Source organism: Sporosarcina sp. FA15, assembly GCF_051550195.1.
Taxonomy (GTDB): domain Bacteria; phylum Bacillota; class Bacilli; order Bacillales_A; family Planococcaceae; genus Sporosarcina; species Sporosarcina psychrophila.
The window spans coordinates 175514-636886 of the sequence record NZ_CP188818.1; the positions used below are offsets into that span (position 1 = coordinate 175514).

A 461373-nucleotide genomic window follows, 5' to 3' on the forward strand; every position below is an offset into this window, starting at 1 on the left:
AGAACAGCTCGTGTGACGTAATAGACGCCCATCAAGTTAACATCGATTATATTTTTGAATTCTTCTGGTGAAAGTTCAAGGAACTTGCCGAATTTACCGATGCCTGCATTGTTAATGAGGATATCGATGGGACCAAGCTCTGATTTGATATGTTCGACTGCAGCAATGACTGATTCATTATCCGACACATCGGCAGTTGCCATCGTCACTTCGACACCGTATTCGCTAAGTTCTTTTGCTACTTTCTCAAGGTTTTCGGCTGTTTTTCCGATAAGTCCTACATTGATGCCTTCTTGAGCAAAAGCAATGGCTGTCGCGCGGCCGATACCTCTGCCTGCACCAGTAATTATAGCATTTTTACCTTTTATGATTTGCATACATAACACTCCCTCTATGAAAGTTTCTACATAGAGCAGTATAACAAATGCAGCGCGAATTAGTGTCCGCGGCGATTATAAGAAACGTTTTTGAGGAACTGAGGTGTGAAAAAAGTGGCATCACAAGCAGATGCCAACCGTAAATAGTTACCTAAAATCGGTTTTATCCAAGCTTATACTGCTTTCATAACAATAATGATTGAATATATATGTTGAACAAATGAATACGGCGTATGCGCTTTACAAGGGCTTTTGGGCGGCCACTGAAAAAGTCCCGAAACTTAGCACAATTAGAATTCCTGCCAATACCGCTTCGACGCTTTGTGGATGCCTCCCGCGGTAAGCCAGAAAGAAGACCGCTTTCAGTCTTATCGCTCCGGCTACCACGAAGTCGCGCCTTCGCTGGATGGTCTATTTGAGAAAGAGCATTTCATTATCTGCGATGAAATCTGCAAGCTGGGGCACGTCTTTCTTGAAAAAAATTGTATCAACTAGTCATCACCTTATAATCTCAGCATATACATCTCAAAATTACATTTCTCTCGATAATGAACACCCTAGCGAAAGGCATCTCCAAAGCGCCAAACGTTCTACAATCCACACACCGAATTAAGAGGCCACTGAAAAAGTTCTTTTTTATAGTAAGAACTAGTTGATTGTAGTGAAGAGCGGCGACTCCGGCGGGAACTGCACGAGCTGAAGACCCCGCAGGAAGAGCCGTTACGAAGAACGGCTTTTGCGAGCAAAAGCGCTAGCGTTGGGAGCACGGGGCAAGAATGCCTTAATTTCTGCAAAGAACGCAGAAATACGGCCAATCGAACCCTTTGCTGTTCGATTGGCTGAAGCCGTGCCCGCGGAAAGCGTCCGCTCGGAACGGAAATCAACGGGATTGAAGGATATCGTACATTTTCAGTGGCCTCCGAATTTAAATTCTCACCTTATTGAGCGCCACAGTAAATTCAGTGGGATTCTTTAATTCAACATATTTAGCTCTTTTATACTTCCAATGGGAAATTTGAAATCATCATGATGCCCTCCGTAGATAAATTATATGGCTCTTCATTTCAATAAATCATCTTTTTGATTTGATACTTGACTACCATTTCTATTCCAAAGTTCAGATATCGTGACAAATTCATATCCCTGCTTCTTAAGTGCAGGTAGAATTTCTTCGAGTGCTTGCACGGTTTGGGAGCGATCACCGCCCGCATCGTGAAATAAAACGACATCACCTGGTTTAGCACCTGATAATACGGTTGTTACAATTTTATTTACCCCTGGTCTTTGCCAATCCTTTGTATCTTGATGCCATGACCACATAACCACCTTAAACCCATTCTCTACAGCAATATTAATAATACGATCATTATAACTTCCACCTACGGGCCGATATAACGTTGGATAAGTACCGGTAATGTCATAAATGACCTCATTCGTTTTTATTAATTCATTTTCTAGTACTTCTGCAGTTTTTGAATAGGGGTGGGTATACGTATGATTAGCTATTTCATGGCCTTCATCTTCTTCTCTAAGGATAATAGCTGGAAATTTTTTAGCGTGCTCTCCAATAACGAAAAAAGTTGCCTTCGCATCGTATTTAGCAAGTACATTTAAGATTTGTGGTGTATAAGTAGGGTGTGGACCATCGTCAAATGTAAGAGCAATGACTTTCTCTGTTGTTTTGATATCCCACAGCACATACCCTTTATCCTCGTAATAAGGCCTATCTTTCTCTGTTGCAAAAGAAACATAAGCAATTGAAAAAAACATCACACTAACAATTCCTATTTTTAATCCCCAATACTTCACGCATTATTCCTCCTTGCCTTGCTATTTTGGCAGAGGATTCATTGTTGTTTGTGTCCTCGCAAATAGTATTTGTCAAAGAGGAAGGATTATACGGCTATTTTTTTGTACTTCGAGTCATTTATTTTTTATCCAGATTGGACTTGATCATAAGGATAACGGAAAGACTCTTTTTTCGGTTTCAGCAGTAAAAAGAATAATGTCAGTGGACCAATTCGACCTAAAAACATCACCACACATAATAGCACTCTTCCAATAGCACTAAAGTCTTCGGTTACCCCCATTGATAATCCCACAGTCCCGAATGCTGAAAAGACTTCGAATGCGAGAGGAAATACCGGGATGGTTTCTATAATCGTTAATATAAATATAAAACCAAAAACGATCATAGTACTAACCGTTGCAATTGCCAATGATCGAAAGATAATGTCGAATTTAATCGTCCTCCCAAAAAGATGAGGTTCGCGTATGGATCTAAAATAGGAGAGGGTAGCTATGACAATAATCATAAATGTAGTTAATTTAATCCCCGATGCAGTTGAAGCACTACCTCCTCCGATGAACATGAGGAGCATTGTAAATAACAAAGAAGGATCTTCCATGTCACCAATCGAGATTGTATTAAAGCCGGCAGTACGGGGAGAAACCGCTTGGAAATAAGATGCCAGTGCTTTATCGGCCAATGAAAAGTCAGCAATTGTATGCGTATTATTAAACTCAAGCACAAAGATTGTCACTGTGGCTACACAATTTAATGCAATCGTTCCAGTAATCATCATCTTTGTATGAAGTGACCAATGCACAAACGACTTGTTTTTGACAAGATCGAGCACGACTACAAACCCCAATCCTCCAATGATGAGTAATGAAGAAAGAACAAGATTAACGAGCGGGTCACTAACAAATTGAGCAAGGTTATCAGGAAATAATGAAAATCCTGCGTTATTAAATGCCGAGATGACATGGAAAACACTGTAATAAATCCCATCCCGTAACCCAAAGGTAGGTACCCAATGGAGCGATAAGATGATAATAGCAATCCCTTCAACAATCAGAACAAAAAGTAAAATCTGACGAACGAATTTCACCATTCCTCCGAGCGTTTGAAAACTAAAGGATTCTTGTAGATAAATTCTGTTCTGCATCCCAACTTTTCGCCCAAGCAATAAAAGTATGGCTACGGCAAATACCATTAAGCCAATTCCGCCCAATTGAATAAGAGACAGTAAAACGATTTCTCCAAATAATGTAAGTGTAGAGCCTGGATCGAATACAATTAGCCCAGTCACTGTCGTTGCAGACGTCACTGTAAATAGTGCATCAATCCAAGTGATTGGGCGCTCAGTTGCGATCGGCAATTTCAAAAGTAACGTGCCGATAAGGATTAGTAGGAGGAAATTTCCGGCAATTACCACTGGAGGAGAGATGTGTCGTCTATATAGTTTCTTTGAGTGCATATGCATGCTCCCATCCTATAGAATATGGAATTCTTATTGCGGGCTAGTCGAAAGATATCTAGTGATTAACCAACTAAAGTAAACCTTTCCGATTGCAGTCTCTCGATGGAGAGTAGTATTTTCCATTCGACTGTTACTATCTGAGCTAAAAAGATGAGAATGACACAGCGGATAGAAATTTATGCGTGTCAGCTTGATAGTGTTTAGTTGCTTACATATTATCAGAATAGGTGCTTTTTTACGATACTTTTTTTGGAAATAAACAACTATATAAGTTGGACATTCGAATACCTATATAAATTGAGTGAAGGTGCCTTAAAAGGGGGAGGCATCCCCAAGCGCTGTAGCTAATTCAATGAAGTTCTTTATTTCAACACTTACAATGCAAAAAGTCTCTTTTAAAGTGTTAAAATGCTTCCGCCTAGCCATTTTAAATCAGAATGAAAAATCTCATTACCTATTTTATTTGAAGGGCGGGGCGAGATTATTTTTGATGGGGGTAACTTTAATAATAGTTCATTTATTTTGAAACCGCTTACAAATAATTCGGAAATACGGTTGACTTTGTTCCAAACAGCCCTTAATATATCTATTAACGACTATTAAGCGACAGTTAATAATTTTGAAAATACTTCAATCTGGGGGAATATAGATGGATCAACAAAATGAGAGAAAAATCGGTTTTTGGATGGCGTTACTTCCTTTAGTCGTAATGATTGTTGTCATGATATTTACGGTTGTTAAATTAGAACAAGGTCCTCATATTCCATTGATAATTGGAACATCGACTGCAGCTATTGTAGCTTGGCGAGCTGGATTTACTTGGAAGGAAATTGAGGAAATGATGTATAAAGGTATTCGATTGGCTCTTCCGGCTGTCGTTATCATTATTTTGGTAGGGCTGACAATTGGAGCGTGGATGGGCGGCGGAATTGTTGCAACGATGATTTACTATGGTTTGCAAATCATTACACCAGCTTGGTTTCTCGTAACAATTTGTCTTATTTGTTCAATTGTATCTTTGGCAATTGGTAGCTCATGGTCGACAATGGGAACAATCGGCGTAGCGGGAATGGGAATCGGTTTAAGTATGGGGATTCCAGCAGGTATGATTGCAGGAGCAATTATATCAGGAGCCTACTTTGGGGATAAAATGTCACCGCTTTCAGATACTACGAATTTAGCAGCAGGGTTAACAGGGACGGATTTGTTTGATCATATCAAGCATATGTTTTACACGACGATTCCTGGCTTAGCAATTGCTCTTGGCGTCTATGCCTTTTTAGGAAATCGTTTTGCAGCAAACAATATTGAAGTAGAAGAAATTGCGCAAACAGCACAAGTGTTAAAAGAAAGCTTTGTCATTTCACCGTGGTTGATGCTTGTACCATTGGCCGTTGTTGTACTTGTTGCTGTAAAAGTACCTGCTATACCTGCTCTTGTAATAGGAATTGTGCTTGGATTCCTATCACAAATTTTTGTACAGGGCGGTACGCTTATTGCAGGCATTGAGGCTTTGCAAAGCGGATTCACAATTGCCACAGGGAATGTAATGGTAGATGCTTTGTTTAACGGTGGCGGATTGGATTCGATGATGTTTACGGTATCTATGACTATTGTCGCCATGACATTTGGCGGGATTCTAGAGTTTTCGGGCATGCTTATGTCATTAATGAATCAACTGCTTAAAGTTGTTAAATCTTCCGCGTCGTTAATTATCTCGACAATCGGAGCTTGTTTCTTAACAAACGCATCTTGTTCAGAGCAATATATCTCTATCGTCGTTCCATCACGGATGTTCAGTAAAGCGTATCAGAATATGGGCTTGCATTCGAAAAACTTATCACGTGCACTTGAAGACGGTGGAACGCTGACTTCGGTTTTCATCCCATGGAATACATGCGGTGTATTCATTTTTGGAACATTGGGAGTAAGTGTTGTACAATACGGTCCATATGCCATATTGAATTTAGTTGTTCCTTTGATATCCATTATTTATGCATTAACAGGCTTTTCGATTGTGAAGTTGACTGAACAAGAAAAGGAAAAACTTGCAGTAGATGAATTAAAAAAAGAAAAAGTAAACGAAGAGGTAAATTTGGCTTAAAAACAAAAGCGTAAGCGCTGGAGTTTAGACGAGAAAGAATGGAAAGTTCACATCTATCAAGTGAACTTTCCATTCTTTTTAAAAATAAGGGTGAAAGTTAAATTCATATAAAGCGCGAGGTCTTCCTTGTCGGTAGGTCATTTCTTCACCAATGATCGTCGCATACTTATAGTCGACGAGTTTTTTTAATGTACGTTCTGCTGTTCTTCGTGAGACATCTAAATATAATGCCAAATCATTTGCAGTAAATTGTTTCGTTTGACGCATCAGACTATATTGCATCAATTTAGAGATATTTGCTGGACTGAGCTTGGTTTTTTCGGCCATCTCCACAAGGGCAGGTTCAGTGATTTTCATCTCAACGGTTACTTCCGATTGTGGAAACGGACCATGCAATCTTTTGTTTGTATCTAACATATAAAAACAATGACCATCACTTAGTTGTATAAGATTGAGTGCGAAGTTCGCGTTTTCAGTTGCATCAATGATTGATTCGCCACAGCCGAATGCCATTTTCGCTTTGGTAGCAAGTGATTGGAACGTAGAAAGAAATTCCTTGTTTTTTATAGCGGATTCGATGTTTCCCATTGAAGTGTACAGGGTGAAATCACCGTCATGTACACTCCAACGAGCCTGCATGATGGACGCCATTTTCGCAATAGATGTCTCTACGTTTTGTCGCGAAGAAATTGATTTTACAATTCCGACTGCGATCTGTGCGGAGTTACTTTTTTGTAACAATGCTTGCTGTTTTGCCTGTTCAATACTCCGAAGAATCGTACTTTCAGGGTCAATCATCTTACATGCAGGAATGTTTTGCTGCTGTAGCTGTTCGAAAACAGCATGGACACTTGTAATCGCCATATCTGTTTTACCTTGTAAAGAAAGAGTTTGATGATAGGACGTTATGGTAGTGATTTTTTCATCATCTTTTAGCAAGTGAACAAAAGGCAACTCCACACTTCGACCTAAATCATTGAGTACGTGTTCAATATAGGATTGCTCACGTACGTCGATGGATACGCGACTCAAATCCTGCTGGTTCTGTGCAGATAAATGAAGCAATGTAATGGCAACTGCCGTTTCATCTTGTTGCAGGTAAATGGTTGGGATAGGTAGGTTATCAAGTTGTTTCTTGGAATAAAAGTAAGGCAGGGAACCTGAAAACAAAAGGGCATCACACGGTTTAAGTGTCTGCAGTAAACTCGGTGCCTCACTGGGTTCAGCGTAGCGATACCAGTTAAGTTCAATATCTTTTCGTTTGTTGACAAGTTGTTCTGTACGTTGGCAAAAATCAGTTGACCCGATAACTGCGATTTTAATCTTCACGATGAACCCCCAATGATTAGCGACTATTTAACGACAATGATACAATAAAAAATAGAGTTTGCCAAGAGAGAGGATTTTGACTTATGAAAATAGCTGAAATTGAAATTTATGCGATTCACCTACCACTTTATGAACCCTTTATTATTAGTTACGCTACTTATGATTATATGCCATCCATCATTGTCAAAATCACAACGGATACCGGTTTAGTCGGCTATGGAGAAGGTGTTGCCGATGAACATGTAACGGGTGAGAGTTGGAAAGGTACTTTTGAAATCTTGAAAAATACCCTGGCACCGAAGTTAATAGGTGAAAATCCTATGAATATGGAGCGAATTCATGAACTGATGGATGCTGAAATTTACGGAGTACCAACAGCAAAAGCTGCAATTGACATAGCATGCTATGATGTTGCAGGAAAAGCACTTGATGTCCCTGTCTATAATCTTCTTGGGGGAAGATACCACGAAGAGTTTCCGATTACGCATGTGTTAAGCATCGCAGCTCCGGAAGCAATGGCGAATGAAGCAGAAGAACGTGTAGCCGCTGGATACCGTTCGATGAAAATGAAAGTCGGCACCAATGTAGCGGACGATGTATTACGCATTCAAGCGGTACGTGAGCGTGTAGGCGAGGATATTGCGATTCGTGTCGATGTTAACCAAGGTTGGGTAAATAGCGCCAATACATTACAAGGTCTTCAGAAGTTGCAGAACTGTTCGCTAGATTGGTTGGAGCAGCCAGTACGAGCTGACGATATAGACGGCATGGTCGAAGTGAAATCTAAGTCTTCTACTCCAATGATGATTGACGAAGGTTTGCGTGGCGTGCGTGATATGAGAGAAATCATTGCGAAGCGTGCTGCTGATAAAGTGAACATTAAATTGATGAAATGTGGCGGGATATATCCTGCGACAAAGCTTGCCCATATGGCGGAAATGGCGGGGATTGAGTGTCAGATAGGTTCGATGGTGGAGTCATCTATCGGATCTGCGGCAGGATTCCACGTCGCATTCTCGAAAAAAATAATTACAAGTGTGGAATTAACAGGACCGCTTAAGTTCAGCAAAGACATTGGAAATTTACATTATGACGTTCCATTTATCCGTTTGAGTGGCAAGCCGGGATTAGGAATCGACATTGATGAGCAAGTGTTGCAGGAACTGACTGTGTTCTCAGAGAAGGTAAGCGGATGAGGGAAAAGCATTTGTTGAAAAACGGGCGTGAAATTACTATAAAACGCTTAGAAGCAGATCGGCTCGACGAAATTCTTATCCTTCAGCGGAAAGTGATTGAATCATTATCTACAGGTTCTTTTTTACAGCCGTTGACAGAAGAAGAGTTTAGCTATATTTTAAACGGCAAAGGACTCATGATTGGTGCCTATTATCATGAACAACTGATTGCATTTCGGGCCATGCTTGAACCAGAACTGGATGAAGAGCATCTAGGGAAAGATGCGGGACTACCAAGAAGTGAATGGGCGCTTGTGCTCTATTCCGAAATCTCGAATGTCGATCCGGACTTCCAAGGCAATGGCTTACAAGTGTTATTGGGGAAAGTTCTAATGAAGCAAGTAGATTCACAGCAATTTCGCTATATTTGTACAACTGTTGCACCATTTAATATTGCCAGTCTAAAAGATAAATTTGCACATGGTATGCAAATTGTAGCATTAAAAGTGAAATATGGTGATTTACTCAGATATATTTTGATGAAAGATTTAACAGGCCCTTTAATAGAACAGGATACCTTGGACTGTTGCTTTGTCTTGATGGCGGATACAGAACAACAACAAAAGTACCTGTATGATGGTTGGAAGGGGACAGGCATTGAACAAGTGGATAACCAATGGGTTGTTCGTTTTGAAAAGTGATCTTGATAGAATAAAACCTTACTTTACAAGATACATGTAAAGTAAGGTTTTTTTAGATGTGATTAAATTGTAATTAGATGTTAATACCTATGTCATTATATTTTATTATTACAACTATACTACTAGTTTCATATAAGCTATACTAATGAATGGATTTAATATGCGGGAGGTAAAACTTAAATGAAATTTTCAGTTGGTAAAAAATTATGGAGCGGGTTCTTATCTGTTCTTGTCTTTATGATAATAGTGGGGGCAATGGGTTTTTGGTCGCTAACTAAAGTGAATAGTGAGTACCGATCTATCCTAGACGAACAGGTAACAAAAGTGGTGTTGTTTGAAAAACTATTATCTGCACAGTATGCAACTTCGACCGATTTTCGGGGCTACTTATTGTTTGGAAATGAATTGTTTTTAAAGAATAAAGAAAAGTCAATCGAAACATTTGATTTGTACTGGGGAATCCTAGACAAATTGCCACAGACAGACGCCGAACGTGTGTTATTTAACGAACTAAAAGACTCACGTGTAAATTATGTAGAAACTTTAGAGTCGGCCATTAGTGAACTTAATAATTCCAGTGAAGAAAAGGCGCTCAGTATTGCATCTGATGCATCTGTCTTCGAGGATATAATTGTAACGGAAATCAATGACCAAATTAATGATCAAAATGCAAAGACGGACGAAATAAATCTGGAAATTGAAAAACTTATTAAGCAAACACGTATTTTGACAGTTGGGCTAATTGCCCTAGCGATTCTGTTGAGTATTGCTATTGCTGTTGTGATCAGCCGTAGTATTGCACGTCCAGTCGGGAAAATGACAGCAGCGTTAACAGAAATTGCGGATGGTAACTTAGCAATAGAACCGGTTATAATTCGCAATAAAGATGAGATAGGTGAGATGGCGACGGCATTTAACAGTATGAGCAAAGATCTTCGCGCTATCATAACGAATGCAAATGAATCTGCAGTTCAGCTTGCCGTCCAGGCAGAAGAATTATCTGCGAGTTCGGAAGAGAGTTTAGCAGCATCTGAAATGGTTGCCGAAATTTCGGAGAAAAACTTATTCGGAAGCGAATCGCAAGTTGCGATTGTAAATGAGACGGTTTTAGCTATGGGAGAAGTGGTAACAAGCATCAACCGAATTACGGAAGATAATGAAGCAATGCTTCTGTCATCTGAAGACGTTGCCCAATTGGTCGAAGAGGGAGCATCCCTTATGGAAGATGTTAACGGCCAAATGACGGTCATTAGTTCAGCAATTGGACAGTCGGCTGAGATAATGAATGGCATGGCTAATTATTCGGAAGAAATCCGGAGAGTAACGTCACTCATTACTGATATTGCTGAGCAGACCAATTTGCTGGCGCTCAATGCGGCGATTGAAGCAGCCCGTGCTGGCGAGCATGGAAAAGGCTTCGCGGTTGTTGCAGAAGAAGTGCGAAAACTTGCTGAACAGTCGAAACGATCCGCTGGAGAAATCGGTAATATGATTGATAGAATGATTGGCAACGTCGCACAGGCTGTTTCCAGCACGGAAGATGGAAGTCGCCGCGTTGAAGAGGGGCTTGTTGTGACGGAACGTACACGCAGTGTATTTAACCGGATCGAACAGGCAGCTAGTGACGTCGGTGAAAAAGTGACAGCTGTTTCCGCCGCAATCGAACAGATTCGTACAATGACGGATGAAGTATCTAATGGTTCTTCAAAAGTGCAGGAATTAGCCATGGAATCGTCTGCGGCAGCTCAGTCGACAAGCGCAGCGACAGAACAACAGCTTGCTGCAAATGAAGAGATTTCTTCAAGTGCGCAAATGCTTGCGGAGCTTTCGGAAAAACTGCAAAATGATATGGGACAATTTAAAGTCTAATAGGTAGGAAAAAACAAGCTGATTGCCACGTGCAATTAGCTTGTTTTTCGCCACACTTCTTAGCTGGAGACAAGAAGCCTGTTCATTTTATTAGTTACACTGGATTCGATTTTCCCTAATTGTTGTGACTCAATTTTGTTTAGTGGGTGTGGATTGAACCAGTTAATTACGCCCTCGTGATAAATGCCTTGAAAATCATTACCTTGGTAGTTTAATGAAAATGAAAACCGTTCATTAATATGGTTCTGGAATAACGCTTTTTTAATTTGAAATTGATTGACCATACTTGTAGCCTCCATTTTTTTTAGATTGATATTTTAAAAGTCATAATAAAAAATTGCTGAGAAAGTATAATTCTAGTACTAGTACATGAAGTTATGCATGTTAGCATTTGCTTTGATTTTAGCTTGTTGTAATTGCTGAATTTCATGTTTACTTAATGGATTAGGGCTAAACCAGTTTGTGACTGCATTCTGGGAGAGCCATGAATATTCATTCCCTTGGTAGTTTACTGCTATCCATTCATGAATTCGATTTTGAAGTTTAGTCAACATAGTTGGGGCCTCCATTTTTTATGTTTGATAGAATAATTTTTAAGAATTGATTAATGTACATGAAATACGCTAGCCAATTTTGTGGACATGCTTTCAACCTGTCCTACTTATCTAGAGTAACGCACCTAAATTAGAGAGACATGAGACGCAGATGAGAGTTTGATGAGAAAGCGCTATTTACTTTTACGAATATCTAAACCAGTGGAAGTGAATTTTACTTATCTGTATCTATCCGCGCTGAATCACTTCTTTAATCAGAATATTTTTTCCATTGTACTAAATGGTGTTGATTCCGCCTTTAGCAAGTGGTAAACTTCAATTCTGTTTAATAATCCCCAACATCTCCCATACAACCGCACGTGACGCAAAATACAACAAATGGAGGGTCTGTATGTCTCAGAAACATCCTGACTTAGAGTTTGAATTACAGCGCCTTGACTACACCAAACAGTACATGCAGCAATTGTTGGAGGAATCGCGACGTGATGTAAAATCCTCCCAAGAACAGATCCGCCAGTCGATGGCTGATCTGGATTATTTGGATTCAAGTTTAAGCTATATCAACATTTTGACAAACGCTCGATTTTTTGAAATGGCCCGTTCGCAAAAAGAGGGGCTGGAGGCAATTCAGCAGAAGCCCTATTTTGCCCGCATTCATTTTCGAAAAGAGAATGAGGCTGATGAGTTACTCTATATTGGCAAGACTTCTTTATTCCACCGGGAAACGCAGGAACCGATTATCGTCGACTGGCGCTCACCGGTTGCAAATGTCTATTACGACGGGAGACTAGGGGCTCTATCCTATAAAGTGCGAGATGAAGAGTTCGAGGGACATCTCTATTCCAAACGGCAGTATCGAATTGAAGAAGGTGAACTTCTTGATATCCGTGATGTCGATCTTACAACGAATGATGAACTACTTCAGGAAGCCCTTGCTGGCAAGGCGGATACACGGCTGACTGAAATTGTGTCGACGATTCAAGCTGAACAAAATGCAATTATCCGTGCGAATTTGAAACAACCAATTATTGTACAGGGAGCCGCAGGAAGCGGGAAAACAACGATTGCCCTTCACCGTATTTCTTATTTCCTCTATACAATGGGTGAAAACTTTCCTGCTGATAAATTGATGATTTTGGCACCAAGTAAATTATTTATGGATTATATTGCGGATGTGCTTCCCGAACTCGGTGTAGGGCGCATCTGTCAGACGACATATAGCGAATATGTTTTAAGTGCTACAGGATTGAAACTGAAGTTGATGGATCCAGACACTAAGTTGGAACAGCTTACTGAATCTGACACGCTAGATACAAGTTTGCTTTTTGTAACACGTGTGAAGGGAAGTCTACAATACCGAGAAATCATGCAACGCTATGTGCATAAGTTGGAACTGGATATGGCTGAGTTATTTGAAGATGTCTTTATTGAAAAATATCGGATTATGAAAGCTTCTCGGTTGAAACAGCTATTTCTAAAAGAGTTTTCGTATATGCCAGTTGAGAAAAGACTGGATAGAATTAAAATTATCGTTCAAAGTGACGTTAAGCGAAAACGAAAACAACTTATGGATATGCTAACGACAAAGTACGACGCGGCACTTGATAAGGCGTTATACGGAATAAGGGATGATGAAAGAAGGAAACTGAAGTTAACAAGAATATTGGAAGAAAGAGATGAAAGACTTCCTGTTATTGAAAAGGAAGGCAAAACGGTTGCGTCAGCCTATATGCGCAGATTCAAAAAGTTCAATATCAAGAAATTATATCGGGACTGGCTAACAAGTAGCGAACTACAAAAAGAATTTGCAGACGAGTGGTCCGAGCGCGACAGATATGCTTTTTGGGAGGCACATAAAAAAGAGTTTTGGGAAGTCGAGGATTTAGCAGCTCTTTATTATTTGCACGCAAAGCTTAGAGGCATTGCAGATGAATGGAAAATGAGGGTTGTTTTCATCGATGAAGTACAGGATTACAGCGAATTCCAGCTTGCTTCAATGCAAGACGGTCTAGAGACGGATATGTTTACAATGGTTGGGGATCTGGCCCAGGGAATTCATAGTTACAGATCATTAACATCATGGGAACCGATAAAGGCACTGTTTCCAAGAGCAACGTATACGACACTTCAAAAAAGCTACCGAACGACGATTGAAATAATGAATCTGGCGAATCAAGTTCTTGCACAGATGGATGAAGATCTACCACTTGTAGAACCGGTCGTTCGTCATGGAAGAGAACCGAAGTATTATGAGATGCATGAGTTAGAGGGGGGCGGCATTCAACGTATTTATGAAGGAATTATCGAACGCGGTCATCAATCTGTCGCACTTATTTGTAAAACGCGTAAAGAGGCTAGGGAGATTTTCACCTCTCTGCAGGAGTTTGGAATGTCAGTCCATCTAGTGGGAGATCAATCTGGCATCAATGACAATTGTCTGCTCATTGTTCCAAGCCACTTAGCAAAAGGATTGGAATTTGATGCGGTCATTATCGCCGCTTTCGACGAGCCATTCCGAAATCACCCAATCGACCGAAAGTTACTATACGTAGCAATGACAAGGCCAATGCATGAACTGCATATTATTGGTGAGGAGGGTTCGTTATGCTGAACTTTAAACAGTTTTTTGAGATTCCTGAACATGAAATAATTGATGGGATTTTGGAATTACATGAAAGTATTTTCAAAGATTCCAAAACGTTAGTGGAGAAAATAAAATTAAAGCAGAAAATCTTAATAAATGTAGCTTTTGATCAATCAACGGTGGTCGGTTATAAAATTGGTTACGAGCTTGACCCGCATAAGTATTATAGTTGGTACGGGGCAGTTCATGAGGACTACAGAGGAAAAGGAATCGCAACAAGGCTACTGGAACAGCAACATCGCTTTTTAGTTGAGTCGGGTTATAAAATTGTTCAAACAAAGACGAGAAATAGCTGGCGGAATATGCTTATCCTTAATATTAAAAATGGATTTGATGTTGTGGAAACATTCGCGGATGACGAGGGAATTCATAGAATCATATTGGAGAAAAAACTGTCCGCAAACTAAATGACTGTCGCCGAAATTTTAAACGACCGAAAGCCAATAAAAAGTACCAGGCGCCGATTATCGGTACCTGGTACTTTTTTGCTGCTTAGGAAACTATAAAATCTCGTACTATGGATAACCTGCGAAATAGGCTATTTCACGTCTAGGCCTCCAGCGCCTAAAGGCTCGGAGGCCCACAGGATGTGGGTCACGCAGACATTGCCGCAGGACGCGGCGTACTTTGGCTGTGTTCCTTAATTTGTCGGTCCGGCTGTGCGGCAAAGAACGCCGCTTCGCCAGCCCGTCTTATGCCTGTCGCCCCTGACCAGGCGCTTGCGCTTTTGTTATTGCCCATTCAGTATGGAAATGGCCTTCTTTATCCAGGCGTTCATAGGTATGTGCGCCAAAATAATCGCGTTGAGCTTGGATAAGATTGGCCGGTAATGTCTCCGTACGGTAACTATCATAGTAAGCCAATGCACTTGAGAGAGCAGGAATTGGAATCCCATGTTGAATGGCTACGGCTACTACTTCGCGAAGCGAATTCTGATAGTCTCCTACTATTTCTTGGAAATAGGGATCAACTAATAGGTTTGGCAAGTCACTGTTAGTATCAAATGCCTCTTTGATATTCTGTAAGAACTGGGCACGAATGATACATCCTCCACGGAAAATCATGGCTACTTCTCCGTAAGGGATTTTCCAATCATACTCCTCAGATGCTGCACGCATTTGCGCAAAACCTTGGGCATATGAACAAATTTTACTCATATATAAAGCTTTACGAATCGCTTCAATCAACTCTTTTGGATCACCTACATACTTTTTCAGTTCAGGGCCTTTTAGTAGTTTACTTGCTGCAACGCGCTCTCCCTTAATAGAAGAAATAAATCGTGCAAATACGGACTCTGTGACGATTGGAAGGGACACGCCTAAGTCTAACGCATTTTGGCTTGTCCATTTGCCTGTGCCTTTTTGTCCGGCTACATCTAGAATTTGATCAATGAGCGGTTTCCCAGTTTCTTCATCCATCTTTGTGAAAATATCTGCTGTGATTTCAATGAGATAGCTGTCGAGTTCTCCCTTGTTCCATTCTGAAAATATTTCATGCAGCTCCTGCGCTTCAAGACCAAGTGCATGTTTCATGATGAAATAGGCTTCGGAAATCAGTTGCATATCGCCATATTCAATGCCATTATGAACCATTTTCACATAATGTCCTGCTCCATCAAGACCCATATATGCACTGCAGGGAATGCCGTCAACTTTTGCCGAAATAGCATCAAGAATGGGCTTCACTTGTTCGTAAGCTTCTTTTGAGCCTCCAGGCATAATCGATGGGCCGTTACGAGCTCCTTCTTCTCCACCAGAAACACCTGCACCAATGAAATGTATGCCTGATTCTTTTAAGGTTGCTGTACGTCTATTCGTATCTTTAAAGAATGTATTTCCTCCATCGATAAGAATATCCCCTTGTTGAAGATGAGGGACAAGGGACTGGATCACTGTATCTGTCGTTTCCCCGGCTTTAACCATTAATAAGATCTTACGTGGGACTTCTAGCGAAGCGACTAGATCTTCAATGCTGTAGCTACCATGAATAGCTTTATCTTTCGCTTCTTTGTTGGAAAATTCATCTGTTCGATCTGTCCAATAATCATAGACAGCTACCGAATAGCCTTTACTTTCGATGTTTAGCGCAAGGTTCATCCCCATTACGCCCAAACCAATAACGCCCATTTGTTTCTTAGTCATAATCCTACCCCATTCTTTTTATGTAATTTATCACGTTTTGCTTCGGAAATAATAAAACTTCGTACTGTAGGTAATCTGCAATATGAAGATTTCACGTCTAGACTCCATCACCTAGAGACTTGGAGGCCTCCAGGATATGGGTCACGCAGCGGGGAGGGATTGAACTTCATCCCTCCTAATTGTCGCAGGACGCGGCGTACTTTGGCTGTGCTCCTGAACAGGCGGCTCTTTACCACCAATTAAATTGATCGGCCTGCAATAGTTGATTAGCTGCTTCTGGCCCATTTGAACCGGCAGGGTATGAATGTAAAGGTAGTGTATTCTCTTGAAACGCTTCTAGGAGTGGTTGAATCCACTGCCATGATAATTCAACTTCTTTCCAATTAGCGAAGAATGTTGCATTACCGCGTATCGCATCAAATAGAAGTAGTTCATATGCTTCTGGCTGAACCTCTGAATTGGTGGAGAAATTAATGGAAGCTGGCTCAAATTGGTTACTTGAAGGGTTTTTCATATTTATCACTAAAGAAATACCTTCATTCGGACTAATTTCGAATATCAATAAGTTTGGAGTGATCCCATCGGCTGGAAGGGCATCTATTTGTTTTACATTGTTCGTAAACTCAATGACAATCTTGGTGGATTTTGTACCTATCCGTTTCCCTGTTCGTATATAAAAGGGGATTCCGCTCCAAGATGGATTGTCAATATAGAGGCGAGCTGCGAAATAAGTATCATTCATTGAAGAAGCATTAACCCCAGGCTCTTCTTTATAACCAACAACCGGGGTGTCAAAAATCTCACCGGCTTCGTACTGACCACGAACAACATCTTGTTCCATCTTATCTTTATTGATAGGTCGAAGGGATTCCATGATCGTTACTTTTTGCTTTCGAATTTCTTCAGCAGTCATTTTTTCGGGTAGGTGAAGGGCCGTCATCATTACTAACTGAAGAAGATGATTCTGAACCATATCCCGAATTGCACCTGCTTGATCGTAATAATCGGCTCGTGTTTCTACCCCGACCGTTTCACATGCTGTGATTTGTATATTAGCAATTCGTTTATGATCTAATAATGAACCAAATATCGGATTGGCGAATTCAAAGGATTCGAGATTTTGGACCATAGGTTTTCCAAGATAGTGGTCGATTCTGTAAATTTCTTCATCATTAAAAGCGTTGTTCAAACTCTCGTTTAATTGTCGTGCCGTCTTTAAATCGCTTCCGAAGGGTTTCTCAACTATGAGCCGCTTCCAGCCTGATGTTTGACTGATACCGCTTTGATTAAGACCAGATGTAATGATATCAACCAGTTGAGGAGCAACCGACAAATAGAAAAGTCGATTTCCGGGAATGTTTAATTCTATTTCTCTGTCGTGAATAAGTTCATGTAGGTTTTGATACGAATCATTGTCTGTTGCATCAAATTTACAGTATCGAAATTTGGCTAAAAATTCATTCAATCCGGTAGTTTGGACAGCTCTTCTAGAATATTCACGAAGTGCACTTTCGACTTTTGATTGGAAAATGTCATCGGAAAAATAGTTTCTGCCTAAACCAATTATGGAAATTGAATCTGGCAATTTGCCGTCGAGAAACAAATTATATAAAGCAGGAAATAATTTACGTTTTGCTAAGTCTCCCGTTGCTCCAAATAAAACAAAGGTCATGTCTTGGGTTGTCCATTCTTCTTGGAAATCAATTAATTGATTTTTTTCATCAGGTCCAACTGAGGCTGTTACGTTATCCATTTTCGCTTTCCTCCAATTGTAGTGTAGACACGAATTATACTTGAAACTGCTTCAAGTATATCATTAAACGATGTGTGGTTCTAAGACTATAAATAAAATCATATATAGAGGACATGCATGAACTTAGTGTCAATTTTGGTATACTGATGAGGTAACGAAAGTAGTTTTGCTAGACGGCATGCTAAATTTCATGCGAGGATAGCTATATAGTCAGACACTAAAAAAAAGGAAGTGTTGCTAAAATGAAAATGCATGATGTAACAGGCACTATTTATGAAGGTATGACTGTTTACAAAGATAAACCTGAAAAACAACCAAAACTTAATCGGGTAACAAATGGCTATGTAACCGAAACTCGGTTGGAGATTGATGTGCATACAGGAACACACATCGATGCGCCGCTACACATGGTTGTAGATGGAGATACATTCGAATCAATTCCAATGGAAAGTCTTGTGGGACAGTGTAAAGTACTCGATCTAACAAATGTAGAAGATGGGATTTCTAAAGCGGATTTAGAAAAATTTGAGATCCAAAAGAGTGATTTCGTTCTATTTAAAACGAAGAATTCTTTTGAGGATACATTTAATTTTGATTTTATTTATCTTGCACAAGATGGAGCAGAATATCTTTCCGAGATTGGTATTCGAGGAGTGGGAATAGATACGCTTGGAATTGAAAGAAGCCAAGAAGGACATCCAACTCATAAAACATTATTTGCAAACGAAATTATTATTATTGAAGGACTTCGTTTAAAAGAAGTTGAACAAGGGGACTATTTCATGGTTGCTGCACCTTTAAAATTGACGGGTACAGATGCATCACCTGCAAGAGTGTTATTATTTGAGGGACTACAATAATTTTATTAATTGAGAATCAAATCCCACCGGGTAACTATTACCGGTGGGATTTTGTTGTTCCTATAGGAAACTATAAAATTATTGGTCTGTGGATTATACCCTAGTCGGTTGTGCTTAGGTAACGTCTATTTTTCTATTGTATAGGACTGATGACTCGTATATAATAAAGTAACTATCCAGAACTTTCGGATAACTATAGTGATACATGTTGCAGGAACTCAAAAACATAAGGGGGAATGACGATGAAAAAAGGATTGCGCTTTATATCATTGGGGTTACTGTTAGCGAGTGTAAGCATTCTATTGTTTGCTTGTGGAACAGGCACGAAGGATTCTGGTTCATCGAAAGATGGAGACAGTGGAAAAAGAGTATTAAAAGTTGGGACGGATGCAACGTATGCACCAATGGAGTTAATGGATGAGAAAGGCAATATTGTTGGGATAGATATTGATATTGTGAAAGCGATTGCAGAAGCTGCAGGATTTGAAGTTGAATTCAAAAACTACGGTTGGGAGCCTTTATTCCCGGCAGTAGATGGTGGAGAAGTGGATTTTGCTGTGTCATCGATTACGATCACAGATGAACGCAAAGAATCATTCGATTTTTCAGATCCATATTTTGCTGCAAACCAATTGATTCTTGTACCGGAAGATTCAACTGTTGCCAAGTTTGAAGATTTGAAAGATAAAAGGGTTTCTGTTCAAATCAATACAACGGGTCATATCGTAACTAGGGAACTTCTAGGGAATACAAGTTCCAAAATTGTAGCAACAGAATCTATGCCACTAGCAATTAGTGAAATGATTAATGGTAATGCAGATGCAGCTGTAGGGGATAATGCAGTTATCATTGATTACAAAGCGAACAACCCGAAGGTGAAACTTAAAACAGTAGAAGATGATAGTTTTGAAAAAGAGTTTTATGGATTAATGGTCAAAAAAGGCAATACAGAAATTATTGACATGCTGAATGAAGGGATTAAAATTATCAAGGACAACGGGAAATTGAAGGAAATCACAGGGTTTGATGTTGACTAATCGTTTGTAGTTTAAAGACGATATGCATACACCAAGTCATTTAATGGGAGTGATTGAATTGGTTTTCCTAGATTTTCTGGATTTAATGGATATTAGATGGGAAATGATATGGAATTATCGCGAATTATTCATTCGTGGAATTGGAATTACTTTAGCACTCACCGTAGTTGGCTATTTGGGAGGCTTTGTATTAGGCTTATTCGTGGGTATGGGGAAATTATCCAAGAAAAAGTGGATCTATTATCCATCCAAATACTATGTCGACTTTTTCCGTGGGACGCCATTATTAGTACAAATTTTATTAATACATCTAGCACTTATTCCAGGGATTTTCGGTCACTCATTGGGTTATTTTGTATCAGGTGCACTTGCGCTTGTTTTAAATAGCGCTGCATACAATGCGGAAATTATACGTGCGGGTATTCAGTCGATTGAAAAAGGGCAAATGGAAGCGGCAAGGTCTCTTGGAATGACGCAAAATGTAGCGATGAAAAATATTATTCTACCGCAGGCTTTTAGACGGATGGTTCCACCACTTGGGAATGAATTGATTGCCCTTCTAAAAGATTCATCATTAGTTACGATTATCGCAGCTAATGATTTATTGTACGCGGGGAAAGTAGTTGCCGGAGCTTATTCAAGGTTTTGGGAGCCCTATCTTACGGTTGCAATACTTTATTTGTGTCTAACTTTCGTTTTCGGTAAAATTATTTCGTATGTAGAAAAACGCTTCAGTAATAGCTATGTTCCAATGCAAAGAAAGAAAATGTTCTCAACTCGGCGTTAAGGTAGGAAGGTGATCAAATGATTAAAGTGGAAGGCCTCTATAAGTCTTTTGGGAAATTGGAAGTGTTAAAAGGAATCGATTATGAAGTGAAAGAAAAAGAAGTCATTTGTGTTATAGGTCCAAGTGGTTCTGGGAAAAGTACATTTTTACGCTGTATAAATTTGTTGGAAGATATTACGGCCGGCAACATTTTTATAGACGGAGTTAAAGTAAATGACCCGAAAACGGATATCAATGGAATCCGGAAAGATGTGGGTATGGTGTTTCAACAGTTTAACCTGTTCCCGCATATGCGTGTAATCGATAATATCACTATTTCTCCGCGGAAAATCCGGAAAATGAATTCTGCGGAAGCGGAAAAACTAGCTCATGAATTGTTGAAGAAGGTCGGACTAGCTGATAAAGCGAATTCTTATCCCGAACAGTTATCGGGTGGTCAAATGCAACGTGTTGCAATTGCAAGGGCATTAGCGATGCAACCTAAAATCATGCTATTCGATGAACCGACTTCTGCACTCGACCCAGAAATGGTGAAAGAAGTGCTGGATGTTATGAAACAGCTTGCAATTGAAGGGATGACAATGGTCGTCGTCACGCATGAAATGGGCTTCGCGAGAGAGATGGGCGATCGCGTGATGTTTATGGATCAAGGAATAATCGTAGAAGAAGGTATACCTGATCAAGTATTTAATAAACCCAAAAACGAACGAACAAAAGCATTTTTAAGTAAAGTGCTCTAGTTTGGACCAATCTTGCAAGCTGGAATCAAGGAAAGCAGATAGGCGATGTATGTTCGCTTATACTGTTTTCCTTTTTTATGAAGGAATTAGTGAATCTTCTTGTGTGGTAAAGTGAAATTTATAATACATGTAAGCAAATTTTTGTGAGGTGATTTTTATTATGAAACAGTGGACGAAGGAAATAGAGATTGATGCGCCAATTGAGCAAGTATGGAATTTTTTTAATGGTTCTTTAGAAAATATGCAAAAAATTATGCCACAAGTAGTTGAAAATAAACCTATTACAATAACAGATGGAATGGTCGGAAGTGTGTATTTACAAAAATATAAAGAAGGAAAGCGTGTTATGGAGTACCAAATAGAAACGTTAGAGTATGACGATTCCCCGAATGCGAAAAAGTTAAAGGTTGGTTTTACACTTGCTAATATGTTTGATATAACGGCGCGCTACGAGCTGGTCAAGCTCAGTGATCACAGAACTTCTTTAACCTATACTGCGACGAATCGTCCGTTAAAATGGTTCATGAAATTATTTTTACTGTTTTCCACAGACAAGATTGTAGTGGAATTTTTACAACGGGTAAAAGAGGTAGCTGAATCGGAAAACTAAACTATCGTTCCTCTCACAGAAACTAACTGGATGATGGAGTCTATACAATAGAAAAGGCCATCCCACGGGGAATGGCCTTTTTATCATGATGAGTACCAATATGATTTGAGGACAACACAACATACACCGAATTCCTATATAAACTAAGCAAAGGCGCCTTAAAGGGGGAGCCGAAGCCCAAAGACTGGCAGCATTCCCTAGCGAATTCAATGGGATTCTTTATCTCAACAAATAGAGTAAATTACTTAGGGGATATTTGGTAGGGCAAATTACAAAATATAGTTCAAGTAAACCAACATGATTCCAAGATCAGCTAGGATATGACTAATAATTGATGCGCTGATTGAATTCAATTTGTATCTAAAGTAGCCCCACATAAGACCAGCTATAAATACTGGAATAACAGCAATGAAATTAAAAGGAAATGCGAAAATTGAAAAGAGGGGAACTAGATGATATAGACTATAAAAAAATGATGTAATCATAATCGTTTGAGCCGCACCTACTCTATCTATAAGGCGCTTATACATAACATCTCTCCAATAGAGCTCCTCCAAAACAGGATTGATGAAGATGAGGAAAATAATTAACCAGAAAAGGATACTTCCTGTGAAATTCCACTCCACCAAAATTTGTTTTAGTTCGCCAAGATCGAAAACTAAATTATGTAGTAGTGCAACTGCCCCGTAAATAGCTACCAAAGAAATAACACCACTAATCAGACCAACTGTGAAAGATTTGAGATTGAGGTGTTTTTTACGATTCCATCGAATACTTTTATTTCTAAAGTATAGTAGAATCGGAACAAATAAAAGCCAACCATAGAATAGGATGAAGGTAATAGGGACACTTTTGAATATGATTAAACCTAAAAAGATCATAATCGTAGGGCCAATTAATAAAACTGAGAGTTTCATCATAAATCCTCCATCTGTTTTAAGTCGTAATAAAGATCCCTATCTTTCGGGTAGCAATGACTATCATTTTAAACCGTATCATTATATCGTATCATTTACCGATTAATTAATCAGTATAATCTACTAATTGGATTTTGAAGGATATATCGATTACACTAAACAATTTCAAGTTAGATTTTCATGGTTAACGCATAAAATATGTTCCAATAAAAAAGAAGTAACCACCAGTAATGGTGATTACTCCATATAGGAATCTTGATGTATAGAGCCAGACATTATCTCTACACGCAGCTCTTTTATCTACTTGTATTCAATGGTTTGATATTCGCTTCAATTGCCGCACGTTTACCTTCCAAAAATGGTGGTAGCGCAAGTGACTCACCCAATGTTTCAAGCGGCTCATCTGTTGCGAATCCAGGTCCATCTGTTGCAAGTTCGAATAGGATACCATTTGGCTCGCGGAAGTATAGTGAACGGAAATAGAATCGCTCTACAAATCCGGAGTTCGGCAATCGTGTACTGTTAATTTTATCAATCCATGCATGTAGTTCTTCTTCGTCCTTAACACGGAAAGCTACGTGGTGAACGCCGCCTATCCCTTGCACCTCTGCAGGTAAGTCATTGCGTGGCTCAACGAACACTTCAGCGCCTGAACCACCATCTCCGACTTCCATAACAATGATGTCGTCTTGTCCTTCAACAAGAGCTGGAACACGGTTCTTCTCTGTAAACCCGAGTATTTGAAGAGCTGCGATAGTCGGTTCAGGAGTGCGGACAGTTAGCCTAACTGGACCAAGCCCGGTTATCCCATACTCAACCGGAACAGGGCTCTTATCCCATGGAGTTCCAGTCGCAGCGACTGAGTTTGTCTCATCGGAAACGAGCGTCAATTGTTGACCTTCCGCATCTTCGAAGAAAATAACATTGCGACCAGCAAATTCTGAAATGGGTGCATGTTTTACGTTAAATTCAGTAAAGCGTTCAATCCAATAATTTAGTGCAGCGTCACTTGCTACACGAAGTGATGAGTTGGAAATACTACTGACACCTGCTCGTTTTGGTCCAGCATTTGGGAAATCAAAAAATGTCAGTTCAGTTCCTGGATTCCCTTGCTCATCTCCGTAAAATAAATGATAAGCAGTTGTGTCGTCCTGATTTACTGTTTTTTTCACTAGTCGCATACCAAGTACCTCAGTGTAAAACTTAAAGTTATGCGCCGCGCTACCAGTCATTGCTGTTAGATGGTGAATGCCTTTTACGTTCATCTTTATCAATCCTCTCTTGGATAATATCTTTGTAAAGTTATCTTGAATTCAAGCTAATATTACAGCGAGAGGACGAAATTGTCAAGAGATGTGTCCCTTCGAGGGTTCAATATCCATACATATCATCTGTTTTTATCTTCATAGGTATTCAGAACGATTATTCTTTATTCTGGAAAGGGACTATAAAAAATGTGATATATTTTTATGATTAGATAGCTTATTTACGAAGAAGTTGATATAATCTATATTATTAGAAAGTTATTTACGTACATGGATAAATGAAGGAATATCGTTTAAGCGTGAGGTAACGCTTATCTTGGTATTCCTTTTTAATCACATAATATACGGAAATAGCCAAATCAGCTGGCCTGAAAATTAGACATAGGGAGATGCACACATCATGACGAACCATGTAATCACTGTCACATTGAGTGAATCAAAAAAACAAAAACCACAATCAGATCAGTTGGAATTCGGAAGAGTATTTACAGACCATATGTTTGTGGCTGACTATTGTGAAGGCCAAGGCTGGACGGATCATACAATCATTCCATATGCACCACTTGAAATGGATCCGGCGGCAACCGTTTTTCACTATGGTCAAACAATTTTTGAAGGATTAAAAGCCTATGTAGGCAAAGAGGGGCAAGTATTGTTATTCCGCCCAGAAGAAAACATGCGTCGCATGAACAAATCGAGTGAACGCTTATGCATGCCAGCTTTCAATGAAGAAATTGCAATCGAAGCTTTAGAAAAATTAATTTCTATCGATAAAGACTGGATTCCAGTAACAGAAGGAACTTCCCTGTACATAAGACCATTCATGGTTGCGACTGAACCCTATCTTGGCGTTTCACCATCGAAGAAATATAAATTCATCATTATTCTTTCTCCTGTTGGATCGTATTATAAAGAAGGAATTCATCCCGTTAAAATTCTCGTTGAAAATGAGTATGTGCGTGCAGTAGCAGGCGGAACTGGAACGGCAAAAACGGCGGGTAACTACGCGTCCGGGTTAAGAGCACAAGAAATAGCAAGCAAAAAAGGTTATTCACAAGTTCTTTGGCTTGATGGTGTAGAAAGAAAGTATATAGAAGAAGTGGGAAGTATGAACGTCTTCTTCAAAATTAACGGTGAAGTTATTACACCAATATTAAATGGCAGTATTTTAGAAGGAATTACGAGGAAGTCAATCCTTCAATTACTGAGGCATTGGGATATTCCGGTTGTTGAACGTAAAATATCCATGGAAGAACTTCGTTCAGCACACCAAGCAGGTACCTTAGAGGAAGCATTCGGAACGGGAACGGCGGCAGTTGTTTCACCAATTGGAGAACTCAATTGGGGCGATGACATAATGGTCGTTAATAATAATGAAACCGGTGAATTATCTAAAAAACTGTATGAGACACTAACGGGTATTCAAACCGGTAAAGTGGAAGATTCATTCGGGTGGGTAGTTGAAGTCACTGACACGGTAAAAGTATAATTGTTTCTTCTATATAAAGGTGAAGAAAAGGGTAGCCCTTCCAAGGTGCTATCCTTTTCTTTGTATCCAGTTGGGGAAGTCCTGCATATAGTAGGGAAGCGCCTAGAATTACTAAATGGATAGCGGAAGGGGATTGTGTGGATAAATTATCACCAAACCACAAACAAGTCATAGATGAAAACAGTAAAGATAAACAGTTGGAACAATTCCGTGTGAATAATGAAGGAACCAAAATGACAACAAATCAAGCACTGAAAGTTTCGAATGACGAGGAATCATTGAAAGCGGGTATCCGTGGACCAACATTAATGGAGGACTTTCATTTTCGTGAAAAATTAACTCACTTTGACAATGAAAGGATTCCAGAGCGGGTTGTACACGCCAGAGGATATGCAGCGCACGGTTTTTTCGAATTGTATGAATCAATGAAGGGATTTACAAAAGCAGGATTTCTGCAGGAACCCGGAACGAAAACCCCAGTTTTTACGAGATTCTCGAATGTTGTAGGGAGCAAAGGTTCTGCGGATACAGTAAGGGATGTACGAGGATTTGCTGTTAAGTTTTATACGGAGGAAGGGAACTATGATCTTGTGGGTAACAATATTCCCATCTTTTTCATCCAAGATGGCATTAAGTTCCCGGATCTTGTCCATGCGATACAGCCTGAACCACATAATGAGATGCCGCAAGCTGCCTCTGCACATGATACGTTTTGGGACTTTGTTGCTAACAACCAAGAATCGGCTCATATGGTCATGTGGCTAATGTCAGATCGGGCGATTCCGAGGAGTTGGCGAATGATGGAGGGATTCGGTGTTCATACATTCCGATTCGTCAATGAACAAGGCAAAGGCCGGTTTGTAAAGTTCCACTGGAAACCAGCACTTGGGGTACATTCGCTTGTATGGGATGAGGCACAGAAGATTTCAGGAAAAGATCCAGACTTTCAACGGCGGGATTTATGGGAGTCAATTGAACATGGTAATTTTGCGGAGTATGAACTCGGTGTACAAATGATTGATGAAAAAGATGAATTCATGTTCGATTTCGATGTACTAGATGCTACGAAACTTTGGCCGGAAGAAATCGTACCTGTTAAAATATTTGGCAAGATGACACTTAATCGAAATGTTGATAACGTCTTCGCGGAAACAGAGCAAGTTGCGTTCCATCCGGGTAATGTCGTACCTGGAATTGATTTCACAAATGACCCACTTCTACAAGGTAGATTATTTTCCTATTTAGATACACAACTCATTCGCCTCGGGGGACCGAATTTCACTGAGATTCCTATCAATCGTGCCGTCTGTCCATTCCATAATAATCAGCGAAATGGCTATAGCCGTCAGAGGATTGATGTTGGGCAGGTCAGTTACCATAAAAACTCGCTTGCGGATAATACACCGTCCACTTCTACTGCGAAAGAAGGTGGATTCGTCCATTATGCAGAAAAAGTGGAAGGGCGTATCATTCAAGCAAGAAGCGATTCATTCAAAGATTTCTTTTCTCAGGCAAGGCTATTTTGGAACAGTATGTCGCCACCAGAGAAGCAACATATCACTGATGCATTCATCTTTGAAGTTGGGAAAGTGGCTAGTAAAAGTGTGAGACAGCAAGTCGTTGATATGTTTGCCAATGTGGATAAAGAATTGGCAATCCATATCGCAGATGGTGTCGGGGTAAACCCTCCTACTAGCAAGCAAGTGAACGTCAAGGCCTCATCACCGGCACTCAGTCAGCAAAATACGACGAGAGTCCCTTACACGTTGAAAGTCGGCGTGCTGATTGGCAATGATTTTAATGGTGCAGAAGTGAAAAGAGCTGTCAAAACGTTAAGGAAATATGGCGTCACTGTGGATATTGTTGGTGAAAAACTTGGCACAGTGAGGGGTGCGGATGGCCTTAATGTAATCGTTAATGAAACATTCCTTACAATGGATCCGGTTTTATTTGATAGCTTATATGTTGTTGGTGGTTCGGCTGAAAATCAAGCAAAATTCAATTCCAATATCCAATACTTTATTAACGAATCGTTCAAGCATTATAAACCGATTGGATTTGCATCGACAGGTCTTCCTTTCTTTGAATTATCAAATGCGAAGGCGGGGCCAGGAATTGTCTTCGCGACGGATAATCCCGATTTTGATGATGATTTTGTAAAAGCAATCGCACAGCAACGCTTCTGGGACAGAGAAATTTATTGAAGAATGGCCGCTCCGATTAGAAATAGGGAGCGGTTTTTTCTTTGACTAGGAAATTATAAAATCTCGTACTGTGGATAAACACCAAGAGAAGCTATTTCACGTCTAGACTCTAGCGCTTTTGTTCTTACTCGTTAAACTAGTCTGAAATCATGTATACTAGTTTATAAAGCAGATAGGGGATGATTTCTTATGATAAAAGCGATTATTTTTGATTTGGATGATACATTATTATGGGATAAAAAAAGTGTAGAAACCGCATTCGAAAAAACATGTGAACATGCAGCCCAAGTACATGATCTTAATCCTGCTAAACTTGAAGAAGCTGTCAGATTGGAAGCGAGAAAGCTTTACGAATCGTATGATACCTATGAATTTACTCAGATGATTGGCATTAACCCATTCGAAGGCCTCTGGGGGACATTCAATGATGAAGGGGACTATTTTCAAAAAATGAAAGCAATTGTTCCAGGCTATCGTAAGGAAGCGTGGACAAATGGACTTCAGCGAATCGGCATTAATGATGAAGACCTTGGCAGCACGTTAGCAGAATTATTCCCACAGGAACGAAAAAAGCATCCCTATTTATATGAAGAAACATTCGAAGTGCTGGACCGTCTGAAAGATACATACAAGCTTGTACTATTAACAAATGGTTCACCAAGTTTACAACACACGAAACTTGAAGTCACATCCGAACTCGTTCCTTATTTTGACCAAATCATCATCTCAGGCGCATTCGGAATAGGGAAGCCAGACGTATCTATTTTTCAACATGTGCTTACTGAAAGCGGCGTAACTGCAGAGGAAGCAATAATGGTAGGCGATAATCTAATGACGGATATTTTAGGAGCATCACGTGTCGGAATGCGTTCTGTCTGGATTAATCGGGAGAATAAACTGCCCAGTGAAGAAGTTGTACCGACTTATGAAATTAATCATTTAGAAAAGTTATATCCTATCCTTGAAGAGTTGAATAAGAAACAGGCTGTCCAATGAGTATCAAATCTATCCTGAAGGATTGAGGATGGAGTGGACAAACTGCTTACATTACAAAACGAAAAAGCGCTCCAGTTGGTCAGCGCTTTTTTGTGCGGGATTTAAATTATGGAAATGAAAATAGTTTTGGATTGATCATCTAAAATTAACGGAATCTTCGTATCGTGAAGAACGTATTATATATGTTGAATTAAAGAATCCCATTGAATCTGCTGTGGTTCTCGATAATGAGAGAGTTATAATTCGGGGTGTGGATTATAGAACGCTTGGCGCTTTGGGGATGCCTTCCGCCATAAGCCTGGATTATCGCTTCGCATCCAGTCTTACGGCTTCGGCGACCCCTTTGCCGCGCCTGCGCTAGGGTGTTCAATATCGAGAAAAATGTGATTTTGAGATGTATATGCTGAGATTATAATGTGATTACTAGTTGATACTACATAAATGAATCCCATTGAACCGCTCCGGCGCTAGGGGATGCCTCCCGCCATAAGCCAAGCAGCTTCGCCGCCAGTCTTATGGCTTCGGCGACCCCTGTTAAGGCGCCTTCGCTCAGTATATATACCGGATTCAACATATATAATTATAGTCAAGAAAGAGGCAATCCAGGTTGCAGATTTCACCACTAATAATGAAATGCGCTTTCTCACATAGACCATCTAGCGAAGGCGCGTCTTCGTGGTAGCCGGAGCGCTAAGCCACTGGAAAAGTTCTTTTTTATAGTACGAACTAGGTGATTGTAGTGAAGAGTGGCTTTTGCGAGCAAAAGCGCTAGCGTTGGGAGCACGGGGCAAGAATGCCTTAATTTCTGCAAAGAACGCAGAAATTAAGGCCAATCGAACCCTTTGCTGTTCGATTGGCTGAAGCCGTGCCCGCGGAAAGCGTCCGCTCGGAACGGAAATCAACGGTATTGAAGGAAATTGTACTTTTTCAGTGCCCTGGCTTATCGCGGGAGTCATCCACAAAGCATCGAAGCGGTATTCGTAGGATTTCTATTTCATTCCAATTATTAGGTTTTTTCAGTAGCCTTCCAAAAGCCCTTGTAAAGCGCATACGTCTTATTCATTTGTTCAACATATATAGTAGAGATATTTAAGTTGTGAGTAAATGGAAATCAGAGTTTATCGATAATTTGAGGTGGAGAAAATGTCTTTTAGGGTCATCATCCAATTTGTTTTGGTATCAATTCTTTTACTATTTTCTACTGGGGTAGCATGGTATGAAGGTAGCGCACTACTAGAGCATTCTTGGGAATGGAAACATACCGCGCTTTTTTCTGGAATAGTGAATGGACAAGTGGAAAACGCAAGCGATATTCTGTCAATTGATTATTTTATGTATGCAGCTAAATTTGCACCTGTATTTCCTTTGCTAATGTTGTTAAGTGGGACATATCTCATAATCCTCCTGGGGTATATCTTATTAAAACGTAACCATAAGGTTTTCACGTATTACCTTGCTTCTATTAGTGTTTTATTCCTGGTATTAGGCGGTTTCCTGTCTAATTCTCCAACTAGCGGTTTGAAAATCATTTTCGCTAGTCTTTTGTTTATCGGTATTTTAATTCTAGTTACTGCAGTGGTTAGACTCTATAGGTTGAAATAAAGAACTCCATTGAATTCGCTCCGGCGCTCGGGGATGTCGAAGCCCTAAGCCAGATGAGGTATCCTTTAACCTATATGGAATAGCCTCTTGGCATTAACTGTATAATTTCTGCAAAGAACGCAGAAATTATACAAACCGAACTCTTCGTTGTTTGGTTGGCTACCCCTTGTAAGGCGCCTTTGCTCAGTTCAAATAGGTATTCATTTGTCCAATATATAGAATAAAAAAACAACTTTATATTTCTAAAAGTGATACTGATTCCTGCGATGAATATAGTGGAAAAATCGTCGTACAAAATGGAACGAACTCAATAAATGATGATTCTTATTCATCTAGTTCGATTGTGAAATTGTTTGGGAACCATTCTATGGAAAACGAGTTAAAGGGGATAATTAAAATGAATTATAAATTATATTTTGAAGTACCTGTAGTGGGAGGAAACGAAAAAAATGATTACTGGGTTCCTTTGATGAAATACTTTTTGGATCAGTCGGACAATATTGAAATCCATTGCTGGAGTATTGAAAAGGCTTTGATAGAAGAAGTTAAATCTAGGGCCAAGGAATCTTTTGAAATATCCGTTGAAAACGAAATGACTATTTTCACAGGAAATAAAACAGCGGAGATGGTTGACTATTTATTTACTAACTTAAACAGAAAGATTGAAATCAAATGGTTTTCAATCTTTCTAAGAAGAAATGAAATATTAATTTTTAGTTCTGAACATAACGGAACGGAATTCTTTGCGGGCGTGGTAAATGAAAAAGATATCAATTTTATCGAATCCCTGATGCCAGAAAGAACGTCTTATAGTAAATACAAATAATATACTGTGGAACGGCATTGTTATTAACCAGACAGGTTAGTCTTTAGGGATAATTCATATCATCAATAACCTATTAAAATACGTGGTAATCCATTCACATACATCTTAAAATGATGGAGGTTTTTAGTTAGTGAAGTTCTTTTTGAAGTTAAATATGGTCAGCGCGTTATATGCCTTTGCGTTGTTTATTTCCATTGAACTTCAAGTCAATTACTATCGAATTTGGCGGCTGACAGGATGGCAAGTGAATGCAGTAGACATTGTGATTGGTGTTATTCATTTTGCTGGATTTATTTCAACACTGTTTTTATTTTACTTTTTGATTAGCAACTGGTTGGAAGGTAGAAAAGCAAGTTACTGGTCGGTCATTCTTTGGTTTCCCTATTTAATTCTATTAGTCATAATATTTTTATTTTTATTCCCTGTAACTTATCCAGGAGATAAATCTGCTCCAGTTTCTGGGCTTATTATTATTTCGCAACTAATTAGTTATCCATTTTATTTATTATTTATTAATTTCATTTGCAGGGAACTAGGTACTGGTGTAGAAGAAAAAAGGGCTTTGTAATTTTGAGGGTTTGAAACTTTATTTGTTCACTCACTATTTCTAAAAAAGAAAAATGGATAGAGTCATCAGATTTTGTCTGATAACTCTATCCATTTGTTTAGTGACTATATATTCGGCACTATTTATTTAGTATTAACTAGGTGGAATATCTCACCATTATAAAAAAAACTAGCGAAGGAGCGACAAGTGTGAGCCGAAGCAATAAGACCGACAGTGATCTTATGGCGGGCTTATTGCGTGAGGCCATCACCAAGCGACTAAGCGGTGTTGGAAGAACAATCTAATTATTAAGTGCTGACTATATTAAAATAAATTAGAATCGTACTTACAAATCAATCGCAATAACATCAAAGATATCTTCAAGCTCTTTCAAACGTTCTACGTTAGCCTTCTCAACATGATTATCGACAGATAGCATCATGATTGCATTACCGCCAACAGTGGATCGACCAACTTGCATCGTTGCGATGTTGATGTTTTCGATTGCTAGTAATGTTCCGACCCGGCCAATTGCACCCGGTTGGTCTTTATGTTTAATGAATAGTAAATGGCCATCAGGTTTTACATCGACAAGATTATCATCGACTTTGACAATACGTGCACCTAAACCATTTAGTAAAGTTCCGGCAACACGTCTTACTCCATTCGTTGTCGATACTTCAACCGTAACTAAATTTGAAAAACCTTTAGATGTAGAAGTTTTATGTTCATTAACCTTGATGCCGATACGGTCTGCCAAAAACTTGGCGTTGACATCATTGACATGGTTTCCAAGATTGCGCTTCAACAGGCCTTTTAGCGTGTTGCGTGTCAAAGGACGGACATCAGATTCAGCAAGCTGCCCTGAGTAATAAATATTTACTTCCTCGATAACACCCTCTGCTAAATCAGATAAGAATACGCCCAACTTTTCAACTAAGTCAAAGAATGGTTCAACTTTAGCCAGCGCTTCTTTTGAGACTGAAGGAAGATTGACTGGATTTTGCACCGCACCGCCGTTTAAGAAAGTGACTACATCACGGCTAACATCAATCGCAACGCTTTCTTGCGCTTCAATCGTACTTGCACCTAAGTGTGGAGTCGCGATGACTTCAGGAAGTGTCAGCAGTTTATGGCCAACAAATGGTTCCGTTTCAAAGACGTCGAGTGCAGCTCCTGCAACTTTCTTCGATACGATTGCATCATACAACGCATCTTCATCGATAATACCGCCGCGTGCGCAGTTAATGATTTGAACGCCGTCTTTCATCAAATTAAAGGCTTCTTTATTGATCATATGTCGCGTTTCTTTCAAAAGTGGAGTATGAACAGTAATAAAGTCTGCTGCTCTTAGTACTTCTTCAACAGTTCCCGCAGTAATACCCATCTTCTTCGCTTTCTCTTCCGTTAAGAAAGGATCATAGGCAATGACATTCATTCGCTGACCTTTTGCTCTTGCCGCAACTTCCGCGCCGATACGACCAAGACCTACTACACCGAGTGTCTTATTTTTTAATTCAACACCAATGAATGACTTGCGGTCCCATTGCTGATTTTTTAATGAGTTGAAGGCTTGTGGAATTTTGCGAGCAAGGGACATCAGCATTGCAATTGTATGTTCAGCAGCGGAGTTCGTGTTGCCGTCCGGAGCATTGACAACGATAATACCATGTTCAGTCGCTGCGTCTAAATCGATATTGTCGACGCCGACACCAGCACGCCCAATGATTTTTAACCTCGTTGCTTTTTCAATAATTTCGCGTGTCACTTGTGTTTGACTACGAACAAGCAAGGCATCATAGTTATGAATTTTAGACGCTAATTCAGCGGGTGTGCAAGTTGTATCAACGACAATGTTCAAGCCTTCAGCCTGCCTTAATGGAAAAATACCATCTTCACTTAACGGATCGCTAATAAGTATATTAAAAGTCATTTAGACCAACACTCCTTCGTTTAAGTAGACTTGCTGTGCAGCGGCAGTGCCTTTTCCTAATTCAATTTCTTTGCCGACTTTGAGTAAGCCGATTTCCATCGCACTGATTGTTTGAAGGACATCTGCGGGAGAACAGTATCCCATATGGCCAATGCGGAATATTTTGCCGCTTAAATGCTGTTGGCCGCCTGCTACTATTAAGCCGAACTCATGTTTAATCACTTTTCTAAACGCTTCTGCGTCGAAATCTTCCGGTTTAACCGCTGTGACCGTAGGAGAGGCATCTTTATCACTTGTTAATAAAGGAATACCTAATGCCCGGAAAGCGGCGCGCGTCATGTTCATCATCAAAATATGTCGTGCATTTACTTGTTCGACTCCTTCTTGATCGACAAGCTGAAGAACTTGTTCCAAGCCGAATAACAAGGATAGTGCAGGTGTGAAAGGGGTAGTATCTTTTAACAGATTGTCGAGATATCTTACTAAATCCATATAGTAGCGTGGTTGTGGGTTATTCTCGATGATAGTCCAGGCACGTTCACTTGCCGCGATGAAAGCCAGTCCTGCTGGTAGCATGAATGCTTTTTGAGAACCTGTCACCAGGACATCGATTCCCCAATCATCCATTTTCGTCTCAACACCGCCAACACATGAAACACCATCGACGACGATTAATGCATCTGACACTTCACGTACTGCCTGTGCGAGTTCCTTGATAGGATTTAATACGCCAGTAGAAGTCTCGCAATATGTAGAAAATACAGCTTTGATTTCAGGATGATCTTGTAGATAGCGTTTAATTTCTAGGGGATTCAGCGCTTCGCCCCATTCGACATTTAAGCTTTTAACCGTGATATTGTAAGCTTCACAAATTTTTGAGAAACGCTCGCCGAATGCGCCTGTTACAATGACTAATACTTCATCGCCAGGCTTCACAATATTTACAACAGCAGCTTCCAAACCAGCTGTTCCGCTACCTGTTAAAATAACAACGTCTTGTGTCGTACCGAAAATCCGTTGCAGACCTGGTGCGATATTTTTAAGCATATTCGATGTCTCTTGTCCTCGGTGGCCAATCATTGGTTGACTCATCGCTCGTTGTACACTTGGCGGGATGGGACTTGGTCCTGGAATCCTAAGTAGCATTTGATCTTGTAACATCTTCATTCTCCTCTCGATTTTGGGAATAAAAAAAAGCCCTCCTCCCCTTACAAATAAATGTAAGGGGCGAAAAGCTGAAATACTCACGCGGTACCACCCTTTTTACTGTCTGAAAAAAATAGACAGTCTTGGTTAGCATGCTTAACGCGCATGTGACGGATAAACCTACTAGACGTTTCAGTTTATCTATTCCAGAGTGCTACTTTACTGCGAAATCACTGATTTGCACCATCCATCAGCTCTCTTGAGATTTCAGTAGATAAAGTGTGTCTCCATCAAAATAGTTAGATTAGTTATGGAATTAGAACTAATCATAACAAATGAAAATTGAATGTCAAGCATCATTTTATCCGAAATCACTTTTTTCTGAGTCCAATTGGTAGAGGAATCTAGTCAGGAACGGTATTCTTTCTTATAAGAACAAAATAAGGAGTGAAAAGATTTGGTTGCTGATAAAATTAAAAAGTTCAATTCGATTCCACTTTCCGTTTTGGACCTTTCTCCAATAAATGAAGGTAGCAATGCAACACAGTCCTTCAAAAATAGTGCGGAATTGGCACAGCATGCTGAAAAATTAGGTTTCAATCGGTACTGGTTTGCAGAACATCACAATATGCCTGGCATTGGAAGTTCCGCAACATCGGTACTTATAGGTCATATTGCAGGCGTAACAAAACGAATTCGCGTAGGTTCGGGCGGTATTATGTTACCTAACCATGCACCACTTGTTATTGCCGAACAGTTTGGTACACTCGAATCTATCTATCCGGGAAGAATCGATTTGGGACTTGGGCGTGCGCCAGGTTCTGACCAAGCAACTGCTTATGCACTGCGTCGCACATTACAAAGTACTGGTGACGATTTCCCGGAACAATTAGCCGAACTTCAAGCTTATTTTGAACCGGACAGATCCGCTCGAGTTCGCGCCTTTCCAGGTGAAGGACTTGATATACCCATCTGGCTTCTCGGCTCGAGCGGCTTTAGTGCACAACTTGCAGCACAGAAAGGCTTACCTTTTTCTTTCGCGAGTCATTTTGCACCTGCGTATACGTTGCAAGCATTACAGTTGTACCATCAAAACTTTAAGCCATCTAAGTTTTTGAAAGAACCGTATGCCATGCTTGGTATCAATGTCATCGCAGCGGAGACGGACGAAAAAGCGCAATGGTTGGCGACTTCACAGCAACTTCAATTCCTTGGTATCACTACGGGAATGCCATCACAATTAAAACCACCAGTTGACAATATCAATGAGTATTGGTCACCACAGCAACAAGCATCTATTAAGCAAACGCTCGATCCTCGTACAACGATTGTGGGCAGTCCCGAAACGGTTAAACGCAAGCTTGAAAGTTTCATTCAAGAAACAAGAGCGAACGAATTAATTATCAATACGCAAGTATACAGTCATGAAGAGCGCATGCGTTCGTATAGCATAATTGCAGACATGATGGATTGAATAAATAAAAGTCGCAACCTTTAATTAGGTTAGCGGCTTTTTATTTAGAATAGTTATTTAATTGAGGTGGTGATATGGTAAAATATAGATGATGACATTTATAGGGGGTAATGAGGCGGGCAATATGACAAAGACAGAAACGATTGTTGAAAACTACCATGGTACTGATGTTGCAGATCCTTTTCGCTGGCTCGAAAAGCCGGAAACTTTAGAGGTGAAGAATTGGATTGATGAACAAAATGAAGCAACCCAAGACTATTTAGCAACGTATCCGAAACGGGATAAAGTGAAAGAGAAATTAACGAAATCATGGAATTATCCGAAATACTCCGTTCCGCAAAAAGAAGGGGACTATTATTATATTCATAAAAATAATGGATTACAAAACCAAGCCATCTTTTATCGGACAAAGGATATATCATCAGATGAACTTGAGGTCATTATAGATCCGAATACGTTGAATGAAGAAGGGACGGCAGCGATAACGAATCTTGCGTTTACGAAAGATGGGAATCGCTTAGCTTACGGTGTTTCATTGAACGGAAGTGACTGGCAGGAAATCCGAATCCGCAATTTACAGACGGGAATAGACGAAGCTGACGTCATCAAATGGTGCAAGTTTAGCAGTATTGCATGGAATGAAGAGGGAAGCGGGTTTTATTATAATCGATTCCCTGAACCTGGGACGGTCGATTCAGAAGATGAGAGTAACTATAACCGCGTTTACTGGCACACGGTTGGTACAGTCCAAGAAGAGGATATTCTGGCATATGAAGACACTGAGGATAAAGAGTTATCTTTTAATCCAATACTCTCTGATGATTATCGTTATTTGATTTTATCAGTATGGAAAGGAACAGAAAATAAAAGTCGTATCTATTATCGTGATGAACAAGCTGATGAAGGATTTGTTCATTTATTGGCAGACGATGACGGCGAATATTCGTTTATAGGAAATGAAGGGAAGCTCTTTTACTTCACGACTAGTCACGATGCACCGAAAGAAAAAATTATTGCTGTTCATTTGGACAAACCAGGGAAAGAGCATTGGATTGACATCATTTCAGAACAAGAAGACGTCATTACATTCGCAAAAATCATTAACGGGCAGTTTGTCGTATGCTATTTGCATAATGCCCATTACAAACTACGTATTTATGATTTGGACGGACAGTTCCAAAAAGAAGTGTCTCTTCCTAATTACATTTCCTTATCAGGCGTGACCGGCAAGAAAACAGCGTCAACGATGTTCATAGGCTATACATCATATTTGGTGCCGACAACGATTGCACGCTATGATTTTGAAAAAGATGAATTGAATACTGTATTTAATACGTCAGAGTTATTTGTAGCAACAGGCTTCGAGACTACTCAAGTGTTTTATCCATCCAAAGATGGCACGCGTATTCCGATGTTCCTGACGCATCGAAAAGGGTTGAAATTGACGGGCGATAATCCTGTTTTGTTATATGGTTATGGCGGTTTTAATGTTAACTTGACTCCGGCTTTTTCCCCATCACAGCGTATGTGGATTGAGGCGGGCGGCGTGTATGCGGTTGCGAATTTACGTGGCGGTGGAGAGTTTGGTGAGGAATGGTACAAAGCGGGGACGTTGGGGCAAAAGCAAAATGTCTTTGATGACTTCATTGCAGCAGCAGAGTGGCTGATTGAACAAAACTATACGAACAGCAAGAAGCTTGCCATTATGGGCGGAAGTAATGGTGGATTGCTTGTCGCAACATGCATCACTCAGCGGCCTGATCTATATGGGGCGGCACTTTGTCTCGTTCCTGTCACTGATATGCTGCGCTATCATAAATTTACTGTGGGACGCTATTGGGTGACCGATTACGGAAATGCTGAAACAAATCCGGAACATTTCGAGTTCATGTACAAGTATTCTCCGCTTCATAATGTCAAAGAAGGCGTCGAGTATCCACCGACACTTGTGACAACAGCTGATACGGATGATCGTGTGGTGCCGTGGCATGCGACGAAATTTGCAGCGACATTGCAAGCGGCACAACTAGGAAACAATCCAATCCTTCTGCGGGTGGAAAAGAATGCCGGCCACGGACTTGGTAAACCAACTGTTAAAATCATCGAAGAACAGACGGATATGTATTCGTTCTTGTTTAAGACATTGGAGATTGAAATTTAAGTTAGACAAGAACCGAAACAATCGTAACTATTTCTTGTGATGGGAACGAAATAACTAGGGGAATTACAGACCTATTCGCAATAGCGGATAGGTCCCCCTTTTTTTGTATATAGCCATTCCTATGATTTTGCGATTAAAAAGCGCAACAGTTTTAGCAAGAATTTTTCAATGAGATAAGTTAATAAGTTGGAATAAAGAATCCCATTGAATTCCCTTCGGCGCTCGGGGATGCTTCCCGCCCTAAGCCAGACAGCTTCGCCGTTAGTCTTAGGGCTTCGGCTACCCCTTGTAAGGCGCCTTCGCTCAGTTTGTACACCGTATTCAATACTTCAACATAGGTGTTGGTTTGATCTTTCGTCTCCAAATCATAAAGTGAATGCTTTTTACCTCAGGTCTGAAATTGAATGATTTTCAGACAGTAATTTGAGGTGATTGATTCGAAAAAAGTATTCTAACCAAAAGGGGGTTATGTCGATGATTAAAGGTTTATATGAAGCACATTTACCTGTTAGGAATCTTGAAACATCTATAGAGTTTTATAAAAAACTTAATTTTGAAATTGCATATCAAAAAGAGAAACTAGTATTTTTTTGGATTGAGAAAGGACGTAGTTGGTTAGGGCTGTGGGAAACAGATAAAGTTGAAACACCATATCATCCTTCATTGAGACACATTGCTTTTCAAGTTGATATAGAGGATATAGAGGTTGCCAAAGAATGGCTCGAACAAAAAGGAATTCCAGTAAAGACTGACTTTAGATTCCGACCAGAAAAGCAACCACTAGTTTTACCGAATAATCCCAATGCGCATGCAGCAATATATTTTCAAGATCCTGATGGTAATTCTCTTGAATTAATTACCCCTTTAAGGTTGGATTTTGAGGAAGACTTTGAAATGATGTCGTTAGAAGATTGGAATAGGAAAAATAACTAATTGTAACTATTTTCCTTGTTAAACTTAAGGGGCATTTGATTGAAAAAGAAATAATAATATTTCGTAGAATTTAGATAGTCAGAAGTAAATTGGTACTAAATTAAATTTGTGAACAATCAAGGGGAGTGGTAATCATCGAAGCAAATAAGGAGATTTTGAAATTGAATAAGGAAAGCTGGGAGAAATCAGCAGAACGTTTTTTCGGAAGAGCAGCTCTTCCGGAATATGGACCATTTTCTTTGAATGAAGAACGACTTGGACTATTTGGTGATATTTCAAATCAAAAGGTCTTGGATATTGGATGTGGTAGTGGGCATTCATTACAATATATGGGTAACCAAGGAGCAAAGGAACTATGGGGGGTGGATCTTTCAACAAAGCAAATAGAAACAGCTACTAAATTGTTGAGTAACCAACAAGTCAAAGTTTCTTTAGTAGAGTCTCCAATGGAGGAAAACCCAGGACTACCAAGCAATTACTTTGATATTGCATACTCAATTTATGCATTAGGGTGGACGGTTGATTTACGACGTACATTGTCAAATATCCATAACTATCTAAAGCCAGGTGGTATTTTCATCTTTAGTTGGGAACACCCTATCCACGACCGCTTGACCTACGAAGAGTCATCGTTTACTTTTAATAAATCTTATAATATCGAAGGTCCGGAATACAATGAAGCGTGGCATAATAGTGTCATTATTCACCATCGGAAATTAAGTACATATATAAATACACTAATCGAATCCGGTTTCACTATTGAAAAAGTATTAGATGATGTTGAGTTATCTGATAACAAAGTTTCAGATAATCCTTCGAGATGGTACTCAACCCAAAAAGCCCAATTAGTGCCTGCAACATTTATAATAAAAGCTTTCAAAAAGTAATGATGGAAAATTATTATTAATGTCGCGACGTTTCTATGATAAATAGGAACGTTTTTGACTTACCGGCCAGGTTTGTTGAAGAAGAACGGAACGTCCTAAAATAAAAAACCACAGAATTAATGGGGAGATTTAAATGAGTAAAGTTGGAGTTTATAGGGTTGATATCACGCCACCATTGGGTATTGATTTTATTGGATACCATAGACCAACTGGGATAAGTAATATTGATGAACGTATTTATGCAACAGCCTTTATTTTTGAAAGCAAAGAAACAAAGTCCGTAATTATTAGTATTGATAACATAGGCATGTTAATAAAAGATACTATAATTATTCGTGAACAAATAGTAAAGGAATTGAAAATCCCATTTGAAAATATAACGGTTGTTTATACTCATACACATTCTGGTCCTGCAACAGCAAGTAATAATCAAATGGTTCAATCTTATAAGACTAGCTTAATTACAAATGTCGTAAAAGCTACTGTTCATGCAAATGAGAATAAGCAACCATCTGAGGTTGGATGGAATGTAACAATGGGTGAAATAGGAGTAAACCGAAGAGAGATTTCATTAGATGGAAAAGTGAAGATGGGTATAAATGTGAATGGGGCTGTTGATAACAGAATAGGAGTATTAGCAATAAAACACCCTGCAACAGGAAAATTTCAAGGTCTAATTGTATTTTGTACTGCCCATCCAAATGTATTAAAGGGAGATAGTGATATTTTATCAGCAGACTATCCTGGGCTAACAAGGGATATTCTTCAAAATACACTTCACTGTCCTGTAATAATTATTCAAGGGGCGGCTGGAAATGTTAATGCTAATTATCGTGGTTCAAAGGAAGCCTTAGAAAAAATGGCTTATGCCTTAAGTGGTAGCGTCCTTACGATGATTCCAAGTATTAATTATAAATCTATTTCTAAGCTTAGAACTGTTTCAACTAAAATGTCCATGAAACTAAAAGATATTCCTGAACCTGATGTTATAAAAAGGATGGCATTTTTAGCTGCAGATCAATGGGGTGTAAATACTGATAAATGGTTAATGGTTCTTTTGGATATGCATAAACAAAATATTAAGCAACTTTCTATTGATTTAGAAATTCAATTACTTCAAATTAATGAGGGTTCATTTTCAGGAATACCAATGGAGCCCTTTTCTGAAACAGCTATTGACATTAAAAAAAGACTAAAGAATAAACTTGCCTTTTTTGGGGGTTATACCAATGGTTATCTTGGCTATTTACCTACAAAAGAAGCGTACCCATACGGTGGTTATGAGGTGGAAGTGAATCCAGTGATTTATGGACCGATTACTGACTTGTGGATGCCCCCAGTTGAAAATACTGCTGAACAGGTGGTGAAAAAGGTGTTGGAATTATATAATACTAAATAATTTATGCTGAGCTTATTAGTAAATGTAACTTTTCCACTTGAACTCCTATGAAAATTAAATATTGCTTAGAATCTATAAAGTTGCATAACAAAAAAGACTGAGCCTTCAAAATGATTATATTGATATGGTAGGTAAATCAGGAATTAACTCCATTCTTCCTAGAATAAAGGCAAGGCTAGTGCAATAACTAGTGTAGGATTAATCTCGCATAAGTGCTACCGTATCAAGTGCGACAGTCTGTAATGCACCGTGAACGTTGGAGTTAGACTAATGGTTGGGCCATATGACACGATTGTTGATCGACCATCTTTGGCAGCCATAATATCCATTCTGTACACATTTGCATCCTCTTTGTTTTGCGCTTTTTATAACAAATGTCAAGAACCTGTTTTCTTATACATCGTTACACATTAGAGGAGTGGGCATGTTTGATGAAAAAGTGATTTTAGTATTGCTATGTTGGATTTTAGATGGTTGTGCAGTGATGTCTGATCTCTTCAAGCAAAAGGAGCGATTTTTGGAAATTCGGCAGCCGTGTCTTTAAAGTAAGGAGACAGGCACTGTACAAGGAGGGGGAGAAATGGTTATTGTTAATCTCGCATTTTTTATCTTCATATTAATAGCTTCGATATATATACTGTTCATCAAATCAAAAAATGATGTTCTGAAACGTTATTTATCTTTCATAATTATCAATTCCTTTTTCTTTTTTTCTATTTTTGATATTAAATCAGTGTTATGGATCACACTGATTTGTGCAATAGGACTAATTTTGCATACAAAATCACCAATAAAAGATAAAGTCATTTTTATATTTATAGTCATTTTTATTTTTGTAATATATCGTGTTCCCACAAGCCCAGCCGAATTTGAGACGTACTTAATTGAGGAACATGCGATTCATTGTTCAGTAGTGGAATGTGTAGAAGTTGTTGAAGTTGTAAATGATAACAAGCTTCAAATGCAAGCGACTAAATATGCAATTCAAGGTTTAACTTTTGATTGGTATTTTGTTTTTTCACAGGGTCAAATCGTATTGAACAATGAAAATATAAAGGCTATTAATATAGCTGGATTTTGGATTCAAATAAACAAATAAGAAGTAAAACTCGATGATGAAGGTGTTGGATACGATCTTTACAATACGAGTTAGTTGTACTTAAAGTAACGGGGCGTTATTTCAAGTAAAGTAGCTTAAGAAAATCCTTTATGTGTGGAAAATAATCAGTAAATATAAAACAGCTTATATTTATTACGCCTTATTGAACTAAATGGAGCAGATTACTAGAATGAGCACAATATAGTCGATCATGACAATAGAGTATCAATACAGAATATTATCTATTAAAATTCAAACGAGGAGGGGGACTATGAAAAAAATTACACCGATTGTAATAATTCTTATTGCCTTATTCGTAGGTGCTCTAGGCTACTCCCTGTTTATGAAAGTATTTATTCCAAATATGATGTAATGATTATCCTAAGAAATCATCTGTGTTTTTTGTCCACAGTAGTAGGTGTCAACTGTGGAATGCATGGAAACTGGCACGTTCCGTGCGGAGCAGGGGGAAATCTGGAGAATAGAATCAAATGCTTACCTATTGCTAACTTTAGCAAAACAAGGCTGCCAGGAGATTGTTTTTACTGTTAATAAAGTAACGTAGCGGATTCACTTTAAGAAGGTGCCCCATCCACAACCTAGCCAAAATAGGAGGAATTACAATGGACACAACACAACAAAACAGTAACGCTTGGGATAAGAAAGTTGAAGAGGGGTCTAGATACACACAATCTGTGAGTAGCGAAATCATTGAAAAAAGTAAATCTGGTGAATGGGAAATTACTGTCACTACTGAAAGATCAGTTCCACGAGATTGGTTTCCGAAATCTTTAGTAGGATTAAAAATACTTTGTTTAGCATCTGGTGGAGGGCAACAAGGACCTATTTTAGCTGCGGCTGGAGCAGATGTAACAGTTACTGATATATCTAAAAAGCAATTGCAACAAGATGAATATGTAGCTAAACGTGATGGATTAACTATAAAAACGGTACAAGGCGATATGTCAGACCTTAGTGACTTTAAAGATGAATATTTTGATATTGTTGTTAATCCTGTTTCTAACTTATTCGTAAAAGATGTTAACCCTGTATGGAAGGAAGTTTCAAGAGTTTTAAAAAATAGAGGTATTTTAATTGCAGGATTTACAAATCCTTTATTATGGATTTTTGATGATAATCAAGAAAGAAAAGGTATTCTTGATGTGAAATATTCCATACCTTCATCGTCATTGGATTATTTGCAAGAGGATGAAGTTCAAGCTTATATAAAATCAAGTCAAACAATAGAATACGCACATACTTTGGAAGATCAAATTCAAGGGCAAATTGAAGCAGGGTTTGTTATTACAGGTTTTTATGAGGATGACTTCGGTGGAACAAGGATTTTAGACAAGCATATTAAAACTTTTATTACTACAAGAGCTATAAAGCTAAAGATTGAATAATATTTTTTTCACTAACAGTACTTTAGTTGAATTATTAAACGTTAGTAAAAAAGTATCCATTTTTTATTAACTATTCATATCCCCCTTTGGATTCGGGAAGTCCTATATATTCTTCCTTACTTCTAATTATACTAAATACGTAATTTCGTAACTCAATTAATTGTTTAGCATCGTTGGTAGGATCACAGTATGTCTCTGAAAAAGAATGAGTTATGATTTCGCCGTTGATGGTAATTTTCCATTCATCCTCTTCGTGTGGTTCTTGTGTGCAAATGGTTCCGTTTATAGGTTCGGGTATAAAAGTTTTCTTTTCAACTATATTAACTTCTTTCATTTTCTTATAAATCTTATCCATTTCCTTATCTGTTAAATTTACAGTTGCCTTTGCAGTCCCATCCGTTATTAAATCTTTGGTAACTGTATTTTGAAATGTGTTGATTTCATTATTTTTTCCCACACCAAACTGAACAGAGAACCCAAAGTCATTTGGCATATCTTCTGGCAAAGTTTGAACAGTAGAAGCGGTTTCTTTTGAACGCGAAACACTAGCTTCATTTGAATTTTTAGTCAATTGATTGCAAGCGCTCAAAATGAAGGTGGCTAAAATAAACAATAATATTTTTTTCAACAATTATCCCCCTTTTTTTAATGAGACGAATTGTCCCACTTTTTGGTTTCACTTCATTCAAGAATCCTGCTAGTTTGTTTAAATGAATAATTTAAAAATTCAAAATATATTTAAACATAAATTTCATTTATTTAATAAGTTCGCTTCATATTAAGTGAACAATTAGCAACATTATCGGCATTTGTTTCAACAACACCGCATAAATTTATGCGGTGACTTCAATTCGTGTACGTATTGATCTGTTAATTAGTTTGTCAAATCGACTTAAGCATTGATATAACAACAAAAAGGAAGACATCAATTCATAGTGAATTGTGTCCCCAATATAGGTTGTTATTTGATGTTTTCTCTCCGTCAACCGAATACGTTAGTATTATAACTGATGTTTTCACTGACCTCACTTCTGTTTATCCTGCCGTTCCCAAATTCTAAGCGAAGGATAAGGATCGAAAGCCCATTCTGTACGTCCGTTATATTTATACATCCCGTAGTGGAGATGAGGAGGAAAACGTCCTGATGTTCCTGCTTTTCCATAACCTGAGCTACCCACTGAACCAATGATGGTCTTTGGTTCAACTATGTCTCCTTCTTTTAGATCTTTATTGAAATAAGCTAAATGGGCAAAATAGTGGTACGTATTATGGGTGTCGCGAATGCCGACCCGCCAACCTCCAAAGTCATTCCATCCCATTATTTCGATAACTCCATAGGACGTGGCTCGAACAGGGGTACCATATCCAGCGAACAAATCGGTTCCCTCGTGAATCCTTCTGCCACCCCATCCTCTGCTTGCTCCCCAGGTTCCACGGTAACTGTAATTGTAATTGGTTGGGACAGGAAAGGCGTGTTCATCTAAGTCCAATGTTTCAAAGTGTTTATACAGTTTTGCAATAGCTATAATTTGTTTAACCGTGTCTTCGCGCTTGTAATAGTCCAATAAAGCCGATTTGAAATCTTCTTCTGCTTGCCCGTATTCGCTTAAATAAGTTGCCATTGTATAAAGGACGTCTTCTGCATCATTTATATTGGCTAGCCCGTCTTCATTGCCATCCAGTCCATTCCCATCTGAATAAGCAATCGATTCAGGAGAAGTATCTTTTTTATCGGGGTTAAGTGGACCTGTCCAATAATCATCTGAAAACTGAATGGCGACCGGCCCTTCATTCTTCGGAATGTCAGTTCGAACTTGTTGGATGTTGCGTTCAAATTGATCAACTGCCGCTAAATAATACCACGGGACAGTTACGTTTTCGAAGCGCAAATAAAGACGCATTCGTTCATCTAGAATCATTTCTTGAGTAGGCTCTTCTTTTGCTGAAACAACCGTTAAGAATAGCAAAGACAATGCGAGTACATACATTGGTAAGACAAACCAGTGACGCACGAAAAAACCTCCTTTTAATACATGTATATTAGAATTCCCCAATTGGATTTATTCATAAGTACATTTTTCAGGAAAACAATTCAAAATTGAATTAAAACTAATTATTCACCTGTGGTTTGTATGTGACTCGCAGGTGAAAAATATGTATATAAATGTTTTTCTAACACATAATACGATTGAAATCCATTACACAAGTGGAGAGAAAAGGAGAGATGAATTGGGTATTTTAAATGGTAATCCAAAAGATGAACCGTTACATTACGGTGAAGTACTAGGCTCATGGGCGTTTGTTGGAGCGAATAATGGTTTAATCAGTGCGTATCAAGCATTTATTAATCATGCAGGTGACGGGGATCTCATCGAGCTGTTGGAAGAAGCAGTAAAAACGATGAAATCGGAGAACAAACAACTTGAAAATATTTTAAAAGAGAATGGCATTGCATTGCCGCCGTCATTGCCAGAGCGTCCTAAAGCGAAAGCGGAAGATATACCGGTCGGAGCAAGATTTATGGATCCAGAAATCAGCGGTGCCATATCGATTAACGTCGGACAAGCTCTTGTGTCTTGCAGCCAAGTGTTGGGACAATGCTTGCGAGAAGACCTTGCAATGATGTTCGGAAAATTCCATGCAGATAAAATGTTATTTGGTTTGAAGTTATTGAGAATGAACAAAGAAAAAGGGTGGATTATACCGCCACCGCTTCATACGGATTCTCCTAGCCGTTAACGAAACGAAAAGGACCTTGTCATTAAGTTGACAAGGTCCTTTTCGTATTGCACCTTGAAAGTCTTATATGGTAAGCTAATCCATAAAACTTGAAGAGGGATGATTCAGATGATTCGACAGCTTGTGGAAGAAGACAGGAAAGTTACGTTGGATTTCGTTTCACAGAAGCCAGCAGAAAATCTATTTATAATAGGAGATATTGAAGCGTATGGGTTTACTAATCCGATTCAGAAATTATGGGGTGATTTTGTTGAGGATGGTGAATTGCGAGGGATTCTACTAAACTATGATGGTAATTTCATCGTATATGCACCAGAAGAATACGATGCAAAAGGGTTTGCAGAAATTATCAATCATGATGAAAAGTATGAGTTCATTTCAGGGATTGAGCAGATTGTTGTTAAATTGGAACCGTATTTGACTAGTAAACCGTCAAATCCACGTGTACTCTATTACGCTAAATGTGAGCATGCTAAGGGTTTGCAAGAAGTACCCCCAGAGATTGAAGTGAAAAAAGCGACACCTGATGACGCGGAACGAATCATAGATCAAATGTATGGAATTCCCGAATTTGCTACGAGTACATTCAGTGTTGAACGTAAACGTGAGTCACTTAGTAATAAATCTGCCCGTACGTACTTCATCGAAGAAGATGGGCGGATAATAAGTTCCGCATCGAGCACTGCAGAAAATAGTCAGTCGGCCATGATTGTTGGCGTTGGTACTTTATCGGGATATGAGAAAAAAGGATTAGCTTCATATTGCATGTCTATTCTTTGCACAGAATTGCTCAATGAAGGCAAGATGCTTTGTCTTTTCTATGATAATCCCGCTGCGGGCTCCATCTATAAACGAATTGGTTTTGTTGATATTGGGAAATGGTGCATGTGGAGTTTCAAATAACAGAATGGTAGGTGGAATCTAACTATAATTCACTGAAAATATTAAATTGTGTCTTTGTTGATGCTATAATTAGATCGTGTAAGCTAACTAAAAAATAGGAGTGATTTCAAATGGAAAAACTACAATCAATGGAACAATTCGACAAGCTGAAAAATGAGGAGAGAACAATGTTCATGTTTTCGGCAGATTGGTGCCCGGACTGCCGAGTAATAGAACCTTTGTTACCTGGGATCGAAGCAGATTACCCGGAATATAGTTTCATTCTTGTTGACCGTGATGAGTTTATAGATTTATGTGGAGACTTAGATATTTTTGGAATCCCGAGTTTTATCGCATTCCATAGTGGTGTTGAAGCGGGTCGCTTTGTTAGTAAAGACCGTAAATCGCAAACGGAAATCGAAGAATTTATTAACAGTCTTTCGGCTTGATTTAAGGGGGGAGGCTACTCGATGAAATATGACGTCATTGTTGTTGGTGCTGGTTTGGCGGGATTAGTTGCGACGGCAGAGCTTACAAATGCCGGGAAGAAAGTTCTACTGCTCGATCAGGAACCGGAAGCCTCTCTTGGCGGACAAGCTTGGTGGTCATTTGGCGGCTTATTTCTCGTTGATTCACCTGAGCAACGAAGAATGGGCATTAAGGATTCGCAGGAACTTGCTTGGCAGGACTGGTTGGGAACTGCTGGTTTTGACCGTCAGGAAGATGAAGATTATTGGGGAAAGAAGTGGGCCGAAGCGTATGTTAACTTCGCTGCAACTGAGAAAAGAGAGTGGTTGCATGCGCAAGGCATTCGTTTTTTTCCGGTTGTCGGATGGGCGGAACGCGGTGGGCATCTAGCGGAAGGACCTGGTAATTCGGTCCCGCGCTTTCATATTGTATGGGGAACAGGACCTGGTATCGTTAAACCGTTTGAGGATAAAATGCGGATTGCGATGGATAAAGGATTAGTTGAGTATCTGCCTCGCCACCGTGTCGATGAATTGATTACGAAAAATGGTGCTGTGACTGGAGTACGTGGTGCTTTACTTGTACCTAGTGCCGTCGCCCGTGGTGTAGCGAGTTCCCGTGAAGTGATTAGTGGCTTTGAATTATATGCGGAAGCGGTGTTAGTGACAAGTGGGGGTATGGGAGCGAATCTTGAATTGATCCGAAAAAACTGGCCACTCCGTCTTGGAGAAGCACCGAAAGATATGATTTCAGGGGTTCCTGAACATGTGGATGGGCGTATGCTGGCGATTACGGAGCAAGCTGGGGGCCGAATTGTTAACAGGGATCGGATGTGGCATTATACGGAAGGCATTAAAAACTGGAACCCGGTATGGGCAAATCATGGGATTCGTATTCTTCCTGGCCCATCCTCCCTTTGGCTAGATGCTAAGGGGAAGCGATTATCAGCTCCGAATTTCCCAGGATTTGATACATTAGGAACACTTGAAGCACTCCGGGCAACCGGCTACGATTACTCCTGGTTCATATTGACCCAATCAATCATCGAGAAAGAATTTGCGTTATCCGGATCTGAGCAAAATCCGGATTTGACGGGAAAGAGTATCGGGAAAGTGCTACAGAGAATCCTGCCTGGCCCAACTGCGCCGGTAAAAGCATTCATGGATAAAGGCGAAGATTTTATCGTAGCCGATACACTCCCGGAACTTGTCTCGGGGATGAATAATATGACTGGAGAAAACTTATTGAAGTTAGACGACATTGAACGGCAAGTCATTGCTAGGGATCGTGAGATGGATAATAAATTCACCAAGGATCTGCAAATTACAGCATTGCGTGGTGCACGTCACTATATCGGAGATAAGCTTGTCAGAGTAGCGGCTCCACATAAACTCCTTAATCCTAAAAAAGGACCGTTGATTGCGGTGCGTTTACATATCGTCAGTCGAAAGACACTTGGTGGATTGCAAACCGATTTAGATGGCCGAGTTCTTGACCTGACTGGGAATCCAATACCGGGTTTATATGCCGCTGGCGAAGTAGCAGGATTTGGCGGTGGTGGTGTTCATGGCTATCGTTCATTGGAAGGGACGTTCCTTGGAGGCTGTATTTTTTCCGGAAGGCAAGCGGGAAGGGCATGTGCAAACTATACGCGAGCGTAAGAATATACTAGTTATAAGGGGGATATGTGGATGAAACCAGTTATTGGTATAACGACAGATGTTCAGCAAGATGGGGAAAATATATTAAAAAACACATATGTACAGGCAGTTATCCGAGCGGGTGGATTGCCGATGATTGTTCCGGTTGGGTTGGAGCAAGACGTTGAGCAACTGATCGAAATGTTTGATGGCCTTTTATTATCTGGAGGAAATGATATCAATCCGATGTTGTTTAATGAAGAACCGCATGAGTATCTCGGAGTAGTCTCACCAAGCAGGGATTCAAGCGAACTTGAACTTGCGCGCAGAATGCTCAAAACAGGGAAACCGATTCTTGGCATTTGTAGAGGGCTTCAAGTATTGAATGTCGCAGTTGGTGGAACATTGTATCAAGATCTTTATAAACAAAACGACAGTCCAATTCTTCAACATATACAAAAGGCACCCAACACGCACTGTTCTCATTATGTTCAACTGGATAAAGGAAGTTTGCTTGAATCGATTGCGGGGAGTGAACGCATTCAGGTGAATTCGTATCATCATCAATCGTTGAAGGAAGTACCGTCGGATTTCAAAGTTACTGGTGTAGCAAGCGATGGAATTGTAGAGGCAATTGAAAGCACGGATGAACAATTCGTATTAGGCGTTCAATGGCATCCCGAAGCATTATCGGCAGCAGGGGATGCTGTTTCCTTGCGAATATTTGAAAGATTCATTAGTGAGTGTGCTAACTAGGGAATTAAATAATGGCTAGTGATAGTAATCAATCTTTAAACGAAAAAATGATTGAATAGAAAAAGCTGGGTTTGTTCAGCTTTTTCTATTCAAGTGAATCATCATTTTTTTTGGATAATCAGTAAATAGGGCGGTGACACCAATTTTCCTCAGTGCTTCTGCATACTTTACTTCATTAACAGTGAAGACGCGAACAGCCACTCCGGTTTCTACCACTTTTCTCATAGATGGACGAGCAGCGGATGGTAATGAGATATGGAGTGCATCGGCAGGAATAGTACGCATATAATCGAGCGGATCGACTAGTACTTCCATGAACAAGGCTGCAGTTTCAATGTGCGGTGCAATTTTTTTTACTGCCCGAACAGCTTCGTGATCGAATGATGAAATAACGACACGCGCATCGAGTTTCATCTTCTGAACCATTGCAACAACTTTCCCCACCATTCCCTCGTAAGGAAATATATCCGATTTTAGTTCGATATTTAGATGGTGAGAAGTCTCGGAAAAAATTTCGAGTACTTCATACAGCGTCGGTATAAGTTCACCCCGGAATTCATCAGAAAACCAACTGCCAAAATCAAATGACCTTAACTCCGCAAGTGTCATGTCTTTCACGAAACCTTTGCCATCTGATGTTCTAGCTATTGTTTCATCATGAATGACAACCAGTTCACCGTCTTTTGTCAAATGAACATCGAATTCTACGCCGTAAATAGGAAGCCTGGCAGCTTCATGGAAGGCGGCAAGTGAATTTTCTGGATGTGTTCCGGACGAACCGCGATGTGCGTAAATATCCATCATTGTGACCACCATCCTTTTCATGCTATTGTAATATGTGTATAACAGCAACGCAATTATAAACCCGATTAGTAAATGAAATTGGAAAAGGGATGTCCTCGATTGAGGAACATCCCTTTGTTTTGTCAGGTAACACTATACTTTTGAATTTAATTTTTCATCCCGATTATTCGGGGAATAATTTCCATAGAAAGGATAAGCTTTCAGAGCCGCGGTCATTGTTCCACTGGGTGCTTTCTAACTTAAGCAACATAAACCCTGCCTACTTTTATGTCCTTGCGACCCTTTAGTCGCGCCAGTGTGAATAAGTATTCTCAAAAACAGTACGTAGAATGCCAGATATTCAAATCTTAAGCATTACCTTATTGTTAACGGAACTATCATACCATGTAGCACAAGAAGTGTCAAGGAATCGGAAACCTTATTGCCATTCATCCATTTGTTCTTCTTCTGCAATTACTTGCAAGTCGTCCGCGCTGATTGTGAGAACTTGATAATCGGAACGTTCCGCATGTTTTTCCGCGGACCTTTTAACAAATTTTGGAGAGCCATCATTTTCCTCATCGTAAACAATGAGTATTCCATCAGAATTGCGCATGAAGAACTTATCTTTTTCGATAAATTGCCACGGAGCTTCATAGGGTCTCTTCGTAAGACTCGTATGATAGTCTGCTTTAGCGATGAGAGAATGATACTTTTCCTTTTTCATATCGTTCCAATTTTTCTCCTGATCTGTAAAAGGAGTAATAACGGCATATTTCAAATCGGTATATTCTTTTTTCAAATCAATTACGACCTCGGCTGCCCATGCTTCAATTCCTAGTTGACCGCTTATAATTACCCATTCCAACCCGTCGTCCAGTAAGGCGACTAGTCGTTTTTCTAATGCTTTTTTTATAAAACGGACGCCTGGATGCTTGTCATCGAATATGCCGAGTTCATGGGGTTTATAACCCGTGACCACCAATCGTTTGAGAATGATGTCCGCCCCCTTCAAATGTATAATAAAAAAACCAGCTTCCAATGGAAACCAGTTTCATTTAAATTATTAAAATAACAGCCGCCTTTGCCGTATGGTCTTAGAAAGTTTTAAACCACCACTTCTCAAAGTGGGTGTTCGCAGAAACAATCCTGTATGCCCCAGTTATCGAAAGAACTGGGTATGCCATTCCTGTATCTAGGTAAAACTCCCGATTACAGCTTAAGGGTTAAAACTTAATATTTATACGCACAACGCAGCTTGTAAATATAGTGTACATCATCGGCTTGATATTTTCAAATGAAATTGTTGGAATCCATTAAGAAATATTTGAATGATTTCTGATCCATGCACTGCAACAACGTTTATGAACAAACTAAAAACACTTGTGACTTTAGCTGTGTGTATTCTTGGTTTTTATTATGGAATAAATATGTAGAAACTATATTAAAAAGAACGTTCGTTTGGTATAATGAAGATAGGGTTGAAAGGAGAAAAACCCGTTTTCAGTGGAAGACGAGTGTTCGAGAACTCTATAGAGCTGGAACTTATATCTTTATGAATAGCGATGTAAACGGAGCAGTAACTATTTTGCGCAAATGGACTCATACATACGCTTTAGTGGCCAAGAAGAGAATTAGAATGGTGGAAATTTGGAAATTGAAACATATCGAATCTTTTTGCTTTAATGAAGATGAGTTCAAACTAGTTAAGAAATGAATTTAGCTGAAAAAGGAGAATAAGCATGACAGGGAAAACACACATCGTAGGCGGCATTGCAGCAAGTCTTGCTTATGCACAATTTACAAATCATGATCCGATTATAATGCTTGGAGCGGGGATAATTGGCGCGTTACTTCCTGACATTTGTCACAGTGGTAGTAAAATCGGAAGAAAATTTAAGTTGTTATCGAAACTTATCAATATGCTATTTGGTCATCGTACATTTACACACAGTTTATTGTTCTTGGTGATTATCGCGACGTTAATGAATGCCTTTACTCCAAATGAGGCTGTGAAGGCAGGACTTTTAGCGGGGATGGTGAGTCATTACATATTAGATATGGCGACGAAAAACGGAATCAAACTGCTTTTCCCACTTAGCATGACAGTTCGCTTTCCATTGACGACAAGAACCGGAAGCAAGGTAGAGAGCATCGTGTTCAGTCTTCTATCGCTTTTATCATTCTATTTTGGCTATGAAGCATTCAGTTATTATCTATAATTGAAGTTGGTTTAAAAAAATGATGTTCTAGCTCGTTTTTTGTTAGAATGGAAAGGGTAAAAGAGAGGGAGAAAAAAATGGCAATACAAAAATTTAGAAAAACGGTCTTATTTGAATATATACAGATCATCTTTGGGGCTGCACTAGTTGGTCTAGCCTTCAATATTTTCCTTTTACCGTCCAGGCTAGCAGCAGGTGGCGTTTCAGGGATTAGTACAATACTATATGAACTCTTCCAATTCAATCCAGCTTACGTTCAATGGCTCATTAATATTCCACTACTAATACTTGGGGTCTTGCTTGTCGGCAAGGAATTCAGTATGAAAACGTTAGTTGGGACATTTTTTGTTCCGTTTGTCATCTGGCTCACAACGGACATAAAGCTTGCAGTAGAAAACCCATTATTAAGTGCGATTTACGGTGGGATTATGCTTGGTGTAGGTCTCGGTATTGTATACAGGGCTAACGGTTCGACAGGTGGTACTGCTTTAATCGCTCAATTGGTTAAGAAGTATACGGGTCTATCGAGTGGGTTTTCACAGTTGCTTGTAGATGGATTAGTTGTAGTCACATCGGCATTTGTCTTTAACTTTGAACTTGCTCTTTACGCGATGATAGCAATTTACGTTACGAGTAAGGTGATTGACTTTGTTCAGTTGCAAACGTCGCCGACCAAATTGGTTCTCATTATTACGGATAAAGAAGAGAAAGTCCAAGCCATTATAAAAAATGATATTAATCGCGGATTAACGAAGATTAAAACAATAGGCGGGTATTCCAATCAAGAAAAAACAATGATTTTATGTGTCGTTGAACAATCGGAAGCTGTCTACTTTAAAAAATTACTTCAAACACAAGAACCAACCTCATTTGTCATCTTCTTGAATGCGTCGGAGATACTTGGCCGCGGTTTTTCTAAAGCACAATTTGATGAAGATAATATGAAATGAAATTGTTGAAAATGACCTGTTGCGAATAATTCGCAACAGGTCATTTTTGTTTATTATAAAGGTTTTTCTACCCCATTTGTCGAAATAGACTGTATGTTGCAATCATTCAATTGATAGGGGGAATAGAAATGACTTACAAAGTGGAGCAAGTTGAGGATTTAAAGGCAATTGATATCTCTCATTTAGTGAAAGAAAGCGAAACGGAAGGGTACCGATTTTTAACACGACTAGTCAATGATTATGAGGATGGAACAAATAGGTTCAACAAACCGGGTGAAGCATTGTTAGCTGTTCAAAATGATGAGGGTGAGGTAGTAGCGATAGGTGGAGTAAACCAATCACCTTTTTCCGAAGATACACAAGTTGCACGTTTGCAGCGATTTTATGTATTAGATGATGCTAGGCGGCAAGGTGTAGGATCTCTTTTACTGAAAGAAATTGTTGACCATTCACGCGATGCATTTAAAGAAGTGACAGTGCGGACAGAATCTTCAAAAGCAGATGCTTTTTATAGGGCAAACGGATTTGAACTGGATGACACTGCTTCTGAGACGACACATTTGATGAAGTTGTAATTGAGGTATCCCTCAGTCTACTGGAATAAATTCAATACCAGGTGTAGAAATGATTCCGAATCATTTCTGCACCTGGTTAACTTTCGTAGTGTTTGTATAGGGAAATATATCACCGGTATGTCACGGAAGAATTGAGGGATTTACTGTGGAGAAATGGAAAACGATTAAGTCAGAATATCACTTTAAAACTCCTTTTGAGAATTTGAGGAAAGACACGTGTCAGCTTCCGAACGGGGCAATCATTGATGATTATTTTGTCCATGAGTATGAAGATTGGGTAAATGCCATTGTATTAACGGAAGATAAACGGGTCGTATTCGTAGAACAATACCGTCATCCTGGTCAAGGATTTTATTTAGAAATTCCTGCCGGGAAAATTGAAGAGGGAGAGTCACATGAGGAGGGGATTTTGAGGGAGTTACGAGAAGAGACGGGTTTTATTTCGACGACGAAACCGATAAAACTTGGTGAGTTTATGATAAATCCGGCTACTCAAACAAATAGGATTGTTACCTTTCTAATTTTGGATGCATTCAAAGAATGTGAGCAGGAATTGGATGAAACTGAGGAGATTGAGGTGAAACTCATTTCTTTTGATTTAATCGAAGAGATGATTCAAGAACAAAAAATTACACAACTTTTTTCAGTAAGTGCCTATTACCTGGCCAAGAATATATTGAATAAATCAATTGTCTTGTCTTCAGAAAAGAGGTAAGTGTATGAAAAGTAATAATCATGCTCTAATCATTGGCGGAACGGGTATGCTTGCCGAAGTTTGTCTTCATCTTGCACGTGAAGGTTATTCTGTTTCTGTCATTGGGCGTACATTGTCGAAGTTTAAACGATTGCAAGTAGAAAGTTCGCCAAATTCTATATTCCCACTTATAGCTGATTATAATACAGATGATGTATATGACGAAATTAAAAAAGCGATTCTGGAACGTGGCTCGTTTGATCTAATTATTAGCTGGACATCGAATTACAGTGTACTAGAGCGGATTTGTGAGATGAACCCAGGGGACACACCGTTTAGTCTGTTCCATGTAAAGGGGAGTCGGCGGTATTTCGAAGATGAGTCTATCCGTATTCCAAGCAAGTGCAACTATCGGAGAGTCTATTTAGGATTTGTAATGGAAGACGGTGGCTCACGTTGGCTTACACATGGTGAGATTGCGAACGGAGTTATTAAACAGATTGAGGCAGATGAAGAAATGGGGATAATAGGTCAAATCCATCCCTATGAAGCACGTCCGAAATGATTTTTTGAAAAATGTTGACCTGTTGTTTCAGTACTGTTACAACGTTGAAAGGGGTGAGTGAGATATTAATCCGAAAAGCAGAGGTAGAGGATGTAACAGGAATTGCAAAAGTCCATGTGGATAGTTGGAGGACGACATATAAAGGAATTGTGCCGGATCCTTTTTTAGATAACCTTTCTTACGAGCAACGCGAGCTGATTTGGAAAAAAGGGATAAAAGAAAATAACATATACATAGCAGAAAATGAAAATGGTCAAGTTATCGGATTTTCTACAGGTGGAAAAGAGCGCACCGGGAAATACGAGGCATTTACAGGGGAATTATATGCGATTTATATCTTGAGAGAATACCAAGGAAAAGGAATTGGTCGATTACTCGTTCAGTCTGTTGTGGATGATTTAAAAAATAAGAATTTGAACTCGATGCTTATATGGGCGATAGAAGAGAACCCGGCTTGCCGCTTCTATGAAATGTTAGGTGGAAAGAAGGTTGACACTGAAGAAATCGAAATTGCAGGAAAGAAGTTGAGTGAAGTTGCATATGGATGGGATGATATAGCTATTATGGGGCAAGAACGAGGTAACGGATAAGTTCAGTCATTTATCTGGATTAGTCATTTTTTACAAGCAGCTTTTTAAATATTTCAGGGGAAAGGGAAAGTACAATGGAGAATTTAGAAGAAGCAATTCAGTTAAGAAGTGAAGGGAAGCTTGAGAAATCAAATGCGTTACTTTCCAATCTAGTTTTGAAATTCCCAGACAATGCACTAGTTAATTATCAATATGCATGGAGTTTCGATGTTCTTGGGTTAGAAGCAGATGCTGTACCTTATTACGAAAAAGCCATCCAATTAGGCCTAGATGATACAAATGCAATAGGCGCATTTATAGGATTAGGTAGTTCATATCGTGCGTTAGGCAAGTATGAAAAATCGCAAACAGTTTTGGAAAAAGGAATTGAAAACTTCCCGGAAAACAATGCAATGAAAACTTTCTATGCAATGACATTGTACAATGTTGGTGAACATCGTGAAGCCATGGAGATTTTACTAACCAATCTAGCTTACACGACAAATGATAGTGAAATCTTATCATATAAAAGAGCAATTGAGTTCTATGCTGATAAACTCGACAAAACTTGGTAGGCAGACTGCTATAAAAAGAGGATGAAAATAATATCTATATATTGAATTAAAGAATCCCATTGAATCTACTGTGGCGCTCAATAAGGAGAGAGTTGTATTTCGGGATGTGGATTGTAGAAAACTTGGCGCTTTGAGGATACCTTTGGACGTAAGCCTAGATTAGCGCTTCGCATCCAGTTTTACGGCTTCGGCGACCCCTTTTGCCGCGCCTGCGCTAGGGTTGTTCATTAGTGAGTGAGTGTAATTCGGAGTGTGGATCGTAGATCGCTTGGCGCTTTGGGGATGCCTCTCGCCATGAGCCTGGATTGGCGCTTCGCATCCAGTCTCATGGCTTCGGCTACCCCTTTGCCGCGCCTGCGCTGGAGTTTTCATTATTGAAAGTGATTTTGAGATGTATAGACTTAGATTATAATGTGATTACTATTTGATACTAATCTCATTGAAGAAAGACGTACTACAGACTGCAGGTCTTATCTCCGACAATGAAATACACTTTCTAACATAGATTTATCCAGCGAAGGCGCGTCTTCGTGGTAGCCGGAGCGATAAGACTGAAAGGGATCTTCTTTCTGACTTATCGCGGGAGGCATCCACAAAGCGTCGAAGCGGTATTGGCGGGAAATCTAATTAGTTCTAAGTATTGGGACTTTTTCAGTGGCCTCCCAAAAGCCCTTTTAAAGCGCATAAGCCGTATTCATTTGTTCAACATATATATTAAGGAATGATTAAATTGGGTGAACGATTTACAATCACTGATGTGGAAAGAGAAAAAGTATTGGGAAATTACTTCAAACAAGGTTTGCAAGGACCGCTTGACGTATTTCCGAGTAAAGAAAAGAGGAAGTACATTATTGCCCAAGAAATAATTAAGCAATTTGAAGTTGATAGAATGTACGTGGAAAAAGAAATAAATGACCTATTGGCGACGATTTATCCTGATTTTGCCACAGTAAGACGATTTCTGATAGATTATCGTTTCATGACTAGAAGTAATGATGGCAAGCAGTACAGGATTGAAGGCTGACTATTTGCAAATACATAGGAATGTGGAACTGAAAGAAGTGAATATGTTCGTTGAAAAGGTCTTTGGTAAGTATGAAGATTTGATCCACGGTTTTTGTACGAGTATGTGAGCAGTGTGAATGAAAGAGGAGTAGTTTATGGTCATTACAACTGAAAGAGAAATTGTTGTTTTAATTCAAGAGGATAAGTGGATGATGGACCTATTGAAATGCGCCAAATCATTGAATTTGCCTGATTGGTGGATCTGCGCCGGATTTGTTCGATCTAAAATTTGGGATGTGCAGCACGGTTTCAATGTAAGGACGACGATTCCAGATATTGATGTCATCTATTATGATCGAATAAATAGTGGGAAAAGTGTGGAAAAGGAATACGAGGAAGTGTTGAAAAGACTTCTACCAGCTATCCCTTGGTCGGTCAAAAATCAGGCAAGAATGCATAGTGTAAATAATGTCATCCCCTATACTTCGTCTGTTGATGCGATCTCAAGGTTTCCTGAAACGGCAACAGCTTTGGGGGTGAAATTGGATAAAGGAAACAATGTCATATTAACAGCGCCTCATGGTATAGAAGATGTTGTAAATTTGAGGGTGAAACCGACCCCTTATTTTTGTGATAAGAAAGAACGGATGAAGATTTATGAAGAAAGGATTAAGAAAAAGAATTGGCAAGTTGTATGGAACAAGCTTGAGATTATAAGTTTGGACAGTGACTAGGAGGGCTTTTATGGAATTTACAGTAAGCTACGCTTCATTTACGACTGCAGTTTCTGATATAAATAAAATTATTTCATCAAAAAGCGTTATTCCAATACTCTCTGGAATAAAAATAGAAGCCAACGAGTATGGTCTTAAGCTTACGGGTAGCAATTCGGATATTTTTATTGAAAGAACTATCCCTTTACTAAAAAGTGGAGAAAAGGTCGTGGATATCAAAGAATTTGGAAGTGTAGTTGTTTTATCGAAATATTTGAACGGAGTTGTGAAAAAACTCCCCAATGATATTTGTATTAAATTAGGACGCAATGATTCAATCACGATAAAATCGGGGGATATTGAAACAAAACTAAATGGATTTAATGCGAATGACTATCCAAAAATTCCGGAGATGGATCGCAATACTAAAATTGAAATACCGTTTGGGAAATTAACGGAGGCTATAAAGCAAACCGCTTTTGCTGTTTCAAAAAGTGAGGCTAAACCGGTACTAACTGGAGTGAAGATGGAGTTTGAAGAAAACAAACTCATTTGTACAGCAACAGATTCACATAGATTAGCACGGAGAGAAGTGACTATAGAATCTAAAACAACAGAATCATTTGTAGTTCCGAGTACAAGTTTGTCAGAACTGACGCATCTTAAAGAGGCGGATTCGTCAATCGTAGAGATTTCTTATACGAATAATTTCATTGTGTTTGGGACCGCTATGAGTTCACTTTATTCAAGGTTAATTGAGGGTGTCTATCCTAACACTGGATCTTTGGTGCCAACTGAATCAAAGGCATTGATAACCATGAATACTCAAGTATTAATAGAAGGAATGGATCGGGCTTGTGTATTTTCGACTGAATGGAAACACAATAACATCCAATTGGAGATTGTGGATGATGCTACTATCAAAATATCTTCCAATTCTACAGAAGTCGGGATGATTGAAGAGCTTCAAAAAATTATACATATCGAAGGACAGAACGATATCCAAATGTCATTTGATGGTCGTTTTGTACTTGACGCACTAAAAAGGATACCAGAAGAAAATGTCACGATACGTTTTGATGGCTTGATGAAACCGATTGTCATTCAGCCGCAAAATGATTCCACTTGCCTCCATCTAATTTCACCAGTACGGTCTTATTGAAATGAATAAGTTCTCTCGATCTAGGGAGGAGAGCTTGGGCATATAGGAGATTTATAATTTTTAGTAGCGAAAGGGGATTTCAAGATGAATTTAGCAGCACAAACTTATTGGGACGAATTTTGGAAGAACGAAGAGAAACCTACTTCTGTCAACGCATGGATGTTTGGAAGTTTGCCAGATGAGCTTGCACAGCTTGTAATTGATGGGGAAAAGACTGCGACATGTTCAGGTCATGTAATTTATGAACTGGAGAACGAGCCATTACCCAGAATAGATGAGTACAGCATTATTTTAAATAGCGATGAAAAACCAGTGGCAATCATTAAGACCATTGCAGTATCGCTTGTACCGATGAACGAAGTATCGGAAGAGTTTGCGCTTGCTGAAGGGGAAGGGTCATATGAAGATTGGAAATTGGCTCATGTGAGATTCTTTACGAGTGAATTACGAGAAGTTGGACTTGAGTTCACTGAGGACATGCTCCTTGTTTGCGAACGATTTACGCTAATTCATGTAAAAGATAATAACTTAGGATAGACAAATTGCCTTACACAAGGCAACGATAAATGATCGTTTAGGGGGAATAGTGATGTTAGCAACAACTTTAGAAAGTTATTTAGGAGATAAGATACTAGAGCTATCGAAGGAAGTTAGGCAAGAGATGTTGACGCAAATTGGAAATCCAGATGGTTTTTTGCGTGACGAGTTAATCTATCGAAGCTTCGGAAAAATGATTGTTTCCAATCAATTAAATCCGGAAGAATTCCAGTCTTTACTTGAAGTGGTATTACAGGAAGACTATCTATTTTACGGGATTGGCGAGTCTGGAACTGATTCAGTATTTACACGTTCTTTTTCTGCACTCGTCATTGCTGCAGTTATTGAATATGACATTGAGAAACAAATAGTAAATCCAGATCTTGTTCAGTATACAGTGAACAAGGTTATACGCTATATGAGGGAAGAAAAAGACACTCGAGGTTTTATCCAGGGTAATGGATGGGCGCATGCCATCGCACATGGCGCAGATACCTTGGATGCCTTGGCAAAACATCCTCTACTGAAAAAAGAGGATATCAGTCGAATTCTTCATGCAGTTCAATATTCCTTGTTAAGGCAAGTTGACTATTTGGATGAAGAGGAAGAACGCTTAGCTATAATAATAGTTTCATTAATAAAGCATCAAGATGCTGAGAAGGTTATACAAGTATGGATTGAAGAACTTGCCGGAATGGTAGAAACTGAAATGCTTGAAAATAAAGGATCACTTGACGCCTATCACGTACAAAGAACGGTAAAGAACTTTTTGAAATCAGTCTTTGTAATTTTGAGTTCGAAGGGAATCGGTAAGAAAGTGAACAGCGACGTTTTTAAAGTTCTCGAAAAGTGGATGTGGATGTATCTAAATTAGTCATATAGTCTTCAGATACTGCTGTGGTCCTTGAGTAATCTGTCGTCCAATTCTACGTTAAGTGCTAATGTAAATATCTTTTCGAGACAATCAGCATACTATCTAAGGTAGCGTAATGATGCTCAGGAAAGGTGGAGACATATGTATTATCCTTATGCCCAACAAATGACCTGCCGACAACCGCGGGTTATGACTGTTACAGGAATTGGGAGTCTTAAACTAACACCGGATATTGCTCAAATCCAGTTGGAAGTCAGTACTGAAAACAAACAATTGAACCATGCACAAAAGGAAAATGCTTATGAGATGAATCAAGTCATCGATTCGTTATTGAAATTGGGGATCGACAGGGAGAATATACAAACGGTTTCGTACACTATAGTTCCCCAATACAACTATATCGAAGGCGAACAAGTATTTAGAGGATACGAAGTTACGAATGCGATTACAGTAAAAATTACAGATATTGATCAAGTTGGAAATGTAATAGACGTGGCTGTCCAAAACGGAGCGAACAGGATATCAAATATCCAGTTCAAGGTTGAAAATGAACAATTGGACTATCAAAAAGCATTGAGCCTTGCACTTAAAAATGCATTAGCCAAGGCGCAAATAATTGCTGAGACAATGCAACTGCAACTTGATCCACATCCAATTAAAATTGTTGAAGAATTAAGAGCAGAACCCATCGCATATCGAACATTTGCTGCGAGAGAAATGACTAGCTCCACACCGATTGAACAGGGGCAGATTTCGATTAACGCTACGGTTAAAGTGCAATTTCGGTATTGAAATATCAACGTAAAATAGATGGATACTATTTTACGTTGAAAAAACGACAGCTAACCTAATCACAACTAAAAATTAAGGGAGTGGGGAAAACATGGGAATTAAAAAATCTTCTAATTACCTATCACCTATTGCGCGGATATTTGACAAGTTTTCACGGCAACAAGACGTATCGTTGATTTATGGTGAACCGATTAATTTTGAAAACAGAAAAGTCCTTCCGGTAGCAAAGATTAATTATATTGTTGGCGGGGGAGGCGGCTATTCTAGTGAAACAGGAAACTCTTTAGGTGCCCAAGGAGAAGGGGGCGGGGGACATATCTCCGTCAGACCTTTGGGTGTTTACGAGATAGATGCGGAGAAGGTGAAGTTTAAACCAATCATTGACCTCAAATTTACTTTAACACTAGTTGCTGTTTTTACACTTGGCCTAGTTTGGTTATTGAAAAGGGCTCGCTGAAAATTAATTTGTACGGGGGGAATAATTGAATGTTGTATCGCAGAAAAACGTACACGGTTGAACCAGCGATGTACGAAACGTTTACCCACTTTTTCCATACCTTTTTGCTTCCGAATCAGCTGACGCATGGAGCGCAGCTGGTTGGACGGTGGGTCAATGAAGAACAGACGGAGATAATGGCAATGTGGGCATACGATAATAGGGCTCATTATGAGACAGTGGACGCTAGCATTCGGGCATCGGAAATGCATGCTGAAGCGCAAAATTATCGGAAATCATTAGCTCCATTAATTATTTCATCAAATGAAGACTTTTTCACTTCGACGGGGAATTATGGACAATCTAGACAAATTATTGTTGTAAATGGCTACATTGTCAATGAGGAAGGACATGTATTACTTGTACGGAACAATCACCGAAATGATACATATGAAATGCCGGGTGGGCGACTTGAGCTTGGTGAAACCTTGAAAGAGGCGGTTAAACGGGAAGTACTAGAAGAAACAGGTATCCACGCAGAAATTGGTGATATGACAGGAGTTTATCAAGATATCACGTTAGGCGTCATCTGTATGGTTTTTCGTGGAAGAGCGATGTCAGGTGTACCAGCTGCACAACCTCCTGAAACGATTGACGTACAATTTGTTGACTTTGATAAAGAGCAAGTAGGAGACTGGATAAAACGCCCGCAATTTGCATCTAGTGTGGATGATGCTCGAAATAGCGATACGATTGTTTATGAAAGTTATGAAGTGAGACCGTATAGATTGATTGAGCGCTCATGAATAATCTTACTTGGGTTGGAAGTGAAAAGGACTTTGTCGATGAACGAGATGTACGATGGATTAATCGTGTAGCGGTTGGTAGATTTGGAGGTAATTCTTCAGCGGGACAAACCAAGAATGAAGATGGCTGCGTTATTTGGCAAAATGAGGATTGGGAATTAGCGGCTATTTTGGATGCACATAAAAGTGCTGAAAGTGCGGAACTTGTTGTACAAACACTCGGGCAGCATAAAGAAAAATTGGTAGAGATTTTAGATATGAAAGGTCCTCCACGATTTAAACGTTTGGAAATGAAGTTACTTGAAATTTTTCAATCTGAACAATTTTTGAATGAATGCAGATGTGCCATGGGAGAAACGGCTTGTCTTATCGTTGTCAGGAAAGCTAATTACGTTTGGTGGTTTTCGGTTGGAGATTGTTTAGTATATCTGTTCCATTCGGAATTAATTGCCCTAAATCAGTTTCAACTTAACCAAAGGCAATTCTTTGAATGGATTGGTCAAGTGAATACGTTTGAGCAAGCAGTACCATGCTACACGTCAGGGACAAGGGAAATGAGAAAAGGGAACAATCTTATTTTTTTGACGACTGATGGTTTAGTGGAATGCCCGGGGGAACCTTTTTTGGATCCGTCAGATCTCGTTGCCGTGCTGAATGAAAAAGAACTTGATAAAGGGATTTCGCAGTTATTGATGGAAATCGAAAGACAAAATGTACGAGACAGTACGACAATTATCGCATGGAATGTGAAAGTAGAAAAGGAAGGTAGCATCCCGAGCGATTATCTCGGATGAAGGAAAAATGACGGGAGGAATTAGATATGGAAGCATCTGAATTAATTGAAATCAAAACCCTTTATTATAACTTAATTCTTGCATGGAATAATCGCGATGCTAAGAGCATGGCTGATCAATTTACAGAGCAAGGCGAATTGATTGGATTTGACGGAAGTCAAGAAATTGGGCGAAATACTATTTTTGCACATTTAGAACCGATATTTGCAGATCATCCAACACCTCCATTTATCAATGTCGTTAAAGATGTGTACTTTCTGAGTGCTGAAGTTGCGATGTTGCGTGCAATCGTCGGGATGATACCTCCGGGCGGAACAGAACTTGACCCAAATTTGAATGCTCATCAAACACTGATTGCAGTAAAAGAAAAGGATGGATGGAAAATAAAAATTTTCCAAAATACACCGGCCCAATTTCACGGAAGATCTGACTTGGTCGAGCGGATGACCAAAGAATTGAAGCAAGTATCTGATGTAGGCTGAAAAAGTGCCCCGCACCAAGATAATACCAGTGCGGGGAGTGTTTTAGTTACTGTTCATGACAAAGGTAATCATTTTCTCTTCTTTTCATTTGAGTTCATTCGTTCGCGTTTTGGTTTCAGGGAACGGAGTTCAGCAAACTCGCGGGCTATTTCTTCATTCATGTCGCCCGGTTTTATTTTTTGGTTTTTCGGCGTTTGTGGTAAAGACCGTGCATTATTTCCGCCAGTTTTATTGTCATCTCTTCCCATAGTAACAACTCCTTTCATTTTTTCAGTGCCACGTTAATATGGCTTTCTAAAGAAATATTATTCAGCAGTTTTCATGCTGAATTAATGTGGAAATTAAAATAAAAATGTTTCTTTTGATTATTATCGTCAAAAAAGACGGTTTACAATAGTAGTTTTAATAGTATAATAGTAAATAATTGAATATTCTTATCAAGAGAAGCTGAGGGATATGGCCCTGTGAAGCTTCAGCAACCTCTGACTTAGTCAGGAAGGTGCTACCTCCAACAAGATTTTTTCTTGAGAGATAAGAACAGAGTGCCCAAATTAAACCCTCTTTTCTTGTCTTATAGAAAAGAGGGTTTTTTATATTGAATCATTTGATTCAAACCAAAGTGAAAAGGGAGAGACGACACATGCCGATCAATGTACCGAAACAATTACCAGCAGGAGAACTATTGAAGAAGGAAAAAATATTTGTGATGGATGAAGAACGCGCAACGTCCCAAGATATACGGCCTATGAACATCGCCATTTTAAACTTAATGCCTGAAAAAGAAAGAACAGAGTTGCAGCTGCTACGTCTATTAGGGAATACACCGCTACAAGTAAATGTTACATTTTTGAACACAGCAACTCATGATTCTAAAAACGTTAGTAAAACGCATTTAAACGCATTTTATACAACATTTGAACATGTGAAACATCGTCGTTTCGATGGACTGATTATTACGGGTGCCCCGATTGAGCATTTAGAATTTGAAGACGTTAATTACTGGAAAGAAATAACGGAGATTATGGAATGGTCAAAAGAAAATGTAACCTCTGTTTTACATATTTGTTGGGGTGCCCAAGCAGCACTCTATCATCATTATGGAATCCGGAAATTTGAATTGCCGAAAAAATGCTCAGGCGTTTTTACGCATCGACTATCGGACCCAACGATTAATCTTGCACGTGGCTTTAATGACGAATTTAAAGCGCCACATTCACGTTATACATCCGTTTCAACAGAGGAAATAAAAAATGATCCCCGTCTACACTTGCTTGCCAAATCAGAGGAAGCAGGGGCATTCATCGTCATTTCTAAAGATAATAAACATATTATGATCACAGGTCATTTGGAATACGATGCGGATACGTTGGCGGAGGAATATGCACGTGATTTGCAAAAAGGAGTCGGTATTGATATCCCGGAAAATTATTTTCCGAATGATGATCCAAGCAAAGAGCCGTTGAATACATGGCGTTCCCATACGCATCTACTCTTCTCCAACTGGCTAAATTATTATGTGTATCAAGAAACACCTTATGAATGGGAATAACTAGTTAATGACAAATGTATCAATTAAACCACGTCTGTAGATTAACCATTTATTTGCATAAAATACTGGTGAGTAGGGCTTGATGACCTTCATTTTCACTGCATTATTTTTGGCCCGCTTTCGACTAACTATTCATGACAGATTTACTGAGGGGTCCGAGTGTGGCTAGAAGTGACTCCGTCACCTCTAGCCACACTCTTTTTAGTAATACTATTGCGAATAGTTGCCTGTCGCGTTCCTACATTATTCAAGTGGAAAATGCAGTTGTTTTGTAAGAATAGAATAGATGACATTCTATGAAGGGTGTAAGTGCCCGAAGATGCAATTTCGGGCACTCTTGGACGATGTACAATGCGTTCCTTTCTTACTTTTAGCAAGGATTATACATCTAATCATGTGATACCTTATAGCTAGTGCCACTTCTTTACTAAAAAAAGAAAAAACCGTATAGAAAGCATCAGCCGCCAAAATTGCATCTTTGGCGGCTTTTCTCCGACTTAGATGTCAGCTTTTCTTTCATCAAAAAAAGCATAAGCACTACAAGTACTTTTGCATCCAGACATCCCGCTAATTGAATAGAAGTCATTCAATCCGAAGCAATCCAAAAATGAAACTATACAAGTAGCGCCCGGAAGGTAATTATGTTATTCACTGGTTAGTTTTGGTTAATCAACAGGTCTGCAATTAACCAAACCAGAAAATGACTGCTTACTATTTTGCAAAAAACTCTAGATTCCTGGCGTATAGGTGCTTTTTTAAAGAAAGTGGTTAATCATCAGACGTGACTCAATGACCCTTTTGTCGTGAATTGCATAAGCTAATACGACGAGGGGGTAAGTGAGATGGGGTTGTTTATTAACAAAAATGGGCACCCGGATGTTTTTAAAAATAATGCAGACGTTTTAGGGAGGAACCAAGAACACTATAAAATAGATCCGATAGCGGAATGGATGAAGGAACATAGGGAAGCGTCTCATTCGGTTGGTGAACAGTTCAATATCATGGAAACCTTACTAAAGCAACAGAAAAACACACAATCCAATCAATTGAAATCAATCCATAATCGTTTGAATGAAATCAAGGAAAGTGATTTCCGACATGAAAAGTTTGGAAAAGATGTTATGAAGTCGTTAAAAAAAGTAGAAACTAAAAACGAAATGTTACAACGTACGTTGATACATGAGCGAATAATGAATCGAGAATTCATCGGGAAAGTGAATGAGGTCAGCCAGTCAAATGAAGAAATTGTCAATAGTATAGAAATGCTGACTTCTGCAAATGAGGAAATTGTAGTCAAAATGAATGAACAATTAGATTATCAAAAGCTGTTGTCAGAGCAAATATTGAAACAAGAAGATATACAAAAAGACGTGATCAGCAGGCTGGACAACCAAGAAGGATTGCTAGGGAAAGTGATAAGGCAACTGGATTATCTACGCTCAGTCCTATACGAGCGAACCAACTTTTTATCAGGGAAAATAGAAGGTAGTTACAGCATGACGTCTTCGTATCTATCCAAATTATTGACCAGATCGGATCCAGTTTCGGCACGTTTTATGTTGAGCCAAAAGCAGGAAGAAAAAGAGGAGAACGTTGATTGAAAGGTATGGCTATTTAATGATGGAAAACATCATTACAATTAAGCAAGCCTCAAGTGCAAATCATATACCTAGGAACTGCTTAATTGTCTTTTCAGTTATGGGCTTAGGGATTCAGCACATATTAGCCATCCTTGAATAGAATGTTAAGGACAACGGGATAATCGAATTGGAGGAGATTGGGTGACGAATCAGAATCGACAAAATCAAAACCAACATTGGCATGAACATTATCAGAACCCACAATACCGGAGGATTACAATAAATCAGGCGATGGCCATTGCATTAGAGCGGGTTCCAGGCCAGGTCGTAAAAGCGGAATTAGATTACGACGATGGAATGCTGGTATATGAAATTGACGTAAGAACGGCAGAAGGTCATAAGTATGAAGTTAAAATTGATGCGAATACAGGTGCAGTCCTCAGAGTGAAACTAGATTAATGAAACTATATGTGAACAGCCACGAATGGTAACTGATACCATTCGTGGCTGTTCTTTTTTTGATGTTTAGGAAATTATGAAATCTCGTACTGTGGATAAGTTGTAACTTAGTGATTTTACGTCTAGACTCCAGCGCCTAGCCCCTGGAACTGTACGACATGGGTCATGCAACTATTGAAAAGGAAATCGTGATCCTAAGCTGCCTCCTCTGTCGCTTCTAACCTATAGGTCCACCGGGAGGGATTGAACTACATCCCTCCTACTTGTCTGGGCTGGGCATGCGTTTGCGATTTAGTCCATGAAACAGATTAGAAACCCTTTTGCTACTATCACAACTCGAGATTGTTATTACTTTCCAAGGCCTTCGGATTCCATAATTGCATCGACTTTTGCAATTGCATCCGCTTCATCTTCACCATCCGCCGCAATTGTAATGGTAGTGCCTGAAGCTACTCCAAGTGACATAACACCTAAAATGGATTTCAGATTTACTTTTTTACCGACGTATTCCAGTGTAATATCCGATTTGAAAGAACTGACCGCACTAACGAGAGCGGATGTTGGACGGGCATGTAAACCAGCAGTACCTAAAATGGTGTATTGTTTTTCTATCAATGTGTATTCCTCCTAATTGTTAGTATCAATGACTGTATTATAAAAGTTGGTGACTGACTATGGGAGATTATGATTGATTATGAAAGGGATTTCAAGTAATATGAGTTTACAGCTAATTAGAGGTGGTGTTCATATGTTGACAAATGAACGATATGAATTGATTTTAAATTTATTGACTGAGAAAAAGACAGTTAAAATTCAAGAGTTAGTCGATGCGACATCCGCGTCAGAGTCAACAATTCGCAGGGATTTGAACGATCTCGAAGACTTAAATAAATTGGATCGTATCCATGGAGGCGCTACAATAAGCGAGCGAATCACAAAAGAACTTAGTATTTCGGATAAAGCATCCAAAAACCTTCAAGAGAAGATTCAGCTTGCTACTTATGCCGCTTCTTTTGTCCAAGATGGGGATTGTATTTTTCTTGATGCAGGGACTACCACTTTGCAGATGATTCCTTATTTAAAGAATAAAAAAGTGACCGTTGTGACGAATGGATTGACACATGTTGATTCATTGATGGAATACGAAATAACGACTTATTTGACGGGTGGCTATATAAAATCCCGCACGCGTGCCCTTGTGGGACCTCAAACAATCCAGACGCTTGGCGACTATCAGTTTGACAAATGCTTTCTTGGCGTCAACGGATTCCATTTGGAAATCGGCTATACAACGCCAGATCCAGAAGAAGCCGCTGTTAAAAGGCTTGCTTCTACACTCTCGAGAAAAACATATGTCGTGACGGATCATTCAAAATATAACAAAGTAAGTTTTGCTACTATTATGCCACTCGATAAAGCCGTATTGATAGTAAGTGATTTCGAAAAACAAGCTATCAACTTATTGGAGCAAAAAACAACAGTAAAGGTGGGGAAATCATGATTTATACGTGCACAATCACACCCTCGCTTGATTATACTACCTATTTACCCGAATTCAGGAGCGGTAAACTGAACCGTTCTAAAGATGTATATTACTATCCCGGGGGAAAGGGAATAAACGTGTCACGTGTGTTAAGCCGATTAGAAGTTAGCAACATCGCTTTAGGTTTTGTAGGTGGGTTCACAGGTGACTATATTCAACAATCTCTACAGTCAGAAGGGGTTCATACGGACTTTATCCAAACTGAAGAAATTACGCGCATCAATGTGAAAATCAAAGCCGATAAAGAAACAGAGTTAAATGGTCCTGGTCCTGATATAACACTAGAACAGCAACAGCAATTGATGGCGAAAGTGCAGAACATGGAAAAAGGTGATTGGTTCGTTCTTGCAGGCCGTCTTCCTGAATCAATAGCGAAAACTTTTTTCGAGGATATCGCAACTATCTGCAATGACAATGGCGTACATTTCGTTCTTGATACATCGGGTCCTGCATTAAAAGGATTGATTGACATGAAGCCATTTCTTATTAAACCAAACGAACAGGAGCTTGGTGAATTGTTCGATACGGTAATAGAAAACAAACAGCAAGCACACCATTACGCTAAGAAACTTATTGAAAAAGGCGTCGAACATGTCATCGTTTCCATGGGGGGGGAAGGGGCACTGCTCGTTACGAAAGAGGTTGCTGTTTTTGCGGAAGCGCCAAAAGGGAAAGTTGTGAATACGGTGGGGGCTGGTGATTCACTTGTATCCGGGTTTCTTGCATCCTTCACGAAAGAGGGGGATTCAGTTAAGGCATTCCGATCGGGTGTTGCAAGCGGAAGTGCAACAGCTTTTAGAGTGGATCTTTGTGAGAAAAAAGATGTACTAGCATTGCTGGACCAAGTATTGATTAGTTCATTAGATAAGGGGGATGTGAAATGATGAAAATCACACAATTATTAACTGAAGCTACAATTATTTTGGATGTGAAAGCTACATCTAAACAGGATGTATTGACAGAACTGATAAATCAGTTCGATCGTGCAGGAAATTTGAATAATACAGGGGCATTTACACAAGATATTTTGGCCCGAGAAGAGCAAGGGACGACGGGAATCGGCGATGGAATTGCGATTCCACATGCGAAATCAGCAGCTGTTAAGGTGCCGGGAATCGCATTTGGACGTTCTTTACCAGGTATCGACTACGCATCGCTGGACGGCCAGCCGGCTCATCTGTTTTTCATGATTGCTGCGAGCGAAGGAGCAAATAACGACCATTTGGAAGCGCTATCAAGACTAGCTACATTTTTGATGGATTCAAACTTTAGAGAAAAAATTCTAAATGCTACGTCAAAAAATGAAATTCTACAAGCGGTCAATGACAAGGAAATCGAGTTGGAAGGACCTGAAGAGATAGATGAATCAAAATCATCACTTTCACCTACATCGAAAATACTTGCTGTTACTGCGTGTCCAACGGGAATAGCGCATACCTACATGGCGGCACAAAAACTAACTGACAAAGCGAAAGAAATGGGCATTTCATTGAAAGTGGAAACGAACGGTTCGTCTGGCGTGAAAAACCGTTTGACAGACGCGGATATTGCGGAAGCGGATGCCATTATTGTTGCCGCAGATACCAAAGTTGAAATGGCTCGGTTTAGCGGTAAGCCGGTCATACAGACGAAAGTCGGCAAGGCAATCTATGAAACGGAAGAATTGTTGAATCGTGCAATCATTAAAGACGCACCAATCTACAAACATGATAAGTCTAAAGAGGATAGTGACACTTCCGAAACCAAAAACGGTTTTTATAAACATTTAATGAATGGTGTGTCCAATATGCTACCGTTTGTTGTTGGTGGCGGAATTTTAATTGCATTATCGTTCTTCTGGGGTATAAATTCAAGTGATCCGAATAGTGCAGATTACAATGCATTCGCAGCAATGCTAAATACAATAGGCGGTGGAAATGCATTCTTCTTGATGGTTCCTGTATTAGCAGGATTCATCGCGTCGAGTATCGCGGACCGCCCCGGATTTGCTCCAGGTATGGTCGGTGGATTAATCGCGATTACGGTTACAGGTGTTGACGGTGTCAGCGGGGGCTCTGGATTTCTAGGCGGAATCATTGCCGGTTTCCTAGCAGGGTATGTAACAGTTCTTGTTAAAAAAGCATTTGCGGCATTACCCGATGCACTTGAAGGATTAAAACCGGTGTTGTTCTATCCAGTGTTCGGTATTGCGATTACTGGACTCATTATGATGATGATCAATCCTCCTTTGACTAAATTATATACGGGTATGTCAGTATTTTTAGAAGGGCTTGGTGGAACAAACCAGGTACTAGTCGGTATATTATTAGGTGCGATGATGGCAATTGACATGGGTGGGCCGATTAATAAAGCCGCATACACATTCGGTATTGCGATGCTCGATGCACAGAACTTCGGATTCATTGCGACGGTTATGGCAGCGGGGATGGTACCGCCACTAGGCATGGCAATTGCCACGACATTGTTCAAAAAACGATTTACAAAACAAGAGCGTGAAGCGGGGAAAACGGCTTATGTCCTTGGGGCTTGTTTTATAACGGAGGGTGTCATTCCGTTTGCGGCGGCAGACCCGGCACGTGTTATTCCAGCATCGGTAGCTGGAGCTGCATTGACTGGTGGGCTTACAATGCTATTTGATATTGGGTTACGTGCACCGCATGGTGGCGTATTCGTTATGGGGCTTGTCGATGGTGGTATTGGAAAAGTATTGCTATATGCATTGGCGATAGTCGCTGGGGCCATGGTTACAGGTTTACTTGCGGGAATATTGAAGAAGAACAAAATACAGGCGATATAAAAATAGAGAGAGCTGTCCAAAAAGTCATTCGCAGATGGCTATAGGCGGAGCTCTCTTTTTTTTACAAGTAAACGCCTAGTCATTTACATGTATAGGCAATGCGCAACAGTGGAACACTCTCTGTAAAGCGGAGGTGTGAACTTTGGATGACTTTTTTGAAGTGGACTTTTGGGAAATGATTATGAGGGTGACGGTTACATTTTTTGTCCTCCTTATACTTGCACGATTTATGGGGAAAAAACAAATTTCTCAACTGACGTTTTTCCATTACGTAACCGGTATTACGATAGGCTCCATAGCGGGAGAAATCGCGGGAGTATCCAAAACTCCACTTTTGGATGGACTCATAGCAATGATTTGGTGGACATTCCTGACGATGCTCATGAGCTACATTGCATTTAAATCTAAAAAGGCACGGATAATTCTTGATGATCAGCCTACTATCGTTGTATATGAAGGGAAAATAGTTGAAGCTTCCTTGAAGAAGTTGCGTCTCCATCTAAATGACTTAAGTATGATGCTGCGTGAACAAAGTATTTTTTCAATTAAAGATGTTCATTATGCGATACTTGAAACAAATGGACAGTTAAGTGTCTTAAAAAAAGCAGGGCAAGAGGCCGCAACGAAAAAAGATGTAAATGCTCCTGCACAGGTGCCTAAATATATACCGACTGAAGTAATAGCGGAAGGGAAAATTACACCTAAGAATTTAACGGAGCTAAATTTGACGCAAGAATGGTTGTACGAGCAATTGAAAAAACAGGGTATTGGCAATGTAGAACATGTATTTTATGCCGAGGTTCAAACAGATGGAAGTCTTCACGTAGATATGAAGTCCGAAGATGGAAAATAAGGAAAAGCGTTGCGAAAAGGATAGAACTTTTCGCAACGCTTTTCAATGGAGTGTTCTATAATTAGTGGACAGCACACATAAGAGCAGATACTCCCGACTCAATTGCTGCTTTACTGACTGCCTGTGTAACGGCTTTTACAACTCTTTCATCAAAAGGATCAGGAACAATATAATCATCGCGTAACTCGGATTCATTGATCAATGATGCAATAGCATAAGTCGCAGCCAGCTTCATACTTTCATTTATTTCTGTTGCCCGGACATCCAGTGCCCCTCGGAAAATACCAGGAAACGCGAGCACATTGTTCACTTGATTTGGATAATCGGATCTGCCGGTCGCTATGATGCGAACTCCATATGCTTTTGCCAAAGCAGGCGCGATTTCAGGGTCTGGATTGGCCAAAGCAAAGACAATCGGGTCGATGCTCATGGAGTCGATAAGTTCCTTCGTCAATAAATTAGCAGCAGAAACACCTATGAATATGTCAGCATCCGTCATAGCAATTTGTAACGAGCCTGTTAAGTCGTTAGGATTTGTAATCTCAGCAATTTCATCTTTAGTGGCATTCATGCCATTGGGGCGACCTTTGTAAATAATGCCTTTTGAATCACAGATGACAATCTGCTCAAATCCAATATTCTTGAGATGTTTCACTATTGCAATACCTGCAGCACCGGCACCATTGATCACTATTTTAACTGTCTCCATACTTTTATTAACTACCTTTAGAGCATTTAATAAACCTGCGCCAACGACGATTGCAGTACCATGCTGATCATCATGGAATACAGGGATATCACACTCTTCACGTAATCTTTTTTCAATTTCAAAGCAGCGCGGGGCGGATATATCTTCCAAATTGATCCCGCCAAATGTCGGGCTGATGGCTTTAATTGTTTGAACGATGATATCAACATCTTTAGTACCTAGGCAGATTGGAAACGAGTCAATGTTAGCGTATCTCTTTAACAGCATCGCTTTCCCTTCCATTACCGGAAGTGCTGCTTCGGGTCCTATATCACCTAAGCCTAACACGGCAGTTCCATCTGTAATTACTGCCACTAGATTCCCTTTGATTGTATAGTCGTATACCGCATAGGGGTTTTTTGCGATTTCTAAACACGGATCTGCTACTCCTGGAGAATAAGCTAGGCTGAGATCTACACTGTTTTCAAGCGGGACCTTCGATACAGTTTCCATTTTTCCTGTATGAATACGATGCATTTCTAAAGAAGATTGATAACGACTCGTCATTAAATATACCCCATTCCACTTCGTATTTTTTAACTGTTGTTATAAATTTTTACCATGAACTCGAAAAAAACACAAGTCAGAAAATTCAACACAGTTAGATAACTAAGGAGATGTAGCGCTTACATTAGCTTTGTTGCAACGTTTAAGATTAATATATTTTATTTTGATGAAAATCAGTAATACGCTCAAAATAACAAATTCACTATATATATTGAATTAAAGATTCCCATTGAATCTACTGTGGTGCTCAATAATGAGAGAGTTGTAATTCGGGGTGTGGATTGTAGAACGCTTGGTGCTTTAGGGATACCTTCCGCCGTAAGCCGGGATTAGCGCTTCGCATCCAGTCTTACGGCTTCGGCGACCCCTTTGCCGCGCCTGCACTAGGTTGTTCATTACCGAGAGAAATGTGATTTTGAGATGTATATGCTGAGATTATAATGTGATTACTAGTTGATACTACTTATAGTCAAGAAAGATGCACTCCAGGTTGCAGATTTCATCCCTGAAAATGAAATGCGCTTTCTTACATAGACCATCTAGCGAAGGCGCGTCTTCGTGGTAGCCGGAGCGATAAGACTGAAAGTGGTCTTCTTTCTGGCTTATCGCGGGAGGCATCCACAAAGCGTCGAAGCGGTATTAGGGGGAATTCTAATTCATTCCAATTACAAGGGCTTTTTCAGTGGCCTCCCAAAAGCCCTTGTAAAGCGCATACGCCGTATTCATTTGTTCAACATATATAGACTTCAATCAAGTGAGAAATGGAGCGAAGAGGGAGGAAAAGTATACATATTATCACGTCTGTTGATTAACGAAAAAGCTGCGTAGGACGCGACAAAGTCGCATCCTACGCAGCAAGAAATTCTGATGATTGTATAGTAGTCGTTCAGTTCAATGCAATCCGAAGCACCTGTACATAGAGTAACTAGTGTTTTATCAAAAAAGTAAGCAGTCATCTGTTTAACCTATTTAGAAAATAGGTGTTTCGCGCTTTTGATACAAGGTAAGAAAGTATAAGTTTATCTACATGGATTGGTGTCTAGACTTCAGACGCCAGCCCCTCGAGTCGCTTCAGAATTGTCGGGGCTAAAACGGCGTCTTGCGCTTTTCCTTACTCAAATTATTTCCCATTCACGTTCTTTAGCTATAGCTTTTAAGCGGGGTTCAGGTCGAACGGCGACTGGGTTCCCGACAAGTTCTAGAACAGACAAATCGGAAAAACTATCTCCGTAGGCGAAACTATTTTGCCAGTCGATTTCTTTTCCTTGTAGTACTTCTTGAATCTTCTCGTTTTTTCGAGGACCTTGTATATGATAGATTGGCGTCCGCTTATCGGTTTTGCCCTCCTTCATAGGAATTTCGGTACCGATGATGGTGTCGAACTGCAACTCCTTTGTGACGGATTGCAAAAGGGACGTGTAGGCACCAGAAACAAGCATTATATGTATGTTTTCAGCAGCATGCTCTTTTAAACGTGTGATGACTTCAGGATTAAAACCTTCTCGTACCCGATCGGTCAATTCCCCGAAATAGGCATCTAATTCTGTAATGGACATTTGCCCAAGCGCATTCAAGTAGATTTGCATAGAACGTTCTTTCATCTTGGCTTCTGGAACCAGTTTTAACTTGTGTCCGATATAAGGTGGAAGGATGGCCCGATAAAATCGTTTGTAGTTTGGATGATGGACGGGGTGGTATCTTAAATGGTTCATTAGTAGTTGAAAAGTTTCATCTGAATACAGTGTTCCATCAAAATCGAATATCGCAACTCGCATAAAAATCCCCTTTTTCCTGCTATTTGTAATTAATTCCTTGATTTTATCATACAGCGTTTGTAATGTAGAGGCAATTTGAGGATAATAAGAAGTGAGAGCGAGGAGTTTATTAATTATGAAAAAAAATCATAAGAATTCAGCAAGCAGAAAAGAAGATACATCCGTTTATACAGTGAAAGAACCCATGGAGTTATTACCCTTTCTATTGGAAATGATGTCTAAAAGTAGCCGCAACTCGGTGAAATCTATACTGACACGTGGACAGGTCACGGTGAATGGCAAGATGGTAACGCAACATAATCATCCACTTCAGGCTGGACAACATGTTGAAATCCTTAAAAATCGAGCGGCGATGAAAGAAGAGACGTTGGTCGGTGTCACTATCTTGCATGAAGATGACGATATCATTGTTATTAATAAAGAAGCAGGTCTGCTATCAGTCGCTTCTAAAAATCCGGAAGACATGACCGCTTACAGACAGCTAATGGACTATGTAAAAGAAACCAATCCAAGAAACCGAGTTTATGTCGTTCACCGCCTTGATAGAGATACATCGGGTGTGATGTTGTTCGCGAAAAATGAAGAAGTGAAAAATGGATTGCAAGCTGCGTGGAATGAAGTCGTGAAAGAACGTACGTATACGGCACTTGTTGAGGGTGCTGTTAGAAAAAAAGAAGGTACGATTTCATCATGGCTTAAGGAAAGTAAAACATTCAAAGTATACTCAAATCCAACTGATAATGGTGGGCAACATGCTGTAACACATTACAAAAAGCTCCAGTCGAATAGTAACTACTCGTTACTTGAAGTTCAACTGGAAACAGGTCGTAAAAATCAGATTCGCGTTCATATGGAAGACATTGGTCACCCAATTGTTGGTGATAAAAAGTACGGATCTAGCGTTAACCCGATTAAACGGATCGGCCTTCATGCTACGGCATTGGCACTTTTACATCCGCGTACTGGAGAACTCGTCCGTTTCAAAGCGGATGTGCCATCTTCACTAATTTCGAAGTCAAAATGATCGGTTGGTGTGTTCATGAAAATTATATCTTATGATGATTTACAACAAGCTGAGATGGTTCTTTCATTTGGTAAGCAAAAATTGACTGTTTCCGTCTTTATGATAGACGGGTTATTAATTGATACTGGACCAGCTAAAATGAAAGCAAAACTCATACCTTTGTTTGAGCAGTGGGATATAACTAAAGTGATCTTAACGCACCACCACGAAGATCATACGGGATTGGCATATTGGCTTCAAGAAAATACGGAATTCCCGATTTACATTCATGAATCGGGAATTAAAGACTGTGAAAATTGTACAAAGTTGCCTTTTTATCGTAAAGTTTTTTGGGGAGATAGAGAACCGTTCCAACCGATTGAATTGAATGACACGATTACAACAGATAACTACAATTGGGATGTCATTCATACACCTGGTCACGCACATGATCATGTTGCGTTGTTTAATCAGGAAAAAGGTTGGATGTTTGGCGGTGATCTGTATATACAACCGACTCCGAAAAGTTTGTTTGCCTTTGAATCTGTTCCGGAAATTATTACATCATTAAAGAAAATATTGACGTATGATTTTGAAACGTATATTTGCTCCCATGCAGGGGTAAAAGTTAGAGGTAGACAGGCGATTGAGAAAAAGTTGGATTATTTGGAGGGCGTACAACAAGAAGTTCAATCGCTCAATAATCAAGGAATGACTTCGCATGCAATAAGAAAAAAACTATTTCCCAAAAGTCATCCGATGCATTACTTATCCTTCTTTGAAAATTCACCAAAACATATCGTCAACTCGATTTTAAAATGACTTGCAGGCATTGCAATTAGTGGGTGTTAATAAGAAAATCAGGTGCATACTAGAATTCTAGTGTGCACCTGATTTTTTTGATTATTGAAGCGTGTTATTTGGCATTCCGGGTTGACCTTGTGAAGAGGCGAACGAATTCAATAATTGTTGCATATCTTGTGCGGCAAGCTGTGGCACTTGGTAATAATGATGTTTGTTTTGGTAAATCGCCAGTTCATAAGCCATTTCTATACAGTTAGGTACAGAGTCAGCAAGTACGCGACGAACAACGGGGTTACATGTTTCGGTTGCAGCCATCGTTTTCATCGATGCTCCAGCCTTTGCGGAGCCTAGTAAAAAGCCTGAAATGATTTCATCCGATATGTCTGCCACGGACTGCATCGGTTTTTTCGGTTGAGACGGTTTCATACCATATACGAAGTCATTACCTTGTTTCATCTCATACCTTCCTGTAGGATGCGATGGATTTTGTCCAGTTTTGAAACATTCAACTGTAATGTTATATTCATCTAAAGCAAAGCGGTATTGGCGATCCAAAATGTCAAGTAACTCGGGATCTTTCACATGTGTTCGTAATAGCATTGCTTGGTTCAGACATGCGACAGTCCCAGATAATGCCTCGTGGACGTCAAATAATTCATGACCACCATGATTCAGCTGTTGCGGAACGCTTCCCGTATGCATGTTTTCGTGAGTTTGATCGTTCGATTGACCGAATGGATTTTGCGTCACTGTATAAATTCCTCCTTTATGGTTGTTGATTTTCATCAACCATAGTATGGATGATCGTGTGAAAACTATGCGTGGAAATTGTGAAATGAAAACAATATAAGCATAATCTCCTTCTAACTAAAATAGTCTAGAGTAGAGGACATTTTTATTTATGAAAGGCAGATGATAGGTATGCAGATTCATGTGGTTCAAAATGGTCAAAGTTTATATGGAATTGCCCAAGCTTATGGCATCAATTATCAAGAAATTGCACAAGCAAATGAACTACCAGATCCATCACGTATCGTTGTAGGCCAAGCGTTAGTCATACCAATTACAGGCAGCTATCACTGGGTTCAGCCAGGTCAGTCGCTTTATGTCATCGCACAAATGTACGGTTTGACAGTCAATGAGCTCGCAACAATTAATCGACTATCTCCATCCCAGAACTTACGTGTGGGACAACGTCTTTACATTCCAGCGCGACCGAAAAAAACGGCTGAGTCATTACTCTATGTGGAGCCAAGGACTCCAGTAACCGAAGTAATGATTGATGAAGTTAGACAAAGAGTCGATGCACTAACGTACTTAGCCATGTTCAGTTACGAAGCGCAGCGGGATGGGTCATTGAAAGCACCTTCGATTGATGATATACCGAATATAGCGAGTGCTGCAGGGGCGGCGAATGCACTTGTAGTAAGTAATTTGGAGAACTTTGCATTTAATGCAGATCTTGCTCATGTATTATTTACGGATCAGGCAGCACAAAATCGGTTGTTCGGCAATCTCATTCAAGTGGCTAATGAAATTGGTTATAAGGACATACATTTTGATTTTGAGTTATTACATCCAGAAGATCGTGAACTTTATAATAGTTTTCTGCGAAATGCAAGAGATCGATTCCATCAAGCCGGTTTCACAATTTCGACCGCACTTGCACCCATGACAAGTGATGTCAGAACTGGGATTTACGGGGCACATGACTATCGTGCGCATGGAGAGATTGTGGACTTTGTTTCTCTTATGACGTATGAGTGGGGCTACACATACAGCGACCCGCAAGCTGTCAGTCCAATAGGTCCTGTTCGGAATGTAGTCGAGTATGCTGTCAGTCAAATTCCGAGCGAGAAAATATTCTTGGGCCAAAATCTATACGGTTATGATTGGTCTACACCATATCCGAGTCAAGGTGGATCTGCTGCCAGAGCGATAAGCCCTCAACAGGCAATTTTGATTGCGACAGATCGAGAAGTTGATATCGAATACGACTATGTAGCGCAGGCACCCAATTTCGAGTACACGGATGATACAGGAGTACGTCATGTAGTTTGGTTTGAAGATGCACGTAGTATTCAAGCTAAATTTGACTTGATCAAACAGTTCAACTTACGCGGGATTATGTATTGGAAACTTGGTTTAGCTTTTCCACAAAACTGGTTGCTGTTGGAAGACAATTTCGCCATACGAAAAATTACTTAAAAAAAAGAACCGCTGTGCTTAAGCACTCGCGGTTCATTTTTTAAGATTAATTACTCTTTATTGATATAATTGATGAAACTCGTCAGAAACTCTACATCCGGATTGAAAAGTAAAACAGGTAGGAAAACGAAAGTCATTAATAGCATTACGTTCGCACCGATAAATGTACGGAGAATCTTTTTAAATTTCATTGTCCTAACCTTCTTTCTCCTAGTTGTAATTTTCTAATAGCTATTGACAGCTACACTGATAAGTATATGCTTCATCAATCGTTATTTGAATAACTAAATAATACTCTCTCTTCGGAAAAAAGTAAATAATTTTATTTTCCATACATAAATAGGACATAATGTTGTATAATTACTTATTCGACACTAGAAAAAAGTTGTATATATTCATTTTTTCAGCGATAATACTAAAAATGGTAACATGAGTTTGAACTATCATTTAGTAGTGGAAGTAGGGATTTAATAGCTTCCACCTTTAACTTAAAGCAAGAAAGGGATGAGTGAAAATTGACGAAGTTGAATGAAACTTACAATGATAATAAAAAAAGAGCGAATGATTACGTCCATGAAGTCTATGAATTGATCAAGAAAAGAAATCCAGATGAAAAAGAGTTCTTACAAGCAACTAGAGAAATTTTCGATTCGCTTCGACCTGTCTTTTCCAAGCATCCCGATTATATAACAAATGGCATTTTAGAGCGTATTACGGAACCGGAACGCATCATCATTTTTCGGGTTGCATGGGAAGATGATCAAGGTAAAGTACATGTAAATCGTGGTTTTCGTGTCCAGTTCAATAGTGATCTCGGACCGTATAAAGGCGGTATCCGATTCCATCCTTCTGTAAACAGCAGCATTATGAAGTTTCTCGCATTTGAACAGATATTTAAAAATGCGTTAACAGGCCAGCCAATTGGTGCGGGTAAAGGTGGTTCTGACTTTGATCCGAAGGGGAAATCAGACCGTGAAATTATGCGTTTCACTCAAAGCTTCATCACGGAGTTGAGCAGATATATCGGTCCTGATACCGACGTTCCAGCAGGTGATATTGGAGTAGGTAAGAGAGAAATAGGTTATATGTTTGGTCAGTATAATCGCTTGAAAGGCGGTTATGAAGCAGGCGTGTTTACTGGGAAAGATCCAAAACATGGTGGTAGCCTTGGTCGCAAAGAGGCGACAGGGTATGGAACAGTCTACTTTGTTGAAGAGATGTTAAAAGAAGCAGGTTTAAGTTTTGAAGGTAAAAAAGTTGTTGTTTCAGGGTCGGGTAACGTTTCCACTTATGCAATTGAAAAAGCAATGCAGTTAGGCGCTACTGTACTGGCTTGTAGTGATTCAGACGGTTATATTTATGATGAAAATGGAATCGACCTAGATACAATCAAGCGTTTGAAAGAGGTTGAGAACAAACGAATTTCGGAATACGTCAAAGAACATCCGGAAGCAAAGTATTTTGAGGACTGTTCTGCAATCTGGTCAATTCCATGTGACATTGCACTTCCTTGTGCGACGCAAAATGAAATTGATGAGATAGCTGCCCGTATACTGATTGCGAATGGTGTAATTGCAGTCGGAGAAGGTGCGAATATGCCTTGTACGTTGGAAGCGATGGCAGTTTTCCACGAGCATAAAACTTTATTCGGTCCAGCAAAAGCTGCGAATGCAGGTGGTGTTGCGGTATCAGCGATGGAAATGTCCCAAAATAGTATGCGTCTTTCTTGGACAGTTGAAGAGGTTGATGAAAGACTTCAGACGGTCATGAAAAATATCTATACGAGCTGTTTGGATGCGGCAGAAGCATATGGACATCCCGGTAACCTCGTAGTCGGAGCGAATATTGCAGGATTTTTAAAAGTAGCAGATGCAATGGTAGCCCATGGTCTTAGTTAAGCTTATGACAGTCCCATAAAAAGAGTACACAAGCTGAAAATTGTGTACTCTTTTTTATTTCGGAAAAATTTCAACAAAACTATTGTGTAAAATTGAAAATATGTTATTATAAAAATACAAAGTGTTGCATAAACATACAACTAGATGAATGAATGGAAGGGGATTTTAATTATGAGTAAGAAAAAAGTAGTTTTAGCATATTCAGGTGGACTAGATACATCTGTGGCAGTACAGTGGCTAACAGAACAAGGATATGATGTAGTTGCAGTTTGTCTTGATGTCGGAGAAGGAAAAGACTTGGACTTCATCCAGGCGAAAGCGTTGCAGGTTGGAGCTGTAAATAGTTATGTCATTGATGCGAAAGAGGAATTCGCACAGGAGTATGCGTTGCTCTCACTCCAAGCTCAAACTTATTATGAAAACAAATATCCACTTGTATCGGCACTATCACGTCCGCTTATTTCGAAAAAACTTGTTGAAGTGGCTCATAAAGAAAATGCTACTGCAGTTGCACACGGCTGTACTGGAAAAGGGAATGACCAAGTACGTTTCGAAGTGGCAATTAAAGCATTGGATCCATCATTGGAAGTTATTGCCCCTGTCCGTGAGTGGAGTTGGTCGCGTGAAGAAGAAATTGCTTACGCAAAAGAGAAGAATATCCCGATTCCAATCGATTTAGAAAGCCCATATTCTGTCGATCAAAACTTATGGGGACGTGCTAATGAGTGTGGAATTTTGGAAGATCCTTGGGCAGCACCACCTGAAGATGCATTCGGTCTTACAGTTTCAATTGAAAATGCACCAGATACGTCAGATGTTATTGAAATTGATTTTGTAAAAGGTGTGCCTGTCAGTATTGACGGTCAGCAATATCCACTCAGTGAACTGATTCTAAAACTAAATGATATTGGTGGAAAGCACGGAGTAGGAAGAATTGACCATGTAGAAAACCGTCTTGTTGGGATCAAATCACGTGAAGTGTATGAATGTCCAGGAGCAATTATATTGTTGAAATCACATAAGGAATTAGAAGATCTGACACTTGTTAAAGAGTTGGCTCATTTCAAACCAATTATTTCACAAAAGTTGAGTGAATTAATTTATAATGGCTTGTGGTTCTCACCACTGAGAGATGCATTAGAAGCGTTCATCAAAGAAACACAGCAATACGTTAATGGAACAGTGCGTGTGAAGTTGTTCAAGGGGCATGCGATTGTAGAAGGCAGAAAGTCAGCTAATTCACTTTATGACATGAATCTTGCAACGTATACGTCTGATGACTCCTTTGATCAATCTGCAGCGGTTGGGTTCATCAAGCTTTGGGGATTACCTACAGAAGTTCACAGCATGGTAAACAAGAAGCAAACAGTGAAAAATTAAGCACTATCCATTCACTTCTGTTGATTAACCAAAGTAACCAGTGAGTAACATGATCACCTACTGGAAGCTATGTGTATAGTTGACTTTGAGTTACTTTGGATAGAATGACTTCTATATGATTACCGAGATGTCTGAATATGTAGGGATGTGACTTTGTCGCATCCCTACATATTTTTTCGGTGATCGTATGGTGGTCCTTCATCCGTCGCGCTTCAAATGCATTAATACACAGAGTGCTGAAACTTTCTATATATGTTGAATTAAAGAATCCCATTGAATCTGCCGTGGCACTCAATAATAAGAGAGGTGTTATTCGGGGTGTGGATTGTAGAACGCTTGGCGCTTTGGGGATGCCTCTGGCTGTAAGCCTGGATTAGCGCTTCGCATCCAGTCTTACAGCTTCGGCGACCCCTTTGCCGCGCCTGCGCTAGGTTGTTCATTATCGAGAGAAATGTGATTTTGAGATGTATATGTCGAGATTGTAAGGTGATTACTAGTTGATACTATATAAATGAATCCCATTGAACCGCTACAGCGCTAGCGGATGCCTCCCGAGCAGCTTCGCCGCAAGTCTTATGGCTTCGGCTACCCCTGTTAAGGCGCCTTCGCTCAGTATATATACCGGATTCAACATATATAATTATATTCAAGAAAGACGCAATCTAGGTTGCAGATTTCATCACAGATAATGAAATGCTCTTTCTCACATAGACCATCTAGCGAAGGCGCAACTTCGTGGTAGCCGGAGCGATAAGACTGAAAGCGGTCTTCTTTCTGGCTTATCGCGGGAGGCATCCACAAAGCGTCCAAGCGGTATTGGCGGGAAATCTAATTAGTTCTAAGTATTGGGACTTTTTCAGTGGCCTCCTAAAAACCTTTGTAAAGCGCATACGCCTCACGGTAAATATGTCGTGATAATTTCGCCGAAAGCGGATCGGAAATGATCCAGTGAAAATGGATTTTTCCAGGCCCTACTCACCAGTATTTTATGCAAACAAATGGTTAATGACAGACGTGCTATCCATTCAAAGAACCATCTACTTTTTAAAGGTAGATGGTTCTTTGAGCTGTATGATTCTTTGGGTGTAGAGAGGGGACTAGTCGGATATCATCAATTGCTCTGAAAAGGTGAATTCTTCCAACTTATTTTTGAGTAAAGACATAGACTGTGATAGTATGAAAAAATGTGAATATGAAAAAACTTCAACTTTAGCAAAACATTTCTAGTTCACGATTCGAATTTAGGAGGAGAATAGTATGGAAGAGAAAGCTGTGAAGAAAAAGTCACCCAAGTTATTAATGATTATGTTATTAACTGGATTGGTCATTGTAGGCGGTAGCGTGTCGGCATTTTTCTTGGTGAATAAGTCACCTAAAGTACAATATTTTTTAGCAGAAGCAGAAACGTTTAAACAAATGGGAACTATTTTGGAAGACCGTTATAAGAACGAACTAAGATGGTTGGAAGTTCAAGAGGAAAAGCCAGTTGAAACGAACTTTGATCTTTCCGGCGAATGGAATGATCCGTCTGTTGACCATGAAATGCAGGAAGTACAAAGCATTGTCAATAGTGCTAAAATATCTAGTAAACAAGTCTATGATCCGGTCAAAAAAGAACTCGAAGTGGATCTTAGGGGAGAACTAGGCAGTGTTAACATGGACTTCGGTTCGGTTTTTGTGACAACTGAGAAACTAGTGGCTTCATTTCCATTCATGGATGAACTAATTCGCTTCGACGATAAGGATTTCGGGAAGTTAATGAGAGAAACGGATCCAGATTATGAAGGAAATGAAAATCTTGGTCTATCCCAATTATTCGAAGGTGGATTTTCGATGACGGAAGAATCACGTACATATGTCGAAAACGAATATATCACGTATCTCATTAAAGAGATTCCTGAAGAGGCATTTACGAGCGCAAAAGAAGAACTTACAGTGTTTGATGAAAAAATAAAAACTAAAAAAACCAAGATGGATCTTACAGAACAACAAGTTAAAACGTTATTAAAAGATTTATTGAAAAAAGCGAAATCAGATGAAAAACTTAAAGCTATACTGAAAGAGCAATTGACACTTACTTCATTTGCTGGGGATACTTCCGACAATGAACTTGCAACTATAATGGATGATTTTGAAAATGGGCTTGATGAAGCGATTGAAGGTGTGGACGCTATTAAACTTCCTAACGGACTGCAATCGACAATCTGGCACCATTCAAACAAAATTGTGAAACGTGAATTCGCAATGGGTGTTGGAGAAGATAAGACGGATGTCGATACGTTAATGATTAATGGAACTCAATTGCTAGATAAAACAAGTCAAAAGTGGGATTTCACAATGGGGGTAGAAGATTCCTTCGGTGATGAAAACTTTGTGAAAATTATTGGTGATTTAAGTTGGAAAGATCAGAAGGCAACTGATTCCATAACATTTTCGATGGATGATATGAAGTTCATCTATAAAGGAAAAGAACAACTGGAAGATAAGAAACGTACATTTACTCGTTCGTTTGGCTTTACAGATGGAAATGTCGATCCAGCCGTTATCTGGAAAGGGAGTGCTACACACGAAAGCGATTCTATGAAAGCGAATCATGAATTTACTTTCAGTGAAGAAACAATGGGCGCTGATATGTTCAATCTCATTTTAAAGCAACAAGGAAAAGTTGTGAAAAAAGTAGATATGCCAGTAGAAACAGAGGGCACAGTGAATATTGGTAAAATGAATAAGGATGAATTTGATGCATTCACTGAAGAAATCACGGTGAAAGTCCAAGAATGGATGTTCGGATTTATGGAGGATTTACAAGGTGAAATAGGCGAGTTTTAAGAATGGAAGTGACCATTATGCTATCCATGAGAAGAATACTATTTTTCATGCGCCAATATAATAAACAGTTGAAGAAGAAGTGGGCAACACTTCTTCTTCTTTTTCTATTTCCAATTATTTTGATAGGCTCACTGTTGCTCCTGGTGGCTGGTTTACTGCTGCCTGAAGAAGATTCACCAATCCGGGTGGCTTTGGTTGATGAAGACAGAACGCAGGAAACGATACTGTTTAGTGGGCTACTGGAAGAAACAGCCTCGGATAATCAGTTCATCCAAATCATATCAATAACGAAAGAAAATGCTGTGAAACTTATGGAGCAAAACCAAATCAGTTCCTATTTTACATTTCCGAGCGGATTTACGGAGGATTTGTATGAAGGTCAATCCGTGACGGTTCCTATTGTTGGAAACCCATCGCGTCCAACAGATAGTTTTCTTGTGAAAGAGTTAGTGGAAAGTATGATGCGTTACATCTCTGTAGCTCAGTCGACTATTCTTACCGTCAATGAGTACGCAAAAAAAACGGATATGCCCAAAGAAGAACGACAAGAAATGATGTTTCAACAGTTTATGGATTTCAGTTTGTACACACTTGGAAAAGATAAGCTACTTGATGAAGAAATGATTACAAATGTGGCGACGTCATCACCAACGCACTATTACATATTGTCCGGCTGGTTTATAACTATGTCAGTCTGGCTTTTCGCCATCTATACTATTTTAGGGAAAGAAGAGCATTCCTCGATGCTAATTCGGATGAAACTGTTCGGTGTAACTACGTGGCAACCTATCCTCGCAAGAATTCTGGTCTCTTTAGGATATAGCCTTGTCGTTGCGGCAGTAGCCTTTTTCATTATCGGTGAGTTTGTTGGATTTGAACTTTTCTTTATTGATTATTTCCGGTTTGGTTTATTTACTATTCTTAATGCTTTATTGTTTTTAGTTGGCATAGCGCTAATCGATGTCTGGATTTCATCTCGAAAAGTCATTCTTTTATTACAAAGTTTCTATACGTTCGTACTAATTTTCACAAGTGGTGCAGTTATACCGACGCTCTACTTTCCGCAAGTGATACAAGGTGTTTTACCGTATATCTTTTCATACGTTAGCTTGAATTGGATGATTGATATTGTATTGGAAGGGCGAAACTATGCGAACTTCATAACACTAACTGTCATTGCTACTATCGGACTACTCCTTCTTTGGCTATCAACAGTCGGAAAAGAGAGGTGGATTCGATGAAAAATGTTGTGTTTATCCGCTTGATGCGTTTGAAGAAGGACTGGAAAAGTCTTTTATGCTGGATGCTTCTGCCAATCGTTATGACAGTGCTAATTATGCAAGGTGTTGTGACTTGGCAAGAGGAGACTAGAGTGCCGATAGCTCTTGTCGTTGAGGAACAGACTGAAATGGCAGCGCGTCTAGTTGACGATATCGCGAGTACGGAGCTTCTCCATATCCAGTTCATATCCCTAGATGAAGCACTACATAAACTCGAACAGCATGAGTTGGATAGTGTGTTCGTTATTCGCAAGGGGTATGAAGATTATATACTGGCAAACCGGCGAAATCAGCTTATCGAGGCATACTCTTCCAATCGGTCTTTTGCTTATCGAGCTGTCGTCGAAACGATTACGTCCTATGCTCAACAAGATGCAGCCCGTTCAAAAGCAGCTTTCGTTATCAAACAATTATTCTCTGATTATGGTATGGAAGATGAATGGAGTTACGAAGAAGTTATTGAGAGTAGTCGCGAAAGGGAAAAAAGTGAAGCACTGCTCCGATCGAGTTTTTCTTATTATGATAAGGAAAATACCGCTGAAGAACAAACGTTACCGCTACTGAAAGCATGGGGTGTTTGGGCATTCTTCGCAATCATCACGACATTCTTCCTATTCGACTGGATGCTAAAAGAAAATCGACCATCGATGCGTCAGCGCTGGTTATTCACTGAAATCTCTTTTAAAAAGTATGCATGTTTATCATTGCTGTTTTTTACAGTTATCATTTTCCTCATGGATCTTGTCACGGCGTTCATCTTCTCATCATTATTCCAGGAAGCATGGACAATTCGAGTTCTGATTTCACTATTTACTTTCCGGCTGACGATAAATTTGCTGGCGTTTCTACTCGCAAGCGTCTACAAGCAATTGTTTATGTACTATATAAGTGGCTTGGGGATTGCGTTGTTGCTGATTGTAGTCGGTGGGTCAATCATACCGATGGATGGGCTAAAGGGGAAGTGGCCGTGGATTGAAGAACTTAGTCCGGTCCAATCGTTACTGGATGGGACGATACCTCTGACATGGCTTTTCGTTATGATTGCTTTGCTCACTGTTTGGATTCATAGAGGAGGGAAGGCAAATGCTTGACGTGACGGGACTACAGAAAAAGTACAAGGAAAAGACCGTTTTAGAAAATGTGTCTTTTCAAATGAAGCCTGGAGAAATTGTTGGTCTCGTTGGGGAAAATGGTGCAGGAAAATCAACCTTGCTTCAACTATTGGCGACAGTTATTCAGCCGACTCAAGGCGATATTCAATTGGATGAACTTTCTTATATGACTGATGTAAAGGGCATCAGGCGCTTAATCGGTTATGTCCCTCAAGATATATCGGTTTGGGAGGAACTCACAGTAGAGGAAAATATGCTTTTTTTTGAACAGCTGTCGTGGAAAAAACGTACAAAAGAGGAATGCCGGCAACTTTGTTTGGATATGCAATTGACGCATTGGAAGGAGGGAGTTCAATCGTTATCGGGCGGTATGAAAAGGAAATTGAACCTAGCAATCAGCCTGCTCCATGATCCGACTTTCTTGTTGTTAGATGAACCTACAGTTGGTATCGATCTGAAATCCAAAAAGGAGATAGGTTCATATTTGCATAGGTTGGCGAAAAATGAAGGGAAAATGATTATGTACACTTCTCATGATATGGACGAAATTACTACCGTTTGCGACCGAGTTTATGCAATCGGAAAAGATCCGTTTTATATGAATTTATTGATGGAGAATAAAATTTTCGTAGAACAGTTGAAATGAGTGATTGTAATGAAAAAATCAAAGAAAATAGCTATAGCTTGTGCAATTGCACTTACTATTTTTAGTCTGTTTTTATGGTGGCTAACGGGCAAATGGATGGATGAGGGATTAGAACCTGCAGCAGATGGCACGAATGACTATGTAATCGTACTCGGTGCTAGAGTGAAAAAAGATTCTCTGTCGCTATCATTACAGTATCGTTTGGATGCTACGCTACAGTACGCTAATGAGTATCCACATGTGACGATAATCTTATCAGGCGGGCAAGGTCCGGATGAGCCTATTAGCGAAGCGGAAGCGATGAGACGGTTTCTAACGGAGAATGGCATCGCCGAGGAACGGCTTATTTTAGAAGCGGCGTCTACTTCCACTTATGAAAACATTTTATTCTCGAAAAAGTTGTTGCCGTCTGAAATTAGTTCAATCACAATCATCACAAGTGATTATCACCTGGCGAGAGCAAGGAAAATTGCGGCTAGCCTTGGACTCGAGTCAGATGGAGTGTCGGCTAAAACGCCGAAAGTAGTGGCAGCAAAATTGACTGTGAGAGAACGTATCGCCCTTGTGAAAACGTATATTGTAGGGAAATAAGAAAAGCGCAAGGCGCCGTTTAGACGCGACAGGCATAAGTCGATCCAGTGAAGTGGCGCTCTTTGCCACGTAACTGGATTGCTTATGACCAGAGCGGCTGGCGCCTGGAGTCTAGACACAAAGAAAAGCGCAAGGCGCCTGGTGAAAAACTTATAATTTCTTAACTTATAAACGGGCAACCGCCATTTTTAATGATGGTTGATAAGAATTCGCTTTTCGTGGGAATAAATAGTACTACATGCTGAAAAAAGTGTTTTCAATGCTAAACGACGGTATCTAATTACAGTGAAGGAAAACTAGTATTCTATGTCGAATTAGTCAAGAATAGTACTGGTTGGCACGGTTAAATGCGAAGGTGGTGTGACAAGGAGTTATACCGAGGTAGGGTGTTCGCAAAAACATAAAATAGGAGGAAGGTTATGGTGAAATCGAAGTTCAAATTTCGAATGCTTTTTGTAATTGCACTTATGATCCAAATGATTGTTGTACCGTACCGTTTTGCAGCAGCTGAAATAGATACAAGTGCTCCTTCTTGGATGCTGCCAATCGATTATCTTGCTATAGGTGATTCATTGGCAGCAGGTGTCACTCCTAACAATGAATTAGGGAAGGGCTATGCAGATTTCTTAGCGGTGTCAATGATGGAGATAGGGGCTTTGAAAACATATAACAAAGGATTCTCGTATCCAGGCTATAAAACAACAGACGTTTTAAATGATATTAAACTGAACGTCACAAAGGATATCCAAGGCATTGGCTTTGAAGAGAAGACAGCTAAACTTCAACAATCCATCAAAGATGCAGAAGTTATCACAATTAGCGCCGGTGCAAATGATATTTTACCGCATTTCAAACAAGATCCTACGACAGGTAAGGCCATTATTGATCAGAAAATGGCGCTGACGACGCTTCAGCAAGTAGGTACAAACTACAAATCGATTATGGCTCAAATCAATGAAATCAATCCTGATGCGCAAGTGTATGTCATGGGTTACTATAATCCGTTTCCTTATATGTCGGAAGACCTGCAACCATTGCTCAAACAATTACTAGATATGTTGAATAAAGCCATTACAACAGGCCTAGTGGGGACGCAAGCAATCTTCGTGCCTACTGGTGACGTAATCGCGTCAGACTACAAGACCTACCTTCCAAATCCGGAAAATATCCACTTAAGTGAAGCAGGCTATAAAAAAGTGACTGAGCAATTTTGGGCGAACATGCTACCAGCTAATACATGGATCACAGGAGGTAGCCTCGTCGCCGATGCGCCGGGTCCAAACTCGGTGAAATTAAACTGGCAACCAGCTAGTGATAATGTAGCCGTAACGAGTTATGAAATATACAGTGGTGAAGAAAAACTAGCAACTGTAGCTGGAGACATTACGACATATAAAGTAGAAAATCTTACTGCAAATACAACGTATGTTTTTTCAGTAATGGCAGTAGATCAAGCTGGAAACAAAAGTGTTCATAATCCAATAATCAGTGTAACTGTTGCAGATTCATCGACACCAACACCAATATTATTCTCGGATATCGCCAATCATGGCTTGAAGAATTATATTGAACATGCAGCCGTAGCTGGAATCATTGGTGGCTACCCGGACGGGACATTCAAACCTGATCAAAACTTAACACGTGTGCAAGCCGCTACAATAATTGTACGCGCATTAGGTCTGAAAACGGATGAAGTAGCCCCATTTGGCGATATTGGTAATTATGCAGATAAGACCAAAGCTGACATCAATGCCGCTTATAAATATGGAATTATTAAAGGGAATAAAGGAAACTTTAATCCAACTGATTTAGTAACACGCGCACAATTGGCTTTAATGATTGAACGTGCATATGGAAGCATAACAGGAAAGGCATATAAGGCCTCTACTAAAGCACCTTATTCCGATTTCGGAAACTATAATGCGGAAGTAGTAAATGCCATTTCAATGCTTCATGAATTAGATGTTGCAACTGGATTCGAAGGAAAATTCATGCCGAGCAGCTCAACTACACGTGCACAAGCTGCAAAAATGGTTGTTAATTTTATCTCTATATTTAAACAAGCGGAGTAATAGTGTGTAAAAACGGTCCAGTCCGTCTCTAGTTAGTAGAGGCGTACTGGACCGTTTGATTAAAAGAAAAGTCATGTCTGTTGATTAACCATTAATTCGCATAAAAAACTGGTGAGAAGGGCTTGAAAACTTCATTTTCACTGGACCATTTCTGGTTCGCTTACGGAAAATATTCATACCCCTTTAAGGAGGAATTGCAGTTCATTCTTCCTTAAAGGGGTGTGTGTGGTTAAAAGCGACTCCGTCACTTCTAGCCACACTCTTTTCAGTAATCCTGTTGTGAATAATTGCCTGTCGCGTTCCTACACTATTCAAGTGAAAAATGCAGCTGCTTTGAAAGAAATGAATAGATGACTTTCTACAGAGATTGTAAGTGCCCGAAGATACAATTTCGGGCACTCTAGTACTTTGTACAATGTGTTTCTTACTTACTTTTAGCAAAGAGTATGCATGTAATCATGTGATACCTTATAGAAAGTGACACTTCTTTAAAATAAAAAAGAAAAACCATAGAGAAAGCATCAGCCGCCAAAATTGCATCTTTGGCGGCTTTTCTCTAGTGAAAAAGGCAGCTATTCTTTCGTCCAAAAAAACTTCAGCACTACGTGTAGTTATGCATTTGGAGCGCGGCGGATGAAGAACCACCATACGATTACCGAAAAAAGTGTGTAGGGATGCGACAAAGTCGCATCCCTACACATCCAGGCATCTCGGTAATCGTATAGAAGTCGTTCAATCCAAAGCAATCAAAATATAACTATATGCACAGCACCCAGTGTGTGATCAAGTTATTTACAGGTTGTTTTTGGTTAATCAACAGGCGTGAAGAAAAGTATAAGTTTTTCAACATGGAATAGTGTCTAGGAGCTGGAGCTTTTCTTAATTCACATCATATTACTAATTGCGTGAAAAGTAGGTTTTTCATTATCGAATGTAGTGATATACTTGAATCCAATCGACTGCAATAATTTTAGTGATTCACTGAATTGGAATGCAATGTCTTCAGGTTTATGTGCATCGGAACCAAGTGTGATGATTTCGCCTCCGCATTGTTTATATAGTTTCAAAATATCATCACTTGGCATGCCGTTTGCCAGTCCGTAGCGGACACCAGAAGTATTCAATTCAATTCCTTTACCTTCTGGAATAATAACGTTGAAAATAGCCGTCAATTCAGTATGGAAAGGGTTATCACACGGTTTTTTTGTGTACCTCTTCACGAGGTCAACATGACCGAGGATATTAAATTGTTTATAGTTTTTTACACAATATAATAACTCTGCATAATAAATACCATACGCTTCTTCTATGGTTTTATGCTCGAAAAATTCTCCGTAGTGTAATCCTTTTTTCTCAACGGTATGCATGGAGCAAATGACGAAATCGAATACTTCCTTAGCCATAAGCTCGTCGTATTTGTCCAGTATATGTGGTTGTACACCGATTTCAACGCCTTTTTTTATACGAATACGCCCTTCATATTTCTTCTGCATTTCTATCAATTTGCTTGCGTACTCCTTTTTATCAAAATCAAAAACGATTGTATCATCGGGATATTCATAGTCGATATGTTCTGTAAAACAAATTTCAGTCACTCCTTTTTGAATCGCTCCCTTAATCATATCTTCCATTGGAACTGGGCAGTCTGCTGAGAACGAACTGTGCATGTGATAATCGAACATTAATAATCATTCCTCCTGTTGACATTTCGTTGGTATACCTTTATAGTACTAAATAACTTTAGTCTAGTAAAGTAGTGAAGTAAGGGGTGTTGGAAATGGTTAGAAACGAAGTGTATCCTGAACGAATGTTAAGTGATAGTGAAAAGTTTGAAAGAGTCATTAAGACGATCAATAAGCGCTTTACCACATATGGCTATAAACGCATTAAAACATCGGCTTTTGAACAATATGATTTATATTCAAAAGTAAAAAGCTCAATCAACCAAAATGAAATGATTAAAGTAATCGATCATACAGGGCAAGTATTGGTATTGCGACCCGATGTCACGATTCCAATCACAAGAGAACTGGTACAAAATTTCCCGGACCTTTCAAGTGAACTTAGATATTTTTATGTACAAGAGGTGTTCCGTCAGCCATTTGATAAAAATGACAGTATCGAACGCACACAAGCAGGCATTGAATATTTTTGCGATAGTTCACCTGAAGCGGATGCAGAAGTAATTGCACTAGCGTGTCACTTAATGAAAGATTTAGGATTTAATGATATTAAAATAGAATTAGGGCACGCTGGATTTTTCAATGAGCTTGTCCAGAATTTACCACTTACTTCACTTCAAATTGATCAATTGAAGTCATTGATACAAGCGAAAAACGTTGTAGAAATTGGACCTTTTCTTCAGAACCTAAACATTGACGATGATGTGAGAGAAGTAATCGAACGGATCCCGTTTTTATACGGTAACCCAGTTGATGTGAGTGAACGGACAACAGGGATCGCCTTAACGGAAAAAATGCAGGACACGCTCGATTACTTAATGGATGTTTACAGTATATTGAAAATGTACGGATTAGAACAGTATATCGTCATGGATTTGGGATTGATTAATCATATGGGTTATTATTCAGGGGTTATTTTCCAAGGATATGTCGAAAGATTTGGGAAACCTGTTTTAATGGGCGGGCGCTACGATGAGTTAGGAAACGAGTTTGGTGCTAGACTTCCAGCGATTGGGTTTGCATGTGAAATTGAATCGTTAGTTAAAGCGACAGATAGCAGGGAAGTTACATCCCGCTTTCCAATCGATGTAAAAATAACATATGCAGATAGCCAATTGGAACAAGCCATTGCCATCTCCAATGAATTACGGGAACGAAATTATAGTGTGCTGTCATTTTCAGAGCATAAGGAACAGGCAGATCCACGACAGAGTGTTTACTCCATACGTTTGGAGAAAGAAAATAATTCATTTCTATATAAAGATAAAGTTACACCATTTCCGGACTTAAAGGCTTTGCTGGAATTACTCGTAGGGGGATTGAATTGAAATGACACATCTTACAATCGCCATGGCGAAGGGACGTACTGCTGATAAAGCGTTAGCGTTTTTTGAAAAAGCAGGCATTCGTTTTTCAGAATATCATGATAAAAGCAGGAAGCTTGTTATCTATGATGATGAAAATAAAGTGAAACTCATTTTCGTGAAAGCAGTTGATGTTCCAACCTATGTCGAAAAAGGAGCAGCAGATATCGGAATTGTTGGTAAAGATACGATTATGGAAGATCCAGTTGATGTCTATGAACTGTTGGATCTTGGAATTGGAAAATGTCAGCTGGTTGTTGCCGGATTTCCGGATAAACAATTTCCGAGTAGTACGTTGCTGACAGTTGCTTCAAAGTATCCAGCAGTGACAAAAGCCTATTTTGACAGCAAAGGAATTCGTATTGAGACCATCAAGTTGAATGGCTCTATCGAACTGGCTCCGCTTATTGGTATGGCAGATGTCATCGTTGATATTGTTGAATCGGGCAAGACACTAAAAGAAAATGGATTAGTCGTCTTGGAGACAATTGCAGATGTCAGTGCACGATTGATTGTTAATAAAGCAAGTTATGCGACAAGAACCAGTCAAATCCAGCAAGTCATTTCGGACTTAAAAGCTGCATTGGAGTGATAATTTATGCGAATTGTAACGTTGGAACAATATACAAAAGAGAAAGAGCAGCAAACGGCAGTACAAACAACTAATTTTGAATTTGACCGAACTGTGCTTGGAATTATCGAAACAGTCCGTGAAGATGGGGACCAGGCATTAAGAAGCTTTACCGAACAGTTTGACGGCGTGTGGCTAGATAACTTGATTGTAACGCCTGAGGAGTTTGCGGAGGCGCGGACGTTGATTACAGGGCAATTCCTAAGTGCTCTTAGAAAAGCAAAGCAAAACATTACTACGTTCCATGAAGTTCAAAAAGAACAGTCTTGGTTTATTAATCAAGAACAAGGAATTGTTCTTGGTCAGAAAGTGACGCCTTTAGACAGTGTCGGTATATACGTACCTGGCGGAAAAGCGGCTTATCCATCGACTGTTCTCATGAATGCTATTCCGGCAAAAATTGCGGGAGTCGGAAGGATTGCAATGGTGACACCACCTCAAGCGGATGGCAAAGTGAATCCACATGTGCTCGTAGCAGCGCAAGAAGCCGGTGTCGATATCGTCTATAAAATTGGTGGTGCTCAAGCGATTGCAGCATTGGCGTATGGGACGGAAACAGTAAAAAAAGTAGTGAAAATCACGGGGCCTGGAAATGCATTTGTTGCACGGGCGAAAAAATGGGTTTTTGGTGACGTAGCCATCGATATGATTGCAGGACCGAGTGAGATTTGTGTTGTTGCAGACAATAGCGCTGTCCCAGTGTTTGTCGCTGCTGATCTATTATCACAAGCGGAGCATGATGAACGGGCAACAGCTGTATGCGTAACGACGAGTCAATCATTTGCTGAAGCACTTCAAAAAGAAGTGATAAAGCAAACTGAACAAGCAGATCGTAAGGGAATTATTGAAGTTTCAATCGCTGATAATGGGCGCATTATCTTGGTTGAATCGTTGGAGGAAGCATACGACTTTGTTAATAAATTGGCGCCGGAACATTTACAGCTTATGGTGGAAAATCCGATAGAGCAATTACCGTTCATTCACAATGCAGGAGCAATCTTCTTAGGAAACTATTCACCGGAGGCATTGGGCGATTATATGGCAGGTCCGAATCATACATTGCCAACGAGCGGGACATCGGCATTTTCATCGCCGTTAGGTGTCTATGACTTTATGAAAAAAACGAGCATTATTCAGTATACGGAGCAAGCATTGCAAGAAGTAGCCGAAGACATTATCACAATTGCGAATGCGGAAGGCTTAACGGCCCATGCAAATTCAATTCAAGTAAGGAAGGCGGATTTGAATGCGGAGTAAATCGATTTCAAGACAGACAGCGGAAACAAAGATTAACTTAGACTTTGCGATTGATGGAAGTGGAACAACAACTATTAAAACAGGAGTGGGCTTTCTCGATCATATGCTGACATTGTTCACAAATCACGGTCGATTCGATTTGGCTGTTGATTGTGAAGGCGATATCGAAGTAGACCAGCATCACTCCGTCGAAGATATCGGAATTGTATTGGGACAAGCGTTCTATGAAAGTATCGGATCAAAGGAAGGCATCGAGCGTTATGCGACAGTGTCAACACCTATGGATGAAGCATTATCAACAGTTTCTATCGATATAAGCGGGCGTCCATTTTTTGTTTATAACGTTGAGGGATTGAAAGATAAAGTAGGGGAATTCGACACTGAGCTTGTTGAGGAGTTTTTCCAAGCATTCACAAGCCATGCCAAAGTAACATTGCATATCAATTTGCAGTACGGGAAAAACAGTCACCATATTATCGAATCAATTTTCAAAGGATTCGGACGTGCATTGCGCGTAGCAAGTGCGATTAATCCAGATGTAAAAGGAGTTCCATCTACGAAGGGAATGCTATAAGAATATTACCTTTACACACTTGGTAATTTTGTTTTGTGTGCAGGTACTGCTCGAATTCATAATTTACTAAGCGAAGGCGCCTTACAAGGGGTAGCCGAAGCCATAAGACTGGCGGCGAAGCTGCTCGGCTTATGGCGGGAGGCATCCCCAAGCGCCGTAGCGGATTTAATGGAATTCTATATATAAGGGGGAACACCGATGATTTTATTTCCAGCAATTGATATACGTGATGGTAAATGTGTTCGGCTAATTCAAGGTGATTATGACCAAGAAATTATCTATAATGACTCACCAACAGCGATGGCTCTGGAGTGGGAAAAGCAAGGTGCTGACTACATTCACGTCGTCGATTTAGATGGGGCGAAAACAGGTAATTCATTAAATCGCGAAGCCATTCAAGCGATTGCTAAAAACGTATCGATACCAGTTCAAGTAGGTGGCGGAATTCGGACGATGGAGATCATTGACGCACATATTGCATCCGGCGTTAGTCGCGTGATCATCGGAACGGCAGCGATTCAAGATAAACCATTTTTAAAGCAAGCCGTAGAAAAATACGGTGATAAAATTGCAGTTTCCATCGATGCAAGAAAAGGATTCGTTGCAACGGATGGCTGGACGGAAACAAGTGATGTATTAGCAGTTGACTTGTTAATAGAACTAGAAGTAATCGGTGTGAAAACAGTCATTTATACAGATATTTTGAAAGACGGAATGATGCAAGGACCTAATTTTAACGAACTGGAAATGATGGACAATGCGTCTTCCATCGACATTGTGGCTTCAGGCGGCGTCTCCACGGAAGAGGATATCATTCAGTTACGGAAACTAGATTTATATGGAGCAATTATTGGTAAAGCATTGTATGAAGGTAAAATATCTTTAGAAAAAATATTAGGGGGACAACGAGGATGACAAGCAACCGGATAATACCATGCCTAGATTTTGATAACGGGAAAGTCGTAAAAGGGAAAAAGTTTTTAGAAGTTAAAGAAGTTGCAGATCCACTGACATTGGCCAAGAAATATGTAGCTGACGGTGCAGATGAACTTGTGTTTTACGACATTGCTGCTTCGACAAATAATCGTGCCATGTTCCTTGACCTTATTGCAGAAATTGCGAAAGAAGTACCCGTACCATTTATTGTCGGTGGGGGTATACGGACTGTCGAAGATATTCAGAAGGTGTTTGATGCTGGCGGGGACAAAGTATCCATCAACAGTGCAGCGCTCAGCAATCCATCTTTAATTGAAGAAGCGTCAAAGAGATTCGGTTCTGAACGCATTATCCTGTCGATGGATGTCAATGAAGTGGGCCCTTCTAAGTGGTCGGTATTCTCTAATGGAGGCATGAAAGATACTGGTATGGATGCTATTGAGTGGGCGATTCAAGGCGAAAAACTGGGTGCCGGTGAACTTGTTGTTAATAGTATCGGGGAAGATGGCGTGAAAGACGGCTATAACCTCGAATTGACGCGGGCGATTGCGGAAGCGGTCAACATTCCTGTTATTGCGAGCGGCGGAGCAGGGAAACCTGAACACTTCCATACTGTCTTAACTGAAGGGAAAGCTGACGCTGCGCTTGCTGCATCTGTATTCCATTTCGAAGACATTAATATCGGCGAATTAAAAACATATCTAGCTGAAAAAAATACATCTGTTGGGAATGACTAACCATGACAATAGAAATTGACACATTATCATTTGACGAAAATGGATTGATACCAGCAATTGTTCAAGATGACCGGACAGGGAATGTACTGATGCTTGCTTATATGAATAAAGAATCGTTGCAGAAGACGATTGATACGAAAGAGACTTGGTTTTTCAGCAGATCAAGAAAAGAGCTGTGGAATAAAGGAGCAACATCTGGCAATCGGCAAATTGTGAAGAACTTGTCACTGGACTGCGATGGTGATTCAATTTTAGTACAAGTTACACCACTGGGTCCAGCGTGTCATACGGGAGAAGTGACTTGTTTCCACAAGCAAGTTTTCGATGAGGTAGTACAGACTCGCTCAATCGTTCATGAGATCACGGATGAAATAAAAAATCGACGTGCCAATCCAGTAGAAGGATCATACACAACGTATCTGTTCCGCGAAGGTTTGGATAAGATTTTGAAAAAAGTTGGAGAAGAAACAACTGAAGTTGTCATCGGTGCAAAAAACCGTGATAAAGCTGAAGTAACGAGCGAACTTGCAGATTTGACGTATCACACACTTGTATTGATGGAAGAGTTAGGTGTTAGTGTTGAGGATGTCAAAAACGAATTGCGGAAAAGACGACCTAAAAGTGAAGTGCTGAGAGATGAGTAAATTTTGGAGCTCTATGGTGAAACGGACCGAGCCGTATGTTCCGGGGGAGCAAATTGAACAAAAGGACATCGTGAAACTGAATACCAATGAAAATCCGTATCCTCCAAGTCCAAAAGTGATAGCTGCAATCCAGCAAGAGATGGGGCGCAACCTTCAGTTGTATCCATCTCCTACAGCGACTGAGCTACGAGAAACAATCGGACTGCAATATGGACTTACTGCTGAAGAAGTATTTGTCGGCAATGGTTCGGATGAAGTTCTGGCATTCTCCTTCATGGCGTTTTTTGAGCCTGGCAAACCAATCCGGTTTCCTGATGTAACATATAGCTTTTATCCGGTCTATGCAAAGTTATTCGATATTCCTTATGAGGAAGTTCCGTTGAATAAAGATTTTACATTGCCTGTGGATAACTACTTTCAGTCTGAAGGCGGCGTCATTTTACCAAATCCAAATGCGCCGACTAGCATTTATGCTGAACTTAAGCACATTGAAGAGATTGTCAAAAATAACCCTGACCAAGTCGTCATCATCGACGAGGCATATATCGACTTTGCATCGAAATCAGCGACTGAACTCATTCGGAAATACGACAATGTCCTTGTCGTCCAGACGACATCTAAATCACGTTCACTCGCCGGTTTGCGCGTTGGCTTTGCGATGGGAGCTCCTTCTTTAATTGCTGCATTGATTCGCATTAAAGACTCATTCAATTCTTATACGCTGGACCGTCTTGCGCTAGTGGGAGCAAAAGCTGCATTTGAGGATGAAGACTATTTTGAGGAGACGACTCAGAAAATCATTGCAACACGGGAAAAGATGAACGAGACGTTGCAACAGCTCAATTTCAATGTGTTACCTTCACAAGCAAATTTTGTTTTCACCTCGCATCAGACTGTTCCAGCAGAGTTTCTCTACAATAAATTAAAAAAAGAAGGCGTGTTAGTTAGGTATTTTAACAAGCCTGGAATCGACAACTATTTGCGTATTACAGTTGGTACAGATGAACAGATGGAGCGATTAGTTGAGAAATTGACTGACATTTTGAATTTGTAATGTACTGTTAGGTTCTAAGATGAAATGACTTAATGAAAAGTGCATCGAAACTGATATACTTGTGTAAACAGGGGAGGTTATCGACATGGGATCTAAATATATTGATCTTGCACTTATATTATTCATGAGTTATTTCGCAATTACGCGATTTGCGGATGGACAAATTGGCTTTGGAATCTTTTTCACAGTACTTAGCTTATTGAATATTTTAACGCTTGTCATGAAAATAAATAAGGACAAAGCCGCAAAGAATGCAGTGCGATGAAGTTTAAATAAGTAGTGACAACAAACTAGGCATCCTCCAGAAAATATGGAGGATGCCTAGTTTTATTATGCAAAGAAAAATGAATGACCACTTACTATTTGAATTCAGTGAGTTTTAGAGTGAGGTAATAGATTTGAAGGTGAGGGGAATTACGGAAAGAGAAAATATGATTAAAATAATAGCAATGAAGTAATTTAAATATAATAAATAAGCCATTTATAATTGTAATAAGAATTATAAATGGCTTATTTATGCATTAGAATCTGTTGCATATAATATTTAGTTTAAAAGTCCTATGGGCATTATTGAAAAAATAATGTCTTAAATTAAATAATAAATTTTGAGATAGGCAGAATGAAAAGCCGTTAGAATAAAGTTGTGAGATAATCCAAATTAACTATCAACCGATTCTAACTATACAAAATATTGATACTTTAATACAATACATAGCATTCTTAAAACTTACTCTGTATGATAATGGGAGTTATTAACCGTTATTTTTCCTTAGTTAACTATAGGTCATTGGGATTAATATGTTTTTAATCTCAATACTATAGTCTCTTGGAAGACAATAATATAGGGACAAACAAAAGTTCTAATATGAAAATATAGTAGAACAAAACAAAAAAAAGGAGAATAAAATGATTATACTTGATAAGCCTTATGTATCAACATTACTTTCATCAACTTTACAGCAATTAGGTACTCCGGTTTTAAAAATAGGAGATGTGCAGATTCCGGAGGAAGAAAAACTTGCTTTACTTGAAGAGGCATTGTTCTTTGAACAACTTGAGAAGTCTTCTGCTCCTCTTTTATTTAATTCGGAAAACGGTTTGGCTATGTTAATGAATTACTTACCTGAGAGTAAATTTGCCGAATGGACATCACTATTCAAAAACAAAGCGGAATTTAGGAGGAGAATGACAAAAATTTATCCTTCATTTTATTTCCGTGAAGTATCTATTCAAGATTTATATGAAATACCTTTAGAATCAATTCCATTCCCTATTATTATTAAGCCTGTTATCGGCTACTCGAGTGTTGGGGTTTATAGAATAGATTGTATTGAAGATTGGCATCACACCGTAGAAAAATTGAAAGTCGATATAAACGATTCAGCATCCGCGTATCCTAATGATGTGATTGATAGCCAAACTGTCATATTAGAAGAGCTAATTCAAGGAGACGAGTATGCAATTGATGCTTATTTTACTAAAGAGGGAAAACCTGTCATCTTAAATTTATTTAAGCGCATGTTTGCTAACGATAAAGACATGAGTGATCGTATATATTACACAAGCAAAAGTGTATTAAGTGAAACACTTGCTCCAATTTCGGACTTTTTGGAAAAATTAGGGGATATTGATGCGCTGGCTTCCTTCCCGCTACATTTTGAAGTTCGAATAACTAAAGAAGGACAAGTTGCGCCAATTGAAGTAAATCCATTCCGCTTTGCTGGTATAGGTACGACAGAACTGGGCGTACATGCTTATGGTGTAGACGTTTATGATTATTATTTCAATCAGCTAAAACCGAATTGGGAAGAAAAAATAGAGGCTATGGATAATGCGATTTATAGTTTTCTTTGTGCAGAATTTGACCCGTCGATTTCGCTTGAATTAATTCGAACGGTAGACCATGAAAGTTTTAAGCAACAATTTAATGAAATATTAGATTATAGGTATATGAATTACAAAGAGTACCCAATTTTTTCTGTTGTATTTTTCAAACATCACACATTTGACGAAAATAAGCGATTGCTTACACTTGATTTGAGTAATTTTATATCGCTCTATGAACCGCAACTCGTATAAACTTAAGGAGGAATTAGTTTGTTTAAACAAAAAGGATCTATTAGAACGAAAATAATGCTAGGAACGATTATTCCAATAGCAGTATTATCTTTACTATTTAGTTTAGGTTTTTATTTTCAATCTATGTCAATTGTCAATCAGAATGTTATTCCCCAGTTTGAGAGAGTACTCAACACGAATTTACTAGACTTGAAAAAAGATATCGATGCCGAGATGCTTAATAAAGCAAAGACAAATAAACAGGCCTATGAAAGATTACTCGCTATAATCAATGAATCGCGTGAGGTAGGCGATTTAGAAAGTGTTTATATCATGAGTAAAGTTGATGGTGAGGATATGATCCTTGCACTGTCCGATACGGCAGATTATCTTACGCCTTATCCGTTTAAATCCGAACAAAACGATGCGCTAAACATGGAACAGCCATTGTTCAGTGAGATTTATGAGGATGAGTACGGTGTACATAAATCAATCTATTTACATATTGAAGGGACAGATTCTATTATAGGAATCGATCAGGATGCGAAATTTATCCCTGATTTAACCCGGAAAATACTTATCATCAGTATTGCACTTACGCTAGGGGCATTGGTGGTAGGGGCTGGAATATCTTATATTTTATCAACAAGAATTACGAAACCACTTCAACAATTAGTGAAGTATACAGAAGTTGTAGCCCAAGGTGATTTAACAAAAGAAGTTAGTGTGAATAGTCAAGATGAAATTGGTCATCTTGCCCACAGTTTCCGAAACATGCAACAAGAATTGAGAAATACGATTGAACATGTCAATGTAGCGACGGACAACGTTATCACTTCCTCGGATGACTTGACCTATAGCGCAGAGCAAATGACAGAAGTAGTCAATCATACGACTGTTACGACCCAAGAAGTATCTTCGACGAGCGATACGTTAGCAAGTAGTGCATCACAAAACTTGGTGGCGCTTGAACAAATCACAATTGGTCTGCAAGAAATAGCAGATTCTTCTATGAAAGTAACGGAAGAATCGATGGATGCATCCCAAGAAGCTAAGCAAGGTAATCATCTTATTTTAGACTCGATTCAAGGGATTGATACGATAACGAGCTCAGTTAAAGTTTCTATGGATATCACACAGTTGATGAATACGAGATCCAATGAAGTTGGTCAAATTATAGAAATTATTACGGCTATTTCTGATCAAATAAACTTACTTGCACTGAATGCCGCTATAGAAGCAGCACGTGCAGGCGATGCTGGAAAAGGATTCAGTGTAGTCGCAGATGAAGTGAGGAAACTTGCTGAGCAATCCGCATCTTCAGCAAACCAAATTAGTACGCTCGTGAAAGAAATTCAAAATGACTCTCAAAATTCTGTGAAGGCCATGACGAAGGTTTTCGAAGATGTGGAACGTGAAACTGGAATCGTACGCGAAACAGGTAAATCGTTTACTAGCATTTTGAATCGTATTACTCAAATTACAGAAAAAAATCAATCAGTATCTGCAACAATACAAGAAATCTCTGCGGGTTCTGAGGAAATACTAGCATCTACAATCGAAACAGTTCAATCATTAGAAGAGACATCTTCCCATACGCAAAACATTGCTGCATCTATGGAAGAGCAATTGGCTTCTATGGAAGAAATGGTTGGAACGACAACGACCCTTAATGAAATGGCAATAAACTTAAAAGATCATGTAAAGAAATTTAAAATTTAAAACTCCAAAAAGATTAAGGACAGTCTTTATTTGCGGAGGAGATAATAATAGAGGGTCTTTTGCGATTATGGGCTGGAAATTCACATTTATAAACTAAATTAGTTGTTCCCATTTCTAATTTCATGTAGTATAATATGTGAATTGCATTTTTTGAAATGAGGATAACTAATGAAGAATTCGATATATGGACTCACAATTGAACAACTTACAGAATGGTTAGTGGATCAAGGGCAGAAAAAATTCCGTGCTGCACAAATTTGGGACTGGTTATATAAAAAGCGTGTAACAAACTTTGCAGACATGAAAAATATTAATCAAGAATGTATCGACTTGCTGGATGCGAACTATGTCCTGCGAACGCTTGAACAGACTGTGAAACAGGAATCAGAAGATGGCACAATCAAATTCCTATTTAAAATGCAAGATGGTAACTTGATTGAAACTGTTTTAATGAAATTTCCTTACGGCCAATCGGTTTGTGTAACGACACAAGTCGGCTGTAATATCGGTTGCAGTTTTTGTGCGAGTGGATTATTGAAAAAAAGCCGTGATTTAACAGCAGGAGAAATTGTGGAACAAATCATGGAAGTACAGCATCACCTTGACGCGAAAGCTGAAGATGAGCGCGTAAGTCATATTGTTGTTATGGGAATTGGCGAACCATTTGACAACTATTCGCATTTGATGAATTTCCTTCGTGTCGTCAATGATCAAAAAGGACTTTCCATCGGTGCTCGTCACATTACCGTTTCAACAAGTGGTAATCCGCAACGAATTAAGGATTTTGCAGAAGAAAATATCCAAATTAACCTAGCAGTATCTCTGCATGCACCTAATAATGAGTTGCGTACACGCGTTATGAAAATTAACAAAGCGTTCCCGCTTGAGAAATTGATGGATTCAATCGATTATTATTTGGAAACGACAAACCGCAGAATCACGTTTGAATATATTATGTTGCATGATGTAAATGATCATGTTCTGGAAGCACAGCAGCTTGCAAAACTACTTGAAAACAAACGTCACCTATCATATGTTAACTTGATTCCCTACAATCCGGTTGACGAACATGACCAGTATCGCCGTAGTACACCAGAAGACATTAAAGCATTTTATGAAACACTCAAAAGAAAAGGCATCAATTGCGGAGTCCGTCTTGAACATGGTACAGACATCGACGCAGCATGCGGTCAGTTACGAAGTAAGCAGATTAAGAAAGATAAAGCCGTCTAATACATTTAAAAAGAGTGTGCAATTCCTAGGGGAACTAGGAGTTGCACACTCTTTTTATCATCTAGACTCCGGTGCTCTTGTTCTTAGCTCTTTTTCTTCATTAAAATCACGATGAACTGGACAATAAATGCCAGTCCCAATCCAAAGGAAGAAATGATGAACAAGGACAAGATTCCGAGTACATCACCTATCCCATTCGGATTCATTAATAAGCTCCGGAAGAATTCTGCAAAACCGAGAACCACACCAATCAAGAAAATCCTGAAAGCAATTTTCAAATTGTAAAACAGCAGTAAAAATGAAAAAACACCGATGATTAGCCCGAAAAGACCAAATGTTAAGTAGTTTGTAAAGACAAGCGTTTGACCCAAAACAGTTCGAACACCTACTATGAGAAGAACGAAACTTGTAAGTCCAGTGAAAAAACCGATCTTCCAGAACTTGTTAATCATAAAACGCACCCACTTCCATTGTTCATCATATCGAATAATGGTGTGATTATGCCAATGAAAGCATTAAAAAAGTGAAAACGTAAGCGGTTTGCTTGCCAACCGATCATAACGGACGCGGAAGCGATCATATCCCCGTCTAACCGATCATAACTGACGCGGAAGCAATCATAACTCCGACGAACCAATCATAACCGACGTGGAAGCGATCATATCCCCGTCTAACCGATCATAACCGACGCGGAAGCGATCATATCCCCGTCTAACCGATCATAACTGACGCGGAAGCAATCATAACCCCGTCTAACCGATCATAACCATCTTGGAAGCAATCATAACCCCGACGAACCGATCATAACCGACGCGGAAGCAATCATATCCCCGGCCAACCAATCATAACCGCCGCGGAAGCGATCATATCTCCGTCCAACCGATCATAACGGACGCGGAAGCAATCATATCTCCGTCCAACCGATCATAACGGACGCGGAAGCAATCATAACCCCGTCTAACCGATCATAACCGATGCGGAAGCAATCGTATCTCCGTCCAACCGATCATAATCGATGTGGAAGCGATCATATCCCCGTCTAACCGATCATAACCGACGCGGAAGCAATCATATCTCCGTCCAACCGATCATAACCGACATTCAACCGACCATATATGCAACGAACTAAATAATCCCCCAAGCAATCAAAAAAATCCCATTCCTCATATCAGAGGAATGGGATTCATAAACTTATAAGTTATTTCTTCGCAATTAGGATAAGTTTCCCTTGGTCAAGTTCTGCCTCTGCATCGGCAGCTTCTGCCGTGGATAGTCCTGCAGCTTCCATCTTGCTACGGAGTTCATCTCCGCGAGAAGAGAACATGTTTTTCATACTATCCAAGAAACCTTGTTCTTTCATACCTACGCTTTCTGTATCTAGCGCATCCGTTATGTGACTGGCTCTCTTTTTGTCATGTGCAAAAATATAAATCTCATCATGTGTATATCCTTGTGTTACCAATTTCTCGATTTCTTCCTTTGCCTGAACGGCGTTTTCAACAGTTTTTTTAATAGTCATTTAAATTACCTCCATTTTTTGTTCTCCTTTTTTATATTCCCCAAAAAGGTAAGGACTAAACAAAAAAATGAAAGTGCGGATCATCTGGGTAAACTTTGATAGGTCCGGATGAAATAAGTTGGGTCTGTATCGACTTCATAAGTGAAGACACCTTGGGTTGTATGTAAATAGAAAAATCCTGCTCCGCTGGAAAACGGCTTATAGGACATATCATGCACGTGTTCTAATCTGAATGTATTTCGTGAAGTTGAAATCGAGTCAGTATATAAATGGATACTATGCACGGTACGCTTTGTTTTTTGGTCATACCAACCCATAACTCGTTCGACTGAAATATACGTAAGTGTAGCAACAGTTTGCTTGATCGATTCATTCATAGAAATTCCTCCGTTATCACAATTTATATTCATCATTATCCCCATCCTAACAGGTATTTATCGATATCCAAAATAGGTAGTTTTTTCATGTGTAAAAGTCCCTCGATGGGGAATGGACTGTATAAGGAGGTAGATACGATGAAGAAAATTTCTATTTTCATCTTGACCATGGCATTATCCTTTGTGCTTGTTGCTTGCGGGAACGCTGAAAAAAATAATGATAAGGTAGTGGACGAACCTATTACGGGAGAGAATAGTAATGGGGACACAAATGGTGCGACTTCGACGGAGGGAACTAGTAGCCCTGAAACTGAACAAAATAAAGATACCGTCAATCAAGATGATATGCAAAAAAAGATGGATGAACTTGGCTATGCTGATTTCGAACTAAAGCTTGACTATGCGAATCATCAGGAATATGAGGCAGAGCTTGAAAAAAATAGTGACAATTCAATCGATGCAGAAATTGAGGATTCACTTAATAATATCAAGAAAAAGGGGACAGAGGCATTCAATGAACTGTATCCATTGGTGAAACAGTTAACAATTACTCAACAGACAGGGAAGGAAGCTGCCATTCAAGAAGTAATGAAGGTATTCGATTTACCGACAGATTATACGGAATTTGAGCTAGAAATTCGATTTAAAGACGGTACAAAAATCGAATTTGAAGATGATAAATAAACAATAAATAGCTTCAATAATAGGTTGTGAAAATCTCCTCGGTTTAAATGCCGGGGAGATTTTTGTCTGAATTGTTAAAGACAACCTGACCTAAATAAGGAGAATATAGGGCAATAAATGTTACAGATTTGTTAATTGTCTATTTTTCAAAAGAGAATTCTTGACTGGATAAAAGACTAGCACTACAATGAGTAATGTGGAGATGAGTAGTCATGAAAATTAGGGAATTCAAGTTGAATGAAAGTGGGCTAAACCGCTTTTTTGGGCCTCTTGAGGCAAAGATTATGGACGTTTTATGGAATGATGTCGAAATGACTATTAAAGATGTTCAGCAAGTACTTGAACATGAAAAATCAACGAATTTCAATACAGTAATGACTGTTATGAATCGATTAGTAGACAAGGAGATTCTTTGCAAGAGACTGGAAGGACGGTCGTTTTTGTATAAACCGCTTCTATCAAGGGAAGAATTTTTGACTACACAGTCGAAAGAAATGACAAATGAGCTGATGGATGAATTTGGAAATGTTGTTGTAAGTCACATGCTGGATGCACTTGAAGATGTAGATGATGCTCTCGTGGCCAAGCTCGAACAGAAAATCAAAGAACTGAAAAAGGGCATGTAACGTATGTACAAACGTCAATCATTAAGTATGCTTATGGTGTCACTCATAATTTCAGGGACGATTTATCTTCAAATGGGTTTGTATCTGATGTCGATCATAGCAGGCTGGGATATTGGTCATAACCTTGTTGTCGTCTGTCACGGTTGGATGAAAAATATTGGCTTGTCTTCTCTTGAGTATGTCCTCGATGCATTTGTTATTTATACGTTGTTATTTTCGATATGGAAAATTGGATCACAATTTTATCATGCTTCACGAATGAAAAAACGATTTAAGCAGTATGAAGAAAATACGCTCACAACCGAAATGAATCAAACTTATAGCGATGGAAAAGATGGATTTATTGTGATCTCGCATCCTTCACCGATTGCAATCACAATGGGATTTGTTCGTCCTAAAATCGTATTATCGACGGGATTGATAAGCCTATTAAATGACGATGAATTAAATGCAGTAATTTCTCATGAGATGTATCATCAAAAAAATCGTGACCCCCTTACCATCTTTTTGATGTCACTTTGTTCGTCCACGATGGGCTATATTCCGATTCTAAAATGGTTTAATCAGAAATATAGCATCATTAAGGAATTGTCAGCGGATGAATATGCAATTGAAAAACAACAGACGTCTGTTAACTTAGGGAGTGCGCTTTTAAAGATGCTTAAAGTGTGCAAACATGAAAAAATGCCTTTTGTCTATGCGTCATTTGCTGATACATCTGTCAATTATCGGATTGACTATATCTTGAATCCGTTAAAAGGAATCCAAATAAAGCTACCTGTGAAGGTTATGCTTCTGTCAGTAACGATTTTTTGCTTCATTTGTGCACTATTTATTTACGCTCTTGCGTAAATTTTTATTTCATTACACTACGTCATGTAGTTCAAATTAGGAGTGTTTACCTTGTCTAAGAAGATTTTTTGGATTGTTGGTTTAGTAGTTATTTGTATCGTAGGAGTTATTGTTTTAACGGATGCCAATCAAAAGTCAACCGTTATAGATGTAGAAGGGCAACCGTTCTTGGGTGAAGAGTCAGCACCAGTTGACATTATTGAGTTTGGTGATTATAAATGTCCAAGTTGTAAAGATTTCAATGATAGACTTTTTCCGGTTATTTATAAGGAGTTAGTTGAAACTGGGAAAGCCAAGTTTTACTTTATGAATTATTCCTTTATAAACATCGATTCAAATCGATCCGCTCAATTTGCAGAAACGGTTTATCAAGAATTAGGGAATGATAAGTTTTGGACTTTCCATGAATTATTATTTAGTAAGCAACCAGAAGATTTAACCTACGAAAAAAAGGACTTATATACGGAGTCATTTTTGGAAGAGGTTTTAGCGGAAGTGGCAACTGAAGAAGAAACGAATAAAGTAATGCAGTCATTTGGTGAAAGCAAGGGGAAAGAAGCTTGGGAGAAAGATATGAAAACGGCCAATAACCTAGGTGTATCCTCCACACCAACAATCTTTATAAGTGGAAAACAATTTACGGGTAGTACGTTAGATGATTTCACAAAAATGGTGGAAGAGGCGGCTGCTAGTGGTAAGTAAACCGCTCCTCCTTGCCTGGTTAGCATCGATTACAGCGATGGTAGGAAGTTTGTTTTTTAGCGAGCGTATGGGCTTTGTACCATGCACTTTCTGCTGGTATCAGCGAATAGTTATGTACCCACTAGTTCTGTTCCTTGGCATGGCATTTTATCGAAATGACCGCGATATATATAAGTACGTACTTCCGATGTCAGTCATAGGCATGCTTCTATCTGGTTATCATTATGCGTTGCAGAAACTGCCTTCATTGCAAGAATTCAGTACGTGTACGAGCGGGGTTCCATGCTCGGGACAATATATTAATTGGTTTGGTTTTGTAACGATTCCTTTTTTGGCACTCATTGCTTTTACTTTTATTACGGCGATGATGTTGATGCTTTGGAGACGTAAATAATAGTATGAGTAATGCCTCCCTGAAATCATTGGGGGGCATTCTTCAAATATAGGAAAGTACAAGTTTGTTTGACTTAGAATGGTGTCTAGACTCTAGGCACCAGCCGCACGGAGGCTCACAGGATGTTGGGTCTCCTTTAGCTGTTGCCGCAGGACGCGGCGTACTTAGGCTAGGTTTCCTTGAAAGTAATCCGGCTATGTGGCAAAGAGCGCCACGTCGCTTGATCGACTTATGTCTGCTATTCTTTTTGGCACCTTGCGCTTTTATAAGGTGTATCGCTATTTTATTCTGTTACGTGACAACGATCAAAGAAACAAGTATGATGAATAAGGTTGTTTCCGTCAATGAATCTGACAAATACTATTGAAAGTGAGTCTATGTATGACTATTATTCAAAACATATTCAGCTTCATATTACATATTGATGAGCATTTGGTTGAAATTATTCAAAATTTCGGCTCGCTGTCATATGTACTATTATTCTTAATCGTGTTTGTTGAAACAGGATTAGTTATTTTCCCATTCTTACCAGGTGATTCTTTGTTATTTGCAAGTGGGGCTCTTGCTGCAATGGGGGCATTTAACATTGTACTTCTCCTTATTGTGTTCTTTACTGCAGCTGTCATTGGGGATACTGTAAATTATCAAATCGGTAAAAAGGTCGGGACAGCGATCAAGCCTAATAGCTTAATTGGTAGAGTCATTGATCAAGAAAAAATGGATAAAGCAGAGAAATTCTTTAATAAACACGGTGGTAAAACGATAGTGATTGCCCGCTTTATGCCGTTCATTCGTACATTTATACCTTTTGTTGCAGGGGCTAGTCGTATGAATTATCGCTACTTTTTCATTTATAATGTAGTAGGCGCAATTCTATGGGTAGGAATTTGTACGATTGCAGGTTATTTCTTCGGGAATATTCCTATCATTAAAGATAACTTTTCCACTGTTATTTTATTAATTATCTTTGTGTCTGTTCTGCCAGTTGTTATCAGTTTTATGAAGAGTCGTTTGAAGAAATAATGAATGTATTGCTAACAAGGAAACACCTCCAAAGCGGATAAGCCTAGGAGGTGTTTTTGTCTATTATCTTTCACGTCTGTTGATTAACCATTTTCTTGCATAAAGAGCAGGTAAGAAAGGCTTGAAAAAACCCATTTTCACTGAATCATTTTCGGTCCGCTTTTGGCGAACTAGTCATGACATCTTTACCGAGGCGCAAGTGTGACGGATGAATAAGCACCATACGATTATCGAAAAACGATGTGTAGGGATGCGACGAGGCCACATCCCTACACATCAAGAAATCTCGATAATCGTATAGAGGTCTTTCAATCCAAAGCGATCCAAATTTAATGTACACGAAGCTCCTGCTGTTTAATTAAGTTATTTACGGGTTGTTTTTGGTTAATCAACACATGTGATTATCTTTGAATCTTTTTGATATCCTTCATCATTTCCTTGACATAGGATGCATCTACATAATTATATTCATTCACAATACTGCCTTGCTGATCAATCAAATAAAAGTTAGTTCCGTGAATGACTTGATTGGATGAGGAAGGTTTTTGGACAATTGTTTGAAATTGATCCCTTGCGAAAGCTTCAATTTCTTCCTGTGTATATCCCGTTAATATATGCCAATTCTTTTCATCGTCCGTAAATTGGTGGATGTACTCTTTTAACACATCTGGTGAATCAATTGTTGGATCGACAGTGAATGATACGAATTCGACTTGAACGCCTTCATCCTCGAACTTTTTTTGCAAATCCGCCATCTCTAGTGTCATCGGGGGACAGACGGTCTTACATTTTGTGAAGACGAAATCAGCAATCCAGACTTTCCCCGTTAGTTCATCTGTACCGAAAGGCTGTCCATTTTGGTCTGTATAAGAAAATGGGACTATTTCCTTTCCACTATGAGGTACAGAACTGCAAGCGGAAAGCAAGACTGCAATGACAAGGGGAATAAACAGATAGCATATGTTTTTCAAATTACACCTCTTCTTGTTCATCAATAGATAAGCCGGGCAATCGAATCGTTACGGTTGTTCCTGTCATGGTGTCGCTAGTCATCTCGAAAGTTCCGTTGTGCAGTCGGATGATTTCTTTGACAATAGGGAGCCCTAAGCCTGTTCCACCGGTTGTCCGATTCCGGGCTTTATCTGTCCTGAAAAAACGATCGCCAATTCGCTCTAGATCTTCATCGTCAATAAGAATTCCATCATTTGTCACTCGGAATTGAAGGAAAGCATCTTTTTTCGTTAATTCAATTGCCAAGGTTCCGTTTGTGGCGGAATACTTCACGGCATTGTCTATGGTATTGTAAAAAATTTGTTGAATTCTTTTTGGATCAGCTGTTAGAATAAGTTCTTCTTCTATAGTCAATTCGAGAGATAATTCTTTTTCTGCAATATGAATCGTGAACAAACCAACTGTATCTACTAATAATTGCGCGATGGCAATAGGCTGAATGTCAATTGTATACAAATCTTCTTGAAGATGATTTAATTCCACAAGATCAGTGATCAATTTGGTCAGTCGATCTGTTTCTTTTTCAATCGTTGTCAAATAGCTTTGTGCTTCTTCGGGCGATGAATATATTTTGTCTTTAAGAACATGCGTGTAACCGCTAATATAGGTGAGCGGTGTACGGAGTTCATGCACGATGTTTGACGTGAATTCCTTTTTTCGTTCTTCCTGTTGTTCAAGTGAAAGGCTCATCAAATTGAACGCCTTCGTCAATTGGCCGACCTCATCGTTCCTTTCGCTTTGAATCCGGTTTGAATAGTTCCCTTTAGATACTTCAAAAGAAAGTCGCTGAAGATCTTGCAACGGTTTGAATAAAGAATGCCAAGTGCGATTGACAACTAAGAAGAGTATGAAGAAAAATAAGCAGCCAACGATCAAAAGTATTGGAATGCTTCCCCGGAATACATCTTGAACTGCCGCAAGTGGAACATAAATATAGATGAAACCGATAAGTCCGTTCTCACCTTTGATTGGAAAAATGGCGCCTAGAATTTCATGGTTAAGTTCTTTTACGAATCCCTCTTTTAATACATAGGCTCCTTTTTCCAACTCAGCCATGTCATTTGCATCGACAAGTGTTTCATAATTGACCTCGTAAGGGAAATAGGAAGTGAGATCCTTTAAGTTATCAACTACGATAATTTCATATTCTGACACGATGTTATACCATTGGATTTTATCGATGATTTCATCACTTAATTCCCCGTAATGGTAATGAGAAGCCGTCCTTTTCCCTTGATAGACAATGGATTCTTCAATACTTGTCAAATACAATTCAGAATAGAGATAATGGATGAAGAAAAAGGAAAAAAGAATTGTAAACCCGATACTGGAAATCAGGACTATACCTATTTTTTTGCTTAATGTAAGTGTCTTCAATCTTCACACCTCGAATTTGTAGCCGATACCCCAAACTGTTTCAATTAGATCACCGTTATTACCCATTTTAAGTCTTAACGTTTTGATATGTGTATCGACTGTACGCTCGCTACTTTGATGTTCTTCACCCCAGACGATGTGCAGCAGTTGTTCCCTTGAATAGACGCGACCTTTATTTTTAGCAAGCACATGAAGCATACCAAACTCCTTTAATGTTAATAATAAGGGTTTTCCATTCAATGACACAGTATGTGCTCCATTATCGATTACGAGTGGCCCGACAGTTAATGTATCGGCAACTGGTATATTTTGATAAGATCGTCTCAGAACGGATTCAATCCTTGCAAGAAGCTCTCCCGGTAAAAATGGTTTGACAATATAATCGTCGCCGCCAAGCTTTAAACCTTGTATTTTATCCCATTCATCTCCTTTTGCTGATAGAAAGATGAGTGGGATTGTCGATGTCCGCTTTATTTCTTTGGCGAATGTAAAGCCATCCATGAAGGGCATCATTACATCTACTAGTAGCAACTGTGGATTTGTTTGGTCTATCAAAGACAGTGCATGGATCCCATCTGTAGCCTCGACGACAGTGTAACCTTCTTTTTCGAGGAACATTCGAATCAGTTTCCTCATTTGTGGTTCATCGTCTATAATCATAATGGTGGATGAATTCAAGATAAAACCTCATTTCAATTATAGGTTGCTCATTGTACTCATTTTCTCTAATAAATGTGAAAATCATGTGAAGCGCGGTAGTTCACACTTAGTTCTAACTTATCTATTATAATCATAACGAACATAAGGAACTACGTTAAGTAAAACGACTATGGGGGAATCTTGATGAAAAGGAAATTTGGTTTGTTAGTGGGGCTATTCATGCTGGCCGCTATGGCAGCATGCGGTAAAGAAGAAGCGGTAAAAGTGGACGAAACAGGAGTACCTCTACCGCTGGATGTGAAGCTAACAGTTACAGAACAAGTTGATGTGAATGGTATTATAAAAATGGAAGCAGTTGTTACACAGGGCGATGAAAAAGTAGATGACGCTGATGAAGTTGAATTTGAAGTATGGGAAGAAGGAAAAAAAGACGAAAGTTTCAAGGTTGAATCGACGAATGACAAAGACGGTTTGTACACAGCAGAAACTTCTTTTGAGTATGACGGTCTTTTCCACGTTCAAGTGCATGTAACAGCAAGAGGTTTGCACACAATGCCGAAAAAAGAAGTGACAGTAGGTAATGGCGGGAATTATGAAGAAGCCATTGAAGGCGAAGCTGAACACGAACATGGGCATGCAGAAGGATTTTCGATGCACTTCATGAAACCTGAAAATATGAAGTCCGGCGAATCTACTGAATTTGTCGTTCACCTGCAATTTGATGGAAAACCATTTGAAAAAGCACAAGTACGCTACGAAATCTGGAATGAAGAAAATCCGGACAAACACGACTGGGTCGACGTTGAAGAATTAGTTGCCGGTGAATATACAGCTTCATACACATTTGCACAAGTAGGTCCGCACAAAATTCAAATCCACGTAAAAGACGATAAAGAATTACATGAACATGAAGAACATGCGATAGAAGTTAACTAAAATGAGCACGGAGAGTACCTGACAAATAAGTCAAGTACTCTCCGTGCTTTTTTTTGTGAATTATACTTGAATATCTTTACGTTTGCTGGAGGAAGGTATATTTAACTCCTCTCTATACTTACTAATTGTTCGCCTAGAGATTGTGATGCCCTTTTCGCGATTAAAGTATTCTGCTATTTTTTGGTCAGAATAGGGTTTGAATTTATTTTCCTGAGCTATAAAATTCTCCAAAAGTGTTTTCACTTTCGTTTGAGAAATGCTAGTGCCGTCCGCAGTTTCTAACTTCGAAGTGAACAGAATTCGAAGGTCGAAAGAACCGAACGCGGTCTGAATGACTTTGTTGGTAGTCGCTCTGCTGACAGTTGATTCGTGCATTTCAATTTCATCAGCTACTTCTTTTAGCGTTAATGGTCTCAATGAAGAGAGTCCATTTATAAAAAAACTTTCCTGTCTATCTAACAGGACTTGCACAATTTTAATAATCGTATTTCGGCGCTGTTCAATACTGCTAAGAAGCCATTCTACATTTTTATATTGAGTATGGATATATTTTGATACATCATTTTTCGTTTGAAGATGTTGCGTGTACTCTTTATTGACATGAATAGCTGGTAAATAGCCGTCATTCAGATGGAAAACTAATTTATCATCTTTTGATTCGACAATAATGTCAGGAGTTAAATACTCAGTTGGAAAATTGGAAATAAATGTGCCTGGCCTCGGGTTAAGCGTTTGTATGAAATCGTAAAGCTCTTTTACTTCCCTCATTTCGATGTTCATTTGTAAGGCGATTTCATTCCATTTATGGTCAGCAAGCAAGTTTAAATGATGTTTTACTAAAAAGGCAGCTGACTTTTGTTCAGGATAGGTGTATGTAATTTGCAAGAGCAGGCATTCCTTTAAGTCTCTAGCCCCAATTCCTACTGGACCCACTTCTTGAAGTAAAAGAATTCCTTTATCAATATCAAATTCATCAAATTCTAGATAGAAATCTGGATCCTTACCAAGAACACGTAAATAGCCATTGTCATCCAGATTATAAATGAGATACTTTAACAAATTTTGGATGTGTTCGTCTGGATAAATGAATTTTGCGTCATCGAATAGTGTGTCCCGCATGTTTCTTTCAGTACACTGGAATAGATCCTCCGGCATCTCGGAAGAACCAAAAGTAGATGTCCGCTGATTCACTCTCTCTTCATATGTATTTTTTTCTTTCAGTTCGATAATCGGATTTTCAAGCTCTTGTTGCCTTATAAATTGTTCAAGTTCATACGTCGAGTATTGAAGTATTTCAATTGCTTGTCTTAACTCGAATGTCATTAACAGATTCTGTTCCTGTCGTTGTTGGAGTACGAGCACCATAAAACCCCTCCTTTTGAAGCTGATAAGTAATGTAAGCGTTTTCAAGTAGTGGTCTTAAGTGTACCATATGTTTCTGAAAACTTCGATAAGAAAAGAAGGTAATGTTGAATGAGAAGGTAGGTAAAACTGGTGCCATTATAGTGATGGATACTGATTTGACTATCTCATTTGCGAATAGGGATGTCGTTATGATTTTTACATTTATTTATGCGAAATTGAGTAAGTACTATTAGAAAAACATTTCATAAATGCCGATTATGATGAGCAAAAGTCCGGCGATTTTAGATGAGTACTTGCCGAATAGTGTATTGCCAATTGTATTACCAATTTTAATACCTAGAGAAATTGAAATCAGTGAAAATAGTCCAATTGAGATTGAAGTGAAAAGCGGAGAGAAGCCTGTAATACCTGCCCCAAAACCAATTGTTAAGCAGTTTAAGGAAAGTAGAAATCCCAAAAAAGTTGATTCTTTTAAAGTGATTTTCATTGGTTGTTCTAAACCTAGAAATACGGGGCTATTGTCTTCTGTTTGAATGGATTTATTTTTAATGAAAAATGGCAATGGCGCTATAAACCATATACCAAGGATGGTAATTAAGAAGCCACCAGTGAAGTTAGCCATTGATTGTGAAAAGTAATTGGATAAAAAACTCCCCGCTGATATGGAGAAGAATGCAAATGCAATAGAAATAAGAGAAATAATGAAATTGTATAGGAAAGGAATTCTTTTTAATTTTAAGCCGTATGAAACACTTATTGCTAAATTATCAATGTTTGCAGCAATACCGATTAATAATATAGATATCCATTGCATACTTATTTCCCCCTGCAACTGTTTGTTATCATCTATCTATATGAGCAAATGGGAAATAGCGTGCGGGCACGGTTTACGAAATGATGGGGGAGCGATTGATACAGGCGAATAAGACTCCGTTTTGTTTTTTTATTGGCATTTCTATATGGGGTGTGGTATAAATATTGATATTACGCCTATACCATAGTAAACAACTTGGAATAATATACTTGAAAAAAGGAGTTTTGTTATGGGACGCGAATTCATCGATATTTTTGATGAGTGGATTCACTTGTATGACGCATCAGTTGCTGGGGAGGATCCTGAATACCGTGATGTATTTGAAGGCTATGACGAGATTCTAAATGCTGTCACAAGCAAAGTTATTGGAACTATTCTTGAATTCGGTACAGGGACGGGAAATCTGACAGCAAAATTAATAGATGCCGGCCATCAAGTAATTGGCATTGAACCGAACACTGCGATGCGGCGATTAACGGCAGAGCGATTTCCTTCAATTGAGGTCAAAGACGGGGATTTAATTGATTTTGAAACTGATGGTATAACAATTGATTCAATCGCAAGTTCATATGTATTTCATCATTTAACAGATGAAGAAAAAGGAATTGCACTGAAGAAGTATGCACAGTTGTTACCGATAAATGGAAAAGTCGTCTTTGCCGATACCATTTTTATAACGGAAGATGCAAAGCAGGCTCAGATAGATAAGGAGCGGGCAAGGAATTTTCATAATGTTGCAGACGATTTAGAACGTGAATATTACACAGTACTGCCCGTATTGTTGAAACTATTTCTAGAAGCCGGATTCGAAGTGACGTTTAAACAATTGAACGATTTTGTCTGGCTAATGGACGCGACTAAAAAATAAGGGGAGACTACGATGAAAAAGTTGAATGTTGAAAGTTTTAACTTAGATCATACGAAAGTTGCGGCACCGTACGTGCGTTTAGCAGGGACGAAACAGGGAAGTCATGGTGATGAAGTGTATAAGTACGATTTACGTTTCACACAACCTAACAAACAGTTTATGAAAATGGATGCACTACATTCCATCGAGCATTTAATGGCGGAGAACATTCGAAATCATTCTGATAAAGTTGTTGATCTTAGTCCGATGGGTTGCCAAACCGGCTTTTATCTATCTGTTATCAATCATGATGATTACGAAGAAATTCTAGTCATTTTAGAAAACACTTTGCGAGATGTACTCGTAGCGACGGAAGTGCCAGCGTGTAACGAAGTGCAATGTGGGTGGGCCGCAAACCATAGTTTGGAAGGTGCCAAAGAGTTAGCGGGAAATATGCTTGCGAAAAAAGATGAATGGCGCCATGTGTACAAAGAGGAAGTGTAATGAAAGTTTACGGTAGTGTACAAGAATTAGTTGGAAACACGCCGGTTGTTGAGATTAGTCGTATTCATATTCCAAATAATTGTCGGATATTCGCGAAGCTAGAGTATCTAAATCCAGGAGGAAGCGTAAAGGATCGACTCGGATTAACACTCATTGAGGATGCAGAGCAATCGGGAAGCTTGTTGCCAGGTGGAACAATTATTGAAGCGACGGCGGGAAATACGGGTATCGGCTTGGCTCTTGCAGCGATTGGGAAAGGCTATCATGTGATATTTGTCGTTCCAGAAAAGTTTAGTTTAGAAAAACAAACACTTATGCGTGCACTTGGTGCTGGAATCATCAATACACCAACCGAACTAGGCATGAGAGGTGCGATTGAGAAAGCGAGAGAGCTTGTTTTACAAACACCCGGTGCTTTTACACCATCACAGTTTTCAAATCCCGCAAATCCGGCGACATATATGAAAACACTTGGACCCGAATTATGGCGTGATTTAGATGGGGAAATCGACGTTTTTGTTGCGGGAGCGGGGTCTGGTGGTACATTTATGGGGACCTCGCAGTTTTTGAAAGAACGCAACCCGGGTGTGAAAACAGTTGTCGTGGAACCTGAAGGCTCTATACTCAACGGTGGAGCAGCAGGATCTCATGTAACAGAAGGAATTGGAATGGAGTTTTTACCAGACTACATGGACCCAACGTATTTTGATGCCATTCATACAGTTAGTGACGAGGACGCGTTCATGCAATTGCGTTCATTGGCGAAAAATGAGGGGTTGCTCGTTGGAAGTTCTTCTGGCGCTGCATTCTATGGTTCTTTACGTGAAGCTGAAATTGCGAAAGCGGGAAGCCATATTGTTACCATTTTTCCTGATTCAAGTGAGCGTTATTTAAGTCAGAACATCTATGATCTATTTAAAGGGAGAGAATAATTCATGCGTGCAAAAACGAAATTAATCCACGGCGGTATTGTTGGAGATGCAACGACAGGTGCAGTTTCCACACCCATATATCAAGTAAGTACGTACAAGCAACAGACAGTCGGTCAATTTAACGGGTATGAATATTCACGTACAGGTAACCCAACTCGTCATGCGCTAGAAGTATTAATTAGCGATTTAGAAGGCGGAAAAGCGGGCTTTGCTTTTGGCTCCGGAATGGCAGCGATTAGTTCGGTTATGATGTTATTTAGTAAAGGTGACCATATTGTTCTAACAGACGATGTATATGGTGGAACATACCGTGTCATTACGAAAGTATTAAATCGCTTTGGCATCTCGGCAACATTCGTTGATTCTAGTGATATCACGAAAGTGGATGAAGCAATTAAAGAAAATACAAAGGCGATTTTCTTGGAATCCCCAACGAATCCACTGTTAAAAATAACGGATATTGAAGCTGTTACTAAGCTTGCAAAAGAAAAGGGATTGCTCACAATTGTCGACAATACGTTTATGACCCCATATTTTCAACAACCAATCGCTCAAGGCGCAGATATTGTATTGCATAGTGCGACGAAATATATCGGAGGTCATAGTGACGTCGTAGCAGGGCTTGTCGTGGTAGCAACAGAGAAACTTGCAGAGGATTTACATTTCATTCAAAACTCGGTGGGCGCTATTCTTGGGCCACAAGATTCATGGTTATTGATTCGCGGTATAAAAACGCTCGGACTTCGTATGGAAGAGCATAATGTGAATGCGCAGAAAATCGCGGAGTTTTTAGATGGACACGCGGCAGTGGGGAAAGTGTATTATCCGGGACTTAAAACACATCCGGGCCGAGAATTGATGACAAGGCAAGCGACCGGCTTCGGTGGTATGATTTCGTTCGATGTTGGAAGCGAAAAGAAAGCTGATGAGTTGCTTGCAAAATTGCGCTACTTTACGCTTGCGGAAAGTTTAGGAGCAGTTGAAAGCTTGATTTCTATACCTGCACGCATGACACATGCGTCAATTCCGCGTGAACGCAGATTGCAACTGGGGATTACAGATGGTCTTGTACGCATTTCGGTAGGAATTGAAGATGTGGAAGATTTACTTGAAGACTTGGCAAAAGCGTTAGCATAACAGTACGAAAAGCTATTCACATTCATCGTGAATAGCTTTTTTTCGTTCATATAAAAAAGACATTCAAAATTCTATACAGAAAATTTACACACTCTTTACAGGAAATTTACACGTATATGAGAAAATTGAGTATAAATTCCTGTGAGGTGGTTATTAAATTGAGTCGATTGGCACAAGAAGTCGTTAAGAAGATAAGATTTGGAAAAGTAAACTGGACGAATGTATCTTCTAGAGTTACCAACATCACATTTAAAACTCGATTACTTTTCGCAATTCTAACAATCCTGCTAATATCCACGGTTACAATAGGATTCACAGCATATGAAAAAATGACGAAAAGCACTATTGAACTCGTCTCTTCCCATTTGGAACGAGAGGTGACAATTGTCAATGATCTAGCGAAAACATTGATGTTGATACATATCGGGAATAAGGAAAATTTTATGTCTGCTCTTGAAGAGGTTGTTAAGAGGCAGCATGTATCCTTAACTCAAGATGGTTATAATGCAACGATGTTTTACTCAAAAGATGATCAACTGATTCCCTTTGCGGTTAGTAAAAATACGAATCTGAGTTTGTCCAATCAAATTGTGGAGAAAATCAAACAAGACGGTAAAGGTATTTTACATGAAACAATCCAAGGAAATCCGCATACTATCAGCTATTATCGTGTTCAAGAGTTAGGCGGGGAATTTGTTATTGTCGTTCCGGACAGTGATTATTTGGCGGATACGAAAGAAATGGGAACCCAAATTTTGATATCGATCCTAATTGCGTTAATCATCGCATTGTTACTGATTGCGCCGACGATTCACCGAATGACGAAACCGATAATTGTATTGCAACAAAAAATGCGCATGGTCAGGGAAGGGGATTTAGGAGTCGATTTGGCGATTCAATCTTCTACACCTGAATTCCAATCGCTCATTAAAAGCTTCAAGATGATGATTGAAAGTATGTCCTATATGCTCGTGGAAATAAAAAACACTAGTATACAACTAGCACAGACTGGAAGTCATTTAAACGTCAGCTCAACTGCACTGCTGACAAAAAATGATTATTTGAATGCTCAGGTTTCAGAGTTGGAGACGATTGCTGCAGAGACGGTTTCTGTATCAGCAACACAGCAGCAAGCCTTCCAGCAGATGAAAGTTCAAATGGCTACGTTGTTTAATGAAATGGAAGAAGTTTTTCATGAGTCAACGATTACAAAACAAGTCGTGAAAACAGGAGAGACTTCGACAATCGAGGCAGCAAAAATGATGAGAATCTTCTTCCGAAGTATGGAAAGTGTCATTCAAACGATTGATGACTTACATGAAAAGTTCATGTCCGTTTCTAGTGTAGTTAGCACCATTGATAGCATTACTGACCAAACGCGTATGCTTGCATTAAATGCGAAAATCGAAGCAACTAGAGCTGGAAAAGCAGGAGCAGGATTCTTAGTGGTAGCAAATGAGGTCCAACGATTAGCGGAGCAATCGGCTAACGCTACAGGAGAAATTAAAGGTACTATTTTAGAAATGGAACAATCCGTTGATAGGACTACTTTGAATATAGAAGAGATGCAAGTAGATGCAACAAATTTTGAAAGTATTACACAAGAAAATAGTGGGAATTTCAAGGCCGCTGCAGATCAAATCAAGGTATTGGATCGAAGGTTATTTGTTATGAAAGATCACTTGAACTCGTTGGAAAGCGGACTACCGTTATTGGAGGCATCTACGAAACAAGTAGAAAATGTTTCCGAAAAAAATAAAAGTAATGCAGCTCAAATGATGCGCGCATTTCAGGAACAATTTGAAGCGATGCAAGCTGTTGAAAAAACGGGGTCAGAGTTATCTTCTCTTTCCAATAAACTGTTGGTTAACGCCAATCAATTCACTACTTCAATTTGATTTACTGAATCGACGGATAGTAACCTGTATAATGAAAGAAACAAAATAGTCAAAGGGGGACTTTTCTTATGGCACAACATCACTTCCATTTAAAAGCTGACTGGCCAGGTTTACGGAATGATATAGGAACAATCGATGCGGGAAATTTAAAGACGGAGATTTCAATTCCAACCGAAATGGACGGGCCGGGAATTGGTACAAATCCGGATGAAATGCTGCTAGGTGCAGCGGCGACATGTTATATTATTACACTTGCGGCTATGATGGAGCGAAGTAAATTGGAGAAAGTCGCCTTGACGATGGAGTCAGTTGGTGTTGTCGATGTAACGAACGGTGTTATTACATATAAAAAGATTATTCATAAACCAGAAATCGTATTGAAAAAGGAGGCAACTGAAAAGGATGAAGCACTGGCACACAAGCTTGCGGAAAAAGCTGAAACGTCCTGTATGATTAGTCGTGCTATCAAAGGAAATGTAGAAATTGAGTTAGATACAACTGTAATAAAATAGAATGCTAAGATGTTCAAAAACCGTGCTCTATGGAGTGCGGTTTTATTTATATGGAAAAATAAGATTGTATTAAATGTAGATAAAGTGTATATTTGTTTATATAAAACTAATGTAAAGTGGAAGGTGTTTATGTTTAAGTGGATATGTCACTAGATTACTCGGTAGAAGTTATGGAAAAGGGATACATTGAAGAGAATCGCTATTATCGCTGCTTATTATGTGGTGAAGAAGTTGAAAAAGGAATCATTTATCCTGTAGGAGATGTACTTTTCACAGATTGGCGTTATATGGAACATCATATTGAAAGGACGCATGGTAGTGTTTTTGAACGATTACTCTCAGGTGGTAAGGAACAGACGGGGCTGTCCGACCAACAGTCGAAACTACTTTCTTTGATTTACGCAGGAAAGACAGATAAAGAAATTCAACAGGAACTGAAAATCGGAAGCATGTCGACGATTCGTAATCATCGTTTTTCATTACGCAAAAAAGAAAAACAAGCAAACACCCTGCTGGCTCTCATGAATTTAGTGAAACGGCAACAAGAAGTCGTAACAGATGAACCGAATATCGATAAGCCGAATGAGAAATCATTTGAACCTTCAACAGAATTAGCGCGCTATTTCTCTGAGGAGGATGGGCGTTTGAAAACACTACGTATGAAAGAGCAAGAAAAAAATCACCTGTTGGCAGAAATTGCGTTACTCTTCAAACCGAATAAAGTGTATTCAGAAGGTGAAGTCAATGCAATTTTGGTGACGATCTTCGAAGATTATATGCTGTTACGGCGGGAGATGGTCGACCGTGATGTGTTAACGCGTAATGCTGAAGGAAGTGCATATCGCCTTGTGCAAAGTTTAGAAAAAGGAGATGTCGATGAAATGGATTTTAAAAAAGAAATGAAATTGAAGGCGAAAGAAGATAAACCGAGTTATGGAATATTTCAAATCAAGAATGTAAAGAACGGGAAGCTTTTTGTAAATTCGACACCGAATTTCAAAACATTGAACGGATTAAAATTCATGTTAACTACCGGTGGGCATAAAAATAAAGAACTACAAACCGATTGGGATGAACAAGGAAAAGACAATTTTGAAATTGAAATACTTGAAACGATAGATGAAAAGGATTGGCAGGGGATTAGTAAAAGTAAAATCCTTGTGAAGCAGTTGGATAAGTGGTTAGAAGAGTTACAGCCATATGGAGAAAAAGGATACAATCGTATTAAAAAAATGTGATAGACAGTTAAAAAGACACTTCTGTTGATTAACCACTTATTTGTATAAAACACTGGTGAGTAAGGCTTGGACAAACCATTTGCACTGGACCATTTCGGGCTCGCTTTCGGCGAAATAATCACGACAGTTTTACCGAGGGGCATGCGTCACTTCTGGTCACGCTCTTTCCATTAATCTTGTTGAGAATAGTTGCCTGTCGCGTACCTACAATGTTCAAGTGAAAAATGCAGTTATGTTTTAAAGAAGCGAATAGATGACTTTGTATAGAGACTGTAAGTGCCCGAAGATGCAATTTCGGGCACTCTTTCACGTTGTACAATGTTGTTCCTTGCTTACTTTTAGCAAAGATTATGCATGTAATCATGTGGTCCTTTATATAAAGTGACACTTCTTTACTAGTCAAAAAGACGGCAATACACAGTTGTGTGTATTGCCGTCTTTTTCATGTCTACCAAGGCGCTTCTGCTTTTCTTAAAAGATAAGAAAGTATACGTTTTTTTGACTTATAATAGTGTCTAGCTCCAGGCGCCAGCCGCTCGGAGGCCCACAGGATGTGGGTCACCTAGCCATTGCCGCAGGACGCGGCGTACTTAGGCTAGGTTCCTTGAAAGCAATCCAGCTATGTGGCAAAGAGCGCCACGTCGCTGGATCGACTTATGCCTGTCGCGTCTAGAAGGCGCCTTCCGCTTTTCTTGTGTTCACTTATTTGGCGTATCCTGTTCAGGCTTTTTAATTGGCACGAGATTAAAAATATCATGATCTTCAAAAGCATCAACAAGACGATCAAGCCAATCGTAATAATCTCGTAGGTATAGTAATTTTTCAATATCTATAGTTACTTCTTCTCTCAATTCATCATCTATCGCGGGATCGTTCACAAGTCCTTCCAGTTCAGCCAAAGATCTTCTTATTGCAGCTGAATGAAAGGAAACAGATCTTCTCCACTTTATTGAAAATAGGTCGATAAAGCTTTGATACCAATCATCCTTCACTTGATAAAGGTCTTTTCGGACCCCTCTTTTCCAAGCACGTTCCACTAACTTCAAATCGGATAGTGCTCTGACAGATGTGCTCATGCTCGTTTTGCTCATCCCGAGTTCTTCTGTCATGTCATCCAATGTTAACGGCTCATTATGAAAAAACATCGTGCCATACTGTCTTCCAGCAGAAGGTGTAAGACCATAAAGATGTATATTTTGTGCGATGGATTCAATAATCCGCTCACGAGCTTTTTCAAGTTTTTCATTACCGTTCATACAACGTCTTCCCTCCACTATAACCGGCATTTATTAACCGATCCAGCTCATTTCTTATAGCGTATTATATCCTATCTTAAAAAGCAATTCGTAGCAATAAAAGTTCGTACAGTTTTTTCTGTACAAACCATTTAAATTGAGAAAACGGTTGTAATGCAAAAAAAAGACAGCTATACTAGAAGACATTCGTCAGTTTTGAAAATATAAGGAGTGTATGTATGAGTGAACAGATTGCCAGTAAGAAAATCCAAGTGATAAACACCACAAAGATTTTCGGTAAAAATGCGAAGCGGGCTTCCCAGCTTCTAAATGAAGGAAAAACAAAAGGTGAGATTTTGAAAGCCACCGGCGCAACAGTCGGGGTGAAAAATGCATCATTCGATGTGTACGAAGGTGAAATATTTGTCATTATGGGATTGTCAGGTAGCGGAAAATCAACGCTTGTTAGATTACTGAACAGGCTGATTGACCCAACAATGGGCAATATCCTGCTAGACGGTGAGGACATCGTTGGGATGAATAAAGAACAACTTCGTAATGTAAGGCGTAAGAAAATTGGAATGGTATTTCAAAACTTCGCACTCTTTCCCCACAAGACGATTCTTGAAAACGCGGAATATGGCTTAGAAATCCAAGGAGTAGCGAAGGCAGAACGTCAAGTCAAAGCGAAAGAATCCTTAGGACTAGTCGGACTTGCAGGATATGAAGATCAATTCCCTAGCCAGCTGAGCGGAGGCATGCAACAGCGTGTTGGTTTAGCGAGAGCGCTAGCTAATGGACCAGATATTTTGCTGATGGACGAAGCATTCAGTGCGCTTGATCCGTTAATCCGCAAAGATATGCAAGACGAATTATTGCAACTTCATAATGATATGGGGAAAACAATTATTTTCATTACGCATGACTTAGATGAGGCACTTCGTATAGGCGACCGCATTGCATTGATGAAAGACGGGGAAATTGTTCAAGTGGGTACGCCCGAAGAGATATTGATGAGTCCGTCGAATGAATATGTAGAACGCTTTGTTGAAGATGTGGATCTTTCTAAAGTATTGACAGCGGGACATATTATGAAAAAAGCAGAGACGGTTCAAATCGACCGTGGAGCGAGAGTAGCTCTTCGAATGATGAAACAACTTGGGATATCTTCAATTTACGTTGTCGATAAAGCAAAGCGTCTTTTAGGTGCGGTCACGGCCCAAGATGCGAGTTTGGCTATTGAAACAGGGAAGACACTTGAAGAAATAATGATTACCGACCTTCCGATGATTCTTCTGGATACCGTGCTAATCGATCTGTTCGATATCGTATCGACAGCGGTTATTCCGGTTGCAGTCGTTGATGAAAATAACAAGCTACAGGGAATTATTATTCGTGGTGCATTGATTGGTGCATTATCAGGTGATAATCAGTTTATCAATAATAACGGAACTTTCGATTCCGATGAACATACGGATACGGAGGCGAAGATAAATGGATAAATATTTACCTCGTTTGCCATTTGCGGAGTGGATTGACAATGGAGTCGATTGGCTCGTACTAACTTTCGGTACAGTGTTTGACGGGATTTCAGATTTTCTCAAAGGAATAGTTGAAGGATCAGTGGAATTGCTCGATATCGTGCCATCTATTTTACTTGCCGTGCTATTTGCCTTGCTTGCGTGGTTCGTATCTACTCGCCGCATTGCCATATTTACATTGTTCGGCTTGCTGTTCATCGATTACTTGGGTTATTGGTACCCGATGCTGCAAATGCTAGCGCTCGTACTCACCTCTGTATTCTTCGCACTGATAATCGGAATTCCAGTCGGTATCTGGGGATCACAACAAGCGACAGCAAGAAAAATCATCAATCCCTTATTGGATTTGATGCAAACCATGCCGGCTTTCGTTTATTTATTGCCAGCTATATTCTTCTTTAACATCGGGGTCGTCCCAGGTGTTGTGGCATCTGTTATCTTCTCAATGCCGCCAACAATTCGTTTGACAATGCTTGGAATAGAACAAGTTCCGAAAGATTTAATCGAAGCGACAGAAGCATTTGGTTCTACTACTTGGCAGAGATTGAGCAAAGTACAAATTCCGCTTGCAAAACCTACAATTATGGCGGGTGTCAACCAAAGTATTATGCTTTCCCTATCGATGGTCGTTATTGCATCGATGGTTGGTGCGCCAGGGCTTGGTGAAGAAGTTTATCGAGCTGTTACACAACTGAAAACGGGTGTTGGTTTTGAAACCGGATTGTCCATCGTTATCGTAGCCATCATTTTAGATCGCATCACGCAACACGCAGGAAAGAAAAAACAAGGGGGAACTAAACTATGAAATTAACAAAAAAAGTATTAGGACTTGGAGCGGTTGCTCTGCTTGCAGTAGGACTTGCTGCATGTGGCAGTGACAAGAATGAAGCAGACGGAGACTCCACGAAAACAGTTGGTGAATCAGTAGACTATAAGATTACAGGTATCGATCCAGGTGCAGGTATCATGGAAGCTACTGAAAAAGTACTTACAGAATATGACCTTACAGATTGGGATCTAACAACAGGTTCAAGTGCGGCAATGACAGCTTCACTGAAAAAAGCTTATGACAAAGAGCAACCGATTATCGTTACAGGTTGGACACCGCATTGGAAATTTGCGAAATACGATTTGAAATATCTTGAAGATCCAAAAGGTGTGTACGGTGGGGAAGAGCAGATCCGTACAATCGGAAGAATCGGATTAGCAGAAGATCTGCCAGAAGCGCACCAAATCTTATCGAAGTTCAACTGGACTGAAGAGGATATGGGAGAAATAATGGTAGCTATTCAAGAAGGTGAAAAAGAAGACGCGGCAGCACAAAAATGGGTTGAAGCAAATGAAGAAAAAGTGGCTGTATGGACAGAAGGCGTTGAAAAAGTTGACGGCGACAAGATCAAACTTGCTTACGTTGCATGGGACAGTGAAATCGCTAGTCATAACGTCATGAAAATTGTTTTAGAAGATATGGGTTATAAAGTGACATTAACACAAGTTGAAGCAGGTCCATTATGGACTGCAGTTGCTGACGGTAGTGCAGACGCATCGCTTGCAGCTTGGATGCCATTAACACATAAAACATATGCTGATAAATTCGAAGGTAAATTCGAAGAACTTGGCGTCAATATGGAAGGTGTCAAAGTCGGTCTTGTTGTACCACAATATATGGACATCGATTCGATTGAAGACTTGAAGAAATAAACAACAGAATTCTACTTCTATTTAAACGTAACTCGTTTTTCTAGCAGTATAAAACTTACATTAGCTAGCGTAATAACTAGAACAATGAACCCGGAAGAACGCTGTAATATGCAGCAGTTTTTCTGGGTTTATTGAGTGTGATTCTTATGACATAAGCTTCGAACTGAGAATGAAGAATGAACAGTATCTGCACAAATTGAACGGCAAAAAGGTAAGTGAACTGGAAATGTTGTGAAGTATTATGCTTTCCTTTTCATGATAGTTATTGCTTCAATGGCTGTTACACAATTGAAACCAGATTGTCCATTGTGGTCGTAGCAATCATTTTAGATTGCATCACGCAACGCACAGGAAAGAAAAAATAAGGGGGAATTACACGATGAAATTATCAAAAAAAGTCTTGGGACTTGGGGCAGTTGCTCTACTGGCAGTTGGACTTGCTGCATGTGGCAGTGACAAGAATGAAGCAGACGGAGACTCCACGAAAACAGTTGGCGAATCAGTAGACTATAAGATTACGGGTATCGATCCAGGTGCAGGAATTATGGAGGCGACTGAAAAAGCGCTGGTAGAATATGAACTTACAGATTGGAAGTTGACAACAGGTTCAGGCGCAGCTATGACAGCTTCACTAAAAAAAGCGTATGACAAAGAGCAGCCAATCATCATAACGGGCTGGACACCACATTGGAAATTCATGAAATTCGATTTGAAATACCTTGAAGATCCAAGAGGTGTGTATGGTGGAGAAGAACAAATCCGTACGATCGGGAGACTTGGTCTGCAAGAAGATTTACCAGAAGCACATAAAATCCTATCACAGTTCAAATGGACTGAGGAAGATATGGGAGAAGTTATGGTAGAGATACAAGAAGGTGAAAAAGAAGAAATAGCGGCACGAAACTGGATTGATGCAAACGAAGAGTTAGTGGCAGAATGGACAAATGGTGTGGAGAAGGTGGACGGCGATAAAATTAAACTGGCATATGCAGCATGGGACAGCGAAATCGCAAGCCATAACGTCATGAAACTTGTTCTGGAAGAAATGGGCTTTAAGGTTACATTGACACAAGTTGAATTAGGCCCGCTATGGACTGCGGTAGCTGACGGTAGTGCAGATGCATCACTTGCAGCTTGGTTGCCAATTACAGCTAAAACATACGCTGACAAATTCGAAGGTAAATTCGAAGAACTTGGCGTCAATATGGAAGGCGTTAAGATCGGTTTAGTGGTACCGAAGTATATGGACATCAATTCAATTGAAGACTTGAAGAAATAAATAATAGAATGTCAGTGTTATTTAAGCGCGAGCACTAGGATAGTAAACCCGGAAGAACGCTGCAATTCGCAGTGGTTTTCCGGGTTTATTATAAGTTGCAAATGCAATGGTATTCTTATTTCATCATACATAGAAGACTCAGTTCTGTTCAAACAGACTGAGTCTTTTTTGATTTTATGGAAGTAGTATGATAACTTTAAGTCGGCACGTATAAACAAACTCTTCGGGGCAAGGTGAAATTCCTTACCGGCGGTGATCGAGCATAGCTCGTCAGTCCGTGACCCGTCCTTCCTTGCTTGGAAGGCGGTGGAGCTGGTGAAATTCCGGCACCGACAGTTATAGTCTGGATGGGAGAAGTTGTTTGGATATGCGTGCTGTGCTTGCAGGCTCTGCCCTTTCAAAAAACGAAAGGGGGAATGCCAATGGACCCTCAACATTATATGAGACTTGCTCTTGAACTGGCGCGTAGTGCACAAGGACAAACCTCGCTGAATCCACTTGTTGGTGCTGTTTGTGTGAAAGACGGCCGGATTTTAGGGACGGGTGCGCACTTGAAAGCTGGGACACCTCATGCTGAAGTGCATGCGCTGGCAATGGCAGGTGCGAATTCTATTGGTGCGGATCTATACGTGACACTGGAACCGTGTGCCCATACTGGGAAAACACCTCCGTGTACAGATCTCATTATTTCATCTGGAATTCAACGTGTTTTTGTTGCGTCTATCGATCCGAATCCCTCCGTCAATGGAGCGGGAATCGGGCTTCTTAAAGTTGCTGGGATTGAAGTCATTACCGGCATTTTACAGGAAGAGGCAGAGCAGTTAAACCAAGCATTTTTTCATTTCATCAGATACGGGAAACCATACGTTACCTTGAAAGCCACCGCAACTCTTAACGGTAGACTTTCAACGCAGAACGGGGACAGCAAATGGATTACTTCGGCTGCATCACGAACCGATGTCCATCACCTCCGCCATACCCATGATGCTATTTTGGTAGACGTACAAACCGTACTTCACGATAACCCTTTCCTCACCACCCGTTTGCCCCATGGTGGAAAGAACCCAATTCGAATTAATTTAGACCGGCATCTCAGGACGCCAAATCAGCGAATGTTGTTACAGACGGCGCTATAGAAACAGTTATTTTTACTCTCGATTCAACACATTCTGAAACTACTTTTTTTGAACATCCTTTAGTTTCAATTAAAAGGATTTCAGAAAACGTATCTTTTTTGAATGAAGTTTTAAAACGTTTTGCTGATAAAGAAATCATGACAATGTTCGTTGAAGACGGTAGCAATGTTCATTTCAGTTTCATCAATAAAGGTCTCACAGATGAACTGTATTTGTATATGGCTCCGAAATTAATCGACAACGGTTCTTCATTGTTCATGAATGATACTTGGAACCTGATTGCAGAAGGCGAATCCTTGCGTTTTTTAGATGTGCGACAAATAGGGGACGATTTCAGCTTGGCGCCAGGTTTCTGAAGGAGGATTGACAGCAGTTGTTTACTGGAATTATTGAAGAAGTAGGAACAGTTTCAGCGGTTAGGCCAGCGGCGAATTCTTTGCAACTATCAATCCGTTGTAGCAAAGTGCTTAGCGATGTTAAAAAAGGCGATAGTCTGGCAGTGAATGGTGTCTGTTTGACGGTGTCAGATTTCTCAAGCAATCAATTTACAGCTGATGTCATGCCTGAAACTGTTAAAGCGACAACGCTTCAAGCATTGCGTACGGGAAGTCCGGTTAACTTAGAACGTGCGATGGCGGCGAATGGTCGTTTCGGCGGACATATAGTCAGTGGACATGTCGATGGCACTGGCGAAATTGTTTCGGTTAGACAAAAAGAAAATGCAATCTATATGGAAATCAGTATCGCAACTAAATTATTGAAGTATTTTATCCCAAAAGGTTCAGTAACTGTGGATGGAACATCACTTACTGTATTTGGTGTGACGAGTATTGGTTTTATCATCTCATTAATTCCAGTCACGCAAGGTGACTCAATCATCGGCCGAAAACGGGCTGGGGATCGAGTGAACGTAGAATGCGATATGCTCGCGAAATATATAGAACGGCTAATAACTACAGACAAAGAGAATCCAACTGGCGGTTTAACAATGGATACCCTTATCGCCAGTGGATTCCTCAGTTAAGGGGGCAAAGCAGATGTACTCTACCGTAGAAAAAGCAATTGAAGAACTAAAAAAAGGAAAAGCAATTATTGTCGTTGACGACGAAGACCGAGAGAATGAAGGTGACTTTGTTGCACTTGGTGAATTCGCTACACCCGAAATGATTAACTTTATGGCGACGGAAGGCCGTGGATTGATTTGCGTGCCGATAGACGAAGAGAAATCGCGACAGCTTGAACTCGGACTTATGACAGAAAATAATAGTGATGTGCACGGAACTGCATTTACAATTAGCATTGATCATGCGGATTGTCATACTGGAATCTCTGCATTTGAACGGTCGGAAACAGTATTAAGGATGCTAGGGACTGAAGCAGGTCCAACAGACTTTAGAAGACCAGGACATATATTTCCGCTAATAGCGAAGTCTGGCGGCGTCCTAAAGCGCTCTGGTCATACAGAAGCTGCTGTAGACCTCGCGAAGCTCGCGGGAGCAGAACCGGTCGGCGTCATATGTGAAATTATGAACGTCGATGGGACAATGGCGAGAGGTCCACAGTTGAAAGAGATAGCTGAACGATTTGATCTTGTTATCTTAACAATTCAGGAACTAATTGCTTATCGTCGCATCAATGAAAAACTTGTTGAGCGCATTGTAGATATTAGTCTGCCAACAGATTTTGGAGATTTTAAAGCAGTCGCTTTCGTTGAAAAAGAAACAGGGCATGAACATATTGCTTTGGTAAAAGGTGATATCGAAGATGCTGAAAATGTACTCGTCCGCGTTCATTCGGAATGTTTGACAGGCGATGTCTTTGGCTCATGTCGATGTGATTGTGGTCCGCAACTTCAAGCTGCACTTGCGCAGATTGAAAAAGCCGGAAGAGGCGTCTTACTCTATATGCGTCAGGAAGGTCGTGGAATAGGTCTCGTCAATAAAATGAAGGCCTACAAGCTGCAGGAAGAAGGATACGATACTGTTGAAGCCAATGAGAAATTAGGATTTCCAGATGACCTTCGAGATTACGGCATCGGTGCACAAATACTGCGGGATCTCGGTTTAACGTCGATTCATCTTCTGACGAACAACCCGCGTAAAATTGCTGGAATAGCAGGACACGGGTTAGAAATAACAGAGCGCATTCAAATCGAAATGCCTGTTAAAGTGGAGAACAAAATTTATATGGAAACAAAGAAAAATAAAATGGGACACTTATTGCATAATTGAGGGGGAATAATGATGAGAACAATTTATGAAGGACATTTAGTTGGAACAGGGCTTAAAGTTGGAATCGTGGTAGCAAGGTTCAATGAATTCATTACAGGAAAATTACTAAGCGGAGCGGAAGATGCATTGCTTCGTCACGGAGTAGCCGACAGTGATATCGCGGTTGCTTGGGTGCCAGGTGCCTATGAAATTCCGCTAATAGCGAAGAAGATGGCGGCTTCCGGTAAGTACGATGCAGTTATCACACTTGGAACAGTTATCCGCGGAGCAACACCGCATTTCGACTATGTGTGTAATGAAGTGGCTAAAGGGGTCGCGGCCATCAATCTGCAGGAAGGCATCCCGGTTATTTTCGGTGTCTTGACAACAGATACGATTGAACAGGCAATTGAACGTGCTGGAACGAAAGCTGGAAATAAAGGATGGGATGCAGGGAATGCAGCGATTGAGATGGCAAATTTGTTGAAACAGATATAATCGTTGTTAAATAGAAGGCACAGTTTTCGGTTATCCGGAAACTGTGCCTTTTTTAATATTTCAACACTCGCGTACATGTTAGTTAAGGAAATGTAGTAGTAGAGTGAATAATGTGGTTAGTTTTGAGAATTCCGAGGTATAAAGAATAAAGGAAAGGTTTTTTGAGGAAACTATTTTTTGACGAAGTGCATACAATGTTGTATGATGCTAATAACCAAGTAAGTTAATATGAATTAAGGAGAATGGGTATGAAGAAATTTAGTTTACGCGTAATTCTACTATTTACAGCAATCATTTTACTTGCTGCATGCGGAAACGCTAATAAAGGAAATACAAGTGGTAGTGAAGAGTCTAAAGGAAACGGTGATTCAGGAAAGAAAACTGAAGATTTACTTGTGAAAATACAGGATGAAGGCAAGTTAACAATCGGGACAGAAGGAACATATCCACCATTTACATTCCATGATGATAAAGGGGAACTTACAGGTTTTGACGTTGAAATCGCAAGAGAAATAGCGAAACGACTCGGGGTAGAGCCTGTATTTCTAGAAACGCAATGGGATGCGATTTTCGCAGGGCTTGACTCTAAACGGTTCGATATGATTGCAAACCAAGTAGGGATTCGTGAGGACCGTATTGAGAAATATGACTTTTCGGAACCGTACATTTCATCATCTGCAGTCCTCATTACAAATACTAGTAATAAAGATGTGACAAGCTTTGAAGATATTAAAGGGTTAAAGTCTGCGCAGTCATTAACGAGTAACTATGCAGACACTGCAAGATCTTACGAGGCTGAAATTGTGGGTGTTGAAGGATTTAACCAAGCTATTGAGCTCATCAATTCCAAACGTGTAGATGTAACGATAAATGATAATTTATCTTTCTTAGACTTTATGAAGCATAAACCAGATGCACCTGTCCAAATTGTGGCGACAGCAGATGACGTTTCACAAAGTGGTTTAATGTTTAGAAAAGGTAATGAAACACTTGTTAACGAAGTAAATAAAGCACTAAATGCAATGATTGAAGACGGAACATACTTAAAAATCTCCGAGAAATGGTTTGGTGAAGATGTCCTTAACTAATATTTTAGCTAACCCAGAGAAAGTACAAAGACTTCTAGATATTGCCCTAACATCCCTTTGGCCATTGCTGGAGGGAGCTCTTTACTATACGCTTCCTTTAACGTTTCTTTCTTTTTTCTTTGGAATTATTCTTGCAGTATTAACTGCGTTAGGAAGAATATCAACAAGCAAGCCGCTACAAATTATCGCAAGAATTTATGTATCTGCAATTCGTGGAACGCCTTTACTCGTACAACTATTTATTTTGTTTTTCGGATTGCCAACGGTCGGAATAGTTATAGATCCATTTCCAGCCGCCGTCTTCGGATTTTCATTGAATGTAGGGGCGTATGCTTCAGAAGTGATTCGCGCAGCAATACAATCGATACCGAAGGGACAGTGGGAGGCAGCACATACGATTGGCATGAACTATACCCAAACGCTTAGGCGAATCATTTTGCCGCAAGCAACGAGAGTATCTATCCCGCCTTTATCGAATACATTTATTAGTCTTGTGAAAGATACATCGCTGGCATCGCTTATTTTAGTGACAGAAATGTTTAGAAGGGCTCAAGAAATCGCTTCTGCAAACTATGAGTTTTTATTACTTTATACTGAAGCGGCGATTATCTATTGGCTCATTTGTTTTATCCTTTCCTTAATTCAAGACAGAATCGAACATCGGCTGGATCGATATGTGGCTAAGTGATAAGTTGAAAAAACAACTGTTAGAAGGTGCAAACTATGATTTCAATAAAAGGCTTGTATAAAAAGTTCGGGGACCTTGAAGTGTTAAAGGGAATTGATTTGGAAGTGAATAAAGGGGAAGTTGTAGTTGTCATAGGTCCATCAGGCTCTGGTAAAACGACACTGCTTAGATGTTTGAATATACTGGAAGTCCCGACAGCCGGGACTATAACCCTTGATGGCCACGAAGCAGACTTTTCTAAACGTGTAGCAAAAAAAGAAATTGACTATTTTAGAAGTGAAACAGGTATGGTGTTTCAGAATTATAATTTGTTTCCTCATAAGACTGCTCTTGAAAATGTGATGGAAGGGCCAGTCATCGTAAAAAAAGAAGCTAAAGATGTAGCACGGAAAAAAGCTGAGAACTTGTTAAATAAGGTTGGATTAGGTGATAAGTTCGACTTCTATCCTTTTCAACTATCAGGGGGGCAGCAGCAGCGGGTAGGGATTGCAAGGGCGTTGGCATTGGAACCAAAAGTAATGCTGTTTGATGAGCCTACATCTGCGCTAGATCCTGAATTAGTCGGTGAAGTGCTGCAGGTCATGAAAGATCTTGCCAATGAAGGAATGACCATGGTTGTCGTTACACACGAAATGCGTTTTGCACAAGACGCAGCCGACGAAGTTATTTTTATAGATAATGGAAAAGTAGTTGAGCGAAATAAACCGAGCGAACTATTTACAAATCCAAAAGAAGAACGAACCCGACAGTTTTTGAACTTAATTTCATAACTAAAATATACGAAAAGATAGCCGATACGCTTGGTTATCTTTTTTGTCTCAGATCGAGAACCTCGCTAAAATTGTTAACAATAGTTATGATAGAGGAGATGTTATTTTATGAAATGAGGCGATTTACATGAGTGAACAATCAAATGTAGTACTACCTAAAAAAACGTGTACGATTGAAAAGCTAGTTACGATACCCAAAGATGTTAAAAAAGTGCTGAATGGCGAAAAGACAGCTACTCGCCGTAATGGTGTTTATGCAGATCTTGGTGAAATTATGGTACTCGACGGTAAAGAGTTTAAAGTAGATACAATTTATTCACAGACGCTCGGCGAAATGACGGACGAACATGCACAACAAGAAGGTTACACAACGATGGAAGAATACAAACAATCTATTCTCGCGATGCATGATAAAATGCCATGGTTACCGGCGATGAGTGTTTGGGTGCATGAATATAGCCCAGTAGAGAAATGATGTTCTGAATGAATTCAGGAATCTATGGCGCGATTGTCTTTTTGCATGTTATCAGTGCTGTCCTTGCCATAGGTCCATTATTTCTATTGATGCCGATTATTAAGCGAGTGCGTGGCGTTGAAACGGACATTGAGCAAGTCTACTTGTCTATTATCAATGTTATCATTCGCTTGGTCATGCATGCAGGACATGTTCTCGTCTACACGGGTGTCCTTCTATTGGTATTTGGACCTTGGCCATGGTATACGTCATGGGTAATCATGACGCTTGCTGTTTTGCTACTATCTGGAGTTTTCCTAGCAAGAGGATTTACGGTTGTGCTACGAAGATTTAAGAATCCAGATGCTGATAAAAATAAGATACTTGATCGTTTAAATGGTACTTCATGGCTCTATATCGGCCTTATGCTAATCATGCTCTGGCTCATGGTTCAAAAACCGATGCTTTGGTAGATAACCCGCGATACATAGGAAAAGACGTGCATCTAACTGGTGCATGTCTTTTTTGATATTTAATTCTACAAGCATTTTGCCATAGCTTATGGCAATTGATGAAACTGTCATGGCAAGTACACGAACTGTCATAGCAATTGATGAAGCTGTAATGGCAAGTACACGAACTGTCATGGCAATCATTAAAACTGTCAGTGAAAGCCTGAACTGTCATGGCAATCGATGAAACTGTAATGGCAACCAATTAAAACTGTCAGTGTAAGCTTGGACTGTCATGGCAATCGATGAAACTGTAATGGTAAGTACGCGAACTGTCATGGCAACCATTAAAACTGTCAGTGTAAGCTTGAACTGTCATAGCAATCGTCAAAACTGTTGGGATGAGTCAACCTATAACCACTTGTAAGTAAAGCAGGCACATTATTTCATATTTCCGACTCCTTTTTGAAAGTAGTTCGTCTAGTAAGGGTGAGGGGCAGTGGAGAAAAGTCTAGAACAGCTTTATGTAGAATATAGTGATCGCATTTATCGATATATCTTTTTACAAGTCCGTCAGAAGGAGTTGGCGGAAGATCTGACCCAAGAAACTTTTTATAGAGCGTTCAAAAATATTCATTCGTTTAATAAACAAGCTAGTATGTTGACATGGCTATTGAAGATAGCTAGAAATGCTACGTATGATCATTTCAGGCGGAAAAGGATCATTCGATTTTTCAGTCTTGATAAAGATCTGAATGTGGATACAAGCAATCTTTCGCTGGAAGATGAATTACTGAAAAAGGATATGACTGTAAGGTTGTCCAATACGCTAGCTAGTTTGAAGCCAACCTATCGTGACGTCCTTATTTTACGGAAAATCAACGAAAGCTCGATCAAAGAAACAGCATATATCTTAGGGTGGACTGAGACAAAGGTGAAATCAACAATGGTGCGGGCATTTGCTGCGCTGAAAAAAGAAATGTACAGAATGGAGGGGGAGAACGGATGAATGACTTCGATGAATTTGATGGTGAGTTTAACGAGTTGAAGGATGTTGATAGATTAGAAACTGATCGAATGATTAGCTTGGAGAAAGTCATTGCTAAAAGTGGAAAAAAGAAATTTAACATGCTCCCACTAATTTTTTCTAGCTTTGCCATCTTTGCTGTTGGACTATTTTTAATGATGACGATTAAAGAGTATACATCTGAAGTTGAAAGTCAGAAAACAATCATTGATGATCAATCCGTCCCTGAAATTCCAATTGTCGAAGTAGAGTCAAATATGATCACTGTAGAATACGGAATAGATAATATGGACAAAGGAAATTACGATTATGAAACAATAGGTACTGGAAAAAGAATTGTAGTAGAGCCAAGAGTCTCTGGCTTTCAACGCGGGGACGTTATTTATTTTGCAACACCGAAGTATTCAAATGGAAATCCAAATTTAAATCTAGCAGGGAATTATATATCAAGAGTTGTGGGCTTACCAGGAGAGAGAATTGAAATTAGAGAAGGTCAGCTATATATTGATGAAATGAAACTAGAGTCTTTTTATTCATTTCCAACCGTAAGAGGAATGAATAAGGAAAAGTATTTTGAAACAGTCGATTCTCAAAATTCCTCTATGACTGAAGAAGATTTTGAAGAAAGCATGGAAGCCATTTTAGTACCAGAAGGCACAGTATTTGTGCTGGGGGACCAGTGGTGGAGAAGTATAGACAGCCGTCACTTCGGACCTTTATCATTAAGCCAAGTGGAAGGGAAAGTAATAGGATATGGAATTGAATAATAAAATAATATGCCTGATAGCCTATTATTTAGGGGATCATAAATAGTTTAAATTTAAATCGTCTGTAATTGAAAAAAGCTCACCAAGTCACATTCATTGTGATTTGGTGAGCTTTTAACATCATAAGTTACTTTGAACATAGGACAGACGTTGTGCAATTTCATTTGCAATTTTCATGCCATGAAAGCGTCCGTCTTCAATGTAAACACGATTTGTAATGCCACCCGTTACAACGCCAGAAAGAAAAACGTTCTTGACATTTGATTCATATGTCTCTTGATTAAAGGAAGGAACTAATGAAGAGAGGTCAGTTTGAATTCCAATGCTTTGAAGCAGAGAGATATTGGGTTGATAACCGATGAGGGAAAATACATAGTCATTTTGAAGTGTAACTGTTCCGTCAGAAGAGTTTATGCGAATAGTTGATTCATCGATAGCAGCAATACTGGAATTGGGATGAAAATCAATTTTTCCTTTTTTAAGAAGGTTACGCATATCTAATAACAACGATGGTTTAATGCCTTCTAAGACAGTTTCTCCACGATGGATAAGTGTAACCTTGGCCCCATTACGATAAAGATCAATAGCAGCTTCAATTGCTGAATTTTTACCACCCACAACTGTAACATGTTGTCCATAATAGAGGTGACCTTCTTTATAGTAATGTGATACCTTCGCTAGATTATCTCCGTCTACACCTAGTTGTCTTGGCGTATCGAAAATTCCTGTTGCAATAACAATCATCTTCGCTTCGTAAGGAATGGTGTTGCCATTACGATCTTCTGCGTGGACAGTAAAGGATGCTACATTCTTTGAAATAGAATTAACCTTTTGATAGCACTTAATATTAATTTCTTGTCTCTCAGTTACAAGACGATAATATTTTAATAGTTCAGTTCGATTTGGACGGACATCTTGAGATAGGAATGGAATGTTGCCGATTTCTAAGCGGTCAGAAGTACTATAGAAAGTCATGTGTAATGGACAGTTGACAATGGAATTGACAATCGCCTCTTTTTCAATAATCACATAAGAAAGTCCTTTTTCTTGTAGAGCAAGACCCGTTGATAAGCCACACGGACCACCGCCAATAATAACAACATCATACATACAATAAATATCCTCCTTAAAGTTTTACATAAACAATGGTTAAAAGCATTAATTTTTTAGGAATGTTGCATGCATGAATAATGCAACAATGCTGTATAAGCCTTGCCCGTTAGTATGCTCAGACGAGTGGGAAGAAATACTTAATTAATTGTATATAACTTGTTTTACGCACTGGAAAAGGAGTTAATATATTTTGCTAGCGAACTATCCTATAAGACCTTGCCTCATTTAGACATACCGAGCATGAAAGGTTTGCATGATTTAGGTGATACAGCAAGACTTCTATACGATTTTCATGCAATAACTGGACAATGGGAAGAAAGCAAAGCACAAAACGAGAAAAATCACCTTGATTTAGCAAAGGAATTAAAAACAGTGGAAGCTATGATTATATAGTGAATAAGTTGTAAGAAAATGGAAAATAAAAAAGGGGATAGTACTTGGAGTTTTCATAATAGGATCAAAAGAGGAGTTATTGAAAGTAGAAGAAAACAATAGCATTAGGGGTGATTGTAAGGGGAAGATAGTGTCTACAAAGCAACACAATAGCCATTTGAAATGATTTTTTATTCGACAAACAGAGCATCGTTATTAAAAATGAGGAGTTTCTGGGGCTCGACCTCTTCATATTATTCACATGAAAGCATAGGTGAGCCGAAAATCGATTATTCTGAAATTCAATAGAAACTATTAAATAGATGGAGTATAATAACAAGTATTCGTGATTATAAGTCAAGATTAAAGTTGTATACTTCACTATTAAATTGAAAATTCTTAAGTTTTTTGGGCTATCTAAATTATGAAAAAAGGGGATAATTAATGATGAAACGATTAGAAAAGGGAGATACAATCGGTATATTCACACCATCTTCACCCGCAACTGTTACTGCGTTGCAACGGTTTGAACGTGCAAAAGCATTTTTAGAATCAAAAGGGTTTGTTATTGTAGAAGGTAAATTGACAGGACAGTCTGATGTTTATCGTTCCGGTTCACCTAAAGCACGCGCAGATGAACTAAATGAGCTATTAAGAGATCCGAATATAAAGATGATTATGTCCACAATTGGTGGCACGAACTCAAATAGCATGCTGCCATATATTGATTATGAAGCATTTAAGCAAAATCCAAAGCTAGTCGTTGGGTATTCTGATGCAACGGCTGTTTTACTCGCCCTTTATGCAAAAACAGGTATCTCAACATATTATGGACCTGCTTTAATACCTTCGTTCGGTGAATTTGAACCACTAGTAAATGATACTTATCAATATTTCGAACAATATTTTATGAAAGAGACAGAGCTACCTTATGAAGTGCCAATGTCTCCATTTTGGTCTGATGAGCCTGTGAACTGGTTAGAAAAAACGACAGAGAAAACGCTTTTTAATAATAAGTGGGTGACTGGACAAAGTGGTGTTGCAGAAGGACGATTAATAGGTGGCAATGTGAATTCGATGTATGGATTTATTGGCTCTTCTTATTTCCCTACAATTAAACAAGGCGATATTTTATTAATTGAGGATTGTATGAAAAATGCCTCAATTGTTGAGAAGAATTTTGCAATGCTAAAAGTGCAAGGTTTTTTTGATAAAGTTGCTGGTATTATTTTAGGTAAACATGAACAGTATGATGATTTAGGTACTGGCAAGCAGCCATTGGACTTACTGATAGAGCAATTAGATGGGATGGATATTCCCATTTTAGCTGAGTTCGATACGTGCCACACCCATCCAATGCATCCATTAGCTATTGGCAAACAAGTGAAGTTAGATACAGGTTCCAAAAAAGTATTTTGCACGGAAAAATGGTTGTGAAATTTTCAGTATCTAAAACTTTTGTTTAACAGAAATAGAAATAATTTTTGACGATAAGCAATAACAACAAATTGATTATTGAAATGTTGAATTATGTAATTTGTTGTTTATTGCACCAAATGGGCAGGTTAGTGGAAAAAAGTAAAAATGCTCAATAGTAAAAGGGCAAGATAGATCTGATGAAACAGGATAAACAAATAGATAGGTCGAGCAAGCTATTCGCATTTTTATATAGCGTTTTCATAGCAACACCTTTCTATAGCATATTAGGCATTGCTTCTTACCTGGAAGAGGAAAAGTTGAAGTTACCAAAAATGAGAATACTTTTGATATTGAAATTTCCAGCAATGCTATCCTTGTAAAAGAATTGATGTAACAATTTAAAACAGCGGAAAATAAATATGGACGGGGGATTAAAGACACTATTTCTCTTTTTTCACCAATGACTATATACTAGTTTGGTGTTTTAAAAGTAGGACATTAAGTGGCGTCATTATACTATCCTATGAATCTTTTGGTACTTATTATTGCCATCTATTAGACTATGTGGTATATTTTTTGATGGTTATAGGCAAACTTATTGAAAAATAGGGACGCAAAGCTACAGGTCTAAAGTAATTATTACTATGACGGCTGAGCTGCTCAAGAAATGCTAGATAATAGTCTAGTTTTTTTATTTGCCTATTTCATTGTGAAATGGGCTTTTTTTATGTGTAAAGAAAGATACAAAAATTGAAGAGGAGGAAATAATTATTATGAGTTTTTTTAAAAACATGTCATTAAAGTATAAACTTTTACTTACAGTTTCTATTATTGTTTTAGCACTTTTTTCTGTTCTAACGACACAAAGTATTTCTCAATTGAACGGCCAGTTAGAAAATGACCTAGAACAAGAGTTAAAAAGTGTTGGCTTATTGACAGCCATGAACCTAGATTCCAAAGATATAGATGGTCTATTGAAAGTTCAAGGGGAAGACGATCCTGAATTTTTGAAAATGCAAAGTACCTTGGATGGCATAAGGGAAGAACAGGGAATCATGTTTTGGAGTTATATATGGGAGATGGAGGATAATGGCGTCACTCCTATCGGCTATACTGAAAATTTGAATGAAGCGTATGAAGCGGGGGAATTGTTTACTGATCTTGCTCCTGTTCATGTAGATACTGCTAAGCTCGCAATTAAAAATGATCAATCAGAGGTAACAACTATTTTTGAGGACTCATTCGGATCATGGCGAACAGTTTTCAGCCCTCTTAAAGATGAAAGCGGAAATACAATTGCAGTGTTAGGAATTGATTACTCTGCGGATTATATTGATACCATCATTAAAAAAAGTGTTACAAAACAGATTATTATTGCAGTAATCGGAATTTTAATCTTATTAGTATTGCTGTATTTTACAATTGATCGGCTTTTATTACCACTTAAAAAAGTGGTCATTGTTGCAGACCAAGTGGCAAATGGAGAATTGAACGATGTTGATCTTCAGATTACAAATGATGAAGTTGGACAACTTTCACAATCGATAAAAACAATGGTTTCAAAATTGCAACATGTCATATTAAACATTAGAAATACATCTGATCACGTTGCATCATCAGCCAATCAGCTAACTATGAATGCGACAGAATCGTATATTAGTTCAACAAACGTTTCAAAAGAAATGAAGAATATCGCTCAAAATGCTGAAACTTCTTTGGTGATGACTGAAGAAACAGCTGCTGCGATGGAAGAAACAGCGGGGGGAATACAACAAATCGCTGATTCAGCCAATACGGCTTCTGAATCGTCTCTGACGGCCTCAATTGCTGCTGAACAAGGAAATAAGGTTGTCCAACAGGTGATTGATCAAATGCAATTAATTAATACATCTGTAGAACAAATAGAGAAAACTATTAATGGTTTACATGCTAATTCTAATAAGATTAGCGACATTGTGAACATTATTACTGCTATAGCAGAGCAAACAAATTTGTTAGCACTAAACGCTGCTATTGAAGCAGCCAGAGCTGGTGAGCATGGTAAAGGATTTGCTGTCGTTGCAGATGAAGTAAGGCGTTTAGCTGAACAATCATCTCAGTCGGCTAAAGAGATTTTCCAACTAATTCATATGATTCAAACGGATTCTAATGCCTCTGTAACCGTGATGGAAAAAGGAAAAGAAGACGTAAGAGTGGGAATGGATTATACGAATGAAGTAGGCGAGATATTTAAAAGGATTGTACAATCTGCAGATGAAGTCGCAGATCAAATCCGGGAAATTTCTGCTGCATCTCAAGAAATTTCTGCATCCTCTGAAGAAGTAGTCGCATCCGTTAATAATATTAAGAAAACATCTCAACAATCTACCGAGTTTTCATTGAATGTCTCACAAGCTACACAAGAACAATTGGTGTCGATGCAAGAAGTGAAAGAAGCATCTGCTTCATTAGGCCAAACTGCGGAGAAGCTGCAGTCCCTAATTACAAACTTTAAATTGGAGAGTGAAGATTAATGGATTTAAAGCTTACCGGTAAAAATGTTCTCATTACAGGCTCTAGTATGGGGATAGGCAAGGCAATTGCTTTAGCTTTTGCTGAACAGGGAGCAAATATTCTAATAAACTATATTGGCAGCGATCAAGAGGCGGAAACAGTTCGTCTACAAGCGAAGGACCATGGCGTGAATGCACTAAAATATTGTGCGGATGTATCTGACTCTAAACAAGTGCAGGATATGTTTCAGTATATGGACAACCAGCTAGGAGCAATTGATATTCTTGTCAACAATGCCGGGTTTGCACAGAATGCTCCTATTACAGATTTAACTGATGAGCAGTGGGACAAAATGATAAAGGTTCATCTTTACGGAAACTTTTATAATTGCCGAGAAGCGGCGAAAAGAATGAAGGAAAAAAATAAAGGTAAAATTATTAACATCTCTTCAGATATAGGAAGTCTAGGGTGTGAAGAATTTACCCATTATTCAGCGGCAAAAGGCGGTATTAATGCTTTTACCAAAGCTTTGGCAAGAGAGTTGGCACCGAATATATTGGTCAACGCTGTAGCGCCTAGTGGAACACATACTGGCATCCTCGAAGCGTTCGGTGAAAACTATATCGCGGAAGAGTCAGCGAAATATCCACTAAAGCGCTTGGCACAACCTGAGGAAATCGCCAAAACTGTGTTATTTTTAGCATCAGAAAATGCGGATTTTTATACAGGTCAAATACTAACTCCAAACGGTGGAGTAGTTATGAACGGATAAAAGATAGATGAGGAGCACTTGAATTGATGAATATCGTCGTATTTTGTGTATATTTAGTTTTTATTTATTACATTGGCTATAAAGGATATAAGCGCGTCAAAACTGCCGAAGATTTAATTGTGGCGGGCTGGAGTATGCCGTTATCTGTTGTAACTGGGAGTTTAATTGCCGCGTTATTAGCAGCTCCATTCTTTTTTGCTGCTGTCGGCTCAGGTTATACAAGTGGAGGCTTTGAAGGGTCCGCAACAATGGGCGGCCTAGGTACATGTATGATTTTAGGGGCATTAATCTGGACTAAGCCCCTAAGAAGATTAAGAGGATGGACACTAGCGGACTACTACGGATTGAGATATGGTAGTAAAAGATTAGGAGCATACACGGGAATCGTGATGGCGGTAGCATTTGGTATTTTCAATGCCGCGGCTCTCACTGTTGGGGGTACTTATATTATCCAACAACTTTTCCAAATCGATTTCCTTCCAGCCGCACTATTATTTGTTTCGTTAACGGCACTCTACTCCGTTATTGGAGGCTTATGGGCTGTCGCTTACACTGAAATTGTTCAAGGGGCACTAGCGGTAGCGGGAATCCTCGGGATAACTATATTTGTTTTATTCTATTATCCCGATGTTACATTTAACCCTGATTGGTGGAATGTAAATGAATTATTTAGTAGAGGTGGAGTTGAATTCTGGACACTCTATTTAGTTTTAGCTCTTGGTGATATTCCCGCAGTGGATTTAGGTCAGCGTGTTGCAGCGGCAAAAAGTCCGCGTGTCGCACAGCTGAGTATGATTATTGCAGGTTCAGTAATCATCGCTATTAGTTGGATACCTGGAATGTTAGGGGAAGCATTTAAATCTATTTATCCGAACAGTTCCAATCCGGAAACATTGATGCTTGTTTTTGCACAAGGTTATTTCCCACCTATTTTATCTGCTATCTTTTTAACAGCGATGGCGGCGATGGGTATGTCAACTGTTGCGGCATGTTATGTAGCAACCTCAGGAATTGTTACTAAAAATATTTATTTAGATTTTATTAATAAGAATCCTGATCCGAAAAAACTATTGTTTTTTTCAAGAATGGTGATTCTTGCAAGTGCATTGTTAGGTTTAATCCTGGCGCTAAGTGCTCAAAAAGTTATTGATTTAGCCTATTTAGCATGGGATGTTGTATTTGTTACATTGTTCTGGCCAATCGTTTTAGGCCCATTTTGGAAGCGGGTAAGTACTCCGGCTGTATGGGCAAGTATATCTGTTGGACTCGTATATTATATTATTACGTCACTTACTCACGTTCCTGGGCCGAAAATTCAATCGGATGGGTTTTTGGGCTTGTTGGGCGAATTGTGGCTAACGCCTGTTTTCTCAGGTGTGATTTTTTCTGGAGTGACAATTATTGTAATAAGTCTATTAATCCCACCTACCCAACACGTTCTTGACATGCATGAAATTGAAAAAAATAAAGAACTTGATCACGTTGGAAGTAAAGAAGAACTAGAAATATTGAATACTTCAAAACAACCAAATATCTGAGTTGGTAACAGGACATGCTTAATTGTGTGTCCTGTTTTTTTGAATTCTATCTACCATATCTGATTAATTTATCAAACATAAATATTTTTCTAATAGTAATATTGGATTACAAAAACTTCATATCGTAGCTAGAGGTCTAAAGAATGAAAGCGATCCGCAACGAAAGTCAAGTCCTCCAAAAATAAGTTACGTAAGTTTGGACGTCGTCTAACTGCAAGTGGATGGTAGGCGACCGCTGTTTGGAATCCACGTATATCGTGCCAACTACTCCGCATTGACTTCACTTCGGCTTCAGGATTTTGAAAAAAAGACTGAACGGCTACATTTCCTAAACAAAGAATGAGAGTAGGCTTTTTTTCTGTAAGCTGCTGTTCTAAATGCCTCATACAAATTTGACGTACTAATTCTTTGTCGTATGCTCGAACGGGCTTCCTTTTTAGTATAAAAGTGACATACAGATCATCTATTTTCAAGCCAGCTTCATTTGCAACTTCTTGTAGCGTTTGCCGCGTTCCACAAACAAATGACTCGGCTTCACGATCTTCACGTGCTCCGGGATTGTCAAGAATAATCATAATCGGGGCCGCTGGATTACCTTCACCCCATACCATCCGTGTCCCTTGTTCATAAAGGCCGCATTCCTGGCAATTTACAAGGTGATCAGGGGTTGGCTCCTCCAATAACATTTTTGGACAGAAGACAGGCATTATTTTCAGCTCACTTTGACGTTTATTTGCAAAAAAAAAAGAGGAAGCGCCTGTAACAGAAGAACGCAGCCTTAGTACAACACAACCTGTGGCAACATTCTAGGCCAATTTGCAGATTATCCCCAGGGAAGCTTTATAATTTCCAGTGCAATAAGGAGAGCTTTCCACTAACCAATGGATTTCAATCAGAGTCACAGCATATAGGTTAAATGTGGTAGAATTGTTATAATATTTCGATGTTTATTATTTTTATGTGAATGGGGTGTGGGGATGGAGTTTAGACGTTATCAAGATGTGCAAAAATTTGCATTGAAAGCTGAACCTGTTTTAGGTAAAAGGGAAGATGTATACAGTCTTTTTTTCGGTGTATTGCAGGCAATTAAAGCTGGCCGATACGAGAAGCCGTTTATGGCGACGATTGAAGAGGAGGGGCAGGTGCTAGCCTTATTTCAAATGACCTATCCACATCCGTTAAACCTAATTTTTACGGATGAAAGCCGTTTGGAAGAATGTATGGATTTGTTAATAAGAAACCTATTGGAACTTAAAATTGAAATTAGTTCCATCATAGGTTTAAAACCGTGGGCATTCCTCTTCAGTAAGAAATGGGAAGTGAAAACAAGTGTGTATCCTCAATTGATGATGGACCAGGGATTGTATCGATTAGATAATATAGATGAAACACTTGAACACAGTCCAGGCTCTTGGCGTTTGGCAAATACGGATGATTGTTCACTCATTGAGATGTGGTTCAACTTGTTTGAGGAAGATGCAGGACTTCCGCTAACAGCAGTGGAAGATGTGAAAAGTCGAGTTGCATCATTTGTAGCCGAACAGGAAGTATTTTTGTGGGAGGATAATGGCAAAGTAGTTTCCATGATGAAAAAAGCCCGACCGACAAATCATGGCGTAACTGTCTCCCTTGTATTTACACCAAAGGAAGAGCGAAAGAAAGGCTACGCGCGGACGATGGTAGCAGCTGGAACAAAGGAACTTCTAAAAAAATATGATTTTTGTGTGCTTTACACTGATTTGATGAATCCGACAGCAAATAAAATCTACCAAGAGATCGGCTACAAGAGAATTGCAGATTCTATACAGATTGGATTTAGCTTGAAATGAAAAAGGTGTGATCTTTATAGGAAATCTGAATCACATAGTTGATCGAAATTTATATGAAAATATCTGATATGGGAAAAATTAATTCCGAAACTAGAAGATAAATATGACACAAACAATCACAATAACTAGCTGGAAAGTACAGAGAAGAAGGCGTGGCTGGATCCATCATGTGATAAGTCCAAATGATATTCGCTCTTTTCAATGTTTCTAACGAACTAAGAATATTTCATGTCAAAAAAGCCAAGAATAGAAAACTCCTGGCTTTTTTGATATGAAATTCAAATTAAATTATTTTATCGTGAAAAAATATCGAGTTTTTCAATTCGTGCAACTGCTTCTTTTAAACGGTCTTCACTTTCCAATAAGCCAACACGTATATATCCTTCACCATACCTTCCAAAAGCATGGCCCGGTGCTACGGCAATGTCTGCTTTGTCTAATAGTAACTTGGTGAATGATTCGCTTGTATATCCTTCTGGTACAGGTAACCAAGCGAAGAAAGATGCAGCGGGCGCGATGACATCCCAACCGATTCGTTTACATTCGGAAATTAAGACATTCCGGCGGCTTTCGTAAAGTGAAACGAGCTCATCCACACAATCCTGGCTTCCCGATAATGCCTCTGTTGCTGCGCGCTGAATTGCTGGGAATATATCTATGAATAAATGATCCTGCAATAAGCTGATTGCTTCGATAATATCGGCATTACCGATGGCAAAACCGACCCGCCATCCCGCCATATTATACGTTTTTGACAATGTGTACATTTCAATTCCAACTTCTTTTGCACCTTCTGCTTGCAGGAAACTGACAGGTTTCGCACCGTCAAAACCGATTCCACCATAGGCAAAGTCATGCAAAATTGCAATATCATTGTCTTTTGCCAAAGCAATCGTTTCTTCGAAAAATGGAAGTGTGGCTGTTGCGCTTGTTGGGTTATTTGGATAGTTCAAATACATTAATTTTGCTTGCTTCTTTTGTTCATCGGAAAGAGCAGAGTAATCAGGTAAAAAATCGTTTTCTGCAAGTAATGGCATTAAATCGTATTTAATATTGGCTAAGCTTACACTCGATAAATAATCGGGATATCCCGGATCCGGCAATAAAAGTAATTCATCTTCGTTCATAATCGCGAGGGGTAACTCGACCAATCCAGGTTTTGTTCCAAATAGAATCGCTACCTCTGTTTTAGGATCAATATGAACATCGTATTCTCGTTTATAAAAGTCAGCAACAGCCTGTTTTAATTCGGCAGTCCCTCTGAAAGGGGAGTATCCATGTGTTGTTGGATCTTCGACTGCTTCTTGGAGTGCTTTTATAATATGTGGAGGTGTCGGTTGATCGGGATTTCCACGCCCCAAGTTAATAACGTCGCGTCCTTCAGAAAGTGCTTCTTGTACGTTTCGAACAAGTGATGCGAAAAAGTGCGGTGGTAGGTTCTTGAGTCGATTTGATAGTGCCATGTAATAACCTCTCTTCTATGTAATCCAATCTTTAGTGTAAAAGAGTAAGATAGTATAAGTTTTTCACTTGGAGCAGTATCTAGACTCCAGCGCTTGTCGGGTCTACCAAGGCGCTTGCGCTTTTCTTATTGTCTAGCTCCAGGAGCCAGCCGCTCGGAGGCCCACAGGAAGTGGGTCACCTAGCCATTGCCGCAGGACGCGGCGTACTTAGGCTAGGTTCCTTGAAAGCAATCCAGCTATGTGGCAAAGAGCGCCACGTCGTGCCTGCAAGGATGCAGGTATGCAGTCGTTGCGACAGGACGTCGCGCTCTTAGACTGCCTTCCCCTGGATCGACTTATGCCTGTCGCGTCTAGACGGCGCCTTCCGCTTTTCTTATTGTCAGTATACATGGAATGAAATGAAAATGATAATAAATTGTTATATATCAGAACATATTATGTTGACAATCTTATTGAGACATACTAATATGAAACTTATCAATCAAAATAATTACATAATGGTACTTATCAAGAGAGACTGAGGGATAGGCCCGATGACGTCCAGCAACCCCTTGCGTAATGTAAGGAAGGTGCTAACTCCTACAGAGTGAATTTCATTCTGAAAGATGAGCTGAAACCTTTTTATTTTCGGTGCTTCTTTCATATATGAGAGAAGCATTTTTATATGGTCAGACATCTGAGATTTCGTACTTCTATTTATAGAAAGAGGAGAATTGCATGATTCAAATTCAAAACGTATCAAAAGTATACAAAACAAAAGAGAGAATCGTGACTGGTGTTGATAATGTCTCACTCGACATTAACACAGGAGAAATTTTCGGAATCGTAGGTTACTCAGGTGCAGGGAAGAGTTCTCTTATCCGTTGTCTAAATTTGTTGGAAAAACCAACGAGCGGAACGATCTTAGTAGATGGATTAAATTTGATGAAGTTACGGGGGAATAATCTCCGTCAGGCACGTCTGAAAATAGGAATGATTTTTCAACACTTTTATTTAATCAGCCAAAAGACAGTATATGAAAATATAGCATTTGCTTTACGGGCAGCCAAAACGCCTGCCAATAAAATAAACGCTCGGGTAACGGACTTACTAGAAATGGTTGGCCTCTCGGATAAACGGGATGTTTATCCTGCGCAGCTGAGTGGTGGCCAGAAGCAGCGGGTAGGTATTGCCCGAGCACTAGCGAATAATCCTTCAGTGTTACTGTGTGATGAAGCAACATCTGCATTAGATCCAAATACGACGCTATCTATTTTAAGGCTGTTGAAGAAAATAAATAAAGAATTACAGATTACAATCGTTCTAATAACACACGAGATGAATGTCGTGAAAGAAATTTGTGATCGCATGGCAATTATGCAAGATGGAAAAGTGATTGAAGAAGGACAAGTATATGATATATTTTCAGATCCTCAAGAAGAATTGACGAAAGAATTTATTAGTAGTGTTGTGTCATTTGATGTGCCGTCAATAATTTTGAGCAAGTGCACGGGCAAACTGGTCAAAGTCATGTTTAAAGGTGATGTCGCAGGCGATGGAATTATCTCAGATACTGTGCAGCAATTTACTATACAAGGTAATTTCCTACACGGCTCCATTGAATATATTCAAGAAAGGCCACTCGGTACTTTCCTGATGGAACTAAAAGGCGAGGATGACGAAATAGAAAAGGCAATTGCCTATATGTCATCACGAGCTGCTCAAGTGGAGGTAATTGACAATGGGAATTGATTTACAACACGTTATAGAGTTAATGCCTGATATTACAAAAGCATTTGGGGAAACACTTTATATGATAAGTATTTCTCTCGTTATCGCACTTGTTATTGGGCTTCCGCTAGGGATTTTGCTGTTCACTACCGATAAAGGCTTATTTTTAGAAAATCGGGCATTGAACTCAGTTATTGGCTTTATCGTCAATATGGTCCGTTCTGTGCCGTTTATTATTTTACTCGTCGCGTTAATCCCTTTAACGATTTTAATAGTAGGTACTCCGATTGGCCCTGGGGCTGCTAGTGTTTCATTATCTGCGGCAGCAATCCCTTTTTTCGCAAGAATTGTGGAGACTTCACTAAGAGAGATTGATAAAGGTGTTATCGAAGCTGCAATCGCTGTTGGTGCAACTCCGTGGATGATTATCAAAGATGTACTATTGCCTGAAGCAAAAACAAGTATTATTCAAGGCGTGACACTTACAGTAATTAGTTTAGTCGCCTATTCAGCAATGGCTGGTGTTGTTGGTGGTGGCGGAATCGGGGATTTAGCAATTCGATTCGGCTACTATCGTTACGACAATACAATAATGGTAGTGACCGTGGTGATATTAATACTATTTGTACAAGTAATTCAGTTTGCAGGAGATCGGATTTCAAAAGTAATTGATAAACGATGATGGGGAGAGAGAAAATTATGAAAAAGTTTCTATTAGTTGTATTAGTACTTGTAGTTGGAACCGCACTAGCTGCTTGTGGTGGCAAAGAAAAAGCTTCGGATGACAAATCTGTGAAAATTGGTGCAACCGCTGGACCATATAGTGATATGTTGAAAAAGGCGATTATTCCTGGACTTGAAGAAAAGGGATATAAAGTTGAACTAATTGAGTTTAGTGATTATATTCAGCCGAACAATGCACTGGCAAGTGGCGATATTGATGCAAACCTGTTCCAAAACACGACTTATTTAGAAAATGTCGTTAAAGAAACGGAAGCTGAATTATCACCACTTATTATCGTACCAACAGCTCCAATGGGCATTTATTCGAATAAATTCAAGACAATTGAAGCTATTGAGGATGGAGCAAAAGTTACCATTCCAAACGATCCTGTTAATGGAGCCCGCGCCCTTTTAGTGTTACAGGATGAAGGTCTAATTGAATTAGATCCAAATGCAGAAGTGCTAAAAGTATCTGAAAAAGATGTAACAATGAATAAGAAGAACTTGGTGTTTCAGCCAATCGAAGCGGGTCAGCTTCCACGTTCAGTTGACGGTACTGATTTAGCGGCAGTTCCTGGAAACTTTGCCTTGGCTGCAAGTATGAATTTATTAGATGCGCTAGCACTAGAGGACATGCTTGATATATACAGAAACGTAGTTGCTGTAAAAACGGAAAACATTGATAAGCAATTTGCTAAAGATATTATTGAAATAGTAGAATCAGCAGAATTTGAAAAAGTAATTGATTCAGATTTTGAAGGCTTTGGTAAACCAGAGTGGATGAAGTAAAATCTAATTAACAACGTCAAAAAGCTGACGAGACCATTACGGTTTCGTCAGCTTTTTTGTTCTTCCTGCCTAGGAAATTATAAAATCTTGTACAGTGGATAACCTGCGAAAGCTGATATTTCACGTCTAGACTCAAGCGCCTCTGAACAGGCATTTGCGCTTTTGTTTTATTGTGAAACGTTAGCCGTTTCGTTTGCCTCAATTTCTTCCGTCAACACAACTAGCTGATCAATCAAATCACCGATATAAGCGATTGTGTCACGCAATGGTTTTTCTGTTGTAATATCGACACCTGCCATTTTTGACAGTTCAGCAGGGGATTTTGTACCACCAGCTTTCAATACTTCGAGCCATTCATCGACAGCAGGCTGACCTTCTTCAAGGACACGTTTAGATACTTGAGTGGAGATTGTGAGTCCAGCACTGTATGTGTATGGATACAAGCCCATGTAGTAGTGTGGCTGACGCATCCATGTAAGTTCCGCGCCTTCATTAATCTCCACATCATCTCCCCAGAACTCTTCAAGCACGCCGCGTTTCAAGTTGTTCAATACACCGGCGTTGACACTTCCGCCTGCGTCAATGCGTTCATAGACTTTTCGTTGGTAGGCAGCTTCTAGTAAGTGCGTTACAAAGTTATGGTAGTACGTGCGTGCAACGATTGATGAAATAACCCAACGCTTGAATTTCGGATCATTTGAGTTTTCTAATAGGTGGTTAGCCACGAGCATTTCATTCATCGTCGAAGGTGCTTCGATGAAATATAGTGATGGGCGTGCATTGAATACGTTTTGCTCTCGATTTGCATTGTAGAAATGACCCGCATGCCCTAATTCATGAGCTAAGACGAATACATCATTCATACTACCTGTCCATGAAATAAGGATATATGGATGGTTGCCATAAGGGCTGGAACAGAATGCTCCTGTTGATTTACCTTTGTTTTGAGCGAAATCAATCCATCGTTCTTTGTATGAACGATCCACCATCTCCATGTAATCAGTACCCATTATAGCAAGGGCATCATCAATATATTTCTTCGATTCATCTACGGTGATTTTTGGTTCGTATGTTGGATCAAGCGAGATTTTCAAGTCGGCAAACGTCATTTTATCAAGTCCATGGACTTTTTGCAGAAGTTTCGCGTACTTCCGCATGTGAGGTGCAAGTTCTTTTGTGATTAAATCAATTTGACGGTCATACATGGACTTATCGACTTCTTGGGTGAACAATAAGTAATCGAAAATCGAATTATACCCTCTTAGGTCAGCTGTTGTTTTTTCCGTTTGTAAATGCATGTCATATGTTTTTGCAGTTGTATGTTGATAGTCTTTTAACTTAGCTGAGAATGCATCGAATGCAGCACGGCGTTTGGCGGTATCCGTTTCGCCCTCCCAGTCACCTTCGAAGGACACATAGCTTAACGGATAACTTTTCCCGTCGACTTCGAAATCATCAAATGCCATATCCACCATTTTTGTCGTGTTATACAAGCCATATGGCCCGGCGAATGTGGAAGAGAAGGCAGCTAAAGTTTTCTCAACTTCAGGATGCAATTGGTACTCTTTTTTGCGAATCAATTTCTCCAAGTAATTTTTAAAATCACCTGACTGTTTCATTGCATCTTCCAAAACATCAATGGGTAATTCAGAAAGTTGACTGTTGACAAATGATAGTTTGCTGTTTATTTTTGCGGCAGTGGAACCAAACTTGCTTGAGCGCATTTGTGCTTCGTCATCCGTTTGGTCTGTACTTGATGACAAACTCGTATACGTGCCAACAGGAACCACTTTTTCATAAACAGCCGCAAAGCCTTCCAATGCCTCTATTACTGATTTAGCATCTCTAATGTTGCCATTGAATTTTTCGGCAAATGCATCGACTTCTTTTACCAATTCAATTATCGCAGCATCATATTCCTCTTCTGTTTTGAAAAGGTCTTGCAGATTCCATGTTTCTTCTGTCTTTACTTCTGAACGCAGCGGCATACTCTTTACCAATCTAATCTCTCCCTTTTATTACGGATGTCGAACTAAATAATAGTATATAGTAGAATAGGGTAAAAGTAAAAAAACAAATCCCTTTTTTGACAACTTTCAGATAGTATGTGTTATTTTTGCTTTTTTGAAAGACGTTCGATTTCATCTGTTAGGATAAAAGCAAGATCATCATTGCCGAAAAGTTGTAGGACATCCAGCATTGTTTCGTTATCAATGTCGATTTCTTCTTCAAATTTAGCTTCCTCAACTATTTTCTTCATTGTCTCATTTTCTTGTTGGTCTGGGTGTGCACGGCTATATAACTCATGCGGGTTCACTTCATTATTAGCACACCATTGTACAAACAACCGAATCATTAGCTGCTCATCTTGTTGATATTTTTGAATGACTTGTTCATCGATGCTTTTAAATTCCATGTTAGTTAGCTCCTTTTAAGTACAGTTCTTATAAGTATATACGAAGTGTGAAACTTCAATGGGATATAGACGTAAGTATAAATACGAATCAGTGAATTATTTATGAATATCAGTCTATATATGTTGAAATAATGAAAGAACTAATTATCAATGGTATTGTGTTACTTATCTCAGGGTGGCTGGCGGAGCAATTTCTGAATATAAAAAAGAAGACAAATACTATGGACGATTGCTCCAAAAGTTATCAATTTTCCGGGTTGATCCACTTAAATATACGCATAAGAAAAGCGCTGGAGTCTAAACAATGGTCTAAGTGAAAGACTTGTACTTTCTTGTTTTTAAAAAAGGACAAGAATAGATGACTATCTTGCCCCAGGCATTGGATAGGTTAAATTTTATTACTGATGAAAAACTGAACAATCCAATCTACGTCTAGTGGACCGTCAACGACTTCGTAATAGAGCGAAGAGTTTTGGATAATTAGATCTTCATTTACAATAATGCTAAAGTTGTCTCCATTATTATCTGTTAAATTAATAATGAACTGATTGATATTATCAATCTTGTTGATTTTTTCGGGTTTTAATTTTCGGACATGGTAATCTTGAAGGAATTCAAGTAAGCCTTCAATTTCAGATTCATCATTAATATTCCAAATCTTTGGGGCGGCACCTGAAAGTGATGGCTCCGAAAAAGTCATTACACTAAAATGGGAATCCGGAGTGCCAAGAACCTTCGCAACCTCTTTCTTATCATAGCCCAGGAAAACTTGGATCATCGCATATGTGCCCATGATCATAATCGCAATCAATAATACTGCCCTTATTTTCATTTACTATTCCTCCTGTAATTCATTTCTTTAGTATACGCGGATGAAGATGTTGGGGATCAAGCTTGTACCTTAGTAATCTATGCAGAATTATACAGAGAAATTTATAGAAAGGGGACATAATCAAATGTTTTTGAAAAAAATAACACTTCTTCAAAAAGAGTCGCAATCAAAGGAGGAGTATCCATTTTCTATTCCTTCAATTCAATCGCTAACGGAATTGGATTTAACGAATAGTGTTACATTTTTTGTGGGGGAAAATGGTTCAGGGAAATCGACACTGCTAGAGGGGATTGCGGATTTATGCGGGTTTAATGCGGCAGGTGGAGGGAGGAATAATACATATGAAGTAGATGCGTCTGAAAGTGCATTAAGTGATTATCTTCGCTTGTCATGGATGCCGAAAGTGACGAACGGATTCTTTTTACGGGCTGAATCTTTTTATCATTTTGCTTCCCATATCGATGGGTTAGGCCCTGCCGCTCTTAATAGCTATGGAGGGAAATCATTGCATGAACAGTCCCATGGTGAATCATTTCTGTCATTATTTTTAAATCGATTCAATGGAAAGGCGATTTACTTACTCGATGAGCCGGAAGCTGCATTGTCACCGCAAAGGCAGCTGTCGTTTCTACGTATTATGCATGATCTTGTCCAGGAAGAAAATTGTCAGTTCATCATTGCAACACATTCGCCTATAATTTTAGGCTATCCCGATGCGACAATTTTGAGTTTTGATGATGGAGATATAAAGGAAACTGAATATGAAATGACAGAGCATTATCAGATTACAAAATATTTCCTTGATCATCGAGAAAAGTTTCTAAAAGATATTTTAGAGGATTAATGGATTGTCAGAATGTTATAATGACTATGTTGGAAAGTGGAATGGGGGAAAAGTGATATGACTAACGAAGTAGTACACGCAATTCAAGATGACTATCCGGATGATTTCGCTTGGTGTTTCGGTTGTGGGCGCTTAAATGAAGATGGTTATCATTTCCGAACGGGCTGGCAAGGGGAAGAGTCGGTAACGTATTATGAACCATCATCGAAGCATATTGCAATTCCAGGATTTGTTTATGGAGGGTTGATTGCATCGTTTGTTGATTGTCATGGGACGGGATCGGCTGCACTTACACTGCACCGGAAAAACGGGCATGAGCCAGGCAGTGGAGAAGAACCTCCGCGTTTCGTCACAGCGTCATTGAACGTGAATTATATGAAACCAACTAAGCAAGGAACATTGTTAAAAGCGGTGGGGAAGGTGGAAGAAATTCATCCGAAGAAATTTAAGGTGTCTGTTGAAGTATTTGCAGACGACACAGTTGTAGCAACAGGGGAAGTTGTTGCTGTTGTCATGCCAGCAACATTTGCTGCTAACTAATGGAATAGCGAAATGTGGAGAGCTGATTGCCGCGTGCAGTCAGCTTTTTGGATTTGAAAAATAGAAAGTCATTGTCAAATATATGTGTGGTGGGGAATCAAATTATACCATCAAAGAAGAACTTGAATTCTCATCCCATAAAACAGTTAGAAATGAAATGGAGATTTTTAAGTTGCGCAAGAGCAGCTTTGAAAGTGAAAATATCTAATCATATATAGGACGGCACAACGATTAAATTCGTTGTGTCGCTCTTTGCTTTTCTTATTGTCATGTTGGCACAACGAAATAACATTATGATGAGCACTATTTTAGTGTTCATTTTTTGTGCTTTTTCAGATTGCATTTAATACTTTCCATAGTATGGTGGCATATTGCCTTTATCACGGGTAGCAGTTGAACTTCCTCGTTCAACTTTATAAGAAAAAGTCCACGAACCCTTTACAGTTCCTTTTCTCCAATTTTCCGTAAAGGTAACTGTATAAATTTCATCTCCAATTTCTATTGCACTGGTTTCTCTTTTAACTTCATAACCATCAATGGTACCTTCCCATGCACTAATTTCTTTAGGGAAATAGTCTATTGTGGTACCTTCACCAGAAGTTGCAAATGTAACCGCATCTTCTATTGTAAAGGGAGGCATAGGTGGAGAAGTAAATTGAAAATATCCCCAAATTATTAAAAGCGAAGCTAAAGGAATAAGAAAAAATAGTTTAACACTCTTGTTCTTTGTATTTCTTTTGTATAACCACTTGTCGATAACTGCATATAGAATTGCAGCCAACATACCATAAAATGCAAGTGATATTTCTTGAAAAAATAGTCCGTTTGCTAATCCAAAAACACCAAGAATTAATACATATAACCAATCTTGTCGCGGGAACCATTTTCTTTGCAAATGCTCTATTCCAATAGATACCAAGTTTCCGTAAATCAGAATAATAACTCCTATATACATTGAGAAAATGAAGAACCAAGCGATAAATTGATTTCCTTGATTATATATAATTTCGGAACTACCACCAATATTGAAAAAACCAAACGGTGCCGAAAAAATAGTTGTGGCAACAAACGTTGTGATTAATTTTCTGACAATTACACTCCTTATTCCAGTTTGCATATTCGTGCCCAACCTCACTTCTTTTTGATAATTTTACCATAAAATCATACTTAGCCCCACCCATCCCTTTTTAACAGTGATTTCATGAACAGTGGCAGGTATTACATTGCCGCGGTTTTATTTTTCCCACCACTTGAAAAAATGAAGTAGATATTTATTTGGATTTTCACTGTATTTGCTGAAAATGATGCCACTCGGTAAGTTGAAATTGCAAACAATACTTTAGTGACAATAAAATAAGACCTATTCATTAATACGAATAGGTCTGCGGTTTCGATTGTTATTTACTTGTTTTGTCTCCCGAAAGAGAACCCGTTATTAAAACGTCATATTCCAGTAACCGTTACCCCTACATCCAGCGGTTCTAGTGCTTTTGTTTGATCAATAAATATAAAAGCATCATATCGATTTCCGATTTGAGATGGTACATAGTTACCAAATTTCTCGTATTCAGGATTGTAGACGACCCCAATCGCTCGATGGCCAATCCAACCGGTGAAATAGTGTCGGTTATCTTCATTGAAAACGAATAGTTTATTGAAAGCGCCAGACTTGTGTACTAAATCTTCCCATGAATGTTGACGAGCGGGAGGGACTTCTATTAGCTCGAAAGGTACTCCCCATTGTTCAGCTGCGATGACGGTGCCCCGATGCGTTCCGAATCCTACTGCATAGACATCTTCTTTCATAAATTGTTCTCGCAGTAATTGACCGACGTTGAGCATTCCGTCCTCCTGCATTGTTGTTGCACGGGCGTCTCCAATATGCGTATTATGTTCCCAAACGATGATCTTTGCATTTTCTCCATAATGATTCATTACTTCATTTATCGCTTCAACCATATGTTCATCGCGAATATTCCAGGAAAGTGCGTTGTCTTGGAGCATGGCACGGTAATATTTTTCGGCGTTTTTAGTCACGAGTGCATTCACTTTTAAATTTAAAGTGGTTTCCTGATCGTCTTTATAGTGTTTATTGTGCGAGCGAATGGACGATAATAAATCACTCACTTCGTCAATGCAAACTTGTGAAAAGTGAGCTGTGGAAATTGCATAATGGTCTGGCATGCCGTTGAAAGGTTCGAAGCAGGAAAAAGCTTTTTTAGCTAGTTCAAGATCGGCACCCGCGGGATTGGATTCTGTTAAGTAACGGATAATTTCCTCCATCGATTCCCAAAGACTATACATATCGATTCCGTAAAATCCGATTTTTTGATCGGGAATCCTTTTGTCATTATGAATTTTCAACCAGTCGACAAACTCCGCAATCTCTTCATTAGCCCACATCCACGTCGGCCATCTGCCGAAAGCTTTCAATACTTCTTGTGCATCATCTTTACTTTCGTTATATCCTTTTATATAGCGATTAACATGCTGAGCGGATGGCCAATCACCTTCGACCGCAATGGCTGAAAACCCTTTCTGTTCAATTAGCATTTTGGACAGCTTAGCCCGGACTGTGTAGAATTCTGATGTCCCATGGCTTGCTTCTCCTAATAAGACGATTTTTGCATCACCTATGGCTTCGATTATTGTTGAAAGATCCGCATCAGATTGAAACGGGAGTGCATAATTTTTAACGGCTTCCTCAAGTGTGAACTTCAATTGGATAACCCCATTTCCTGCAATGTATTATGGAAGTATACCCAACTATTCACATCGTAGCCTATGATAGTTAAACAAAATGAATTGAAATTGTATGACAGACAATTGCAATAATGTACAATTGAATTAATTACATGACAAAGGGGCGATTGAAATGCTAGAGGGAGTTATTATTGTTGGGCTTGTGATGAGTGTGCCAATCATTGCAATTATTACGGATCATCAAAGAAGAATCGTGAAAATTAAAGGGGAATTCATGAGGGGTGAGATCGAACTAGAAAAACTAAAACAGCAAAACTTTATCATGGAAACTGAAAAGATGAAAATCGAATTGGAACAAATGAAACTGGATTATACATCTGGAAAAAATGAAATTATGAAAATATAAAGGAGGGGGAGTGAATGAGTATGAGCGACGATAAATTAAACCCACCATACAACGATCTAATCGGCGATATTTTAAAAGAATATACAAAAAAAGGCGGCATGGATAATTTAGCGGGCCATGGGAAACCGTTATCACAAGAGTACTTTTCGGGTGATACGTTCCAGCATTTTCAGCGAATCGCTAAAGATGCCGGATATAAACCACATTGGTTAAATCTACAGCATGAAATTCGCGATGAATTAATCGCAATTACAGCTATTCAACGTGCAGATGCTGCAGCAGAGTTGGAATTGCGGATAGAAAAATTAAATGAGAAAATAGCTGAATACAATAAATCTTGCCCACCCCCTATGCAGAAGGGATCAGTGTCGCTTAGTAATATTGAAGCTGCGATTGATCGGTGGAAATGAAGCAATAAGAAAAGGGGAGTGACAGTGAATCGTAATTATAAGTTCATTTTTCTCGTCGCTTGTTGTACTTTATTAATGTCGGGATGTTCTCAATTCACACAAAAAAATAAGGACAAAGAAACAGATGTAACAAACTCACCGATTACAGAATCTCCCAAAAAGGAGGAGATTGTTTTATCAAAGGTAGAAGAAACGATTGACCAAATGACATTGGAAGAAAAGGTCGGGCAATTACTAGTGATTGGCGTGGAAGGTACCTCGTTTTCCAGTGAGATGGATAACCTCATCCGTAATTATCATGTTGGTGGGGTTATTATTATGGGAAGAAATGTAGCGACAACAAATGAAATACTACAGCTGATTAATGGAATTAAAAAAGCAAATGAACATAATAAAATCCCTCTATTCCTATCTGTCGATGAAGAAGGAGGACGTGTTTCCAGACTGCCCGTCGGTATCCCTAAACTGCCCACAAGTGCGCAAATTGGTAAACTCAATGATGAATCGGTTAGTTACCGCTCAGGCACCTATTTAGCTGGAGTGCTTAACGAATTCGGTTATAACATGAACTTTGCACCTGTACTGGATGTTAATAGTAACCTAAGCAATCCAGTGATCGGGGATCGCTCTTTCGGATCGGATCCCTATCAAGTCGCTAAGCTAGGCATATCGACGATGCGTGGAATGATGGACAATGGCATTATTCCTGTCGTAAAACATTTCCCAGGGCACGGCGATACAGTTGTTGATTCACATAAGGTGTTACCGAAAGTAGAGACAACTTTGGAGTCACTTCGTAACGTGGAACTAGTTCCATTTAAAAAGGCAATTGAAGAAGGTGCCGATGCTGTAATGGTCGCTCATATTTTATTTCCAGCACTTGACCCTGATTATCCATCCTCAATGTCTAAAGCTATTATCACGGGATTACTTCGCAACGAAATGAAATTTGAAGGTGTCATCATAACGGATGATCTGACGATGGGGGCGATTGCGAATGACTATACAATCCCAGAAGCGGCAGTTCAGTCCTTCATCGCGGGAAGTGATCAGCTACTTGTAGTTCGCGATTATGAAGTTCAACTAAATACTTTGAATGCGTTCATTAAGGCTATTGAAACAGGGGAAATCACAGAAGAGCGGCTTAATGAGAGTGTAAAGCGGATTTTAACGCTAAAAGAAAAATATAGTGTGTCAGATGAAGTGCATGAAAAAGTGGATATGGATAAAATCAATGAATTGTACGACAAGCTTCAGCTGAAATAAATGAATTTTCTCTCCCGATTATTCGTATAATAAAATACTTGAAAAAGATTGGGAGGGTTATTATATGGAGAATAAAGGATTAAAAGTGTTAATTCATGCCAGTGCTTTCTTTATGCCATTTTTGGTACCGTTTATCATTTATCTAGTTATTGATGATTTAGAGGTCAAAAGGATGGCGATACAAGCAATCTTATTCCAACTGGTCATGGGAGCATTGATTGTTGTTTCTACGATACTTATTATTGTAATTATCGGGGTTCCATTGCTAATTGGATTTGGTTTAATGTGGTTGATTGTGCCGATCATAGCAATTGTAAAAGCACTGAATGACGAAAAGTACAATTATCCGATTGTAGGTAGATGGATTTAATTATGTTATCAATAAACAAATCATTAAGTGTAGTATGAAAAAAATCCATACTAAATGTCCTCTAAAGTAGAATCTGCTTTAGTGGTATTTTTTAACATAATCCTATGTTACGATGCCGCTGTGGATTAAAAATAAAGCCGCGATGTTTATAAAAAAGATGCGACGTTTTACCCCTTTAGATGTTTATCTAAAGGGGTGTTTCATTGAAAAGGACTTACTTATTGAAGTAGTTGAGTGTAAACTGAATTTATAGAAATAATTGGAATGATATTTTGGTTTGGAAATTGTAAAGGTATATTTTTTGTCGTGATGCAAGACTACGTGTTTGGCAAGCTAGAACGAGATTGCTTGACCAGGTGCTAGATGTAATCAAGTATGGCAAATTCTCTGTAACGGGATTTACTTATGATGATTTGTAAATGAAGATATTTAAACTATCGGGTGCTAGTTTAGTTAAAGATCAAAGGGTTCCTAGGCAGCTCTTTTTTCTTCTAGAACAAACGGAGCAGTCTAGTTTAATCAGGAACTTTTAAGTCTTTGGTTATGATAGTTTAATGCTCAAACGAAAAGAGCTGAATAAAAGTCACTGACTTTAAAATTGCATGTAAACATGTGTGCAAACACATTGAATTTAGTGAAGTCTTTATGGGGGTATTAAATTATGACGAATAATGAAATTACTTCGGAAGCCAGAAGACTGGTCGATAGAATTAAGATGAAATATCCCGATTTTGTTGGTAAAACAGTATGCGAAAGTGACATAGCAAAATTAGAAAAAGAATTGAAGATAAAGTTACCAAATTGGTATATCGAACTTTATACAACCGTTCCTTTAATTGATACGGAGTTTGGGGTCCAAGAAGATGAGCCAGATGAGGATTATGACGGAATTTCTTATATGATATGTGGTGGTGTTGACGACATAATTGAAGAAAGCACTGAATTTGAACCTGGAATATCTGCGTTAAAAGATGGATACGTTTTTCTAGCTATTTGCTCGCACGGTAGCGGCGACCCTATATATGTCAAACTAAACTCAGACGAGACAAGAGTTTATCGTATATATCACGATGATCTCACTAAAGCTCAACTAGTAGAAAACCTTGCATCTTTGTTTAAAAATGCAATAGTCTAACGAATTCGATACCTGCTCAACAATTCAACGAAACCTTATTCACCTAACGGATTGTCTTGAACAAGAACAAGTTTTATAGGCTAGGTTTGACACAGCTATTGCTTTTCATCTTCACCTAAGGGGGCAGCTTAGATAAATAAAGTTGTAGAATAAATCATTAAAAATAAATATTAAAAGAGGGATATTATGAACCACTACCAAATTGTAAAAGAAGTAATTAATGATTGGGACCCGATGAACTTTTTAAGTTTCTCATCTGAGGATGAATATGATCCAGAAATAAGTCGCATTGTATCGCTATTACCAACTGCATCTGTTGAAAAATTAGCTGTAGTGATACATGAGGTCTTTGATGAAATGTTTTCGAGGAGTAGAAGTAGAATACCTTCAATTAAGAATTGTTATCCAAGTGCCTTAAAAATTTGGAACAAAATTTATAATAATAAATTTCCAAATGTTAATCAGAAGCAATATTATTAAACTAACGGATGCTTTACTTCAAGAAGGAGTAAAGCCTTTTTTCTTCTTGATCTAACGGGGCAGGATAGTTGAAGAATAAATTGAATAGAATTTTAATTTTTTTTTAGAACCCCTTTAAATATTATCTTAAATCAAGGAGGAGGCGTCGATCCAAAAATGTGATGGACGTCTTGTTTGCCTGGTTAGAATTGTAATTCAATTAGTATCTTCAAAAAAGATACTTTTAAAAATTAAAGTAATCTACAATCATTTGTAAGATTAATAGAACTGTTACTAATCTAAGAAGTGGTTTTACATGTTCCGTTTTTAATTTATGAGCTAATCTTACTCCGAACTGTGCACCAATAATGGATCCAAGCATTAATGCTATGGTAAGTGGCCAGAAAATTTTACCCGTTGATATGTAAGTGATGGCAGAACCAAAGCAACTTGCAAAAACCCCAACTCTTGCTAAGCCAATTGCTCGGATATAGGCAATTTTTTGGCTTGCATATAAATACATCGCAAGTGTACTGCTTCCTGGCCCAAACATTCCGTCATACATTCCTATACCAATTAGTGCAGTTCCTGATTTTTTATTTGCATGAAACTGTTCAGTTCCATCAAAATTACCTGTATTCATGAAGGAAGTTACAAATGCAAAGCTTAATAAAATGATTGCAATAATCGTTAGGGTACTTCCGCTTAAAAAGGAAGCAATGAGTCCACCTAAAATACCTCCTCCAAGACAAAACATTAGGACTAATAATGCTTCTTTCGAGGAAACTTCTTTTCTCTTTAATATGACAAGAAAGCTTGAGAGTGAACTGACAGTATTGGAAACCTTGTTTGCACCGATTGCTGAATGCACGGGTAACCCCATAAGTAACATAGTGGGTAAGCTAATCAGTCCCCCTCCTCCAACCAATGTACCGACAACATTACCTATAATTCCAATCATAAAAAAGATGACAAATTCCATTGAAGAACCTACTTTCAAAATCACACCATAGATTCAGTTTACCACGTCTAATCTTTGATATGAATTCTAAATGAAACAACTTTTTATTTAATTTATTAGCAAATCAAAATTCGATGAATGGAACGATAAGGTAGAAGAATTTTTTCGATATTGTGTTTTTTATTCAACTAAAGGTTTACGGTTTTTTTAATAACAATCTTCAACAATAGGGAGCTTTTCTGAAATGAAAAGGGCGTCTTTCTTCATGAAAGGGCCATTTAATTGAACATCACCTTAAAGGAGTTTGGATATTTATGTTAGTGTTTAGTTGAGATTGTGAAAAATTGTACTTAAACTAAAGGGGCAGGTTAGTTCAATAAGCAGGTGTTATCGGAAGAGCGCCGAAATAGTTATTAACCTGGGAATTATCAAAACCGTGGGACATAAAGGGGGCATACTAAATGTTACAATATGTAGAGTACAATCAAGAAAATACAAGAGAAACCATTATCGCTATACCAGCACTTGGTGAACGAAAGGAAATTTTTGAAGCATTAGCAGAAAGTTTAAAGGAATTCCGTTTTCTTGCAATTGATCTACCAGGGCATAATAACTATACTTTCCATGAAGACTTTTCGATTGAAAAATATGTAGTTGATATAAATAATCTATTAGATAAATTATCAGTTTCAAAAGCTCATTTTATAGGGAATTCAATTGGGGCATGGATTATACAAAGCTATTATAAAAAATATCCTGAAACTGTTCATTCTTTAACATTGATGGACGGAGGTTATTATTTTATTGGAGACTACAAAGAAATTGAAATAGGTGAAATTGAACTTCCTATCATAGAAAAGCTCGAGGATTTACAGAAGGCTATTAAACAACAAGTTGATTCAATGGATAAGCTACCATCTAGCAGTAAAGAATTGTTTGAAAATTATTTACTTAAAAACTTTATTCGAAAAGACGGAGTTTATGTTCATCATAGTAACGTGAATGCATTAAACACTCTCTCAAAAGCTGTTGTGGAAACAAACTATTGTATTCAGCAAACTAAGGAATTTCCTGTTTTGTTGTTACTAGCTGATCAAGGAAAAGATAACTCGGAAGAAGAAAAAATAAATAGTTTTCTAATATCAAATAATTATGCGACTGTAGAACGTATTCCCAATAGTTATCATTTTTTACCTATTACCAATACAAACGATGTGTCAAAACACTTTGAAAAACTGGCATTCTTATTGAACTAACGGGTGCTTTAGTAGAGTAGAGCAACGTCTTTTAAGACGTTGCTCCTTTACATTTAAAAGTACTTCTGATAATACTCTTTCCTTAGCCTACCGCTTAATTGAGCGTATATCCTTGTGGTTTCACTTTTTTCATGCCCCATAAGACTTTGTATGACTTCAATAGGAGCCCCATTATTCAACAAATGAGTTGCATAGCTGTGTCTAAGTTGGTGTGGATGAATCTCTTTATTGATTTCAGCACGATTTGAAATCCGCTTAATGATGTATCGCATTTGGGCAACACTCATTTTATGTGGCTGCCTTACAGTCACAAAGATGGCAGGATTATTGTCATTACGGCTTTCAATATAGCGTTTAAGCCATATGTCGCAACGTGTATTAAAATAAACTTCCCTTTCCTTATCACCTTTTCCCCTAACGATCGCGGATTGATTGGACCAATTAATATTGTTCTTTTCTAACGCTACTATTTCTCCAATTCGGCAACCGGTAGAAAACATGAATTCAAAAATCGCTTTTTCCATTGGGGAATGACAGGATTCACGAAGGTGTTCAATCTCCCGTTCGGTTAAATACTTGGGTATCCGCTTACCTACTTTGGGCTCTTTAATCTTGCAAGTTGGATTCTTACTCAGGTAGCCTTCTTCATGAGACCAACGAAAAAAAGATTTCATAAAGCGGATGCGATGTGCAAGACTAGCTGGTTTTAAATGCTTGCCCGATACAGCAAGATATTGCTTCAGTTGATTTGTATCCAACAATTCCATCTCTACATCATTAAAATAACCAATTAGTAGCAAAGACTGTAACTGATAAGCCTTCAACGTTTGTAGTGAAAAACCCTCTATTCGTTTATCAGCTTCAAACGAAGACCATGCTTTTGACAATAACAATTCCATTCCCCCTAAAGTAGTAGTGTTAAAGGAATTATTGCCAACTTAATAGAGTTATAGACATAAGGAGTGATTTTACTAACGGGGCAGGTTAGTTCAATAAGTAAAAGAATAAATAGTGTGAATAAATAGATAGAATAGAATGGAATGGGGCGAAAAAATGGAGAGGAAGTTTAGTAAGTATTCCATCATTTCAGTTGTCGTTGGAATTTTTGTTGCATATATGGCTTTTCCACCGATTAATATTACTATTTTGGGTTGGTGGGGAATATTCATTGGATTTGGTGTCTATTTAACAGGCATAATACTTGGTTTCGTTGCTTTCTTTAAGAAAGAAAAAGGGTTTATGAAGTATATCTCGTTACTTTCCATTTCATTAGGTTTTTTATTTATTGCATTTCTCTATGCAATCCTCGGTAGAATTTAACGAAATTAATTTGATGACATAATTATACTAACGGGGCAGGTTAGTTCAATAAGCAGGTGAATTGGCAAGGATATCGAAGTAGTCAATATAAGGAAATTTATTCTAGTAAGAGGGCAAGTTAGTTAAAAACAATAGGGGTGAGAAATATGAGTGACCGATTTGAACTAAGTTTTAAAAACAAGGTAGTTAGAATGTGGTTGATTATTATGATACCAGCTGTGATAGCAGAAATATTAATTATCCAATTTACCAAAATTCCAGTATTCACGACAATACCTTGGATAATCTTTTTTATTTGGCTTTATTTTTATAAGAGGAAACAGAAGAAAGAGCATTCCGTTTCCTAGTGGTTTTATTCTAAAAGGATTGGTTAATTCCTGTTCTTATTAAACTAACGGGTTGCTTTACTTGAAGATCATCGAGCTGCTAGACAGCTCTTTATTCTTATTGAACTAAAGAAGCAGTTTAGTTTAATAAGGGCTACTAATTATTTGAGGTGATAAAGGTGTCGATAAAATGTCTTAATCATTTTTTATTTTCAGTTTCTGATTTACAACATTCTATTGATTTTTATAAAAATGTATTAGAAGCTAAATTGTTAGTAAAAGGTAGAAGCACTGCCTACTTTGATTTAAATGGTATGTGGCTTGCCCTCAATGTAGAGAAAGATATACCTCGTAATGAAATAAGCCAATCATACACACATATAGCTTTTTCAATTGAAGAAGCTGAATTTGATAAAATGTACGAGAAACTAAAAGAATTGAATGTAAACATCTTGTCAGGTCGTCAAAGAGATGAAAGAGATAAGAAGTCTATTTATTTTACTGACCCAGATGGTCATAAGTTTGAGTTTCATACAGGCACTTTACAAGATAGAATAGATTATTATAAAAAGGGAAAAGCACATATGGAGTTTTTCGATTAAAGGATTTCCTTGTTGAACTCCCATGAAAATTAAAAAACGCTCAAAAGCTATAAAATAGCATAACAAAAGAGACTCAGAAAAAGCTTTTTTTAAAAAAGGCTGAGCCTTCATAAACAATTATATATGGGAGTGTTTACATTGATAAATTTTTTTGAATATAACTGGCAAGTAAGAGACGAATGGTTTGAATGGTGTAATCCACTATCAAATGAAGAGTTGATAAAAGATCGAACTGGAGGAGTAGGAAGTATTTTATACACCCTTTTTCACATTATTGATGTTGAATATAGTTGGCTTCGTGGTATTCAAGGCAAAGAAGACGTAGTAGTTGAATTTGCTGATTATGATACGCCTGAGAAGGTTAAATCTCTTTCAGTTAGATTCCGAAATGAAATTGCTGAATTTCTAAAAATAAATTTAGATGAATTAAAAGAGAAAGTTATATGTGTCCCTTGGGATGAAGATAAATATACTGTTGAGGAAATATTACATCATATAATTGCTCATGAGATTCACCACATTGGTCAACTCTCTGTTTGGTCAAGAGAATTAGAACTCATCCCCGTACCTGCTAACTTTATTGGCAGAAAGTTTAAATCCATTCATTCTTATTAAACTAACGGGTGCTTTAGTTAAACAAGAATCGGTTGCCTTTTCAGAGCAGCTTTTCCTTATTGCGTAATGGAGTTAACTACTGCCGTGAACCGGCGTTATGTTAACCTGCTGTGCATGGCCTATACAAACCCGTTCAGTGATCGAGTTCCTTGTTCAACTCCCATGAAAATTAAAAAACGTTCAAAATCTATAAAATGGCATAATAAAAAAAACTAAGCCTTCAAAATGATTATATTAAGTTGAAAGTTAATCAGTAACCAACTCCATTCTTCCTAGAATAAAGGCAGGCTGGTGCAATAACCAGAGTAGGATTAATCTCCCATGAGTGCTACTCATATAGAGTGCGACAGTCTGTGATGCACCGTGGTCGTTGGGTCAGACTAACGGATGGGGCACAATGGCACCATAGTTCATCGACCTTCTTTGCCAGTCGTAGTATCCAATACCCATTCTGCATATATTTTCATCCTCTATGGTGTAGCGCTGATTTTGCGCTACATGTATGGCTAACGGGACAGTATATTTAAATAAGGGGGTATTGTATGATTTGGATAAAATTTTTATTTTTTGTATTTATTGTGTTTGTTTTAAATTCAATAGTTAAGCTCCTTTTGAGAAAAATACTCAAAATCGAGAAGGAGAAAAAAACCATTTTTTCTTACAATCACATCAACGAATTGCATGGAAAAGTTGATTGGACTATCAGAATTACTTCTATGATTGCACTTATCGTTATCAATAGCTTAATCATAATTGAAGATTATTCGATAAACCTGTTACTGATTGCATCGTTTTTCTACATTGTATTAGATTACGCAGTAAGGGCATTTTTTGAGTGTAAATATTCGCAGAACCCCAAACAATATATTCTAACTACTAGCGAAGGGGTATTATTTTTAGTTGCCATAATTATAGTCATTAAGTTTGATTTGCTTATTAAATTAACTTAATTGAGAAAGTCATTCTTGGTATCCTCCCATGAAAATTAAAAAACGCTCAAAATCTATAAAATGGCATAACAAAAAAAACAGAAAAAGTTTTTTTGAAAAAATCTGAGCCTTCAAAATGATTATATTTAGTTGAAAGTTAATCAAGAACCAACCCCATTCTTCCTAGAATAAAGGCAGGCTGGTGCAATAACCAGAGTAGGATTAATCTCCCATGAGTGCTACTCGTATAGAGTGCGACAGTCTGTGATGCACCGTGGTCGTTGGAGTCAGACAAACGGATGGGCTTTATGGCACCATAGTTCATCGACCTTCTTCGCCAGCCGTAGTATCCAATACTCGTTCTGAATATATTTTCATCCTCTAGTGGTGTAGCGCTGACTTTGCGCTACATGTATGGCTAACGGGCAAGATTGTGATAAACAAATGATGGAGGTGAAAAAATGGGTGTTAAAAGAAAATTCGGAGCACTAATTTTAACGAGTGTTATTGTAATGTCTGTGGTATTTTGGTACACGCAACAAAAGCCATATAGTACAGAGCAGGTTATGAACTCATTATGGGATACGTATGAAGTACAAAGTTATTCAATTGGTGATACTGATCCGGTTATATCGATAGATGTATATGATAAAAATGATATACCTGAAGTTGAAAAGTATTTAAAAGCTAAATTGTCTAAAGCTGATTTAAAACACTATGAAATCGAGGTGTTTTCTCGGTGGTCGTGAATTTTTGGGTGAGACGACAATAAACCATTTTCCACAATCGGCTGCCTTTACAGGGCAGTTTTTCTTATTGAGTAATGGAGTCAACTACTTCCGTGAATTGGTGTTATGTAAACCACTTGTGCATGGCGCATACAAGAAGGATCTCATTTAGCGAATCCAATTTCTTGTTCAACTTCCATGAAAATTAAAAAACGCTCAAAATCTATAAAACTGCATAACAAAAAAAGTCAGAAAAAGTTTTTTTAAAAAAGACTGAGCCTTGAGAAGGATAATGTTGAATGGAAAGATAAATCAAGAATCAGCTCCATTCTTCAGAGAATATAGGCAAGGCTGGTGCAGTAACCAGGGTAGGATTAATCTCCCATAAGTGCTACCCGTATAGGGTGCGACAGTCTGTGATGCACCGCGGTCGTTGGAGTCAGACTAACGGATGGGTTCAATGGCACTATAGTTCATCGACCTTCTTCGCCAGCTGTAGTATCCAATACCCGTTCTGCATATATTTTCAACCTCTGTGGTGTAGCGCTGATTTTGCACTACATGTATGGCTAACGGAGCAGGTAGCTGAATAAGGTAAAAATTACTCATAAACAAATTTGTATTTTACTGAGATACTTAAAGAAAAGTTAAGGTATTGAAAACCAGTGGGGTGTAAAATGAAGAAAAATATTTTAACGTATATCATTTATGTACTGTTTGCAGTAGGCACAATTACTACATTATTCATTGTATATAAGGACATTGATAGTTCTTTTTCTCTTGCATTTGTAATTGGCTATATTATTTTTCTTTTTCTCTCTTTCTTTTATATCATGATTGCGGTAATTATCAATATGAGAAAATTAAAATGGATTGAAATAAGAAAAAGACTGTATAAATTTATTGCTTATTTTGTTTTATTAAGTGGGTTTACTTATATTGCTGACTATATCTTTAAATCATTAGAGTTTGATTTGTATAACATAGTTTCTATCTCCCTAGGTTTATCTCTTGGACTTGTATTTCTGGACCTAGTCTTTTTTAAAGAGAAAAACGGCTAAAATGTTGGTGTGATTTTGATTCTTGTTCAATTTCTATGGATATAGTAAAAACCATATTATTGATAATAGCGCATAACAAAAAAAACTCAAAAAAAGTGTTTTGAAAAAAGACTGAGCCTTGAATAGAATAATATTGAATGGATAGGTAAACCAAGAATCAGCTCCATCATTCAGAAAATATAGGCAAGGCTAGTGCAATAACCAGAGTAGGATCAATCTCCTATGAGTGCTACTCGTATAGAGTGCGACAGTCTGTGATGCACCATGGTTGTTGGAGTCAGACTTAACGGATGGGCTCAATGGCACCATAGTTCATCGACCTTCTTCGCCAGGCATCCTAATCTATACCCGTTCTGTACACATTTTCATCCTCTGTGGTGTAGCGCTGATTTTGCGCTACATGTATGGCTAACGGGGTAGTTTACTTAATAAAGGGAGTGAGAAATATGATTTTTATTGTCTTTATAGAGTTACTAATATGCGCTATCATTACTTACTTTTGGATATGGGGAAGTCATATTTATATTGAATTAAGTCGCAGTTACGCTGCTTCCAGTTTTCCAGGCGATATAACATTTACTGAAAGAATTTTTTATCAATTATTTTTCTCAGCAACATTATTTATTGTTTTACTTATTTTTACATTTTTATTATGTTTGATATTCAAAAATAAAATAAATATTTTATGTTCCAAAAAGAAAGTTACATATATAATTCTAATCCCATTAATTTGCACAATATATATTTTTACTGATTTATATATTTTTTTATTTGTTAATTAAAATACATCAATTAGATCCTGTTAATTGGAAAAATAGAAGAAGATGTATATAAATAATTTTAGCTAACGGGTTTAGTTAAAAAATCGGCTGCCTTTACAGGGCAGTTTTTTCTTATTGAGTAATGGAATGAAATGAACTACTTCCGTGAATGAGTGTTATGTTAACCTGGTGTGCATGGCGTATGCAAGGTCGTTCAGCGTTCAATTCGGTGGTTTGTAGGTTGATCTCAATCAAATAAATTAAAAGGGGACGTAAAATTAGATTAGGGGACTTTGAAGTGCGGGATGTTCGTGTTAGCGGTCAACATTATTCTTTAGCCATTTTAGATGAAGTTCGACCTACCACATTTGATGATTTTGAAATTCCATATTTAATTTATGAAGAAGATGACCAGCGTGCAAACTATTTCTCTGCTACATATTTCTCTGATGAATCTGTTAAAGATGGACATAGAAAAATACTCGGTGAATTTGCACGAATGCTTACAGAACACTTAGCATTGGCAAATTGTGAAGTAATTATAAAGTTCTATCAAGAGAACCCAGTGATGCTGACAACCAAGACCCTTACTTTAAAAAAGTAACAAAGAAGCAAAAGAGAGTTTCCTTGCATTATGTGACCTTTTAAATGGATACATTGAAGAAGGAGATTATTGCAAGTTATATACTTGTTGGGTTGGAGAAGAGGAAGAAGAAAGAAATTATAATATTGACCAAACTATCAACCTTAATAACATTGATATCAATAACATCTCAATATTCGAGAAAACACTATTGGTAATAAGAAGATAATACTCAACTCCCATGAAAATTAAAAAACGCTGAGCCTTCAGAATGATTATATTGAGATGATAGGTAAATCAGAATCAACTTCATTCTTCAGAGAATATAGGTAAGGCTGGTGCAATAACTAATCTTGGAAGTTGGATTCTTACTCATGTATCCTTCTTCATGAGACCAACGAATAAACGATTTCATAAAGCGGATAATATGTGAAAGACTGGCTGGTTTTAAATGCTTGCCCGATATAGCAAGATATTCCTTCAGTTGATTTGTATCAAGAAATTCCATCTCTACATCCTTAAAATAACCAATTAGTAGCAAAGACTGTAACTGAGAGGCCTTCAATGTTTGCGGCAAAAAACCCTCTATTCGTTTATCAGCTTCAAACGAAGACCATGCTTTTGACAGTAACAATTCCATTCCCCCTAAAAAGTAAGATTAAAGGGATTATTGCCGATTTAATAGAATTATAGACATAATAAGTGATTTTACTAACGGGGCAGGTTACTGGAATAAGGAAATGTTAAATATGGAGTAGAAAGGTGACGATTATAAGTGCATGGATATCCAGAAGAAAACGATTTACTTTCGTTGTTTGAGTGTGAACCTACATTGTTAGATACCACTTCATTAGATTTTTTTTATAATAGAGCAACATATCGATTTTCTAATGGGGAGGAAGACTTCATTGTTACACTCTCTCCTTCTTACGGTGAAGTAAAAATACAAGTAACCCAACGGGCTTCCAATCAATTGATATCACTCATGGATTTAAAGCGAGTTGATAAATTTGAAATAACAGCAGATAAAAAAGACCTATCAAGTGTACTGTTAATGCTTCTGAATGACGATTTCATCACACAAACAATTGAAATTGATTTTAAGCCGAAGTATAAATTAATTTTTAGAGAACATTATACGCGGTAAAAATCCCGTCTTGTTTAACTAACGGGGCAGTTTAGTAGAACAAGGATTTTTGTTCTATTTCATTGAACATAGTCTCATATGAGGAGGTAGAACATGAAAAGGAATTTCAATTGCAGAGATATAATAGTTAATGTAAGTAGAGTTATTCAAACAATGTGCAGTTAAACTTAACTTGGAGGAATACATAATGAAAATAAAACCGACAAAAAAAGACTTACTTTCATGGATGGATAGTTATGTACCAGAAAAAGACTTATTTTTCATATCGAAAGAACTTCTTAATAATGAAATTGACTTTACAGATGTGTTATTAATGCCAATAGATGAGTTTTATAATCACAGTACGTATGGACAAGTAAATTATGTAAATGGTTATGAGTACTGGAATATAAAGAACGCTCAATACGTAATCATAGCTGAAAAAGAATGGATTGAAATCATATCTGAAGAGGAAAAACAATTAATTTTAAATTCACAAGTGCTAAGTGAAAGAGGGCTTGTACTACCTGTTACATTTATACATGAGACAGAAAAAATACCTTCAAGTTATGTGGTGAATGGGCACGTTGTCATTCAGCGTTCCATGTGGGAAAAGCTTGACGAGTCATTTAAAGAACAGTTACTTACAACAGTGGTTTATGAATGGTGGGATAAGGGAGAATATGAGGAATCACCAAAGTCCTTACCTAGTTTTCTAAAACCATTTGCCAATACCTTTGGCCATTTTCAAGGTGCAAATTGTTTAGCAGCAGTTTTGTTTGCTATTTCAAAAGGGAAACAAGAGTGGTTTATATATGAATGGATACATCAAAAAACATTTCTTGAAAAATTGAAACAGTATCACTATGAGGAGTTTCTAGATGAAGGACTACACCAAGCGGACATTGTAATTTGGAAAGATGAAAATGCTATCATTCAACATGCAGCTTATTATATTGGGGAAGAATTATATTTCAATAAACATGGACAAACGATGTTTAATCCTTGGAAGATACTTTCGAAAGAGCAACTTTATAAAGAGTGGGAACATCTAACACTTGGGAAGTATCGACAACGTAATTAATCAATTGGCAAAAAAAGGAATATTTTTTCTTATTGTACTAACGGGTGCTTGTGCGTCCGAGCCTAGTTCGTATCATATAGCGGGTGGGATTCCCGTCGAGAAAGAACTAGCCATTCACTCGTAGCGAGTCTTGGAGGGCTACTGGTAACAGTAGCCTTTAAGCGTAGACAGTTAGGTGGCGGGCCGAAAGCCAAATGGTTGAAGGGATTGAACTCCAAAATGTTAGTAAATGGAGAGGGCTGATGCCTTAACTGCGGCAGAAAGCTACATTTTATCCATCGTTAAAGGCAAGATGGATAAAACCTTTCTGGAGTCAGAGACCTTGGCACGTCATACATTGATATGATACGGCAACTCGGGAGACCCTACCGGTCTTTCCTGCTTATAGATGAGTATGGTGTACAAGCAATAATAAGCAGGGAAGCCAAATGCCGTTGTAGGGAGTCGGATAGCAGCGTAGTACTAATGAAGTTGGGTAATGCCGATGGAGGAAAGGCTGCTACCAAGTTATCACCCTTACTAGGGACACATTTACTACACACTGAGGTAGGGATATTAAATGGAAATAAAACTAGTAAGGATAGCTGAATTAGAAAAATCTGAGCGAAAGAGATTAGCTATATTTTTTAAATAGTGACTAGGAGGAGCCGTGTGCGTAAATAGCGCAAGCATGGTTCTGTCAGGGGGGAGGAACACAATCTATCGCAAGGTAGAGAGGTTTCCTTCTACTCGACTAGTTCAATGAATGATACTTGAAGTTTAGCTGGAATAAACATAAAAAGATGGAGGGGTATGTTTATGTTCAAAAAAAGATTAATTTTAATCTGCACAGTAATTTTGTCGTTAGTAATTGCAGGATGTAATGACGAAGAGCAGATAAAAGAAGAAGTTATTCAACACAATTGGAATGAAAGTCCTCTATTTGAATCAGACAATTACACAATGATTGGGGAAGAGGGACGTTTGGGTTTTATTTACGATGATAGTGAAGGTATCAGATTTTATCCAAACAAAGTACAAAAATATATGTGGCACTTTTGGGGAAATAAAGATGAGTTAATTGGTGACTTTAAGGTTTTAGGAACTCACGAAAACAGTGATGAGGAAATAATAATTGTACCAAAAAGAGATAATTCTAATCTTAGTCCTAATAATGGTGCAGATCAGCACTCTCCAACAAATATGACGCTCCCTAAAAGTGGAATGTGGAAGTTAGATGCCTATAAAGGAGATGAAATATTTGGAAGTGTTTATGTAAAAGTTCATAAGAAATAAATGATTTATTGGACTCCCATGAAAATTAAAAAACGGTCAAAATCTATAAAACTGTATAACAAAAAAAGCTCGGAAAAAGTTTTTTTAAAAAAAGGCTGAGCCTTCAAAATGATTATATTAAGTTGAAAGTTAATCAGAAACCAACTCTATTCTTCAGAGAATAAAGGCAGGCTGGTGCAATAACCAGAGTAGGATTAATCTCCCATAAGTGCTACCCGTATTGGGGCAACAGTCTGTGACGCACCGTGGTCGTTGGAGTCCGACTAACGGATGGGCTCAATGGCACCATAGTTCATCGACCTTCTTCACAAGCCGTAGTATCCAATACCCGTTCTGCATATATTTTCATCCTCTGTGATGTAGCGCTGATTTTGCGCTACATGTATGGCTAACGGGTGCTCTACTTCAATTAGGGGTTAAGCACCCTTTTATTATTCAACATAAGGAGCAGTATAGTTGAATAATACATTTCAACTATAATAAATAAATGTTAGTATAAAATTATAATATTAAAACAATTTGAACCTACGCGGTTGAGGGAGGGCGATTTGTGAAAAATTTATTATTAGCAATCTTAGGGGCAGTTGTGACAGCGGTAGTATTAAGTTTGATAACAAAAGGTTTTGAAATGGATGTATTAATTTCCCTTATCTTAGGTATTGTACTTGGGTATAGCATTGGAAAGAAAGAAAAAGCAGACTCGAATTAGGGAACTATCTAACTGAATAGGGAAGTTATTTTAGTAGTATTACAATATTTTTTATTAAAATAACGGGTTGCTTTAGTTGAACAACAGCAGATCGTCTAATGACGGTCTTTTTATTTATCTAGTTGTCTGTAGGAAGGTTTAATAAAAGCATATCCACTAAATCGTTTCGAAAATACCGTCCTCTAACGTAACAACCTAAAATCATTATATAATTTTTTATATGAAATACCGTCTATTCCATAACTAGCTAATATATCCTATTGTAAGGGGGTGCCGCATGAATAAAAAAATTTCCATTATATTAATAATAGCTTTATCTTTGTTTTTTACCGAAACAATTTATGCTAATGAACTTACAACACCATCTGGAATTTCAATATCCGATGTAGAACGTTTCGTAGACGATTATGCACATGAATATATTGGTGAAACAACTGCGGGTGCGAGCATTGTTATTTTGAAAGATAATAAAGTTGTTTTATCAAAAGGATATGGTTATGGAGATATTGAAAACCAAATTAAAATAAATCCGAATACTGCTGTTTTTGAATGGGGTTCAGTAAGTAAATTGTTTGTCTGGGTGTCGGTCATGCAATTAGTCGAACAAGGAAAAATCGATTTAGATGAAGATATAAACAGATATTTACCAAAAGGATTTTTAACAAAACTAACATATGATGACCCTATCACTATGTTGGATTTGATGAATCACACTGCAGGATTTGAGGAAAATATTTTTGACACGGGATATGCTAACGAATACCGTGTAAAATCTTTAGAAGAAGGATTGAAAATTGCTGAGCCAAACCAAGTATATCGTCCAGGTAAAGTCGTTGCTTATTCTAATTATTCAACTTCTCTAGCTGCATATATAGTTCAATTAATTTCAGAACAAGACTTTAATGAATATGTTGATGAACATATATTTCAAAAATTAGGTATTCTAGATTCAACTTCATATTTGTCTTTAGGGAGAAATGAGCAGATAACAAAAAACAAAGTAAATGGATATGAGCTTATTGAAGAAGGAGATTTCAAACTATCGACACCGTACTATATGTCCATGTATCCTAGCGGTGAAATAAATGGAACAGCACCAGATTTAGCTAAGTTTGCAATGGCACTTATGCCACAATCCGAAAATGAAAACGTTTTGTTTGAGGATGAAAATACGCTAGTTACAATGCTTTCGCAAAGTTATGCTATTAATGAAAATGTCCCTGGTATCGCACATGGTTTTTGGGAGTATGATGGAAAGTTTAAAGGATTAACACATGGTGGAAATACAGTTTCCTTTTCAAGTAATTTTCATATCGTCCCTGAAGAAAACTTTGCAGTAATAATATTAACGAATCAAGCTTCAGAGTCTGATATTTCCTATGGACTGACGAAGGAATTGGTTGGAGAAAAAGAGATAGATGAAGTAAAATTGGCGGACTTACCAAACTCACAAATCACAGAAGGAACGTATCTTACTACTCGCAGAATGAAAAGTGGATTTTTAAATTTGTATTACTATTTACTACCACTTACAGTGAAATCACTAAATGCGAACGAAATTGAAGTAAGTTTGGTAGGTATGAAAGCTAATTACGTCCAAACATATCCAAATGTTTATAAAATGACAAAAGGTAGTACTATGTTTATTCCTACAAATGTTCTTTATTTTTCTATAGAGGATGGTGAAGTTAAACAAATTTCTACATCGATTTCAGATTATCTCCCTTTAGATAAAAATATATTTTGGTTAACAATAAGTGCTGTATTATTCATTTATTGTTTAGTATACTTTATTGCTTCCCCATTCGTTTTAATCGTAATCAGTATTTTGAATCGGAGAAGAAAAAAACCTTCTATAAAAATAAGAAAATGGGTTTACCTATTAAATATTGTTGGTACAGCATTTATCGTAAATATTATTTTATTAGTAATTAGGATGTTGAGTAATAGTGATCGAGGATATTTTGAAGTATTCCCACAAATAGTTGCTAATTATGTTTTAACTATTTTAAGTGTTGTTTTTATTATTTTCATTCTAGTTAATTGGAAAAAGGCAACTCTAATGAAATTACAGAGGGCTATTTATCTTCTATCAATCGTTACTATTGTTATATTAATCTTTTTACTTATAACATGGCAGTTTTATTCTTAGTGAAAAGGCTCTGTTTAATTTACGCTGTTGATATTTGATTATTTAGTTCAATGAGAAAACAATGAGGTTTTTGCTGATATTTGTATGATGAGTAACTACAATGAAAGAAAAAATAAGTTACCCTAGTCAACATACTTTTATTTTATCATCACTTTTAATTACCTTTTTATCATTTGTATCGCTAATAATATTTCGGTTTTTTTGGAATTAGCTATTTATTCACTTAGAGAACGTTATATACGGTTAAAATTAATGTTTAGAATTAATTATAGCGTCACTTTTTTTACTACATGAAGAATTTCACTTAAACTAACGGGTGGTTAGTGGAACAACTGTAAAGCTTTCCTTCTTGAACTAAAGAAGCAAGTTAGTTGAACAATCAGTCCAGTTTATTGAACAAGGATATTTTCTGTTTTTAGCGAATTAGAATTACAAACAAACTTATCAAGAATACAAGATATTGCAAAATAACAGGAACAAAGGAGGTATGAGATTTGAAAATCCATAGAATAGATCATGTGGGTGTAATCGTAAATGATCTCACTGCCGCTAAAGATTTTTTTCTCGATTTTGGCCTTGAGGTGCAAGGGGAATGGGAAATGGAAGGAGAGTTGATAAATCAGGTATTTGGGCTTAATGACGTTAAAGTAGCATGTGTAGGATTAGGGACACCAGACGGTCAAGTATGGATAGAGCTAATCAAATTTTATAATCCGTCAGATGAAAGAGAAATTCAGCAACCTTTTGCAAATACCCCGGGTATTCGGCATATTGCCTTTGCTGTTGAAGATATTGAAGCTGTTGTTGCCAAGTTGAAAAAGAAAGGTACGAAAATCTTTAGTGAGATACTACACTATGAAGAAAGTTATAAGTTATGCTACTGCAGTGGGCCAGAGGGAATTATTTTAGAGTTGGCGGAGAAGATCAAATAAATTATGGGTAATTACTAGTTATCGGGCCAATAATTGATGGATTTTGACATCCTGCCAGTGAAATATGTAATCACGTCGATAAAGTTGTTCCGCAAGCGGGCGCGATTGTTATGTAAGTGTTTCTGTTCTTATTCAACTAACAGGTAATTTAGTGTATCAATAGTAATATATTTCTTATTCAGCTAACGGGGCGGTGGCAGCAGTTAGTTTAATTAACAAATTATATGAAATGCAGTAAAGAACTTTACTCTTTCATAATGATGGTTCGGCTTGTATAAGGTGAAGTAAGCAAAAACACCTCTCACAAACAATTGTGAGAGGTGCTCTTTTCTGCATAAAGAGGTAGACACCAGTGCTTCTTTAAAATCCGCTTTGATTTCCCCTGTTAAGGGACCTACGCTCAATTAATATGGATTATCACTTTAGTTTATCGTTTAAAATGCCCTCTTCTAGGACGGAAAACTTATCTCCATATACTTTCATAATATGTACGTTCCCCCAAGCGCATAGCGAATCTAATATACTCTCCAAGCTTAAACCGTATTCACTCAATTCATATTCTACTTTCGGTGGAACCTGGTTGTAAGCAATCCGGTTAATAACGCCATCTGCTTCTAGCTCACGTAATTGTTGCGTGAGCATTTTTTGTGTGATATCTGGCATAAGACGTTTCAATTCACTTGTACGTTTTTTACCATGTGTCAGATGGCATAGAATGACACATTTCCATTTTCCACCGATCACTTCTAATGTCGCTTCAACGGATATATTATACTTCTTTTTTGTCATGCTCATCCTCCTTACTAATGGGTACTTAAAAGTACCTATATAACTTTTTGGTACCTATAGTACTTAAAAGTGCGTACTTTTCTTTTTTATCCCTGTGACTCATACTAACATTTGCAGATGAATTGTACGAGGTATTCATTGTGGTCTTTGTAAATTCAATCATACAACAAAGGAAAAGAAAGGATGAAAAAAGTGACTTTAGATAAAAAGAGAAGTATGTTTGCACTACTTGCATTAGCTGTTAGTGCATTTGCAATCGGAACAACAGAATTTATTAGTGTTGGGCTTTTGCCTCTGATTTCCCAAGACTTAGATATATCGGTGACGACGGCAGGACTAACTGTTTCCCTGTACGCCTTAGGTGTAATGATAGGTGCTCCAATTTTAACATCGCTCACTTCAAGAATGCCACGGAAAACATTGTTATTATGGATTATGATAGTCTTTATAATAGGAAACGGGATTGCGGCGGGTGCAACAAGTGTTACCGTTTTGCTTATGGCCCGTGTCATTTCAGCGTTTGCACATGGTGTGTTTATGTCAATTGGATCGACAATCGCTGCTGACTTAGTTCCTGAGAATCGCAGAGCAAGTGCGATTTCAATCATGTTTACAGGACTTACTGTTGCTACTATTACAGGAGTTCCATTTGGGACATTTATTGGACAACAGTTTGGTTGGCGCTTTGCCTTTGTGGCAATCGTAGTGATAGGGATTATAGGGTTTATTGCGAATAGTATTCTTGTTCCATCCGATTTACGTCAAAGTACTCCGACAACGATTCGAGATCAAGTTAAGCTCATAACAAATAGTCGGATATTGCTAGTATTGACCATTACAGCACTGGGATACGGAGGAACATTTGTTGTATTCACGTACTTATCTCCGTTGCTTCAGACGATAACAGGATTTAAACAAGGAACCATCGTGATCATCTTACTTGTTTACGGAATTGCGATTGCAATTGGTAATATGATTGGTGGGAAGCTGTCAAATAAAAACCCGATTGGCTCGCTGTTCTATATGTTTATTGCGCAAGCGATTGTGCTTTTCATATTAACATTTACGGCACCATTTAAGGTCGTGGGTTTAGTAACAATTCTTTTCATGGGATTGTTTGCATTCATGAACGTTTCAGGACTTCAAGTGTATGTCGTCATGTTAGCTGAACGTTTTGTCCCAAGTGCAGTAGATGTTGCTTCCGCTATGAACATAGCTGCATTTAATGCGGGGATCGCGATGGGGGCCTACGTAGGTGGAGTGGTTACTGATTCGATTGGGCTCATTCATACGGCTTGGATCGGGGGGGCAATGGTACTGATTGCAGCCATACTAACAGGCGTCAGTCGGGCGCTAGAAAGAAAAGATCAGCAAAGGATTAATCTATCTTAAAGGGGGTGATTGGAAACGTATAATCTGCAACACAACTTTAATTAAAAAATAGGAGGACATAAATAATGAAAAACTTACAATCGACAACAATGTTGCATAACGGTGTGAAAATGCCTTGGCTAGGTCTTGGTGTATTTAAAGTGGAAGAGGGTCAAGAATTAATAAATGCGGTGAAAACTGCGATTAAACATGGCTATCGCAGTGTCGATACAGCTGCGATTTACGGGAATGAAGTTGGCGTAGGACAAGGTATTCGTGAGGCAGTTAAAGAAACAGGTATTGCGAGAGAAGATTTATTTATCACATCAAAAGTTTGGAATTCAGAGTTGGGCTATGCATCAACAATTGCAGCTTATGAAGAGAGCTTAACGAAACTAGGTTTAGACTATTTAGATCTATACCTTATTCATTGGCCAGTGGCAGGAAAATATAAAGAGGCATGGAGAGCGCTAGAAACACTTTATAAAGAAGGACGGGTTAAAGCAATTGGCGTAAGTAATTTCCAAATTCATCATCTTGAGGATTTGATGAAGGATGCGGAAATTAAACCAATGGTGAACCAAGTGGAGTACCATCCACGTTTGACGCAGAAAGAATTGAGTGATTTTTGCCGAAAACAGGATATTCAATTGGAAGCATGGTCTCCACTCATGGCAGGACAATTACTCGACAACACAGATCTTCAGGAAATCGCCGATAAATATGGTAAATCAATTGCCCAAGTTATTTTACGCTGGGATCTACAAAATGGCGTTATTACAATTCCGAAATCCACGAAAGAACATCGTATTGCTGAAAATTCAACAGTTTTTGATTTTGAATTAACAGCGGATGATATGAAACGGATTGATAGTTTGAATCAGAATCACCGAGTGGGTCCAGATCCGGATAACTTTGATTTTTAAATAAACTAAACCCCTATCTTAACCTAGATAGGGGCTTTTCATTTTGTAATATATGGTGTAAGAACTAGAGTCAATTGACACTTACCTATTAGTAAGTTAGTATTTGGTTATGGAAAATAGAAAATCACAAATCATTGAGCTAGCACTTAGAAATATTCGAGAAAAGGGCTATTTGTCTTTTAGTTATGACGACTTGGCTAAGGAACTTGGTGTAACGAAAGCTAGCATTCATTATCACTTCATGAAGAAAGAGGATTTAGGTCTAGCCGTTTGTATAAAGTTAAAAGAAGGTCTGGAAAAATCTTATTTGAACATTGATCAAGCTCAAATAAACAGTGAAGATAAACCATGGGAGTTTATTTCAAGAAGAGCTAATCAGATTGGTAACAATGAAGTTTGCCCGATATCATCTTTACAAGCAGACTATAACTTTTTACCGATCGCTATGCAAGAGAGTGTACAACAATTGAGTCAAATGGAGATAGACTATTTAAAAAAGCTTCTTGATGTTTTAAAGGAAGAAGGAAAACTAACACATGATACAGGGGCATTAGCCGCTCTTCTAATATCGAGTATTAAAGGTGCGCTACAATATAGACGTGTAGTAGGAGAATATTTGTATTCAATAGTAATTGATCAATTAAAACTGCTTGTAAATGGAAATGATGGAGTTAGGAATATGTGAATACATGACGATTTTATGGGAGGTATTAGTATATGGAACGTCGAGTTGTTGTAACGGGATATGGAGTCGTATCGCCACTAGGAAATGATGTAGATACGTTTTGGAATCATATTAAAGAAGGTAAATCTGGGATTGGAAAAATTGAGGACGATGAATTCAAAGAAATTAACACACAGATTGCTGGGCGTATCAAGGACTTTCCAGCGGAAGAATACTTTGATAAAAAAGAATTGGGGAAATATGATTTGTTTGCGCAGTACGCTTATGCAGCGGCAAAACAAGCGTTAGACCAATCAGCACTCAATTCGGACATCGTTAATAAGGAGCGAATAGGCGTTTACGTTGGATCTGGAATTGGTGGAATTGACACTGTACTCGAAAATCATAAACATTTACTAGAAAGAGGCGTAAGAAAGGTCTCTCCATTTATGGCACCAATGATGATTAGTAATATGGCGGCAGGTATTATAGCTATTAAATATGGTTTTAAAGGTCCGAGCTTTTCGCCAGTTTCTGCCTGTGCAACAGGTAACCACGCAATAGGTGAAGCATACTTGAATATTTTACATGGTTATTCCGATGCTATCGTAGCGGGGGGAGCAGAAGCTTCAATAAATCCATTATCTTTTGCTGGTTTCTCAAGAATGAGAGCCATGTCTACTTTAAATGATTCACCTGAAAAGGCGAGCCGCCCTTTCGATCGTGAGCGTGATGGCTTTGTTATGTCGGAAGGCGCAGGAATTTTAGTACTTGAAGAGTATGAACATGCTAAAAAACGGGGAGCAACCATCCTGGGCGAAATCGTGGGTTACGGTTCAACAACAGACGCCTATCATATTACATCCCCGGATTTTGATGGAGCAGCAAGAGCGATGAAATTAGCTTTAGGAATGGCACGACTTAATCCGACTGATATTGATTACATTAATGCGCATGGAACGAGCACACCAGAGGGCGATAAATCAGAAACGAAAGCCATTAAAGCTACTTTTGGTTCTCATGCCTATCAGTTAAAGGTAAGCTCAACCAAATCGATGACAGGACATCTATTTGGTGCGGCAGGTGGGGTTGAAGCAATCATAACGCTTAAAAGTATACTGGAAGATATTGCACCACCTACTATCAATTACGAAAATCCAGATGAAGAATGCGACTTGAATTATGTTCCAAATGAAGCTGTGAAAATGGAGATAAACTATGCGATTTCAAATGGCTTTGGTTTTGGCGGGCATAATGCAGTACTTGCTTTTAAGAAATTTGTCCCGCATTAACGGGCAGTAAGACTCCTACATCGAGTCTTTAAGGACACGAGAAGAATCAGAGGGGGATCAGAACCCCCTCTGATTGAAGATTAACTTTATAAAGTAACTAAATACATGTGGAGCTCCGTCCGATTGTCAGACGGAGCTCCATTTATATTGAAGCAGTCTATATATGTTGAATTAAAGAATCCTATTGAATCTGACGTTGCGCTCAAAATAAGAGAGTATTAATTCGGGGTGTGGATTGTAGAACGCTTGGCGCTTTGGGGATGCCTTTGCCGCGCCTGCGCTAGGGTGTTCATGATTGAGAGAAATGTGATTTTGAGATGTATATGCTGTGATTATAATGTGATTACTTTTTGCTACTACTTATATTCAAGAAAGACGTGCCCCGGCTTGCAGGTTTCATCGTAGATAATGAAAAGCTCTTTCTCACATAGACCATCCAGCGCAGGCCCGACTTCGTGATAGCCGGAGCGATAAGACTAAGGAGGGATGCAGTTCAATCCCTCCCAAGGGGTCTTCTTTCTGGCTTATCGCGGGAGGCATCCACAAAGCGTCGAAGCGGTATTAGTGGGAATCCTAAACCATTCCAAGTACTAATGCTTTTTCAGTGGCCTCCCAAAAGCCCTTGTAAAGCGCATACGCCGTATTCATTTGTTCAACATATCTAGTAAAATTAAATGACTTTATGGATTAACGAGGAGTGCATTGTATGAATGGTAAAAGTGTCACACCGATTCTCCGTATATTCGATGAGAAGAAAGCAAAAGAATTTTACGTTGACTATTTAGGATTTAAATTAGATTGGGAGCATCGATTCGAGGATAATTTGCCGTTGTATATGCAGGTTTCAAACGGAAATTGTATCATTCATTTATCAGAGCATCACGGGGATTGTAGTCCGGGGGCTGCCATTCGGATAGAGATTGAAGATATCGAAAGCTTCCATGCAGTGCTTCACTCGAAAGAATATAACTTCGCACGTCCACGTCTTGAAACAACTCCATGGCAAACGAAGGAACTGACAGTTATTGATCCATTTAGCAATCGCATTGTTTTCTTTGAGGATGGAGAATGAAAAAACGGGTTATCTTTCGTTAAAGATAACCCGTTTTCTATTATTTTCGTTTGCTATACGATTTTAAGATTTGATCGGATTGTTGCATGATTCGTAAGGCGTTGTCGATAGATTGCTGTGTTTTATTTGTCCGAGATTTCTCTTTCATGGTTTCCAAATTGTAGAGGATAGCAGGTAATTTAGCGCTTGGTGCGACATACAATGTGTCATCGTTTATGAAGGAGCTGCCTGGCAGGTGGTAACGCATGCCAAGTAAATTGTTTTCGTAATGAAATAAATCGTGACCCATCATCTGTGCATCATGTTCTATTCCGAGTAAATTTAATAATGTAGGCATCAGATCAATTTGTCCGCCTAAGTGGCTAATCGTTTCCCCGGAGAAAAGTCCGCCTCCTGAAAAAATGACCGGCACGATAAAACGATCTTGTAAGTTGTAAGGATGGTCGAGTAGATCCAAAAGAATAGCCTCATCGTCTTTCGTGACAGGAGCCCCGTGAACACCCGAATGATCCCCGTAGACTAGAATCAACGAGTTATCATATAAGCCCACCTCTTTCAAAGTATCAATGAATACTCCGATTTGCTCATCTGTATAGCGAACTGATTGAAGATAATTGCCGACATATGTGTTGTCATAACTATCCGGTAATACTAGGTATTGAAGATCTTCAGGCATTTCAAATGGTGTATGGCTTGTCAGTGTAATGATGTTTGAATATATTTTTTCGTGTTTCTTAAATTGTATGGGCAGTTGTTTAGCAGCAAAATCGAACAGTACTTCATCCGCTGGACCAAATCCTATTTCTTGTTCTGCTGGAATTTCTTTGTTGGTATAAACGTAGTCAAAACCGAGTGCTGGATATAGTTTTTCACGATTCCAATAGGTAATGTCATCGGCATGATAAGTGGCTGTACCATAGCCATTTTTTTGTAAAGTTCGAGGTAGAGAAGGGACTGGCTTTCCAGTAATGACATTGACAGTCGGATCCATACCTTCAGGGTAAATGGACGTGTGCATAAGCCACTCGGCGTCAGAAGTGTTGCCCGCCCCGATTTGTTGGTATACGTTATCGAAATATGTACTATCTTTCAATAAGGCATTTAAATAAGGTGTAATTTCTTGTCCGTTCACTTTTCTATTGATCACAAAGCCTTGTAATGACTCGACCTGAATGACGAATACATGACGATCCTTAGCAATACCATAGGAATTATGCTCATTTGCGGGAACGTAGTCATTCCCTTTGAGTTTCTCCACGTCTTGTTCTGATAAATTAACATCAGAAGCTAGCGCGATACCGAAGCTCCGCGTGAAAACTTGCACCGCTTGCGATTGTAAATAGCCATTCTCTTTTGCAAAATAAGAAACGTCAATAAGTGGTTGCCTAAAAGCTAGTAGCGTTGTAATAAGACCAATACTTCCAAATAGAATCGCTAATTGTCTAGTTACTTTAGCTGAAGATTTTATTTTTTTGGCATTATAGTAATATGCAATTGGAAGGATAAGTAGTAGGTCCAAGAAAAAGAGGAAATCATAGGGCTTGCTTAGAAGACCCACTGTTCCTCCTACAGAATTCGATTGATAAAGTTGCTGTAAGTCATAATAGGATGGAATTGTTGAAAAGTAACGTGTGTAGTAAATAATGGCGATAAATAATACAGACAATATCGTATTGAATACGAAGATGCCGGTCCACGTCCGTTTCTTTACGAAGAGAACGATGAGTGAAAGTAAGAATGCCCATAGTGGAAATTCAATGAGTGCAATATGGAAGACAGATTTGTTATGAAAAACGACGACACGAAATGCGATCACTTTTAAGAAAAGTAAGGTCAAAATCAGGGTGGTTGGATGTAGTAGAATAGGCTTAACTTTTTTGATGAACAATTTCATATTGAGTACCCCCAAATAGAACTTTCTATTAATATAGTGTAACAAAGATATTTTTTGATGTGAAATAAAAAGAAGGAAATAGATGGAACTTCTTTGTAATTAAAGAAGTAAATGAAAATAGACTTGAAAGGGGATGCCGAAGCCCTAAGTTTAGACAGTGCTAAAGTGGATTTGACGTTTTTCATTTCATTAAATATAGTGAAACCCTTCATCGAAATTGTTTGATAAATTCACTTTAAACGCTGGAATGTATTTCTATCATGTATCTTAATCTCTATTAACAGATCATTTTTAGCTATCTAACATAGAAATACACTCTACTCGTTAAAGGAGAAAATCAACACTAGTAGTTGGAGGAACTTTTCAAAAAAACATGTAACCTTTTCGGTAGCTTAAACGAATAATGGTTGTATGACAAAATGAGGGGGGATATATTTGCTTGATGCAGAAAACTTGGAAGACAGAATCATTGAGATTTGTAAAGGTGGTATTTGATATTCACAGGGATTCCATAGCAAGAAAAGATAGCACCTTCATCGCTAATGGAAAAGAATATGCAAAGGTGGCGTTAATAGTGTCTCGAACAAGCAAGAATTACGATGAAAATGTGGATTTCGCAGAACTACTACACGCTAAAATTGAGCAAAAATACCCTGGAATTTCGAGAGGGGTAATAGTTAAGAATGGTAAGGCACAAAGTACTTACAATCAGGATCTCATTGGTGAGTCAGTATTAATGAATATAGGCGGGATAGACAATACATTGGAAGAAGAATATAGAGCAGCGGATATTTTAGCGACAATCATTAAAGAAATAATTGAAACGAATTAATCTGTTACTTAAACACGGATGATCTATGATATATATCGGAATCTGCCAAGTTTTAATATGAAAAATTCATCTTCTATACCACGTCTGTTGAATTTCTTTCGTCCCAAAAAGCTTTAGTACTTCGTGTACTTGTGCCTTTGGAGGGCGACGGATGATCGACCACCATGCGCATCCTATAGATCAAGATATCTCGGTACTGGTATAGGAGTCATTCAATACAAAGCGATCTAAAAGCAACCGTACTCGGGACGCCTAGTGTTTGATTAAGTTGTTTTTTTGGTTTATTTTGGTTATCAACACGTGTGCTTGTATACTATTAAAAAACGATCCCCCAATTTTATGCCAGGTGAATCGTTTTGTTTTATCCATTATTTGTTCTCCCATTACCTCTGAGAGGATTAAACCGTAGTTCATGTCTATTAATAAAATAGTTTTTTTTGAAGAATATCTAATGCTTGGTTAATAGCATCTAAATCTTCATTCGAAGCATTTTGTATTCGATCTAGGAAACGAAATTCTACACATGCAAAAGACTCGTTCATCATGGTTTCCCCATCTTCTGAGAGGCGAATATATTGTTTTCGTCGATCTTCGGTATCACTTGATTTTTCGATTAGATTTTTTTCGCTTAATTTTTTCAGTTCACGGCTCGTGTTTGGCATAGATATATGCTGACAATCACTGATTTCACTAGGAGTAACAGGTTGACTAACGGCTATATACTCAAGAATATTATATTGAACTGGTGTGACGGAATCTGATTTGGTATTTTTGGTTAATTCGTGTGTCACGCGATGAACAGAAGTTGTAAATGATACACATTTATAAAAAAGAGCTTTTTTGTCCATAATTCTCACCTCTTACTCACAAGATATCAAAAACGTTGTCCTAATACAATTATCATTTGACAACAAAAAGAAGAGAGTGCTATTATTTACTTATCATATGATAAGTAAAAGGGGTGCGTTATGAAAATGCTAGTTATATACACATATCCTAATCACAAAAGTTTAAATTATGCATTTTTACAAAAAATTATCAAAGGAAGTAATGAAAATCCGAACATAAAGGAGTTACAGGTATTAGATTTATATGAAGAAAAATTTGATCCACTCCTAGTGTTTAGTGAACATAAACGAAGACGTGATATGTATCGTGATCCTCGCATTGAAAAATATAGAACACAAATTACTTGGGCTGATAAGATTGTCTTTGTCTATCCAATCTGGTGGGGAAGACCTCCAGCAATGCTTATGGGATACATTGATCAATTATTTTCTGCGAATTTTGCTTACAGGGATAAGAAGGGACTACTACCAGAAGGACTTTTGAAAGGAAAGTCAGTTGTATGTGTATCGACTATGAAGGGCCCTACAAAATATCCACTTCTCTGGTTGAATAATGCACATAAAATATTGATGAAAAAAGCACTGTTTAGTTTTGTAGGAATCAAAAGAGTGAAGTTTTTTGAATTTGGTAATATGGAAAGTTTAAAAGGAAAACAAACAAAAAAATTAGAGAAAATTTATCATTATTTTAAAAGAGTAGATCGGTAAGAAAAGTATTTCGATACTTTTAAAATGTAGGTACACGATAAGCAAAGCTTACTAATTCAAGTTCAGTAGAATAAAACAGCTCACTCAGATGGATTTACTCCATTGAGTGAGCTGTTTTATTAATATGGATCGGCGTCATGACCTTTCTCCACTGCTTCATCAGGGGCTTTATCGCCATCTCTATTTCCGAGGGGCTTCTGACTCGATCCTTTTGTTGAGGCTTGTGCCAAGCCTTCTCGTAAACGACGTCCGTATTCTTCATCCGCCTCATCCGCAAGAGCTATCATTTTAACTTGAATACGTGGGTCACAATTTGAAAGGTCTGACACCAAGTTTGAAATTAAATCTGCTCGTTCCCATTCTTCAAAATTGCGATACGTGTCTCCGGCTTGTTTTGTATTGCTTTGTCGGTCAATGGACTCTCGCACAAGTTTACCTTCAATATAAGGAGTGTATTCTATTCCGTCTTGTTCAGCCTCTTTTAAACCGCCTAAGATCGATGGCTCGTAGTTAATATGAGGATTCTGACCCGGAGCTCTGTCAAGTTTATATTGCATCTGTCCGCCACTCTGATTCGTTGCTACCCGTTTTTTTGGAGAATTGATGGGTAGCTGTAAATAGTTGGCGCCAACGCGATGACGCTGCGTATCTGAATAGGAGAAAGTCCGTCCTTGAAGCATTTTATCATCAGAGAAATCAAGACCATCGACAAGCACACCTGTACCGAATGCTACTTGTTCAACTTCAGTGAAGTAATCTTCAGGGTTTTTGTTTAAGGTCATCTTTCCGACAGGTAACCATGGGAACAGATCTTCAGGCCATAATTTCGTATCATCGAGCGGGTCGAAATCGAGTTCTGGATGTTCGTCGTCACTCATAATTTGGACAAGCAACTCCCATTCAGGATAATCACCTTCTTTGATCGCGTCATGTAAATCTTGTGTCGCATGATTAAAACTTGTCCCTTGGATTTCACTTGCTTGTTGTTGGGTTAAGTTTTTAATACCTTGTTTCGGTTCCCAATGATACTTGACAAGTACTGCAACGCCTTCTTGGTTCACCCATTTATACGTATTGACACCGGAGCCTTGCATCATGCGGTAATTGGCAGGGATGCCCCAGGGCGAATAAACAAATGTCACCATATGGAACGATTCGGGAGAGCTGGCGCAAAAGTCGAAAAAGCGTTCGCCGTCTTGAATATTCGTAATCGGATCTGGTTTAAAAGCATGAATCATATCGGGGAACTTGATTGCATCACGGATAAAGAATATTTTTAAATTATTTCCAACGAGATCCCAGTTACCGTCCTCTGTATAAAATTTCACAGCAAATCCACGAGGGTCACGAAGTGTTTCAGGCGAGTGTCCACCATGAATAACGGATGAAAAGCGGACGAATACAGGCGTCTGTTTGCCTTTTACCTGAAAAAGTTTTGCGCGTGTATACTTGGAAACGGGTTCGTCACCAGCTGTTCCATAGGCTTCGAAATAGCCATGCGCGCCTGCACCACGTGCATGGACAACACGTTCAGGAATACGTTCTCTGTCGAAGTGGCTGATTTTTTCTAGAAAATCATAGTTTTCTAAAACAGCAGGACCTCGATTGCCGACTGTTCTTAGATTCTGGTTGTTTGTAACAGGATGTCCCTGTCTATTCGTCAATGTATCTTCTTGTTCTTCATTCAATTTGTTATTGAATAGATCGTCTGACAATTGATAACCTCCTCTTTAATATGATGAAACGTGTGCATAGTAAATCGTAGGACAATACGTTTTGAACAGGGATCTCATCCACACTCTGCTCAATTAAGAAGGATTTAATTCCTGTTTACGTTTTTTACTATAACGAATTGTCGTAACTGAGTGAAGAAATGCTTGAGACAGGCATATACATCTATAAAGTATTTGAAATAGGTGGGGTCCTGTGTACATTTTACAAAAGGCGCTAACGCTATTTATCGGAAGTTTATTAGTCGCGATCGGTGTAAATTTATTTCTTGTTCCATTTGGGTTGTTGGATGGTGGTGCGATTGGTATCAGTCTAATTATCCATTATGCGATGGGTGTCAAAGTGGGGCTTACATTTCTTATCGTAAGCATCCCAATCTTTATGCTTGCTTGGAAGTATTACCGTTCTTTTTTTTACAACGGAATCCATGGCATGTTGCTTTCATCCCTAATCATGGATTTATTATATCCATTGAATATGATCGGAAGGGAATTGGTAACTAGTCCTCTAATAAGTGCAATATGTGGAGGGATATTTATCGGTGTTGGGGTGGGTATCATGCTTCGCCTTGATATTAGTATTGGGGGAACCGATTTACTAGCACAAATGATTGCAAGGAAACTGTCCATTAATCCAGGTGTTATGATCTTTTGCATTGATATATTGATTGTCACAATGGGAAGCTTATTAATACCTTCTGTTCATCTAGTCTTGTCGTTTACGACAGTGATTATGGTTGGTATTACAACAAGTCTGATTGTATTAAAATCCGCAAATGCATAGAAAAGGGCAATGAAAATACGTATTCTTCATTGTGATTAAAGAGAAGACAGAAACAAGACCAAGTGTACATTTCACTCGGTCTTGTTTCTGTCAGCATTCCTTTAGAAAGTCTTCGGTTTTGTGTAAATTGTTCTCAGTAGTAGGACTGGGGTTTCAATCTTAAGCACGTGTTGTAATAAGAATCCATTTCAAACTCCGTATCACTTTTTATTAATATACTTCTGTTACGTTTCTTCTTTAACTCCGATATTATTGAACGCATTGTGAACATCAATTGAGTTTGTCACAATGACCGCTAATACGATGGCAGTCTTACTTAAGTTTATTATTAAAGTGATTTTCTCAGCAGTACTGTCGTAGATTTCCACCATATACGGTACAAATTCAGGAGTGAACAAATTAGGATTAAATACAATAGATAAAAGGAGAGCAATCCATAGAAGATTAACAAAGAAATTTCCGGCCGCGAGCTTGGTAGTCCATTGTGAATCACTGGATTTATAAACTGATAGCGACAATTCAAACGTAACTAAAACTAATAGGAGAGGAAAATAATAAAGTAAAGTATCTCCATTCAAAGCAAACATGAAAGTATTCAATCCCTTCCGCCCTTGTATGTGTATATTAAAGTGTTGCCAAATTGTCGGTGGAAAATAAGTCCGGCGGATATGTTTTTCAAAGCAATCCAGAAATAATCGATATGTATGTGAATGATTTGACCACAGTTTAGAGTTGAATAACGAAAGGGGACATACAAAACAAGACCGGGTTTCCATTCACCCGGTCTTGTTTCTGTCATTTTTCTTTTTCGTAAATCTTTAACTTCGTATAAATCGTTTCCAGTATCGGGGTTGGGACGTCATGTGTATTCGCGTGTTGCAATAATAAACCATGCAGATGATCGGATTCTAGCGGAAGGGATTTTTCTATATCTCGCTGCATCGAGGATTTCATAAGGTATGGCATATCACTAATTTTGGTATACAGTTCTTGCGTGATAGTATCATGTATCGGTGCATTGATTTTCTTCATAATTGCGCCGAGTTCTTCCAACAGTGAAGCAACAGTATTCCGCCCGGTTTCCAACTCCATAATTGGTCCTATGGGTGACTCCATCAGTGATGTAATACCGGATAGTGCAGTGATGAACAAATATTTATGCCACATTTCCTGATTGATTTGCTCACTTAGCACACATGAAGCGTTGGCCCCTTCAAAAGCAGCTTTCAGTTTTTCCATACGAGGTGTGATCTCCCCAGATCTTTCGCCGTAAATAAGCTGATGGATCGGACTTTTTTGTAATATGGTTCCATGTTCGTCAAGTGTCGTTTCGATGAAGCAAAGACCACCGATGACGGCATCTTCTCCGAAAGCTTTGATTAGTTGTTCGAGATGCCCGACGCCATTCAAGAGGGGGAGAATAATCGTGTCCTCTTTTACAAATGGACGTATATCATTGATTGCTTGGGTAAGGTGATAGGACTTTGTAGAAATGAGGATCAAATCGAATTTATCCCCAATATCCTTTGATGTAATCATTCGCGGGGCGAGCTTAGCATTCCCGTTGACACTTTCAATTTTTAAGCCAGATTTTTCAAGCATTTCTTTGCGCTTTGCTCGTACAAGGAAAGTAACGTTCTCTCCTTTTTCCAAGAGCCTACCTCCAAAGTATCCGCCAATTGCTCCTGCTCCGACGATTAATATGTTCATATCATAATCCTCCTTATATCTGTATGATAAATTCTATTCTACAGTAGTCTGGGTTATTAGAATCATTGAATGACGTGTAATGAAAAACGATGGCATGCCGGACAGGATATGCCTAGCTTGCCATCGTATACATTAACCGATGATCGAAATATATTTTTCGCCAAGAACTTCCTTCGTTTTATAATCGGTATTGACCAATTGATCACTTACGAATGCTTTAACATCTTGTTCTTTAATTGCATAAAATTCTTCGATTTCACGTGAGAACAACAGTTTTTCTTGTTGGATAAGTGACTGCAAACTTGATTGTTGTTTTGGTTGCAAAATTTCCCCGGGCAGCATTTGTTGAAGTGCCTCCGTGTATTGTTCAAGTGCTCGTGCACCGACAATCTTGACGCCTTTTTTCTCTTCATTCAACATGACGATAGTTGGGAATCCACGGACGCCTAGTTGATGAACGAGTTGAAAGTCTTCTTGCAATGAAGTTTCAGCTTCCGGCAGTTTCGATTGTTTGACGATTTCTACTCCACTAAGGCCAACTTTATTGACAAGATCGATTAATATGTCATCTTGCGCAATGTTTTGATTGAAAGCGAAGAGGGCTTCGCGTGCGCGGCGTAAAAATATATTGGCGATTTCGGGACTTTGCTTATGAATCACTTTAAATACACGAGAAGGAATGAAGGAAGATTCGATCGGATTATCATGCCAAAGAGTCCCGTCAATCGGCATACGAGAATGCTCACCGACTTCTCTCCAATGCTCAGCGACATCGGCAGGACTATTGATGCCATTTGCAGTGTCTGCAAAGCCGTTCCAGTTTTCCAATAATCCACCCATCAATGTATGCATGTTGACGTATTGGCCATATTGCGCCTCAAATTTTCGGAGAACGGGTTCCAGTGCCCAACAATGGGAACAAATTGGATCCGTTACGTAATATAAGTCGACCTTCTTTTTAGGTGTTGAGAGATCGATGAATTGCATTTCTGTTTCTCCACCAGGTCCGCATACGCCAGTTTCTAAATCGCATATCATATTGTTTTTCATTCTAATTCCTCATTTCTTTATTTTGTAATTGTCAGTTCCAAATCGATATTTTCTTGTGCCCACTTATGGACAGGTTGGAGGGCAATTGCTAACTGCTGTCCTTTGTCGGATAGATGATATGAAATGGTGACGGGGGTGCCTTCTGTTACTACTTTCACAACCAAGCCATAATTGGCGAGTTCAGTTAGCTTTAATGATAAGGACCGTGGGGTAATATCATTCAAATCACGTTTCATATCAGAAAAGTGTGCCTTAAAGTTTGGGCAATTCGATAAGTAATGGACGATGAGACCATTCCAACGCCTGCCTAATATTTCAAAGCACGATTCCAAATAAGGACAAACCTTCATAAGTATCACCTCTTCTTTCGATAATTTTTTATATGCAGGTATACTAAGTATATCAAGTATAAAAATTATATTAACTAAAACACGCTCATCAAAGTAAATTTGATGAGCGTGTTTTAGTTAATTAATCCAAGTTGTGAACTCTTTAAAATCGGTCCTTTTAAACGGTTTCGGTTCAATTTCAGGATATCCTAGGTAGATAAATGCAACAATCTCACCTTTAGTAGATAGTCCGAAAAAATCACTTACTTTTGGATGGTAACAGATTGCACCTGTTCGCCAGATTGCACCAAGACCGAGAGCATGTGCGGTTAATAGCATATTTTGGACACTGGTACTGACAGTAGCATACTCTTCTTTCAAAATAACATTTTCTTTTTCACTTGGCTCCACTCCGACCGCGATGATGACAGGTGCACGCAGCGGATTCCGTTCACTTCGTTCAATTTTTACGATACTACTTTCCGAAAGAGGATCTTCCTGTTGAGAAATCGTTATCTCACGAAGCACTTTACCTAATTTCATTCTGCCATCGCCTTGAAGTACATAGAAACGCCAAGGTTCGGTTTTATGATGATTCGGCGCATAAGTTCCCGCCTCAATAATTTGTTCAATAAGATTTGCTGGTACAGCTTGATCACTGACTAGCGGAATAGTTCTCCGTGTCTTAATCGCGTCGTGTATATTCAAAAAGATCGCCTCTTTCTATCCATACTAAATAGCTACTTAATAAGTATATCGACATGAGTAGATAAAATCATTGTTTTCGCTATATTAAACATTCAAGTGTTCGGAAAATGCGATATACTTGGTCTATTAAGTTACTACTGTCAGGGAAAGAGTGTGAGAATCAAATGACCACAGTAAAAGAATCATCTGCATTAGGAAATCCTGTTTATCCAATTATGTTTGCAATTGGTGCTTGCCATTTGTTAAACGATACGCTTCAAGCTGTGATTCCAGCAATGTTTCCTGTTCTTGTAAAAGAGAGGGGGTTTAGCTTTACCCAACTTGGATTCATTTTTTTTGCTTTGAATATGGTGGCATCAGTCTTACAACCAGTCATCGGTTATATAAGTGACCGGAAGCCAAAACCTTATGCGCTTCCATTCGGAATGATGTTTTCGCTTATTGGAATAGGGGGGCTCGCTTTTGCTCCAACTTACTGGTTATTAATCGTTTCCGTCATGTTACTTGGATTTGGTTCCGCCGTTTTTCACCCTGAAGGATCACGAGTCTCTTTTATGGCTGCAGGATCGAAGCGTGGACTTTCCCAATCCATCTACCAAGTGGGGGGAAACTCGGGACAGGCACTTGCACCGTTGATTGGTGCATTCATATTAGTTCCGTATGGTCAAAAATCGGCAGCGTTATTTTTGCTTGTTGCAGCACTTGGTATTTTTATATTGATGAAAATATCTGCCTGGTATAAAAAGCAGTTGGAACAGGAGAAGTTAAACAATCGTAAGAAAGTCCTTCTCTCATCGATTGGTAACTTAACGAAAAAGAAAATAGGGATAGCACTTGGTTTACTTCTTGTCATCATCTTCGCCCGTTCATTTTACGTTACGAATATTACAAGCTTTTTCATATTTCATTTGATGGATAAATATGAGGTATCAGATAAAGAAGGATTACTCTATATATTCCTGTTTTTGGCACTTGGGGCAGTCGGCACATTTTTTGGCGGACCGATGGCAGACAAGCTTGGAAGAAAAAATGTCATTGTACTTTCGCTCGCAGTGCCGATACCGTTATGCTTAATACTTCCATATGTTCCATTATGGGCTGTGGCAGTGTTACTGATGTTAATTGGTTTTTTCATTATGCTAAGCTTTTCGGTGACAGTTGTTTATGCACAAGAGCTAGTACCAAGCAAAATTGGAACGATGGCAGGGCTGACTGTTGGACTGGCATTTGGTATGGGAGCAATTGGTTCGGTTATCATCGGAATAATGATGGATAGTATTGGTATTCATCCTACGATGATCATTGTTTCATTCCTCCCTATTATTGGACTTGTAGGGTTGGCGCTACCGCGCGATCAAAAATTAACAGCAGAAACTGCGGATTAAGGGGACAAAATGAACAATTATTGTAGATATGCGTTGCATCAAATAAGGGTTGCGATTGATTCCCTTGTTGAACTAGTAGATTGCTTAGAAGAGCATGACTTACAACAAAGACCAACAGCTGCAAAACATTCCGTTGGTGAGTTATTAGAGCATATTGCCACAATATGTAGAGCGGATTTTTATATTGCTGATGGTGCAAACCAAGAAGAAATGGCTACATTTTATTCAACAGTTTCATTGATTTCAAAAGAGGAAATTAAAGAGGCATTATTGAGTAATTATACTTTTTTACAAGAGAGATTTATGGAGTTTAATGAAGAAGAGTTGCACATGGAAATAACTTCATATTGGGGGGTGACCTACTCCCGGTATGAGTGGCTAGTAGAAACAACAGCCCACCTATACCATCATAGAGGGCAATTGCATTCAATACTTGTTCATTGTTATGGTTTGGACTTAAATGCTCAGCTATTTGAATAATTGTATGGTGAAAATAAATAGTTTTTTGAGTTGGCTTTTACATTCAATCCATATTATAATATGGAGTCGGCTTAAATTTGAAAGTAGGTTGTAAAAATTGTCCAAAGACCAAAGAAAGAAAATGCTAATATTAATGATTAATATGTTTATTGCAGTAGGAAGTTTCGGAATTATAATACCTATATTACCGGCCTATCTTTTGTCAATTGGCCAAGGTGGAACGGCAGCGGGCTTGATGATTGCCATATTTGCGGGAGCACAGCTTGTAATGTCACCAATTGCAGGGAAATGGACGGATCGCTATGGACGTAGAATAATGATTATTTCAGGACTTAGCGGTTTGGCCCTGTCCATGTTCGTTTTTTACTTTTCAGATTCGATAGGTGTGTTATATCTATCCCGTGTTATTGGCGGCGTTGGAGCAGCGTTATTAATCCCAGCGATTTTTGCTTACGTGGCAGATATCACAACAATGGATCAGCGTGCCAAAGGTAACAGTTTCATTTCTGCTTCGATGTCACTTGGGATTGTTATTGGTCCTGGAATCGGAGGATTTTTAGCTGATTTTGGTTTGAAAATGCCACTGCTTATATCTGCGATAGTAGGACTCGCAGCCGTTGCTTTTTCAGCATTCATGTTGGAAGAAAGCATGGATACGAAAATCGAAGTGCCTAATGAAAAACCTGAGCCAATGGTAAAAGAAATTGCACAGTCATTTAACAAACCGTACTTTATCCCTTTAGTTATCACGCTTGTCATGAGCTTTGGGTTAATGGCATATGAATCAGTTCTCGGCCTTTTTGTAGATAATGTGTTCGGAGCCACTCCGAAAGATATTGCTGTATTAGTAACTTCAACAGGTATCATCAGTGTAATCATTCAACTATTTGCTGTTGATTGGATTGTTCGCAAATTTGGTGAAGCAGTCGTGTTGAACATTTTCCTTGCTCTTGCGGCACTTGGATTTTTGCTGTCCATCTTTGTGCCGAGTTATATTATGTTTTTCGGTGTTACGATGATTATTTTCCTCTCGACTTCTATACTGAGGCCTGTACTGACGACACTCATATCTAAGTTGGCGGGGAATGAGCAAGGATTTGCGATGGGAATGAACAATGCATATATGAGCATTGGAAACGTCCTTGGACCACTTCTTGCTGGGCTTCTGTTTGACGTGCATATTTTGTATCCATTTATTTTGGGACTAATCGTTCTTGTAATTACAATATTTGTCTCTATGAAATGGAAAGGTCCACGAAACATCTCAATGTGATAAAACAGGCAATCCCCATAGGAGGGATTGCCTGTTTTATTGAGTTCTGTTTCTTTACAAGTTTCGAATTCCGAAGTATAATATAATAATTACCTAAGTAAATAAAGGAGTTGAAGATATGAATCCATTATTCCATGAAGTATTTCAAAAGACACGATTATTAAGTAAAGAATTAAATCTAGTGCTTAAAGAATATGATCTGTTCGCATCACAATGGACAGTGCTTTACTGTGTTCATCAACATGAGGAAATGATATTAACAAATATATGGAAGTATTTGAATGTGGAAGCTCCAACGATAACACGAACTGTGAGTCGATTGGAGGAATTAGGATGGCTGAAGACATATGTAGGGAAGGATCGTAGGGAAAAGGTAGTCCGCCTTTCGGAAGAAGCTGTAGCCAAGTTTCCTATGATTGAGGCCTCGATTATTCATTTTGAAAATGAATTTTTAAAAGGTTTGTCAAATGAAGAACAGGTAATACTAAGAGGATTATTGAAAAAGCTCGACAATGAAAGAAGTGAGTAATTTGGAAAAAAAAGAACCTATTTGGACAAAACCATTCGTCAGTTTGTTTTTTACTAATATATCTGTATTTATCGTATTTTATGGCCTTGTAACTACTCTGCCGCTTTATGCAATCGGGGTGTTGAACCGAACAGATGAAGAGGCGGGATTACTGATGACAGTATTTTTACTTTCCGCAATTGTTGTCAGACCGTTTACAGGGAAAATTTTAGATATTGCAGGAAAACGAAAAATGTTATGGATTGGTCTTGCCCTCTATTTGATATGTACAGTCCTTTATTATTTTATCCAACCGTTTGCGGGACTTTTAGTGTTGCGTTTTGTACAGGGGATCTGGTTTAGTATTATTACGACGGCGACACTTTCAATTGCGGCAGATATTGTGCCGATCACGCGAAGAGGAGCAGGCCTGGGCTATTTTTCGATGTCGACAAATTTAGCTGTTGTTCTCGGTCCATTAATTGCGCTGGCTGTCATTCAATCCTATTCATTCGATGTATTGTTTGTCGTGCTGAGTATATTAATGATTGTCGGCGTGTTAACATCTCTATCTGCACCAGCCGGCGTTATTCCAGTGAAAAATGATGTGAAAAGCAAATTGTCATTTGGCGACCTGTTTGAAAAACGGGCAGTGCCAGTGGCATTCCTTGGAAGTTTGATAGCATTGTCTTATGCGAGTGTCTTATCGTACCTATCCATTTATGCACAGGAAAAAGGACTCCTAGCATTGGCGAGTTCCTTCTTCCTCGTGTTTGCGGCAGTTATGCTATTAACTCGCCCGTTTACTGGTAGGCTCTTCGATGAAAAGGGGCCCCAATATGTAATAATACCCGGGTTTATATTTTTTGCCATCGGTCTTGTCCTTTTGGCAAACATGGATTCTGCAATATCCTTTTTAATTGCGGGAGCATTTGTTGGATTTGGTTATGGTGCACTTGTTCCGAGCTTCCAGACACTTGCAGTACAATCAACAAAACATGAGAGAAGTGGATATGCGACCGCTACATTCTTCACGTTTTTTGATTCGGGCCTTGCGATAGGGTCGTTTGTACTTGGGCTAATTGCTCTCCATTTCGGATATGAATCCGTTTACTTGGTGTCGGGTGCACTTGCGTTTGCTGTCCTTATCCTTTATATGATTATCCATCGGAAAAAGAAACATGAATCCTTAACATAGGGATTCATGTTTTTTTGTTTGCTGCAAATCGTGATAAACAAGGGAAGGGCACTTATTACTTTTTAAAAAATTTAAGTGTTCATTTGCGATTTAATTGGAAGTAGTTTAGGGTATATAGTTATTAACTAATTTAATAGGGGTCGGTTTTCTTTGGATAGGAAGTTTTGGAGAAATCCGGTATTCTCAATTTCAGCAACAGTTATCTTGTTTCTTGTAGTTGCGGGGGCGGTATTACCGGAAAAGTTTGGAAATGTAGCAGATAAATTATACGACTTTACAACAGTGAATTTTGGCTGGTTCTACTTGCTGGTTGTTTTCATCATAGTGATATTTTTAGCTGGTCTGGCGATCAGTAAGTATGGAGCAATCAGGATTGGCGGCGATGAAGAACGGCCGGATTATCCGTTTTTCACATGGATTGGGATGTTATTTTCGGCTGGTTTCGGAGTAGGGCTCGTTTTTTGGGGTGTAGCGGAACCGATGAGCCACTATTTCATTTCACCGATTGGAGGCATAGAACCGCATTCAGAACAAGCGGCACGGGTTGCAATGGGTTACTCATTTTTCCACTGGGGTATTTCTCAATGGGCTATCTTCGGTATTGTTGGCTTGGTTATCGGGTTTTTACAATTTCGAAAGAAAAAAGATGGTCTCATTTCCACAGCTTTGGAGCCGTTGCTAGGATCGAATAAAAAGTTGAAGATAGGTATTGATTCTTTTGCAGTCATTGCTACAGTCATGGGGATTGCCACTTCGCTTGGGCTCGGTATTTTGCAGATGGCTGGTGGTCTGGAATCTGTATTTAACATTAAAAGTACATTCAGCATACAGTTAATTATTATAATTATCGTTTTTATTTGCTACATGCTGTCGGCAGCTTCAGGGTTGAATAAAGGAATCCGTTATTTAGGGAACTTTAACTTAGGAATGGCAATAGCGATGCTTGTGTTCTTTTTCATCGTGGGTCCAAAGGTATTCATCCTTGAAACCTTTACACTGGCAATCGGTGATTACATAACGAATTTCATTCAATACAGTTTGCGTTTACAGCCTTATCAAGGTGGGACATGGGTCAGGGATTGGACGATATTCTATTGGGCGTGGACAATCGCATGGTCGCCTTTTGTTGGGGCGTTCGTTGCACGTGTATCCAAAGGTAGAACGATTCGAGAATTCATCATCGGGGTAATGGTCATTCCGCCGGTGTTTGCATGCATGTGGATTGCAACATTGGGCGGGACAGCACTTTATAGTGATTTGAACAACGGTACAAAGATAGCGGAAGCTGTTAACGCTGATGTCACTTCTGCAATTTTCGAGACGTTTAGACATATGCCATTCACTGGACTCATGTCCGCTTTGGCAATCTTATTGATTTTTACATTCTTGGTGACATCTGCGGATTCGGCAACGTACATCCTGGCGAGTATGACAACGAAGGGGAGTTTGATGCCACCCTTGATTGTGAAAATGGTTTGGGGAATCCTAATGTCAGCGATAGCGGCAGTGCTGTTATATGCCGGCGGGTTGGATGCATTGCAATCTGCTTCACTTATTGCTGCATTGCCTTTCACGGTTCTTCTCCTTTTACTTGTAATCGGAATGGGCAAATTGTTGAAGAAAGAACCAATTACGGTCAGACCGGCCGACATAAGAAGTTTTGAGAGGATCGAACGTGCAGTGAAGAAGAAAGCTGAGAAGGAAAAATCAATTATGCCTTCATCCAAAAGAAGGAATCAGCAGAAGAAGTGAATTAAAATAACACAAAAATGCCTGCCCTATCATATTTTAGGGTCAGGCATTTTTTGTGATTTTTATCATCTAATTACTTCTCGTAAATTCTTTTGAGTGCATCTTTAAATTGGGGCTTAATATTAATAGCCGGTTTGATTTCTTTCGCTTTCTGTTCGGCTTCATCCACGGAATCCGCTAGTCCCAATTCCAATAATGTAGCAGTGGCAATGGTTCCTGCTCTACCCCGACCAGTATTACAGTGAAAATACACATTTTTCCCAGCCTTATATGCATCGGTTATTTCTTTTACAGCAGCTTGAATGGACGCGTCTTGTTGCTGGGTATCGTCAACAATAGGCTGATGTACACTTTTATTATTTGAAAGTGGAACTTTTACTTCTGCACGTAAATCAAAGATAATATCAATTTTTTCATTCGCAAGAAGATCATCAATTGCATCTACGCCACCTATGAAAATTCGATTTGAGACTAGTTCTTCATACTTTTTGATTGTCATGGAGGATCTCCTTAGTATGTATTTGTAAACAGTATATCATTTAACGTAATGAACTTTTCGTTTCGGTAATTCTAAGCAATTTAATTGCCCGCCGTAGACAGCTCCACCATCGATACCAATAATCCGGTTATCTCCGAAGTAAATAGTATGATTTTCCGCATCCTCATGAAAAATTTTAGTTGGCGTATGACCGAAGACGACTGTCCTGTCTCCATCATAACCTGTGTGGAACTCTTCGCGGATCCACATCAATATATAGGGATCTGTTTCAGCAATTGGTTGTGTAGGGTGAACGCCTGCATGGACGAAAACATAATCGTCACGTTCGATAATGTGATCCAGATTTTGAATGAATTCAAGGTGTTTGTCCAATATTTTGGAATTCAATACAGGTTTAACAAATACCTCTGCATCTTGCATCATAAACTCACTTTCGTTGAGACCGTAACTTTCTAAGGTTTTGCTACCGCCACATCGATTGATCCAATGTTTCCAAGCTCGTTCCTCGTTTGTCGTCAAGGCTTTGATCATCAAGTCTTCATGATTTCCTTTTAGGACAAGGGCTCCTTCTGATTTCAGCTCGATAACCTTATCAAGTACCTTTCTCGAGTTTGGCCCACGGTCTACATAATCACCTAACAGAATGAGTTGATCGTGATTAGAATCGTACTCCACATCGGATAATAAACGTTCAAACATTTCTAATTCGCCATGAATATCACTCATTACAAGTGTACGCTTCATTCTTCTTCATCCTTTCGGAAATGCTTTATATTACTCAAATCTATCAATTTTGTTGATTAACCATATTCTTACATAAGGAACAAGAGTCTACAGTAGACTTGTACATTTCCGGCTCTTTTTGGCCGAAATAATAGCAACACCTTTACCACGGGTTAATTGTAGCTGGAAATTATTTGGAAACTTCCGTCCGCTCCACCGCTTTAGTAACAGTGTGACGCTATATAGAAAGTGTAACTGGCTTACATCAGAAAAGGAAATGCTATAAAGAAGGGGCAGACAAAATTGCTCCTTTATGGAGAGGAAAGTGGTTATTCACTCCTTCCCAAATGGTTTAGAGCTTAGTGTAACTGTCACTTTTAGGAGCGACGGACGGTCGACTACCCTATGCAATAAGAATTCCCTATAACGGTGCAGTAGTCGGTCGAACCAAAGCGATTTAAAAGCATCTGTGGTTTAATCATAAAATTAATTAGTCATTATTGGATAACTTGGGTTACTCAACGCATATGCATACTTAAATTGATTATACGGTAATGTAAATGCGACATTATTGATAATAAAGATTCTTGTGTTCTGATTTTATCCCGCATTAACGGGCAGTAAGACCCCCACTTCAAGTATTTAAGGACACGAGAAGAATAAGTGGGGGTTCAACTGCCCGTAAAAGCCCGAATGGTTATACTAACAATCAGTGGGGGATGAAGAGCCCCCCTCTGATTGAAGATTAACTTTATTTTAAAGTAAATGTTTTTATGTATTTAGTGATTTTGGCTGAATGGTTTGAAGAAGAACTTTATTTCCGGGGAAATATTTTGTAGTTGCTATAAATAGTAATAATAATCATATATATCATTAGTTCTAGAGTTTATTCATCCGAGAACAATGAGTAAATACTTATTTCTCGGTTAATGAAGGGGAACAAAAAATGATTTTCTATTTGATTTGATTAAAAAGTAAAACTCTATAGCTAATATATGAGAGGGGTATCGGGGGTGGAATGTATTGGGGTTGGTTTTTGACCTGATTAGATAAGTTGTAACTTTGCCACCAGCAAAACGGACTAATAAGAATACGAGGAGGGTTTTTATGAAAAAGAAATTTGGTTTGTTTCCGTTACTATGTTTAGTCCTACTACTTACACTTTTTTTGAAACCTGTACCTGTGGCTGCTTGCTCATGTGTAATGAAGCCTTCAGTAGATAAAGGATATTCACGTTCGCAAGCAGTTTTCAGCGGAGAAGTTATCGGAATAAAGGACAATAACGGGCTGTTAGGCAGGCGTGGGAAAACGGTCCTATTTAATGTGAAAGAAACATGGAAGGGAATTAATGAAACGGAAGTTGCTATTGCGACAGGGAGTAGTGATGGAGATTGCGGCATAGCATTTGTCGTTGGCGAAGAATATTTGGTATATGCTAGGCTATCTGATATGTACGGGGATGAATCGCTTACGAGTATAATTTGCGATCCAACGACAGAGCTTGGAAATGCGGCTGAAGATATTGCTATTTTAGGCCAAGGCCAAGTTCCAACACAAGATGTGAAATCTGTTGATAATGGGAAATCAACCGTCTTAATTGGTGGTGGAGTTGTTTTTATAGCTGGATTGATTGCGATTTTTGGGTGGTACCGGGTTAAGAGAAATAAATAAGAAATAAAACCAATTGCCGAAACAGAATCAAAGTTTCGGCAATTGGCTTTATTTTTGGTTTTCTTATGGATTTATCCCGCATTAACGGGCAGTAAGACCCCCACTTCAAGTATTCAAGGACACAAGAAGAATAAGTGGGGGATCAACTGCCCGTAAAAGCCCGAATGGTTAAACTAACAATCAATGGGGGGAAGAACCCCCCCTCTGATTGAAGATTAACTTTATTAAGTGAATGCCATCATCCGGTCAAGTGGACCATCGGGTTTTATTATATCGGCTAGATCTAGAATTGGAATCGGGAAGTAGGGGAAGCCCCAATAGTATGGCGTGATTTCATAAAGCTGGAAATAAATAACGAGAGAAGTGTCAGCGATATAGAAATCCTGGTCACTACGGATTCCTTTGAATGGTTCAAGCAACTCAATATTCCAGTCTTTGATCCGCTGATTTATGATATCCGACAGTTTTTTCTCGTAGTTGCTACCCTTTTTGAATAAATCCTTCAACTCGTATTGTTTACCGGTTTTTGTATCAAAGGTCAGTGATTTAACGATAGTCATCCCGTGTGCACCGCCTGTAAACGAATAGACGATGAGATTCAAACTAAGGATACCGCGTTGATTGTTCTTTAACTCGAAGTTGGCAAGTAATTCCACGAGGTCTTTCTCGTAAAAACTTTGTTCGACTAGTATTTTGTTCAGAGTGGTTATGATGGCATGGTTAATAGTACTTTGCGCATTGGGATTTGGTAATTGGGTAACAACAGGGTAATATACTTTAACATCCTTTGAGGCGTGGGGCAGTCTTTTTGTTGCAATTGATACTGGTAAATCCACTGGATACGTCCTTCCCTTCTCAATAGAGTAGTACATCATATGTTCAATTGAGTTAGGAAAGTCGAAATAATGGCTTGTAAGAATAAAACAAAGCCTTTTTTAATTCGGAAGTTGTACCATACATATATTGAAATAATGAAGTTTATTGAATCCGCTGTGGCGATAGAAGGTCCCTTGAAAGTCGCCTTCGCTGTTTATTCATATATCCAACTTATATAGAAACTACGGGTGGGATCCTGGAGCTATAGAATGACACATAGCGTCGTTCCGTGTAGAATTAATGTAATGAGCAGCGATTGAGGAGGTTTCAATATGATGAAAAAACAAAAAGAGTACGAAAATAAATTGAAGAACTTTGATCCGGAGTCCAGTATGCCGGAAACAGAAAACCATTATTCAGACGAAAAGTTTTGGGGAAAAATGATGAAATACGGGAAACTGGCGGGGAAGACAACAGTCTATTATAGCTTGCTTCTTTTCTACGTTGCAAAAAGTCCTGAGGTTCCCAAATCGACAAAGATGATTATTGTCGGTGCACTCAGCTATCTGATTTTCCCGATCGATCTCATTCCAGATTTCATACCAGTAGTCGGACTGGTGGATGATGCCGGGGTCATAGCCGCAGCCGTATTTAAAGTGATTTCTTATATTGATGAAGATATAAAAAATAAAGCAAAAGTGAAAATGAATACACTACTTGGTTTTAAATTCAATGATGAAGAAATAGACAAACGATTATTATAATGGAAAGAGCTAACAAGGAAATGAAAAATTCCGAGTTAGCTCTTTTTGTTTGAATTTCTGCTGTTATTCATACACAATTCTTGGGGCCTTACGAATAATAATTTCCCAGTTTGTTCCGGTACCAATACGATAGGCATCTGCAAAAGATCCTTGATTGATAGCAATGCCGATATTGTCGAGGGAGTTCACATAAACGAGTGGCTCACCAATATGCAAGTCTGCAAACGATCGGCCGAACGTCATGATGTTGTTGTAGATTGTACGGCCATCTGTCGTTATAGAAACTTCTATTGAATCGCCATACTGTTCTACGATTTCCTTGAATTGTTCTCGGCTTATATTGGTCCAGAGATTGCCGAAGGGACGGTCGATAATATCTACTATTCCTGTAATTGTTTCATCTACAATGGTGGACAATTTCAATGGTAGTGCAATAATAGTTGATGGATTAACTGATGCACCAATTTCTTCAAATTGTATAATTCCAGCAGCAAGCCGCGCACCCGTGTAAGCAAATATATCGCGTCCGTGGAAGGTATGCGATTCACCTGAATTTGGAAGCCGGTTTTTTGATTCATCGATTTCCCGGATTTCCGTTATTTTGATGAATTGCAACACATGCGTTAATGTCCCGTTATCCGGCGTAATAATATAGTGATTATCCGCAGTCTTCGCAACAATCGCACGACGGTTCGATCCAACTCCTGGGTCGACAATTGATACGAAGACCGTTTCACTTGGCCAATAACCAATCGACTGTAATAACCGATAGGAAGCTTCCCAAATATTGTATTGAGGAATTTGATGTGTGATTTCAAAAATTGGGATTCCGCGTTGAACGGAGTTTGCTACGCCATGCATCGCACTCACTGCACCATCACTTTTGCCGAAATCGGATTGAAAAACTAATAAACCTGTTGTCATTACAAATCCACTCCTCATTCCTATAGTTTATGAAAGTGAGAAACAAAAAAATCCCGCTCAAATCAATCGTTAACCGATTGAAAAGGACGGAATTCATCACTTTACTTTTCTCTTCAATGCTCGTATGTATTATTGAATAATTTACACGATTATGAATCAAAAGTCAACAATGCTGCATGATAAGGTTCTATAAAAATGCCTGTCACTACTACGAATCAATAGTGTAGTGTGACTAGTATCTTCCTGTTATTTCCGAAATGTTGTCCGATTTTAAAGAAAATGAACAATCAGAGCAATTAGTAAGGGAAATATAGTTGTTTTGAATTGATTTGAATGACACCATTCTTCGCTTTTTGGGCTGTTTTATGTTAGAATTTAAGTTCATAACAGAAGAGGACGTGACGTTTAATTGATCACAATTACTATACCAAATCCGGATGTAACAATTGTACAACGTAAACAAGAAATGGGTGCCGATGTTGCGCCGATAAAACCAATTTATGGATTTATTGATTTACATGAAATTCCACGTGATAAAGGCGGCATCATTTTGTTTTATAATAACAAAGATGAATTGCTGTTTGCTGGGAAAGCACGTAAACTGCGCCAACGTGTTAAGAAGCATTTTGAAGACACGGTCTCTCCAATCAAAAATCATCGTAACGAAGTGCATGAAATTGCGATTATCGTTGTAGAAGACCCGATGGAACGCGAAATTTATGAAACGTATATCATTAATACACAACGTGCGAAATATAATCTTGATAAAGTATTTTTTGAGTGAACAACAGAGCTGACTGCCATGTGCAATCAGCTTTTATTTTTGACCATTTATGTTGAACAACACGAATGAAGTTCTTTATTTCAATAATACATAGGAAAAGGGTGGGAACATGGACAAGAGACTACAAAAGATTGTCGATGAAGCGCAAGAAAAGTTTGGTTTGGATGCTTACCGAATGGCAAGACATACGATTTATAAAGTACGAGATACTATGGGGGATGCTTACTATACGTTTACTATGGAGTGGTTTCCTAAAGAGTTAAACGAGCCAATCGAAGAAGGTTATAATCCCGAGGGAACAGCGATTGTTGAATATGAAATTCAAAAGCAACACTTTAGTAATGTGTCATTCGTACAAGGTGAATCATTTTCTACAAAAACGCACTTTCCGGATAAAGCCGCTGCTGAAGTCGCTGCATGGCTTGAAAAGGAAACTGGATTAGTGTACGAACAGGATTTCAAACTAACGCAAGCGAATGCAAATGGGTTTCAATTTACATCAGACATCGATGGTATCTATTTTTCTCCGAGCTGTATAATTGAAGTTGAATTTGATGATGTTGGCAAGCTGACTTCTTATCATTCGTACGGAACGATGCCTTCGCAAAATCTCGTTGAGCAGTCAAAATTCACGTTAACACTTGAAGAAATTGAACCAATCGTCAAAAAACAGCTTCAACTTATAAAGTTTCCATCTGAAACTGAAAAACGTTTTGTTCCCGTCTATGCAATGGAAGAAGTGTACGTAACGGTTGACGGGGCCCGAATCATCCCATTTATGGAACATGAGCGTTCAGAAGTTAAAATTGATGAAGTAATCGAATGGAATAAACCGTTAGAACAAAATATTGATCGTGAAGAAATCACAATTGTTTCCGAAGCAAACGTAGAAGAAGCATTCGGTAACGTCGACGCAGGTAAAAAACTGACGTTGTCGGCTGATCAAATTGAACGTAGTAAAAAAGTTGTTCGGGATGTCCTACGGGCTGAATATCCTGATGAATCAGGGAAGTGGAAGCTGTCCCAACTTCGTTGTCAAGAGAACTTTATCGAAGCGCATTGTGAAATAAATGAAGAAAACCCAATGATTTTTAATCGAAAAGTAGTTGTTTTCATGAATCCGGAAACGATGAAGGTGCTAAATTATCTTGATAATGGCTCGATGTTTGAGATTTTTGAAGCCTTTCTCCCTGCCGCAAACGCGGTCGTAACACCTGAAGAAGCATTTGAGAAAATGATACCCTATATTACGCTTGATCCGACTTATGTATATGATGAGTTCGTAGGTAAGTATATTCTTTGCGGCTTGTTGGATGCGGCGGAATGTGTTGATGCGGTGACAGGGGAAATTGTCGATTTAGGAGATATATAGGTTCAGTTAATTAATTCTATATGTTGAACAAATGAATATGGCGTATGCGCTTTACAAGGGCTTTTGGGAGGTCACTGAAAAAGCATTAGTACTTGGAATGGTTTAGGATTCCCACTAATACCGCTTCGACGCTTTGTGGATGCCTCCCGCGATAAGCCAGAAAGAAGACCACATGGGAGGGATTGAACTGCATCCCTCCTTAGTCTTATCGCTCCGGCTACCACGAAGACGCGCCTTCGCTAGATGGTCTATGTGAGAAAGAGCTTTTCATTATCTGTGATGCAATTTGCAAGTTGGAGCACGTCTTTCTTGAATATAAGTAGTATCAACTAGTAATCACCTTATAATCTCAGCATATACATCTCGAATTACATTTCTCTCGATAATGAACACCCTAGTGCACGCGCGGCAAAGGGGTCGCCAAAGCGCCAAGCGCTCTACAATCCACACCCCGAATTAAGAGAAAACTGAAAAAGTTCTTTTTTATAGTAAGAACTAGTTGATTGTAGTGAAGAGCGGCGACTCCAGCGGGAACAGCGCGAGCTGAAGACCCCGCAGGAAGTGCCGTTACGCAGAACGGCTTTTGCGAGCAAAAGCGTTAGAGTTGGGAGCACGGGGCAAGAATGCCTTAATTTCTGCCAAGAACGCAGAAATACGGCCAATCGAACCCTTTGCTGTTCGATTGGCTGAAGCCGTGCCCGCGGAAAGCGTCCGCTCGGAACGGAAATCAACCGGATTGAAGGAAATCGTACTTTTTCAGTGGCCTCCGAATTAAAACGCTCTCCTTATTGAGCGCCACGGAAGATTCAATGGGATTCTTTAATTCAACATATATAGTATGTAAATGGGGATTGAATATACGTTTCCTATTTATGTAATAGTAATGATAAGTGATGAAAAATGAAAAGAGTATCCAATTATTGTTTACGCATTCTTGAAGTCGGTATACTTAATGCCTCTCTGAAACAATAGAAATTAGATATGAATAAATAATTGGAATATTTAAAAGTTTGTGTTATAGTCAAGGGGATATTTCGATAATTGAATATGTGTAAAAATAGGTGCGGATTAATACTGACGTATTGGTCTGCTTAAAAGGGAAGTTCGGTGAGAATCCGACGCTGTCCCGCAACTGTAAATGGGAGCGATTTCGTTTAAACCACTGCTTTTTATAAAAAAGTGGGAAGGTACGAATAGCAATGATCATTAGCCAGGAGACCTGCCTCTTTTTATAACACATGTTGACCTACGAGGATAGGGGGTGTTAAGGACGCGCGGATGAGCTATGCCTATTTTTAACAGGCAGCTTTCTTTTAGTTGGGATTCTAGCGCTCTTTAACAACTTCTCTTATGAAGTTGTTTTTTTTATGGTCAGAAATAAGGGGAAGCGCTGCGAACAGATACAAATAGGATAATTTTTGGTGAAGTGAAAGCGTTTACAAATCTCAGAGTCATAACCATTCAGATTGGGGGAAAATAGTTTGACGAATACACTTACATTTTTACCAGGACTTGAAGGCGTGATCGCCACTGAAACATCCATTTCGCTGCTCGATACGGAATTGGGTCAGATTATTATCAAAGGATACGATTTAATCGAGCTTTCAAAAACAAAAGGGTATCTTGATATTGTCCACTTGCTAATGGAAAATACCTTGCCGTCTGATACTGAAAAAGCAGATGTGGCAGATAAATTGAAAAAAGAGCATGGTGTGCCAGAAGGTGTCACAAAGATTTTGCAAGCATTGCCTAAAGAGACACATCCAATGGACGCATTGCGAACTGGGATATCTGCTTTAGCGGGCTATGATAAGGAAATTGATCAGCACACTCTAGCTATCAATAAAAAAAGAGCTTACGAGTTACTTGGCAAAATTCCAGAAATAATTGCGAACAGCTTTCACATTTTACAGGAAGAGGAACAAATTCACCCGTTGAAAGAATTGTCATACAGTGCTAATTTCCTTTATATGATTACGGGGAGGAAACCGACAGAGTTGGAAGAATCTATTTTTGACCAGTCGCTACTACTTTATAGCGAGCACGAAATGCCAAATTCCACCTTCACCGCAAGGGTAATTGCCTCGACGTTTTCGGATTTATATGGTGCATTGACTGGAGCGGTTGCTTCTTTAAAGGGCTATTTACATGGAGGAGCGAATGAAGCAGTCATGAATATGCTTTTAGAGGCTGGTTCTGTTGACGCATTTGAATTGTTATTAGAAAAGCGTTTACGTGATAAAGAGAAAATTATGGGGTTTGGTCATCGAGTCTATATGAAAAAGATGGATCCAAGGGCCTTGGTAATGAAGGATGCTTTAAAGGAGTTATGTGCGCTAAAGGGTGACGATCTCCTTTACCGAATGTGTGAGGCGGGAGAAACCATAATGGAGAGAGAGAAAGGACTTTATCCAAATCTAGATTATTACGCGGCACCGGTATATTGGATGCTGGGCATTCCAATCCCATTATACACACCAATCTTTTTTGGTTCGAGAACAGTAGGATTGTGTGCGCATGTTATTGAACAACATGAAAATAATCGTTTATACCGTCCAAGGGTTCATTATATAGGCGAACGACACAGCAATCATTCAACTGGGGAGTTGTAACTGGCCGTTCACCACAACAGCGATACACTAGGCATCACTTAGTACTATTCTAAACAAATTGAAAGCGGAAAGGAAGAGTTAGATGTTGAAATTGAAAGAACAAATGACAATGGACACACTGATAGAGGAAATTACGGACTATGTTTTAAATAAAGAAATTACAAGCGAGGAAGCATATAAGACAGCACATAATGTGTTAATAGATACAATCGGGTGTGGAATATTGGCATTAAGCTATCCGGAGTGTACGAAATTACTAGGACCTGTAGTACCGGGTACTATTGTTCCAAATGGCAGTCGTGTACCTGGTACATCGTATGTACTGGACCCGGTCCAAGGCGCATTTAATATTGGCTGCATGATACGATGGCTCGATTATAATGACACATGGTTAGCTGCTGAGTGGGGTCATCCGTCCGATAATTTAGGTGGCATTTTAGCTACAGCAGATTATCTAAGCCGTTTACGTCTTTCGGAAGGAAAAAAACCACTTGTTGTACGTGATGTATTGGAAATGATGATTAAAGCACATGAAATCCAAGGCGTACTGGCATTAGATAATAGTTTGAACCGTGTTGGACTTGACCATGTTCATTTCGTCAAAATTGCTACAACTGCGGTCGTCACCAAAATGCTTGGCGGGGGACGTACAGAAATAAATAATGCGTTGACAAATGCCTGGATTGATGGCGCAAGCCTTAGAACGTATCGTCATGCACCTAATACCGGTTCACGAAAATCGTGGGCAGCAGGAGATGCAACGAGTAGGGGTGTACGACTGGCGATGATGGCAATGACAGGCGAAATGGGTTACCCGACAGCGCTATCCGCTCCGGAGTGGGGATTCCAAGATGTTTTATACAATCAAAAGGAATTAACACTGGCACGTCCTTTAGACTCTTATGTGATGGAGAATATACTGTTTAAAGTATCGTATCCAGCCGAGTTCCATGCGCAAACAGCGGCGGAATGTGCCATTATCCTGCATCAGGAGATAAAGGAGCGACTTGATGATATTGAAAAAATTACAATCACGACACATGAATCTGCTATTCGGATTATCGATAAAGTAGGTCCGCTTAACAATCCCGCTGACCGTGACCATTGCATCCAATACATTACGGCACTTGGTTTACTATATGGCGATGTTGTTGCAGATCATTATGAAGATGACGTGGCAAATGACTCACGAATCGATCAATTAAGAAATAAAATGATTGTCGTAGAGGACGAGCAGTATAGTAAAGATTATCTCGATCCGAGCAAGCGCTCGATCGCCAATGCTGTTCAAGTTACATTTAAAGACGGTTCCACAACAGAGAAAGTTGTAAGTGAGTATCCGCTTGGTCATCGCTTTAGAAGAGAGGAAGCTATTCCTCAAATACGCGAGAAATTTTCGGCTACATTGATGACTCATTACCCTGAAAAGAAGCGAACAGAAATAGAAGTGGCGTGCGAAAGCCAAAGTAAGTTAGAACAGATGAACGTCAAAGAATTTGTCGACTTATTTTTGCTTTAAGAGAGGAGGGAAATGACAATGGCGTGGATTGTTGATCAACAATCATCACAAGAGACATTAGCTAAGAAATTCCATTCAATCATGCATGCATCAGGAATCGTTCAAATCCCTGGTGCGCATGATGCGATGGCAGGGCTTATTGCACGAGATGCCGGATTTTCTGCACTCTATTTATCGGGGGCCGCCTATACGGCTAGTCGTGGTTTACCAGACTTAGGGATTGTGACGTCAACTGAAGTTGCGGAGCGAGCAAGGGATATAGTGCGTGCTACCGATTTACCGCTGCTTGTTGATATAGATACAGGTTTTGGTGGTGTATTGAATGTAGCAAGGACAGCCCGTGAAATGGTAGAAGCGAATGTCGCAGCAGTACAATTAGAGGACCAACAGTTACCTAAGAAATGTGGCCATTTGAATGGAAAGAACTTGGTTTCTACTGAAGAAATGGTGCAGAAAATAGTAGTGTTGAAACAGGTTGCACCGACACTTCTTATTGTTGCGAGAACAGATGCGCGCGCAGTGGAAGGTTTAGAGCAAGCGATTGATAGAGCGAAGGCATATGTGGAAGCGGGTGCGGATGCTATTTTCCCGGAAGCTCTTCAATCAGAAGAGGAATTCAGACTGTTTGCCAAAGAGATTTCGGTTCCTTTGCTTGCAAACATGACTGAGTTTGGAAAAACACCCTATTATAGCGCCGATGAATTTGCTGAAATGGGTTTCCAAATGGTAATTTACCCAGTCACATCATTAAGAGTTGCTGCCAAAGCCTATGAACGTGTTTTTGAGAAAATCATCAATGAGGGCTCACAAGAACAAGCACTTTCTGATATGCAAACGAGAAGTGAATTATACGTTACTATTTCTTATGATGAATTTGAAGCATTGGACGAGTCAATAGCGAAGACCGTATTAACAAAAGAGCAGTAATACTGAATAGCGGCGATGATTCGTTCTTTAAGGCATGGAGGTAAGGCCTGCTGGAGAATGGATCATCGCCTTTTCACATTATCAAAAGGTGGATGATGAGAAATGGTAAAAGAAGATTATTATAGGGTTAAAGAATGGATGAGCGAATATCCGCAAGTGTTGACAAAGGACCTTGAAATCGGAGAAACATTACGTTTGCTCTCCGAAGGACATTGTTCGGAACTGCCAGTTGTGGATCATGAACGACTAATCGGAGTCGTCACAATAGGGGATTGCCTTGCTACTATTAAGAGTGGAATAGGTTGGAATGAACCGATTAACTCTATTATTAGTGCAGTCTTCCAATCGGTGAATGAAGATTTCTCCGTGAAGCAATTGGATGGATGTCCAACCTATGTCGTATGTGAGAAGACAGGCATGCTCCAAGGAGTAATCACACAAATAGAACTGCTGAAGATTAATCAAGCCCTTTTTCAACGACTTGAAAAATCAAAGGAGACAATCGAGTGGTATACACTATGTTTTGATACGGCTTATGAAGGATTGACGATTGTAGATGAAGCTGGTGTGATTCAATTGTTTAATGAAAACTATAGCCGCTATGTTGGCGTGACTAAGGAGGAGGCTATTGGCCTTCCAGTAGAAAATGTTATTGAGAATACAAGGATACCAATTGTCCTTAGAACGGGTATCCCTGAGCGTAATCAAATCCATTGGCTGCAGGGGCAAAAAATGGTTGTTCACCGAATGCCGATTTGGAAAAATGGTCGTATTATTGGGGCCGTCGGTATGCTTATTTATGAAGGCGTTTCTGAAGTCCAGCAAATTATCACTCAAATAGATTTGTTAGAGCAACGAAAAGGGAGTGAAACGTCGATTGAGGTGAGCAAAGTTGCTGCACAGAAACGGTTCACTTTTGAAGATATTCTCGGAGAGAGTCCCGCCATATCTAATACAAAGAAGCTTGCAAGAAAGGCAGCACAGTCTAAGGCTCCCGTTTTGATCACTGGGGAAAGTGGTGTTGGAAAAGAGCAATTTGCAAGGGCGATACATGATACGGGTAAGATGAGCAGTGGACGTTTTATCAGTGTTAATTGTGCAGCAATTCCCGAGAACTTAATCGAATCAGAGTTATTTGGCTATATGGAAGGTGCGTTTACAGGTGCGAAAAAAGGAGGGAAACCCGGAAAATTTGAGCTTGCTCACATGGGAACAATTTTCTTGGATGAAATTGGTGACATGCCCCTTGCGACACAGGTGAAAATTCTTAGGGTGATTCAGGAAAAAGAGGTGGAACGGATTGGTGGAACTGAACCGATTCAGGTCCAGTTCCGGATTATTACAGCTACAAATAAAAATCTTGAAAAAATGGTGAGGGAAGGCGAGTTTAGAGAAGATTTATATTATCGGCTTCACGTGATCCCCTTGAATATTCCTCCACTTAGGGAGCGGAAAAGCGATATCCCACTGATTATTTCCGCACAGCTACCCACTCTTTGTCAAATGTACGATAGTGAGGGGAAAACGATTGATAAGGAAGTCATGCAACTATTCTTTCGATATCATTGGCCAGGGAATGTACGCGAGTTAATTAATGTATTGGAAAGATTATTTGCATTGACAAGCGAATCCCATATTAAAATGAGTGATTTGCCAAACGAATTTTTTCGAATAGAAAAGAAACAAGAATATATGACTATTTCCTCGTCGTTAAGCGAAAGAAATGAAGTAAGACAACTTGTGCATGAGGAAGAAGAGAAGAATATCATTGAAAAAGTATTAAGAGAAGTAAGCGGGAACAAGTCGGAAGCGGCTAAACGTCTCGGCATTACAAGAGCAACTCTTTATAATAAACTATCTCGTTATCAGTTATAAATGCATACTGCTAAATAGAAGCGTCAATTTGTCTAGTCACTTAGACAGTTGGCGCTTTCCATAGCTTAGAAACATCTGTGTTCCGTCCGAGATTTTATTGGCATGCAACTTGCAATATATAACATTGAATGGAGGGAATGAGAAATGGAGCAGATACAACACTTAATCTCAGATACTAATTTAACAAATAGTAGTATGACTTATTCCTATTTTACACCCGAAGATTTTACAGACGACTATGAAATGATTGCTAAAACAACCAAACAATTTCTGAAACTGGACGTGAAGCCTCAACTTGAAAAAGGTTTGTCGATAGAAAATCAAGATGTTCGTGTACTTTTTGAAAAAGCTGGGGATATTGGTCTTCTTGGTATTGAAGTCCCGGAAGCCTATGGTGGTTTTGAGTTAGGGAAAATGGTTGCAGGTCTCGTTGCAGAGATAATGGGTGCGGCCGGCTCATTTAGCGTTTCGTTTAATATTCATGTTGGTGTTGGTACATTGCCATATGTCTATTTTGGTACAGCAGCCCAAAAGGAAAAGTACTTACCGAAATTGACAAGTGGGGAATGGATTGGTGCTTACGCCTTGACAGAGTCGAATGCAGGGTCGGATGCTTTGAATTCGAAAACAACTGCCGTCTTGAACAAAGGAGGGACGGATTGGATATTGAATGGTGAAAAGCAATGGATAACGAATGCCCATCTCGCTGATTGTTACGTAGTGTTTGGAAAAATAGCCGAAGGTATGACTGCATTTATCGTAGAGCGAACATTTGAAGGAGTGTCAGTTGGACCTGAGGAAAAAAAGATGGGGATTAACGGTTCTTCTACTGCTACTCTTATTTTGGAAGACGTCAAAATACCTGTTGGAAACGTCCTGGGGGAAATTGGGAAAGGGCATCATATTGCTTTGAATATTTTAAATATGGCTCGTTTGAAACTTGCATTTGCCAATATCGGAACGGCAAAGCATGCATTACATCTATCAGTAGCTTATGCGAAAGAGCGAAAGCAATTCAGCAAAGCATTGATTGGCTTCACGATGATCCAAGAAAAGGTAGCCAATATGGCAGTACGAATCTTCGGTGCAGAAAGTGCGGCATACCGAACAGCGGGGGAAATGGATGAAGCGCTTCAATCTGTTGATTCGGAAGAGGAGTTAGTAAGAATTGTCGCTGACTTCATGATTGATTGTGCAATAAATAAAGTGAATAGTTCAGAAGCCCTTGATTATATTGTTGACGAGGCAGTGCAAATCCACGGGGGATATGGTTATATGCAGGAATATGAAGTAGAAAATTTATATCGCGATGCACGAATCAATCGGATTTTCGAAGGGACGAATGAAATTAATCGTCTTGCAATTGCTAAAGGTGTACTGAAAAAAATCGAAAAGGGGCAACTATGGTCTGCAAAAAACGAAGTGGACAATCGGACGCATGCTTTGACGCGGCATTACGGCTACTTAGTAAAGGCAAAACAACTTATCGGAATTGTCGTGAAAGCGCTTGCTGGACCTTTAGGGAAATCAATTGAAGAGGAACAAGAGTATTTAGGATTACTAGCCAGTATGAATGAAAGGCTATTCATCATGGAATCTGCTTTGCTAAGGACTGAGAAGGCACTAATTAAAAATGGGGAATCCGAGGAAAAAAGGAAGATGCTAATGTCCGATGTCATTTGTGAAGAGGGGTATCGAAGTATTCAAACAGCAGCTATTTCGTTTGTATCAAGTGCTCTACCCGATGAGGAAAGTCGTGGGCTTATGCTGATGGAAATTCAAGCAATCTCAGCTCCGCTTTACAGTAATATGTTTATCAAGAAGAGAGAAATTGTTCAAGGAATAATAGAAAGCGCTCGATATAACGTCTAAAATATGGGGGGACTCGATGATGAAAATTGGCATGATCGGCTTAGGGAATATGGGAATGCCCATGGCGAAAAACTTACTGGAATCTGGATTCACTGTTTATGGAAATGACCGAAGTGAATTAGCTGAAACTGTATTTCAGCAAGCGGGCGGAATAATTGGTCTTTCTGCAATACAAATGGCAGGATGTTGCGCTATTATTTTGACGAGTTTACCATCAACAGCCGCGGTGGAATCAGTTTATTTAGGAGAAGCAGGGTTGATTCACCAAAGCGATGAAAATATTCTTTTGATTGATACGAGCACTGTTTCGCCGGAAGTGAATCGCCGCATAAGCGAGGAAGCACAAGCGAAAGGAGTTGCTTATTTAGCCGCACCAGTCAGTGGGGGTGTGATAGGTGCGGAAAATCGGACATTGACATTTATGGTTGGTGGCCGAGCGGTGGACTATGAGCGTTCATTACCAATTATTTCAGTACTAGGCGAAAATTTGTTTCATGTGAATGAGCGAATTGACAGTGGTACAATTGCAAAATTGATAAATAATCTGCTCATCGGTTTCTATACCGCAGGGGTGAGTGAAGCGTTGGCATTAGCAAATGAAAATAACATGGACATGAACAAGCTTTTTGATATGTTAAATGTTAGCTATGGACAGAGTCGAATATATGAACGGAACTTCAAATCATTTATCGAAAATGAGGAGTATGAACCGGGATTTGCGCTGAAGTTATTACGAAAAGATATGGGATTCGCATTGCAATTGGCAGAGAGTAATCAGTTGCATCTCCCAATCAGCCAAGCCCTTTTTGCAGTTTATGAAGAAGCGGAACATGCGGGATTAGCGGAAGAGGATATGTCAGCTTTGTATAAAAGAATTGGACATCAAAAAATAGCATTTACAATAGGGGGATTGAAATAAATGACTACAACAACTATAAAGCAAATGAAAAATTGGATTAACGGTGAATGGGTGGACTCATCTGGTACTGAAACGGAAACAGTTTCTAATCCAGCAACAGGTGAAACAATTGCTTATGTACCACTATCTACAAAGAAAGACGTCGATGCTGCAGTGGAAGTGGCAAAACAAGCTTTTCTATCGTGGGCCGATATACCAGTTCCGAACCGTACGCGTCTTCTGTTTACTTACTTGCAAAAGTTGGAGGAACATAAAGAGGAGTTAGCACAGATTATTACGATGGAAAGCGGAAAAACATTGACAGATGCAAGAGGGGAAGTGCAAAGAGGGATTGAGGTAGTGGAACTTGCTACGTCAGCGCCTAGCATGATGATGGGAGAAGCTCTACCAAATATGGCTACCGGTATTGACGGATCTGTCTGGCGCTACCCGATTGGAGTTGTCGCAGGGATCACTCCATTTAATTTCCCGATGATGGTGCCCCTCTGGATGTTTCCACTCGCAATTGCTTGCGGGAATACATTTGTCCTTAAAGCATCTGAAAGAACGCCCGTTTTAGCGGGACATCTTGTTGAATTATTTCACGAATCCGGTTTCCCGAAAGGTGTCTTAAGTTTGGTGCATGGGGGAAAAGAAGTGGTGAACGGTTTACTGGAGCACCCAGATGTCAAAGCAATTTCTTTCGTTGGATCAGAACCGGTTGCAAAACATGTGTATGAAACGGGTACGAAATACGGTAAACGTGTTCAGGCGCTTGCTGGTGCAAAGAATCATGCGGTCGTCATGGCGGACTGTCATCTCGAAAAAACAGTTCAAGGAGTTATTGGTGCAGCGTTTGGCAGTAGCGGTGAGCGTTGTATGGCTTGTTCGGTCGTTGCAGTTGTTGATGAAGTTGCAGATGATTTTATGGAGCTACTTGTTGCAAAAACGCGTGAATTATCAGTAGGAGATGGACGTTATAAAGAGAACTTTGTTGGCCCCCTTATTCGCAAATCGCATAAAGAACGTGTGCTTAGTTATATAGAGAGTGGTATAGCTGATGGGGCTTCGCTGATTGTCGATGGTCGAGAAATAGATAGTCAACTGGCAGAAGGAAATTATCTCGGAGCGACTATTTTTGATAACGTGAACAACGAAATGAAAATTTGGCAGGAAGAACTCTTTGCTCCAGTGTTAAGCATTGTGCGTGTGAAGGATTTAGAAGAGGGAATTGCGCTGACAAATCAATCGAAGTTTGCCAATGGAGCGGTCATTTATACGGGAAGTGGTAAAAGCGCTCAAACGTTTCGTGAAAAAATTGATGCGGGTATGATTGGAGTAAATGTGAATGTACCTGCACCAATGGCATTCTTCTCTTTTGCCGGGAACAAATCTTCGTTCTACGGAGATCTCGGCACAAATGGGAAAGACGGGGTACAGTTTTATACGCGTAAAAAAGTTGTAACGGAGCGCTGGTTCTAAGAAAAGAATTGAAAAAAGCCGAATTCCTTTTTGGGGGATTCGGCTTTCTATATTTAGTCAGCAATGAAAAAGCCGTTGACCATTTCATTCGAAACAGATGAAATGTGTGGATACTTATAGCAAGGTGCTAAATCTTTATCAATCAAGACAGAGCGAACTCCTTCGAAAAAGTCTTCGTGTTTCATGAAGTTCATTGCAAGAATAAGGTCTGTGGCAAGGCATTCTTCCAATGTTTTTTGTTCGCCGTCAATTAACTGCTTTAGTGTCACTTTTAATGATACAGGTGATTTCGTACGCATTGTTTCTATGGCTTCTTTCGCGAATGAAGTATCATTTTCCCCTAAGGCATCGAAGAGGGATTCTATCGTCGTCTGAGAGAAATGGTCGTCTATGTCTTTTTGCAAAGATACTAGTTTGCCTTCATCCGGTGCGGTTGATGTGTATTTTGCGAGCAATGTGTCAATGGTTGTTTGCTCCCATTTCCTTCCCTCCAATTCATCGATGAAAAGCAGGAGTTTTTCATGAGACATAAAATGATCTGCTCCATTTATATACAGTACATCTGCAGCTTTTAATTGTGTAGCCGTCAATGCTAAATATCTTCCGATGAATCCCGGAGCCTTATTTAAAAAATAGGCGGCACCTACATCTGGGAAAAAACCAATTGTCATTTCTGGCATTGCCCAAACGGTACGCTCGGTAACGATTTTAATAGAAGCACCATAAGTTAAACCTACGCCGCCTCCCATGACAATACCATCTAAACAAGCAATGATTGGTTTAGGGAATTGGGCAATGGATAAATCTGTTTGATATTCTTCTGTGAAAAAGTCGTTTGCTTTTTGGAGACCATTTTCACTATTTTTCGCTTCATATAATGTTTTAATATCTCCGCCGGCACATAAACCTTTTGTTCCTGCACCTTTGATTATGACAGCTTTGACACGTTCGTTTGTCTTCCAATCTGTTAATTTTTCCCCGATTGCTTGAACCATCGCGAAGGACAGTGAGTTTAAAGCTTTCGGCCGATTGAGTAAAATTGTAGCAACTCCATTGTCGCTTATTGAAAAAAGGACTTCTTCTGTCATTGTTCACAACCCCTTTTACGTATGTTTAAATAGCGGTTTTCTTTTTTCAATAAATGCGTGTACACCTTCCTTGGCATCGTCTGTTAAAAACAGTTCAGCAAAATTGTTACGTTCCCGTTCTAACCCATTTACTAAGGATTCATTTGCTCCCTGTATGATACATTCTACAGCTCGCGTGATGCTGGTCATACTCTTACCGTCTACAAATGCTTTGGCAATCGTTTTAGCAGTTGGCAAAAGATCTTCTGGGGAAACGACTAATTGGATAAGTCCAGCTTCCTTTGCCTCGTCGCCGTTAAGTTGTTTGCTTGTTAAAATTAGTTCCAATGCAGTGGCTGTACTGGTTATCCTGCTCAATCTTTGCGTTCCGCCGAACGTAGGGATAAGCCCAAGTTGAAGCTCGGGTAATCCCAGTTTGGCTGCAGATACGGCAATCCGGTAATGGCAGCTCATAGCCAATTCCAATCCTCCACCAAGACAAGCACCATTAATGGCTGCGATAACGGGTTTTTTCATCGATTCTATTTCGTTGCAAATTGCTTGTCCCGCTGTGGCCATTGCCAATCCTTTCTGGTCGTCACCTAGTGCGTCAATGAATTCTTTAATATCAGCACCGGCAACAAAGAAGCGACCTGCACCAGTTAAAATAATCGCTTTCAACTTATCATCATTGGCAAGACATTTAAAAACCTCTCTTAGTTCGGCAATGCATGCTGTTGACAATGTATTGGCTGGTGCATGGTCTATTTCCACGATTGCAATGTCATCTTCAATCAGTAGATTTGTGAAATTTCTCGACATGATTTCTCCACTCCTTTATTAACTATATTTGTTGACATAAAGAATCCACTCAACAACGCTCGGCACCCCTATGAGGCGCATTCGCTGGTGATTATATAGAATCATTAGTTCAATATATATATTAGTTATGCAATTATCATGCCAGTCTAAAAAGTGTGTAGTAGGAATGTTTAATTAATATGGAACTGTTAAACTGTCTAGACAGTTTTACAGTTATTCGTCAGATAAAAGTTTTCGTAGTCGGGAGATTTTCATCGGTTGAAGCCTGTGAACTGAAATCTAATCAGGGAATCTACGGATGCTGTTGGTATGGCTTTCTAGGGGTTATTTTTCAAAAAAATATTTTTTTCTTTACTTTTGGTTTTAGATGTTCTACTATGAAGTTAGTAAAGTTTCCTGAGGGAAACAATAATGTAATTCATTTTTTTGCCTATAAAGTTTCCCTAGGGCAAAAAAAATTTGGATTTAAAGTTTCCCTTGGGAAACTCCGGCATATAAATAGATATATGGAGGTGTGTAAATATGAAAGATGCAATTGTAGTTTCGAATTTGCATGTGTCGTATTTCGGAAAAGAAGTGCTACATGATATAGAGTTCACGATATCAAGTGGGAAATCAGTTGGAATCATTGGACCGAATGGAGCAGGGAAGTCCACTTTGCTTAAAGTGTTACTAAATTTGATTTCAAAAGATAAAGGGGATATTACAATCCTTGGTTCCACGCTGAAAGAGGTCCGTAAACGAATTGCTTACGTTCCGCAGCGTAGTACAATCGATTGGGATTTCCCGATTACAGTCAAAGATACAGTTCTTATTGGTACGTATCCGACAGTTGGATTATTAAAAAGGCCAGGGCGAAAGGAAAGGGCATTGGCTCTGAAGTGCCTTGAAAAGGTTGATATGATCGAGTTTCAGGATCGGCAAATTGGAGAATTATCTGGCGGTCAGCAGCAGCGTGTTTTCCTGGCTAGAGCACTTGCTCAGCAGGCAGATTTGTTTTTACTCGATGAACCATTTGTTGGAATTGACGCAACGAGTGAAGAGATGATTGTGAAGATTTTAAAAGAGTTGCGCGATGAAGGAAAAACAATCATCGTCGTCCATCATGATTTGAACAAGGCGGAAAAATATTTTGATGAACTGTTGTTGTTAAACAAGGAGTTAATTGCGAAGGGCAGTGTGAAAGAAGTGTTTACGCCTCAAATGATTTCAAAAGCATACGGCGGACAATTATCGTTTTTAGATGGGGTGATGGCGAAATGATGCATTTCATCGAGGCAGTTATGCAATATGGTTTTCTGCAAAAAGCGCTTATTACATCGGTGATGGTTGGTATCATTAGTGGCGTCATTGGCTGTTTTATTATTTTAAGAGGAATGGCCCTGATGGGGGATGCGATATCTCATGCCGTATTACCAGGTGTCGCAATTTCTTTCATGCTAGGTATCAATTTCTTTATCGGAGCGGTAATAACGGGTATTTTAACAGCTATCGGTATAGGATTCATCAACCAGAACAGTCGTGTGAAAAATGATTCTGCGATTGGCATCATGTTTACTGCTGCATTTGCCGCTGGGATTATCCTTATCACATTTATGAAGAGTAGTACAGATTTGTATCACATCCTGTTTGGGAATGTGTTGGCGGTCAGACCTTCTGATATGTGGATGACACTAATAGTTGGTATTTTCGTGTTGTTAAGTGTGTTTATATTTTATAAAGAGTTGCTTGTCAGTTCGTTTGACCCGATTATGGCTCAAGCATATGGGCTTCCGACTAAGATGATCCATTACTTTTTAATGGTTCTATTAACACTTGTTACGGTCGCATCGTTACAGACAGTGGGCATCATATTAGTCGTTGCGATGCTTATTACACCCGCTTCGACAGCTTATTTATTAACTGATCGGCTGTCTGTCATGATAGTCATTTCAGCTGCATGTGGAACGATTTCGGCGATAATTGGTTTGTATTTGAGCTTTACGTACAATCTTGCATCTGGCGCAACAATCGTACTCGTCGCAACCGCTTTATTTTTCTTAGCATTTATATTCTCACCGAAACAAGGTTTATTGTGGAGAGCTATTCGAACAAATAAACAAAAATCAGCCGTTTTATAAAAGGTAATTCAAAATAGAAGGGGAAGATTGTGAATGAAAAAGAGTATGCTATTGTTTGCGCTGGTTGTTGTTGGAGTCTTGTTGTCGGCATGTAACCAAGGGGCGACTGCTCCAAAAGAGAAGGGTGAAAAACTGCAAGTCGTTGCGACGTATTCGATTGTCTACGATATTGTGAAAAATGTCGGGGGAGATTTGGTCGATGTTCACAGCCTTGCACCGATTGGATCAGATCCTCACCAATATGATCCACTTCCGGCAGATGTCGCTTTGACGACAGATGCAGATGTTGTTTTTTATAACGGGCTAAATTTAGAAGAAGGAAATGCATGGTTTACTAAATTGATGGAAACCGCTGGAAAAGCGGGGGAGGATGCGCCGGTATTTCGTGTAAGTGAAGGGGTTGAACCGATGCTCCTCAGTTCGAAGGACCATTTAGGGGAAGAAGATCCCCATGCTTGGCTTGACGTGCGCAATGGCATCAAGTATGTAGAAAACGTGCGTAAATCCCTGAAGAAAATTGATCCAGAAAATGCAGACATCTATGATGAAAACGCGGATGCATATATCACTGAACTCAAAGCCCTTCATGAAGAAATCGTGGAGAAAATGAACAAGATCCCAGAAGAACGACGGATACTCGTGACGAGTGAAGGTGCGTTCAAATACTTCTCCAAAGCGTATGATTTTAATGCAGCCTACATTTGGGAAATCAATTCACACCATGAAGGAACACCTGAACAGCTGACAACTATCATTGCAACTATCAACGAGGAAAAGGTTCAAGCATTATTTTTAGAAACAAGTATCGATCCACGTAGCATGGAGATGGTATCAAGGGAAACGAATGTGCCGATTAAAGGGAAAATCTTTACGGACTCTCTAGGGAAACCTGGTGATGATGGCGATACGTATGTGAAAATGCTAAGATGGAACGCAGACATGATTTATAGTGGTTTGAATCAATAACAAAATGATGAAGCAGCCAGGACTTTTTACTTCAAAAGTCCTGGCTGCTTTTTGGTGGAAATAGTTGTGTCGGTGATAACCTAATCCATGGCGGTGATAAGTCCGTTTGAGCCGGTGATAACCCAATCCGTGGCGGTGATAACCTCGTTTGAGTCGGTGATAACACAATCCATGGCGGTGATAAACTCAGTATAAGCTTGTTTTTTTGTTAGTCCATATTAATGAAAATCCCATCAAGATTTGCTTCGTTTTTCAATAATCCGGTTTCTGACATCCAATCGGCAGTTGCTTGCCATGCCTGTTCATCCTGCTCACCAAACGTACCAGGTGCTGTCATTTTCGGAAGAAGAATCGAAAGTGACTCTCTTTCAACAACCTCGACGAGTGGGAAATTCGCTTCATCCTGGTATTTTAGCAAGATAGATAGCGCTTCTTCAGGATCTTTCTCCATATCATCAAAGGCTCTTCCGGCAGCGCGCCAAAATGCTTCGATGTTCTTTTGGTCTTTCTTCCAGGTATCGTCACTTGTCACAACAATAAGTTCATAAAACGAAGGTATTTCGAAGTCTGTCGGGTCAATATAGCCTGTTGGAAATCCTTCATATTCAAGTAGCGGTACTTCATGATTAATATATGCCCCGATAACAGCGTCTGCTTTTTTTGAAATCAATGCAGAATTTAATTCAAACCCCACATCGACCATGTTTACTTTACCGTAGTCTGCACCATCTGCTTTCATCATTGTTTCTAGTATTGCTTCGTTCAAAGGGATTCCTGAATAGCCTACAATTTTTCCTTCTAGATCTTTTGGTGACTCGATACCACTTTCTTTTAAAAATGCTACGTGATTCAATGGCGAACGAACGAGAACGCCGACGGATTTAATACCGATATTCTGTTCAGACTTTGCAATTATAACGTCAGGCTGATAGGTGATGCCCATAGTCACTTTTCCTGCTGCTGCAAGGTTAATAGGATCAGTCGGACTTGCGGGGAACTTGATATCCAGTTCAATGCCTTCATCTTTGAAATAACCTTTTTCCTCCGCAACATAAAGGAAGCTATGTACAGCATTAGGATACCAATCAAGCATGATACTTACCTTTTCTGTTTTTTCATTAGTATTGCACGCGCTGAGCAATAGAATTAGCGCAATACTTGTAAGTGATAATGTGATTTTCTTCAATTTTTAATCCTCCATTTTAACGTTCGATTTTCAATAATGGTCACGCAGATGAATAGACCGATTCCGACGGCACTCAGTACAAAGATGGGTGCGAAAACAGCTGCACCATCGAACTGCGTCATCATACGCCTACTGAAGTAACCAAGGCCTGCCTGCGCGCCTAACCATTCTCCGATTGCAGCGCCAATTACACTTAGTGTCACAGCGACTTTCATTCCAGAAAAGAAATGAGGGAGGGCAGTTGGTACGGAATATTTATAGAAAATATCCTTTTTTGAAGCACCCATCGTCAAAAAAAGTTCTTGTATATCTTTTTTTCCTGACGATAAACCATCGAATGTATTCACTGTTATCGGAAAAAATGTGATGAGCACAGTAACAGCAACTTTGCTCCAAATTGTGTAACCAAACCACAGTACAAAAATAGGTGCAAGCGCAATAATAGGAACCATTTGAGATGCAATGAGAATTGGATAGAGCGCTTTTCGTACGCCGGGATGGGAAGACATTAGCACTGCAATTGCTGTTCCTGAAATAATCGAAATGGCTAGGCCGATAATAATCGTCATCAAAGTAACCGGTAGATGTTTCAACAATAATACTTCCCTCAGTTCCCAAAAACGTATAAAAATTTGTATAGGGGAAGGGAGAATGAACGCTTTACCGTAAAGGCGTGCACCCAACTCCCAGATACTTAGAAATCCTGCAATGATTACTAAGGAAGCCGTATTTTTCACAGCGAAACCTCACTTCTGAGCTTGCCGATAAGCAGTTCTTTTAGCTCGAGCATTTCAGCGCGATGTAAATCGTTTCTTATTCGAGGTCTTTCAAGAGGCACTTCGATTTCCACGAATGAAGTGACAGGTTTGTTTTGCAACAGAAAAATACGGTCTGACAGAAACAGTGCTTCCTCTACGTCATGTGTGATGAAAAGGACAGTTGATTTGCGCTTTTCCCACAGATTGATGAGCCACTCTTGCATAGCCAGTCGAGTGATAGCGTCGAGGGCCGAAAAGGGTTCATCCAATAACAGTAGGGAATTGCCAGAAAGGACAGCGCGCAAGAAAGCGACGCGCTGCTTCATTCCACCCGAAAGTTCGCCGGGATAGTTATCCTCCGTTCCACCAAGGCCGAACTCCTGTAATAATGGTTGCACTTGTTCCTTAGCAGCCTTCTTATCTAATCCGGCTACTTCAAGTGGAAGGCATGCATTTTCTAAAATGGTTCGCCAAGGAAGTAGCAAATCTTGTTGGGGCATATAGCCGACCTTTCCGAGGCGCTGAGTATTTGGATTCCCTTCAAGAGAAATGGTACCGTTTGAGGGTTCATCTAATCCGGTTACAAGACGGAAAATCGTGCTTTTACCGGAACCGCTAACACCAATTATCGAAATAAACTCACCGGGAAGAATGTTGAATGACAGATTATCGAGTATGCTGTTGCCTGATTGGTACGTGAATGAAACACCGTCAAACGATAGCATTTATCATTTCAACTCCAGGCCACATTTGTTTTGTATTTGCCATATCCCAAAACATATATTCATAACGAGTTGTATTGAGGAAGATCTCCTCGAGCTTTAACAGTTCATGCTCCGGTTTTCCTTCTGTTGATTTGTTCATTAAATCAATACACCAGCCCGCAAGTTCCTCGAATTCATCCGAAGAATACATCTGAATCCAATCGCCATATAACGAGTGATCGGCAGCACCTGGAATAGCATTTAGCTCCTTACCGATTTCCCAGTAACTCCATGCGCAAGGAAGCAGAGCAGCCATCACTTCCGCAACGGTTCCATTTTGACAGACGTGTAACATGTAGTGCGTATAGGCAAGAACAATTGGTGACGGCTTAGCGTTTTCAAGTTCCTGTTCAGAAATGCCGAACCGCAGTGCGTAGCTTCGATGCAGGGCCATTTCCTTGTTCAGCGTCCCATCGAGTAGTGTCGCGAATTTGCCCATCGTTTCCAAGTCGTCGGCTTTTACAGCCCCGATCGCAAACAGTTTTGCATAATCAATCAAATACAAGTAATCCTGTACCATATAAAACCTGAATTTATCCGGATCAAGCGTCCCATCGCCAATTCCTTGTACGAACGGATGGCTATGATTCTGTCTCCAGATTGGTAACGTCTTTTCTAACAAACGGTCAGTGAACTTCATGATATCAACACTCCCTTTGTATTCTTGAAAACCAAAAAACCCACTCCTTGAAGAAGAAGTGGGTTGTAGACAATCAAAAGTATCCCGGAAAATAGACCGGCAGAATTATTGTGTCAGCACCTCTTCCTTACGCTGGTATTAACCAGTTCAAGTTATAAGGGTCAAGGCACATGCCTCTCTCAGCTCTGTTAGAGCACCCCTAGCGGTGGATCATATGAAATTGGACTCATCCCCATTATAAGCATATTAAAAATAGAAGGTCAACCTTAACTTTGTGAAAAGTTAGAAAGGAATGTATGTTTCCTTTTACAAGAATTATCCTGTAAAGTAGAAAGAAAAAGTATTGAAAGGGGAAATGAATTTGAAATTTTTCCATACAGCGGACTGGCATTTAGGCAAGCTCGTTCAAGGTATATATATGACAGAAGGACAGCGTTATGTGCTTGATCAATTTGTAGAGGTAGTCAAAAAGGAGAAGCCAGATGCGGTCGTTATCGCAGGCGATTTGTATGACCGTGCGGTGCCACCTACAGAAGCGATTGCACTACTTGACGAAGTGCTTGGAAAAATCACTATGGAACTTGGAATACCAGTCCTTGCGATTGGAGGAAACCATGATAGCCCGGGACGCCTCCATTTTGGAAGCGGATTGATGCGAGTAAATGGCTACCATATTGCAGGTCAGATGACGAAAGTAATCGAACCGGTCGTTTTGTCAGATGACTACGGTGAGGTTCATTTCCATCTCGTACCATTTGCGGATCCTTCTGTTGTAAAACATTTGCACGAAGATGAAACGATTGTGAACCATAACGATGCGATGAAGAAAGTGACGGCAACTATCCGTGAACAAATGGCAGAGGGGGTCCGACATGTATTTGTTGGACATGCTTTTGTGACACCTCACGGAGAAAGTGAAAATAACACGAGTGACTCCGAACGACCGTTGGCAATTGGTGGGGCAGAATATGTGTCGGCGCATCTTTTCGAAGGATTTAATTATACTGCACTTGGCCACCTACATCAGGCACATTATGTGTTAAATGAAACAGTGCGATTTGCGGGTTCGCCAATGAAATATTCGATTTCAGAAGAACATCATAATAAAGGGTTTCTAATTATCGAACTTGATGCTGCAGGGCAGGTATCTGTTGAGAAACGGGAGTTGAAGCCAAAGCATGATATGCGGACGGTTGTAGGGACGATGGAAGATATTTTGTTGCACCCAGTAAGTGAGGATTATGTTTTTGTTAAATTGCTAGATGAGACACCGGTTTTATTCCCGATGGAAAAAGTACGGTCAGTCTATCCGAACGCGATGCATGTTGAGCGTAAAGTGCTCATGCTGACCGCAAATGCGATTGATGAACAACGTATGGAACATGGGAGGCATGATGATTTAGCACTCTTTAAAGCATTTTACGAAGAGATGAAAGGCGAAGCGGCAGACGTAGAAACGGAGACCCTCTTTTCAGAAGTGCTCCATGAAGTTATGCACAAGGAGGGGACAGAGCTGTGAGACCAATTCAATTAATGATGACGGCATTTGGACCATATAAAGGGACGGAAACAGTCGATTTCAGGGAATTGAAAGACAATCGACTCTTCGTTATTTCAGGAGCTACTGGTGCGGGGAAAACGACAATATTTGATGGGATTTGTTTTGCGTTATATGGCCAGGCGAGCGGAGAAGATCGAACGGATAATCGCGCGATGCGAAGCGACTTCGCAGACGACGCAGTTCAAACGACCGTTGAATTGACGTTTGACATTCATAATCGAACGTACCGCATCATGCGGCAAATACCGTATGTCAAACAAGGGAACAAGTCCGAAACGTCTGCGCGCTGCGAGTTCTATGAACTGACGGAAGACGGGGAGGTACCACTTGTCGACAGGCAGATTGTATCTGAAATTAACAAGAAGGTAGAAGAACTAATCGGCTTTACACAAGCACAATTCAGTCAGATTGTTATGCTACCGCAAGGAGAGTTCCGAAAGTTTCTAACGTCTGATACAGAAAATAAAGAAACAATCATGCGGAAAATATTCAAAACAGATAAGTACCGTGAAATTGTGGAGCAGCTAAAAGGGAAGAAAGACAACGCACAAGCGACTCTGATGAAAGAGATGCAACAGAGCGAGGGGCATATTGGACAAATAGCGACCTTACTGCCCGAGCGTGAGTCATCGGTCTTTACTGTTCTTGCGAATGAACATTACAATGTGAATCAAGTCGTTCAAGGATTAGAAGAAGAATTTGCGTTTTATCAAGACAAGACGGTTGTTGTTAAAAAGAGTTACGATGAAGTTTATGCAAAACATACAAAAATGCAAGAAATGTACCACGCCGCGAAAAGTATGAATGAACGTTTTATTGAACTACGTCAAAAAGAATTATCGTTAAATAAGTTAACGGAACAGTTGCCGATTGTGGAACAAAAAGAACAACAAATAGCCGACGCAGAGCGAGCTGTTTCAATCGGTGAACTTGAGATGCAATTACTCAAATTGAAAGAAGAAACTGCCACGAAAGCAGGTAATCTTAAGAATGCGAAGGAAGCAGTCCAGATAGCAGCAGAAAAAATGGAACTTGCTGGAGAGCATTTTCGAGTGGAAGAAGCAAGAAAAACTGACCGTGAAAAGCTGACGGAAAGTTTGATTCGACTAAAAGATTTCCTTCCGGCGGTTTCAAGTTTGGCATCGAAGGAAACTGCTCTTGATGTGATGAAAAAGGAAAACAATCATTTGGAAAAAGAACTTGAGAAAACCGTTAGAATGACTGATGAAGAAACTAAGAACTTGGAAAAAGTGAAAGTAGAAATCGAGATGTTTGAAGTGGGACAAGTTCAGTACGATGAACGTATCGATCAACTAAATGAAACGATTGAAAAGTGCAAACTACTGGATGAATTCATTGCGATTCGAAATCGGATACACGTATTGGAACAAGGAAAGAATGATCACGAGGCGCGTTATGAGAAAAGTAAATCGGAATACGATGCAGTAGAACAACTTTGGCTAAATAACCAAGCAGCTATGTTGGCTGAGTCTTTAAAAGACGGGGAATCCTGCCCGGTATGTGGGAGTGAACATCATCCCGCTAAATCGCATAAAACAATTGAAGTAACCATTTCAAGGGAAAAGCTGGAAGTGGAGAAAGAACGGCTGAAAGAAGTCGAGGGGCAATTCCGAACCGCGGCTATTACCTACCAAAATACAATCGAGCAGTTAACTGATAAAGAAAATGAAATGAAGCGGTTAGCTATAGAAAAGGATAATAATAATTTACATGAGGTAAAACAGAAGCTAGAAGCGGAAGTGGCTAAGCTTCGCGCAGATCGAAAATTGCTTGTTAATCTGAAAGTGGAATTGAAAAAGAAAGAAGTAATTACAGCGCAAATCGTGGCGCAGAAAACTGAAATGGAACGTGCATTGTTTCAACAAAAATCGTCCTATGATACACAACTAGCCCTGTTTAACATGACATTACAAACGATACCCGAAGATGTACGGGTACTAGCCACGCTTCAGGAGCGGATTGCTGAAACTGAAAAGAAAAAAGAAGAATTAGATTACGCTTGGGAAGTAGTCCAGAAAGTGCGTGAGGAAACGAGCGAGAAGCTGGGGGCGGCGAAAGTAGCAGAAATTCATGCTGGGGAAACCTTGGAAGAAGTTGTAGGGAAGAGGGGTCAGGCGGAAAGTAGATTCAAAAAAGCATTAGAAGAATCGGCATTCCCAACAGAACAGGCTTATCGTGAGGCGAAAATGCAAGAAGTTGACCGCATTTTGTTGAAAGAAAAAGTGGCGGTATTCAAACAACAACTTTATAGTTTACGCGATGCAGTAGGGGAGTTACGGGTACTGCTTGAAGGGAAAGAAGTGGTGGATTTGAGCGATTTGGCAACGAAAGTGGCCAAATTGAAAACTGATTATGAAGCCGCTCTTACTGACTATAATGCTTCTTCAGAATATGAAAAAAACGCATTCAGTTTGAAGGAGAAACTTGTACAGTCATCCGTAACAGTGATTGAACTTGAACGAATATATGGGAGAATCACAGACCTTTACGATATCGTAAGAGGACAGAACGGTTTGAAGTTGTCATTCGAACGCTATATTCAAATCGAATACTTGGAACGCATTATCCAATCGGCGAATGAACGTTTGAAAGAAATGTCGAACGGGCAGTTTGTTTTAATCCGCAGTGACCGTCAGGAAGTACGAGGGAGACAAAGTGGACTGGGTCTCGATGTATATGATGCTTATACAGGGCAAACACGTGACGTGAAGACATTGTCAGGTGGCGAAAAGTTCAATGCCTCTCTCTGTCTAGCACTTGGTATGGCAGATGTCATTCAAAGTTTCCAAGGTTCGGTGTCAATTGATACGATGTTTATTGACGAAGGATTCGGGTCGCTTGATGAAGAGTCGTTGAACAAAGCAATTGACACATTAATTGATCTGCAGAAATCAGGTCGTATGATTGGTGTCATTTCTCACGTTGAAGAACTGAAAGCTGCATTCCCTGCGATTCTCGAAGTGAAAAAAGCAAAAGAAGGCCATAGTCACACGAAGTTTACTATTAAATGAGTTACTCTTATGTCCGTTTGCATGTTCGATCATGCAAACGGACAATTATTATATCGAAAATAGTATCATGATTTGTTTATTGTTAATTTATCAGAAAAATCAATGTTTTATTATTCTTTTTAACATAATAAATTGCCATTATTATATTGCATTTTGTAAAGGAAAAGAGTATTATTAATTCAGCGATATATTGCATACGTGTAATGTTGTTTACATCAAGGGGGAACTGAAGTTATGCAAAAGAAGTTATCATTTTCATCGTATCTTGCCATTGGCTTGATGCTATTCGCACTATTTTTTGGAGCAGGAAATCTTATTTTCCCAGCACAACTTGGGCAATATGCTGGAACGAACATGTGGCTAGCTGTTCTTGGGTTTTTAATTACTGGAGTAGGGCTTCCATTTCTTGGTATCTTAGCAATGGGCTTCTCGGGGAGCCAAAATTTACAGCAACTTGCAAGCCGGATTCATCCAGTTTATGCAGTTGTCTTCACATCACTTTTATACTTAACAATTGGTCCATTATTCGCCGCACCACGTACAGGTGCAGTCGCATTTGATATTGGAATCTCTCCGTTTATTAGTGCGGAATATATGCAGATTGCTACAATTATCTTTACTTTATTGTTCTTTGGTCTTACATTGTGGTTATCATTAAATCCCGCGAAAATCGTTGACCGTGTAGGTAAAATCCTTTCACCAGCACTCATCGTACTTTTGTTCGCTTTGTTGGTTATGGTTATTGTAAAACCAATGGGTGTAATTCAGTCACCGCAAGGCGATTATACAAGTGGAGCGTTAATAAAAGGTGTTATGGAAGGCTATAACACAATGGATGCACTCGCCTCACTGGTCTTCGGTATTATCGTCATTAACGCAATCCGCTCGATGGGTGTGACGAATAAACGTGAAATTCTAATGGCGACAGCAAAAGCAGGTGCGATTGCGACTACATTCCTTGCGATTATCTATGTAGGAATTGCTTACTTAGGGGCGACGAGCACAGAGTTATTTGGACTCTTTGATACGGGCGGACCTGTATTAAGCGGTGCATCATCTCATTATTTGGGGACATTTGGATTGGTTATGCTCGCTGTAGTAATCCTACTCGCATGTTTAACTACGAGTATCGGACTGATTACTGCATGTGGTGAATATTTCAATACAATTATGCCGAAAATTAGCTACAAAGTTTTCGTTATTTTCTTCTCAACATTCTGTTTCGTTATCGCGAATTTTGGATTGGCGAATATCATTACGTATTCGATTCCGGTATTGATGTTCTTGTATCCGTTGTCAGTCGTTTTAATGATTCTGACATTCCTGTCACCGCTATTCAACCATGCCCGTGTAGTGTATGTATCAGCAACAGTCGTTGCATTTATGATTAGTATTATTGATGGATTTAAAACACTTTGTAAATCACTTGAGATAGCGTATTTTGATTGGTTAGCCCCAATTATATCCTTTTATGATCGTGTACTTCCTTTCTATGAGGAAGGGCTTGGTTGGCTTTTACCGGTACTCGTTGTCATACTAATAACCGGAATAGCCGCACGCATTCGGAAAAAACCTACAGTAGAATTATAATAAAAAGCCGGTTCCTCACTGAGGAATCGGCTTTTTATTATAATTTGACGCGTCTGTTGATTAACTATTTATTGGCATAAAATACTGGCGAGTAGGGCTTGGAAAAATCCCTTTTCACTGGATCATTTCCGGTTCGCTTTCGGCGAACTATTCATGACATATTTACCGAGGGCAAGTGTGGCTAGAAATGACATTGTCATTTCTAGCCACACTTTTCGGGAGGAATTGCAGTTCATTCCATCCTAGGTAATTCTGTTACGAATAGTTGCCTGTCGCATTCCTACACATCAAGACCTCTCGGTAATCGTATAGAGGTCCTTCAATCCAAAGCAATTCAAACATAACTGTACACAAAGCGTCTAGTGTTTGATCAAGTTATTTACTGTTTTTTGGGTTAATCAATACATGTGTTAATTTGATTTGAGAGAATGAAATTCTTCAATCGCACGTAGCCAGTTTCCAGTCATAATTGAGGAAACAGCTATAGGATCCCGTTCTTTCATTGAATTGATAATTTTATCATGCTCATCAATCGATTTTTCAGTTAAGATAATAGAGTTATGGAAGAATAATCTTCTGACATGTGCTTGAAGTGAAGCGACCATAGTTATGATGTATGGATTGTCCGCTGCGTCAACGATAATCTGATGAAACTCTTCGTCGATTTTTAAAGCAGAAAAGTAATCTTCAGTATAGACTGCATGGGCAAATATTCTATTCGTACTTTCAAGTAAGGCGATCGTCTCTTCTGTCAGATTCGGGATTGCAAGTTCGGCGGATAAGGCTTGTAATGCTGCAAGGGGTGGAAGGAGGTCTGTGATAGATTCTTTGTCCACTTCCGTTACTTGCGTCGCCTTCCCAGGATACATTCTCACAAACCCTTGCACTTCAAGCAATTGCAACGATTCACGAATAGGTGTCCTGCTAACCCCGAGCGCCCCGGCAAGTTCTGTATCGTTTAACTTTTCACCTGGATGTAATGTGCCATCTATAATCCATTGCTGGAGTTGGTTAAATGCATTTTCCTTTGCGGAAATTCGAAGTGGCTTCGTATGATCTGTCGGTACCGGCATTTTGAATCACCATCCTGTATTTGTCATTATTGCTCTAGTATACAATAAAGTAAGGTCAGTTGGAAGATATGCAATATATTACGAGTGAATTTTTCTGTTTTTAAAAAGATGGTTTGTCTTCGGAAAGCGTTTTTTCATAACAATGTACACGAAGTAACCAATCATACTACCTAGTGTGTTTAACCATAAATCATCAATATCGCTACTTCTGGCTTGGGACAACTGCGTTATTTCGATAAAAAGAGATATGCTTAACCCAATCAAACAAACTTTCCAAAATCGATTGAATTTGCTCCATAATAAAGGAATCATAAAACTAATGGGCATGAAAATGCATATATTACCTAAAAAATTTATAATAAATGGCTGCCAGAAATTCAATTCCGTAATGGCATAATAATTATCTTGAAAAACCCTGAAAGGAATAAGATTTACATTCGAAAATGAGCGTGTAACGACCGGTCCTGTATAAAGAAACGTCAGGATTGTTTGTGAAAATAACGCCGTCATGAATAATAAAAAGATGACAACACCAATTTCATGGTAGACATGAAGTTTCACGTATCCGCGTATTTTATTGTAAATGATGCGGGTGATGAGGATGATTGGCAAAGCGATGAATAGATAAGGAATCATTTCTACGATATACCCTAAGATTGTAGTCATTAAATCCACCTTATTTTATGTAATGTCGCGCTTATATTTCAGAGAGATATCTTGATCCTCTTTAGAAGTTCCATATGCAAGTTCTTCATGCTGGAAGATGAATCCGCGAGCCTCATAGAAAGGAATGCCATAATGGTTTCCTTTGGCGACTGAAACCCATTGTTCATTTGCGCCATACGTATATTTCTGTATTTTAGTAAAGAAGTCGAGAAGTCGTGTGCCAATACCCATTCCTCGCATTAAAGGGTCTAAATAAAAGACATATACTTCTCCCGTAGTTTTACTAGTCATTCCGCCGCCAATAGCACCGACGATTTTTCCATTTGACTCAGCAATGAAATAACCGTGCCATTGTTCATTAATAGAGACGATTTCTTGCTCAATACGTTGCACGCTGTAATATTGGTCAATTAGTTTAGTAATATAATCCTTGGAATAAAGCTTGTCGTAGGTAAACCATTGACTCGTTATAAGTATGTCAGTTATGGCCGCGGCATCGTTCCTTGCCGCTCTACGAATAGTAATCGTCTTCATTGCAGACACCTCTTTGCATGTAATAATACACATACTGTTTGTAATGGTAAAGACAGCTTTCTGTAATGTTCCTGTAATAGTCGATTGCTATTATAAGTATAGACTAAATAGCAGGGAGTAGAGTAATTGAGAAAATTATTAATGACCCTCATTCTTACGATTGCATTATTGGTCAGCGGAGCAGATGTAAGCTGGGCAGCATCGCCAAATTACACAGTTAAAAAAGGTGATTCGTTATTCACGATATCTAAGATGCATAACGTATCCATTTCCAAATTAAAATCGTGGAACAACTTGAAGTCAAATATAATTCAGCCAAACATGAAGTTGAAAGTCGCTTCTGGGGCAAAAGTAGTTAAAAAAGTGGCAGCACCGAAAAAAGTGGTTAAATCAGTTGCGAAAACACCATCTCGATCCGATTCTGATAATGTTGTCAAAGAATTCACTGTTTCGGCCAGTGCATTTACGGCCAATTGCAATGGATGTTCAGGAGTAACAAAAACAGGTATTAATCTGAAAAGTAACCCGGATGTCAAAGTCATTGCTGTTGACCCAAGTGTCATTAAACTCGGAACTAAGGTATATGTGGAAGGCTACGGATATGCAATCGCCGGTGATACGGGAAGCGCAATCAAAGGAAACAAGATTGATGTATTTTTCCCGACAAAAGAGGCAGCGTATAAATGGGGTCGTAAAAACGTGACGATAAAAATACTGAATTAAATGATAAAGCGCCAACTTTCCGATTGGAGGGTTGGCGCTTTTTATGCGTCGATTTACAGTCAAAGTATGCTCTTAATCTTGCTTGCTCTTTGTAATGAAAAAGACAACTCATTGTAATGTTATTGTCATACAACTTGGGCAAGCTGTCTCCTGAGAATAAAATACAAGGAGACGAGTAAATGAAAAACATACTTTTGACATTAATCCTGACGATTGTCTTATTAATTAGCGGAGCAAATGAGGGTTTCGCCTCATCTGCAACGTATAAAGTCAAAAAAGGCGATACATTATACAAAATCTCTCAAATGCATAATACAACAGTAGCGAAATTGAAGTCGTGGAATAATTTGAAATCGGATCTCATTTTCCCGAATCAAAAACTTAGTATCGGTTCAAACGCTAAGAAATCTAAAAAAGCAACTGATAAGCCCGCATCAAAAGCTGTATCACGGTCAACGTCTACGAATGCCGGCAAAGAATTTACCGTCTCGGCAACTGCATATACAGCTTATTGTAATGGTTGTTCCGGTATCACAAAAACGGGCATAAATTTAAGAGAAAACTCAGATCTAAAAGTGATCGCCGTCGATCCGAATGTTATCAAACTTGGAACGAAAGTACACGTAGAAGGCTACGGATACGCGATTGCAGGTGATACTGGAGGCGCGATTAAAGGAAATAAAATTGATGTTTTTATACCTACGAAGAGTGAGGCCTATAAGTGGGGGCGAAAAAATGTCAAAATAACAATAGTCGAATAATCCCTATCAAAGCTTGCCTGATCGATTAGGCAAGCTTTTTTTATTGTCTAGGAAATCATGAAATCTCGTACTGTGGATAAGTTGTAACGTAGAGATTTTACGTCTAGACTCCAGCGCCTAGCCCCTCGAGTCACTTCTGGCCTGTAGGTAAAGGCAAAGAGCGCTTGTCGGGGCTGCACAAGCGCTTACGCTTTTGTTCTTGAAAGGATAAGTTTTTAGATTTGAAACAGTGTCTAGACTTCAGACGTTAACCGCTCTAGTCATAAGTAATCTAGCTATGTGTCAAAGAACGCCACGGCGTGCTTGCAAGGATTCAGGTATGCAGTCGTTGCGACACGATGTCGCGAACTTTGACTGCCTTCCCTTTGTCCGACTTATACCTGTCGCGTCTTAAAGGGAGCCTTTCGCTTTTCTTATTGAAGTAAAGGAGTATGAAACATAAAATGTATAATACATATCAGTACATTGCTATTCATAGCCCTGTCTGCTATATTTCGTATTCACCTATTAATCGAACTTTAAGGAGTTTCAAGCAATGATTTATTTCCAAAAAAGTGACATAAAAAATCCCCATATCAAACCAAATGTAACAGTTAATTTGAAATTGAAAATGATTCTTCTCATTGGTATATTAATCATTGCAATCGTCTTGGTAATCGGGGCCTTTATGAATTATTTTATATCTGATATGTTAGAAACACAGATGGGAGATCGGGCGCTTGGTGTTGCTGAAAGTATTGCACATATTCCCGAACTTGCAAATGCATTTGAGGATGATGATCCTGGTGCAATAATCGGCCCGATTATTGCACCCATTCAAGAGATGACTGGTGCTGAGTTTATCGTCATCGGAAATACGGAAGAAATAAGGTATGCGCATCCTATAGCTGATAAAGTCGGGGAAAAAATGGTGGGTGAAGACAATGAGAGGGCATTAGTGCGCGGCGAATCGTACATCTCGAAAGCAATCGGCTCATTAGGTAGCTCATTAAGGGCGAAAGTACCCATTTACCTAGATGAGAACATTGTTGGTGTCGTATCTGTCGGTTTTTTAGCTGATGATATTCAAACTATAATCCACAACTATAATAGTCAGTTATGGATTGTCTTGTTGCTCATTGCAGGAGTTGCAGTTATCGGTGCAATCATCATTGCATCGTATATTAAAAAAGTATTATATGGATTAGAACCAGAGGAAATAACCCATTTGCTGTTCCAAAAAGAAACGATTCTTCAGTCGACGCATGAAGGGATTATTGCATTAAATCAAAATGGAATGATCACGATGATAAATTCTGCTGCACAACATTTATTATTCGATAAACAGATTGCATCAGATTATTACGTTGGTAAAAAAATACAAGAAGTATCTCCAATTGAACATTTATCCGAGTTTTTGAATGACGTAAACGGGCTATCTGATAAGGAAATAGTGATAGGTAATAACATTGTTTTCATAAACACTGTTCCAATCTATTTTGAACAGCTGTTTATCGGGACGGTATCCACTTTTAGGAACAAGACTGAAATTGAGTCGTTAACGAAGGAGCTGACTCGGGTTAAACAATACGCAAATGCGTTAAGGGCCCAAACCCATGAATTCTCAAACAAGCTACATATGATACTAGGCTTACTACAACTGGGAAAGAAAAAGGAAGTTATTGATTATATTCAAAAAGAAAGTAACTTACAAAAAAACTGGATTCGTATATTGATAAGGAAAGTAGCAGATCCGCTAATAAGTGGAATTTTATTAGGGAAATTAAATCAGGCGAATGAATCAGGCGTAGATTTGGTAATTCACCAGGATAGTATATTGGAAAATCAATTATCTGAGAAGAAAAGTGAGGTGTTATTGACAACAATAGGGAACCTAATTGATAACGCAATGGACGCAGTGAAAAAGAATCCTTCCTCAAACCGAAAGATATCGATTTTTTTCACTGATATAGGTGATGATATCATTTTTGAAATAGAGGATTCAGGAGAAGGAATTACTGAAGAGCTAGCTCAAAAGATATTTGAACAAGGATTTACTTCAAAAGAAGGCGCGAATCGTGGTTTCGGGCTTGCTATGACGAAACAGCTAATAGCCGAAGTGAATGGAGCACTCTATTTAGAAGAAGGAGAGCTGGGTGGAGCTTGCTTTGTTGTTTCCATACCGAAAAATCCACGTGAAGGGACAGAAAGCAATGCGTGAAACAATTCAAGTATTAATAGTAGAAGACGACTTTAGAATTGCTGAAATAAATCGTCAATTCGTCAATCAGGTAGACGGGTTTACTGTCCTGGAAGTAGTTAAAACTGGGGAAGAAGCATTGATTTTATTACGGAACAAAGCGAAGTTGCCACAACTAATTTTATTAGACGTCTATATACCTGATACGGAAGGATTGGGTCTGTTTTGGCAATTACGAAAAGAGTTCACTGAAATTGACGTCATTATGGTGACTGCTGCTAAGGAGGTAACGACCATTGCTGAAACGTTACGTGGCGGGATTTTTGATTACATCGTGAAACCTGCAGATTTCATCCGTTTTGAACAGACGTTGAAACGTTTCAGTAATCAGCACGTCCTTTTGAATTCAAGGGAAGAGCTTGAACAAGATGAAATCGATTGGTTGACAGGTTTGCAAACATCCCAAAAGATTGAAACTGTTGCGATAGGAAAGTTACCGAAAGGAATTGACCAAATTACATTAGATAAAATAAAAGATGTTATACAGGCAACCGATAATTCGGGCGTTACGGCAATGGACGCTGGCAAAAGAGTGGGAGTAAGCCGATCAACCGCGAGACGATATTTGGAATATTTAGTGTCGATTAAAGAAGCAGAAGCGCAACTAAAATATGGAGACATCGGGCGGCCTGAACGAAAATACATACCGTGGACAAAATGAACAAAACACACAGAAAGATCAATAGTGTTTTTACTTAATTAAACTTATTTTTCTAACCTCTTTATGATAAGTTTCTGAGTATAGAAAACTTTGAAAAAGAGAGGGATCACTTTGTCTGTCGAAACAAATTTTCAATCGTTGTGAAAATTGTTGTATCCGCTTACACTATGTGACCTTCCTTTTCATTAGTAAACAGCCGTTTACTAGAAGGAGGAAATTATGCTTAGTATTATTGGTTTATTTACAATACTCATTGTTGTTGTGCTACTTATAAGTGGCAAAGTCTCTCCAATTGTAGGGCTAGTACTTGTTCCGATAGTGGGGGCGTTCAGTGCAGGATTCAACTTCGAACAAATTGGTGAGTTTTTCACAAGTGGAACGCAATCTGTCTTCAGTGTTGCTGTCATGTTCATTTTTGCGATACTGTTTTTCGGAATCATGCAGGATGTAGGGGTATTCGACCCTCTCATTGATAAGATGATATCACTTACTCGTGGAAATGTTATTGCAGTGGCTGTTGGTACTGTCATCATTGCTGCAATCGCTCATTTGGACGGTTCAGGAGCCTCGACGTTCCTAATTACAATCCCCGCTTTGCTCCCGTTATATAAAAAGTTAAAGATGAGTCCCTATTTGTTGCTCATGTTGGTAGGAACAAGTGCAAGTGTAATGAATATGGTTCCTTGGGCTGGCCCGTTAGGAAGAACCGCGGCAGTGCTTGATATGGATGTCACTGAACTGTGGAGACCACTCATTAAGATTCAAATAATCGGCCTAGTATTATTAGTTGTTTTGGCAGTTTTACTTGGACTTCGTGAAAAACGTCGCATCGCGAAAAACATATTAGCGGATGAAAAATCCATGTCCGTAGATGACTCACTTGAATTGCCGGTAAATCCTAATCAGGGTCAAGATACGGTCGCGGAAAAGTTATTGAGCCGACCAAGGTTTTATTGGGTAAACGTCATATTAGCAATCAGTGTAATCGGTGTTTTGGTCTGGGGCGTAATTCCAGCTGGATTCGCATTTATGATTGGGGTCAGTATTGCTTTACCTATTAACTATCCTAATATACAGGACCAGATGTCGCGCATAAAAGATCATGCACCAGGTGCGATTCTTATGGCAACGATCATTTTGGCCGCAGGTTCGTTTTTAGGTATTCTAAATGGGACGGATATGTTGAATTCGATTGCAAAAGATCTTGTGACTGTTTTGCCAGCATTCATCATTCCATATTTGCACATCATCATAGGAGTGCTCGGTGTTCCATTCGATTTACTGCTAAGTACGGATGCCTATTATTTCGCATTGCTTCCGATTGTCGATCAGGTTGTAACTGGTTTTGGAGTATCTTCACTCTCTGTCGCTTATGCTATGATTATCGGAAATATCATTGGAACGTTTGTCAGTCCTTTATCTCCGGCTCTATGGCTTGCACTAGGATTGGCAGGGCTTGAAATGGGCCGTCATATCCGTTATTCATTTATGATGATGTGGGGTTTCAGTGTTGTTCTATTGGCAATCGCTATTGTGATCGGTGTTATTAAAATCTAAGTTTAAAATTGAAAAACAATTTTCCTTCGGGGAAGTTGTTTTTTGTGCGCTTGGCAGCGCTTTTCTCTAATGGGTGTAAGTCCCTAACATGCCGTAGTGGCGGAAATGTATAGCTGACTGGTAGTGCGGGTATCGCGAGATTCCGTGCGGAGGACCAGAAGGCGAAACTCGGAACAGATGGCATTAACCATGTTGGCTGGTAGGATAGGATAACCTTGCAAAAGATGGGGAAGTCCAAAACCACACTATATTCTATTAGTTACGAGGACTGGATTCGGGGGAAAGAGAATTGACGTGACCCAAGGAGATCTCATCATCTCCACCTTAGGTGGTAAGGGTCTTTCAAAGCCGCAATGGACAAGAAGGATTTTACGGAAGGTGAGAAGTCAGAGCAGGGGATAGTAGTGAATAAACTTACCGGAAAAGCCATAAAGGTAAGTGACTTGTCATCTGATTGACAAGACAAGCATTGACTCAAAAGGCAGTGACTTGATGCGAAGCCGGTCTGTCCATGCAAGAAAAGCAAGTGCATTTGAGGTTCTCCATGTACTAAACAGAAGCCGACGAGGCAGATAGCCGAAGAATCGGGACCGAATAGAAAGTAGGTTGTTTAGGGGCGGAGTACTATTTCAGATACTGGTCAGTGCAAACTAGTCAACCAGTCGAAGGATTAGGAAGGTAACGGATACATGAAAGAACTAACAGAAAAGCAAGGCTTACGTGTAGGAGGAATATCCACAAAGAAACGAAAGTGGTACAGCCTTATTGATAAGATTTGGTCATACCCAAACCTGGAACAAGCCTTTTATGATGTGAAGAAAAACAGAGGAGCGCACGGTGTAGACACTATCACGATTAAGGAATATGAACTTGAACTGGAACACAACTTAAGAGTGCTCCAACAATCATTGCGTGATAAATCGTATCGTGCGAAACCGGTAAGAAGAGTCTACATTCCAAAAGCAGATGGAACGCAACGTCCACTGGGGATTCCTACTGTCGGTGACCGTGTCTTACAGGCAGCGGTCAAGCGGAAGGTAGAACCAATCTTTGAAGAGAAATTCCTTCCATGCAGTTTCGGATTCCGACCAGACCGCAGTGCACATATGGCGATAGATGCAATCCGTAAGGATTTGATGGCGGGATACACGTTCGTTATTGATGCAGATATCAAGACCTATTTCGACTCCATTCCTCACGAGAAGTTAATTGAATTAGTTCGTGAAGAAGTAGTAGATAGTAGTGTGATAGCTTTACTTGTACAATTTCTAGAATCGGGAATAGTAGAGGATGGAATTGTTAAGGAAAGCACTAGCGGTAGCCCGCAAGGGGGTGTCATCAGTCCGTTGTTAGCTAACATCTATTTACATCCACTGGATGTAATGATGACAGCGCGTGGGCATAGAATTACACGCTATGCGGATGACTTTGTCATCTGTTGTAAATCCCAAAAGGGTGCTGAAAGAGTTTTGAAATCAGTGAAGAAATTACTCGAAGAGGATTTAGGGCTGGTCGTTCATCCGACGAAAACCAAAATCGTAGATAACATATCTGAGTCTTTCACTTTTCTTGGATACACTTTCAAAAAGGGATATTTCCATACACCCTCGAATAAAGCGGTTCAGAAATTCAAACAGAAAATTAAGGACATTACGAAAAGAAATTTAACAGTGAACATGGAAGATTTTATTAAGCGTCGTCTCAACTCTGTGATTAGGGGTTGGGGGAGGTATTTTGGGATTGGATTCTGTAAGACATTGTTTAGAAACTTAGATTCATGGATTAGGCGAAGATTGCGGATGATTCAGCTACGAAGCTGGCGGAAAATAAATAAACTCCATAAGGAGCTTAGAAGAAATGGTTGGAAAGGAGAGCTCCCCCGTCTTAGAATGACCAAATGGAGAAGTTCTCTTTCCCCGCCAGTTCATTTCGCCATTTCCAACGAAAGGTTCAGGGAACAACGATTAATTTTCTTAGTAGATATTTATCAAGACTTGCATCCCCAAAGGGGATAAACATGGAGGAGCCGTATGCGATGACCCGCACGTACGGATCTGTGAGAGGCGCATGAATTTATTCATGCGCCTACTCTATTGTTGTTTGAATAGTTTTCGAAACTGACTGGGTGACTGTGATTCAGTCAATTCGGATGATACAATAAAGAAAAAGATGAGTGGGAGTAGAAGTCTCGGAAATAGATTTCGATATATTTGTGCTCATAAAAAATTTGGAGAAAATCGAGCTGTGCTTTCTGAACGAGTCATTAATCGTCGACTGTAACAATGAGGGGAATTGATTCGGGACCAATCTCTCAGAATTAAGGGATGCTATCCAATTCATAGAGTAAGTACAGGAGCCGTTAAAAAAGAGCGATTTCAAAGAATGGTTGAAATACATGCAGGAGGGGTGGAATAAATGAACGTCTATATTATTACAGGTGTGTCAAAAGGGATTGGATTTGAACTTGCAAAGCAGCTAGGTAGTGAGGGGCATTTCGTCATCGGGATTGCACGCACGATAAGTAAACTAGACGGTGTAAAATTCATTAGAGCAGATCTTTCTGAAACGGAGAAACTGGAAGCGCTAATGGATGAGATAATCACTGTTTTCCCACGAGAAGCGGTGTCATTCACACTTATTAATAACGCTGGAATGGTTGACCCTATTGGATTAATGGGTGCTATAAATGCGGAAGATATAACAAAAGCAGTAGCATTAAATTTGACGGCACCAATTATTTTATCCAATACATTTATTGGGGCTTTGAAAAACTTCAAAGGAGTGAAGCGAATCGTCAACATCTCATCTGGAGCAGGCCGCAATGCGTATGAAGGATGGGGAGCATATTGCACAACGAAAGCTGGACTTGATCATTTCTCGCGTGTTGTCGCACTTGAGCAGGGGAGCGCGGAACACCCAGTAGACATCGTTTCTATCGCGCCGGGGATTATAGATACTGGAATGCAGGAAACCATTCGGGGAAGTAAGGAAGAGGCATTCCCTCTCCTTGATCGTTTTATAGACTATAAGGAAAAAGGGTTGTTAAGCAGTGCTGAACAAACTGCTGGCCAATTGATTGCATTTATGGTGAATGAAGACTTCAAAACAGTAGGTGCGATTGCTGATTTACGGGATTTTTGACACTGAAGTTAGAAGCGAGCAAATAGCGTTGCGTCCCGATCATATAACTGGATTGCCGATCAAATAACGTCGCGTCTCGATCATATAACTGGATTGCCGATCAAATAGCATTGCGTCTCGATCATAAAACTGGATTGCCGATCAAATAGCGTTGCGTCTCGATCATATAACTGGATTGCCGATCAAATAGCATTGCGTCCCGATCATATAACAGGTTTGCCGATCATAAAGCATTGCGTCCCGATCATATAACTGGATTGCCGATCAAATAACGTCGCGTCCCGATCATATAACTGGTTTGCCGATCATATAGTGTTGCGAACCAATCATATAACTGGATTGCCGAGCATATAGCGTTGCGAACCAATCATATAACTGGTCTGACCGATCATATAGCATGTGTCCCAAGCATATAAGCTGTTCAATCAATCAGAAACTAAAAAACAACAGAAAAAAGGTTGCCCCTGATTTTATTTCAATCGGGCAACCTTTTTTTGTCATTCAACTAGTTTTACTGTTATAAAATCCTTCATCTTTTCCATCGCTATCAAAAACGGGGGATTATTTCGCTGATTGATCATTTCATAACGAATGACATGGACATCAGCCTGGTGTAAGTTTTTTACATAAGCCAGAAGTGCATCCCGCTCTTCTCCGCCACCTTCATGTCCATCATAGACAGCAACCGCTATGATACCGCCTTTTTTCAGCAACCCAAGCATTGTATGGATTGCTTTGATTGTAGAGTCGGCTTTTGTAACAATTGACAAATCTTCACTATGCGGCAAGTAACCAAGGTTGAACACGGCGCAGCCAATTTGTCCGCTAACATATTTTTCGACGTTTGCATGACTATCCAATATTAGTGACACGCGTTCACTTAAATTACCGAGTCGTTCGGCTGTTGAGTCGAGTGCTGCCTGTTGAATATCGAATGCTAAAACATGTCCATTTTCACCGACGAGATCAGCTAAAAAGAGTGTGTCGTTGCCGTTGCCGGTAGTTGCATCAACAACGGTTTCACCAGCATTGACTGTTTCACTAAATAATTGTCTTGCGAAGGGAAGAATGCGATGTAGCTTCAAATCAATTCTACCGCCCCTGCATAATGTTTCCCTTGCCAGCTGTCACGACGTTCGAGTTCTTTGTCTATGCCATTCAACACTTCCCATTTCGTGACGCTCCACATTGGGCCAATCATTAATTCAATTGGACCATCACCTGTAATGCGGTGGACAATCATTTCTGGTGGAAGAATTTCAAGTTGGTCAGCAACTAGGTCAATGTATTCTTGTTTCTCCAAGAATTCAAGTTGGCCTTTTTCGTATTGTTTCACCATTGGCGTTCCTTTAAGTAGATGAAGAAGATGGATTTTGATGCCTTGAACATCGAGTTTTGCAACTTCACGTGCCGTTTCCATCATCATGTCATAATCCTCAAGCGGTAAGCCATTGATGATATGTGTGCAGACACGAATACCGTGTTTGCGCAATTTCTCGACACCTTCAACGTAGGATTTGAAATCATGGGCTCTATTGACAAGGTTTGCCGTTTTTTCGTGGACAGTTTGTAGGCCAAGTTCAACCCATAAATAAGTTCGTTCATTCAGCTCAGCTAAATACTCGACAACATCGTCAGGTAAGCAGTCTGGACGAGTTGCGATTGATAATGCAACGACGCCTTCTTGCGCTAATGCCGCTTCGAATTTTTCTTTTAACTTTGGAAGCGGGGCATGGGTATTTGTGTATGCCTGGAAATAGGCCATGTATTTGCCATCTTTCCATTTCTTGTGCATTCTTTCGCTGATTTCTGCAAATTGGACGTCGATTGGATCGACGCGGTCCCCGGCGAAATCTCCAGATCCTGCAACGCTGCAAAATGTACAGCCACCGAAAGCAACAGTGCCGTCCCGGTTCGGGCAATCAAATCCAGCGTCAAGCGCAACTTTCATTACTTTGAATCCGAATTCATCTTTTAAGTGACGTGACCATGTATGATAGCGTTTCCCTTCAGTAGGGAAAGGTAAGTTTAATTTATCCACTTTATTCACTCCTCTAACAGCTAATTGTATCATGTTTTTCCGTACTGGCATCATCTGAATTATGGAACTTATTTTATGGGTCTTGTCTGAATGTAGAAAAAGTCATACACTTTTACTGACTTTATATATGGACGGAGGCGTAGGGTATGCCTAAAAAAGTATGGCTTCTCGTGATTGGAATGTTCATTAATGTCATGGGAAACTCGTTTCTATGGCCGCTAAATACGATTTATATGCACGATTATTTAGGGAAATCGCTTTCTGTCGCTGGACTTGTCTTGATGGCTAATGCAGGAGCTGGTGTCGTGGGCAACTTGCTTGGCGGTTATTTATTTGACCGGATAGGTGGATTTAAGTCTATCATGGCTGGAATCATCATTTCAATCATCGGCCTTGTTGGCCTTGTATTTTGGCATGACTGGCAACCATACATCTGGTTTTTGACGCTTCTAGGTTTCAGTGGGGGTCTTATTTTTCCAAGTATGTATGCGATGATGGCGACGCTTTGGCCGGAGGGCGGCAGGAAAGCTTTTAACTCGATTTACCTGGCCCAAAACGTCGGTGTGGCGATTGGGCCAGCCTTAGCAGGACTTGTCGCTTCGGTCAGTATTGACTATATTTTCCCTGCGAATTTGGTGTTTTATGTGGTCTTTTTCTTTATCGCTTTCTTCGGTTACCGCAAACTTGAAATTGCACCTGATCGTCACACAAGTGTCATTAAGGAGAATAAGAAAATTCGTCAAAAAGCACCTTTTTATGCGCTACTTATCATTTCAGGCGGTTATCTGATTATGTGGCTTGTCTATTCCCAGTGGATGACGACAATTTCTACCCACTCATTATCACTTGGTATTTCATTGAAACAATATAGTTTGTTATGGACGATAAATGGATTGCTGATTGTGATTGGACAACCAATCATTAAGCCAGTCATCTCTAGGTTGGAAAATAAAATAAAAACGCAAATAATTATCGGGATTGTTATTTTTAGTATTTCTTATATTGTAGTCAGTTTTGCAGCTTCATTTACAATGTTCATTGTTGCAATGGTGATTGTGACGTTTGGGGAAATGTTTGTCTGGCCGGCTGTGCCGACCATTGCGAGCCAACTTTCTCCTAAAGGAAGGGAAGGCTTTTATCAAGGAATTGTCAATTCCTTTGCGACAATGGGGCGGATGTTTGGGCCATTTATTGGAGGAATTCTTGCAGACCAATATGGTATGCAAGTGATGCTATTCATATTGACAGCATTTATGATCATTCCAATCATCACTAGCTTGCTATACGACCGGCCCATTAAAAAAGCCGGCTATCAACCGGAAAGCCGCTTATAGGCTTTCCGTTTTTTTCTGTACGCTACTATCATTGCAACATTCGGTAGAGTTTGATTTAATTGAGAAGAAGGATTATTACGTAAGTTTTAAAAGATTCAAAGGGGGATGTAAAATGAAGCCGATTTATTCATCAGCGAAAGAGGCGGTTGCACAGATTGAAGATGGTGCAACATTAATGGTTGGGGGATTTGGACTAGTAGGAATTCCGGAACAACTCATTCTAGCACTTGTTGAAAAAGGTGTGAAAGACTTAACGGTTATTTCAAATAACTGCGGAGTCGACGAGTGGGGACTTGGACTACTATTGAAAAATAAACAGATTAAGAAAATGATAGGCTCATATGTTGGTGAGAATAAAGAATTCGAACGTCAGGTACTATCAGGTGAAATTGAAGTTGAGTTGACGCCGCAGGGAACACTTGCAGAAAAGATTCGTGCTGGTGGCGCTGGTATACCGGCATTCTTCACGCCGGCTGGTGTTGGAACGCTCGTTGCGGAAGGGAAAGAGATCCGTGTCTATGATGGTAAAGAGTATGTTCTTGAAGAGGCGCTTCGTGCGGACTTCTCACTTATTCGTGCAGCAAAAGCCGACAAGTTCGGCAATTTGATTTACAACAAGACCGCACAAAACTTCAATCCAATGATGGCGGCTGCAGGGAAATTCACAATTGCAGAGGTGGAGGAAATCGTGGAAACGGGCGATCTTGATCCAATGACGATTCATACACCTAGCATTTATGTCCAAGGACTTCTACAGGCGCAACAAGAAAAACGAATTGAGCGTCTGACGACTCGCTAAGGAAAGGGGAATTGTGATATGGGAGAAGTGAATGTAAGGGAACGAATCGCAAGACGGGCTGAAAAGGAAATCGAGGACGGGAACTACGTCAATCTTGGAATTGGTATGCCAACGCTCGTTGCTAATTATATATCACCTGAAAAAACAGTCGTACTTCAATCAGAAAATGGATTGTTAGGTATTGGACCTTATCCGGCAGCTGATGAAGTTGATCCGGATCTCATTAACGCGGGAAAAGAAACTGTTACATCTATTCCAGGTTCAGCATACTTTAACAGTGCTGAATCATTCGCGATGATTCGCGGAGGACATGTCGATGTTGCCATACTTGGCGCGATGGAAGTGTCTGAAAAAGGGGACTTGGCTAACTGGATGATTCCTGGCAAGATGATCAAAGGAATGGGCGGTGCGATGGATCTTGTTCATGGCGCGCGAAAAATTATCGTTATTATGGATCACGTTGCGAAAGACGGCTCTGCGAAGATTAAGAAAGAATGTACACTTCCGTTAACAGGAAAAGCGGTCGTCCATAAAATCATTACAGAACGCGCATTGATTGACGTGACAGCCGATGGACTGGAATTGAAAGAAGTGTTCGAAGGATTCACTATTCAAGAAGTCATTGATTCGACAGAAGCGGTGTTAATTGTGAAGGATGTTATTGAAGGCGTAAAATGATTGTTGTTAAAGTGGCATGATTCGGGTAAACTAATAGCAATAGCTTTGGTGTTGAAGAGGAGTAGTAATCTTTACTGTCGTTTATTAGAGAGCAGGCGGTTGGTGGAAGCCTGTACGATAGAGATGAACTCGCCTTGGAGCCTGCATTGGTGAATGATTTGATTTACTAACCCGTGCCGTTTTCCGCGTTAAGGAGTCAAGTTGGGCGGCTTTGTCGTCAATTTGGGTGGCACCGCGGGAATTATACTACTCTCGTCCCTTATCTTTTTAAGGGACGGGAGTTTTTTGTTTTTAGTGCTTTTCTACTTATCAAGGAGGAATTTTAAATGAGTTATAATCACGGACAAATTGAGAAGAAGTGGCAACAGTACTGGAAAGACAATAAAACATTCAAAATGATGGATGATCCGTCTAAACCGAAATTTTTTGCGCTTGATATGTTTCCATATCCATCAGGTGCTGGACTACACGTCGGGCATCCGCTTGGCTATATCGCGACAGATATTTTGAGCTCATTCAAACGGAAGCAAGGCTTTAATGTCCTGCATCCGATGGGCTGGGATGCATTTGGCCTTCCGGCAGAGCAATACGCGCTTGATACAGGTAATGATCCTGCCGAATTCACCGCGAAAAATATCGCAACGTTCAAGCGTCAAATGAATGATCTTGGTTTTTCTTATGACTGGGACCGTGAAATTAATACGACAGATCCATCTTATTACAAGTGGACGCAATGGATTTTCATCCAACTTTACAATAAAGGCTTAGCTTACGTCGATGAAGTAGCTGTTAACTGGTGTCCAGCACTAGGTACAGTTCTTGCGAATGAAGAAGTAATCGATGGCAAGTCAGAACGTGGCGGCCACCCGGTTGAGCGTCGTCCAATGCGCCAATGGGTATTGCGAATTACAAATTATGCAGACCGTCTTCTTGAGGATCTTGATGAACTTGATTGGCCGGAAAGCTTGAAAGACATGCAACGTAACTGGATTGGTCGTTCAGAAGGGGCACAGCTGACTTTCGAAATTGAAGGAACTGATTTGTCATTTGAAGCATTTACAACACGTCCGGATACAATTTTCGGAGCGACGTATGCAGTGCTTGCACCAGAATTAAAACTTGTTGAAAAAGTGACGACTGCAGAACAAAAGGATGCAGTTGAAAAATACCTAAACGAAGTGAAGATGAAGAGTGATCTTGAACGTACAGATCTTGCAAAAGAGAAGACGGGTGTCTTTACGGGAGCTTACGCAATTAACCCTGCAAGCGGCGAGAAGATGCCAATTTGGATTGCAGACTATGTTCTTGCAACATATGGAACAGGCGCGATTATGGCGGTTCCAGCACATGATGAGCGTGACTATGAGTTTGCAAAAGAATTTGATCTGCCAATTATTGAAGTTGTAGCAGGCGGCGACGTTTCTGCAGAAGTATATGTTGGAGATGGAAAACACGTCAATTCAGGTTTCCTTGATGGATTACTCAAAGATGAAGCAATCGAAAAAGCAATCGCATGGTTTGTTGAAAAAGGCAAAGGCGATAAAAAAGTTACATTCCGTCTTCGTGACTGGTTGTTCTCAAGGCAACGTTACTGGGGCGAGCCGATTCCAATTATCCATTGGGAAGATGGCACAATGACACCTGTTGAAGAAGCAGATTTACCGCTCGTATTACCAGTAACGGATAATATTAAACCAAGCGGAACGGGCGAGTCACCACTTGCAAACATCGATGAATGGATAAATGTGACTCATCCAGAAACAGGGATGAAAGGTCGTCGCGAAACGAACACGATGCCACAATGGGCGGGTAGCTGCTGGTATTACTTGCGTTACATCGATCCGGATAACGATGAAATGATTATCGATCCTGAACTTGCGAAACGCTGGTTGCCTGTAGATATCTACGTAGGTGGAGCAGAACACGCAGTTCTACATCTGCTTTACGCACGATTCTGGCATAAAGTGCTTTACGATATCGGAGTAGTTCATACGAAAGAGCCATTCCAAAAGCTGTTCAACCAAGGGATGATACTTGGTGAAGGTAATGAGAAGATGTCGAAATCAAAAGGCAATGTAGTTAATCCAGATGATATCGTTCATTCACACGGAGCTGATTCACTTCGCCTTTATGAAATGTTCATGGGGCCTTTGGAAGGTTCAAAAGCATGGACGACGAATGGTCTTGACGGAGCTCGTCGTTTCCTAGATCGTATCTGGCGCCTGTTCGTCAATGAGGATGGATCACTTAGCACGAAAATCGGTGGAAAAACGGGCGGATCGCTTGAGAAAGTTTACCATCAAACTGTGAAAAAAGTGACGGAAGACTTTGAAGGAATGCGTAATAATACAGCAATTTCTCAGATGATGGTCTTCATTAACGAAGGCTATAAAGTGGATTCGATTCCAAAAGAATATGTTGAAGGCTTTGTTAAAATGGTAGCGCCAGTTATTCCGCATCTTGCAGAAGAGTTATGGGAGAAGTTGGGTCATAGCGATACAATTACGTATGAACAATGGCCGACATTTGACGCATCAAAACTGGTCGATGATACAGTTGAAATGGCTGTTCAAATCAACGGCAAAGTACGTGCGAAAATCGTCGTATCGAAAGACGTTACGAAGGATGATCTAGAGAAGCTTGCACTAGAAGATGAAAATGTGAAAGTACTTCTTGAAGGCAAAGAAGTGAAAAAAGTCATCGCGATTCCAGGAAGACTGATTAATATTGTTGCAGTAGGTTAAAAAAGAAAATCCGCGTAAGAGGGTTGGCCCTCTTACGCGGATTTTCTGTTGTCCAGTATCGGATAGCTGTAGTTTAGTTCGTACAATCTATAATAAAGTTTTTCCATAATAAACGTTTATAGATCAGTCGCATGTTCTCCTGCATTCATCCCAGCAATCCTGCCGGTAACAAGTGCGGAAGTGATATTATAACCGCCTGTATAGCCGTGAATATCCAAAATTTCACCGCAGAAGTAAAGACCTTCCTTCTTGCGGGAACCTAATGTCTTCGGAACGATTTCTTTTACGGATACTCCGCCGCCTGTGACGAATGCTTTTTCAAGTGGCTGCGTACCATTGACGTTCATTGGGAATGCTTTCAATAATTTAGCTAATGCCCTAATCTTTTCTACTAGCATCTGAGCTCCAGTTTCAGCCGGATCAATTCCTGCCCGGTCGAATAAAAATAGCATCCAACGTTCAGGCACAATCCCTTTTAATACATTCTTCACTGCTTTTGTTGAATCTTCTTTTAGTGTGGTATTGAGCAGTTGGAATACTTTTTCTTCATTGAGCTCGGGCATTGAGTCAATTCTCATCTCAACGGGCTTGTTGCCGTTTTTCATACGTTCTTTCACAACAAATTGACTGCATCTTAAAATGGCAGGCCCGCTTAAGCCGAAATGGGTGAACAACATGTCCATCTGATGTGTGATAAGATTCTTACCTTTGGCGTTAAGGACGGATACTGCCACGTCACGAAGCGCAAGACCTTGTAGATCCTTTGAAACAATGAAAGGTTCATTTGATAATAAAGGTACTTCTGTTGGATAAAGTTCCGTCACGGTATGTCCGGCTTTTTCTGCCCATGGATAACCGTCTCCTGTTGAACCGGTTTGAGGAACTGCTTTTCCCCCGACCGCTACAACAACAGCGTGTGAACGGATCTCTTTGCCAGAATCGAGTCTGACACCTAGAATTTGCTCTTCATCCATCAAAAGTTTTTTAACGCGCGTTTCTAATCTCACTTCAACATGTAAGCGATCCATTTCTGTCAGCAATGCATTGACTACATCTTTTGCTTTGTTCGACACTGGAAACATTCTGCCATGATCTTCTTCTTTCAACGGAACGCCAAGACCTTCGAAAAAACGAATGATGTCTTCATTATTGAAAACGGAGAAAGGACCATATAAAAATCGCCCGTTCCCTGGAATGTTTTTAACGATTTCTTCTTGTGACAGGCGATTCGTAACGTTACAGCGCCCGCCCCCTGAAATGGCCAATTTAGTACCAAGTTTTTTTCCTTTTTCTAGAAGGAGAACTTTCCTTCCGTTTTCAGCAGCGGCAATGGAGGCCATCAATCCTGATGGTCCCCCGCCAATGATGATGACGTCTACATCAACATGGTTAGTAGTCATTGTGTTATCAAGCCTTTCGGTAATGGATTATTAAATAACAGTTTAACACAGCATCATTGAAAAATAGTAGGGGCGGTCAAAATGGAAGAAAATATAACGACGGCATGTGGTACAATTAAAAATGGTTTAACAATAAAACTTTCAAGAATAGTGCGAGTAGAAGTGTTTGCAAACTTCTTTCCCAAGACTGGGATAGTGCCTGTGATAAATTGGAATGATGAGGAAGCAGAGTAGAGTTACTTTGACGAAGAATAGGAAGAGGGTACGGAATGACTAGAGAAGTAAATAGCGAAGTTGAACAGCATATAAGTCAGCCAGAGGGATATCAAGAGCAGTCGTATCCAACGAGCGCGGAGAACGAGAAAATAAGACACGATGCTTTTCAACACAAAGAGTGTCAGCGCATCTATCATAAATTGATTAGCCATGCAGGGGGAATGGATGTAGTCAGAAAAGGTAGGAGATTGATTGCGAAAAAAATTGCTACCACATGCTTCCTAAACTCAACAGAGCCTGACTATGAAGAATTTAAGCAAGGTGTACTGATTGCTAACGAAAACATTAAAATAAAACGAGATGAATCATACTGAGTTTACCTAGTAATTAGAGACACATACAGAACAAAATTAGGCTGCCTTTTCTCCAGAATCCAGTGGAGATGGGTAGCCTGATTTTTCTTTGGCGACTGCCCGCTTTTTTTACTGGTCTGTACGTTTGACTAACTAATTATCATATGATGACGTCATATATAATGGAAACCACACTTTCAGTTTTTCTCTATTCCACACTAATGACGGATATACATTGTGAAAAGCGTCGTCTGGGGGTAAACTGTTAAGTAGATTTAGGGAGAATGGAAGGATCAAACATGTCATCAAATCTTGTAAAAGGGACCTTTATACTGACAATAGGTCTATTTTTATCGAAAGCGCTTGGACTATTATACGTTATTCCATTTTACGCAATCGTTGGGAAAGAAAGTATCGGTCTCTATCAATATGCATACATCCCATACAATATCGCGTTAGCTATCGCGATATCAGGAGCACCACTTGCGATTTCAAAATTCGTAGCAAAATATAATGCTCGTGGCGATTATGCAACTGGACGGAAATTGTTAAAGTCAGGGATGCTTGTGATGGCAGTCACAGGAATACTTTCCTTTTTAACGCTGTACTTTTTAGCTGAACCGATTGCGAAACTTGTTCGTAAAGATGATGAACAAATCTTCACAATTGAAGAGATTGCAAATGTGATTCGCTGGGTCAGTTATGCACTGCTTGCCGTTCCACTTATGAGTATCGTGCGAGGCTTCCTACAGGGCAATCAAAAAATGATGCCGACTTCGGTTTCTCAGTTAGTAGAACAGGTTGTGCGAATTATTGTCGTTCTGGCAGGAGCGTTTATTGTCGTGAACTTCATGCATGGATCTCCGAAAACTGCAGTGAACTTCGCGGTATTTGCGGCGTTTATCGGGGCGCTTGCGGGTCTCGCTGTCTTGTTCAAGTATTGGAAAAGTTATAAACCAGAATTCGACCATCTTCTTGCGAATAGTACTTCATCAAGTGACGTTTCATTCAAAGACATGTACAAAGAAGTATTTGCTTATATCTTGCCCTTCGTCCTGGTAGGGGTTATTAATCCCCTTTATCAATTCGTTGATATGATTACTTTTAACGAAGCGATGTCTTCAATCGGCTTTGCAAAGGTAACTGACATCTATTTAACGATGCTGAACTTTTTAACGCATAAAGTCGTCATGATACCTGTCATGATTGCGACAGGATTTTCAATGGCTCTTATTCCGGTCATTACAAGTTATTATGCGAAAAATGATCAAAAAGGGATTACAAATTCACTTGATCAGACCTATCAGATTATGCTGTTCTTGACGGTACCAATCGTTATCGGATTAATCGTTTTGTCAAATGAGTTCTACCAATTTCTATATGAAAAAGATGCAATGGGTGCAGAGATACTAGCGAATTATGCCCCTGTCGCGATTTTATTTGGCTTATATACAGTGACAGCAGCCATTTTGCAAGGCATCGATCGACATAAGTGGATAGTTTTCACTTCATTACTCGGACTGTTTTTCAAACTGGTACTGAATATACCGCTCATCAAAATATTTGAAACGAATGGTGCCATTATGGCGACTTCAATTGGTTATACAGTCGCGGTAGGCATTAATATCGTCATCATTACTAAGACCCTTAATTACAGGTCGAAGATGGTGTTTAGAAGACTTATCCTTATCGCTATATTAAATGTCATTATGTTAATAGCTGTCACATTTACATTGAAAGGACTGACAGCAATCAGTCCTGCTGACGGAAAAATGCAGTCTATCTTGTATATTTTGATATGCGCTACAGTTGGTGCTGCAATTTACGGTTATCTATCGCTTAAAACGGGGCTTGCACAGAAATTGTTCGGAGAGCGATTGACTAGATTCACCAAGAAATTAGGCTTTTAGGAGGAATAAAATGCGTTTGGATAAATTATTGTCGAACATGGGATTTGGTACGCGAAAAGAAGTAAAGATTTTGATGAAAAAAGGTTCCGTACGGGTTAATGAAGTGGCAGTGAAAGATGCCGCACTGCATGTAGATACAGTGAAGGATGAAGTAACGGTACTGGGTCAAAAAGTCGTCTATAAAGAATTTATGTACCTAATGATGAATAAGCCACAAGGAGTCTTGTCTGCTACTGAAGATAAAAGGGACCAGACAGTTATTGATTTATTAGATGAAGAATATAACATTTTTGAAATGTTTCCTGTTGGAAGGTTAGATAAAGACACAGAAGGTTTTTTGTTACTGACGAATGACGGAAAACTTGCGCACAACTTATTGTCACCTAAAAAAGGGGTGCCGAAAACGTATTATGCTCATATCGAAGGAATTGTTACAGAAGAAGATACCAAGCAGTTTTCAGAGGGTGTTACTCTGGATGATGGCTATGAGACGAAGCCTGGTCAGCTGCGCATATTGAAATCAGCGGATATTTCCGAAATCGAGTTGACGATTACGGAAGGGAAATACCATCAAGTCAAGCGAATGTTTGAAGCGGTTGGTAAGCAAGTTGTTTACTTAAACCGCTTATCGATGGGGCCTTTATCTTTGGATGAAACTTTAGCGCTTGGATCATACCGAGAATTGACGGAAGAGGAATTACAGCAACTCATGCAGATTTCTGGAAAATAAAAAGGGCTGAGCCGTTTAAGAATACGGTTCAGCTCTTTATTGTTTGTCTAGAAAATAATGAAATCTCGTACTGTGGATAAGTTACCATTTGAAAATTTCACGTCTAGACTCCAGCGCCTAGCCCCACACGACGCGGGTCATGCAGTTTCTGTCTTGCTGATTAAAGGCAAAGAGTGCTTTTATCAGCAAGGCTACCGGGAGGGATTGAACTTGCATCCCTCCTACTTTTTGGGGCTAAACAGGCGTTTCCGCTTTTGTTATATACAGGCTCCAAGCGCCAGCTCCCTTATACCTACGTGAAGCAGGTATGAGAGCTGGCGCTTTTTGCTTTTCTAGGTCATGTGCGGGTCACGAAGATAACTTCACTTTTTTTGCTGTCGTCGTCCATTTACCGCGTACCGGGCTCATAATGAGCTCGTTGTATTCAAGGACATTTAAATCCCTTTGGACCGTACGGTGAGTGATGCCAAATTCTTCGACCAGGTTTTCGGTAGTTACAGTGCCATTATCAAGGATATAAAAATAGATATCCTTTATGCGTGTAAGCATACGATCAGTTGCAGGTTTCAAGTGTGGAATCACCCCTTCATCTTCATTTTCCAAAAAGGTTTGGTCATGAGACTTATGAATGTTGCCTAAAGCACGTTGAAATTATCCCTGACGACGCACATCCTTTCGAAAAAGTTGAAAAGTCAGATTAAATCTTCTGACAATACTAGTATAACGTATTCTCGTGAAGTTTGCATGAATTTTATTGTAAAGAGTCTGTAAAAGATGATTCCTCTTTATTTTCTTGGGCTAACGTGTGAAAATAGACTTATTGTGAAAGAAGGTGCCTTGAATGTCTAATTGGGAAAATGAAGCTTTAAAAAGACAAGAATCTCTGCTAGCTGATTTACAAAGTTTAATCGCTATCCCTTCTGTACTTGATGAAAGTGCGGCAACTAAAGATTTACCATTCGGACCGGAACCAAAACGTGCACTCGACTGGCTGTTAGAAGAAGGTCGAAAAGCGGGAATGCTTGTGAAAAATGTAGATAATATGGCGGGGCATATTGAGATGGGGGAAGGGGACGAACTCATCGGGATCCTTTGCCATGTCGATGTCGTGCCAGCAGGAAGTAATTGGATACATGAGCCGTTTGGCGGTACTATCGAGGACGGAAAGCTGTTTGGTCGTGGTGCCATTGACGATAAAGGACCGACTATAGCCGCTTGGCATGCGATGAAAATAGTCCGGGATTCAGGTATCACGATGAACAAACGAGTGCGGCTCATTATCGGAACAGATGAAGAAAGTGGTTTTCGATGTGTGAAGCGCTATTTTGAAAAAGAAGAAATGCCAACTATTGGATTTGCGCCAGATGCTGATTTTCCCATCATTAACGCCGAAAAAGGAATTGCTTCTATCCTATTTAAACAAAAGGTAGTAACTTCAGATGGACAACTATTGCTATTCAAGTCAGGAAATAGGACAAATATGGTGCCAGATTATGCAGAGGCACACCTGGCAGAGGAAGTTGTATTTGACAATGAACAGTTTGTTACATTTTTGAATATTCATGACGTAACAGGGGGAGTTTCCACTGATAGTGGTAAGACCATCATCAGTTTGAATGGAAAATCAGCACATGCAATGGAGCCAGATAATGGCGTCAATGCCGCCGTCCTACTTGCTTCTTTCCTGAATCGCATATTGAAAGAAGGTCAATCAAAAGACTTTACACAATTCATGTTTGATGCATTTGCTAATGAATCTCGAGGACTGTTCTTAGGTTTGGCGTTCAATGATGAAATGTCAGGCGATACAACGCTGAATGCGGGTATCGTGACATACAATCCCACAAGTGGTGGGGAAATTAATGTTAGTATGCGTTATTCAGTCAGCTATCTATTTGAAGAGAAAATGACGACATGTATGAAACGGTTAACGGAAACACCTTTTTCGGTCGATATTGGATCGAACTCTGCACCGCATCATGTGGACGCAAACGACCCCCTTATTCGGACGTTGCAAGAAGTGTATACTGATCATACTGGAGAACATGCAGAACTATTGGCAATCGGGGGAGGAACGTACGCACGTGTCCTTGAAAAAGGGGTTGCTTTTGGTATGCTATTTCCTGGCAGGGAAGACGTAGCTCATCAGGCAGATGAATATGTTTATATAGATGATTTAGTGAAAGCAACTGGGATCTATGCAGATGCAATCAGCCGACTCGTATCTGAAAAAACGGAAGGGGAATAAGGATGACAGTATACTTTATTGATGGACAGTTTACAGAACGTGATGGATTGGCTATTTCGATTGATGATCGCGGTTATTATTTTGGTGATGGCGTGTATGAGGTAATTAAAGTATATGGTGGAGAATTATATACTGCGGAAGAACATATTGATCGTTTATTTCAAAGTGCTACGAAGATAAAGATGACAATCCCTTATGCTGAAGTACAATTGATGGAGATTGCCCGTGAATTAGTGGCGAAAAATAATATTTTGGTTGGACACGTTTATATCCAAGTGACACGGGGATCCGCACCAAGGATGCACCAATTCCCTGATCCGACAGTCCCACCAGTTGTGACTGGATATGCAATTAACAACCCAAGACCTATGAGGGGCATAGAAAACGGAGTTGGGGTCAAGTCAGTAGCGGATGTCCGTTGGCTGCGTTGCGATATTAAAAGCCTTAACTTGCTTGGCAATGTTCTCGCTAAGCAAGAAGCGCATGAAGCGGGTTGTATAGAGGCATTGCTTCACCGTGACGGCGTTGTTACCGAAGGTTCTGCATCGAATATGTTTGGGGTAAAGGGTGGAACAGTCTATACTCATCCTGTGACAAATCTTATTTTGAATGGAATTACGCGTCAAGTTGTACTTGGTCTGTGTGAGGAGCAAGGAATTCCTGTCGTCGAGAAATCCTTTACAATAGATGAAGCTTTTGAAATGGATGAATTTTTCTTAACGTCAACGACATCTGAAGTAACGCCAGTCATTTCAATCGACGGACGTCCTGTAAGCTCGGGAATATTGGGACCATTGACAATGAAGTTACAAAAAGCATTCAGCTCGCAAATCCCATCTTTTATAGCGGATGAATAATAATGTATAGTATGTGATTGGAGTGAATGGACATGGCGCAACTTGTTAAACTGCTTGACTATGTCTCCCGTTACGAGCAAGATCTTACGCGTTATCCTTCGCAGTATATCCGTTTGAAAAGGTATCAATGGGAACGTATGAAGACCCAGTGGGAAAGTGGAGCTGATTTATCAGAATGGCAACAGGATATTAAAGAGGTAGTAGAACCGGAAGAGAACAAATGGTTTTCTCCTTTACTTCGGGTCTTCGGCCAACGTAAAGATGTTGAGGCAGAGCAATATCACGACAATAGCGAAGATGAAAAAGGCGATAAGGAAGAGAATTTTGGGTTTAGTCCAAATCTGATTCATAACCCCTCAAGTCTTGAGCACTTAAGAAGACTTTATTTGGATCAACTATTTCATTTTCAAATCAAGTGGGCAAGTTCGACGTTAATGGACAAGTCAAGGGTTGAATCTCGCTTTTTCCGAGATCCACTTTTACGAAGTTTCGCTCAGAATCTTCCGGATAATTATTTGTTGTTCTATTATCCAATCTTACTACTGAAGAAAGCACCTGTTGAACTAGACATTATCATTGTGACACCTGTTGAATGCATGTGTATTACGGTGCTTGAGAAAGAAGACGTTGCAGCGTTTAGTGGGAGCGGGGACAGATTCTGGTTAAAGAAGCTTGGGGAAAAAGAAACGAAATTTCTAAGCCCGCTTATAGCACTGAACAGAACTGAAAAGATTGTTTCGAGTATATTGAAAGCACAAGGTATCGATTTTCCTGTACGTAAATTTTTGATTTCACGTAACGGGTATATCGATCACCCAGGTTCGGCATTCGATGTTGATATTATCGATAGACGGTCATATGAGGACTGGTTTTCTGCACTTCAGAAATTGCCGGTTCCGATGAAATCTACGCAATTCAAAGCGGGCCAGGCAATACTTGACGTGGGGCAAACTACTTCAATAAGCAGATTATTTGGCGATGAAGAACAACCAGAAGATGGCAATAACCTATAAATAGAAAAGAGTGTATATAATGAGGCTTCGTAATAAACCATGGGCAAGAGACTACATGGCAGAACACCCAGATATCCTATTAGCTGAACCAGAAAAAATGATGAATGGATGGCATACCCTGTTTGGTAATGGCAATCCAATACACATTGAAGTTGGATCAGGTATGGGCCAATTTATAATTGGTATGGCTGTTGCCAATCCAGATGTGAATTATATTGGCATTGAGCATTTTGACAACGTTATCGTATCTGCGCTTGAAAAGGCTGTTGAAGCAGAAAAGCCATCAAATTTACGACTATTCCGTGCAAATGGAATGGACCTTGCAAAGATCTTCCACAAAGGGGAGATAGATAGGGTGTATTTAAATTTTTCTGATCCGTGGCCGAAAACGAGAAATGCGAAAAGAAGATTGACGCATGAAACATTTTTAAAACTTTATGAAGAGGTACTAGCAGAAGGTGGAGAAATTCACTTTAAAACAGATAACCGTCTGTTGTTCGAGTACTCACTCGTCTCAATGTCTCAGTACGGTATGAAGTTAGGTTTTGTATCGCTTGATTTGCATGCAGAAATGCCGGAAGATAATATTATGACGGAATATGAAGAGAAGTTTTCAGCAAAAGGACACCCGATATACAGACTTGAATCACATTTTACTAATTCTTGATAGAAACAAGTAAGGGAATGGGGGAATGTTTCTGTGGATACTTATACATTTCATGATATGACGTTGACATGGCTGGATGGTAGTGGCAATTTTTTAGACGGCGGAACTATGTTTGGGGTTGTTCCAAAAGCACTGTGGTCAAGACGTTATGAAGCGGATGAACAAAACCGTATTAAAATGAGAAACGATCCGATTCTCATTCAGTATAAAGGAAAAAATATATTGATTGACACAGGGCATGGAAAAGGGAAACTCAGTGAGAAAATGATGAAGAATCTAGGCATAGTTGAAGAGGCAAGGGTTGAGGGGAATCTTGCTGAGCTCAGTTTGTCGCCAGAAGACATCGATATTATTCTCATGACGCACTTGCATAATGATCATGCAGCGGGTTTGACGGAATTACGCGAAGGGGATTTTGTTTCTGTATTCCCAAATGCTGAAATTTACGTTTCACAAATCGAATGGGATGAAGTACGTAATCCGAATATTCGTTCCAGAAATACATATTTAAAAGAGAACTGGGAGCCTGTTGAGCAGCAGGTGAAGACATTCGAAGGAAGCATTACAATCATGCCAGGAATCGAAATGATCCATACAGGCGGTCATAGCGATGGTCATAGTATTATTAAATTGACACAGCATGGTGAGACGATTCTTCATATGGCTGATATTATGCCTACACAAGCACATAGTAATCCGTTGTGGGTTCTGGCTTTTGATGATTACCCAATGACGTCAATCTTTGCTAAAGAGAAATTGATGAAAGAGGCGCTTGCAGGGGGCTATAAGTTTACGTTTTATCATGATGCCTATTATAGACTTGTAAAATGGGATGCTAGCGGAAAAGAAATCATCGAATCCGTTACAGTTTCTAGTTAGGTTCAGTTAAAGAATTCCATTAATTTCGCTCCCGCGCTCGGGGATGCTTCCCGCCTTAAGCCTGATCGCTGCACGTCTTTATAAGCTCAACATATATAGCCATTGGTTAATTAAAAAACCGTCACACTACCAGAGGAGTCTGGGAATGTGACGGTTTTTATTGATATATATAGACTTCGGCGCATTGTTTTAAGCTTTTATGAGTTCAACGACTGTACCTGTTTTTGCATCTGCTGCAAATTCGAATTGTTCCAGTTCGCCTTCTTTAATGCGTGATATGCCGCCGCGGTAAACGTCCATTGTAATGACTTTGTTTGTGAAAGGCTCAGTTTTCATGACGATCCATGAACCATCTATCGGACCTTCATTTTTAAAAGCATCTTTAATTGTGTTTAGAACAGAGTCTGCTGAAACATTTTGGTTAACTCGATCGATTGTTTCGCTGACAACAATACCAGCCGCAACACCCGTTAATACTCCTGCTAGGAAATCTGACACTTTCATTCTTTTTACCCCCTATAGTCGGTATTTCAAACAGTGTACCACAATTTTACTTATCTTTGCCAAGCCAGTCTATTGAAATAGTAATTCGATTTCCGAATTAAACGATGGAAAGTTTCTGAATAATCGACTACACTATATACAGTAGGTACATATATGAAAAGTGGGAGGAACTATTTAATGCAAAAAGATACACTTGAAATGTTTAGGACTTTGACCGAACTTCCGGGTGCCCCTGGTAATGAACATGCAGTTCGTGGTTATATGCGTGGAGAACTTGGGAAGTATTCTGATGAATTGATCCAAGATAACTTGGGGGGTATTTTTGGCGTTAGAAAAGGGCCTGAAGATGGCCCGCGTATAATGGTTGCGGGTCATATGGATGAAGTTGGATTTATGGTTAGTCAGATTACGGATAACGGAATGATTCGTTTCCAACCGCTTGGCGGATGGTGGAACCAAGTACTACTAGCGCAACGCGTTGAAATTATTACGGATAGCGGTCCAGTTATTGGTGTCATTGGTTCGATTCCGCCGCATTTGTTAAGTGATGAAGTACGAAATAGACCAATGGATATAAAAAATATGCTTATCGATATTGGTGCAGACGATAAAGAAGATGCGAAGAAAATCGGCATTCGTCCAGGTCAGCAAATTGTTCCAGTTAGCCCGTTCACTCCGATGGCGAATGACAAGAAAATACTTGCTAAAGCTTGGGATAATCGCTATGGTTGCGGACTCGCAATCGAATTGTTAAAAGAAGTGCACGGTGAAAAATTGCCGAATAATTTGTACTCCGGGGCAAATGTTCTCGAAGAAGTTGGACTTCGTGGTGCTGCGGCAGCCGCAACGATGATCAATCCGGATTTATTCTTTGCGCTAGATGCAAGTCCAGCAAATGATGCCACGGGTGACAAAAATGAATTCGGTCAACTTGGAAAAGGGACATTACTTCGGATTTTTGACCGTTCTATGATAACTCACCGCGGTATGCGCGAATTCATCCTTGATATGGCAGAGACCCATAATATTCCTTATCAGTACTTCCTCTCACAGGGGGGGACGGATGCAGGAAGGGTCCATACGTCGAATGAAGGTGTTCCAAGTGCTGTCATTGGTATTTGTTCACGCTACATCCATACATCGGGATCTATCATTCACACCGACGACTACGCAGCAGCGAAAGAGCTTCTTGTGAAACTTGTTAAAGCATGTGATAAGACAACTGTAGCAACGATTAAAAGTAACGTATAATTATAAACTGAAATCCGTCCTTGCGCTATTAAATGGCGTAGAGGACGGTTTTTTACTTGGATGAATGGAGGAGGATATGAATGGAATTTATGATAGGATCTACGAACCCTGCAAAAGTAAAAGCAGTTAAGGAAGTTTTGGCAATTCATTTTCCGCAGGCACTTATTGCTGAGACTGACGTAGGATCAGGTGTTTCAGACCAACCTTTTAGTGATGATGAAACTAGGCTTGGTGCAATTAATCGTGCACTACGCGCAGCGGGGAAGGAAGCAAGTGCAATTGGGATCGGGCTGGAAGGAGGTGTCCGGATTCTTGAGGGACAGATGTATCTCTGTAACTGGGGTGCGTTGACACTTCCTGATGGGACGAGGTTTACAGCAGGAGGTGCACAGATTCCATTACCGAAAGAAATTGCGGATGAGTTGATGGCTGGGAAAGAACTGGGTCCGGTTGTCGATACTTATTTCAAGTTGAGCGGAATTCGGATGAAGGAAGGAGCTATCGGTATGCTGACTGCGAACGCGGTAAAACGCGATGAACTATTCGTACATATTTTACAGCTTTTGGTGGGACAATATAAATACCATCTGCAATCCCAGTAAATATCGAAGTGCTTGATTGCAACGTGTTTTGGTTGCAAGTAATCCGTAACAACATTAAAATGATAAATAGTGTTTAAATTAATGATTGGGGGAAATCGAATGTTCCGAAAATGGAAATTCATATTCCTGTTGACGATATCTGTATTAACGCTTGTAGCATGTGGAAAAACGCTTGACGAAAGTGCAACTTCAGGAGTCGAAGCGGCGAGAGAAGCATTTCACTCGAATGATAAAAAACGTACTGAAGAGATTGACGGCATTAAACTATATCTACCTGCCGGATTTAAGATGAATGATAAGTCAGATGCACAAAATATCGTCTTTACGAAAAAAGAAGAAACATTTATCCTTTTTGTCAATCCAAATGAAAAAAATGACAGTAAACTGTTTTATGATTTGCTTCTTGCTGATAAAAGTAAAGAAATTGTCGAGCAGGCAACGTTTACGGATGAAGGCATTTTTGGTTTTGCGGCGGTAATCAAAAGCGGCAATGACGATGTTGAGCTTATGACGAGCGTGGGCGGATCAAAAATGACGACAATGACGAAAAAAGGAAACATCGAAGAAAACCTAGCAAGAATGATGGAAATCGTGCGTTCTATTAATCAAGAATAGATGCAATTTTCCGAGAAAAGTAAGAAGGTATAAGATTTTCGACAAGGAACAGTGTCTAGGCTCTAGGCGCCAGCCGCTCGGGTCATAAGCAATCCAGCTATGTGGCAAAGTGCGCCACGTCGCTGGATTGACTTATGCCCGTCGCGTCTAAACGGCGCCTTGCGCTTTTCTAAGTGTCTAGGCTCCAGGCGCCAGCCGCTTGGAGGCCCACAGGATGTGGGTCACGTAGCCATTGCCGCAGGACGCGGCGTACTTAGGCTAGGTTCCTTGAAAGCAATCCAGCTATGTGGAAAAGTGCGCCACGTCGTGCCTATAAGGATGCAGGCATGCAGTCGTTGCGACAGGACGTCGCGTACTTAAGTTGCGTTCCTTTAAGGCGCCTTACGCTTTTCTTATTGTCTAGGCTCCAGGCGCCAGCCGCTCGGGTCATAAGCAATCCAACTATGTGGCAAAGGACCGCCACGTCGTGCCTGCAAGGATGCAGGTATGCAGTCGTTGCGACAGGACTTCGCGCTCTTAGACTGCCTTCCCCTGGATCGACTTATGCCTGTCGCGGGCCAACAGGATGTAGGTCATGCAGCTGTTGCGACAGGACGTCGCGTACTTAAGCTGCGTTCCTTTAAGGCGCCTTACGCTTTTCATAATGAATGGAGGAAAAAATAGATGAATTCTGCGCAGCTTGTTGAAATTTTAAAAGAGCATCTTCCATCTGAACATTTCAAGTGGCGATTTGACCGGAAAACGGATAAGGTTCGTCTAGAGCATTCGGTTCTAAAAAAAGGGATGGATATTTCACTCCCGGAAATTCTTGTGAAATATGAACAGAAAAAAGAGGCGGCAATAAAAGAAATAGTTTATACAATTGGTGAGACGTTTAAAGCGATGGAAAAAGAACAATCAATAGGATTCTCTGATAGTACGATTATTTATCCTGTGATCAGGTCTTCATCGTTTCCGAAAGAATCTGCTGTAGGACATCGTTTTCTTATGAAGGACCATACGGCTGAAACGTGTATCTATTATGCACTTGACCTTGGAACTACCTACCGGTTAATTGATGAAAGTATGTTGGAGTCTCTTGGTATGTCTGAAACGGAGATAACAGAGTCTGCATTATTCCGCGTAAGAGCATTACCGACCGCGATGAAGAAGGATGAAGTTTCGGGTAACATCTATTACTTTGTCAATAATAACGATGGCTATGATGCTAGCAGAATATTGAACAGCACATTTCTGAAAGAGATGGAAGCGAAAATCGAGGGTCATATGACTGTTTCTGTCCCACACCAAGATGTACTAATTATTGGTGATATCCGGAACGATACGGGGTATGATGTACTTGCGCAAATGGCTATGCATTTCTTTACCACTGGCACTGTACCGGTTACATCTTTATCATTTATCTATGAAGATGGAAAACTTGAACCAATTTTCATTATGGCTAAAAATCGTTTAGCAAGAAGGGAAGGAAAGAAAAAGTGAATATTTTTTATAACATAAATGGTGTTGGAGATGTGTTGCTTGTGCAGCTTGCACTTACACGTCCAGAATCTATTGTAACTAAGTCACAAGGGGATGTTACGTTAATCCATGACGAGGTTACTGGAGAATTAACTGCATTTAACCTATTCAATGCATCATCTTACGTGAAAAATGAAGCGGTCGGGGAAGTTGAGCTGACTGAAGAGGTGGCAGGGCAATTGCAAGACGCACTTCTAAAGAATGGCGTAGAGATTAAACTTGACATAGACTTTACACCAAAGTTTGTTGTAGGACATATTTTGACAAAAGAAAAGCATCCGAACGCCGATAAGTTAAGTGTTTGCACGGTCGATGTTGGCAGTGAAACAGTTCAAATTGTCTGTGGAGCACCGAATGTGGATGCGGGCCAGAAGGTTGTTGTCGCGAAAGTTGGAGCTGTTATGCCATCTGGAATGGTCATTCGTGATGCAGAATTGCGTGGGGTTCCATCGGCTGGAATGATTTGCTCAGCAAAAGAACTAGGTTTGCCTGATGCGCCTGAAGAAAAAGGGATTTTAGTACTAGATAACAATGCTGTTACTGGTGAAATCTTCACAAAATAAGAGCACGAAAAACGTACCGGTTTGGTACGTTTTTTTGTTTTCATAAATTGATTTGATTTTGTCGTGTCAGTACTGTTAAAATAGAGTGATTGACATGAAAAGAGTGATAGTCTTGAGTTGGTTTAAAACAATAGTAGACCGGTTATTTGGACCGGATGAAGACAATAATAAAGTGGAACCAGAATATGAAAAAACTGAAAATGAAATTGACGAATCATTAAATAAAAATGAAACTAGTAACAACACATCATTTCGCTTTCCGATTATCTCAGATGCAGAAATATATGGTTGGGACGATGAATCTGTTACTGAAGTAGATTATCCGAAATACACAACTAAAAATAAAGATGCGGACGATAATTATGAAACGAAACCACTTTCCGAAAATGCTAAATGGCCAAGTGATAACAGAACAGTCAATATCTTTAGGGCTGATTCATTACAAAAATATGGCGTAAAAGAGAAAGAAAAAAGAAGTTCTTTCTCCTCCACAAAAAAGGCTCTTCAGGAGGAACTTCCACCGAAAGTGAATGTGACGGTACAAAAACGTTCCAGTAAGCCATTTACACCGACCGCAGTACCTTCGCCCGTTCATGGATTTATTAATCCAAGGAGAGAAGTAACGACACCTTTAAAAACGGAAGAAGTGAAGTCGCAGCCACCGGAAGAAAAGGTAGTTGTTACAGAATCACAGTTGACAAAGACGGATGAATATTATTATGAAAATGAAAAAACGAGTAGTATACCAATTTTGAACGAGGACTTTGTGATTGAAAATGACAGCAGAGAACTCACATCTAGTGAGATAGAGCCGCTAAAAGTTGAAGTCTACGAAACTGAAACGACAGTAACTGAGGACGAAGAGACCGTAGTATTGCCAGATGCCATAGAGCTTTCTAAGGATGAATTTGCTACAATCGAATCACTAGTGATTGAAGAGGACTTTAAGGGAATTATTTCGGATGAAGTGGACCATACTAAGGATGCGTTACCTGATGTAGAGGCTGAAGTAAAAGTAGAGCCCTCTCCAGGCATTCCAGAATTGGTAGAACAACAAAGTCAAGTAACAAAAAAAGAACGGACTGTTCCATTCAATGTATTGATGTTGAAGTCCGATAAAGAGAAGCTAAAAGTAGTAGAACCTTTAAGTGTGAAGGTTCCAAATGAAAGCAAAAAAGTAACTATCTCTGAGCCGATAAGTACGAAACCTTTGGTCGACATTCGAGAAGAGGTTTTGGTAGAGACGAAAGAAATAGCTGGCGAAACCTTAGAAGAAGAGGAACCTTATTACGCATTCCCGTCACTGGATTATCTGATCCCCCCTGAATCACAAATCGAAGATACAGAGTGGCTGGAATCGCAATCTGAAAAGCTTGAGGAAGCGTTGTCGCACTTTGCGGTTAAAGCGACCGTTATCGAAGCGATGCAAGGTCCGACAGTCACTCGTTTTGAACTGACTGTCGGAGTGGGGACTAAAGTGAGTAAAGTACGTAATTTAACAGATGACCTAAAATTGGCGCTAGCAGCCGAAGATATTCGTATCCAAGCACCGATTCCCGGAAGAAGTTCCATAGGAATTGAAATTCCAAATCGGAAGACAAGACCTGTTCGGATATCCGAAGTTATTGCGACGGAACAGTTCAGAGCTTCCACGTCTCCCCTTGAGGCTGTGCTTGGATTAAGCCTAACTGGAACACCAGTAACCTTAGATCTCCGCAAGATGCCACATGGTATGATTGCTGGGGCTACAGGTTCAGGTAAATCCGTCTGCATTAACTCGATTTTGGTCAGTTTGCTTTACAAAGCTACACCAACAGACTTGAAAATGATGCTGATTGACCCTAAAATGGTAGAACTTGCACCATTCAACGGCATACCACATCTAATTAGTCCTGTGATTACGGACGTCAAAGCTGCAACTGCTGCACTAAAATGGGCAGTGGCGGAAATGGAAAGACGTTACGAGCTACTTGCTCATGCAGGTGTGAGGGATATCGAGCGTTACAATAAAGCAGTTGTAGAAAGTCGTCGGTTCTCTTTGAAGATGCCTTATCTTTTAATTGTCATTGATGAACTTGCAGATTTAATGATGATGGCGCCGGCAGATGTCGAAGTATCAATTAGTCGAATTGCACAAAAAGCACGTGCATGCGGTATCCACTTGATCATCGCGACACAGCGTCCTTCTGTCGATGTTATTACAGGTACAATCAAAGCGAATATCCCAACACGAATCGCATTTTCAGTTTCATCACAAATCGATTCTAGGACAATAATTGATTCCCCTGGAGCAGAAAGGCTTCTTGGGAAAGGTGACATGCTATACATTGGAAATGGACAATCTTCTGGCGTTCGACTACAAGGTACATTTGTCACGGATGAGGAAATAGAGCGTATAATAGAACACGTTCGGAATGAGGCAACACCAGATTATTTATTTGGCCAAGAAGACCTTCTTGCAAGTAGTATTGAAGAAGAAGGAGCCGATCCACTTTTTGAAGAGGCTTGTCTCTTTATCCATGAAACAGGCAGTGCATCAACGTCTCTGTTACAACGTAATTTTAGTATCGGATACAATCGAGCCGCCAAACTAATGGATCGAATGGAGAAAAGTGGATTCATCTCAGGGCCGCGGGGAAGTAAGGCACGCGATGTCTTTTTGACAGAAAGTGATCTCGATCGACTTACAGATCGTATAGAATAGTAAGGAGCCTTGCAATGCGGGCTGTAAATCAAAATACTTAACTGATAATTGTAGAGGGAATAAACTAATGATATTTAATTAAGGGGAACAGAAATGATCCCGGGAGGTTGCATTATGACGTTGTTCCATTTTACTGGCATTAAGGGCGCTGGAATGAGTTCGCTCGCCCAAATACTTCACGATTCTGAGAATGAAGTACAAGGTTCAGACGTGGAGAAATGGTTCTTCACAGAAGATCCGCTCCATGAAAGAAAAATAACTGTGTTGAAATTTGATGAAAACAATATTAAATCAGGAATGACAGTTATCGCAGGAAATGCATTTCCTGATAGCCATCCAGAACTTATAAGGGCTAAGGAACTTGGCCTCGAAATTATTCGATACCATGACTTTTTAGGAAAGTATATGGAGAAATTCATATCGATCGGAGTTACAGGCTCACATGGTAAAACATCGACTACCGGTTTGCTTGCTCATGTGTTATCTGGACATTCACCTACTTCCTATTTAATTGGAGATGGTACGGGAAGTGGCCCAGCAGACAGCGAGTACTTTGTATTCGAAGCTTGCGAATATAAAAGACATTTCCTGGCATACGAACCTGACTATGCGATTATGACAAATATCGATTTTGATCATCCAGATTATTTTAAGGATCTAGCGGATGTGATGGACGCATTTGGTGAAATGGCACTCCGGGTGAAGAAAGCCCTAATTGCCTGCGGTGATGATAGACACTTGCAAAAAATTCAGGCCAATGTTCCAGTGCTCTATTACGGATTTGAAGAGTCGAATGATTTTGCTGCGAAAAATATCATCAAAACTGTGGAAGGTTCATCCTTTGATGTTTTTGTAAGGAATGAGTTTTATCATACGTTTACAATACCGCTGGCTGGGGATCATGCAATCTTGAATTCGCTAGGCGTAATTGCGCTCTGTCATTATGAAGGAGTAAAAGCGTCCACTATTCAAGAAAAACTGTCTACTTTTCATGGTGTTAAAAGGCGCTTTACGGTAATGGAAATAGCAGATCGAATTATTGTGGATGACTACGCTCATCACCCTACTGAAATCCAGGCGACATTGCAAACTGCGCAACAGAAATATCCTGACCGTGAAATTGTTGCGATATTCCAACCGCATACATTTACGCGGACCGCTGCCCTTTTGAATGAATTTGCGGAAAGTCTTTCAACTGCTGACCACGTCTATTTATGCGATATATTCGGGTCCGCACGTGAAAAGGCAGGTATTTTAACCATTAATGACTTGATTAATATAATTCCGGGTGCAAAGCATCTTGATCTTGATGATAATAAATCCCTTGAATCTCATGGAAACGCAGTATACCTCTTTATGGGGGCAGGCGATGTTCAGAAATACATGAGCGCATTCAAGTCTTACATTGATAAAGAAGAAACGGTTTAACAGGACACTATATAAGTTGAATGTATAGCATAGTTATATAAACAGCTTGACCCTGGACGGGAAAGATTTAACTTGATCCAGGGCTAGCTGTTTTTTCGTTTTGGGAATGAATAAGTTGTCACAAAAAATAAAATGAATTCTAGTTTGATGAAGGAAAATGAAGACTAATGTCGAAGAAGTAATAATGTGTATAACGTTTATTTTACCTTCGACAAGGGTAGACAATGTTATATGAGTATTTGAAGGAGGCAGTACCGTGGAGAATTTACTGTACATAGCGGCAATTGTCGCTGCAATCGCATTTTTGATTTTATGCATTAGTTTAGCGAGGACCCTATCCTCATTGAAGAACACATTACACAGTGTTTCTGGAACAATGGAAGGGTTGACAACTCAACTTGAAGGGGTAACAACGGAAACAACAGAACTTCTTCATAAAACAAATCAACTTGCAGAAGACATTCAGCAGAAAGCCGAAAAACTGAACACTGTTGTCGAAGCTGTGAAAGGCGTAGGCGAGTCTGTCACAGTACTTAATTCCTCCGTTAGAAGGGTTTCCAGCAATATCGCTACAGAGGCAGAACGGAACAGTGACAAGATTGCACAAATCGTTCAATGGAGCAATGTAGTTATCGATATAATGGGTAAAGTAAAGGAACGGAAGACAGGTAAGGCAAGCGCGAAAGGGTGGACTGTTTACAAGCCAGTACCAGGCCAAAAGAGATTGCCTAGCCCGAATAAAGGCAGATAAATAGAACTTAAATATGAAGTATTTAAGTTGAATATATAAATGCGTGTTTAAATTACGTGAAGGCGCCATAATTGGGGTAACCGAAAGCCCTAAGACTGTGGTGAAAGCTGCCTGGCTTAGGGCGAGAGGCAACTTCTAGCGTCGTAGCGGATACAATAGGATTCATTATTTCAACATATATATATAGACTTAAAAAACAGGAGGAATTGGATATGAGTGAAGAAAACAAAGTGAAATCAAATAATAATGACCCACAATACAACCAGGGTGGTCAAGGTTATGAAAATGCGTATGGCCAACCATCATACCTACCGGCAAATTATGATTATAACAAGGACTATACAGATTCTTTCTATGATGAAAATGAAAGTTCAGGAGCGGGAAGCTTCTTAATGGGTGCACTTGTGGGAGGAGTTATCGGAGCAGCTGCGGCACTATTCTTGGCACCAAAAACGGGTAGTGAAATGCGAGGAAACCTTACAACTCAAGCAACTCAACTGAAAGATAAGAGTATTGAAATCAGTTCTGTTGCGAAGGAAAAAGCTACAGAGCTAACTTCGGTCGCAAAAGAGAAGACTGGTGAATTATCGAAAACAATCCAAGAACAGTCTGGACAACTTGTCGATAAAGTGAAATCGATGAAATCGAAAACATCTATGCCGATGGATGATGGAACAGCATCTTCTGAAGGCGAAGAGTCTATTGATTTTGTTGATACAGCTAAATCCAAAGTTGAAAATACTATTGAGGCTGGAGAAGAAAGTATTACAGCTACTGCAGAAGCTGTAAAAAAAGCAGTCGTGGGAAAAGCTAATAATGCTGAGAAAGCTACAACTGGAAATAGTGATGTCTCTTATGGTAATAGCGAGAACCTTGGTAAAGATAAAATAACTAACCAGAACTATGTGTCAGACATTCTTGAAAAATAAAAAGTAATAGAAAAAAGTCCGTCTACTCAAATATGAGTAGATGGACTTTTTTTAAAGGTAAGCAAGTATAAATGTTCCTACCAAGGCGTTTCCGCTTTACTTGTTGTCTAGACTCCAGATGCCAGCCCCTCGAGTCGCTTCGGTCTTGCAGAAAAGGCAAAGTACGCCTTTATCTACAAGACCTCCAGCGCTTGTCGGATCTAACCGGCGTCTTCCGCTTTTCTTAAGTAAAACTAATTTCAAGTCTGTCGCCGCCGAAAATAGCATCGTTGAATCCGATTGGTGTGTCGTTTCGAAGCAGTTTATAATTACTTGATGGGTTTTCGGGTAAACTATAATCTGTAAACGCAAAGATGTCGCCAAAAGTAATAGGACTTTCACTTAGTGATACAAAATCAAGATGATCCCCAGGTTTTACAATGGCAGATACTTCAGCACTATGCCCGTTTAAAGTAAAGGTAAGACGTGGTTTTTGAATTGTGACGGGTTCATTGTTGAATAGTACTGTTAGTTTATCGAACGCCTTTTTACCTATCTCAGCTACAACTTCATCTATGGTAGGGAATGGCGGTTTTTGGGTTGTAATTCGGTCTCCATCTTTCAGTACGTGCGATGGCTGCACCGAAGTCCCCATGATGAAGAACTCGTTGTTCTTTTTTTTCAAGGTGACCGTTCTTTTATTGACGGATACTGTGAAAAGATTGTCCTTTAAAAGGTCATTTCGATGTGCTTTTTCAAATACTGCCGCGACTGTCTTGGTGTGTGAAACTGTGATTTTATCATGGTCTTGTATCGATGTATCGATGCTTTTTAGAATTCCATTAATATGAATAAGGGGCTCCAATTGCACGGCAACTCCGTCCAACATTGCACTGATGGCTCTCATATCCTCAACAAGGTCACGCACAGTCGCTATTGCGTTAGTACCATCACTGCCGGGAAGTAAGTCGATTGTATCTCCATTTTTAATGCAGTCTTTTGTACTTGCTTTTACCCCATTTAATAGGATTGTTGAGGGTGTACCATGTTCTCCAGGTATTATTATATCATTGTCATTTACTGTTATCGTCATTCCAAGTCCGGGCATACCGTATAGTTGACGGGCTTTAATGTTTGCTGCAAGGAGTGCATCACTGACGGTCATCTCTTTTAATTCGAAGAGTCGTAGCACCTTGTCATTTACGGACACGGACATATAATGAATCGGCGCTCTTCTTGCTGCGATAGCGATACCGATTGGTGTGACGAGTTCTGGCGATGAAGCTATACCGGGTTCCAATGTAATTCCCGAGAGAGCATCCAACCCACGAATACCTACCCTGTTTTCGGGTAGTCCTAGGCATATACTAATTTCTTTTGTCAGCCCCGGCGTTAAACTACCGCCGCCAACAACCATGACTGCTTTAGGGGAAACTCCATTGTTCAGGCGCTTGATTTCATCCGAAATGGATTTGGCAAGCCGATCTACAGCAGGTTTAATAATAGCGGTTACATCACTTGAAGCAACATTATCTTCAAAGCCGAGAATGTCTGTCATGACAATTGTATCTTCTGTTGTAATACTTCTTTTTGCAGTCTCAGCAAGTTGGAAGTCAAGGAGATAATGGTTGCTGAGTGCTTCTGTAATTTCATCACCTGCAAGTGGCACCATTCCGTAAGCCACAACGGTGTTGTTATCGGTAATAGCTATATCTGATGTCCCTGCACCTATATCGACAAGCGCGACGTTTAGGCGTCTCATGGATGGTGGGATTAGGACGTTGATAGCTGCAATCGGTTCCAGTGTCAGGGCTTCCATTTCGAGTCCTGCACGTTTGAGCGCAGAAAGAAGTGATTCGACGACGACTCGAGGAAGGAATGTCGCGATGACGTCAACAGAAGCAGACCGTCCAGCCTGATCAATCAGGCTACCTATTTCATCACCTTCAAGTTTATAGTAAAGAACGGAATAACCGACACAATAATAATAGTCGTCTTTTGTCACTGTATCGGAGGACAGCAGTTTTTGCTGGGCTTGTTGGACTGCTGCAAGTTCTAAACGATTGACGTCTTCGTCAGCAATGAGGGACCTTTCTGAAATATCGATAGCCATTGACCCTTCCGATGTTTTCAATGCACGACCTGCGGCAGCAACACTGACCCGTTTCAAAGGACCGTGCTTTTCCTCAAGAATTCCTTTGATTTCTAAAATGACGTTTGCAACACTTAAAATGTTATGTATTTGTCCGTCAATCATTGAACGTTCCTTATGTTCAATCGAAACAAGATCAGCAACATGAAAAATACCATTGTCTTCAATCAGGATGATTCCAACGACAGAACGCGTCCCGATGTCGAGTGCAAATAGTGTAGTAGCCAGAATTATTCATCCTTTCTGTCGATAAATGTCCCGTATTTAAAAGAATAAGTAGAAATAACGTGACTTTTCAAATAGTCTTCTTTATACTTAGGTCTATTATCAAAAATGTAACATATATTCTTCTCTACTGAAAGAGAATTATATATACGGGGAGGAGACGGACAGATGAGACAAAATGATTTAGATGAATTGCGCGGCCGTGTAAACGAGCTGAATGGTAAAGTTTTGGATCTTATTAACGAAAGAACAACTGTGGTCCAAGAAATTGGTAAAGTAAAAGAAAAGCAGGGTGTTAATCGGTATGATCCGATTCGCGAACGTGAAATGCTTAACTTCTTAAAAGAATCTAACAACGGTCCGTTACCTAATGGAGTACTTGAACAGATTTTTAAAGGAATATTCATGTCTGCACTTGAGATACAAGAAGACGACCAACGCAATGCTTTGCTTGTTTCCCGTAAGAGAAAAGCCGAAGATACGATTGTCGACATTAATGGCCATAAAATTGGGGACGGAACACCGTCATTCATTTACGGTCCATGTGCAGTCGAATCATATGAGCAGGTTTTAGCTGTTGCATTGTCCATCAAAGCAAAAGGGTTAACGATGATAAGAGGAGGAGCTTACAAACCTCGTACATCGCCATATGATTTCCAAGGTCTCGGCCTTGAAGGTTTGAAAATACTTAAACGAGTTGCTGATGAAACAGGTCTTTCAGTTGTTACGGAAATTATTACGCCGTCACATCTCGAAGAAGCACTTGAATATATCGATGTAGTTCAGATTGGCGCACGTAACATGCAAAACTTCGAATTGTTGAAAGAAGCTGGAATGATTAATAAACCAGTTCTTCTAAAACGTGGACTTGCAGCGACAATCGATGAATTCATTCATGCAGCTGAATATATACTCTCTAAAGGTAATAGCCAGATCATCCTTTGTGAACGTGGTATCCGTACATATGAACGGGCAACTCGCAACACATTAGATATCTCTGCCGTTCCAATCTTGAAGCAGGAGACGCATCTTCCGGTCTTCGTTGACGTAACACACTCAACAGGTAGAAAAGATTTGTTACTACCTACAGCGAAAGCTGCGATAGCAGTTGGGGCGGATGGCGTAATGGCTGAAGTGCACCCAGATCCAGCTGTTGCATTATCCGATTCTGCACAACAGATGGATCTGCAACAATTTGATGAATTTTATGACGCAATTAACCAATTCATGAACACGCACACAACAATCTCATGAGTAGACGCCGGGCCTATAATGGTTCCGGCGTTTTGATTACATAGGTCACATCTGTTGATTAAACATCTACTTGCATAATACACTGGTAAGAAAGGCTTGAAAATCATCATTTTCACTGGACCATTTCCGGCTCGCTTGCGGCGAAATAATCATGATACCTTTACCGAGGACAGGAGTGGCTAGAAATGACTTCGTCATTCTTAGCCACTCCCTTTGGGAAGGAATTGCAATACATTCCTCCATGGTCATCTTGTCACGAATATTTCCTTTGCTGAAAAAAGACAAAACAATGGGGAAGGCTTCAGCCGCCAAAATTGTATCTTTGGAGGCTTTTATCTAGATAAGAAGCGACTTTTTCTTTCGTCCTGAAAAGCTTTAGTGCTTTGTGAAAAGCCACTGAAAAAGTTCTTTTTTATAGTAAGAACTAGTTGATTGTAGTGAAGAGCGGTGACTCCAACGGTAATCAACGGGATTGAAGGAAATCGTACTTTTTCAGTGCCCTCCTTTGTGTACATATGCCTTTGGGGAGCGACGGGTGAACGATAACCATACGATTACCGGAAAAATGTATATGGATGCGACTTTATGGCTTCCATATACATCAAGATATCCCGGTAATCATATAAGAGTCATTAAACCAAAGAAATCCAAACGTAACTGTACACGAGCGCCTGGTATTTGATTGAGTTATTTACTCGTTAAATTTGGTTTATCAACACATGTGACATAAGGTATAATGAATGTATATAGAAGGAGGAATTTTAATGGCTATAACGATTTACGACGTAGCCAGGGAGGCTAATGTTTCAATGGCAACGGTCTCCCGTGTCGTTAACGGCAATCAAAATGTAAAACCTGCAACGAGAAAGAAAGTTCTCGACTGCATTGAACGGCTTGGCTATCGACCGAACGCAGTTGCGAGAGGTCTGGCTAGTAAGAAGACGACAACAATCGGAGTCATCGTTCCTGATATCTCGAAAAGTTTCTACTCGGAGCTTTCCCGTGGAATAGCGGACGTTGCGACGATGTACGAATATAATATGATCCTGTCGAACTCCGATGAGAGCACAGACCGAGAAGTAGAATTAATAGAAGACCATCTCGGTAAACAGGTGGACGGGCTCATCTTTATGAGTGATTCGATTTCTGATGAAGTTCGTGCCGGAATGTCCACAGCGAATGTTCCGATCGTTTTGGCTGGAACGTTGGACGTGGAAAAACAATTAGCAACGGTGAATATTGATTATGAAGAAGCTGCTTATGTGGCGGTCAATAAATTAATTCGAAATGGTCATACGAAAATCGTGTTTGTTTCGGGGCCATTTACAAGAGATATCAACCGTATCAGTAAAAAAGTGGGATACATGAGAGCCCTCCAAGATGCGGATATTCCAGTCGATGAGCAGTTTGTCATTGAAATGGAAGATACGTACGATGGTGCATATGAGGGCTGGAAACAAATCCGTGAATTGCAGGGTCAACCAACTGCCATCATTGCAGGAAGTGATGCGATTGCTGTCGGTTTGTTGAATGGAATTAGGGATGGAGGACTATCTGTACCTGAAGATTACGAACTCATCTGTTTTGAACATTCAATTTTGGCAAGGGTAGTAAGACCGCAACTCACTTCTATTGTCGTTCCGCTCTATGATTTGGGTGCAGTGTCAATGCGTCTGTTGACGAAATTGATGAATGGGGAAGAGGTTGAAGAGCAACAGGTCATTTTACCTTTCCGGCTTGAAGAACGTAAATCTATGAAATGAAAAAAGAGCAATCTTATCAATCGGATATATCCGGCTGAAGGGGATTGCTCTTTTTGAGGAATAATACTGCTATTTGTCACGTCTGTTGAATAACCAAAGTAACCAGCAAGTAACTTGATCACACACTGGCTGCGACGTGTATAGTTGCATTTGGATTGCTTTGGATTGGAATTGACTTCTATTACGATTACCGGATGTCTGGATGCGTAGGGTAGTCCTTCATCCGTCGTTCTTCAACTACATAAGTACACGAAGTGCATTTAGAGCTTTTTAGGACGAAAGAATAGCTGGCTTCTTAACTAGAGAAAAGCCGCCAAAGATGCAATTTTGGTGGCCGAAACTTTCTATAGGGTTTTCTCTTTTTTATTAAAGAAGTGTCACTTCTAGCCATACATGCCTCTCGGTAAAAATGTCACGAATATTTCGCCGAAAGCGAGCCGGAAATGGTCCAGTGAAAATGGGGGATATCAAGCCAGTCTCACCAGACGTGGTTATTTGTCAATTTTTTCGTTGCGGATCATATGTAAGGCTCGGCTAAGCATCTGTGCATTTTTCTCGTTGATTTCATCTTTTCGTGGAATAGGTTCGTATAGTGGTACAGGATCCTCCCAAGTCGGAATAAGTGTAACGGGAGACTGCTCCTGCCACGTTGATAACCAGTCCTCTGGCAGTGGACCAGTAGGTGTAGGGATATTTTTCATCGCCAGCCAAATATGAGCCCAAGCCCTTGGGACAACGCGCCAGATATCATATCCGCCACCACCGACGGCTATCCAGCGGCCTTCGCAATATTGCTCTGCAATTTCGCGTGCAACCCGAGGGATTTCTTTATAAATATCCATTGTTCCATAAAGGTGGGTTAAGGGATCGAAATAATGCGCATCTGCACCATTTTGTGTCAAGATGACATCGGGTTTGAAAAATTCAGTCACTTCTTTTATGGCTGTTTTATAAACAGAAAGGAATGACTCATCCTCTGTAAAAGCGTCAATCGGGAAATTAAAGGAAGTCCCATAGCCAGAACCATTGCCGCGTTCGGTTATACTTCCGGTTCCAGGGAACAGATAACGCCCAGTTTCATGGATGGACAGTGTACAGACTGTAGGGTCATCGTAGAAGCTCCATTGAACGCCATCTCCATGATGAGCGTCTGTATCGATATAAAGAACGCGTGCCCCGTACTTTTTTTGTAAGTACTTTATGGCAACTGAACTGTCATTATATACACAAAAGCCGGAAGCACGTCCATGAAATCCATGATGCAGACCTCCGCCTAGGTTCAATGCATACTTAGAGCGTCCTTGCATCACTTCATCTACCGCAGTCAATGTACCGCCGACCAGCATAGCACTGGCTTCATGCATATTCGGGAAAATTGGCGTATCCTCTGTACCGATACCGTAAATGCTACCAACATCCTCAGTTAGTTCACCTTTACCAGCCTTTTTTACTATTTCAATAAATTTTTTATCATGAGCGAGAAGTAATTCTTCGTCTGTTGCCATGCGAGGGGCGATGATATCGCTATCTTGAATGGCCCCAGATTTCTTTAAAAGGTCGAGAGTCAAGAGAATTCTTTTTTGGTTAAATGGATGTGAATCTGAAAAAGAGTATCCAAGTTGTTCTTCTGAAAAGATGAAAACGGCATCTTTTTTCATACGTCAATGCCCGGGACATTTGGCCAAAGGACCTCAAATCCGCTTACCTTTAATCCCTCAATAATTTTGAGAGGATTCATTGAGTTAATCCGGATGACAAGAATTTTATTTGCTTCGTTCTCTTTATCGGGATAGACGAGCACACTCAAAACGTTTAATTTCTGCTCGTGGAAAACTTTGGATACTTCGAAAAGGATTCCAGGTGTATTAGGAACCCGTACTTCTATTTGTGAGCCAGGTTGATGTGCGCCCGTTAATTCAATATATTTGTAAAGTAAATCCGTTTCAGTGATGATTCCAACTAATTTTTTATTGGACACTATTGGCAGTGAACCGATTTTATTATCATAAAATAGTACCGCTGCTTCTTCAACAAAGTCCATTGGATGTCCGGTAATCGGATTTTTCGTCATCACTTCAGAAAGTAAAGTATCATATGGGCTACTGTCTTTTATTTCGGAAATGGACGAGGGAACAACTTCTTTCAAGTCTCGGTCTGTCACGATGCCGACTACTATGCCATCCATAGATAGGATTGGCAAGTGGCGAATTTTTCTATCCCGCATGGCGTCAAGTGCATCTTTTACCGTATTTTCTGGTGATAGGGTTAGAACATCTTTTATCATTATTTCTTCAATTAGCATCTGATTTATCCTCCCTTCAATACATGAACCGGTTCATGAACCGGAGACTGTCAAATTGCTGGACGGTATCTTGATTAATTCTTTTGCCGATTCGTGCCATTAGGCAATTGGCTGGGTGAGAACTTATTTCAGGATCATCGGTTGCGTAATATTCCAGACCTCCGGCATTCATCATCTTCTCCATTACTTTTCTATACTCCCAAACGTTGAGTTTCGTACCCTTCAAGTCCCAGTGCCAGTAATATTCAGTCGTCAGGATAATATAATCTTCCATTGCATCGTCCATCATGGAAACGCGTAAAAGTGACTTGCCAACCCCGCCGGCCCTGAACTTTGGAATAACTTCAATTGCTCCAAGTTCGATTAAATTTTCTATACTTCCTTGCGACCATCGCTCCAGAGGGTCGGGATACAAATAAGTTACGTAGCCCACAATTTCATTTGAATCACGAACGATTAAAATACGACCTTCTGGGAGTCCTGCAATTTCAATGAGTGCCTTGTGTTGTTGTGCGGGAGGTCTGAATGCAACAAGATCCTCGTGAAAATCAAGGCTAGCAAGGTAATCGGCAGTAATGGGCCCCTCGATAACGATGTCTCCATTCTTATGTTTTATCTCCATTGCGTTATATGTTTTTATATGTTCCAATATGATCACCTCCGTATTTGATATAAACCTACTACCTAGTATACAACAATATGGATAAATAAAAGCCTGTTGATTACTACAAATTTAAAACTGTTGGAAAAATATAATTAATTAGACAACTAGGTTTGGATTGAGGTAGAATGATAGTTATATTGTATTCTTGAAAGGGTGAAATGAATGGTAATGAAAACATTGCCCGCAGTTCATGGGGATTATCAGTTAGCAGATTATGATCGTACAGCCGCAGAATTTAAATGGACGGATGTAGAAAAAGACTTCAGCTGGTTTGAAAGCGGACTCATGAATATTGCTCATGAAGCGGTAGATCGCCATGCGGATTCTTATCGAAAAAACAAGGTTGCACTTTATTATAAGGACGCTAATCGAAAAGAAAGCTATACGTATAATGAAATGAAAAAGATGTCAAATAAAGCTGCAAACGTATTGCGCAATCAGTCGCCGCTCGAAAAAGGGGACCGGATTTTCATCTTTATGCCTCGCTCACCGGAATTGTATTTCTCATTTTTGGGCGCGTTGAAGCTGGGTGCTATTGTTGGACCGCTTTTCGAAGCATTCATGGAAGGTGCTGTCTATGACAGATTGTCTGATAGTGAGGCAACTGCAATCATCACGACACCTGAACTTCTTGAACGAGTGCCTGTTGACAAATTACCACACCTGAAGACAATCTTTATTGTAGGAGAAAATGTGGTGGAAGAAGGTCTTATTGTCGACTTTAACAAGCATATGGCAGATGCTTCCCAGTACTTCCAAGTTGAATGGATGGATAAAGAAGACCCAACACTTCTACATTACACTTCAGGTTCAACAGGAAAGCCGAAAGGCATCGTACATGTACAGGAAGCGATGGTACAGCAACTGCAGACAACACGGTGGGTACTCGATCTAAAAGATGAGGACATCTTCTGGTGTACAGCGGATCCAGGTTGGGTGACAGGCACAGCTTATGGTATTTTCGGACCAATGCTTGCCGGGGCAACTAGCTTGATTCTTGGCGGCAGATTTTCGGCAGATGCTTGGTATGGAGCGATAGAGGAATATGGTGTCACGGTTTGGTATAGTGCGCCAACCGCATTCCGGATGCTTATGGGAGTTGGGGAAGGGCCACTAAGCAAGTTTGATCTTTCTTCACTGCGCCATATTCTTTCCGTGGGTGAACCACTTAATCCCGAAGTAATCCGTTGGGGATCTGAAGCGTTTAAATTGCGAATTCATGACACATGGTGGATGACAGAAACAGGTGCACAAACAATCTGTAATTTCGGATGTCTGCCAATTAAACCTGGATCAATGGGCAAGCCGGTTCCCGGTATTGAAGCAGCCATCGTTGATGATCAAGGAAACGTATTACCTCCAAATCATATGGGTAACTTAGCTATTAAAAAAGGATGGCCTGCAATGATGCGGCAAGTTTGGAATAATCCTGAAAAATATGCATCTACCTTTATCAATGATGAGTGGTATGTTTCGGGTGATTCAGCATACATCGACGAGGACGGATATTTCTTTTTCCAGGGCCGAGTCGATGATGTGATTATGACGAGTGGAGAGCGCGTAGGACCATTCGAAGTGGAAAGTAAACTGCTTGAGCATCCCGCGATTGTTGAAGCTGGGGTTATAGGTAAACCTGACCCAGTTCGTGGCGAAATTATAAAAGCATTTGTATCGCTTCATGAAGGAATTGAGCCGACAGATGAATTAAAAGAAGAAATTCGACAATTTGTTAAAAAAGGGCTGGCCGCACATGCTGCTCCACGTGAAATTGAATTCAAAGATAAATTACCGAAAACACGAAGTGGAAAAATTATGCGTCGTGTGTTAAAAGCTTGGGAACTGAATTTGCCGACAGGTGATTTGTCGACAATGGAAGACTAACATTGAGTAACTAATAAAAACACAAGGACACAAGGCGCCTGGAGCTAGACACTATTCTAAGTCGAAAAAACTTATACTTTCTTAGCATTCAAAAAAGAGCCTGTCCGCTATTGATAGCGGACAGGCTCTTTTTCCTATTTCATTCCCCAGTTTCATCGTCTCCACTTGTAGGAGGCGGGGTACCACCGTCGTTCCCATCCTCAGTTACAGGAGGTGGTGTAACAGGTGGTACGTTTTCCGTTGGAGGTGTTTCGATAACTTCCTCTTCAGGCTCAGGCGCCGCAATGGTGACTGCATTGGAGCCATTTGAAAGTCTTCCGGTAATGTCGACAGCCTTGACTGAGTATGAGCCAGAACCGACTGTAAATGTATTCGAAGAACCGTCTCTTATTGTTCCGATTTTAACATTATTATCATAAACATAGTACCCAATAACATCGTTGGAAGGTGAATTGCCCCATGTTATTGTCGTTCCATTTAAACTAACATTTACTGGTGCAGGAGCGACATCATCTGCATTAAATATAGCTCCCGACACGACATGAGATGCGAAAGCGGAGTTCGCTGGGAACAATTTTGAAGCATCTCCTCCCCACGGTCCGAGCATTCGGTCGATGAACACTTGGTTAACGCCTGTGCCACCTGATGACACGAATTCGCTTGGTGTTGATGGAAGTGCAAGGTACCTCGTCCCTTTAACAGATACATAAGAAGAAGAGGTAATGCTATCATCCGGTTTTGTTGGTAACATCACTTTTGCGTTGAATAAATCCGTTTTAACGAGCCCTGCAGACGAACATGCAGCAGAGGGAGCAAGCCCAGAAATACCGCAGAACGATTTTTCAACGACACCGTCAGGACGACTGAATTTTGCAGAGGCTCCGACTATTTCTGGTGTGACTTCGTTCGCAGCATTCATAATACGGGCGAAAAGCATACTTGTCCTTGTAGTAGGATGCAATGTTTGCTTTTCGAGTCCGTAATAGAGACTTCGTGTTCGGTCTTTGTATCCGAGCCAAACACCAAGAGACACATTTGGGTTGTATCCAACAAGCCAAGCGTCACCGTAACCTTGTGTTGTTCCCGTTTTGGCAGCAAGATCTGTAGTGAATTTCATGTTTTGCGTTACTTGCGAGCCAGTGCCGCCCGTTTTTACAACATCACGTAACATATCAGTAACAATATAACTCGTTTCAGGGCTGAAAACATCGACAGGTTCAATTTCATGTTGATAGACGATATTGCCATCCATATCTTCGATTTTTTCGACGATGTATGCGTCTATGAACTGCCCACCATTCGCAAATGTTGCAAATGCATTCGTGTTTTCCTCAACACTCATTCCGACCGTCATGCCCCCGTATGAAGTAGAGGGATTGACATAGTCTCCTGGGAGAAGTTTTGAAATACCCATCTTGTCGAGGAATTCGGCAGGCCGTCGATCAAGGATGTCGCGATATAATCTTGCTGTTGCCAAGTTCAATGACTTGGAGAGTGCTTCCCTTGCAGGGATGATTCCATATTCCATCGATTTTGTATAGTTGCTAGGTGTCCACATAGAGCCATTCGCTTGTTTGACACTGAATTTAACATCGACGACGGGACTTCCAGCCCCGATGACGCCATATTCAATAGCAGGTGCATAAACGAGAAGTGGCTTCATGGCAGATCCATTCTGTCTGAATGCTTGTGTAGCATGATTAAGCGCTTGGTGTTCATGTCCACGGCCGCCGATGAAGGATAAGATTTTACCAGTGCTATTTTCGATCATAATAGCCCCGACTTGGACTGGATCCTCCGCGAATTCGACCTCGCCGGAATGAGAATCTTTTACTTCGCGTGTATAGGTAAATCCGTAACTTTCGAAATCATTACCGACTTCATTCATCTTGTCATATAGATCTTTATTAACGGTAGAGTAAATTCTATAGCCATCATTTTTCATTGAACGCGTCGCAAGTATTGAATATTTTTCTCGTAATTTATCTTCTTGTTCAAGACGTTCGGCATCGACTCCGTCTTTTTCCGCAATAATTTCCGCGAGGATATCGACCGTGCGATTCTGAATTTCTTGCGTCAAATAAGGATATCTTTCATTCGCGCGCATGACGGGTTCACGGAAATCCTTTGTAATATCATAGACGATTGCTTCATTGTACTGCTGTTCAGTTATGTAACCAGTTTCCTTCATCCTGAAAAGAACTGTCTTCATCCGATTGATTCCCGGCTGTAAGAATTCTTGTTCTTTCAATCCGCCACCACTTTTAAAAGGGGTATAAGCGAAAGGGGCCTGAGGAAGTCCAGCTATGAAGGCGGCTTGTGGTAAATTCAATTTCGCTGCTTTTAAAGCGAAAATACCACCAGCTGCAGTTTCAATACCTGCAATGTTTTGCCCATTTGAATTACGGCCGTATGGAATAATGTTCAAGTAAGCTTCGAGAATTTCATCTTTTGTCATGAAATGCTCAATTCTCATTGCCAGTAGCATTTCTTTCGCTTTTCGTTCGTATGACACTTCGTTGGTTAAAATTTGGTTCTTAATAAGTTGTTGTGTCAAAGTCGAACCGCCAGTTTGGTTATCGGAGTTCGTTACATCCTGTAATAGTCCGCGGAAAATCGCTTTTGGGACAATGCCCTCATGCTGTGCGAAATACTCATCCTCTGTGGCGAATACTGCATCAATAACGAAAGGGGATACACTTTCGAGTTTCGTCTCTTTCCGTTCTATATCAGAGTTAACTTTACCGATATAGATATTGCCGGCGAGATAAAGTTCGGACGTTTCTTCGTAGGTGAAGATTGCATCCCGCATTTCTTGCTTTGAACGAAGCGGTTCTTTGGCTACCAATGAAGCAAAATAGCCTGCTCCGACTGAACCGGCAAACACTACCAGTGTCAAACCTACTACAATGAATAGAAGAAAAAGGTTCCAGGTGACGCCTGAGGTGATGCGCATCCCTTTAGCCCATTTAGTTTTAGTCATTGTTTCAAGTTTCTCTTCTATTAGATCAATACGATTCTTTTGATGTTTACTCACTTAAATCAACCTCCTGAAATCTTACCTATTATAGCACATTTCCATAAATGCCAATCGATAATATTTGACAACTTTTGAATATCGGTTAGAATTACTGATACATATACTTTCACATGTTGAATGAGTCGAAGTAGTGGTTGGGGAACCGTTTAGAGAGGCAGCGGCTGGTGAAAGCTGTCCGGTAAACCAATCATGAATTACAGCTCTGGAGTGTGACGCGTGCGCAGTGTTATTGCGTTTTGAGTGGAGAATTTTTTCTCAAGCCGGGTGGTACCGCGTTAATACAATAATTAGCGTCCTTGCATGATTTTTTTAAATCGTGTAAGGGCTTTTTTGTTGTCTACTTCCAGGTGCTAAGCGCTTTGAAACTCATTTGACGCGATGCGTTATTACTTAAATTACAGGAGGGGTTAGGATGAAAGAGAAATTGATGGAAGACTTAAAGTGGAGAGGGTTACTCTACCAACAGACGGATGAGGCGGGTCTTGAGGATTTGCTGAATAAGGAGAAAATCTCACTGTATTGCGGCGTCGATCCGACTGCGGATAGCATGCACATCGGACATATCGTGCCATTACTTACGCTACGCCGTTTCCAAATGCATGGACATCGTCCGATTCTACTTGTTGGAGGAGCTACGGGTATGATTGGGGATCCATCAGGCCGCTCGGAAGAAAGACAGCTCCAAACAACTGAACAAATCGATAGAAACGTTGCCGGGATTAAGAAGCAGATGGAACAAATTTTCGATTTCAATTCTGAAAACGGCGCTCAAATGGTGAACAACAATGACTGGGTAGGTTCGATGAGCGTCATCGAATTTTTACGCGATTTCGGTAAGTTGTTAGGCGTTAACTATATGCTTGCGAAAGACAATGTTGCATCACGTCTTGATAGTGGAATTTCTTTCACTGAGTTTTCATATATGCTTATTCAAGGAATTGACTTCAACCATTTATTCAATAATTATGGCTGCAGAGTTCAAATCGGTGGATCGGATCAGTGGGGCAATATTACGACAGGGCTTGAAGTGATTCGTAAAACGCACGAAGAAGAAGTGAAAGCATTCGGTATCACAATTCCACTGGTTACGAAAGCAGATGGTACGAAATTTGGTAAAAGTGCGGGCGGCGCAGTATGGCTTGATGCAGAAAAAACATCACCTTATGAATTCTATCAGTTCTGGATAAATACAGCTGATGCGGATGCTGTTAAATATATGAAAATATTCACATTCATTGAGCGCGAAGAAATCGAAGCGTTTGAAATTACAGTTCAAGAAGAACCACATTTACGGAAAGCGCAACTTAGATTGGCAGAAGAAATGACGCGTCTGATTCACGGTCAGGAAGCACTTGACCAGGCAATCCGTATTTCCAAAGCATTATTCAGTGGTGATTTAAAAACACTAACCGCGAATGAAATGAAAGACGCATTCAAAGATGTCCCTTCGTTTGAAATGGCGAAAGAGGATAAAAACATCGTTGACTTTATCGTCGATTCTGGCGTGTCGCCATCAAGACGACAAGCTCGTGAAGATGTGACAAATGGTGCGATATCATTGAACGGTGAACGAGTGACGGATACGGCATACGAGGTGAGCGCAGCAGATCGTTTGGATGATGCGTTTACGATTGTCCGTCGCGGTAAGAAAAATTACAAAATGGTGAAATTCGTTTAACTGTGGAGATTCATGAAAGCGAAACCCGCAACCCGCAAACTTTTCATTCGGCAGGAAAAAAGAGATGTTTGAGGGCTATGTTAGAAACTCCATAACTGAAGTTAAAACGACTCATTGCAGAATGATTTTATGAGTTTGCCAGTTCGCGGAGGGCATTTGACTTCACAAATCTATTTCCGAGTCTGCACGAAAAATCAGAAATGATTCCTTATGAAATTGACTGAAGAAGAGAATTTAGAGCTGAATTTTCGAACTATGATGGCGACGGCAGGAACTGTCATGGCAATTCGTGAAACTGTGAGGACAACGACGAGAACTGTCATGGCAAGTCATGCAACTGTCGCGGCAACAACTGAAAGTGTCTAGAAATAACATTGCTTATAATGCGAAAGGCTGTTTTCCCTATTAGGAAGGGGAAAACAGCCTTTTTATTTTACGCGTTTCTAACCCACTGCGGTAGTTGTAAATCCGCATAAATTTCCGGGTGAATCATTTTGGCTAATTTCAAAGCGCCTTCAAGGAGCCGCGGGGAAGGGCGACAATACAGTTCTTCTTCCATTACTGAAAGGCGGTCACTTTTCACGGCGTCCAACTCTTTCCAACCGGGCCGTTTCAGAACAACTTCTTTTTTCACTTTATTGATTCGTACTCCGACCCAAGCTAGAAGGATGTAATCAGGTGCTCTATTTAGTACATCCTCCCAGTCAGTCTGAACACTGGCAAATTCGACGTCGCGAAATTCATTCAAAGCTCCGGAAATAGTGCTTATTTCAGTCAGCCAATTAATTTTTCCAGGTGTAAATACAGGCTTTGGCCACCACTCCCAGTATAAAGAAGGGGTAACTTCGACAGTTTCGGCACGTTTTTTCATGTCTTGAATAAATAATAAATACTCTTCTTTAATTTGAAGTGCGTGTTCTTCAATTCCACATGCTTTTCCGACAGTTAACAGATCTTCTGCGATATCATCCAGGCTTTGTGGATCTAATACTAAGTGTGGAATCATTCGCTTCTCGAGTTCTGCGATGTTTTTTTCCATTCCGGGAACACTGAGCGATGCAAGCACTAAGTCAGGTTCATACAATTCCAATTTGTCCATATCAATCGACAAGTCAGGCCCTAATTTGGGTAAAGAATTGATTCCGCTAGGCCAATCAGAAAAATCATCAACTGCAACGAGTTGATCAATGAGGCCAAGGTAGGCAAGTAGTTCCGTATTACTCGGGCAAATCGATACAAGTTTCATATAATCACCTCATAAGTCGTAGTATGTACAGTATATCACGAAAAAAAAGAGCCCTGTGAAGGGCTCTTTTCCAAAGATGCTATTAACGAGAGTAGAATTCAACGATAAGTGATTCGTTAATTTCTGCTGCAAGTTCGCTGCGCTCAGGCATGCGGACGAATTGACCGACTTTAGTGTCTTTGTTGAATGTTACGTATTCAGGAACATAGCTGTTCACTTCAAGCGATTCATTTACAGTATCAAGGTTTTGAGATTTCTCACGGAAAGAAATTTCTTGACCAGGTTTAACGCTGAAAGAAGGGATATCAACGCGTTTACCATCAACCATGATATGGCCGTGGTTTACAAGTTGGCGTGATGCACGACGTGTGCGTGCAAGACCCATGCGGTATACAATGTTATCAAGACGAGTCTCAAGAAGAATCATGAAGTTAACACCGTGTTTACCAGGCATTTTACCTGCTTTGATGAACATCGTTTTGAATTGACGTTCGTTTACGCCAAACATAAAACGAAGTTTTTGTTTTTCTTGTAATTGCTTTCCGTACTCAGAAAGTTTTATGCGTTGGTTAGGACCGTGTTGTCCTGGACCGTAAGGGCGTTTTTCGATTTCTTTTCCTGTGCCTGTAAGTGAAATCCCAAGACGACGGGAAAGTTTCCATGATGGACCTGTATAACGAGCCATGAAAGACTCCTCCTCTATTGTTGGTTTTATTTTGTTGTAAAATAAGAACCAGATGTGTTCAATCCAAATGCCATTCTATCATCTTGCACCCTCGCCTCCGCAGCCAGGAAGTTACTCGATGCACCTTGTAAAAGGAATAGACTGGACAATCTGAAACACACAACTGCTGCAACTATTTTACACAAGTTCCATCATAACAACTATAGAAGTAAGAGTCAAGCGTCATACTTGTAAACTAAGATAAGCCAAATGGTCTATGTAAAGTAATGGTAACTATAGTACCAATGCATTACAATGATAGTAAGACTTATTTGAATTCTATATACAGATTAGGATTGGGGTGATTATGTGACGGATCATCAATTGACGATGTTGAAAATTAAAAGCGATTTGATGGATTTATGGACCAAAGATACTGCTTTGCAATCGTATGAACAATGGTTTAAGGCGTTAAAACCAAAACTAAATCACCATTTTAATATTGCAGAAGCGGATTTTTTCATATATGCCAATAATAGTTTTGTGGCACTTAAAGGTCATAAGTCCGTTTCTAAGAGAGAACAAGCCTTGGTATTTGATGCACTTAAAACCGGAAAAGCGTTTAGCCATGATTCTTTAATCTCGCGAGTTAGAGAGACAGGTTTTAGCTATGCCGATGACTTTCTTCTGTTCCGGAATTTGAAATCTGAACCACTCGGATTGCTGGTTCTGAAATCTACTAATGAATGGAACGCATTTGCTACATCGCCATTTTTACATGAACTTGAAAAGGCGGTAAGCGACCTCATTGAGATAGTAAAGAAAATGGTTTTTCTTATAAAAGAGGAAAAAAGCTCCAAGCGTTTGTTCGGAGTCACCGAATTATTCAATTCAACAATGCAAAGTAATGTGATTTTAGATGGCGTAGTCTCTGCGATATCTAAAAATTTCCCGTCATCTGAAGTGGGACTTCTTTTATCACATGATCAAAAAGGGGTGACGCATAACTATAAGTTAATTGATTACATGAACGAAAGACCGTCTGCGATGAATGCGTTTGTATCGGGTGAAACGACAAAGGAAGTAATGCCTGAATTGTCATGCAGGCTGATTAATGCACCAATTAGAGGAAGACAAGGTATCTATGGTGTGTTGCAAATTAAAGCACCAATTGACCTCGTTTTTTCATCGACACAGAAAAAGTTTATCAGTATGGTAGTAAATACAGCAGGAAGTGCACTGGAAAAAGCGATTCTACATGATCAATCCCACCGTGTTATCGAAGATTTACAACTTGTCAATGAAACGTCGAAAAAATTGAATAGCAATATGCATTTTGGAGAAATGACAGCATTTTTGAAACAGCAATTGCTGAAAGCGTTTCGGCCAGCAGAAATTGCATTTGTTTTTAACAATGAACAAGATGGTTATGACCTCTCTCAATTAAGTTCAGATTTTTTTCGTACGGAATCAGGCAAGAATTATATTGAATTCTCATCGAAATACTTGAGGAGTGGCAAAGAAGCTTTATTTGATGCGAATTTTAGCCGAACCATGAACGAATCTATTGGTTACGAGTCAATCATAGCGATTCCGATTGTGAATCAAGAGGTACTTACGGGTTTCGTTGTACTACTGCATATGGATCAATACTTCTTTTCATTCGACAGCTTCAAACTCATGCAATCACTTATTGGACACTCTTCGCTTGCACTTGCGAACTCGGTATTACGCGACCAGTTACAGGAACTTGTTGATAAAGATCACTTAACCAAACTCTATACAAGAAGTTACGTAGATAAGATTATTGAAAAGTCGATTGTTGATGATGAAATGGGTGTCTTTGTTCTCGTAGATGTCGATGACTTCAAGAAGATAAACGACACATATGGTCATGTAACTGGTGATGATGTGCTGAAGCAGATCGCTACCATCATACTTGCAGAGGTATCCGGTAGAGGGGTTGCGGGAAGATGGGGTGGAGAGGAAATCGCTATCTTTTTGCCGTTGACAGAATTTCAAGAAGGGGCATTATTTGCGGAACGACTGGTTAAACTTATTCCTGCTGCCACTGAACCCTCAATTACGGTATCGATAGGGATGCATAACTGGACGTCTAAAAGACAGTCGACTTATAAAGAGCTGTTTCAACACACTGACAAAGCACTGTATATAGCGAAAAATAACGGTAAAAACCAAGTAGTAATCCATGAAGAAACCAGTTATACCTTTTCCTAACTGTGATTAAAGAGTAAACTAATAGATGTAGAGTTAGAATATTCTTTAAACATAAGGAGGGCAATGGAAATGGACAAAAAAAACCTTCACAAAGATACGATTGTCATTCATGAGGGATATGATGATAAGGAACATCAGGGGAGTTTAGCGGTGCCACTTTACCAAACATCGACCTTCTCGTTTGAAACAGCATTGCAAGGGGAGAATCGCTTTTCAGGTGTAGAGGGAGGGAACATTTACTCCAGGCTTGGTAATCCGACTGTCCGCGTGTTAGAAGAGCGTATGACAGCTCTTGAGAACGGAAAAGGTGCACTTGCGTTTGGTTCGGGGATGGCAGCAGTCAGTACGATTCTCGTCCACTTGACGAAATCGGGTGATCATATTCTGTGTTCACGTGGAATTTATGGCTGCACATTTGGACTTCTTGGTATGCTGAATGAGAAATACAATATCTCGCATGACCTTATTCAAATGAAGTCAGAAGAAGAGATTGAACGGGCTATTACACCGGAAACGGTCTGTATATATATTGAAACGCCTATCAATCCAACAATGGAACTTGTCGATATTCAGGCGGTCGTAAATGTAGCTAAACGTCATGGACTTCGAGTTGTAGTAGACAATACTTTTTCGTCGCCCTATTTGCAAAATCCGCTCGATTTCGGTGCGGACTTCGTTTTGCATAGCGCAACAAAGTATATTAACGGTCACGGAGATGTCATAGCTGGGCTTCTTGTCGGAGCCGACAAAGAAGAGATGGAGTCAATTCGTATGTCTGTGCAGAAAGATTTCGGAGGCATCATATCGCCATTCGATGCTTGGCTTTTAATCCGCGGATTAAAAACGCTATCGGTTCGCATGGAGCGCCATACCTCGAATGCAGAAAAAGTGATAGCTTATTTAAAAGGTCAGAAGCTTGTTGAAGAAATCTATTATCCGTTCGATAAAGACAATCCACAATATGAAATAGCGAAACGTCAAATGAGAGCAGGAGGCGGCCTGATTTCATTTACAGTTAAAGGTGGTAAAGAAGGGGCTCAGCTATTCATGGATAGCCTTTCTCTCATTAAGATTGCAGTCAGCCTAGGAGACGCAGAAACGCTTATCCAGCATCCTGCGACGATGACACATTCTGTTATTCCTGAGGCGGAGCGACTACAGATGGGTATCACTGATTCTTTACTAAGGCTTTCAGTCGGTCTTGAACATGCCGAGGATCTCATAGCTGACTTCAAAGCGGCATTCGCAATCATGGAGACAGTGATTACCGAGCGGGCTTAAAATAAGAAAATCGCCAGGCGCCTGGAAACTAGATACTATTTTAAGCGAAAAAACTTATACTTTTTTATCTTTGAACAAATAGGACAGGAACCTCTCTGCTATAATTAACAACAGAGCAGGATTTCATAATTGTTGAGCAATGAAAAAACTGCCTTGGCACCGATTGTCTGGTGGCCAGGGCAGCTTGTTGTTCAAAGATGTTTGACTAGTACCTCGACAAGATGTTCCAGTCCAGCCTGATCTTCTTTTGTGAAGCGATTCAACTCGGGGCTGTCGATGTCAAGGACACCAAGTAAGACACCATCTTTTAAAATAGGAATGACAACTTCAGACTGGGAAGCTGCATCGCATGCAATATGTCCTGGGAAAGCATTGACGTCCGATACGATAATGGATTTTTTTGTTTCAGCAGCTGTTCCGCAGACGCCTCTTCCAAGGGGAATACGAATGCACGCTGGAAGACCTTGGAAAGGACCAAGCACCAGTTCTCCGTCATCCATTAAGTAAAAACCGACCCAATTGATGCGGTCGAAAAATTGATTGAGTAAAGCAGAAGCGTTGCTCAAGTTTGCGTACATATTTCTCTCACCCGTCAACAATGCGTCCAATTGACTTGAAAGTTGTTCATATTTCACTTTTAAATCAGTGGCATAGTCAATTTCTTGAAACAAATAGAACACCCCTTGTTAAGTATATTTTGTTTAAATAAGTATACATATTAAGACGTTTATAAACAAATTTTGTCGATTATTAGGGTGGAAAACAGGTTTTTCCCTATAAATCATTCATATTCGCAACCAAAAGGGTTTAAACGTGGTACTATATAGGATAATATCATGGTACAGTGACTTGGACAGGGGGACCACGATGAAAATCATCATCATTGCCATACTAGTAGTTATTATATTAACGACAATCGCCTTCTTATTCAGGCGTAAACATATCCAGGAAATTGGTCGGTTGGAGCAGGAGAAGCTACAAATTCAACACAAACCTATCTTAGAAGAGATGACAAAAGTGAAACAACTGAACATGACAGGCGAAACCGAAGAGAAATTCGAACGGTGGCGTAGCGAATGGACAGAATTGATGGACGTACATATGCCAAAAATCGATACATTATTATTTGATGTAGAGGATGTAGTAGATCGTTTCCGTTTTAGAAAAGCAACAGGATTAGAGAAAGAAATTCAAGAGAAAGTTCGATTTTGCGATAAAAAAATGAATAATATTTTGCAAGAGCTAAACGAACTCGTTGGCAGTGAAGAAAAAAATCGCATTGAGATGGAAAAATTAAAAGAGCAGCATCGTGCCGCTCGCAAAGCGGTACTCGCTCATCAACATTCGTTTGGGATGACAGCGAATCCACTTGAAAAGGAACTGGAATCATTTAACCCGAAATTCGCAGAATATGACGAGTTGACAGCGAATGGCAATTATTTGTTGGCACGGGAAATTGTCATGGCATTATCAGCAAAGGGAGATCATGTTTTTACGTTAATCCACGAGATCCCATCGTTGCTTTCTGAAATACAAAGCAAAATTCCAGCATCGATTCGTGAACTACGAAATGGAACGAGAGAGATGGAAGAACAGTCCTATTATTTGCAACACCTAGAACTGACAAAACAACTTAGAACAATTGAGATTGAACTTGAAGAACTATTGTTAAAAATGGCTGATCTTCAAATTGAATCTGTTCAACAGTGTACAAGTGAAATAAATGATCGCATTGATTCGTTTTACGATGCGCTTGAAAATGAAGTGAATGCAAAGCATTATGTAGATGAGTACTACAATCAAATTGCTGAGAGGCTTCACGCAATAACGATATTGACAAGAGAAACTTCAGACGAGGCGGCTTTTGTTCAGCAAAGTTATCGAATGGATGAAAAAGAAGCACAAATTCCACAGCTGGCTCTCAAAAAGTTAGGTTCTCTCGACAAACGATTTGGTGTGCTTATTTATAGGCTTGAGGAACAATTATCTGCTTATTCGGGATTACAGGAAGAGTTGCAATCCATTTTTGAAGAACTAGAGCAAATTGCTGTTGAACAGGAAAGTTTCACAAATCGTATGAAAAACTTGCGGATTGATGAAAATAATGTTCGAACTAAACTGGATGAACTGTCGCGTAAATTACAAAATTCAGAACGTATGCTACATAAGGGGAATATCCCAGGTATACCAGATGATATGGAAGCACGTCTTGAAGAAGCAGATGAACAAATTTATATTGTGACACAAAGTTTACAGGAAGTACCGCTTAATATGAGTCTTGTCGATTCTTATTTGGAGAACGCAGGGAAAGCTATAAATGATGTATCTATAAAAGTTGAAGAGATGCTTGAGAATGTATTACTGATTGAGTGGATCATCCAATATGGAAACAGATACCGTGCATCCAATCCGGAAGTTCACGCCCGCTTGTTAGATGCTGAAGAGTCATTCAGACAATTCCGTTATGCAAAAGCATTGGAAGAAGCAGCGACAGCGGTTGAAGAAATGGAACCGGGTGCTATGAAACGAATTGAAGAACTTGTGAAAGAACATGTCTGAGTTAAAAAGTAGACTACAAATAGCCACCGGCATATAATGCAGGTGGCTTTGTCACGCATTGAACTTGATTCAGTAATTTTTTTGTACTGAAAGCGAAGCGTTAGCTAAAGTAGTACCCACTTCTATAAGTGGTGGGATCAATGCTGAAATGCGTATTTAATGTAAAATGAAAGGAAGATTCACATGATTTATTTTGATAATAGCGCTACAACAGCTCCTGATGAGGGTGTGCTTACATCTTTCATAGAAGTGAACAAGCGCTTTTTTGCGAATCCCGCTTCAATACATCTTGCTGGAAAGGAAGCCGAGGCGCTTCTTGAACGATCGAGAGAACAGATCCTATCGATTCTTGGTGCACATGATGGAGAGCTTTTATTCACATCGGGTGGTACGGAAGCCAATAATTTAGCGGTAATCGGTTTTGCACGTGCTTTGCGTGCTAGAGGCAACCATCTCATCACAACAAAAATTGAACATCCATCTGTTCTTCATTCAATGGGATATTTAGAGACGCAAGGGTTTGAAGTGGATTATTTGTCAGTTGATGAGCAAGGAATGATCTCTGTTGAAGAGTTGAAAAGTAAACTTCGGAAAGATACAATACTTGTCAGTATTATGCATGTCAATAATGAAATCGGTACAATACAGCCAATTGCTGAATGTGCACGCCTCATTAAAGAAAATACAAGAGCACTATTTCATTCGGATGCTGTTCAAAGTTTCGGAAAACTACCCGTTTCGTTAACTGGAGATGGTCCGGACGCAATAACGATTTCAGCCCATAAAATTAATGGCTTGAAAGGTTCGGGCATACTAGCATTAAGAAAAGGAATGGCACCAGAAGCAATTAGTTATGGCGGCGGCCAGGAAAGTGGTATTCGCAACGGTACCGTATCCGTAGCGAATGCAGTGACGATGGCAAAGGCGATACGGATGAGTGCGATAGAAATCGAGCAGAAGGATTTCAGGCAATGGAGAAATCGGCTTATAGGCTTTATCGGGCAATTTGAGAACGTTCGTGTACTTGCCCCTGATAAGGCAGCACCGCATATTTTAGCTGTCGCTTTTTATAAAGTAAAAGGGGAAGTTGCAGTTAATTTCTTTCAAGAAAACGGTATTACAATTTCTACATCTAGCGCTTGTTCATCGAAAAGTGGCACTGCGGGGCATGTAATAGAAGCTATAGGTGTTAATGGGAAATTTAAAAACGGAGTAATCCGTATCAGCTTTGGAAAAAATAATATAGAACAGCATGTAGTGGAATTCGAGCAAGTATTTGCACGGTTCATGGAACTGCTTGGAAGGGGAAATAAGTAATGGAATGGAACGAACTATTGATACGCTATGGAGAGATATCATTAAAGGGACGAAACAGGAATGTATTCGTCAAGAAATTAAGAAACAATATTAAAGATGCTTTGAGTGATTTGAAAACGGTAATCATTAAACCTGAACGTGATCGCATGTTTCTTTTTGCGGAAGACAAAAGCGATATGGAAGAAGCGATAGCTCGTTTGCCACATATTTTCGGCATTCAATCTTTCAGTCCAGTTGCAAAATGTGAAGCGACGCTTGAAGCGATTAAAGAAAAAGCCTTAGAAATCATTGGGGCAAACGAAACAGCTGGAAAAACGTTTAAAGTTGAAGTGAGACGTACAGACAAAAGGTTTCCGCTTGTGACAAACGAGTTGCAGCTAGAAATTGGGTCACATGTGTTACGTAGCTTCCCAGACCTCATTGTGCAAATGAAAAAACCTGATATCGTGCTACTCATTGATATTAGAATAGAAGGAGCTTTCTTAACAGCTAAAGTATATGAAGGTGCAGGCGGTATGCCGGTAGGTTCAAATGGACATTCAATTCTAATGCTTTCAGGTGGTATCGATAGCCCAGTTGCAGGCTATCTTATGATGAAGCGCGGTGTGTCGATTGATGCAATTCACTTTGCCAGTCCGCCATTCACAAGTGATTTGGCTAAAAAGAAAGTGATGGACCTTGCAGAGAAGTTAAGTTCATTCGGAGCAGCAGTTAGGCTTCATATAATACCATTCACTGAAATCCAACAAGCGATTGTCAGTCAAGTACCTGATAATGTTTCAATGACGACAACGCGGAGATTAATGCTTCAAATTGCTGATAAAGTGCGTGAAGAAGAAGGTGCGCTCGCAATTGTAACAGGGGAAAGCCTTGGACAAGTTGCTAGTCAAACGCTCGAAAGCTTAACGGCTATTAACGCTGTGACCTCTTCCCCTATTTTGCGCCCGCTCATTGCAACGGACAAACTGGATATTATAGATATTGCCCAAAAGATTGGCACATACGACATTTCAATTAGACCCTATGAAGATTGCTGCACAATCTTCTCGCCTTCAAACCCGAAAACAAAACCAAAGCTTGAAAAAGTAGCTTATTATGAAAGCTTTACTGATTTCGAGCCAATGATTGAAGAAGCGATTGAAAAACGACTAATCGTTGAACTACCACTTCAACAAAAGGACGACTTCGAAGACCTTCTTTAATGTTAGAATAAATTACTGTTTACATCCACTGTATGAAATTCCGTTTGCGATGCATTCTATACGCACATAGAAGTTAGTACCAAAGTTAAAGGCATCAATTTAAGTGGATTAGGGATAATGGGAACTCAATCAAATTGAAGAACGATATGTTGAACAAATAAGTATCTGTATAAACTGTACGAAGGCATCGTCTAGCGCCTGAGCAAATTCAGTGAAATTCTTTATCCCGCATTAACGGGCAGTAAAAGCCCGAATGGTTAGGGCAAACGAGGAGGAATTGCAGTTCATTCCTCCCTGTTGGTTACTTAGGCTTTGCCACAGGACGTGGCGCACTTAGCCTAAGTTCTTTAAACAATCAGTGGGGATGAAGCCCTCCTCTGATTGAAGATTAACTTTATTTCAACCAATATAAAAGCTGCATCGGACATTGTCTGATGCAGCTTTTTGGCTTATATAGTGTAAGCAAAAGAATGGTTGCTTAAACTAATCTTAATTATTTGGCGTTATTTACCACTTATTATTCGCGCATGAATTTTATTAACTTGTGCATTCTAACTGCACAAGGAGGTGATAAACATGGCGAACAACAACAGCGGCAACTCGAATCAGCTAGTAGTTCCAGGCGTAAGACAAGCACTTGATCAAATGAAAAATGAAATTGCAGCAGAATTTGGCGTACAAATGGGGCCAGACGCATCATCGCGTGCCAACGGATCCGTCGGCGGAGAAATTACTAAGCGATTAGTGCGTCAGGCGCAACAACAAATGAATGGCAATAAATAAAGATTTATTCAATGAAAAGATGTTTCGGAACAACTTTTCGCTAATATAGTGTAAGCAAAAATGCAGATGTTTAAACTATTTTATGTAATTGGTGGACATTACCATAACAAATAAATGCATAAAGTTTTATAAACGGCACATTCTATGTGCACAGGAGGTGACAAACATGCCAAACAACAACAGTGGTAATTCAAATCAGTTAGTAGTTCCAGGCGTAAGACAAGCACTGGATCAAATGAAAAATGAAATTGCAGCAGAATTTGGTGTACAAATGGGACCAGATGCATCATCACGTGCTAATGGTTCGGTCGGTGGAGAAATTACAAAACGACTAGTGCGTCAAGCGCAACAACAAATGAGCGGGTACCAAAAATAACTCTTTAACTGTGAGGCTGGTTTAGGTATTATCTAAAACAGCTTTCGCTTATACAGTGTTATCAAAAGTACAGTTGCTTAATCAATTCAAAGTGATTTACAAACTTTACCACCTATAATTTTGCATGAATTTCTGCATCTAGCACATTCTAATTATACAAGGAGGTGGCAATCATGGCGAACAACAACAGCAGCAACAACTCGAATCAGCTATTAGTTCCAGGCGTACGACAAGCATTGGATCAAATGAAAAATGAGATCGCAACAGAATTTGGCGTACAAATGGGACCAGATGCATCAGCGCGTGCCAACGGATCCGTCGGCGGAGAAATTACAAAGCGCTTAGTGCGACAGGCTCAAGAACAGATGAAGGGTCACTAAGAATAATTGTTTAATGAAAAGCTGTTCCGGAATTATTCCGGAACAGCTTTTCATAATTTTTACAAGTATTAGCTAGTAAAGAATGAATTACTCTTAGGTTTATTTAGAAAAGTAAATTAGTTTTGAATTATCGGTACTTTATTTGTATACTTAGATGATACATCTAAGGGGGAATTTGCATGAATCGTGAACAACTGATTGCGCCAGAACAATATAACCTTGTCAGTGAATTTGAAAAGTATGCAACAGGTACAGGAAAAAAAGCGCTAATTTATGTTAATGCAGAAGGAAACAAGAAGGAAATTACATATGATGAATTAATCACTTTAGCGAATAAGGCAGCCAATGTCTTCAAATCGAACGGACTTGAAAAGGGTGATGTCGTTCTTGTCATGGTTCCAAGGCTAATCGAAGCATATGTGACGTATATCGGCGCCCTTAAAGCGGGACTTGTCGTAATCCCGAGTTCAGAAATGTTACGGTCTTCCGATATTGAATATCGATTGGCACATAGTGATGCTAAAGCAATCGTTGCGTTCGATGCGTTTACTGATCAATTTAGCGAAGTAAAAAACATAGGGGATGTCAAGGTATTCGTTGTTGGACAGGCTAAGAAAGATCAACTTTCATTAACCGATCTAATGGAAACTGCATCAACGGCGTTTACAGCACCACAAACGAAAAGTTCGGACATGGCATTTCTATCTTACACATCAGGCACGACGGGGAAACCAAAAGGTGTCGTACATACACACGCTTGGGGGTATGCGCACTTACGGACAACAGGAGCAAGCTGGTTGGGTATCAATGAAGGTGACGTAGTCTGGGCTACTGCTGCACCAGGATGGCAAAAGTGGATTTGGACACCTTTCTTATCCGTAATTGGTAGCGGCGCAACGGGACTTGTATATGACGGGAAGTTTGATGTGACGACTTATTTAGAGTTGATTGGTAAATATCAAGTGAATGTATTATGTTGTACGCCAACGGAATACAGGTTTATGGCGAAGGCCGAAAACCTTGGGGATTTTGATCTTTCTTCTATTCGTAGTGCGGTTTCGGCTGGAGAACCGCTTAACCGTGAAGTAATTGATATATTTGATAAGACTTTTTCGCTTTCAGTAAGAGATGGCTATGGGCAGACGGAAAACACATTACTCGTCGGGACGATGCTAGGTATGGAGGCGCGGAAGGGTTCTATGGGAAAACCGACGCCTGGCAATAAGGTCGACATTATCAATGACGAAGGAAATCCAGCGGTTGTTGGGGAAGTTGGGGATATTGCGGTACACGTATCGACACCTGCGTTATTCAAAGAGTATTTAAAAGATCCGGAACGGACAACAATGCAGTTCCGAGGTGATTATTACGTAACGGGTGATCGTGCAAAAATGGATGAGGATGGTTATTTCTGGTTTGAAGGTCGCGGGGATGACATTATTATCAGTTCCGGCTACACAATCGGACCATTTGAAGTAGAGGATGCATTGACGAAGCATCCCGCAGTCCGTGAATGCGCAGTCGTTGCGAGTCCGGATGAAGTCAGGGGGAATATCGTCAAAGCATTCGTGGTGCTACGTGACCCTGAAAGGAAAAATGAAGAGGGTCTTATTAAAGACTTGCAGGATCACGTGAAAAGTTTGACAGCGCCTTATAAATATCCACGTAAAATTGAATTCCTGGATACTTTGCCGAAAACTGCTTCAGGAAAAATCATGCGAATTGAATTAAGGAAAAAAGAACAACTGTAAATCATTCCAGAAAACAAACCGCTTAAAAAGCACGGGTTATTCCGTACTTTTTAAGCGGTTTTTGGTGTTTACGAGTAGGTTGTCAGTATTCTAAATAATCTCATCTTTACGTAGTGAATTAATGGGGCTATACTTAGTTTATTATTTCGGTAATCAAAATATATGGGGGCGTCGTGATGCAAACAGAAAAAAGCGGTGTCCTTTGGGCAATCGGTTCGTATCTTATTTGGGGGATTATGCCGATTTATTGGAAAAGCCTTGAGCATGTCGCAAGTGCTGAAATATTAGTGAGTCGCATCGTGTGGGCATTTGTTCTAACGTTAGTAGTAGTTCTTCTTATGAAAAATGGACGTCATCTTAAGGCGGATATAAAAACCTTGTGGATCTCGCAAAGAGACTTTTGGGCTTTGTTCGCTGCTTCAGCACTTGTTTCAACGAACTGGTTTATCTACATATGGGCAGTGAATCATAACTATATTGTCCAAACAAGTCTTGGTTACTATATTAACCCGCTTATATCGGTACTACTTGGAATCTTTTTCTTGAAAGAAAAGTTGTCAAGAGCACAGCAAGTTGCTTTTTTACTGGCGGCAACAGGAGTCACAATTTTGACGATTTCGTACGGTAAGTTTCCATGGTTGGCATTTACACTGGCAATAACGTTTGCAGTTTACGGTCTTATCAAGAAACAAATTAAGCTAGATGCACTTCGTGGGTTGACAATTGAAACGTTCTTCATTGTTCCGTTCGCTGTCATCTATTATGTGTGGCTATTCATGGAAGGCAATGCAGTGTTCTTACATTCTGACATCAAGACGGACATTTTACTTATCCTAACAGGTATAGCAACGGCTTTACCACTTATTATGTATGCAAAAGGCGTACAAAGAATTCCGCTATATATGGCTGGATTTCTTCAATACATAGCCCCAACGATGATGCTGTTTCTCGGAGTTGTTGTGTACAAAGAAACGTTCGGAAAAATTGAGGTATTGTCATTCGCTTTCATTTGGGCAGCATTGTTACTCTTTACGGTATCTAAACTAATTGAAGTGATGAAAATGAAGAAGAGCCTCCTTTAAATTAGGAGGCTACTGAAAAAGGCTAACTTTATATGTTGAAGTAAAGAATTACATCAAACCCGTTCTGGTATTTTGGGGATGTCTAGGCTAAATATATTCATCTGTTCATACATTAACTGAAAAAAAAGGAGGATAATATTGATTAATAAAATAGATATTATAAATCCGAAACTTGCTAAGGAGGTATTGAGCGTTCAAATTGCTTCGTATAAGGTAGAGGCGGAGTTGATTGATTTCTATGACATTCCGCCATTAAGGGATTCGGTTAGCACATTGCAACAATGTGGCGAAAATTTCTATGGATGCTATTTAGATGGAGAGTTAAGCGGAGTCATTTCTATAAAGGCAGAAGAGAATCTAATAGATATTCATCGGTTGATGGTGCACCCAAAACATTTTAGAAAAGGAATTGCCAAGAGATTATTAGATTTCATTGAAAGCGTCGGAGAAGGGAATGAAAAACTGATCGTATCAACGGGTTCTAAAAATGCACCAGCAATCTCCTTCTATGAAAAAAATGGATTCATAATAACTGGAGAAACAAAAGTAATGGAAGGTTTATCAATAACTTCATTTGAAAAGAAAATAACTCGATATCGCTAACAGCCTTCTTTCCTAGTAGAGCCATATTGTGAAACCCATCTGATAAGTACACGTCTATTAGTAGAAAGGGGGGATAATATGAAAGAGTTATCAATGCTATTTATTATACTAGGAACTTTACTAGTAGGGAGTTTTCAAAAGGAACAAATAGAAACAAAAACGGGGTATTTAGATTTAAAAGAAAAAAGTGGAATAGCTATATTCAGTAAAGCGGTGAGTGATTCGACCAGCGAACTAGGAATCGTTAATATGGTAAATCCGTCGTATAGATTCGACCTTGGTGAAGAATCATATTCCCTTTGGATTTCAGAAGACAATGGAACAATAATGAATACAAAAGACACTCATACTATTTACAGACTTTCAACTAGCTCAGTTCAAGAGGTTAATGGGTTTGTTAATAGAGATTAAACCTTCTTCAACGAACGAAGCAGTTAGTTGAAGAAGGTTAACCAAGCATTCTGCCGATGAATATAATGAAAGTTAATACGATTGAAAAAACTGACATGAAAATTATAGTAAATATACCTCTTGCCATTGCCTTCCATTCCCTTACATCCTTTAACCCGATGACTCCAAGAAAAAATGTTATCACTGTTATGCCTAAGACAATATCTAATGAATAAAGCCCTATGATTTTTGTGGTAAAACTAAAAAAATCTGCAGACGATATTGCGATTAAAAACAGAGGAATACAAAGTAAAGAAAGTATAAAGGACAATGAATTAATAGTTATTTCCATTCCATTCCACTCCCTTCTAAAAATCCTTTTCAATTTTAATAAATCTTCACGTACATATCCTTTACTTTTTTAGAGCTTAGAGCTCATCTATATGATAAAACAGGATTAAAAAATATAGTATATATGTTGAATTAAAGAATCTCATTGAATCTGCTATGGTGCTCAATAATGAGAGAGTTGTAATTCGGTGTGTGGATTGTAGAACGCTTGGCGCTTTGGGGATGCCTCTCGCTGTAAGACTGGATTAGCGCTTCGCATCCAGTCTTACGACTTCGGCGACCCCTTTGCCGCGCCTGCGCTAGGGTGTTCATTATAGAGAGAAATATGATTTTGAGATGTATATGCTGAGATTATAATGTGATTACTTTTTGCTACTATTTATATTCAAGAAAGACGTGCCCCGGCTTGCAGATTTCATCGTAGATAATGAAAAGCTCTTTCTCACATAGACCATCCAGCGCAGGCGCGATAAGACTGAAAGTGGTCTTCTTTCTGGCTTATCGCGGGAGGCATCCACAAAGCGTCGAAGCGGTATTCGTAGGATTTTTATTTCATTCCAATTATTGTTTTTTTCAGTAGCCTTTCAAAAGCCCTTGTAAAGCGCATACGTTGTATTCATTTGTTCAACATATATAGAGCTAGGGATAAGTGAGTTAATAATGCCGAAATACTTTAAAACATATTTTTAAAATTTTTATGGAGAAATCAGGTTATGGAGATAGGGTAATGCCATAAAATGAAAGAATTAGGAGTAAGTACATACTTAAGACGAAGATAAATCATGATTGTTCCATCGCGCTCCAATTTCATAAGTACACGAAGTGCTAAAGCTTTTTGGGACGAAAGAATAGAGGGGCATAGACCTGGATAATAGCCGCCAAAGATGTTATTTTGGCGGCTGAAACTTTCTTTAGGGTTTTCTCTTTTTTACTAGTAATGAAGTGTCAATTTCTATATGGTATCACATGATTACATGCATACTCTTTTGCTAATAGTAAGCAATATAACGTGTAAGAGTGCCCGAAATTGCATCTTCGGACACTTACAATCCCTATAGAAAGTCATCTATTCTTTTCTTTCAAAACAACTGTATTTTTCACTTGAACATTGTAGGAACGCGACAGGCAACTATTCACAACATGATGACCCAAAAAAAGTGTGGCTAGAAGTGACGGAGTCACTTCTAGCCACACATGCCTCACGGTAAAACTGTCGTGATTAGTTCGCCGAAAGCGAACCGGAAATGGTCCAGTGAAAATGGGTTTTTCCAAGCCTTAATACCAGTGTTTTATGCAAATAAATGGTTAATCAACAGACGTAATTGTAGATTGAAAGGTTCTTACTAAAGTAGTTGAGCTTTTCAATGTTGAAATCATATGTATTGCTATAAAACGGTAATCGACAGGCGGTGTTGCTTTTCTTTTATAAATAAATTCGCTGCACTTTCTCCCAGAAGGAGTTATTTTTCAGTTTCACAGTTTTCACAGTTTTATCGCTTAATCTAATTTCCACACTTTCAACTTGGCGAATCCCCAGCGCTTCATTGTCAGCAGCAACTAAAGGGAAAACGTTGCCATCCTGATGAACTTTTAGTTGGAATTTACGTTCGCCACTCATTATGAAGGACGAGCCAAGTGTTCTGTATTTATTATTGTTTACGGAAGCAAGCTCAGTCACTTGGAAACACCGAAGTAGTGGATCAACGACCGCTCCATTGACAGACTTATTGTAAGCAGTACTGCCAGTCGGTGTGGAAATTATTAGACCATCACCGAGGAATGTTTCGAATAATTTATCATCTATAATGACATCCAGGACGAATGTCCGAATGATATTCGAGCGAATACTGAATTCATTTAGGCAATAGAATGGTTGGTGATCATCAATCTTTACTTCGATAAGTGGATACTTTCTCACTTCAAGACCTTCTTTACGAATGGTCTGCGTCATTTCGTAAAGATTGTTATAATGAAAATCACAATAAAGTCCGGGTTTACCTGTTAAAGAAATACCTGCATATAAACAATCCTGTCGGAAACCGGTTTTTCGAACCGCTTGTAAAAAAGAACCATCGCTACCGATGCTGATGATAATATTTGCATCTTTATCGTTGTCGGTCATTGTAAAACCCTCATGAATCAACGCATCTGCCACTTTGGATTTTTTATCAAGTGAATCTTCATCATGTTTACTGTAAATAAAAATATTCATTCGATCTGTCATTACACAAAGCCCCCTCTGAATAAGTTATACTGATTTTACCACGTGGTGAAACATTTTGGTGTGTCCGAACGTATAAGTTAATGGAATGAAAAAGGAGGAATTTGAAATGACAATTAAACGATGGATTGCAATCATCGTAGCTGCAGCACTTGTTTTTGTGTCAATAGGCATAAATTCACTATCGTACATATTTACGAGAGATTTCAACGGATTCTTTGAAGACATGATGGCAACTTCATCTTCGGGGTATGAGGAAGCGATTATTGAGGAAGGAACGGGTAAGGATAAAATCGCTGTTCTTTCTCTTGATGGGGTTATTCAGGACTTAGGGGATACGTCATCCCTTTTCCAATCTGCAGGTTATAATCATCAGTATTTCATGAATCAGTTGTCTGAAATTCTTGAAGATACTAATGTAAAAGGCGTTGTGCTTGAAGTGAATTCACCAGGTGGCGGAGTCGTTGAATCAGCGGACATTTATGATGCTCTCCGTATGATTCAAGTAGAAAGAGAGATTCCGCTGTATGTTTCGATGGGCGGAATGGCTGCTTCAGGCGGTTATTATGTATCAGCTCCAGCTGATAAGATATTTGTTAATCGTGAAACGATTACAGGTTCAATCGGTGTCATTATGGAAAGTGTTAACTATGCGAAACTTGCTGAGAAATACGGCATTGATTTTAACACGATTAAAACAGGTCCATATAAAGATATTATGAGTGGATCTCGTGAGATGAAAGATGAAGAACGCGTAATGCTTCAAGAAATGATAAATGATTCCTACGAACGCTTTGTTGATATTATCGAAGAAGGTCGCGGCATGACAGAGGCTGAAGTGAAAAAAGTAGCTGATGGCCGTATCATGAATGGGCGTCAGGCAATCGAAGCTGGGCTTGCAGATGAATTCGGCAAGGCGGGTGATGTTATTGCTGCCATGAAAGAAGATTATAATCTTCAAGATGCCACAGTCTTTGAGTATACGTCCCTTGATAGCTGGACTTCAATACTCGGCGTGAAAGCAGGAAATATGTTTGGCGGTAATATTGAGTCTGAACTAATCGGTAAGTTATTAAACGATTATAATGCACCACGGATGATGTATTTGTATGGTGAAAAATAAGGAGGGCTAGCGAATGTCGGAACACATCGAACAACAACCGGATCTGACGGGGAATTCCACTGCTGCGACGCCTATTCCAGATTACGAGACTATTCAAACTGAACATTATCGGGCGAAGTATGCGGGTTTCTGGACGCGACTATGGGCATATACAATCGATCTTCTTGTTTTATCAGCAATAAGCGGGATTATCATTAAACCGATTTTTCGAGTTGCAGGTTGGGAGATTACAAATCCCTCATTCTTCTTCTTCAGCACCTATAAAGTTACTATCCTTATTTTGATGTTACTTTACTTTGCGCTTATGACGAAGTATTTACAGCAAACAGTAGGGAAGATGATCATGGGCATAAGAGTAGTGGCTAAAGACGAGGGTAAGCTTACGTGGGGGTCTGTCATATTCCGCGAAGTCATCGGAAGATTCATATCCAAAATGTTGGTCATCCCTTATCTGCTGGTCCTATTTATGCCTAGAAAAGAAGCATTGCATGACTTATTCGCCGATACTGTTGTTGAACATGAGCATTCTTATGAAAAAGAGATGGTTGTAGATTACCGTAAACGGATTGAGGGACAACAGTTGCAAGACGGTACTATCATTTAGTAAGATAGACTTAGAAGAGGAGGCGTCTTAATGGCTAACGTTACATTCAAGAACAACCCTGTTACATTGCTTGGAAAAGAAGTTGCAGTAGGTGATACTGCGCAAGATTTTACAGCACTTGCGAACGATTTGAGTCCGGTGACACTTGCCGATTCAAAAGGGAAAATCAGGTTAATCAGTGTGATTCCTTCAATTGATACGGGTGTCTGTTCAACACAGACGCGTAAATTTAACGAAGAGGCTGCTTCTCTTGGGGATGACGTTCAAGTATTGACGATTTCTGCCGATCTTCCTTTTGCACAAGCGAGATGGTGTGCTGCTGAAGGTATTGCAAATCTACAGACATTATCCGATCATCGCGATTTATCATTTGGAGAAGCGTACGGCGTCGTAATGAAAGAACTTCGCTTGCTTGCACGTTCTGTCTTCGTTATCGATAAAGATGATAAAGTGACGTATGTTGAGTATGTCGGCGAAGGTACAGACCATCCTAACTATGAACAAGCAATCTTAGCGGTAAAAGAATTAACGAAGTAACTAAAAAATACTAATGAAAACCCACTCGGAAACGGGTGGGTTTTGTGAGTTGAGGGATAACTAAATGACAACTAATACAGAAAAAATATTTTCATTCATTGATGCATATGCAGAATCTACAGAAGTACTTTACCTGGAAGCAACCATTGATATTTGTCAAAAATGGCTTTCAGGAGAATCGCAACCTGCGGTATCAGAAACAGTAACTAAAGAGGATATCCGTAGAGGTATCCAGCTTGCAGTCCTGAAGGGGATGAAGCAAAATGTACAGCCTAACCACCAGATGACTCCTGATTCAATCGGAATGCTCATTGGACATATTGCTGGAAAATTGGCGATAGGTGAACAAGGTATTACACTTCTTGACCCTGCAGCTGGTACAGGAAATCTTCTCTATACGGTCATGAACACAATTGAGAACGATGTCACTGCGACAGCAATAGAAATTGATGATTTGTTAGTGAGATTGTCCGCTGTTACTGCGGAATTACTTGAGCACCCTGTCACATTCTATGTGCAGGATGCATTGCGACCGTTATTTGTCGATCCAGTCGACATCACCATAAGCGATTTACCTGTCGGATTTTATCCTGATGATGAAAATGCACTCAATTATGAATTGATGCCTGCAGAGGGGCATGCTTATGCACATCATCTGTTCATTGAACAATCAATGAAGCATACGAAACCAGGTGGGCACGGTGTATTCATCATACCTGCAAATTTGTTTGAGTCCGATCAATCGCCTACATTGCATCCCTATTTGAAAAAACAAACGAATATCCGGGCAATTATTCAGTTACCTGATTCGTTATTTAAAAATGTAGCGCATGCAAAAAGTATATTAATCTTACAAAAACCTTTACCAGAAGCAAAAGTGACACATGATGTTCTTCTTGCTAAAGTTCCTAATATGACTGATAAGCATGCCATGGCCCTGTTTCTTCAGAAAATCGATATTTGGGCTACTGAATAAAGCTGGAATCTAGACTTACTCGGTAGCTGTGTGTTTAGAATTGCTTGGTAAAGAAATATGTGTAAAAGGAGCGCTTTATATGCGGAACATTTTAGCGATAAACGCTGGAAGTTCGTCCTTGAAGTTTCAACTTCTCCAGATGCCAGAAGAGCACGTAATAGCAAAGGGACAAATTGACAGAATAGGTCATTCAGAATCGATTTTCAACATGAAGTTCGAACAACGCAGGGTAGAAAAGGGTCAAGATATCCAGAATCATACCGAAGCTGTAGCTATGCTTCTTAAGATGCTGATTAGTGAAGGAGTCGTTCGATCATTCGATGAAATTGATGGGATCGGTCACCGTGTTGTACACGGTGGCGAAGTTTTCAGCGGTTCCGTACTCATCAATGATGAGATACTTGCAACGCTTGAGGGACTATCAAACCTTGCGCCACTCCATAATCCCGCAAACATTGTTGGCATTAAGGAGTTTAGTAAAGCATTGCCTAATGTGCCTGCTGTTGCGGTTTTTGATACGGCGTTTCATCAGACGATGCCGGAAAGTTCTTTTCTTTATCCGTTACCCTACGAGTATTATGAAAAATATGGCATCCGAAAATACGGTTTCCACGGTACAAGCCATAAGTATGTAACGGAACGTGCTGCGGAATTATTAAATCGTCCACTTGAAGATACACGTCTTATTTCCTGCCATTTGGGAAATGGTGCAAGTATAGCTGCTGTTGAAGGTGGGAAATCACTCGATACGTCGATGGGTTTTACCCCTCTTGCGGGGGTGACAATGGGGACGCGTTCAGGAAATATCGATCCGGCACTCATCCCATATATTATGGAGCAGACGGGAAAGACGGTCGAAGAAGTCCTAGACGTTTTGAATAAACAATCGGGAATGCTTGCTATTTCAGGGTTTTCAAGCGATTTACGTGACATTGAAATCGAGGCTTCAAAAGGGAATGCGCGTGCACAGCTGGCTCTAGATGTCTTCGCAGATCGAATTCATAAATACATTGGTTCGTATGCGGCAAGGATGGGCGGAGTGGATGCGATTATCTTTACAGCCGGAATCGGTGAAAATAGTGATGTCATTCGTAAGAAAGTGTTAGAAGGTCTTGAATTTATGGGGGTCTATGTTGATCCGGATTTGAATACTATCAGGGGTAAGGAAGTGCATATCAGCTTTCCGTACTCTCCCGTTAAGGTGTTAGTAATCCCGACGAATGAAGAAGTAATGATTGCACGTGATACGATGCGTGTTGCGAAGTTATAAAACATCCAATTGAGTGTTAGATAATAAAAGAGTTGCCCAGGGAAATAATGGGCAACTCTTTTTTGAAAAGATAAGAAGATATAAGTTTTGACTTAGCACTTTGTCTAGAAGGCGCCTTGCGCTTTTCGTATTATAATGCTTCAGGTGTACGAATGACGAGGACGTCACATTTTGCAGAACGGACGATGTTTTCGGATACACTACCGATTAGGAAACGTTCGACCGCATTCAAGCCAGTTGCACCACAAATGATAAGGTCTGCATTTAGTTTTTTAGAAATATCTTTCGAAATCATTGTTTTTGGTGACCCATATTCTACTATGACATTAACGCGTTGCAAGCCAGCTTTCTCGGCTTCCAATTTATAGTCGTTTAACAATTCTTCTGCGAACTTTTGTGCTCTTTCGGCAATCGACCGATCATAAGCTTCGACCGCAGCATATGAACGTGTGTCGATGATGTTAATCAAGTTTAATGTAGCCTCGTTTCTATCGGCAATTGCCACCGCTTTTTTGAAAGCCCACTCTGATTCCTTTGATCCGTCGACAGCAACAAGAATTTGTTTGTATACTAATGTCATTTAATTTCACTCCATTCTTTAAATAGGTATACTTACTTACTTCGATAAAAAGGATGAAAAACCTTTTAATAATAAAGAATAAAGTGACGAATAGTTTTAGTTTCGACAAAAATGTCACATTTTCGAATTAAGAGTAAAAAATTTCTCGAATAATAAGACTTTTGAGTAATAGAGTATTCTGCGAATTGATAAAATACAGCATAAATCCTTACTATCTGATAATATTAAAAATAGATTGGCCTGGATGAAAGATTTTCGAATGGTCAACTAACTAAATGTTATCTTTAGGAGGAATCGCAATGATTATTGGTGTCCCAAAAGAAGTGAAAAACAACGAAAACCGTGTCGCTATGACACCTGCAGGGGTTTTTAACTTAAAGTCGGCAGGTCATGAAGTTATCATTGAAAAAGGTGCAGGTCTAGGTTCAAGTTTTACGGACGAGGATTATACTGCAGCAGGCGCTAAAATCGTTGCAACTGCAGAAGAAGCATGGAATGTAAATATGGTTATGAAAGTAAAAGAACCGGTTGCCGCTGAGTATGGTTATTTCAGTGAAGGGCTTATCTTGTTCACTTACTTGCACCTTGCCCCTGAAGTAGAATTAACAAAAGCACTTCTTGACAATAAAGTTGTAGGAATCGCTTACGAAACAGTACAGCTTCCAAATAACTCGTTGCCTCTTCTAGCTCCTATGAGTGAAGTTGCAGGCCGCATGGCTACACAAATTGGTGCACAATACTTACAACAAACAAATGGTGGTAAAGGTATTCTATTGAGTGGCGTACCGGGCGTTTCACGTGGTCACGTAACTGTTATTGGTGGTGGGCAAGCTGGAACAAATGCTGCTCGTATTGCGGTTGGTATGGGTGCGAAAGTAACTGTTCTTGACTTGTCAGTCGATCGTCTGCGTCAATTAGACGAAATCTTCGGCAATGATATTCAGACACTTGTTTCAAATCCATTCAACATTGCTGAATCAGTAAAAAATGCAGACCTTGTTATCGGGGCGGTCTTAATCCCAGGAGCGAGAGCGCCGAAACTTGTTTCAGAGGAAATGGTTAAATCAATGAAACCTGGATCTGTTCTTGTAGACATTGCAATTGACCAAGGTGGTATTTTTGCGACATCGGATCGTGTAACGACTCATGATGAGCCAACCTATGTGAAACATGGTGTTGTTCACTACGCGGTAGCGAATATGCCAGGTGCAGTTCCACAAACTTCAACAACTGCATTAACGAACGTTACAGTTCCTTATGCACTTCAAATTGCGAATAAAGGCTACAAACAAGCTTGTTTAGACAACGTTCCTCTTCAAAAAGGTATCAACACAATGGAAGGGCATGTTACGTATAGAGCTGTAGCAGATGCTCAAGGTGTTGAGTATGTATCCGCTGAAACACTTTTGAATCAATAATGTTTAACTTGATTCAGCAGAAGTCCCTGCTGATATAAAAAGGCTGTCCACACTTGTTAGAGTGTGGACAGCCTTTTCTAATTATGGTTGAATAATCTGTAATTCTTTAGGGAACTTGGTTAATACTTCGACGCCATCAGCTGTAACGACAACATCATCTTCAATCCGTACACCCGTAACTGCTGGATTATAAATACCTGGCTCAATTGTGAAGACCATACCTTCCACAAGGGCAAATTCGTTTGTACCAGTCATGGATGGGAACTCGTGAACTGAAATTCCAAGTCCGTGACCGATACGGTGTGTGAAGTATTCACCGTAACCCGCTTGATCAATCACATCACGCGCAGCTTTATCAATTTCCATAGCCTTGACGCCGGGACGAACCAAATCAACAGCAGCCTGCTCCGCTTTTCTTACCGTTTCATAAATTTCACGCATTGCATCCGTTGGTTCACCGAACGCAACTGTGCGTGTAATATCTGAACAGTAGCCGTTATAAACGACGCCTAGGTCAAAGAGGATGAAGTCGCCTTTTTGGATTTTACGATCTCCAGGTGTACCGTGTGGAGATGCTGTTTTCGGGCCAGAAAGAACCATCGTATCGAACGACATTTTCTGAACTCCTTTTTTCTTCATTTCAAACTCAATTGCCATAAGAATCTCAAGTTCAGTTTTTCCTTCAGCGATTTCTCTGCAACCAACTTCAATAGCGTAATCAGCCAGTTCAGCGGCTTTACGTAAATTATTTAGTTCATCTTCGCTTTTGATGTTACGCATGCCGTTTAGCTGTTCGTCAAGGCGAACAAATTTAGCGCCAGTAAACAGTTCATTCATCCGCTCAAGACGCTCCACTGTCAAATGAGATTTCTCAATTGCGATTGAAGCAGGGAGTTCTCCACGTTTACGGACAGCCTCCATTACGATAACCCAAGCATCATCTGTATCTTCGTGACCAACAGCGTCATAGGACCAGCCCGCTGTTTTTACGTCAGGTACTTCCATCAAGGGACAAATTACAAATGGTTCTGCATCTTTAAATACCATTACGCCAAGAAGACGTTCATGCGGGTCACTCTGGAATCCAGATACGTAAAATACGTTATCTGGTGTAGTGATAAATGCCGCGTCCAAGTTTTCTTTCTGTAAAAACTGTTGTATTTCTTTAACTTTACTCAATTCAATGACCTCCTCTAATATACTTCTATCATAACAAAAAAGAGGGTTTTCAGGTTGTATAACGAAAATTGTTTAATAAGATAAGAAAATGGAGGAGATTATTCAATGCAAATATCATACCACGGTCATTCAATTGTGAAAATAAAAACAGGCAACTGCACAATTCTCATTGACCCGTTCATTACAGGAAATAAGCTTACAGATCTTGAAGTTGGAAACGAAAAACCGGATATTATTTTACTGACGCATGGACATAATGATCATGTTGGAGATACGGTGGCAATTGCAAAGGCGAGCGATGCACTAGTTATAGCACCAAATGAACTTGCCGTTTACTTGGGTTGGCAGGGAATAAGAACACATGGCATGAATATTGGAGGTGCCTGTAAATTTGAATTCGGTACAGTAAAATATACGCAAGCATTTCATAGTTCTTCTTACACAACAGAGACCAATGACATCATTTATACAGGTATGCCAGCAGGTATTTTAGTAATGGTGGAAGAGAAAACAATTTATCATGCTGGGGATACGGCAATTTTTAGCGATATGGAGATGATTGGTAAGCGTCATCCAATCGATGTCGCATTTGTTCCAATAGGTGATAATTTTACAATGGGCCCTGAAGATGCTGCATGCGCAGTCAAGTTGCTCAATCCGCAACTAGCTGTACCAATCCATTTCAATACATTTCCGCCGATTGAGCAAGACCCCGAAACATTCAAAGCGCTAGTGGAAGGACATGAAGTGAAAATAATGATAGCGGGAGAAGTTTTTGAATTATAAAAGAGCTATGCGAAAGTTTTTTGAAATAGCTTATCTATTGCGTCCAGGCGCCCGGTTAGCGCTTTTCTTAAGCCTTTTGTGGTAGAATGTCCTTAAGGTCATGATAGAGAAAAGGTGAAGACATGGCGACAAAACATGAATTGATACTCCGCTATATCGAGGGGTTAGCCGTCGGTGAGAAAATTTCGGTCCGCCAAGTAGCGAAGGCGCTGTCTGTCAGCGAAGGGACTGCTTACCGGGCCATCAAAGAGGCGGAAAATCAGAAGCTCGTCAATACGATTGAACGTGTAGGAACAATCCGGATTGAAAAGAAAAAGAAAGAGAATATTGAACGACTCACATTTGCAGAAGTACTTAACATTGTCGACGGGCTAGTAATCGGTGGCCGTGGGGGATTACATAAGACGTTGACGAAATTCGTTATAGGTGCAATGCAATTAGACGACATGATGCGCTACATCGATGCGGGAAGTCTTTTGATTGTCGGAAATAGATTGAAAGCGCATGAAACTGCGCTTCTTGCAGGGGCTGCAGTGCTAGTCACTGGTGGATTTGACGCATCCGATGAAGTGAAGAAGTTAGCGGATGAATTGGAACTACCGGTTATTTCGACGAGTTACGACACATTTACCGTAGCAACGATGTTGAATAGGGCAATCTATGATCAGTTAATTGAAAAAGAAATTTTGCTGGTGGAAGATATTTTGACCCCGCTCGCTGACACAATTACACTTTCAGCAAAAGATCAGGTCACTCATTTTCATGAAGTGAACGATAGGACATCTCATACTGGTTATCCAGTTGTAGAGAAAAAGGGGAAACTTGTGGGTGTAATTACTTCACGTGACGCGATTGGTAAAATGGATGATGAATTGATTGAAAAAGTAATGACACGTCATCCGATAACAGTTACGGGAAAAACATCTGTTGCTTCGGCTGGGCATAGTATGATTTGGGAAGGTATTGATTTGTTACCAGTTGTTTCGGATGCGGGATTGCTTGCTGGAATTATTAGTCGTCAAGATGTCTTGAAGGCGCTTCAAATGACTCAGCGTCAACCTCAGCAGGGTGAAACAATTGATGATATTGTTAAAAATCAGATGAAATCCATTCCTGAACAACCGCATACTGTCGAATTTACAGTTATCCCGCAGATGACGAATCAGTTTGGTTCTTTGTCATACGGAGCTTTGACCACCCTTTTAACTGAGGCAGGCAACAGAGCTATCAAAATGCGGAAACGCGGGGAAAGTGTCCCGGAAAATATGTCACTGTACTTCATTAAGAATGTTGAACTTGGAAGTATAGTTGTCGTTATTCCAAAGATATTACATATGAGCAGAAGGTTTGTAAAAGTCGATTTCGACATACTAACCGAAGGGGACCTAGTTGCAAAGGCCATGATTATGTATCAATTGTTTGAACGATAATTAAAGAACGCGGTCCAAGGACGCAGCATCCTGTCGTAAATTGGTCATATAAGTTGAAGTATTGATAACTGAGCGTAGGCGCCTTTCAAGGGGTAGCCGCAGCGGATTCAATGGAATTCTCTATTTTAACGTATAAAGACAAAAAAACTGATGCACATGTGCGCATCAGTTGTCGTTCAACTTTGTTTCTTCATCTACAAAGCTTCTGTAATGTTTATAGGCCTTGAAATTAAAAATACCTACGTAAGCTCCGAATAGGATAAATAAGGCTGCGATAACATATGTTGTGATACCGTCAAAAAGCATCAGCTGATTGAATCCGAAAAACAACAGCAAACCGCCGAGCGAGGCGCCAGACATACTAGCATACATTTTCTTGCGAATTGGAAATAGTGATCTTGTGCGGAACTGCCGAGTCTTAAAGTAAAAGTAGAAGACCGCAGAAGCGATGATGAAAAATACGAAAATGAAATTTATCGTTAACATGAAAGCCCTCCATTACATACAAACTTCTTACATTGTAGCGGCTTTTGGAGCAGAATGCGAACTGAATATATCGAAGCTTGGGGGAATCGGATATGAAAAGACAAATCATCGACACAATTGAAAAGTACGATAAAATCATTATTCATCGTCATGTGAGACCAGATCCTGATGCATACGGATCACAATCAGGACTGAAGGAATTGATAAAAGCAAACTATCCTAATAAGCAAGTGTTTGCAGTTGGCCAACACGAAGAATCACTTACCTATCTCGCGCAACAAGATCACGTCGAGCGGTCGTTTTATGAAGGAGCTCTTGTGATTGTCACTGATACAGGAAACACGGGTCGAATTGACAGCGAGTTTTATACAGAAGGTGCTGTACTTATGAAAATTGATCATCATCCTGATGCAGACCCATACGGCGATATCAAATGGGTTAACACCTCTGCAAGCTCGACATCTGAAATGATCTACTCGTTGTATGAAGAAGGCAAACAGTTTTATGGGTGGAAAATGACCACTGATGTGGCTAGGTTGCTATTCGCGGGAATTGTCGGGGATACAGGACGTTTTCTGTTTCCAAGTACAACAACAACAACTTTTGAAGCAGTTAGCGAGCTTATCAAATTTGATTTTGATCGTCCGGAATTATTTGCGGGAATGTACGAAGTTAAGCGGGAATTGCTACATTTAAAAGGATATATGTACCAAAACTTTACCATGGATGAAAATGGAGCCGCATTTGTTAAAATAGATAAAGCGACACTTAAACAATTTGGCGTAACTGCATCTGATACATCTCAACTCGTTGGGGCGTTAGGTGACGTGCAAGGGATTTGTGCATGGATCATATTCATAGAAGAAGAGGATCAAATTCGCGTTCGACTACGCTCAAAAGGTCCTGTCATCAATACTTTAGCTGCCCAATACGGTGGCGGTGGACATCCTCTTGCCTCGGGTGCTTCTGTTCATTCATGGGAAGAAGTAGACGAAGTCATCGCGAAGTTAAAACAATTATGTCTATAAAAAACAGGCGGAGGGATTGCATTGACACTTGTCTATCCGCAAGTAGTAACTGGCGCCGATCTTCTGCGTGGAATTAATAAACTAGATTATTTAGCCCCGCTTCTGAAAAGGAGAGGGGCTAAAGCCGTCGCGATCGTTAACTCGAAGTTGTACGGTATTCGGTCATTTTATAAGGTGATGAAAAAATACGGAATTCGTCCGGTTATAGGATTATCTATCTTTTTAGAAATTGAAGAAGGGGTAGTTGCTCTTCTTTACGTTTACGCAAAAGATGATGAAGGTTATCGAAATTTGTTGAAGATGAGCAGTGCCGTTTCCGTAAGAGAGTCTGAAACGCTGCCGCTACAATGGTTGAAAGCATACAGCAAAGGCTGTATCATCGTTTGTCCGTTGACGGATATATCCTGGGGGCCTTCACTATCACATAACGAAGAAGTGTTCCAGCGCGTCATAAAGGATTGCGACAAGTCATCGATATTCATTGGTGTTGCTAGGACAGAAGGCGTCAGACATCCTGATGAAGAATTAATTGAGAAAATTGCAGATGTAACCAATACGCCTATCGTTGCGGTTTATGAAAGTCGGTACACCGACAAGGAGGATGCATTCGCTTATGAAGTTGCGGAAGCAATTCGGACAGGATTCAAGCTGAATGACCCTGCTAGGCCTGAAAACCGTCACAAGGCAGCATATCTACCAGAAGAAGCTGAGCTTGCTGAATGGTTCTCAGACAGAGCAGAGTGGCTTACAAATACGTCAAGTATCCTCTTGGCGTGTGATGCAGAATTGCCTCCGAGTCAATCGCTTATGCCTGTGTTTCCAGTTCCGGCGGGAGAAACGGCGACAAGTTTGTTGGAGCAAAATGGAATGACGGGTTTGCAAAAACGACTAGGCAAAGTGGATGAGGCATATGAAAAACGACTCCGTTATGAAATTAGTGTAATTAGTGAAATGGGCTTTGCCGATTACTTCCTGATTGTCGAAGATTTTATGCGTTACGCTAAAGAAAATGCTATCTTGACGGGTCCAGGGCGGGGGTCTTCGGCCGGATCGCTCGTTGCTTATGCGCTTGGCATCACAGATGTTGATCCGATTAAATATAGGCTCATTTTTGAACGATTTCTAAATCCGGGCCGGGTAACAATGCCGGACATTGATATTGACTTTGCGGATAATCGACGTGCGGAAGTAATTGACTATGTTGCACAGAAATACGGGAAGACAAATGTTGCGCAAATCATTACGTTTGGCACGCTTTCTGCCAGATCGGTTGCTCGAAATGTGGCACGTGTGTTTGACTTTTCAAATGAAGAAATGGCTTATTTATCGAAGGAAATTCCTAATAGACATGGAATTACGCTTGAAGCGGCAGTTGCAGAATCGAAGGCACTGCAAGATTGGATTGCAATTGACCCGCTAAGAAATGATTGGTTGAAAGGAGCAATTCGTCTTGAAGGATTACCTCGTAACGCATCTACACATGCTGCAGGTGTGATTTTATCGCCTGTCCCGCTTGTTGAGGTGGTACCGCTTCAAAGTGGTGCGGATGGAATTTACCTTACCCAATGGCCGATGGGAGATGTTGAAGAACAAGGTTTATTGAAAATGGACTTCTTAGGTCTGCGTAATTTAACTTTATTAGACCGTATCAGATCTATGATTACTTATGACAGAGGAATTCGCTTGGATTTTGAAAAGATTCCCCTAAACGATGAAAAAACCTTTGAGCTTTTTAGGGCGGGAGATATGACAGGGATCTTTCAGTTTGAATCGGATGGAATGAGAGATGCCCTTCGTTTGATTCGACCGAATAAATTTGAAGATATCTTTGCAATTAATGCACTTTATAGACCAGGACCGATGGACAATATTCCATTGTATAGCAGGCGTAAAAATGATAATGAAAAAATAACGTATATTCATCCGCAACTTGAATCTGTTTTGAAAGAAACCTATGGGGTTATCGTCTATCAAGAACAAATCATGGAAATCGCTGTCCGCGTGGCAGGATTTACGATGGGTGAAGCGGATTTGTTAAGGCGTGCTGTAAGTAAGAAAAATCGGGAGAATCTAGAAAATGAACGAACTCATTTCACGCAAAAAGCTCTTGGAAATGGTTTTCCGGAAAATACCGCTGTTGCAATTTACGATCTTATTGTAAAGTTTGCGGACTACGGATTTCCGAAAAGTCATGCTGTTGCCTATTCCCTTATCTCGTACCGGCTTGCTTATTTAAAAGCGAATGAACCCGCTTATTTTTATGCTGCACTCCTTTCATCAATGACTGGAAATAATGACAAGGCAATGGAGTTAATGCGCGAATCTGAGGCGGCGGGCGTTAAGATTTTACCGCCATCTATTAAGCACAGTAAATATATGTATACAGTTGAAAAAGGCTCAATTCGGATTGGACTTGGCGCTATCAAAGGTGTGACGCCTACATTTTACGATGCTATAAAGCGTGCAAGGAAGTCTGGTGGTAATTGGAAGACATTATTTGATATGGCAGCATCAGTCGGTGGGGATGTATTTACTGAGAAGGCGATTAGGCCACTTGTAAAAGCAGGGGCACTCGATGAGTTTGGAGAATCACGGGCTATTTTGATCGCTTCAATTGACGCGGCGATATCTCATGCATTGTTCATCCGCCCTGATGATGGCGATGATTTATTAAGTGAAGTGCTTCGTTCGGTGGCGAGCCCAAAATATTCTCCGGGTGGAACACTGCCCCGCATGACGCTACTCGAATATGAAAGAGAAGTACTTGGCTTCTATCTTTCAGAACATCCTGCAGCAGAAGTGAAAAAAGCGGCAGGTGGTGGATTCCATACCATTATTTCAATTGATGGAATTCCAGACCGCGCATATGTGAAAATGGTGGGTCTGATTACTGAGATAAAACGAATAAGAACGAAAAAAGGGGAATCTATGGCATTTGTTACGATTCAAGATGAGACGGGACAAATTTCTTGTACATTATTCCCGAAACAGTATATGATTTCAGAAAGTCAGCTTACTGAAATGGCGATAATTCATGTAGAAGGAACTGTCGAACGTCGTAGAGGGAAGCCACAAATACTTGTTCAACAAACGAAAGGCAGTTAAGAGGCATGCTGATATAACAGGCATGTCTCTTAATCGTTGCATAAAAGTATGTGTTGTGTATTACGGTTTGATTCGATTTCCATCTTTCACTTTACGTTCAGCATCGTTTTCTGTATGCTAAAGGCAGGAGTGGTCAGACCACTTATCATCATGTCTATTTCCAAAGGGGTCCACGCATGCAAAATCCAAAACCATCGTCGAAAATGTTTCTAGATATTGTCGGTGAACTTAAATCGATAATTAAAGAAGAGGGCATTGAAACCGGTGGAAAGCTACCTTCCGAACGTGAACTGGCAGAACGTCTGCAGGCAGGAAGATCCACGGTTCGTGAAGCGTTACGAAGTTTGGAACTGCTCGGGCTTATCGAAACTCGGCGTGGTGAAGGTACGTTCCTTGTCGATTTCAGGAAGCATCAACTTGTTGAAGTCCTTGCAGCTTTCATCATGCAACAGCCCGATTCCGTCATCGATGTTCAGGAAACACGGAGAATTCACGAAACGGCGGCAATCCTCGCTATATGTAAGGACAGTGCATTACGGGCATTACCAGTATGGGAGAGCTTGCTGAAAAAAATTGATCAGGATGGGGAAATTTTACGAGAGGACCTTGTCCGTGAGATGATTGTTGCAGCGGGAAATCGATTATCGCTTAAAATTTGGTTTTTATTAAAACAATATAGTAAAGTACCATTCAGTGAAATGACAAAAGTTGATGAAAACGATAGTGTGAAAATGTTGCTTCTAAACTTGGGTGATGGCAACGTGATTGCCACGTTGGAAGCCTATTCTGAATGGATTGAACTAGTTGAAAGTGAAAGAGGGGACAATAATAAATGATTCGCGATCTATTTATGAAAAATAGAAAAAAGCATACGACGACAATTCCTTCCGTTGACGCTAAAAATGATGTACCAGAAGGAATTATGACAAAGTGTCCAGAATGTAAAAATATTATTTTAACAAAAGATCTAATCAAACTAATGAAAGTCTGCCCGAAATGTGATCATCATTTGAAGATGACAGCAGCAGAACGTGTAGCTTGTCTATTCGATGAAGAGACATTCAAATCAATTGACGATCATTTGAAGACGGAAAATCCACTTAATTTTCCTGCTTACACTGAAAAAGTTGAGTCAGATTCGAGAAAAACGGGTTTGAATGAGGCAGTTCTTACTGGAATAGGTAAAATCGATGGACTGGAAATTGCTGTAGCTATTATGGATTCACATTTCCGTATGGGCTCGATGGGGTCGGTTGTTGGTGAAAAGATTACCCGCGCAATCGAAAAAGCGACTGCACTTGGCATTCCAATGATTATCTTTTCGGCGAGCGGTGGGGCACGTATGCAGGAAGGCGTGTTATCACTCATGCAAATGGCGAAAACAAGTGTCGCACTTACGCGTCACGCCAGTGAAGGTTTGTTATATATATCAGTCATGACATACCCAACGACAGGCGGCGTGTCAGCAAGTTTCGCATCGGTTGGTGATATTAATATCGCGGAGCCAAAAGCTCTCATAGGTTTTGCAGGTAGACGCGTTATCGAACAAACTGTTAGAGAAAAATTGCCAGACGACTTCCAAACAGCAGAATTTCTCCTGGACCACGGCCAACTGGATGCAGTCGTTCATCGTACGGATATGAAAGAAACTATATCTAAGATTGTTCGACTTCACGTGAAAGGGGCTAACTGAAATGGGGAAAACGTTGAAATTCGAGGAACCAATCGTCAAGCTGCGCGAGAAAATCGTAGAACTTGAAGAGTTCACAGCGAACAATTCGGTTGACCTTTCAGATGAAATCGGAACGTTAAAGGTTCGTTTGAAGAACTTGGAAGAAGAAATATATGAGAATATGGAACCGTGGGACCGTGTTCAAGTGGCAAGGCATCCGGAACGTCCAACTACAATTGACTATATCAATATGTTGTTTGAAGATTTTATGCAACTGCACGGGGATCGGGCTTATGGTGATGATGCAGCAATTGTGGGGGGGATCGCTTCATTTGAATCGGTTCCAATAACAGTTATCGGCCATCAGCGTGGGAAAGACACAAAAGAAAACGTCAAACGGAATTTCGGAATGCCGCATCCTGAGGGGTATAGGAAAGCATTGCGCCTTATGAAACAGGCTGAGAAATTCGGCAGACCAATCATTTGCTTCATCGATACGAAAGGTGCTTTTCCTGGCAAGGCGGCTGAAGAGCGGGGACAAAGCGAAGCGATTGCACGTAATCTTGTTGAAATGGCTGGCTTGACTGTTCCAGTTATCTCTATCGTCATCGGAGAAGGCGGGAGTGGCGGAGCGCTGGCACTTGGGGTGGCAAATCATATTCATATGCTTGAGCACTCAACTTACTCTGTTATTTCACCTGAAGGAGCCGCTACCATTCTTTGGAAAGATTCAAGTCTTGCCAAACAAGCTGCCGAAGCTATGAAGATTACAGCTCCACACTTGAAAGAAATGGGTATTATCGATGATATTATTCCAGAAGTTCGAGGTGGTGCGCATCGTGACTCGAAAGCGCAAGCTATTAGTATCGGGAATGCAATTCGAACTTCGTTGGATGAATTAGGAACGCTAGATGGTAAAGGCTTAGTTGACCATCGTTATGATAAATTTCGCTGTATAGGCGTTTTTTCTGAATAAAAGAAAGATGCGGGTGACCGCATTTTTTCGTGTTCATAAAAATCTACATAGGAGTGATTTCAATGAAGAAGATTGCTGTGTTGACAAGTGGGGGAGACGCGCCTGGGATGAATGCTGCAGTTCGTGCAGTTGTTCGGAAAGCAATTTATGAAGGACTTGAAGTTGCAGGCGTTTTCAATGGTTATCAAGGATTAATCGAAGGAAAAATCGAACTTCTACAACTGGGTTCCGTGGGTGATATAATTCAACGGGGCGGGACCATATTACGGTCAGCCCGCAGCGCTGAATTCCGGACGCTCGAAGGCCGTCAAAAAGCACTGAAACAATTGAAGTTGAACGGGATTGAGGCTTTAGTCGTCATTGGCGGTGATGGTTCGTTCAGAGGTGCACTTGAATTAACGGCTCTTGGTCTACCATGTGTCTGTGTTCCAGCAACAATAGATAATGATATCAATGGCACTGAACTCACAATCGGTTTTGATACGGCATTGAATACAGTCATAGATGCCATCGATAAGATTCGCGATACTGCTACATCTCATGAACGTACATTCATTATTGAAGTTATGGGACGCGATGCTGGAGACCTTGCCTTATGGGCGGGACTGGCTGGCGGTGCTGAAACGATTCTTGTACCGGAAGAGAAGTATGAATTGCCTACGATCATCGAACGGCTGAAAAGCGGTAAGGGACGAGGTAAAAAGCATAGTATCATTATTGTAGCTGAAGGGGTTATGTCGGCCGCAGAGCTTGCTGAAATATTGAAGCGCGAAGCAGATATCGAAACACGTATATCAGTGCTTGGACATATTCAGCGAGGAGGTTCACCTTCTGCACGTGATCGTGTCATTGCAAGTCAGTACGGAGCAAAAGCTGTAGAAGTATTGAAAGAAGGACGCGGTGGCATTGCGATTGGCATGCGAAATCATGTGGTGGTAGACTATGAGTTGACAGATGTTTTCGAACAATCAAATGGTTTGGATATGGAAATGTACAAGCTGTCCAACGAATTGTCTATTTAACTTTGTGTAGCAAAAATTCCCTGCCTTTATACGTGGGAAGACAAACGCGAACGAAGTCAGTAATTCAGAGGGCATCAAAATGTCGGCTGAATCGAGCGAGCACTATTTAAAATCTGGGTGCAATTAATTGGGTTGTTAAAAAAACTAAAAGAGGCGATATTTGATGAGAAAAACGAAAATAGTATGTACGATTGGCCCTGCAAGTGAATCACCGGAATTATTGGAACAACTTATTGAGGCTGGTATGAATGTAGCGAGGCTGAATTTTTCCCATGGTAATCATGCGGAACATAAAGCCCGTATCGATTCCATTAGAAAAGTCGCTCGTGAAAAAGGCAAAGTTGTTGGGATTCTATTAGATACGAAAGGACCTGAAATTCGGACGCATTCCATGATGAATGGAAAGTTGGAACTTGTAACGGGACAAAAAATTGATATTTCCATGACGCAAGTCGAAGGAAACAATGATGTATTTTCAGTAAGTTACGATAAACTTATTGAAGATGTAAACGAGGGTTCTGTCATTCTTTTAGACGATGGTCTAATCCAATTAGAAGTTACTGGTAAAGACGTAGCACGAGGGTTAATTCATACACTAATTATTAATTCGGGGTCATTAAGCAATAATAAGGGCGTTAACATACCGGGTGTTTCAGTACAACTTCCTGGAATGACGGAAAAAGATGCAGAAGATATCCTGTTTGGTATTAGGGAAGGTGTCGACTTCATAGCTGCCTCATTCGTAAGACGGGCTTCCGATGTTATGGAAATCCGTGCCCTTCTTGAGAACAACAACGGCTCGAACCTGCAAATTATTCCGAAGATAGAAAACCAAGAAGGCGTCGACAATATCGATGAAATTTTGAATGTTTCAGATGGTCTTATGGTAGCACGTGGTGATCTGGGTGTAGAAATACCACCAGAAGAAGTACCACTTGTCCAGAAAAATTTGATTGAGAAGTGTAACCAGGCGGGTAAACCGGTTATCACGGCAACACAAATGCTTGATTCGATGCAGCGTAACCCGCGTCCTACACGTGCAGAAGCGAGCGATGTAGCGAATGCGATTTTTGACGGTACCGATGCAATTATGCTGTCAGGAGAGACGGCAGCAGGAATTTATCCAGTCGAATCAGTCCAAACGATGGATCGAATTGCGCTTACTACGGAAGCGGCCATCGATTATCGCTCTGTAGTGTCGACACGTCGACGAGAAAAACATGGTAATATGACTGAAGCGATTGGACAAGCTGCAGCATACACGGCTATCAACTTGAAAGTGAAGGCTGTCCTTGCCCCAACAGAAAGTGGTCACACAGCTAAAATGATTGCCAAATATCGTCCAGGTTGCCCAGTTATTGCGGTAACGTCATCTGAAATGTGTTCAAGAAAACTATCACTTATCTGGGGCGTCTACCCGATAGTTGGAAAAAAAGCTTCTTCGATTGATGAAATCTTGCAAGAGTCTGTAGAAGAGAGTGTTAAACATCAATATGTCGGACATGGTGATGTGGTTATCATTACAGCAGGTGTTCCAGTTGGTGAAGCGGGAACGACGAACTTGATGAAAATACATGTCATAGGTGATTTGCTTGCACGAGGACAAGGAATTGGCAAAGATGTAGCTTATGGTCGAACTGTTGTAGCCAAAAATGCAGCTGAAGCATTGGCGTATGATACAGAAGGAGCTATTCTTGTAACGAACGCATCTGATCGTGATATGATGCCTGCCATCGAGAAATGCGCAGGACTCATTACGGAAGAAGGCGGATTGACGAGTCATGGTGCAATTGTCGGACTCAGTTTAGGTATACCGATAATTGTCGGAGTTGAAAATGCTACCGAGCTTATCCAACATGGCAAGGAAATTACGATGGATGCTGAATCTGGCGTTATCTATAATGGACACGCGAGCGTTCTATAAAGTTAATCTTCAATCAGAGTGGGGGTTCTTCATCCCCCACTGATTGTTTAAAGAACTTAGGCTAAGTGCGCCACGTCCTGTGGCAAAACCTAAGTAACCAACAGGGAGGAATGAACTGCAATTCTTCCTCATTGGCCCTACCCATTCGGGATAAATAAGATAAGGCTGCTTCCGAAATGCTCGGTAAGCAGCCTTTTTTAGGAGATGAATTTTGCATGAAATGGATAGTACTCACATTTATTGCTGTTCCGGCAGCTGAGCTTGCTTTACTAATTTATTCAGGGAAGACGCTAGGTCTATTGCCCACGATAGCTATTATTTTTATCACGGGGATAGGAGGGGCATATCTCGCCAAACGCCAAGGTATGAAGGCTTGGACTGAATTGAAAATGCGTATGACAGCTATGGAGACACCTGGAGATGCACTTATTGATAGTGTTTGTATCCTATTTGGGGGGCTTCTGCTAATCATGCCTGGTTTCATTACCGACTTAGTCGGCTTATTACTCCTTTTCAAAGGACCAAGAAATAGTATCAGACCATTTATTCAGAATTGGATTTATAATAAAATGAAAAAAGGACAAATTGTTATCCGGTAAATAAAGGATGCTGTCTGACTTTCAGTGCGGTAAAAAGTAAGAATGGTGTCAGTAGAATACCGGGTAATCCGAATAAATAGAAGGAAGAAGCCGTTATGAAAAAAGCATGAATGGGCTTTAGGTGGAAAGTGGATGCCCACATGTATGATTCGGCCATTTGTCTAGTTATCATGGTGAATAGATAGAGTAAAATAAGTGAGATACCTATATATAAATTGTTTGTGTATAGGAAGAAAGCGGCCATGGGCAGTAGGAACAGGCCGATACCGAGGAATGGCAGACTATCTGCCAGCGAGATAAGAAAAGCGTTGCCAATGGGTGACTCGAACCGTAGAAGCAAGAACCCTATTGAGATAATACAGAATGTCAGGAAGAATAAGCGGGCTTCTACTGATACGAAAGTGCCGATAAGTTTACCGGATTTCGTAAACATACCTTTTGCTGGCAGGCGTATGGTGCTAGGGAAATAGACTAGAAACCAGTAGCGGTTTTTTCCGGATTCCCGTAAGGCAAAAAAATAAGCAACGAGGAAAATGAACAAACTGAATAACTGTTGAAAAACGGTACTGATGATTGTTAGGGTGTATTCTAAAAGCGCATGGCCATATTCTACAACTTTATCCTCGAGGAAAGTGAATAGCTTGCTAGGGATGTCGGTATTTTGTGTGAATGGGGCTATATGGCGTTCGACAGTTGGAACGGTGTCAATAAGCCCATGGATTGCGATGAAAGTGAACGCGCTAATTAAAAAAAGCATAAGTGTCATAACGAATAATGTTGCAATTGTAAGCGGAAGCTTGGTCATTGAGCGGACGGATGATAAGATAGGGGCAGTGAAGTAGGCGATAATGATAGCGATTGCCGCCGGGGGAACAGTGAACAGGATAATACCCGCCAAAAAAGCAGGCAACCATTTCATGAAAATTGATTGAAATGCTTGTTGCTTGTTCCGGTTTTCTGGCATTTTCCGTCCCCCTTTTTATAAAACTAAAAACAAAAACAAGCGTATCCATTCACAAAGATGACAATATTGATTATAATGGTCGTTGTAAGCGTTTTTAAGTAGCGAATTAGTATTAGCAGACTAGCTGTTCTTCTGTCTCCTTTTTGTAGATTGGACAGCTGTACTGAAAGAGGGAGCGATTTATATGACGTCAACCAAAGGGTTGGAAGGAGTCGTAGCGACACAGTCAGCAATCAGTTCTATTATTGATGACACACTTACATATGTCGGCTATGATATTGATGATCTTGCAGATAACGCCAGCTTTGAAGAAGTTATTTATCTTCTTTGGCACCAGCGTCTGCCAAAAGAGGACGAGCTTGCAGAGCTGAAAAAACAGCTTGCAGAGAATATGTCTGTTCCTCAAGAAGTACTTAATCATTTCAAAACGTATCCTATTGGGGAAGTACACCCAATGGCTGCACTGCGTACTGCAGTATCTCTACTTGGACTATACGATGAAAATGCAGAAGATATGTCTGATGAAGCAAATTACGAAAAAGCGATTAAGCTTCAAGCGAAAATCGCTACACTCGTTACTTCATTCTCACGTATCCGTAAAGGCCTTGAGCCGGTTGCTCCAAAAGCTGAACTTGGCTATGCTGAAAACTTCCTATACATGCTTTCAGGAAAACAGCCTGAAGCAATTGCAATTGAAGCATTCGACAAAGCACTTGTCCTACATGCAGACCATGAGCTAAATGCATCTACATTCACAGCACGTGTTTGTGTAGCTACGCTTTCTGATATGTATTCAGGTGTGACAGCAGCGATTGGTGCACTTAAAGGACCACTTCACGGTGGCGCAAACGAACAAGTAATGAAAATGCTGATGGAAATCGGTTCAGAAGACAAAGTAGAAGCATATATCCGTGCAAAATTGGATAACAAAGAAAAAATCATGGGCTTCGGCCACCGTGTCTACCGTAAAGGTGATCCACGTGCGAAACATCTGCGTGAGATGTCTAAGCGTTTGACTGAACTTCGCGGCGAAGAGAAATGGTACAATATGTCCAATAAAATCGAAGAAATTGTTACCGGCGAAAAGAATTTGCCGCCGAACGTCGATTTCTATTCGGCTTCTGTCTATCATTCACTCGACATCGATCATGATTTATTCACGCCGATTTTCGCAGTATCTCGTATTTCGGGATGGATTGCACATATCCGTGAGCAATATGCGAACAATAGATTGATCCGTCCTCGTGCAGATTATACGGGACCGGGCATGCAAAAATACGTTCCAATTAAAGAACGATAAGAACGAAAATACATGGGGCAGCATAGATATATGCCGGCCCTCTGATTTTGAATTTAGGAGGAAATTATTCATGACTAACGGTGGAAAAATTACAGTAACTAATGGTGTTTTAAACGTTCCTGATCACGCAACAATTCCTTTTATTATCGGTGACGGTACTGGTCCGGATATTTGGCATTCGGCATCACGCGTACTTGAAGCAGCTGTTGATAAAGCTTACGACGGCAAGAAAAAGCTTGTGTGGAAAGAAGTTCTTGCAGGGGAAAAAGCATTCAACGAAACTGGCGAATGGCTTCCACAAGCAACACTAGACACAATCGATGAGTATTTGATCGCTATTAAAGGACCACTTACTACGCCAATTGGTGGCGGTTTCCGTTCATTGAACGTTGCGCTTCGCCAAGAATTGGATCTTTACACTTGCCTACGTCCAGTACGTTACTTTGAAGGTGTTCCTTCACCAGTTAAACGTCCTGAAGATTGCGATATGGTTATTTTCCGCGAAAATACGGAAGATATCTATGCAGGTATTGAATACAAAGAAGGTACACCTGAAGCGAAAAAAGTAATCGAATTCCTACAAAACGAAATGGGTGTTAAAAATATCCGCTTCCCAGAAACTTCTGGAATCGGTATCAAACCTATTTCTGAAGAAGGTACAAAACGTCTTGTACGTGCTGCTCTTGCTTATATCATTAAAGAAGGCCGCAAGTCACTGACGCTTGTCCATAAAGGAAATATCATGAAGTTTACAGAAGGCGCATTCAAAAATTGGGGCTATGAAGTTGCTGAACAAGAATTCGGCGATAAAGTCTTCACATGGAACCAGTATGATCAAATCAAAGATGCTGATGGAACTGATGCTGCAAACAAAGCACAAGCTGAAGCTGAAGCAGCAGGCAAAATCATCGTTAAAGATGCAATTGCTGATATCTTCTTGCAACAAATCTTGACACGTCCAAAAGAGTTCGATGTTGTTGCAACAATGAACTTGAACGGCGACTATATTTCTGATGCACTTGCTGCACAAGTTGGTGGAATTGGTATTGCTCCTGGAGCAAATATCAACTACATTACTGGGCATGCAATCTTTGAAGCAACTCATGGTACTGCACCGAAATATGCAGGACTTGACAAAGTTAACCCTTCTTCACTCCTTCTTTCAGGCGTCTTGATGCTTGAGCACCTTGGATGGAACGAAGCGGCAGCTATGATCACTGCTTCAATCGAAAAAACAATTGTTTCTAAAGTTGTAACATACGACTTTGCTCGTCTTATGGACGGTGCAACTGAAGTGAAAGCATCTGAATTCGCAAATGAATTGATCAAAAACCTTTAATTATTACTACTTTAGCGGTGGAGAAGACTTCGGTTTTCTTCACCGCTGAAGGTTTATAGTAGATTAAATGAGGGCTCAACCCCTCATACATATGAATAAAAGGAGAGACAACTCATGACAATGCAACGTAAAAAAGTCTCAGTTATCGGTTCTGGTTTCACGGGTGCGACTACAGCATTTCTTTTAGCTCAAAAAGAGCTTTGTGATGTAGTGATCGTTGATATTCCACAAATGGAAAATCCGACAAAAGGGAAAGCTCTTGATATGATGGAAGCTGGACCTATTCAAGGTTTTGACGCGAGTATTATTGGAACTTCAGATTACGCGGATACAAAAGACTCTGATATCGTCATTATCACAGCTGGTATTGCACGCAAACCAGGTATGAGCCGTGATGACCTTGTTCAGACGAACCAAAAAGTCATGAAAATCGTAACAGGTGAAATCGTAAAACATTCTCCGAATACAACCATCATTGTATTGACAAACCCTGTCGATGCTATGACGTACACAGTATACAAAGAATCGGGATTGCCGAAAGAACGCGTAATCGGACAATCTGGTGTACTTGACACTGCACGTTTCCGTACGTTTGTAGCGCAAGAATTGAACTTGTCTGTTAAAGACGTCACTGGTTTCGTTCTTGGCGGTCATGGCGATGATATGGTTCCACTTGTACGCTACTCATATGCGGGTGGTATTCCACTTGAAACGTTGATTTCTCCTGAGCGTCTTGAAGAAATCGTAGATCGCACACGCAAAGGTGGAGCAGAAATCGTAAACCTTCTTGGTAATGGTTCTGCTTACTATGCACCAGCAGCATCACTTGTTGAAATGGCTGAAGCGATTCTAAAAGATCAGAAACGTGTACTTCCTTCGATAGCATATCTTGAGGGTGAGTACGGCCTTGACGGTATTTACATTGGTGTTCCAACTGTGCTTGGCGCAGGCGGTATCGAAAAAATCATCGAACTTGAATTGACTGAAGACGAAAAGGCGGCATTGGCTAATTCTGCTGAATCAGTTAAAGCTGTTATGAAAGTTCTTGTCTAATATCTTTAATAAAAATCGAGTAGCATATGCTACTCGATTTTTATTCTGATTATTGATAAACTTGTATTATCACACTAAAAGGGGGAAATAAGTTGATACTAGGGAAGAAAAGACGCCTAGGTAGAAAGATAGAGGAAATCACCGTTGGAGAAAAGTTGAAATTGACAGAAAAAATTGAAGATAAAGATCTCCTACTCTATCTTGGGCTAACAAATGATAGTAACCCGCTCTATATCCAGCATGATTACGCATCACAGACGACTTATGGATTGCCTATCGTACCAACTATAATGCTGACAGGGATTGTGACATCCGCAGTTTCAAAGTATTTACCTGGACCTGGTTCACATATCGTGAAACAGCAATTGTCATTCCCGAAAGCTGTGTATCACTATACAACTATCAATTTTTTGCTCGAAGTAATTCATGTTGATAAAGAAAAAAACTCAATAGACATTTCAATAGAAGCGTGTGACGAAAAGGAAGATATCGTTATTTCTGGAATAGTGACAGTCACTCCGCCAAAAGTGGAAGAGCGTCTTACATCACAAGCAATGGATAACTTCTGACAGGGGATTGATGCAAGTTGAGTTCAAGTATAAAGAAAATATTGATTGTCGATGACGAACAGCCGATTCGAACACTATTAGAATACAACTTAAAGCAGGCGCAATACGAAACAATCACCGCTGCTGACGGAGAAGAAGCTGTATTGAAAACAGAAATGGAAAAACCTGATTTAATTTTACTTGACTTAATGCTTCCGAAAATGGATGGGATTGATGTCTGCAAAACGTTAAGACAGCGGGGGCTCGATATTCCGATTATCATGCTGACGGCAAAAGGGGACGAGCTCGACAAGGTGCTAGGTCTTGAAATTGGCGCGGATGATTATATGACGAAACCGTTTAGTCCTAGAGAGGTTGTTGCACGCGTTAAGGCTGTATTGAGACGTAGTGGGGAATGGACAGGCCGTGTCGAAGAAACAGGGATTTTGACCACTGGATCTTTAACTGTGCACGCTGAACAATATGAAGCTTATCTTGACAAAGTAGAACTTGAGTTCACACCTAAGGAATTTGAACTTCTTGTTTATTTCATGCAGAACAAGAATCGTGTTCTATCACGGGACCAACTTTTAAGTGCAGTCTGGAATTATGACTTTGCTGGCGATACACGCATCGTCGATGTTCACGTCAGTCATCTACGGGAGAAAATCGAAGAAAACACGAAGAAACCTGTTTTCATCAAGACGGTAAGGGGAATTGGCTATAAATTTGAGGAGCCGAAAATTTGATGAAAGATTTATATTCCCGATTAACTATTGCGTGTGCAATTCTTCTTTCGGTTCTTTTAACTGGCCTCGGTATTGTCCTGGGTCAGTTTTTCCCTTTATTCGCGCGTGATATCACACTTGATCTGCAACGACAATACTGGGTCTATTTAATCGTCACGCTGATAATTGCATTTATTCTCTCTCTCTTTATAGCGATGCGGATGATGATGCAATACGCTCGTCCGGTCGATGAAGTGACAAAAGTGGCCGTTCAAATTGCACAGGGCGATTACCATGCAAGGACTAAGACGGATGAACCAGAATATGATAATGAACTTGCGATTTCCATTAATAAAATTGCTAGCAATTTGCAAGAGATGACGACACTTCGAATGATGGAAAAAGAGCGCTTGAAAACACTTATAGAAAGTATGGGTAGTGGGCTTTTGATGTTTGGTCGTGAAGGGTCAGTCAATCTTGTAAATGGGGTATTTGAAAAGACGTTTGGATTTTCAAAAGAGGAACCAATAGGTAAAACGTTCAAAACAATTGGTTTACCTATTGAAATTGAAGATTTGATTGAAGATGTTTTTATGACTGAACAAGTACATGAAAAACAGGTTAGGATTGATTCAGGAGGTTATTATTCCTACATGAGCGTTTATGGTGCGCCTGTTATCGGCCATCACGGGAATTGGCTCGGAATTGTTGTTGTCATGCATGATATTACAAAGCTTGTCCGGCTTGAAGAAGTAAGAAAAGATTTTGTTGCAAATGTATCCCACGAACTTCGTACTCCTATTACTTCAATTAAAGGGTTCACTGAAACATTATTAGATGGTGCGATGAATGAACCTGTCATAATGAAAGAATTTCTTGAAATCATTCAGAAAGAAAGTAACCGCCTACATCTATTAATTGATGACTTGCTCGAATTATCAGCAATGGAAAGAGAAAACTTTTCACTTCAGTTTGGACATGTTGAGCTGTTAGAACTGATGAATGATGCATTGAAAATCGTTTCCGGTAGTTTGGAGCGTAAGAAGATGGCCATCAACTTGGATATTGCAGATGAAATTGCTATCGAAGGCGATGCAAGTCGATTAATTCAAGTAATGGTGAATCTCTTATCAAATGCGATTAACTATTCAAAAGAACAGACGAAAATCACTGTTTCAGTAAAAAGAATAGCGCAAAATGTAATTATTGAAGTACAAGATGAAGGAATCGGTATCGAACAAGTTGAACTGGCACGGCTGTTTGAACGCTTCTACCGTGTTGACCGTGCAAGGAGCCGTGACTCGGGTGGCACTGGGTTAGGACTAGCCATTGTCAAACATCTCGTGGAAGCCCATAGTGGTACAGTCGAAGTGGAGAGCACAATCGGTGTTGGTACATTGATTCGTATCTGTCTACCTTTGCGACAAGGTAATTAAGCAATCCCACGTCTGTTGATTAACCAAAGTAACCAGGATCATCACACACTGGGCGCTACGTGTATAATTGCTTTTGGTTTGCTTGGATTGAATGACTTCTATACTTTTACCGAGATGTCTGGATGTGTAGGGATGCGAATTTGTCGCATCCCTACACATTTTTTCGGTAATCGTATGGTGGTCCTTCATCCGCCCTGCTCCAAATGGATAAGTCCACGAAGTGCTCAAGCTTATTGGGACGAAAGAATAGAGGGGCATCTACCTGGATAAAAGCCGCCAAAGATGCAATTTTGGCGGCTGATGCTTACTCTATGGTTTTGCCTTTCTTTATTTAAAAGAAGTGTCACTTTCTAGTAGACATCACATAATTAGATGCATAAACTTTACTAAAAGTAAGCAAGGAACACATCGTACAACGTGAAAGGGTGCCCGAAATTGCATCTTCGGGCACTACAATCTCTATAGAAAGTCATCTATTCATTTCTTTCAAACTTAACCGCATTTTTCACTTGAACATTGTAGGTACGCGACAGGCAACTATTCTCAACAGGATTACCGAAAAAGTGTGGGTAGAAGTGACGGAGTCACTTCTACCACACATATCTCTCGTTAAATGTGTCGTGATTAGTTCGCCGAAAGCGTAACGGAAATGATCCAGTGAAAATGAAGGTCATTAAGCCCTTCTCACCAGTATTTTATACGAATAAATGGTTAATCAACAGACGTGTTCATAAGTAAATAATTACAGAAGCAGACTAAACAACGCGTCATTTTCAATTCTATCCGCCCCCGTGGTAAGATGAATGAAGATGACGTTTTTTTGAATGGAGTGGAATGTACATGACGACAAAGAAAATTGTGTTACTTGACGGAAACAGTCTTGCGTACCGGGCATTTTTTGCATTACCTTTATTAACAAATGATAACGGTATCCATACCAATGCGGTATATGGCTTCACGATGATGCTCCAAAACATCCTTGAGGATGAAAAACCGACGCATATTCTCGTGGCATGGGATGCTGGAAAAACAACATTCAGGCATAAAACATACGGAGAATATAAAGGTGGGCGTCAGAAAACGCCACCTGAATTATCCGAGCAATTCCCTTATCTGCGAAAGTTGCTTGAAGCATACAATATCCCCCAGTACGAACTGGATCAGTATGAAGCGGATGATATCATCGGCACGCTTAGCAAAGCGGGAGATGCGGACGGTTCCGAAATCGTCGTCATTTCAGGGGATAAGGATTTAACGCAACTTGCCAGTAGCCATACAACGGTGTTCATCACTCGAAAAGGGATGACGGATATTGAGAAATACACGCCTGAACACGTCATGGAGAAATACGGCATTGAGCCCCATCAAATCATTGATATGAAAGGACTAATGGGCGATGCATCCGATAATATTCCCGGCGTTCCTGGAGTCGGGGAGAAAACTGCGCTCAAATTGTTAATCGAATACGGTTCGATTGAAAATGTCTATAAATCACTTGCTAAAATTACTGCTAAAAAGCTGAATCAGAACCTAACGGAAAATGAAGCACAAGCGTTTATGAGCAAAGATCTTGCGACAATTGAAGTGAATGCACCGATCACGGTTAACATTAATGATTTAGCGTATGACGGCCCCGATATGGATCAAGTGACGACTATTTACCGGGAGTTGAAATTCAAAACGCTCCTCGAAAAAATTGCTCCTCAAGCAGCTGAAGAACCAAAAGAAGCAATTGAAGTCACGATTGTTGCCGAACTCTTGGACAAGGATTTATCAGATGAGATGGCGATTCATGTTGAAATGATGGATGAAAACTATTTGACTGCAGAGATTTTAGGCATTAGTTTAGCGGATGAAAAAAACATTCTATTTATACCGCTTGAAGTTGCAAAAAAATCGACACCATTCAAAAACTGGTTGCAAAATACGGACAAGCTGAAATACTCGTCTGATTCAAAAGCAGCTAGTGCATCACTAGCGCGTCAAGGTCTAGATGCAGAAGGCTTCCAGTTTGACCTATTGCTGGCGACCTACATCGTCAACCCATCGACGACCTATACCGATGTAGCTTCCATTACAGGAGAGTTTGGTTACACAGAAGTCGAGCAGGATGAAGTGATTTATGGAAAAGGTGCTAAGAAAGCGATACCGACCGAAGAAATAATTGCAGACCACGCCGGTCGAAAAGCGCTGGCGATTTGGAAATTGCACGCAGAGATTGAAGAGAAATTACAAGATAATGATCAATATGATTTATACCATGAACTTGAGTTACCGCTTGCGGCGATTCTTGCGAAAATGGAAACGACTGGTGTTAAGACGGACCGAGAGACGCTTCTGACAATCGGAACTGAACTGTCTGCTAAACTGGCCACACTTGAGACAACTATTTATGAAATTGCAGGAGAAAAATTCAACATTAATTCACCTAAACAGCTTGGTGTCATCCTTTTTGAGAAAATCGGACTTACTCCGATTAAAAAGACGAAAACTGGTTATTCAACTGCGGCGGATGTGCTTGAGAAGCTTGAAAGCGAACATGAAATTATCAGCCATATATTGAACTATCGCCAACTCGGTAAATTGAATTCGACATATATCGAAGGACTATTGAAAGAAATTCACGAGGATGGCAAGATTCATACCCGTTTCCAGCAAGCACTCACGACAACAGGTCGACTTAGTTCCATCAATCCCAATTTACAGAACATTCCTGTACGGCTTGAAGAGGGAAGGAAAATTCGTGCAGCGTTCGTTCCATCTGAACCGGGCTGGTATCTATTTGCCGCGGATTATTCACAAATCGAACTGCGGGTACTCGCACATATGTCGCAAGATGAAAAACTGATTGAGGCTTTCCGTGCAGGTGCAGATATTCACACGAAGACAGCAATGGATGTTTTCGGTGTTGATGAAGATTCAGTGACGTCAGACATGCGACGAGCAGCAAAAGCAGTCAACTTTGGAATTGTCTACGGTATAAGTGATTACGGACTTTCGCAAAACTTGGATATTACGCGCAAAGACGCAGCACAATTCATCGATACTTATCTCAGCAGTTTCCCGGGAGTCAAACAGTATATGAGCGACATTGTTGCAGAGGCGAAAAGGAAAGGCTATGTGACGACGCTTATGAACCGGAGACGCTATTTACCAGAAATCACAAGTTCGAATTTCAACTTAAGAAGTTTTGCGGAACGGACTGCTATGAATACACCGATTCAAGGAAGTGCAGCCGATATTATTAAAAAAGCAATGATTGAAATGGCTAACAGGCTTGAAGTTGAAGGCATGCAGACACGTATGCTCCTGCAAGTACATGATGAATTGATCTTTGAAGCACCACAAGAAGAAATTGAGAAACTAAAAGAAATCGTACCTGAAGTGATGGAATCTGCTCTAGCGCTTGACGTGCCATTGAAAGTAGATTGGGCATTCGGATTATCTTGGTATGAGACGAAGTGAGGGGATAAAGTGCCTGAATTACCGGAAGTAGAAGGGGTTGTCCGTGCACTCGCACCAATTGCGATTGGAAGGACAATCCAGAACGTAACCGTTTCAGATACGGTTATCAAATCAAAACAACTAGGTAAAGAAGCTGTGATAAAAGGAATTACAACCGAAGATTTTATAGTAGATATGGCTGGTATGACGATTGGAAATGTCACACGGCGCAGTAAATACATTTACTTTCATTTAATGAAAGATGGTAACACCTGTCTTCTTGTCAGTCATCTTGGTATGACAGGGGCTTGGTTCACCGTTGACAGCGTTGATGACATTACGGAAATGAAGTTCCGTAACCATGTTCATGTTGTTTTTACGCTGGAAGGCGGGGGACTACTGGTGTATTCGGATATTCGTCGTTTTGGAGAACTACGGCTTCTTGGCTGTGAAGCAGATCATCCGCCACTATTGAAAATGGCTCCTGAACCGTTCGCTACTGGAGCGCGCAAGCATTTCCTTGAGTTTGCAGCTATGCCGAAATATGCCCGAAAACCAATCAAAGAAGTCATTATGGACGGGCATGTACTATCTGGATGTGGGAATATTTATGCGACGGAAGCAATCTATAAGATGAAGATTCATCCCGAAAGGACTACGGAGCGGATTAGTCTAAAAAGAAAAAATGAATTATTTGATGTGATTGTGGCTATTTTACAGGAAAGTATTGATGCGGGAGGCAGCTCCATTTCTGATTACCGGAATATTAATGGGGAAGCGGGCACAATGCAGGATCGTCTTAAAATGTATGGCAGGAAATTTTGCCCTGCTTGCGGCTCTGCCACGGAGAGTATGAAAATCGCAGGTAGGACATCCGTTTATTGTCCGACATGCCAGAAATGATTGTTGAAGGGCTGTGTGAGCTATGATTATCGGTTTAACGGGCAGTATTGCAAGTGGGAAAAGCACCGTATCCAAGATGTTGAAGAAAAAGGGCTTTCCAATTGTAGATGCGGATGAAATTGCACGTCTTGTTGTCGAACCCGGGAGTCCAGTTTTACAAGAGATCAGTCGCGTATTTGGTCAGGGGATTTTACGTTCGGACGGATCGCTTAATCGTGAAAAGCTAGGACAGCAAATATTCGGTAATGTAGAAGAGCGCCAAAAGTTGAATGGTATCATCCATCCTGCAATACGACAAGAGATGTTAAGGCAAAAAGAGCAATTGATTTCAACGGGATCGAATACAGTTATCATGGACATCCCTTTGTTGTTTGAAAGCAAGTTGCAATCGTTCGTGGATAAAATTATTGTCGTGTCTGTCACAGCAGAAATACAAAAGGAACGTCTCATTGCGAGGAATGTGTTATCGGAAGAAGAAGCGGATGCACGAATCCGTTCCCAACTATCAATCGAAGAGAAGGAACTGAGTGCAGACGCGGTTTTATTCAATAACGGTCCAGTGGAAGAGACAGAAAGCCAGTTGACTGAGGTACTTTCTAAATGGAATGCAGAGCCTTGAAGTGATTCTGAAAAATGAAACATTTCAATTGTCCATAGTAAATCTTGGTTTTAGCATAATATGTGTTATACTAATGACGAGTATTAGATAAAAAGTATAACATACATACAGGAGGATCTTTATATGACTACTTCTATTGCGATAAACGGGTTTGGACGAATTGGACGAATGGTATTCCGTCAAATGATTACAGAAGAAGATGTAACAATCGTTGCGATTAACGCAATGTATTCATCAGAAACACTCGCTCATCTTATAAAGTACGATACGAATCACGGTACATTTGATGGCGAAGTCATTGCAGAAGAAAATGCGATTGTCGTCAATGGGAAACGAGTGCAAATCGTCTCTGACCGTGACCCGCTTAACCTTCCTTGGAAAAAGCTTGGTGTCGATATCGTCATTGAAGCGACTGGTAAGTTCAATTCGCGTGACAAAGCGGCACTTCATCTTGAAGCGGGGGCAAAAAAAGTCATTATATCGGCACCTGGTAAAAATGAAGATATCACAATTGTTTTAGGCGTAAACGATGATAAATTAGATATCGAAAAGCATGACATCATTTCGAATGCAAGTTGTACAACAAACTGTCTTGCTCCTGTAGCTAAGGTATTAAATGATGCATTTGGGATTGACAACGGTTTAATGACAACGGTTCATGCGTATACAAATGACCAAAAGAACTTGGATAATCCTCATAAGGACCTTCGACGTGCACGTGCATGCGGACAATCTATCATTCCAACATCTACTGGGGCTGCGAAAGCGTTGGCACTTGTGCTTCCAGAATTGGAAGGGAAGATTCACGGAATGTCACTTCGTATACCTACGCCGAATGTTTCACTTGTCGACCTAGTTGTAGATTTGAAGCAAGACGTGACAGTAGAGATGGTAAACAATGCATTTAAGCAGGCTTCTGAAGGAGCGATGGCAGGTATTCTCCGTTTCTCAACAGAGCCGCTTGTATCTATTGATTACAATACAACAACTGACTCAGCAATCATTGACGGTCTTTCAACAATTGTTATGGCAGATCGCAAAGTGAAAGTACTTGCCTGGTACGATAATGAGTGGGGTTATTCTGCACGAGTCGTCGATTTGACAAAGAAAGTTGCAGTAGCTTTGAAAACAAAAGAACTTGCTTAATTGTGAATAGAGAGCGTCCCTAAAGTCAGTGAACGATGACTTTAGGGACGTTTTTTCTTGGAAGACAAGTATATGTTTTCGACGTGGAACGGTGCCCAGGCTCCAGGCGCCAACCCTTGGGTCATAAGTTGTTTGGGAAGGAATTGAACTACATCTCTCCTGTGTGGGGGTTGAAGTACGCCTCCTCGTACTTGTAAGCAGTCATAGCGACAGGACGTCGCGAACTTCAACTGCCTTCTTTTATCACTTATGCCTGTCGGGGTGGATGGCGTCTTGCGCTTTTCTCATTGTACAATGCTTCTTTCCACTCTATTTCGATTTTTTTTGTCGTTTTCTGTTATAATTAAGTTATTATCTAAGAAAAAGCGGAGGATACACATTATGAAATGTCCAGCTTGCCAGTTCAATGGCACCCGGGTAGTTGATTCTAGACCGGCCGAGGAGAATAGATCCATCCGGCGTCGCAGAGAATGCGAACAATGCGCATTCCGTTTTACGACATTTGAAAAAGTTGAGGAAATGCCTTTGATTGTCGTGAAGAAAGACGATTCGCGTGAAGAATTTAGTGGAGAAAAAGTGCTCAGAGGTCTTATTCGAGCATGTGAAAAACGCGCTGTTTCCCTTGAGGACCTAAAAAAGATCGTCTATTCTATTGAAAAAGAATTGAGAAGCGCAGGTGTCGTGGAGATTAATTCTGATGATGTTGGGGAAATGGTTATGGAACAGCTATCGGAAGTTGATGAAGTCGCTTATGTCAGATTCGCTTCAGTCTATCGCCAATATAAAGACATCACAGTTTTCATAAAAGAATTGCAAGACCTACAAAAACGAACGAAAAAGTAACGTATCCCATTCAGATAGGAAGTAGAGTTTGATGGCACCCCTTTATAAAGAACTACAGCCAGTTGACGCATACAAAATACGGTTATCGCAGCCCTTTTCAGATTATGACCGTCAACTCCTCACTTTATTTTACCAACCGCTGATTGGCCCAGGTGCGATGAGTTTGTTTATGACATTATGGGCGGACGCAGAGCGTGAAGATGACCGTGAATACAACCATTACCACCTTATGAACATTTTGACGATGCCACTGGGACCTGTCTTCGAAGCCCGTATATCTCTTGAAGCAATCGGCTTATTACGAACGTACAAGAAAAAAGATGGAGATGCGAGATTATTTGTTTACGATCTGCTTCCTCCACTTGATGCCAAAGCTTTTTTCCTAGATCCACTGTTGTCGACATTCTTGTTTAGTAAAATCGGAGAACAGGCATACCGAAATCTACGTAGCCGCTTTGCGCTAGACAGTGTTAATGAAGTTGGATTTGAAGATGTTTCTCGTACATTTTTAGATGTGTATACGCCCGTTCAGCAGGGCTATAGCATGGATATGGGCGAGGGCCAGCAGTTTATCGGACGGAATGAACCGGAAGGTGTTCCGTTTTTGCATTCAGACTTTGATTTCAATCTGCTAAGTTCGGGGTTATCTGAACAAATGGTTCCCAAAGCTTCATTATCTTCTGTTTCTAAGGAATTAATTGCGAAAATCGCATTCCTTTATTCGCTCACGCCGCTAGATATGCAAAAAGTCATCATGATGGCTCTCGATGAAGATCTCAAGTTGCCGGAAGACAGATTGCGAAAGTCAGCAGCGGAGTTTTATAAAATGAATGTTTCAAAAGAGGCGCCAGTCTTGCATAAAGTGTATGCGAAAGAATTACCTAAGCCTGAAACAGGACTATTAACGCGAGATGAAGAATTGGTGCATTACCTTGAAAATACGGCACCCCTTGAAATGTTGCGTGAGATTAACGGGAAAGAACCACTTTCTGTAGACGTGAAGCTTGCTGAAAAGTTGGTCAATACACATGGGTTGTCCGTCGGTGTCGTCAATGTTCTGCTGCAATACGTTCATTTGCGCAATGACGGGAAAATAACGAATAGTTATGTCGAGAGGATTGCTTCCCATTGGATGAACAAAAAGGTTGATACAGTGAAAACTGCACTTGAAATGTCGAGGAATGAGCATGACCAGTATGTTAAATGGAAAAATGAAGGTCAGAGCACAGGATCGAAATCGACGCCTAGACGAAAATCCGCGCGGGAAGAGAAAGTACCGGAATGGTTTTATAAAAAAGAAGAAAAGAAAACAAAATCAGATAAACCTGTTAAGTCTTCTTCAGAGATTGATGAAGAACGCCGTAAATTACTTGAGGAATTAGGCGTAACGGGGGACGGGACGGTGAAGTGAAATGGAACATATTGGCGATACGTTGAAACGGGTCGTGAAATCACCGGCATTTGCCGCAAGATATGATGAATTGCGCAGAGAAGTGATGGAGAGTCCAGGGGTACAACAATTTTTGACGGATCATTCCACTGAAGTTGATGGCGAAGTGGTCGAGCGGAGTCTTGGGAAACTATACGAATACGCCACCGCTTCCCATAGTTGTGGAAAATGTCCCGACCTCGCAGGATGTGTGAATATCATGAACGGCTTCGAACCGAAATTGGTATTATCCCGTGGGCTTATAGATGTGGAATATACAAAGTGTCCCAACAGATTAGTTGATGATGATCAACGTAATATTAAGAAGATGATAGACAGTATGTATATGCCCAAAGATGTCATGGAAGCGAAATTGCAAAGCATTGATATGTTTTTTGATGATAGTAGGGTGCCGGCGGTACGAGCTGCAAAAGATTTCTTGAACGCTTTCGATGAAACCGGAAAACTTCCAGAGCGAGGTATGTACATTTATGGCCCGTTTGGAATCGGTAAATCATTCGTGCTTGGAGCATTGGCGAACGAATTAGCCAATCGTCGGATACGTACAGTTGCTGTATATGTCCCGGAATTCCTAAGGGAAATGAAACAATCTATTCAAGATCAGACCTTAAATGAGAAAATTGATTTTGTGAAAAACGCACAAGTACTTATGCTTGATGATATTGGTGCAGAAACAATGTCTGCTTGGACGCGTGATGAAGTGCTCGGCACTATTTTACAATACAGGATGGCAGAAAAATTGCCGACTTTTTTCACATCTAACCTTAGTTACGCTGAACTTGAAGATCATTTGACATACACACAGCGTGGTGAAAAAGAAGCTGTAAAAGCGGCAAGAATCATGGAGAGGGTGCAAATGATTAGCATTCCAATACGACTCGATGGTGAAAATAGACGCGATAAATAAAAGGGAAACCTAAAAATGACAGAAGCATTGAGCTTCTGTCATTTTAATAGTTTATTTATTATCTTTTTTCAAAACGGTTTGTGCGTTGTTCTCTTTGCTTTTGATTCTCATTTTCTTGAGTATTCAACTTATCGATATCGAATGTAGAGCCGAATTCTTCACGCATATCATTTGGTTTTTGGTTTTTGTTACGGTCTTGATTTTGTTTTTGGTCACGGTTTGGATTTCTGTCTTTGTTATTTGGCAAGATTAATCACCTCCATAAACGTATCATGTGTTTAATGCAGCTTTTCATTCCATGGTAATTAATTCTACCTATATATGTTGACATAAAGAATGCTCTCAACAACGCTCGGCACATAGAATCATTAGTTCAACATATATATCAAGTGCGATGTCTGATTTTTAACTTCATATTTTTAACAAGCCTTCGCGTTTCGTAATTGATAACAATAATGCTACAAACTCCCTATTCACTCCTGTACAGAATTTGATATTTTGTTCTTTCCGGCTCAAATTCTTCGGAAAAGGGGCCTGAATGATTATAAATTTACCATATCAATATCGGGCGGGTGAATGTCCTCGTTATTCACTTTATCTCCCTTATACCTCACTATTAAATACCGTTGCTACTAGGGCTGGTTTTAGTCGTCAATCCGCTTTTCGCTCATTAAATCACTTACGGTACCTAGTCGAAGCCCTTTCCCTTTAATTTCAATTATCATAGTTTCCAGCCCTTCAAAAACGGCTTTTGTGGGGTGCATTAGAACCATCGCACCGCTACTTACCCCAGAGACAACACGCACAACCATTTCGGAGGTTGCTGGCTTTCTCCAGTCAACTGTATCGACCGTCCATAGAATGGTTTTCATGCCAAGCTCATTGGCGACTAAAATGGTTTCCTGATTAAAGCTTCCACTTGGCGGTGCAAACCATATCGGTTTTATACCAAGAGTTTCCTCAATTACATCATTTGTTTTTTTCAATTCATTCACTGTTTCATTTCGAGAACGCTGTTTAAGGTCGGGGTGACTATAAGCATGGTTGCCGATTTCGTGACCTTCAAGGTTAATCATTGTAGCCAGATCGGGATTATTTTTAACCCAACTACCATCAAAAAAGAATGTTGCCTTTACCTGGTTGTCTGATAATGTTTTCAGGATACCCGGAATGTACTCATTGCCCCAAGCGACATTTATGAGTAGGGCTACCATTGGTTTTTCAGGATTCCCACGATAAATCGGTGACGGTTCTAAATCGCTCAAATGGATTTCCGGAGAAGTTTCCTTGAAAATGATTTTATTTGTATCAATATCTGTGCTGGGTTTCATGTTCTTATAGCTGGCTTCAATATCTACTTCTAAGCCATTATATCCGGGTATTGCTTTCCAGACTCTGTCGATTTTAGCGTTAATAGGTTCAATTTTATGTTGGTCATTATAAGCTGAAATCATTTTAATAAGTTCATCATTATCAGCTTCTGAGAAAGTAGTGATGGAGCTTTCGGCGTCAGGCTTTGAAGAAATAGCTGTAAATGTCTTAATGAGAATGCTCGGCACTGAGACTAGCACAATAAAAATCATAATCATGTAAATGATCTTTTTCATTCTTTTTCCTCATATGCAATACATTTAACTAATTGAAGATGTTCAGGCCAATCTACGGCAGCTTTATCACTTTGTTCCATGGTAAATCCTCCATTCAATATCTTGATACTAGTAGGCTTCCCGTTCATCTAAGGACTATACTTTTGATTATCTGGCAACACTGCAATCTAAATAAATAGAAAAACAGCTGGAGGAACCTAGAGGATTAGGTTGTTTTATAATTATTAATGCAATGAATTATGGAGATACATGTAGAACGAACTTGCATTTATTACGTAATCGACGTATACTCAGTTTTAATTAATAATCTGAAATGCTTGGAAGAGGACAACAATCTTTTCGTCTACCTAAAGAGAACGGGGCCATTGGCTGGAAGCCCTGAAGGATAGAAGGATGATTTACCACCTTGGAGCAGCATCGGTGAACAGTGCAGTAACCGATGACGGAATCCGGTCCGTTACCCGACGTCAAGCTTCATCTTTTCGGTACGTTTGTCTAGCTTCAGCGGTCTAAACAGGCCACTTACGCTTTTCAAGTGTTCCGGATTGAAGGAAGAAGGGTGGAACCGCGAGCTAAAGCTTCGTCCCTTTCCAGGGATGGGGCTTTTTTTGTTTTCCAATAATAATAAATGAGGAGTGCTTAACAATGACAAATATGATTAATTTGAAATTTCCAGATGGTGCCGTGAAAGAATTTCCACAAGGCACAACTACAGAAGACGTAGCAGGATCAATTAGCCCGGGACTGCGAAAAAGTGCGCTGGCAGGTAAAGTTGGAGACAAGTTAGTAGACTTGAAATCAGCAATTAATGAGGACGGTGATATCGCGATTATCACACCTCAATCACCGGAAGCGCTTGAAATATTACGCCACAGTACAGCACATCTTCTTGCACAAGCTGTAAAACGTAAGTTTCCTAATGCAAAACTAGGTATTGGGCCAGTTATCCAAAGCGGATTTTATTATGATATTGATTCGCCTGAACCGATTACAGCAGAAGACTTACCAGAACTTGAAAAAGAGATGAGAAGAATTATTGCTGAAAACGTGGAAGTAATTCGTCATGATGTATCTCGTGAAGAGGCGAAAAAGCGTTTTGAAGAAATCGATGACGAATACAAACTAGAACTTCTAGAAGCGATTCCTGAGGGCGAGCAAGTGTCTATTTATGAACAAGGCGACTTCATCGACTTGTGCCGTGGTGTTCACGTTCCATCTACAGGGAAGTTAAAGGAATTCAAACTCCTTAGCATCGCAGGCGCTTACTGGCGCGGCGATTCGAATAACAAAATGCTACAACGAATTTACGGTACAGCGTTCTTTAAAAAAGATGAACTAAAAGAACATCTTCGTCTTTTGGAAGAAGCTAAAGAGCGAGATCACCGTAAAATAGGGAAAGAACTTAATCTTTTCATGAACTCTCAAAAAGTGGGTCAGGGCTTGCCAATGTGGTTGCCTAAGGGAGCAACGATTCGCCGAATCATCGAGAGATACATCGTTGATAAGGAACAGAGGCTTGGCTATGATCATGTCTATACACCAGTTCTCGGTAGCGTCGAATTATATAAAACTTCAGGCCACTGGGATCATTATCAGGACGGCATGTTCCCTGTAATGAGTATGGACAACGAAGACCTTGTTTTGCGTCCAATGAACTGCCCTCATCATATGATGATTTATAAAAATGGAATTCATTCATACAGAAACCTGCCGTTACGTATTGCGGAACTTGGTACAATGCACCGTTATGAAATGTCCGGAGCACTATCAGGCTTGCAGCGCGTTCGTGGAATGACGTTGAATGATGCGCATATCTTTGTTCGTCCGGATCAGATTAAAGATGAGTTCAAACGCGTTGTCCAACTTGTTATTGACGTTTATAAAGATTTCAATATCGAGGATTATTCATTCCGTGTTTCTTACCGCGATCCAGCGGATAAAGAGAAATATTTTGATGACGATGCAATGTGGAATCGTGCACAAACAATGCTGAAAGAAGCGATGGATGAACTTGGTCTTGACTATGTTGAAGCAGAAGGGGAAGCTGCATTCTACGGACCTAAACTTGACGTTCAAGTGAAAACAGCAATTGGTATGGAAGAAACATTGTCAACAGTGCAACTCGACTTCTTGCTTCCTGAACGTTTCGATCTAACATACGTTGGCGAAGATGGAAAACAACATCGTCCAGTCGTCATTCACCGCGGCGTTGTTTCAACTATGGAACGTTTTGTTGCATTCCTAATAGAAGAATACAAAGGTGCATTCCCAACTTGGTTGGCACCTGTCCAAGTTGAAGTAATTCCAGTTTCACCAGATGCGCATTTTGATTATGCAGATGGCGTTCGTGAAAAATTGGTTGCTGCTGGATTCCGCGTTAATATTGATAGCCGTGATGAAAAAATTGGTTACAAGATACGAGAAGCACAGATGCAAAAAGTACCTTATATGCTCGTTCTTGGAGACAAAGAAGTCGAATCAGGCGAAGTGAACGTTCGTAAATACGGCGAACAGCAATCTGAAAGCTTGCCATTCGACGAATTCCTTGCTAGACTAAAAGAAGAAGTTACAAGTATTTAAATTTATACAGCAGTGGTCAAACACTAACTATATAAATTTTAACGCATGTTTTCAGCGATGAAAGCAATGCGGCAACCGTGAATTAGCCAAGCCGCAGATTAAAACATGTTGACAAGTTTACTATCACATGGTAAAGTAATTAAGGTTAGTAATGACTGAATACAGTTTGTGGTATAAGAAGAGGCTACCCGCTTCTCACCTGTTCGACGCCTAGACGTTGTTGACGGGTTAAAACATGAGTGAAGTGCCGTGCATTTGCACGTACACATACGCGGGTAGACAAATCCAATTTGTCTACCTTTTTTAATTGGATGGACCTGTGGGGCCGACCCGAACCGGACGGTATACCCAAACCATGTATTCGAGAAATATCCGGAGGTGGATTACTATTAGCAAAGACATGTACGTAAATGAGGGCATCCGTGCCCGCGAGCTACGCATTATTGATCACAACGGCGATCAGCTCGGAATCAAAACACGCACTGAGGCACTTGAAATTGCCGCTCTTGCGAATTTGGATCTTGTCCTTGTAGCACCAACAGCGAAACCCCCAGTGGCTCGTATCATGGACCACGGAAAGTTCAAATTTGAACAGCAGAAAAAGGATCGCGAAGTCCGTAAGAATCAGAAAATCATTTTGCTTAAAGAAGTTCGGTTAAGCCCGACAATCGATGAGCATGATTTCCAGACAAAACTACGGAACGCTGTCAAGTTCCTTGAAAAAGGCGATAAAGTTAAAGCTTCAATCCGTTTCCGTGGACGTGCGATTACGCACAAGGAAATCGGACAGCGTGTCCTTGACCGTTTCGCAGAAGCGTGCAAAGATGTATCTACGGTTGAACAACGACCGAAGATGGAAGGCCGCAGCATGTTTCTAGTGCTTGCACCAACTGCTGAAAAAGAGTAACAATGAATGATTTAGGAGGAACAGAACATGCCAAAAATGAAAACTCACCGCGGCTCAGCGAAACGTTTCAAAAAAACCGGTTCTGGTAAATTGAAACGCGGCCGTGCTTACACAAGTCACTTGTTTGCAAACAAACCGACAAAAGCGAAACGTCACCTGCGTAAAGCTTCACTAGTTTCTTCAGGCGATTTCAAACGCATTCGTCAAATGATCACTTACATGAAATAATTTAAAACACAATCGGACAGAAAAGCAGGAGGTAATGAACTATGCCACGCGTAAAAGGTGGAACAGTGACGCGCAAGCGTCGTAATCGAGTATTGAAATTAGCAAAAGGTTACTTTGGTTCAAAACATAGACTTTACAAGGTAGCAAACCAACAGGTAATGAAATCATTCAACTATGCATACCGTGACCGTCGTCAGAAGAAACGTGAATTCCGTAAACTTTGGATTACACGTATCAATGCGGCTGCACGTATCAACGGTCTTTCTTACAGCACTCTTATGCACGGCTTGAAAGTAGCTGGCATTGATGTTAACCGTAAAATGCTTGCTGATCTTGCAGTGACTGACGCGCAAGCGTTCACACAACTTGCAGATGCAGCGAAAAAATCAATCGCTAAATAAGAACGTCAATAAAAGTCGCCAAACGGTCCAGAGTTAATCTGGGTGCGAGGCGACTTTTTTATTTGTTTTTTTACGGCGACGGTAAAGTTTTCGTATTGAGGAGTTTAGGAAGAGGATCTTATAGATCCGTGAATCTGTCGTACAGTCTAAAGAATTATATTATTACTCTCTGACTGCTAAACAGTGTAAAATGTAAGTAGAGAAAGAAAAGAGGGGAATCATACTTGCAAACGACACTATTAGGATGGATTGCAATTATGTCCGTTTGGGCATTTATTACGATGGGGTATGATAAGCGTCAGGCAAAGAGAAAAGGACAACGAATACCTGAAAAGAATTTATGGACGCTTGCACTGCTTGGTGGAGGCATTGGTGCATATCTTGGGATGCAAACATTCCGTCATAAGACAAGACGTACATCTTTCCGGATCGGCTTTCTTATTTTAGCAATTGCCTATGGTATTGGCATACTCTATCTTCTAGGTGTTACCCTACCAGGAATGATGGAAGTGTAAAATAGCCCGCTTTTCAACGGGCTTGTTCTATTGTTCCATTAGTCGTTCGATTGGATTTTTCCAACTAATAGCGGCTTTGGGGTAGTTGGATAAGATTGTGGATGAAAGAAAATCAAAATCCGCTTTTGTGAAATCTTGAAGTTTTGTTTCATCTTTCACCCAAACGAAAATGGAGATGACGTCAATGGAATCATCTGTTGTATCTAAGTATTTTTCACCCTCAAACATAGCGCCTTTATACGATAGGAAGAAATTTTTTCGCACATTATTTACTTCATCATAGAAATAATACTTTTCCTCCGCGTATGCATCATCAAGCTTTCTTTTGGGGTCCGTCAAATAACGAATCCCGCGGTAGACTAAATAAATGATAAAAGCAATAATGATCAAGCGGATCAGTAATCCCATAACGGATCCCCCTTATGAATTTATAGATACTATCTTATACGGATGACAATCTGAAAAGTTTCAATATAGTTAAAAAAATGGAGGTTTTTTTTATGCAACTGTCAAAACTATTTACCATGCAACGTGAACTCGATTTATTTATCCAAAATAACAGAGAGGAAAAAACAGATGTTTTTCTAGAAAAAGGACTTGCACTCTTAATTGAACTCGCGGAACTTGCGAATGAAACGCGTTGTTTCAAATTTTGGAGCACAAAAGGTCCTTCAGATGATGCTGTGATTCTTGAAGAATATGTAGATTCGATTCATTTTCTACTTTCCTTGGGTATAGAAAAGGACTTACATACGCTAACAAATTGGCCGGAAGGTGAAGTTGAAGGAGAATTGACACAATTATTCCTAGAAACTACGGCTGCTATTCACTGTTTCCTGAATGAACTTAGCATGACGGCTTATGAGAAAGTCTGGATTCATTATGGGGCCATTGCTAAAAAACTTGGTTTCACAAATGAAGATATTATTGGTGCGTACTTAGCGAAGAATGAAGAAAATTATAACCGTCAAAAAACAGGTTATTAATTGTTTTATAGAAAAATCAAAAAATAGATTGACAGAAGCCTCCAGATAAAAAATAATAGAGTTGTATATAAACTTTTTAGGGGGCGTAAATGTGAACGATTGGAACAAAGAGGATTTTGGTATAAGGTTAAAGAAATTGCGTGAAGAACGCGGATTATCAATGATGGCATTCGGAGCAGCTATAGGAACGTCAGCAAGTCGTATTAAAGATTGGGAAAAAGGGAAGAATGCTCCATCGGCGGCTTGGGTGGCAAAAATATCTGAACGCTTTAATGTTACAACTGATGAGCTGATTCTAGGGAATTCGAAGACGTCAAAACCGTTTAAAAGCACGGGATCTGCAAATGTAGATATGCTTTACGACAAATTGAGAGAAAATGTTATTAGCGATATAGAAACGCAAGAACAAGAACAAACGAGTCATACAGACGAACTGTATGCAGAACTTGATGCTATACACAAAGAAACGTATAGAAGCGGAAAGGGCAGAAAACGTGCAGAAATCGAAATGCTTGCGATACTGACAGAACTGCCGAAAAAAGAGGTCCTAGAACTTTTAGAACTTGCAAGGTTGAAAAAACGCTGGTTGTAATGAAAACGACTACGAATACAACGAAAAAAAAGATGCCCTTACGGCGTAAATGGTTTTTCATCTTATTCATACTTGTCCTTCTTTGCTTTGTCGTATATAAAGGAAATACAACAGTCGGGGTAACGCATTATGAAATTGCGTCGGACAAGATCCCTGCTAATTACGACAAATACACTATCGTCCAGATTTCTGATTTACATGATGCCGAATTGGGTGAAAACCATTCACATGTTGTTGATAGGGTGAAAATGATCACGCCTCAAGCGATATTCATTACGGGTGATTTTATCGACAGTAACCGCTACGATCTTGAAAAAAGTCTGATTCTTATTGAAGAGCTTCAATTTGTCGCTCCAATCTATTACGTGACAGGAAACCATGAAATCGCTACGCAGGATATGGACCGTATTAAGGGGGCTCTCGAAGACTTGGGGGTTCGTGTCTTATCGAACGAAGCGGATGTAATTACATTGTTTCCCGATAGTTCAATAGCAATAGGAGGAATTGAAGATCCGCTGGCAAGTGAGCTTGAAGATGATGAAGCCGTTAAAATATCGATAGAACAAGCATTTGAAAATATACCTGATGAGATGTTTAAAGTGCTATTGTCACATAGACCTGAGCAATTTGATGTATACGCTGAAGCCGGGATAGATGTGACGTTCAGTGGTCATGCTCATGGCGGACAGTTTCGTATACCAGGGATCGGTGGCCTCGTTTCACCTGGACAAGGTTGGTTTCCCAAATATTCATCAGGCGTCCATGAGAAGAATGGCAGCGACTTGGTAGTCAGTCGCGGCCTGGGCAATAGCATCATTCCAGTGAGGCTGTTCAATCAACCGGAAATAGTAGTTGTCACATTACGCACAATAGAATAGTCCTAGCCTCCTTTCGATTATTGAAGGAGGTTTTTTTGTTGAAAATAATAATAGAATCTACCGTAAAATCCCATTAAATAACTGCTATTCTCATTTGTCGAAATAGGATATGATATGTACTTAACGTGAAAGTATCCGTAGTTAAGGTAAAGGCATTTTTGACATGTGTATAAAAATTACACTGCGAATGTTAAAAATGGAATAGGGAGGAACTAGAAATGATTCAAAGTGCTTTAGAGTGGATTGTAACGACAGGGAATAACCTTTTATGGTCGTATATCCTAATCGGTTTGTTAATTGGTTTAGGTATTTATTTTACGATTCGAACGAAATTTGTACAGTTTCGCCTGTTTGGTGAAATGTTTAAACTTATAGTGGAAAAACCGGAAGTGAAGGGCGGGATATCTTCCTTTCAAGCGTTTACAATTAGTGCTGCATCACGGGTTGGAACAGGGAATATCACTGGGGTTGCCCTTGCAATTGGCATTGGAGGGCCAGGCGCAGTTTTCTGGATGTGGGTCATTGCGATAATCGGAATGGCGACTGCGTTTATCGAAAGTACGCTCGCGCAAGTGTATAAAGTGAAGGACGGCGATACATTCAGGGGAGGGCCTGCTTATTATATGCAAAAGGCTTTGGGGAATCGGAAGCTGGGTATCATATTCGCTATTTTGCTGACACTTTGCTTCGGTTTTATTTTTAATGCTGTACAGTCAAATACAATAAGTTTATCATTCAATAGTGTGTTTCATATTGAAAAATGGGTTATTGGATTAGTTCTTATTTTTATAACGGCTCTTGTTATTTTCGGAGGCGTTAAACGGATTGCCAATGTCACACAAGTTATCGTTCCGATTATGGCTATTCTCTATATTATTGTTGCTTTATATGTCGTTATTATGAATATAAATGAGGTTCCCGCAGTATTTAAACTAATCTTCACGAGCGCATTTGGAATGAACGAAGCGGTCGGTGGGGCAGTCGGGGCAGCGATTATGCAAGGAGTGCGACGTGGACTATTCTCCAATGAGGCAGGTATGGGGAGTGTACCGAACGCTGCTGCGGTTGCAAGTACATCGCATCCGGCAAAACAGGGTCTTGTTCAAAGTCTAGGTGTGTTTTTTGACACAATCATCATCTGTTCTGCAACGGCGTTCATTATTATTCTTGCCGATCTTTATAATACAGGTGAAGTGGATGGAATTCTCTTGACGCAGACATCCCTTGGTGTCCATGTAGGAGAGTGGGCACCTTATTTCTTGGCAATTGCCATTTTGTTTTTTGCTTTCAGTTCAATTATTGGAAACTATTATTATGGCGAGACGAATATTGAATTTATCAACGCGAATAAAATATGGTTAACTCTTTACCGTTTTGGTGTACTCGCGATGGTCATGTTTGGAACGCTTGCAAAAGTGGATCTTGTTTGGAACATGGCGGATCTCTTCATGGGGATGATGGCAGTCATTAATCTAATAGTTATCTTCCTTCTAGGAAAAGTGGCATTCAAAACACTAGATGATTATACAGAACAACGAAAAAGAGGACTCAATCCTATATTCAAGTCTAGTACGATTCCCGGGCTAAAAGGTGCAGAATGTTGGGAAGATGAAAAGATAAGCGACGGCAAATAAAAGATTACTTCAATTGTTAAGAAGGCAAGAAACCTATTTGAACTATAATTGGTTTCTTGCCTTCTTTCATTTCGTTTACTATTTAGAAGAGTGTGAAAAAAGGTAACTATTAAGGTATGATAGAGATAGTATGCACTTAAGAAAGGATGATTAAGATGAAAGCATTTATCCATGAATTAGGGCAGTTGAAAATAGGTGACATGAAAGAACCAGTTGCAGCAAGTGGTGAAGTCGTCGTTGCGATTCAGACGGCAGGTTTGAACCGTCGAGACTTATATATACCTGGACGTAGGGGGAATGAGGCACAAGCATTGACGCTAGGATCTGACGGTGCAGGAATTATTGAGTCAGTAGGTGCAGGAGTAACGGCGTTTGCAGTCGGGGATGAAGTAATGATTAATCCTTCGCTACGTTGGTTTGAAAACAGCGATGCCCCACCGGCAGAATTTGATATTTTAGGAATGCCAGATAATGGGACATTTGCTGAGAAAATTGCTATTTCGGCTGAACAGATTGAAAGGAAACCCACTCACTTGTCCTGGGAAGAGGCAGCGGTACTTTCGTTAGCGGGTTTAACAGGTTATCGTGCACTATTTACTAAAGGGGGATTGAAAGCGGGGGATACAGTTTTCATCCCAGGTGCCGGCAGTGGAGTAGCCACGTATCTTATTTCATTCGCTAAAAACGTTGGAGCACGTGTTATTGTTACTTCCCGCAGTGAAGCTAAGCGAAAACAGGCACTTGAACTTGGCGCGGACATCGCTCTTGATACGAATGGGGATTGGAACAAGGAGTTAGAAGGAGAGACAATCGACCTCGTTATCGAAAGTGTTGGCCGGGCGACGTTTAATCGTTCGCTTAGTTTATTGAAAAAAGGCGGGCGTATCGTCATTTTTGGAGCAACGACTGATGATACAGTCGACTTGGATTTGCGCGCGTTTTTCTACGGACAGTATCAACTTTTCGGTTCTACGTTAGGTAGTCGAGAAGAGTTACGTGACATGATTGCGCATGTCGAAAAATATGGAACACGTCCAATTGTCGATAAAGTCTTCAATTTAGACGAAGCGGCAGAGGCATTCGATTATATTGAAGAGAGTAAGCAATTTGGAAAAGTGGTACTGCAAGTAACGAAATGATGTAGTACTTCAGTTAATTATAATGTCGTATAAAATTCACTGAGATATCCCTCTATTTGGATATAGCTGGGGTATACTTAAAATAAAAAAGGTGGGACAGACATGACAAAAAAAGTATCGCCATTAACTGATTTACAAATAGCATCACAGGCCACGATGAAATCGATTTGGACTATAGCCAAAGAGGCAGGTATACCCGAAGAAGCGGTCGAACCATACGGCAGATTCAAAGCAAAAATTGATGTAACTAAGTTAGCCGAGAGTAGTAAGGATGGAAAAGTGGTTCTTGTCACAGCCATTAGCCCAACGCCGGCGGGGGAAGGGAAGTCGACTGTCACTGTAGGGCTTGCTGATGCCCTTTCAAAGCTCGGAGAAAAGACAATGATTGCTTTACGCGAACCATCCCTTGGACCTGTTATGGGGATGAAGGGTGGGGCTACAGGCGGTGGTTATGCTCAAGTGTTGCCAATGGAAGAAATTAATCTACATTTTAATGGTGATATTCATGCAATTACGACTGCGAATAATGCGCTTAGTGCACTTATAGATAATCATCTTCACCACGGAAATGTGCTTCGGATTGACCCGCGGAGAATTACTTGGAAACGCGTCTTGGATATGAATGATCGCGCATTACGCAACATAACAATTGGACTCGGCGGCCCTACACAAGGAGTTCCAAGAGAAGATGGTTTCGATATTACAGTCGCATCAGAAGTTATGGCGATTTTTTGTTTAGCGACAAGCCTGCAAGACTTGAAAGAAAGACTTGCACGTATCGTTATCGGTTATACGTATGATAAAGAGGCGGTAACGGTACGAGACCTTGGTGTCCAAGGGGCATTGGTACTTCTACTGAAAGAGGCATTCAAACCAAACCTTGTGCAGACAATTGAAGGGACTCCGGCACTTATACATGGTGGACCCTTTGCGAACATTGCGCACGGCTGTAACTCGTTAATTGCAACAAATACGGCACGTAAACTTGCTGATATCGTCGTTACGGAAGCTGGATTCGGTGCCGATTTAGGTGCTGAGAAATTCATGAATATAAAAGCACGTCAAGGTGGATTCTCACCCGATGCAGTTGTCATTGTGGCAACAGTACGTGCACTTAAAATGCATGGTGGAGTTCCGAAAAACCAGCTTGCAGAGGAGAATGTACAGGCTGTCACGGATGGATTAGTCAACTTAGCTAAGCATATTGATACCATTCGTGCATTCGGTGTCCAACCGGTCGTTGCGTTGAACAAGTTCATCACGGATACTGGTGCAGAACTGGAAGTCATTTTTGAGTGGTGTGAGGAAAACGAAATAAGGGTAGCACTCACTGATGTCTGGGAACGCGGTGGAGATGGCGGCATTGCTTTGGCGCAGGAAGTTTTAAAGCTTCTGGATGAACCAAATAATTTCGCTCCACTCTATGATGTAGAACAGCCCGTAAGTGATAAAATTACAGCTATTGTTCAAAAAGTATATGGTGGATTGGGTGTTGTATTTACAGAACAAGCGTTAAAAGATCTCAAAAATATCGAGAACAATGGCTGGGGAATTTTGCCGATTTGTATGGCCAAAACCCAATATTCATTTTCAGATGATCCGAAAATACTTGGGCGCCCTGAAGGGTTTACTATTACTGTTAGAAAAATCATTCCGAAACTTGGAGCAGGATTTCTTGTCTGTCTGACGGGGGATATTATGACGATGCCAGGATTGCCGAAAACGCCTGCAGCCCTTCAGATGGATATCGATTTACAAGGCAATGCAGTAGGTTTAATGTGATTTTTGAAATTGTGGATAGGTAATAAATTTAATGAGGTTGTCCAAATAATTGGGGACAACCTCATTGTTAATTAAGTAAGTCTCGAATCATGTTTCGCTTAGAAGCAAACATATTTAAATCAGTTTATTTAGGTGGCAATTTAGTAAGCGAGTGTATACGTGGTATGATAATTAACTATAAACGATAAAAAACACTGAACAGTAATTCAGTGTTTGCATTTAAAACAACGAAATAATTTCCTCCCTATTGAACTAAAGCACTGATTAGCATAATAAGAGGTGTAGCTATTATTAGAATATACCTATAGACTTCCAGCTAATTCTTTAATTACTTTTTTTGCTTCAGATGCAAATTCTACCGAGGCATCATAATAGTCTTGCCCATCTTTTAGGAGTGAAAAATCACCAATTTCAATTTTTAGTAAAGTACTACCGTTTAGGTCTTCTAACTTAAACAGATATGCCACATCACCTTCATTCGGTTTTACTTCCCAATTTGATGAGTATAAGGCAAGTTTTAATTCCTTCAATTCTTCTGCTTTTATAATTGTTGTAACAGTCTGGTCACCGTTAGGATGCTCCCAAACCACTTTACTTCCCATACTCATATTTTCACTAGGATAATTTTCTGGAAGTTCATCCCACTGTGCAATATATTTTGGGTTAATGAGTACCTCCCATACTTTTGAAGGAGTAGCCTCTATATGAACTTCATCTTTTACAATTAGTATATTGGTCATTATATCTACCTCCTGAAATGTTGGATCTAAGTCAATATTTTCATTGAGAAAAACTGTCGTTAGTTCAATAATAAATAATTCCTATATTCTATTATACCAACAATACTTAGAAATTAAAATTTTCCATCACTTTAGAGTATCCCGTCCGTTTATAAATTGGGAGGATTTTTATTATTACGCCCAAAAGCGAACTTTCGTTGTTCTATATAAATCAAAAAAGCACTGCGAATTGCAGTGCTAATTTATGCTCTAATACAATGTGGTTTTGGCTACGAAATTTAATGTTATTTGCTTGTTTGCACCTCCGAAGAGAAACCGTGAAGCATTTCTGCTTCTACTTACTTTATTTTAAAGTGCTTTATCGTCAATCGAATCGAGCCATGATTCGATTGTTCCGATAACAGACTCAACACAGCCGTCTTCGAAAGGTGATATTAAATTGGCTTCGGCGACTAGTTTTGTAAATGATTTTGAACCACCGAGTGTGCAAAGATGTAAATAATCTTTCCATGCCGCATCACGGTCCTCGAATGAGCGTTTCCAAAATTGGAACGCACATATTTGTGCAAGGGTGTAATCGATATAATAGAATGGGCTTTCATAAATGTGACCCTGACGCTGCCAAACAGCACCCGATTCCAAGTACTCAATGCCATCGTAATCACGCATAGGTAGATAGATATTCTCGATCTTTTTCCATGCAGCTTTTCGTTCTGCAGCTGTCATTTCAGGGTTTTCATAGATGACATGCTGGAATTCATCGACTGCGACACCGTATGGTAAAAAGAGCAATGCACTGCTAAGGTGTGCGAATTTATATTTATCCGTTTGTTCTTTGAAGAAGAGTTCCATCCAAGGCCATGTGAAGAACTCCATACTCATTGAGTGAATTTCTGCACCTTCAGATGTAGGCCACATATATTCTGATATACCAATATTCTGGCTAGAGAACACTTGGAATGCGTGCCCGGCTTCATGCGTTAACACATCGATATCTCCAGAAGTTCCATTGAAATTAGAGAAGATGAAAGGCGAATCGTAATTATCGATGAATGTACAATAGCCGCCCGCTTCTTTCCCTGTCTTCGCTTCGACGTCTAGTAAGTTCTTGTCCGTCATGAATTTGAAAAATGCATCAGTTTCAGGTGAAAGTTCAGCATACATCTTTTTACCGTTTTCAATGATCCAGTCAGGAGATCCCTGGGGTGTTGCATTGCCTGTAAGGAAGTCTAAGGACTGATCGTAAAACTTCAATTCGTCAACGCCTATACGTTCAGCTTGGCGCGCATAAAGGCGGCTTGCGAGCGGAACGATATGGTCGCGTACTTGATCACGGAATTTCTTCACCATATTTGCATCATAGTCGATACGGTCCATTCTTAGGTAACCAAGCTCCACAAAGTTTTTGTAACCAAGTGTCGTCGCGATTTCATGACGGAGTTTAACAAGTTGATCATAAATTTCATCGAACTTTTCACCATTGTCAGCATAGAATTTGTAGGAAGCTTCCATAGCTGATTTACGAACGGAGCGGTCCGTAGATTCTGCATAGGGTCCCATTTGAGCAAGTGTAAGTGTCTTACCATCGAATTCGATTTGTGAAGATGCGACCAGTTTCGAGTAATCTGAAGTTAGTTTGTTTTCTTTTTGTAACAAGCCAACAATTTCTGGAGAAAACGATTTTATGGCATTATCAGCTAAAGCGAATAGTTGAGTGCCCCATTTTTCTTCGAGTTGTGCTCTGAAAGGAGTGGAAACCAGTTCTTTGTAGTAAGCGGTTTCAAGTTCTTGGTACTCAGGTCCGATTTCGTCGAAATAATCACGTTCTTTCTGATAGAACTCATCGTTTGTATCGATGGATGCGCGGATATAGACAAGGTTGGCCATTGTTGAGTAGTCTTTACCAATCGTGTTGATCTTCTCAATGACTTCATTTTGCTGGTCATAAGAACTTGCGGTACGGAATTCCTGTAGCAACTCGTCAAAGTCTTGTTTTACTTCTGCCATATTGAGCTTTGAGTATTGATAGTCTTCAAATTTAATCAAAATGATTCCCCCTGCTAGTTTACTAGTGAATTACTTCACTCTTTATATTGTTCACGAAGTTCCGGAATATTGCAAAAGAAATTTACGATTTTCATGTATTTTGTCAAATTAGCTTGTTAAAGAAGTATCATGACTAAAGCATAGTAATAGAAGAAGTATGAAAATAGTCGTCTACATTGGCACGTCTGTTTATTAACCGTTTTCTTTCATAAAGAGCAGGTAAGAAAGGCTTGAAAAACTCTATTTTCACTGGATCATTTCCGGTCCGCTTTCGGCGAGCTATTCATGACAACTTTACTTAGGGGCAAGTGTGGCTAGAAATGACTTCGTCATTCCTAGCCACACCCTTTGGGGAGGAATTGTAGTTCATTCCTCCTAAGTAATCCTGTTACGAATAGTTGCCTGTCGCGTTCCTACAACGTTCAAGTGAAAAATACAGCTACTTTAGAAAAAAAGAATAGATGACTCTTTATAAAGGTTGTAAGTGCCCGAAGATACAATTTCGGGCACTCTAGTACTTTCTACAATGTGTTCCTTGCTTACTTTTAGTAAAGAGTATGCATCTTATCATGAAATGGACTATAAGAAAGTGACTCTTTCTTAACTAAAAAAGACAAGACTATGGAGAAGGCTTCAGTCGCCAAAATTGTATCTTTGGCGACTATTTTCCAGATAAGAAGCCCGCTATTCTTTCGTCCCGAAAATCTTTAGTACTTTGTGTACGAATGTATTTGGATAGCGACGGATGAATAAGCACCATGCGATTTCTTCACATCAAGACACCTCGTTAATCGTATAGAGGTCGTTCAATCCAAGCAATCCAAAAGTAATTGTACAAGAAGTGCCTAGTGTTGGATTCAGTCATTTACTGGTTGCTTTTGGTAAATCAACACATGTGATAGTTTGGATATTTAAGAGGTATATGGAGGGAACAATAAAATGCAAAATGGAACTGAACAATTGATGGATACGGATGTGGAATTTGGATTAAGTGAAGAGGAAGTGAATAAAAGGCTGGATGAATACGGGGCGAATAAACTTACGGGTAGTAAAAGCCGTACGCTGATACAACGGATTTTTGCACAAATCAATAATGTGTTAATTTATGTATTAATCGTTGCTGCTGTTATTTCCGGAATACTTGGGGAAGTGGCAGACTCAATTATTATTGGATTGGTCGTTATCATCAATGCAGTTGTGGGGGTCGTTCAGGAATCGAAAGCGGAGGAAGCGCTTCAAGCGTTGAAAAATATGGCAGTACCTAAAGCACTTGTAAGGAGGGATGGTGTCAAGCAAGAGATACCGTCGGAAGAAGTCGTTCCAGGTGATATCATTCTCCTTGATGCAGGCAGGTATGTTCCGTGTGATATCAGACTAATTGAATCAGTAAATTTGAAAATTGAAGAGGCGGCACTGACAGGTGAATCTGTGCCTGTTGAAAAGGATGCACATTTTAGTGGAGATCCCTCAATGCCAATCGGAGATCGAAAAGACATGGCCTTTATGTCGACATTGACTACATATGGGCGTGCAACTGGAATTGCTATTGCAACAGGCATGAAGACTGAAATAGGGAAAGTGGCTACCATGCTTGACCAGGAAGTGGACGACGAGACGCCTCTTCAGAAAAGCCTTGCCCAATTAGGTAAATATCTTGGCATTGCTGCTGTTGCCATCTGTGTCATCATATTTACGATTGGCATACTTCAAGGGCGTGGCTATTTGGAAATGTTTATGTTAGCGGTCAGTCTTGCAGTTGCAGCAATACCTGAGGGGATGCCTGCGATCGTTTCAATCGTCCTTGCAATCGGCGTTCAAAGGATGATTAAGCAAAACGTTATCATCCGAAAACTCCCTGCTGTGGAAGCGCTAGGCTCTGTGGATGTTATCTGCTCTGATAAAACCGGGACGTTGACTCAAAATAGGATGACGGTTACAACGTTTTTTGCAGATGGGACTTTAAATGAGTTAAGTAAAGCTAATCTGAAAAACCCGGTACAAAAATTGTTGTTTGAGAATATCGCATTGTGTAATGATGCGACGTATTCTAAAACAGGAGAAACAGGAGATCCAACAGAGATTGCGCTTGTCGTAGCGGCGACAGAATCCGGACTGGAAAAAGAACTGTTGGATAATAACTATCCTAGAATCACGGAGTTACCATTCGATTCAAATCGGAAACGAATGACTACGGTACATCGATCTGCAGATGCAATTTATTCACATACAAAAGGTGCTATTGACGGCATCCTACAGAAGTGTACACATATTGAAGTAGCTGATGGGTCAAGGATACTTGATGAAGCCGACCGGCAATCAATTCTGGAAGCGGCCATGACGATGTCTTCTAAAGCGTTACGTGTATTAGGCTCCGCTTATAAGATTGTAGAAGAAGCCAAAGCCATGGAACTAGACCAAGCTGAAGAAGGATTGACATTCCTTGGCCTTATCGGAATGATTGACCCGCCGCGTGAAGAAGTGAAAGACGCAATTAAAGTGACGAAAGAAGCTGGGATTCGAACAGTGATGATTACTGGTGATCATCAGGACACGGCATTTGCAATAGCGAAAGAACTAGGAATTGCGACTCGGAAATCAGAAGTAATTGAAGGGAAAACAATTGATTCGATAACGGGGGATCAATTGGTAGAAAAAACCGGAGAGATTAATGTCTATGCACGTGTTTCGCCAGAACATAAAGTGAAGATTGTACAAGCACTTAAAGTGAAAGGTCATACAGTGTCGATGACAGGGGATGGCGTCAACGATGCACCATCATTAAAAGCGGCAGATATTGGCGTGGCAATGGGGATTACGGGAACTGATGTTGCAAAAGGTGCAGCAGACATGATTTTGACAGATGATAATTTTTCGTCAATCGTGAAAGCTGTCGAAGAGGGACGTGTGATTTACCGCAATATTAAGAAGTCCGTCATATTTCTATTGTCATGTAATCTAGGTGAAATCATCGCGCTTTTTGCCGCGATTTTACTAGGATGGCCGCTACTATTGCGTCCGATTCATATACTGTGGATAAATCTTGTGACAGATACATTTCCAGCACTATCACTCGGTGTGGATCCTGAAGAGCCTGGAGTAATGAAAGAAAAACCACGACACCGGCATGAGAGCATATTCAGAGGATCTATTCCATTTTTGATTTTAAACGGAATTTTGATTGGGGCGATTACGCTCGTCGCTTTCATGGTTGGAGTATACATGTCAGGTGAGCATGAAGGTAGTTTCCTAGCCCTGTTTTCATCGGGAATTCCAGAAAGCGCACTAGTTCACGGACAGACAATGGCTTTCATCGCACTAAGTTTTTCCCAACTTGTTCACTCCCTTAACTTCAGGTCGATGGATAAGTCTGTATTTACAGCAGGGATTTTCAAAAACAAATTCTTGATTTACTCAATTTTGCTTGGAATCATTTTGCAAGTGGTTATCGTGTCAGTTGGTCCAATCGCAAAAGTCTTTAGTGTGCATTCACTAGGGCCTATGGAATGGCTAGTTATTGCCGCTTTAAGTCTGCTGCCTCTCTTGATAAACGAAATGATTAAATTCATTAAAAAATAAGGTATGTGCCAAAGTTAACCCTTTTGGTGTTGAATGATGTATTATGGAGTGTAGTGGCTTTGTAGCCGGGGAATCTAAAATTGTAAGTGAGAGGTTGGTACTACTATGGAAATTACTGAGTATATCATCAAAAAAATTAACGATCCTACTGGGATCATTGCTGGAGAGCGTTATGAATACCGATTGTACATTAATCTTGATGAAGAAGACGAGCTTTATTCTGAAGGTGGAACGGGCCTTCGAGTAATCTTTGCAATTGACGAGGATGAAGGTCGAATTGCTTCATATCACTTCTTTGAGCGTTCAAGTGAGAAAGTTCTTGATTTCGAATTGGAAGATGACGAGAAAGAAACTGTTCTTGCATATTGCAGAGCGCATCGCGAATAGGAAGAAATAAAAGGCCTGTACACATTTGATGTGTACAGGCCTTTTATTGCGTACCTTTAATTCGAAAATCAGATTATGTGTATTTTATTGTATTTTGTTAGATAATGTGTAGAGTGGATAGAGAAGAAGAAAACTTTTATCCGAGACTAATCTAATTGGAGTGTTTAACTATGAATAACGAAATCGTTGATATTACAATTATCGGGGGAGGACCGACAGGACTCTTCGCTTCTTTCTATGCTGGAATGCGTGAAATGTCGGTAAAAATCATCGATAGCTTGCCACAACTTGGCGGTCAGTTGATCGAACTGTATCCTGATAAAGATATATATGATGTGGGCGGATTCCCAAAAATTCTTGCGAAAGATTTCGTAGCGAATCTAGTGACGCAAGCTCATTATTCGAAACCAGAAATCCTTCTCGGTGAAACGGCTATGTCAGCAACGCGTGATGGAGATCATTTCATTCTTAAAACAGATAAAGGCGTTCATTTGACACGTACCATTCTTTTGACAGCTGGAATCGGTGCATTCCAACCACGTAAGATTGGTCTTCCTGAAGAAGTACTTTTTGAAGGAAATACACTTCATTACAGCATTAAGGATCTAACGATTTTTAAAGATAAAAATGTACTCGTTTGTGGCGGTGGGGACTCCGCGGTTGACTGGTCACTTATGTTGGAGGATATCGCTTCAACTGTGACACTGGTTCACCGTCGTGAACGCTTTACAGCACATGAGACGAGCGTTAATCAACTGATGGAATCGAAAGTTGATGTGAAAACTTCCCGTGCTGTGAAAGTGATTGAAGGGGAAGATGGCAAGGTTAGTAGCATCGTCTTAGCAGAAAAAGACGGAACTGAGGAACGTCTTGACGTCGATCATTTAATTGTTAACTACGGTAATATATCTTCTCTTGGGCCCTTGAAAGATTGGGGTCTAGAAATGGATCGTAACTCGATTATGGTTAACACGCGTATGGAGACAAACATCGAAGGTATCTATGCAGCTGGAGATGTTACAAATTATGAAGGAAAGGTGAAGCTAATTGCTGTCGGACTTGGCGAAGCGCCGATTGCGGTGAATCATGCGAAAGCTTATGTCGATCCAAAAGCAAGATTGCAACCACTTCATAGTACAAGTATCTTTAGTTAAATATAGTTTATGGTAAATTGAAAAACCGCCTTGCGCGGTTTTTTTTTGCGTGGAATTCGGGAAGGTATTTATATCAGTAGTGATTTACTTGAAGCTTCCCTGCGATATAGAACGTAATAGTAGTAGTACATAAAGAGGGGGTGCTAACTGTGAAAAATGGTCGTGATAGTGGTTTTATTTACTGGAAGTTAAATTATAGAAAAAATTTATCATATGTGTTGAATTAAAGAATCCCACTAAATTTACTATGGCGATCAATAAGGAGAGAGTATTAATTCGGGGTGTGGATTGTAGAACGCTTAGCGCTTTGGGGATGCCTTACGCAGTAAGCCTGGATTAGCGCTTCGCATCCAGTCTTACAGCTTCGGCGACCCCTTTGCCGCGCCTGCGCTAGGGTGTTCATTATCGAGAGAAATGTGATTTTGAGATGTATATGGCGAGACTTTAATGTGATTACTATTTCATACTAATTATAGTCAAGAAATCCGCAATCTGGGTTGCAGACTTCATCACAGCTAATGAAATACGCTTTCTCACATAGACAATCCAGCGAAGACGCGACTTCGTGGTAGCCGGAGCGATAAGACTGAAAGCGGCCTCCTTTCTGGCTTATCGCGGGAGGCATCCACAAAGCGTTGAAGCGGTATTAGCGGGAACTCCAATTCGTTCCAATTATCAGGACTTTTCGTCGGCCTCCCAAAAGCCCTTGTAAAGCGCATACGCCGTATTCATTTGTTCAACATATATGGAGCTTTATGGCATATTCCGATTTGTATTATCGTAATCATAGTACTGCTAATTTCAGCAATACCTGAACTAGAGAAAAAAATTTGATTATGGCGTTATTAATTACTTTACCTGTTCAATTACTTTACACTTATTTTAAATGGGAAAAATGAATATCAACAGGAAAAATAAGTTAGTGGTGCGCCATTTTGGTCAATCATTTCAAGTGGATGCGCTCGCTGTTAAGTGGTTTTTCACTAATGAGGGCTTTAGTAGAATGAGCAACAGAAAACCCACCTTGGCCAAGGTGGGTTTTAAAATAATACTCTGCATGGTTTGTAGCTCATAATGGGTTTTAGTTCAGCTTATACAGCTGTAGTGTATACGTTAATCTCTGAAACATACTGCTTTTAATACTATAAAAAGAAAGTGATAGCCAGGATGAGTAGCAATGGACCAAATAGGATGATGTATCCAATCGGGTTGGCGAAGTTGATGGTCCAACCGACACCGAATCTTTTCTCAACAAAAATGGAGGAATCGTCTTTATTCACATAAAAGATCCCAGCTTTCCAATACTTATCGTCATCGACGTCAGTAATACCGGCAATAGAATCATCTTCAATGTCAACATTGATCCGTGAGCCACTCTGACCGACTTTGAAAGCATAGATAGCTGTCGTTATAAGGACGATTAGTGAGAAACCCAACGGTAATGCAAGCATAAGTACTGCACTACCAAGTCCTTCATGGATTGTCGTAAGCTGTAGGAATCCCAAAAGAACAGTCATGAGTACGCTTATCATAAATAATAACCAACTCGTGTATTTACGGAACGATAATTGTTGAATTTGAGATGTTTTTCGTTTTGCGGCATTCAATTTAATGCCGGATTTTTTTGTGAATGCATTAATCCCAAGCATCATCCCTTGCATAACCAACAGAATGAGTAGAAGGGCAATTACGGAGAAAGGTGTTTTCGGGCTAAAGGCATCTGCTTGGCCACTTGGTCCCCAATGTGTTGGAATCATACTAGGCATACTACTGTATTGGGTTGCAGTATAGGCAATTAGGCCAATAGTTATAATCATTGGTAAAGCATAAAGAAATGAAGGAAGCATTTCGTCTTTTGTTCGGATAGCTAAATCAGCGATTCGGACCTGTTTCAAATGTAAGCCCCATTCATTGAGTTGTTTAAGACGTGTTGTTTTTGCATGAAAGTAAAAATAGAGCCCCATACTCAAAAAGATGATACCGAACTGAATCGCTAATCCGGTTAAGATAATTTTGTCTTCCGTTAGGCTACTAGTGTTGGCCAAGGTAAAATAAGCAATCAGTGAAATGAGACCGGTAATGAAAATAGTTGCGGCATATATTTTCTTGAAAGAAGCAATTGTAGGGTCGTCTGTATGTCCTTCTGGAATCGTTACGCCGAACGCAATTGTCCGTCTCAATAAAAATGGGGTGGCGGATAGCAGTACAAAGAGAAAACCGATTATGACTAAAAATAGTGTAAGTTCCATTCCTTTACTCCTCCTTAATAGATAAAATGATAGATGAAATTAATTTATTAATAGCTTCAGGTTTCATCCCGAGCACGATTGCTTCTGCGATGATTGGTTTTATTTCTGTGGAAATTCTTTCAAGATGATCCCCACGAATGTCATCTTGTGAAAGAGGATTGACGATAGCTCCTGACTTTGGAACAATCCGAATGATTTCTTTTCTTTCAAGTTCATGGTAAGCCTTATTGACGGTATGCATATTCATGCCAAGGTCTGCTGCTAATGATCGAACGGATGGTAGCGCATCCCCGCCTACCAGTATTCCGCGAGCAATTGCTTCGATTAGTTGGGAGGCTAATTGTGCGTAAATTGGTATATCCGATTCCGGTTCGATTTGGATGAACATTTGATTACCTCCTAACTGTTCTAATTCTATTATAACAAATGTGTTCTATTATGTATAGAGCAAGTGTTGGTTTACATTAATCAATTACGCCTTGGCGTAGTTGCGCTTGCGCAATTAACACCTTTCAAAATTTGTGACATCCGTTGGAGGCTTAACTTGAATCAGCAGAGTCTTCTACTGACTCAAGTTAAACTAAAAACCCCTGAACATCCAGTCCAGGGGGAGTAAAGTGACTACTTATTGTAACTCTGAAACTTTGACGAATGTATAGCCTTCACTTTGCAAGTAAGCTAGAACTGCATCGAGACCATCCGCTGTCGATTGGTGAATATCGTGCATAAGAATAATGCTGCCATCTTTTGTCGCACCTTTTACATGTGCAAGAAGTTTGTCTGGATCACGGTGTTTCCAGTCAAGCGTATCTACATCCCATAGAACAACAGGTAAGTTTGTTTGGCTACGAACAGTTTTGTTAACTGCACCATAAGGGGGCCTGAATGCAGTTACTTTCTGACCGGTGACATTTTCAATAATGGAAGACGTCTCGTTGATTTCACTGCGAACCTTTTCGACGTTTGCCTTTGTTAAATCAGGGTGGTTCCAGGTATGATTCCCAAGCTCGTGACCTGCTTCTTGTACTTTTTTTGCGATCTCCGGATAGTATTCAACCCGACTACCAAGCATGAAAAATGTTGCTTTTGCATCGTATTTATTTAACGTCTCAAGAATTTGAATGGTCACTTTAGGATCGGGCCCATCATCGAATGTAAGGGCAATTTGTTTAATGCCATCATCGACTTCTTCAGTGGATCCTTCCGTTTCATCTTCAGAAGTATCACTATCGTTGTTGCCTTGATTTGTAGAGGATTCTGTATCGTTAGGAGGCGTAGCTGGATTTTCCTCCTTCACCGGATCTTTGGTAATCGTATTCTCATCAGTATCTTCAACTACTAATTGGAACTTTTCGGAAAGTAAGCTGTTTATATCACTCACTGGAATTACGATAATCGGTGGACCGGCTGCTCCCGCTGCTAGTTCGTATTCATCGAAATAAAGAATAAGAGATTCATCCGTAATTGCGAAATTATCGAAGTTTGCCCAGATTGGTTCAGTCTGGAGATGCACTTCTTCCGGGAAAACGTGATCTGCAAGTAAAGGATCGTTGTATATTGCTTCGCGTGCTAAAGTAGAAAGTTGTTCGAGATTTTTTGGATCACGTCCAAAGAGGTCCGCAATTGTAAACGTTTCTCCTGTTTCAGGATTCAAATGGAATGATCGAATATCGGTTGTACCGTTTGCCCCGCCGGTTGAACTACTGTTAACAAGAACAAACGAATAGTTTCCTGAATAATGGGAAAGGGTTTCAAAAGAAATGTTGAGTTCACCTGTGAATTTACTACCGTTTTTTTTGTTTTCTGCCATTGTAGTTAAATAGTTTTGTTTAGCTGTTGTTATGTATTTGGAAATAGCTTCATTGAATGGACTATGTAAACTTTGCGGATATTGAATGGCAAATGGAATATATGTATCATTAGAAGTTTCCGTAATAATTTTAATACCTGGATAATGGGAGTCAATCGTATCGATTACGACCGAAGTTGAAGCCTTGTTCTTTTCAGGAAGCGAAGAAGCCTCGTTCTTAGTAGTTTGTGAAATTAAATAGATGGCCGATACAGTTAATGCGATGATAGCTATTGAAAATGTAATGTCAATCCAGGATGAACGACGTTTTCGGTGCATATTTTTCATGTTGTAGGCTCCTTTACTGTTTATAAAAAGTTAGACGGGTGAGTCTCGTTAATAGTTTCAAAAAGTTATATATATGTCGAAATCTATCATTAAACATACTTTTATAGTATACATGAAAAAAAGAAATGTACCAAGTATTGACATAAAATTCGGGAAAACTAATTAACCTTACTTAATAGAAGGGTGATTTGGGTATATATTGACTCGGAATAATTCTTGACCAACGTAGCTAAAGAAGCTTGCTACGTGCAGACTTCAGCGCCTAGAGGCTCGGGTCATAAGTCGGTCCTGCTGTGCGGTAAAAAATCGGCTTCGCCAGCTCGTCTTATGCCTGTCGCCTCTGAACAGGCGCTTGCGCTTTTGTCAATTTGTGATATAATATCAGCGTCCCGGATCTTGCAAATACGGGTTTGCTTTTGTATATTTACAATTATTTGTGAATAATCCGAGCCGGTTGTTGCTATAACATGCAATTATAAAAACAAGGTGGTTGGAAAAAATGGAAAAAAACGCATACCAGGTTCTTCTCTATTACAAATATGTAACGATTGAAGATCCTGAAACGTTAGCTGTTGAACATTTGGCGGCATGTAATGAAATAGGTTTAAAAGGTCGTATTATTTTAGGTACTGAAGGAATTAACGGTACATGTTCGGGAACCGTTGAACAGACGGAAGCGTACATGGACATGATGAAAAGCGATGATCGTTTCAAAGATATCGTTTACAAAATCGACGAAGCAGATGGACATACATTCAAAAAAATGCATGTGCGCGCTCGTGAAGAAATCGTTAACTTGAGCTTACCTGATGATATTAACCCAAATGAATTAACGGGTAATTACTTAAGCCCTGAAGAGTTCTTCAAGCAAATGCAAGATGAAGATACAGTTGTCATTGATGCACGTAATGATTACGAATTCGATCTTGGACATTTCCGTGGAGCAGTTCGTCCAGAAATTGAAAACTTCCGCGACCTGCCTGAGTGGATTCGCGACAACAAAGAACAGTTCGAAGGGAAGAAAATCCTGACGTATTGCACTGGTGGAATACGTTGTGAAAAATTCTCCGGTTGGCTTGTACGTGAAGGTTTTGAAGATGTTGGTCAATTGCACGGAGGAATCGTCACGTACGGAAAAGATCCTGTTGCCAAAGGTCAGCTTTGGGACGGACAATGTTACGTATTTGACGAGCGAATTGCGGTTCCAATCAATCAAGTGGAGCATGTAATCGTCGGCCGTGATCATTTTGATGATACGCCGTGTGAACGCTACGTGAACTGTGCAAATCCGATATGTAACGCAAAAATCATTTGTTCTGAAGAAAATGAGCACTTGTATATGCGCAGTTGTACGGACGAATGTCGTACACACCCGCGGAACCGTTACTTCGTTGAGCATAACTTGACAGTAGAACAATATGACGAGCGTCTCGAAGCAATTGAACGTCGTAAAAATGAAATGCAAGCTATTTAAATGAAAAACGCCTAAACAGATTTATCTGTTTAGGCGTTTTTTGTTGGAAGTATAGAAAATATTTCGTCAGATTTTTATCGTAAATAATGGTGGCGATAAGAAATGTAATAAGCGATCAAAGCGGCAATCGGGATGGAAGAAGCAATCAATAAAGACAACATAAGCCGGAATTCTCCCTCGAAGATCAGGGCCAAAGCCATTGCCGCTAGGGCGATAGGAGTGAAAAGAAGTATGGCTGAAAGCGCATCTTTTACCGCTCTTCCAGTTATTACTGCTTCCCGCTCATCATTCGAATAAAATTCAGGCAAAATCATTTCCTTCATAATAAACCGACCGTCAGGACTGTTCTTTCTATGCTTATACTGCTGAAAACAAATGAGCCCTAATACAATCCGAAAGGAAAGCATGAAATAAGGACTTGGACTATTGTGTGATGTATATATGTTGAATTAAAGAATCCCATTGAATCTGCTGTGCTTCTCGATAATGAGAGAGTTGTAATTCGGGGTGTGGATTGTAGAACACTCGGCGCTTCGGGGATGCCTCTCACCGTAAGCCTGGATTAGCGCTACGCATCAAGGCTTACGGCTTCGGCGACCCCTTTGCCGCGCCTGCGCTAGGTTGTTCATTATCGGGAGAAATGTGATTTTGAGATGTATATGCCGAGATTGTAAGGTGATTACTAGTTGATACTATATAAATTGAAATAAAGAATCCCATTGAACCGCTACGGCGCTAGGGGATGCCTCCCGCCATAAGCCAAGCAGCTTCGCCGCCAGTCTTATGGCTTCGACTACCCCTGTTAAGGCGCCTTCGCTCAGTATATATACCGGATTCAACATATATAATTATAGTCAAGAAAGACGCAATCCAGGTTGCAGATTTCACCACTAATAATGAAATGCACTTTCTCGCATAGAACATCCAGCGAAGGCGCGTCTTTCTGGCTTATCGCGGGAGGCATCCACAAAGCGTCGAAGCGGTATTAGTGGGAATCCTAATTCATTCCAATTACAAGGGCTTTTTCAGTGGCCTACCATAATCCCTTGTGAAGCGCATACGCCGTATTCATTTGTTCAACATATATAGTTGAATCATAATAAAAGGTGCCCGATACATGAAGACTAAATGTAATAATTGTCAAAATTCTAAGAGATAAGGTTAGGTTAAGCTTCTCATCTGAAATCCGCACATATTCATTACTTATGTTGCAGTACTTTAAATGAAATTAAATACGTCAGCAATCCAACTATAGGAATGGAGACTGTTGTAAAGAGTGGATACCAAATATAATCAACAAAATAATTTGGAATGAACATATAAGATCCAACAATAAAAAATGAGTAAACTAAAATAAAGACGAATGCATTACTGACTGCTTTATGTGTAATTTGAACAGCTCGTTCGTCTGAAACATCGTATTCTACGGCTAAGAATGCATTTAAAATAGAGTGTTTGTTTTTACGGACGAGAATAAATTGTATGGTATTTATGATGACAAATAAAATGACAATAATTATAAAAATAAACCCTGGCCATCGAGTGATAAAGACTTCAAACCCATCAATAAAGCCTCGGTCCATTTGAATATATAGCTGCTCCACCCTTAAATAATCAAAAACCATTACCGCTAGAGATAGCAGTAGCATAATCCTTAAAAACACTGTAATGTACATACTCATTTATTTTTCTCCTCTTTCGAAAAAATTCTCTCAATCGGCATTTCAAACACTTCTGCGATATTCATTGCTAATAGTAGGGAAGGGGTGTAGCTACCCTTTTCGAGCGAGACGATTGTCTGTCTTGTTACCCCAACCTTGTCGGCGAGATCACCTTGTGTCAAATTGAAACGCGCTCTTAATTCCTTCACGCGGTTTGTAAGCAAATGGATTCCTCCTTGCTGAATGTTAAGTTGATTGTATAGTATGATATTCCTTTTGTAAAGTTAACTATACAAAAAGGATGCTTTGCTTTACATGTAGTAGGCTTAAATTGTCACTTACCCTCTTACTTATAAGCACGTCAAAGTGTTATACTAAGAACAGTCAATTGATATTGGAGGAACTATAGTTATGCAGTGGAGAAATTTATATCGTGGATTCTTTATGGGGATTAGCGATCTTATTCCTGGTGTGAGCGGAGGAAGAATTGCGTTCATTTTGGGTATTTATGATGAATTACTAGCATCGATTAGCGGGTTTTTCAGCCGTAATTGGAAAAAACACATCGGATTTTTATTGCCGTTAGGTATTGGAATCGGAATCACACTTCTATTGTTCAGTAAGGTAATCGAATACTTACTTAAAAATCAGCCTGCGCCTACTCAGTATTTCTTTATGGGTCTTGTCGTCGGCGTACTACCTTTCATTACAAAGCAAGCGGGTGTGAAAAGAAATTTTACATGGCAACATTTCATAGTCATTCTATTAGTTGGAGGAGCACTCGCTTCACTGGCATTCATTAAACCACAAGATACAGCAGTCATTACATCCCTGACTGCCTCCAATGCGATTGGACTCTTTTTCGCTGGATGGGCGGGAAGTATCGCCATGTTATTGCCGGGTATTAGCGGTTCATTCATTTTGCTGGTTTTGGGCGTTTACTCGACGGTAATTGGTGCATTATCGAACTTTAATTTATCAATTATCGCTGTTATCGGTGCAGGAATCATTGTGGGGTTCATCGTCAGCAACAAAGCAATCAGTTATTTGCTGAAGCATTTTAAGTACATCATGTTTGCTGTGATTATCGGACTTATTGTAGGTTCGTTATTCGTCATCTATCCCGGGATTCCTGAAAGTGGAACACCGTTTGTCATGAGTGTCATTGCGTTCTTTACAGGTCTCGTCGTCGCGAATATGTTCAGTTCACAGAACAAAACATCAATCGTCAATAAGTAGTGAAAAGTGCCACATCTGAAACGGATTGAACCGTTTCTGGATGTGGCACTTTTCATATTGACCGTCATTATAACTTCCCTCCTCGCATACTATGGATAAAACATGCCCTGACTGGAGGGAAATTGATGGATATATTAAACAAAGTAAGAAATTTCCGAGAAGAAGAAAACAGACTTAAGTGGGAAGGCACGTTTGCTGAGTACCTAGCCATAGTGAAGGACAGAAAAGAAGTCGCACAAACAGCACATTCACGTGTTTATAATATGATTAAAAGCTCTGGATTAGTGGAGAAAGATGGTAACAGGCTCTATCAATTTTTTGGAGAAGAGATTTTTGGACTTGAAGAGTCAATTGAAAGGCTTGTGGAAGAATACTTTCATCCCGCAGCTAAAAGACTAGAGGTTCGTAAACGGATTTTGTTGTTGATGGGACCAGTGAGTGGTGGTAAATCTACAATCGTGACTTTATTGAAACGCGGACTTGAGAACTATTCCAAAACAGACGAGGGTGCGGTTTACGCCATCAAAGGCTGTCCAATGCATGAAGATCCGCTACATTTAATCCCGCAACATTTACGCAAAGATTTTTTAGAGGGGTATGGTATTCGTATTGAAGGAAGCCTGTCGCCGTTAAATTCTATGCGACTTGAACAAGAATACGATGGTGAAATTGAAAATGTACTGGTAGAACGAATCTTTTTCTCGGAAGACAAACGTGTCGGTATTGGAACATTTACACCTTCCGATCCAAAATCACAGGATATTGCGGATTTAACGGGAAGTATCGACTTTTCTACAATTGCCGAATTTGGTTCCGAATCGGATCCGCGTGCTTATCGCTTTGACGGTGAATTGAATAAAGCAAACAGAGGCATGATGGAATTTCAGGAAATGCTGAAGCTGGATGAGAAGTTTCTATGGCATTTATTATCGCTGACCCAGGAAGGTAACTTTAAGGCGGGCAGGTTCGCGTTGATTAGCGCAGATGAACTAATTGTTGCGCATACCAATGAAACAGAGTACCGATCTTTTATTGCCAATAAAAAAAATGAGGCTCTTCACTCAAGAATTATTGTAATGCCGATTCCTTATAATCTAAAAGTTAGCCAAGAAGAGTGTATTTACGAAAAAATGATTAAAGAAAGTGATATGACGCATGTTCATATTGCTCCACATGCATTTAAGGTAGCTGCGATATTTTCAGTGTTGACACGTCTGGAAGATTCTAAGAAACAAGGAATCGATGTTGTAAAGAAAATGCGTCTTTACGACGGGGAAAGTGTTGAAGGATTTAATCAAATGGATGTAGAGGAATTGAAGAAGGAGTTTCCGAATGAAGGAATGAACGGCATTGATCCACGTTATGTCATCAACCGAATTTCATCGGCTATCATTCGAAAAGAAGTTTCTTCAATTAATGCACTAGATGTCTTACGTTCTTTGAAAGATGGGCTAGACCAGCATGCTTCCATTTCGCAAGCAGACCGTGAAAAGTATATGAACTATATTGCAATCGCAAGAAAAGAATTTGATGAAATTGCAAAGAAAGAAGTCCAAAAAGCATTCGTTTATTCATATGAAGAGTCCGCGGTATCGATGATGGATAACTACCTCGATAATGTTGAAGCCTATTGCAATAAAAACAAATTGCGAGATTTTTTAACAGGAGAAGAAATGAATCCGGACGAAAAATTGATGCGTTCCATTGAAGAACAAATTGGTATTTCGGAAAATGCTAAAAAAGCTTTTCGAGAGGAAATACTCATTCGACTTTCCGCTTATGCAAGGAAAGGAAAGCGTTTTGACTATAATTCCCATGAGCGTTTGCGAGAAGCCATTCAAAAGAAACTGTTTTCAGATTTAAAAGATGTTGTCAAAATTACGACTTCATCCAAAACTCCAGACGAATCGCATCTTAAAAAGGTGAATGAAGTCATCGCACGACTTATCGATGAGTATGGTTATAATTCAATTTCGGCAAATGAATTGTTGCGCTATGTTGGAAGTCTACTAAATCGATAAATGCTGGAAGATAAAGGAGCAAGACTGATGAAGCATTGGTCTTGTTTTTTTCTAAAAATCACAAGCATACATTGGCTAAAAGATGGGTGTGGATGAAGATGAGTGAAAAAGACAATGAACATTTTGCTATCTCACAAGAAAACTGGTCTCTTCACCGAAAGGGCCATCAAGATCAGCAACGTCACTTAGATAAAGTGAAAGAAGCTATTCAAAATAACTTGCCTGATTTAATCAGTGAGGAAAGTATTATTTTGTCAAAAGGTAAGGACGTTATTAAAATCCCCATACGTTCGCTAGATGAATATAAAATTCGTTACAATCATGACAAATCAAAGCATGTAGGGCAAGGAAATGGAGATAGCCAAGTAGGTGATGTGGTTGCGAAAGATGGATCGCAGGGGAAAAGTGGGCCAGGGACAGGGAAACAAGCCGGGGATCAAGCGGGGGAAGACTATTATGAAGCAGAAGTCTCGATTGCTGAATTAGAGGATGCCTTGTTTAAAGAAATGGAATTACCGGATTTGGAACAAAAAGAGCAGGCCGAAAACACGGCTGAAAAAATTGAGTTTAATGATATCCGAAAAAAAGGACTTATCGGAAATATTGATAAAAAACGCACGATTTTAACTGCTATTAAAAGGAATGCCATCAAAGGGAAAGCTGAAATCGCACCCTTTCACAATGATGATTTGCGTTTTAAAACATGGGATGATGTGAAAAAACCTGAATCTAAAGCAGTAGTTCTTGCCATGATGGATACGAGTGCATCAATGGGTAATTTCGAAAAAATGATGGCGAGAAGTTTTTTCTTTTGGATGGCTAATTTTTTGCGCACGAAATATGAAACAGTTGAATTTGAATTTATTGCGCATCATACAGAAGCAAAAGTGGTAACTGAAGAGGACTTTTTCTCGAAAGGGGAAAGTGGGGGTACTATTTGTTCATCCGCGTATATAAAAGCACTTGAATTGATTGAAAATAAATACAATCCTGTACGCTATAATATCTATCCATTTCACTTTTCCGATGGAGAAAACATGTCATCTGATAATGAAAAATGTATAAAGCTTGTTCAAGAAATTATGGCTGTTTCCAATATGTTTGGTTACGGTGAGGTAAATGCCTATAATCGTTTTTCAACAATGATGTCCTCATTTAAAAAAATCGATGACCCGAAATTCCGTCATTATATATTGAAAGAAAAACGAGATGTTTACTTTGCGCTTAAAAGCTTCTTCCATAAAAACTTGGAGGGATTCGATTGACGGAAATAAAAGCGCTTCACCGTGCGATTGATGAAATCACAGAGATCGCAACTGGATTTGGTCTCGACTATTATCCCATGCGGTATGAAATTTGCCCTGCCGATATAATTTACACATTTGGAGCTTATGGGATGCCAACCCGTTTTACTCATTGGAGTTTTGGAAAGCAATTTCATAAAATGAAGTTGCAATATGATCTTGGTTTGAGTCAAATCTATGAGTTAGTCATTAATTCAAATCCTTGTTATGCGTTTTTGCTGGATACGAACAGCCTTATTCAAAACAAACTTATTGTTGCCCATGTTCTTGCCCATTGTGATTTTTTCAAAAATAATGTTCGATTCTCTAACACAAGAAAAGACATGGTAGAGAGTATGACTGCAACGGCTGAGCGCATTGCGAATTATGAAATGATCCATGGTAAAGATGAGGTAGAACGTTTTTTAGATGCTGTATTAGCCATTCAGGAACATATTGATCCTTCTATACTAAGGCCTCAACGGCCAGCTGATGATTTGGATGAGGAAAGTGTTGAAGAAGAAATTATACGGAAAACGCCTTATGATGATTTATGGAATTTGGATAGAAAAGCGGCAGAGAAGAAAGTAACAACACCAAAGGGAAAGAAAGTACCTCAAAATCAGGAAAAAGATCTTTTGCTATTTATTTTGGAGTATAGTCGTGAACTGGAAGAATGGCAACGTGATATATTAACGATGATGCGAGAGGAAATGCTCTACTTTTGGCCACAGCTTGAAACGAAAATTATGAATGAGGGCTGGGCATCTTTTTGGCATCAACGTATTTTGAGGGAAATGGATTTAACCTCAGATGAAACAATCGAATTTGCTACATTGAATGCGAATGTTATCCAGCCTTCGAAAACCTCGATTAATCCCTATTATCTAGGATTGAAAATTTACGAGGATATTGAAAAGAGATACAATAATCCGACGGAGAAATTGAGAAGGTTAGGGGTCCAGCCTAACACGGGTATAGAAAAAATCTTTGAAGTGAGAGAAATTGAATCGGATATATCCTTTATCCGCAACTATGTCACCAAAGAGTTAGTTCAACAGGAAGATTTATATCTCTTTGAAAAAAAGAGCGGCAACTATCAAATTACTACTAAAGATTATGAAAATGTAAGAAATCAACTAGTATCCATGCGTGTAAACGGTGGTTTTCCATATATCGTAGTTGAAAATGGGGATTACTTGCGCAACGGAGAACTGTATTTGGTGCATAAATACGAGGGGACCGAGCTGGATCTTAAGTATTTAGAAAGTGTGCTTCCTTATATTTATCAATTATGGGGACGGATTGTACATCTAGAAACGTATGTAGAGAATTTGCAAGTCGTCTATTCATATGATCGGAACAAAGTATATCGACGGTATGTTTAAGTGATAACCAATAATTAGAAGTAGTACTATCCCGCGATCGGATTTTCGGTTGTGGGGTTTTTTCTCGTCTAAATTCCAACGGGGTAAAGATTCACGGACTGGGAAATACATTCGTTAATGGTGCTTATATGGAAATCGAAGTGGCAAAAGGTAAAACATCAATGAAAACGAAATTCATATAATGGCGAACGGACTTTCATTTCAATACGCCGCATAATCTGTTATTCTTAAAGTAAAGCTTAAGACGGGAGAGTGAATGAAATGGCTGGACCAGCACTTAAGAAACTACACTCCCACCGCGCAATTCATGAAGGCGGACTTTCAGGGGCAGTTAGTAAGACAGAGGGCATGATGGAATTTCTTCAACAGGGTGATCTTGCGTTGGCGAACCAGGCGGCTGATGATTTAATTGAATACTGGAAGACACGTGTTATCAGTCACGCGGATGCCGAAGAACAAGGGTTTTACGGAGAAGTTGCCGAACGGAATCCTGATCTGAAGGAAACTGTTGTTCAATTGACACGAGACCATGATTTGCTACGAATTATCGTAAAGGATATTGAACAACTGCGTGAGGACGAAAATCTGAGTCCTGCTGTACTTCATAGGTTTCATGCATTAATCGTCGTCAATGAAATACATAGCCGGGATGAAGAACGCATGCTTTTTGAAAACTAATACTACTTTAAGCGCCATTAACCGGTGCTTTTTTCTTTGATATATAGTTAGGAGATGGTCCAAATCGAAAAAGCTTTATCGATATTGACAACATATTTTGGGTATCCTTCTTTTAGGACAGGTCAGGAGCAAGTTATCCGGGGCGTTATGAGCTATCAGGATACACTTTGCGTTATGCCAACGGGGGGCGGGAAGTCTGTCTGTTACCAAGTGCCCGCACTCGTGATGGATGGCACCGTTCTTGTTATTTCACCACTTATTTCACTGATGAAAGACCAAGTCGATGCACTCCACCAAGTAGGGATTCCCGCAGCGTACATCAATAGTTCACTTTCATCAGAGGAATACTTTGAAACAATGGAGAGAGCCGTGTTGGGCGAGTATCAGCTTCTTTACGTCGCACCTGAACGTCTTGACTCACCGTCTTTCAAAAATCAGTTGCGGCGGATGACAATTCCGATGGTCGCTATTGACGAAGCACATTGTATTTCGCAATGGGGTCACGATTTCCGTCCAAGTTACCGCAATATAAGCAGTATTGTTTCTCTATTTGATAAAAAGCCGGTTCTCCTTGCACTAACTGCTACTGCCACACCAGCTGTCCGGGAAGATATTTGCCGTCAGCTTGGAATTAGTGAAAATAATACGGTTATGACAGGATTTGAGCGGGCAAACCTCACTTTTTCGGTCGTCAAAGGGCAAGACCGTGAAAAATTTGTAAAAGAATACGTCCGTAAAAATGAAGGAGAAGCGGGCATTATCTACGCTGCTACACGAAAAGCGGTTGATCATGTGCACGACATTCTTCAAAAAAGTGGAGTGTCTGTTGCGAAATATCATGCTGGACTTGGAGATATTGAACGTCAGTCTGGACAAGACCGTTTTTTGAATGATGAGGCGTCAGTCATGGTTGCGACAAATGCATTCGGCATGGGAATTGATAAATCCAATATCCGCTATGTTATTCATTACCAGATGCCGAAAAATATGGAGAGCTATTATCAGGAGGCAGGGCGTGCAGGACGTGATGGGCTTGACAGTGCTTGTACTGTGCTATTTTCATCACAGGATGTACAAACCCAGCGTTTCTTGATTGATCAATCACAAGACCCAAGCAGAATTCCGGCAGAGCTTGAAAAATTGCAGTCAATGATTGACTATTGCCATACAGAAACATGCCTTCAGAAATTCATTATTTTGTATTTCGGAGAGACAGATGTGAAGGACTGCGGTCGCTGTGCAAATTGTACCGACACACGTGAAAGTACGGATGTGACTGAAGACGTTCAAAAAGTATTGTCATGTGTCATTCGAATGGGACAACGGTTTGGCAAGGCGATGATTGCACAAGTATTAACAGGATCTCGGAACAAGAAGGTGATTGAATTCGGTTTCGATAAATTAACGACATACGGTTTAATGAAAGGGCGTAGCGCAAAGGATATATCTGATTTCATCGAGTTCATCATTTCAGAAAGTTATCTTGGCGTGGAGAATGGGCAGTTTCCAACCATTTACGTCAGTGAACATGGGAAAGATGTGCTGACAGGCAAAGTGACTGTCAATCGAAAAGTGACTGTTATTACAATGCAAGTTGCGAATGATGATCCACTATTCGACCAGCTTCGTGCACTACGTATGAAACTGGCTCAAGAAGCGGGTGTACCGCCGTTCGTCGTCTTTTCAGATAAAACGTTGCGTGATATGGCGGCCAGAATGCCTGTGACTAACGATGATTTCCTCGAAGTAAATGGTGTTGGTCTTGCGAAATTGGAAAGATACGGGGAAGCATTCATGGAAGAAATCAAGACTTTTCAAATGCAAAACGCATAAAAAATACCCGGACAATGAACAGTCCGGGTATTTTTTTGTTTATCAAATTATCTATTATCAACTTTTTCCGGATACATATCGTGATTCATCATCCGGTGTTCCGCCATTTGTTCATATTTTGTTTCGGGTTTGCCATAGTTGCAATAAGGATCGATTGACAAGCCGCCACGCGGCGTAAATTTCCCCCATACTTCGATATAACGCGGTTCAATTAGTTTGATTATGTCATTCATAATAATATTGACGCAGTCTTCATGAAAGTCGCCATGATTTCGGAAACTGAATAGATATAATTTGAGTGCTTTACTCTCCACAAGTTTTTTATCCGGCACAAAACTGATATACATCGTCGCGAAATCGGGTTGCCCTGTCATCGGACAAAGTGATGTAAACTCCGGACAGTTGAATTTAACAAAGTAATCGCGATCCACATGCATATTGTCGACAGCCTCTAAAACATCGGGGTTGTACTCGTACACGTATTTCGTGTTTTGATTGCCGAGCAAAGTTAAGTCGGTCAATGTTGCTTCATCTCTTCCAGCCAATTAAAAAAACCTCCCGTATATTTTGTCAGGGAGGTCCATAGGCGCCGGGAAAACGGCCATATCGAATGCACATGGCGTAAATTCCGTCATCCATAGTTTTTTATAGAGGGTCGCTATGAACCTCTCCCGAACAGGGTATTCATTTCGTATCTGACATTATAGGACGTGCGATGATTTGTCAATAGATCCTTTTTTCTTCAAGCCAATCAAGGCATATAAAGCGACAGCGAGGAGGATGAATCCTGTCAGCATGAAAGCGCCTCGGTACTCCAAGTCCAAGAATCCAATCAAGCTTGAACCTGCAACGACACCAATCGAGAAGAACGCGTAAAAGTAACCATATGCTTTCCCGCGAAATTCAGGAGATGAAGAATCGATTAGCAGCGAGTTGATGGATGGGAAGAGGAAAGCGAATCCAGCCCCATAAATACACATTGCAATATATAAGTAATTCAATTCCTCAACTTGACTCAGGAACAGCATACTTAATCCCATAAGTGTTATTCCGAATGCAAGTGTCACAACTGGCCGTACACGGTCAAAAACTCGATTGATGGGCAATAAGAAGATGAGAATAGCGACGACGCCAAATGTGCTTAGTAACAACCCCGTTGTTTTGGTATCAAATCCAAGTGATTCAACTTTTAGCGGCAACACAAGGGCAAGTACACCTTGTGAGAACATTAAGAAGAATGCTCCCGCGAATGCTCTGACCATCCCCGGATGTTGGAAAAGATATCTGACACGGAAACTGTCAGCTCCTTTTGAAGGCTGTTTTCGTACATATGTAAACGATCGGAGAACAAAGAATGCAAGTATTGCCAGTAGCATCATGATGCCGCCGTTGACCGCCATAATGAAAGGTGTACTTGTTTTAGCTGCCACAATACCACCATAAGCTGGACCGATAATCGCTGCCAATCCAACGAATGCACCTGAAATTGCAACACTTTTACCTCGTTTAGATTCTTCTGCACGATTTGCCAGGAAAGTGAACGCAGCTGGTACAATTAGCCCTTCCATAAAACCATGGACAAAGCGGACACCGAGCAATGACATTGGTCCATCAACAAACGCGTAGAGGAAGAGAGAGAGTGCCGAAGCAAATAGTCCAAGTACGAGTATGAAAAAAGGTCCTCTTTTGTCAGTCATGAAACCGGAAATGACATTCCCGATAGTATTTGAAAATGAATACATACCAACTGCAAGTCCAACTAAAAATGGTGTAGCACCAAGAGATAATGCAAATGGGCTCATGACAGGCAGTTGCGAAAATAAATCAAAAAACGAGAAGAAAACGATGAGGTAAACAAAACCACGCATAATGAAGCCTCTTTTCAATTAATAGATAACATCCTACCCTATACTTTAGCATTATTTGGACCTAAGGGGAAAAGGAGAGATTGTGAACAAAACATATTCTTTAGCAATTAATGAAAGATAACGATAAGATTAATGAAATATATGAATGGGTAAAGGGGGAAACGGTGAGTGGTCTTTTTTACAAACTTATTTAAAAAACAAGATGATAGCGAAATTGTAAATGAAATTGAAAAGCGATATATTTTCGTTCAACTAGACTTGGAACATTATTCCGAACCGTTTTTTGCGAGGGATTTAGTAAACATGCCCTCTCCCGATTTGAAACAACCTGAATATAGGGGCGTTCACAAATCATTTGCTGCAGGAGTGTCATTAATCCCGCATCTTAAAGCAGATACTTCTATCGAATTGTTCATTCTAACGGATTATTTCGATGTGGAGGAAATCATCAAAGCGGGTATTGCTGTGAAGCATGTGCAATCTTCTGTTGATAGGATAATGATGGAAGCAATTATTTGGAAGGGTAACGGTCAGGTGGAAACAATTCCATTTTTGCTGAATCTCCGTCTTGAAGACGAGAGCTCCCGATTGGCTGCAGCATTAATCAGTGTTCAAAAAGAGATACCATTCTATTTTGGGCAGATTGTGAATGAAGTGTTCACAATAGAAAAGCAACTGCTTGTGAACATGCCCGAAGCGGTCCAAGAAGATATGCAAAACACTTTCGCAGAGCTGTATAGTGATGAACCCAGCAAATTCGGACCTTTTGTCGGCCTAGAAAGCGTATCAGATCGAGAAATGACGACTGGAGGATGGGTCATGCATTTTGATAATGAGAAGCTAAAGGAAGAGGAATCAGACTTGTCTTTGATGAAAATTAAAATTCTAAGCTCAGCTTTTGATAAAATTAGTCGTCTAGGTGTCAAAGGTCGGTTTACAGGATGGATTGCAGAAAATGTGGCAGATTCAATCGGAACGGGTTCATACGGTGAGACGACGACGCTTATTTTTACATCATCGGAACCGATGCATGGTAATGAAAAATTGCATAGTGAAATTATGAAATATATGAAGTCGTTAAAAGGGTTTATTCGCGAGGAAGGCGGCTATCCCTTAAAATACGAGGGCCTTCCTGTGCTAAGACAAAATGGCGGTGGCTATGGGTTTGTTGCCATTGATGAAGTTTTTTTTACGAAAGCGGACGAGTTATATAGAAAAATGACCAATAAAGAGATAAACTTATACTATAAATTGCTGAAATTGAATGCAACAGATTGAAAGGGGAAATACGACGATGACAATTAGAGTCGGAATTGCAGGTTACGGAAATTTGGGACGCGGTGTTGAGTCTGCAATCAATCAGAATAAAGATATGGAACTGGTTGGTGTGTTTACAAGGAGAAATCCGGAAGATGTGAAATTACTGAATGGCAATGTATCCGTACATATGATGGATGACATCCATAAATTTACTGATGCAATCGATGTACTCATCCTTTGCGGCGGATCGAAAAATGATTTACCAGAGCAAGGCCCGGCACTATCAGCTTTATTCAACACGGTGGATAGCTTTGATACACATGCGAAAATTCCGGGTTATTTTGAAGCTGTAGATGCATCGGCTAAACCTAACGGTAAGATTGCCATCATTTCAGTCGGCTGGGATCCAGGTTTGTTCTCCATCAATCGTTTGTACGGCGAAGCAGTTTTATCGGAAGGTGCTACTTACACGTTCTGGGGCAAAGGATTGAGCCAAGGACATTCCGATGCGCTTAGAAGAATTGAAGGCGTAAAAGGTGCTGTCCAATATACAATTCCTGTTCCGGACGCAGTTGACAAAGTGCGTAGCGGTTCGTTACCAGAATTGACTACGCGTGAGAAGCATACCCGCGAATGTTATGTAGTCTTAGCAGATGGCGTTGACGGCAACAAAGTGAAAGAAACGATTGTCACGATGCCTGACTACTTTACAGATTACGATACGACAGTGACTTTTATTACTGAAGAAGAATTGAAACAGGATCACTCTGCGATGCCACACGGCGGTTTCGTGATTCGCAGCGGTAAGACAGGGGAAGACAGCGCACAAGTGATGGAGTATTCCTTGAAACTCGACAGCAACCCTGAATTCACATCAAGCGTGCTTGTTGCGTACGCACGCGCAGCTTATAGGTTGCATCAGAACGGTGAGACGGGTGCGAAAACAGTCTTCGACATTGCGCCTGGATTGCTTTCTCCAAAAAGTGCTGCAGATTTACGGAAAGAATTGCTGTAATTGTACTTGGAAATAGAATTGCATATTGCTTTTTGAATAAACAACGGCAGCGTTACCTCTATAGTTGAGGTAACGCTGTTTTTATGGAGATGTTTTATTTATTACTATATATTCGGCACTACTTATTTGTAGTTAACAAGGTGGTATATCTTGCAGGGTATAACGAACAAATCTAGCGACTAAGTTGTTTTGGAAGAACATTCCACTTGTTGAGTGCCGACTATATAGTGATTTCAATCAACTCTCTACTTTATTTGATTCTCAATCCTAAATGTTTTGATAATAGTGCACTTTTCGCATATACTACTCATGTACGATTTATTTAGGAGGTCGAAGGAATTGACGAAATTAGATGAAACGTTAGTGATGCTGAAAGAACTTACAGACGCAAAAGGGATTCCTGGTAACGAACGTGAACCCCGTGAAGTTATGAGAAAGTACATAGAGCCATTTGTAGATAATATTGAACAGGATGGTCTTGGTTCATTAATCGCGAAGAAAACTGGCGATGAGAATGGACCCAAAATCATGCTAGCGGGACATCTTGATGAAGTTGGATTCATGATTTCTAAAATTGACGATAAAGGTTTCCTATCATTTCAAACAGTAGGCGGCTGGTGGTCACAAGTAATGCTTGCACAGCGCGTGACAATCGTTACACGCAAAGGGGACACAGTTACAGGTGTTATTGGATCGAAACCACCGCATATCTTATCGCCTGAAGCGCGTAAAAAACCGGTCGATATTAAAGATATGTTCATTGACGTTGGTGCAACTTCGAAAGAAGAAGCAATGAAGTGGGGCATTCTACCTGGAGATATGGTTGTACCGTATTTCGAATTCACAGTGATGAATAATGAAAAATACCTTCTTGCAAAAGCGTGGGACAACCGTATCGGCTGTGCAATTGCGATTGACGTAATGAAAGCGCTTAAAGATGAAAAACATCCAAATATCGTTTTCGGAGTGGGGGCTGCACAAGAAGAAATAGGTCTTCGTGGTGCGCGCACAGCGGCAACGAAAATTCAGCCGGACATCGGATTTGCAGTTGATGTAGGAATCGCTGGCGACACGCCAGGTGTTACGTCCAAAGAAGCTACTGGTAAAATGGGCGATGGTCCACAAATTCTATTATTCGATGCTTCAATGGTATCGCATAAAGGGTTGCGTGAACTTGTTGTTGATACAGCTGAAGAGAATAGCATTCCTTATCAGTTTGAAACGATTCCAGGCGGAGGAACAGATGCAGGTTCAATTCATCTGTCAGGCAATGGCGTACCATCACTTGCAATCTGTATTCCAACACGTTATATTCACTCGCATGCAGGTATCCTGCACCGCGACGATTATGAAAATACAGTGAAACTGATTGTCGCAGTCATTAAGAAATTAGACCGTGACACGGTGAATAAGATTACATTTGAATAAATGCGGAAAGAACATCGGAAAGAACTAAATCGGAATATCATTGTTTTGCCTTCTAACTAAAATGTTAGGGGGCTTTTTGCGTTGGTCAGACCAAAAAAATATATCAATATTGATATTGATACGAGGATTTTAGCAATTCAAGCTCAAAAGGAAGAAGAGCCAATTTCAGAGGAACAAAGCATTTTAGATAAATTGTATATGCCCGTTGTAAATGAAAAGAGTATTAAGAACATTACTATTCACCATGCAATGCTCGTACTCAATCAGCAAATGAAGTTGAATGGTTTACGCAAGCGAACAATTGACGATTATAATTACCAGTTTAAACGGTTTGCTGAATTGGTAAAGGTAGAGTATTTACATGAAATCAATGTAGATAAGATTTACGAGTACTTATCGCTCCTTGGTGATATTAAAGACATTTCCAAGCTCAACCGCTTAAAGACGCTTACGGCGGTTTTAGGGCGTTGTTATGACAATGGGTGGATTAAGGTGAAGTATTGGAAAAATATCAAAATCAAAGTAAATAAGACGATTAAGAAGCCCTCTGAGGAAAGTGATTTGAGTATTTTACTATCACTGCTAGACAAGACAACATACTCAGGATTTCGAGATAGTGTTGCAGTATTACTGCTCTACAAGACAGGGATTCGTATTACAACTTTAGGCTTATTAGAAGAAAAGCATATAGATTTTAATAATCAAGTGCTTTATTTGACAGGAGATATTATGAAAAGCCACAGAGCCTTGAAATTACCTTTAGATGACGATATGTGTTCGCTACTTCAACAATTAATTGAAGTAAATTCAGAAATGCGCAGGGAGCATCAGAATAAGAATACTAATATCTTTTTAACAAGCACTGCGACGCCGATTAAAGACACGGTTTCACCATCAAATTTAATTGCGAAAAATTTATGGAAGTATAGTAAACGCTATGGGTTAAAGAATATCAATGCACATAGTATTAGACGCTTGTATGCGCAAAATTTAATAAAGAGAGGTGCAAATATTAATCTTGTTTCACATGCTCTTGGTCATGATAGCCTTCAAACAACAAGTAGATATTTGTATTTAGACGAGGAAACAGTTGCAGAGAACTTACGTGACTATCTTTAGACAAAAAAGAAGAATGGTTGTTGCAGTAACTAGTCTTTACACGCTTTTTAGTAGTATGGGAATACAACTGAATAGAGCGATTAATACGCTTTTGTTTTTTCTTCAAAAAAGTGGACTTGCAAAGTATAGCTTCCTATTGTCTTTTTTTATGCAGGTTGAGGGTATAGCTCTTTGGTAGTTGTTTAAAATCAATCAAGTAAATTTGAACGTAGCTAAATGTAATAATTAAGTCTGGACAACTCTAGGGGCTTCCTTGTCGGTTCTTGGTATTGAATGATTGAGTTGGCGGTCTGAGTGGTACGGGTTGTGTAGGAGACACTACATGCTGTCTGAGTCCCTCGTAGCTAGTGGGATGAACATTGATGCTATGTGACAGAACGTAGAGCGATAATGCGAATGATGGATTCATGTTGTGATGGCTGACTATGTCTTTGACTCAAGATTACTTGTGTCTTTGATGTAGGCAGTTATTTTTTTAATGCTAATACTAATGCAGCAATTTGATATGTCAGTTTATAACTTCTATATAAAAGACAATGCGCCGCCACCCATATTATTTATGTCACAACGAATATAATAAATTAAATTCTTATGCTGGGTATTTAGCGAAGAAGCATACTTTTAAATACCAAGAATCTTATGAGTGGTCGGGTGCTTATAACCAGCAGAAAACGTCCATTGCCGTAGAAGCCCTATAGCTCTACAATCGCCACACACTTGTTAATAACTACACCGTATGAAAGTGAAATAAATGCTCTTAAAACACCTTAATTGAGATGTTTTTCACGTGTGTGGGATTTTGGTATTATATGTATTGCTATTAGTTCAAGCATCTCTCAGGAGGTGGTTTTTATTTACATAAATTTGAAAGGAGCATAAATTATGTTGGTTACTAGTGCAATTATGGTTTTTGGGGTATTGTTTTCCTTTTTTGTATGTGTAATGGTGCTAAGCCGAAGAACTTATACCCCTCAATTTAATATAGTATCAGAATGAAAAACTGTTTGTTTCATTCGAACAACGTAATCTAGTTATAAGAATGTCTTGATTAAGTGAAATGAAACTTGAAGTGTATGTTTTTCATACTCAAATCAGTTTTTCCCTACCGAGAAATGTATGAATAATATACTTAAATAAAACGATACGTGAGAATAGTTGTATGAAACATATACTTTTATCGGGCAGTATAGATAAAATAAAGTGAAACGTAATAAATAGATAAAGAGAATGAAAGTCGCTTCACTTGATGCTATTTGACTTGCTAACGCAACCCATTACGTTGCTTCGCAACGTTGGGCTTCGCCCCTACTAAAACAAAGTTAATCTATTTATTAAAACAATATACATAAAAATCATTTTTTGAGTTAAAAGTCAATATGTATATAGCATCAAAATTGACAAACGTTGACTTTCGTGATATAATATGTTATAGGGATTGAGAGGTGTGCACCTTAAATTCCTCACAATATTTGAAAGAGGAGGTATTATGATGACAGTAAAAGACTTTTTCTTTTGTTATAACAGAAGAGTCATGTTGTATTTGAAAAATGAGGGATTAGCATTTCTAGTTTGTGCATATCATGAAAATTCTTTACAGAAGTATTGGATGTTTGTAAGAACACCAGATTTAAGCAAAGCTTTAGATTGTTACAAAAAATGAATAGTTAGGGAAATTGGTTAGGCTAAAATAGAAAGGGAATATGCAGATGAAAATGAATGAGAAATTTATAATTACAGTGCCAAACGTGGCATTTGCATGGGGTACACAATATCATATGACTGAGGATGAGTTCATGCTCTACTCTCATCTGCAATTTATGAGACAGAGTAGCCAATGGAATCAAACATTTACCTCCGTAGACATGATTATTCAATATTTAGGGTTAGAGACAAAGAATAAACATCGTGATAAAGAGAAGGTTATTGGAAACCTTAAAAAGTTAGTAGAAAAAGGTTACATAACGATTGATTGTGAAGGCGATATGAAAAAGATTTTTTTTGTAGTAAAACAAGTGCAAGAAATTTTATCTACTAAGTTGGTTGTTGAATTTGAAGAGGATGGTAAAAATCGTAAGTTTATGGGCTTCACAAAGATAAATGGTGAGCAATATAACCTTGCTAATAACGAAGGTCGAGCGTTAATGACAATAACCTACATAAGTTGGAGAAATAACATCAATTATAAAGTACCAAAGTCAGAATGGGTTAAAGTGTTAGCTATTGCAAAATCAACATTAGAAGATAGTTTTAATGACTATAAAAAGAGATTTTTAATGATACTTGAAGGCAACCATTATCACAACGAGCAAGGTCAAATTAGACAAGAAACAAATTCGCATGCAATTTCAGATATGAAAAGTAAGTCTGTTAATCTGGAAGTAAAAGCAGAAAAGGTTAAAAGTGAGAGCTATCTGGATAAGTTGCGAAGTAAGGTAACTGACATAACTGTAATGAGAGATGACGAAATATTTATGCAAATCTTTGATAAAAACACTTTCATTAAATTTAAAGGATTCAAAGTATGGAAGGAAACAAATTGTCCTATCGTCAAAGCAAGTGGACAAAAGAAACTTGATGCAATGAGGGCAAGTGAAAATTTAATTGCAGGTGAAGTTGTAGACAAATTAGAAAGAGAGCATCAAGAACATCTCTTAAATCAAAAACAACAAAGTAAATCGATGGAACAACAAATGTTAAGACTTAACATGGGTGATGAATGTATGCCTAGTGACGAATTTATTCCTTCTTATATAATGAAAGAAAAGCCTGTGAGTGATATGACAGATTTCTTAGACGATTAAAGTAGGTCAAATTAATATTATTAGTTATTTTTTCTGAAATAAGAAACTATGGAATGTTGGATTAACCTTGGATAATCATCATACAAAACATAAACCCATTTAGGGTAAGGTTAATCGAGCAATTTCAGACATAATAGTACAGAAAAAGACCCCATATATTGTTTATGGGGTCTTTTTCTGTATAAAAGTGAAGTTTTACCCAGTTAATAGCAATTACGGGCAACTTAGACTTGTAATCTAATTAAAACAATAGTCTATAATAGTATTTGCAAAAAATTCAAAGTGCTTTAGAAAATGTAAGGCTCTTCATATAATATAACTTACTATCTCAAAAGAAAGATATTATATCCTTGATGCAAAAGTAGTAGAGTTGAGCTATCATGTTATTAGATCGAATTATCTTACTAAAAAGCACGAAATGTATTTTAGGTTAAAGACCATAAATATAAACATAGGGGTGTTGGTTATGGATAGTAAATTTTTAGTTGAACTCTCGATGACTGACAATGGGCTTGATTTTATAAAACGTTCTCTAAAAGAAATGGAAGATGCTGACGAATTAAGTATTAAGTATGCAGTTCTTCATCTGAGTGCAGGGTTGGAGTTAATTCTAAAATCACGCTTACAGAAAGAACATTGGTCATTTTTATTTGAAGATATAAACAAAGCTGATTATCAAAGTTATGTTAGTGGAGATTTTAAAAGTATATCCTTTGGAAATCTCCTCATTAGACTTATTAGTATTTGCCAGATTGAAATTAGCGATAGGACGAAAAAAAGGTTACAAAACCTTAAAGTATATAGGAATAAAATGGAGCATTATAATCTCGATATACATAAAGTGGCACTTGAGGCTACAACATTTGAGGTTCTCTCCTTCTTAATTCCATTTATTCATAGGGAAGAATTAGTTAGTAGGGATAACGAATTGCTGAATTACATAAATGATAAATTGTTGCAAATGGATAGTTATATCAATCAAAGGTATAAAGAGATCTCTTCAAAGTTAAAAGAGTTACCAGACAATGTTAAATTGCTTGATTGTCCATACTGTATGCAAAAAGATACACTGAGATTAGATAAGGCATATTGTTATTTTTGTAATACTCAATTTAGAAACTTAGATTGGGAACTTATTCCAAAGTTTACAAACGAAGAACATGTGTTTAGTTATAGAGAATTTAATTCAATTGAATTCTGCCCGCATTGTAGCCGAGATTCAATGATAGTTTCGTCAGATGAATGTGCTTGTTTGAGTTGTCTTAGAGTAATAAACCGTAATGAGTATGTAAAATGTGCAGATTGCTCAATTACGCATATAGTTGGAGAGGAAGAAGGTGAGTATTATAGTGAGGAATATGTATGCTATTATTGTTTGTTTAAGTATGAATAAGAGTCTGGATCATAATGAGGGTTCGTCATCAAAAGAATGGGTTTTTATATTGAATGCTAAAGAGCGTGGGTAAAAAAATGTGTGAAATTTGATTTTATAAAAAATGAGTGTTCTGCTTCTGCACCAACAATAGAAAATCCATATTTAACATAGTTTTATCGTGTGAATGATCCTTTTTCAACTTGTATATTTTGAGCCGCTCCCTAATCAGTTGTTAGCAATAGGTGTGAATGAACTTCTCTATGATAGCTATAAGTACAAATATAAGCGTCTTGTGGCTATTCAAGAAAAGGCTGGAGATTATCAATAATTTGTTGTTGAGCTTTTTGGGAAAGAAGAAAGCGTATCAAAGGATGCTTACTTACCATCTAATACCCGCACAGCGTTAAAAGAAGCATATTCTCAGGAGCTTGTATTTTTTTAACCAAAAGGAAAAACGAGCGTTTGTAGAACAATTAAGTTTGAAGTCTAACGGGAGGCTTGTAACAGGATTTCGGAAGATTAATGAGTTGCTAAATATTAAAGAAGCATCTTATCGTGTTTATCAAAATGAAGCTAAAAAAGATGGAAACCGATATAAAACAGCATGGAGAATCATTCAAATGCTAAAGTGGTTGGTCAAAAATGTTGTGACAGATATTAAATACGGACACCAATTTTGACCATGTGGCTATATTCATATGGTCTCGTTTTATTTTTACGAGACGATGAGTCTAGTTTATATTTTTTAGTTTGATATATTTAGTATGACTTGTCTGTTATATTGGAGTTGAGAACAAATATGTTAGTGGAGGAATGAGAAAATGAGTAAAGAATTTCAAAGTCTGAATCATTTCAAAGAAAAATTAGCTTCTTTAAGTGACTATGGAAGTGAAGGTTGGGCTCTCTTTGCTTTACAGTTGTATTTTGGATTTGAGGATATAGATGATGTGGCAAGTGTGTCTGTGACAGATGGAAAAAACGATAGAAAATGTGACTTAATATATATAGACAAAGAAAATAAGCGAGCTGTGATTATTCAGACTTATTGTTCTACAGTAGATAGAATTGCTAAGTCAGCAAAGAAAAATAAAGCTGGTGATTTGAATACAGCATTAACTTGGGCATTAAATATGGAGCTAGAAGAATTACATTCTTTAATAAGACCTAGAGTTTCAGAATTACGAGATGCAATAAATGAAAATGAGATAGAACAATTAGATGTTTGGTATGTACATAATTGCCATGAACACAAAATTATAAAAACTGAAATGCTTGCTGTTGAAAAAACAGCAAGATCTATCTTAAATACATATTACGCTGATATAAAATTAAAAGTATCGGCTATAGAAGTAGGTATTGAGACAATTGAAGAATGGTATATGTCAACAAAAGCCAAAATTTTAGTTGATAAGCAATTTGAAGTGAAAACATTGGGCGGTTATGAGTATGAAACGGATGGTTGGAAGGTATATAGTACTGCTGTAACAGCTGAATGGGTTCATTCTTTATTTAAAAGATATGGAGATAAATTATTTTCAGCAAACATAAGAAATTATTTGGGCAGTATGAAATCAAAAGGTAATGTTAATAATGGAATAAAAGATACTGTATCTAACGAGCCAAAGAATTTTCTAGTGTACAATAATGGAATAACAGCATTAGTAAATGATATTCAAGTTTTCAAAAGAACAAAAAGTAAATCTAGTTTTAATCAAAAGATTATAATTAATGGTATCTCTATAGTTAATGGTGCGCAGACAACAGGTGCCATGGGGCAGTTTGAAAACGTTAGCTCAGATGCAATTATTCCAATAAGATTTATTGAATCCAATCAAAGAAAAATAGTAACTAACGTTATTAAGTACAATAATAGTCAAAATGTTGTACAAGTTTCTGATTTTAGAAGTACAGATATAGTTCAAGAAAGATTAAGAGAAGAGTTCCGTTCTAATTATCCAAAGTTAAAATATTTGGGCGGGAGAAGAGGAAACGGAAAAGACACAATTAGTAGGGATAGAAATTTATTAGTCTCAGATCAAGTTGCTCAGTCTCTCATGGCATTTCATGATAATCCAACAGATGCAACACATTCTAAGTCGAAAATTTGGGAATATGACGAGTTATATTCTAATATATTTAACGAGAATACAACAGCAGATCATATTGTTTTTGTGTACTCAATTTATAAAGCATTTATTGAATATAAACAAACATTAAAAGATAAAAGTAAAATTAATGACAATTTAACTACAAAAGATGAAAATATTTTAAGTTTCTTTAGTCATACAGGTTCTATTTATTTAATGGTGACTGTTATTTCTACAATTATAGAGGAAATAGTTGAAAAGAAGATTGCATCCAAATTTTCTATTTGCTTTAAAGAAGATATGGAATTTGAAGATTATGTGGATGAATGGAAGAAGGTCTTTCCAATGATAATGCCATTAGCTCCAAACGCTTTAACATCTGCATTTAGTACTAAATTAAAAAATGTGGAAGAAGTTAAACAAGCAATTGCTCAATTAAAAAGTTTAGTGGAAGCTACTAAAGAAACAAATCAAGAAAAATATAATTCTCTAAAAGCGTTAATTAAATTTAATTAATCAATGGTTATGTGGGAGCACAGTATACTCCTGCATATATTGTTTTGAATATTAAACTATATAACGATGGTTTGTCTGTAAAACCATCGTTAAATAGACGGAAATCATCGAGAGTACAAATCAAGGTTTGTATTCTCTTTTTGTGTTGTAATTGTCTATTAACTCGTCTATTATTAAAGGTGTATAAAACGTATAAGTAAATAGACTAGGAGGGGATATGAATTGAGATATGAAACTATAAAACTGTCAATGATTGAAGGATTAGTTTTCCAAAAGCCAAATGTTAGCAGTGTAATTTTGAATGTTGATGAAATTGGAATATCTTATTCAATTGGTAAAAATGGTAGATATAAAAAAGTTGATTTTGATGTAATGGAAGCTGCCTATAATGAATTGATGAAAAACGGTATTTTAAATAGAAAGTGGTTTGTTGACAAATATCCAAAGCAATCAAAAAACACACCATGCAACTTCACAACGTTAGGTGGCTTGCTTCAGTATTTTGAATTGGCAACTTACAACAAGGGTGTATACATAAAGAAATAGGAAGTGGATAAATAGATGGGAAGAGTTATTGGTTATTGTCGTGTAAGTACGGAAGATCAAAATTTAGATATGCAGGAGCAAGCAATTGAAAAATATGCTAAAGAAAAGGGATTAGAACTAATCATGTATGTCGAAAAGATTTCTAGTCGGAAAGAAAAACGTGTAGAACTAGAACATGCAATGAAAGCATCAACTAATGGAGATTTGTTTGTTGTTTATAAATTGGATCGGTTAGCCAGAAGTACAAAGGAGTTATTTACACTCACTGGAGAGTTGCAAGATAAGGGAGTCGAGTTTGTTTCAATCCATGATTTCTTTGATACGACAACACCAACGGGAAAAGCAATGTTTGGTATGTTAGCTGTCTTTGCTGAGTTTGAACGGGACATTATTCAACAAAGGACAAAAGCAGGCTTAGAGAGCGCTAGGAAACGAGGTAGAATTGGTGGACGACCACCTATTGATGAGAAGACGAAGAAGCGTGTAATTGCATTGTTTGATGCAGGTGAAAGTGCTATTGATATTGCTAAGGAATATGGGATAGGTAGAGCAACGGTATACAAGATTATTAGTGAAACAAAAACTTTATGAGGAATAGCGGGCATGATAGCCTTCGTCGGCAAACCCAGCCCTTTAAATGGCTGGATTCCTGGCTTGTTACTTATGCCCGCAGAGGTTCCAAGTCAAGTTGCAACTTTGTGTAGTTGCAATTGCAATCTTCTGTATTGTGATTTTGCAAAATACATATGCTAAGTTGTTTGAACTAACTATTAGGAAGCCTTTACGCTCTACTATCTTTTTTTATTCTTTCCCATTCTTTTTTTATATGTTTATTTATAGAGTCTTCAAAGAGAGTTTGCTCTATCTTTATTAGACTTAATACATATTGCTTTTTATTAAGATAAATCAAATTTGTAGAGAAACTGATTTTTAAATCAGTGAAAATAGATATTAATTCTTCCTTAGAATAATCTTTTGAATTTCGTAATACAGTAAGAAGTTGAATAATTTTATTAAGATTAGAGATAATTCCTCCTTCAAATGATATAGTTGAATTTAACTGAAATTCGATTAAATATTTTAATTTAATTATGTAACTAGTTTCCTTAGAACCATTTTCAAATATAATTGAAAATATTAGGCTGTTAAATTCAGCTACATTCAATTTTAGAGTCTTTAAAGAATCTATCCGTTCTTTATTAACTGAATTAACAAAGTTGTTCGATTTATTATTTCTAATTGTAAAAAATAATATAGTCAACGTTATTACCGATGTTATTGAGGTCGTTACTAGCGATATGTGTTGTGCGTTAGAAAAATCAATAATAATTTTACACTCCTTAAAAAAGAATGGGGGAATATTTATGGCAAAGAATTTTAAAAGAGCAAATAGTTCTTTGAATATCATACAACTAAAAAAACAAATGAATAAGAGTAATATTAAGTCGAAATTATTAATAATCAAAAAAAATCCAAAGACTAGAAAAATTTATAATAACACATTGTTTCCTCAAAGTAATATTAAGACTTTTCAACATATAATTAGTAACATTAATAACTATACAGTTGAAATGCTATGGCAATTGGAAATAATTTCAATGTATAAGGATACATTATCGGATTTTCTCGCTAAGACAGAAGAATATTCTCGAGAATACTTTAATTCCAATTATAGTTATTGTAACCGATTACTTGCTGAAATAGAATCAGTTTATGGAAATAGTATTTGGTTAATAGAAAATAAAATTAATTTGTTTAATGTAACAGATAAGGAAATATCCGAAGGTTACTATGAGACTCTTCAAAATAGCGAATTGAATCGATATTATAAGTTTCTCAATTGGACATTACAGATTAAATCAGATGAACTCGTTTCTCCTTCTCGCTTTGAAATTGAATTACAGAGAATGGTTAATTGGCCATGGGTTAAGAAATATAATCTGTCTGACTTTTTGTTATTCCATTTCTCAATAGCAGAGGATTTTGAGAATACTAATTTAAACTCATTGTTAAATGTTCTAGAGAACTTTTCTTTAATTGATAGATACTATACACTGTTAAAGATTACTGAAAATTTGATTGATAGTGACATTAAAAAAGTAGATGATATTTTATTAAATAAAGCCTATGATATATTGTATTCTATTTATCCAAATAATTTAACTCCTTATTATCGCATTTTAAAAAATGATAACACTCAAATAACAAATGATGAAAATGCAATGTTAATACTGGCCCTAGATTCGTACTCACAAGGGAATTATGATGATTCAATAGCAATATGTGAGGATATACTACAAATTTCACCTTATGAAATAGGTTTATATGAGATTTATACTAAGTCACTTTTAGTTAAAGATATTAATAATTTATTGGATTCTAAAGGATTATTTTATATAAAGATAATTAATTTACTGTTAGGAATTTATGGTACAAAGAATAGGGAAGAATCTGAAAAAAAAATTGATGAGTTATTAAAAATTTGTATCTCCCATAATACAAATAAATGGGCGTGGAAATTACTAAGCTTAATTACAAATCAAAAATATGGAATGAAAATATTTGAATCTATTCCAACATTCAAAAAGGGTTTTAAATATTCTGGTTTCATAAAACCTCAAATTTTAGCATCTCTCTTTAAAGAAAGCCAAAATCAGGAGAAGTACATAGAATTAAATTTCTATCCTGAAAGTATTACTTATAAAATACACAAAGCTTATATCAAGTTGGATTTACAAAAAGTTGAAAGTTTGGATATAGAGGAAAATAGAAAGCATAGATTATTAGGAAATATATATCTATTAAAGAAAGACTATCAAGAAGGATTAAAGTCTTTCAATAAAATTAGTTCTGATTCCTTTATTTATCAGCCCGAAATAATTAAAGGTAAAATAAATTCCTATATAGGTTTAGAAAAGTTTGAAGTGGCTCTCAATCTTTTAGTTGATTCATATCTTGAAGAATACGAGGTAATTCACGACATTGATTTACTTTTCATATATGAATCATTACTTGAAGAGGAATATTCATATTCAAATATAAATATTTTAATTTTTCTTGAGTTATTAACTAGGCATACCGAACATCACCTAGAAATAAGAAAGCATAATTTTTTAGAAGATTTTCTTACAGAAAACGATGTGAATCTTATAAGTGAAATGAATTTTAATATAGAAAATCACTCTAAAGAGAAGGTGATTTTTGTTTTAAGAGAATATTGTACAATCGATAATATGTCACAATATCACTATTTTGAGAACTATGAGCAGGTTGAAGAAGAGAGAATAGAAGTATGTAGAATTTTAACACAAATAGATCCTGATAATAAAAATATTTATTCTGAAGAAATTCGCGTTTTAACTGAAAAGTCTCAAATAAGAGTTCATACAGCAGCTCTTGAAAAGAGTAAAATCTATGTTGATACTGAAGGAATCAAAAAACAGGCATTATCACTAATAGATAATAATTTCAATAGAATAACTGAGTATTTTAGTAGTTCTAAGACAAAAGGATTACCAGTGGAGTTTTACTTTGAAAGTGAAAATGATAAGGTTGAAAATACATTTAAAAGAAATAGTTATTCTGAAATTCATAATGAAATGATTTTTCATTTAAGAGATACGTTTATTTTCAGTAAACAATATGGTTTGAATGTTTATTTAAGTTTGGGAATTAGACATGGAACAATTCTAGCACAATTTAGAAAGTTATTTGAAAAGGATTACTTTTTAACTTTATTTGATTCATATGAAAATAAGTATAAAGTTAATCACTATTGGCTAGAAAAATTAAACGTAAATCAAAGTAATAAAAACCATGTCATTAGTGTATTTAATTCTTTTAATAAAAATATAGATGATTTGTTAAATTTACTAAAGGATGCTAAATTACAAATTTCTACTGATGCTAACGATAATATTGCCTTATTTAATTATTTTATCCCACAGCTTGAATTAATGATTTTATATGTTAAACATGCAAATACAGATAATTTAACTATCGATACATTTATTGATCAAATCATCGAGAAGTTTTGGGAGTATACTGAGCGCAATCTCACTGTAGTTAGGGAGTATTTAAATAATGACTTTAAATTAAACTTAATAGATACGCTAAATAGGTTTATTACTGAAATTGAAGAAATAAATAAAAAGACTGGTATGCAATTAAATCTTCAAGAATTTGATAATAAGATTATTGATTTAAGGACTGAAATTGAATATCAAATTAAGCATGTTTCAAACTGGTTTACTAAAGAAAACATAGTAGATATTGATAATTTCACTTTGGAACTACCTGTAAATATTCAATTAGAATATATCAAGAGTTCAAACTTTAATATATCTATTGATTCAATAGTAGAAATAAATACAAATAATTTAAAAGTACAAGGAAAGTATTTAAAGTGGTTTAACGAACTATTTTATACGATTTTTGACAATATTATCAAGAGAAGTGGTTTTCATAATAAATTTAGATTTAATTTAGAAATTAAGTATGAGGGTTCTTACTTGAAAATTGAATGTATTAATCCTATTGATTTAGATGCTCATGAAATTTTGAGTAGAAGAGAAATGTTAAAATCAGAGTTATCTGAAATAAACTACATCTCAACTCATGAAGAGTCAAATATTTTAGCAAGAGCTTCTGAAGAAGGCGGTTCAGGCTTATACAAAATCGTAAAGGTTCTAAGATACGATATTAAAACACCAAAGTTTAATCTTGATTTTGGAATTGACGATGATGAGAACTACTATATTTATATTTCTCTAGACACAAGGGGGATTGTTTTTGAAGATATTAATAGTTGAAGATGATCCAAATAAAATTTTTAAGATAGAATCTTATTTGGAAAGTCAAATCAAAAATATAAGTTTAGAGTTTGCTAATTCTTTTAATAGCGGAATTAGAAAGATATTAAAAGGGAATTATGATTTAATTTTACTCGATATGACAATGCCTAATTTTGATAAGAATTCCTCGTCTAGTGGTGGGAAGCCTGTACAATTCGCTGGTAAAGATATATTGAGTGATATGAAAAGAAAAAGAATAAAAATTCCGGTAATTGTTATTACACAATATGCTAATTTTGGAGAAAGCAATAACTTAAAAAGCTTTGATGAACTACATGAAGATTTAGCTAAAGAATACTCTAATAATCTAATTGATATGATTTATTATGACACTGGGAAATCAGATTGGGAAAATAAGTTGAAGATTACTTTAGAGAAAAATTTTAATGATTAAAGTACTAATTGTAGAAGATAATGAAGAAAAATATATTAAAGTGTCTAGCTTTATTAAATCCCACTATTCTGAAGTAACAATAAAACAGTGTACTTATTTAAATAATGCACGTGTAGAATTGATTAACGAATATTATGATTTGCTTATACTGGATATACAGCTTCCTGAATTTGAAAATCAAGGTGTTAAAGAGGACGCAGGGCTATCTTTATTACAAGAGATTCAAGCAACTATAACTGCTAGAAGACAGCGGAGAAATGGAATAAAATCTCCATCGTATGTATTGGTATTAACAGCTCACGACGTGAGTTATAAAAGGTTTGAAAAGCAATTTCAACAAACAATATTTAAAGTAGCTAAATATGATGGTATATCTGATAAATGGCATGCACCATTAGTTCATTCTATAGAGCATGTATTAACTAATAAGCAAATTGCAGCTACTAGACAAAAAGAGTTTGATTATGATTTAGGGATTATATGTGCCTTAGAAAGTGAACTATCGGTATTATTTTCTTTAGGTTGGGATTTAGAAAGTGAAAGGAATAATACAGATTCTAGTGTGTTTTTCTTTAAAGCAAGGTTAAATATTGATGGTAAAGAAATCAAAGTAATTTGTAATACTCCTGATCATATGGGTACTAATGACACAGCTATAGTAACTTCAAAAATGATTGACTATTATAAACCTAGGGTCATTGTAATGTTTGGAATAGCTGCTGGTATACAAAATCAGGTGAATTTGGGCGATATTATTTTTGCAAGTACTTGTTATTCTCATGAAACAGGTAAATATATAGAGGAAAATGGTGAAACAGTGTTTTTACCAACAACTTCTCATGTTAATGCAAGTTCAAATCTAGTATCTATAGCAAAAGAATTGAAGTTTACAAATGACATTTTTATTGATTTTCACAATTCTTTTTGTGGAAATAAACCCAGCAATCCACCAAGTATCCATATAGGTCCAATGAGCAGTGGTAATGCGGTTATTGCAAATGATAAGATCTTAAAGGGTTTAATTAAAAACGAGAGGAAATTACTTGGGGTAGACATGGAGATATATGGATTGTATCGTGCATGCTATTTATCTAAACATCCTATCCCGAAGTTTATTGCGTTTAAAAGTGTATCAGACTTTGCGGATAATAATAAAAACGATGATTATCATCAATACTGTAAGTATATGAATGGACAAATTATTAATCACTTAATATCAGATGTATTTATCAGCAGAGGGGTATTTGAACCAGAATCTTAAGAATAAGAAATCAATAAAATATGAGTTATAGAAAGCAGCTTGTTTTAATCGCCCAAAAATCTCATTAGATATAATTAGTAGCTTTCGAATATTATCTTCATTTTTATACTCAAGAGTAAGACTTTAGGTATTACTTTGACTGATAGTACATATTTGCTTAGTGGAAGTACACAAAAAGGGAATCTTATTAGTGAAATTGAAGGTAGATGGAACTTAGTCGAGAACGCATGGACTGAGCGTAATCCAAAAAAAGAAGTGCAGTTTGATATAGACCTTGAAAAATTAATCTTCATTAAACCTATGACCCCACAACGTTTTATATAGTCACATGAAAGAATCAATTTAACTTCGGCTCGTAAACCGTTGAATGGTTATCAGAAAGGAAAATGCTTCTATTGATATAGAGCTATTTCTATTGAAAGTAATCAATTGAATACGTATAACATTGACCAATTCATTCCTTTATCCATGCAATTTAAAAGTACACTTGACTTAGATTTGAATGGGGTTTGGAACTTAGTTCTAAGCTGTCAGGATTGGAATAGGGGAGAAACTCATGGGAAGTTTGCTAGGCTCCCTAAAGACTATCTTTTACAACGATTGTATAAGCGTAATGATTATCTAATAGAAAGTAATCATCCACTAAAAGAAACGATTATTATGCGAACAGGGAAAAACTCGCAGCAAAGAGCAAACTATTTAAATACTATGTATGGATTTGCAGAGTCCCTAAGCAGGGCTAAGTGGAAACCTCGAATTGAGCACGATATTGGATTTTAAGTGTTCTTTTGTATTGTGATTGGATTATCTATAGGGCGAATTATCTGATATTGAGTTAGGGTATCTTCTTGTTAATACGTAACCTCTAACACTCACACAAATTGAAGTTGCTAATGAAACGATAGTACATAGTAGAAGATTGAAACTTGAATAACTTAATGCTAAATAGTAGACTAGAACTAATGAAGGCAAAACTTTGTTCTGATATAGTTCCTTCCGATAAAGTACGTTCTTTTAACAGCGAAGCGGCATATATACTGTATTTATGTGTGGAAATGATAGAGGTACAGGATTCATTGTGATGCAGGTTCAATACATCTGTCAGGCAATGGCGTACCATCACTTGCAATCTGTATTCCAACACGTTATATTCACTCGCATGCAGGAATCCTGCACCGCGACGATTATGAAAATACAGTGAAACTGATTGTGGCGGTCATTAAGAAATTAGACCGTGACACGGTGAATAAGATTATATTTGAATAATTGAACGATTATTCTGCTCAGGCCAATTAAATGGTCTGGGCAGTTTTTTTATTTGAATAAATCTATAAAAATACACTTGACTTTATAATTATGCATACATATAATCAGAGATACCAATTGAAATAAACGATAGGGGATGAGGGAATGGTGAAGATTGAAATGGATAATGCGAAAATAGTAGAAGGATTGAAAGGGAGAGATTTACTTACCCTGCTTGATTATACACATGAAGAGGTATCGTATTTATTGCATAAAGCAGATGCCATGAAAAAAGATATGGCGGCTGGCAAGATGCCGAATTTATTGGCCGGAAAAACACTGGGGATGATTTTTGAAAAGCATTCAACGCGTACACGTATTTCATTCGAAGTGGGTATGATCCAACTTGGGGGGCATGCAATGTTCATGAATGCACGTGACTTGCAAATCGGCCGTGGGGAGTCCGTTTATGACACAGGTCATGTATTGTCTGAGTACTTGGACGGCGTCATGATCCGTGCGAATTCACATGAAATGGTGAAGGAACTAGCACAACACACATCGGTTCCAATCATCAATGGTTTGACGGATATTTTCCATCCGTGCCAGGCGTTAGCAGACTTGCTGACAGTTTTGGAAGTGAAAGGTTCATTAGCGGGGCTGAAGTTAGCATATGTAGGTGATGGCAATAATGTAGCGCATTCACTTGTAATTGCTGCGGCACATATGGGTATGCACGTAGCTGTCGCGACGCCAAAAGGGTTCGAATACAATCCGAACCTCTTAGTGAAAGCGAAAGCCATTGCTGTTAAAAATGGTGGCAGTGTCTTTGAAACAACGAATCCACTAGATGCTGTCGCTGGAGCTGATGTCGTTTATACAGATGTCTGGACCAGTATGGGCCAAGAAGAGGAAGCGGCTGCACGCCTAGAAGCATTCAAAGAGTTTCAAATTAACGACGGATTGGTCGCACATGCGAAAAAAGATTATATGTTCTTGCATTGCTTACCTGCACACCGTGAAGAAGAAGTTGCGACGTCCGTTATTGATGGACCGAATTCGTATGTATTTCAGCAAGCGGGCAATCGACTGCATGCGCAGAAAGCAGTTCTTGCTTCATTGTTATAATAAAATAAATTAACAAGTCCAGGTTTTAATGCCTGGGCTTTTTTTGTATATTAAACCTAACTTAATGTTAATAATACTGTACATAATGTTAAGTTTAGTATACATTATGAATAGGAGGTGTCACGATGTTAAAGAATCGGCTGAAAGAATTGCGAGCACGACATGATTTCACACAAATTGAACTGGCAAAACGTGTTGGCGTGACACGACAAACAATTGGCTTCATCGAAAAAGGGGAATTTTCACCGTCCGTGACACTGTCATTGAGATTGGCACGTGCATTGGAATGTGACATTAACGAATTATTTTGGTTAGAAGGGGAGGAATGACAATGAAGAATGATATGAGAATTACGTATCCTCTATGGCAAATGGGTGTCATCGTTATAGCAATGCTCCTCACTTGGCTGGTTGGTTTATCTTCTGTTTTCACAGTGGGAGATAGGAGCTTCGAGGTTAATGTGCAAGGGGAATGGGGAGTGATTTGGGGAGTTGCGCTGCTTGTTTTCGTTTTCTATTTAGCGTTATTTACTTGGAATGTTGTCAAGCACAATAAACGGATGCCGAATCATAAAATTAATGTTTTCTCATGGAAGCCGCAAGAATATATGGAGGATGACGAACTATTTCAAGAGGTTACGAAACGGGCGACAAAGAAAGTCTATACCTATTTTGTTTGGTCCATCCCAATTTTTGCTGGTTTGTCTTTAGGACTCCAAGTTGGAACGATTGGTGTGGTAATGGTTCTTTTACTTCTTTCGATGGGGCAATATTTAATTTATTACACAGAAGTCAGGAAATATACGGGGGTAGATGAATGATGTTTGAATATTTTTTAGTGTTTCTAGGTGCTGCCATTCCGTGGTTAGAAATCGCACTTGTCATCCCGCTAGGCATCATTAGAGGGTTATCCCCGATTTGGGTTATGATCCTTGCATTCGTTGGTAATATGCTTACGGTGCTGATTCTCATTATTGCATTCCAAAAAGTGAAGGAATGGATGGAGTCAAGGAAAAAGAAGGATGGAAAAGAAGAATCGAAGCGGACTGAGCGGGGGAAACGAATCTGGAATAAATATGGTATGCCTGGACTCGCGTTGCTCGGTCCGGTTTTAATCGGAACACATATTGCGGCGTTTATCGGATTGTTATTTGGGGCAAGTAAAGTGAACACGACAATTTGGATGACGATTAGCATTGCGTTATGGACGCTTGTATTCGGCATTGCGACAGCGATGGGCTTCGATTTCTTCGTGGAAAACCTTTGAATCTAATAATACAGAAACAAACACGAAAGTTTAAAATTTCGTGTTTGTTTTTTAATTGTTGGATCGACCACTACTACTTCAGCAATTAAATGGTGAAGAAACTAGCAAAACACACTTTGGTTCCAATCATCAATGACTTATGGACATTTTCTATGACTTTGAACTTCTACCCAAAGGTTCTGGTGAAAGGTTTGAATCATTAGAATTGATAGTAATGAAGTCTATGAAGCTGAATATATTGCTTACAATAGTGAAGGTGAAGTGATTTATACTGGTAAACATGGCGAGTAATAAGAAAAATGGGTGAAAAGTATATGAAGTTGAAATTTTTATATTTAGCAATAACAGCATTTTTGATTGTTGGTTGTTCAAATAACCAAGAAGTAGGGAATATCACTGATACAGATAGTTATGAAAATGTCAGAGAAGTTGCTTGGGCGTTTATCGAAGAAAAAGGTTGGAATGACAATGCTGAAAAAGACTGGGAAAGTGCGGAAGTGAAGAAAATGATTGCGAATAATAGCTATGAATTGTTGGATAAAACTTATGAAGGAAAAGAGATATTAATCGTTTCTTTTGAAGACAAAGAGAATGTTGTGGTTGGTACCCCTTTAATACTTATTGAACCCAATCTCAATGAAGTAATTGGCTATATGCCAGGTGAATAAATCCCTTGTTTAAGCAAAGATGGCTTTAATTGAAAAAGATAAGTACGCTAAAATGAAAATCGCTCGGATTGATATGAAGCACTGAAAAAGTCATATTTCCTTCAATCCCGTTGATTTTCGTTCCGAGCGGATGCTTTCCGCAGGCACGGTTTTAGCCAATCGAAAAGCAAAGGGTTCGATTTGCCGTATTTCTGTGTTCTTTGCAGAAATTAAGTCATTCTTGACCCTTGCTCGCAAAAGCCCCTTTTCACTACAATCAACTAGTTCTTACTATGAAAAAGAACTTTTTCAGTGGCCGCATTGATATCCAAGCGATTTTTTGTGCTAAGTTTAATGTTATTTAACTTGTTGAACAATATGTTATTTGTTGTCTTCCAACCTTATATCCACATTACCGGAGCTACTTAGGTTTCTTGGGCATGTTTTATCTTATAGAACTCCCTTGAAAATTAAAAAACTATAATTGGTTGGAAATTTCTGCGAATTCAATGTATACTTTGAGTATCAAAAAAAAGGGAGATTAGCCTATGTTATCGAACATTGCAGTAGAAGTTTTAAAAGAATTAAGTGAACAAAAAAACTTCGCAAGGGCACAGTAGAATATCGCAAACCCTTACTGCTGACCCCTGCAATTTAATTGGGGGACATTAAATTGATTAAGCATTATAGTGAGAGTTTTTTATCAGGAAATAAAATTGCTTTACGTAAAATTACAAAAGAGGATTATGCAAATTTCTTTGCAATTGAAGATATAATGGAAAGTCGTTTATTAATGAATGATGGTATTCCATTTCCACCTACTGAGGCGGACCACGAGAAATTTCTTAGTGAGATTAGTTCTGAGAAAGATGACTACATGTTTGCCATCGAACTTAAAGACGAAAAACTATTCATTGGAACTATCGCTGTTTACTTAGTGAACTGGAAAAGTAGTACTTGTCACGTTGGTGTTTCAATAGGACCTGAAAACCAAGGAAAAGGCTATGGAACCGATTCAATGAAAGTATTGGTAGATTTTATTTTTAATTATATGAATTTAAATAAAGTGAAACTTCAAGTATTTGGCTATAACAAAAGGGCGATTTGTTCTTATGAAAAATGTGGTTTTCTTTTGGAAGGTACTATAAAAGAAGAACTCTTTAGATTTGGTAAGTATCATGATATTTATATTATGGGTTTACTTAGAAAAGATTGGGAATGTAAGACATAATTAACCTTTGAATAGGCAGACCAGTTAAATGGTCTGTTTTTATATCTCTTTTTCAGCGAACAAGCGCATTAGCATAAGTAATGGAGCTTAAGCAGCTCCTTTTTATAATTTCAATTATGATTGTGTAATTCTCTTTTAAACGTTAATTGTATACTATTGTCTTTATTGTTTTTTCACTTTTTTGTTACTGGATTATTTTTGCATCTAATTTATTTCACTACCGAATGCTTTAGTTGAAGAATCGGCTTCCTTACGGGGGAGCTTTTTCTTATTGAGTGAGAGGTAAATACTTCCGTGAACGTAAAAATATGTGAATTTTCTATTATGAATGATATAATTCAAAATAAGTAACGGAGGGAGGGGCGTAATGAAAAAACAGATACGCAAGGCGGATCAGGCTAAAATACGCCAACGAAAACAGATCGTATTGCGAATGAACTTCCTATTTTTTTCAATCTTTGTCCTATTTTCATTGCTCATTTTTCGCCTTGGTTATTTACAAATCGTTAAAGGTGAAGAGTATTCCCTTGAGTTGGAAAAAAAGGAAGAAATACCCGTCAACACAAGTGTGCCAAGGGGAAGAATATTTGACCGTATGGGGCTTGTTCTAGTTGATAATGATCCGAAGAACGCCATTACATATACGAAAATGACGTCGACGACTTCAGCCGAGATGCTAAAAGTTGCTGAGCAACTTGCGGTCTTGATTGAACAAGAGACGAAAAGGATTACCCCTGGAGATAAGAGAGACTTTTGGATTTTAAAGAATTCAAAAGCAGCAACGGAAAAAGTTTCTATAAAGGAACAAGAGAGACTTGAAAAGGATAGTAAGCTTTCACGGACGGAATTGCAGAAGAAGATTAATAGGCTTACACGAAAACGAATTACGGACGAAGAAATTGATTCTTTTACGGAAGAGGAGCTAGAAGTCCTTGCGATTTACAGAGAAATGATGTCGGGCTATGCATACTCACCGCAAATAGTGAAAAGTGGAAATGTGACGGACGAGGAATTCGCAACTGTATCTGAACGTCTAGGAGAGTTACCGGGCGTGGATACAACGACAGATTGGGAACGTGTGAGAAGATCAGACAATACGATTTTAGGGACAACCACGAGCCCCATTGAAGGTATTCCTAAATCCCGTGAGAATTATTTCTTGGCACGGGATTATTCAGGAAATGACCGTGTTGGAAAAAGTTATATTGAGCAGTATTATGAAGATTTGTTAAAAGGGCAAAAAACAATTGTGAAGAATATTAAAGATCGTAGCGGGCGTGTCATCGAAACGAAAACAATCCGACAAGGCGAACCTGGAAAGGATCTTATTCTGACGATTGATAGTGAACTGAATCAGGCAATTGAAAGTATTGTATCGGATAAACTGTTGGAATTGAAAGGAGGGCCAAATACCGGAGAATTGGACAGGGCTTTTGTAGTTATGATGAATCCAAATAACGGTGAAGTTCTTTCACTTGTAGGTAAGCAAGTCGTTACGAATCCGGAAACAGGAAAACTTGAAATATGGGACTATGCATATGGTACATTTACTGCGCTCCATGAAGCGGGATCAACAGTGAAGATGGCGACGCTTCTTACGGGGTATCAGGAAAATGTGGTACGTATCGGCGAAACGAAGATAGATGAACCGATTAGAATCGGTGGAATTACAAAAAGATCGCTGTTTAATCAAGACTCTAGGGTTGCTGTAACTGATATTGAAGCAATCGGCAAGTCTTCGAACGTTTATATGTTCCGTATCGCAATGGCTATGGCGGATTCTAACAACAGCACTGAAGGAGCGAAACGCATTAGGGAAAATGCATTTGATACGTTCCGACAATCTTTCGCGTCTTTTGGACTTGGAACAAAAACTGGCATTGACTTACCGGGGGAGTCACGCGGTCTGATTGGCGATAGTAATTCAATCGGTATTTTAATGGATTTATCCATCGGGCAGTTCGATACCTATACAACACTTCAATTGGCTCAATATGTCTCAACAATTGCAAATGGCGGTTATCGGATAGCTCCAAAAGTATTAAAAGAAATACGCGAACCATCTGAGGATGGTGAAATTCTTGGTTCTCTCATTCAAGAAACAGAGGTCAATATTTTAAATAGGATTCAGAGTACTGATGCGGAAATTGATCAAGTGAAGCGTGGTATGCATTACGTGTATTATGCACCTAAAGGAACGGCCTCGAATCATTTTGCTGGAAAAGACTATGATGGAGCAGGGAAGACGGGAACCGCACAAGCATTCAGTTCAGGGAAATCGACAATCAATCTATCCCATGTGGGGTTTGCACCTTACGAAAATCCGGAAATTGCTTATGCGGTTCTTATCCCAAACATTACTACAAAGCCAGGAGATCACACAACTGGCGCTCAAAATAAAATTATCCAACAAGCAGTAGACGAATATTTTAAGCTGAAAGTAAAAAGAGCTAAAGAAGAAATTTCTACAGCAGCCGAGCAACCAATCATACAGGCACCTAAAAAAGAATCTGAAAAATAAAAGTAGGGAAACCAGAAGAATGGTTTCCCTACTTTTTCAATAGATAAAAGCCTAAGCCGCTATCTATGATGAAAATGAAATTAAGCTCTTCGAAAAGAGAATCCGCTCCTATAAAATACGTATAGTCTTCTTGTCAATTAAATTTAAAAGAATATTCATGGATATTCCTCCGCCTATCGCTAAGAAAAAACTCCTAGAATTCTAAAATAACCCCTTCAAATAAGGCGTGTTCTTTGTCATCTGAAATTCGAAAAAATGAAAACTGTAATTCTGGGTAAAATTTTGTTATACTTACAAACAGACCAGTTGGTATGTGGAAGGAGATACATCATATATGGATATAAAATCGCAATTAATTGATACTGCTACGACCCTTTTTCAACAAAAAGGATATAAAAATGTTGGACTTAACGAGATTTTAAAAGCTTGTAATGTTACAAAAGGAGCGCTCTATCATCATTTTCCAAACGGAAAAGAAGAATTATTGATTATTTGTTTACAAGGTTTAAATGAGGCCATTACCACAGATATCAAAGCTATTTTCAGCAGGCATCTATCAGCTAAGGACGCAATACTCTCAATGATTGATAAGTTAATTCGGGATTTTGAAAAAAGTGGCACCATTATCGGCTATACATTTAGTAGCATTGTCAGTGAAATGGCAACGATGAGTGAACCAGTCCGTACTGCTTGTAGTGCTCTATATGAAAACATTCAACACCTTTACTATGAGAAACTTATAACGGAAGGCTATTCGAGTGAATCAGCTTCCGCTATCGCATTGTTGATGACAGCTTCGATTGAGGGTGCAATGATGCTTTGTTTGACGCAAAAATCCGCAACACCTTTGAAAACAATTGCCACATTATTGCCGGGTATATTAAAAGTGAACAAGTGAATTCGACAGAACCCGTTAATATTGTGTTTGTTAAACTGAGTGCATCTTTAGTGTAAATTACATTTACTGCGGTTTTATTGATATATCTTACGATTATTCACTCCATAGCGTGATTTGTTATTGGCATATTCATCGATGTATTTAACGTAGGTCTCAAATATGAATTTTGAAAGGAAGAAAAACAAACTATGCATCAAGAAAACAGACTACCGAAAAACGGTAAAGAGGGCGCGTTATTTGGCGCAATTATCGTAACATTATCAGTATTAACAATGGGACCAATCAATATGATCCTTGCTGCTGGAGGCTTCAACAAAGATGTTGCAATGAACATGCTAATCGTGTTACCTATTATTTGGGTTTTCGTCATGATAATTGAACCGGTAGCAATCGGTCGTTTTGCAGAATTTTTATCATCTAAATTCATTTCGCCAACAGATGGTTTTGCTGCTCGTATTATGTTCCGTACAATTTTCACAGTATTAGGTATGTCATTTACAATGACATTTGTTGGGGTTATCATTGGGGATGGTTTTACAACTGATATCTTTGCACACTTTATCCAAATCTGGCCCCGTAACTTCTTACTCGCCCTATTTTTAGAGAGCGTAGTTATCCAACCATTTGCACGTTTAGTAATGGTTAAAATGCACGCAGCGCAAGATAGAAAAGCCGCAGTTCAAACGAATACACAAAATATCTAAAAAAATCGCTCAGACTTTTTGAAAAGTCTGAGCGATTTTTTTATTATTCATTCAGCAGGCGTACGGACGACTAAAACATCGCATTTAGCTGAACGTACGATTGCTTCAGATACAGAACCAATTAAGTAGCGCTCTACTGGCGTATGCCCCGTAGCGCCGCAAATAATTAAGTCTGCCTTCACCAATTTAGCAATCTCTTTTGTAATCACCGTTTTAGGTGAACCATATTCAATAATGATAGTTACATTTTCAACGCGAGCAGCTGCTGCGCGTGCTTTATAGCGTTCTAAAATTTGTTGAGATTGTTCTTTGACTTGCCCAGCAATTTCTTTATCAAGTGGTCCCAAGTAGCGCGTATCAATAATGTTAACGAGGTTTAATTGTGATCCTTGATTTCGATATGCAATCTCAAGTGATTTACGAAATGCAAAATCGGCCTCTTTTGAACCATCTACAGCTACTACAATACTTTTATAATCAGTTGCCATTAGTCATAAACTCCTTTTAAAATTATGTAATAAATCAGTTGTAGTTATTTTGAATTCACATTTTTCGATTTTTTCATGAACAAATACAATATAACATTAATCAATGCAAATACTAAAACGACTATAAAATTTTTCGGATTTTCCAATATACTTTTCTTCGAGTTTTTCTTTCTATTTTCACTGCTTTAAAAAGTGGATAGATGGGGTCGTGGAAAAAGGAATTCGAGTCGGAACGAATGGGGAAAATGAATTTGAAGTAAATACGGCATGCCTGGATTGGCACGCATACCGCCGCACTCATCGGGTTATTGTATGGAGCAAGCAAAGTGAACACAACAATATGGATGACCATCAGTATTGCATTATGGATACTTGTATTTGGCTTTGCAACGCCGAAGGACTTTAATTTCTTTTTGGAAAATAGCTAGTTCTTAAAATACAAAAGCCGCTCATTAATTGAGCGGCTTTACGTTTATCCAAACGCCGTGATAGAAGATTGCGCCGGTGATAGTGCTCCGTGAAATCTTTGCATAATTCAACTTGCCGCAAATACTTGTGCTAGCTCTCCGGCCATCTTTGTTTTTTCTTGTTCTCCTGCATGATTCCATAGCTTTTCGAAAAACACCCCTAGTCCAGGTAACAGGTGCTCTTCACCTCGTTTAATAGCATCTTCCACAACGTTACGGATATCATCCGCTGTATTATTCGTCATGTTTGCTGAAATGGCATCTCTTATTTGAAAATCCATTTTATCAACCTCCCACTTTCATTTTGGACACAAATATCGCCAACTATACCGTCATTTGATACACTGAAAAGAAAAAGGCGGTAACGTACATATGAAACGAATTGAATCATCACAAAACGCACTCGTGAAACATTGGAAAAAGCTTGTCACAACACGAAAAGAACGCGATCAGTCGAAAGAATTCCTTGTCGAAGGTTTTCATCTCGTCGAAGAGGCATTAAAAAGTAACGGGACAATTCTCGCGTTGATCACCCGTGACGGAGTTGAAATACCTCAAGGATGGTCTATCGAAGGTGTAAAGCTTGTTGAGATAACAGAGGCAATTGCGAAAGAAATTTCGGAAACGGAGCAGTCGCAGGGTATTTATGCACATTGCCGTCAGCCGGAGCATGCCGAAGAGGATTATTCAGCATGGAAAAAACTTTTGTTAATTGACGCAGTCCAGGATCCTGGTAATGTCGGAACGATGATTCGGACGGCAGATGCTGCTGGAATGGATGCAGTTATTCTTGGAATGGGGACCGCTGATTCGTATAACCCGAAAACAGTACGTTCTGCGCAAGGCTCACATTTCAATATTCCAATCGTCAAGGGTGATCTTATTGAATGGACGGCTAAGGCGAAAGAAGCGGGCATCCAAGTTTTAGGGACAGGATTGAAAAATGCTGTAAATCATTCTGATATCTGGCCACAAGACGAATTTGCATTAATTGTTGGAAATGAAGGCAGTGGCGTCAATCCGGATTTGCTTGAGATGGCGGATAATACGGTCAAGATTCCAATGTACGGCAAAGCAGAATCGTTAAACGTCGCAGTGGCAACGGGCATCCTGCTATATACGTATTCTAAAGTGTGAAAACTAGCATGTTGTTGATGATCAAATCATAATCGGGTATACTATTGGTTATGAACAGAAATGAAAAGCAATGATCGGGAAAAGTAAACAATACATGAGCCGAAAGGGAGTCCGCGCCTTGACTGAAAGCGCAGATGGGTAAATGATTGTCGAAGTTCACCCCGTGAGCTGCCGCCAGGACCAGCGTAAGCTGTAAAGGTGTGCCGGTGCCGGACCGTTATTCCGATTTGAGTGATCATATCTTCGGGTATGATAATCAGGGTGGTACCGCGAAATCGTCCTCGTCCCTTTTTTAAGGGGCGGGGTTTTTATTTCGTCTAGTTTCGGGCGCCAGACGCCCTACACTTTTTTTATTTTGAAAGGAGAATTGACATGGAAGCACAATTAGAACTGTTGAAAGTAGAGGCGCTTGCAAAAATTGAAGCAGCTTCAGATGTAAAATCATTGAATGAAGTTCGTGTAGCCTACTTAGGGAAAAAAGGGCCAATTACTGATTTGCTGAAAGGCATGGGGAAACTTCCTGCTGAAGAACGTCCGAAAATGGGGGCGCTTGTCAATGTTATTCGTGAGGCAGTGACAGAAGTGCTCGAAGACCGTATGGCGAAACTTGAAGAATTAGCCATCAACGAACAGCTTGAAAAAGAATCGATTGATGTAACATTGCCTGGACGTCCTGCACGTACTGGAAATCACCATCCGTTAACACGTGTTGTTGAGGAAATCGAAGACTTCTTCATCAGCATGGGCTATGAAATTGCTGAGGGTCCTGAAGTTGAGAAAGATTATTACAACTTTGAAGCGCTGAACTTGCCAAAAGGCCATCCAGCACGTGATATGCAAGATTCGTTCTACATATCCGAAGATATTCTTCTTCGTACACATACGTCTCCAGTTCAAGCACGGACGATGGAAGCGAAAGGCGGCGCGCCGATTAAGATTATATGCCCAGGTAAAGTGTACCGTCGTGATAGTGACGATGCGACGCATTCTCATCAATTCACGCAAATTGAAGGGCTTGTTATTGGTGAAGATATCCGCATGAGCGACTTGAAAGGGACACTTTCTTTATTCGCTAAAAAAATGTTTGGCGATGAGCGTGAAATCCGTCTGCGTCCGAGCTTCTTCCCATTCACGGAACCGTCTGTTGAAATGGATATTTCATGTTTTAAATGTGGCGGAAACGGCTGTAACGTTTGTAAGAAAACAGGCTGGATCGAAATTTTAGGTGCCGGTATGGTACACCCGAATGTACTGGAAATGGCTGGTTATGACCCCGCTGTTGTATCAGGTTTCGCTTTCGGTATGGGACCTGAACGTATTGCAATGTTGAAATATGGTGTGGAAGATATCCGTCATTTCTATACAAATGACGTGCGGTTCGTATCGCAATTCCACCGGACGGAAGCTTGAGGAGGAGACGAATATGTTAGTATCTACAAAATGGTTAAGTGAATATGTAAATATAGAGGGAATTTCTACGGCAGACCTTGCGGAGAAAATTACACGTTCGGGCATTGAAGTTGATTCCATCATCGACCGTTCGCATGGTATGACGAACATAGTTGTGGGTTATGTGTTGGAATGTGTGAAACATCCTGAAGCGGATAAGTTGAATATTTGTCAAGTGGATGTTGGGGAAGAAACTACACAAATTATTTGTGGTGCTCCCAACGTTGCAGAAGGGCAAAAAGTCATTGTTGCACGTCCAGGTGCAGTACTACCAGGCGGCATGAAGATTAAAAAGGCAAAACTGCGTGGTGAGGAATCGAACGGAATGATCTGTTCACTTCAAGAGCTTGCAATTGAAGGCAAGCTTGTACCAAAAGCATATGCAGAAGGAATCTATGTGCTTCCTGAATCAGCTGTACCAGGTGAATCCGCACTCCCGCTGCTTGGTCTTGATGATCAAGTGCTTGAATTCGATTTAACGCCTAACCGTTCAGACGCACTCAGCATGATAGGCGTTGCGTATGAAGTTGGAGCGATTTTATCACAAGGTATACAACTCCCTGAAATTAACTACACGGCTTCAAATGAAAAAGCCGAAGATATGCTGAAACTGCGTATCGATGCAAAAGAAGAAAATCCGATGTACGTAGCGAAAGTCGTTAAAAACGTTAAAGTAGAAGCATCGCCGTTATGGCTTCAAAACCGTTTAATGGCTGCTGGAGTACGTCCACATAATAACGTTGTCGATATTACAAACTTTGTCCTGATGGAATACGGTCAGCCGCTTCATGCATTTGACTATGACCGTCTTGGAACAGGTGAAATCGCTGTCCGTCTTGCGGAACAAGGTGAAAAAATCATGACATTGGATGATACTGAACGGACACTGGAAGCGCATCAACTTGTTATTACGAATGGTAAAGAACCTGTAGCGATTGCTGGCGTAATGGGCGGATTAAATACGGAAGTACATGATGGAACGACGACGGTTGTCATCGAATCTGCTTACTTCTCATCAGGATCTGTCCGCCGTACTTCGAGAGAGCTTGGACTTCGTAGTGATGCGAGTACACGTTTTGAAAAAGGAGTCGATCCTAATCGAGTCGAAGCAGCAGCAGAACGTGCCGCACAGCTTATGGCTGAAATTGCGGGGGGCGAAGTGCTTGCTGGATCTGTCATTGTTGATGAACTCGATAAAACGCCTGTACGCATTACTGTTTCACCGGATTATATTAACAATCGCCTTGGTATGAAGATCCCTCTTGAAGAAATGCTAGCTATTTTAGACGGATTACAAATCCCTACAGAAGCGGTGAACGGAAAATTGATCATTGACGCACCGACACGCAGGCAGGATCTTCGAATCCAAGAAGATATTATCGAAGAGATTGCACGGATGTACGGCTATGACTTGATTCCAATGACACTTCCAATAACGGAATCGACGCCGGGTGGGTTGTCGCCGTATCAAGCGAAACGTCGTACAGTTAGAGCGTTCCTTGAAGGCGCAGGACTCTTCCAGGCACTGACGTATTCATTAACATCTAAGGAACAGGCACAAAGCTACGCACTTGAAACAGCACCTGTTACAGAACTTCTGATGCCGATGAGTGAAGACCGCAGTATCCTTCGGCAAAGTCTTATCCCGCATCTCCTTGAGGCTGCAACATACAACGTTGCACGCCGTATGGATTCGGTAGCACTTTATGAAACTGGATCGGTATTCCTTGGTGAAGAGGAAGATGGACTGCCGCAAGAAGTTGAACATGTTGCAGCTGTTATTACTGGGAAATGGGTTGACCATGCATGGCAAGCTGAAACGAAATCGGTCGACTTCTTCGTTCTAAAAGGAATTGTCGAAGGCATGATGGATAGTCTCGGTCTTTCTGAAGGTCTGTCATTCGAACAAACTGTTCTTGACGGGATGCATCCTGGACGGACAGCAAACATTTTCTATAATGCCGAACGGATTGGTTTGATTGGACAAATTCACCCGACAGAACAGAAAAAACGTGATTTGAAAAACACATATGTAATGGAAATGAACCTTGCTAAAATTTTGGCAGTTGAAACGGAAGAACTTTTATATACCCAGGTTCCACGTTTCCCATCGAGTTCAAGGGACATCGCGCTTGTCGTTTCGAGCGATACATCAGCAGGTATGCTTGAAAACGTTATTCGCAGCGCTGGTGGTAAATTGTTGAAAGACGTTAGATTGTTTGACCTTTACGAAGGGGACAATGTTGAAGATGGCAAGAAATCACTTGCGTTCTCACTGACATATTCAGATTCTGAGCGCACATTGACAGACGAAGAAGTCGTCAAAGCGCATGAAAAAGTATTGAACGCGTTAACAACAGAAGCAGGAGCTTTGCTTCGCGGATAACTAAAATCAAGAGGCACACAGAATTCTATTCTGTGTGCCTCTTTTTGGGGAAATGCAATTAGAAAAGAAAAGTTGCAACTACGTTTGAAAAATTGAAATTAGAATCTTAGAGTTGCCATTAAAAACGTAAAGTTGCAATTACAGTAATTACTTTGGCATTTGTTGCTTAGATTTTCGCGAAAACGAAGAGTTGAGATTAGAATTCAAAAGTTGGTATTAGATTCTCAAAGTTGGTATTAGAATTCGAAAGTTGTGATTACACGTCAAAAACTCACCGTCTTTTCCTAGCCGCGAGATTCTTAGCTTTCCCTGCATTCGCAAAATGCCACTTCGTCAGTGATTTCAACGTATCTTCACCGCTTTTCAATAAAATCTTGGCGGCCACCTCATCCACTCTCGGTCCCGCGCCTTTTGGCAGTGTCATTCCTGCAATCCCACTCAACCGGTCCATCTCTTCTAAAAATGCAACACGTGCAATAATTGACGCAGCTGCAACCGACATATGAAGACCTTCCGCTTTTGTCGAAAACAGCACATTCTCTCGCACAATTTCAGACTCCGCTTTGATGTGATTATAATAAATGCCGCGCTCTGCAAATTGGTCAATCAAAATATAATCGGGTTTCTCTCCGTCCATTTTCCGGAGTACATGCTTAAGTGCCTGATTATGAAGGAGGGCTTTAATCTTTCCCTGAGACCAGCCGCTCGCTTGTACATCATTGTATTTCTCGTTTTCAAGCGTCAGCACACTATAAATGAGCGCCTCCTGTAAATCAGGTGCGATTTTTCGCATGAGGTCATCTGTTAGCATTTTTGAATCTTTTACACCAAGTTCGCGAACAAGCTCTATTTGATCGGCACGGACGAAACAAGCTGCAACAGTAACAGGCCCGAAGAAATCACCCGTTCCTGTTTCATCTGACCCGAGAACGGATAACTGTGCTAAGCGGTCTGGCAGCACATCACCTTTTGTTTTCAATGCGGCCGACCCCGCTTTAACTTCTGCAGTACCCCAACGCGCGGCTTCTCGTTCAGATCCTGCGCCCTGGAATAGTACTTTTCCGGACTTGTAGGCTGTGATTGAGGTATCAGGTAGTTTCGCTGCAAAGACGACGCCAGGAGCGTTGCGTAAGACTTTTGAAGACGTGTAATGATTTATCACTTTTTTCATATCTTGACTGTTTACAATAATAACTTGATTACTCAATTTATAACTTCCTCTCGTCGACTTAATTCACAACTAAAACCATTTCGTGGTATGATTAATAACAGAGTTTTTTATGTGGGAGGTCGTATCATTGGCAGACGAACAGAAGACACGCATAGCAGTTGACATATACGGACAGACCTATAAAATGGTCGGTACCGAAACAAGCACTCATATGCGGCTGGTCGCCTCGATGGTCGATGAAAGGATGAGGGAAATCAGTGCCCATAACCCTTATCTCGACAGTACAAAAATCGCTGTGCTAACCGCCGTTAATAGTGTACATGATAATCTTAAATTAAAAATGCAAATTGAACAATTAGAAGTAGAATTGAATAAGCTGAAGGGTTGACGGTATTACATGCTTGATTTATTAATTATTATCCTCCTATTTGGGGGACTCGTAACTGGATTCAGACGGGGACTCATTGTCCAAATTATACATATGACAGGTTTCATCATCGCACTTGTCGTCGCTTATACGTACTATAAACAACTTGCGGAAGCATTTGTTCTTTGGGTTCCTTATCCAGGTGTGACTGCCGGTTCAAAATTATCCATGACAGTTGAACAACTTGATCTAGATGGGACGTTCTATCAATTACTGGCATTTGTTTTGATATTTCTTGTTGTCAAATTTGGATTGCAGCTCATTGCATCTATGTTTGATTTCCTGAAGTATTTGCCCGTCCTCGGTTTCGTTGCACGTATTGCGGGAGCTTTGTTCGGATTTATCGAATTCTATATACTTATGTTCCTTGTTCTCTATCTGCTGGCTATGCTACCGATAGAGTTTATCCAAGAAAGGATAAGCAATTCATTGCTTGCTAAGTCGATGTTTGAACATACGCCGGTGTTATCTGAAACTGTGAAAAAATGGTGGTACATTTATACAAACTGACGGCTTCCCCCTTTTTGGAGGGAAGCTTTTTTCTAGAATTGTCTATCCGCAGCGGCCGAATGCAAAAGGACGCTTCCGTATATCAGAACAGGAGGGCTTATAGTGAATAAAAAAACAATCATTCGCACGTTTGAAAAAATCGCTTTATATATGGAGTTGCTTGGGGAAAACCATTTCAAAGTAGCAGCATTTAGAAAAGCGGCCAACGTGCTTGAACTAGATCCACGCAGTTTATCCGAAATGGATGATATTTTAAAGTTGAAAGGGATTGGCAAAGGCACGGGTGCTGTCATTACCGATTTGCTAGAAAAAGAAGAGTCTGATCTGCTGAAAGAACTGGAAGAAGCTGTGCCAAAAGGGCTTATTCCATTGTTGAAAATACCAGGCCTAGGTGGCAAGAAAATCGCCAAACTACGGGAAGCGATTGGCATCGATTCGGTTGAATCGCTCCATGCGGCATGCATGGCAGGGGAAGTAAGTAAAGTAGCTGGTTTCGGCAAGAAGACAGAAGAGAATATGTTGAGCGAAATTGAAATCTTAGGAACTCGTCAAGGGAAATTTCCGCATTGGCAAATGGAGAAGGTTGTTACATTTGTTGAGCAGGAACTTCGTTTGATACCAGAGATTAAACATTTTTCTGTCGCTGGAAGTTACCGTCGAACGGAAGAGGAAAGTAGTGACGTCGATTTCATCATTGTGACGGACGAGCCCGCAACTGTACGGGAAAAGCTACTTGCCACATTACCTCTGGTTGCGACGATTGCGGCAGGGGATGCGAAACTGTCTGTAACACTCGACTTGGAAGAGGCGATTGACGCCGATTTCCGCTTCGTGAAAGCAGAACAATTCGCAAGTGCTATTCATCATTTCACTGGCTCGAAAGACCATAACGTCAAAATGCGCCAACTTGCGAAATCTAGAGGAATGAAAATAAGTGAATACGGAGTGGAGAATGAAGATGGTTCCATCGAGACATTCGATTCAGAAGAACAATTTTTCGCTCACTTCGGTTTGCCGTTCATCCCGCCTGCAGTGCGCAGAAATGGCAGTGAAATCGATCGTGTCGATGAACTAGCCGGCTTGGTAGCGATCGAGGACATCCGTTCGGACCTTCATATGCATACAACATGGTCGGACGGAGCGTACTCAATCCGTGAAATGGTTGAGGCCTGTCGTGCTAAGGGCTATTCTTATATGGTTATCACAGACCATACGCAGTATCTCAAAGTTGCGAACGGACTAACACCTGAACGAATACGTGAACAAATCGTGGAGATCCGTTCGTTGAATAAAGAATATGATGATATCGAAATTTTTTGCGGAACGGAAATGGACATCCTTCCTGACGCTACACTGGATTTTGATGATGAACTGCTAAGTGAGTTAGATTTTGTCATTGCTTCTATTCACTCTAATTTCAGTCAATCACAGGAATTGATTATGGAACGGCTCCATACGGCTATGAAAAATCCGCACGTCGATATGATTGCACACCCGACCGGTCGAATCGTTGGTCAACGGGAAGGTTATAATCCTGATGTACCCCAACTTATTCAGTGGGCGAAGGAGTATGGTAAAATACTTGAGTTGAATGCGAACCCATATCGGCTCGACCTTGCGACTGATCATCTGATTATGGCGCAGGAAGCTGGAGTTACTATTGCCATTAATACAGATGCACATGCAATTGAACAACTAAATTATATGACTACTGGCGTAAACTACGGTAAAAAAGCATGGTTGAAAAAAGAGACGGTCGTTAATACGTGGCCGCTCGATAAATTTATCCGCGAAATTGTGCGGAAGTGAGAGGAAGTGTAAGACATTGGAAAACCGTGTCTTAAAAACACTTGAGTTCGATAAAATCCGGGATATGGCAGCAACTCATTGCACATCATTCGCCGGTCGATCTTATATGGAGAAATTAGTACCCGTTAGTGATTTTGATGAAGTTGTAAAACTGCTAGAGGAAACAGACGAAGGGTTATCGATACTTCGCGTTCGTGGCAATGTGCCAATGGGCGGAATTAGCGATATTAGACCCCATGCCAAACGTGCACAAATGGGCGGCATGCTGAGTGCTTATGAATTGATGGAAACAGCCAACACAATCCGTGCAAGCCGGAACCTGCGTCAATTCATTGAAGCGATAGTGGCAGATGAAGATATTGAAATTCCGCATTTCATTGCGAAAAAAGATGCCATTCCGATTTTGACAGGCTTGGAACACGAAATCAATGCATGCATTGATGACAATGCGCATGTTGTCGACAGCGCTTCAGGATCGCTACGTACAATTCGGCAAGGTTTGCGAATGCAGGAAGGCCGCGTACGTGAAAAGCTGGAAAGTTATACACGTGGGAAAAATGCTGCAACGATGTTATCCGACGCCATTGTCACTATCCGGAATGACCGTTATGTGATTCCAGTAAAGTCGGAGTATCGTTCGCATTACCGTGGTGTTATTCACGATATGTCGTCGTCTGGTCAAACGCTTTTCATCGAGCCTGATGCAGTCGTACAGGCAAATAATGAAATTAGAAGATTAAAACTGCAGGAACAGGAAGAAATCGAGAAAATCCTTATCGATCTGTCCGCGAAAGTGCAGGAAGTCGCACATGATTTATTCACCCTTGTTGCGATACTGTCTGAAATCGACGTTATCCTTGCGAAAGCAAAATTTGGCAAAGCGCATAAATGCACGAAGCCCGAAGTGAACAATAAAGGCTATATTCGTCTAACGAAAGCGCGACATCCCTTGTTGTCGATGGAAGAAGCAGTTGCGAATACAATTGAATTCGGTAAAGATATCACAACCATCGTTATTACCGGACCTAATACGGGCGGGAAAACGGTCACATTAAAAACGGTAGGATTATGTACGCTAATGGCACAGGCAGGACTTCCTATACCGGCACTCGACGGCTCTGAAGTTGCAGTGTTCGATTCTATCTATGCTGATATTGGAGACGAGCAATCGATTGAGCAAAGCCTTAGTACATTCTCTTCACATATGGTGAACATCGTCGATATTTTAGAGAAATACGATGACCGTTCCCTTATTATATTCGATGAGCTCGGTTCGGGTACGGATCCGCAGGAAGGGGCGGCACTTGCCATCTCGATTCTGGATGAAGTGCATGGACGTGGTGCAAGAGTAATGGCAACAACTCATTATCCAGAGTTGAAAGCATATGGCTATAACCGTCCAGGCGTTGCCAATGCAAGTGTTGAATTTGATGTTGACACGCTTAGTCCTACGTACCGTTTGTTAATAGGCGTTCCAGGACGCAGTAATGCGTTTGAAATTTCAAAGCGACTAGGATTGCAGGACTGGGTTATTGATCGGGCGAAAAAATTCACGGGTACAGATCGCGGTGAAGTCGATTCAATGATCCTTTCGCTTGAGACAAGCCGTGTGCAATCAGAAAAAGATGCAGAAGAGACGCATGACATCTTACTAGAAACGGATCGTTTGAAACGTGAATTGGAAGAAAAACTAGCGGAGTTCGATAACAAGAAAGAACGAATGGAAGAAAAAGCAAAAGAGAAAGCCAAAAAAATCATCGAAGATGCGAAGCGTGAATCGGAAGCAATCATTTCAGATTTACGTGCAATGCGCCTGAATGTGGGGGCAAACGTAAAAGAACACGAATTGATTGAAGCTCGAAAACGTCTTGAAGGCGCTGCTCCTGCTGAAGCGAAGAAGAAGGCAGTGAAAGCGAAGGCAGCGCCAAGGGCCCTTCAAACAGGTGACGAAGTGAAAGTGCTCAGTTATGGTCAAAAAGGGACGCTCATTGATAAAGTTTCAGATCATGAATGGATTGTCCAAATTGGTATTTTGAAGATGAAGCTTGATCAATCAGGACTGGAATTTGTTAAACCTGAAAAAGAGAAAAAACAGTATGTATCAACTTCAGTAGCGGGACGAGATACACATGTTAAAATGGAACTCGACCTGCGGGGAGAACGCTATGAAGATGCAATTTTCCGCACAGAGAAGTATTTGGACGATGCGCTCCTATCAAATTATCACCAAGTGTCGATTATTCATGGCAAAGGGACAGGGGCGTTAAGGCAAGGTATCCAGCAATTCTTGAAAAATCACAGCCGCGTGAAAACGTACCGATTTGGCGAAGCCAGTGAAGGCGGACACGGCGTTACTGTTGTTGAATTGAAATAATTCCACTGTTTAAGTTAACCAATGTATACCTGTATAAACCAAGCAAAGGCGCCTTACAAGGGGGAGTCACTGAAAAAGTTCTTTTTTATAGTAAGAACTAGTTGATTGTAGTGAAGAGCGGCTTTTGCTAGCGTTGGGAGCACGGGGCAAGAATGCCTTAATTTCTGCAAAGAACACAGAAATACGGCAAATCGAACTCTTCGTAGTTCGATTGACTGAAGCCGTGCCCGCGGAAAGCGTCCGCTCGGAACGGAAATCAACGGGATTGAAGGAAATCGTACTTTTTCAGTGCTCTCGCTAAGGGCGGAAGGCATCCCCGAGCGCCGCAGCGACTTGAAAGGAATCTCTATATCCACCTACGCAGTGGATAAGATTCTCTCAAAGTTTCATGCGCTAATGAAAAAGTATATTCCCGTTTTTGAAACCTTTTACGTGCTTATCCGTATAGGAAGGAATGACCGAACGTAAAAGGAGTCTAAAACTATGAATAAAACCGAATTTTGGAATCATCCATTAGTAGAATCAGCAGGCTATTTCAGTGTAGTAGTCCTATGTCTTATCGTTTCAATGGTGCTTTTTGAGCTCGTCACGAAATATAAGAATTGGGAAGAAATTAGAAAAGGAAACGTTGCAGTGGCACTTGCGACAGGTGGTAAAATATTTGGGGTAGCAAACATATTTCGATACTCAATCGAACAGCATAATTCATTACCTCAAATGATTGGCTGGGGCTTGTTTGGATTTACCCTGCTTATTTTCGCCTATTTGTTGTTTGAATTCCTGACACCTAAATTCAATATTGATAAGGAAATCGAAGCAGATAATCGTGCAGTCGGTTTCATATCCTTGACGATATCAGTTGGACTATCATTCGTTATAGGAGCAAGTATTTCATAAGGGTTGTGAAGTTATGGAGAAATTAGCCAAAATATTACTCGTTGTCTGCGTATTATTTATCGCAGTAGGTATTTATTGGATGACGGCAAATACACCTTGACCAGTTTATTCTGGTCAAGGCTTTTTTTATTGACATAAAATATTCTATTTGAAACCTGACTCAATTACTACTATAATTAGATTAGGAATATTCAAAGAATTGAAGAAGAGGAAAAAGGAGGCTTTTATTTGACAATGAAACCTTGGCTGGACTTATATCCCGCTGAAATCTCAAAGACGCTTGACTATGAACATATTCCTATTCAGGAATTCTTGACAAGATCCAGCGAGAAATATCCTAACAAGACGGCTATGCATTTCCTTGGTAAAGACATCTCATTTAAAGAGTTTCATGAATCAGCTTTGAAGTTCGCGAACTATTTGACAACTATCGGAATTGTCAAAGGGGACCGGGTTGCAATCATGCTTCCAAACTGTCCACAAGGGGCAATTGCCTACTATGGGATATTGTATGTGGGTGCAATCGTCGTTCAGACGAATCCTCTTTATACGGAGCGTGAAGTGGCTTATCAAATGGTTGATTCTGGAGCGAAAGCAATCATTTCACTCGACATTCTATTTCCGCGAATTTCGAAAATCGTTAAAGACACAAAACTTGAGCATGTAATAATAACGGGAATAAAAGACTACCTACCGTTTCCTAAGAATCTCATCTATCCATTCATTCAGAAAAAAGAACACGGGATTACAGTGAAAGTTGAGCACCGTGGAATGAACCATCTATTCACGGAAATTATGAAAGTCGCAAAATCAGATCCGGTTAGTTATGACTTTGATTACGATGAAGATATTGCGTTGCTGCAATATACGGGTGGCACAACGGGTCCTCCAAAAGGAGTCATGTTGACACACGCTAATCTTATTTCTAACGTTAAAATGTGTGGCGAATGGTTGTATAAGTGTAAAGAAGGCGAAGAAACGGTCATGGGTATTTTGCCATTCTTCCACGTATATGGAATGACAACCGTATTAATTCTTTCTGTCATGCAAGGGAATAGAATGGTACTTATCCCTAAATTTGATTTTGAAACGGCTTTGAAAGCAATCGATAAACAGAAGCCAACCTTATTTCCTGGCGCACCTACGATCTATATTGGACTTTTAAACCATCCTAATCTTAAAAAATATGATCTATCTTCAATTAAAGCGTGTATTAGTGGTTCTGCCGCATTACCAGTCGAAGTGCAGGAGAAATTCGAGAAAGTCACTGGTGGGAAACTCGTCGAAGGATACGGTCTTACGGAAACGTCTCCCGTTACCCATTCAAATTTCGTTTGGGCAGACAAACGAGCTAAAGGATCAATTGGTGTCCCTTGGCCAGATACAGATTCTTGCATACTTGGTCCTGAGTCATCAGAACCGCTGGCGAATGGAGAAATTGGTGAAATTGCGGTAAAAGGCCCTCAAGTGATGAAAGGCTATTGGAATAGACCGGAAGATACGGAACAAACTTTCCGCGATGGCTGGTTTTTAACTGGGGATCTTGGATATATGGATGACGAGGGTTATTTCTATGTTGTTGATCGTAAAAAAGATATAATCATTGCAAGCGGTTTCAATATTTATCCACGGGAGATTGAAGAGGTTCTTTATGAACATGAAGCGATACAGGAATGTGTTATCGCGGGTATCCCAGATCCGTACAGGGGCGAAACTGTCAAAGCCTATATTGTCTTGAAACAAGGAGCTACTGTAACGGAGGAAGAGCTTGATAAGTATTGCCGAGAGAATTTAGCATCGTTTAAAGTGCCGCGACTTTATGAATTCCGTACAGAATTGCCGAAAACAGCTGTCGGGAAAATTTTACGCCGTGCTTTGATTGATGAAGAAAAAGAGAAAGCTGAAAAGGAATTACTTCCACTGTGATGTAATGCTTGACATAGTAGCCGTTAACAACTAATATGAAAATATGAATGAATCATCATTCATATTTTCTTTTTGGTGGTGATATATAGATATGAAACGAGATAGACCAAAATATAAGCAAATAGTAGATGCGGCAGTCATTGTCATTGCTGAGAATGGATACCACCAAGCCCAAGTTTCGAAGATAGCAAAAGAAGCGGGGGTTGCTGACGGGACAATCTATCTTTACTTCAAAAATAAAGAAGATATCCTGATATCTGTTTTTAGAGAAAAAATGGCAATTTTCGTAAATAACGTCGAAGTTATATTGAAACAGGATATTGATACATCTGAAAAGCTATTCAGACTGATTGACAGTCATTTTCGCATTCTGCATGAAGACCGTCACTTGGCAATTGTTACGCAACTAGAACTTCGTCAATCGAATAAAGAATTACGTCTTCGTATTAACGAAGTCCTAAAAGAATATTTAACGCTCCTAGATGCAATTTTGAAAGAGGGAATCGTGAATGGGGCGCTAGACGAAGGCCTTGATATCCGACTTGCTAGACAAATGGTATTTGGTACAATTGACGAAACAATCACTTCATGGGTGATGAATGATCAAAAATATGATTTAATGAAACTATCACCCGAAGTACATAGGCTGATTATGAATGGAATGAAAGCGTAACTTGAATCAAGTTAAGTAGCCTCTGGCGGATGTCGCAAATTTTGAAGTGGGTTCGGGAAGGCAACCAAAGTTCGCCGAGTCCTGCGGCAAAGGTTGCATACCTGCATCCAGCAGGCACAATTCAAAATTTGGACGCAATTACGCCGAGGCGTTATTGATGGAAAGTGGGGATGAAATGGAGTTTCTAACAGTAGCAATTGATGATGGGGTAGCTGTTGCGACAATTAACAGGCCACCCGCGAATGCGCTTTCACGCGCACTCATACTGGAAGTGAATGCATTACTTGATCAAGTGGAGAACGACGATTCTGTACGAGTCATTGTCTTTCACGGAGAAGGCAAGTTTTTCTCGGCTGGAGCAGATATTAAAGAATTTACATCTGTCACTTCAGGCGAAGAATTTTCAAAACTTTCCGCAAGCGGACAAGAAGTTTTTGAACGGCTTGAACGTTTCTCTAAACCGGTTATTGCCGCTATTCATGGCGCGGCACTGGGTGGTGGGCTTGAACTAGCGATGGCCTGTCACATGCGGATTGTAACTGAAAATGCGAAACTGGGCTTGCCGGAATTGCAATTGGGTCTAATCCCCGGTTTTGCTGGGTCACAGCGGCTTCCGCGTTACGTCGGCATGCCGAAAGCAGCGGAGATGTTATTAACGAGTGATCCAATCAGTGGGATAGAAGCAGCCCGTCTAGGACTTGCCAATCATGCTTATACAGATGAAGAACTCCTGCCTAAAACAATGGAGCTTGCTAAGAAGATTGCTAAGAAGGGTCCTGTCGCAGTGAAAGCTGCACTAGAGATGCTGCAATTTACGAAGCATCCTTCTTATTATGAAGGTGTGAAGGCAGAAGCTGATTCATTCGGTGAAGTTTTCGTCTCTGAGGATGCAAAAGAAGGAATCCAAGCATTCCTTGAAAAACGTGTACCTGTATTTAAAGGGAAATAATTAAAAAGTTAGGGAGGCCTGCAATATGAATATTTATGTACTAGTAAAACGGACATTTGATACAGAGGAAAAGATCACGGTTTCTAACGGTAAAATTTCTGAGGATGGTGCGGAGTTCATCATCAATCCTTATGATGAATATGCAATTGAAGAAGCTATCCAGGTACGCGACGCAAATGACGGCGAAGTAACTGTCATTACAATCGGTGGAGAAGACGCGGAAAAACAACTTCGAACAGCGCTTGCAATGGGTGCAGACAAAGCGGTTCTAATCGATACTGAAGATGACCTTGATGAAATGGATGAATTCACATCTGCTAAAATTATTGCTGAGTATTTGAAAGATAAAGAAGTAGATTTGATTCTTGCAGGAAACGTTGCAATTGATGGCGGTTCTGGACAAGTTGGTCCACGTGTGGCTGAACTTCTAGGCATTAACTACGTAACGACAATTACGAACCTTGAAATCAACGGTACATCCGTCAAAATCATTCGTGATGTTGAAGGGGATTCTGAAACAATTGAAACGTCACTGCCATTACTAGTGACTGCTCAGCAAGGTCTTAACGAACCACGCTACCCGTCACTTCCAGGTATTATGAAAGCGAAGAAAAAGCCGCTTGAAAAGCTTGAACTAGATGATCTTGACCTAGAAGAAGATGACGTAGAAGCGAAAACACAAACAATCGAAATTTACCTTCCGCCGCAAAAAGCTGCTGGACGTATTCTTGAAGGCGAAATTTCTGATCAAGTGAATGAACTTGTAAATCTGCTTAAAAATGAAGCTAAAGTAATCTAATCAGACTTTTAATTGTAATGGAGGGACTATAAATGTCTAAAAAAGTAGTAGTACTTGGGGAAGCACGAGAAGGAGCTTTGCGTAACGTTTCATTCGAAGCGATTGCAGCTGCTAAAAAGATTTCGGGAGGCGGAGAGGTTGTCGGGGTATTGCTCGGGGATGCTGTTCAGTCACTTGCAGAAGAAATGATTCATTACGGAGCAGACCGTGTCGTTACTGTGGAACATCCACATTTGAAACTATATACTTCTGACGCATTCAGCCAAGCGTTTATGGCGGTTTACGAACAAGAGAAACCGGAAGCTATTGTGTTCGGTCACACAGCTTTAGGGAAAGATTTGTCACCTAAGATTGCTAGTAAACTAGCATCAGGTTTAATCTCTGATGTAACTACTATTGAAGGCGAGGGCGATGCTGCGGTATTCATCCGTCCAATCTTCTCTGGTAAAGCATTTGAAAAAGTGAAGAACAAAGACGGACTTCTATTCATCACAGTACGTCCGAATAACATTGCGCCTTTAGAGCACGACGCAGGCAGAACAGGCGACGTAGCTGCACTATCTGTTGATGTTACCAATCTTCGTACAATCATTTCAGAAGTTATTCGTAAATCGACAGAGGGTGTCGATCTTTCAGAAGCGAAAGTTGTTGTTGCAGGGGGCCGTGGCGTGAAAAGTGCGGAAGGCTTCGAACCATTGCAAGAACTTGCGACACTTTTAGGTGGAGCAATCGGTGCATCTCGTGGAGCGTGTGACGCGGATTACTGTGACTATTCTCTACAAATCGGGCAAACTGGTAAAGTTGTTACACCGGACTTGTACATTGCTGCAGGTATTTCGGGGGCAATCCAACATATGGCAGGAATGTCTAACTCGAAAGTAATCGTGGCAATCAATAAAGATTCAGAAGCGAATATTTTCAAAGTAGCAGACTATGGAATTGTTGGTGACCTTTTCGAGGTTATTCCGATGATGATTGAAGAAATTAAAAAAATTAAGACAAACTAATTTAAAGTGAAGCTCCCTCAATAGTGGGGAGCTTCTTTCAATAACTAAGCATATATTTAGCCCGTCATATAGCTGCATGCTATAATACAGACATAGGTTATCTATTAAGAGGAGGAAAATTTATTATGGCTATTATTCACGCGACTGATCAGAATTTTGACGAAAATATTAAAGAAGGACTTGTCCTTGTTGACTTTTGGGCACCTTGGTGTGGACCTTGTAAAATGATCGCTCCAGTTCTTGAAGAATTAAACGGCGAAATCGAAGGTAAAGCGAACATTGTTAAAGTTGACGTTGATGACAACCAAGAAACAGCTGGTAAATATGGTATCATGTCAATCCCTACTTTGGTTCTTTTCAAAGATGGAGAAATTGTTGACAAAGTTGTCGGCTTTAAACCAAAAGAAGCACTTGCTGAATTGATTGCAAAACACGCTTAATTAGTAACTTAATTTAGCAGAAGTTCAAAATCTGGGCGAAATATTTTTTGCGATGAAAGCGAAGCGGCAGTCGCAAATAGCCGAGATGTATTTGATAGAATAACCGGGTCCTTCATTGGCACCCGGTTTTTTGGTAGGTGAATTAGATGAATGAGTTAATCGCAGAAAAGTTGGCCATATTACCGGAGTTGCCAGGCTGTTATTTGATGAAAGATAGGCAAGGGACAATCATTTATGTGGGAAAAGCGAAAGTGTTGAAAAATCGGGTTCGTAGTTATTTTACGGGTAGCCATGATGCTAAAACACAGCGACTTGTTGGAGAAATCATAGACTTTGAATATATTGTCACTTCAACCAACCTGGAAGCGCTTGTCCTCGAGTTGAACCTTATCAAACAGTATGATCCGAAATATAATATCATGTTAAAAGATGATAAGACCTATCCATACTTAAAATTAACGGCAGAGCGTCATCCGAAACTAATCATTACGAGACAAGTGAAAAAAGACAAAGGGAAATACTTCGGTCCGTATCCTCATGCTTTTGCCGCCGGTGAAACGAAAAAGTTGCTTGACCGGCTCTATCCTTATCGAAAATGTCATACGATGCCTGATCGGGTCTGTTTGTATTACCATCTTGGCCAGTGCCTCGCCCCTTGTGTCAATGAAGTGGAATTGGAAACGTACAAGGAAATGGTTGATGATATTACCCGCTTTTTGAATGGCGGCTATAAAAGTGTGAAAAAAGAATTGACGGAAAAAATGGCTGCAGCTGCGGAGAATTTGGAGTTTGAGCGCGCGAAAGAATACCGCGATCAGATTGTTAATATTGAAGCGATTATGGAAAAACAGGCGATGACGATGAGTGATTTCACTGATCGTGATGTCTTCGGATTTGCTGTGGACAATGGATGGATGTGTGTTCAAGTCTTTTTCGTCCGTCAGGGAAAGCTAATTGAACGGGATGTATCGCTATTCCCGGTTTATCAAGAACCGGAAGAAGAACTGCTAACGTTCATCGGACAATTTTACGGTAAGTCCCAACATTTAATCCCGAAAGAAATCTTGTTGCCTCAGGGAATGGATAGTGAAATCGTCCGTCAACTTCTAGATGTCAATGTCTTCATTCCGCAGCGCGGTAAAAAGAAAGATCTCGTCCATCTAGCCATCAAGAATGCCGAGATATCATTGAAAGAAAAGTTCCAACTTATTGAACGACAAGAACTTCGTACAATTGGCGCATGTGAAGAACTTGGCAAGGCGATGAATATCACCATACCGTACCGTATTGAGGCATTTGATAATTCACATATGTACGGTTCAGATGCCGTCTCTGCAATGGTGTCATTCCTTGATGGGAAACCGAACCGTAAAGACTACCGAAAGTATAAGACGAAGACTGCAGCTGCACACGATGACTACGCGGCGATGCGTGAGGTTGTAAGGCGGCGTTATATCCGTGTGCTAAAGGATGATTTGCCATTACCTGACCTAATCGTTATAGATGGTGGTAAAGGTCATATGGAAGCGGCCAGGGAAATCATTGAAGATGAGTTGAACTTGTCGATTCCAATTGCTGGACTTGCGAAGGACGATAAACACCAGACGGCGCAACTTCTCTATGGCAATCCGATTGAAATGATCCCGCTAAAGAGAACGAGTGAAGCGTTTTACTTGTTACAGCGAATTCAAGACGAGGTGCACAGGTTTGCAATTACTTTCCACAGGCAACGGCGCGAAACTAATTCATTGACATCAGCGCTCGATGGATTACCAGGCGTCGGACCGAAACGGAAAACATTATTACTTAAACACTTTGAATCTATGAAAAAGATTCGTGAAGCATCCGTTGAAGAGCTGCAACAAGCGGGCTTGCCGAAGGTGGTTGCGGAATCAGTGGAAACGTATTTCCGTGAAGAGGCATTGCGAGAAGAGAAGTAATGTGATAGAGTGAACGCACTGAGTTTTTTCACTAAAAAATTGCATATGTAGTGAAGATAGAGGTGCGGATACCAATAGTAAATCTCCGGAAGGCGGCAGCCTGATGAACGGGATTGAAAGGAGTATTCGCCGAAGCGGACCAATCGGCTGTCACGATTGTCCTGCTGGATTTCCATTGAATAAATGGAAGTCTGTCAGGTATAAAAATACCTGGAGAGCTATCTGAACGGGGCGGCTCTTCGGCGAGCGCTCCAATCGGACCGGCTCTCATACTTATGAGGGCCGTTTTTGCGTTCAGGGGGAAATTGGAGGGAATAATTATGGAACGAATTGTAATGAAATTTGGTGGCACATCAGTTGCGAACCCCGAGAGGATTGCACGCGCTGCAAAGCTTGTACAAGGTGAAGTAAGTCGGGGGAATCAAGTTGCGGTTATCGTCTCTGCAATGGGGAAAACAACGGATGATCTTCTAAAGCTCGCCGTGGAAGTTAATCCGAAAGCGGGCCGCCGCGAACTTGATATGCTACTTGCGACAGGTGAGCAAGTAACAGCATCCCTTTTAGCGATGGCAATTGCGGCACAAGGTTTGGAGGCTCGCTCATATACAGGGTGGCAAGCGGGTGTAACGACAGAGTCAGTTCACGGCAATGCGCGAATCGAGCAAGTCCATGCAGATAAGGTTGTATCGACGCTTGAATCGGGTGCTGTTGCAGTGATTACCGGCTTTCAAGGTGCTGACAGCTCAGGTGAGTTGACAACACTTGGTCGCGGGGGATCTGATACAAGTGCTGTGGCGATTGCGATTGCAATAGATGCAGCTATCTGTGATATTTACACAGATGTTGAAGGGGTATTTACGACAGATCCAAGATTAATTGGACAAGCGAAGAAACTTGAGGAAATATCATATGATGAAATGCTTGAAATCGCCAATTTAGGAGCAGGAGTACTTCACCCAAGAGCGGTTGAGTTTGCCAAGAACCATCAAATGCCGCTTCGGGTCAGACCTGCACATATGGAAGGTGAAGGAACGATTATCAAGGAGGAAATTGATTTGGAAAACAATTTAATTGTTCGGGGCATCGCCTTTGAAAGAGATATCATTCGGATTACAGTTATGTATGACGTTCCATACAATAGCTCGCTTGCGAATATATTCACTGCACTTGCGGATCACCATGTTAACGTCGATATTATCGTCCAGACAATTATGGAAGGCGTACAGCCGTCTGTGTCATTTTCCATTAAGAAAGAGGATTTTGCAGAAGCTATTAATGTTTTGGAGACGGAAAAAGAAGCTCTTGGTTACAACAGAGCCGACTTTGAAGTGGGTCTTGCGAAAGTTTCAATCGTTGGAAGTGGAATGGTATCCAACCCAGGAGTCGCTGCTCAAATGTTTGAGATACTCCGTAGTGCTTCAGTTCCTGTGAAAATGGTTAGTACGTCTGAAATCAAGGTATCCGTTGTCATTCCAGAATCCGATATGGAAATAGCGGTAGCGGCGCTTCATAAACAATTCGGGTTAGACAACGACTGAAATAATTTTTTTGTCTATTGGTTAACCATTTTATTGCAAGTGCCTGAAGACAAAGGGCACTCTATCACTTTTAATAAAGCCTTCCTTGCAAATTTTAGCTAAGACTATACAAGTTACAGTGCAATTCCATATAGAAAGTGACACTTCCTTAAAATCAAAAAGGGAATGCTATATAGATGGATTCAGCAGCCAAAATTCCATCTTTGGCTGCTCTATTATGGATTGGAAAGTGCTTATTCATTCGTTCCCAAAAACCCCTCATGCGATTAACGAGAAAACTGCGAGAGGTGCAACCCAACGGTAACTATACATAGGGTGTTTCATCATGAAAATAAGCAGTAATTTACTGGTTATTTTTAGTTATATATGTTGACATAAAGAAACCTCTGAACAACGCACGGCGCATGGAGATGCCTTCGCTGGAGATCATATAGAATCAATAGTTCAACATATATAGATTAGTTGTATGAAAAAGAAGATGCGCCCGATTTAAAGGATGCATCTTCTTTTTCATGCCTCAACTTTCGTTTTTAAGTCCCATTTGACTTGGAAATGGATGAGACCATCCTTTGCGTTAAATTCTCCGTAGCACTCAGTGAGCAGTCCACTAAATTTCTGGTACTGTTGTGCAATGAAACCGGCTTCAAGTTGGCAAGATCTGTTTTGGGCATTTGTAGCGAAATCATTTTTTAAAGAATAAAAAGCCTCGTCTTTCAACGTCTTTTCAAGATGAAGTGGTCCCCATCCGGCTTCTTGAAAGAACTCAGGAAGTTCATCAATACCAAAAATCGGGAATTTTCGAGCTACTTCTTTTCCGGCCCAATAAAGGATTTCATCTTCATGTTTCCCGAGGATACTTGGCAACACGTGATCTCGTAAAATTTCATAGCCAAAACGGGTTGGTGAATCATATGTAGTATTTTCCAATCGAATATGCAACCCTTTCGGTTAAATGATAGCGTTAATGAATCCAAGAGAATAATAATATATTAAATTCGGGCGTGTCGAAAAGCCCACATCGTCTTGACCTCTTCAAAACTGAGGAGTACAATGGTTATGTCATAATATTGTACCACGAAGAGGTACGTCGTCAACGGTCGCTTCATGTCGAAATGATGACAGAGGCGCACTGAAGGACTCAGTTAATAAAGGAGGGTAAAAGACTTGTCGAGAGAATCAGATTTTTATTTGCGTCGTCTTCATTCACTGCTCGGAATCATTCCAGTGGGGCTTTTTGTTGCCCAACACTTAGTGATTAACCATTTTGCCACACGCGGTCCAGAGGCATTCAACACTGCATCCAATTTCATGGGTAACTTACCGTTCGTATTGTTTCTTGAATGGTTCATCATCTACATCCCACTTATGTTCCATGCGTTCTATGGTGTGTACATAGCTTTCACAGCGAAAAATAACGTAAAGCGTTACGGGACTTTCCGGAACTGGATGTTTATGCTACAACGTATTACGGGAGTATTCCTAGTCGTGTTCATCGCATGGCACATCTTCCAAACAAGAGTTCAAAAAGCATTGGGAGATGAAGTTGATTACGATATGATGGCTGACATCTTATCGAGTCCATTCATGCTTGCGTTCTACATTGCAGGTGTCCTTGCAGCTACATTCCACTTGGCGAACGGCGTTTGGTCATTCCTAGTAAGCTGGGGAATTACACAATCTCCACGTTCACAAACCATCGTTACGTATATCTCGATGGCAATATTCCTAGTGCTTTCTGTAATCGGTATACAAGCACTACTTGCATTTGTTTAATTTGAATCAGCAGAAATCCCTGCTGATTCAAATTTGGACGCAATTACGCCGAGGCGTAATTGAATAACAACTTAACTAAATGACTACGAGATCACCTATAATTTGAGGAGTGAAACAATAATGGCAAAAAGCAGATTGATTGTCGTCGGCGGTGGACTAGCCGGCCTGATGGCAACTATCAAAGCCGCTGAAGAAGGTACGCCGGTTGACTTGTTCTCCATTGTTCCGGTTAAACGTTCCCACTCTGTATGTGCACAAGGCGGCATTAATGGTGCAGTAAATACAAAAGGGGAAGGCGACTCACCTGACATTCATTTCGATGACTCTGTATACGGCGGAGACTTCCTTGCGAATCAACCACCAGTTAAGGCAATGACGGATGCAGCACCAGGAATCATTAGTCTATTGGACCGGATGGGCGTTATGTTCAACCGTACGCCAGAAGGATTGTTGGATTTCCGACGTTTCGGAGGTACAATGCATCACCGTACGGCTTTCGCTGGTGCGACGACAGGACAGCAGCTCCTTTACGCATTAGACGAGCAAGTTCGAAGTCATGAAGTTGCTGGACTTGTGACGAAATACGAACACTGGGAATTCCTTGGTGTTATTCTTGATGAAGAAGGCGTTTGTCGCGGTATTAAAGCGCAAAACATGAAAACGATGGAGATTCAAGCCTTTAAAGGTGATGCAGTCATTATGGCAACAGGTGGACCTGGAATCATTTTCGGGAAAACGACAAACTCTGTCATCAATACAGGTTCTGCAGCTTCTATCGTTTATCAGCAAGGTGCACACTACGCGAATGGTGAATTTATCCAAATTCACCCAACAGCAATTCCAGGAGACGATAAACTGCGTCTTATGAGTGAATCGGCACGTGGTGAAGGTGGACGTGTCTGGACTTATAAAGACGGCAAGCCTTGGTACTTCCTTGAAGAAAAGTATCCGGATTACGGTAACCTAGTACCGCGTGATATCGCAACACGTGAAATATTTGACGTTTGTGTTAACCAAAAACTTGGTATCAACGGTGAAAACATGGTGTATCTGGACCTTTCCCATAAGGATCCAAAAGAGCTTGATATTAAGCTTGGTGGAATCATCGAAATCTATGAGAAATTCACAGGCGACGATCCACGTAAATTACCGATGAAAATCTTCCCGGCTGTCCACTATTCAATGGGCGGACTATGGGTTGACTATAATCAGCAAACAAGTATTCCAGGTCTATTCGCGGCGGGTGAATGTGATTATTCACAGCACGGTGCAAACCGTCTTGGCGCAAACTCACTCCTTTCAGCAATTTACGGCGGTATGGTCGCAGGACCGAACGCTATTCATTACATGAAAGGTTTGAAACGTTCTGTAGTGGACCTTCCTTCTACAATCTTCGACGCAGCAGTGAAAGAAGAGCAGCAGAAGTGGGATGATACGCTTAAAATGAACGGTACTGAAAACGCTTATGTTCTTCATAAAGAACTTGGCGAATGGATGACTGATAACGTAACAGTAGTTCGTTACAATGACAGACTACAAGCGACAGACGATAAAATCGTTGAGCTTCTTGAGCGTTATGAAAACATCAACATTACGGATACACAACTATGGTCTAACCAAGGTGCAACATTTACGCGTCAACTGAAAAACATGCTATACTTGGCTCGTGTTATTACTCTTGGTGCACTTAACCGTAATGAAAGCCGTGGAGCCCATTACAAACCGGACTTCCCGAATCGTGATGATGAGAACTTCTTGAAAACGACAATGGCGAAATTCGATGGACATTCTGCACCAATCTTCCATTATGAAGAAGTAGATGTTTCCTTGATTCCACCACGTACACGCGATTACTCCGCGAAGAAAGGAGATTGACCTAAATGAGCGAGAACAATACGGCAGTACAAGAACGTGAACAGCAGACGTCACAGAAAACGGTTCGTTTTGAAATTCGACGTCAGGATACTGCTGAATCACAACCTTATTGGGAAAGTTTTGAATTAGAATATAGACCGAATATGAACGTCATTTCTGCTTTAATGGAAATTCGTCGTAACCCGGTCAACGCAGAAGGTAAGCAAACAACACCAGTTAACTGGGAAATGAGCTGTTTGGAAGAGGTTTGTGGGGCATGTTCAATGGTTATCAACGGACGTCCACGCCAATCTTGTACGGCACTTGTAGATCAGTTTACACAGCCGATTAAACTTGAACCAATGAAGACATTCCCAGTCGTTCGCGACTTGATTGTTGACAGAGAATTCATGTTTGATTCGTTGAAAAAAATTAAGGCATGGGTTCCGATTGACGGCACGTATGACCTTGGTGAAGGACCTCGTATGCCTGAGCGTAAACGCCAATGGGCATATGAACTTTCAAAATGTATGACGTGCGGTGTATGTCTTGAGGCATGCCCGAACGTTAACGACAATACGAACTTCATGGGACCTGCATTGCTATCACAAGTACGGCTGTTCAACTCGCATCCAACTGGTGCAATGAACAAAGACGAACGTCTGGCGACGATTATGACAGACGGTGGAATTGGCGAATGTGGTAACTCACAAAACTGTGTAGTTGCATGTCCAAAAGGAATTCCTTTGACTACTTCGATTGCAGCAATGAACCGTGCAACGAACGTACAAATGTTCAAAAACTTCTTCGGAAGTGACCATATGGTGGACTGATTTCAGTCCCTAGCCTCGCTACGGCATTATGCCTTGGCGGGGCTTTTTTCTATTTTTGTTTAGCACCTTCATTTATTAGGGAGTATTTGATAGAATAGATGAATGAGTATTCATTTTAGAAGAGGAGATGTTTGGTGAGTGAAAGCAGTGTACATAAAAGAGTTGTCGACATGGGAATCGGAATTCAAGTTTTCTGTACCTATATCCGTTCGTTTTTCTGAGACGGACATGTATGGTCATTTGAACAACACGGTCCCATTTATTTATTTTGAGCATGCGAGGATTGAGTTCTTAAAAGAGATTAGGCTTATGAATAATTGGCTTGATCCAAAGGGTGAAAATTTTCCGGTCGTTGCTGATTTGCAATGTGATTTTTTGAAGCAAGTCTTTTTTGATGAAAAGTTGGAAATATTCGTTAAAGCTGCCGCAGTTGGTAACAGTTCTGTTGATATTCACTATATGGCGAAGAACAGTAAAGATGATATCGTCTTCACAGGACGAGGTACGATGGTTCAGATTGGCAGACAGACGGGCAAAGGTGTTGCGTGGTCTGAAGAGGAGAAAATACTTTTTGTTAACTAAATCACCATGTAGCCGGCACAGCTCGCCGCCTCTTCACATATTTTAAAGTGAAAGTGGATAGGAGGGCGCGTCTTGATAGAGGACTCTAAAAACCGTTCTTTGCTTACGGCAAGAGAGCGAGAAATTTTTAATCTGCTCGTTGAAGATCAAACGACAAAAGATATTGCGGGGCGGCTCGGAATCAGCGAAAAGACTGTTCGCAACCATATTTCGAACACAATTCAAAAGCTAGGTGTTTCCGGCAGAGCACAAGCGGTAATCGAATTGTTACGGTTGGGAGAGTTACAATTGCGTTGAAGCAGGTGTTAATGATGAAGGGTGATCATAGCCGAGTGTAGGTGATTGATGCCTTGTAACAGTAGCTGTTTGATCTGCATTATGCAGCTCTCAAACAGCTTTTTTTTAACGTTTTTTACCATCAATTTATTAGGTATTGCCATAAGCGCAAAAAAGGGGGACAATAGGTAGACAGTATTTGTTTTCAGGGAGCTGGTTCAGTTGATGGAAAATAACCCACCAAAAATTCAATATACAGATGAAGTTGCACATATGGAGAAAGAATTACGGTATGTTGCAGCAATCATCAAACAACAAGGCCGTAGAATTCTTAGTAATTATACAATCACTCCACCTCAATTCGTTGCTTTACAGTGGCTATTTGAACATGGAGATATGACGATTGGGGATTTGTCGAACAAGATGTTCCTTGCATTCAGTACTACGACTGATTTGGTCGATCGGATGGAAAAGAACTCGCTTGTGAAGCGTGTCCGCAATGATCAAGATCGCCGTGTTGTCCGAATTCATCTTCTTAGCGAAGGTGAACGGGTAATCGAAGAAGTAATTGATAAACGCCGTCATTATTTGAATTCGGTGTTAGTAGACTTCGATGAACAACAAGTGAAGGACTTCTCAGATTTGCTGAGTAAACTACATCAAGAGATGAAAAAGGATTGAGGGATTTTAGTGGAAGCACCAATTGGAGTAATTGATTCGGGCGTCGGCGGGCTAACCGTGGTTAAAGAGATGCTCAATCGACTACCACATGAACCCATTGTCTATATAGGGGATGATGCTCGTTGTCCATATGGGCCCCGGCCGATTGACGAAGTCCGGGAGTTTACAATGGAGATGGCATCAGCACTTTCCGAAATGGGTATAAAAATGCTTGTCATTGCTTGCAATACGGCTACGGCTGTTGCACTCGATGATATCCGAGCACGATTTTCATTTCCTGTCATCGGCGTTATCGTGCCAGGTGCACGGGCTGCAGTTAATGCGTCCGTGGCGGGAAAAATTGCTGTGCTTGGGACTGCTGGAACGATTAAAAGTGGCGCTTATAATGATGCAATCCATGTTCTTTCACCGAATGCGATGGTTTACTCACTTGCGTGTCCTGAATTTGTTCCAATTGTCGAAAGTGGTCAGTATAAGTCAGATAATGCAGGTATCATTGTTGACCGTACACTCCGTGAACTTGAGGGGAAAGATTTTGATGCGGCGATATTGGGGTGTACACATTATCCATTATTGCAGCAACATATTACAACCTCCCTTCCGAATAATGTAAAAATTATTTCATCCGCGGTAGAAACAGTGTGTGATGTTGAACGTATTCTACTTTCTAAAGGCATTGAGCGCATTGCTGACAGCATAGTGGCACCTGTTTTTTATACAACAGGGGAGTCAGAAACTTTTCAAGGCATTGTTGAAGACTGGTTGTCGATTGAAAAGCCTAATGTAAGCTATATTGAATTGTAAGAAACCCGGAATGTCCAGATTTGGACATCCGGTTTTTTGCGTATATGAAATGAGTTATGATAAGATGAATGCGCAATCTGAATGATGGAGGGTACACGATATGAGACATGATGGAAGAATGGCCGACATGATTAGGCCGGTAACAATTGAAACAGATTATTTAATTCACCCCGAAGGCTCAGTTCTTATTACGGTCGGAAATACGAAGGTGATTTGTACAGCTTCTATAGAAGAACGGGTTCCACATTTTTTACGTAATAGCGGAAAAGGCTGGATAACAGCGGAATATTCTATGTTGCCACGCGCTACTGGACAAAGAACGCAACGTGAAGCTTCAAAAGGTAAGGTTAGCGGACGTACGATGGAAATACAGCGCTTGATAGGCCGTGCACTGCGCGCTGTCATCGATTTGGAGACGCTTGGTGAACGAACTATCTGGGTGGACTGTGACGTTATCCAGGCAGATGGTGGTACGCGTACAGCGTCGATTACGGGTGCGTTCGTCGCAACAGCAATGGCAATCTCGAAACTACACATCGAAAAAGGATTAGCTAAATTCCCGATAACTGATTTCCTTGCTGCAACGAGTGTAGGGAAGACGGTTGAGGGTGAACTCATTCTGGATCTGGACTACATCGAGGATTCGTCGGCTGCTGTCGATATGAATGTTGTTATGACTGGTGCCGGCGCTTTCGTCGAACTTCAGGGGACAGGCGAAGAATCGACATTTACGCGCGTTGAGATGAACGGTCTTGTGGAGCTTGCAGAAGTAGGAATTAACCAACTAGTTGAAGTGCAAAAAGAAGCACTTGGACTTGTTGCGCAGTTGATCAAACCGAAAGAACAAGGTGAATCATGAAGGAAGTATTGATAGCCACGAATAATGTGGGCAAGGCAAAAGACTTTGAAGCGTTGTTTAAGCCACTGGGAGTAAAAGTTCTTACGTTAAATGATATCGAAGGAGATATCGATGTAGAAGAAACGGGCGACACATTTGAGGCGAATGCGATTCTGAAAGCAGAGACGGTCGCACGCTTGCTTGGCAAAATCGTTATTGCAGATGATAGTGGACTTGAAATCGATGCGCTTGGCGGCGCGCCAGGCGTCTACTCCGCGCGTTATGCGGGTCTCGAGAAGAATGATGATGCAAATATCGACAAAGTACTACAGGAGCTAGAAACGACGCCTGTGGATGGTCGTACCGCTCGATTCCGCTGCGTGCTAGCAGTGGCTGGTCCTGGTTTGGTTACAGAAACGTTTTCGGGTAGCTGTGAAGGTCTGATTCACCATGAACGTCAAGGAAAGAACGGCTTCGGCTATGATCCAGTCTTCTTCGTGCCTGAAAAGAATCGAATGATGGCGGAATTGTCACCTGAAGAGAAAAATGAGATTTCACACAGGGGAGCAGCTTTAGCTCAGTTGAAATTCAAATTACCTCAATATATGACAGTGGCAGGTGATTCAGAATGAAGATTGTTGTTATGAGTGATTCGCATGGAGATAAGGAAACGGTGAAAGCCGTTTCTGCACTTTCTGCGGACGCGACTTTCCATTGCGGTGATAGTGAGCTGTCATTCGATGATTCAGTTTTACAGACAATGCATAGAGTCCGTGGAAACTGTGACAGGGATGCTAGGTTTCCCGCATCTGTTGCGGTCAAGGTAGAGGGGAAGACAGTTTTAGCTGTACATGGTCATGAGCATGATGTGAAACAATCGTTGATGGGGCTTTATTATTATGCAAAAGAATCTGGAGCAGATATCGTTCTATTTGGCCATTCGCATTTGTATGGTGCTGAGATGAAAGACGGAATACTGTTCTTGAATCCAGGCAGCACAATGCAGCCACGGGGCGGGAAAGATGCGACTTATGCTGTTGTAGAATGGGATGAAACGGTACGTGTTACATTCAAGAATATGGCGTCGGAAACAGTAGATTTTATAAAACTAAAAAAGATTTAAAAAAGCGTTGACTTTATTCCTAATGCAATATATACTAAGTATTGTCCTTAGGGAATGAATGAAAGTTTGAAACGCACGTCTCAGTAGCTCAGCTGGATAGAGCAACGCCCTTCTAAGGCGTCGGTCGGGGGTTCGAATCCCTCCTGGGACATTAAAAAAGCGCAGTTCAAGCCTTGATGTGATAGGGTTTGAGACAGATTAGGGATTCGGTCAGGGCTTCGGTCACTGGTGCAGAATCCTTTTTTTGTACCCTAGTATTTTACGTGTAATAAGACACGAAATGATCTTCCGAAAATAAGGTATATTATATTTGTTGAATAGATTCTCTTTAAAAACAAGAAAAGTAGGTGAACAAAGTGGGGAAATATCAATTGGACACCAAAGGTCAGGCAGCTGTGACGAAGTATCATGAAAAAAACATACCTGCCAAATTTGATAAAAAGCAGCAACTTGAAAAAATACGTGCGGAGTATTTGAAAAAGAAGCAAAAACAAACAGATAAATAAAAGGATGATATATCTTCAAAATCATCAAAAATAGACCAATGGCAAAAGGCTATTTTAGAATTAGTGATGGTATAACACTTGTTTAAGTATTTAAAGAGGATTAAAGTAAAATCATTCTTTTACATGAGCAGGTAGAACATTGATATAGGGTAAGTGCGAGGTCAGAGAATAGCTTATGAGCGCTCCTACGAAGGCAAATGTATATATATATGTATGTTGCTCAGGTGAGTTTAAAAGAGCGTATAGAACAAGTTCAGGCGGTTGAGAAGCAAGAGAATGCGAGTAGCAATGAAGCGAGGTAACCAAGTGTTTATCTCGTTTTTTATTTGTATTGCCAAAACAGATAATACCATCTGAGAATATCCTGTGAGCGTTCCTATGCTTTGATGTTGACTTGCTTTCATTGTTTTCTCCTTATAAGCGAAAAAAGAGCTTATTGTGGAAATAGAGGGGCATAGTTTCCGATATATAGGAAGGGTAACTTTCCATATATAAGTGACCTCATACACCCATGTGAATTGAAGTTGCTAACGAAACGAACTGAGCTTTGCAATAGGCTTGTATAAGGTTATCATTGGTTCAAAGGTAGTTACGGTCTGAAAAAGTAAATTGACCGAATCCCTATTAGAGTTTAAAAACGTCTCAAATTGTTGGTATGACTGTGTTGTCTTAGTAGCTCAGCTGGATTGAACAACGGCCTTCTAAGGCATCGGTCGGGGGTTCGAATCCGTCCTGGGACATAATGTAATAAAATTAATTTGAATAAAAAACACCTGAAACATTGTTAATTCAATGTTTCAGGTGTTTTTTATTTGCTGAGAGCCTGGTTGAATTTGATTGTTTTGAACAGTAACTACGCGGATTTCTCACACGACAATTGATTAGCGCGTTTCGACACTATGCTTTTGAAAGAAATATCGATTGATATGTTGTTTATAAAGTTGGAATTTAGAAGTCAGATTTCGTTCATCTTTTTTTTACACAAAAGGAATAGTGACATCAGTTGCCGACAAAAACGAAATTGATGTGTACTGTGTTTATTGTCCACAAACCGTTGAATACTATTAGTTTGACCCTAAACGATTTGATAAGTCATAAGCTTGTGAGTAGAGGCACCGAAGAATAATCAGGCCCACAACGTAAAGTTTGCAAATGATTATCATGAGGTTCCTAGTGTTTAGCTAAGCCGTCGGTCGGGTGACGAATCCCTCCTTGGGCATTAAAAAAAGATGTATGAATGACATCAGATCAGTCTTTTTAGTAAGTAGGGTAAAAGAACAGGATACCAACAGTACTGTATTTATCTCCATTTGTAAACGATTTGCCGGAAGAGGGTCGTGCAGTTACTGTAGCTTGGAGAGATAAATTCTTAGAACTTGTAGATAGAGAATAAAATCTGATCATAAATAAAAAGTGGACGCAAGTTTTTTATAACTTGCGTCCACTGCTATTTAATAAGCAATAAAACATCACCAGTTGTAATATAGATATTTCCATCTATTTCAACTGTTTTCACTATATTTCTCTTCAAGAAAATTATGCCACGCTCCTCAACTACTGTTTATTCTTTTTTTAAATGAATTGACCACTCTAAAAAGAATGTGTTACTGTGTATATGAGTATAAACAGTATAACAGTTAAGAAAGGGTGTTTATATATGAATGAATGGAAAGAAGCATACAGGCTCGCAGCTTTTGAAATAAAGGCTTCAATAAAAAGCTTTCTACTGATCTTGATTTTCTATATTGTGATGAGCCTGATTTTCATGCTGTCGTTCGATGTTTACCTGGAAGGCGAATTCAAATTCTTTGATTTTATGTTCATGCTGATTTTCTTCATGTTTCCGGCCTGGATGAAAGGTAAGGAATTCCAGATGCAGAAGATGGATGGGGATTTATGGACAGCGCCCTCAATTATCATGCTGCAGCAGCTGCCGATCTCCAAAAACATCATCGTCAAAAGCCGCTTCATCATTCATGCATTCTGTTCATTTCCGTTCCAGTTGGTTCTGTTCATCGCGATGCCGCTGATGTCGGAGAATTTCCGGGACATGATGACGCCTATCGCTTACATCGCATTCCTGCTGATTTGGCTGGGTTTATCGATTTCAGTCGGCTTTATCATGGCGGCGAGCGAAGCGGGAGGAAATTTCAATACGAGTACCATCGTAAAATCGTTTATTTACTTGGTGATTGGCGCCGTTGCACTTTATTTCATGTTCCCGCTTTTATCAGAGAACGGCTTTATCCACTGGACGATGTCGCTTGCAACTGAATGGACACTGCTGTCAGTCATCGTGGCTATTGTCTTGAGCATTGCGGGCTGTAAATACTGGCAAGCGGATATGAGAAAAACCATTAAGAAAACGGAATATCTGTGAGAGGGGGGCTGGACTTTGCTGCCGATACGCTTATCCAAAGATTCTCGTGAACCGATTTATCACCAGGTTGAAAAGCAGCTGAAAGCACTGATTGCGGGAGGCCATTTGCCTGCAGGAACGCCGCTTCCATCAATCAGGGTGCTGTCGAAAGACCTGGAGATTAGCGTCATCACGATACGTCGCGCCTATCAGGACCTGGAGTCACAGGGCTTCATCGAAACAGTCCAGGGCAAAGGGACTTTTGTCGCGGAAATACAGAACTCCATGAAACAGGAAACGATGACGGCTTCCGTTCAAACGGAATTCGAACGGGCCATCCGCAACGCGATGGATTACGACTATACTGTCGATGAAATCAAAACGGTTTTTGAAGAGACTTTAGAAAAACTCGCGAAAGGGGAATGACAATGCAGCCATGGATTGAAATAAAAGACGCGAATAAAAAGATTGATGATTTTCAGCTCGGGCCTGTCAGTCTAGCGATTGAGCCGGGGACCATCACGGCGCTGGTCGGCAATAACGGCTCTGGCAAAAGCACCTTGCTGAAGCTGATCATGAATCTGGCGAATCTGGACGGAGGAGGGATCAGGGTCTTTGGTAAATCGGTCGACGGGAAAGACGAAAGCTGGAAAAGGCATGTCACGTACCAACCGCAAAACGCTGTTGGCTGGAACGCCTATACAGGAGAGGACCTGAAAAGGCTGATTGCCCCTTTATATACGAAATGGGATGAGAAGCTTTTTGAACGCATGATCCAGCTACTCAACATCCCGCTCGATAAGCGTTTCGGCAAATTATCGCCAGGTCTCCAGCAGAAGCTGAGCCTGTCGCTCGCATTGCCGCGGAATACTGATATCCTGATTCTCGATGAACCTACCGTGTCACTCGACATCCCATCAAAAAAACAATTCATGGATTTGCTTGTCGAGTGGATGGAAAAGGAGGACCGTGCTGTCATCCTGACAACTCATCAGCCGGAGGATCTTCAGAAACTGGCGGATTACTTGTTTCTGATGAAGGACGGGCAGGCGGTCGGCCGGTATGAGAAAGACATGCTCGCTGCCGGATTCCGCCGCTATTGGCTCAAAGAAATGCCAGCGGTGCGAGTACCGGGTGAGGTTTCCCGTTCCGGAAACGAGCTGATATCAGATAATCCTGACACAACGGAACAGTATTTCACGCAACACGAACACAGTGTCATTGACGTCAAAGCCTTGGAACTGGAAGAAATCATCAGCCTTCTGCTGAAGTAGAGAACTAAGAGAGGATGAGAGAAATGGAAACAATGCTTACTGTAGAAGGTTTAGGAAAATCCTTCAAGGATAAGAAGATTGTCTCAAATATTTCCTTCGAAGTGAAAAAGGGAGAGATTATGGCGTTGCTCGGACCGAACGGGGCGGGGAAATCGACGACAATCCGCAACATCATGGGCATCTTGTATCCCGATGAAGGTACGATCGCTTTCCGGAACCGCTCTACGAAAGATATCCCGCGTGATAAAATTGGCTATCTGCCGGAAGAGCGGGGGCTCTACAAAAACGTCAAGGTCATGGACATTCTGCTGTATCTTGCGGACCTGAAGGATTATCCGCTGGACCTAGCTAAAGAACGCGCGCTCGAGTACTTGAAAAAGTTCGGCCTAGAGGGCAAGGATAAAGTATCGGTCGAGGAGTTGTCGAAAGGGATGGGTCAGAAAGTCCAGTTTATCGCCTCCATTCTTCATGAACCGGAACTGCTGATTCTGGATGAGCCGTTCTCAGGTCTTGATCCGGTCAGCCAGGAGCTGTTCAAAGAAGAAATCCGTTCACTGGCCAAAAAAGGCACGGCGATTCTATTGTCTTCGCATCAGATGAACCTTGTCGAAGAGATGGCGGACCGGCTGTTCTTGATTCACCGCGGCACGAAAGTGATCTACGGGACCCTGAGTGATGTCAAAAAGGAATATGCTAATTTCAAATGCACGATCAACGGCAGCAACAGCCGCAGCCTGCTTGAAAACCTGCCAGAAGTCGAGCGGGTCGAACAGAACGGGGCAACGGCTGTGCTTTATCTCACAAAACATGTGCAACCCGCTGTCTGGCTGAAAAATCTTCCAGATGAACTCGACATTCAGGAACTATCGATCGACCGGATTTCGCTCCATGAAATCTTCATAGATATCGCCACGGACAAGAATCTTTTGAAGGAAGTGGGGGAGTTGCATGCGTAACACGATGAAAGTCGCCAAATGGGAAATCAAACGCAATATGAAAAGCAAGTCGTTCATCATCGGCCTATTCCTGACACCAATCATCTTCCTAGCATTTTTCCTGCTGCCGGACCTGTTCAGTTCGGATGATGAAGCAGCGACAACGACAGTCTACGTCAATGACCAGCTCGGGGTCTACGGACAATTGGAAGCAGCGGTAGCAAATACCGAATGGCAGATGGAACAGACAGACACCACAGAACAGGAAGCCACCTCAGCGCTTGAAGGCAAAGAAGACGCTGCGTATATCTTCATCGACGAACAGGCAATTGAAACCGGAAAAGTTGCAGTTTACACGCATGAAGATACGAGTTCAGCCTTCATGGATGAAGTCCAGATCCTCGGTGGTCCGCTACAGATGCTGCAGATCGAACAGCTCGGCCTGACACAGGAAGAAGCGGCAGTTGTCGCGCAGGGAGTCGTCTTTGAAGATGCTTCAGAAAAACCGGAAGAAGGCGGCCTGTTCAGTGAAAACATGCTGGAACGTGTGATTCCAGGAGCATTTGCCGCTGTCGTCATGCTGTCAATTGTCTTCACCGGAATGGCAATCTTCCAAAGCGCGTCCCAGGAGAAGAAAGACAAAATTGCTGAGATTATTCTGTCGTCTTTAACGCCTGCAGAACTGATGCAAGGCAAGATCATCGGCTATTTTGTCCTCGGTATCATCCAGGTCGTTGTCTATATTGTCATCGCGCTGCCGGTGCTCATCTGGAAAATCGATTTTCCGATTATTGAGTATCTGTTAGTGCCCGAACTTCTAGTGCTAATATTCATTTCTATCCTCGGATACCTGCTCTATGCGGCGCTATTCGTCGGAATCGGTGCCACAATGGCTGATATCTCGACAGCGGGGAATTTCCAGGGCATGGTCATGATGTTACCATTCAGCCCATTCCTTTTCATTGGACCAGTCTTCAGCGATCCAAGCGGATTCTGGGCGCAGCTTGGAAGCTATATCCCGTTTACATCACCTGGCGTTCTCATTATGCGCCTGTCACTTCTTGAAGAATGGCCGTGGGTGCAAATCATTATCGCCATCGGAATTCTTGTCGTCAGCGTCTGGGTCTTCATGAAACTTGCGGGCAAAGTCTTCAAGATTGGCATCCTGATGTATGGCAAGAACGCTACACCGGGCGAAATTTGGAAATGGATTCGGGCGTAAAAAATAGAGCTTGCTAATCAACAATATCTATTAACCTTATAAATTATAGAATAGAAAACTTTCTTACACATGTGTTCATTAACTAAAAATAACCAATAAATAACTTAATTGACTACTAGACGCTCGGTGTACAGTTGCTTCTGGCTCGCATTGCATTGAACAACTTCTTTATATAACTGAGCTATTTTGATGTATAGGAATGCGACTTCGCCGCATTACTATACATCTTCTTCAGTAATCGTCTGGTGGTCGTTCATCCGTCGCGCCCCAAAGGCAAAGGTACACGAAGTGCTAATGCTTTTGGGAACGAGGGAATGGAGGGTTCCTAACTGGGTAAAAGCCGCCAAAGATGCAATTTTGGCGGCTGAAGCTTTCTCTATGGTCTTTTCTTATTTTAGGAAGTGTCACTTTCTATAGGAGCTTACCTGATGTGGAGTTTAAGCCTTATTAAAGAACACATTGTGCAATGTACCAGAGTGCCCGAAATTGCATCTTCGGGCACCGATACCTTGTGAAAAAGCTTGCTCTTCTTTACTTCTAAAGCAACAGCATTTTTCACTTGAATAGTGTGCCGAAAGCGAACCGGAAATGATCCAGTGAAAAGGGGTTTTCAAGCTTATGCATATCTGTTGTTTATGCAAGAAAATGGTTAATCAACAGACGTGACTTTCTTATTAAGTAAGGTGGAGAGATTTGACCCTTTGCAATCTTAACTGTAGATTGCCGAGGCACTGTGCTAATTCCGAAAGTATTCACGTAAAGTCGTCAAACCCTTTTGATAAGGTTTTGACGTTTTTTTGTCAGGATAAACGCTGTTTCAAATACAAGATTTTAGGCAAAGAACGAAATGTATTGTGTGAAAATGAAGACGGCTGTATTTCTTAAGGGAACAGATGTCGAATTCTGGTAAAAGAATTCGGGAGATTTTGAAAAAAATGGGACCTTAAACTAATTCGCATGCGGGTTGACCTGAAGGGTGCGCAAGAAATTCTCCGCTGTCGAGAACAATAAATACAGTCCGATTAAAGTTTTTTATTTACTGTAAATTCTGGATGGGGTAAAAACCACCCAGAATATTTATGAGTAATGAAAAACATGTAAAACATGAAACTCACAATTTTGTCTCCTATTATTAATAATTTTTTAGCCAATATTACAGGGGTTTTACTGGTACTGACCAAGTATAGAGAAGAAGCGGGTGACGAATTGATGGAATACCTTTTCAGATGGCGAAAGCTCTCGAGTTGCGGGGCTAATGATTCCAACGGTTCTTCGAATGATTGGTGTTTCTATTGGTATCTTAACTGTAAATCGTGGTGTAGAATCGTAAAAAGAGCTTTCGGGTAAAATAGTTACACCGATACCTGCTGCTACTAACCCTTTGATGGCATCCATATCTTCTCCTTCTGATGAAGTTTTCGGTGTGAAGCCAACACTATTACATGCTTCTACTGCGATTTTTTTTAGTACATATCCTTCTGGAAATAATATGAAATCATCGTTTCTTAAATCAATAAGTTGTAGCTTCTCACGTTTTGCAAAGGGGTGATTCGAAGGTAAAAGTACAGAGAAATTTTCAGTAAATAAAATAGATGTGTTGATCGAGTCATCTTTTGGAGGAAGCGGTCCTAAAAAGGCAAGATTTAGTTCCCTTTTATTCACAGCATCGATCAAATAATTATATGATCCTTGACGTAAATGAAACGCTACATTGGGATATTCTTTTTTAAACGCTGAAATGACAGTAGGTAATAGGTGACCAGCTAAACTAGTAGGAAATCCAATTTTGATAGTCCCTTTATCTGGATCTAAATATTCGTCTATTTGTTTTTTCGCATAATCAATCGCTTGCAAAGCAGAAATGCTATGTTCTGAAAAAATCTTGCCAATTTGTGTTAACTTCACATTTCTACCAACACGTTCAAATAATTCTACTCCAAGTTCATCTTCTAAATTTGCAATTTGTCTACTTACAGCTGATTGGGCTACATGCAAATGAATAGCTGCTTCTGAAATATGTTCACGTTCTGCTACTTCGATAAAGTACCTCAACTGGCGTATTTCCATACTTCCCTCCTAATCTATCTCAAAAACAGATCATTTATATCCAAATTATATATTGTTTGTATTAGTTTGAAAACATATAATATTAGTAAGTTACTTTTTATGGAAAATGGAGGGGTTCAAATGACATTTCATCAATTACCGAAAGCACAGGGCATGTATGATCCAACGTTTGAACATGACGCATGCGGGATAGGTTTATATGCACATATAAAAGGAAATGCAACACATGATATCGTAGAAAAAGGATTAGAAATGTTATGTCGACTTGATCACCGTGCGGGACGTGGAAGCGATGGTCAAACGGGTGATGGTGCAGGACTGATGGTGCAGATACCAGATGTTTATTTTCGTGTTGTGTGTAATGAATGGGATTTGCCGGAAAAAGGAGCTTATGGCGTAGGAATGCTATTTTTTACAGACAATAATGAAGAACGTGCGGGCATTGAACAAAAAATTAACGACATGATTATTGCGCAAGGGCAAGAACTCATCGGGTGGAGAACAGTTCCAATTAACGCTAGTGTTCTAAGTGAAAAAGCAAAAGAAACAGTACCAGTCGTTCGTCAAGTATTCATCAGAGCAATAAACACAACTGATTCACTTGCATTTGAACGTAAATTATATATCATTCGAAAACAAGTGGAGCACTGGGCAGTACAACAGGATAAAAAATTCTATTGTGCAAGTCTATCAAGTCAGACAATCGTCTATAAAGGATTACTTACTCCCAAAGAGGTGAATCTTTTTTACGTGGATCTTCAAGATGAGCTATTTACATCTGCCTTTTCATTAGTACATTCTCGCTATAGTACCAATACATTTCCAAGTTGGGAAAGAGCACATCCAAACAGATATATTGTTCATAACGGTGAAATAAATACATTACGTGGAAATATTAACTGGATGAAAGCACGGGAACAACAATTTGTATCAGAAGCATTTGGGGAGGATCTTCCAAAGCTTTTGCCAATCATTGATACAAATGGGAGCGACTCTTCCATGTTAGATAATGCATTTGAATTTTTTGTACTTGCAGGTAGAAAACCAGCTCACACTGCCATGATGTTAATACCAGAACCTTGGACAGAAAACCCTCATATAACTGAGGAGAAAAAGGCTTTCTATTCTTATCACAGCAGTTTAATGGAGCCATGGGATGGACCAACAGCTATTTCATTTACAGATGGGAAACAAATTGGGGCAATTTTAGATCGCAATGGTTTACGACCAGCTCGGTACTATGTGACAAAAGATGATTATATTATTTTCTCTTCTGAAGTAGGGGTAGTAGATGTAGAAGAAGAAAATATTTTATACAAAGAACGTTTAACCCCTGGAAGAATGCTACTTGTTGATTTAGAACAAGGTCGTATTATTTCAGACGAAGAAATTAAATCAGATATGGCAAATGCATTACCTTACCAACAATGGTTAGACGAAAATTTAGTAACTATTACATCTGAAATGGAAGAACCAGAGCAAATAGATGATTTGTTGTTCAAACAAAAAGCATTTGGCTACACATATGAAGATATTCAAAAATACATGATTCCGATTGCGTTAGATGGCAAAGACCCAATTGGATCAATGGGGAATGATACACCACTAGCCGTTTTATCAGATCGACCACAATCGTTATTTAATTATTTTAAACAGCTCTTTGCACAAGTAACAAATCCACCAATAGATTCAATTCGTGAGTATATTGTGACATCTACAATGACGCTACTTGGAGCAGAAGGAGATTTACTGCATCCAAATCGATCTAATAGCGAACGAATCTTTTTAGACACACCTATTTTAACAAATAGCCAGTTTAGCCAATTAAACGATATGAAATCAAACAAATTCCGAAGTGCAACTATAGATTTAACTATGTCTGCAAATTTAGAAATCGATTTATGTCATGTTTCTAAACAAGCGGATGAATATATAGCACAAGGAATAGCCTTGCTCATACTTTCCGACCGACTGTTGGATGTAAAGCAATCTACAATTCCAGTCCTACTAGCTGCAAGTAGCCTCCATCAACATTTACTTCGCACAGGAAATCGAACGAAGGTAAGTATTATTGTGGAATCTGGTGAAACAAGAGAAGTGCATCAATTTGCTGCTCTGATTGGATTTGGGGTAGATGCGATTAATCCATATCTTGCTTATGCAACGATTGCAGAAGCAATAGAAGAAGGGCATATTGATAGTAGTTATGCAGTAGCGGTTGCGAAATATAGTCAAGGTATTACAGATGGTGTAGTGAAAGTAATGTCGAAAATGGGTATTTCAACTGTTCAAAGTTATCGCGGAGCTCAAATTTTTGAAGCAGTAGGGATTAGTAAAAAAGTGATTGAACGTTATTTTTCAGGAACTGTTTCTCAATTAGGAGGTATTAATCTAGAAACAATCGTGGAAGAAGCGCATAAAAGACATCAAGCAGCTATAGATTCCACTGGGGCTTCTTTAGATTCAGGTAGCGATTTCCAGTGGAGAAGTACTGGTGAACATCATGCATTTAATCCGAAAACAATCCACACACTTCAGTGGGCTACTCGAAAAGCGGATTACGGTTTATATAGACAATATGCAGAAATGGCAAATGAAGAGCGTATTGGATTTTTGCGTAATTTATTGACATTTAAAAAAGATGTTAAATGTATTCCACTGGAAGAAGTCGAGTCTGTAGATTCCATTGTCAAACGATTTAAAACGGGAGCGATGTCGTTTGGTTCATTAAGCAAAGAAGCCCATGAAACACTTGCTATTGCGATGAATCGCCTAGGTGGTAAAAGTAATAGTGGGGAAGGTGGAGAACATCCTAGCCGTTATGAACTAGATGCCAATGGAGATAACCGAAGAAGTGCCATTAAACAAATAGCGTCTGGTCGATTTGGAGTGAAAAGTCATTATTTAGTGCAAGCAGATGAACTGCAAATTAAAATGGCGCAAGGTGCGAAACCGGGCGAAGGTGGTCAGTTACCAGGTAATAAAGTATACCCGTGGGTAGCCGATGTTCGTGGATCGACAACTGGAGTTGGATTAATATCTCCACCTCCACATCATGATATTTATTCGATTGAAGATATGGCGCAATTAATTCATGACTTAAAAAATGCGAATAGAACTGCTCGTATTAGTGTGAAACTAGTGGCGAAATCGGGTGTTGGAACGATTGCTGCTGGGGTGGCAAAAGGTGCAGCAGATGTGATTGTCATTAGTGGATATGACGGTGGAACAGGTGCATCTCCTAAAACGAGCATTAAACATACGGGACTACCTTGGGAGCTAGGACTCGCAGAAGCGCATCAAACATTAATATTAAACGGTTTACGTGATAGAGTGAGACTGGAAACAGATGGGAAATTGATGACTGGTAAAGACGTTGTAATGGCTGCCTTACTTGGAGCTGAGGAGTATGGATTTGCAACAGCTCCATTAATCGTTTTAGGCTGTATTATGATGCGTGCGTGTCATCTAGACACTTGTCCAGTCGGAATTGCGACTCAAAATCCGGAACTTCGCAATAAATTCACAGGAAGTGCTGATTATGTTGTGAATTTTATGAAATTCGTAGCGGAAGAAGTTCGTGAGTATATGGCGTTACTTGGATTCAGAACAGTAGAAGAAATGGTAGGACGTGCGGATGTGCTAGAAGTTAGTGATCGTGCAAAAGAACATTGGAAAGCAAAACAATTGGATTTAACGGCATTGCTTTATCAGCCAGAGGGAGCACGTACGTTTAAAATTCCACAAAATCATAAAATAGAACAATCATTTGACTTACGTGAATTATTACCAAAAGTAGAACATGCTATTCTAAGTGAATCCAAAGTGGAATTGAATTATCCAATTGCAAACACGGACCGTGTAGTAGGCACGATTATTGGAAGCGAAATATCCAAACTATATGGTGCTAGAGGATTAGCCCACGATTCGATCACACTTCGATTTACCGGAGCAGCCGGGCAAAGTTTTGGTGCGTTTATACCAAAAGGGATGTCTATGTATGTAACAGGGGATGTAAATGATTATTTTGGCAAAGGATTATCTGGTGGAAAACTGATTGTCACTGCACCTATTCAAGGTGTTGCTGAAGAAAATGTTATTGCTGGAAATGTT

At 39.7% G+C, this 461373-nt stretch carries 426 protein-coding genes, 1 tRNA gene, 1 other RNA gene, 2 pseudogenes, 8 riboswitches and 3 other annotated features (2 of these 441 only partly in view); of the genes and pseudogenes, 323 read left to right on the forward strand and 107 right to left on the reverse strand.

What is annotated here, in order from left to right:
• The 3 genes from ACP8HG_RS00930 to ACP8HG_RS00940 form a co-directional block, all read right to left on the reverse strand.
• Window positions 1–377, reverse strand: partial view of a 3-ketoacyl-ACP reductase gene (locus ACP8HG_RS00930; RefSeq protein WP_340765670.1) — the 5' portion only. The gene continues 340 nt to the left of window position 1, outside the view; only the first 377 of its 717 coding nucleotides appear in the window; the start codon lies at window positions 375–377; its stop codon lies beyond the left edge, outside the window.
• A gap of 1059 nt (window positions 378–1436) precedes the next feature.
• Window positions 1437–2147, reverse strand: coding sequence for a polysaccharide deacetylase family protein (locus ACP8HG_RS00935; RefSeq protein WP_187047811.1), 711 nt, complete (start codon window positions 2145–2147; stop codon window positions 1437–1439).
• A gap of 164 nt (window positions 2148–2311) precedes the next feature.
• A complete protein-coding gene (locus tag ACP8HG_RS00940) occupies window positions 2312–3640 on the reverse strand; it encodes a TrkH family potassium uptake protein (protein ID WP_067206874.1) in 1329 nt (442 codons plus the stop codon).
• 652 nt (window positions 3641–4292) lie between these two features.
• Between ACP8HG_RS00940 and nhaC the strand changes: the two genes are divergently transcribed.
• On the forward strand, window positions 4293–5747 hold the full coding sequence (gene nhaC, locus ACP8HG_RS00945) for a Na+/H+ antiporter NhaC (protein WP_067206876.1): 1455 nt from the start codon (window positions 4293–4295) through the stop codon (window positions 5745–5747).
• A 78-nt stretch (window positions 5748–5825) separates the two neighbouring features.
• On the opposite strand, the gene ACP8HG_RS00950 is transcribed toward nhaC, so the two are convergent.
• A complete protein-coding gene (locus ACP8HG_RS00950; RefSeq protein WP_438298048.1) occupies window positions 5826–7076 on the reverse strand; it encodes a hypothetical protein in 1251 nt (416 codons plus the stop codon).
• An 83-nt stretch (window positions 7077–7159) separates the two neighbouring features.
• Here ACP8HG_RS00950 and ACP8HG_RS00955 point away from each other — a divergent pair, with 83 nt between their 5' ends.
• The 3 genes from ACP8HG_RS00955 (at window position 7160) to ACP8HG_RS00965 (ending at window position 10821) form a co-directional block, all read left to right on the forward strand.
• On the forward strand, window positions 7160–8272 hold the full coding sequence (locus ACP8HG_RS00955) for a mandelate racemase/muconate lactonizing enzyme family protein (protein ID WP_438298049.1): 1113 nt from the start codon (window positions 7160–7162) through the stop codon (window positions 8270–8272).
• Complete coding sequence (locus ACP8HG_RS00960; protein WP_438298050.1) at window positions 8269–8952, forward strand: GNAT family N-acetyltransferase; 684 nt, start codon at window positions 8269–8271, stop codon at window positions 8950–8952. The genes ACP8HG_RS00955 and ACP8HG_RS00960 overlap by 4 nt, the downstream gene beginning before the upstream one ends.
• A 180-nt stretch (window positions 8953–9132) precedes the next feature.
• Complete coding sequence (locus ACP8HG_RS00965) at window positions 9133–10821, forward strand: methyl-accepting chemotaxis protein (RefSeq protein WP_438298051.1); 1689 nt, start codon at window positions 9133–9135, stop codon at window positions 10819–10821.
• Between the two features lie 59 nt (window positions 10822–10880).
• Here ACP8HG_RS00965 and ACP8HG_RS00970 read toward each other — a convergent pair whose 3' ends face one another.
• Together ACP8HG_RS00970 and ACP8HG_RS00975 are read right to left on the reverse strand one after the other, a co-directional pair.
• Window positions 10881–11105 (reverse strand): DUF5342 family protein, encoded by a 225-nt coding sequence (locus ACP8HG_RS00970; protein ID WP_067206887.1) that lies wholly within the window; start codon window positions 11103–11105, stop codon window positions 10881–10883.
• Between the two features lie 78 nt (window positions 11106–11183).
• Window positions 11184–11375 (reverse strand): hypothetical protein, encoded by a 192-nt coding sequence (locus ACP8HG_RS00975; RefSeq protein WP_067206889.1) that lies wholly within the window; start codon window positions 11373–11375, stop codon window positions 11184–11186.
• 391 nt (window positions 11376–11766) lie between these two features.
• Between ACP8HG_RS00975 and helD the strand changes: the two genes are divergently transcribed.
• The gene (gene helD / locus ACP8HG_RS00980) at window positions 11767–13986 is read left to right on the forward strand and encodes an RNA polymerase recycling motor HelD (RefSeq protein WP_438298053.1); all 2220 of its coding nucleotides are present in this window, start codon (window positions 11767–11769) and stop codon (window positions 13984–13986) included.
• Window positions 13980–14426, forward strand: a complete 447-nt coding sequence (locus ACP8HG_RS00985; RefSeq protein WP_438298054.1) for a GNAT family N-acetyltransferase — start codon at window positions 13980–13982, stop codon at window positions 14424–14426. The genes helD and ACP8HG_RS00985 overlap by 7 nt, the downstream gene beginning before the upstream one ends.
• Before the next feature lie 285 nt (window positions 14427–14711).
• Here ACP8HG_RS00985 and gndA read toward each other — a convergent pair whose 3' ends face one another.
• Window positions 14712–16160, reverse strand: coding sequence for an NADP-dependent phosphogluconate dehydrogenase (gene gndA / locus ACP8HG_RS00990; protein ID WP_340741678.1), 1449 nt, complete (start codon window positions 16158–16160; stop codon window positions 14712–14714).
• A 229-nt stretch (window positions 16161–16389) separates the two neighbouring features.
• Complete coding sequence (gene zwf / locus ACP8HG_RS00995; protein WP_438298617.1) at window positions 16390–17832, reverse strand: glucose-6-phosphate dehydrogenase; 1443 nt, start codon at window positions 17830–17832, stop codon at window positions 16390–16392.
• Between the two features lie 323 nt (window positions 17833–18155).
• Here zwf and ACP8HG_RS01000 point away from each other — a divergent pair, with 323 nt between their 5' ends.
• The 5 genes from ACP8HG_RS01000 to ACP8HG_RS01020 all read left to right on the forward strand — a co-directional run bounded on the left by ACP8HG_RS01000 (window position 18156) and on the right by ACP8HG_RS01020 (window position 21947).
• Window positions 18156–18773: a cyclase family protein gene (locus ACP8HG_RS01000; protein ID WP_067206899.1), complete on the forward strand. Its 618-nt coding sequence runs from the start codon at window positions 18156–18158 to the stop codon at window positions 18771–18773.
• Between the two features lie 242 nt (window positions 18774–19015).
• Window positions 19016–19810 carry a basic amino acid ABC transporter substrate-binding protein gene (locus tag ACP8HG_RS01005; RefSeq protein WP_067206901.1) on the forward strand — a complete coding sequence of 265 codons (795 nt, stop codon included), beginning with the start codon at window positions 19016–19018 and terminating at the stop codon, window positions 19808–19810.
• Window positions 19811–19853: 43 nt separating this feature from the next.
• On the forward strand, window positions 19854–20597 hold the full coding sequence (locus ACP8HG_RS01010; RefSeq protein ID WP_067206904.1) for an amino acid ABC transporter permease: 744 nt from the start codon (window positions 19854–19856) through the stop codon (window positions 20595–20597).
• Between the two features lie 17 nt (window positions 20598–20614).
• Complete coding sequence (locus tag ACP8HG_RS01015) at window positions 20615–21337, forward strand: amino acid ABC transporter ATP-binding protein (protein WP_067206907.1); 723 nt, start codon at window positions 20615–20617, stop codon at window positions 21335–21337.
• A gap of 160 nt (window positions 21338–21497) precedes the next feature.
• Complete coding sequence (locus ACP8HG_RS01020; protein ID WP_067206910.1) at window positions 21498–21947, forward strand: SRPBCC family protein; 450 nt, start codon at window positions 21498–21500, stop codon at window positions 21945–21947.
• 269 nt (window positions 21948–22216) lie between these two features.
• On the opposite strand, the gene ACP8HG_RS01025 is transcribed toward ACP8HG_RS01020, so the two are convergent.
• Entirely contained in the window at window positions 22217–22864 is a 648-nt protein-coding gene (locus tag ACP8HG_RS01025; protein ID WP_187047813.1) for a CPBP family intramembrane glutamic endopeptidase, read from the reverse strand.
• A gap of 296 nt (window positions 22865–23160) precedes the next feature.
• Window positions 23161–24129 (reverse strand): ring-cleaving dioxygenase, encoded by a 969-nt coding sequence (locus ACP8HG_RS01030; protein ID WP_067206916.1) that lies wholly within the window; start codon window positions 24127–24129, stop codon window positions 23161–23163.
• 400 nt (window positions 24130–24529) lie between these two features.
• On the opposite strand from ACP8HG_RS01030, the gene ACP8HG_RS01035 reads away from it, so the two are divergent.
• The 6 genes from ACP8HG_RS01035 (at window position 24530) to ACP8HG_RS01060 (ending at window position 31814) form a co-directional block, all read left to right on the forward strand.
• Window positions 24530–25618, forward strand: a complete 1089-nt coding sequence (locus tag ACP8HG_RS01035; RefSeq protein ID WP_438298055.1) for a branched-chain amino acid aminotransferase — start codon at window positions 24530–24532, stop codon at window positions 25616–25618.
• A 137-nt stretch (window positions 25619–25755) separates the two neighbouring features.
• Window positions 25756–27822 carry a catalase gene (locus ACP8HG_RS01040; RefSeq protein ID WP_438298056.1) on the forward strand — a complete coding sequence of 689 codons (2067 nt, stop codon included), beginning with the start codon at window positions 25756–25758 and terminating at the stop codon, window positions 27820–27822.
• A gap of 189 nt (window positions 27823–28011) precedes the next feature.
• Window positions 28012–28818, forward strand: a complete 807-nt coding sequence (locus ACP8HG_RS01045; RefSeq protein WP_340741683.1) for an HAD family hydrolase — start codon at window positions 28012–28014, stop codon at window positions 28816–28818.
• Between the two features lie 1143 nt (window positions 28819–29961).
• Window positions 29962–30420, forward strand: coding sequence for a DUF4306 domain-containing protein (locus ACP8HG_RS01050; protein WP_438298057.1), 459 nt, complete (start codon window positions 29962–29964; stop codon window positions 30418–30420).
• Window positions 30421–30817: 397 nt separating this feature from the next.
• Window positions 30818–31246 carry a hypothetical protein gene (locus ACP8HG_RS01055; RefSeq protein ID WP_338653161.1) on the forward strand — a complete coding sequence of 143 codons (429 nt, stop codon included), beginning with the start codon at window positions 30818–30820 and terminating at the stop codon, window positions 31244–31246.
• 130 nt (window positions 31247–31376) lie between these two features.
• Window positions 31377–31814, forward strand: a complete 438-nt coding sequence (locus ACP8HG_RS01060; RefSeq protein ID WP_438298058.1) for a hypothetical protein — start codon at window positions 31377–31379, stop codon at window positions 31812–31814.
• Window positions 31815–32139: 325 nt separating this feature from the next.
• On the opposite strand, the gene serA is transcribed toward ACP8HG_RS01060, so the two are convergent.
• Together serA and ACP8HG_RS01070 are read right to left on the reverse strand one after the other, a co-directional pair.
• Window positions 32140–33726, reverse strand: a complete 1587-nt coding sequence (serA, locus tag ACP8HG_RS01065) for a phosphoglycerate dehydrogenase (protein WP_187047035.1) — start codon at window positions 33724–33726, stop codon at window positions 32140–32142.
• The gene (locus tag ACP8HG_RS01070) at window positions 33727–34887 is read right to left on the reverse strand and encodes a pyridoxal-phosphate-dependent aminotransferase family protein (RefSeq protein WP_438298059.1); all 1161 of its coding nucleotides are present in this window, start codon (window positions 34885–34887) and stop codon (window positions 33727–33729) included.
• A gap of 59 nt (window positions 34888–34946) precedes the next feature.
• Window positions 34947–35175 (reverse strand) — a binding site (T-box leader).
• 154 nt (window positions 35176–35329) lie between these two features.
• Here ACP8HG_RS01070 and ACP8HG_RS01075 point away from each other — a divergent pair.
• Window positions 35330–36346 carry an LLM class flavin-dependent oxidoreductase gene (locus tag ACP8HG_RS01075; protein WP_067206944.1) on the forward strand — a complete coding sequence of 339 codons (1017 nt, stop codon included), beginning with the start codon at window positions 35330–35332 and terminating at the stop codon, window positions 36344–36346.
• A gap of 124 nt (window positions 36347–36470) precedes the next feature.
• Window positions 36471–38507 carry a prolyl oligopeptidase family serine peptidase gene (locus ACP8HG_RS01080; protein WP_340741687.1) on the forward strand — a complete coding sequence of 679 codons (2037 nt, stop codon included), beginning with the start codon at window positions 36471–36473 and terminating at the stop codon, window positions 38505–38507.
• 178 nt (window positions 38508–38685) lie between these two features.
• Here the strand turns inward: ACP8HG_RS01080 and ACP8HG_RS01085 are convergent, their stop codons facing one another.
• On the reverse strand, window positions 38686–38871 hold the full coding sequence (locus ACP8HG_RS01085) for a hypothetical protein (protein ID WP_438298060.1): 186 nt from the start codon (window positions 38869–38871) through the stop codon (window positions 38686–38688).
• A 110-nt stretch (window positions 38872–38981) separates the two neighbouring features.
• Here ACP8HG_RS01085 and ACP8HG_RS01090 point away from each other — a divergent pair, with 110 nt between their 5' ends.
• The 5 genes from ACP8HG_RS01090 to ACP8HG_RS01110 all read left to right on the forward strand — a co-directional run bounded on the left by ACP8HG_RS01090 (window position 38982) and on the right by ACP8HG_RS01110 (window position 44231).
• Complete coding sequence (locus ACP8HG_RS01090; RefSeq protein ID WP_438298061.1) at window positions 38982–39440, forward strand: VOC family protein; 459 nt, start codon at window positions 38982–38984, stop codon at window positions 39438–39440.
• Between the two features lie 161 nt (window positions 39441–39601).
• The gene (locus ACP8HG_RS01095; RefSeq protein WP_231885780.1) at window positions 39602–40327 is read left to right on the forward strand and encodes a class I SAM-dependent methyltransferase; all 726 of its coding nucleotides are present in this window, start codon (window positions 39602–39604) and stop codon (window positions 40325–40327) included.
• Between the two features lie 133 nt (window positions 40328–40460).
• Complete coding sequence (locus ACP8HG_RS01100) at window positions 40461–41726, forward strand: neutral/alkaline non-lysosomal ceramidase N-terminal domain-containing protein (protein ID WP_438298062.1); 1266 nt, start codon at window positions 40461–40463, stop codon at window positions 41724–41726.
• Between the two features lie 580 nt (window positions 41727–42306).
• Entirely contained in the window at window positions 42307–42825 is a 519-nt protein-coding gene (locus tag ACP8HG_RS01105; RefSeq protein ID WP_338653147.1) for a hypothetical protein, read from the forward strand.
• A gap of 623 nt (window positions 42826–43448) precedes the next feature.
• Window positions 43449–44231 carry a class I SAM-dependent methyltransferase gene (locus ACP8HG_RS01110; protein WP_354313643.1) on the forward strand — a complete coding sequence of 261 codons (783 nt, stop codon included), beginning with the start codon at window positions 43449–43451 and terminating at the stop codon, window positions 44229–44231.
• 70 nt (window positions 44232–44301) lie between these two features.
• Here ACP8HG_RS01110 and ACP8HG_RS01115 read toward each other — a convergent pair whose 3' ends face one another.
• Complete coding sequence (locus ACP8HG_RS01115; RefSeq protein ID WP_187047042.1) at window positions 44302–44859, reverse strand: membrane lipoprotein lipid attachment site-containing protein; 558 nt, start codon at window positions 44857–44859, stop codon at window positions 44302–44304.
• Window positions 44860–45256: 397 nt separating this feature from the next.
• The gene (locus tag ACP8HG_RS01120) at window positions 45257–46243 is read right to left on the reverse strand and encodes a M23 family metallopeptidase (RefSeq protein ID WP_438298063.1); all 987 of its coding nucleotides are present in this window, start codon (window positions 46241–46243) and stop codon (window positions 45257–45259) included.
• 217 nt (window positions 46244–46460) lie between these two features.
• On the opposite strand from ACP8HG_RS01120, the gene ACP8HG_RS01125 reads away from it, so the two are divergent.
• The 5 genes from ACP8HG_RS01125 to ACP8HG_RS01145 all read left to right on the forward strand — a co-directional run bounded on the left by ACP8HG_RS01125 (window position 46461) and on the right by ACP8HG_RS01145 (window position 50716).
• The gene (locus ACP8HG_RS01125) at window positions 46461–46970 is read left to right on the forward strand and encodes a DUF3231 family protein (RefSeq protein ID WP_067213871.1); all 510 of its coding nucleotides are present in this window, start codon (window positions 46461–46463) and stop codon (window positions 46968–46970) included.
• Window positions 46971–47078: 108 nt separating this feature from the next.
• Window positions 47079–47873, forward strand: a complete 795-nt coding sequence (locus ACP8HG_RS01130) for a GNAT family N-acetyltransferase (protein WP_438298064.1) — start codon at window positions 47079–47081, stop codon at window positions 47871–47873.
• 110 nt (window positions 47874–47983) lie between these two features.
• The gene (locus ACP8HG_RS01135; protein WP_338653143.1) at window positions 47984–48301 is read left to right on the forward strand and encodes a thioredoxin family protein; all 318 of its coding nucleotides are present in this window, start codon (window positions 47984–47986) and stop codon (window positions 48299–48301) included.
• Window positions 48302–48322: 21 nt separating this feature from the next.
• Complete coding sequence (locus ACP8HG_RS01140) at window positions 48323–49981, forward strand: FAD-binding dehydrogenase (protein ID WP_438298065.1); 1659 nt, start codon at window positions 48323–48325, stop codon at window positions 49979–49981.
• Window positions 49982–50011: 30 nt separating this feature from the next.
• Window positions 50012–50716 (forward strand): gamma-glutamyl-gamma-aminobutyrate hydrolase family protein, encoded by a 705-nt coding sequence (locus ACP8HG_RS01145; RefSeq protein ID WP_340741694.1) that lies wholly within the window; start codon window positions 50012–50014, stop codon window positions 50714–50716.
• Between the two features lie 75 nt (window positions 50717–50791).
• On the opposite strand, the gene ACP8HG_RS01150 is transcribed toward ACP8HG_RS01145, so the two are convergent.
• The 3 genes from ACP8HG_RS01150 to ssrS all read right to left on the reverse strand — a co-directional run bounded on the left by ACP8HG_RS01150 (window position 50792) and on the right by ssrS (window position 52762).
• Entirely contained in the window at window positions 50792–51517 is a 726-nt protein-coding gene (locus ACP8HG_RS01150) for a glycerophosphodiester phosphodiesterase (protein WP_340741695.1), read from the reverse strand.
• 421 nt (window positions 51518–51938) lie between these two features.
• The gene (locus ACP8HG_RS01155) at window positions 51939–52496 is read right to left on the reverse strand and encodes an SLOG family protein (RefSeq protein ID WP_067213872.1); all 558 of its coding nucleotides are present in this window, start codon (window positions 52494–52496) and stop codon (window positions 51939–51941) included.
• Window positions 52497–52570: 74 nt separating this feature from the next.
• Window positions 52571–52762, reverse strand: a non-coding RNA gene (ssrS, locus tag ACP8HG_RS01160) — 6S RNA.
• Window positions 52763–53241: 479 nt separating this feature from the next.
• Between ssrS and ACP8HG_RS01165 the strand changes: the two genes are divergently transcribed.
• The 17 genes from ACP8HG_RS01165 (at window position 53242) to ACP8HG_RS01245 (ending at window position 65250) form a co-directional block, all read left to right on the forward strand.
• Window positions 53242–53721, forward strand: a complete 480-nt coding sequence (locus ACP8HG_RS01165) for a metal-dependent hydrolase (RefSeq protein WP_067206979.1) — start codon at window positions 53242–53244, stop codon at window positions 53719–53721.
• Between the two features lie 77 nt (window positions 53722–53798).
• On the forward strand, window positions 53799–54671 hold the full coding sequence (locus ACP8HG_RS01170) for a YitT family protein (RefSeq protein ID WP_067206981.1): 873 nt from the start codon (window positions 53799–53801) through the stop codon (window positions 54669–54671).
• A 128-nt stretch (window positions 54672–54799) separates the two neighbouring features.
• Window positions 54800–55246: a GNAT family N-acetyltransferase gene (locus tag ACP8HG_RS01175; protein WP_067206984.1), complete on the forward strand. Its 447-nt coding sequence runs from the start codon at window positions 54800–54802 to the stop codon at window positions 55244–55246.
• Window positions 55247–55391: 145 nt separating this feature from the next.
• Window positions 55392–55961, forward strand: a complete 570-nt coding sequence (locus tag ACP8HG_RS01180) for an NUDIX hydrolase (protein ID WP_438298066.1) — start codon at window positions 55392–55394, stop codon at window positions 55959–55961.
• A 4-nt stretch (window positions 55962–55965) separates the two neighbouring features.
• Entirely contained in the window at window positions 55966–56505 is a 540-nt protein-coding gene (locus tag ACP8HG_RS01185; RefSeq protein WP_438298067.1) for a short-chain dehydrogenase, read from the forward strand.
• Window positions 56506–56558: 53 nt separating this feature from the next.
• Complete coding sequence (locus ACP8HG_RS01190) at window positions 56559–57095, forward strand: GNAT family N-acetyltransferase (RefSeq protein ID WP_340741698.1); 537 nt, start codon at window positions 56559–56561, stop codon at window positions 57093–57095.
• Between the two features lie 74 nt (window positions 57096–57169).
• A complete protein-coding gene (locus ACP8HG_RS01195) occupies window positions 57170–57649 on the forward strand; it encodes a tetratricopeptide repeat protein (protein ID WP_438298068.1) in 480 nt (159 codons plus the stop codon).
• Window positions 57650–58379: 730 nt separating this feature from the next.
• Window positions 58380–58673, forward strand: a complete 294-nt coding sequence (locus ACP8HG_RS01200; RefSeq protein WP_231885781.1) for a DUF2087 domain-containing protein — start codon at window positions 58380–58382, stop codon at window positions 58671–58673.
• 136 nt (window positions 58674–58809) lie between these two features.
• A complete protein-coding gene (locus tag ACP8HG_RS01205) occupies window positions 58810–59388 on the forward strand; it encodes a nucleotidyltransferase family protein (RefSeq protein WP_354313519.1) in 579 nt (192 codons plus the stop codon).
• 10 nt (window positions 59389–59398) lie between these two features.
• A complete protein-coding gene (gene dnaN / locus ACP8HG_RS01210) occupies window positions 59399–60529 on the forward strand; it encodes a DNA polymerase III subunit beta (RefSeq protein WP_438298069.1) in 1131 nt (376 codons plus the stop codon).
• A gap of 84 nt (window positions 60530–60613) precedes the next feature.
• Window positions 60614–61066 (forward strand): ASCH domain-containing protein, encoded by a 453-nt coding sequence (locus ACP8HG_RS01215; protein WP_338653137.1) that lies wholly within the window; start codon window positions 60614–60616, stop codon window positions 61064–61066.
• 52 nt (window positions 61067–61118) lie between these two features.
• A complete protein-coding gene (locus tag ACP8HG_RS01220; protein ID WP_438298070.1) occupies window positions 61119–61940 on the forward strand; it encodes a DUF2785 domain-containing protein in 822 nt (273 codons plus the stop codon).
• 141 nt (window positions 61941–62081) lie between these two features.
• Entirely contained in the window at window positions 62082–62732 is a 651-nt protein-coding gene (locus ACP8HG_RS01225) for an SIMPL domain-containing protein (protein ID WP_438298071.1), read from the forward strand.
• Between the two features lie 91 nt (window positions 62733–62823).
• Window positions 62824–63189 (forward strand): hypothetical protein, encoded by a 366-nt coding sequence (locus ACP8HG_RS01230; RefSeq protein ID WP_340741703.1) that lies wholly within the window; start codon window positions 62824–62826, stop codon window positions 63187–63189.
• Between the two features lie 29 nt (window positions 63190–63218).
• On the forward strand, window positions 63219–63974 hold the full coding sequence (locus ACP8HG_RS01235) for an NUDIX hydrolase (protein ID WP_438298072.1): 756 nt from the start codon (window positions 63219–63221) through the stop codon (window positions 63972–63974).
• Window positions 63971–64768 (forward strand): protein phosphatase 2C domain-containing protein, encoded by a 798-nt coding sequence (locus ACP8HG_RS01240; protein WP_438298073.1) that lies wholly within the window; start codon window positions 63971–63973, stop codon window positions 64766–64768. Before ACP8HG_RS01235 ends, ACP8HG_RS01240 begins: the two co-directional genes overlap by 4 nt.
• Before the next feature lie 26 nt (window positions 64769–64794).
• Complete coding sequence (locus tag ACP8HG_RS01245) at window positions 64795–65250, forward strand: SgcJ/EcaC family oxidoreductase (RefSeq protein ID WP_438298074.1); 456 nt, start codon at window positions 64795–64797, stop codon at window positions 65248–65250.
• Between the two features lie 68 nt (window positions 65251–65318).
• On the opposite strand, the gene ACP8HG_RS01250 is transcribed toward ACP8HG_RS01245, so the two are convergent.
• On the reverse strand, window positions 65319–65498 hold the full coding sequence (locus ACP8HG_RS01250) for a hypothetical protein (protein WP_067207021.1): 180 nt from the start codon (window positions 65496–65498) through the stop codon (window positions 65319–65321).
• Between the two features lie 183 nt (window positions 65499–65681).
• A riboswitch (SAM riboswitch) is annotated at window positions 65682–65788 on the forward strand.
• Between the two features lie 102 nt (window positions 65789–65890).
• Between ACP8HG_RS01250 and metA the strand changes: the two genes are divergently transcribed.
• From metA to ACP8HG_RS01265, 3 genes are all read left to right on the forward strand, one after another.
• Window positions 65891–66799 carry a homoserine O-acetyltransferase MetA gene (metA, locus tag ACP8HG_RS01255; protein ID WP_338653129.1) on the forward strand — a complete coding sequence of 303 codons (909 nt, stop codon included), beginning with the start codon at window positions 65891–65893 and terminating at the stop codon, window positions 66797–66799.
• Between the two features lie 842 nt (window positions 66800–67641).
• Window positions 67642–68400, forward strand: coding sequence for a hypothetical protein (locus ACP8HG_RS01260; protein ID WP_438298075.1), 759 nt, complete (start codon window positions 67642–67644; stop codon window positions 68398–68400).
• 180 nt (window positions 68401–68580) lie between these two features.
• The gene (locus ACP8HG_RS01265) at window positions 68581–68838 is read left to right on the forward strand and encodes a PepSY domain-containing protein (RefSeq protein WP_222618008.1); all 258 of its coding nucleotides are present in this window, start codon (window positions 68581–68583) and stop codon (window positions 68836–68838) included.
• 348 nt (window positions 68839–69186) lie between these two features.
• Here the strand turns inward: ACP8HG_RS01265 and ACP8HG_RS01270 are convergent, their stop codons facing one another.
• Window positions 69187–69453, reverse strand: a complete 267-nt coding sequence (locus ACP8HG_RS01270; protein WP_067207033.1) for a phosphocarrier protein HPr — start codon at window positions 69451–69453, stop codon at window positions 69187–69189.
• Window positions 69454–69586: 133 nt separating this feature from the next.
• On the opposite strand from ACP8HG_RS01270, the gene ACP8HG_RS01275 reads away from it, so the two are divergent.
• The 4 genes from ACP8HG_RS01275 (at window position 69587) to ACP8HG_RS01290 (ending at window position 74031) form a co-directional block, all read left to right on the forward strand.
• Window positions 69587–70339: a DeoR/GlpR family DNA-binding transcription regulator gene (locus ACP8HG_RS01275; RefSeq protein WP_067213873.1), complete on the forward strand. Its 753-nt coding sequence runs from the start codon at window positions 69587–69589 to the stop codon at window positions 70337–70339.
• Window positions 70336–71265: a 1-phosphofructokinase gene (pfkB, locus tag ACP8HG_RS01280; protein WP_438298076.1), complete on the forward strand. Its 930-nt coding sequence runs from the start codon at window positions 70336–70338 to the stop codon at window positions 71263–71265. The genes ACP8HG_RS01275 and pfkB overlap by 4 nt, the downstream gene beginning before the upstream one ends.
• Complete coding sequence (locus tag ACP8HG_RS01285) at window positions 71265–73178, forward strand: PTS fructose transporter subunit IIABC (RefSeq protein ID WP_354313785.1); 1914 nt, start codon at window positions 71265–71267, stop codon at window positions 73176–73178. Before pfkB ends, ACP8HG_RS01285 begins: the two co-directional genes overlap by 1 nt.
• A gap of 142 nt (window positions 73179–73320) precedes the next feature.
• Window positions 73321–74031: a DUF421 domain-containing protein gene (locus ACP8HG_RS01290; protein ID WP_338653124.1), complete on the forward strand. Its 711-nt coding sequence runs from the start codon at window positions 73321–73323 to the stop codon at window positions 74029–74031.
• 61 nt (window positions 74032–74092) lie between these two features.
• Here the strand turns inward: ACP8HG_RS01290 and ACP8HG_RS01295 are convergent, their stop codons facing one another.
• Window positions 74093–75286, reverse strand: a complete 1194-nt coding sequence (locus ACP8HG_RS01295; protein ID WP_067207040.1) for an NAD(P)-dependent malic enzyme — start codon at window positions 75284–75286, stop codon at window positions 74093–74095.
• 1115 nt (window positions 75287–76401) lie between these two features.
• Window positions 76402–77061, reverse strand: coding sequence for an HAD family hydrolase (locus ACP8HG_RS01300; protein WP_338653120.1), 660 nt, complete (start codon window positions 77059–77061; stop codon window positions 76402–76404).
• 115 nt (window positions 77062–77176) lie between these two features.
• Here ACP8HG_RS01300 and ACP8HG_RS01305 point away from each other — a divergent pair, with 115 nt between their 5' ends.
• Both ACP8HG_RS01305 and ACP8HG_RS01310 read left to right on the forward strand, forming a co-directional pair.
• A complete protein-coding gene (locus ACP8HG_RS01305) occupies window positions 77177–78085 on the forward strand; it encodes an RluA family pseudouridine synthase (RefSeq protein WP_067207048.1) in 909 nt (302 codons plus the stop codon).
• A 15-nt stretch (window positions 78086–78100) separates the two neighbouring features.
• Entirely contained in the window at window positions 78101–78886 is a 786-nt protein-coding gene (locus ACP8HG_RS01310) for an MBL fold metallo-hydrolase (protein WP_438298077.1), read from the forward strand.
• Between the two features lie 81 nt (window positions 78887–78967).
• Here the strand turns inward: ACP8HG_RS01310 and ACP8HG_RS01315 are convergent, their stop codons facing one another.
• Window positions 78968–79618, reverse strand: coding sequence for a spore coat protein (locus tag ACP8HG_RS01315; RefSeq protein WP_370569977.1), 651 nt, complete (start codon window positions 79616–79618; stop codon window positions 78968–78970).
• 171 nt (window positions 79619–79789) lie between these two features.
• On the opposite strand from ACP8HG_RS01315, the gene ACP8HG_RS01320 reads away from it, so the two are divergent.
• Window positions 79790–81076, forward strand: a complete 1287-nt coding sequence (locus ACP8HG_RS01320; RefSeq protein WP_067213876.1) for a LysM peptidoglycan-binding domain-containing protein — start codon at window positions 79790–79792, stop codon at window positions 81074–81076.
• A gap of 50 nt (window positions 81077–81126) precedes the next feature.
• Here the strand turns inward: ACP8HG_RS01320 and ACP8HG_RS01325 are convergent, their stop codons facing one another.
• Window positions 81127–81267, reverse strand: a complete 141-nt coding sequence (locus ACP8HG_RS01325; RefSeq protein ID WP_187047139.1) for a hypothetical protein — start codon at window positions 81265–81267, stop codon at window positions 81127–81129.
• A 324-nt stretch (window positions 81268–81591) separates the two neighbouring features.
• On the opposite strand from ACP8HG_RS01325, the gene gdhA reads away from it, so the two are divergent.
• The 8 genes from gdhA to ACP8HG_RS01365 all read left to right on the forward strand — a co-directional run bounded on the left by gdhA (window position 81592) and on the right by ACP8HG_RS01365 (window position 92884).
• Entirely contained in the window at window positions 81592–82974 is a 1383-nt protein-coding gene (gene gdhA / locus ACP8HG_RS01330) for an NADP-specific glutamate dehydrogenase (protein ID WP_067207053.1), read from the forward strand.
• Window positions 82975–83142: 168 nt separating this feature from the next.
• A complete protein-coding gene (locus ACP8HG_RS01335; RefSeq protein WP_156476149.1) occupies window positions 83143–84354 on the forward strand; it encodes an argininosuccinate synthase in 1212 nt (403 codons plus the stop codon).
• Window positions 84355–85611: 1257 nt separating this feature from the next.
• The gene (locus tag ACP8HG_RS01340) at window positions 85612–87183 is read left to right on the forward strand and encodes a hypothetical protein (protein WP_399631402.1); all 1572 of its coding nucleotides are present in this window, start codon (window positions 85612–85614) and stop codon (window positions 87181–87183) included.
• Window positions 87184–87209: 26 nt separating this feature from the next.
• Window positions 87210–88424 (forward strand): ABC transporter permease, encoded by a 1215-nt coding sequence (locus tag ACP8HG_RS01345; RefSeq protein ID WP_438298078.1) that lies wholly within the window; start codon window positions 87210–87212, stop codon window positions 88422–88424.
• Window positions 88421–89554, forward strand: coding sequence for an ABC transporter permease (locus ACP8HG_RS01350; protein WP_438298079.1), 1134 nt, complete (start codon window positions 88421–88423; stop codon window positions 89552–89554). The genes ACP8HG_RS01345 and ACP8HG_RS01350 overlap by 4 nt, the downstream gene beginning before the upstream one ends.
• A complete protein-coding gene (locus ACP8HG_RS01355; RefSeq protein WP_340741712.1) occupies window positions 89547–90221 on the forward strand; it encodes an ABC transporter ATP-binding protein in 675 nt (224 codons plus the stop codon). The genes ACP8HG_RS01350 and ACP8HG_RS01355 overlap by 8 nt, the downstream gene beginning before the upstream one ends.
• 9 nt (window positions 90222–90230) lie before the next feature.
• Complete coding sequence (locus tag ACP8HG_RS01360) at window positions 90231–90812, forward strand: YdcF family protein (protein ID WP_187047144.1); 582 nt, start codon at window positions 90231–90233, stop codon at window positions 90810–90812.
• A gap of 419 nt (window positions 90813–91231) precedes the next feature.
• Window positions 91232–92884, forward strand: coding sequence for an S-layer homology domain-containing protein (locus tag ACP8HG_RS01365; protein ID WP_438298080.1), 1653 nt, complete (start codon window positions 91232–91234; stop codon window positions 92882–92884).
• An 884-nt stretch (window positions 92885–93768) separates the two neighbouring features.
• Here ACP8HG_RS01365 and ACP8HG_RS01370 read toward each other — a convergent pair.
• Window positions 93769–94566, reverse strand: a complete 798-nt coding sequence (locus tag ACP8HG_RS01370) for a histidinol-phosphatase HisJ family protein (RefSeq protein ID WP_438298081.1) — start codon at window positions 94564–94566, stop codon at window positions 93769–93771.
• Window positions 94567–94661: 95 nt separating this feature from the next.
• On the opposite strand from ACP8HG_RS01370, the gene hisZ reads away from it, so the two are divergent.
• The 12 genes from hisZ (at window position 94662) to rlmN (ending at window position 106776) form a co-directional block, all read left to right on the forward strand.
• Window positions 94662–95894, forward strand: a complete 1233-nt coding sequence (hisZ, locus tag ACP8HG_RS01375; protein WP_438298082.1) for an ATP phosphoribosyltransferase regulatory subunit — start codon at window positions 94662–94664, stop codon at window positions 95892–95894.
• Between the two features lies 1 nt (window position 95895).
• On the forward strand, window positions 95896–96522 hold the full coding sequence (gene hisG / locus ACP8HG_RS01380) for an ATP phosphoribosyltransferase (protein ID WP_438298083.1): 627 nt from the start codon (window positions 95896–95898) through the stop codon (window positions 96520–96522).
• 6 nt (window positions 96523–96528) lie between these two features.
• Entirely contained in the window at window positions 96529–97818 is a 1290-nt protein-coding gene (gene hisD, locus ACP8HG_RS01385) for a histidinol dehydrogenase (protein ID WP_438298084.1), read from the forward strand.
• The gene (gene hisB, locus ACP8HG_RS01390; protein ID WP_438298085.1) at window positions 97808–98392 is read left to right on the forward strand and encodes an imidazoleglycerol-phosphate dehydratase HisB; all 585 of its coding nucleotides are present in this window, start codon (window positions 97808–97810) and stop codon (window positions 98390–98392) included. Before hisD ends, hisB begins: the two co-directional genes overlap by 11 nt.
• A 198-nt stretch (window positions 98393–98590) precedes the next feature.
• Window positions 98591–99307 carry a 1-(5-phosphoribosyl)-5-[(5-phosphoribosylamino)methylideneamino]imidazole-4-carboxamide isomerase gene (gene hisA / locus ACP8HG_RS01395; RefSeq protein ID WP_067207084.1) on the forward strand — a complete coding sequence of 239 codons (717 nt, stop codon included), beginning with the start codon at window positions 98591–98593 and terminating at the stop codon, window positions 99305–99307.
• Window positions 99304–100065 (forward strand): imidazole glycerol phosphate synthase subunit HisF, encoded by a 762-nt coding sequence (gene hisF, locus ACP8HG_RS01400; RefSeq protein WP_342537817.1) that lies wholly within the window; start codon window positions 99304–99306, stop codon window positions 100063–100065. The genes hisA and hisF overlap by 4 nt, the downstream gene beginning before the upstream one ends.
• 2 nt (window positions 100066–100067) lie before the next feature.
• Window positions 100068–100709: a bifunctional phosphoribosyl-AMP cyclohydrolase/phosphoribosyl-ATP diphosphatase HisIE gene (gene hisIE, locus ACP8HG_RS01405; protein WP_067207090.1), complete on the forward strand. Its 642-nt coding sequence runs from the start codon at window positions 100068–100070 to the stop codon at window positions 100707–100709.
• Window positions 100702–101763 (forward strand): histidinol-phosphate transaminase, encoded by a 1062-nt coding sequence (gene hisC, locus ACP8HG_RS01410; RefSeq protein WP_438298086.1) that lies wholly within the window; start codon window positions 100702–100704, stop codon window positions 101761–101763. Before hisIE ends, hisC begins: the two co-directional genes overlap by 8 nt.
• A gap of 85 nt (window positions 101764–101848) precedes the next feature.
• Window positions 101849–102028 carry a hypothetical protein gene (locus ACP8HG_RS01415; RefSeq protein WP_067207096.1) on the forward strand — a complete coding sequence of 60 codons (180 nt, stop codon included), beginning with the start codon at window positions 101849–101851 and terminating at the stop codon, window positions 102026–102028.
• 641 nt (window positions 102029–102669) lie between these two features.
• The gene (locus tag ACP8HG_RS01420; protein ID WP_438298087.1) at window positions 102670–103842 is read left to right on the forward strand and encodes an ATP-grasp domain-containing protein; all 1173 of its coding nucleotides are present in this window, start codon (window positions 102670–102672) and stop codon (window positions 103840–103842) included.
• An 18-nt stretch (window positions 103843–103860) separates the two neighbouring features.
• Window positions 103861–105543, forward strand: a complete 1683-nt coding sequence (locus ACP8HG_RS01425) for a methyl-accepting chemotaxis protein (protein WP_438298088.1) — start codon at window positions 103861–103863, stop codon at window positions 105541–105543.
• A gap of 168 nt (window positions 105544–105711) precedes the next feature.
• A complete protein-coding gene (gene rlmN, locus ACP8HG_RS01430; protein WP_067207103.1) occupies window positions 105712–106776 on the forward strand; it encodes a 23S rRNA (adenine(2503)-C(2))-methyltransferase RlmN in 1065 nt (354 codons plus the stop codon).
• Window positions 106777–106859: 83 nt separating this feature from the next.
• On the opposite strand, the gene ACP8HG_RS01435 is transcribed toward rlmN, so the two are convergent.
• The 3 genes from ACP8HG_RS01435 to ACP8HG_RS01445 all read right to left on the reverse strand — a co-directional run bounded on the left by ACP8HG_RS01435 (window position 106860) and on the right by ACP8HG_RS01445 (window position 108672).
• Complete coding sequence (locus ACP8HG_RS01435) at window positions 106860–107228, reverse strand: hypothetical protein (protein WP_438298089.1); 369 nt, start codon at window positions 107226–107228, stop codon at window positions 106860–106862.
• Between the two features lie 746 nt (window positions 107229–107974).
• Window positions 107975–108295 carry a general stress protein gene (locus ACP8HG_RS01440; protein ID WP_067207109.1) on the reverse strand — a complete coding sequence of 107 codons (321 nt, stop codon included), beginning with the start codon at window positions 108293–108295 and terminating at the stop codon, window positions 107975–107977.
• Between the two features lie 80 nt (window positions 108296–108375).
• Entirely contained in the window at window positions 108376–108672 is a 297-nt protein-coding gene (locus ACP8HG_RS01445) for a hypothetical protein (protein ID WP_156475981.1), read from the reverse strand.
• A 138-nt stretch (window positions 108673–108810) separates the two neighbouring features.
• Between ACP8HG_RS01445 and ACP8HG_RS01450 the strand changes: the two genes are divergently transcribed.
• The 6 genes from ACP8HG_RS01450 (at window position 108811) to ACP8HG_RS01475 (ending at window position 112953) form a co-directional block, all read left to right on the forward strand.
• Entirely contained in the window at window positions 108811–109356 is a 546-nt protein-coding gene (locus tag ACP8HG_RS01450; protein ID WP_438298090.1) for a YusW family protein, read from the forward strand.
• 212 nt (window positions 109357–109568) lie between these two features.
• Window positions 109569–109982: a BlaI/MecI/CopY family transcriptional regulator gene (locus ACP8HG_RS01455; protein WP_067207119.1), complete on the forward strand. Its 414-nt coding sequence runs from the start codon at window positions 109569–109571 to the stop codon at window positions 109980–109982.
• A gap of 3 nt (window positions 109983–109985) precedes the next feature.
• The gene (locus ACP8HG_RS01460; RefSeq protein WP_354313488.1) at window positions 109986–110834 is read left to right on the forward strand and encodes a M56 family metallopeptidase; all 849 of its coding nucleotides are present in this window, start codon (window positions 109986–109988) and stop codon (window positions 110832–110834) included.
• A 42-nt stretch (window positions 110835–110876) separates the two neighbouring features.
• Window positions 110877–111536 (forward strand): DsbA family protein, encoded by a 660-nt coding sequence (locus tag ACP8HG_RS01465; protein ID WP_231885782.1) that lies wholly within the window; start codon window positions 110877–110879, stop codon window positions 111534–111536.
• A complete protein-coding gene (locus ACP8HG_RS01470) occupies window positions 111526–111930 on the forward strand; it encodes a disulfide oxidoreductase (protein WP_338653087.1) in 405 nt (134 codons plus the stop codon). The genes ACP8HG_RS01465 and ACP8HG_RS01470 overlap by 11 nt, the downstream gene beginning before the upstream one ends.
• Window positions 111931–112311: 381 nt before the next feature.
• On the forward strand, window positions 112312–112953 hold the full coding sequence (locus ACP8HG_RS01475) for a VTT domain-containing protein (protein WP_187047160.1): 642 nt from the start codon (window positions 112312–112314) through the stop codon (window positions 112951–112953).
• A gap of 401 nt (window positions 112954–113354) precedes the next feature.
• Here the strand turns inward: ACP8HG_RS01475 and ACP8HG_RS01480 are convergent, their stop codons facing one another.
• Genes ACP8HG_RS01480 through ACP8HG_RS01490 form a run of 3 tightly spaced genes read right to left on the reverse strand, consistent with a single transcriptional unit; the run spans window position 113355 to window position 116019 of the window.
• A complete protein-coding gene (locus ACP8HG_RS01480; RefSeq protein WP_255428619.1) occupies window positions 113355–113924 on the reverse strand; it encodes an SCO family protein in 570 nt (189 codons plus the stop codon).
• A gap of 1 nt (window position 113925) precedes the next feature.
• Window positions 113926–115341 carry a sensor histidine kinase gene (locus tag ACP8HG_RS01485; RefSeq protein ID WP_187047162.1) on the reverse strand — a complete coding sequence of 472 codons (1416 nt, stop codon included), beginning with the start codon at window positions 115339–115341 and terminating at the stop codon, window positions 113926–113928.
• Window positions 115342–115344: 3 nt separating this feature from the next.
• Window positions 115345–116019 (reverse strand): response regulator transcription factor, encoded by a 675-nt coding sequence (locus ACP8HG_RS01490; RefSeq protein ID WP_231885784.1) that lies wholly within the window; start codon window positions 116017–116019, stop codon window positions 115345–115347.
• A 165-nt stretch (window positions 116020–116184) separates the two neighbouring features.
• Here ACP8HG_RS01490 and ACP8HG_RS01495 point away from each other — a divergent pair, with 165 nt between their 5' ends.
• Window positions 116185–116937 (forward strand): FixH family protein, encoded by a 753-nt coding sequence (locus tag ACP8HG_RS01495; protein WP_438298091.1) that lies wholly within the window; start codon window positions 116185–116187, stop codon window positions 116935–116937.
• 60 nt (window positions 116938–116997) lie between these two features.
• On the opposite strand, the gene rpoN is transcribed toward ACP8HG_RS01495, so the two are convergent.
• Together rpoN and ACP8HG_RS01505 are read right to left on the reverse strand one after the other, a co-directional pair.
• Entirely contained in the window at window positions 116998–118302 is a 1305-nt protein-coding gene (gene rpoN, locus ACP8HG_RS01500; RefSeq protein WP_354313485.1) for an RNA polymerase factor sigma-54, read from the reverse strand.
• Between the two features lie 229 nt (window positions 118303–118531).
• The gene (locus ACP8HG_RS01505; RefSeq protein WP_340741729.1) at window positions 118532–119116 is read right to left on the reverse strand and encodes a manganese efflux pump MntP; all 585 of its coding nucleotides are present in this window, start codon (window positions 119114–119116) and stop codon (window positions 118532–118534) included.
• A gap of 229 nt (window positions 119117–119345) precedes the next feature.
• Between ACP8HG_RS01505 and ACP8HG_RS01510 the strand changes: the two genes are divergently transcribed.
• From ACP8HG_RS01510 to ACP8HG_RS01540, 7 genes are all read left to right on the forward strand, one after another.
• A complete protein-coding gene (locus ACP8HG_RS01510; protein WP_340741730.1) occupies window positions 119346–119984 on the forward strand; it encodes a class I SAM-dependent methyltransferase in 639 nt (212 codons plus the stop codon).
• 12 nt (window positions 119985–119996) lie between these two features.
• A complete protein-coding gene (locus ACP8HG_RS01515; protein WP_354313482.1) occupies window positions 119997–120467 on the forward strand; it encodes an S-ribosylhomocysteine lyase in 471 nt (156 codons plus the stop codon).
• Window positions 120467–121399, forward strand: coding sequence for a PLP-dependent cysteine synthase family protein (locus tag ACP8HG_RS01520; RefSeq protein ID WP_187047168.1), 933 nt, complete (start codon window positions 120467–120469; stop codon window positions 121397–121399). Before ACP8HG_RS01515 ends, ACP8HG_RS01520 begins: the two co-directional genes overlap by 1 nt.
• A gap of 3 nt (window positions 121400–121402) precedes the next feature.
• Window positions 121403–122536, forward strand: a complete 1134-nt coding sequence (locus ACP8HG_RS01525) for a bifunctional cystathionine gamma-lyase/homocysteine desulfhydrase (RefSeq protein ID WP_399631449.1) — start codon at window positions 121403–121405, stop codon at window positions 122534–122536.
• 158 nt (window positions 122537–122694) lie between these two features.
• Complete coding sequence (locus ACP8HG_RS01530; protein WP_438298092.1) at window positions 122695–124434, forward strand: methyl-accepting chemotaxis protein; 1740 nt, start codon at window positions 122695–122697, stop codon at window positions 124432–124434.
• Between the two features lie 68 nt (window positions 124435–124502).
• Complete coding sequence (locus tag ACP8HG_RS01535; protein ID WP_340741733.1) at window positions 124503–124946, forward strand: OsmC family protein; 444 nt, start codon at window positions 124503–124505, stop codon at window positions 124944–124946.
• A gap of 143 nt (window positions 124947–125089) precedes the next feature.
• A complete protein-coding gene (locus ACP8HG_RS01540; RefSeq protein ID WP_354313782.1) occupies window positions 125090–126184 on the forward strand; it encodes a DUF2087 domain-containing protein in 1095 nt (364 codons plus the stop codon).
• Between the two features lie 698 nt (window positions 126185–126882).
• Here the strand turns inward: ACP8HG_RS01540 and ACP8HG_RS01545 are convergent.
• The gene (locus ACP8HG_RS01545; RefSeq protein WP_187047173.1) at window positions 126883–127440 is read right to left on the reverse strand and encodes a GbsR/MarR family transcriptional regulator; all 558 of its coding nucleotides are present in this window, start codon (window positions 127438–127440) and stop codon (window positions 126883–126885) included.
• Window positions 127441–127658: 218 nt separating this feature from the next.
• On the opposite strand from ACP8HG_RS01545, the gene ACP8HG_RS01550 reads away from it, so the two are divergent.
• The 16 genes and pseudogenes from ACP8HG_RS01550 to lepB all read left to right on the forward strand — a co-directional run bounded on the left by ACP8HG_RS01550 (window position 127659) and on the right by lepB (window position 141030).
• Window positions 127659–128921, forward strand: coding sequence for a quaternary amine ABC transporter ATP-binding protein (locus tag ACP8HG_RS01550; RefSeq protein ID WP_067207174.1), 1263 nt, complete (start codon window positions 127659–127661; stop codon window positions 128919–128921).
• Window positions 128914–129765, forward strand: coding sequence for an ABC transporter permease (locus ACP8HG_RS01555; protein ID WP_067207181.1), 852 nt, complete (start codon window positions 128914–128916; stop codon window positions 129763–129765). Before ACP8HG_RS01550 ends, ACP8HG_RS01555 begins: the two co-directional genes overlap by 8 nt.
• Window positions 129762–130661 (forward strand): glycine betaine ABC transporter substrate-binding protein, encoded by a 900-nt coding sequence (locus ACP8HG_RS01560; RefSeq protein ID WP_438298093.1) that lies wholly within the window; start codon window positions 129762–129764, stop codon window positions 130659–130661. Before ACP8HG_RS01555 ends, ACP8HG_RS01560 begins: the two co-directional genes overlap by 4 nt.
• A gap of 379 nt (window positions 130662–131040) precedes the next feature.
• Window positions 131041–131940: a glycine betaine ABC transporter substrate-binding protein gene (locus ACP8HG_RS01565; RefSeq protein WP_438298094.1), complete on the forward strand. Its 900-nt coding sequence runs from the start codon at window positions 131041–131043 to the stop codon at window positions 131938–131940.
• A gap of 215 nt (window positions 131941–132155) precedes the next feature.
• Window positions 132156–132303: riboswitch (FMN riboswitch) on the forward strand.
• A gap of 77 nt (window positions 132304–132380) precedes the next feature.
• Window positions 132381–133432 (forward strand): annotated as a pseudogene (gene ribD / locus ACP8HG_RS01570) (bifunctional diaminohydroxyphosphoribosylaminopyrimidine deaminase/5-amino-6-(5-phosphoribosylamino)uracil reductase RibD).
• A gap of 17 nt (window positions 133433–133449) precedes the next feature.
• A complete protein-coding gene (gene ribE, locus ACP8HG_RS01575) occupies window positions 133450–134100 on the forward strand; it encodes a riboflavin synthase (protein WP_340765477.1) in 651 nt (216 codons plus the stop codon).
• A 13-nt stretch (window positions 134101–134113) separates the two neighbouring features.
• Entirely contained in the window at window positions 134114–135307 is a 1194-nt protein-coding gene (locus ACP8HG_RS01580) for a bifunctional 3,4-dihydroxy-2-butanone-4-phosphate synthase/GTP cyclohydrolase II (RefSeq protein ID WP_338653065.1), read from the forward strand.
• A 12-nt stretch (window positions 135308–135319) separates the two neighbouring features.
• On the forward strand, window positions 135320–135784 hold the full coding sequence (gene ribH, locus ACP8HG_RS01585; RefSeq protein ID WP_067207194.1) for a 6,7-dimethyl-8-ribityllumazine synthase: 465 nt from the start codon (window positions 135320–135322) through the stop codon (window positions 135782–135784).
• 248 nt (window positions 135785–136032) lie between these two features.
• The gene (locus ACP8HG_RS01590) at window positions 136033–136872 is read left to right on the forward strand and encodes an amino acid ABC transporter substrate-binding protein (protein ID WP_342537831.1); all 840 of its coding nucleotides are present in this window, start codon (window positions 136033–136035) and stop codon (window positions 136870–136872) included.
• Window positions 136859–137560: an amino acid ABC transporter permease gene (locus ACP8HG_RS01595; RefSeq protein ID WP_067207199.1), complete on the forward strand. Its 702-nt coding sequence runs from the start codon at window positions 136859–136861 to the stop codon at window positions 137558–137560. The genes ACP8HG_RS01590 and ACP8HG_RS01595 overlap by 14 nt, the downstream gene beginning before the upstream one ends.
• Window positions 137561–137595: 35 nt before the next feature.
• Window positions 137596–138330 (forward strand): amino acid ABC transporter ATP-binding protein, encoded by a 735-nt coding sequence (locus ACP8HG_RS01600; RefSeq protein WP_067207201.1) that lies wholly within the window; start codon window positions 137596–137598, stop codon window positions 138328–138330.
• Window positions 138331–138457: 127 nt separating this feature from the next.
• Window positions 138458–138805, forward strand: coding sequence for an ASCH domain-containing protein (locus tag ACP8HG_RS01605; RefSeq protein ID WP_067207202.1), 348 nt, complete (start codon window positions 138458–138460; stop codon window positions 138803–138805).
• Between the two features lie 8 nt (window positions 138806–138813).
• Window positions 138814–139257, forward strand: a complete 444-nt coding sequence (locus tag ACP8HG_RS01610; RefSeq protein ID WP_067207205.1) for a hypothetical protein — start codon at window positions 138814–138816, stop codon at window positions 139255–139257.
• Between the two features lie 88 nt (window positions 139258–139345).
• Window positions 139346–139483, forward strand: coding sequence for a hypothetical protein (locus ACP8HG_RS01615; RefSeq protein WP_438298095.1), 138 nt, complete (start codon window positions 139346–139348; stop codon window positions 139481–139483).
• Between the two features lie 252 nt (window positions 139484–139735).
• Window positions 139736–140245, forward strand: coding sequence for an RNA polymerase sigma factor (locus tag ACP8HG_RS01620; protein WP_438298096.1), 510 nt, complete (start codon window positions 139736–139738; stop codon window positions 140243–140245).
• Window positions 140242–141030 (forward strand): signal peptidase I, encoded by a 789-nt coding sequence (lepB, locus tag ACP8HG_RS01625; RefSeq protein WP_438298097.1) that lies wholly within the window; start codon window positions 140242–140244, stop codon window positions 141028–141030. The genes ACP8HG_RS01620 and lepB overlap by 4 nt, the downstream gene beginning before the upstream one ends.
• Before the next feature lie 120 nt (window positions 141031–141150).
• Here the strand turns inward: lepB and ACP8HG_RS01630 are convergent, their stop codons facing one another.
• Window positions 141151–142140 (reverse strand): YpdA family putative bacillithiol disulfide reductase, encoded by a 990-nt coding sequence (locus ACP8HG_RS01630; protein WP_438298098.1) that lies wholly within the window; start codon window positions 142138–142140, stop codon window positions 141151–141153.
• 159 nt (window positions 142141–142299) lie between these two features.
• Here ACP8HG_RS01630 and ACP8HG_RS01635 point away from each other — a divergent pair, with 159 nt between their 5' ends.
• The 5 genes from ACP8HG_RS01635 (at window position 142300) to ACP8HG_RS01655 (ending at window position 148737) form a co-directional block, all read left to right on the forward strand.
• The gene (locus tag ACP8HG_RS01635; protein WP_438298099.1) at window positions 142300–142536 is read left to right on the forward strand and encodes a hypothetical protein; all 237 of its coding nucleotides are present in this window, start codon (window positions 142300–142302) and stop codon (window positions 142534–142536) included.
• Window positions 142537–142962: 426 nt separating this feature from the next.
• Complete coding sequence (locus ACP8HG_RS01640) at window positions 142963–143952, forward strand: S66 family peptidase (RefSeq protein ID WP_438298618.1); 990 nt, start codon at window positions 142963–142965, stop codon at window positions 143950–143952.
• A 560-nt stretch (window positions 143953–144512) separates the two neighbouring features.
• Window positions 144513–144598, forward strand: a riboswitch (cyclic di-GMP riboswitch).
• A gap of 109 nt (window positions 144599–144707) precedes the next feature.
• Window positions 144708–146447, forward strand: a complete 1740-nt coding sequence (locus ACP8HG_RS01645; protein WP_438298100.1) for a methyl-accepting chemotaxis protein — start codon at window positions 144708–144710, stop codon at window positions 146445–146447.
• Entirely contained in the window at window positions 146447–147199 is a 753-nt protein-coding gene (locus ACP8HG_RS01650) for an SDR family NAD(P)-dependent oxidoreductase (RefSeq protein WP_438298101.1), read from the forward strand. Before ACP8HG_RS01645 ends, ACP8HG_RS01650 begins: the two co-directional genes overlap by 1 nt.
• Window positions 147200–147225: 26 nt before the next feature.
• On the forward strand, window positions 147226–148737 hold the full coding sequence (locus ACP8HG_RS01655; RefSeq protein WP_255428679.1) for a sodium:solute symporter family protein: 1512 nt from the start codon (window positions 147226–147228) through the stop codon (window positions 148735–148737).
• 128 nt (window positions 148738–148865) lie between these two features.
• On the opposite strand, the gene ACP8HG_RS01660 is transcribed toward ACP8HG_RS01655, so the two are convergent.
• Window positions 148866–149348, reverse strand: coding sequence for a uracil-DNA glycosylase (locus ACP8HG_RS01660; RefSeq protein ID WP_438298102.1), 483 nt, complete (start codon window positions 149346–149348; stop codon window positions 148866–148868).
• 366 nt (window positions 149349–149714) lie between these two features.
• On the opposite strand from ACP8HG_RS01660, the gene ACP8HG_RS01665 reads away from it, so the two are divergent.
• Window positions 149715–150566, forward strand: a complete 852-nt coding sequence (locus ACP8HG_RS01665) for a GNAT family N-acetyltransferase (RefSeq protein WP_187047184.1) — start codon at window positions 149715–149717, stop codon at window positions 150564–150566.
• A gap of 293 nt (window positions 150567–150859) precedes the next feature.
• On the opposite strand, the gene ACP8HG_RS01670 is transcribed toward ACP8HG_RS01665, so the two are convergent.
• Window positions 150860–152029, reverse strand: a complete 1170-nt coding sequence (locus ACP8HG_RS01670; protein ID WP_187047185.1) for a pyridoxal phosphate-dependent aminotransferase — start codon at window positions 152027–152029, stop codon at window positions 150860–150862.
• Between the two features lie 501 nt (window positions 152030–152530).
• Window positions 152531–152641: riboswitch (SAM riboswitch) on the forward strand.
• Between the two features lie 105 nt (window positions 152642–152746).
• Between ACP8HG_RS01670 and ACP8HG_RS01675 the strand changes: the two genes are divergently transcribed.
• Genes ACP8HG_RS01675 through ACP8HG_RS01685 form a run of 3 tightly spaced genes read left to right on the forward strand, consistent with a single transcriptional unit; the run spans window position 152747 to window position 155251 of the window.
• Window positions 152747–153760, forward strand: a complete 1014-nt coding sequence (locus tag ACP8HG_RS01675) for a methionine ABC transporter ATP-binding protein (RefSeq protein ID WP_438298103.1) — start codon at window positions 152747–152749, stop codon at window positions 153758–153760.
• Complete coding sequence (locus ACP8HG_RS01680) at window positions 153750–154421, forward strand: methionine ABC transporter permease (RefSeq protein ID WP_067207239.1); 672 nt, start codon at window positions 153750–153752, stop codon at window positions 154419–154421. Before ACP8HG_RS01675 ends, ACP8HG_RS01680 begins: the two co-directional genes overlap by 11 nt.
• 17 nt (window positions 154422–154438) lie before the next feature.
• The gene (locus ACP8HG_RS01685) at window positions 154439–155251 is read left to right on the forward strand and encodes a MetQ/NlpA family ABC transporter substrate-binding protein (protein WP_067213880.1); all 813 of its coding nucleotides are present in this window, start codon (window positions 154439–154441) and stop codon (window positions 155249–155251) included.
• Between the two features lie 167 nt (window positions 155252–155418).
• Here ACP8HG_RS01685 and pepF read toward each other — a convergent pair whose 3' ends face one another.
• The 3 genes from pepF to ACP8HG_RS01700 all read right to left on the reverse strand — a co-directional run bounded on the left by pepF (window position 155419) and on the right by ACP8HG_RS01700 (window position 158499).
• The gene (pepF, locus tag ACP8HG_RS01690; RefSeq protein ID WP_187047187.1) at window positions 155419–157251 is read right to left on the reverse strand and encodes an oligoendopeptidase F; all 1833 of its coding nucleotides are present in this window, start codon (window positions 157249–157251) and stop codon (window positions 155419–155421) included.
• A gap of 110 nt (window positions 157252–157361) precedes the next feature.
• Window positions 157362–157667 (reverse strand): hypothetical protein, encoded by a 306-nt coding sequence (locus tag ACP8HG_RS01695; protein WP_438298104.1) that lies wholly within the window; start codon window positions 157665–157667, stop codon window positions 157362–157364.
• A 388-nt stretch (window positions 157668–158055) separates the two neighbouring features.
• A complete protein-coding gene (locus tag ACP8HG_RS01700) occupies window positions 158056–158499 on the reverse strand; it encodes a hypothetical protein (RefSeq protein ID WP_438298105.1) in 444 nt (147 codons plus the stop codon).
• Window positions 158500–158623: 124 nt separating this feature from the next.
• Between ACP8HG_RS01700 and ACP8HG_RS01705 the strand changes: the two genes are divergently transcribed.
• Both ACP8HG_RS01705 and ACP8HG_RS01710 read left to right on the forward strand, forming a co-directional pair.
• Window positions 158624–159343, forward strand: coding sequence for an AAA family ATPase (locus ACP8HG_RS01705; RefSeq protein WP_438298106.1), 720 nt, complete (start codon window positions 158624–158626; stop codon window positions 159341–159343).
• Window positions 159344–159400: 57 nt separating this feature from the next.
• A complete protein-coding gene (locus ACP8HG_RS01710) occupies window positions 159401–159883 on the forward strand; it encodes a PaaI family thioesterase (protein ID WP_438298107.1) in 483 nt (160 codons plus the stop codon).
• Window positions 159884–160226: 343 nt separating this feature from the next.
• Here ACP8HG_RS01710 and ACP8HG_RS01715 read toward each other — a convergent pair whose 3' ends face one another.
• The 3 genes from ACP8HG_RS01715 to ACP8HG_RS01725 all read right to left on the reverse strand — a co-directional run bounded on the left by ACP8HG_RS01715 (window position 160227) and on the right by ACP8HG_RS01725 (window position 162604).
• Window positions 160227–161000 carry a hypothetical protein gene (locus ACP8HG_RS01715; protein ID WP_438298108.1) on the reverse strand — a complete coding sequence of 258 codons (774 nt, stop codon included), beginning with the start codon at window positions 160998–161000 and terminating at the stop codon, window positions 160227–160229.
• 101 nt (window positions 161001–161101) lie between these two features.
• Window positions 161102–161251, reverse strand: coding sequence for a hypothetical protein (locus ACP8HG_RS01720; protein WP_438298109.1), 150 nt, complete (start codon window positions 161249–161251; stop codon window positions 161102–161104).
• A 75-nt stretch (window positions 161252–161326) separates the two neighbouring features.
• On the reverse strand, window positions 161327–162604 hold the full coding sequence (locus tag ACP8HG_RS01725) for an erythromycin esterase family protein (RefSeq protein ID WP_438298110.1): 1278 nt from the start codon (window positions 162602–162604) through the stop codon (window positions 161327–161329).
• Between the two features lie 154 nt (window positions 162605–162758).
• Here ACP8HG_RS01725 and ACP8HG_RS01730 point away from each other — a divergent pair, with 154 nt between their 5' ends.
• From ACP8HG_RS01730 to ACP8HG_RS01755, 6 genes are all read left to right on the forward strand, one after another.
• Window positions 162759–162992, forward strand: a complete 234-nt coding sequence (locus ACP8HG_RS01730; protein WP_067207275.1) for a hypothetical protein — start codon at window positions 162759–162761, stop codon at window positions 162990–162992.
• A gap of 14 nt (window positions 162993–163006) precedes the next feature.
• Window positions 163007–163402, forward strand: a complete 396-nt coding sequence (locus tag ACP8HG_RS01735) for a DnaJ family domain-containing protein (protein WP_438298111.1) — start codon at window positions 163007–163009, stop codon at window positions 163400–163402.
• Window positions 163403–163426: 24 nt separating this feature from the next.
• Window positions 163427–164668, forward strand: a complete 1242-nt coding sequence (gene nagZ, locus ACP8HG_RS01740) for a beta-N-acetylhexosaminidase (RefSeq protein WP_342537845.1) — start codon at window positions 163427–163429, stop codon at window positions 164666–164668.
• 64 nt (window positions 164669–164732) lie between these two features.
• Window positions 164733–165038: a DUF4870 domain-containing protein gene (locus ACP8HG_RS01745; RefSeq protein ID WP_438298112.1), complete on the forward strand. Its 306-nt coding sequence runs from the start codon at window positions 164733–164735 to the stop codon at window positions 165036–165038.
• 661 nt (window positions 165039–165699) lie between these two features.
• Window positions 165700–166173, forward strand: a complete 474-nt coding sequence (locus ACP8HG_RS01750) for an SMI1/KNR4 family protein (protein ID WP_438298113.1) — start codon at window positions 165700–165702, stop codon at window positions 166171–166173.
• A gap of 186 nt (window positions 166174–166359) precedes the next feature.
• Window positions 166360–166653, forward strand: coding sequence for a hypothetical protein (locus ACP8HG_RS01755; protein WP_340741757.1), 294 nt, complete (start codon window positions 166360–166362; stop codon window positions 166651–166653).
• Between the two features lie 223 nt (window positions 166654–166876).
• Here ACP8HG_RS01755 and ACP8HG_RS01760 read toward each other — a convergent pair whose 3' ends face one another.
• A complete protein-coding gene (locus ACP8HG_RS01760) occupies window positions 166877–167614 on the reverse strand; it encodes a sulfite exporter TauE/SafE family protein (RefSeq protein WP_187047204.1) in 738 nt (245 codons plus the stop codon).
• 440 nt (window positions 167615–168054) lie between these two features.
• Here ACP8HG_RS01760 and ACP8HG_RS01765 point away from each other — a divergent pair, with 440 nt between their 5' ends.
• Complete coding sequence (locus ACP8HG_RS01765; protein ID WP_438298114.1) at window positions 168055–168849, forward strand: alpha/beta hydrolase; 795 nt, start codon at window positions 168055–168057, stop codon at window positions 168847–168849.
• A gap of 53 nt (window positions 168850–168902) precedes the next feature.
• Here ACP8HG_RS01765 and xerA read toward each other — a convergent pair whose 3' ends face one another.
• Window positions 168903–169742, reverse strand: a complete 840-nt coding sequence (gene xerA, locus ACP8HG_RS01770) for a site-specific tyrosine recombinase/integron integrase (protein WP_438298115.1) — start codon at window positions 169740–169742, stop codon at window positions 168903–168905.
• Between the two features lie 160 nt (window positions 169743–169902).
• On the opposite strand from xerA, the gene ACP8HG_RS01775 reads away from it, so the two are divergent.
• The 7 genes from ACP8HG_RS01775 (at window position 169903) to ACP8HG_RS01805 (ending at window position 175795) form a co-directional block, all read left to right on the forward strand.
• Window positions 169903–170169, forward strand: coding sequence for a hypothetical protein (locus tag ACP8HG_RS01775; RefSeq protein WP_438298116.1), 267 nt, complete (start codon window positions 169903–169905; stop codon window positions 170167–170169).
• Window positions 170170–170674: 505 nt separating this feature from the next.
• Window positions 170675–171097, forward strand: coding sequence for a FosM family fosfomycin resistance protein (gene fosM / locus ACP8HG_RS01780; RefSeq protein WP_187047207.1), 423 nt, complete (start codon window positions 170675–170677; stop codon window positions 171095–171097).
• A gap of 138 nt (window positions 171098–171235) precedes the next feature.
• The gene (locus ACP8HG_RS01785; RefSeq protein ID WP_422397606.1) at window positions 171236–171712 is read left to right on the forward strand and encodes a DinB family protein; all 477 of its coding nucleotides are present in this window, start codon (window positions 171236–171238) and stop codon (window positions 171710–171712) included.
• A 542-nt stretch (window positions 171713–172254) separates the two neighbouring features.
• Window positions 172255–172662, forward strand: a complete 408-nt coding sequence (locus tag ACP8HG_RS01790) for a DUF4181 domain-containing protein (RefSeq protein WP_338653019.1) — start codon at window positions 172255–172257, stop codon at window positions 172660–172662.
• Between the two features lie 440 nt (window positions 172663–173102).
• Window positions 173103–173390: a hypothetical protein gene (locus tag ACP8HG_RS01795; RefSeq protein WP_338653017.1), complete on the forward strand. Its 288-nt coding sequence runs from the start codon at window positions 173103–173105 to the stop codon at window positions 173388–173390.
• Window positions 173391–174046: 656 nt separating this feature from the next.
• Complete coding sequence (locus ACP8HG_RS01800) at window positions 174047–174430, forward strand: hypothetical protein (RefSeq protein ID WP_338653016.1); 384 nt, start codon at window positions 174047–174049, stop codon at window positions 174428–174430.
• A gap of 1059 nt (window positions 174431–175489) precedes the next feature.
• Window positions 175490–175795, forward strand: a complete 306-nt coding sequence (locus tag ACP8HG_RS01805; RefSeq protein WP_438298117.1) for a hypothetical protein — start codon at window positions 175490–175492, stop codon at window positions 175793–175795.
• Window positions 175796–176090: 295 nt separating this feature from the next.
• Here the strand turns inward: ACP8HG_RS01805 and ACP8HG_RS01810 are convergent, their stop codons facing one another.
• Window positions 176091–176408, reverse strand: a complete 318-nt coding sequence (locus ACP8HG_RS01810) for a hypothetical protein (RefSeq protein ID WP_438298118.1) — start codon at window positions 176406–176408, stop codon at window positions 176091–176093.
• A 141-nt stretch (window positions 176409–176549) separates the two neighbouring features.
• Here ACP8HG_RS01810 and ACP8HG_RS01815 point away from each other — a divergent pair, with 141 nt between their 5' ends.
• The 6 genes from ACP8HG_RS01815 (at window position 176550) to ACP8HG_RS01840 (ending at window position 183052) form a co-directional block, all read left to right on the forward strand.
• Window positions 176550–176921, forward strand: a complete 372-nt coding sequence (locus tag ACP8HG_RS01815; RefSeq protein ID WP_187047236.1) for a hypothetical protein — start codon at window positions 176550–176552, stop codon at window positions 176919–176921.
• 187 nt (window positions 176922–177108) lie between these two features.
• Entirely contained in the window at window positions 177109–177984 is an 876-nt protein-coding gene (locus tag ACP8HG_RS01820; protein WP_354314465.1) for a hypothetical protein, read from the forward strand.
• A gap of 798 nt (window positions 177985–178782) precedes the next feature.
• Window positions 178783–179259, forward strand: coding sequence for a hypothetical protein (locus ACP8HG_RS01825; RefSeq protein WP_187047238.1), 477 nt, complete (start codon window positions 178783–178785; stop codon window positions 179257–179259).
• 550 nt (window positions 179260–179809) lie between these two features.
• Window positions 179810–179968 (forward strand): hypothetical protein, encoded by a 159-nt coding sequence (locus ACP8HG_RS01830; RefSeq protein ID WP_156475985.1) that lies wholly within the window; start codon window positions 179810–179812, stop codon window positions 179966–179968.
• Window positions 179969–180245: 277 nt separating this feature from the next.
• Entirely contained in the window at window positions 180246–182120 is a 1875-nt protein-coding gene (locus ACP8HG_RS01835; RefSeq protein ID WP_067207309.1) for a serine hydrolase domain-containing protein, read from the forward strand.
• A gap of 494 nt (window positions 182121–182614) precedes the next feature.
• A complete protein-coding gene (locus ACP8HG_RS01840) occupies window positions 182615–183052 on the forward strand; it encodes a VOC family protein (RefSeq protein WP_067207311.1) in 438 nt (145 codons plus the stop codon).
• A 417-nt stretch (window positions 183053–183469) separates the two neighbouring features.
• On the opposite strand, the gene ACP8HG_RS01845 is transcribed toward ACP8HG_RS01840, so the two are convergent.
• The gene (locus ACP8HG_RS01845; RefSeq protein ID WP_067207314.1) at window positions 183470–183841 is read right to left on the reverse strand and encodes a winged helix-turn-helix transcriptional regulator; all 372 of its coding nucleotides are present in this window, start codon (window positions 183839–183841) and stop codon (window positions 183470–183472) included.
• A gap of 216 nt (window positions 183842–184057) precedes the next feature.
• Here ACP8HG_RS01845 and ACP8HG_RS01850 point away from each other — a divergent pair, with 216 nt between their 5' ends.
• The 5 genes from ACP8HG_RS01850 (at window position 184058) to ACP8HG_RS01870 (ending at window position 189166) form a co-directional block, all read left to right on the forward strand.
• Window positions 184058–185233 (forward strand): MFS transporter, encoded by a 1176-nt coding sequence (locus tag ACP8HG_RS01850; RefSeq protein WP_418064803.1) that lies wholly within the window; start codon window positions 184058–184060, stop codon window positions 185231–185233.
• 62 nt (window positions 185234–185295) lie between these two features.
• Complete coding sequence (locus tag ACP8HG_RS01855; RefSeq protein WP_354314498.1) at window positions 185296–186138, forward strand: aldo/keto reductase; 843 nt, start codon at window positions 185296–185298, stop codon at window positions 186136–186138.
• 109 nt (window positions 186139–186247) lie between these two features.
• Window positions 186248–186823, forward strand: coding sequence for a TetR/AcrR family transcriptional regulator (locus ACP8HG_RS01860; RefSeq protein ID WP_338653005.1), 576 nt, complete (start codon window positions 186248–186250; stop codon window positions 186821–186823).
• Between the two features lie 32 nt (window positions 186824–186855).
• A complete protein-coding gene (fabF, locus tag ACP8HG_RS01865) occupies window positions 186856–188094 on the forward strand; it encodes a beta-ketoacyl-ACP synthase II (protein WP_438298119.1) in 1239 nt (412 codons plus the stop codon).
• A gap of 706 nt (window positions 188095–188800) precedes the next feature.
• Window positions 188801–189166, forward strand: a complete 366-nt coding sequence (locus tag ACP8HG_RS01870) for a glyoxalase superfamily protein (protein WP_342537855.1) — start codon at window positions 188801–188803, stop codon at window positions 189164–189166.
• Between the two features lie 40 nt (window positions 189167–189206).
• On the opposite strand, the gene ACP8HG_RS01875 is transcribed toward ACP8HG_RS01870, so the two are convergent.
• Window positions 189207–191060, reverse strand: a complete 1854-nt coding sequence (locus ACP8HG_RS01875; RefSeq protein WP_438298120.1) for an LTA synthase family protein — start codon at window positions 191058–191060, stop codon at window positions 189207–189209.
• A gap of 442 nt (window positions 191061–191502) precedes the next feature.
• Here ACP8HG_RS01875 and ACP8HG_RS01880 point away from each other — a divergent pair, with 442 nt between their 5' ends.
• The gene (locus ACP8HG_RS01880; RefSeq protein ID WP_342539765.1) at window positions 191503–191892 is read left to right on the forward strand and encodes a stage II sporulation protein P; all 390 of its coding nucleotides are present in this window, start codon (window positions 191503–191505) and stop codon (window positions 191890–191892) included.
• 419 nt (window positions 191893–192311) lie between these two features.
• Here the strand turns inward: ACP8HG_RS01880 and ACP8HG_RS01885 are convergent, their stop codons facing one another.
• Window positions 192312–192740 carry a MarR family winged helix-turn-helix transcriptional regulator gene (locus tag ACP8HG_RS01885; protein WP_067207326.1) on the reverse strand — a complete coding sequence of 143 codons (429 nt, stop codon included), beginning with the start codon at window positions 192738–192740 and terminating at the stop codon, window positions 192312–192314.
• A 120-nt stretch (window positions 192741–192860) separates the two neighbouring features.
• Here ACP8HG_RS01885 and ACP8HG_RS01890 point away from each other — a divergent pair, with 120 nt between their 5' ends.
• The gene (locus ACP8HG_RS01890; protein WP_438298121.1) at window positions 192861–193448 is read left to right on the forward strand and encodes an NAD(P)H-dependent oxidoreductase; all 588 of its coding nucleotides are present in this window, start codon (window positions 192861–192863) and stop codon (window positions 193446–193448) included.
• Window positions 193449–193567: 119 nt separating this feature from the next.
• Here ACP8HG_RS01890 and ACP8HG_RS01895 read toward each other — a convergent pair whose 3' ends face one another.
• A complete protein-coding gene (locus ACP8HG_RS01895; RefSeq protein WP_340765401.1) occupies window positions 193568–195163 on the reverse strand; it encodes a catalase in 1596 nt (531 codons plus the stop codon).
• A gap of 211 nt (window positions 195164–195374) precedes the next feature.
• On the opposite strand from ACP8HG_RS01895, the gene ACP8HG_RS01900 reads away from it, so the two are divergent.
• A complete protein-coding gene (locus tag ACP8HG_RS01900) occupies window positions 195375–195962 on the forward strand; it encodes a YitT family protein (RefSeq protein ID WP_067207335.1) in 588 nt (195 codons plus the stop codon).
• 224 nt (window positions 195963–196186) lie between these two features.
• Here ACP8HG_RS01900 and ACP8HG_RS01905 read toward each other — a convergent pair whose 3' ends face one another.
• From ACP8HG_RS01905 to ACP8HG_RS01925, 5 genes are all read right to left on the reverse strand, one after another.
• Entirely contained in the window at window positions 196187–196561 is a 375-nt protein-coding gene (locus tag ACP8HG_RS01905) for a hypothetical protein (protein WP_067207337.1), read from the reverse strand.
• A 196-nt stretch (window positions 196562–196757) separates the two neighbouring features.
• Window positions 196758–197672: a ketopantoate reductase family protein gene (locus ACP8HG_RS01910; protein WP_067207340.1), complete on the reverse strand. Its 915-nt coding sequence runs from the start codon at window positions 197670–197672 to the stop codon at window positions 196758–196760.
• A gap of 132 nt (window positions 197673–197804) precedes the next feature.
• Window positions 197805–198722: a DsbA family protein gene (locus tag ACP8HG_RS01915; protein WP_338652999.1), complete on the reverse strand. Its 918-nt coding sequence runs from the start codon at window positions 198720–198722 to the stop codon at window positions 197805–197807.
• Between the two features lie 17 nt (window positions 198723–198739).
• Window positions 198740–199072 (reverse strand): winged helix-turn-helix transcriptional regulator, encoded by a 333-nt coding sequence (locus ACP8HG_RS01920; RefSeq protein ID WP_438298122.1) that lies wholly within the window; start codon window positions 199070–199072, stop codon window positions 198740–198742.
• Window positions 199073–199189: 117 nt separating this feature from the next.
• Window positions 199190–199759, reverse strand: coding sequence for a nitroreductase family protein (locus tag ACP8HG_RS01925; protein WP_067207350.1), 570 nt, complete (start codon window positions 199757–199759; stop codon window positions 199190–199192).
• Between the two features lie 164 nt (window positions 199760–199923).
• On the opposite strand from ACP8HG_RS01925, the gene ACP8HG_RS01930 reads away from it, so the two are divergent.
• From ACP8HG_RS01930 to ACP8HG_RS01955, 6 genes are all read left to right on the forward strand, one after another.
• Complete coding sequence (locus ACP8HG_RS01930) at window positions 199924–201144, forward strand: MFS transporter (RefSeq protein ID WP_067207351.1); 1221 nt, start codon at window positions 199924–199926, stop codon at window positions 201142–201144.
• 9 nt (window positions 201145–201153) lie between these two features.
• Entirely contained in the window at window positions 201154–201624 is a 471-nt protein-coding gene (locus ACP8HG_RS01935; RefSeq protein ID WP_187047250.1) for a DinB family protein, read from the forward strand.
• A 97-nt stretch (window positions 201625–201721) separates the two neighbouring features.
• Complete coding sequence (locus tag ACP8HG_RS01940) at window positions 201722–202897, forward strand: MFS transporter (protein ID WP_067207357.1); 1176 nt, start codon at window positions 201722–201724, stop codon at window positions 202895–202897.
• Window positions 202898–203015: 118 nt separating this feature from the next.
• Window positions 203016–203426, forward strand: coding sequence for a MarR family winged helix-turn-helix transcriptional regulator (locus tag ACP8HG_RS01945; RefSeq protein ID WP_067207359.1), 411 nt, complete (start codon window positions 203016–203018; stop codon window positions 203424–203426).
• Window positions 203419–204603, forward strand: coding sequence for an MFS transporter (locus tag ACP8HG_RS01950; protein ID WP_370569997.1), 1185 nt, complete (start codon window positions 203419–203421; stop codon window positions 204601–204603). Before ACP8HG_RS01945 ends, ACP8HG_RS01950 begins: the two co-directional genes overlap by 8 nt.
• 150 nt (window positions 204604–204753) lie before the next feature.
• Window positions 204754–206355, forward strand: coding sequence for a BCCT family transporter (locus ACP8HG_RS01955; protein ID WP_067207366.1), 1602 nt, complete (start codon window positions 204754–204756; stop codon window positions 206353–206355).
• 73 nt (window positions 206356–206428) lie between these two features.
• Here the strand turns inward: ACP8HG_RS01955 and ACP8HG_RS01960 are convergent, their stop codons facing one another.
• Both ACP8HG_RS01960 and ACP8HG_RS01965 read right to left on the reverse strand, forming a co-directional pair.
• Window positions 206429–206854 (reverse strand): protein-tyrosine phosphatase family protein, encoded by a 426-nt coding sequence (locus ACP8HG_RS01960; RefSeq protein ID WP_067207369.1) that lies wholly within the window; start codon window positions 206852–206854, stop codon window positions 206429–206431.
• Between the two features lie 36 nt (window positions 206855–206890).
• Window positions 206891–207598, reverse strand: coding sequence for a metallophosphoesterase family protein (locus ACP8HG_RS01965; protein WP_067207372.1), 708 nt, complete (start codon window positions 207596–207598; stop codon window positions 206891–206893).
• A 1086-nt stretch (window positions 207599–208684) separates the two neighbouring features.
• On the opposite strand from ACP8HG_RS01965, the gene ACP8HG_RS01970 reads away from it, so the two are divergent.
• Window positions 208685–209248, forward strand: a complete 564-nt coding sequence (locus tag ACP8HG_RS01970; protein WP_067207375.1) for a hypothetical protein — start codon at window positions 208685–208687, stop codon at window positions 209246–209248.
• Window positions 209249–209472: 224 nt separating this feature from the next.
• Here ACP8HG_RS01970 and ACP8HG_RS01975 read toward each other — a convergent pair whose 3' ends face one another.
• Window positions 209473–210084, reverse strand: a complete 612-nt coding sequence (locus ACP8HG_RS01975) for a DUF3298 and DUF4163 domain-containing protein (protein WP_067207378.1) — start codon at window positions 210082–210084, stop codon at window positions 209473–209475.
• A gap of 312 nt (window positions 210085–210396) precedes the next feature.
• On the opposite strand from ACP8HG_RS01975, the gene ACP8HG_RS01980 reads away from it, so the two are divergent.
• Window positions 210397–210828: a YkvA family protein gene (locus ACP8HG_RS01980; protein WP_231885788.1), complete on the forward strand. Its 432-nt coding sequence runs from the start codon at window positions 210397–210399 to the stop codon at window positions 210826–210828.
• 63 nt (window positions 210829–210891) lie between these two features.
• Here the strand turns inward: ACP8HG_RS01980 and ACP8HG_RS01985 are convergent, their stop codons facing one another.
• Window positions 210892–211752, reverse strand: a complete 861-nt coding sequence (locus ACP8HG_RS01985; RefSeq protein WP_067207381.1) for an SAM hydrolase/SAM-dependent halogenase family protein — start codon at window positions 211750–211752, stop codon at window positions 210892–210894.
• 409 nt (window positions 211753–212161) lie between these two features.
• Between ACP8HG_RS01985 and ACP8HG_RS01990 the strand changes: the two genes are divergently transcribed.
• From ACP8HG_RS01990 to ACP8HG_RS02030, 9 genes are all read left to right on the forward strand, one after another.
• Window positions 212162–212536 (forward strand): nucleotide excision repair endonuclease, encoded by a 375-nt coding sequence (locus tag ACP8HG_RS01990; RefSeq protein WP_067207386.1) that lies wholly within the window; start codon window positions 212162–212164, stop codon window positions 212534–212536.
• Between the two features lie 109 nt (window positions 212537–212645).
• Window positions 212646–213908, forward strand: a complete 1263-nt coding sequence (locus ACP8HG_RS01995) for a hypothetical protein (protein WP_438298123.1) — start codon at window positions 212646–212648, stop codon at window positions 213906–213908.
• A 1042-nt stretch (window positions 213909–214950) separates the two neighbouring features.
• Window positions 214951–215149, forward strand: a riboswitch (cobalamin riboswitch).
• A gap of 240 nt (window positions 215150–215389) precedes the next feature.
• Complete coding sequence (mmgD, locus tag ACP8HG_RS02000; RefSeq protein ID WP_338652989.1) at window positions 215390–216520, forward strand: citrate synthase; 1131 nt, start codon at window positions 215390–215392, stop codon at window positions 216518–216520.
• A gap of 82 nt (window positions 216521–216602) precedes the next feature.
• Entirely contained in the window at window positions 216603–218039 is a 1437-nt protein-coding gene (locus ACP8HG_RS02005) for a bifunctional 2-methylcitrate dehydratase/aconitate hydratase (RefSeq protein WP_067207396.1), read from the forward strand.
• A gap of 18 nt (window positions 218040–218057) precedes the next feature.
• The gene (gene prpB / locus ACP8HG_RS02010) at window positions 218058–218966 is read left to right on the forward strand and encodes a methylisocitrate lyase (RefSeq protein WP_067207398.1); all 909 of its coding nucleotides are present in this window, start codon (window positions 218058–218060) and stop codon (window positions 218964–218966) included.
• Between the two features lie 102 nt (window positions 218967–219068).
• Window positions 219069–220841, forward strand: a complete 1773-nt coding sequence (locus tag ACP8HG_RS02015) for a sigma 54-interacting transcriptional regulator (protein ID WP_067207400.1) — start codon at window positions 219069–219071, stop codon at window positions 220839–220841.
• Between the two features lie 144 nt (window positions 220842–220985).
• Window positions 220986–222713, forward strand: a complete 1728-nt coding sequence (locus ACP8HG_RS02020) for an acyl-CoA dehydrogenase family protein (RefSeq protein WP_067207403.1) — start codon at window positions 220986–220988, stop codon at window positions 222711–222713.
• Between the two features lie 16 nt (window positions 222714–222729).
• Window positions 222730–223632, forward strand: coding sequence for an NAD(P)-dependent oxidoreductase (locus ACP8HG_RS02025; protein WP_067207404.1), 903 nt, complete (start codon window positions 222730–222732; stop codon window positions 223630–223632).
• On the forward strand, window positions 223633–225093 hold the full coding sequence (locus tag ACP8HG_RS02030; RefSeq protein WP_067207407.1) for a CoA-acylating methylmalonate-semialdehyde dehydrogenase: 1461 nt from the start codon (window positions 223633–223635) through the stop codon (window positions 225091–225093). It abuts the gene before it with no gap.
• Window positions 225094–225146: 53 nt separating this feature from the next.
• Here ACP8HG_RS02030 and ACP8HG_RS02035 read toward each other — a convergent pair whose 3' ends face one another.
• Window positions 225147–226181, reverse strand: a complete 1035-nt coding sequence (locus ACP8HG_RS02035; protein WP_338652981.1) for an enoyl-CoA hydratase/isomerase family protein — start codon at window positions 226179–226181, stop codon at window positions 225147–225149.
• Window positions 226182–226196: 15 nt separating this feature from the next.
• A complete protein-coding gene (locus ACP8HG_RS02040; protein WP_067207412.1) occupies window positions 226197–226982 on the reverse strand; it encodes an enoyl-CoA hydratase-related protein in 786 nt (261 codons plus the stop codon).
• A 522-nt stretch (window positions 226983–227504) separates the two neighbouring features.
• Between ACP8HG_RS02040 and ACP8HG_RS02045 the strand changes: the two genes are divergently transcribed.
• Genes ACP8HG_RS02045 through ACP8HG_RS02055 form a run of 3 tightly spaced genes read left to right on the forward strand, consistent with a single transcriptional unit; the run spans window position 227505 to window position 230068 of the window.
• A complete protein-coding gene (locus ACP8HG_RS02045; protein WP_067207414.1) occupies window positions 227505–228245 on the forward strand; it encodes a metal ABC transporter ATP-binding protein in 741 nt (246 codons plus the stop codon).
• Entirely contained in the window at window positions 228245–229102 is an 858-nt protein-coding gene (locus ACP8HG_RS02050; protein ID WP_067213888.1) for a metal ABC transporter permease, read from the forward strand. Before ACP8HG_RS02045 ends, ACP8HG_RS02050 begins: the two co-directional genes overlap by 1 nt.
• A 33-nt stretch (window positions 229103–229135) precedes the next feature.
• Window positions 229136–230068 (forward strand): metal ABC transporter substrate-binding protein, encoded by a 933-nt coding sequence (locus tag ACP8HG_RS02055; protein WP_067207416.1) that lies wholly within the window; start codon window positions 229136–229138, stop codon window positions 230066–230068.
• A 208-nt stretch (window positions 230069–230276) separates the two neighbouring features.
• Here the strand turns inward: ACP8HG_RS02055 and ACP8HG_RS02060 are convergent, their stop codons facing one another.
• Genes ACP8HG_RS02060 through tenA form a run of 4 tightly spaced genes read right to left on the reverse strand, consistent with a single transcriptional unit; the run spans window position 230277 to window position 233416 of the window.
• The gene (locus tag ACP8HG_RS02060; RefSeq protein WP_338652976.1) at window positions 230277–231254 is read right to left on the reverse strand and encodes an ABC transporter substrate-binding protein; all 978 of its coding nucleotides are present in this window, start codon (window positions 231252–231254) and stop codon (window positions 230277–230279) included.
• Complete coding sequence (locus tag ACP8HG_RS02065) at window positions 231251–231991, reverse strand: ABC transporter permease (RefSeq protein ID WP_438298124.1); 741 nt, start codon at window positions 231989–231991, stop codon at window positions 231251–231253. Before ACP8HG_RS02065 ends, ACP8HG_RS02060 begins: the two co-directional genes overlap by 4 nt.
• Window positions 231988–232737, reverse strand: coding sequence for an ABC transporter ATP-binding protein (locus ACP8HG_RS02070; protein ID WP_421102609.1), 750 nt, complete (start codon window positions 232735–232737; stop codon window positions 231988–231990). Before ACP8HG_RS02070 ends, ACP8HG_RS02065 begins: the two co-directional genes overlap by 4 nt.
• Window positions 232724–233416: a thiaminase II gene (gene tenA / locus ACP8HG_RS02075; protein ID WP_421102613.1), complete on the reverse strand. Its 693-nt coding sequence runs from the start codon at window positions 233414–233416 to the stop codon at window positions 232724–232726. Before tenA ends, ACP8HG_RS02070 begins: the two co-directional genes overlap by 14 nt.
• 107 nt (window positions 233417–233523) lie before the next feature.
• A riboswitch (TPP riboswitch) is annotated at window positions 233524–233627 on the reverse strand.
• A gap of 150 nt (window positions 233628–233777) precedes the next feature.
• Between tenA and ACP8HG_RS02080 the strand changes: the two genes are divergently transcribed.
• The 3 genes from ACP8HG_RS02080 (at window position 233778) to brnQ (ending at window position 239599) form a co-directional block, all read left to right on the forward strand.
• The gene (locus ACP8HG_RS02080) at window positions 233778–234935 is read left to right on the forward strand and encodes an exonuclease SbcCD subunit D (RefSeq protein WP_421102615.1); all 1158 of its coding nucleotides are present in this window, start codon (window positions 233778–233780) and stop codon (window positions 234933–234935) included.
• Window positions 234932–238009: an SbcC/MukB-like Walker B domain-containing protein gene (locus tag ACP8HG_RS02085; RefSeq protein ID WP_421102617.1), complete on the forward strand. Its 3078-nt coding sequence runs from the start codon at window positions 234932–234934 to the stop codon at window positions 238007–238009. The genes ACP8HG_RS02080 and ACP8HG_RS02085 overlap by 4 nt, the downstream gene beginning before the upstream one ends.
• A 234-nt stretch (window positions 238010–238243) precedes the next feature.
• Window positions 238244–239599: a branched-chain amino acid transport system II carrier protein gene (gene brnQ, locus ACP8HG_RS02090; RefSeq protein ID WP_438298125.1), complete on the forward strand. Its 1356-nt coding sequence runs from the start codon at window positions 238244–238246 to the stop codon at window positions 239597–239599.
• Between the two features lie 410 nt (window positions 239600–240009).
• Here brnQ and ACP8HG_RS02095 read toward each other — a convergent pair whose 3' ends face one another.
• The 3 genes from ACP8HG_RS02095 to ACP8HG_RS02105 all read right to left on the reverse strand — a co-directional run bounded on the left by ACP8HG_RS02095 (window position 240010) and on the right by ACP8HG_RS02105 (window position 241872).
• Window positions 240010–240672: a GntR family transcriptional regulator gene (locus ACP8HG_RS02095; protein WP_421102621.1), complete on the reverse strand. Its 663-nt coding sequence runs from the start codon at window positions 240670–240672 to the stop codon at window positions 240010–240012.
• Between the two features lie 78 nt (window positions 240673–240750).
• A complete protein-coding gene (locus ACP8HG_RS02100) occupies window positions 240751–241338 on the reverse strand; it encodes a VanZ family protein (protein WP_438298126.1) in 588 nt (195 codons plus the stop codon).
• Between the two features lie 15 nt (window positions 241339–241353).
• Window positions 241354–241872, reverse strand: coding sequence for a GNAT family N-acetyltransferase (locus ACP8HG_RS02105; RefSeq protein WP_340765339.1), 519 nt, complete (start codon window positions 241870–241872; stop codon window positions 241354–241356).
• A 126-nt stretch (window positions 241873–241998) separates the two neighbouring features.
• On the opposite strand from ACP8HG_RS02105, the gene ACP8HG_RS02110 reads away from it, so the two are divergent.
• The 7 genes from ACP8HG_RS02110 to ACP8HG_RS02140 all read left to right on the forward strand — a co-directional run bounded on the left by ACP8HG_RS02110 (window position 241999) and on the right by ACP8HG_RS02140 (window position 250954).
• Window positions 241999–242595 (forward strand): 3D domain-containing protein, encoded by a 597-nt coding sequence (locus tag ACP8HG_RS02110; RefSeq protein ID WP_340765336.1) that lies wholly within the window; start codon window positions 241999–242001, stop codon window positions 242593–242595.
• A gap of 179 nt (window positions 242596–242774) precedes the next feature.
• A complete protein-coding gene (locus ACP8HG_RS02115; protein WP_340765334.1) occupies window positions 242775–243356 on the forward strand; it encodes a 3D domain-containing protein in 582 nt (193 codons plus the stop codon).
• 535 nt (window positions 243357–243891) lie between these two features.
• The gene (locus tag ACP8HG_RS02120; RefSeq protein ID WP_438298127.1) at window positions 243892–245556 is read left to right on the forward strand and encodes an ATP-binding protein; all 1665 of its coding nucleotides are present in this window, start codon (window positions 243892–243894) and stop codon (window positions 245554–245556) included.
• Window positions 245549–246256, forward strand: a complete 708-nt coding sequence (locus ACP8HG_RS02125) for a response regulator (protein WP_421102627.1) — start codon at window positions 245549–245551, stop codon at window positions 246254–246256. The genes ACP8HG_RS02120 and ACP8HG_RS02125 overlap by 8 nt, the downstream gene beginning before the upstream one ends.
• A gap of 219 nt (window positions 246257–246475) precedes the next feature.
• The gene (locus tag ACP8HG_RS02130) at window positions 246476–247813 is read left to right on the forward strand and encodes a CitMHS family transporter (protein ID WP_421102629.1); all 1338 of its coding nucleotides are present in this window, start codon (window positions 246476–246478) and stop codon (window positions 247811–247813) included.
• Window positions 247814–248502: 689 nt separating this feature from the next.
• Window positions 248503–249828 carry a group II intron reverse transcriptase/maturase gene (gene ltrA, locus ACP8HG_RS02135; protein WP_438298128.1) on the forward strand — a complete coding sequence of 442 codons (1326 nt, stop codon included), beginning with the start codon at window positions 248503–248505 and terminating at the stop codon, window positions 249826–249828.
• Between the two features lie 400 nt (window positions 249829–250228).
• Window positions 250229–250954 (forward strand): SDR family NAD(P)-dependent oxidoreductase, encoded by a 726-nt coding sequence (locus ACP8HG_RS02140; protein ID WP_340741791.1) that lies wholly within the window; start codon window positions 250229–250231, stop codon window positions 250952–250954.
• A gap of 497 nt (window positions 250955–251451) precedes the next feature.
• On the opposite strand, the gene ACP8HG_RS02145 is transcribed toward ACP8HG_RS02140, so the two are convergent.
• Entirely contained in the window at window positions 251452–252039 is a 588-nt protein-coding gene (locus ACP8HG_RS02145) for a tRNA (mnm(5)s(2)U34)-methyltransferase (RefSeq protein ID WP_067207456.1), read from the reverse strand.
• On the reverse strand, window positions 252036–252995 hold the full coding sequence (locus ACP8HG_RS02150; protein ID WP_067207459.1) for a TIGR01212 family radical SAM protein: 960 nt from the start codon (window positions 252993–252995) through the stop codon (window positions 252036–252038). Before ACP8HG_RS02150 ends, ACP8HG_RS02145 begins: the two co-directional genes overlap by 4 nt.
• Before the next feature lie 146 nt (window positions 252996–253141).
• Between ACP8HG_RS02150 and ACP8HG_RS02155 the strand changes: the two genes are divergently transcribed.
• The 4 genes from ACP8HG_RS02155 to leuS all read left to right on the forward strand — a co-directional run bounded on the left by ACP8HG_RS02155 (window position 253142) and on the right by leuS (window position 258550).
• Window positions 253142–254329: an MDR family MFS transporter gene (locus ACP8HG_RS02155; RefSeq protein WP_067207461.1), complete on the forward strand. Its 1188-nt coding sequence runs from the start codon at window positions 253142–253144 to the stop codon at window positions 254327–254329.
• A gap of 112 nt (window positions 254330–254441) precedes the next feature.
• A complete protein-coding gene (locus tag ACP8HG_RS02160) occupies window positions 254442–255128 on the forward strand; it encodes a CoA transferase subunit A (RefSeq protein ID WP_067207464.1) in 687 nt (228 codons plus the stop codon).
• An 18-nt stretch (window positions 255129–255146) separates the two neighbouring features.
• Complete coding sequence (locus ACP8HG_RS02165; protein WP_187047276.1) at window positions 255147–255806, forward strand: 3-oxoacid CoA-transferase subunit B; 660 nt, start codon at window positions 255147–255149, stop codon at window positions 255804–255806.
• Window positions 255807–255848: 42 nt separating this feature from the next.
• Window positions 255849–256069, forward strand: a binding site (T-box leader).
• Window positions 256070–256132: 63 nt separating this feature from the next.
• Window positions 256133–258550 carry a leucine--tRNA ligase gene (leuS, locus tag ACP8HG_RS02170; protein ID WP_187047277.1) on the forward strand — a complete coding sequence of 806 codons (2418 nt, stop codon included), beginning with the start codon at window positions 256133–256135 and terminating at the stop codon, window positions 258548–258550.
• Between the two features lie 116 nt (window positions 258551–258666).
• Here the strand turns inward: leuS and ACP8HG_RS02175 are convergent, their stop codons facing one another.
• Window positions 258667–259950, reverse strand: coding sequence for an NAD(P)/FAD-dependent oxidoreductase (locus tag ACP8HG_RS02175; RefSeq protein ID WP_187047278.1), 1284 nt, complete (start codon window positions 259948–259950; stop codon window positions 258667–258669).
• An 81-nt stretch (window positions 259951–260031) separates the two neighbouring features.
• On the opposite strand from ACP8HG_RS02175, the gene ACP8HG_RS02180 reads away from it, so the two are divergent.
• The 4 genes from ACP8HG_RS02180 to ACP8HG_RS02195 all read left to right on the forward strand — a co-directional run bounded on the left by ACP8HG_RS02180 (window position 260032) and on the right by ACP8HG_RS02195 (window position 263159).
• Entirely contained in the window at window positions 260032–260184 is a 153-nt protein-coding gene (locus tag ACP8HG_RS02180; protein ID WP_156475988.1) for a hypothetical protein, read from the forward strand.
• 35 nt (window positions 260185–260219) lie between these two features.
• The gene (locus tag ACP8HG_RS02185) at window positions 260220–260540 is read left to right on the forward strand and encodes a hypothetical protein (protein ID WP_187047279.1); all 321 of its coding nucleotides are present in this window, start codon (window positions 260220–260222) and stop codon (window positions 260538–260540) included.
• Between the two features lie 278 nt (window positions 260541–260818).
• Window positions 260819–262429, forward strand: coding sequence for a putative polysaccharide biosynthesis protein (locus ACP8HG_RS02190; protein ID WP_187047280.1), 1611 nt, complete (start codon window positions 260819–260821; stop codon window positions 262427–262429).
• Between the two features lie 10 nt (window positions 262430–262439).
• Window positions 262440–263159, forward strand: a complete 720-nt coding sequence (locus ACP8HG_RS02195) for a pseudouridine synthase (protein WP_338652948.1) — start codon at window positions 262440–262442, stop codon at window positions 263157–263159.
• A 348-nt stretch (window positions 263160–263507) separates the two neighbouring features.
• Here the strand turns inward: ACP8HG_RS02195 and ACP8HG_RS02200 are convergent, their stop codons facing one another.
• The gene (locus ACP8HG_RS02200) at window positions 263508–263729 is read right to left on the reverse strand and encodes a DeoR family transcriptional regulator (RefSeq protein ID WP_067207480.1); all 222 of its coding nucleotides are present in this window, start codon (window positions 263727–263729) and stop codon (window positions 263508–263510) included.
• Window positions 263730–264000: 271 nt separating this feature from the next.
• Between ACP8HG_RS02200 and pepV the strand changes: the two genes are divergently transcribed.
• The 5 genes from pepV to ACP8HG_RS02225 are packed head-to-tail and all read left to right on the forward strand — an operon-like array spanning window position 264001 to window position 268823.
• On the forward strand, window positions 264001–265407 hold the full coding sequence (pepV, locus tag ACP8HG_RS02205) for a dipeptidase PepV (protein ID WP_187047282.1): 1407 nt from the start codon (window positions 264001–264003) through the stop codon (window positions 265405–265407).
• A 2-nt stretch (window positions 265408–265409) separates the two neighbouring features.
• Window positions 265410–266264 carry a D-amino-acid transaminase gene (gene dat / locus ACP8HG_RS02210; protein ID WP_338652947.1) on the forward strand — a complete coding sequence of 285 codons (855 nt, stop codon included), beginning with the start codon at window positions 265410–265412 and terminating at the stop codon, window positions 266262–266264.
• 32 nt (window positions 266265–266296) lie between these two features.
• Entirely contained in the window at window positions 266297–267277 is a 981-nt protein-coding gene (locus tag ACP8HG_RS02215; RefSeq protein ID WP_338652946.1) for a nuclease-related domain-containing protein, read from the forward strand.
• 19 nt (window positions 267278–267296) lie between these two features.
• Entirely contained in the window at window positions 267297–267944 is a 648-nt protein-coding gene (trmB, locus tag ACP8HG_RS02220; RefSeq protein ID WP_067207493.1) for a tRNA (guanosine(46)-N7)-methyltransferase TrmB, read from the forward strand.
• 33 nt (window positions 267945–267977) lie between these two features.
• Entirely contained in the window at window positions 267978–268823 is an 846-nt protein-coding gene (locus tag ACP8HG_RS02225) for a YtnP family quorum-quenching lactonase (protein ID WP_338652945.1), read from the forward strand.
• Between the two features lie 189 nt (window positions 268824–269012).
• On the opposite strand, the gene ACP8HG_RS02230 is transcribed toward ACP8HG_RS02225, so the two are convergent.
• Window positions 269013–269327: a peptidase M4 gene (locus ACP8HG_RS02230; RefSeq protein ID WP_067207498.1), complete on the reverse strand. Its 315-nt coding sequence runs from the start codon at window positions 269325–269327 to the stop codon at window positions 269013–269015.
• Window positions 269328–269504: 177 nt separating this feature from the next.
• On the opposite strand from ACP8HG_RS02230, the gene ACP8HG_RS02235 reads away from it, so the two are divergent.
• From ACP8HG_RS02235 to ACP8HG_RS02275, 9 genes are all read left to right on the forward strand, one after another.
• Window positions 269505–270578, forward strand: a complete 1074-nt coding sequence (locus ACP8HG_RS02235; protein ID WP_067207501.1) for a M42 family metallopeptidase — start codon at window positions 269505–269507, stop codon at window positions 270576–270578.
• Between the two features lie 80 nt (window positions 270579–270658).
• A complete protein-coding gene (locus ACP8HG_RS02240) occupies window positions 270659–271180 on the forward strand; it encodes a DUF84 family protein (protein ID WP_338652944.1) in 522 nt (173 codons plus the stop codon).
• A 99-nt stretch (window positions 271181–271279) separates the two neighbouring features.
• On the forward strand, window positions 271280–271795 hold the full coding sequence (locus ACP8HG_RS02245) for a hypothetical protein (protein ID WP_067207506.1): 516 nt from the start codon (window positions 271280–271282) through the stop codon (window positions 271793–271795).
• A gap of 663 nt (window positions 271796–272458) precedes the next feature.
• On the forward strand, window positions 272459–273277 hold the full coding sequence (locus ACP8HG_RS02250; RefSeq protein WP_067207509.1) for a DUF1444 domain-containing protein: 819 nt from the start codon (window positions 272459–272461) through the stop codon (window positions 273275–273277).
• Window positions 273274–273879, forward strand: coding sequence for a YtpR family tRNA-binding protein (gene ytpR, locus ACP8HG_RS02255; protein ID WP_338652943.1), 606 nt, complete (start codon window positions 273274–273276; stop codon window positions 273877–273879). Before ACP8HG_RS02250 ends, ytpR begins: the two co-directional genes overlap by 4 nt.
• A gap of 94 nt (window positions 273880–273973) precedes the next feature.
• Window positions 273974–276583 (forward strand): DNA translocase FtsK, encoded by a 2610-nt coding sequence (locus ACP8HG_RS02260; RefSeq protein WP_338652942.1) that lies wholly within the window; start codon window positions 273974–273976, stop codon window positions 276581–276583.
• 114 nt (window positions 276584–276697) lie between these two features.
• Window positions 276698–278011 (forward strand): UDP-N-acetylmuramate--L-alanine ligase, encoded by a 1314-nt coding sequence (gene murC / locus ACP8HG_RS02265; RefSeq protein WP_438298129.1) that lies wholly within the window; start codon window positions 276698–276700, stop codon window positions 278009–278011.
• 256 nt (window positions 278012–278267) lie between these two features.
• Entirely contained in the window at window positions 278268–278762 is a 495-nt protein-coding gene (locus tag ACP8HG_RS02270; RefSeq protein WP_067207516.1) for a DUF948 domain-containing protein, read from the forward strand.
• A 212-nt stretch (window positions 278763–278974) separates the two neighbouring features.
• On the forward strand, window positions 278975–279691 hold the full coding sequence (locus tag ACP8HG_RS02275; protein ID WP_338652941.1) for a YtxH domain-containing protein: 717 nt from the start codon (window positions 278975–278977) through the stop codon (window positions 279689–279691).
• A gap of 223 nt (window positions 279692–279914) precedes the next feature.
• Here ACP8HG_RS02275 and ACP8HG_RS02280 read toward each other — a convergent pair whose 3' ends face one another.
• Complete coding sequence (locus ACP8HG_RS02280) at window positions 279915–281927, reverse strand: cell division protein FtsA (protein ID WP_438298130.1); 2013 nt, start codon at window positions 281925–281927, stop codon at window positions 279915–279917.
• A gap of 288 nt (window positions 281928–282215) precedes the next feature.
• On the opposite strand from ACP8HG_RS02280, the gene ACP8HG_RS02285 reads away from it, so the two are divergent.
• A complete protein-coding gene (locus ACP8HG_RS02285) occupies window positions 282216–283301 on the forward strand; it encodes a bifunctional 3-deoxy-7-phosphoheptulonate synthase/chorismate mutase (RefSeq protein WP_067207524.1) in 1086 nt (361 codons plus the stop codon).
• A gap of 66 nt (window positions 283302–283367) precedes the next feature.
• Here ACP8HG_RS02285 and ACP8HG_RS02290 read toward each other — a convergent pair whose 3' ends face one another.
• Window positions 283368–283499 (reverse strand): hypothetical protein, encoded by a 132-nt coding sequence (locus ACP8HG_RS02290; RefSeq protein WP_255428627.1) that lies wholly within the window; start codon window positions 283497–283499, stop codon window positions 283368–283370.
• A gap of 566 nt (window positions 283500–284065) precedes the next feature.
• On the opposite strand from ACP8HG_RS02290, the gene ccpA reads away from it, so the two are divergent.
• Complete coding sequence (gene ccpA, locus ACP8HG_RS02295) at window positions 284066–285064, forward strand: catabolite control protein A (protein WP_067207526.1); 999 nt, start codon at window positions 284066–284068, stop codon at window positions 285062–285064.
• Window positions 285065–285555: 491 nt separating this feature from the next.
• Here the strand turns inward: ccpA and ACP8HG_RS02300 are convergent, their stop codons facing one another.
• The 3 genes from ACP8HG_RS02300 to ACP8HG_RS02310 are packed head-to-tail and all read right to left on the reverse strand — an operon-like array spanning window position 285556 to window position 288015.
• Window positions 285556–286722: an acetoin utilization protein AcuC gene (locus ACP8HG_RS02300; RefSeq protein ID WP_067207529.1), complete on the reverse strand. Its 1167-nt coding sequence runs from the start codon at window positions 286720–286722 to the stop codon at window positions 285556–285558.
• Window positions 286719–287366 carry an acetoin utilization AcuB family protein gene (locus tag ACP8HG_RS02305; protein WP_067207531.1) on the reverse strand — a complete coding sequence of 216 codons (648 nt, stop codon included), beginning with the start codon at window positions 287364–287366 and terminating at the stop codon, window positions 286719–286721. Before ACP8HG_RS02305 ends, ACP8HG_RS02300 begins: the two co-directional genes overlap by 4 nt.
• 16 nt (window positions 287367–287382) lie before the next feature.
• Complete coding sequence (locus tag ACP8HG_RS02310) at window positions 287383–288015, reverse strand: GNAT family N-acetyltransferase (RefSeq protein WP_067207534.1); 633 nt, start codon at window positions 288013–288015, stop codon at window positions 287383–287385.
• A 177-nt stretch (window positions 288016–288192) separates the two neighbouring features.
• Here ACP8HG_RS02310 and acsA point away from each other — a divergent pair, with 177 nt between their 5' ends.
• The gene (acsA, locus tag ACP8HG_RS02315) at window positions 288193–289911 is read left to right on the forward strand and encodes an acetate--CoA ligase (protein WP_067207535.1); all 1719 of its coding nucleotides are present in this window, start codon (window positions 288193–288195) and stop codon (window positions 289909–289911) included.
• A 139-nt stretch (window positions 289912–290050) separates the two neighbouring features.
• On the opposite strand, the gene ACP8HG_RS02320 is transcribed toward acsA, so the two are convergent.
• Complete coding sequence (locus ACP8HG_RS02320) at window positions 290051–292948, reverse strand: transglycosylase domain-containing protein (protein WP_067207538.1); 2898 nt, start codon at window positions 292946–292948, stop codon at window positions 290051–290053.
• Between the two features lie 415 nt (window positions 292949–293363).
• Here ACP8HG_RS02320 and tyrS point away from each other — a divergent pair, with 415 nt between their 5' ends.
• Window positions 293364–294629 (forward strand): tyrosine--tRNA ligase, encoded by a 1266-nt coding sequence (tyrS, locus tag ACP8HG_RS02325; RefSeq protein WP_067207540.1) that lies wholly within the window; start codon window positions 293364–293366, stop codon window positions 294627–294629.
• A 210-nt stretch (window positions 294630–294839) separates the two neighbouring features.
• Window positions 294840–294995 (forward strand): hypothetical protein, encoded by a 156-nt coding sequence (locus tag ACP8HG_RS02330; protein ID WP_156475989.1) that lies wholly within the window; start codon window positions 294840–294842, stop codon window positions 294993–294995.
• A 67-nt stretch (window positions 294996–295062) separates the two neighbouring features.
• Here ACP8HG_RS02330 and ACP8HG_RS02335 read toward each other — a convergent pair whose 3' ends face one another.
• Together ACP8HG_RS02335 and rpsD are read right to left on the reverse strand one after the other, a co-directional pair.
• Window positions 295063–295875: a cobalamin-binding protein gene (locus ACP8HG_RS02335; protein WP_067207543.1), complete on the reverse strand. Its 813-nt coding sequence runs from the start codon at window positions 295873–295875 to the stop codon at window positions 295063–295065.
• An 82-nt stretch (window positions 295876–295957) separates the two neighbouring features.
• Complete coding sequence (rpsD, locus tag ACP8HG_RS02340; protein WP_067207545.1) at window positions 295958–296560, reverse strand: 30S ribosomal protein S4; 603 nt, start codon at window positions 296558–296560, stop codon at window positions 295958–295960.
• Between the two features lie 348 nt (window positions 296561–296908).
• Here rpsD and ACP8HG_RS02345 point away from each other — a divergent pair, with 348 nt between their 5' ends.
• Together ACP8HG_RS02345 and megL are read left to right on the forward strand one after the other, a co-directional pair.
• Window positions 296909–298777 carry a GGDEF domain-containing protein gene (locus ACP8HG_RS02345; RefSeq protein WP_438298131.1) on the forward strand — a complete coding sequence of 623 codons (1869 nt, stop codon included), beginning with the start codon at window positions 296909–296911 and terminating at the stop codon, window positions 298775–298777.
• A gap of 69 nt (window positions 298778–298846) precedes the next feature.
• Complete coding sequence (gene megL / locus ACP8HG_RS02350; RefSeq protein ID WP_399631603.1) at window positions 298847–300058, forward strand: methionine gamma-lyase; 1212 nt, start codon at window positions 298847–298849, stop codon at window positions 300056–300058.
• A 191-nt stretch (window positions 300059–300249) separates the two neighbouring features.
• On the opposite strand, the gene ACP8HG_RS02355 is transcribed toward megL, so the two are convergent.
• The gene (locus ACP8HG_RS02355) at window positions 300250–300729 is read right to left on the reverse strand and encodes a GAF domain-containing protein (protein ID WP_067207552.1); all 480 of its coding nucleotides are present in this window, start codon (window positions 300727–300729) and stop codon (window positions 300250–300252) included.
• 196 nt (window positions 300730–300925) lie between these two features.
• On the opposite strand from ACP8HG_RS02355, the gene ezrA reads away from it, so the two are divergent.
• The 10 genes from ezrA (at window position 300926) to ACP8HG_RS02405 (ending at window position 310522) form a co-directional block, all read left to right on the forward strand.
• On the forward strand, window positions 300926–302617 hold the full coding sequence (ezrA, locus tag ACP8HG_RS02360) for a septation ring formation regulator EzrA (protein WP_067207555.1): 1692 nt from the start codon (window positions 300926–300928) through the stop codon (window positions 302615–302617).
• Between the two features lie 183 nt (window positions 302618–302800).
• A complete protein-coding gene (locus tag ACP8HG_RS02365) occupies window positions 302801–303934 on the forward strand; it encodes a cysteine desulfurase family protein (RefSeq protein WP_067207557.1) in 1134 nt (377 codons plus the stop codon).
• Window positions 303934–305136 carry a tRNA uracil 4-sulfurtransferase ThiI gene (gene thiI / locus ACP8HG_RS02370; protein ID WP_067207559.1) on the forward strand — a complete coding sequence of 401 codons (1203 nt, stop codon included), beginning with the start codon at window positions 303934–303936 and terminating at the stop codon, window positions 305134–305136. Before ACP8HG_RS02365 ends, thiI begins: the two co-directional genes overlap by 1 nt.
• Before the next feature lie 576 nt (window positions 305137–305712).
• Window positions 305713–305919 (forward strand): alpha/beta-type small acid-soluble spore protein, encoded by a 207-nt coding sequence (locus tag ACP8HG_RS02375; protein WP_067207561.1) that lies wholly within the window; start codon window positions 305713–305715, stop codon window positions 305917–305919.
• 166 nt (window positions 305920–306085) lie between these two features.
• Window positions 306086–306295, forward strand: a complete 210-nt coding sequence (locus ACP8HG_RS02380) for an alpha/beta-type small acid-soluble spore protein (protein ID WP_067207564.1) — start codon at window positions 306086–306088, stop codon at window positions 306293–306295.
• Window positions 306296–306468: 173 nt separating this feature from the next.
• Window positions 306469–306675, forward strand: coding sequence for an alpha/beta-type small acid-soluble spore protein (locus ACP8HG_RS02385; protein ID WP_067207567.1), 207 nt, complete (start codon window positions 306469–306471; stop codon window positions 306673–306675).
• 179 nt (window positions 306676–306854) lie between these two features.
• The gene (gene mbcS, locus ACP8HG_RS02390) at window positions 306855–308426 is read left to right on the forward strand and encodes an acyl-CoA synthetase MbcS (RefSeq protein ID WP_067207570.1); all 1572 of its coding nucleotides are present in this window, start codon (window positions 306855–306857) and stop codon (window positions 308424–308426) included.
• Between the two features lie 176 nt (window positions 308427–308602).
• A complete protein-coding gene (gene rarD / locus ACP8HG_RS02395) occupies window positions 308603–309508 on the forward strand; it encodes an EamA family transporter RarD (RefSeq protein WP_338652926.1) in 906 nt (301 codons plus the stop codon).
• A 138-nt stretch (window positions 309509–309646) separates the two neighbouring features.
• Window positions 309647–310111 carry a GNAT family N-acetyltransferase gene (locus ACP8HG_RS02400; RefSeq protein WP_067207576.1) on the forward strand — a complete coding sequence of 155 codons (465 nt, stop codon included), beginning with the start codon at window positions 309647–309649 and terminating at the stop codon, window positions 310109–310111.
• A 78-nt stretch (window positions 310112–310189) separates the two neighbouring features.
• A complete protein-coding gene (locus ACP8HG_RS02405; RefSeq protein ID WP_187047299.1) occupies window positions 310190–310522 on the forward strand; it encodes a hypothetical protein in 333 nt (110 codons plus the stop codon).
• A gap of 37 nt (window positions 310523–310559) precedes the next feature.
• On the opposite strand, the gene ACP8HG_RS02410 is transcribed toward ACP8HG_RS02405, so the two are convergent.
• Entirely contained in the window at window positions 310560–310853 is a 294-nt protein-coding gene (locus tag ACP8HG_RS02410) for a hypothetical protein (RefSeq protein ID WP_340741806.1), read from the reverse strand.
• A gap of 1422 nt (window positions 310854–312275) precedes the next feature.
• Complete coding sequence (locus ACP8HG_RS02415; protein ID WP_067207583.1) at window positions 312276–313076, reverse strand: NAD kinase; 801 nt, start codon at window positions 313074–313076, stop codon at window positions 312276–312278.
• Window positions 313077–313182: 106 nt separating this feature from the next.
• On the opposite strand from ACP8HG_RS02415, the gene sppA reads away from it, so the two are divergent.
• The 5 genes from sppA to ACP8HG_RS02440 all read left to right on the forward strand — a co-directional run bounded on the left by sppA (window position 313183) and on the right by ACP8HG_RS02440 (window position 317583).
• On the forward strand, window positions 313183–314196 hold the full coding sequence (gene sppA / locus ACP8HG_RS02420; RefSeq protein WP_067207586.1) for a signal peptide peptidase SppA: 1014 nt from the start codon (window positions 313183–313185) through the stop codon (window positions 314194–314196).
• 13 nt (window positions 314197–314209) lie between these two features.
• The gene (locus tag ACP8HG_RS02425) at window positions 314210–314800 is read left to right on the forward strand and encodes an RDD family protein (RefSeq protein WP_082786520.1); all 591 of its coding nucleotides are present in this window, start codon (window positions 314210–314212) and stop codon (window positions 314798–314800) included.
• 30 nt (window positions 314801–314830) lie between these two features.
• Window positions 314831–315337: a thiol peroxidase gene (gene tpx, locus ACP8HG_RS02430; protein WP_067207588.1), complete on the forward strand. Its 507-nt coding sequence runs from the start codon at window positions 314831–314833 to the stop codon at window positions 315335–315337.
• A gap of 64 nt (window positions 315338–315401) precedes the next feature.
• Window positions 315402–316313: a class I SAM-dependent methyltransferase gene (locus tag ACP8HG_RS02435; protein ID WP_067207591.1), complete on the forward strand. Its 912-nt coding sequence runs from the start codon at window positions 315402–315404 to the stop codon at window positions 316311–316313.
• Between the two features lie 79 nt (window positions 316314–316392).
• Window positions 316393–317583: an acetate kinase gene (locus tag ACP8HG_RS02440; protein WP_067207594.1), complete on the forward strand. Its 1191-nt coding sequence runs from the start codon at window positions 316393–316395 to the stop codon at window positions 317581–317583.
• A 130-nt stretch (window positions 317584–317713) separates the two neighbouring features.
• Here ACP8HG_RS02440 and ACP8HG_RS02445 read toward each other — a convergent pair whose 3' ends face one another.
• Window positions 317714–318163, reverse strand: coding sequence for a universal stress protein (locus tag ACP8HG_RS02445; protein ID WP_067207597.1), 450 nt, complete (start codon window positions 318161–318163; stop codon window positions 317714–317716).
• A 299-nt stretch (window positions 318164–318462) separates the two neighbouring features.
• Between ACP8HG_RS02445 and ald the strand changes: the two genes are divergently transcribed.
• Complete coding sequence (gene ald, locus ACP8HG_RS02450; RefSeq protein ID WP_067207599.1) at window positions 318463–319581, forward strand: alanine dehydrogenase; 1119 nt, start codon at window positions 318463–318465, stop codon at window positions 319579–319581.
• A gap of 81 nt (window positions 319582–319662) precedes the next feature.
• Here ald and ACP8HG_RS02455 read toward each other — a convergent pair whose 3' ends face one another.
• Entirely contained in the window at window positions 319663–320760 is a 1098-nt protein-coding gene (locus ACP8HG_RS02455; RefSeq protein ID WP_338652903.1) for a M24 family metallopeptidase, read from the reverse strand.
• Between the two features lie 105 nt (window positions 320761–320865).
• Between ACP8HG_RS02455 and ACP8HG_RS02460 the strand changes: the two genes are divergently transcribed.
• Entirely contained in the window at window positions 320866–321546 is a 681-nt protein-coding gene (locus ACP8HG_RS02460; RefSeq protein WP_067207604.1) for a metal-dependent hydrolase, read from the forward strand.
• Between the two features lie 122 nt (window positions 321547–321668).
• Complete coding sequence (locus ACP8HG_RS02465; protein WP_067207606.1) at window positions 321669–322976, forward strand: DRTGG domain-containing protein; 1308 nt, start codon at window positions 321669–321671, stop codon at window positions 322974–322976.
• 165 nt (window positions 322977–323141) lie between these two features.
• Here ACP8HG_RS02465 and ACP8HG_RS02470 read toward each other — a convergent pair whose 3' ends face one another.
• Window positions 323142–323462: a YtpI family protein gene (locus tag ACP8HG_RS02470; protein ID WP_067207609.1), complete on the reverse strand. Its 321-nt coding sequence runs from the start codon at window positions 323460–323462 to the stop codon at window positions 323142–323144.
• A gap of 92 nt (window positions 323463–323554) precedes the next feature.
• Between ACP8HG_RS02470 and ACP8HG_RS02475 the strand changes: the two genes are divergently transcribed.
• The 8 genes from ACP8HG_RS02475 to ACP8HG_RS02510 all read left to right on the forward strand — a co-directional run bounded on the left by ACP8HG_RS02475 (window position 323555) and on the right by ACP8HG_RS02510 (window position 333788).
• Window positions 323555–324490 carry a DHH family phosphoesterase gene (locus tag ACP8HG_RS02475; RefSeq protein WP_067207610.1) on the forward strand — a complete coding sequence of 312 codons (936 nt, stop codon included), beginning with the start codon at window positions 323555–323557 and terminating at the stop codon, window positions 324488–324490.
• Window positions 324491–324511: 21 nt separating this feature from the next.
• Window positions 324512–327595 (forward strand): DNA polymerase III subunit alpha, encoded by a 3084-nt coding sequence (dnaE, locus tag ACP8HG_RS02480; protein WP_067207613.1) that lies wholly within the window; start codon window positions 324512–324514, stop codon window positions 327593–327595.
• Between the two features lie 176 nt (window positions 327596–327771).
• Window positions 327772–328431 (forward strand): FadR/GntR family transcriptional regulator, encoded by a 660-nt coding sequence (locus tag ACP8HG_RS02485; RefSeq protein ID WP_067207615.1) that lies wholly within the window; start codon window positions 327772–327774, stop codon window positions 328429–328431.
• The gene (gene accD, locus ACP8HG_RS02490; protein ID WP_438298132.1) at window positions 328428–329288 is read left to right on the forward strand and encodes an acetyl-CoA carboxylase, carboxyltransferase subunit beta; all 861 of its coding nucleotides are present in this window, start codon (window positions 328428–328430) and stop codon (window positions 329286–329288) included. The genes ACP8HG_RS02485 and accD overlap by 4 nt, the downstream gene beginning before the upstream one ends.
• A gap of 1 nt (window position 329289) precedes the next feature.
• Window positions 329290–330243 carry an acetyl-CoA carboxylase carboxyl transferase subunit alpha gene (gene accA, locus ACP8HG_RS02495; protein ID WP_338652901.1) on the forward strand — a complete coding sequence of 318 codons (954 nt, stop codon included), beginning with the start codon at window positions 329290–329292 and terminating at the stop codon, window positions 330241–330243.
• A gap of 62 nt (window positions 330244–330305) precedes the next feature.
• Window positions 330306–331265 (forward strand): 6-phosphofructokinase, encoded by a 960-nt coding sequence (gene pfkA / locus ACP8HG_RS02500; protein ID WP_067207620.1) that lies wholly within the window; start codon window positions 330306–330308, stop codon window positions 331263–331265.
• Between the two features lie 163 nt (window positions 331266–331428).
• Window positions 331429–333189, forward strand: coding sequence for a pyruvate kinase (gene pyk / locus ACP8HG_RS02505; RefSeq protein WP_067207646.1), 1761 nt, complete (start codon window positions 331429–331431; stop codon window positions 333187–333189).
• Window positions 333190–333404: 215 nt separating this feature from the next.
• Window positions 333405–333788, forward strand: coding sequence for an FxsA family protein (locus tag ACP8HG_RS02510; protein ID WP_340741811.1), 384 nt, complete (start codon window positions 333405–333407; stop codon window positions 333786–333788).
• Here ACP8HG_RS02510 and ACP8HG_RS02515 read toward each other — a convergent pair.
• Entirely contained in the window at window positions 333778–334752 is a 975-nt protein-coding gene (locus ACP8HG_RS02515; RefSeq protein ID WP_187047307.1) for an AI-2E family transporter, read from the reverse strand. The genes ACP8HG_RS02510 and ACP8HG_RS02515 overlap by 11 nt on opposite strands.
• A 184-nt stretch (window positions 334753–334936) precedes the next feature.
• Here ACP8HG_RS02515 and citZ point away from each other — a divergent pair, with 184 nt between their 5' ends.
• The 13 genes from citZ (at window position 334937) to dnaI (ending at window position 350468) form a co-directional block, all read left to right on the forward strand.
• Entirely contained in the window at window positions 334937–336052 is a 1116-nt protein-coding gene (gene citZ / locus ACP8HG_RS02520) for a citrate synthase (protein WP_438298133.1), read from the forward strand.
• A 70-nt stretch (window positions 336053–336122) separates the two neighbouring features.
• Window positions 336123–337391, forward strand: a complete 1269-nt coding sequence (gene icd / locus ACP8HG_RS02525) for an NADP-dependent isocitrate dehydrogenase (protein WP_067207657.1) — start codon at window positions 336123–336125, stop codon at window positions 337389–337391.
• Between the two features lie 114 nt (window positions 337392–337505).
• Window positions 337506–338444 (forward strand): malate dehydrogenase, encoded by a 939-nt coding sequence (gene mdh, locus ACP8HG_RS02530; protein WP_187047308.1) that lies wholly within the window; start codon window positions 337506–337508, stop codon window positions 338442–338444.
• A gap of 92 nt (window positions 338445–338536) precedes the next feature.
• A complete protein-coding gene (locus tag ACP8HG_RS02535) occupies window positions 338537–339013 on the forward strand; it encodes a MaoC/PaaZ C-terminal domain-containing protein (protein WP_338652900.1) in 477 nt (158 codons plus the stop codon).
• 17 nt (window positions 339014–339030) lie between these two features.
• Window positions 339031–339741 (forward strand): response regulator transcription factor, encoded by a 711-nt coding sequence (locus ACP8HG_RS02540; protein ID WP_082786522.1) that lies wholly within the window; start codon window positions 339031–339033, stop codon window positions 339739–339741.
• Window positions 339741–341156 (forward strand): two-component system histidine kinase PnpS, encoded by a 1416-nt coding sequence (pnpS, locus tag ACP8HG_RS02545; RefSeq protein WP_338656886.1) that lies wholly within the window; start codon window positions 339741–339743, stop codon window positions 341154–341156. The genes ACP8HG_RS02540 and pnpS overlap by 1 nt, the downstream gene beginning before the upstream one ends.
• Window positions 341157–341996: 840 nt before the next feature.
• Window positions 341997–344621 (forward strand): DNA polymerase I, encoded by a 2625-nt coding sequence (gene polA / locus ACP8HG_RS02550; protein WP_438298134.1) that lies wholly within the window; start codon window positions 341997–341999, stop codon window positions 344619–344621.
• A 9-nt stretch (window positions 344622–344630) separates the two neighbouring features.
• Complete coding sequence (gene mutM, locus ACP8HG_RS02555) at window positions 344631–345503, forward strand: bifunctional DNA-formamidopyrimidine glycosylase/DNA-(apurinic or apyrimidinic site) lyase (RefSeq protein ID WP_067207669.1); 873 nt, start codon at window positions 344631–344633, stop codon at window positions 345501–345503.
• 22 nt (window positions 345504–345525) lie between these two features.
• A complete protein-coding gene (coaE, locus tag ACP8HG_RS02560) occupies window positions 345526–346122 on the forward strand; it encodes a dephospho-CoA kinase (RefSeq protein ID WP_067207671.1) in 597 nt (198 codons plus the stop codon).
• Between the two features lie 123 nt (window positions 346123–346245).
• On the forward strand, window positions 346246–347268 hold the full coding sequence (locus ACP8HG_RS02565) for a glyceraldehyde-3-phosphate dehydrogenase (protein ID WP_067207674.1): 1023 nt from the start codon (window positions 346246–346248) through the stop codon (window positions 347266–347268).
• A 381-nt stretch (window positions 347269–347649) separates the two neighbouring features.
• Window positions 347650–348111 carry a transcriptional regulator NrdR gene (gene nrdR, locus ACP8HG_RS02570; protein ID WP_067207676.1) on the forward strand — a complete coding sequence of 154 codons (462 nt, stop codon included), beginning with the start codon at window positions 347650–347652 and terminating at the stop codon, window positions 348109–348111.
• 31 nt (window positions 348112–348142) lie between these two features.
• Window positions 348143–349522 carry a replication initiation and membrane attachment family protein gene (locus ACP8HG_RS02575; RefSeq protein WP_187047312.1) on the forward strand — a complete coding sequence of 460 codons (1380 nt, stop codon included), beginning with the start codon at window positions 348143–348145 and terminating at the stop codon, window positions 349520–349522.
• A 1-nt stretch (window position 349523) separates the two neighbouring features.
• Window positions 349524–350468 carry a primosomal protein DnaI gene (gene dnaI / locus ACP8HG_RS02580; RefSeq protein WP_067207680.1) on the forward strand — a complete coding sequence of 315 codons (945 nt, stop codon included), beginning with the start codon at window positions 349524–349526 and terminating at the stop codon, window positions 350466–350468.
• 58 nt (window positions 350469–350526) lie between these two features.
• On the opposite strand, the gene ACP8HG_RS02585 is transcribed toward dnaI, so the two are convergent.
• Window positions 350527–350715 (reverse strand): hypothetical protein, encoded by a 189-nt coding sequence (locus tag ACP8HG_RS02585; RefSeq protein WP_067207690.1) that lies wholly within the window; start codon window positions 350713–350715, stop codon window positions 350527–350529.
• A 397-nt stretch (window positions 350716–351112) separates the two neighbouring features.
• Window positions 351113–352075 carry a polysaccharide deacetylase family protein gene (locus ACP8HG_RS02590; protein WP_067207693.1) on the reverse strand — a complete coding sequence of 321 codons (963 nt, stop codon included), beginning with the start codon at window positions 352073–352075 and terminating at the stop codon, window positions 351113–351115.
• Window positions 352076–352720: 645 nt separating this feature from the next.
• Between ACP8HG_RS02590 and thrS the strand changes: the two genes are divergently transcribed.
• The 5 genes from thrS (at window position 352721) to ACP8HG_RS02615 (ending at window position 356706) form a co-directional block, all read left to right on the forward strand.
• Entirely contained in the window at window positions 352721–354655 is a 1935-nt protein-coding gene (thrS, locus tag ACP8HG_RS02595; RefSeq protein ID WP_067207695.1) for a threonine--tRNA ligase, read from the forward strand.
• Window positions 354656–355055: 400 nt separating this feature from the next.
• On the forward strand, window positions 355056–355562 hold the full coding sequence (infC, locus tag ACP8HG_RS02600; RefSeq protein WP_067207698.1) for a translation initiation factor IF-3: 507 nt from the start codon (window positions 355056–355058) through the stop codon (window positions 355560–355562).
• 27 nt (window positions 355563–355589) lie between these two features.
• Window positions 355590–355790: a 50S ribosomal protein L35 gene (gene rpmI / locus ACP8HG_RS02605; protein WP_067207701.1), complete on the forward strand. Its 201-nt coding sequence runs from the start codon at window positions 355590–355592 to the stop codon at window positions 355788–355790.
• A 41-nt stretch (window positions 355791–355831) separates the two neighbouring features.
• Window positions 355832–356191 (forward strand): 50S ribosomal protein L20, encoded by a 360-nt coding sequence (gene rplT / locus ACP8HG_RS02610; protein ID WP_067207704.1) that lies wholly within the window; start codon window positions 355832–355834, stop codon window positions 356189–356191.
• Between the two features lie 224 nt (window positions 356192–356415).
• Window positions 356416–356706: a DUF1294 domain-containing protein gene (locus tag ACP8HG_RS02615; protein ID WP_231885791.1), complete on the forward strand. Its 291-nt coding sequence runs from the start codon at window positions 356416–356418 to the stop codon at window positions 356704–356706.
• Between the two features lie 27 nt (window positions 356707–356733).
• Here ACP8HG_RS02615 and ACP8HG_RS02620 read toward each other — a convergent pair whose 3' ends face one another.
• On the reverse strand, window positions 356734–357114 hold the full coding sequence (locus tag ACP8HG_RS02620) for a sigma-w pathway protein ysdB (RefSeq protein WP_187047315.1): 381 nt from the start codon (window positions 357112–357114) through the stop codon (window positions 356734–356736).
• Window positions 357115–357206: 92 nt separating this feature from the next.
• On the opposite strand from ACP8HG_RS02620, the gene ACP8HG_RS02625 reads away from it, so the two are divergent.
• The 6 genes from ACP8HG_RS02625 to ACP8HG_RS02650 all read left to right on the forward strand — a co-directional run bounded on the left by ACP8HG_RS02625 (window position 357207) and on the right by ACP8HG_RS02650 (window position 363717).
• Window positions 357207–357692, forward strand: coding sequence for a dUTP diphosphatase (locus ACP8HG_RS02625; protein ID WP_067207709.1), 486 nt, complete (start codon window positions 357207–357209; stop codon window positions 357690–357692).
• 91 nt (window positions 357693–357783) lie between these two features.
• Window positions 357784–358284 carry a helix-turn-helix domain-containing protein gene (locus tag ACP8HG_RS02630; protein WP_067207712.1) on the forward strand — a complete coding sequence of 167 codons (501 nt, stop codon included), beginning with the start codon at window positions 357784–357786 and terminating at the stop codon, window positions 358282–358284.
• Complete coding sequence (locus ACP8HG_RS02635; RefSeq protein ID WP_231885792.1) at window positions 358284–359162, forward strand: metallophosphoesterase; 879 nt, start codon at window positions 358284–358286, stop codon at window positions 359160–359162. The genes ACP8HG_RS02630 and ACP8HG_RS02635 overlap by 1 nt, the downstream gene beginning before the upstream one ends.
• A 218-nt stretch (window positions 359163–359380) precedes the next feature.
• Window positions 359381–360796 carry an alanine/glycine:cation symporter family protein gene (locus ACP8HG_RS02640; RefSeq protein ID WP_187047316.1) on the forward strand — a complete coding sequence of 472 codons (1416 nt, stop codon included), beginning with the start codon at window positions 359381–359383 and terminating at the stop codon, window positions 360794–360796.
• Window positions 360797–360951: 155 nt separating this feature from the next.
• A complete protein-coding gene (locus tag ACP8HG_RS02645) occupies window positions 360952–361935 on the forward strand; it encodes a zinc-binding dehydrogenase (RefSeq protein WP_187047317.1) in 984 nt (327 codons plus the stop codon).
• A gap of 102 nt (window positions 361936–362037) precedes the next feature.
• Window positions 362038–363717: a formate--tetrahydrofolate ligase gene (locus ACP8HG_RS02650; RefSeq protein ID WP_187047318.1), complete on the forward strand. Its 1680-nt coding sequence runs from the start codon at window positions 362038–362040 to the stop codon at window positions 363715–363717.
• A gap of 302 nt (window positions 363718–364019) precedes the next feature.
• Here the strand turns inward: ACP8HG_RS02650 and ACP8HG_RS02655 are convergent, their stop codons facing one another.
• Together ACP8HG_RS02655 and ACP8HG_RS02660 are read right to left on the reverse strand one after the other, a co-directional pair.
• The gene (locus tag ACP8HG_RS02655; protein WP_354314370.1) at window positions 364020–364457 is read right to left on the reverse strand and encodes an SRPBCC domain-containing protein; all 438 of its coding nucleotides are present in this window, start codon (window positions 364455–364457) and stop codon (window positions 364020–364022) included.
• Window positions 364458–364805: 348 nt separating this feature from the next.
• Complete coding sequence (locus ACP8HG_RS02660; protein ID WP_438298619.1) at window positions 364806–366464, reverse strand: M3 family oligoendopeptidase; 1659 nt, start codon at window positions 366462–366464, stop codon at window positions 364806–364808.
• Window positions 366465–367442: 978 nt separating this feature from the next.
• Here ACP8HG_RS02660 and ACP8HG_RS02665 point away from each other — a divergent pair.
• The 3 genes from ACP8HG_RS02665 (at window position 367443) to ACP8HG_RS02675 (ending at window position 371620) form a co-directional block, all read left to right on the forward strand.
• A complete protein-coding gene (locus tag ACP8HG_RS02665) occupies window positions 367443–370079 on the forward strand; it encodes a cation-translocating P-type ATPase (protein WP_438298135.1) in 2637 nt (878 codons plus the stop codon).
• Window positions 370080–370184: 105 nt separating this feature from the next.
• A complete protein-coding gene (locus ACP8HG_RS02670) occupies window positions 370185–370466 on the forward strand; it encodes a DUF6509 family protein (RefSeq protein ID WP_067207728.1) in 282 nt (93 codons plus the stop codon).
• 170 nt (window positions 370467–370636) lie between these two features.
• Window positions 370637–371620, forward strand: a complete 984-nt coding sequence (locus ACP8HG_RS02675) for an NAD(P)/FAD-dependent oxidoreductase (RefSeq protein ID WP_338652888.1) — start codon at window positions 370637–370639, stop codon at window positions 371618–371620.
• A gap of 1142 nt (window positions 371621–372762) precedes the next feature.
• Here the strand turns inward: ACP8HG_RS02675 and ACP8HG_RS02680 are convergent.
• The 3 genes from ACP8HG_RS02680 to ACP8HG_RS02690 all read right to left on the reverse strand — a co-directional run bounded on the left by ACP8HG_RS02680 (window position 372763) and on the right by ACP8HG_RS02690 (window position 376006).
• Window positions 372763–373869 (reverse strand): DUF1648 domain-containing protein, encoded by a 1107-nt coding sequence (locus ACP8HG_RS02680; protein WP_338652887.1) that lies wholly within the window; start codon window positions 373867–373869, stop codon window positions 372763–372765.
• 4 nt (window positions 373870–373873) lie between these two features.
• Window positions 373874–374257 (reverse strand): GntR family transcriptional regulator, encoded by a 384-nt coding sequence (locus tag ACP8HG_RS02685; RefSeq protein ID WP_067207742.1) that lies wholly within the window; start codon window positions 374255–374257, stop codon window positions 373874–373876.
• A gap of 237 nt (window positions 374258–374494) precedes the next feature.
• Window positions 374495–376006 (reverse strand): polysaccharide deacetylase family protein, encoded by a 1512-nt coding sequence (locus ACP8HG_RS02690; protein WP_438298136.1) that lies wholly within the window; start codon window positions 376004–376006, stop codon window positions 374495–374497.
• A 499-nt stretch (window positions 376007–376505) separates the two neighbouring features.
• Here ACP8HG_RS02690 and trhO point away from each other — a divergent pair, with 499 nt between their 5' ends.
• Window positions 376506–377480 carry an oxygen-dependent tRNA uridine(34) hydroxylase TrhO gene (gene trhO / locus ACP8HG_RS02695; RefSeq protein ID WP_067207745.1) on the forward strand — a complete coding sequence of 325 codons (975 nt, stop codon included), beginning with the start codon at window positions 376506–376508 and terminating at the stop codon, window positions 377478–377480.
• Between the two features lie 74 nt (window positions 377481–377554).
• On the opposite strand, the gene ACP8HG_RS02700 is transcribed toward trhO, so the two are convergent.
• The 3 genes from ACP8HG_RS02700 to ACP8HG_RS02710 all read right to left on the reverse strand — a co-directional run bounded on the left by ACP8HG_RS02700 (window position 377555) and on the right by ACP8HG_RS02710 (window position 379365).
• Complete coding sequence (locus ACP8HG_RS02700) at window positions 377555–377803, reverse strand: hypothetical protein (RefSeq protein ID WP_438298137.1); 249 nt, start codon at window positions 377801–377803, stop codon at window positions 377555–377557.
• A gap of 876 nt (window positions 377804–378679) precedes the next feature.
• Window positions 378680–379162, reverse strand: coding sequence for a hypothetical protein (locus ACP8HG_RS02705; protein WP_338652880.1), 483 nt, complete (start codon window positions 379160–379162; stop codon window positions 378680–378682).
• The gene (locus ACP8HG_RS02710; protein WP_370569981.1) at window positions 379159–379365 is read right to left on the reverse strand and encodes a helix-turn-helix transcriptional regulator; all 207 of its coding nucleotides are present in this window, start codon (window positions 379363–379365) and stop codon (window positions 379159–379161) included. Before ACP8HG_RS02710 ends, ACP8HG_RS02705 begins: the two co-directional genes overlap by 4 nt.
• Before the next feature lie 187 nt (window positions 379366–379552).
• On the opposite strand from ACP8HG_RS02710, the gene ACP8HG_RS02715 reads away from it, so the two are divergent.
• The 6 genes from ACP8HG_RS02715 to recQ all read left to right on the forward strand — a co-directional run bounded on the left by ACP8HG_RS02715 (window position 379553) and on the right by recQ (window position 387583).
• Complete coding sequence (locus tag ACP8HG_RS02715) at window positions 379553–380380, forward strand: DUF368 domain-containing protein (protein ID WP_438298138.1); 828 nt, start codon at window positions 379553–379555, stop codon at window positions 380378–380380.
• Window positions 380381–380505: 125 nt separating this feature from the next.
• Complete coding sequence (locus ACP8HG_RS02720) at window positions 380506–382401, forward strand: PrkA family serine protein kinase (RefSeq protein ID WP_067207760.1); 1896 nt, start codon at window positions 380506–380508, stop codon at window positions 382399–382401.
• 98 nt (window positions 382402–382499) lie between these two features.
• On the forward strand, window positions 382500–383666 hold the full coding sequence (yhbH, locus tag ACP8HG_RS02725; protein ID WP_340741823.1) for a sporulation protein YhbH: 1167 nt from the start codon (window positions 382500–382502) through the stop codon (window positions 383664–383666).
• The gene (locus ACP8HG_RS02730) at window positions 383663–385072 is read left to right on the forward strand and encodes a SpoVR family protein (RefSeq protein WP_438298139.1); all 1410 of its coding nucleotides are present in this window, start codon (window positions 383663–383665) and stop codon (window positions 385070–385072) included. Before yhbH ends, ACP8HG_RS02730 begins: the two co-directional genes overlap by 4 nt.
• A gap of 261 nt (window positions 385073–385333) precedes the next feature.
• A complete protein-coding gene (locus tag ACP8HG_RS02735; RefSeq protein ID WP_340741824.1) occupies window positions 385334–385750 on the forward strand; it encodes a hemerythrin domain-containing protein in 417 nt (138 codons plus the stop codon).
• Window positions 385751–385804: 54 nt separating this feature from the next.
• The gene (recQ, locus tag ACP8HG_RS02740; protein ID WP_438298140.1) at window positions 385805–387583 is read left to right on the forward strand and encodes a DNA helicase RecQ; all 1779 of its coding nucleotides are present in this window, start codon (window positions 385805–385807) and stop codon (window positions 387581–387583) included.
• A 47-nt stretch (window positions 387584–387630) separates the two neighbouring features.
• Here the strand turns inward: recQ and queF are convergent, their stop codons facing one another.
• Window positions 387631–388128, reverse strand: a complete 498-nt coding sequence (queF, locus tag ACP8HG_RS02745; RefSeq protein ID WP_340741825.1) for a preQ(1) synthase — start codon at window positions 388126–388128, stop codon at window positions 387631–387633.
• An 86-nt stretch (window positions 388129–388214) separates the two neighbouring features.
• Window positions 388215–388258, reverse strand: a riboswitch (PreQ1 riboswitch).
• A gap of 26 nt (window positions 388259–388284) precedes the next feature.
• Window positions 388285–389451 carry an MFS transporter gene (locus ACP8HG_RS02750; protein WP_067207773.1) on the reverse strand — a complete coding sequence of 389 codons (1167 nt, stop codon included), beginning with the start codon at window positions 389449–389451 and terminating at the stop codon, window positions 388285–388287.
• Window positions 389452–389619: 168 nt separating this feature from the next.
• Between ACP8HG_RS02750 and ACP8HG_RS02755 the strand changes: the two genes are divergently transcribed.
• The 11 genes from ACP8HG_RS02755 (at window position 389620) to ACP8HG_RS02805 (ending at window position 402189) form a co-directional block, all read left to right on the forward strand.
• Window positions 389620–390729 (forward strand): hypothetical protein, encoded by a 1110-nt coding sequence (locus tag ACP8HG_RS02755; protein WP_438298141.1) that lies wholly within the window; start codon window positions 389620–389622, stop codon window positions 390727–390729.
• A 16-nt stretch (window positions 390730–390745) separates the two neighbouring features.
• The gene (locus ACP8HG_RS02760) at window positions 390746–391726 is read left to right on the forward strand and encodes a diaminopimelate dehydrogenase (RefSeq protein ID WP_067207779.1); all 981 of its coding nucleotides are present in this window, start codon (window positions 390746–390748) and stop codon (window positions 391724–391726) included.
• A 339-nt stretch (window positions 391727–392065) separates the two neighbouring features.
• Window positions 392066–393154, forward strand: a complete 1089-nt coding sequence (locus ACP8HG_RS02765; RefSeq protein WP_067207781.1) for a M42 family metallopeptidase — start codon at window positions 392066–392068, stop codon at window positions 393152–393154.
• A gap of 81 nt (window positions 393155–393235) precedes the next feature.
• Window positions 393236–394273, forward strand: coding sequence for a tyrosine-type recombinase/integrase (locus ACP8HG_RS02770; RefSeq protein ID WP_438298142.1), 1038 nt, complete (start codon window positions 393236–393238; stop codon window positions 394271–394273).
• 1489 nt (window positions 394274–395762) lie between these two features.
• Complete coding sequence (locus tag ACP8HG_RS02775; protein ID WP_438298143.1) at window positions 395763–395933, forward strand: hypothetical protein; 171 nt, start codon at window positions 395763–395765, stop codon at window positions 395931–395933.
• Window positions 395934–395979: 46 nt separating this feature from the next.
• Complete coding sequence (locus ACP8HG_RS02780; RefSeq protein WP_438298144.1) at window positions 395980–397074, forward strand: hypothetical protein; 1095 nt, start codon at window positions 395980–395982, stop codon at window positions 397072–397074.
• A 466-nt stretch (window positions 397075–397540) separates the two neighbouring features.
• Window positions 397541–398467, forward strand: a complete 927-nt coding sequence (locus ACP8HG_RS02785; protein ID WP_438298145.1) for a hypothetical protein — start codon at window positions 397541–397543, stop codon at window positions 398465–398467.
• Between the two features lie 461 nt (window positions 398468–398928).
• Entirely contained in the window at window positions 398929–399129 is a 201-nt protein-coding gene (locus tag ACP8HG_RS02790) for a hypothetical protein (RefSeq protein WP_438298146.1), read from the forward strand.
• A 141-nt stretch (window positions 399130–399270) separates the two neighbouring features.
• A complete protein-coding gene (locus ACP8HG_RS02795; RefSeq protein ID WP_438298147.1) occupies window positions 399271–401052 on the forward strand; it encodes an AIPR family protein in 1782 nt (593 codons plus the stop codon).
• Between the two features lie 222 nt (window positions 401053–401274).
• On the forward strand, window positions 401275–401598 hold the full coding sequence (locus tag ACP8HG_RS02800) for a hypothetical protein (protein ID WP_438298148.1): 324 nt from the start codon (window positions 401275–401277) through the stop codon (window positions 401596–401598).
• 15 nt (window positions 401599–401613) lie between these two features.
• Window positions 401614–402189 (forward strand): recombinase family protein, encoded by a 576-nt coding sequence (locus ACP8HG_RS02805; RefSeq protein WP_438298149.1) that lies wholly within the window; start codon window positions 401614–401616, stop codon window positions 402187–402189.
• A gap of 190 nt (window positions 402190–402379) precedes the next feature.
• Here the strand turns inward: ACP8HG_RS02805 and ACP8HG_RS02810 are convergent, their stop codons facing one another.
• Window positions 402380–402763: a hypothetical protein gene (locus tag ACP8HG_RS02810; protein ID WP_438298150.1), complete on the reverse strand. Its 384-nt coding sequence runs from the start codon at window positions 402761–402763 to the stop codon at window positions 402380–402382.
• Between the two features lie 199 nt (window positions 402764–402962).
• Here ACP8HG_RS02810 and ACP8HG_RS02815 point away from each other — a divergent pair, with 199 nt between their 5' ends.
• From ACP8HG_RS02815 to ACP8HG_RS02880, 14 genes and pseudogenes are all read left to right on the forward strand, one after another.
• Window positions 402963–406409 (forward strand): hypothetical protein, encoded by a 3447-nt coding sequence (locus tag ACP8HG_RS02815; RefSeq protein ID WP_438298151.1) that lies wholly within the window; start codon window positions 402963–402965, stop codon window positions 406407–406409.
• A complete protein-coding gene (locus tag ACP8HG_RS02820; protein ID WP_438298152.1) occupies window positions 406390–406845 on the forward strand; it encodes a response regulator in 456 nt (151 codons plus the stop codon). Before ACP8HG_RS02815 ends, ACP8HG_RS02820 begins: the two co-directional genes overlap by 20 nt.
• Complete coding sequence (locus ACP8HG_RS02825; RefSeq protein ID WP_438298153.1) at window positions 406838–408106, forward strand: phosphorylase family protein; 1269 nt, start codon at window positions 406838–406840, stop codon at window positions 408104–408106. The genes ACP8HG_RS02820 and ACP8HG_RS02825 overlap by 8 nt, the downstream gene beginning before the upstream one ends.
• A 429-nt stretch (window positions 408107–408535) precedes the next feature.
• Window positions 408536–408886 carry a hypothetical protein gene (locus ACP8HG_RS02830; protein ID WP_438298154.1) on the forward strand — a complete coding sequence of 117 codons (351 nt, stop codon included), beginning with the start codon at window positions 408536–408538 and terminating at the stop codon, window positions 408884–408886.
• A gap of 300 nt (window positions 408887–409186) precedes the next feature.
• A pseudogene (locus ACP8HG_RS02835) lies at window positions 409187–409372 on the forward strand (peptidase M28); the annotation flags it as partial.
• Window positions 409373–409516: 144 nt separating this feature from the next.
• Window positions 409517–410479: an ornithine carbamoyltransferase gene (argF, locus tag ACP8HG_RS02840; RefSeq protein ID WP_438298155.1), complete on the forward strand. Its 963-nt coding sequence runs from the start codon at window positions 409517–409519 to the stop codon at window positions 410477–410479.
• A 125-nt stretch (window positions 410480–410604) separates the two neighbouring features.
• Window positions 410605–410808, forward strand: coding sequence for a helix-turn-helix transcriptional regulator (locus tag ACP8HG_RS02845; RefSeq protein WP_187047331.1), 204 nt, complete (start codon window positions 410605–410607; stop codon window positions 410806–410808).
• A 2-nt stretch (window positions 410809–410810) separates the two neighbouring features.
• Window positions 410811–411299, forward strand: a complete 489-nt coding sequence (locus ACP8HG_RS02850; RefSeq protein WP_340765180.1) for a hypothetical protein — start codon at window positions 410811–410813, stop codon at window positions 411297–411299.
• Window positions 411299–411745 (forward strand): small multi-drug export protein, encoded by a 447-nt coding sequence (locus ACP8HG_RS02855; protein ID WP_340742591.1) that lies wholly within the window; start codon window positions 411299–411301, stop codon window positions 411743–411745. The genes ACP8HG_RS02850 and ACP8HG_RS02855 overlap by 1 nt, the downstream gene beginning before the upstream one ends.
• Window positions 411746–412059: 314 nt before the next feature.
• The gene (locus ACP8HG_RS02860; protein WP_438298156.1) at window positions 412060–412413 is read left to right on the forward strand and encodes a hypothetical protein; all 354 of its coding nucleotides are present in this window, start codon (window positions 412060–412062) and stop codon (window positions 412411–412413) included.
• 652 nt (window positions 412414–413065) lie between these two features.
• Entirely contained in the window at window positions 413066–413623 is a 558-nt protein-coding gene (locus ACP8HG_RS02865; RefSeq protein WP_438298157.1) for a GNAT family N-acetyltransferase, read from the forward strand.
• A 367-nt stretch (window positions 413624–413990) separates the two neighbouring features.
• Window positions 413991–416144, forward strand: a complete 2154-nt coding sequence (locus ACP8HG_RS02870) for a peptidoglycan D,D-transpeptidase FtsI family protein (protein ID WP_438298158.1) — start codon at window positions 413991–413993, stop codon at window positions 416142–416144.
• A 334-nt stretch (window positions 416145–416478) separates the two neighbouring features.
• The gene (locus tag ACP8HG_RS02875; protein ID WP_067207798.1) at window positions 416479–417042 is read left to right on the forward strand and encodes a TetR/AcrR family transcriptional regulator; all 564 of its coding nucleotides are present in this window, start codon (window positions 416479–416481) and stop codon (window positions 417040–417042) included.
• 188 nt (window positions 417043–417230) lie between these two features.
• Window positions 417231–417746: a DUF2798 domain-containing protein gene (locus tag ACP8HG_RS02880; protein WP_338652868.1), complete on the forward strand. Its 516-nt coding sequence runs from the start codon at window positions 417231–417233 to the stop codon at window positions 417744–417746.
• 47 nt (window positions 417747–417793) lie between these two features.
• On the opposite strand, the gene ACP8HG_RS02885 is transcribed toward ACP8HG_RS02880, so the two are convergent.
• Entirely contained in the window at window positions 417794–418234 is a 441-nt protein-coding gene (locus tag ACP8HG_RS02885) for a universal stress protein (protein WP_438298159.1), read from the reverse strand.
• 535 nt (window positions 418235–418769) lie between these two features.
• The gene (sspI, locus tag ACP8HG_RS02890; protein ID WP_067207810.1) at window positions 418770–418982 is read right to left on the reverse strand and encodes a small acid-soluble spore protein SspI; all 213 of its coding nucleotides are present in this window, start codon (window positions 418980–418982) and stop codon (window positions 418770–418772) included.
• A 91-nt stretch (window positions 418983–419073) separates the two neighbouring features.
• Between sspI and ACP8HG_RS02895 the strand changes: the two genes are divergently transcribed.
• The 3 genes from ACP8HG_RS02895 to pheT all read left to right on the forward strand — a co-directional run bounded on the left by ACP8HG_RS02895 (window position 419074) and on the right by pheT (window position 423673).
• Window positions 419074–419838: a TrmH family RNA methyltransferase gene (locus tag ACP8HG_RS02895; RefSeq protein ID WP_438298160.1), complete on the forward strand. Its 765-nt coding sequence runs from the start codon at window positions 419074–419076 to the stop codon at window positions 419836–419838.
• A 61-nt stretch (window positions 419839–419899) separates the two neighbouring features.
• Window positions 419900–420130 (forward strand) — a binding site (T-box leader).
• 80 nt (window positions 420131–420210) lie between these two features.
• Window positions 420211–421248 carry a phenylalanine--tRNA ligase subunit alpha gene (gene pheS / locus ACP8HG_RS02900; protein WP_354314311.1) on the forward strand — a complete coding sequence of 346 codons (1038 nt, stop codon included), beginning with the start codon at window positions 420211–420213 and terminating at the stop codon, window positions 421246–421248.
• 13 nt (window positions 421249–421261) lie between these two features.
• Window positions 421262–423673 carry a phenylalanine--tRNA ligase subunit beta gene (gene pheT / locus ACP8HG_RS02905; RefSeq protein ID WP_438298161.1) on the forward strand — a complete coding sequence of 804 codons (2412 nt, stop codon included), beginning with the start codon at window positions 421262–421264 and terminating at the stop codon, window positions 423671–423673.
• A 271-nt stretch (window positions 423674–423944) separates the two neighbouring features.
• On the opposite strand, the gene rnhC is transcribed toward pheT, so the two are convergent.
• Window positions 423945–424880 (reverse strand): ribonuclease HIII, encoded by a 936-nt coding sequence (rnhC, locus tag ACP8HG_RS02910; RefSeq protein ID WP_438298162.1) that lies wholly within the window; start codon window positions 424878–424880, stop codon window positions 423945–423947.
• 73 nt (window positions 424881–424953) lie between these two features.
• On the opposite strand from rnhC, the gene zapA reads away from it, so the two are divergent.
• The 13 genes from zapA (at window position 424954) to ACP8HG_RS02975 (ending at window position 440133) form a co-directional block, all read left to right on the forward strand.
• Window positions 424954–425232, forward strand: coding sequence for a cell division protein ZapA (gene zapA, locus ACP8HG_RS02915; RefSeq protein ID WP_370569982.1), 279 nt, complete (start codon window positions 424954–424956; stop codon window positions 425230–425232).
• 9 nt (window positions 425233–425241) lie between these two features.
• Window positions 425242–425781, forward strand: a complete 540-nt coding sequence (locus ACP8HG_RS02920) for a CvpA family protein (protein WP_067207826.1) — start codon at window positions 425242–425244, stop codon at window positions 425779–425781.
• A 102-nt stretch (window positions 425782–425883) separates the two neighbouring features.
• Entirely contained in the window at window positions 425884–427590 is a 1707-nt protein-coding gene (gene polX, locus ACP8HG_RS02925; protein ID WP_067207829.1) for a DNA polymerase/3'-5' exonuclease PolX, read from the forward strand.
• A gap of 64 nt (window positions 427591–427654) precedes the next feature.
• Window positions 427655–429964, forward strand: a complete 2310-nt coding sequence (locus tag ACP8HG_RS02930) for an endonuclease MutS2 (RefSeq protein WP_438298620.1) — start codon at window positions 427655–427657, stop codon at window positions 429962–429964.
• Window positions 429965–430447: 483 nt separating this feature from the next.
• Window positions 430448–430861 (forward strand): DUF350 domain-containing protein, encoded by a 414-nt coding sequence (locus tag ACP8HG_RS02935; RefSeq protein WP_067207831.1) that lies wholly within the window; start codon window positions 430448–430450, stop codon window positions 430859–430861.
• 228 nt (window positions 430862–431089) lie between these two features.
• Window positions 431090–432787, forward strand: coding sequence for an AMP-binding protein (locus tag ACP8HG_RS02940; protein ID WP_438298163.1), 1698 nt, complete (start codon window positions 431090–431092; stop codon window positions 432785–432787).
• 91 nt (window positions 432788–432878) lie between these two features.
• Window positions 432879–433460, forward strand: coding sequence for a TetR/AcrR family transcriptional regulator (locus tag ACP8HG_RS02945; protein ID WP_067207836.1), 582 nt, complete (start codon window positions 432879–432881; stop codon window positions 433458–433460).
• A gap of 175 nt (window positions 433461–433635) precedes the next feature.
• Window positions 433636–434409, forward strand: coding sequence for an enoyl-CoA hydratase (locus ACP8HG_RS02950; protein WP_067213902.1), 774 nt, complete (start codon window positions 433636–433638; stop codon window positions 434407–434409).
• Window positions 434410–434434: 25 nt separating this feature from the next.
• Window positions 434435–435208 (forward strand): electron transfer flavoprotein subunit beta/FixA family protein, encoded by a 774-nt coding sequence (locus ACP8HG_RS02955; RefSeq protein ID WP_187047341.1) that lies wholly within the window; start codon window positions 434435–434437, stop codon window positions 435206–435208.
• 32 nt (window positions 435209–435240) lie between these two features.
• Window positions 435241–436215 (forward strand): electron transfer flavoprotein subunit alpha/FixB family protein, encoded by a 975-nt coding sequence (locus ACP8HG_RS02960; RefSeq protein WP_187047342.1) that lies wholly within the window; start codon window positions 435241–435243, stop codon window positions 436213–436215.
• Window positions 436216–436340: 125 nt separating this feature from the next.
• Window positions 436341–436655: a thioredoxin gene (gene trxA / locus ACP8HG_RS02965; protein ID WP_067207845.1), complete on the forward strand. Its 315-nt coding sequence runs from the start codon at window positions 436341–436343 to the stop codon at window positions 436653–436655.
• A 146-nt stretch (window positions 436656–436801) separates the two neighbouring features.
• Window positions 436802–438595: an excinuclease ABC subunit UvrC gene (uvrC, locus tag ACP8HG_RS02970; RefSeq protein WP_187047343.1), complete on the forward strand. Its 1794-nt coding sequence runs from the start codon at window positions 436802–436804 to the stop codon at window positions 438593–438595.
• A 49-nt stretch (window positions 438596–438644) separates the two neighbouring features.
• A riboswitch (Lysine riboswitch) is annotated at window positions 438645–438824 on the forward strand.
• A gap of 91 nt (window positions 438825–438915) precedes the next feature.
• On the forward strand, window positions 438916–440133 hold the full coding sequence (locus ACP8HG_RS02975) for an aspartate kinase (protein ID WP_438298164.1): 1218 nt from the start codon (window positions 438916–438918) through the stop codon (window positions 440131–440133).
• 510 nt (window positions 440134–440643) lie between these two features.
• On the opposite strand, the gene ACP8HG_RS02980 is transcribed toward ACP8HG_RS02975, so the two are convergent.
• Entirely contained in the window at window positions 440644–441060 is a 417-nt protein-coding gene (locus ACP8HG_RS02980) for a YslB family protein (RefSeq protein ID WP_338652858.1), read from the reverse strand.
• A 237-nt stretch (window positions 441061–441297) separates the two neighbouring features.
• Between ACP8HG_RS02980 and ACP8HG_RS02985 the strand changes: the two genes are divergently transcribed.
• The 17 genes from ACP8HG_RS02985 to ACP8HG_RS03065 all read left to right on the forward strand — a co-directional run bounded on the left by ACP8HG_RS02985 (window position 441298) and on the right by ACP8HG_RS03065 (window position 455193).
• Window positions 441298–441906: a succinate dehydrogenase cytochrome b558 subunit gene (locus tag ACP8HG_RS02985; RefSeq protein WP_067207855.1), complete on the forward strand. Its 609-nt coding sequence runs from the start codon at window positions 441298–441300 to the stop codon at window positions 441904–441906.
• Between the two features lie 120 nt (window positions 441907–442026).
• Window positions 442027–443781, forward strand: coding sequence for a succinate dehydrogenase flavoprotein subunit (gene sdhA, locus ACP8HG_RS02990; protein ID WP_067207858.1), 1755 nt, complete (start codon window positions 442027–442029; stop codon window positions 443779–443781).
• 5 nt (window positions 443782–443786) lie between these two features.
• The gene (sdhB, locus tag ACP8HG_RS02995; protein WP_338652857.1) at window positions 443787–444593 is read left to right on the forward strand and encodes a succinate dehydrogenase iron-sulfur subunit; all 807 of its coding nucleotides are present in this window, start codon (window positions 443787–443789) and stop codon (window positions 444591–444593) included.
• A 138-nt stretch (window positions 444594–444731) separates the two neighbouring features.
• Window positions 444732–445175, forward strand: coding sequence for an acyl-CoA thioesterase (locus ACP8HG_RS03000; RefSeq protein ID WP_067207864.1), 444 nt, complete (start codon window positions 444732–444734; stop codon window positions 445173–445175).
• Between the two features lie 72 nt (window positions 445176–445247).
• Window positions 445248–445472, forward strand: a complete 225-nt coding sequence (locus ACP8HG_RS03005; protein WP_067207867.1) for a helix-turn-helix domain-containing protein — start codon at window positions 445248–445250, stop codon at window positions 445470–445472.
• A gap of 204 nt (window positions 445473–445676) precedes the next feature.
• Window positions 445677–446132, forward strand: coding sequence for a MarR family winged helix-turn-helix transcriptional regulator (locus ACP8HG_RS03010; RefSeq protein WP_067207869.1), 456 nt, complete (start codon window positions 445677–445679; stop codon window positions 446130–446132).
• Window positions 446133–446141: 9 nt separating this feature from the next.
• On the forward strand, window positions 446142–446936 hold the full coding sequence (gene racE, locus ACP8HG_RS03015) for a glutamate racemase (RefSeq protein ID WP_338652855.1): 795 nt from the start codon (window positions 446142–446144) through the stop codon (window positions 446934–446936).
• 100 nt (window positions 446937–447036) lie between these two features.
• Window positions 447037–447795 (forward strand): ribonuclease PH, encoded by a 759-nt coding sequence (rph, locus tag ACP8HG_RS03020; protein WP_067207874.1) that lies wholly within the window; start codon window positions 447037–447039, stop codon window positions 447793–447795.
• Window positions 447792–448406, forward strand: coding sequence for an XTP/dITP diphosphatase (locus ACP8HG_RS03025; RefSeq protein WP_067207875.1), 615 nt, complete (start codon window positions 447792–447794; stop codon window positions 448404–448406). The genes rph and ACP8HG_RS03025 overlap by 4 nt, the downstream gene beginning before the upstream one ends.
• A complete protein-coding gene (locus ACP8HG_RS03030) occupies window positions 448403–448897 on the forward strand; it encodes a metallophosphoesterase (protein ID WP_438298165.1) in 495 nt (164 codons plus the stop codon). Before ACP8HG_RS03025 ends, ACP8HG_RS03030 begins: the two co-directional genes overlap by 4 nt.
• 77 nt (window positions 448898–448974) lie before the next feature.
• Window positions 448975–449048, forward strand: a tRNA-Arg gene (locus ACP8HG_RS03035).
• A 205-nt stretch (window positions 449049–449253) separates the two neighbouring features.
• Entirely contained in the window at window positions 449254–449403 is a 150-nt protein-coding gene (locus tag ACP8HG_RS03040) for a hypothetical protein (RefSeq protein WP_342537942.1), read from the forward strand.
• Between the two features lie 1657 nt (window positions 449404–451060).
• Window positions 451061–451783, forward strand: coding sequence for a hypothetical protein (locus ACP8HG_RS03045; protein ID WP_067207936.1), 723 nt, complete (start codon window positions 451061–451063; stop codon window positions 451781–451783).
• 15 nt (window positions 451784–451798) lie between these two features.
• On the forward strand, window positions 451799–452188 hold the full coding sequence (locus ACP8HG_RS03050) for a GntR family transcriptional regulator (protein ID WP_438298166.1): 390 nt from the start codon (window positions 451799–451801) through the stop codon (window positions 452186–452188).
• A gap of 2 nt (window positions 452189–452190) precedes the next feature.
• Window positions 452191–453036 (forward strand): ABC transporter ATP-binding protein, encoded by an 846-nt coding sequence (locus ACP8HG_RS03055; RefSeq protein WP_187047402.1) that lies wholly within the window; start codon window positions 452191–452193, stop codon window positions 453034–453036.
• A 23-nt stretch (window positions 453037–453059) separates the two neighbouring features.
• The gene (locus ACP8HG_RS03060; RefSeq protein WP_067207944.1) at window positions 453060–453992 is read left to right on the forward strand and encodes an ABC transporter ATP-binding protein; all 933 of its coding nucleotides are present in this window, start codon (window positions 453060–453062) and stop codon (window positions 453990–453992) included.
• Entirely contained in the window at window positions 453985–455193 is a 1209-nt protein-coding gene (locus tag ACP8HG_RS03065; protein WP_187047403.1) for an ABC transporter permease, read from the forward strand. Before ACP8HG_RS03060 ends, ACP8HG_RS03065 begins: the two co-directional genes overlap by 8 nt.
• 1164 nt (window positions 455194–456357) lie before the next feature.
• Here the strand turns inward: ACP8HG_RS03065 and ACP8HG_RS03070 are convergent.
• Window positions 456358–457260 (reverse strand): LysR family transcriptional regulator, encoded by a 903-nt coding sequence (locus tag ACP8HG_RS03070; protein ID WP_067207950.1) that lies wholly within the window; start codon window positions 457258–457260, stop codon window positions 456358–456360.
• A gap of 120 nt (window positions 457261–457380) precedes the next feature.
• On the opposite strand from ACP8HG_RS03070, the gene gltB reads away from it, so the two are divergent.
• Window positions 457381–461373: the 5' portion of a glutamate synthase large subunit gene (gltB, locus tag ACP8HG_RS03075; RefSeq protein ID WP_438298167.1), read on the forward strand. It continues 540 nt past the right edge of the window; only the first 3993 of its 4533 coding nucleotides appear in the window; the start codon lies at window positions 457381–457383; its stop codon lies beyond the right edge, outside the window.

Excerpts from the sequence above, each read along its gene's own strand:
- ACP8HG_RS00935 (WP_187047811.1), bottom strand. The coding sequence starts at position 2,147 with ATGTTTTTTTCAATTGCTTATGTTTCTTTTGCAACAGAGAAAGATAGG.
- ACP8HG_RS00940 (WP_067206874.1), bottom strand. The coding sequence starts at position 3,640 with ATGCACTCAAAGAAACTATATAGACGACACATCTCTCCTCCAGTGGTA.
- nhaC (WP_067206876.1), top strand. The coding sequence starts at position 4,293 with ATGGATCAACAAAATGAGAGAAAAATCGGTTTTTGGATGGCGTTACTT.
- ACP8HG_RS00955 (WP_438298049.1), top strand. The coding sequence starts at position 7,160 with ATGAAAATAGCTGAAATTGAAATTTATGCGATTCACCTACCACTTTAT.
- ACP8HG_RS00960 (WP_438298050.1), top strand. The coding sequence starts at position 8,269 with ATGAGGGAAAAGCATTTGTTGAAAAACGGGCGTGAAATTACTATAAAA.
- ACP8HG_RS00965 (WP_438298051.1), top strand. The coding sequence starts at position 9,133 with ATGAAATTTTCAGTTGGTAAAAAATTATGGAGCGGGTTCTTATCTGTT.
- ACP8HG_RS00970 (WP_067206887.1), bottom strand. The coding sequence starts at position 11,105 with ATGGTCAATCAATTTCAAATTAAAAAAGCGTTATTCCAGAACCATATT.
- ACP8HG_RS00975 (WP_067206889.1), bottom strand. The coding sequence starts at position 11,375 with ATGTTGACTAAACTTCAAAATCGAATTCATGAATGGATAGCAGTAAAC.
- helD (WP_438298053.1), top strand. The coding sequence starts at position 11,767 with ATGTCTCAGAAACATCCTGACTTAGAGTTTGAATTACAGCGCCTTGAC.
- ACP8HG_RS00985 (WP_438298054.1), top strand. The coding sequence starts at position 13,980 with ATGCTGAACTTTAAACAGTTTTTTGAGATTCCTGAACATGAAATAATT.
- gndA (WP_340741678.1), bottom strand. The coding sequence starts at position 16,160 with ATGACTAAGAAACAAATGGGCGTTATTGGTTTGGGCGTAATGGGGATG.
- zwf (WP_438298617.1), bottom strand. The coding sequence starts at position 17,832 with ATGACCTTTGTTTTATTTGGAGCAACGGGAGACTTAGCAAAACGTAAA.
- ACP8HG_RS01000 (WP_067206899.1), top strand. The coding sequence starts at position 18,156 with ATGAAAATGCATGATGTAACAGGCACTATTTATGAAGGTATGACTGTT.
- ACP8HG_RS01005 (WP_067206901.1), top strand. The coding sequence starts at position 19,016 with ATGAAAAAAGGATTGCGCTTTATATCATTGGGGTTACTGTTAGCGAGT.
- ACP8HG_RS01010 (WP_067206904.1), top strand. The coding sequence starts at position 19,854 with ATGGGAGTGATTGAATTGGTTTTCCTAGATTTTCTGGATTTAATGGAT.
- ACP8HG_RS01015 (WP_067206907.1), top strand. The coding sequence starts at position 20,615 with ATGATTAAAGTGGAAGGCCTCTATAAGTCTTTTGGGAAATTGGAAGTG.
- ACP8HG_RS01020 (WP_067206910.1), top strand. The coding sequence starts at position 21,498 with ATGAAACAGTGGACGAAGGAAATAGAGATTGATGCGCCAATTGAGCAA.
- ACP8HG_RS01025 (WP_187047813.1), bottom strand. The coding sequence starts at position 22,864 with ATGAAACTCTCAGTTTTATTAATTGGCCCTACGATTATGATCTTTTTA.
- ACP8HG_RS01030 (WP_067206916.1), bottom strand. The coding sequence starts at position 24,129 with ATGAACGTAAAAGGCATTCACCATCTAACAGCAATGACTGGTAGCGCG.
- ACP8HG_RS01035 (WP_438298055.1), top strand. The coding sequence starts at position 24,530 with ATGACGAACCATGTAATCACTGTCACATTGAGTGAATCAAAAAAACAA.
- ACP8HG_RS01045 (WP_340741683.1), top strand. The coding sequence starts at position 28,012 with ATGATAAAAGCGATTATTTTTGATTTGGATGATACATTATTATGGGAT.
- ACP8HG_RS01050 (WP_438298057.1), top strand. The coding sequence starts at position 29,962 with ATGTCTTTTAGGGTCATCATCCAATTTGTTTTGGTATCAATTCTTTTA.
- ACP8HG_RS01055 (WP_338653161.1), top strand. The coding sequence starts at position 30,818 with ATGAATTATAAATTATATTTTGAAGTACCTGTAGTGGGAGGAAACGAA.
- serA (WP_187047035.1), bottom strand. The coding sequence starts at position 33,726 with ATGACTTTTAATATACTTATTAGCGATCCGTTAAGTGAAGATGGTATT.
- ACP8HG_RS01070 (WP_438298059.1), bottom strand. The coding sequence starts at position 34,887 with ATGTTACAAGATCAAATGCTACTTAGGATTCCAGGACCAAGTCCCATC.
- ACP8HG_RS01080 (WP_340741687.1), top strand. The coding sequence starts at position 36,471 with ATGACAAAGACAGAAACGATTGTTGAAAACTACCATGGTACTGATGTT.
- ACP8HG_RS01090 (WP_438298061.1), top strand. The coding sequence starts at position 38,982 with ATGATTAAAGGTTTATATGAAGCACATTTACCTGTTAGGAATCTTGAA.
- ACP8HG_RS01100 (WP_438298062.1), top strand. The coding sequence starts at position 40,461 with ATGAGTAAAGTTGGAGTTTATAGGGTTGATATCACGCCACCATTGGGT.
- ACP8HG_RS01105 (WP_338653147.1), top strand. The coding sequence starts at position 42,307 with ATGGTTATTGTTAATCTCGCATTTTTTATCTTCATATTAATAGCTTCG.
- ACP8HG_RS01110 (WP_354313643.1), top strand. The coding sequence starts at position 43,449 with ATGGACACAACACAACAAAACAGTAACGCTTGGGATAAGAAAGTTGAA.
- ACP8HG_RS01130 (WP_438298064.1), top strand. The coding sequence starts at position 47,079 with ATGATTCGACAGCTTGTGGAAGAAGACAGGAAAGTTACGTTGGATTTC.
- ACP8HG_RS01135 (WP_338653143.1), top strand. The coding sequence starts at position 47,984 with ATGGAAAAACTACAATCAATGGAACAATTCGACAAGCTGAAAAATGAG.
- ACP8HG_RS01140 (WP_438298065.1), top strand. The coding sequence starts at position 48,323 with ATGAAATATGACGTCATTGTTGTTGGTGCTGGTTTGGCGGGATTAGTT.
- ACP8HG_RS01145 (WP_340741694.1), top strand. The coding sequence starts at position 50,012 with ATGAAACCAGTTATTGGTATAACGACAGATGTTCAGCAAGATGGGGAA.
- ACP8HG_RS01150 (WP_340741695.1), bottom strand. The coding sequence starts at position 51,517 with ATGGATATTTACGCACATCGCGGTTCGTCCGGAACACATCCAGAAAAT.
- ACP8HG_RS01165 (WP_067206979.1), top strand. The coding sequence starts at position 53,242 with ATGACAGGGAAAACACACATCGTAGGCGGCATTGCAGCAAGTCTTGCT.
- ACP8HG_RS01170 (WP_067206981.1), top strand. The coding sequence starts at position 53,799 with ATGGCAATACAAAAATTTAGAAAAACGGTCTTATTTGAATATATACAG.
- ACP8HG_RS01175 (WP_067206984.1), top strand. The coding sequence starts at position 54,800 with ATGACTTACAAAGTGGAGCAAGTTGAGGATTTAAAGGCAATTGATATC.
- ACP8HG_RS01185 (WP_438298067.1), top strand. The coding sequence starts at position 55,966 with ATGAAAAGTAATAATCATGCTCTAATCATTGGCGGAACGGGTATGCTT.
- ACP8HG_RS01195 (WP_438298068.1), top strand. The coding sequence starts at position 57,170 with ATGGAGAATTTAGAAGAAGCAATTCAGTTAAGAAGTGAAGGGAAGCTT.
- ACP8HG_RS01205 (WP_354313519.1), top strand. The coding sequence starts at position 58,810 with ATGGTCATTACAACTGAAAGAGAAATTGTTGTTTTAATTCAAGAGGAT.
- dnaN (WP_438298069.1), top strand. The coding sequence starts at position 59,399 with ATGGAATTTACAGTAAGCTACGCTTCATTTACGACTGCAGTTTCTGAT.
- ACP8HG_RS01215 (WP_338653137.1), top strand. The coding sequence starts at position 60,614 with ATGAATTTAGCAGCACAAACTTATTGGGACGAATTTTGGAAGAACGAA.
- ACP8HG_RS01220 (WP_438298070.1), top strand. The coding sequence starts at position 61,119 with ATGTTAGCAACAACTTTAGAAAGTTATTTAGGAGATAAGATACTAGAG.
- ACP8HG_RS01225 (WP_438298071.1), top strand. The coding sequence starts at position 62,082 with ATGTATTATCCTTATGCCCAACAAATGACCTGCCGACAACCGCGGGTT.
- ACP8HG_RS01230 (WP_340741703.1), top strand. The coding sequence starts at position 62,824 with ATGGGAATTAAAAAATCTTCTAATTACCTATCACCTATTGCGCGGATA.
- ACP8HG_RS01235 (WP_438298072.1), top strand. The coding sequence starts at position 63,219 with ATGTTGTATCGCAGAAAAACGTACACGGTTGAACCAGCGATGTACGAA.
- ACP8HG_RS01240 (WP_438298073.1), top strand. The coding sequence starts at position 63,971 with ATGAATAATCTTACTTGGGTTGGAAGTGAAAAGGACTTTGTCGATGAA.
- ACP8HG_RS01245 (WP_438298074.1), top strand. The coding sequence starts at position 64,795 with ATGGAAGCATCTGAATTAATTGAAATCAAAACCCTTTATTATAACTTA.
- ACP8HG_RS01250 (WP_067207021.1), bottom strand. The coding sequence starts at position 65,498 with ATGGGAAGAGATGACAATAAAACTGGCGGAAATAATGCACGGTCTTTA.
- metA (WP_338653129.1), top strand. The coding sequence starts at position 65,891 with ATGCCGATCAATGTACCGAAACAATTACCAGCAGGAGAACTATTGAAG.
- ACP8HG_RS01260 (WP_438298075.1), top strand. The coding sequence starts at position 67,642 with ATGGGGTTGTTTATTAACAAAAATGGGCACCCGGATGTTTTTAAAAAT.
- ACP8HG_RS01275 (WP_067213873.1), top strand. The coding sequence starts at position 69,587 with ATGTTGACAAATGAACGATATGAATTGATTTTAAATTTATTGACTGAG.
- pfkB (WP_438298076.1), top strand. The coding sequence starts at position 70,336 with ATGATTTATACGTGCACAATCACACCCTCGCTTGATTATACTACCTAT.
- ACP8HG_RS01285 (WP_354313785.1), top strand. The coding sequence starts at position 71,265 with ATGAAAATCACACAATTATTAACTGAAGCTACAATTATTTTGGATGTG.
- ACP8HG_RS01295 (WP_067207040.1), bottom strand. The coding sequence starts at position 75,286 with ATGACGAGTCGTTATCAATCTTCTTTAGAAATGCATCGTATTCATACA.
- ACP8HG_RS01300 (WP_338653120.1), bottom strand. The coding sequence starts at position 77,061 with ATGCGAGTTGCGATATTCGATTTTGATGGAACACTGTATTCAGATGAA.
- ACP8HG_RS01305 (WP_067207048.1), top strand. The coding sequence starts at position 77,177 with ATGAAAAAAAATCATAAGAATTCAGCAAGCAGAAAAGAAGATACATCC.
- ACP8HG_RS01310 (WP_438298077.1), top strand. The coding sequence starts at position 78,101 with ATGAAAATTATATCTTATGATGATTTACAACAAGCTGAGATGGTTCTT.
- ACP8HG_RS01320 (WP_067213876.1), top strand. The coding sequence starts at position 79,790 with ATGCAGATTCATGTGGTTCAAAATGGTCAAAGTTTATATGGAATTGCC.
- ACP8HG_RS01325 (WP_187047139.1), bottom strand. The coding sequence starts at position 81,267 with ATGAAATTTAAAAAGATTCTCCGTACATTTATCGGTGCGAACGTAATG.
- ACP8HG_RS01340 (WP_399631402.1), top strand. The coding sequence starts at position 85,612 with ATGGAAGAGAAAGCTGTGAAGAAAAAGTCACCCAAGTTATTAATGATT.
- ACP8HG_RS01345 (WP_438298078.1), top strand. The coding sequence starts at position 87,210 with ATGAGAAGAATACTATTTTTCATGCGCCAATATAATAAACAGTTGAAG.
- ACP8HG_RS01350 (WP_438298079.1), top strand. The coding sequence starts at position 88,421 with ATGAAAAATGTTGTGTTTATCCGCTTGATGCGTTTGAAGAAGGACTGG.
- ACP8HG_RS01355 (WP_340741712.1), top strand. The coding sequence starts at position 89,547 with ATGCTTGACGTGACGGGACTACAGAAAAAGTACAAGGAAAAGACCGTT.
- ACP8HG_RS01360 (WP_187047144.1), top strand. The coding sequence starts at position 90,231 with ATGAAAAAATCAAAGAAAATAGCTATAGCTTGTGCAATTGCACTTACT.
- ACP8HG_RS01365 (WP_438298080.1), top strand. The coding sequence starts at position 91,232 with ATGGTGAAATCGAAGTTCAAATTTCGAATGCTTTTTGTAATTGCACTT.
- ACP8HG_RS01370 (WP_438298081.1), bottom strand. The coding sequence starts at position 94,566 with ATGTTCGATTATCACATGCACAGTTCGTTCTCAGCAGACTGCCCAGTT.
- hisZ (WP_438298082.1), top strand. The coding sequence starts at position 94,662 with ATGGTTAGAAACGAAGTGTATCCTGAACGAATGTTAAGTGATAGTGAA.
- hisG (WP_438298083.1), top strand. The coding sequence starts at position 95,896 with ATGACACATCTTACAATCGCCATGGCGAAGGGACGTACTGCTGATAAA.
- hisD (WP_438298084.1), top strand. The coding sequence starts at position 96,529 with ATGCGAATTGTAACGTTGGAACAATATACAAAAGAGAAAGAGCAGCAA.
- hisB (WP_438298085.1), top strand. The coding sequence starts at position 97,808 with ATGCGGAGTAAATCGATTTCAAGACAGACAGCGGAAACAAAGATTAAC.
- hisA (WP_067207084.1), top strand. The coding sequence starts at position 98,591 with ATGATTTTATTTCCAGCAATTGATATACGTGATGGTAAATGTGTTCGG.
- hisF (WP_342537817.1), top strand. The coding sequence starts at position 99,304 with ATGACAAGCAACCGGATAATACCATGCCTAGATTTTGATAACGGGAAA.
- hisIE (WP_067207090.1), top strand. The coding sequence starts at position 100,068 with ATGACAATAGAAATTGACACATTATCATTTGACGAAAATGGATTGATA.
- hisC (WP_438298086.1), top strand. The coding sequence starts at position 100,702 with ATGAGTAAATTTTGGAGCTCTATGGTGAAACGGACCGAGCCGTATGTT.
- ACP8HG_RS01415 (WP_067207096.1), top strand. The coding sequence starts at position 101,849 with ATGGGATCTAAATATATTGATCTTGCACTTATATTATTCATGAGTTAT.
- ACP8HG_RS01420 (WP_438298087.1), top strand. The coding sequence starts at position 102,670 with ATGATTATACTTGATAAGCCTTATGTATCAACATTACTTTCATCAACT.
- rlmN (WP_067207103.1), top strand. The coding sequence starts at position 105,712 with ATGAAGAATTCGATATATGGACTCACAATTGAACAACTTACAGAATGG.
- ACP8HG_RS01435 (WP_438298089.1), bottom strand. The coding sequence starts at position 107,228 with ATGATTAACAAGTTCTGGAAGATCGGTTTTTTCACTGGACTTACAAGT.
- ACP8HG_RS01440 (WP_067207109.1), bottom strand. The coding sequence starts at position 108,295 with ATGACTATTAAAAAAACTGTTGAAAACGCCGTTCAGGCAAAGGAAGAA.
- ACP8HG_RS01445 (WP_156475981.1), bottom strand. The coding sequence starts at position 108,672 with ATGAATGAATCGATCAAGCAAACTGTTGCTACACTTACGTATATTTCA.
- ACP8HG_RS01450 (WP_438298090.1), top strand. The coding sequence starts at position 108,811 with ATGAAGAAAATTTCTATTTTCATCTTGACCATGGCATTATCCTTTGTG.
- ACP8HG_RS01455 (WP_067207119.1), top strand. The coding sequence starts at position 109,569 with ATGAAAATTAGGGAATTCAAGTTGAATGAAAGTGGGCTAAACCGCTTT.
- ACP8HG_RS01460 (WP_354313488.1), top strand. The coding sequence starts at position 109,986 with ATGTACAAACGTCAATCATTAAGTATGCTTATGGTGTCACTCATAATT.
- ACP8HG_RS01475 (WP_187047160.1), top strand. The coding sequence starts at position 112,312 with ATGACTATTATTCAAAACATATTCAGCTTCATATTACATATTGATGAG.
- ACP8HG_RS01495 (WP_438298091.1), top strand. The coding sequence starts at position 116,185 with ATGAAAAGGAAATTTGGTTTGTTAGTGGGGCTATTCATGCTGGCCGCT.
- rpoN (WP_354313485.1), bottom strand. The coding sequence starts at position 118,302 with ATGGTGCTCGTACTCCAACAACGACAGGAACAGAATCTGTTAATGACA.
- ACP8HG_RS01505 (WP_340741729.1), bottom strand. The coding sequence starts at position 119,116 with ATGCAATGGATATCTATATTATTAATCGGTATTGCTGCAAACATTGAT.
- ACP8HG_RS01510 (WP_340741730.1), top strand. The coding sequence starts at position 119,346 with ATGGGACGCGAATTCATCGATATTTTTGATGAGTGGATTCACTTGTAT.
- ACP8HG_RS01515 (WP_354313482.1), top strand. The coding sequence starts at position 119,997 with ATGAAAAAGTTGAATGTTGAAAGTTTTAACTTAGATCATACGAAAGTT.
- ACP8HG_RS01520 (WP_187047168.1), top strand. The coding sequence starts at position 120,467 with ATGAAAGTTTACGGTAGTGTACAAGAATTAGTTGGAAACACGCCGGTT.
- ACP8HG_RS01525 (WP_399631449.1), top strand. The coding sequence starts at position 121,403 with ATGCGTGCAAAAACGAAATTAATCCACGGCGGTATTGTTGGAGATGCA.
- ACP8HG_RS01535 (WP_340741733.1), top strand. The coding sequence starts at position 124,503 with ATGGCACAACATCACTTCCATTTAAAAGCTGACTGGCCAGGTTTACGG.
- ACP8HG_RS01540 (WP_354313782.1), top strand. The coding sequence starts at position 125,090 with ATGTCACTAGATTACTCGGTAGAAGTTATGGAAAAGGGATACATTGAA.
- ACP8HG_RS01545 (WP_187047173.1), bottom strand. The coding sequence starts at position 127,440 with ATGAACGGTAATGAAAAACTTGAAAAAGCTCGTGAGCGGATTATTGAA.
- ACP8HG_RS01550 (WP_067207174.1), top strand. The coding sequence starts at position 127,659 with ATGAGTGAACAGATTGCCAGTAAGAAAATCCAAGTGATAAACACCACA.
- ACP8HG_RS01555 (WP_067207181.1), top strand. The coding sequence starts at position 128,914 with ATGGATAAATATTTACCTCGTTTGCCATTTGCGGAGTGGATTGACAAT.
- ACP8HG_RS01560 (WP_438298093.1), top strand. The coding sequence starts at position 129,762 with ATGAAATTAACAAAAAAAGTATTAGGACTTGGAGCGGTTGCTCTGCTT.
- ACP8HG_RS01565 (WP_438298094.1), top strand. The coding sequence starts at position 131,041 with ATGAAATTATCAAAAAAAGTCTTGGGACTTGGGGCAGTTGCTCTACTG.
- ACP8HG_RS01580 (WP_338653065.1), top strand. The coding sequence starts at position 134,114 with ATGTACTCTACCGTAGAAAAAGCAATTGAAGAACTAAAAAAAGGAAAA.
- ribH (WP_067207194.1), top strand. The coding sequence starts at position 135,320 with ATGAGAACAATTTATGAAGGACATTTAGTTGGAACAGGGCTTAAAGTT.
- ACP8HG_RS01590 (WP_342537831.1), top strand. The coding sequence starts at position 136,033 with ATGAAGAAATTTAGTTTACGCGTAATTCTACTATTTACAGCAATCATT.
- ACP8HG_RS01595 (WP_067207199.1), top strand. The coding sequence starts at position 136,859 with ATGTCCTTAACTAATATTTTAGCTAACCCAGAGAAAGTACAAAGACTT.
- ACP8HG_RS01600 (WP_067207201.1), top strand. The coding sequence starts at position 137,596 with ATGATTTCAATAAAAGGCTTGTATAAAAAGTTCGGGGACCTTGAAGTG.
- ACP8HG_RS01605 (WP_067207202.1), top strand. The coding sequence starts at position 138,458 with ATGAGTGAACAATCAAATGTAGTACTACCTAAAAAAACGTGTACGATT.
- ACP8HG_RS01610 (WP_067207205.1), top strand. The coding sequence starts at position 138,814 with ATGAATTCAGGAATCTATGGCGCGATTGTCTTTTTGCATGTTATCAGT.
- ACP8HG_RS01615 (WP_438298095.1), top strand. The coding sequence starts at position 139,346 with ATGGCAATTGATGAAACTGTCATGGCAAGTACACGAACTGTCATAGCA.
- lepB (WP_438298097.1), top strand. The coding sequence starts at position 140,242 with ATGAATGACTTCGATGAATTTGATGGTGAGTTTAACGAGTTGAAGGAT.
- ACP8HG_RS01630 (WP_438298098.1), bottom strand. The coding sequence starts at position 142,140 with ATGTATGATGTTGTTATTATTGGCGGTGGTCCGTGTGGCTTATCAACG.
- ACP8HG_RS01640 (WP_438298618.1), top strand. The coding sequence starts at position 142,963 with ATGAAACGATTAGAAAAGGGAGATACAATCGGTATATTCACACCATCT.
- ACP8HG_RS01645 (WP_438298100.1), top strand. The coding sequence starts at position 144,708 with ATGAGTTTTTTTAAAAACATGTCATTAAAGTATAAACTTTTACTTACA.
- ACP8HG_RS01650 (WP_438298101.1), top strand. The coding sequence starts at position 146,447 with ATGGATTTAAAGCTTACCGGTAAAAATGTTCTCATTACAGGCTCTAGT.
- ACP8HG_RS01655 (WP_255428679.1), top strand. The coding sequence starts at position 147,226 with ATGAATATCGTCGTATTTTGTGTATATTTAGTTTTTATTTATTACATT.
- ACP8HG_RS01660 (WP_438298102.1), bottom strand. The coding sequence starts at position 149,348 with ATGGTATGGGGTGAAGGTAATCCAGCGGCCCCGATTATGATTATTCTT.
- ACP8HG_RS01665 (WP_187047184.1), top strand. The coding sequence starts at position 149,715 with ATGGAGTTTAGACGTTATCAAGATGTGCAAAAATTTGCATTGAAAGCT.
- ACP8HG_RS01670 (WP_187047185.1), bottom strand. The coding sequence starts at position 152,029 with ATGGCACTATCAAATCGACTCAAGAACCTACCACCGCACTTTTTCGCA.
- ACP8HG_RS01675 (WP_438298103.1), top strand. The coding sequence starts at position 152,747 with ATGATTCAAATTCAAAACGTATCAAAAGTATACAAAACAAAAGAGAGA.
- ACP8HG_RS01680 (WP_067207239.1), top strand. The coding sequence starts at position 153,750 with ATGGGAATTGATTTACAACACGTTATAGAGTTAATGCCTGATATTACA.
- ACP8HG_RS01685 (WP_067213880.1), top strand. The coding sequence starts at position 154,439 with ATGAAAAAGTTTCTATTAGTTGTATTAGTACTTGTAGTTGGAACCGCA.
- ACP8HG_RS01695 (WP_438298104.1), bottom strand. The coding sequence starts at position 157,667 with ATGGAATTTAAAAGCATCGATGAACAAGTCATTCAAAAATATCAACAA.
- ACP8HG_RS01700 (WP_438298105.1), bottom strand. The coding sequence starts at position 158,499 with ATGAAAATAAGGGCAGTATTATTGATTGCGATTATGATCATGGGCACA.
- ACP8HG_RS01705 (WP_438298106.1), top strand. The coding sequence starts at position 158,624 with ATGTTTTTGAAAAAAATAACACTTCTTCAAAAAGAGTCGCAATCAAAG.
- ACP8HG_RS01710 (WP_438298107.1), top strand. The coding sequence starts at position 159,401 with ATGACTAACGAAGTAGTACACGCAATTCAAGATGACTATCCGGATGAT.
- ACP8HG_RS01715 (WP_438298108.1), bottom strand. The coding sequence starts at position 161,000 with ATGCAAACTGGAATAAGGAGTGTAATTGTCAGAAAATTAATCACAACG.
- ACP8HG_RS01720 (WP_438298109.1), bottom strand. The coding sequence starts at position 161,251 with ATGAATAGGTCTTATTTTATTGTCACTAAAGTATTGTTTGCAATTTCA.
- ACP8HG_RS01730 (WP_067207275.1), top strand. The coding sequence starts at position 162,759 with ATGCTAGAGGGAGTTATTATTGTTGGGCTTGTGATGAGTGTGCCAATC.
- ACP8HG_RS01735 (WP_438298111.1), top strand. The coding sequence starts at position 163,007 with ATGAGTATGAGCGACGATAAATTAAACCCACCATACAACGATCTAATC.
- ACP8HG_RS01745 (WP_438298112.1), top strand. The coding sequence starts at position 164,733 with ATGGAGAATAAAGGATTAAAAGTGTTAATTCATGCCAGTGCTTTCTTT.
- ACP8HG_RS01750 (WP_438298113.1), top strand. The coding sequence starts at position 165,700 with ATGACGAATAATGAAATTACTTCGGAAGCCAGAAGACTGGTCGATAGA.
- ACP8HG_RS01755 (WP_340741757.1), top strand. The coding sequence starts at position 166,360 with ATGAACCACTACCAAATTGTAAAAGAAGTAATTAATGATTGGGACCCG.
- ACP8HG_RS01760 (WP_187047204.1), bottom strand. The coding sequence starts at position 167,614 with ATGGAATTTGTCATCTTTTTTATGATTGGAATTATAGGTAATGTTGTC.
- ACP8HG_RS01765 (WP_438298114.1), top strand. The coding sequence starts at position 168,055 with ATGTTACAATATGTAGAGTACAATCAAGAAAATACAAGAGAAACCATT.
- ACP8HG_RS01775 (WP_438298116.1), top strand. The coding sequence starts at position 169,903 with ATGGAGAGGAAGTTTAGTAAGTATTCCATCATTTCAGTTGTCGTTGGA.
- ACP8HG_RS01790 (WP_338653019.1), top strand. The coding sequence starts at position 172,255 with ATGATTTGGATAAAATTTTTATTTTTTGTATTTATTGTGTTTGTTTTA.
- ACP8HG_RS01795 (WP_338653017.1), top strand. The coding sequence starts at position 173,103 with ATGGGTGTTAAAAGAAAATTCGGAGCACTAATTTTAACGAGTGTTATT.
- ACP8HG_RS01800 (WP_338653016.1), top strand. The coding sequence starts at position 174,047 with ATGAAGAAAAATATTTTAACGTATATCATTTATGTACTGTTTGCAGTA.
- ACP8HG_RS01820 (WP_354314465.1), top strand. The coding sequence starts at position 177,109 with ATGAAAATAAAACCGACAAAAAAAGACTTACTTTCATGGATGGATAGT.
- ACP8HG_RS01825 (WP_187047238.1), top strand. The coding sequence starts at position 178,783 with ATGTTCAAAAAAAGATTAATTTTAATCTGCACAGTAATTTTGTCGTTA.
- ACP8HG_RS01835 (WP_067207309.1), top strand. The coding sequence starts at position 180,246 with ATGAATAAAAAAATTTCCATTATATTAATAATAGCTTTATCTTTGTTT.
- ACP8HG_RS01845 (WP_067207314.1), bottom strand. The coding sequence starts at position 183,841 with ATGACAAAAAAGAAGTATAATATATCCGTTGAAGCGACATTAGAAGTG.
- ACP8HG_RS01850 (WP_418064803.1), top strand. The coding sequence starts at position 184,058 with ATGTTTGCACTACTTGCATTAGCTGTTAGTGCATTTGCAATCGGAACA.
- ACP8HG_RS01860 (WP_338653005.1), top strand. The coding sequence starts at position 186,248 with ATGGAAAATAGAAAATCACAAATCATTGAGCTAGCACTTAGAAATATT.
- fabF (WP_438298119.1), top strand. The coding sequence starts at position 186,856 with ATGGAACGTCGAGTTGTTGTAACGGGATATGGAGTCGTATCGCCACTA.
- ACP8HG_RS01870 (WP_342537855.1), top strand. The coding sequence starts at position 188,801 with ATGAATGGTAAAAGTGTCACACCGATTCTCCGTATATTCGATGAGAAG.
- ACP8HG_RS01875 (WP_438298120.1), bottom strand. The coding sequence starts at position 191,060 with ATGAAATTGTTCATCAAAAAAGTTAAGCCTATTCTACTACATCCAACC.
- ACP8HG_RS01880 (WP_342539765.1), top strand. The coding sequence starts at position 191,503 with ATGCAGAAAACTTGGAAGACAGAATCATTGAGATTTGTAAAGGTGGTA.
- ACP8HG_RS01885 (WP_067207326.1), bottom strand. The coding sequence starts at position 192,740 with ATGGACAAAAAAGCTCTTTTTTATAAATGTGTATCATTTACAACTTCT.
- ACP8HG_RS01890 (WP_438298121.1), top strand. The coding sequence starts at position 192,861 with ATGAAAATGCTAGTTATATACACATATCCTAATCACAAAAGTTTAAAT.
- ACP8HG_RS01910 (WP_067207340.1), bottom strand. The coding sequence starts at position 197,672 with ATGAACATATTAATCGTCGGAGCAGGAGCAATTGGCGGATACTTTGGA.
- ACP8HG_RS01915 (WP_338652999.1), bottom strand. The coding sequence starts at position 198,722 with ATGAAAAACAATATGATATGCGATTTAGAAACTGGCGTATGCGGACCT.
- ACP8HG_RS01920 (WP_438298122.1), bottom strand. The coding sequence starts at position 199,072 with ATGAAGGTTTGTCCTTATTTGGAATCGTGCTTTGAAATATTAGGCAGG.
- ACP8HG_RS01930 (WP_067207351.1), top strand. The coding sequence starts at position 199,924 with ATGACCACAGTAAAAGAATCATCTGCATTAGGAAATCCTGTTTATCCA.
- ACP8HG_RS01935 (WP_187047250.1), top strand. The coding sequence starts at position 201,154 with ATGAACAATTATTGTAGATATGCGTTGCATCAAATAAGGGTTGCGATT.
- ACP8HG_RS01945 (WP_067207359.1), top strand. The coding sequence starts at position 203,016 with ATGAATCCATTATTCCATGAAGTATTTCAAAAGACACGATTATTAAGT.
- ACP8HG_RS01960 (WP_067207369.1), bottom strand. The coding sequence starts at position 206,854 with ATGACAATCAAAAAGTATGAAGAACTAGTCTCAAATCGAATTTTCATA.
- ACP8HG_RS01965 (WP_067207372.1), bottom strand. The coding sequence starts at position 207,598 with ATGAAGCGTACACTTGTAATGAGTGATATTCATGGCGAATTAGAAATG.
- ACP8HG_RS01970 (WP_067207375.1), top strand. The coding sequence starts at position 208,685 with ATGAAAAAGAAATTTGGTTTGTTTCCGTTACTATGTTTAGTCCTACTA.
- ACP8HG_RS01980 (WP_231885788.1), top strand. The coding sequence starts at position 210,397 with ATGATGAAAAAACAAAAAGAGTACGAAAATAAATTGAAGAACTTTGAT.
- ACP8HG_RS01985 (WP_067207381.1), bottom strand. The coding sequence starts at position 211,752 with ATGACAACAGGTTTATTAGTTTTTCAATCCGATTTCGGCAAAAGTGAT.
- ACP8HG_RS01995 (WP_438298123.1), top strand. The coding sequence starts at position 212,646 with ATGGACAAGAGACTACAAAAGATTGTCGATGAAGCGCAAGAAAAGTTT.
- ACP8HG_RS02005 (WP_067207396.1), top strand. The coding sequence starts at position 216,603 with ATGTTGAAATTGAAAGAACAAATGACAATGGACACACTGATAGAGGAA.
- prpB (WP_067207398.1), top strand. The coding sequence starts at position 218,058 with ATGGCGTGGATTGTTGATCAACAATCATCACAAGAGACATTAGCTAAG.
- ACP8HG_RS02015 (WP_067207400.1), top strand. The coding sequence starts at position 219,069 with ATGGTAAAAGAAGATTATTATAGGGTTAAAGAATGGATGAGCGAATAT.
- ACP8HG_RS02020 (WP_067207403.1), top strand. The coding sequence starts at position 220,986 with ATGGAGCAGATACAACACTTAATCTCAGATACTAATTTAACAAATAGT.
- ACP8HG_RS02025 (WP_067207404.1), top strand. The coding sequence starts at position 222,730 with ATGATGAAAATTGGCATGATCGGCTTAGGGAATATGGGAATGCCCATG.
- ACP8HG_RS02030 (WP_067207407.1), top strand. The coding sequence starts at position 223,633 with ATGACTACAACAACTATAAAGCAAATGAAAAATTGGATTAACGGTGAA.
- ACP8HG_RS02035 (WP_338652981.1), bottom strand. The coding sequence starts at position 226,181 with ATGACAGAAGAAGTCCTTTTTTCAATAAGCGACAATGGAGTTGCTACA.
- ACP8HG_RS02040 (WP_067207412.1), bottom strand. The coding sequence starts at position 226,982 with ATGTCGAGAAATTTCACAAATCTACTGATTGAAGATGACATTGCAATC.
- ACP8HG_RS02045 (WP_067207414.1), top strand. The coding sequence starts at position 227,505 with ATGAAAGATGCAATTGTAGTTTCGAATTTGCATGTGTCGTATTTCGGA.
- ACP8HG_RS02050 (WP_067213888.1), top strand. The coding sequence starts at position 228,245 with ATGCATTTCATCGAGGCAGTTATGCAATATGGTTTTCTGCAAAAAGCG.
- ACP8HG_RS02055 (WP_067207416.1), top strand. The coding sequence starts at position 229,136 with ATGAAAAAGAGTATGCTATTGTTTGCGCTGGTTGTTGTTGGAGTCTTG.
- ACP8HG_RS02070 (WP_421102609.1), bottom strand. The coding sequence starts at position 232,737 with ATGCTATCGTTTGACGGTGTTTCATTCACGTACCAATCAGGCAACAGC.
- tenA (WP_421102613.1), bottom strand. The coding sequence starts at position 233,416 with ATGAAGTTCACTGACCGTTTGTTAGAAAAGACGTTACCAATCTGGAGA.
- brnQ (WP_438298125.1), top strand. The coding sequence starts at position 238,244 with ATGCAAAAGAAGTTATCATTTTCATCGTATCTTGCCATTGGCTTGATG.
- ACP8HG_RS02095 (WP_421102621.1), bottom strand. The coding sequence starts at position 240,672 with ATGCCGGTACCGACAGATCATACGAAGCCACTTCGAATTTCCGCAAAG.
- ACP8HG_RS02100 (WP_438298126.1), bottom strand. The coding sequence starts at position 241,338 with ATGACTACAATCTTAGGGTATATCGTAGAAATGATTCCTTATCTATTC.
- ACP8HG_RS02105 (WP_340765339.1), bottom strand. The coding sequence starts at position 241,872 with ATGAAGACGATTACTATTCGTAGAGCGGCAAGGAACGATGCCGCGGCC.
- ACP8HG_RS02115 (WP_340765334.1), top strand. The coding sequence starts at position 242,775 with ATGAAAAACATACTTTTGACATTAATCCTGACGATTGTCTTATTAATT.
- ACP8HG_RS02120 (WP_438298127.1), top strand. The coding sequence starts at position 243,892 with ATGATTTATTTCCAAAAAAGTGACATAAAAAATCCCCATATCAAACCA.
- ACP8HG_RS02125 (WP_421102627.1), top strand. The coding sequence starts at position 245,549 with ATGCGTGAAACAATTCAAGTATTAATAGTAGAAGACGACTTTAGAATT.
- ACP8HG_RS02130 (WP_421102629.1), top strand. The coding sequence starts at position 246,476 with ATGCTTAGTATTATTGGTTTATTTACAATACTCATTGTTGTTGTGCTA.
- ltrA (WP_438298128.1), top strand. The coding sequence starts at position 248,503 with ATGAAAGAACTAACAGAAAAGCAAGGCTTACGTGTAGGAGGAATATCC.
- ACP8HG_RS02140 (WP_340741791.1), top strand. The coding sequence starts at position 250,229 with ATGAACGTCTATATTATTACAGGTGTGTCAAAAGGGATTGGATTTGAA.
- ACP8HG_RS02155 (WP_067207461.1), top strand. The coding sequence starts at position 253,142 with ATGCCTAAAAAAGTATGGCTTCTCGTGATTGGAATGTTCATTAATGTC.
- ACP8HG_RS02160 (WP_067207464.1), top strand. The coding sequence starts at position 254,442 with ATGAAGCCGATTTATTCATCAGCGAAAGAGGCGGTTGCACAGATTGAA.
- ACP8HG_RS02165 (WP_187047276.1), top strand. The coding sequence starts at position 255,147 with ATGGGAGAAGTGAATGTAAGGGAACGAATCGCAAGACGGGCTGAAAAG.
- leuS (WP_187047277.1), top strand. The coding sequence starts at position 256,133 with ATGAGTTATAATCACGGACAAATTGAGAAGAAGTGGCAACAGTACTGG.
- ACP8HG_RS02175 (WP_187047278.1), bottom strand. The coding sequence starts at position 259,950 with ATGACTACTAACCATGTTGATGTAGACGTCATCATCATTGGCGGGGGA.
- ACP8HG_RS02180 (WP_156475988.1), top strand. The coding sequence starts at position 260,032 with ATGGAAGAAAATATAACGACGGCATGTGGTACAATTAAAAATGGTTTA.
- ACP8HG_RS02185 (WP_187047279.1), top strand. The coding sequence starts at position 260,220 with ATGACTAGAGAAGTAAATAGCGAAGTTGAACAGCATATAAGTCAGCCA.
- ACP8HG_RS02190 (WP_187047280.1), top strand. The coding sequence starts at position 260,819 with ATGTCATCAAATCTTGTAAAAGGGACCTTTATACTGACAATAGGTCTA.
- ACP8HG_RS02195 (WP_338652948.1), top strand. The coding sequence starts at position 262,440 with ATGCGTTTGGATAAATTATTGTCGAACATGGGATTTGGTACGCGAAAA.
- pepV (WP_187047282.1), top strand. The coding sequence starts at position 264,001 with ATGTCTAATTGGGAAAATGAAGCTTTAAAAAGACAAGAATCTCTGCTA.
- dat (WP_338652947.1), top strand. The coding sequence starts at position 265,410 with ATGACAGTATACTTTATTGATGGACAGTTTACAGAACGTGATGGATTG.
- ACP8HG_RS02215 (WP_338652946.1), top strand. The coding sequence starts at position 266,297 with ATGGCGCAACTTGTTAAACTGCTTGACTATGTCTCCCGTTACGAGCAA.
- trmB (WP_067207493.1), top strand. The coding sequence starts at position 267,297 with ATGAGGCTTCGTAATAAACCATGGGCAAGAGACTACATGGCAGAACAC.
- ACP8HG_RS02230 (WP_067207498.1), bottom strand. The coding sequence starts at position 269,327 with ATGAAAGTGTCAGATTTCCTAGCAGGAGTATTAACGGGTGTTGCGGCT.
- ACP8HG_RS02235 (WP_067207501.1), top strand. The coding sequence starts at position 269,505 with ATGCAAAAAGATACACTTGAAATGTTTAGGACTTTGACCGAACTTCCG.
- ACP8HG_RS02240 (WP_338652944.1), top strand. The coding sequence starts at position 270,659 with ATGGAATTTATGATAGGATCTACGAACCCTGCAAAAGTAAAAGCAGTT.
- ACP8HG_RS02245 (WP_067207506.1), top strand. The coding sequence starts at position 271,280 with ATGTTCCGAAAATGGAAATTCATATTCCTGTTGACGATATCTGTATTA.
- ACP8HG_RS02250 (WP_067207509.1), top strand. The coding sequence starts at position 272,459 with ATGAATTCTGCGCAGCTTGTTGAAATTTTAAAAGAGCATCTTCCATCT.
- ACP8HG_RS02260 (WP_338652942.1), top strand. The coding sequence starts at position 273,974 with ATGAAAAGAGTGATAGTCTTGAGTTGGTTTAAAACAATAGTAGACCGG.
- murC (WP_438298129.1), top strand. The coding sequence starts at position 276,698 with ATGACGTTGTTCCATTTTACTGGCATTAAGGGCGCTGGAATGAGTTCG.
- ACP8HG_RS02275 (WP_338652941.1), top strand. The coding sequence starts at position 278,975 with ATGAGTGAAGAAAACAAAGTGAAATCAAATAATAATGACCCACAATAC.
- ACP8HG_RS02280 (WP_438298130.1), bottom strand. The coding sequence starts at position 281,927 with ATGATTGACGGACAAATACATAACATTTTAAGTGTTGCAAACGTCATT.
- ACP8HG_RS02285 (WP_067207524.1), top strand. The coding sequence starts at position 282,216 with ATGAGACAAAATGATTTAGATGAATTGCGCGGCCGTGTAAACGAGCTG.
- ACP8HG_RS02290 (WP_255428627.1), bottom strand. The coding sequence starts at position 283,499 with ATGACGAAGTCATTTCTAGCCACTCCTGTCCTCGGTAAAGGTATCATG.
- ccpA (WP_067207526.1), top strand. The coding sequence starts at position 284,066 with ATGGCTATAACGATTTACGACGTAGCCAGGGAGGCTAATGTTTCAATG.
- ACP8HG_RS02300 (WP_067207529.1), bottom strand. The coding sequence starts at position 286,722 with ATGAAAAAAGATGCCGTTTTCATCTTTTCAGAAGAACAACTTGGATAC.
- ACP8HG_RS02305 (WP_067207531.1), bottom strand. The coding sequence starts at position 287,366 with ATGCTAATTGAAGAAATAATGATAAAAGATGTTCTAACCCTATCACCA.
- acsA (WP_067207535.1), top strand. The coding sequence starts at position 288,193 with ATGGTAATGAAAACATTGCCCGCAGTTCATGGGGATTATCAGTTAGCA.
- tyrS (WP_067207540.1), top strand. The coding sequence starts at position 293,364 with ATGAAAGAGAAATTGATGGAAGACTTAAAGTGGAGAGGGTTACTCTAC.
- ACP8HG_RS02330 (WP_156475989.1), top strand. The coding sequence starts at position 294,840 with ATGAAATTGACTGAAGAAGAGAATTTAGAGCTGAATTTTCGAACTATG.
- ACP8HG_RS02335 (WP_067207543.1), bottom strand. The coding sequence starts at position 295,875 with ATGAAACTTGTATCGATTTGCCCGAGTAATACGGAACTACTTGCCTAC.
- rpsD (WP_067207545.1), bottom strand. The coding sequence starts at position 296,560 with ATGGCTCGTTATACAGGTCCATCATGGAAACTTTCCCGTCGTCTTGGG.
- megL (WP_399631603.1), top strand. The coding sequence starts at position 298,847 with ATGGACAAAAAAAACCTTCACAAAGATACGATTGTCATTCATGAGGGA.
- ezrA (WP_067207555.1), top strand. The coding sequence starts at position 300,926 with ATGAAAATCATCATCATTGCCATACTAGTAGTTATTATATTAACGACA.
- ACP8HG_RS02365 (WP_067207557.1), top strand. The coding sequence starts at position 302,801 with ATGATTTATTTTGATAATAGCGCTACAACAGCTCCTGATGAGGGTGTG.
- thiI (WP_067207559.1), top strand. The coding sequence starts at position 303,934 with ATGGAATGGAACGAACTATTGATACGCTATGGAGAGATATCATTAAAG.
- ACP8HG_RS02375 (WP_067207561.1), top strand. The coding sequence starts at position 305,713 with ATGGCGAACAACAACAGCGGCAACTCGAATCAGCTAGTAGTTCCAGGC.
- ACP8HG_RS02380 (WP_067207564.1), top strand. The coding sequence starts at position 306,086 with ATGCCAAACAACAACAGTGGTAATTCAAATCAGTTAGTAGTTCCAGGC.
- ACP8HG_RS02385 (WP_067207567.1), top strand. The coding sequence starts at position 306,469 with ATGGCGAACAACAACAGCAGCAACAACTCGAATCAGCTATTAGTTCCA.
- mbcS (WP_067207570.1), top strand. The coding sequence starts at position 306,855 with ATGAATCGTGAACAACTGATTGCGCCAGAACAATATAACCTTGTCAGT.
- rarD (WP_338652926.1), top strand. The coding sequence starts at position 308,603 with ATGCAAACAGAAAAAAGCGGTGTCCTTTGGGCAATCGGTTCGTATCTT.
- ACP8HG_RS02405 (WP_187047299.1), top strand. The coding sequence starts at position 310,190 with ATGAAAGAGTTATCAATGCTATTTATTATACTAGGAACTTTACTAGTA.
- ACP8HG_RS02410 (WP_340741806.1), bottom strand. The coding sequence starts at position 310,853 with ATGGAAATAACTATTAATTCATTGTCCTTTATACTTTCTTTACTTTGT.
- ACP8HG_RS02415 (WP_067207583.1), bottom strand. The coding sequence starts at position 313,076 with ATGACAGATCGAATGAATATTTTTATTTACAGTAAACATGATGAAGAT.
- sppA (WP_067207586.1), top strand. The coding sequence starts at position 313,183 with ATGACAATTAAACGATGGATTGCAATCATCGTAGCTGCAGCACTTGTT.
- ACP8HG_RS02425 (WP_082786520.1), top strand. The coding sequence starts at position 314,210 with ATGTCGGAACACATCGAACAACAACCGGATCTGACGGGGAATTCCACT.
- tpx (WP_067207588.1), top strand. The coding sequence starts at position 314,831 with ATGGCTAACGTTACATTCAAGAACAACCCTGTTACATTGCTTGGAAAA.
- ACP8HG_RS02435 (WP_067207591.1), top strand. The coding sequence starts at position 315,402 with ATGACAACTAATACAGAAAAAATATTTTCATTCATTGATGCATATGCA.
- ACP8HG_RS02440 (WP_067207594.1), top strand. The coding sequence starts at position 316,393 with ATGCGGAACATTTTAGCGATAAACGCTGGAAGTTCGTCCTTGAAGTTT.
- ACP8HG_RS02445 (WP_067207597.1), bottom strand. The coding sequence starts at position 318,163 with ATGACATTAGTATACAAACAAATTCTTGTTGCTGTCGACGGATCAAAG.
- ald (WP_067207599.1), top strand. The coding sequence starts at position 318,463 with ATGATTATTGGTGTCCCAAAAGAAGTGAAAAACAACGAAAACCGTGTC.
- ACP8HG_RS02460 (WP_067207604.1), top strand. The coding sequence starts at position 320,866 with ATGCAAATATCATACCACGGTCATTCAATTGTGAAAATAAAAACAGGC.
- ACP8HG_RS02465 (WP_067207606.1), top strand. The coding sequence starts at position 321,669 with ATGGCGACAAAACATGAATTGATACTCCGCTATATCGAGGGGTTAGCC.
- ACP8HG_RS02470 (WP_067207609.1), bottom strand. The coding sequence starts at position 323,462 with ATGTTAACGATAAATTTCATTTTCGTATTTTTCATCATCGCTTCTGCG.
- ACP8HG_RS02475 (WP_067207610.1), top strand. The coding sequence starts at position 323,555 with ATGAAAAGACAAATCATCGACACAATTGAAAAGTACGATAAAATCATT.
- ACP8HG_RS02485 (WP_067207615.1), top strand. The coding sequence starts at position 327,772 with ATGCAAAATCCAAAACCATCGTCGAAAATGTTTCTAGATATTGTCGGT.
- accD (WP_438298132.1), top strand. The coding sequence starts at position 328,428 with ATGATTCGCGATCTATTTATGAAAAATAGAAAAAAGCATACGACGACA.
- accA (WP_338652901.1), top strand. The coding sequence starts at position 329,290 with ATGGGGAAAACGTTGAAATTCGAGGAACCAATCGTCAAGCTGCGCGAG.
- pfkA (WP_067207620.1), top strand. The coding sequence starts at position 330,306 with ATGAAGAAGATTGCTGTGTTGACAAGTGGGGGAGACGCGCCTGGGATG.
- pyk (WP_067207646.1), top strand. The coding sequence starts at position 331,429 with ATGAGAAAAACGAAAATAGTATGTACGATTGGCCCTGCAAGTGAATCA.
- ACP8HG_RS02510 (WP_340741811.1), top strand. The coding sequence starts at position 333,405 with ATGAAATGGATAGTACTCACATTTATTGCTGTTCCGGCAGCTGAGCTT.
- ACP8HG_RS02515 (WP_187047307.1), bottom strand. The coding sequence starts at position 334,752 with ATGCCAGAAAACCGGAACAAGCAACAAGCATTTCAATCAATTTTCATG.
- citZ (WP_438298133.1), top strand. The coding sequence starts at position 334,937 with ATGACGTCAACCAAAGGGTTGGAAGGAGTCGTAGCGACACAGTCAGCA.
- icd (WP_067207657.1), top strand. The coding sequence starts at position 336,123 with ATGACTAACGGTGGAAAAATTACAGTAACTAATGGTGTTTTAAACGTT.
- mdh (WP_187047308.1), top strand. The coding sequence starts at position 337,506 with ATGACAATGCAACGTAAAAAAGTCTCAGTTATCGGTTCTGGTTTCACG.
- pnpS (WP_338656886.1), top strand. The coding sequence starts at position 339,741 with ATGAAAGATTTATATTCCCGATTAACTATTGCGTGTGCAATTCTTCTT.
- polA (WP_438298134.1), top strand. The coding sequence starts at position 341,997 with ATGACGACAAAGAAAATTGTGTTACTTGACGGAAACAGTCTTGCGTAC.
- coaE (WP_067207671.1), top strand. The coding sequence starts at position 345,526 with ATGATTATCGGTTTAACGGGCAGTATTGCAAGTGGGAAAAGCACCGTA.
- ACP8HG_RS02565 (WP_067207674.1), top strand. The coding sequence starts at position 346,246 with ATGACTACTTCTATTGCGATAAACGGGTTTGGACGAATTGGACGAATG.
- nrdR (WP_067207676.1), top strand. The coding sequence starts at position 347,650 with ATGAAATGTCCAGCTTGCCAGTTCAATGGCACCCGGGTAGTTGATTCT.
- ACP8HG_RS02575 (WP_187047312.1), top strand. The coding sequence starts at position 348,143 with ATGGCACCCCTTTATAAAGAACTACAGCCAGTTGACGCATACAAAATA.
- dnaI (WP_067207680.1), top strand. The coding sequence starts at position 349,524 with ATGGAACATATTGGCGATACGTTGAAACGGGTCGTGAAATCACCGGCA.
- ACP8HG_RS02590 (WP_067207693.1), bottom strand. The coding sequence starts at position 352,075 with ATGAAAAAGATCATTTACATGATTATGATTTTTATTGTGCTAGTCTCA.
- thrS (WP_067207695.1), top strand. The coding sequence starts at position 352,721 with ATGACAAATATGATTAATTTGAAATTTCCAGATGGTGCCGTGAAAGAA.
- infC (WP_067207698.1), top strand. The coding sequence starts at position 355,056 with ATGTACGTAAATGAGGGCATCCGTGCCCGCGAGCTACGCATTATTGAT.
- rpmI (WP_067207701.1), top strand. The coding sequence starts at position 355,590 with ATGCCAAAAATGAAAACTCACCGCGGCTCAGCGAAACGTTTCAAAAAA.
- rplT (WP_067207704.1), top strand. The coding sequence starts at position 355,832 with ATGCCACGCGTAAAAGGTGGAACAGTGACGCGCAAGCGTCGTAATCGA.
- ACP8HG_RS02620 (WP_187047315.1), bottom strand. The coding sequence starts at position 357,114 with ATGGGATTACTGATCCGCTTGATCATTATTGCTTTTATCATTTATTTA.
- ACP8HG_RS02625 (WP_067207709.1), top strand. The coding sequence starts at position 357,207 with ATGCAACTGTCAAAACTATTTACCATGCAACGTGAACTCGATTTATTT.
- ACP8HG_RS02635 (WP_231885792.1), top strand. The coding sequence starts at position 358,284 with ATGAAAACGACTACGAATACAACGAAAAAAAAGATGCCCTTACGGCGT.
- ACP8HG_RS02640 (WP_187047316.1), top strand. The coding sequence starts at position 359,381 with ATGATTCAAAGTGCTTTAGAGTGGATTGTAACGACAGGGAATAACCTT.
- ACP8HG_RS02645 (WP_187047317.1), top strand. The coding sequence starts at position 360,952 with ATGAAAGCATTTATCCATGAATTAGGGCAGTTGAAAATAGGTGACATG.
- ACP8HG_RS02650 (WP_187047318.1), top strand. The coding sequence starts at position 362,038 with ATGACAAAAAAAGTATCGCCATTAACTGATTTACAAATAGCATCACAG.
- ACP8HG_RS02655 (WP_354314370.1), bottom strand. The coding sequence starts at position 364,457 with ATGACCAATATACTAATTGTAAAAGATGAAGTTCATATAGAGGCTACT.
- ACP8HG_RS02660 (WP_438298619.1), bottom strand. The coding sequence starts at position 366,464 with ATGGCAGAAGTAAAACAAGACTTTGACGAGTTGCTACAGGAATTCCGT.
- ACP8HG_RS02665 (WP_438298135.1), top strand. The coding sequence starts at position 367,443 with ATGCAAAATGGAACTGAACAATTGATGGATACGGATGTGGAATTTGGA.
- ACP8HG_RS02670 (WP_067207728.1), top strand. The coding sequence starts at position 370,185 with ATGGAAATTACTGAGTATATCATCAAAAAAATTAACGATCCTACTGGG.
- ACP8HG_RS02675 (WP_338652888.1), top strand. The coding sequence starts at position 370,637 with ATGAATAACGAAATCGTTGATATTACAATTATCGGGGGAGGACCGACA.
- ACP8HG_RS02680 (WP_338652887.1), bottom strand. The coding sequence starts at position 373,869 with ATGGAACTTACACTATTTTTAGTCATAATCGGTTTTCTCTTTGTACTG.
- ACP8HG_RS02685 (WP_067207742.1), bottom strand. The coding sequence starts at position 374,257 with ATGTTCATCCAAATCGAACCGGAATCGGATATACCAATTTACGCACAA.
- ACP8HG_RS02690 (WP_438298136.1), bottom strand. The coding sequence starts at position 376,006 with ATGAAAAATATGCACCGAAAACGTCGTTCATCCTGGATTGACATTACA.
- trhO (WP_067207745.1), top strand. The coding sequence starts at position 376,506 with ATGGAAAAAAACGCATACCAGGTTCTTCTCTATTACAAATATGTAACG.
- ACP8HG_RS02700 (WP_438298137.1), bottom strand. The coding sequence starts at position 377,803 with ATGAAGGAAATGATTTTGCCTGAATTTTATTCGAATGATGAGCGGGAA.
- ACP8HG_RS02705 (WP_338652880.1), bottom strand. The coding sequence starts at position 379,162 with ATGAGTATGTACATTACAGTGTTTTTAAGGATTATGCTACTGCTATCT.
- ACP8HG_RS02715 (WP_438298138.1), top strand. The coding sequence starts at position 379,553 with ATGCAGTGGAGAAATTTATATCGTGGATTCTTTATGGGGATTAGCGAT.
- ACP8HG_RS02720 (WP_067207760.1), top strand. The coding sequence starts at position 380,506 with ATGGATATATTAAACAAAGTAAGAAATTTCCGAGAAGAAGAAAACAGA.
- yhbH (WP_340741823.1), top strand. The coding sequence starts at position 382,500 with ATGAGTGAAAAAGACAATGAACATTTTGCTATCTCACAAGAAAACTGG.
- ACP8HG_RS02735 (WP_340741824.1), top strand. The coding sequence starts at position 385,334 with ATGGCTGGACCAGCACTTAAGAAACTACACTCCCACCGCGCAATTCAT.
- recQ (WP_438298140.1), top strand. The coding sequence starts at position 385,805 with ATGGTCCAAATCGAAAAAGCTTTATCGATATTGACAACATATTTTGGG.
- ACP8HG_RS02750 (WP_067207773.1), bottom strand. The coding sequence starts at position 389,451 with ATGCGTGGTTTTGTTTACCTCATCGTTTTCTTCTCGTTTTTTGATTTA.
- ACP8HG_RS02760 (WP_067207779.1), top strand. The coding sequence starts at position 390,746 with ATGACAATTAGAGTCGGAATTGCAGGTTACGGAAATTTGGGACGCGGT.
- ACP8HG_RS02775 (WP_438298143.1), top strand. The coding sequence starts at position 395,763 with ATGACAGTAAAAGACTTTTTCTTTTGTTATAACAGAAGAGTCATGTTG.
- ACP8HG_RS02780 (WP_438298144.1), top strand. The coding sequence starts at position 395,980 with ATGAAAATGAATGAGAAATTTATAATTACAGTGCCAAACGTGGCATTT.
- ACP8HG_RS02785 (WP_438298145.1), top strand. The coding sequence starts at position 397,541 with ATGGATAGTAAATTTTTAGTTGAACTCTCGATGACTGACAATGGGCTT.
- ACP8HG_RS02795 (WP_438298147.1), top strand. The coding sequence starts at position 399,271 with ATGAGTAAAGAATTTCAAAGTCTGAATCATTTCAAAGAAAAATTAGCT.
- ACP8HG_RS02805 (WP_438298149.1), top strand. The coding sequence starts at position 401,614 with ATGGGAAGAGTTATTGGTTATTGTCGTGTAAGTACGGAAGATCAAAAT.
- ACP8HG_RS02815 (WP_438298151.1), top strand. The coding sequence starts at position 402,963 with ATGGCAAAGAATTTTAAAAGAGCAAATAGTTCTTTGAATATCATACAA.
- ACP8HG_RS02825 (WP_438298153.1), top strand. The coding sequence starts at position 406,838 with ATGATTAAAGTACTAATTGTAGAAGATAATGAAGAAAAATATATTAAA.
- argF (WP_438298155.1), top strand. The coding sequence starts at position 409,517 with ATGGTGAAGATTGAAATGGATAATGCGAAAATAGTAGAAGGATTGAAA.
- ACP8HG_RS02845 (WP_187047331.1), top strand. The coding sequence starts at position 410,605 with ATGTTAAAGAATCGGCTGAAAGAATTGCGAGCACGACATGATTTCACA.
- ACP8HG_RS02850 (WP_340765180.1), top strand. The coding sequence starts at position 410,811 with ATGAAGAATGATATGAGAATTACGTATCCTCTATGGCAAATGGGTGTC.
- ACP8HG_RS02855 (WP_340742591.1), top strand. The coding sequence starts at position 411,299 with ATGTTTGAATATTTTTTAGTGTTTCTAGGTGCTGCCATTCCGTGGTTA.
- ACP8HG_RS02860 (WP_438298156.1), top strand. The coding sequence starts at position 412,060 with ATGAAGTTGAAATTTTTATATTTAGCAATAACAGCATTTTTGATTGTT.
- ACP8HG_RS02870 (WP_438298158.1), top strand. The coding sequence starts at position 413,991 with ATGAAAAAACAGATACGCAAGGCGGATCAGGCTAAAATACGCCAACGA.
- ACP8HG_RS02875 (WP_067207798.1), top strand. The coding sequence starts at position 416,479 with ATGGATATAAAATCGCAATTAATTGATACTGCTACGACCCTTTTTCAA.
- ACP8HG_RS02880 (WP_338652868.1), top strand. The coding sequence starts at position 417,231 with ATGCATCAAGAAAACAGACTACCGAAAAACGGTAAAGAGGGCGCGTTA.
- ACP8HG_RS02885 (WP_438298159.1), bottom strand. The coding sequence starts at position 418,234 with ATGGCAACTGATTATAAAAGTATTGTAGTAGCTGTAGATGGTTCAAAA.
- sspI (WP_067207810.1), bottom strand. The coding sequence starts at position 418,982 with ATGGATTTTCAAATAAGAGATGCCATTTCAGCAAACATGACGAATAAT.
- ACP8HG_RS02895 (WP_438298160.1), top strand. The coding sequence starts at position 419,074 with ATGAAACGAATTGAATCATCACAAAACGCACTCGTGAAACATTGGAAA.
- pheS (WP_354314311.1), top strand. The coding sequence starts at position 420,211 with ATGGAAGCACAATTAGAACTGTTGAAAGTAGAGGCGCTTGCAAAAATT.
- pheT (WP_438298161.1), top strand. The coding sequence starts at position 421,262 with ATGTTAGTATCTACAAAATGGTTAAGTGAATATGTAAATATAGAGGGA.
- zapA (WP_370569982.1), top strand. The coding sequence starts at position 424,954 with ATGTGGGAGGTCGTATCATTGGCAGACGAACAGAAGACACGCATAGCA.
- ACP8HG_RS02920 (WP_067207826.1), top strand. The coding sequence starts at position 425,242 with ATGCTTGATTTATTAATTATTATCCTCCTATTTGGGGGACTCGTAACT.
- ACP8HG_RS02930 (WP_438298620.1), top strand. The coding sequence starts at position 427,655 with ATGGCAGCAACTCATTGCACATCATTCGCCGGTCGATCTTATATGGAG.
- ACP8HG_RS02935 (WP_067207831.1), top strand. The coding sequence starts at position 430,448 with ATGAATAAAACCGAATTTTGGAATCATCCATTAGTAGAATCAGCAGGC.
- ACP8HG_RS02945 (WP_067207836.1), top strand. The coding sequence starts at position 432,879 with ATGAAACGAGATAGACCAAAATATAAGCAAATAGTAGATGCGGCAGTC.
- ACP8HG_RS02950 (WP_067213902.1), top strand. The coding sequence starts at position 433,636 with ATGGAGTTTCTAACAGTAGCAATTGATGATGGGGTAGCTGTTGCGACA.
- ACP8HG_RS02955 (WP_187047341.1), top strand. The coding sequence starts at position 434,435 with ATGAATATTTATGTACTAGTAAAACGGACATTTGATACAGAGGAAAAG.
- ACP8HG_RS02960 (WP_187047342.1), top strand. The coding sequence starts at position 435,241 with ATGTCTAAAAAAGTAGTAGTACTTGGGGAAGCACGAGAAGGAGCTTTG.
- trxA (WP_067207845.1), top strand. The coding sequence starts at position 436,341 with ATGGCTATTATTCACGCGACTGATCAGAATTTTGACGAAAATATTAAA.
- uvrC (WP_187047343.1), top strand. The coding sequence starts at position 436,802 with ATGAATGAGTTAATCGCAGAAAAGTTGGCCATATTACCGGAGTTGCCA.
- ACP8HG_RS02975 (WP_438298164.1), top strand. The coding sequence starts at position 438,916 with ATGGAACGAATTGTAATGAAATTTGGTGGCACATCAGTTGCGAACCCC.
- sdhA (WP_067207858.1), top strand. The coding sequence starts at position 442,027 with ATGGCAAAAAGCAGATTGATTGTCGTCGGCGGTGGACTAGCCGGCCTG.
- sdhB (WP_338652857.1), top strand. The coding sequence starts at position 443,787 with ATGAGCGAGAACAATACGGCAGTACAAGAACGTGAACAGCAGACGTCA.
- ACP8HG_RS03010 (WP_067207869.1), top strand. The coding sequence starts at position 445,677 with ATGGAAAATAACCCACCAAAAATTCAATATACAGATGAAGTTGCACAT.
- rph (WP_067207874.1), top strand. The coding sequence starts at position 447,037 with ATGAGACATGATGGAAGAATGGCCGACATGATTAGGCCGGTAACAATT.
- ACP8HG_RS03025 (WP_067207875.1), top strand. The coding sequence starts at position 447,792 with ATGAAGGAAGTATTGATAGCCACGAATAATGTGGGCAAGGCAAAAGAC.
- ACP8HG_RS03030 (WP_438298165.1), top strand. The coding sequence starts at position 448,403 with ATGAAGATTGTTGTTATGAGTGATTCGCATGGAGATAAGGAAACGGTG.
- ACP8HG_RS03045 (WP_067207936.1), top strand. The coding sequence starts at position 451,061 with ATGAATGAATGGAAAGAAGCATACAGGCTCGCAGCTTTTGAAATAAAG.
- ACP8HG_RS03055 (WP_187047402.1), top strand. The coding sequence starts at position 452,191 with ATGCAGCCATGGATTGAAATAAAAGACGCGAATAAAAAGATTGATGAT.
- ACP8HG_RS03060 (WP_067207944.1), top strand. The coding sequence starts at position 453,060 with ATGGAAACAATGCTTACTGTAGAAGGTTTAGGAAAATCCTTCAAGGAT.
- ACP8HG_RS03065 (WP_187047403.1), top strand. The coding sequence starts at position 453,985 with ATGCGTAACACGATGAAAGTCGCCAAATGGGAAATCAAACGCAATATG.
- ACP8HG_RS03070 (WP_067207950.1), bottom strand. The coding sequence starts at position 457,260 with ATGGAAATACGCCAGTTGAGGTACTTTATCGAAGTAGCAGAACGTGAA.